The 343,942-nt window shown below is 70.3% G+C and carries 317 protein-coding genes, 7 tRNA genes, 24 pseudogenes and 3 riboswitches (1 of these 351 running past the window's edge); of the genes and pseudogenes, 193 read left to right on the top strand and 155 right to left on the bottom strand.

The annotated features are described in order from the left end of the window. Positions 1 to 1,092: the 5' portion of an ABC transporter substrate-binding protein gene (locus tag SALPAC6_RS0119260; protein WP_026189853.1), read on the bottom strand. Its footprint begins 108 nt before the window's first position; only the first 1,092 of its 1,200 coding nucleotides appear in the window; the start codon lies at positions 1,090 to 1,092; the stop codon falls past the left edge of the window. 84 nt (positions 1,093 to 1,176) lie between these two features. After that, the gene (locus SALPAC6_RS0119265; RefSeq protein ID WP_018254985.1) at positions 1,177 to 1,971 is read right to left on the bottom strand and encodes an alpha/beta hydrolase family protein; all 795 of its coding nucleotides are present in this window, start codon (positions 1,969 to 1,971) and stop codon (positions 1,177 to 1,179) included. A 79-nt stretch (positions 1,972 to 2,050) separates the two neighbouring features. Here SALPAC6_RS0119265 and SALPAC6_RS0119270 point away from each other — a divergent pair, with 79 nt between their 5' ends. Next, positions 2,051 to 2,668: a bacterial proteasome activator family protein gene (locus SALPAC6_RS0119270; protein WP_033666459.1), complete on the top strand. Its 618-nt coding sequence runs from the start codon at positions 2,051 to 2,053 to the stop codon at positions 2,666 to 2,668. 21 nt (positions 2,669 to 2,689) lie between these two features. Here the strand turns inward: SALPAC6_RS0119270 and SALPAC6_RS0119275 are convergent, their stop codons facing one another. Together SALPAC6_RS0119275 and SALPAC6_RS0119280 are read right to left on the bottom strand one after the other, a co-directional pair. Continuing rightward, entirely contained in the window at positions 2,690 to 3,511 is an 822-nt protein-coding gene (locus SALPAC6_RS0119275; RefSeq protein WP_018254987.1) for an HAD family hydrolase, read from the bottom strand. 204 nt (positions 3,512 to 3,715) lie between these two features. After that, a complete protein-coding gene (locus tag SALPAC6_RS0119280; protein ID WP_018254988.1) occupies positions 3,716 to 4,420 on the bottom strand; it encodes a hypothetical protein in 705 nt (234 codons plus the stop codon). Positions 4,421 to 4,614: 194 nt separating this feature from the next. On the opposite strand from SALPAC6_RS0119280, the gene SALPAC6_RS0119285 reads away from it, so the two are divergent. Beyond that, a complete protein-coding gene (locus tag SALPAC6_RS0119285; protein WP_018254989.1) occupies positions 4,615 to 4,959 on the top strand; it encodes a metallopeptidase family protein in 345 nt (114 codons plus the stop codon). 27 nt (positions 4,960 to 4,986) lie between these two features. Here SALPAC6_RS0119285 and pheA read toward each other — a convergent pair whose 3' ends face one another. From pheA to SALPAC6_RS0119310, 5 genes are all read right to left on the bottom strand, one after another. Beyond that, positions 4,987 to 5,943: a prephenate dehydratase gene (gene pheA / locus SALPAC6_RS0119290; RefSeq protein WP_018254990.1), complete on the bottom strand. Its 957-nt coding sequence runs from the start codon at positions 5,941 to 5,943 to the stop codon at positions 4,987 to 4,989. A gap of 9 nt (positions 5,944 to 5,952) precedes the next feature. Continuing rightward, positions 5,953 to 6,429, bottom strand: coding sequence for a hypothetical protein (locus tag SALPAC6_RS26300; RefSeq protein ID WP_018254991.1), 477 nt, complete (start codon positions 6,427 to 6,429; stop codon positions 5,953 to 5,955). 244 nt (positions 6,430 to 6,673) lie between these two features. Further along, positions 6,674 to 7,057, bottom strand: a complete 384-nt coding sequence (locus SALPAC6_RS0119300) for an ACT domain-containing protein (protein ID WP_018254992.1) — start codon at positions 7,055 to 7,057, stop codon at positions 6,674 to 6,676. Positions 7,058 to 7,133: 76 nt separating this feature from the next. After that, positions 7,134 to 7,592, bottom strand: a complete 459-nt coding sequence (locus SALPAC6_RS0119305; protein ID WP_018254993.1) for a hypothetical protein — start codon at positions 7,590 to 7,592, stop codon at positions 7,134 to 7,136. A 197-nt stretch (positions 7,593 to 7,789) separates the two neighbouring features. Next, positions 7,790 to 8,500, bottom strand: coding sequence for a hypothetical protein (locus SALPAC6_RS0119310; RefSeq protein WP_026189854.1), 711 nt, complete (start codon positions 8,498 to 8,500; stop codon positions 7,790 to 7,792). A 208-nt stretch (positions 8,501 to 8,708) separates the two neighbouring features. Between SALPAC6_RS0119310 and SALPAC6_RS0119315 the strand changes: the two genes are divergently transcribed. Further along, the gene (locus SALPAC6_RS0119315; RefSeq protein ID WP_050563508.1) at positions 8,709 to 9,917 is read left to right on the top strand and encodes an arginine deiminase; all 1,209 of its coding nucleotides are present in this window, start codon (positions 8,709 to 8,711) and stop codon (positions 9,915 to 9,917) included. A gap of 1 nt (position 9,918) precedes the next feature. On the opposite strand, the gene SALPAC6_RS0119320 is transcribed toward SALPAC6_RS0119315, so the two are convergent. The 11 genes from SALPAC6_RS0119320 to SALPAC6_RS0119375 all read right to left on the bottom strand — a co-directional run bounded on the left by SALPAC6_RS0119320 (position 9,919) and on the right by SALPAC6_RS0119375 (position 20,446). Then, positions 9,919 to 10,851 carry a DUF5926 family protein gene (locus tag SALPAC6_RS0119320; RefSeq protein ID WP_050563460.1) on the bottom strand — a complete coding sequence of 311 codons (933 nt, stop codon included), beginning with the start codon at positions 10,849 to 10,851 and terminating at the stop codon, positions 9,919 to 9,921. Between the two features lie 13 nt (positions 10,852 to 10,864). Continuing rightward, positions 10,865 to 11,308 carry an ATP-binding protein gene (locus SALPAC6_RS0119325; protein WP_018254997.1) on the bottom strand — a complete coding sequence of 148 codons (444 nt, stop codon included), beginning with the start codon at positions 11,306 to 11,308 and terminating at the stop codon, positions 10,865 to 10,867. 63 nt (positions 11,309 to 11,371) lie between these two features. After that, positions 11,372 to 12,829, bottom strand: coding sequence for a sensor histidine kinase (locus SALPAC6_RS0119330; protein WP_018254998.1), 1,458 nt, complete (start codon positions 12,827 to 12,829; stop codon positions 11,372 to 11,374). Positions 12,830 to 12,882: 53 nt separating this feature from the next. Beyond that, positions 12,883 to 13,674, bottom strand: a complete 792-nt coding sequence (locus SALPAC6_RS0119335; protein WP_018254999.1) for a glycerophosphodiester phosphodiesterase — start codon at positions 13,672 to 13,674, stop codon at positions 12,883 to 12,885. Positions 13,675 to 13,683: 9 nt separating this feature from the next. Beyond that, positions 13,684 to 14,019 (bottom strand): rhodanese-like domain-containing protein, encoded by a 336-nt coding sequence (locus tag SALPAC6_RS0119340; protein WP_018255000.1) that lies wholly within the window; start codon positions 14,017 to 14,019, stop codon positions 13,684 to 13,686. A gap of 48 nt (positions 14,020 to 14,067) precedes the next feature. Next, positions 14,068 to 15,144, bottom strand: coding sequence for an LCP family protein (locus SALPAC6_RS0119345; RefSeq protein ID WP_450097615.1), 1,077 nt, complete (start codon positions 15,142 to 15,144; stop codon positions 14,068 to 14,070). 67 nt (positions 15,145 to 15,211) lie between these two features. Beyond that, positions 15,212 to 16,456 carry an LCP family protein gene (locus SALPAC6_RS0119350; protein ID WP_080636089.1) on the bottom strand — a complete coding sequence of 415 codons (1,245 nt, stop codon included), beginning with the start codon at positions 16,454 to 16,456 and terminating at the stop codon, positions 15,212 to 15,214. Positions 16,457 to 16,526: 70 nt separating this feature from the next. Continuing rightward, positions 16,527 to 17,504, bottom strand: coding sequence for an NAD-dependent epimerase/dehydratase family protein (locus SALPAC6_RS0119360; RefSeq protein WP_018255004.1), 978 nt, complete (start codon positions 17,502 to 17,504; stop codon positions 16,527 to 16,529). Between the two features lie 79 nt (positions 17,505 to 17,583). Further along, positions 17,584 to 19,257 (bottom strand): solute symporter family protein, encoded by a 1,674-nt coding sequence (locus SALPAC6_RS0119365; RefSeq protein WP_018255005.1) that lies wholly within the window; start codon positions 19,255 to 19,257, stop codon positions 17,584 to 17,586. Continuing rightward, positions 19,235 to 19,603, bottom strand: coding sequence for a DUF485 domain-containing protein (locus SALPAC6_RS0119370; RefSeq protein WP_018255006.1), 369 nt, complete (start codon positions 19,601 to 19,603; stop codon positions 19,235 to 19,237). The genes SALPAC6_RS0119365 and SALPAC6_RS0119370 overlap by 23 nt, the downstream gene beginning before the upstream one ends. Before the next feature lie 135 nt (positions 19,604 to 19,738). Beyond that, on the bottom strand, positions 19,739 to 20,446 hold the full coding sequence (locus tag SALPAC6_RS0119375; protein WP_026189857.1) for a flavin reductase family protein: 708 nt from the start codon (positions 20,444 to 20,446) through the stop codon (positions 19,739 to 19,741). A 548-nt stretch (positions 20,447 to 20,994) separates the two neighbouring features. Between SALPAC6_RS0119375 and SALPAC6_RS0119380 the strand changes: the two genes are divergently transcribed. Both SALPAC6_RS0119380 and SALPAC6_RS0119385 read left to right on the top strand, forming a co-directional pair. Beyond that, positions 20,995 to 21,783, top strand: a complete 789-nt coding sequence (locus SALPAC6_RS0119380) for a helix-turn-helix domain-containing protein (RefSeq protein WP_018255008.1) — start codon at positions 20,995 to 20,997, stop codon at positions 21,781 to 21,783. After that, positions 21,780 to 21,968: a DUF397 domain-containing protein gene (locus SALPAC6_RS0119385; RefSeq protein WP_026189858.1), complete on the top strand. Its 189-nt coding sequence runs from the start codon at positions 21,780 to 21,782 to the stop codon at positions 21,966 to 21,968. The genes SALPAC6_RS0119380 and SALPAC6_RS0119385 overlap by 4 nt, the downstream gene beginning before the upstream one ends. Before the next feature lie 104 nt (positions 21,969 to 22,072). On the opposite strand, the gene SALPAC6_RS0119390 is transcribed toward SALPAC6_RS0119385, so the two are convergent. The 4 genes from SALPAC6_RS0119390 to SALPAC6_RS0119405 form a co-directional block, all read right to left on the bottom strand. Then, on the bottom strand, positions 22,073 to 23,329 hold the full coding sequence (locus SALPAC6_RS0119390; RefSeq protein ID WP_018255010.1) for a hypothetical protein: 1,257 nt from the start codon (positions 23,327 to 23,329) through the stop codon (positions 22,073 to 22,075). Next, positions 23,322 to 23,894 (bottom strand): sigma-70 family RNA polymerase sigma factor, encoded by a 573-nt coding sequence (locus tag SALPAC6_RS0119395; protein WP_026189859.1) that lies wholly within the window; start codon positions 23,892 to 23,894, stop codon positions 23,322 to 23,324. The genes SALPAC6_RS0119390 and SALPAC6_RS0119395 overlap by 8 nt, the downstream gene beginning before the upstream one ends. Before the next feature lie 96 nt (positions 23,895 to 23,990). Then, on the bottom strand, positions 23,991 to 25,676 hold the full coding sequence (locus tag SALPAC6_RS0119400) for a hypothetical protein (RefSeq protein WP_018255012.1): 1,686 nt from the start codon (positions 25,674 to 25,676) through the stop codon (positions 23,991 to 23,993). Then, a complete protein-coding gene (locus SALPAC6_RS0119405) occupies positions 25,661 to 26,425 on the bottom strand; it encodes an ABC transporter ATP-binding protein (RefSeq protein WP_018255013.1) in 765 nt (254 codons plus the stop codon). The genes SALPAC6_RS0119400 and SALPAC6_RS0119405 overlap by 16 nt, the downstream gene beginning before the upstream one ends. 124 nt (positions 26,426 to 26,549) lie before the next feature. On the opposite strand from SALPAC6_RS0119405, the gene SALPAC6_RS28125 reads away from it, so the two are divergent. Together SALPAC6_RS28125 and SALPAC6_RS0119415 are read left to right on the top strand one after the other, a co-directional pair. Then, positions 26,550 to 27,050, top strand: coding sequence for a SigE family RNA polymerase sigma factor (locus SALPAC6_RS28125; protein ID WP_080636091.1), 501 nt, complete (start codon positions 26,550 to 26,552; stop codon positions 27,048 to 27,050). Continuing rightward, a complete protein-coding gene (locus tag SALPAC6_RS0119415) occupies positions 27,043 to 27,894 on the top strand; it encodes a hypothetical protein (RefSeq protein WP_026189860.1) in 852 nt (283 codons plus the stop codon). The genes SALPAC6_RS28125 and SALPAC6_RS0119415 overlap by 8 nt, the downstream gene beginning before the upstream one ends. Before the next feature lie 116 nt (positions 27,895 to 28,010). Here the strand turns inward: SALPAC6_RS0119415 and SALPAC6_RS0119420 are convergent, their stop codons facing one another. Both SALPAC6_RS0119420 and SALPAC6_RS0119425 read right to left on the bottom strand, forming a co-directional pair. Next, positions 28,011 to 29,645, bottom strand: a complete 1,635-nt coding sequence (locus tag SALPAC6_RS0119420; protein WP_018255016.1) for a sodium/solute symporter — start codon at positions 29,643 to 29,645, stop codon at positions 28,011 to 28,013. 2 nt (positions 29,646 to 29,647) lie between these two features. Then, a complete protein-coding gene (locus SALPAC6_RS0119425) occupies positions 29,648 to 30,052 on the bottom strand; it encodes a DUF485 domain-containing protein (RefSeq protein ID WP_018255017.1) in 405 nt (134 codons plus the stop codon). A gap of 205 nt (positions 30,053 to 30,257) precedes the next feature. On the opposite strand from SALPAC6_RS0119425, the gene SALPAC6_RS0119430 reads away from it, so the two are divergent. Beyond that, positions 30,258 to 30,980, top strand: a complete 723-nt coding sequence (locus tag SALPAC6_RS0119430; RefSeq protein WP_018255018.1) for a prepilin peptidase — start codon at positions 30,258 to 30,260, stop codon at positions 30,978 to 30,980. 5 nt (positions 30,981 to 30,985) lie between these two features. Here the strand turns inward: SALPAC6_RS0119430 and SALPAC6_RS0119435 are convergent, their stop codons facing one another. From SALPAC6_RS0119435 to SALPAC6_RS0119450, 4 genes are all read right to left on the bottom strand, one after another. Further along, the gene (locus SALPAC6_RS0119435) at positions 30,986 to 31,738 is read right to left on the bottom strand and encodes a LytR/AlgR family response regulator transcription factor (protein WP_018255019.1); all 753 of its coding nucleotides are present in this window, start codon (positions 31,736 to 31,738) and stop codon (positions 30,986 to 30,988) included. Next, positions 31,735 to 32,961 (bottom strand): sensor histidine kinase, encoded by a 1,227-nt coding sequence (locus tag SALPAC6_RS0119440; RefSeq protein ID WP_018255020.1) that lies wholly within the window; start codon positions 32,959 to 32,961, stop codon positions 31,735 to 31,737. The genes SALPAC6_RS0119435 and SALPAC6_RS0119440 overlap by 4 nt, the downstream gene beginning before the upstream one ends. A gap of 52 nt (positions 32,962 to 33,013) precedes the next feature. Next, positions 33,014 to 34,576: a sugar transferase gene (locus SALPAC6_RS0119445; RefSeq protein WP_026189861.1), complete on the bottom strand. Its 1,563-nt coding sequence runs from the start codon at positions 34,574 to 34,576 to the stop codon at positions 33,014 to 33,016. 267 nt (positions 34,577 to 34,843) lie between these two features. Then, the gene (locus SALPAC6_RS0119450; RefSeq protein WP_033666458.1) at positions 34,844 to 35,704 is read right to left on the bottom strand and encodes an Fpg/Nei family DNA glycosylase; all 861 of its coding nucleotides are present in this window, start codon (positions 35,702 to 35,704) and stop codon (positions 34,844 to 34,846) included. 24 nt (positions 35,705 to 35,728) lie between these two features. Here SALPAC6_RS0119450 and SALPAC6_RS0119455 point away from each other — a divergent pair, with 24 nt between their 5' ends. After that, positions 35,729 to 36,922, top strand: a complete 1,194-nt coding sequence (locus SALPAC6_RS0119455; protein WP_018255023.1) for a glycosyltransferase family 4 protein — start codon at positions 35,729 to 35,731, stop codon at positions 36,920 to 36,922. On the opposite strand, the gene SALPAC6_RS0119460 is transcribed toward SALPAC6_RS0119455, so the two are convergent. From SALPAC6_RS0119460 to SALPAC6_RS0119470, 3 genes are read right to left on the bottom strand one after another with little or no spacing between them, the layout of a single operon-like run. Next, complete coding sequence (locus SALPAC6_RS0119460; protein ID WP_018255024.1) at positions 36,914 to 37,630, bottom strand: CDP-alcohol phosphatidyltransferase family protein; 717 nt, start codon at positions 37,628 to 37,630, stop codon at positions 36,914 to 36,916. The two genes, SALPAC6_RS0119455 and SALPAC6_RS0119460, sit on opposite strands and share 9 nt — an antisense overlap. Then, on the bottom strand, positions 37,614 to 38,681 hold the full coding sequence (locus SALPAC6_RS0119465) for an iron-containing alcohol dehydrogenase family protein (RefSeq protein ID WP_018255025.1): 1,068 nt from the start codon (positions 38,679 to 38,681) through the stop codon (positions 37,614 to 37,616). Before SALPAC6_RS0119465 ends, SALPAC6_RS0119460 begins: the two co-directional genes overlap by 17 nt. Further along, positions 38,669 to 39,400, bottom strand: coding sequence for a phosphocholine cytidylyltransferase family protein (locus SALPAC6_RS0119470; RefSeq protein WP_018255026.1), 732 nt, complete (start codon positions 39,398 to 39,400; stop codon positions 38,669 to 38,671). The genes SALPAC6_RS0119465 and SALPAC6_RS0119470 overlap by 13 nt, the downstream gene beginning before the upstream one ends. A 224-nt stretch (positions 39,401 to 39,624) precedes the next feature. Between SALPAC6_RS0119470 and SALPAC6_RS0119475 the strand changes: the two genes are divergently transcribed. The 3 genes from SALPAC6_RS0119475 to SALPAC6_RS0119485 all read left to right on the top strand — a co-directional run bounded on the left by SALPAC6_RS0119475 (position 39,625) and on the right by SALPAC6_RS0119485 (position 42,465). After that, complete coding sequence (locus tag SALPAC6_RS0119475; RefSeq protein WP_018255027.1) at positions 39,625 to 40,014, top strand: CBS domain-containing protein; 390 nt, start codon at positions 39,625 to 39,627, stop codon at positions 40,012 to 40,014. 85 nt (positions 40,015 to 40,099) lie between these two features. Next, positions 40,100 to 41,194, top strand: a complete 1,095-nt coding sequence (locus SALPAC6_RS0119480; protein WP_018255028.1) for an aminotransferase-like domain-containing protein — start codon at positions 40,100 to 40,102, stop codon at positions 41,192 to 41,194. A 122-nt stretch (positions 41,195 to 41,316) separates the two neighbouring features. Beyond that, on the top strand, positions 41,317 to 42,465 hold the full coding sequence (locus SALPAC6_RS0119485; protein ID WP_018255029.1) for a magnesium and cobalt transport protein CorA: 1,149 nt from the start codon (positions 41,317 to 41,319) through the stop codon (positions 42,463 to 42,465). Between the two features lie 7 nt (positions 42,466 to 42,472). Here the strand turns inward: SALPAC6_RS0119485 and SALPAC6_RS0119490 are convergent, their stop codons facing one another. Then, positions 42,473 to 43,333 (bottom strand): hypothetical protein, encoded by an 861-nt coding sequence (locus tag SALPAC6_RS0119490; protein ID WP_018255030.1) that lies wholly within the window; start codon positions 43,331 to 43,333, stop codon positions 42,473 to 42,475. A gap of 117 nt (positions 43,334 to 43,450) precedes the next feature. On the opposite strand from SALPAC6_RS0119490, the gene SALPAC6_RS0119495 reads away from it, so the two are divergent. Next, positions 43,451 to 43,981, top strand: a complete 531-nt coding sequence (locus SALPAC6_RS0119495; protein ID WP_018255031.1) for a peptidylprolyl isomerase — start codon at positions 43,451 to 43,453, stop codon at positions 43,979 to 43,981. 59 nt (positions 43,982 to 44,040) lie between these two features. Further along, positions 44,041 to 44,952, top strand: a complete 912-nt coding sequence (locus tag SALPAC6_RS0119500; RefSeq protein WP_018255032.1) for a rhomboid family intramembrane serine protease — start codon at positions 44,041 to 44,043, stop codon at positions 44,950 to 44,952. Positions 44,953 to 45,030: 78 nt separating this feature from the next. On the opposite strand, the gene SALPAC6_RS0119505 is transcribed toward SALPAC6_RS0119500, so the two are convergent. After that, on the bottom strand, positions 45,031 to 45,474 hold the full coding sequence (locus tag SALPAC6_RS0119505) for a PH domain-containing protein (protein ID WP_018255033.1): 444 nt from the start codon (positions 45,472 to 45,474) through the stop codon (positions 45,031 to 45,033). A 60-nt stretch (positions 45,475 to 45,534) separates the two neighbouring features. Between SALPAC6_RS0119505 and SALPAC6_RS0119510 the strand changes: the two genes are divergently transcribed. The 3 genes from SALPAC6_RS0119510 (at position 45,535) to SALPAC6_RS0119520 (ending at position 48,360) form a co-directional block, all read left to right on the top strand. Then, complete coding sequence (locus tag SALPAC6_RS0119510; RefSeq protein ID WP_018255034.1) at positions 45,535 to 46,707, top strand: thiolase family protein; 1,173 nt, start codon at positions 45,535 to 45,537, stop codon at positions 46,705 to 46,707. 124 nt (positions 46,708 to 46,831) lie between these two features. Beyond that, a complete protein-coding gene (locus SALPAC6_RS0119515) occupies positions 46,832 to 47,341 on the top strand; it encodes a hypothetical protein (RefSeq protein ID WP_026189862.1) in 510 nt (169 codons plus the stop codon). 311 nt (positions 47,342 to 47,652) lie between these two features. Further along, a complete protein-coding gene (locus SALPAC6_RS0119520; protein WP_018255036.1) occupies positions 47,653 to 48,360 on the top strand; it encodes a glycosyltransferase family 2 protein in 708 nt (235 codons plus the stop codon). A gap of 99 nt (positions 48,361 to 48,459) precedes the next feature. Here SALPAC6_RS0119520 and SALPAC6_RS0119525 read toward each other — a convergent pair whose 3' ends face one another. Together SALPAC6_RS0119525 and SALPAC6_RS0119530 are read right to left on the bottom strand one after the other, a co-directional pair. Next, positions 48,460 to 49,350 carry a transketolase family protein gene (locus SALPAC6_RS0119525; RefSeq protein ID WP_018255037.1) on the bottom strand — a complete coding sequence of 297 codons (891 nt, stop codon included), beginning with the start codon at positions 49,348 to 49,350 and terminating at the stop codon, positions 48,460 to 48,462. Continuing rightward, complete coding sequence (locus SALPAC6_RS0119530) at positions 49,350 to 50,078, bottom strand: hypothetical protein (protein ID WP_026189863.1); 729 nt, start codon at positions 50,076 to 50,078, stop codon at positions 49,350 to 49,352. Before SALPAC6_RS0119530 ends, SALPAC6_RS0119525 begins: the two co-directional genes overlap by 1 nt. 46 nt (positions 50,079 to 50,124) lie before the next feature. Between SALPAC6_RS0119530 and soxR the strand changes: the two genes are divergently transcribed. Then, positions 50,125 to 50,562 (top strand): redox-sensitive transcriptional activator SoxR, encoded by a 438-nt coding sequence (gene soxR, locus SALPAC6_RS0119535; protein WP_018255039.1) that lies wholly within the window; start codon positions 50,125 to 50,127, stop codon positions 50,560 to 50,562. Here soxR and SALPAC6_RS0119540 read toward each other — a convergent pair. Next, a complete protein-coding gene (locus tag SALPAC6_RS0119540; protein ID WP_018255040.1) occupies positions 50,559 to 51,536 on the bottom strand; it encodes an NAD(P)H-quinone oxidoreductase in 978 nt (325 codons plus the stop codon). The two genes, soxR and SALPAC6_RS0119540, sit on opposite strands and share 4 nt — an antisense overlap. Positions 51,537 to 51,683: 147 nt before the next feature. Here SALPAC6_RS0119540 and SALPAC6_RS0119545 point away from each other — a divergent pair. Together SALPAC6_RS0119545 and SALPAC6_RS0119550 are read left to right on the top strand one after the other, a co-directional pair. Beyond that, positions 51,684 to 51,770, top strand: a tRNA-Ser gene (locus tag SALPAC6_RS0119545). Between the two features lie 558 nt (positions 51,771 to 52,328). After that, complete coding sequence (locus SALPAC6_RS0119550) at positions 52,329 to 53,669, top strand: glutamate decarboxylase (RefSeq protein ID WP_018255041.1); 1,341 nt, start codon at positions 52,329 to 52,331, stop codon at positions 53,667 to 53,669. A 103-nt stretch (positions 53,670 to 53,772) separates the two neighbouring features. Here the strand turns inward: SALPAC6_RS0119550 and SALPAC6_RS26310 are convergent, their stop codons facing one another. Both SALPAC6_RS26310 and SALPAC6_RS0119560 read right to left on the bottom strand, forming a co-directional pair. Then, on the bottom strand, positions 53,773 to 54,420 hold the full coding sequence (locus SALPAC6_RS26310) for a transposase (protein ID WP_263404762.1): 648 nt from the start codon (positions 54,418 to 54,420) through the stop codon (positions 53,773 to 53,775). A gap of 368 nt (positions 54,421 to 54,788) precedes the next feature. Next, positions 54,789 to 55,538: a dienelactone hydrolase family protein gene (locus tag SALPAC6_RS0119560; RefSeq protein ID WP_018255042.1), complete on the bottom strand. Its 750-nt coding sequence runs from the start codon at positions 55,536 to 55,538 to the stop codon at positions 54,789 to 54,791. Positions 55,539 to 55,963: 425 nt separating this feature from the next. Here SALPAC6_RS0119560 and SALPAC6_RS28130 point away from each other — a divergent pair. Further along, positions 55,964 to 56,255 (top strand): annotated as a pseudogene (locus tag SALPAC6_RS28130) (amidase family protein); the annotation flags it as partial. A gap of 23 nt (positions 56,256 to 56,278) precedes the next feature. Here SALPAC6_RS28130 and SALPAC6_RS0119570 read toward each other — a convergent pair. Then, positions 56,279 to 56,596: a hypothetical protein gene (locus SALPAC6_RS0119570; protein WP_018255043.1), complete on the bottom strand. Its 318-nt coding sequence runs from the start codon at positions 56,594 to 56,596 to the stop codon at positions 56,279 to 56,281. Between the two features lie 292 nt (positions 56,597 to 56,888). Between SALPAC6_RS0119570 and SALPAC6_RS28135 the strand changes: the two are divergent. After that, positions 56,889 to 57,317: pseudogene (locus SALPAC6_RS28135) on the top strand (NUDIX domain-containing protein); the annotation flags it as partial. Positions 57,318 to 57,455: 138 nt separating this feature from the next. On the opposite strand, the gene SALPAC6_RS0119580 reads toward SALPAC6_RS28135, so the two are convergent. Beyond that, positions 57,456 to 58,217: a prepilin peptidase gene (locus tag SALPAC6_RS0119580; RefSeq protein ID WP_018255044.1), complete on the bottom strand. Its 762-nt coding sequence runs from the start codon at positions 58,215 to 58,217 to the stop codon at positions 57,456 to 57,458. Between the two features lie 369 nt (positions 58,218 to 58,586). Between SALPAC6_RS0119580 and SALPAC6_RS0119585 the strand changes: the two genes are divergently transcribed. From SALPAC6_RS0119585 to SALPAC6_RS0119640, 12 genes are read left to right on the top strand one after another with little or no spacing between them, the layout of a single operon-like run. After that, positions 58,587 to 59,129, top strand: coding sequence for a hypothetical protein (locus SALPAC6_RS0119585; protein ID WP_018255045.1), 543 nt, complete (start codon positions 58,587 to 58,589; stop codon positions 59,127 to 59,129). Continuing rightward, complete coding sequence (locus SALPAC6_RS0119590; protein WP_018255046.1) at positions 59,123 to 60,148, top strand: hypothetical protein; 1,026 nt, start codon at positions 59,123 to 59,125, stop codon at positions 60,146 to 60,148. Before SALPAC6_RS0119585 ends, SALPAC6_RS0119590 begins: the two co-directional genes overlap by 7 nt. Further along, positions 60,145 to 60,804, top strand: coding sequence for an SAF domain-containing protein (locus SALPAC6_RS0119595; protein WP_018255047.1), 660 nt, complete (start codon positions 60,145 to 60,147; stop codon positions 60,802 to 60,804). The genes SALPAC6_RS0119590 and SALPAC6_RS0119595 overlap by 4 nt, the downstream gene beginning before the upstream one ends. 2 nt (positions 60,805 to 60,806) lie before the next feature. Next, positions 60,807 to 61,634: a P-loop NTPase family protein gene (locus SALPAC6_RS0119600; protein WP_018255048.1), complete on the top strand. Its 828-nt coding sequence runs from the start codon at positions 60,807 to 60,809 to the stop codon at positions 61,632 to 61,634. Beyond that, positions 61,624 to 63,138, top strand: coding sequence for a CpaF family protein (locus SALPAC6_RS0119605; protein WP_018255049.1), 1,515 nt, complete (start codon positions 61,624 to 61,626; stop codon positions 63,136 to 63,138). Before SALPAC6_RS0119600 ends, SALPAC6_RS0119605 begins: the two co-directional genes overlap by 11 nt. Then, a complete protein-coding gene (locus SALPAC6_RS0119610; RefSeq protein WP_050563510.1) occupies positions 63,135 to 64,037 on the top strand; it encodes a type II secretion system F family protein in 903 nt (300 codons plus the stop codon). The genes SALPAC6_RS0119605 and SALPAC6_RS0119610 overlap by 4 nt, the downstream gene beginning before the upstream one ends. Further along, positions 64,034 to 64,903 (top strand): type II secretion system F family protein, encoded by an 870-nt coding sequence (locus SALPAC6_RS0119615; RefSeq protein ID WP_018255051.1) that lies wholly within the window; start codon positions 64,034 to 64,036, stop codon positions 64,901 to 64,903. The genes SALPAC6_RS0119610 and SALPAC6_RS0119615 overlap by 4 nt, the downstream gene beginning before the upstream one ends. Positions 64,904 to 64,930: 27 nt before the next feature. After that, entirely contained in the window at positions 64,931 to 65,125 is a 195-nt protein-coding gene (locus SALPAC6_RS0119620) for a hypothetical protein (RefSeq protein WP_018255052.1), read from the top strand. Positions 65,126 to 65,129: 4 nt separating this feature from the next. Beyond that, positions 65,130 to 65,549 (top strand): TadE family protein, encoded by a 420-nt coding sequence (locus SALPAC6_RS0119625; RefSeq protein ID WP_018255053.1) that lies wholly within the window; start codon positions 65,130 to 65,132, stop codon positions 65,547 to 65,549. Then, on the top strand, positions 65,534 to 66,031 hold the full coding sequence (locus tag SALPAC6_RS0119630; RefSeq protein ID WP_018255054.1) for a TadE/TadG family type IV pilus assembly protein: 498 nt from the start codon (positions 65,534 to 65,536) through the stop codon (positions 66,029 to 66,031). Before SALPAC6_RS0119625 ends, SALPAC6_RS0119630 begins: the two co-directional genes overlap by 16 nt. Continuing rightward, positions 66,028 to 66,477, top strand: coding sequence for a pilus assembly protein TadG-related protein (locus tag SALPAC6_RS0119635; protein ID WP_018255055.1), 450 nt, complete (start codon positions 66,028 to 66,030; stop codon positions 66,475 to 66,477). The genes SALPAC6_RS0119630 and SALPAC6_RS0119635 overlap by 4 nt, the downstream gene beginning before the upstream one ends. Before the next feature lie 14 nt (positions 66,478 to 66,491). Beyond that, on the top strand, positions 66,492 to 67,688 hold the full coding sequence (locus tag SALPAC6_RS0119640; protein ID WP_018255056.1) for a LysM peptidoglycan-binding domain-containing protein: 1,197 nt from the start codon (positions 66,492 to 66,494) through the stop codon (positions 67,686 to 67,688). Between the two features lie 62 nt (positions 67,689 to 67,750). On the opposite strand, the gene bluB is transcribed toward SALPAC6_RS0119640, so the two are convergent. Next, on the bottom strand, positions 67,751 to 68,380 hold the full coding sequence (gene bluB / locus SALPAC6_RS0119645) for a 5,6-dimethylbenzimidazole synthase (protein WP_018255057.1): 630 nt from the start codon (positions 68,378 to 68,380) through the stop codon (positions 67,751 to 67,753). Between the two features lie 125 nt (positions 68,381 to 68,505). On the opposite strand from bluB, the gene SALPAC6_RS0119650 reads away from it, so the two are divergent. After that, the gene (locus tag SALPAC6_RS0119650; protein ID WP_018255058.1) at positions 68,506 to 69,267 is read left to right on the top strand and encodes a crotonase/enoyl-CoA hydratase family protein; all 762 of its coding nucleotides are present in this window, start codon (positions 68,506 to 68,508) and stop codon (positions 69,265 to 69,267) included. Positions 69,268 to 69,272: 5 nt separating this feature from the next. Here SALPAC6_RS0119650 and SALPAC6_RS0119655 read toward each other — a convergent pair whose 3' ends face one another. Next, positions 69,273 to 70,691, bottom strand: coding sequence for an MmgE/PrpD family protein (locus SALPAC6_RS0119655; RefSeq protein WP_018255059.1), 1,419 nt, complete (start codon positions 70,689 to 70,691; stop codon positions 69,273 to 69,275). 162 nt (positions 70,692 to 70,853) lie between these two features. Next, a complete protein-coding gene (locus SALPAC6_RS0119660; protein ID WP_018255060.1) occupies positions 70,854 to 71,795 on the bottom strand; it encodes a phytoene/squalene synthase family protein in 942 nt (313 codons plus the stop codon). A gap of 64 nt (positions 71,796 to 71,859) precedes the next feature. Between SALPAC6_RS0119660 and SALPAC6_RS0119665 the strand changes: the two genes are divergently transcribed. The 7 genes from SALPAC6_RS0119665 to SALPAC6_RS0119695 all read left to right on the top strand — a co-directional run bounded on the left by SALPAC6_RS0119665 (position 71,860) and on the right by SALPAC6_RS0119695 (position 76,563). Further along, positions 71,860 to 73,014, top strand: a complete 1,155-nt coding sequence (locus tag SALPAC6_RS0119665) for a polyprenyl synthetase family protein (protein WP_026189866.1) — start codon at positions 71,860 to 71,862, stop codon at positions 73,012 to 73,014. Between the two features lie 29 nt (positions 73,015 to 73,043). Then, on the top strand, positions 73,044 to 74,522 hold the full coding sequence (gene crtI / locus SALPAC6_RS0119670) for a phytoene desaturase family protein (RefSeq protein WP_018255062.1): 1,479 nt from the start codon (positions 73,044 to 73,046) through the stop codon (positions 74,520 to 74,522). Beyond that, entirely contained in the window at positions 74,519 to 75,118 is a 600-nt protein-coding gene (gene idi / locus SALPAC6_RS0119675) for an isopentenyl-diphosphate Delta-isomerase (RefSeq protein WP_018255063.1), read from the top strand. The genes crtI and idi overlap by 4 nt, the downstream gene beginning before the upstream one ends. After that, a complete protein-coding gene (locus SALPAC6_RS0119680; protein ID WP_018255064.1) occupies positions 75,108 to 76,052 on the top strand; it encodes a MerR family transcriptional regulator in 945 nt (314 codons plus the stop codon). The genes idi and SALPAC6_RS0119680 overlap by 11 nt, the downstream gene beginning before the upstream one ends. A 162-nt stretch (positions 76,053 to 76,214) precedes the next feature. Continuing rightward, positions 76,215 to 76,287, top strand: a tRNA-Glu gene (locus SALPAC6_RS0119685). 26 nt (positions 76,288 to 76,313) lie between these two features. Further along, positions 76,314 to 76,387 (top strand) — tRNA-Asp (locus tag SALPAC6_RS0119690). A 102-nt stretch (positions 76,388 to 76,489) separates the two neighbouring features. Next, positions 76,490 to 76,563, top strand: a tRNA-Phe gene (locus tag SALPAC6_RS0119695). 398 nt (positions 76,564 to 76,961) lie between these two features. Here the strand turns inward: SALPAC6_RS0119695 and SALPAC6_RS0119700 are convergent. From SALPAC6_RS0119700 to SALPAC6_RS0119730, 7 genes are all read right to left on the bottom strand, one after another. After that, the gene (locus tag SALPAC6_RS0119700) at positions 76,962 to 77,588 is read right to left on the bottom strand and encodes a maleylpyruvate isomerase N-terminal domain-containing protein (RefSeq protein WP_026189867.1); all 627 of its coding nucleotides are present in this window, start codon (positions 77,586 to 77,588) and stop codon (positions 76,962 to 76,964) included. Between the two features lie 49 nt (positions 77,589 to 77,637). Beyond that, positions 77,638 to 80,082 carry a hypothetical protein gene (locus SALPAC6_RS0119705; protein WP_018255066.1) on the bottom strand — a complete coding sequence of 815 codons (2,445 nt, stop codon included), beginning with the start codon at positions 80,080 to 80,082 and terminating at the stop codon, positions 77,638 to 77,640. Between the two features lie 5 nt (positions 80,083 to 80,087). Further along, complete coding sequence (locus tag SALPAC6_RS0119710; RefSeq protein WP_018255067.1) at positions 80,088 to 80,420, bottom strand: helix-turn-helix domain-containing protein; 333 nt, start codon at positions 80,418 to 80,420, stop codon at positions 80,088 to 80,090. After that, a complete protein-coding gene (locus SALPAC6_RS0119715) occupies positions 80,421 to 81,572 on the bottom strand; it encodes a tyrosine-type recombinase/integrase (RefSeq protein WP_027661640.1) in 1,152 nt (383 codons plus the stop codon). 101 nt (positions 81,573 to 81,673) lie between these two features. Then, positions 81,674 to 81,919, bottom strand: a complete 246-nt coding sequence (locus SALPAC6_RS26315) for a tyrosine-type recombinase/integrase (RefSeq protein WP_018255069.1) — start codon at positions 81,917 to 81,919, stop codon at positions 81,674 to 81,676. Positions 81,920 to 81,944: 25 nt separating this feature from the next. After that, positions 81,945 to 82,172 (bottom strand): hypothetical protein, encoded by a 228-nt coding sequence (locus SALPAC6_RS0119725; RefSeq protein ID WP_018255070.1) that lies wholly within the window; start codon positions 82,170 to 82,172, stop codon positions 81,945 to 81,947. After that, the gene (locus tag SALPAC6_RS0119730; RefSeq protein ID WP_026189868.1) at positions 82,172 to 82,372 is read right to left on the bottom strand and encodes a hypothetical protein; all 201 of its coding nucleotides are present in this window, start codon (positions 82,370 to 82,372) and stop codon (positions 82,172 to 82,174) included. The genes SALPAC6_RS0119725 and SALPAC6_RS0119730 overlap by 1 nt, the downstream gene beginning before the upstream one ends. Before the next feature lie 159 nt (positions 82,373 to 82,531). Between SALPAC6_RS0119730 and cutA the strand changes: the two genes are divergently transcribed. After that, entirely contained in the window at positions 82,532 to 82,864 is a 333-nt protein-coding gene (gene cutA, locus SALPAC6_RS28145; protein ID WP_026189869.1) for a divalent-cation tolerance protein CutA, read from the top strand. Here the strand turns inward: cutA and SALPAC6_RS0119740 are convergent. Then, positions 82,818 to 84,041 carry a helix-turn-helix domain-containing protein gene (locus tag SALPAC6_RS0119740; protein WP_018255072.1) on the bottom strand — a complete coding sequence of 408 codons (1,224 nt, stop codon included), beginning with the start codon at positions 84,039 to 84,041 and terminating at the stop codon, positions 82,818 to 82,820. The genes cutA and SALPAC6_RS0119740 overlap by 47 nt on opposite strands. 367 nt (positions 84,042 to 84,408) lie before the next feature. Between SALPAC6_RS0119740 and SALPAC6_RS28150 the strand changes: the two are divergent. The 8 genes and pseudogenes from SALPAC6_RS28150 (at position 84,409) to SALPAC6_RS0119775 (ending at position 87,839) form a co-directional block, all read left to right on the top strand. Next, positions 84,409 to 84,593, top strand: a pseudogene (locus SALPAC6_RS28150) (hypothetical protein). Between the two features lie 388 nt (positions 84,594 to 84,981). Continuing rightward, complete coding sequence (locus SALPAC6_RS0119745) at positions 84,982 to 85,209, top strand: site-specific integrase (protein WP_018255073.1); 228 nt, start codon at positions 84,982 to 84,984, stop codon at positions 85,207 to 85,209. A 34-nt stretch (positions 85,210 to 85,243) separates the two neighbouring features. After that, entirely contained in the window at positions 85,244 to 85,420 is a 177-nt protein-coding gene (locus tag SALPAC6_RS0119750; protein WP_223874245.1) for a type II toxin-antitoxin system HicA family toxin, read from the top strand. Beyond that, positions 85,417 to 85,632: a type II toxin-antitoxin system HicB family antitoxin gene (locus SALPAC6_RS0119755; RefSeq protein ID WP_018255075.1), complete on the top strand. Its 216-nt coding sequence runs from the start codon at positions 85,417 to 85,419 to the stop codon at positions 85,630 to 85,632. The genes SALPAC6_RS0119750 and SALPAC6_RS0119755 overlap by 4 nt, the downstream gene beginning before the upstream one ends. A gap of 51 nt (positions 85,633 to 85,683) precedes the next feature. Beyond that, positions 85,684 to 85,754, top strand: a tRNA-Ile gene (locus SALPAC6_RS29475). Positions 85,755 to 86,007: 253 nt separating this feature from the next. After that, complete coding sequence (locus SALPAC6_RS29480) at positions 86,008 to 86,163, top strand: hypothetical protein (protein ID WP_162561484.1); 156 nt, start codon at positions 86,008 to 86,010, stop codon at positions 86,161 to 86,163. Between the two features lie 13 nt (positions 86,164 to 86,176). Further along, a pseudogene (locus tag SALPAC6_RS26320) lies at positions 86,177 to 86,652 on the top strand (hypothetical protein). A gap of 614 nt (positions 86,653 to 87,266) precedes the next feature. Beyond that, on the top strand, positions 87,267 to 87,839 hold the full coding sequence (locus tag SALPAC6_RS0119775; RefSeq protein ID WP_018255077.1) for a GNAT family N-acetyltransferase: 573 nt from the start codon (positions 87,267 to 87,269) through the stop codon (positions 87,837 to 87,839). 88 nt (positions 87,840 to 87,927) lie between these two features. Here SALPAC6_RS0119775 and SALPAC6_RS0119780 read toward each other — a convergent pair whose 3' ends face one another. Beyond that, entirely contained in the window at positions 87,928 to 88,425 is a 498-nt protein-coding gene (locus SALPAC6_RS0119780) for an ArsI/CadI family heavy metal resistance metalloenzyme (RefSeq protein ID WP_018255078.1), read from the bottom strand. 142 nt (positions 88,426 to 88,567) lie between these two features. Further along, entirely contained in the window at positions 88,568 to 89,818 is a 1,251-nt protein-coding gene (locus SALPAC6_RS0119785) for an MFS transporter (RefSeq protein WP_026189872.1), read from the bottom strand. A gap of 60 nt (positions 89,819 to 89,878) precedes the next feature. Between SALPAC6_RS0119785 and SALPAC6_RS0119790 the strand changes: the two genes are divergently transcribed. After that, entirely contained in the window at positions 89,879 to 90,637 is a 759-nt protein-coding gene (locus SALPAC6_RS0119790) for a DeoR/GlpR family DNA-binding transcription regulator (RefSeq protein ID WP_018255080.1), read from the top strand. A gap of 127 nt (positions 90,638 to 90,764) precedes the next feature. Here SALPAC6_RS0119790 and SALPAC6_RS0119795 read toward each other — a convergent pair whose 3' ends face one another. Further along, on the bottom strand, positions 90,765 to 92,192 hold the full coding sequence (locus tag SALPAC6_RS0119795; RefSeq protein ID WP_018255081.1) for a hypothetical protein: 1,428 nt from the start codon (positions 92,190 to 92,192) through the stop codon (positions 90,765 to 90,767). A gap of 249 nt (positions 92,193 to 92,441) precedes the next feature. Next, positions 92,442 to 93,830 (bottom strand): right-handed parallel beta-helix repeat-containing protein, encoded by a 1,389-nt coding sequence (locus tag SALPAC6_RS0119800; RefSeq protein ID WP_026189873.1) that lies wholly within the window; start codon positions 93,828 to 93,830, stop codon positions 92,442 to 92,444. Positions 93,831 to 94,431: 601 nt separating this feature from the next. On the opposite strand from SALPAC6_RS0119800, the gene SALPAC6_RS0119805 reads away from it, so the two are divergent. The 3 genes from SALPAC6_RS0119805 to SALPAC6_RS0119815 all read left to right on the top strand — a co-directional run bounded on the left by SALPAC6_RS0119805 (position 94,432) and on the right by SALPAC6_RS0119815 (position 96,575). After that, positions 94,432 to 94,815, top strand: coding sequence for an RNHCP domain-containing protein (locus SALPAC6_RS0119805; protein ID WP_018255083.1), 384 nt, complete (start codon positions 94,432 to 94,434; stop codon positions 94,813 to 94,815). A 20-nt stretch (positions 94,816 to 94,835) separates the two neighbouring features. After that, a complete protein-coding gene (locus SALPAC6_RS0119810) occupies positions 94,836 to 95,267 on the top strand; it encodes an RNHCP domain-containing protein (RefSeq protein ID WP_026189874.1) in 432 nt (143 codons plus the stop codon). Between the two features lie 159 nt (positions 95,268 to 95,426). Beyond that, entirely contained in the window at positions 95,427 to 96,575 is a 1,149-nt protein-coding gene (locus SALPAC6_RS0119815) for a cytochrome P450 family protein (protein ID WP_033666665.1), read from the top strand. A 171-nt stretch (positions 96,576 to 96,746) separates the two neighbouring features. Here the strand turns inward: SALPAC6_RS0119815 and SALPAC6_RS31425 are convergent, their stop codons facing one another. After that, positions 96,747 to 98,873 carry a cellulase family glycosylhydrolase gene (locus SALPAC6_RS31425; RefSeq protein ID WP_026189876.1) on the bottom strand — a complete coding sequence of 709 codons (2,127 nt, stop codon included), beginning with the start codon at positions 98,871 to 98,873 and terminating at the stop codon, positions 96,747 to 96,749. Positions 98,874 to 99,434: 561 nt separating this feature from the next. Between SALPAC6_RS31425 and SALPAC6_RS0119825 the strand changes: the two genes are divergently transcribed. From SALPAC6_RS0119825 to SALPAC6_RS0119860, 8 genes are all read left to right on the top strand, one after another. Then, positions 99,435 to 99,644, top strand: a complete 210-nt coding sequence (locus tag SALPAC6_RS0119825; RefSeq protein WP_026189877.1) for an MbtH family protein — start codon at positions 99,435 to 99,437, stop codon at positions 99,642 to 99,644. 363 nt (positions 99,645 to 100,007) lie between these two features. Beyond that, a complete protein-coding gene (locus SALPAC6_RS0119830) occupies positions 100,008 to 105,182 on the top strand; it encodes a non-ribosomal peptide synthetase (protein ID WP_018255087.1) in 5,175 nt (1,724 codons plus the stop codon). Beyond that, positions 105,179 to 106,543 carry an FAD-dependent oxidoreductase gene (locus SALPAC6_RS0119835; RefSeq protein WP_026189878.1) on the top strand — a complete coding sequence of 455 codons (1,365 nt, stop codon included), beginning with the start codon at positions 105,179 to 105,181 and terminating at the stop codon, positions 106,541 to 106,543. Before SALPAC6_RS0119830 ends, SALPAC6_RS0119835 begins: the two co-directional genes overlap by 4 nt. A gap of 4 nt (positions 106,544 to 106,547) precedes the next feature. Then, positions 106,548 to 107,282: a DUF6875 domain-containing protein gene (locus tag SALPAC6_RS0119840; protein ID WP_026189879.1), complete on the top strand. Its 735-nt coding sequence runs from the start codon at positions 106,548 to 106,550 to the stop codon at positions 107,280 to 107,282. Then, a complete protein-coding gene (locus SALPAC6_RS0119845) occupies positions 107,279 to 110,593 on the top strand; it encodes a non-ribosomal peptide synthetase (RefSeq protein WP_026189880.1) in 3,315 nt (1,104 codons plus the stop codon). Before SALPAC6_RS0119840 ends, SALPAC6_RS0119845 begins: the two co-directional genes overlap by 4 nt. Further along, a complete protein-coding gene (locus SALPAC6_RS0119850; RefSeq protein ID WP_018255091.1) occupies positions 110,590 to 115,092 on the top strand; it encodes a non-ribosomal peptide synthetase in 4,503 nt (1,500 codons plus the stop codon). Before SALPAC6_RS0119845 ends, SALPAC6_RS0119850 begins: the two co-directional genes overlap by 4 nt. Next, positions 115,085 to 116,464 (top strand): MFS transporter, encoded by a 1,380-nt coding sequence (locus SALPAC6_RS0119855; RefSeq protein WP_018255092.1) that lies wholly within the window; start codon positions 115,085 to 115,087, stop codon positions 116,462 to 116,464. Before SALPAC6_RS0119850 ends, SALPAC6_RS0119855 begins: the two co-directional genes overlap by 8 nt. A gap of 12 nt (positions 116,465 to 116,476) precedes the next feature. After that, positions 116,477 to 117,541 carry a methyltransferase gene (locus SALPAC6_RS0119860; RefSeq protein ID WP_018255093.1) on the top strand — a complete coding sequence of 355 codons (1,065 nt, stop codon included), beginning with the start codon at positions 116,477 to 116,479 and terminating at the stop codon, positions 117,539 to 117,541. Between the two features lie 124 nt (positions 117,542 to 117,665). Here the strand turns inward: SALPAC6_RS0119860 and SALPAC6_RS0119865 are convergent, their stop codons facing one another. Then, on the bottom strand, positions 117,666 to 118,169 hold the full coding sequence (locus tag SALPAC6_RS0119865; protein WP_026189881.1) for a helix-turn-helix domain-containing protein: 504 nt from the start codon (positions 118,167 to 118,169) through the stop codon (positions 117,666 to 117,668). Between the two features lie 206 nt (positions 118,170 to 118,375). Here SALPAC6_RS0119865 and SALPAC6_RS0119870 point away from each other — a divergent pair, with 206 nt between their 5' ends. Beyond that, a complete protein-coding gene (locus SALPAC6_RS0119870; RefSeq protein WP_018255094.1) occupies positions 118,376 to 120,385 on the top strand; it encodes an ABC transporter ATP-binding protein in 2,010 nt (669 codons plus the stop codon). 146 nt (positions 120,386 to 120,531) lie between these two features. Further along, on the top strand, positions 120,532 to 123,225 hold the full coding sequence (locus tag SALPAC6_RS0119875) for a penicillin acylase family protein (RefSeq protein WP_026189883.1): 2,694 nt from the start codon (positions 120,532 to 120,534) through the stop codon (positions 123,223 to 123,225). A gap of 81 nt (positions 123,226 to 123,306) precedes the next feature. Here the strand turns inward: SALPAC6_RS0119875 and SALPAC6_RS0119880 are convergent, their stop codons facing one another. Beyond that, a complete protein-coding gene (locus SALPAC6_RS0119880; RefSeq protein ID WP_018255096.1) occupies positions 123,307 to 124,524 on the bottom strand; it encodes a cytochrome P450 in 1,218 nt (405 codons plus the stop codon). Positions 124,525 to 124,612: 88 nt separating this feature from the next. Continuing rightward, complete coding sequence (locus tag SALPAC6_RS0119885) at positions 124,613 to 125,371, bottom strand: SAM-dependent methyltransferase (RefSeq protein WP_018255097.1); 759 nt, start codon at positions 125,369 to 125,371, stop codon at positions 124,613 to 124,615. Between the two features lie 253 nt (positions 125,372 to 125,624). Here SALPAC6_RS0119885 and SALPAC6_RS26325 point away from each other — a divergent pair. The 5 genes and pseudogenes from SALPAC6_RS26325 to SALPAC6_RS30410 form a co-directional block, all read left to right on the top strand. After that, a pseudogene (locus SALPAC6_RS26325) lies at positions 125,625 to 126,167 on the top strand (alpha/beta hydrolase); the annotation flags it as partial. 211 nt (positions 126,168 to 126,378) lie between these two features. Further along, positions 126,379 to 126,605 (top strand): annotated as a pseudogene (locus SALPAC6_RS28165) (RNA polymerase subunit sigma-24); the annotation flags it as partial. Positions 126,606 to 126,635: 30 nt separating this feature from the next. Beyond that, a complete protein-coding gene (locus tag SALPAC6_RS0119900) occupies positions 126,636 to 127,256 on the top strand; it encodes a PadR family transcriptional regulator (RefSeq protein WP_018255099.1) in 621 nt (206 codons plus the stop codon). Further along, a complete protein-coding gene (locus SALPAC6_RS0119905) occupies positions 127,253 to 127,975 on the top strand; it encodes an ABC transporter ATP-binding protein (RefSeq protein WP_018255100.1) in 723 nt (240 codons plus the stop codon). Before SALPAC6_RS0119900 ends, SALPAC6_RS0119905 begins: the two co-directional genes overlap by 4 nt. Next, positions 127,972 to 130,404 (top strand): FtsX-like permease family protein, encoded by a 2,433-nt coding sequence (locus tag SALPAC6_RS30410; RefSeq protein ID WP_018255101.1) that lies wholly within the window; start codon positions 127,972 to 127,974, stop codon positions 130,402 to 130,404. Before SALPAC6_RS0119905 ends, SALPAC6_RS30410 begins: the two co-directional genes overlap by 4 nt. On the opposite strand, the pseudogene SALPAC6_RS31050 reads toward SALPAC6_RS30410, so the two are convergent. The 6 genes and pseudogenes from SALPAC6_RS31050 to SALPAC6_RS0119945 form a co-directional block, all read right to left on the bottom strand. Beyond that, positions 130,336 to 131,220, bottom strand: a pseudogene (locus SALPAC6_RS31050) (ECF transporter S component); the annotation flags it as partial. The gene SALPAC6_RS30410 and the pseudogene SALPAC6_RS31050 overlap by 69 nt on opposite strands. Next, positions 131,217 to 132,848: an ABC transporter ATP-binding protein gene (locus SALPAC6_RS0119925; protein ID WP_018255104.1), complete on the bottom strand. Its 1,632-nt coding sequence runs from the start codon at positions 132,846 to 132,848 to the stop codon at positions 131,217 to 131,219. The pseudogene SALPAC6_RS31050 and the gene SALPAC6_RS0119925, both read right to left, overlap by 4 nt. Then, positions 132,845 to 133,993, bottom strand: a complete 1,149-nt coding sequence (locus SALPAC6_RS0119930) for a CbiQ family ECF transporter T component (RefSeq protein ID WP_018255105.1) — start codon at positions 133,991 to 133,993, stop codon at positions 132,845 to 132,847. Before SALPAC6_RS0119930 ends, SALPAC6_RS0119925 begins: the two co-directional genes overlap by 4 nt. After that, positions 133,986 to 134,912 carry a RodZ family helix-turn-helix domain-containing protein gene (locus tag SALPAC6_RS0119935; RefSeq protein ID WP_018255106.1) on the bottom strand — a complete coding sequence of 309 codons (927 nt, stop codon included), beginning with the start codon at positions 134,910 to 134,912 and terminating at the stop codon, positions 133,986 to 133,988. Before SALPAC6_RS0119935 ends, SALPAC6_RS0119930 begins: the two co-directional genes overlap by 8 nt. Then, on the bottom strand, positions 134,909 to 136,330 hold the full coding sequence (locus tag SALPAC6_RS0119940) for a prenyltransferase/squalene oxidase repeat-containing protein (RefSeq protein WP_018255107.1): 1,422 nt from the start codon (positions 136,328 to 136,330) through the stop codon (positions 134,909 to 134,911). Before SALPAC6_RS0119940 ends, SALPAC6_RS0119935 begins: the two co-directional genes overlap by 4 nt. A 135-nt stretch (positions 136,331 to 136,465) precedes the next feature. After that, positions 136,466 to 136,615: riboswitch (cobalamin riboswitch) on the bottom strand. An 83-nt stretch (positions 136,616 to 136,698) separates the two neighbouring features. Further along, positions 136,699 to 137,190, bottom strand: coding sequence for a hypothetical protein (locus tag SALPAC6_RS0119945; RefSeq protein WP_018255108.1), 492 nt, complete (start codon positions 137,188 to 137,190; stop codon positions 136,699 to 136,701). Between the two features lie 99 nt (positions 137,191 to 137,289). Further along, a riboswitch (cobalamin riboswitch) is annotated at positions 137,290 to 137,452 on the bottom strand. A 149-nt stretch (positions 137,453 to 137,601) separates the two neighbouring features. On the opposite strand from SALPAC6_RS0119945, the gene SALPAC6_RS0119950 reads away from it, so the two are divergent. Then, a complete protein-coding gene (locus SALPAC6_RS0119950) occupies positions 137,602 to 137,994 on the top strand; it encodes an SCO5389 family protein (RefSeq protein WP_018255109.1) in 393 nt (130 codons plus the stop codon). Positions 137,995 to 138,122: 128 nt separating this feature from the next. Here SALPAC6_RS0119950 and SALPAC6_RS0119955 read toward each other — a convergent pair whose 3' ends face one another. Then, positions 138,123 to 138,599, bottom strand: coding sequence for a hypothetical protein (locus tag SALPAC6_RS0119955; protein ID WP_018255110.1), 477 nt, complete (start codon positions 138,597 to 138,599; stop codon positions 138,123 to 138,125). Positions 138,600 to 138,706: 107 nt separating this feature from the next. Between SALPAC6_RS0119955 and SALPAC6_RS0119960 the strand changes: the two genes are divergently transcribed. The 8 genes and pseudogenes from SALPAC6_RS0119960 (at position 138,707) to SALPAC6_RS0119995 (ending at position 147,051) form a co-directional block, all read left to right on the top strand. Continuing rightward, the gene (locus SALPAC6_RS0119960; protein WP_018255111.1) at positions 138,707 to 139,882 is read left to right on the top strand and encodes a serine hydrolase domain-containing protein; all 1,176 of its coding nucleotides are present in this window, start codon (positions 138,707 to 138,709) and stop codon (positions 139,880 to 139,882) included. After that, positions 139,855 to 140,523 (top strand): annotated as a pseudogene (locus SALPAC6_RS26335) (glycosyltransferase); the annotation flags it as partial. The gene SALPAC6_RS0119960 and the pseudogene SALPAC6_RS26335, both read left to right, overlap by 28 nt. Before the next feature lie 28 nt (positions 140,524 to 140,551). Then, positions 140,552 to 141,352: an inositol monophosphatase family protein gene (locus SALPAC6_RS0119970; RefSeq protein WP_018255113.1), complete on the top strand. Its 801-nt coding sequence runs from the start codon at positions 140,552 to 140,554 to the stop codon at positions 141,350 to 141,352. Positions 141,353 to 141,399: 47 nt separating this feature from the next. Then, positions 141,400 to 142,197 carry an alpha/beta fold hydrolase gene (locus SALPAC6_RS0119975; RefSeq protein WP_026189884.1) on the top strand — a complete coding sequence of 266 codons (798 nt, stop codon included), beginning with the start codon at positions 141,400 to 141,402 and terminating at the stop codon, positions 142,195 to 142,197. A gap of 48 nt (positions 142,198 to 142,245) precedes the next feature. After that, positions 142,246 to 142,464: riboswitch (cobalamin riboswitch) on the top strand. A gap of 132 nt (positions 142,465 to 142,596) precedes the next feature. After that, positions 142,597 to 145,032: a ribonucleoside-diphosphate reductase subunit alpha gene (locus SALPAC6_RS0119980; protein ID WP_018255115.1), complete on the top strand. Its 2,436-nt coding sequence runs from the start codon at positions 142,597 to 142,599 to the stop codon at positions 145,030 to 145,032. After that, a complete protein-coding gene (locus tag SALPAC6_RS0119985) occupies positions 145,029 to 146,102 on the top strand; it encodes a ribonucleotide-diphosphate reductase subunit beta (RefSeq protein WP_018255116.1) in 1,074 nt (357 codons plus the stop codon). The genes SALPAC6_RS0119980 and SALPAC6_RS0119985 overlap by 4 nt, the downstream gene beginning before the upstream one ends. Before the next feature lie 108 nt (positions 146,103 to 146,210). After that, positions 146,211 to 146,612 (top strand): annotated as a pseudogene (locus SALPAC6_RS28175) (ATP-binding cassette domain-containing protein); the annotation flags it as partial. Between the two features lie 184 nt (positions 146,613 to 146,796). After that, positions 146,797 to 147,051 (top strand): MerR family transcriptional regulator, encoded by a 255-nt coding sequence (locus tag SALPAC6_RS0119995; RefSeq protein WP_018255118.1) that lies wholly within the window; start codon positions 146,797 to 146,799, stop codon positions 147,049 to 147,051. A gap of 49 nt (positions 147,052 to 147,100) precedes the next feature. Here the strand turns inward: SALPAC6_RS0119995 and SALPAC6_RS0120000 are convergent, their stop codons facing one another. Continuing rightward, the gene (locus tag SALPAC6_RS0120000; RefSeq protein WP_018255119.1) at positions 147,101 to 147,283 is read right to left on the bottom strand and encodes a DUF397 domain-containing protein; all 183 of its coding nucleotides are present in this window, start codon (positions 147,281 to 147,283) and stop codon (positions 147,101 to 147,103) included. After that, positions 147,280 to 148,089 (bottom strand): helix-turn-helix domain-containing protein, encoded by an 810-nt coding sequence (locus SALPAC6_RS0120005; protein WP_026189885.1) that lies wholly within the window; start codon positions 148,087 to 148,089, stop codon positions 147,280 to 147,282. The genes SALPAC6_RS0120000 and SALPAC6_RS0120005 overlap by 4 nt, the downstream gene beginning before the upstream one ends. A 402-nt stretch (positions 148,090 to 148,491) precedes the next feature. Here SALPAC6_RS0120005 and SALPAC6_RS30840 point away from each other — a divergent pair. Continuing rightward, positions 148,492 to 148,818: pseudogene (locus tag SALPAC6_RS30840) on the top strand (hypothetical protein); the annotation flags it as partial. Positions 148,819 to 148,865: 47 nt separating this feature from the next. On the opposite strand, the gene SALPAC6_RS0120015 reads toward SALPAC6_RS30840, so the two are convergent. Next, positions 148,866 to 149,063 carry a hypothetical protein gene (locus SALPAC6_RS0120015; protein WP_018255121.1) on the bottom strand — a complete coding sequence of 66 codons (198 nt, stop codon included), beginning with the start codon at positions 149,061 to 149,063 and terminating at the stop codon, positions 148,866 to 148,868. A 102-nt stretch (positions 149,064 to 149,165) separates the two neighbouring features. Between SALPAC6_RS0120015 and SALPAC6_RS0120020 the strand changes: the two genes are divergently transcribed. After that, complete coding sequence (locus SALPAC6_RS0120020) at positions 149,166 to 149,861, top strand: pentapeptide repeat-containing protein (RefSeq protein WP_018255122.1); 696 nt, start codon at positions 149,166 to 149,168, stop codon at positions 149,859 to 149,861. A 77-nt stretch (positions 149,862 to 149,938) separates the two neighbouring features. On the opposite strand, the gene SALPAC6_RS31320 is transcribed toward SALPAC6_RS0120020, so the two are convergent. The 4 genes and pseudogenes from SALPAC6_RS31320 to SALPAC6_RS26345 all read right to left on the bottom strand — a co-directional run. After that, a complete protein-coding gene (locus SALPAC6_RS31320; RefSeq protein WP_397539583.1) occupies positions 149,939 to 150,271 on the bottom strand; it encodes a hypothetical protein in 333 nt (110 codons plus the stop codon). A gap of 77 nt (positions 150,272 to 150,348) precedes the next feature. Next, positions 150,349 to 151,232: pseudogene (locus SALPAC6_RS31325) on the bottom strand (amino acid permease); the annotation flags it as partial. Continuing rightward, positions 151,132 to 151,377 (bottom strand): hypothetical protein, encoded by a 246-nt coding sequence (locus SALPAC6_RS0120030; protein WP_026189886.1) that lies wholly within the window; start codon positions 151,375 to 151,377, stop codon positions 151,132 to 151,134. The pseudogene SALPAC6_RS31325 and the gene SALPAC6_RS0120030, both read right to left, overlap by 101 nt. Positions 151,378 to 151,494: 117 nt before the next feature. Further along, a pseudogene (locus SALPAC6_RS26345) lies at positions 151,495 to 151,967 on the bottom strand (GyrI-like domain-containing protein); the annotation flags it as partial. Between SALPAC6_RS26345 and SALPAC6_RS28715 the strand changes: the two are divergent. From SALPAC6_RS28715 to SALPAC6_RS30425, 3 genes are all read left to right on the top strand, one after another. Then, the gene (locus tag SALPAC6_RS28715; protein ID WP_018255125.1) at positions 151,941 to 152,141 is read left to right on the top strand and encodes a hypothetical protein; all 201 of its coding nucleotides are present in this window, start codon (positions 151,941 to 151,943) and stop codon (positions 152,139 to 152,141) included. The pseudogene SALPAC6_RS26345 and the gene SALPAC6_RS28715 sit on opposite strands and share 27 nt — an antisense overlap. Before the next feature lie 117 nt (positions 152,142 to 152,258). Then, positions 152,259 to 152,840, top strand: coding sequence for a hypothetical protein (locus SALPAC6_RS30420; RefSeq protein WP_018255126.1), 582 nt, complete (start codon positions 152,259 to 152,261; stop codon positions 152,838 to 152,840). Positions 152,841 to 153,031: 191 nt separating this feature from the next. After that, positions 153,032 to 153,223 carry a hypothetical protein gene (locus SALPAC6_RS30425; protein WP_223874389.1) on the top strand — a complete coding sequence of 64 codons (192 nt, stop codon included), beginning with the start codon at positions 153,032 to 153,034 and terminating at the stop codon, positions 153,221 to 153,223. A gap of 213 nt (positions 153,224 to 153,436) precedes the next feature. Here SALPAC6_RS30425 and SALPAC6_RS30430 read toward each other — a convergent pair whose 3' ends face one another. Continuing rightward, positions 153,437 to 153,613 carry a hypothetical protein gene (locus SALPAC6_RS30430; RefSeq protein WP_018255127.1) on the bottom strand — a complete coding sequence of 59 codons (177 nt, stop codon included), beginning with the start codon at positions 153,611 to 153,613 and terminating at the stop codon, positions 153,437 to 153,439. 250 nt (positions 153,614 to 153,863) lie between these two features. Then, positions 153,864 to 154,691: pseudogene (locus SALPAC6_RS26355) on the bottom strand (IS5 family transposase); the annotation flags it as partial. A 358-nt stretch (positions 154,692 to 155,049) separates the two neighbouring features. On the opposite strand from SALPAC6_RS26355, the gene SALPAC6_RS0120060 reads away from it, so the two are divergent. The 4 genes and pseudogenes from SALPAC6_RS0120060 to SALPAC6_RS26365 all read left to right on the top strand — a co-directional run bounded on the left by SALPAC6_RS0120060 (position 155,050) and on the right by SALPAC6_RS26365 (position 158,681). Then, complete coding sequence (locus tag SALPAC6_RS0120060; RefSeq protein WP_018255129.1) at positions 155,050 to 155,781, top strand: DUF7873 family protein; 732 nt, start codon at positions 155,050 to 155,052, stop codon at positions 155,779 to 155,781. Positions 155,782 to 156,271: 490 nt separating this feature from the next. Further along, positions 156,272 to 157,113, top strand: a pseudogene (locus SALPAC6_RS26360) (IS5 family transposase). Beyond that, on the top strand, positions 157,110 to 157,523 hold the full coding sequence (locus SALPAC6_RS0120070) for a hypothetical protein (protein WP_012184776.1): 414 nt from the start codon (positions 157,110 to 157,112) through the stop codon (positions 157,521 to 157,523). Before SALPAC6_RS26360 ends, SALPAC6_RS0120070 begins: the two are co-directional and overlap by 4 nt. A gap of 291 nt (positions 157,524 to 157,814) precedes the next feature. Then, on the top strand, positions 157,815 to 158,681 hold the full coding sequence (locus SALPAC6_RS26365) for an IS5 family transposase (RefSeq protein WP_223874446.1): 867 nt from the start codon (positions 157,815 to 157,817) through the stop codon (positions 158,679 to 158,681). A 401-nt stretch (positions 158,682 to 159,082) separates the two neighbouring features. Here SALPAC6_RS26365 and SALPAC6_RS0120085 read toward each other — a convergent pair whose 3' ends face one another. Continuing rightward, positions 159,083 to 160,159: a serine hydrolase domain-containing protein gene (locus tag SALPAC6_RS0120085; protein ID WP_018253894.1), complete on the bottom strand. Its 1,077-nt coding sequence runs from the start codon at positions 160,157 to 160,159 to the stop codon at positions 159,083 to 159,085. Positions 160,160 to 160,240: 81 nt separating this feature from the next. Further along, positions 160,241 to 160,372, bottom strand: a complete 132-nt coding sequence (locus tag SALPAC6_RS30845) for a hypothetical protein (RefSeq protein ID WP_018255131.1) — start codon at positions 160,370 to 160,372, stop codon at positions 160,241 to 160,243. A 113-nt stretch (positions 160,373 to 160,485) separates the two neighbouring features. Between SALPAC6_RS30845 and SALPAC6_RS31430 the strand changes: the two are divergent. After that, a pseudogene (locus SALPAC6_RS31430) lies at positions 160,486 to 160,614 on the top strand (IS630 family transposase); the annotation flags it as partial. Positions 160,615 to 160,687: 73 nt separating this feature from the next. Next, a complete protein-coding gene (locus SALPAC6_RS0120095) occupies positions 160,688 to 160,939 on the top strand; it encodes a hypothetical protein (RefSeq protein ID WP_018255132.1) in 252 nt (83 codons plus the stop codon). A gap of 129 nt (positions 160,940 to 161,068) precedes the next feature. On the opposite strand, the pseudogene SALPAC6_RS29135 reads toward SALPAC6_RS0120095, so the two are convergent. Next, positions 161,069 to 161,215, bottom strand: a pseudogene (locus tag SALPAC6_RS29135) (DUF2975 domain-containing protein); the annotation flags it as partial. Between the two features lie 154 nt (positions 161,216 to 161,369). Continuing rightward, positions 161,370 to 161,978 carry a 30S ribosomal protein S4 gene (gene rpsD, locus SALPAC6_RS0120100; RefSeq protein ID WP_018255133.1) on the bottom strand — a complete coding sequence of 203 codons (609 nt, stop codon included), beginning with the start codon at positions 161,976 to 161,978 and terminating at the stop codon, positions 161,370 to 161,372. 48 nt (positions 161,979 to 162,026) lie between these two features. Between rpsD and SALPAC6_RS0120105 the strand changes: the two genes are divergently transcribed. Then, the gene (locus SALPAC6_RS0120105; RefSeq protein WP_018255134.1) at positions 162,027 to 162,776 is read left to right on the top strand and encodes a DUF2470 domain-containing protein; all 750 of its coding nucleotides are present in this window, start codon (positions 162,027 to 162,029) and stop codon (positions 162,774 to 162,776) included. A 30-nt stretch (positions 162,777 to 162,806) separates the two neighbouring features. On the opposite strand, the gene SALPAC6_RS0120110 is transcribed toward SALPAC6_RS0120105, so the two are convergent. Further along, on the bottom strand, positions 162,807 to 163,712 hold the full coding sequence (locus SALPAC6_RS0120110) for a DUF2470 domain-containing protein (protein WP_026189888.1): 906 nt from the start codon (positions 163,710 to 163,712) through the stop codon (positions 162,807 to 162,809). 221 nt (positions 163,713 to 163,933) lie between these two features. Continuing rightward, on the bottom strand, positions 163,934 to 164,230 hold the full coding sequence (locus tag SALPAC6_RS0120115) for a DUF1540 domain-containing protein (protein WP_018255136.1): 297 nt from the start codon (positions 164,228 to 164,230) through the stop codon (positions 163,934 to 163,936). A 699-nt stretch (positions 164,231 to 164,929) separates the two neighbouring features. Here SALPAC6_RS0120115 and SALPAC6_RS26370 point away from each other — a divergent pair. Next, positions 164,930 to 165,348: pseudogene (locus tag SALPAC6_RS26370) on the top strand (TetR/AcrR family transcriptional regulator); the annotation flags it as partial. Between the two features lie 25 nt (positions 165,349 to 165,373). Here the strand turns inward: SALPAC6_RS26370 and SALPAC6_RS0120125 are convergent. Genes SALPAC6_RS0120125 through SALPAC6_RS0120135 form a run of 3 tightly spaced genes read right to left on the bottom strand, consistent with a single transcriptional unit; the run spans position 165,374 to position 168,071 of the window. Continuing rightward, positions 165,374 to 166,843, bottom strand: coding sequence for an FtsX-like permease family protein (locus SALPAC6_RS0120125; protein ID WP_018255137.1), 1,470 nt, complete (start codon positions 166,841 to 166,843; stop codon positions 165,374 to 165,376). A gap of 5 nt (positions 166,844 to 166,848) precedes the next feature. Continuing rightward, complete coding sequence (locus SALPAC6_RS0120130; protein ID WP_018255138.1) at positions 166,849 to 167,538, bottom strand: ABC transporter ATP-binding protein; 690 nt, start codon at positions 167,536 to 167,538, stop codon at positions 166,849 to 166,851. Then, positions 167,535 to 168,071 (bottom strand): PadR family transcriptional regulator, encoded by a 537-nt coding sequence (locus SALPAC6_RS0120135; RefSeq protein ID WP_026189889.1) that lies wholly within the window; start codon positions 168,069 to 168,071, stop codon positions 167,535 to 167,537. The genes SALPAC6_RS0120130 and SALPAC6_RS0120135 overlap by 4 nt, the downstream gene beginning before the upstream one ends. A 300-nt stretch (positions 168,072 to 168,371) precedes the next feature. On the opposite strand from SALPAC6_RS0120135, the gene SALPAC6_RS0120140 reads away from it, so the two are divergent. After that, the gene (locus tag SALPAC6_RS0120140) at positions 168,372 to 169,394 is read left to right on the top strand and encodes a phosphatidylinositol-specific phospholipase C domain-containing protein (RefSeq protein WP_188115256.1); all 1,023 of its coding nucleotides are present in this window, start codon (positions 168,372 to 168,374) and stop codon (positions 169,392 to 169,394) included. Positions 169,395 to 169,474: 80 nt separating this feature from the next. Here the strand turns inward: SALPAC6_RS0120140 and SALPAC6_RS0120145 are convergent, their stop codons facing one another. After that, on the bottom strand, positions 169,475 to 169,681 hold the full coding sequence (locus SALPAC6_RS0120145) for a hypothetical protein (protein WP_018255141.1): 207 nt from the start codon (positions 169,679 to 169,681) through the stop codon (positions 169,475 to 169,477). Between the two features lie 138 nt (positions 169,682 to 169,819). Further along, positions 169,820 to 170,443 carry a TetR/AcrR family transcriptional regulator gene (locus SALPAC6_RS0120150; protein ID WP_018255142.1) on the bottom strand — a complete coding sequence of 208 codons (624 nt, stop codon included), beginning with the start codon at positions 170,441 to 170,443 and terminating at the stop codon, positions 169,820 to 169,822. A gap of 114 nt (positions 170,444 to 170,557) precedes the next feature. On the opposite strand from SALPAC6_RS0120150, the gene SALPAC6_RS0120155 reads away from it, so the two are divergent. From SALPAC6_RS0120155 to SALPAC6_RS0120175, 6 genes are all read left to right on the top strand, one after another. Further along, positions 170,558 to 171,034: a peroxiredoxin family protein gene (locus SALPAC6_RS0120155; RefSeq protein ID WP_018255143.1), complete on the top strand. Its 477-nt coding sequence runs from the start codon at positions 170,558 to 170,560 to the stop codon at positions 171,032 to 171,034. A 317-nt stretch (positions 171,035 to 171,351) separates the two neighbouring features. After that, positions 171,352 to 171,960: a hypothetical protein gene (locus SALPAC6_RS30440; protein WP_223874294.1), complete on the top strand. Its 609-nt coding sequence runs from the start codon at positions 171,352 to 171,354 to the stop codon at positions 171,958 to 171,960. 224 nt (positions 171,961 to 172,184) lie between these two features. Beyond that, complete coding sequence (locus SALPAC6_RS0120165; RefSeq protein ID WP_026189891.1) at positions 172,185 to 172,715, top strand: PadR family transcriptional regulator; 531 nt, start codon at positions 172,185 to 172,187, stop codon at positions 172,713 to 172,715. Positions 172,716 to 172,768: 53 nt separating this feature from the next. Beyond that, entirely contained in the window at positions 172,769 to 172,921 is a 153-nt protein-coding gene (locus SALPAC6_RS29755) for a hypothetical protein (RefSeq protein WP_018255146.1), read from the top strand. Then, positions 172,918 to 173,643, top strand: a complete 726-nt coding sequence (locus SALPAC6_RS0120170; RefSeq protein WP_026189892.1) for an ABC transporter ATP-binding protein — start codon at positions 172,918 to 172,920, stop codon at positions 173,641 to 173,643. Before SALPAC6_RS29755 ends, SALPAC6_RS0120170 begins: the two co-directional genes overlap by 4 nt. Beyond that, the gene (locus tag SALPAC6_RS0120175; RefSeq protein WP_018255148.1) at positions 173,640 to 175,946 is read left to right on the top strand and encodes an FtsX-like permease family protein; all 2,307 of its coding nucleotides are present in this window, start codon (positions 173,640 to 173,642) and stop codon (positions 175,944 to 175,946) included. The genes SALPAC6_RS0120170 and SALPAC6_RS0120175 overlap by 4 nt, the downstream gene beginning before the upstream one ends. A 628-nt stretch (positions 175,947 to 176,574) precedes the next feature. Here SALPAC6_RS0120175 and SALPAC6_RS0120180 read toward each other — a convergent pair. Continuing rightward, positions 176,575 to 176,847: a hypothetical protein gene (locus SALPAC6_RS0120180; RefSeq protein ID WP_018255149.1), complete on the bottom strand. Its 273-nt coding sequence runs from the start codon at positions 176,845 to 176,847 to the stop codon at positions 176,575 to 176,577. A 3-nt stretch (positions 176,848 to 176,850) separates the two neighbouring features. After that, entirely contained in the window at positions 176,851 to 177,183 is a 333-nt protein-coding gene (locus tag SALPAC6_RS0120185; RefSeq protein WP_018255150.1) for a hypothetical protein, read from the bottom strand. A 147-nt stretch (positions 177,184 to 177,330) separates the two neighbouring features. Here SALPAC6_RS0120185 and SALPAC6_RS0120190 point away from each other — a divergent pair, with 147 nt between their 5' ends. Then, positions 177,331 to 178,767 carry a helix-turn-helix domain-containing protein gene (locus SALPAC6_RS0120190; RefSeq protein WP_026189893.1) on the top strand — a complete coding sequence of 479 codons (1,437 nt, stop codon included), beginning with the start codon at positions 177,331 to 177,333 and terminating at the stop codon, positions 178,765 to 178,767. 3 nt (positions 178,768 to 178,770) lie between these two features. On the opposite strand, the gene SALPAC6_RS0120195 is transcribed toward SALPAC6_RS0120190, so the two are convergent. After that, complete coding sequence (locus tag SALPAC6_RS0120195) at positions 178,771 to 179,337, bottom strand: NUDIX hydrolase (protein WP_018255152.1); 567 nt, start codon at positions 179,335 to 179,337, stop codon at positions 178,771 to 178,773. 260 nt (positions 179,338 to 179,597) lie between these two features. Here SALPAC6_RS0120195 and SALPAC6_RS31055 point away from each other — a divergent pair. The 3 pseudogenes from SALPAC6_RS31055 to SALPAC6_RS30445 all read left to right on the top strand — a co-directional run. Then, positions 179,598 to 179,744, top strand: a pseudogene (locus SALPAC6_RS31055) (SMI1/KNR4 family protein); the annotation flags it as partial. 1,315 nt (positions 179,745 to 181,059) lie between these two features. After that, a pseudogene (locus SALPAC6_RS26375) lies at positions 181,060 to 181,575 on the top strand (replication initiator); the annotation flags it as partial. A 78-nt stretch (positions 181,576 to 181,653) separates the two neighbouring features. Further along, positions 181,654 to 182,162, top strand: a pseudogene (locus SALPAC6_RS30445) (tyrosine-type recombinase/integrase); the annotation flags it as partial. A 524-nt stretch (positions 182,163 to 182,686) separates the two neighbouring features. Here SALPAC6_RS30445 and SALPAC6_RS28225 read toward each other — a convergent pair. Continuing rightward, positions 182,687 to 183,931, bottom strand: a complete 1,245-nt coding sequence (locus SALPAC6_RS28225) for an XRE family transcriptional regulator (RefSeq protein ID WP_223874295.1) — start codon at positions 183,929 to 183,931, stop codon at positions 182,687 to 182,689. 282 nt (positions 183,932 to 184,213) lie between these two features. On the opposite strand from SALPAC6_RS28225, the gene SALPAC6_RS0120215 reads away from it, so the two are divergent. The 4 genes from SALPAC6_RS0120215 to SALPAC6_RS26395 all read left to right on the top strand — a co-directional run bounded on the left by SALPAC6_RS0120215 (position 184,214) and on the right by SALPAC6_RS26395 (position 190,131). Further along, on the top strand, positions 184,214 to 185,341 hold the full coding sequence (locus tag SALPAC6_RS0120215) for a sigma-70 family RNA polymerase sigma factor (protein WP_018255156.1): 1,128 nt from the start codon (positions 184,214 to 184,216) through the stop codon (positions 185,339 to 185,341). A 682-nt stretch (positions 185,342 to 186,023) separates the two neighbouring features. Then, a complete protein-coding gene (locus SALPAC6_RS0120220) occupies positions 186,024 to 187,031 on the top strand; it encodes an AAA family ATPase (protein ID WP_223874447.1) in 1,008 nt (335 codons plus the stop codon). Between the two features lie 906 nt (positions 187,032 to 187,937). Then, entirely contained in the window at positions 187,938 to 188,267 is a 330-nt protein-coding gene (locus tag SALPAC6_RS0120225; RefSeq protein WP_018255158.1) for a helix-turn-helix domain-containing protein, read from the top strand. 631 nt (positions 188,268 to 188,898) lie between these two features. After that, a complete protein-coding gene (locus tag SALPAC6_RS26395) occupies positions 188,899 to 190,131 on the top strand; it encodes a tyrosine-type recombinase/integrase (RefSeq protein WP_018255159.1) in 1,233 nt (410 codons plus the stop codon). Positions 190,132 to 190,219: 88 nt separating this feature from the next. Here the strand turns inward: SALPAC6_RS26395 and SALPAC6_RS0120235 are convergent. Both SALPAC6_RS0120235 and SALPAC6_RS0120240 read right to left on the bottom strand, forming a co-directional pair. Next, positions 190,220 to 190,293 (bottom strand) — tRNA-Pro (locus tag SALPAC6_RS0120235). Positions 190,294 to 190,362: 69 nt separating this feature from the next. After that, positions 190,363 to 191,256, bottom strand: coding sequence for a metallophosphoesterase (locus SALPAC6_RS0120240; RefSeq protein ID WP_018255160.1), 894 nt, complete (start codon positions 191,254 to 191,256; stop codon positions 190,363 to 190,365). A 25-nt stretch (positions 191,257 to 191,281) separates the two neighbouring features. Between SALPAC6_RS0120240 and SALPAC6_RS0120245 the strand changes: the two genes are divergently transcribed. After that, positions 191,282 to 191,737, top strand: a complete 456-nt coding sequence (locus SALPAC6_RS0120245) for a GatB/YqeY domain-containing protein (RefSeq protein ID WP_018255161.1) — start codon at positions 191,282 to 191,284, stop codon at positions 191,735 to 191,737. Positions 191,738 to 191,809: 72 nt separating this feature from the next. Here the strand turns inward: SALPAC6_RS0120245 and SALPAC6_RS0120250 are convergent, their stop codons facing one another. Next, positions 191,810 to 194,218: a transglycosylase domain-containing protein gene (locus SALPAC6_RS0120250; protein ID WP_026189895.1), complete on the bottom strand. Its 2,409-nt coding sequence runs from the start codon at positions 194,216 to 194,218 to the stop codon at positions 191,810 to 191,812. A gap of 402 nt (positions 194,219 to 194,620) precedes the next feature. Between SALPAC6_RS0120250 and SALPAC6_RS0120255 the strand changes: the two genes are divergently transcribed. Beyond that, the gene (locus SALPAC6_RS0120255; protein ID WP_018255163.1) at positions 194,621 to 194,941 is read left to right on the top strand and encodes a WhiB family transcriptional regulator; all 321 of its coding nucleotides are present in this window, start codon (positions 194,621 to 194,623) and stop codon (positions 194,939 to 194,941) included. A gap of 66 nt (positions 194,942 to 195,007) precedes the next feature. Here the strand turns inward: SALPAC6_RS0120255 and SALPAC6_RS0120260 are convergent, their stop codons facing one another. From SALPAC6_RS0120260 to SALPAC6_RS0120270, 3 genes are read right to left on the bottom strand one after another with little or no spacing between them, the layout of a single operon-like run. Further along, complete coding sequence (locus tag SALPAC6_RS0120260; protein WP_026189896.1) at positions 195,008 to 196,159, bottom strand: ArsA family ATPase; 1,152 nt, start codon at positions 196,157 to 196,159, stop codon at positions 195,008 to 195,010. A 53-nt stretch (positions 196,160 to 196,212) separates the two neighbouring features. Next, positions 196,213 to 197,190: an ArsA-related P-loop ATPase gene (locus SALPAC6_RS0120265; RefSeq protein ID WP_018255165.1), complete on the bottom strand. Its 978-nt coding sequence runs from the start codon at positions 197,188 to 197,190 to the stop codon at positions 196,213 to 196,215. A gap of 20 nt (positions 197,191 to 197,210) precedes the next feature. Continuing rightward, positions 197,211 to 197,849 (bottom strand): Rv0361 family membrane protein, encoded by a 639-nt coding sequence (locus SALPAC6_RS0120270; RefSeq protein ID WP_026189897.1) that lies wholly within the window; start codon positions 197,847 to 197,849, stop codon positions 197,211 to 197,213. A 311-nt stretch (positions 197,850 to 198,160) separates the two neighbouring features. Between SALPAC6_RS0120270 and SALPAC6_RS0120275 the strand changes: the two genes are divergently transcribed. From SALPAC6_RS0120275 to SALPAC6_RS0120310, 8 genes are all read left to right on the top strand, one after another. Then, positions 198,161 to 198,550 (top strand): hypothetical protein, encoded by a 390-nt coding sequence (locus SALPAC6_RS0120275; RefSeq protein WP_018255167.1) that lies wholly within the window; start codon positions 198,161 to 198,163, stop codon positions 198,548 to 198,550. 48 nt (positions 198,551 to 198,598) lie between these two features. Next, complete coding sequence (locus SALPAC6_RS28725; RefSeq protein WP_012184767.1) at positions 198,599 to 198,754, top strand: DUF4177 domain-containing protein; 156 nt, start codon at positions 198,599 to 198,601, stop codon at positions 198,752 to 198,754. Beyond that, the gene (locus SALPAC6_RS0120285) at positions 198,751 to 199,212 is read left to right on the top strand and encodes a RidA family protein (RefSeq protein WP_018255168.1); all 462 of its coding nucleotides are present in this window, start codon (positions 198,751 to 198,753) and stop codon (positions 199,210 to 199,212) included. Before SALPAC6_RS28725 ends, SALPAC6_RS0120285 begins: the two co-directional genes overlap by 4 nt. A gap of 113 nt (positions 199,213 to 199,325) precedes the next feature. Beyond that, entirely contained in the window at positions 199,326 to 200,153 is an 828-nt protein-coding gene (locus SALPAC6_RS0120290) for an MBL fold metallo-hydrolase (RefSeq protein WP_018255169.1), read from the top strand. Further along, a complete protein-coding gene (locus SALPAC6_RS0120295; protein WP_018255170.1) occupies positions 200,150 to 203,722 on the top strand; it encodes an adenylate/guanylate cyclase domain-containing protein in 3,573 nt (1,190 codons plus the stop codon). The genes SALPAC6_RS0120290 and SALPAC6_RS0120295 overlap by 4 nt, the downstream gene beginning before the upstream one ends. A gap of 127 nt (positions 203,723 to 203,849) precedes the next feature. Beyond that, positions 203,850 to 204,329, top strand: a complete 480-nt coding sequence (locus SALPAC6_RS0120300; protein WP_018255171.1) for a hypothetical protein — start codon at positions 203,850 to 203,852, stop codon at positions 204,327 to 204,329. Positions 204,330 to 204,398: 69 nt separating this feature from the next. Further along, positions 204,399 to 205,880 (top strand): serine/threonine-protein kinase, encoded by a 1,482-nt coding sequence (locus SALPAC6_RS0120305; protein ID WP_018255172.1) that lies wholly within the window; start codon positions 204,399 to 204,401, stop codon positions 205,878 to 205,880. A 64-nt stretch (positions 205,881 to 205,944) separates the two neighbouring features. Beyond that, positions 205,945 to 206,565, top strand: a complete 621-nt coding sequence (locus SALPAC6_RS0120310; RefSeq protein WP_018255173.1) for an HAD-IA family hydrolase — start codon at positions 205,945 to 205,947, stop codon at positions 206,563 to 206,565. A gap of 15 nt (positions 206,566 to 206,580) precedes the next feature. Here SALPAC6_RS0120310 and SALPAC6_RS0120315 read toward each other — a convergent pair whose 3' ends face one another. Beyond that, positions 206,581 to 206,964, bottom strand: coding sequence for a nucleotide pyrophosphohydrolase (locus SALPAC6_RS0120315; protein ID WP_018255174.1), 384 nt, complete (start codon positions 206,962 to 206,964; stop codon positions 206,581 to 206,583). Positions 206,965 to 207,193: 229 nt separating this feature from the next. Between SALPAC6_RS0120315 and SALPAC6_RS30850 the strand changes: the two genes are divergently transcribed. Then, positions 207,194 to 208,609 carry a DNA/RNA helicase domain-containing protein gene (locus tag SALPAC6_RS30850; RefSeq protein WP_018255175.1) on the top strand — a complete coding sequence of 472 codons (1,416 nt, stop codon included), beginning with the start codon at positions 207,194 to 207,196 and terminating at the stop codon, positions 208,607 to 208,609. An 80-nt stretch (positions 208,610 to 208,689) separates the two neighbouring features. Beyond that, on the top strand, positions 208,690 to 209,115 hold the full coding sequence (locus SALPAC6_RS30855; protein ID WP_018255176.1) for a DNA/RNA helicase domain-containing protein: 426 nt from the start codon (positions 208,690 to 208,692) through the stop codon (positions 209,113 to 209,115). A 43-nt stretch (positions 209,116 to 209,158) separates the two neighbouring features. Here the strand turns inward: SALPAC6_RS30855 and SALPAC6_RS0120325 are convergent, their stop codons facing one another. The 5 genes from SALPAC6_RS0120325 to SALPAC6_RS0120345 all read right to left on the bottom strand — a co-directional run bounded on the left by SALPAC6_RS0120325 (position 209,159) and on the right by SALPAC6_RS0120345 (position 215,728). Next, positions 209,159 to 209,857 carry a copper homeostasis protein CutC gene (locus SALPAC6_RS0120325; RefSeq protein WP_018255177.1) on the bottom strand — a complete coding sequence of 233 codons (699 nt, stop codon included), beginning with the start codon at positions 209,855 to 209,857 and terminating at the stop codon, positions 209,159 to 209,161. Next, a complete protein-coding gene (locus SALPAC6_RS0120330) occupies positions 209,854 to 211,980 on the bottom strand; it encodes an ABC transporter ATP-binding protein (protein WP_018255178.1) in 2,127 nt (708 codons plus the stop codon). The genes SALPAC6_RS0120325 and SALPAC6_RS0120330 overlap by 4 nt, the downstream gene beginning before the upstream one ends. Before the next feature lie 12 nt (positions 211,981 to 211,992). After that, positions 211,993 to 212,895 carry an ABC transporter permease gene (locus SALPAC6_RS0120335; protein WP_012015530.1) on the bottom strand — a complete coding sequence of 301 codons (903 nt, stop codon included), beginning with the start codon at positions 212,893 to 212,895 and terminating at the stop codon, positions 211,993 to 211,995. Next, positions 212,892 to 213,851: an ABC transporter permease gene (locus tag SALPAC6_RS0120340; protein ID WP_018255179.1), complete on the bottom strand. Its 960-nt coding sequence runs from the start codon at positions 213,849 to 213,851 to the stop codon at positions 212,892 to 212,894. The genes SALPAC6_RS0120335 and SALPAC6_RS0120340 overlap by 4 nt, the downstream gene beginning before the upstream one ends. A 74-nt stretch (positions 213,852 to 213,925) precedes the next feature. Next, complete coding sequence (locus tag SALPAC6_RS0120345) at positions 213,926 to 215,728, bottom strand: peptide ABC transporter substrate-binding protein (protein ID WP_018255180.1); 1,803 nt, start codon at positions 215,726 to 215,728, stop codon at positions 213,926 to 213,928. A gap of 290 nt (positions 215,729 to 216,018) precedes the next feature. Between SALPAC6_RS0120345 and SALPAC6_RS0120350 the strand changes: the two genes are divergently transcribed. The 5 genes and pseudogenes from SALPAC6_RS0120350 (at position 216,019) to SALPAC6_RS26405 (ending at position 222,066) form a co-directional block, all read left to right on the top strand. Continuing rightward, positions 216,019 to 217,164: an ROK family transcriptional regulator gene (locus tag SALPAC6_RS0120350; RefSeq protein ID WP_018255181.1), complete on the top strand. Its 1,146-nt coding sequence runs from the start codon at positions 216,019 to 216,021 to the stop codon at positions 217,162 to 217,164. 13 nt (positions 217,165 to 217,177) lie between these two features. After that, the gene (locus tag SALPAC6_RS0120355; RefSeq protein ID WP_018255182.1) at positions 217,178 to 218,647 is read left to right on the top strand and encodes a M81 family metallopeptidase; all 1,470 of its coding nucleotides are present in this window, start codon (positions 217,178 to 217,180) and stop codon (positions 218,645 to 218,647) included. Beyond that, positions 218,644 to 219,633, top strand: a complete 990-nt coding sequence (locus tag SALPAC6_RS0120360; RefSeq protein ID WP_018255183.1) for an ROK family protein — start codon at positions 218,644 to 218,646, stop codon at positions 219,631 to 219,633. The genes SALPAC6_RS0120355 and SALPAC6_RS0120360 overlap by 4 nt, the downstream gene beginning before the upstream one ends. A gap of 313 nt (positions 219,634 to 219,946) precedes the next feature. After that, positions 219,947 to 221,047, top strand: a complete 1,101-nt coding sequence (locus SALPAC6_RS0120365; RefSeq protein ID WP_033666659.1) for an IS630 family transposase — start codon at positions 219,947 to 219,949, stop codon at positions 221,045 to 221,047. 103 nt (positions 221,048 to 221,150) lie between these two features. Continuing rightward, a pseudogene (locus SALPAC6_RS26405) lies at positions 221,151 to 222,066 on the top strand (IS982 family transposase). 18 nt (positions 222,067 to 222,084) lie between these two features. On the opposite strand, the gene SALPAC6_RS0120375 reads toward SALPAC6_RS26405, so the two are convergent. Both SALPAC6_RS0120375 and SALPAC6_RS0120380 read right to left on the bottom strand, forming a co-directional pair. Then, positions 222,085 to 222,336 carry a winged helix-turn-helix domain-containing protein gene (locus SALPAC6_RS0120375; protein WP_026189899.1) on the bottom strand — a complete coding sequence of 84 codons (252 nt, stop codon included), beginning with the start codon at positions 222,334 to 222,336 and terminating at the stop codon, positions 222,085 to 222,087. 67 nt (positions 222,337 to 222,403) lie between these two features. Continuing rightward, positions 222,404 to 222,628 carry a winged helix-turn-helix domain-containing protein gene (locus SALPAC6_RS0120380; RefSeq protein ID WP_018255187.1) on the bottom strand — a complete coding sequence of 75 codons (225 nt, stop codon included), beginning with the start codon at positions 222,626 to 222,628 and terminating at the stop codon, positions 222,404 to 222,406. Positions 222,629 to 222,841: 213 nt separating this feature from the next. Between SALPAC6_RS0120380 and SALPAC6_RS31060 the strand changes: the two are divergent. Together SALPAC6_RS31060 and SALPAC6_RS0120395 are read left to right on the top strand one after the other, a co-directional pair. Beyond that, positions 222,842 to 223,235: pseudogene (locus tag SALPAC6_RS31060) on the top strand (hypothetical protein). Positions 223,236 to 223,457: 222 nt separating this feature from the next. Continuing rightward, positions 223,458 to 223,880: a nucleotidyltransferase domain-containing protein gene (locus SALPAC6_RS0120395; protein ID WP_018255188.1), complete on the top strand. Its 423-nt coding sequence runs from the start codon at positions 223,458 to 223,460 to the stop codon at positions 223,878 to 223,880. Between the two features lie 163 nt (positions 223,881 to 224,043). On the opposite strand, the gene SALPAC6_RS0120400 is transcribed toward SALPAC6_RS0120395, so the two are convergent. The 8 genes from SALPAC6_RS0120400 to SALPAC6_RS0120435 all read right to left on the bottom strand — a co-directional run bounded on the left by SALPAC6_RS0120400 (position 224,044) and on the right by SALPAC6_RS0120435 (position 234,034). After that, complete coding sequence (locus tag SALPAC6_RS0120400) at positions 224,044 to 225,207, bottom strand: acyl-CoA dehydrogenase family protein (protein ID WP_018255189.1); 1,164 nt, start codon at positions 225,205 to 225,207, stop codon at positions 224,044 to 224,046. Then, positions 225,204 to 227,240: an ATP-binding protein gene (locus SALPAC6_RS0120405; RefSeq protein ID WP_018255190.1), complete on the bottom strand. Its 2,037-nt coding sequence runs from the start codon at positions 227,238 to 227,240 to the stop codon at positions 225,204 to 225,206. Before SALPAC6_RS0120405 ends, SALPAC6_RS0120400 begins: the two co-directional genes overlap by 4 nt. Positions 227,241 to 227,299: 59 nt before the next feature. Continuing rightward, the gene (locus SALPAC6_RS0120410) at positions 227,300 to 228,901 is read right to left on the bottom strand and encodes an acyl-CoA carboxylase subunit beta (RefSeq protein WP_018255191.1); all 1,602 of its coding nucleotides are present in this window, start codon (positions 228,899 to 228,901) and stop codon (positions 227,300 to 227,302) included. Continuing rightward, positions 228,898 to 230,064, bottom strand: coding sequence for an acyl-CoA dehydrogenase family protein (locus tag SALPAC6_RS0120415; protein WP_018255192.1), 1,167 nt, complete (start codon positions 230,062 to 230,064; stop codon positions 228,898 to 228,900). The genes SALPAC6_RS0120410 and SALPAC6_RS0120415 overlap by 4 nt, the downstream gene beginning before the upstream one ends. Further along, the gene (locus tag SALPAC6_RS0120420) at positions 230,061 to 231,767 is read right to left on the bottom strand and encodes an acyclic terpene utilization AtuA family protein (protein WP_018255193.1); all 1,707 of its coding nucleotides are present in this window, start codon (positions 231,765 to 231,767) and stop codon (positions 230,061 to 230,063) included. The genes SALPAC6_RS0120415 and SALPAC6_RS0120420 overlap by 4 nt, the downstream gene beginning before the upstream one ends. Beyond that, positions 231,764 to 232,573, bottom strand: a complete 810-nt coding sequence (locus SALPAC6_RS0120425) for a TIGR03084 family metal-binding protein (RefSeq protein WP_018255194.1) — start codon at positions 232,571 to 232,573, stop codon at positions 231,764 to 231,766. Before SALPAC6_RS0120425 ends, SALPAC6_RS0120420 begins: the two co-directional genes overlap by 4 nt. A 37-nt stretch (positions 232,574 to 232,610) precedes the next feature. Continuing rightward, positions 232,611 to 233,216 (bottom strand): TetR/AcrR family transcriptional regulator, encoded by a 606-nt coding sequence (locus SALPAC6_RS0120430; protein WP_018255195.1) that lies wholly within the window; start codon positions 233,214 to 233,216, stop codon positions 232,611 to 232,613. Positions 233,217 to 233,356: 140 nt separating this feature from the next. After that, on the bottom strand, positions 233,357 to 234,034 hold the full coding sequence (locus SALPAC6_RS0120435; RefSeq protein WP_018222205.1) for a Crp/Fnr family transcriptional regulator: 678 nt from the start codon (positions 234,032 to 234,034) through the stop codon (positions 233,357 to 233,359). 216 nt (positions 234,035 to 234,250) lie between these two features. On the opposite strand from SALPAC6_RS0120435, the gene SALPAC6_RS0120440 reads away from it, so the two are divergent. The 6 genes from SALPAC6_RS0120440 to SALPAC6_RS0120465 all read left to right on the top strand — a co-directional run bounded on the left by SALPAC6_RS0120440 (position 234,251) and on the right by SALPAC6_RS0120465 (position 239,566). After that, positions 234,251 to 234,940 carry an adenosylcobinamide amidohydrolase gene (locus SALPAC6_RS0120440; protein WP_018255196.1) on the top strand — a complete coding sequence of 230 codons (690 nt, stop codon included), beginning with the start codon at positions 234,251 to 234,253 and terminating at the stop codon, positions 234,938 to 234,940. A gap of 56 nt (positions 234,941 to 234,996) precedes the next feature. Beyond that, positions 234,997 to 236,136: a CapA family protein gene (locus SALPAC6_RS0120445; RefSeq protein ID WP_018255197.1), complete on the top strand. Its 1,140-nt coding sequence runs from the start codon at positions 234,997 to 234,999 to the stop codon at positions 236,134 to 236,136. 61 nt (positions 236,137 to 236,197) lie between these two features. Beyond that, positions 236,198 to 236,977, top strand: a complete 780-nt coding sequence (gene nth, locus SALPAC6_RS0120450; RefSeq protein ID WP_018255198.1) for an endonuclease III — start codon at positions 236,198 to 236,200, stop codon at positions 236,975 to 236,977. Then, positions 236,974 to 237,588 carry a TlpA family protein disulfide reductase gene (locus SALPAC6_RS0120455; RefSeq protein WP_026189901.1) on the top strand — a complete coding sequence of 205 codons (615 nt, stop codon included), beginning with the start codon at positions 236,974 to 236,976 and terminating at the stop codon, positions 237,586 to 237,588. Before nth ends, SALPAC6_RS0120455 begins: the two co-directional genes overlap by 4 nt. Positions 237,589 to 237,631: 43 nt before the next feature. Continuing rightward, positions 237,632 to 238,324 (top strand): NUDIX hydrolase, encoded by a 693-nt coding sequence (locus tag SALPAC6_RS0120460; RefSeq protein ID WP_018255200.1) that lies wholly within the window; start codon positions 237,632 to 237,634, stop codon positions 238,322 to 238,324. A gap of 63 nt (positions 238,325 to 238,387) precedes the next feature. Then, positions 238,388 to 239,566 carry a MarP family serine protease gene (locus tag SALPAC6_RS0120465; RefSeq protein WP_018255201.1) on the top strand — a complete coding sequence of 393 codons (1,179 nt, stop codon included), beginning with the start codon at positions 238,388 to 238,390 and terminating at the stop codon, positions 239,564 to 239,566. A gap of 5 nt (positions 239,567 to 239,571) precedes the next feature. Here the strand turns inward: SALPAC6_RS0120465 and SALPAC6_RS0120470 are convergent, their stop codons facing one another. The 3 genes from SALPAC6_RS0120470 to SALPAC6_RS0120480 all read right to left on the bottom strand — a co-directional run bounded on the left by SALPAC6_RS0120470 (position 239,572) and on the right by SALPAC6_RS0120480 (position 242,380). Beyond that, on the bottom strand, positions 239,572 to 240,294 hold the full coding sequence (locus SALPAC6_RS0120470) for a phosphatase PAP2 family protein (protein ID WP_018255202.1): 723 nt from the start codon (positions 240,292 to 240,294) through the stop codon (positions 239,572 to 239,574). A gap of 84 nt (positions 240,295 to 240,378) precedes the next feature. After that, positions 240,379 to 241,695 carry a type VII secretion-associated serine protease mycosin gene (gene mycP / locus SALPAC6_RS26410; RefSeq protein WP_033666530.1) on the bottom strand — a complete coding sequence of 439 codons (1,317 nt, stop codon included), beginning with the start codon at positions 241,693 to 241,695 and terminating at the stop codon, positions 240,379 to 240,381. A 178-nt stretch (positions 241,696 to 241,873) separates the two neighbouring features. After that, the gene (locus SALPAC6_RS0120480; RefSeq protein ID WP_018222215.1) at positions 241,874 to 242,380 is read right to left on the bottom strand and encodes an inorganic diphosphatase; all 507 of its coding nucleotides are present in this window, start codon (positions 242,378 to 242,380) and stop codon (positions 241,874 to 241,876) included. Positions 242,381 to 242,799: 419 nt separating this feature from the next. Between SALPAC6_RS0120480 and dacB the strand changes: the two genes are divergently transcribed. The 6 genes from dacB (at position 242,800) to folE (ending at position 250,157) form a co-directional block, all read left to right on the top strand. Then, positions 242,800 to 244,200: a D-alanyl-D-alanine carboxypeptidase/D-alanyl-D-alanine endopeptidase gene (gene dacB / locus SALPAC6_RS0120485; RefSeq protein WP_026189902.1), complete on the top strand. Its 1,401-nt coding sequence runs from the start codon at positions 242,800 to 242,802 to the stop codon at positions 244,198 to 244,200. A gap of 94 nt (positions 244,201 to 244,294) precedes the next feature. Next, positions 244,295 to 245,365: a zinc-dependent metalloprotease gene (locus SALPAC6_RS0120490; protein WP_018255205.1), complete on the top strand. Its 1,071-nt coding sequence runs from the start codon at positions 244,295 to 244,297 to the stop codon at positions 245,363 to 245,365. A gap of 10 nt (positions 245,366 to 245,375) precedes the next feature. Continuing rightward, positions 245,376 to 246,377, top strand: a complete 1,002-nt coding sequence (tilS, locus tag SALPAC6_RS0120495; protein WP_026189903.1) for a tRNA lysidine(34) synthetase TilS — start codon at positions 245,376 to 245,378, stop codon at positions 246,375 to 246,377. A 134-nt stretch (positions 246,378 to 246,511) separates the two neighbouring features. After that, complete coding sequence (gene hpt / locus SALPAC6_RS0120500; RefSeq protein ID WP_018255207.1) at positions 246,512 to 247,084, top strand: hypoxanthine phosphoribosyltransferase; 573 nt, start codon at positions 246,512 to 246,514, stop codon at positions 247,082 to 247,084. Positions 247,085 to 247,446: 362 nt separating this feature from the next. Beyond that, the gene (gene ftsH, locus SALPAC6_RS0120505) at positions 247,447 to 249,462 is read left to right on the top strand and encodes an ATP-dependent zinc metalloprotease FtsH (protein ID WP_018255208.1); all 2,016 of its coding nucleotides are present in this window, start codon (positions 247,447 to 247,449) and stop codon (positions 249,460 to 249,462) included. 35 nt (positions 249,463 to 249,497) lie between these two features. Continuing rightward, a complete protein-coding gene (gene folE, locus SALPAC6_RS0120510; protein ID WP_018255209.1) occupies positions 249,498 to 250,157 on the top strand; it encodes a GTP cyclohydrolase I FolE in 660 nt (219 codons plus the stop codon). 56 nt (positions 250,158 to 250,213) lie between these two features. On the opposite strand, the gene SALPAC6_RS0120515 is transcribed toward folE, so the two are convergent. Beyond that, positions 250,214 to 251,050 (bottom strand): hypothetical protein, encoded by an 837-nt coding sequence (locus SALPAC6_RS0120515; RefSeq protein WP_018255210.1) that lies wholly within the window; start codon positions 251,048 to 251,050, stop codon positions 250,214 to 250,216. Further along, complete coding sequence (locus tag SALPAC6_RS0120520) at positions 251,047 to 253,587, bottom strand: FtsK/SpoIIIE domain-containing protein (protein WP_018255211.1); 2,541 nt, start codon at positions 253,585 to 253,587, stop codon at positions 251,047 to 251,049. Before SALPAC6_RS0120520 ends, SALPAC6_RS0120515 begins: the two co-directional genes overlap by 4 nt. A 193-nt stretch (positions 253,588 to 253,780) precedes the next feature. On the opposite strand from SALPAC6_RS0120520, the gene SALPAC6_RS26415 reads away from it, so the two are divergent. Continuing rightward, a complete protein-coding gene (locus tag SALPAC6_RS26415; protein WP_033666531.1) occupies positions 253,781 to 254,356 on the top strand; it encodes a hypothetical protein in 576 nt (191 codons plus the stop codon). Position 254,357: 1 nt separating this feature from the next. Here SALPAC6_RS26415 and SALPAC6_RS0120530 read toward each other — a convergent pair whose 3' ends face one another. From SALPAC6_RS0120530 to SALPAC6_RS0120560, 7 genes are read right to left on the bottom strand one after another with little or no spacing between them, the layout of a single operon-like run. Further along, positions 254,358 to 254,951, bottom strand: coding sequence for a hypothetical protein (locus tag SALPAC6_RS0120530; protein WP_018255213.1), 594 nt, complete (start codon positions 254,949 to 254,951; stop codon positions 254,358 to 254,360). Between the two features lie 13 nt (positions 254,952 to 254,964). Beyond that, complete coding sequence (locus SALPAC6_RS0120535) at positions 254,965 to 256,128, bottom strand: M23 family metallopeptidase (RefSeq protein ID WP_018255214.1); 1,164 nt, start codon at positions 256,126 to 256,128, stop codon at positions 254,965 to 254,967. Continuing rightward, positions 256,125 to 256,679, bottom strand: coding sequence for a hypothetical protein (locus SALPAC6_RS0120540; RefSeq protein ID WP_018255215.1), 555 nt, complete (start codon positions 256,677 to 256,679; stop codon positions 256,125 to 256,127). The genes SALPAC6_RS0120535 and SALPAC6_RS0120540 overlap by 4 nt, the downstream gene beginning before the upstream one ends. After that, a complete protein-coding gene (locus SALPAC6_RS0120545; protein ID WP_018255216.1) occupies positions 256,676 to 258,595 on the bottom strand; it encodes a hypothetical protein in 1,920 nt (639 codons plus the stop codon). The genes SALPAC6_RS0120540 and SALPAC6_RS0120545 overlap by 4 nt, the downstream gene beginning before the upstream one ends. A 1-nt stretch (position 258,596) precedes the next feature. Further along, positions 258,597 to 261,782, bottom strand: coding sequence for an ATP-binding protein (locus SALPAC6_RS0120550; protein WP_026189904.1), 3,186 nt, complete (start codon positions 261,780 to 261,782; stop codon positions 258,597 to 258,599). A gap of 34 nt (positions 261,783 to 261,816) precedes the next feature. After that, entirely contained in the window at positions 261,817 to 262,179 is a 363-nt protein-coding gene (locus tag SALPAC6_RS0120555; protein ID WP_012015490.1) for a hypothetical protein, read from the bottom strand. A gap of 14 nt (positions 262,180 to 262,193) precedes the next feature. After that, positions 262,194 to 262,505: a hypothetical protein gene (locus SALPAC6_RS0120560; protein WP_018255218.1), complete on the bottom strand. Its 312-nt coding sequence runs from the start codon at positions 262,503 to 262,505 to the stop codon at positions 262,194 to 262,196. A 339-nt stretch (positions 262,506 to 262,844) separates the two neighbouring features. Here SALPAC6_RS0120560 and folP point away from each other — a divergent pair, with 339 nt between their 5' ends. From folP to SALPAC6_RS0120590, 6 genes are all read left to right on the top strand, one after another. Next, positions 262,845 to 263,741, top strand: a complete 897-nt coding sequence (gene folP, locus SALPAC6_RS0120565) for a dihydropteroate synthase (protein WP_018255219.1) — start codon at positions 262,845 to 262,847, stop codon at positions 263,739 to 263,741. Continuing rightward, positions 263,738 to 264,100, top strand: a complete 363-nt coding sequence (gene folB, locus SALPAC6_RS0120570; RefSeq protein WP_018255220.1) for a dihydroneopterin aldolase — start codon at positions 263,738 to 263,740, stop codon at positions 264,098 to 264,100. The genes folP and folB overlap by 4 nt, the downstream gene beginning before the upstream one ends. Then, a complete protein-coding gene (gene folK / locus SALPAC6_RS0120575; RefSeq protein ID WP_018255221.1) occupies positions 264,097 to 264,624 on the top strand; it encodes a 2-amino-4-hydroxy-6-hydroxymethyldihydropteridine diphosphokinase in 528 nt (175 codons plus the stop codon). The genes folB and folK overlap by 4 nt, the downstream gene beginning before the upstream one ends. Before the next feature lie 67 nt (positions 264,625 to 264,691). Next, the gene (locus SALPAC6_RS0120580) at positions 264,692 to 265,183 is read left to right on the top strand and encodes a DUF3180 domain-containing protein (protein ID WP_018255222.1); all 492 of its coding nucleotides are present in this window, start codon (positions 264,692 to 264,694) and stop codon (positions 265,181 to 265,183) included. Positions 265,184 to 265,302: 119 nt separating this feature from the next. Then, positions 265,303 to 266,505, top strand: a complete 1,203-nt coding sequence (locus SALPAC6_RS0120585; protein ID WP_018255223.1) for an ABC transporter permease — start codon at positions 265,303 to 265,305, stop codon at positions 266,503 to 266,505. A 73-nt stretch (positions 266,506 to 266,578) separates the two neighbouring features. Beyond that, positions 266,579 to 266,884, top strand: a complete 306-nt coding sequence (locus tag SALPAC6_RS0120590) for a hypothetical protein (protein WP_018255224.1) — start codon at positions 266,579 to 266,581, stop codon at positions 266,882 to 266,884. Here the strand turns inward: SALPAC6_RS0120590 and SALPAC6_RS0120595 are convergent. Beyond that, the gene (locus tag SALPAC6_RS0120595; protein ID WP_018255225.1) at positions 266,862 to 267,914 is read right to left on the bottom strand and encodes an ABC transporter ATP-binding protein; all 1,053 of its coding nucleotides are present in this window, start codon (positions 267,912 to 267,914) and stop codon (positions 266,862 to 266,864) included. The two genes, SALPAC6_RS0120590 and SALPAC6_RS0120595, sit on opposite strands and share 23 nt — an antisense overlap. Before the next feature lie 2 nt (positions 267,915 to 267,916). Between SALPAC6_RS0120595 and SALPAC6_RS0120600 the strand changes: the two genes are divergently transcribed. From SALPAC6_RS0120600 to SALPAC6_RS0120615, 4 genes are all read left to right on the top strand, one after another. Then, positions 267,917 to 268,606: an ABC transporter permease gene (locus SALPAC6_RS0120600; protein WP_018255226.1), complete on the top strand. Its 690-nt coding sequence runs from the start codon at positions 267,917 to 267,919 to the stop codon at positions 268,604 to 268,606. Then, positions 268,603 to 269,337: an ABC transporter permease gene (locus SALPAC6_RS0120605; RefSeq protein ID WP_018255227.1), complete on the top strand. Its 735-nt coding sequence runs from the start codon at positions 268,603 to 268,605 to the stop codon at positions 269,335 to 269,337. Before SALPAC6_RS0120600 ends, SALPAC6_RS0120605 begins: the two co-directional genes overlap by 4 nt. 195 nt (positions 269,338 to 269,532) lie before the next feature. Beyond that, a complete protein-coding gene (locus SALPAC6_RS0120610) occupies positions 269,533 to 270,537 on the top strand; it encodes a glycine betaine ABC transporter substrate-binding protein (RefSeq protein WP_018255228.1) in 1,005 nt (334 codons plus the stop codon). Between the two features lie 69 nt (positions 270,538 to 270,606). Then, the gene (locus SALPAC6_RS0120615) at positions 270,607 to 272,100 is read left to right on the top strand and encodes a hypothetical protein (protein ID WP_026189907.1); all 1,494 of its coding nucleotides are present in this window, start codon (positions 270,607 to 270,609) and stop codon (positions 272,098 to 272,100) included. A 37-nt stretch (positions 272,101 to 272,137) separates the two neighbouring features. Here SALPAC6_RS0120615 and SALPAC6_RS0120620 read toward each other — a convergent pair whose 3' ends face one another. Both SALPAC6_RS0120620 and SALPAC6_RS0120625 read right to left on the bottom strand, forming a co-directional pair. Then, positions 272,138 to 273,304, bottom strand: coding sequence for an NADH-quinone oxidoreductase subunit D (locus SALPAC6_RS0120620; RefSeq protein ID WP_188115248.1), 1,167 nt, complete (start codon positions 273,302 to 273,304; stop codon positions 272,138 to 272,140). Then, positions 273,301 to 274,317 (bottom strand): SAM-dependent methyltransferase, encoded by a 1,017-nt coding sequence (locus SALPAC6_RS0120625; protein ID WP_018255230.1) that lies wholly within the window; start codon positions 274,315 to 274,317, stop codon positions 273,301 to 273,303. The genes SALPAC6_RS0120620 and SALPAC6_RS0120625 overlap by 4 nt, the downstream gene beginning before the upstream one ends. Positions 274,318 to 274,494: 177 nt before the next feature. Here SALPAC6_RS0120625 and SALPAC6_RS0120630 point away from each other — a divergent pair, with 177 nt between their 5' ends. From SALPAC6_RS0120630 to SALPAC6_RS0120680, 10 genes are all read left to right on the top strand, one after another. Next, positions 274,495 to 275,436, top strand: a complete 942-nt coding sequence (locus tag SALPAC6_RS0120630; protein ID WP_018255231.1) for a Rossmann-like and DUF2520 domain-containing protein — start codon at positions 274,495 to 274,497, stop codon at positions 275,434 to 275,436. Continuing rightward, the gene (gene panC / locus SALPAC6_RS0120635; protein ID WP_018255232.1) at positions 275,433 to 276,281 is read left to right on the top strand and encodes a pantoate--beta-alanine ligase; all 849 of its coding nucleotides are present in this window, start codon (positions 275,433 to 275,435) and stop codon (positions 276,279 to 276,281) included. Before SALPAC6_RS0120630 ends, panC begins: the two co-directional genes overlap by 4 nt. Before the next feature lie 23 nt (positions 276,282 to 276,304). Then, positions 276,305 to 276,733 carry an aspartate 1-decarboxylase gene (gene panD, locus SALPAC6_RS0120640; protein WP_018255233.1) on the top strand — a complete coding sequence of 143 codons (429 nt, stop codon included), beginning with the start codon at positions 276,305 to 276,307 and terminating at the stop codon, positions 276,731 to 276,733. 174 nt (positions 276,734 to 276,907) lie between these two features. Further along, on the top strand, positions 276,908 to 277,798 hold the full coding sequence (locus SALPAC6_RS0120645) for a septum formation family protein (RefSeq protein WP_018255234.1): 891 nt from the start codon (positions 276,908 to 276,910) through the stop codon (positions 277,796 to 277,798). A 129-nt stretch (positions 277,799 to 277,927) separates the two neighbouring features. After that, the gene (locus SALPAC6_RS0120650; protein WP_018255235.1) at positions 277,928 to 279,646 is read left to right on the top strand and encodes an L-aspartate oxidase; all 1,719 of its coding nucleotides are present in this window, start codon (positions 277,928 to 277,930) and stop codon (positions 279,644 to 279,646) included. Next, complete coding sequence (gene nadC, locus SALPAC6_RS0120655) at positions 279,643 to 280,539, top strand: carboxylating nicotinate-nucleotide diphosphorylase (RefSeq protein WP_018255236.1); 897 nt, start codon at positions 279,643 to 279,645, stop codon at positions 280,537 to 280,539. Before SALPAC6_RS0120650 ends, nadC begins: the two co-directional genes overlap by 4 nt. 123 nt (positions 280,540 to 280,662) lie before the next feature. Next, positions 280,663 to 281,421 carry a type III pantothenate kinase gene (locus tag SALPAC6_RS0120660; protein WP_018255237.1) on the top strand — a complete coding sequence of 253 codons (759 nt, stop codon included), beginning with the start codon at positions 280,663 to 280,665 and terminating at the stop codon, positions 281,419 to 281,421. A gap of 208 nt (positions 281,422 to 281,629) precedes the next feature. Beyond that, positions 281,630 to 283,138 carry a lysine--tRNA ligase gene (gene lysS, locus SALPAC6_RS0120670; protein ID WP_018255238.1) on the top strand — a complete coding sequence of 503 codons (1,509 nt, stop codon included), beginning with the start codon at positions 281,630 to 281,632 and terminating at the stop codon, positions 283,136 to 283,138. A gap of 117 nt (positions 283,139 to 283,255) precedes the next feature. Beyond that, positions 283,256 to 283,606 carry a histone-like nucleoid-structuring protein Lsr2 gene (locus SALPAC6_RS0120675; RefSeq protein WP_033661535.1) on the top strand — a complete coding sequence of 117 codons (351 nt, stop codon included), beginning with the start codon at positions 283,256 to 283,258 and terminating at the stop codon, positions 283,604 to 283,606. Positions 283,607 to 284,027: 421 nt separating this feature from the next. Beyond that, positions 284,028 to 286,562: an ATP-dependent Clp protease ATP-binding subunit gene (locus tag SALPAC6_RS0120680; RefSeq protein ID WP_018255240.1), complete on the top strand. Its 2,535-nt coding sequence runs from the start codon at positions 284,028 to 284,030 to the stop codon at positions 286,560 to 286,562. Positions 286,563 to 286,626: 64 nt separating this feature from the next. Here SALPAC6_RS0120680 and SALPAC6_RS0120685 read toward each other — a convergent pair whose 3' ends face one another. After that, positions 286,627 to 287,526, bottom strand: a complete 900-nt coding sequence (locus SALPAC6_RS0120685; protein WP_018255241.1) for an HhH-GPD family protein — start codon at positions 287,524 to 287,526, stop codon at positions 286,627 to 286,629. Between the two features lie 129 nt (positions 287,527 to 287,655). Between SALPAC6_RS0120685 and SALPAC6_RS0120690 the strand changes: the two genes are divergently transcribed. The 3 genes from SALPAC6_RS0120690 (at position 287,656) to SALPAC6_RS0120700 (ending at position 289,637) form a co-directional block, all read left to right on the top strand. Further along, complete coding sequence (locus SALPAC6_RS0120690) at positions 287,656 to 288,168, top strand: glycine cleavage system protein R (protein ID WP_018255242.1); 513 nt, start codon at positions 287,656 to 287,658, stop codon at positions 288,166 to 288,168. Next, positions 288,165 to 288,728 (top strand): peptide deformylase, encoded by a 564-nt coding sequence (locus SALPAC6_RS0120695; RefSeq protein ID WP_018255243.1) that lies wholly within the window; start codon positions 288,165 to 288,167, stop codon positions 288,726 to 288,728. Before SALPAC6_RS0120690 ends, SALPAC6_RS0120695 begins: the two co-directional genes overlap by 4 nt. A 192-nt stretch (positions 288,729 to 288,920) precedes the next feature. Beyond that, on the top strand, positions 288,921 to 289,637 hold the full coding sequence (locus tag SALPAC6_RS0120700) for a hypothetical protein (protein ID WP_026189909.1): 717 nt from the start codon (positions 288,921 to 288,923) through the stop codon (positions 289,635 to 289,637). 109 nt (positions 289,638 to 289,746) lie between these two features. Here the strand turns inward: SALPAC6_RS0120700 and disA are convergent, their stop codons facing one another. From disA to SALPAC6_RS0120720, 4 genes are all read right to left on the bottom strand, one after another. Continuing rightward, complete coding sequence (gene disA / locus SALPAC6_RS0120705) at positions 289,747 to 290,922, bottom strand: DNA integrity scanning diadenylate cyclase DisA (protein ID WP_018255245.1); 1,176 nt, start codon at positions 290,920 to 290,922, stop codon at positions 289,747 to 289,749. A 133-nt stretch (positions 290,923 to 291,055) separates the two neighbouring features. Further along, positions 291,056 to 292,501 carry a DNA repair protein RadA gene (gene radA, locus SALPAC6_RS0120710; protein WP_018255246.1) on the bottom strand — a complete coding sequence of 482 codons (1,446 nt, stop codon included), beginning with the start codon at positions 292,499 to 292,501 and terminating at the stop codon, positions 291,056 to 291,058. A 28-nt stretch (positions 292,502 to 292,529) separates the two neighbouring features. Continuing rightward, positions 292,530 to 293,183 carry a hypothetical protein gene (locus SALPAC6_RS0120715; protein ID WP_018255247.1) on the bottom strand — a complete coding sequence of 218 codons (654 nt, stop codon included), beginning with the start codon at positions 293,181 to 293,183 and terminating at the stop codon, positions 292,530 to 292,532. A gap of 137 nt (positions 293,184 to 293,320) precedes the next feature. Then, positions 293,321 to 294,253 carry a UbiA family prenyltransferase gene (locus SALPAC6_RS0120720; RefSeq protein WP_018255248.1) on the bottom strand — a complete coding sequence of 311 codons (933 nt, stop codon included), beginning with the start codon at positions 294,251 to 294,253 and terminating at the stop codon, positions 293,321 to 293,323. 45 nt (positions 294,254 to 294,298) lie between these two features. On the opposite strand from SALPAC6_RS0120720, the gene SALPAC6_RS0120725 reads away from it, so the two are divergent. The 7 genes from SALPAC6_RS0120725 to SALPAC6_RS0120760 all read left to right on the top strand — a co-directional run bounded on the left by SALPAC6_RS0120725 (position 294,299) and on the right by SALPAC6_RS0120760 (position 301,053). Continuing rightward, positions 294,299 to 295,069, top strand: coding sequence for a methyltransferase domain-containing protein (locus tag SALPAC6_RS0120725; RefSeq protein WP_018255249.1), 771 nt, complete (start codon positions 294,299 to 294,301; stop codon positions 295,067 to 295,069). Then, a complete protein-coding gene (locus tag SALPAC6_RS0120730; RefSeq protein ID WP_018255250.1) occupies positions 295,066 to 296,229 on the top strand; it encodes an acyl-CoA dehydrogenase family protein in 1,164 nt (387 codons plus the stop codon). The genes SALPAC6_RS0120725 and SALPAC6_RS0120730 overlap by 4 nt, the downstream gene beginning before the upstream one ends. 34 nt (positions 296,230 to 296,263) lie before the next feature. Next, positions 296,264 to 297,448 carry a type III polyketide synthase gene (locus tag SALPAC6_RS0120735; RefSeq protein WP_223874267.1) on the top strand — a complete coding sequence of 395 codons (1,185 nt, stop codon included), beginning with the start codon at positions 296,264 to 296,266 and terminating at the stop codon, positions 297,446 to 297,448. Between the two features lie 832 nt (positions 297,449 to 298,280). Continuing rightward, positions 298,281 to 298,766, top strand: coding sequence for a CarD family transcriptional regulator (locus SALPAC6_RS0120745; RefSeq protein ID WP_012015454.1), 486 nt, complete (start codon positions 298,281 to 298,283; stop codon positions 298,764 to 298,766). Between the two features lie 56 nt (positions 298,767 to 298,822). Next, entirely contained in the window at positions 298,823 to 299,518 is a 696-nt protein-coding gene (gene ispD, locus SALPAC6_RS0120750) for a 2-C-methyl-D-erythritol 4-phosphate cytidylyltransferase (RefSeq protein WP_018255253.1), read from the top strand. Between the two features lie 13 nt (positions 299,519 to 299,531). Next, on the top strand, positions 299,532 to 300,017 hold the full coding sequence (ispF, locus tag SALPAC6_RS0120755) for a 2-C-methyl-D-erythritol 2,4-cyclodiphosphate synthase (RefSeq protein ID WP_018255254.1): 486 nt from the start codon (positions 299,532 to 299,534) through the stop codon (positions 300,015 to 300,017). Between the two features lie 10 nt (positions 300,018 to 300,027). Beyond that, the gene (locus SALPAC6_RS0120760; RefSeq protein ID WP_018255255.1) at positions 300,028 to 301,053 is read left to right on the top strand and encodes a tetratricopeptide repeat protein; all 1,026 of its coding nucleotides are present in this window, start codon (positions 300,028 to 300,030) and stop codon (positions 301,051 to 301,053) included. Between the two features lie 5 nt (positions 301,054 to 301,058). Here SALPAC6_RS0120760 and SALPAC6_RS0120765 read toward each other — a convergent pair whose 3' ends face one another. Continuing rightward, positions 301,059 to 302,225 carry a homogentisate 1,2-dioxygenase gene (locus SALPAC6_RS0120765; protein WP_026189911.1) on the bottom strand — a complete coding sequence of 389 codons (1,167 nt, stop codon included), beginning with the start codon at positions 302,223 to 302,225 and terminating at the stop codon, positions 301,059 to 301,061. A gap of 86 nt (positions 302,226 to 302,311) precedes the next feature. Here SALPAC6_RS0120765 and SALPAC6_RS0120770 point away from each other — a divergent pair, with 86 nt between their 5' ends. The 4 genes from SALPAC6_RS0120770 (at position 302,312) to SALPAC6_RS0120785 (ending at position 306,212) form a co-directional block, all read left to right on the top strand. Next, the gene (locus tag SALPAC6_RS0120770; protein ID WP_018255257.1) at positions 302,312 to 303,175 is read left to right on the top strand and encodes a hypothetical protein; all 864 of its coding nucleotides are present in this window, start codon (positions 302,312 to 302,314) and stop codon (positions 303,173 to 303,175) included. Then, a complete protein-coding gene (gene fahA / locus SALPAC6_RS0120775) occupies positions 303,172 to 304,368 on the top strand; it encodes a fumarylacetoacetase (protein WP_018255258.1) in 1,197 nt (398 codons plus the stop codon). Before SALPAC6_RS0120770 ends, fahA begins: the two co-directional genes overlap by 4 nt. Positions 304,369 to 304,658: 290 nt before the next feature. Then, positions 304,659 to 304,868 carry a DUF397 domain-containing protein gene (locus tag SALPAC6_RS0120780; RefSeq protein WP_018255259.1) on the top strand — a complete coding sequence of 70 codons (210 nt, stop codon included), beginning with the start codon at positions 304,659 to 304,661 and terminating at the stop codon, positions 304,866 to 304,868. Positions 304,869 to 304,961: 93 nt separating this feature from the next. Then, the gene (locus SALPAC6_RS0120785) at positions 304,962 to 306,212 is read left to right on the top strand and encodes an outer membrane protein assembly factor BamB family protein (protein ID WP_018255260.1); all 1,251 of its coding nucleotides are present in this window, start codon (positions 304,962 to 304,964) and stop codon (positions 306,210 to 306,212) included. Between the two features lie 117 nt (positions 306,213 to 306,329). Here the strand turns inward: SALPAC6_RS0120785 and hisC are convergent, their stop codons facing one another. The 3 genes from hisC to hppD all read right to left on the bottom strand — a co-directional run bounded on the left by hisC (position 306,330) and on the right by hppD (position 309,700). Next, the gene (gene hisC, locus SALPAC6_RS0120790; protein ID WP_018255261.1) at positions 306,330 to 307,433 is read right to left on the bottom strand and encodes a histidinol-phosphate transaminase; all 1,104 of its coding nucleotides are present in this window, start codon (positions 307,431 to 307,433) and stop codon (positions 306,330 to 306,332) included. Next, complete coding sequence (locus tag SALPAC6_RS0120795; RefSeq protein WP_026189912.1) at positions 307,430 to 308,395, bottom strand: RDD family protein; 966 nt, start codon at positions 308,393 to 308,395, stop codon at positions 307,430 to 307,432. The genes hisC and SALPAC6_RS0120795 overlap by 4 nt, the downstream gene beginning before the upstream one ends. Positions 308,396 to 308,494: 99 nt before the next feature. Beyond that, entirely contained in the window at positions 308,495 to 309,700 is a 1,206-nt protein-coding gene (gene hppD, locus SALPAC6_RS0120800) for a 4-hydroxyphenylpyruvate dioxygenase (RefSeq protein WP_018255263.1), read from the bottom strand. A 154-nt stretch (positions 309,701 to 309,854) separates the two neighbouring features. Here hppD and SALPAC6_RS0120805 point away from each other — a divergent pair, with 154 nt between their 5' ends. Continuing rightward, complete coding sequence (locus SALPAC6_RS0120805) at positions 309,855 to 310,421, top strand: Lrp/AsnC family transcriptional regulator (RefSeq protein ID WP_018255264.1); 567 nt, start codon at positions 309,855 to 309,857, stop codon at positions 310,419 to 310,421. Here the strand turns inward: SALPAC6_RS0120805 and SALPAC6_RS0120810 are convergent. Further along, a complete protein-coding gene (locus SALPAC6_RS0120810; RefSeq protein ID WP_018255265.1) occupies positions 310,376 to 311,365 on the bottom strand; it encodes an ArsR/SmtB family transcription factor in 990 nt (329 codons plus the stop codon). The two genes, SALPAC6_RS0120805 and SALPAC6_RS0120810, sit on opposite strands and share 46 nt — an antisense overlap. Before the next feature lie 65 nt (positions 311,366 to 311,430). Between SALPAC6_RS0120810 and SALPAC6_RS0120815 the strand changes: the two genes are divergently transcribed. The 4 genes from SALPAC6_RS0120815 (at position 311,431) to SALPAC6_RS0120830 (ending at position 317,291) form a co-directional block, all read left to right on the top strand. Next, complete coding sequence (locus tag SALPAC6_RS0120815; protein ID WP_018255266.1) at positions 311,431 to 312,663, top strand: MFS transporter; 1,233 nt, start codon at positions 311,431 to 311,433, stop codon at positions 312,661 to 312,663. Positions 312,664 to 312,720: 57 nt separating this feature from the next. Continuing rightward, complete coding sequence (locus SALPAC6_RS0120820) at positions 312,721 to 314,094, top strand: outer membrane protein assembly factor BamB family protein (RefSeq protein WP_018255267.1); 1,374 nt, start codon at positions 312,721 to 312,723, stop codon at positions 314,092 to 314,094. Positions 314,095 to 314,161: 67 nt separating this feature from the next. Beyond that, on the top strand, positions 314,162 to 315,829 hold the full coding sequence (locus tag SALPAC6_RS0120825) for a fumarate hydratase (protein WP_018255268.1): 1,668 nt from the start codon (positions 314,162 to 314,164) through the stop codon (positions 315,827 to 315,829). A 61-nt stretch (positions 315,830 to 315,890) separates the two neighbouring features. Further along, on the top strand, positions 315,891 to 317,291 hold the full coding sequence (locus SALPAC6_RS0120830; protein ID WP_018255269.1) for a class II fumarate hydratase: 1,401 nt from the start codon (positions 315,891 to 315,893) through the stop codon (positions 317,289 to 317,291). 13 nt (positions 317,292 to 317,304) lie between these two features. On the opposite strand, the gene SALPAC6_RS0120835 is transcribed toward SALPAC6_RS0120830, so the two are convergent. Then, a complete protein-coding gene (locus SALPAC6_RS0120835) occupies positions 317,305 to 317,925 on the bottom strand; it encodes a TetR/AcrR family transcriptional regulator (protein WP_188115249.1) in 621 nt (206 codons plus the stop codon). An 84-nt stretch (positions 317,926 to 318,009) separates the two neighbouring features. Here SALPAC6_RS0120835 and SALPAC6_RS0120840 point away from each other — a divergent pair, with 84 nt between their 5' ends. Continuing rightward, positions 318,010 to 318,429: a RidA family protein gene (locus SALPAC6_RS0120840; RefSeq protein ID WP_018255271.1), complete on the top strand. Its 420-nt coding sequence runs from the start codon at positions 318,010 to 318,012 to the stop codon at positions 318,427 to 318,429. Between the two features lie 73 nt (positions 318,430 to 318,502). Here SALPAC6_RS0120840 and SALPAC6_RS0120845 read toward each other — a convergent pair whose 3' ends face one another. Beyond that, positions 318,503 to 319,045 carry a dihydrofolate reductase family protein gene (locus tag SALPAC6_RS0120845; protein WP_263404720.1) on the bottom strand — a complete coding sequence of 181 codons (543 nt, stop codon included), beginning with the start codon at positions 319,043 to 319,045 and terminating at the stop codon, positions 318,503 to 318,505. A gap of 178 nt (positions 319,046 to 319,223) precedes the next feature. Further along, positions 319,224 to 319,526, bottom strand: a complete 303-nt coding sequence (locus tag SALPAC6_RS28245; protein ID WP_080636100.1) for a hypothetical protein — start codon at positions 319,524 to 319,526, stop codon at positions 319,224 to 319,226. Positions 319,527 to 320,076: 550 nt separating this feature from the next. Here SALPAC6_RS28245 and SALPAC6_RS0120850 point away from each other — a divergent pair. From SALPAC6_RS0120850 to SALPAC6_RS0120865, 4 genes are all read left to right on the top strand, one after another. Then, a complete protein-coding gene (locus tag SALPAC6_RS0120850; protein WP_026189916.1) occupies positions 320,077 to 320,889 on the top strand; it encodes a helix-turn-helix domain-containing protein in 813 nt (270 codons plus the stop codon). Then, entirely contained in the window at positions 320,880 to 321,062 is a 183-nt protein-coding gene (locus SALPAC6_RS0120855; RefSeq protein WP_018255274.1) for a DUF397 domain-containing protein, read from the top strand. Before SALPAC6_RS0120850 ends, SALPAC6_RS0120855 begins: the two co-directional genes overlap by 10 nt. Positions 321,063 to 321,320: 258 nt before the next feature. After that, complete coding sequence (locus SALPAC6_RS0120860) at positions 321,321 to 322,133, top strand: helix-turn-helix domain-containing protein (protein ID WP_026189917.1); 813 nt, start codon at positions 321,321 to 321,323, stop codon at positions 322,131 to 322,133. Beyond that, entirely contained in the window at positions 322,124 to 322,306 is a 183-nt protein-coding gene (locus tag SALPAC6_RS0120865) for a DUF397 domain-containing protein (protein ID WP_026189918.1), read from the top strand. The genes SALPAC6_RS0120860 and SALPAC6_RS0120865 overlap by 10 nt, the downstream gene beginning before the upstream one ends. A 47-nt stretch (positions 322,307 to 322,353) precedes the next feature. Here the strand turns inward: SALPAC6_RS0120865 and SALPAC6_RS30860 are convergent, their stop codons facing one another. After that, a complete protein-coding gene (locus SALPAC6_RS30860; protein WP_018255277.1) occupies positions 322,354 to 322,482 on the bottom strand; it encodes a hypothetical protein in 129 nt (42 codons plus the stop codon). Between the two features lie 224 nt (positions 322,483 to 322,706). Here SALPAC6_RS30860 and istA point away from each other — a divergent pair, with 224 nt between their 5' ends. Together istA and istB are read left to right on the top strand one after the other, a co-directional pair. Further along, complete coding sequence (gene istA, locus SALPAC6_RS0120875) at positions 322,707 to 323,987, top strand: IS21 family transposase (RefSeq protein WP_018252762.1); 1,281 nt, start codon at positions 322,707 to 322,709, stop codon at positions 323,985 to 323,987. Beyond that, positions 323,988 to 324,782: an IS21-like element helper ATPase IstB gene (gene istB, locus SALPAC6_RS0120880; protein WP_018252763.1), complete on the top strand. Its 795-nt coding sequence runs from the start codon at positions 323,988 to 323,990 to the stop codon at positions 324,780 to 324,782. Positions 324,783 to 325,038: 256 nt separating this feature from the next. On the opposite strand, the gene SALPAC6_RS0120885 is transcribed toward istB, so the two are convergent. From SALPAC6_RS0120885 to SALPAC6_RS0120935, 10 genes are all read right to left on the bottom strand, one after another. After that, complete coding sequence (locus SALPAC6_RS0120885) at positions 325,039 to 325,758, bottom strand: hypothetical protein (RefSeq protein ID WP_223874325.1); 720 nt, start codon at positions 325,756 to 325,758, stop codon at positions 325,039 to 325,041. 400 nt (positions 325,759 to 326,158) lie between these two features. After that, positions 326,159 to 326,845: a hypothetical protein gene (locus tag SALPAC6_RS30455; RefSeq protein ID WP_018255279.1), complete on the bottom strand. Its 687-nt coding sequence runs from the start codon at positions 326,843 to 326,845 to the stop codon at positions 326,159 to 326,161. Positions 326,846 to 327,520: 675 nt separating this feature from the next. Further along, positions 327,521 to 328,558 carry an ABC transporter ATP-binding protein gene (locus SALPAC6_RS0120900; protein ID WP_018255281.1) on the bottom strand — a complete coding sequence of 346 codons (1,038 nt, stop codon included), beginning with the start codon at positions 328,556 to 328,558 and terminating at the stop codon, positions 327,521 to 327,523. Then, positions 328,555 to 329,391 carry an ABC transporter permease gene (locus tag SALPAC6_RS0120905; RefSeq protein ID WP_026189920.1) on the bottom strand — a complete coding sequence of 279 codons (837 nt, stop codon included), beginning with the start codon at positions 329,389 to 329,391 and terminating at the stop codon, positions 328,555 to 328,557. The genes SALPAC6_RS0120900 and SALPAC6_RS0120905 overlap by 4 nt, the downstream gene beginning before the upstream one ends. Positions 329,392 to 329,441: 50 nt before the next feature. Then, positions 329,442 to 330,299: an ABC transporter permease gene (locus SALPAC6_RS0120910; RefSeq protein WP_018255283.1), complete on the bottom strand. Its 858-nt coding sequence runs from the start codon at positions 330,297 to 330,299 to the stop codon at positions 329,442 to 329,444. Continuing rightward, a complete protein-coding gene (locus SALPAC6_RS0120915) occupies positions 330,296 to 331,507 on the bottom strand; it encodes an ABC transporter substrate-binding protein (RefSeq protein WP_026189921.1) in 1,212 nt (403 codons plus the stop codon). Before SALPAC6_RS0120915 ends, SALPAC6_RS0120910 begins: the two co-directional genes overlap by 4 nt. 17 nt (positions 331,508 to 331,524) lie before the next feature. After that, on the bottom strand, positions 331,525 to 332,148 hold the full coding sequence (locus tag SALPAC6_RS0120920) for a CDP-alcohol phosphatidyltransferase family protein (RefSeq protein WP_018255285.1): 624 nt from the start codon (positions 332,146 to 332,148) through the stop codon (positions 331,525 to 331,527). Continuing rightward, positions 332,148 to 332,867 carry a TVP38/TMEM64 family protein gene (locus tag SALPAC6_RS0120925; RefSeq protein WP_018255286.1) on the bottom strand — a complete coding sequence of 240 codons (720 nt, stop codon included), beginning with the start codon at positions 332,865 to 332,867 and terminating at the stop codon, positions 332,148 to 332,150. The genes SALPAC6_RS0120920 and SALPAC6_RS0120925 overlap by 1 nt, the downstream gene beginning before the upstream one ends. Further along, positions 332,864 to 334,312 (bottom strand): dihydrolipoyl dehydrogenase family protein, encoded by a 1,449-nt coding sequence (locus tag SALPAC6_RS0120930; RefSeq protein ID WP_018255287.1) that lies wholly within the window; start codon positions 334,310 to 334,312, stop codon positions 332,864 to 332,866. The genes SALPAC6_RS0120925 and SALPAC6_RS0120930 overlap by 4 nt, the downstream gene beginning before the upstream one ends. A gap of 132 nt (positions 334,313 to 334,444) precedes the next feature. Next, positions 334,445 to 334,990 (bottom strand): CGNR zinc finger domain-containing protein, encoded by a 546-nt coding sequence (locus tag SALPAC6_RS0120935; protein ID WP_018255288.1) that lies wholly within the window; start codon positions 334,988 to 334,990, stop codon positions 334,445 to 334,447. 86 nt (positions 334,991 to 335,076) lie between these two features. On the opposite strand from SALPAC6_RS0120935, the gene SALPAC6_RS0120940 reads away from it, so the two are divergent. The 3 genes and pseudogenes from SALPAC6_RS0120940 to SALPAC6_RS0120945 all read left to right on the top strand — a co-directional run bounded on the left by SALPAC6_RS0120940 (position 335,077) and on the right by SALPAC6_RS0120945 (position 338,070). Then, a complete protein-coding gene (locus SALPAC6_RS0120940; RefSeq protein ID WP_018255289.1) occupies positions 335,077 to 336,039 on the top strand; it encodes an EamA family transporter in 963 nt (320 codons plus the stop codon). 11 nt (positions 336,040 to 336,050) lie between these two features. Then, positions 336,051 to 336,295 (top strand): annotated as a pseudogene (locus SALPAC6_RS28260) (HAD family hydrolase); the annotation flags it as partial. 53 nt (positions 336,296 to 336,348) lie between these two features. Beyond that, positions 336,349 to 338,070: a S8 family serine peptidase gene (locus tag SALPAC6_RS0120945; protein WP_018255290.1), complete on the top strand. Its 1,722-nt coding sequence runs from the start codon at positions 336,349 to 336,351 to the stop codon at positions 338,068 to 338,070. A 99-nt stretch (positions 338,071 to 338,169) separates the two neighbouring features. Here the strand turns inward: SALPAC6_RS0120945 and SALPAC6_RS0120950 are convergent, their stop codons facing one another. Beyond that, positions 338,170 to 338,841: an IclR family transcriptional regulator gene (locus SALPAC6_RS0120950; RefSeq protein ID WP_018255291.1), complete on the bottom strand. Its 672-nt coding sequence runs from the start codon at positions 338,839 to 338,841 to the stop codon at positions 338,170 to 338,172. A 62-nt stretch (positions 338,842 to 338,903) separates the two neighbouring features. Here SALPAC6_RS0120950 and cysS point away from each other — a divergent pair, with 62 nt between their 5' ends. Both cysS and rlmB read left to right on the top strand, forming a co-directional pair. Next, positions 338,904 to 340,319, top strand: a complete 1,416-nt coding sequence (gene cysS / locus SALPAC6_RS0120955) for a cysteine--tRNA ligase (RefSeq protein ID WP_018255292.1) — start codon at positions 338,904 to 338,906, stop codon at positions 340,317 to 340,319. Then, positions 340,319 to 341,464 carry a 23S rRNA (guanosine(2251)-2'-O)-methyltransferase RlmB gene (gene rlmB, locus SALPAC6_RS0120960; protein ID WP_018255293.1) on the top strand — a complete coding sequence of 382 codons (1,146 nt, stop codon included), beginning with the start codon at positions 340,319 to 340,321 and terminating at the stop codon, positions 341,462 to 341,464. The genes cysS and rlmB overlap by 1 nt, the downstream gene beginning before the upstream one ends. Positions 341,465 to 341,575: 111 nt before the next feature. Here rlmB and SALPAC6_RS0120965 read toward each other — a convergent pair whose 3' ends face one another. After that, positions 341,576 to 342,673 carry an ABC transporter ATP-binding protein gene (locus SALPAC6_RS0120965; protein ID WP_018255294.1) on the bottom strand — a complete coding sequence of 366 codons (1,098 nt, stop codon included), beginning with the start codon at positions 342,671 to 342,673 and terminating at the stop codon, positions 341,576 to 341,578. Positions 342,674 to 342,980: 307 nt separating this feature from the next. Here SALPAC6_RS0120965 and SALPAC6_RS0120970 point away from each other — a divergent pair. From SALPAC6_RS0120970 to SALPAC6_RS31330, 3 genes and pseudogenes are all read left to right on the top strand, one after another. Further along, a tRNA-Thr gene (locus SALPAC6_RS0120970) sits at positions 342,981 to 343,057 on the top strand. Between the two features lie 129 nt (positions 343,058 to 343,186). Then, positions 343,187 to 343,750: a hypothetical protein gene (locus tag SALPAC6_RS26420; protein WP_223874448.1), complete on the top strand. Its 564-nt coding sequence runs from the start codon at positions 343,187 to 343,189 to the stop codon at positions 343,748 to 343,750. Positions 343,751 to 343,820: 70 nt separating this feature from the next. After that, positions 343,821 to 343,942, top strand: a pseudogene (locus SALPAC6_RS31330) (IS701 family transposase); the annotation flags it as partial.

The following is a 343,942-nucleotide window of genomic DNA, read 5'->3' on the forward strand; positions in this document are numbered from 1 at the left end:
CTGCCACACGCCGCGGGGGCTGTCCACCCGGCCGATCTTGCCGAGCGCGAGGTTCACCTCCGACGGGGTGGGTGACTCGCCAGCACGCCGGATCGCCTGGTTGAGGACGTGCGCCGCGTCGTAGGACGCCGTCGCGTACGCGGTCGGCGAGGTGCCGTGCTTCTTGCGGTACGCCGAGGCGAAGAGGCGGTTGGCCGCGTTGTTGAGGTCGGGCGAGTAGTTCAGGGCGGTCAGGATGCCGAGAACATCGGTCTTGTCCTTGAAGCTCGCCAGGACGTTGCCCTCGGTCAGGAAGCCCGGGGCGTAGACAGGGCCGGTGTACCCCTCCGCACGGAGCTGTTTGAGGAACTCCACGGCGGCGGTGCCGGCGAAGAAGCAGAAGATGCCGTCCGGGTCACGCTCGAGCGCGGTGGCGATATCGCGCCGGTAGGCGTTCTTGCCCGGGGCGCCGGAGATCTCTTCCGTCCAGGTGACCGGATCTTCGATCCGGGGGTCGGACTTACCAAACTCCTGCTGGAAGCCCCGGAGTACGTCCTTGCTGGCCGGAGAGTCCGGCATGATGATCGCCAGTCGCTCCGATGGATCGAGCGCCTTCCTCAGGTGGCGGCCGAGGGCCCGACCGGCCTCGTCCAGCACGTACGACGTGCGCCAGATGTAAACGACGCTCTGCAGGCTGCTGGGGGAGGCGTTGGAACCGACCAGCGGCACCTGGGCCTGCTCCACCGTGTCCCGGATGCCGAGCATGACGGCCGAGCCGACCACGCCGGTGAGGGCCAGCACCCCCTGCTTGAGCAGCTCCTCCACCGCGGCCTGGCCAGACTTCGCGTCGTTGCCCTCATCGGCGGTGACCAGCTCGGTCGGGTGCCCGCCGAGCTGCCCCTCGTTGAGATCCAGGAAGAGTTGGAAGCCGTTGGCCACCTCGATCCCGACCTCGGTGAGATTGCCGGTCTCCGGTATCAGCATGCCGATCTTGATCGGGCTCAGCGGAGCCGTGGCGTCGGATTCACTGCTGTCGTTACATGCCGTCACGAGTCCGGCTGTGCCCAGCGCCGCCAACAGCTGTAGGGCACGCCTGCGGTTCACCTGTGTCACCGGGTCCCTCTCCAGAATCTTGGCCGGGCGCATCCTGCCCATCCGGCGTTCTACCCCGTTCGGCAACGCTGCGTCAATCAACTCCTAGGTTTTGGTGAGGGAACGTAACGCGAGGACGACCTCCGGCCAGGCCGTCGAATGTGGGTCGATGAGGCCAAAATGTTCGCAATGGGGCAGCTCAAGCAGGTGGATGTCGCCGTCGGCGGCATGCCCGGCCGCGACGAACTCTCGGCTCATCGATACCGGCACCTGCTGGTCGAGGGCACCGTGCATAACTACTGTCCGTGACTTTGGTAGCGGCAACGAACGCGGATCACAGGCCGCGTAGCGGTCCGGCACCTCGGTCGGGCCGCCGCCGAGGAGTGCGGCCACCGCGCCCGTGTCCAGGTCCAGTCGGTAGGCCTCGGCGAGGTTCGCCACCGGGGCCAGGGCGAGGACCCCGCCGACCACGGCGGGCAGGGTGGCGGCGGCGTAGAGCGCCAGCTGCCCACCGGCGGAGTGGCCAATGAGGAGCGGCGGGCCGGCCGCCACCGCGCCGGGGAACGCCTCGGCCGTCAGCCGGGGCAGCTCGGACACCCCGGTCAGCACGTCGGTCATGGTTCCCGGCCAACCACCGCCGGGCTGCCCGGTCCGGCGGTACTCGACCTGCGCCACCGGGTAGCCGAGCCCGGCCAGCGCGGTCGCCAGCGGCGCGGTGTGCCGGCGGTCGTACTCCGCCCGCCAGAAGCCGCCGTGCACGACGATCACCAGCCGCTGGACCGGCCCGGCACCGGTAGGCCGGCGGAGATCCGCGACCTGGTCCGGATGGGAGCCGTAGGCGATGGTGACGTCCGGGTCCGGAGCGGGACGGGTGAGTACGGCACGCGGGTTGCTGGACATGCCGGTGACGGTAGCGGGTTGCCCCGATCGGCGCTGATCGTTGCTCCCGGGGGGCATCGCCGTCGGCGGCTGGGGAAAGATGGGTGCCATGACCGAAGCGCAGTCCGCAGGACAGAACGACGTGCAGGACCAGGCTGACGAGCAGGGCCAGGACGATACTGCTCGGACCGGCACCGTGGTGGTGGTGGGGCCGGACGGCCGTCCAGTCGGCACGGTGCAGACCGACGAGAGTCAGGAGGACCCGGCCCGACTGGTGGAGCAGCCGGCCAAGGTGATGCGGATCGGCAGCATGATCAAGCAGTTGCTGGAGGAGGTCAAGGCGGCCCCGCTCGACGACGCCAGCCGGCACCGGATGCGGGAGATCCACGAGCGGTCCATCGTAGAGCTCAAGGAGGGGCTCGCTCCCGAGTTGCGGGAGGAACTGGAGCGCCTCGCCCTGCCCTTCACCGAGGAGAAGGCACCCAGCGAGAGCGAGTTGCGGATCGCCCACGCGCAGCTCGTCGGCTGGCTGGAAGGGCTCTTCCACGGTATCCAGGCGGCTTTGGTCGCCCAGCAGATGGCCGCCCGGGTGCAGCTTGAGCAGATGCGCTCCGGTCGGCAGGCCCTCCCCAGTGGGCCGGGTGGAATCGCGCCCGGCATGCCCGGGATGGGGCAGCCGGCGGGCGGCGAGGGGCACAGCACCGGTCAGTACCTCTGATCGGTGCCGCCCGGGCCGCCGTCAGCGGGTCAGCAGCCGGTCAAGGTAGACGGCGACCCCGTCGTCGTCGTTACGGAGGGTGGCTTCGTCGGCGGCAGCGTGCACCTCCGGGTGCGCGTTCGCAACCGCCACCCGGGCCCACCCCGCCCAGGAGAACATCGGCAGGTCGTTCGGCTGGTCGCCGAAGACCAGAACCTCCGCCGGGTCCACGCCGAGCCGCTCGGCGACCACCCGAAGCCCGGTCGCCTTGTCCACGCCGGGCGGGCAGATCTCGATGAAGCCCAGGCCCGCCTGGGTGAGCGAGGCGGCGTGCGGTGGGAGGACTCGCCGGGCCATCGCCAGGAGCTCATCAGTGTGGTGGTCAGCGGTCCGGGCGAAAGCCTTGATCACGTTGCCGGCGAGGCACTCGGCGCGGCTGCGCGCCTCGAACAGGTCCGGGTACGGCCAACTCGCGTGGTAGTCCCCCCAGAGGGGTGCGTTGGACTCGTCGGACGACTCCACCATGACGGTCAGCGGGCCGACCGCTGCCTCCAGCTCGGTCAGCAGCTCCGCCAGCACCGCACCGGAGAACCACTCGTCGCGGAGCACCGACGGCCCGTCCGGGTCGCTCTGGTCTACCACCCAGCCGCCGTTGGCCATGACCAGGAAGTCGGCGGCGCGGATGTCGTTACGGGTCAGCTCGGTCAGCCGCGGTCCGCGACCGGTCGCGCCGACCATCGGAATGCCGGCGGCGCGCATCCGGTCGAGCACCTCGTGCGTGTATGCGGAGACGGTGTTGTCGCTGCGGACGAGCGTCCCATCCAGATCGGTGGCGATCAACTTTGGTAATCCCGGGCGGACCATGGCTCCTCCTTCGCCCGCCGCCGTCGCGGCCAGTCGTCACAGTTGTGTGACCCGGCGTTACGGCGGGCAGCAACCGTACCTCGCGGAGGCGGTCGTCACCATGGCCAACCGGTGAATCTGGTGCCAACGGGTGGCATGGCGGCAGCGCCGGGACCGGTGGTCGGGCAAGCCGGAGGGGGAGCCCGGCGGCCGGGCTCAGCTCGATCAGTCCGGGCGAACGAACGGGGCCGTCGGGCCGACGGTGAGGTCGGCGGGGGGCGGCAGATCGTCCACTGCGGTGCTGCGGCGAGAACGCAGTCGCCGGGCCGGCGTTGCCGCACCGGCCTCCGGCACCGGATCGGTCCTGCCGGTAGCCGAGGCGAGCAGCAAGGCAGCCCCGAGTAGTGCGCAGGCCAGGAAGGCGGTGACCATCCCCCGCCCGTATTCGATGTCGAAACCGTCCTGGCCGCGGTAGTAGATGGCACGTACGTCCGTGTCGCCGATCGTGGTGGCCCCGGCGACCAGTACCGCGAGCAGAGTAGCCGCCAGGGCGAGGCCGGCGATGCGGGCGTTTGACCGGGTGGCGCCGGTGCCGTGCAGGGCGAGGGCGACCGCTACGGCCAGACCGAGGAGGCCGACCAGGTAGGCGCTACCGAAACTGCCCACCTCGTCAACCGTTTCTGGTATTTCGATCGGACCGCCGGCTGGACCGCCGGTTGGCAGGTGCAGCACCACCCACTCACCCACCAGCGAGGCCAGCCCGGCGGCGGCCCCGAGCCCGGCGAGAGCGAGTGGCGGGCGTCGGTCGCGGAGGATCCGGGTGAGGCCGCGCCGTCGGCCCGACGATCGAGAGTCAGCCTCACCCCACTGCCCACCGGCGATGCTGTCGGACCGGTCTTCCTGTCGGGGGATGGGCTGCTCCGGATCCATCGGAAACCTCTCGGATCGACGAGTCTGATCCGCATCATGGCACAACCAGCCAGGGGTGGGCGGGACCGAATCGCACTCGCGGCTGCCCGCCTCCTCGTCGTTGCCCCGGGCTGTCCGCCGCCCCGGCTGGCTGGGCGGGGAGGGGCGGGGCTCCCCGGAAGAACCTCGGGTACCGGCAGAATGGGGCAGTGGGCATGGAGATGAACCGGGAGCGGTTCGAGGAGTTGGTCGGGGACGCGCTCGACGAGGTGCCCGAGGAGTTGCTTCGCCTGATGAGCAACGTGGTCATCCTGGTCGAGGACGTTCCACCCCCCGGCGAGGAGCTACTCGGCCTGTACGAGGGGCACGCCCTGACCGACCGCGGCTGGGACTACTCGGGCGTGCTGCCCGACCGCATCCTGATCTACCGCAACCCGATCCTGCGTATCTGCGACACCGAGGAGGAGGTGGTGGAGGAGGTGGCGATCACGGTCGTGCACGAGATCGCCCACCACTTCGGTATCGACGACGAGCGCCTGCACGAGTTGGGCTGGGGCTGAACCCGTCGGGTCGCCCGGCGGCCGGTTTTAGCTGAGATTCCCGCTACGCAGCCGGGCCAGCCAGGCGGCGGCGTCAACATAGTCCGCGTCACGGGTCCCCGATGGGGCTGGGGCCGGCCGTTCACCCTCGCCACCGGCCCAGCGATGCCGGGGGTACGACCCGAGGAAGCTCACCTGGGCGCAGACCCGACGTAGTCCCTGTAGTGCCTCACCGAGCCGGGTATCGGCCAGGTGACCGGTGCAGTCCAGGAAGAACACGTACCGGCCGAGTGCCTCGCCGGTTGGTCGGGACTCGATCCGGGTCAGGTTGACTCCGCGCACGGCCAGCTCCATCAGCACGGAGAGCAACGCCCCCACCCGGTCGTGGGCGATGTAGACCGCCAGCGACGTCACGTCGTCCCCGGTGGGTGGCGGGGGTGGCCCCGGCCGGGAGAAGAGCGCGAATCGGGTCACCGCGTCTGGATGATCGGCGATCTTGTCAGCCAGTACCGCGAGCCGGTGTCGGGCCGCGCCGATCGGAGCGCAGATCGCCGCGTCGAAATCGCCAGCCGCGGCCCCGACCGCCGCCGCGCCGTTGGAGAGCACGTCAACCACCGTCGCGTCGGGCAGGTGAGCGTGCAGCCATGCCCGGCACTGAGTCGACGCCTGGGGATGGGCGGCCACACTACGCACCGCACCGAGGTGTCTGCCGGTCCGGGCGGCGAGCACGAACTCCACCGGCAGGATCACCTCTCGCGTGATCACCAGTGGCTCGCCCTCGGCCAGCTCGTCCAGCGTCACCCCGACCGCGCCACCGATGGAGTTCTCCAGCGGCACCAGCGCCGCGTCCGCGGCACCGGCGCGTACGCTCTCCAGCGCCTCACCGATGCTGCGGGCGGGCGTCCGGTTGGCCCGTTCGGCCGCGGGGATGGTCCGCAGCGCCTGCTCGGCGAAGGTGCCCTCGGGCCCGAGGTAGACAAAGCGGGTCGGTGGTGTTCCCGGCATGGCGACAGCCTACGTACTGGAGCCGGCTCCGCAGGCCAGGGTCCGGATGCCGGTTGGGGAGGTGACGCGTACCTCCGCTGTGCAGACATCCGTGCCGGCGGTGACCAGGCGTGGTGCGGTGCCAGAACCACGGCTTACGACCTGGAGTGGTTCGTAGCCGGTGACGGCGAGGAGGGTGTAGTGCCAGTCGTCGGCGCAGAGCGGCCCGGTCACCACCCGTACCTGGGCGTCGGCGGGGAGCAGGTCCTGGCCGCGTACCAGGGCGGTCACCTGCTGGCTGGACGGGCCGGCGGGGCATCGGACGGCGACCGGCGTGCTGCTGGCCGTCGGGGTCGGTGCCCCGGTTGGCGGCGCCGCGGCGGTGGTGGTGGGCGCGGTGTCGGTCGGGGTGGGCGATGCGGATCGGGCTGACCGGCTCGGCTGGGCGTCTCGTAGCTCGGGCGGGGTGCCGCAGCCTGACGTGAGCAGCGCCGCCAGGAGCGCCACGAGCCCGACCGCGGTCGTGGCCGGGGTCTTCGCCCGGCCACGTCCGGCCGGCGATCCAGTCCGGGACCGGTGGGTGGGCGGAGCGGGAGTAGCGGGGTGGGATGGGCCGGACGACACGGACGATCCTCACATCGACGTGAATGAGCGCAGGCGGATGGGAGGCCCATCGTAGGAGGGTCCGCTGGTCTCGTGAAGCCTCGGCGGTGTCTTGTCTCGACCGGGGCCACCGCGACACCGGCGCTGGTCAGGTACGGACCCGGTGCCCAGCGTGGTCGAGCGCCGTGACGGCCTGATCGAGGCGGACCGCCGGGACCAGCAGGTAGTCGGTGTCGTGGGTGGAGAAGGCCACCACGGAGACGCGGGCCTCGGCCAGCGGGTCGATGAGAGCGGCCAGGCCGGTGGAGAGCGCGAGGTCAGAGGGGCCCACCATGCGTAGGCAACGCCAGACGGTCTCGGTCTGTGCCGGTGCGCGTGCCGCGGGACAGATCACGGAGACACCGTCGGTGGTCCAGCTCACCGTGACCACGTCACCGTCGCTCAGCCCGCCCGACAGGCCGGGCGGCAGGGCAGAGCCGGCTGCCAGGCGGCAGACAGCGTAATCACCCGGCAGCAGAGCGATATCCAGCATGAGGGGCACCTTACGGCCTCGGACGGTTCCTACCCAGCACACGGCGTGCGGCGCGCGCCACATGCCGTGTGCGGGGTCAGACCTCGGAGAAGAATGTGAGTGAGCCGACGACCGCACCGGCGCGGTGAACCGGGGTGGAGATGGCGTCAACGGTGGCGTCCGGTGCGCGCGCCGACACCCCTTTGATCCGGAGCAGCCCGCGGGCCAGGCGACCGGAGGTGATGGCGAGGAGCGGCGGGATCTTGTCGAGCTCCGGCTCGGTCAGCTCGCCCCGGTTGGCGGTGAAGTCGAGTAGCCGCAGGCTCCCGTCGAGTAGGGGTTGCCCGATCATGTCCCGGCAGCCGCCGAGAAAGAGTAGCTGGGAACCGGCGGCGGAGACGGCGACCACGCGAGTGTCGGCAGCGATGAGCACACAGGGCTCGGCTGCCCGGGAGACGGCTACTGACCAGGAGGTAAGGTTGTCGTACTCCTGCTCTGCCGGTGTCCCTACCGCCGGCACGCGGACTTCTGAGAGCGAGAGCTCGACGTGGGCCACCGCACCTCCTCTGTGAACCTGGACGGTCTGTCCACGCTAGCGTGACCCAACGCATCTCCGCTGACCGTGGCGATCTGGGCCGTACCTACCTGGTGGGAAGGCGGCGGAGGTCAGGCCGGCGGCGGCACGGCTGACGAGCGTCGATCGCATCCGGGCCGCGCTACGCCCCCCGACGGTACCGCCGGCGCACCGGCTTGTCAGCTTCCGTCGCCATGCCACCGGTAGTCGGCCGCCGGGCGATAGCCGCCGTTGCGCCAGGTGCCAGGGTGCTGCGCGACCCGGGACAGCTTGGCCGCGGTTTCCGGGCTGATTCGGTTTCCGGCAGCGACGAGGAGCCGGTCCAGTTCCCGATGAGTGGCCATCAGACAGTCCTTCGGAAGGCCGTACACACTGATGACGCCGGAGCCGACGAAGGTCAGCACCGGCGTCACCGGGATTGGTAGCCCGACCGCACCGCTGAGGGCCTTGCTCGCCCGCTTGGCGTCCTTACGCGCCTCCGCCACGTAGGCCGGACGCTTGCCGTTGATCTGCACGACCTCACCGGCCACCAGTACCCGGGCCCGGCCGTGGTCAACGATGGTGACGGCATAGAGCCCGCTCGGGCCGATCGCGAGGAAGCCGGCGCGTTCGCTGTCGGCGTCGTCACGGAGGAGGTTGATCGAGTCGGTGCGCGGCCATTCGATCACGTGCCAGGCCGGACCGAGTTGGTCGAGGCGGCCCAGGGCCCGTGCTCCGGCTGCTTCCAGCCGCCGTGCTCCTCGCTCGGCCCGTCGGCGACGGGCCCATTCGAGGGGGGAGGAGCGGGGTGGGGCGAGAGCGCCCGGGTTGTCCACCCGGGGATGCGGTACCGCCATGGGCGGCATCGCCTGGGCGGAGGGTGCGGCTCGGCGAGCAGGGTAGACAGTCATCGCGACCTCCGGCAAAAGGTCCCTCGAAGTTATGTCCCCGCTACCCTACGTCGCTACTCCCCCGAGTGGGCAAGTTGGAGCGCCGGAGTGAGTACGGATGAATGCCGCTTTCATCCATCGCTGTTTTGGCGGATATCGAGAACTCAGGCTCTAGGCTGCGAAGGTGAGCCACTACGTGGACAGTGAGGTTGGTCGCCTCAGTACGGTCATGCTGCACCGCCCCGGGCCCGAGCTGGCCCGGCTCACCCCCCGGAACAGTGGCTCGCTGCTCTTCGACGCCATCCCCTGGGTCAGCCGCGCGCAGGAGGAGCACGACGCGTTCGCCGCCGCGTTGCGCGAGCGTGGGGTGGAGGTGCTCCACCTGGCAGAGCTGCTCACCGAGACCCTCGCCGGCGACGAGGCTCGGGCCGAGCTGACCGAGCAGGTGCTGCGCTCGCCGCGGCTCGGCGACCAGCTACGCGCCCGGGTCGCCGACCACCTCGCCTACCTCGACCCGGCCACGTTGGCCGGTGTCCTGATCGCCGGCCTGGCCCACGAGGAACTGCGGATCAGCCGGGAGCGCCCCGGCGGCCTGGTCTACCGGCTGATGGATCGGCACGACTTCGTCATCGACCCGCTGCCAAACCTGCTCTTCACCCGCGACTCCTCGGTCTGGATCGGTGGTCGGGTCGCCGTCACCAGCCTGGCCATGCGTGCCCGCCGGCGGGAGAGCACGCTGACCGACGCCATCTACCGCCACCATCCACGTTTCGCCGGCACCGACTTCGTGTACCACCCGGGGATGGAGCATCTGGAGGGCGGGGACGTGCTGCTGCTCGCCCCCGGCGTGCTGGCGGTCGGAGTCGGCGAGCGGACCACGCCGGCGGGTGCCGAGCGTCTCGCCCGCCAGGTCTTCGCCGCGGACCTGGCCCACACCATCCTGGTCGTGCCGATCGCCCAGGAACGGGCCACCATGCATCTCGACACCGTCTGCACGATGGTGGACGTTGACGCGGTGTTGATGTACCCGAATCTGGCCAGCACGCTCGTCGCGTACACGGTGACCGCTGGGACGGACGGCGATGATCCGAGGGTGGAAGGGCCGGCGCCGTTCCTGCGGGCCGCCGCGGACGCGATGAACCTGGACCGGCTGCGGGTGATCGACACCGGCCTGGACCCGGTGACCGCTGAGCGGGAACAGTGGGACGACGGCAACAACACCCTAGCCCTGGCACCCCGCCTCTGCGTCGGCTACGAGCGGAACACGGAGACCAACGCGCAGCTCGAGCGAGCCGGCATCGAGGTCGTCCCGATCGCCGGCTCAGAGCTGGGCTCCGGGCGGGGAGGCCCCCGGTGCATGTCCTGCCCGCTGCTCCGCGCCCCCCTCGGCCGGGAGACTGATCCGGTCGAGGCGGGCGCGCCCGGGCCACCGCACTGACTCAGCGGAGGGCGAGCTGGCGGCCGAGGAGCCCGTTCCGCGCGCGCCGGGTCGCCGCGTCCAGGGGGGCGGCGGCCGCCAAAGCCGCGGCGTAGCGTTCGGCGAACTCCGCCACCGGTTGCTCCCAGTGGCCAGCCGGAGTCTCCTCAGGCAGATCCCAGACCGGCACGAGGCGACCGTGCACGCGGAACATCCCGGCGAACTTCGTCTCCTCGCCCAGGGTCAACGTGCCGGCCACGCTGAGCCGGGCCAGCGCGTCCAGCGCGGCGTCCTCGTCGTCGGGGAGCACCCACCGGACGTGTGCCTTCTCCGGGACCTGGCACCAGTAGGCGGCACGGGCCGCGGTGAGTCGCACGGTCGGGTAGATCGCGGCGTTGGCCCGCTCCAGCGACGCCTGCACGGTCGGATTGTCGGCCGAGTCCGGGGCGAGCCAGAACTGGAAGCTCTCGTGCAGGGTGATCTCCAGTGGAGCATCAACCAGCACGTCCGGCAGTCGGGGCCCCGGGCCGGGCAGCGGCGGCACCCTGACCTGACGGCCGGGCTCGGTACGCAGCGCGCAGAGCAACGCCTCGGCCAGGTCCCGGGAGACGTCGCCGGACTGCTGATGCCGCTGGAGGCCGAGCAGGACCCGGCCGGTTGGCTGCACCATCGCCGGCGCCGCCACCGGCAGGACGCTGGCCAGCAGGACCTCCCGCTCGCCGAACTCGGTCACCAGGTCGGGGGCGAGGCGCAGTGGTGCGGTGGCGGCCGGCACGAGCTCGCGTAGGGCGATCCACTCCGGCTCGTCGGTCAGGCCCTCGAAGGGGCGGGGCACGAAGACATCCCGCACCTTCTCCCGTTTCCCGGTGGTGTCCCCGGCCCGTTGGCTCTTTCGACGCTTGCTCACGGTCGGACAGCCTAGAGGGCCGTGTGGGCCGGTGGGGGTCGGGCCCATCCGGCCCCGCCGGTCAGGCGATCACCAGATCCGGTTCGTCGAAAGCGTCGGTGCCGACCGGATCGGCCTGCCGGCCGGCCGGCTCGAACTCAGCCCAGACGCTCTGCCCGAGGCCATCCCGGTCAACGCCCCAGCGGCTGGACAACGCGGCGACGATGTGCAGGCCACGGCCATCCGGTGCGTCGGGCTCGACTGGCCGGACCCGTGGTCCGACGGGGGCTCCACCGTCCGTCACCTGCAACCGGATCCGGGGGCCGGCCGGGGTGGGGCGCAACCGCCAACCCACCTGGATCACCCCGCCGGGCAGTGGGTCGGCGTGTCGTACGGCGTTGCCCACCAGCTCCGCGAGGACCGCCACGAGATCCGCGAGCAGCGCTGGGGGCACGGCCGTCACCAGCTCGTCGGCGAGCCAGTGCCGCGCCTGCCTGGCTCCCGCCCCGTCGTGGGGGACCACCACGCACCACGTCCGTTCGGGACTCTCCGTCAACACCGTCGCCCCTTCACCCCCGCCACCCCTTGATCACCCGTGGGGCAGCCGTACCTCTGCGACCGTACCGCCACCGGCCTTCGGCCGGAGGGAAACCTGTCCATTTTGTTGTTCCACGATTCGGCGGACGAGGAAGAGGCCGAGCCCGGCTCCGGGAGAGCGACGGCGGTCGCCGGAATCGCCCTGCCAGTACTGGTCGAATGCACGCTCCACGTGCTCTGGCCGGATGCCGCTGCCCTGGTCGGTGACGCGGATGGAGACGGTCTGTCCGTCGGTACCGGCGGTGACCGTGATCGGGCTGGCGGGGGGCGAGTACTTGCCGGCGTTCGTGCACAGTTCGGTGAGGACCGTCGCCAGGCTGGCCCGGTGACCGAGTGCCCAGGGCAGGCCGACCGGCGCGGTGAGGGTGATTCGGCGCCGCAGCTCGGCGGGGAGTTCGGTCACCGCCGCCCGCAGGGCGTCGCCCAGGTCGTACGGAACGGGCGGCGTTCCACCGGAGCCTGCCTCGGCGGTGGAGGAGAGGAGCCGGTCCACGAGGCGGGCCAGATCGTTGGCGCGCTGCCCGATCTTCTGGGCGGCCAGCTGCCGGTCGGCGTCGCTCAGCGCCTCCCAGTGATCGGTGAGAGTGTCCGCGTACCCCTTGATGACGGTCACCGGTGTGCGCAGCTCGTGGCTGGTCACCGCGACGAAGAGGTCGTGGTCGGTGTGGCTCTGCTGCTGGTCGGTGATGTCGTGGAAGGTGACCACGCGGAGCGTTCCCGGCCCCGGCAGCTCTCCCGAGGTGACTCGCAGCCAGCGACCGTCCGGCAACCGGTGGTCGAGCGCCTGCCCCGGTGGGGGGAGGGGGAACGGCATGGGCCGGCTGAGTACGTCGGTGACCGCGTGGCCGGTGAGCTGGGCGGCGGCGGGATTCCAGAGTCGGACGCGGGCCTCGCGGTCCACCACGGCCAGGCCGTCGGCGAGTGCCGCCACGATCGGCCCGTCACCGTGCACCGGCAGGCCGCGCAGGTCGCCGTAGAGGTGGGCGATGCAGGAGGCGACGTAGGCGATGACGCACTGGTGGTCCGGGGACGGCTGGTCCTCGGTGGCGGGGTAGAGGACGTGCAGGCTGCCCACGGTGTGCCCGCCGATCTCGGCGCGGGACATCAGCATCTGGGACCGCGCCGGGCCGGTGAGTTTCGTCCCGAGCCGGCCGGTGAGGTGGTCGGTGTCGAGCTGGCGGAGCCGGGGTCCGGAGAGCAGACAGATGGCGTCCGGATCGTCTGCCGGCAGGGGATGGTCGAGGGCCCACTCGACGGTGCCGGTGGCGGCGATCACCTGCCCGCCGGTGGGGGCGAACTCGATGAAGGCCATCCCGGTGGCCCCCAGCGCCTGCTGGACCACCCGGAGGAGCTGGTTGAGTGCCGGCACGCCGGCCTCACCAGAGTTGATCATTTCGATCACCGCGGTGTGGCCGTAGATCAGAGCAGAGAAGTCCGTGCGTCTCGGCATGCTCCGAGTGTGCCCGCCGACCGGATCGGGGGACAGCCCCGTTGGTTCCACGCTCAGCCGTGGAGCCGGGTGAGCGTGGGGGTCGGCCGATCGGTGATGATGCCGTCCACCCCGGTGGCCAGCACGAGCTCCAGATCACTGGGGTCGTTGACGGTCCAGACGTACACCCGGTTGCCGGCTGCCCGCAGCGCGGGGACCAGGGTGGGGCGGGAGCGCACCAGCGCAAGGCCGGGCCCGGCGATCTGGATGCCGAACGGCAACCGGTTCAGCCGAAACCCGCGCGGCAACTTATCCAACAGCAGCACGGTGGGCAGCGCGGGGGCCAGCGCACGGAGCCGCCGTACCGCCAGCAGCGAGAACGACATGACGGTGACCTGGAGTGGGTGGTCGGGCCTCGGCACGGTCAGCCCGTGCCGGTCGAGCAGCGTGACCAGCCGGTGCTCGACGTGTCGCCCGTACCGGGACGGGTGTTTGGTCTCGATCAGCAGCCGGACCGGTCGGCCGGCGGCACGGACCGCTTCCAGGAGCCGGTCCAGGGTGAGTAGCCGCAGGTACGACTCGTCCAGTCCGTCGTCGCCGTCGGCCAGTGCGGGCCCTGGATGCCAGGACCCGAAGTCGAGCCGTTCCAATTCGGCGAGCGTCCGAGTGCTGACCGGGCCGTGCCCGTTGCTGGTCCGGTCCAGGCGACGGTCGTGCACGCAGACGAGGTGCCCGTCGCGGGTCAACCGAACATCGCACTCCACCCCGTCGGCGCCCTCGTCGAGGGCGCGCAGGTACGCGGCCAGCGTGTGTTCCGGTAGGTCGTACGACGAGCCGCGGTGGGCGAAGATCAGAGGGCGGCCCATGGTGTGCGGCTACAGGACCCGGCCTGGCTGTCCGTCGCCGCCGACCACCGGCCTTCCGGTGGCGGCCCATTCGCCCATCCCGCCTTCGACGTTGCGTACCTGCTCCCAGCCGTTGCGTAGGAGATAGGTGACGACCTGTGCGGAGCGCCCGCCCGATCGGCAGATGACGGCCACCTTCCGGTTGTCGGGCACTTCGGCCAGCCGGGTGGGTAGTTGGGTCATCGGCAGGTGGTGGGCACCGGGTGCGTGACCGGCGAGCCACTCGTCGTCCTCCCGGACATCGAGCAGGTACGAGTCATCGTTGATCTCGGCTACGGTCACGGTGGGTACGCGGGGTCCGAACACGGCTTCCAGCTTAGGGGCCGCGCGCTTCGGGTGGGTGTTGCCGGTCGGTCAGAGCTGGGTGACCCATCGCGGGTTGGCCTGGGCCCACTGCGGCACCCGCTGGTTCTGGACGGCGGTGAAGAGCCCGCCGCCGCCTTCTTGGAGGATGACGTAGGAGATCTGGTCGATGGTCTGCGGGTAGGACGGCAGCCGGATCCCGCGAAGGGCGTCCGCCGGTAGGTTCCGCAGCGCGAGAACCAGGTCCGCCAGGGGTACGCCGTTGGTGTCCACGGTCAGCGAGTTGCCGACCGCTCGGAGCGCCTGGTCCAGGCGGATCGGGTTGTTTCGGATCGAGGTCTCGGAGGCGCGTTGCAGTATCGCCCGGAGTAGCTGTTGCTGGTGGGTCTGCCGGTCGTAGTCGCCGTTGGGCAGGTCGTAACGCTGGCGGACGAAGTCCAGCGCGGTGCCGCCGTCCATCTCCTGGCAGCCGGGGGTGAAGACCCGGTCGGTGTGGATCGAGCGGAACTCGCTGTCGACGCACATGCGTACGCCGCCCAGGTGGTCGATGACATCGCGGAAGCCGGAGAAGTCGACTTGGGCGGCGCCGTCGAAGCGGATGCCGGTGAGCTGAGTCAGAGTGGCGGAGAGTAGTTGGGTGCCGGACTTTCCGCCACCACCGTGTTGGTACGCGGCGTTAATCTTGTCTTCGCCGCCACTGAAGCCGGGGGCGGCGGGGATGGTGACCCGCAGGTCCCGGGGGATGGACATCAGGAACGCCTCACGCCCGCCGGCCGGCACGTGCACGATGAGGATGGTGTCCGATCTTCGGTCGGCGGTGGTGCTGCTGCTGCGCCAACGGTCGGTGCCGATGAGCAGGTAGTTCAGTGGACCGTCCAGGTCAGTCTGGCCTTGCCGGGCACCCGGGTCGAGCAGTTCTTCCCGGGTCACTGTCTGCTCGTACCGCTGGCCGAGCCGGTAGAGGCCGACTGCGGCGAGGCCGGTCAGGATCACCAGCGTGAGGCCGACGCCGAGTAGGAGACGGGCCCAACGTGGCCGTCCGCGCCGGACGCCCGCGTCGGCCCGCTCCCGTCCGCCCTTCGACCTGGACGTGGTTCCTCCCCGCCACCGTCTGTGAGTGATCCTCACGTCAGGCTACGGTCCGTCGTGCCGCCGGCGGGTCCGTTCGCCGGATCCCGACCTGGTCGGCGTGGGATCAGCCGCCGGCGTCGCTCTCGTTCGCCGCGACCCAGTCGGCCATGTTGTCCGCGGCGATGGCCTGGTACATCGCGAGCGCCTGCTCCCGGTCGGAGACCACGACCGATTCGCCGTTGATGGTCTGACTGCCGTTGTGCGGGCTGGTCACGAAGATCAGGTTCTCCCCACGCAGGTCGCGGAACTGCAAGGCCATGTCGATGAGGGAGAAGCCCTCGTCGACGGTGACCGCGGCGGTCACGGCCTTGAGGAAGTCGTTCATCTTGATCGGGTTGGTGAGCGTTCCGGTGCTGGCCGCCTTGTTCATCAGCGCGCGGAGGAACTCCTGCTGGTGCCGCATCCGGTCGAAGTCACCCCGGGGGAACTGCTTGCGCTGCCGAATCCAGTCCAGCGCCTCGGCGCCGTCCATGTGGTTGACGCCCTCGGTGAAGGTCCGGTAGGGCTTGTGGATCGAGGTGATCGTCTTCTCCACCGTGAGATCAACACCGCCGAGCGCGTCCGTGACCTCTTCGAACCCGCCGAAGTCGATCGCCATGACATGGTCGAGGCGGACATCGGTGAAACACTCCACGGTGCGGACCGCCAAGGGGAGGCCGCCGAAGGCGAAAGCAGCGTTGATCTTCCTGCGCTGCCCCGAGCCGCAGTCGGCGCTCGCGCTCTCCGGGATCGGCACGTACAGGTCACGGGGGATCGACACCAGGTATGCCTCCTGGTGGTTGCTGGGAATGTGCATCACGATGATCGTGTCGGCGCGCCACTCGCCGCGCTGGTCCATCGGCGCGTCCGGATCCCGGGAGTCCGTGCCGACGAGGAGGATGTTCAGCGCGCCATCAACCGTCTTGACCGGTCGGTCCTGGGCTTCCCCCGGCGGGAACGGATTGGTCCGGGCGAGGTCATTGTCGAGACCACGGGCGTAGACCCAGGCTCCGGTGGCGGCGAGCAGCGCGAACACCAGTACGGCTACTCCGGCCACCAGCGCGATCCGGCCCCAACGAGGGCGTGGGCCACGCCGCTCCGGTCGGCCGGGATCGGGACGACCACCCGGCCCGCCCGGACCGCCGGGCCCGCCCGGACCACCCGGACCACCGGGGCCGAGGGGCCCGCCGCCGGTCGGACCGATCGGCGCGGGGTTCCAGCCTGTCGGCGCTGGTCGAGCACGTCCGGCGGTGGGGCCGGCCACCCGCGCCCGCCCGGAGCTGCGGCTCAGGTGCGGGAGCGAGTACGCGGCGGTGGTGGTCGCTGACATGCGAGTCAGGGTACGTCGGGAAGCTGTCAGCCGGTGGCACCCCGATTCGGCGACGAGTCGAGGTGGGCGGCTACCCGAGCCGGTCGCGGAAGTACGCGATCGTGCGGCGCAGGCCCTCCTCGGGCGTAACTTCGGGCTTGAAGTCGAGGAGTTCCCGGGCGCGGGTGAGATCCGGTCGACGCATTTTCGGATCATCCGCGGCGCGGGTGACATAGGTCACCTCGGAGCTGCTTCCACAGAGCGACACGATCGACTCTGCCAGTCGACGCATACTCATCTCGTGCTCGGTCCCGCAGTTGACCGGCCCGGTCTCGGTCGAATCCAGCAGCAACAGGATGCCCCGCACCAGATCATCGACGTAGCAGATGGAGCGCGTCTGATCCCCGGTGCCGTGGACGGTGATCGGCTCACCGCGTAGGGACTGGGCGATGAACGTCGGGATCGCCCGGCCGTCGTCTGGCCGCATCCGTGGGCCGTAGGTGTTAAAGATTCGGACAATGGCGACATCCGCCCCCCGGCTCCGGTGGTACGCCATCGTCGCCGCCTCGGCGAACCGCTTCGACTCGTCGTAGACGCTCCGGATGCCGATCGGGTTGACGTTGCCCCAGTACGTCTCCCGCTGGGGGTGCTCCAACGGATCCCCGTACGCCTCGGAGGTAGAGGCCAGCAGGAACCGGGCACCGTCGGCGACCGCCCGGTCCAGCAGGTGCAGGGTGGCGACCGAGCCGACCCGGAGGATCTCCACCGGCAGCTTCTCGAAGTCGGTGGGGCTGGCCGGCGACGCCATGTGCAGGATCGCGTCGAACCGTTCGGCGAGGGCGGGGTGGTGCTCGGGAAGCCCATCGGAGATATCCGCCTCGACGAGCGTGAAGGTTGACGTCTCCGCCAGGTGGGCGACGTTCTCCTTGGAGCCGGTTACGAAGTTGTCCACCGCCACGACCGTGCAGCCACGGGCGAGGAGGGCGTCAACCAGGTGGGAGGGGACGAAACCTGCCCCACCGGTGACGAGGATGCGGTGACCGGGGCCGAAGCGTTGCACAACCTTCATGGCGGCCACCCTACCGAGCGGTCGGCACGGGCCCGGCGCGGAAGGGCGGGGCGTCGTCGCCCCGCCCCGCCCGCGACGGTCAGTGCGCGCCGGCGCCGGTGAGGGAGCGAACCTCCAACTCGGCGTAGCGCTGATCGTCGCGCTCCTTGGAGATCACCGTCCCGAACCAGCCGCAGAGGAAGCCGAACGGGATGGAGAGCAGGCCCGGGTTGGACAGGGGGAACCACTGCCAGTCGTGGCCGGGGAACATCGCGGTCGGCGAACCGGAGACGACCGGGGAGAAGAAGACCAGGAAGACCGCGGCGAAGAGGCCGCCGTAGATGGCCCAGACCGCACCGTTGGTGTTGAATCGCCGCCAGAAGAGGCTGTAGAGGAGCGCCGGCAGGTTACCCGACGCGGCCACCGCGAAGGCGAGGGCGACCAGGAAGGCGACGTTCAGGTTCTGCGCGAAGATGGAGAGGACGATCGAGATCGCGCCGATCACCAGGGCGGAGATCCGCGCCACGGCCACCTCCTGCCGCTCGGAAGCGGTGCCGTTCTTGACCACGTTGGCGTAGAAGTCGTGCGCCAGGCTGGACGAGGAGGCCAGGGTCAGGCCGGCGACGACCGCCAGGATCGTCGCGAAGGCGACCGCCGCGATGACCGCCAGCAGGGTCGCCCCGCCCAGTTCTCCACCGAGGAAGTCCACCCCCAACGCCTCGGCTAGCTGCGGCGCGGCGGTGTTCCCGGCCCGGTCCTGCGCGGTGATCGCCTCGCTTCCCACCAGCGCCGCCGCCCCGAATCCGAGGGCGAGCGTGAGCAGGTAGAAGGTGCCGATGATGCCGATCGCCCAGAGGACGCTCTTCCGGGCGGCCTTCGCCGTCGGCACGGTGTAGAAGCGGATGAGGATGTGTGGCAGACCGGCCGTGCCGAGCACCAGCGCGACGCCGAGGGAGAACAGATCCAGCTTGCTGTAGAAGGTTTGCAGGGCGTCGCCGGGGGTCTCGACGCCGTACCGCAGCCCCGGCTTGAGGAGTGCGGCGCCCTTGCCGGAGGCGTCCGCCGCGTCACCGAGCAGGCCGGAGAGGTTGAACTTGTACTTCGCCAACACCAGCAGGGTCATCACGACGGCGCCGCCCATCAGCAGGAACGCCTTGACGATCTGCACATAGGTGGTGCCCTTCATGCCACCCACCGTCACGTAGGTGACCATCAGCGCACCGACCATGATGATCGTGGCGATCTTGGCGGCGTCCGCGTCCAGGCCGAGGAAGGTCGTACCCGGCTTGATGCCGAGCAGCAGCGCGACCAGCGCCCCCGCGCCGACCATCTGGGCGAGCAGATAGAAGATCGAGACCGTGATGGTGGAGGCCGCGGCGGCCGTCCGCACCGGACGCTGCCGCATCCGGAAGGCGAGCACGTCGGCCATCGTGTAGCGGCCGGAGTTGCGCAGCAGCTCGGCGACGAGCAGCAGCGCCACCAGCCAGGCGACCAGGAACCCGATCGAGTAGAGGAAGCCGTCGTAGCCGTAGAGGGCGATCAGGCCGGCGATGCCGAGGAACGACGCCGCCGACATGTAGTCGCCGCCGATCGCCAGGCCGTTCTGGAAGCCGGAGAAGGAGCGACCACCCGCGTAGAAGTCGGTGGCGGTCTTGGTCTGCCGGCTGGCCCACACCGTGATCGCCAGCGTCACCGCCACGAAGAGGAGAAAGAGCGTGAGGGTCAGGTTCCGGGCGGTGCTGTCACCCGCCTCAACCGCGAGGACCGTGGTCATGGGTCACCTCCCCCATCTCCGCGCGGATCCGGTCCGCCACCGGGTCGATCCGGCGGGCGGCGTACCGGGAGTAGAGCCAGGCGATCAGGAAGGTGGAGGCGAACTGGAGTAGACCGAAGACCAACGCCACGTTGATGTTGCCGACGATCGTCGTGCCCATGAGGTCCCGCGCGTACGCGGACAGGATCACGTAGAGCGCGTACCAGAGGAAGAACGCGACGGTCATCGGGAAGACGAAGCCGCGCAACGCGCGCCGCAACCCCGCGAACTCGGCCGACCGTTGCACGGCCAGATAGCGCTCCGCCGCCGACTCGGCCGGGGCGGACGCGGGTGTGTCCGTGGACATCCGTGGCTCACCACCTTCACAGGTATCCGGGGGTTTCGCGCACGATAGGGAATTCGCTACCGACCCGGAAGGCGGCGATCGTCGCCGGCCGTCGGCTGCGCCGAGCGGCACCGTGGCTGCGCCGAGTGACCTGGCTCACTCCGGTGACCGGCGAACACCTCCGGTGATCTCGCGGTATCGGCCCCGGTAGTGCAGCAGCGGCTCCGACTCCTCGACCAGCTCGACGGCGACGATCGTGGCCTCCACCAGCAGCGCCCAGCCGTACTCCCGAGCGGTGTCGAGGCGACACCCGGTCCAGCCGCCCGCGTCCGACGGCACCGGGCCGTACTCGGTGTCGGTCCAGTCGCCGGTGGCGAAGAGGCCGCCGGGCGACGGGAAGAGCCCGGCGAACCGGTCGGCGAGCCGCCGGTGTGCCGGGCCCAGTGGCGCCACCGCGAAGCGACCAGCCGCCTCGGCCGCCGCCCACAGCTCCGACTCCGGGTCGATCAACCCGAGCAGCCGGTCCGGCTCACCCTCCGCCACCAGCGTCGACGACACCGTCAGCCCGGCCGGTCCGGGCGCCGTCCAGAGCGTTACCGGCGTCGCCAGCCGACCGCGCAGCCGGCGTACGGGGGACCGCTGGCCGGTGGGAACGGCGAACGGGTCGGTGTGGTGGATGTCAGCGCCCGGCTCATGATTCACGTGGAACATTCTGCCGTCCCCGGCCCGCGTCCAGCCGATGAAGCGTTCCCGCAGCCCACCCGACAGCTCATTCCGGTGGAGCGGCGCGAGCTGCGCCGCCGCCTCCGTCAGCAACGTTCCCAGGTAGATGAGGAGCGCCGGCCGATCGTGTCGGTACTCCACCAACAACGCGAGCCGCGCCGGTTGACACGGCCAGGGGGCGCCACACGCCCGGCATCGCCAGAGTGGGCGCATCGGCACGTGCGGCACCAGTCGGCTCGCTGCTGGGCGGCCCGCTGGTGGTCGCGCTTTGCTCACCAGCGGCCACCGTTGGCCCGCCAGGTCTGCGCCGGGGTCAGCCAGCCAGCTCGGCCCGGTCGGGGTGACGCCACCGTCGGCGCGCTGGCCCAGGCTGGTGGCTGTTGCGGCGGGGCCGGCGCCCGCCCCACCGCCGTCGTGCCCCGCGTGCGGGATGCCGCCGGCCGGCTCTTGCGCCGGTACCACCGCAAGGCGCTATTTCGTCGGAACAGTCTGAGCATTGCTGCCTCCTCCAGCTAGCGGGCCGCCCCGACCGGGAGTGGCCGGGACGACCCGACACAGGACCGACCACCGGGTCATCGCCTCCACCAGCCGGACCGCGCAGCTTCCACCCTGGACTCGGTGGCCGGGGCAGGGGAGGATGCCAGTGCTTACTACAGAACGCGGTCACGTACTTACCTGGTAGGTGAGCGATGAAGTTCGAGATGTGGATCCGGGCGCTGAAGGCTGCCCGCGCCGCTGCCAACGTTTCTCAAGAGGGGCTGGCGGCAATGATCAAGTGGAGCCCGTCCCTGATTGCCGCCATCGAGACTGGCCGACGTCGTCCGACCATGGAGTTGGCCGTCGCCGCAGATGACGTCCTGGACACGGGTGGTCTCCTCGCCGAGCTACTCAAGGAGGCCGACCAGGAGCGAGGCCCCTCCTGGTTCGTGGCGTGGCGGGGCTACGAGCAGCAGTCGACCCGGTTGCGCGCCTTTGAACCGTGTCTGGTGCCGGGCTTGCTCCAGACCGAGGAGTACGCCCGCGCGGTAATCTCGGCTGGCGGGCTACAGCAAGCTACCGCGGTTGACGAGCTGGTCGCTATCCGGATGGAGCGCCAGCGACTGCTGTACCGGGATCCCCCGTTGGCGCAGGTGGTCTTCCTGATGGACGAGATGGCAATTCGTCGACCGGTCGGTGGTCAGGCTGTGCTTGATGTGCAGCTTGACCGGCTGCTGGAGGTGGCCGAGCTGCCACAACTCCGGCTGCATGTGGTGCCACTCAGCATCGGCGAACACGTCGGCCTATCCGGGGGCTTCGTGTTGGTCGAGCTGACCGACGGCGAACAAGCGATCTATCTGGAAAATGCTGCCCGGGGGCACGTGGTCAACGACCCTGAGACGGTCCGTTTCATCAACCGCAAGTGGGATAGCGTGCTGGGCGAGGCGTTGTCCACAAGCACTTCGCTAGACATGATTCGAAAGCTGAAGGTGACGTCATGACTACTCTTCAACCGCACTGGCGCACATCGACCCACTCGGGGGATACCGGGGGCAACTGTGTCGAGGTGGCGGACAACCTGGCCGGGGTGGTGTTGGTGCGGGACAGCAAGGACCAGCTCGGCCCCGCGCTGACGTTCGGTCCCGAGTCGTGGCGTACGTTCATCGCCGCTACTCGCCGGCACTGACCGGCGGCGCGCCCAGGCGACTGCCTTCGGTATGGCGACGGCCGGAGAACGGCGAAGCCGCCCAGTGACCGACGCGCCGATCACTGGGCGGCTTCGTGTGCTGGTCAGGGGGCCAGCAGGAGGTTCCCGTTCGCTGAGTTGTCGTCCTCGGCGCCGTCGGGCTCAGGGTAGGGCCAGCCTTCGCCGTCTCCGGTCTCTGTTCCGGTGAAACCCCAGACGATTTTGGCCGTCCACTGCCCGGGCTGTGCGCCATCGAATATCGACTGCGGCGCGGACAGCGAAAAGTCGACAACGGAGTCGGCGCCCGCCGCCAGTGCCGGCAGCCAGCATCGATAGCGCGTACCGTAGGAAGATTTCGAAGTCTCGCACTTCGTGGGTAGCGAGGTGACGGTGACCTCTGTCGGCAGAACCACCGTCAGATAGGGGTCGGTGGCCCGCTGCGGACCCTGGTTGCTGACGGTCAGACTCAGCGTGCCGGACGCCGTGTCCGCCCCATCTGGTACGAGCTGAACGTCATCCCCGCTGATGGAGAGGTCGGTGACTCGCGGGTTCGGCGGGAAGGCGCTCGGCCCGCCCGACTGGACGAAGCCCTTGCCCGACCAGGAGTAGGTCCGCCACTGCGACTGCGCGAACCCATCCACAACTCCTTCGCCGGCCGCGTCCATGACCTGCACCTCGACGGCGGTGCCCGTCGCGCGGATCCCCCTGATCCAGGCGATGTCGCCGGTATGCCCGGTCACCAGACCGATCGTCTCGATGCTGTCGGAGGTGTCCCGGTCAAAGGCGAGGACCCGCGATTCGCCCATCTCAATTCCACTGCAGTTGATCAGCGCGACGGTCTCCTTCGCTCCGTCCCGATCGAGGTCAGTGTGGACGACATCGGAGATGGTGATCCGGAGTTCCGAGCTGGGCGCGAGTTGGGCGGTGCCGTCGGAGAACGTCACCCGTCCTGCTGGGCAGTGTTCCTTCAGGTACTCGGGCCAGGCGGGGAGCTCCAGCGTGGCGTTGCCGAGCTCCGCTTTTCCGATCAGGCCGTCCGGTGGCGGCGTGCTGGGGGTGGCCGACGGGGTTGGGGAGGTGGACGGGGTGGGGGAGTTGGATGGCGCCGGAGTTGTCAGGGTCGGCGTTGGCGTGTTCGCCGGTAGTGCGGGTGGGTTTTGGTCGGTCCAGGTTGATGCGATTGCTGGGGTCGCGGCGAGTACTGCCACGGCAAGGACACCGGCGGCGACCAGCCGGGTGGTACGGCGGCGGCGGGCGACGTGTTGTGCGGCGGCGGCACCGACTGGGGCCGCCAGTGGTCCGCCGGAGGTGTATGCGGTGAAAAGTTCGTCGAAGTTTGGGGTGTTGTCGTTCTCAGGCATTGGTTTCCTCCGTCCCCGAGTCGGAGAGTGCGGTGGCTAGTGCGGCGCGGCCTCGGTGTAGCCAGGACTTGACGGTGCCGGTAGCGGCTCCTTCCTGGTCAGCGATCTCGGTGATGCTGAGGTCGGCCACGTGGAAGAGGACGATCGCCCGTCGCTGCTTTTCGGGCAGCGTGGCGAGTGCACGGGCCAGCGCTACCCGGTCTGGGCTCGGTCCTTCGGTGACGTCGTCACGGCGGAACCGGGCATGGGCACGGGCGGCGCGGAGCCGACGCCAGCGGCTGCGGGCGACATTCATGGCGACGGTGCGGATCCAGGCTGCCGGTCGGTCGTAGTGGACCAACTTGTTCCAGCGGGGCCAGGCCCGGCTGAATGCCTCCTGGACCGCGTCGCGGGCCTGGTCGATGTCGGCTGTGTAGGCGTAGAGCTGGAGCATCAACGGTTGGAAAGCGGCGGCGTAGAATTCCTCGAAGCTGTCACCCACGTTGTCCACGCCACCCACGCCCTCCGCGACCGTGGGTGGCGGTTCCTCCCGGGTATCCCCCGGGCCGTGCGTTCTTACCATCACGTTGGTGCCTCCCCTGCTGGCTGACCGCTGATCGCGCGGCTCTACTCAGCAGACTCCATGCCCCTGTAGATGGTTGCGGTAAAACGGGCCGACTTTTCACCGGCGGGGGGTGATGGTCGCCAGCAGTTCGGGCTGACGGCGGTCCAGCACATCGCCGGCCAGGTAGGCGCCGAGCAGCGCCGCCCCCAGCCCGTACGCCGCGCCGACCGGCAGGGCCAGCCAGAGCCAGACGTCGCCGAGCAGCGCGGCGGCCACCACCATCGGGATCACCACGACCGCCGAGGCGAGCATGGACAGAATGGCCAGAAAGCTGCGGGCCACCCCGGCGCCGCTGTTCAGCGCGAACGGGTTGCTCGTCTCCGGTAGGGAGTACGCCCCGAGCACCGACAGCAGTGTGTTGACCGCGAGCCCGGCGCCGAAGGTGGCGAGCAGGCTCCCCGCCGTCAGGCCGATCCACCCCGGCTGCCCCAGCACCAGGAGGGCGAGCACCCCGGAGATGACCAGAACCAGCGGCAGCAGGTAGAGCGAGAACGCCGCCATGCGTGCCCGCAGCTCCACCGCGCCCGGCACCCCCACAACCACGTGCGCCGAGTACGCGCTGCCGTCGAAGCCGAACTGGTTGGCCAGGGTTGTGGCGGCGAGCACCCCGACGAAGACCATGGAGAGAGTGACCAGAACCGGGGACGAGGTATCACCGCCGCCGGCGGTGAGGCCGGTGCTGCCGAGGTTGAGCATGACCGGGACGAAGAGGCCGATCACGGCCAGCGTGATCAAGTTTGCCCGTCGGCGGGCATCCCGCCACCAGTAGCGTGCCTCCCGCGCCACCAACGCGCCGAAGCTGCCCCGGGGGAGCCAGCCCAGCAGCCGGGGGAAGAGCTGCGTGACAGCGGTGCCGGTCGCCGTGGACCGGGTTGACCCCCGGCCGCTGCTCGCGGTGCCGACCATCGCCGACTCCAACGAGCGAGACCACCAGGCCAGCAGCGCCACCACGGTCACTGCCGTGATCAGCAGCTTCACCGGTGCGGCCCAGACCCGCCCCTGCGCGACCTCGATGCCGATCGTCCACGGCGCGCCGAACGGTGTCCAGCCGACCACGGCCGCCACCGTGGCGAGCCGGTCCCAGTCCGCGTCCTGTAGCGCGGCAGTGGCGGCGAGCTGCACCGGCGCGATCAGGGCGGCAGCCCCGGCCAGCAGGACCGCGGCTAGGTCGCGGACCCGACGAGAACGCAGCATCGTGGCGAAGGCGCTGGTGACAGCGCGGGCCGCGGCGACGCAGAGCAGCAGGCCAGCCAGCACTCCGACCGCCTGCGTGAGGGCGGCCGACCATCCGCCGAAGACGCCCGCGGTAAAGATCAGACCGGTGGAGGCCAGCAGCACGGCGACCGCCGGAACGCTGACCAGCGCCGCCGCGAAGAGACCGGTGACCAGGGTTCGACGGGGCAGCGGAAGCAGCGCGAAGCGGGCCGGGTCCAGCGTCTCGTCAACCCCGAAGAAGATCAGCGGCAGCAGGAGCCACCCCAGCACCACCAGCCCACCACCGAAGGCCGCCAGCAGCGTCGCGTACCGGTTGTTGTCGGCGAGGCCCGGGGCAGCGAAGAGGAAGAAGCCGAAGGCAGCGCACCAGAGCCCAACGAACGCACCGAGCGCGAAGAGGCCGACCCGCCAGCCCTGGCCCCGGAAGTTGTTGCCCATCACCCGCAGCTTGAGCCGGACGAAGTGCCGGGCCGAGACCCGCCGACCCGCCCCCACGTCGGCTACCGCGTCGGTCACTGCGACAGCCACGCCAGCTCCTCACCGGTCGCGGTGCGCCCGCCGACGACCGTCACGAAGACCTGCTCCAGCGTCTGCTCTCCGCGGACCTTGTCCAAGGTGCCGACCCGCTTGATGGTGCCGTCGGCGAGGATTGCCACATGGGAGCAGAGCCGCTCCACGACCTCCATCACATGACTGGAGAAGACGACCGTGCCGCCGCCGGTGACGTATCGCCCGAGGATGTCTCGGATCAGCGCCGCCGACACCGGGTCGACCGCTTCGAAGGGCTCGTCCAGCACGAGCAGCCGGGGCCCGTGTAGCAGCGCGCAGGCCAGGCCGATTTTCTTCTTCATCCCGGCCGAGTAGTCCACCACCAGGGTCCGCCCGGCGTCGGCGAGCGCGAGCACGTCCAGCAACTCCGCCGCGCGCTGGTTGACCACCGCCGGGTCCATGCCCCGCAGCAGGCCGTGGTACGCGAGCAGCTCGGCGCCACTGAGCCGGTCAAAGAGGCGTACGCCGTCGGGCATGACGCCGAGGAGTTGCTTCGCCTGTACCGGGTCGGCCCAGACGTTGTGGCCGAGCACCCAGGCGTCGCCGGCATCTGGCCGGAGCAGCCCGACGGCCATCGACAGCGTGGTCGTCTTGCCGGCCCCGTTGGGTCCGAGGAGCCCGTAGAACGAGCCGGCCGGCACGGTCAGGTCAACACCGGCCACAGCCGTCTTCGCGTCGAAGCGCTTCACCAGACCGCGCAGCGCAAGGGCGGGGTGCTCTGCTGTCATGCGTAAACCGTAGTCGGCCAGGACCAGCCGGTCTTATTCACTGTGATGGCGGTCGCAGATTTCTTTGGCAACCGTCGTGGTTCTTGGCGGGTGATAGTGGCGAAGTCGAGAGGGGCGGAACGCAGTGGATGCGGAAGATGGTTTCGCGGAGTTCTACCGCAGTACGCGACATCGGGTTGTCACGGTGCTTTATGCGCTGGGCGGTGATCTGGGTGAGGCGCAGGATGCTGCGCAGGAGGCGTATGTGCGGGCTTGGCAGCGTTGGTCGAAGATCAGCACGTACGACGATCCGGAGGCGTGGGTGCGGACTGTTGGGCACCGGCGGTTGGTGAATCGTTGGCGCAAGATTCGTAATGGTATTTCGGCGTATCGCCGGCATGGTGTCGGTGTGGCCACTGGGCCTCCGTCGGAGAACACCGTGGCGCTGGTCGCAGCGTTGCGGCAGTTGCCAAGTGAGCAGCGGGAGGCGGTTGTCTTACACCATCTGGTAGATCTGTCTGTTGCTGAGATTGCTGATCAGACGGGTGCGCCGACGGGCACTGTCAAGGCTCGTCTTGCCCGTGGGCGCAAAGCCCTTGCTGTTCTTCTTGACACCTCGTTTCCGGAGGAGGTCAATCATGCCTGAGTCGTTTTTTGCCGAGTTGTATCACGATACTGAAGCTCTGAACTGGGTTCCGGTTGACCAGGTGCGTGCGCGTGCCCGGCGGCGGACCCGGCAGACCCGTCTTGTCGCTGGTGTGGCGAGCGTGGTCGCTGTCGCCGTGGTTGCTACCGGTGCGGTGGCCCTGGCTGAGGGCCGGGAGCCCACACCGCCGGCACCACCCGCAACGAACAGCCCCTCACCCAGCCTTTCGCCCAGCCCCAGCAGTAGCCCGACGTCCTCCCCTTCGCCCTCGCCGAGCACGGTCCCGCCGAGCGAATCGCCGAAGACCACCGATCAACCGACCCTCGACCCGCCGTCACCGGATGTTCCGGCCACGGCCATGCTTCGTACCGAAGATCTCCCGACCGGCTTCCGGGCAGCGGGCGACGATCTGGACGGCGACTGGTCTTTTCATGCAGGGACCAGCTACACCTGCGAGGAAGACGGACAGAGCTGGCCAGGGGAGAAGGCGTTCCGGGGAGCTGTCTTCTACAAGGGGACCGAGAGCACGGTGATCGAGCGCGTGGAGCGGCATTCGGAAGAAGGCGCGAAGACCACGATGGGAAACGTTCGGCGGGAGGTGGCCAACTGTAAGCCCCTGAACCCGGACAGCAGCAAGGGGATGGAGGTCTTCGCCTCCGGCCTTGCGGGTGACGAGTCGTTGCTGGTTGGTCGGATCGGCGAGAAGGCGACGTCCCGTTGGCTCTTCGTGCGACAGGGCGAACTGGTGGCCCAGGTGTGGCTCAAGGGCGTTGATCCGGTCGAGGATCAGCGTATCGCGGAGCGCACAGCCGCACGGCTCTGCGCCGGTACCGGCGCCTGTTGAAATGATGCTTCCGGCTCGGGGCCTCTCCATAGCGGAGGGGCCCCGAGCCGGACGGCTCCGATCCCGGCTGAGATCAGGTGTGGTGGCGAACCCTTGCGGATGCGGTTTACGGCGCTCTACCGCAGGGCTTCGGGGGCGTGCAGGCGGAGCATCGTGGTGCCGACATCAGTCGGGACGCGGCGGCGGGTGGCCGTCGACACCGCCACCATGACGGTGAAGGCGAGCGGGACCGTCCAGGCGGCCGGTTGCGCGAGGAGTGCGGCCGGCCACCCGGTCAGCGGGGGTCCGAGCACGGTCACCAGTACCGCCCCGGCCGCGGCGCCCCCACCGACGAGCACCCCGACGGCGGCGCCCCGGGCGGTCAGCCCCCGCCACCAGATGCCCAGCACCAATAGCGGGCAGAAGCTCGACGCGGCCACCGCGAACGCCAGCCCCACCACCTGTGACACCTCCAGCCCGGAGACGTTGAGCGCGAACACCGTGGGCACGCTGCCGGCGAGCACGGTGGCGAGGCGGAACCCGCGTACCGAGCCACGGCCCAGCACATCCGTGGAGATCACTCCGGCGACGCTGGTGAGCAGGCCGGAGGAGGTGGAGAGGAACGCCGCGAACGCGCCGGCGGCGACCAGCGCGGCGAGAAGCCGACCGGTGGTCCCCGCACCCAGGGCCGCACCGGGCAGGAGCAGCACCACCGCGTCGGTCTCCCCAGTGAGCAGCAGGTGTGGGGTGTAGATCCGGCCGAGTGCCCCGTAGACGGTCGGCAGCAGGTAGAAGGCGCCGACCAGGGCCAGTACCACCAGGGTGCTGCGGCGGGCGGCGGCGCCGTCCGGGTTGGTGTAGAAGCGCGCCAGCACGTGCGGTAGGCCCATGGTGCCGAGGAAGGTGGCGATGATCAGCGAGTAGGTGGTGAACAGGCCCTGCTCGTCGGCTCCGGTGCTGGGCAGCAACCAGTCGGCCGGGTCGGTGGCGGCTCCGGCCACGTCGGGCACCGGTTGCCCGGCGGCGAAGGTCAGCTCGTCACCGGGGCGTACCTGCCGGAGCTGGCCGTCGGGGAGGGTGAGGGTGGCGGGATGGTCGACCACGACAGTGGTCGCGGTGCGGAAGGTCGGACCCTCCGGTGGGGTCACCGCCGGGCGGGCGTCGGCCTGCCACTGCAACACCAGGAAGATCGCCGGTACGGCGAGAGCGGTCAGCTTGAGCCAGTACTGGAACGCCTGGACGAAGGTGATCGCGCGCATGCCGCCGAGCGCCACGTTCGCGGTGACCACCGCCGCGACCAGGAGGGCTCCCAGCGGATAGGGCGAGCCGGTCAAGGTGGCCATGGTCAGCCCGGCACCTTGCAACTGGGGGACGAGGTAGAGCCAACCAATGAAGATCACGAAGGCGGTGGCGAGGGTGCGCAGCCGCCGGGAGCCCAGCCGGAGCTCACAGAAGTCGGGCAGGGTGAACGCCCCGGAGCGGCGCAGCGGTGCGGCGACGAAGAGCAGCAGCGCCAGGTAGCCGGCGGCGAAGCCGACCGGGTACCAGAGCACGTCCACGCCGTGCTTGAGGATCAGACCGGCGACGCCGAGGAAGCTCGCCGCTGACAGGTACTCCCCGCCGATTGCGGCGGCGTTCCAGGTCGGGCTGACCGCCCGGGACGCCACCAGGAAGTCCGAGGTGGTGCGGGCGAGGCGCAGGCCGTAGAAGCCGATGCCGATGGTGATCAGGGTGACCGCGACGATCGCCGGAGCGACGTAGCCGTTGCCCACACTCAGCGCTCCGGCCGCTGGATCAGGTCGGTGAAGTCCTGCTCGTTGCGTTCGGCCAGGCGCACGTACGCCCAGCCGACCAGGACCAGGAACGGGAAGGAGAGCACCCCGAGCAGCACCCACGGCAGGTGTACCCCGAGCACGGTGATCCGGCTGACCGACGGCGCGATGGCGAACAGCCACGGCAGGCCGCCGAGCCCGACGGCCACCACCAGCCAGAGCCGCAACGCCAGGGAGAGTTGTGCCCGGACCAGGCCGCGGACCAGCGCCTCGCCGACCCGGGTCTGCTCGGCGAGCTCGGTGCGGGGGTGCTCGGTGCGGGGGTGCTCGCTATCGGACTCGCGCCGGACCACCTCGGCCAGCACGATGCGGGTCCGCGCGGAAACGCGGTCATCGGCGGCGATCACTCCGGCAGTCTCGCTCGATTCCGGGGAAAGTCAAGCGGTGCCCTGCTGGCCGACGGAGCGTCGCACTGCCCTGTGGATAACTTGTGGACAAGTGGTACTTGCTGTGGATAACTGCGACCCATGACCGCTCTGACCTGCGGCGGGAGCTGTGGACCGGCGCGGGCGAAGACGCCGGGATGAGGCGGGCGGGCGCTACGCTCCCGCCGTGCTGCTCCCCCTCGTTGCCGCCGTCGCCGGTGCCGGCTGGGGGCTGTTGCTGCCCGGGCTGATTGACCGATACGCGGTCGACTGGCCGACCGGTGGGCCCCGGCCGGCCTGGCGGAGCGCCTGCCCGGACTGCGCCGGCGCGCGGCCACCCTGGTGGCGGGCACCCCGGCGGTGCCCGGACTGTCGTCGCCCACTGACCCCGGGATGGGCGGTCACCGTGCCCCTCACCGCCGCCGTCACCGGCATCATGGGGGCCGGCGTCGGAGCCACCTGGGCGCTGCCGGCGTTTCTGCTGCTCGCTGCCCTCGGGGTGCCACTGGCCATGGTCGACCTGCGGGTGCTGCGGCTGCCCGACCCGTTGGTGGGGGTCGCCGCCGGTGGTGGGCTGGCGTTACTGCTGCTCGCCGCGGTGGCCGACCCGGCGTTCCCGGCGATGGGCCGGGCCCTGCTCGCCGCCGCGTTCTGCGGGGTCGGCTACCTGACGCTCACGCTGCTGCCCCGGTCCCCACTCGGTTTCGGCGACGTGAAGCTCGGTGCGGCGCTCGGGCTCTACCTCGGCTGGCTCGGGTGGCCGACCGTGGTCACCGGGGTTCTGCTCGCTCCGCTGGTCAACCTTCCGCTGGTCGGCGTCCTGCTGATGACCGGTCGTGCCGGCCGGCGAACCCCCATCCCGTACGGGCCGGCGATGCTCAGCGCGGCGATCACCGCCATAATGCGCTAGCCGGGTCAGCGGGCCCAGTCCTGCTTGGCCGCCCGGATCAGCTTCTCCTTCAGCTCGCGGGTGTGCCGCCGACTGACCGGCAGCTCGGTCGAGTCGACCACCACCACGTAGCCGGAGTTCACCAGCCGCAGCTCGGCGATGAGCCGCAACTGGACCAGGTAGGAGCGGTGGATTCGGACGAAGCCGGCGTCAGCCCACCGCTCGGCGAGGGTCGCCAAGGAGACCCGGACCAGGTGGGAACCGTCGGTGGTGTGCAGTCGCACGTAGTCACCCTGCGCCTCCACCCAGCGCACCGCCGACCGGGGCAGCATCCGGGTCGTCCCGGCCAGCTCGACCGGGATCGTCGGGTCCTCTTCCCGCGCCGGCGCCGCCGGTTGCGGGGGCATCCGCCGTGATCCGACCACCCGGCGCAGCGACTCGGCCAACCGTTGCGCCCGGACCGGTTTGCGGACGTAGTCCGTCGCACCCAGGTCGAACGCGTCCACCGCGCCGTCGTCGTAGGCGGTGACGAAGACGATAGCCGGCGGCCGGGCGAAGCGGCGGAGCACCCGGGCCAGCTCCACACCATCCAGCCCCGGCATCCGGATGTCCAGGAAGACCACGTCCACGTCGTCGTCGCGGAGCACCCGCAACGCCTCGGTGGCGTCACCGGCGGTGTGTAGCCGGGCGACCCGTGGATCGACCCGCAGGTGGTAGGCCAGCTCGTCGAGGGCCGGTGGCTCGTCGTCAACCGCCAGGACCCGGAGGAACCCGGTCACGAGCCGGCCCGTACGCCGGGATGGAACTTCGGCACCCGCATGCTCACCCGCGTGCCCAAGCCGAGGCCGGTCTCCACCACCAGGCCGAACTCGTCCCCGAAAACCGCGCGAAGTCGTTCATCAACGTTGGACAGGCCCACCTGCCCGCCCGGCGCACCCACCGGGGCGCTTCCGGTGGCGGCCAGGTCGGCGATGCCGGCGGTCAGCGTGGCCGGATCCATCCCCACCCCGTCGTCCTCCACCGTGATGTGGCACTCGGTGCCCGCGTCCCGGGCCTCGATGCTCACCATGCCCGTGCCGGGCTTGCCGGACAACCCGTGTCGGACCGCGTTCTCGACCAGTGGTTGCAGGCAGAGGAAGGGCAGGGTCACCGGCAGTACTTCGGGGGCGACCTGGAGCCGCACCTGGAGCCGGTCGCCGAACCGGGCCCGTTCGATGGTCAGGTAGTGATCGATCGACCGGAGCTCCTCGGCGAGGGTGGTGAAATCGCCGTGCGCCCGAAACGAGTAGCGGGTGAACTCGGCGAATTCGAGGATCAACTCCCGGGCCCGGTCCGGGTCGGTGCGGACGAAGGATCCGATCGCCGTCAGCGCGTTGTAGATGAAGTGTGGGCTGATCTGTGCCCGCAGCGCGCGGACCTCGGCGCGGGCCAGCCGCTCTCGGGAGGAGTCCAGCTCGGCGAGGGCGAGTTGGCTACCGGCCCAGTGCGCGGTCTCCAGCGTCGCCTGAACCAGGCCGGGCGCGGGTGCCCCGTCCGCGATGGCCAGCAGTGCGCCGACAACCCGACGGTCCGCGCCGGTCAACGGTGCGACGACGGCACCCCGGACCGGGCAGTCCACCCGGTCACAGGGCAGCTCCGCCTCCCCCAGCACGGTTGACCGGCCGGCTGCGGCGACCCGGCGGGCCGCCGCGACGAGCTGGGCCTGGTGGTGTGCGCCGCGTCCGTCGAGGGCGAGTAGCGCCGCGGTGTCGGTCAGCGCCAGCCCGACCGCCCCGACCAGGGCCCGCAGGTGGCGTACGGCCTTGGCGGCGTTCGCGGCGGTCAGCCCGGCGCGGAGCGGCTCGGCGGCGAGTCCGGCGGTGTGCAGCACCTCGTAGGTGGCCCGCTGGGTGGCGGTGGCGATGGTGCGGTGGCCGCGCGGGCGCAGCACGGCGACGAGGGTCGCCGCCAGCGCGGTCGCCAGTGTGACGACACCGACGACGGCGGAGAGGCTGCCACTCACGGAGTGCATCCTGGTCGCTGCCGGCCGTCGCTGCCAAGGGGCGGTGTTGGGGCTAGTACGCACCCTTGCGGGCGAGCACCACTCCGACCGTGCGCCACAGGATGCTCAGGTCGTACGCCAGCGACCAGTTGTCGACGTAGTAGAGGTCGAGGCGGACCGCCTCGTCCCAGGAGAGGTCGGAGCGGCCGGAGACCTGCCAGAGGCCGGTTATGCCGGGCTTGACCAGCAGCCGGCGGCGTACGTCGCCGAGGAAGTCACCGTCGTCGGCGGGCAGCGGGCGGGGCCCGACCAACGACATCTCCCCCTTCAACACGTTGATTAGCTGGGGCAGCTCGTCCAGGGACGAGGCGCGCAGGAAGCGGCCCACCGGGAAGACCCTCGGGTCCCGTTTCATCTTGAACAGCATGCCGTCGGTCTCGTTCTGGTCAACCAGGCTGGCCAGCCGCTCCTCGGCATCCACGTACATGGTGCGGAACTTCCAGACCCGGAAGGTCCGCCCCTCGTGGCCCACCCGGGGCTGCCGGAAGAAGACCGGACCCGGGTCGGAGATCCGGATCGAGATCGCGATCGCGAGAAAGACCGGTAGCAGGATCAGCAGGCCGAGGCCGGCGGCCACCCGGTCGAGCAGGTTCTTCGCCAGCAGCGCCGGACCGGAGAGCGTCGGCTCCTCCACGTGCAGCAGCGGCAGGCCCTCGATCGGCCGGATGTGCACCCGGGGCCCGGCGATGTCGGTCAACTGCGGGACCACCGCCAGGTCGACCCCAGAGCCTTCGAGCTGCCAGGCCATGCGGCGCAGCTCGCCGGGCTCGGCGCTGGCCGACCCGCAGACCGCGATCGTGTCGCCGCCGACCTCGCGAACCAGGGTGAGGAGGTCCCGCCCCGCGTAGACCGGGACCGGGGTTTCCACCCCCCGGGCGGCCGCGTAGCCGTCGGTGAGGTGGATGGCGACCGGTACCAGGCCGGCAGCGGGACTGCGGGTGACCTGGCGGTGGACCTCCAGGCACTCGGGCAGGGTGCCCACCAGGACCATCCGGTGGGCGGCCCGGCCGGCGTTGCGCCGGATCACGTGTAGCACGAATCGGACCAGGATCCGGACCAGCAGGATCAGCAGCAGGGCGAGGAGTAGCGCGGTGCCGACCGAATATCGGGACAGGTCGGTCTTGGTGGCGAACGCCAGGAAGGAGACCGTCGCGCAGACCGCCACGCCGGCGCGGAGCACCCGCTTGAATTCGTCCGGGCCGAGGCCCAGGTAGCGCCGGTCGTAGGAGCCGTTGAACCAGAGGATCGCCACCCAGCCGAGCGGCAGCAGCAGGCACGCCACGGTGTAGAACCAGTTCGGGTCGTCGTAGAACCCGGACCGCGACTGGTCGAAGGCGCGGATGGCGGTGAAGCTCGCGAAGGCGGCGGCGGCGAAGTCCAGCAGCACCAGGACCGCGGTGTAGGGGCGGTGCCAACGGGACACCCGACGGTGGCTACGGGCCCAGGCCGACCGAGGCACGCCGTTGTGCGACGGCGGTGTCGGCGGCTGGATCTCGAAGCTGTCGACGTGCCGCACGGTTCTGCTCCGGCCTCCGTTGGTTACCGGGCGCTGGAGGCTTGTCGTCACCTCATCCATGTCCTCCCGCAGGACGCGGACTGCTCACTCGGAGTGAGGGCCCGTGTCGCCCACCGCTTCAGTCTCCCATGCGTCACCCGGGCCCGAGCGTGGACCGGTAGGACCTCGCTTCAGGGGCTGTGCCGGTTGGCAGCTGGCCGGCTCCGGACCTTTACAGAAGCCGGGACCGGGCCACTATACCGATGGATGGCCGTTCGAGTGGAACCCCAATCCCGACGTTCGTCGCGCACGGGCGGATTATTCACGGTCGGCAGTGAGCACCCTCACTCACCGTACAATTCGCGATAGCCGTCGGTCCGCGAGCGGCTTCCCGCCGGTCTGGCAACCGGGGCAGTACTGAAGGCTGGAGTCAGCGAACGAGACCTCCCGTACGGCGTCGCCGCAGACCGGGCAGGGCAACCCGGTACGGGCATGTACCCGCAGGCCAGAGCGTTTCTCGCTTTTGAGCTCGGCGGCCCGTTGCCCCACTGACCGGGACACCGCGTCGCCGAGTACGTCCCGGGTCGCCGCGTGTAGGGTGGTGAGCTGTTCGTCGGTCAGCCGGGTGGTCAGCGCGAACGGTGACAGCCGCGCCGTGTGCAGGATCTCATCGGAGTACGCGTTACCCACCCCGGCGAGCACCGTCTGGTCGGTGAGTACCCCCTTGACCTGGCCCTTTCGGCTACGGAGCCGCTCGGCGAAGGTGGCCGGGTCCACGGCGAGCGCGTCTGGACCAAGCCGGGCCACGCCGGGCACCGCCGTCGGATCGGTCACCAGATAGACGGCGAGACTCTTCTGGGTGCCGGCCTCGGTCAGATCGAACCCGGAGCCGTCGTCGAGACGGGCCCGCAGCGCCACCGGGCCCTTCCCGGGGCGCAGCGGGGCGCGGGACGAGAACTCCTCCCGGAAGTGCAGCCATCCGGCGCGGGACAGGTGAACGAGCAGGTGCAGGTCAGCGCCGAGTACCAGGTCGAGGAACTTGCCGTGGCGCTGGGCGTCGGTGACCGGCTGGCCAGCCGCGGCCGTGATCGTCGGGTCGTACGTCTTCAGGGCGTTGATCGCCGAGATCTCCAGCCGGTCAACCTGGCGGCCGACGGCGCGTTGGCGCAGGTAGTCGGCGAGCGCCTCCACCTCTGGTAGTTCGGGCACCCACCAACGGTAGCCTCCCATTCCATGAAAATCGTGGTGGCGCACAACCGGTACCGGGAGGGTCAGCCGTCCGGCGAGAACACCATTGTCGACGCGGAGATCGCCCAGTTAACCGCGGCCGGGGTCGAGGTGCTGCCGTTCCTGCGTAGCTCCGACGAGATCGCGTCGATGTCCCGGTCCGCGAAGGCGCTGCTGCCGATCTCCCCGATCTACGCCCCGCGAGCTCAGCGGGAGCTGGGTCGCCTGCTTGCCGAGCATCGGCCGGACGTGCTGCACCTGCACAACCCGTATCCCCTGCTCTCGCCCTGGGTGGTGCGGACCGCGCACCGGTACGGCGTGCCGGTGGTGCAGACCGTGCACAACTACCGGCAGGTCTGCTCGTCCGGGCTGTACTTCCGGGACGGCGCGATCTGCCAGGACTGCCGGGGGCGGGTGTTGGGCGTACCGGCGATCGTGCACCGCTGCTACCGGGGATCGCGGGCGCAGAGTGCGCTGATGGCGACGACGCTCGCGGCGCACCGGGGCACCTGGCGCTCGGTGGACCGGTTCATCGCGCTTACCACCTCGATCGCGGAGCACCTCCGGGACTACGGCATCCCGGAGCAACGGATCGTGGTGAAGCCGAACGCGATCCCCGACCCCGGTGCCCCGGCTCCGCTGGGCGCCGGCTTCCTCTTCCTCGGCCGGCTCAGCCCGGAGAAGGGGCTGGACCTGCTGCTGGAGGGCTGGCGTCGGCACCCGGACGGTGCGCTCGGCCCGCTCCGCGTCGCCGGTGACGGTGAGCTGCGGCCCCTGGTGGAGGAGGCGGCGGCCCAGCGGGCGGATGTGACCTTCCTCGGTCCGCTGGACCGGGACGGGGTGCACGCCGCCCTGGTGGCGAGCGCGGTGGTGCTGGCCACCTCCACCTGGCACGACGTGCTACCGACCGTGATCATCGAGGCGCTGGCCGCCGGTCGGCCGGTGCTCGGCACCGCCCTCGGCGGTATCCCGTTCCTGGTCGGTGCCGACACCCCGGAACCCGCCGGCTGGGTGGTGCCGCCGGACCCGACCACACTGGCCGCCGCGCTGCCAGCGGCAGCCGCCGACGCCGCCAGCCGGGCACCGGCCGCCCGGGCCCGCTACGAGCGCACCTTCCACCCGGACGTGGTCACCCGGCGGCTGCTCGACATCTACGCCGACACCGCCCGTACGGCCGGGTCGGGCCACCGGTCAGCGTAGTGCGGACCGGGCGGCGAAGGCGATGCTGGCGAGTAGGAAACCGCCGTTGATCGCGGTGAAGGCGACGATCACCCAACCGGTCAGGCCGGGCGCGAAGAGCAGTACCAGCGCGGCAACGAAGATCACCGCGCCGTAGTCGCGGATCAGCTTCACCAGCCGCACCAGCAGCGAGGTCGAGGTGACCATGCTGGTCGCGTTCGGCCCAACCTGCATCACCGAGGTGACCAGGTTGACCATCCAGGAACCGGCGAAGGCCGCGATCAGCCAGGCGGGGATCGACGGTGACTGCGCGACCGCGGTCACACTGAGTGCGGCGACCAGGGCGATCTGGGCCGCCACGTCGCACAGCACGTCCACCCGCGCCCCGGCCGCGCTGCCCTGACCGGTGACCCGGGCGAGCTGCCCGTCCGCGCAGTCCAGCGCGTACGCCACCTGCCAGCCGACCAACGCCACCAGCCCGACCAGCCAGGCCGGTACCCGGCCCGCGGCGACCGGCTCAGCCAGCGTCGCTACGGCCACCGAGGTGATCAGGCCGAGAACCAGGTTGGTGATGCTCAGGGTGGTGGGCCGCAGCCCGAACCGGTGTGCGCCGCTGGCGAAGGCGGCCCCGATCCACTGGCTGACCGCCTCGCTGAACAGCCCGCCGCCCCGGTTGGTCCGGTAGAAGTCGGCCCTGGTCAGCCGGGACGGTTCAGCCAAGGTGCTCACCGAGGGCGTTGAGACAGTCTCCCAATCGAGCCCGGAGCTCGTCGGTGGACAGGGCGAGGTGTTCGAGGATCGTGTAGCGGTCCGGCCGGGTCCGGGGCGCGAAGTGCACCGCCTCGACGAACTGCTCGTCGGTGAGGCCCAGGTCGGCCGGGCGGGTGGCCAGTCCGTGCCGGTGCAGGCAGCGGGCGAGTTGGCCGAACCGGTCCCGGTCGCCGTGCAGCCACGTGCAGAAGAGGGCCCCGAGCCCGACCTGCTCGCCGTGGGCGCTGGTGCCGGGCCAGAGGTGGTCGATAGCGTGTGAGATCTCGTGGTCGCCGCCGCTGGCCGGCCGGCTTGAACCGGAGATCGACATGGCGATGCCGCCGAGGATCAACGCCTCCGCCAGCGTGGTGAGAAAGGCGTCGTCGGTGATTTTGCCGGGGTGGTTCAGCAGCGCCTCGGCGCCGGTCCGGGCCAGCGTCACGGCGAGTCCGTCGATCGGCTCGCCGCGCAGCTCGTGGGCGAGCTCCCAGTCGGCGCAGGCGTTGAGGTTGCTCACCGCGTCACCGATCCCGGCCTGGGTCTGCCGGTCCGGGCCGTGCTCGACGAAGTCCAGGTCGACCAAGACGGCGATCGGGATGTGCACCCCGTACGAGCCTTTGCCGCCGTCGTGGGTCAGCGATGCCACGGGGGAGGCGATGCCGTCGTTGGCGAGGCTGGTGGCGACCGTGACCATCGGGATGCCGTAGCGGGCAGCGGCGTACTTTGCGGTGTCGATCGTCCTGCCACCGCCGATCCCGACCACCGCGTCGTAGTGCCGGCCGCGGAGCCGGTCGCCCAACTCGTTGGCGGCATCAACACTGCCCCCGGCCACCGTGAAGACATCGGCTGAGCCCAGCGTCGGCCGGCACAGCTCGGCGATCTTCTCTCCCTGTCCTGGGCCCACCACCACGGCCACGTCGCCGCCGGCGGAGATCCGCCGGTCGGCGAGGAGCTCACCGAGGTTGGCGACCGCGCCCCGGCGGACCTCGATGGCGAGCGGCGTGGCGACGGTACGGGCTAGTAACGGCACGCGATCTCCCGAGCCCGTGCAAGGTCGTCGTGGTTGTCGACCTCGACCCAGGCGACATCCCCGATCGGCGCCCCACGTACCTCGCCACCTCGGTTGGCGAACTCCTGGTAGCCGTCCTCGTAGTAGCGGTTCGGGTCGTGGCGCCAGGTTGCCTCCAGCGCGTCGGCGAGCGCCTCGGCGACGTGCGGTTCGATCAGCGTCGCCCCGATGTACTCCCCGCGGGCCTCGTGCGGGTCCATCAGCTTGGTGATCCGGGTGAGCTGGCCGTCGGCGTCGAAGGTGGTCTTCATCTCCTCCTCGGCCAGCGGCTTGATCGTGTCGATCGCCAGCAGGATCCCCGGCCCGCGCTCGGCGAGCAGGGTCTTCTCCACGCTCACCGGGTGGACGGTGTCCCCGTTGACCAGCAGGACCCCGCGGGCGAACCAGCTACGGGCCAGCCAGAGCGAGTACGCGTTGTTCCACTCCTCGGCCCGGTCGTTGGATACCAGGGTGAGCGTGACGCCGTACTTCTGTTCCAGGTCCGCCTTGCGTTCCCGAACCGCGTCGGCGGCGTAGCCGACCACGACGACGATCTCGGTGAGTCCGACCTCAGCCAGGTTGCGGAGCGCAATGTCGAGGATGGTGGTCGCGCCATCAACCGGTACCAGCGCCTTCGGCAGGGTGTCGGTGTGTGGGCGCAGGCGGCGTCCGGCGCCGGCTGCCAGCACCATTCCGACCATTCCAGCATCATTGTGTGTTCGTTCGGCTGTCACCGGAGGAGGATAGCGCCGTCGATTGGCGCTCCTGTGGGCAACCGGACCGCTAGTGGGTAGGTAGCGCCGGGCTACCGGCGTCGCTCGACCAGAGCGGCTGTTCGGATCGCATGCGGCAGGCTTGTCCTGCAAACACACTGGGTGCACCATGTTCTTACCGAGTGCCACCATTTCGCAGGGGTTGATGTGTGATGCAGGTTCGGGAAGTGATGTCCAGCCAGGTTTTGGTGGTCGGCCCGGAGCACACGCTCCGGCAGGCGGCGCACATGATGTCGGAGCGGGGCATCGGGTCGGCGGTCGTGATCGATCCGGAGTCCGAAGGCATCGGGATCATGACCGAGCGGGACCTGCTCAACGCGATCGGGCGCGGGCTGGACTGTGACACCGAGCGGACCGGAGCGCACCTGACCTGGGATGTGGTGTACGCGGGGCCGGAGTGGACGGTCGAGGAAGCGGCGACCGCGATGGCCCGGGGCGGGTTTCGGCACCTGGTGGTGCTCGACGGGCGCGAGGTGGCCGGGGTGATCTCGCTCCGTGACGTCGTCCGGGTCTGGGCGACCGAACGGGTCGTCCCCGGGTGAGGTCGGTCACCCTTCCGGTGGCACCGCAGTGGCACTCGTCGTGCCGTCGGCGGATCCGCTGCCGTCTTCCGTAGGCTGAACAGCCATGACCGCCCAGCAGTTGATCTCCTTCGCCCGTGGCGCTCCCTCGTTGGACATCGTCGATGTCGAGGGGCTGAAGGCCGCCGCCGTCCGTGCGTTCGACGCCGACCCCGCCGGTGTGACGGCGTACGGTCCCTCCGCCGGTTACCTTCCGTTGCGCGAGTGGATCGCGCAGAAGCACGGCGTCGGGGTGGACCAGGTCCTGGTGACCAACGGCTCGTTGCAGGCCGACGCGTTCCTCTTCGACCACCTGATCCGACCCGGTGACGCGGTGGTGGTGGAGCGCCCGACCTACGACCGGACCCTGCTGAACCTGCGGCGGATGGGCAGTGAGCTGCACGGGATCACCATCCAGCCGGACGGTCTGGACACCTCCGAGCTGCGTAAGCTGCTGGAGTCCGGGGTGCGTCCACGGCTGGCGCACATCATCCCGAACTACCAGAACCCGGCCGGGGTGACGCTGAGTCTCGACAAGCGGCGGGAGCTCCTCGACCTCGCCGTCGAGTTCGAATTCACGATTTTTGAGGATGACCCGTACGCCGACGTCCGGTTCCGTGGTGAGGCACTGCCCTCGATGCTGTCGTTGGACACCCACAACCGGGTGGTCCACGCCTCCAGCTTCACCAAGACGGTCTGCCCGGGCGTGCGGGTCGGCTACCTGGTCGGGCCGGCAGACCTGATCGCCGACATCGCGAGGAAGGCGACCAACCTCTACATCTCGCCGGGCATGGTCTCCGAGGCGACCGTGCACCAGTTCTGCGTCTCCGGGGACATCGATCGCTCGATCGCCACGGTGCGTCGGGCCCTCGGCGAGCGGGCCCAGGCGCTGGCCGAGGCGTTGCGGCGGCACCTCCCGGAGTCCCAGTTCGTCGAGCCGGACGGCGGCTACTTCCTATGGGTGGAGTTGCCGGAGGACGTCGAGGTGGACCGGCTGGCTCCGGCTGCGGCGGAGCGCGGGGTAGCCGTCGTGAAGGGCAGTGACTTCGTGCTCGATGGTGGGCAGCACGCGCTGCGGCTGGCGTACTCGGCGGTGACCGTGGACCAGTTCGACGAGGGCGCGCGCCGACTCGCGGCGGCGATGGCGGCCGTACGCGGCTGACCTCCCACCCACGCCGGGCTGGCTCGAGGTGGCCGGCCCGGCGCTCGCCCCGGCCCTGCGGCATCGGCGTTGACCCGGTCGACGGCGTACGCTGCAACGCGTCGTCGAGCGGGGAGGGTGCGATGGCGGACCGGCCGCGGCGCGGGCCCAGGGTCACCCGGTCGAGTGGTCGGGTGATCCGACCGCGGGACTGGGCAGCCCCGATGCGGGCGATGACCCGCCGGCTCAGCTCCGACAGCGCCGCCGGGCCGCCGGTGCCGGCCGTGCCCCACGATGCGGTCGTTGACTGCGCGCTCTACCTGGACGGGGAGCGGCAACCCGGCCACTGGCACCACGCCGAGGCGCTGGCGGCGGCTCGCCGGGCGGGCAACGGCTTCGTCTGGCTCGGCCTGCACGAGCCCCGCCTGGCCCAGATGACCGAGATCGCGGCCACCTACGGCCTGCACGAACTGGCCGTCGAGGATGCGGTCAAAGCCCAGCAGCGGCCCAAGCTGGAGCAGTTCGGTGCGGTGAGCTTCCTGGTGCTACGCACCGCCCACTACCGCGACCGGGCCGAGTTGACCGAGCACTCCGAGGTCGTCGAGACCGGCCAGGTACTGCTCTTCATCGGCCCGAATTTCCTGGTCAGTGTCCGGCACGGGGACGCCTGCCGGTTGGCGCCGGTACGGGCCGACCTGGAGGCGAGGGGGGAACTGCTGCCGCACGGCCCGTGGGCGGTGGCGTACGCGGTGACCGACCGGGTGGTTGACCACTACCTGGAGGTCGCCGACCGGCTGGAGGACGACCTGGACACGCTCGAGGACGACGTCTTCGACCGCCGGCAGGGCGACGATCGGATCCAGCGGATCTACCAGGTGAAGCGGGAACTGGTCGAGTTCAAGCGGGCGGTGATGCCGCTTCAGCGTCCGCTCCTGCGGATCACCGCCGAGCACAACCGTGAGGTGCCGGAGGAGATCCGTCGGTACTTCGGCGATGTGCAGGACCACCTCAGCCGTACCGTTGAGCAGGTCAACTCCTACGATGACCTGCTCAACTCAATCCTCCAGACGCGGCTGGCCCAGGTCACCGTTGACCAGAACAACGACATGCGCAAGATCGCGGCCTGGGCGGCCATCGCAGCGGTCTGGACCGCCATCGCCGGCATCTACGGGATGAACTTCGAGTTCATGCCGGAGCTGGGGTGGATCTACGGCTACCCCACGGTGCTGGCCCTGATGCTCGGGGTCAGCTTGGCGCTGTACCGCTGGTTCCGCCGGCACGGCTGGCTCTGACCCTGGGTCAGCGGCGACCGTTCTTCATGGCCTTGGAGAGGTCGTTGGTGGGTCGGCCAGTGGAGCTCTTGCCCTCGGTCGTCGCGGGAACCTTGCCCTCGGTCGTCGCGGGGACCTTGTCGGCCGGCGTCGCGGGGATCTTCTCGGTCGGCGTCGCGGCGGACCGCCGGCCGGAGTTGGCCTTGGCGGTGCTGCCGGCTGCTCCACCGCTGGTGCCGCCCGCCGCCGTGCCACCGCCCTCTGCGCCACCGGTCGCCGGGCCCGCCGGTGTGGCGGCATCCCCGGTCGTGGTCGGTGCCGGGGCGGCCTGCTCGGCCGGGGTTCGGGTGGTGACCTCGATCATGTCCATCTCGGCCTGCATCGGCTCCAGGCTGGGGACCGGGTCGTACTCGACCCACTCTCGCCGTTCGTAGCGGCGTCGCAACGCCATCGCGCCGACCAGCCCCACCACGGCGCTGGCCGCCAGCAGGCCGGCCGTCCTGCCCCGACCGGACCGCTTCTTCGCGCGGGTCGCCCGCACCTTCTTCGCCTTCTTCGCCTGCACCTGCTTACTGGCGGCGGTTGACCTGCCAGCGCCGGCCCTCCGTCCGGCGGCGGCCCGGCCGGCCGCCTCCGCCTGGGCCTCGCGGACGGCGATGGCCAGTGGTGCCAGCGCCGCCACGGTCGACACGTAGCCACTCGCCGCCCGGTCTCGCATGACCAGCGCGGTCGGCGTAACAGCGCTGCGGGCCGCCCGCACCCGTGGGCCGACCGTGGCGCCGGCGCCGTTCGTGGCGTGCCCCGCCGCCCGCTTCAGGTGACCGTAGCTTCGACCAAGCTCGATCTTGGCAAGTTGGCTCTGGGTCTTGCGCCGCCCGTTTCCAAACACGGTCCCACCTCCTCGGAGTTGTCCCTTCGTCATCCTCCACCTTTGGATGCCTCCGCATGGCCAGATCGGGCACATGGGAGGATCCGCATGGAACTGAACAACGAGTGAGGAGTACCCGTGGCCGAGGATCTCTACGCCACCCTGCACACCAACGCCGGCCCGATTCGGCTGCAGCTCTTTTCGAATCACGCGCCGAAGACCGTTCGCAACTTCGTGGAGTTGGCCGACGGCAACCGGCAGTACACCGACCCGCGGACCGGCCAGCCGGGCAGCGGCCCGTACTTCGACGGCACCATCTCACACCGCGTGATCAGCGGTTTCATGATCCAGATGGGTGACCCGACCGGCACCGGCCGGGGCGGCCCGGGTTACACGTTCGCCGACGAGTTCCACCCCGAGCTGCGGTTCGACCGGCCGTACCTGCTGGCGATGGCGAACGCCGGGCCGGGCACCAACGGTTCGCAGTTCTTCATCACGGTGGCGCCGACGCCGCACCTGAACAACCGGCACACCATCTTCGGGCAGGTCGCCGACGAGGAGTCGGTGAAGGTGGTTGACGCGATCGCCAACACCCCGACGAACCCCGCCGATCGCCCGCTGCGCGATGTCGTTATCGAGCGGGTCGAGATCGAGCGCACCGGCTCCTGAAGGCACGGACGAGGTACCTTTGCTCGCATGACTGAGCGCTCGGGCACCTGGGCTGTCCGGTGAGCGAATCACCACCGACCACCCCGGTCTGCTACCGCCACCCCGGCCGGGAGGCCTACATCCGGTGCAACCGCTGCGAGCGGGTCATCTGCCCGGACTGCATGCGCGAGGCCTCGGTGGGCTTCCAGTGCCCGGAGTGCGTCAACGAAGGGCGCCGTAGCGTGCGGCCGGCGCGTACCGCCTTCGGTGGTGGTCTCGCCGGCCAACACGGCTATGTCACCAAGGCGTTGATCGCGTTCAACGCCTTGGTGATGCTGCTCTCGATCAGCACCGACCGGGGTGGCGACGCGGTGGTGGGGGGCTCCGGCTTCGGCGGCCTGCTCGGCGGCAGCACCCCGTTGACCGAGTGGGGAGCCGTGCTCGGGCTCGCGGTCTTTCCCAACGGCACCGTGGGTGGCGTCGCCGATGGCGAGTGGTACCGGCTGGTCACCGCGATGTTCCTGCACTACGGCGTGATCCACCTGCTGCTGAACATGTACGCGTTGTGGATCCTTGGCCGAACCCTGGAGGCGAGTCTCGGCCCGGCCCGGTTCCTGGCCCTCTATCTGATCGCCGGCCTCGGCGGGAACGTCGCGGCGTACCTGTTCAGCGCACCGAACGCGGCCACCGCGGGCGCGTCAACGGCCATCTTCGGGCTCTTCGCGGCACTGTTCATCGTCGGCCGACGATTGGGGCGGGACGTCTCCCAGGTGCTCCCGATCCTGGTGATCAACCTGGTCTTCACGCTGACCGTGCCGGGGATTTCGATCCCTGGTCACCTGGGCGGTCTCGTGGTCGGCGGCCTGATGGCCTTCGTCCTCGCCCACGCCCCGCGGTCGCGGCGCACGATGGTGCAGGTGGGCGGTGGGGCGGTGCTCGTGGTGGCACTGCTCGGCCTGGCCCTGATTCGGACCGCGACCCTGCTCGCCTGACGATCACCGCCGGTCCGATCACTGCGGTTTTCGTACGCGATCTGGCCGGGGATCAGCGGGTCGGGTCGGGGGCCGGGGCTACCGGGTCGGGCGGGCCGCCCGTAGCTGCGTCGCGACCTCAGTCGGGTCGGCGTCCAGGTCGAACCGGCCGAACAGGTGCAGCGTCTCGCCGGTATCCACCTCCAGGGCCGCGTGTGACCGGCCGAGGCGGGCCCGCTGGTCTACCCGGATCTCCGCCACCTGCGACCACGGCAGCCGCCGACGGCCAGCAAAGCCGCTGACCACCGTCAGCCCCTCCGGATCGACCGCGAGGCGGACCGGTGCCAGCAGGTCCCGCGCGGCCCAGACCAGGAGCGCGGCGGCGGCCAACACGGTCAGCGTGAGTCGGACCGGGTCACCGTCGGTGAGCAGGAGACCGAGCGCGACCAGCGCCCCAGCCCCGCCGATTTTGATCGCCGGCAGGGCAGCCGGGACCCGCCACTGCCGGGTCTCGGGCGATGTCGTATCCATATCGACCAGCATGCCAGTGCGGCGGGCGGGCGGCGTACCATCGACGCCAAGCCAAATTACCGGGGAGTAGTTATGAGTGACGCAGTAATCGTCGGCGCCGTACGCACCCCCGTCGGGCGGCGCAAGGGGAGCCTCGCCGACGTACACCCGGTCGATTTGTCGGCGCACGTGCTGGGCACCCTCACCGAACGGACCGGCATCGATCCGGGCCAGGTGGATGATGTGTACTGGGGCTGCGTCTCGCAGGTCGGCGAGCAGTCGTGGAACGTGGCCCGCAACGCCGTCCTCGCGGCCGGCTGGCCCGAGACGGTTCCCGGCACCACCCTTGACCGGCAGTGCGGATCCAGCCAGCAGGCGCTGCACTTCGCCGCCGCGACCGTGCTCTCCGGGCAGGCCGACCTGGTGGTGGCGGGCGGGGTCGAGTCGATGACCCGGGTGCCGATGGGTTCCAGCGTGGCTGGGGGCATGCCGTTCAGCACGGCGATCCTGGACCGCTATCGGGGGGTGGAGGGGGTGGCGGAGGACAACCCGCTCCCGTTCAACCAGGGCGTCGGCGCGGAGCTGATTGCCCGTCGGTGGCGACTGACCCGTACCCAGCTCGACGAGTTCGCCCTCGCCAGCCATGAGAAGGCGGGCGCGGCGCAGGATGCCGGCGCATTCGACGCCGAGCTGGCGCCGGTCCCCCTCGCCGACGGGAGCACGGTCTCCGCCGACGAGGGCATCCGTCGGGACACGTCCCTGGCGAAGCTGGCCGAGCTCGCGACCCCGTTTCGGGCCGACGGCGTGGTGACCGCCGGGTCCGCATCCCAGATCTCCGACGGCGCGGCGGCGCTCGCCGTCACCACCGCCGAGTGGGCCGGCCGGCACGGCCTGCGCCCGCTCGCCCGCATCCACACCGCGGTGGTCTGCGGCGACGACCCGGTCGCCATGTTGACTGCGCCCATTCCGGCCACCGCCAAGGCGCTGCGCCGGGCGGGGCTGGGCATCGAGGAGATCGGGGTGTACGAGGTCAACGAGGCGTTCGCCTCGGTGCCGCTGGCGTGGCTCGCGGAGACCGAGGCCGATTCGCAACGGCTGAACCCACGTGGCGGCGCCATCGCCCTCGGGCATCCGCTCGGCGGATCCGGTGCCCGGATCATGACCACCATGTTGGCGCACATGCGAGACGAGAACATCCGGTACGGCCTGCAAACCATGTGCGAGGGCGGCGGCATGGCCAACGCGACCATCGTCGAACTGCTCTGAACCACCCCCGCTCGGATGGGCATGCCTGGTCCAGTGGGCATGACCCGCCCGGCGGGGCGTGGAAGATGCAAGGTTCGGCCGTCCCGCCCATATCACCCCGCGGCGGGGCGTCGTTGGGCAGGGCATGGACGTCTTCTCCCGAACGTTCCTTCCCGCTGCGGCCGAGGCTGGTATAGCGACTCAGACCGCCAGCCGACACATGCCCGTCTTCCGGCGTTGCGTCGGTTCGGGTGACGCCCCCATCCTGGTCACCCGGTGCAGCCGCCCGAACGCCGCTGGTGAGTACCTCCTGCTGCTGACCCACCGACGCCTGGTCATCACCCGGCAGACCCGGGTGCTGCACCGGCTCCGCCTGCACCTCAACACCGAGCTGCGCGAGCTGAGCAACGTCACCTGGGGGCCGGACCCACGGCTGCACTGCCTGGAGCTGGCCGCTACCGCCATCGACGGCGTCCGGGAGCGGTTCGTCATCCGGACTCGGCACCCGAAGCAGGTGTGGCAGCTCGACGAGCTGCTCAACCACGCTTTCCGCACCCGCGTACGGATCGCGCGCGAGCGGCTCGTCGCCACCATCGGCGATCCCGGCCCGGCCCCGGTCCGGCCGGTCGCCTTCCGTCCCGCCACCGCCCGCTGACCGCTTCCTTAGCCGAACCCGAGCACGCCCCGAGCAGTGCCGCGCCGTCCCGATCGGCCATCATGAGCCGGTGACCGTTGACGTCCAGCCCGCGTGACCGGGTGCTCGGCGTTGCCGGCGCGCAGGACGGCGAGAACGGCGAGGCCCGATTGATCGTGCCGCCCAGGAGCGAGTAGTTCGCTCGCAGCGGCAGCCGGCGGCCGGCGGCCATCGTGGTCGAACCGCCGCCGGGCCGCCGCTACTACGTCAAGATCGCGGCCCAACGCGGTACGCTATGGCGTCCAATGGTGCGCCCACCGGGGGAAACGTCCGTGAAGCTCTCGATCCTCATGCCGGTCTACAACGAGGAAGAACGCATCGCGGACGCCCTGAAGCAGGCGCTCGCGGTGGACTATCCGTGCGAGATCGAGCTCGTTGTGGTGGACGACGGGAGTCGGGACGGCACCGGCGAGATCCTGGACCGGGCCGATGATGCCCGGGTCCGCGTGATCACCCATCCGCGTAACTCCGGTAAGGGCGCGGCCATCCGGACGGCGGTCGACAACGCCGAGGGTGAGTACATGGTGATCCTCGACGCCGACCTGGAGTACGACCCGCAGGACATCGCCAAGCTGCTCGCGCCGGTCCTCGACGGGCGGGCCACGGTCGTCTACGGTAATCGCACCTTCGGCAGTCACAGCGCCTACAGCTTCTGGTACGTGATGGGCAACAAGGGCGTCACGATGGTGGCCAACGTGCTCTTCAACTCCTACATCGGCGACCTGGAGACCTGCTTCAAGCTGATGCCGATCGAGTTGTACCGCTCCCTGAATATTCACTCTCGCGGTTTCGGCATGGAGGCGGAGGTGACCGGCAAGCTGCTGCGCCGTCGGATCCGCCCGTACGAGGTGCCGATCAGCTACCGGGCCCGTGGTCGCGAGGAGGGCAAGAAGATCACCTGGAAGGACGGGGTCGAGGCGGTCTGGATTCTCAGCCGGGAGCGGGCCCGGCGGCGTCCTTCGGACACCGCCCCCCGCTGATCCTCCGGCGACCTGCCCCCCGCTGCCTCGCTGAGTCCGCTGCCCTGCCGAGCGCCCCCGTTGACCGCCGCGCCGAAAGGCCAGTCCGGCGCCGGAAGGTCAGCGCAGCGCCGGTGAGACGAAGTCCAGCACCGATCGCCGCAGCCCCGACGCGTCCAGGCCGTGCCAGTGGGTGTGGTCGTCGGCCGAGCCGTACCGCCGGAGCTCCTCGCGCCCGACGCCGATCGCCAGTAGCCGGTGTGGGCGGTCCGCCAGCGCCGCCGAGACCACCCGGCTGGAAGTCCCGGCGAGGTAGGGCTCGACCAGGATCACGTCAGTGCCGGCCCGATCGCGGAGCCCGGCGGTGTCGAATGGCCGCGGCCGGTTGGTGTACGCCACCGTGACGGGCAGGTCGGCCAGTGCTGCGGTGGCCGCGTCCAGGGTCGGCCCGACGGCCACCACCAGGGGTGCTCCCGGTCCGGCGTCCCGCACCACCTGCAACGCTCCCTCGCCGCCCAACGGCCGCTCGTTGCTGAGCACCGAGAGCCGCAGGTACGCCGAGGTATCTGCGGCTACCGCCGTCCGCAGCAGCGGCGCCACCTCGCCGGGGTGGCCGGGCACGTGCACCGTCCAGCCGTGCAGCGTGTCGATCAGCGAGACATCCGCCGGCGACAGGTGGGTCCGGCCCGCCGCCGCCCGGTCGTACGAGGCGCCCACGCTGACCAGCACCGCGCGCGCATCCTGGTGGTCCAGGTCGAGCTTGAGCTGCTCGTACGCCCGCTCGACCAGGAACGGCGCATAGGTGTGCACGATCGGCCGCAGGCCGGTCAACGCCAGCCCGCCGGCCACCCCGACCATCAGTTGTTCCCGGATCCCGACGTTCAGGACCCGGTCCGGGTGCCGGGCCGCCGCCGGGGCGAAGAGGGCGGCGGAGATGTCGGCCAGCACCAGCGCGGTACGCGGGTCGTCGGCGAGCAGCGCGGTGGTGGTGTCGACGAAGGTGTCGCGCATTAGTCCTCCTTGGGGTCGACGACCGCCACGACGACGTGGGGCCGGTTGCCGTCATGCCCGGTCAGGGCGGTGTGCAGGGCGTCGTGGTCGGTTCCGTCAACCGTCGTCGCGGTCCAGCCGTCCACGGTGAACCGGGCTGCCGGTCCGCCCGGCCAGCCGTGGGTGGCGGAGGCGTTGTCGATCACGATCGCGGTGAGGTTGGCCAGGCCGGTTGTCCCGGCGTAGGTGATCGCCTCGTGGTTGGAACCCTCGTCCAGTTCGGCATCGCCGAGCAGCACGTACACCCGGGGTTCGAGCCGGCCCTGGGCCCGTAGCCCGAGCGCGGTTCCGACGCCGAGGCCGAGGCCGTGGCCGAGCGATCCGGAGCCGATCTCCACTCCGGGCACGAGCATCCGGTCGGGGTGGTCGCCGAGCCGGCTCGCCGGCCCACCCTGGTCGTCGAGCCAGTCGGCGGGGAAGAACTCCGCGGCGGCGAGCACCGCGTAGTACCCGGCGACCGCGTGCCCCTTGGAGAGCAGGAACCGGTCCCGGTCCGGGTCGTCAACGGCCGTCGGGTCAACCCGCAGGACGCGGTGGTAGAGCACCTGGAGCACGTTGATGGTGGAGTAGACGTTCGTGCCGAACTCCCGGCCGGCCCGGATCCGCTCCAGCAGCGGGGCGACCGGCTGTCGGCCGTCGATCGGCGCGGCGGCCGCGGCGATCGTGGCGGTGGTCGTGGTGGCTGTCATGCGGCTAGCCTGCAACTTGAAGCCCACTTCAGCTCAAGGTGACGTGATGCAGGAGTCATTGACCATCGGCCAGCTCTCCGCGCGCAGCGGGGTGGCGTCGTCCGCGCTGCGCTACTACGAGCGGATGGGGCTGCTCCGAGCAGACCGTACCGGTGGCAACCAGCGCCGGTACGCGCGCAGTGAACTACGCCGGGTGGCGTTCATCCGGATCTCCCAACAGGTCGGCATCTCGCTGGACGAGATCCGCGAGGCACTCGAATCCCTGCCGGCCGCCCGGACCCCGACCCCGGAGGACTGGACCCAGCTCTCCAAGCTGTGGCGCGACCGGCTGGACGAGAAGATCACGCTCCTCACCCGGCTCCGGGACGACCTCGAGGGGTGCATCGGCTGCGGATGCCTGTCGTTGCGCCGCTGCACCCTCAGCAACCCGGGCGACCAGGTGGCCGACGAGGGCCCCGGGGCACGCCTGGCGGTGCCGCGCTAGCCGACGGTCAGCAGCACCTTGCCGACGTGCTCGTTCGACTCGACGAGACGGTGGGCCTCGGCCGCGTCGGTGATCGGCAGTCGGCGGTCCACGACCGGGCGGACCTTGCCGGCCGCGACCAGTGGCCACACCTGCTCGCGTACGCCCTCGACGATCTCCGCCTTCTGGCCCAGCGGGAGGGAACGCAGGGTGGTCGCGGCCACCGTCGCCCGCTTCGCCAGCAGCGCACCGAGGTCCAGCTCCCCCTTCCGGCCGCCCAACAGGCCGATCAGCATCAGCCGGCCGTCGGTGGCGAGCGCGGAGACGTTTCGCCCCAGGTAGGCCGCGCCCATGATGTCGAGGATCACGTCCGCGCCCCGGCCACCGGTGAACCGCCGAACTTCCGCGGCGAAGTCCTGCTCCCGATAGTCGATCAGGTGGGCGGCGCCGAGGGCCCGCAGCCGGTCGTGCTTGGCCAACCGCGCGGTCACCAGCACCGTCGCCCCGAGGGCTGAGCCGAGCTGGATCGCGAAGGTGCCGATCCCACTGCCGCCGCCGTGCACCAGCAGCGTCTCCCCGGCGGCCAGCTTTGCCCGCTGCACCACGTTCGACCAGACCGTGCAGGCCACCTCCGGCAGCGCCGCCGCCTCCACCAGGTCCACGCCGTCGGGCAGCGGCAGCAGCTGGCCGGCCGGCACCGCCACCCGCTCCGCGTACCCGCCGCCGGCCAACAGCGCACAGACCGGCTGACCCACCGCCCAACCGGACACGTCATCGGCGACCGCGCTGATCACCCCGGAGCACTCCAGACCGGGGTACGGGGGCGCACCCGGGGGCGGCGGATAGTGGCCCTTCCGTTGCAGCACGTCGGCCCGGTTGACCGCGCTGGCCCGTATGTCAACGATCACCTCGCCGGGGCCGGGCACCGGATCGGGCACCTCGGTCCAGACCAACGCCTCTGGCCCGCCGAACTCCTGGATCGTGATCGCGTGCATGCTTCCTGTCTACCCGAAGCCGGTCCGTGCCCGGGAGCCCGTACTGCTAACACGCACTGTGGACGGCATGTGGGTGGGCGTGCTTGCCCATCGGCGGGGCCGGCGTGGCAGACTGGGCACGGTCGTCGCCCGTGGGGTGGCGCGCCGGGAGGGTTCGCCTAGTGGCCGATGGCGCTGGTCTTGAAAACCGGTAAGGCAGTGATGTCTTCGTGGGTTCGAATCCCACACCCTCCGCCCCTCGGGCGGCAAGCGCCGCACTCGATCAATGCTTGTCGGTCGATTGGGCCACCCTCATCGATCGGGCCCACTGTGCGACACGCCCGACCAAACCTGATCCCAAACGCGCTCTCACACAAGCCCGACGACTCGAGCTGACTGGCGCCGTACCCCGTTATGCCCGTGTTGGCCCGGCGAGCGGGACCGGCCGTGAAGACACGCGGGCCCCTCGCTGTGCCGCCACGGTGTCGACAACCGATCCGGAGCGGCGGCCGTGGTCAATCGCCACTGGGGCTGCGCCGGTGCCGTGGTGTTGTTGGGCCGGACGCCGACGCTGCCGGCAGGGTGCTTGTTGACCAGGACGATGCCGACGCTCCGGCTCCTCGGGTGAAGCTGATGCTATTGCCGGTGCGGGGACGCGATGCGGGCGTAGGGTGTTCCCGACGAGCCTTTGCCGCCGGGAACGCTGTCTGGCAATTCGTAGCCCCTGGTCGCTGGCAAGCCCTAGGAGTGTAAATGCCAGACATGCACCAAGATTTCAACGTATTTGGTTCGGAATCACTTCTGCTGAATCCGATGTTCGCCCGTCCAGGCGAGTCGACGGAGCTTACCCGGTTCTCGATTCCGGACGCCGCCACTTTGCCCGAGACCGCATACCAGATCGTGCACGACGAAGTGGCCATCGACGGAAATGCTCGACTTAATTTGGCGACATTTGTGGGCACGTGGATGGACGATCATGCCGAAAAACTGTTCGGGGAAACCTTCGACAGGAATCTGATCGACAAGGACGAGTATCAGGCAACCAGTGCCATAGAAAGGCGATGTTTGGTCATGCTGGCAGATCTCTGGCATGCGCGGGACCCGCGAAGCACTATCGGTGCGTCCACGACCGGTTCCTCGGAAGCGTGCATGCTGGGGGGGTTAGCGCTCAAACGTCGTTGGCAGCATGCGCGTCGCCGTGCCGGCAAGCCGACCAGTCACCCCAACCTGGTGATGTCGAGCGCGGTGCAGGTGTGTTGGAAAAAGTTTTGCAACTACTGGGATGTGGAGCCCCGAATCGTTCCAATCTGTGAAGAGCATAAGTCTTTGGACGGTCATGACCTTGCATCCTACGTGGACGAGAACACGATCGGGGTCGTCGCGATTCTTGGCGTGACGTATACCGGAATCTATGAGCCGGTCGAACACATTGCGGCCGCGCTGGACGAAATTGAGGACTCGACCGGACTTGATGTACAAATTCACGTGGACGGAGCTACCGGTGCGTTCGTGGCGCCCTTTGTTCAGCCAGACATGGTCTGGGACTTCAGGCTCCGGAGAGTAGCGTCAATCAATGTCTCCGGACACAAATATGGGCTGGTGTACCCCGGGCTGGGATGGGTGGTCTGGCGAGACAAGGCGGCGCTGCCCGAGGACCTAGTTTTCTGGGTGAACTACCTTGGTGGCGAAACGCCGACGCTTGGTCTGAATTTCACCAGACCAGGAGCCCAGGTGCTATTACAGTACTATCTCTTCCTGCGCCTAGGGCGAGACGGCTTTCGGCGGGTGCAGGTCGCCATGCATGACGTCGCGCGGTATTTGTCTCAGGAGGTCGAAAAAATGCCGCACCTCGCGCTGTGGAGTGATGGTAGCGATATTCCAGTGCTGACCTGGTGCTTGCGGAGTGGGTACACCAAGAATTGGAACCTGTACCACCTATCTGACCGCATGCGTATGAAAGGATGGCAGATCCCCACTTACGCAATGCCTGAAAATCTCACGGACCTTACGGTGCAGCGAATCGTGATTCGCAACGGGCTCAGCCGTGACCTCGCTGAGGTGTTTATTGCTGATCTTCGTGGCGAAATAGCATACCTTGACTCCCTCGGCTCCCCCATACCCGCGGTCGGTCAGCGGCCTGGTTTCCATCATTGATACTTTGCGAGAGCGCCATGGCTCCCTCAGATAGCCCGGCGGGAAGAAAGCTCGGCGAAGATCAGTTTCCTTGGGCTGGCGATGCTCAATATCGTCGCGGTGGTCAGCCTAAGTGGTCTACCTGTGGAGGCCGAGTACGGGTTGAGTTGAGCATTTTACTATGTCTTCGCTGCCATTTCTTCCTCGTGCCAGTCTCGACCGTCCGGCCTCGCTTCGCGTTCTGGACGTGTAGCCAGTCGAGCACGTCGTGGGTGGCGCCGGCCGAATCGGCCCGCACCAGCAGATTCCGCCGGTACTTGGCCGGGACCTGCGCGGACGCCTCGGTCAATACGTGCAGGTGATCGGCGGTGGTGTTCGCTCCGGCGTTGTCCGGCCGGAGCTGGATGGCCAGAATCTCCCGGTGTTGTCGCAGGTGACGAGGAGAGGATGGAACCCCGAAGGTGCGTTTGTAGGTCTTGTCCGCGCCTTCCTTCTCATTGTGCGCCGCCAGCAGGGTCGCGTCGACGTCCAGGACCACCACACCGGCCCCGACGTCCCGACCCGCGGCACGAGCGGCCGGTAGCCGGTCGAACAACGACCACACCCGCGTCCGGACCTTCGCCCGCGCCCGGGCGATCCGCCGCACCCGCATCGGGTCGACCTCGTCGAGAGCTCGCCAGCACGTCGCCGGCGAGGCTACCCGGCCGAACACGTCCGCCTGATGCCGGACCACGTCGATGTCGGCGATCGCCTCACCACCGTCAGCGATCATCACCGCGAGATCGGCCAGGACACGGCCCCGGTACCTGCCCGGCGTGAAACCCCGACGCGCCACCGCCTGCGCCAACGCCCCGGTCAGGCAGTCCTGTCAGCGAGAGCCCGCAGCAACACCGTCCCGGCGTGCGACACCACACCACGGCCACCGACCTCGACGGACAATCCTCTGGACCAATCGGTACTCTGCACCTACGAGGTGCCTTCCGCGCGTGGACTCTGAACGACTCGACACCGGTCAGTTTCCCTTACGCGGCAAGGCACTTCGCCGTCTCTGCAGACCCTTCCCAACCCTCAAGATCACAACAGTCGTGAAAGACCGAGGCTAAGGCACCACCGCCGACTTCGACAGAGGCCTTGGTAGCGCTAGTGACGCAGGCCAACGTCCTCCGGTGCTTGCAGGCACTCCGCCAGCAGGGCCACGATGTCGAGCCAGGCCCGCTGCGCGTGCCGCTGGTGGTAGCCGACGCCGGGGAGCAGAGTCTGGTCGGCCCCCAGCGGTGGGTGGTGGAAGGCGTGCAGGGCGCCGCCGTAGACAACGAGGCGCCAATCGATCTCCGCGGCCTGCATCTCGGCGGTGAACGCGTCCCGTTGGGCCGGCGATACGATCGGGTCTTCCGACCCGACCCCGGCCCACACCGGGCAGCGAATGTGCGCCGCCTCGCCCGGCCGGCCTGTGGTCATTGCGTTAATCGTTCCGATTCCGCGCAGATTGGCGGCGTCGCGGCCGAGTTCCAGCACGATGGCTCCCCCGATGCCGTAGCCGATGGCGGCGATCCGGTCCGGGTCGGTCCGTGGTTCGGCGCGCAGCACGTCAAGCGCCGCGTGGCCGATGCCCCGCATCCGGTCGGGGTCAGCGAGCAGCGGAGTCAGGCGCGCCAGCATCTCCTGGGGGTCGGTGAACCAACGTCCGCCATGAATGTCGAAGGCCAGCGCCACGTACCCCAACTCCGCGAGGGCGTCGGCCCGGCGGCGCTGAAAGTCGTTGAGCCCCGGCCCCTCAGGTCCCATCAGGACCGCTGGTCGGCGGTCGACGCCGACGGGCAGAGCGAGGTGCCCGATCATCGTCAGGCCGTCGGCAGGGTACTCGACCGTTCTCGTCGTGATGGACGTCATGAAGCCGGACTATAGCGATCGTCGATCCCGGCCAGGCAGATGTTTCGCCGTTGGCAGATCAGCCGACGGCGTAGGCTGTCGTGGTTCATGTCAGCACTTCCAGTCAGGGCTACCCCGACCGACCTACTCGACGGCCTGGGACTGCCCCGGGTTTGGTTGACTCGTGGGTTTGCGTGGTTCAGGCCGTGTGCGGGCTGTTGTGATCAAGAATCGGCCGAACAACTGCGTCAACGTTCCCGGCTGCACCGGGTAGCGACCCGTGCTACTCGGATTCACGAGGGGCCCCGTTCCACCGCTCGCCGGTAAGGACGGGTCCACTGGGCGACCTCCGCACACCTACCGCCCCGCAGCCCATTCACGCCGAATCCCTGGTTGACCTGGAACGCGGTGAGAAGCTCCCGAACTCCGGCCCGGACAGGCCGTCGATGGCCGGACCCTGCCCAGGCGCCGACGTGGTGCGGCAGATCAGAACGGGCCAGGCTTCCAGCCGCGAGGTGGTGCAGGCACATCTGCGACGGGATTGACGAGATCAATCCCGTCGTGAACGCCCTCACCGCCGTACTCGACGAGCAGGCACTGGCCGCTGCGGACGCGGCCGACCAGGCGTTGCGGTGCGGCGAAGAGCCCGGGCCACTGTGCGGCACACCCATGACGGTAAAAGAGAACATCGACGTCGCCGGCTCCGCAACGACACAGGGTATCGCCGGAACCATTGACGTCTGCGATGAGAGCGGTGGAGTTCAGACGAGGCCCCCGGTGAGGAAATGAAGGGCGAGCCAGCTCACGAACGCCAGTAGCGCGAACCGCCGCAGCCACACCCAACCCGTGACCTTCCGGGCCGGCTCGCCGGGCTTGCGGCGCTGCGTACCGAACCACAACCAGACGTGCTCGGACAGGGTGTCACCGTCGCGACTGTTCAGCACCGCCGTCACCTCGACCACCCCGAAGTACAGGAGCCAGACGATCCATGCGGCCGTGTAGTTTCCCAGGCCGAAGGAGAGCCCGGCGACGGCACCGAGGAGAGCGCCGCCCGCGATGAACGGGAGGACGCGGCTCACCTCATCACCGCGCAGGTAGACCTCCGCATGTGCGCTGCCTCCCAACCGGTCATGGGAGACGGCGGCGGCCTTGCCGCGTGGGGCGCATTCGAGGCAGCCACCGTCATGGTCGGCGTGGGTGTTAATATAGGCGGTTCTTCGTATTTTCTCAAGCCTTGTGTCGTGTTCGGACACCAGTTTTGGCGTCAACCATGGTCGCCGATGTTGGAATGTACGAAAACGCTATCGGCGTTGTCGCCCTGGTAGCCCGCTAACGGGAGAAACTGATCCTCAGTTGAAATAGGCTGCGCACATGGCGGTGCGAGTGGACGTACGAATCGCAGGTGTGATCTTGGTCGATCCTCAGGGTCGGTTGTTGTTGCAGCTTCGGGACGGCAACACCCGGGTGGATCCGCACCGATGGTCCCTACCTGGTGGTCACCTGGATCCGGGCGAGGATCCACTGGCAGCGGCCCATCGGGAGCTCTACGAGGAGACCGGTCTCAAAGTCGATGAGCTGCGCCTGTTCTGGCGGGGCCTGGCTCCGGCGGGGCGACTCCCCGGCACGGTCGGCGAGTTTTCAATCTTTTACGCGCCGACCAACGCCAGCGATGCGGATGTGGTGTGTGGGGAGGGGGCGGCGATGCGATTCGTTGACCGGGTTGACGTGCTTACCCTGGAGTTCGGGCGGGCTTACGCGGAGATCGTGCCGCGCTTCCTGGGCTCCGCGGAGTACCAGCAGTTCAGAGGACGGGAGCTTCGTCGTCCTGGTAGCGCCCTGACCGCGTTGTCGAACCTGGCCCCGGGCCCATACCGGGGGCCCAGTGGGGCGGCCCCGAGCCCAGACCGGGGGTCAGTGGTGCGGCCCGGCACTCTCCCGTTACCCGGTGAGCAGCAGCGTGGCCGGGGTGGCGAGCAGGAGGAACGGGCCGAAGGGCAGGTGGCTGGACCAGCGGGCCCGCCCGGTGGCGAGCAGCGCCAGGGCGGTCACGGCGGCGAGGGTGAAGGCGAGCAGCAGCCCGAGCACCAGAAACGGCCAGCCGTGCCAGCCCAGGAGCAGACCCACCCCCACCGCGAGCTTCGCGTCGCCGAGCCCGAAGCCCCGCCGGCCGAGCAGGAGGGTGCTGGTGGCGAAGAGCAGGCCCAGGCCGAGCCCGGCGGCGGTGGCGCGCAGCCAGGGGGCGTACCCGGTGTCGAGGGTCGCGGCCAGTCCGAGCAGTAGCCAGGTGCCGAGCGTGGCGGGGCCGGTGAGGCGGTCCGGCAGCCGGTGCACCGCGGCGTCAACGAAGGCGAGCGGCACCGCCCAGCCGAGCCACCAGGCCGCCGCGGCCAGCTCGAGGACGGGCCCCCCGGCCAACAGCAGCGTCAGGCCGGCGGCGAGCGCGGCGACCTCCACCGTGCCGGGTGGGGGGCCGATCCGCGCGCCGCACCCGCTGCACCGGGCGCGCGGCCCGATCGCCGGCCCCGGCTGGGTCAGGCTGATCGGGGCGCCACAGGCGTCGCAGCCGAGCCGGGCCGTGACCCCCACCGGTACGGAGTGCCGTACGGCGGCGAGCCGGAGCACCGGGGTGACCGCGAGCGCGGCCAGCAGTGAGCGGGGTGAGGCACGGCGGGAACCCGTCACCGTCATGTCGAACTCCATCGACTGAACACGGAAAGTAGTTGTTGGGCGGCTCTTCGGTCTCGACTGACCTGACCCGAGGGCTCCACGCCCCACCACCTCCCATTACTTAGCGTGTTCACCTGAATTGCCCCTGTTGCATCGGCTGTCGTCAGCCTATGCTCGCCCATTGAGTGCAATGCAACCCTGCAACCATTCGATCAAGAAACTGCGGGCGGGGTGGGAGTCATCTTTCTTACAAGTCGGTAACGGTAAATGCGGATGCCTTGTCTGGGGCCCGGATGGCAGCATCTGGCCGCGCTTCCGCATGTCCGGATTCACCGGGGAGTGACCGCCCGGTGGAGGTCGACGAGGAGGGTCGGGACAGTGCGAGGAAGGATGCTCAGGGGCGTGTCGGCGTACCTGATGGTGGGCGCGCTGTGGGGTGCCGTGGCCGGCTGCGGTACCGGCCGGGAAGCGCCGGTCGAGGCGGTGGGCGTAATTGATCAACCTGCCCCGACATCGGGGGGAGTAGCCGAGCGAAATGCTCGGAAAGCCGCGCTCGCCGCCTATTCCGGATATCTCGCTGTGACGCAGGAAGCGAGTGGCGACAGCGACCCACACCACCCGGAACTCACCACCTACCTGGCCGACCCGTTGTTGACGCGGGTTCGGTTCACCATCCGCACCGCCAAAGAGCACGGCGCCATCCGCATCGGCACCCTCCGTTCGGACCCCGTCGTGACCGCCGTGGACCTCGCGGGTGTCCCGGCCACCGTCGAGATCCAGGACTGCCTGGACGCGACTGACTGGCGGCTGGTCTACGCGGAAGACGAGCGGGTCGTGCCCGGTAGCGAGAGCACCCGGCATCTGGCCACCGTGACCGCAGCCCGATACCCGGACGGCCGCTGGCTGATCAACACCGGCGCCTCCCATGAGGACCAGCCATGCTGACCCGGGCCGCCCGATCTCGGCGCACCCCGCTGCCGGCGCTGATCTCCACCGGGCTGGCAGCGCTGATCATCACCAGCCTGGCCGCCGCCGCGGCACCGGCCGCCGCTGCGCTGCCCGTTGTCGCTGTTCCAGCCACCGCCGCACCGGCCGTTGTCGCCGTGCCGCCCGTTGCCGCCGCGTCGGCCGCCGATCCGCCGGATGTGATCTGCCCACCCTCGCAGACCACCTGCGAGGTCTGGGACGACGAGCCCGGTGACGGCGGTGGCCCGGGAGATGGTGGCCCCGGTGACGGCGGTGGCGGTGGCGGCGCGACGTGCCGGTGGGACGGCGAGGTCATCCCCTGCTACGACGAGGTGCTCGGCTGGTTCCACAACGGCGACGGCTGCTACTACAAGCTGATCGAGCCCCGGCCCGAGGGTACCCCGGACGGCTTCGACTGGTATGTGCTGACCTGCAACGGGGGCGACCTCGGTTCGCAGCGGACGGAGCTGCTCGACGCCCCGCCGCCCGGCTTCGGCACCCCGCCCGACCCGGCGGAACTGGCCCGGGCGGCGCTCGCCTCGATCGACCTGCTCCCGCCGCGGGTGGCCGTCGCCCCCCGCCGGCACATCGGCTCCGGGCTGGTCGGCCTGCCGGTGTGGATGTGGGCCAGCACGGCCGGATCCGGCCAGCCCCGCCACTATTTCGGCCCGCAGCAGGCCTCCGCCAGCGACCGGGGGTTGACCGTTCAGATCGCGGCGGAAGTCACCCGGGTGAGCTGGGACATGGGCAACGGCACCACGGTGACCTGCTCCGGGGCCGGAACGGCGTACGAGTCGGATAGCCCACTGGCCGGAAAGCGCTCCCCGGACTGCGGCTACCACAGTGGCTACCCGGAGGCCGGCACGTACCAGATCCAGGCGACCACGCACTGGACGGTGAGCTGGAGCGGCGGCGGCGAGAGCGACAGCTTCGAGGTCACCCGGACCAGCGGCACCGTGACGATCGAGATCGATGAGCTTCAGGTGGTAACCCAGTGAGCCTCGCGACCAGCAACGCGGCGGCGACAGCCGACGCCCCGATCACCCCGCCCAAGGTGCTCCGGCAGCGCCGGATGCGCCCCGGCCTGCTCGGCCTCGCGGTCCTCCTGATCGCCCTCGGCGGCCTCGGTTCGGCCTTCGCCGTCAACGCGGTCCGCGCCACCGGCAGCTACCTGGCGGTGGCCCGACCGGTCGAGGTCGGCCGCGTGGTCAGCGCCGACGACCTGGTGACCGTGCAGGTCGCCGGTGGGGCGGGGCTCTCCCCGGTGCCGGCCGGGCAGCAGGGCGATGTTCTCGGGAAGCGGGCGAAGGTGTCGCTCGTCCCCGGAACGCTGCTCACCATGGAACAGCTCACCGACAAACCGCTGCTCGCCGCCGGCCAGCAGCAGCTCTCGGTGGGCCTGGACCTGGCCCAGGCACCGGCCCGCCGACTGCACCCCGGGGACAAGGTGTCGCTGGTCAGCACCCCGGCCGGCAACGACGACCGGTCGGTCACCACGGCGACCCGGTTCGAGGCCACCGTGATCGACGCCAGCATCGTCGGAAACGACGACGAGATGGTGGTCTACCTGGCGCTCGCCGTACGGGACGTGCCGGCGGTGGCGGCGCTGGTGGCCCAGGACCGGATCGCCGTCGTGCTCACCGAGGCGGCCTGAGCATGGCGATCATCGCGCTGGTCGCCGCGAAGGGCTCGCCGGGGGTCACCACCTCGGCGCTGGCCTGTGCCCTGACCTGGCACCGGCGGCTGGTACTCGCCGAGTGCGACCCGGCGGGCGGATCCCTGCTCGCCGGCTACCTCGGTGGCACGCTCGACGGTCCCCGGGGCATCGGCGAGCTGGCCGTCGGGGAGCTGCGGGACGGCAACCTGGAGGCGGCGTTCTGGTCGCAGCTGGTCGATCTGGACGCGCCGAAACGGGAGCGGCTGCTGCTGCCCGGCGTGGTCGACCCCGCCCAGGCCGGTAGCGTCACCCCGCTCTGGCAGCGGTTCGCCGACTTCTTCACCGAACTCGACCGTGGCGACCCGCCGTACGACGTCCTCGTCGACTGTGGCCGCCTGCACGTACCCGGCCCGCCCTGGCCGCTCCTGCGCGCCGCCTCGGTGGTGCTGGTGGTCACCCGGGCGCGGCTGCCCGAGGTCTCGGCCACCCGCGCGCTGGTCCGGGCGATCCAGCGGGACTTCACCGAGCACCGGGTCGCCCCGGGCACGCTGCGGCTGCTGCTGGTCGGCGACGGGCACGGGCGCGGCGAGATCAGCAAGGCGTTGCAGGTGCCGGTCGTCGCGCGGCTACCGCACGACCCGCGTACCGCCGAGGTGTTGACCCTCGGTGGGACCGTGCGGGTCGGCCGGCCGCTGCTGCGTGCCGCCAGCGAGTTGGAGGTGCCGATCGGGACGCTGCTGGACCGGCGGCGGGCCCGCCTGGCCTGGCCGGTGGCGGGCCACGAGGGCGCCGGCGCTGTGACGCAGGAGGCGTCGAATGCGATTTGAACCCGTCTCCGCCGACCCCCGGCGGCACCCCCCGACCGCCACCTCGACCGCGCCCCCGCTGGCCCCGCCGAACGGCCGGCAGCCGGGGCCCGCCGCTGCCCGGCCGGAGCCACCGCCCCGCCCCCGGGTCGACTTCCAGGTCGTCCGGGAGCTGCGCCGGGAGCTCAGCGAACGGCTCACCCACTGGCAGCGCGGCCGGGAGTTCGACCCCGACGCCGAAGACACCGAGCGCGCCCGGCTGGCGGTCGCGGTCGTCTCCGCCTACGCCGACGCGGTCCGTCGGGCCGGCACCCCGCTCACCGCCGACGAGGAACGGCTCCTGCTCGACCAGGTGACCGCCGAGTTGGCCGGGCTCGGCCGGCTCCAGACCCTGCTGGTGGACGAGAGCATCGAAGAGGTGCACATCCTCGGCTGCGACCAGGTGCGCGTCACCCGGCGCGGCGGCGGGGTCGACTGGATCGATCCGATCGCCGACAGCGACGAGGAGTTGGTGGAGATCCTGCAGGCGGCGGCCCGGCGGGCGGGCGCCACCGAACGCTCGCTCTCCACCTCCAAGCCCACCCTCGACCTGCAGTTGCCCGACGGCAGCCGGCTCGCCGCGGTGTTCCTGGTCAGCCACCGCCCCTACGCGGTGATCCGCAAACACCACACGCTCGATGTGGGGCTGGACGACCTCGCCGGCGGCCGGAACGACCTGGACGAGATGCTCGACCCGCTGCTGCGCGACTTCCTCCGCGCCGCCCTGCGCGCCGGCCTGAACATCATGGTCGCCGGCCTGGCCGGGGCGGGTAAGACGACCGTCATCCGGGCCCTGATGAACGAGATCCCGACCGATGAGCCGTACGTGCTGCTGGAGGAGAGCCGGGAGCTGCTACCGGCCCGCCGCGGCGACCGACACCGGGCGGTGATGAGCTTCGAAGCCCGCGAGGGGCATGGCGAACGCGGGCCGGACGGCCGCCCGGCCGGTGAGGTCAGCATCGCCGATCTCATCCCGGTGTCGCTGCGGATGGGCGTCCTGCGGATCATCGTCGGCGAGGTCCGCTCCCGGGAGATCGTGCCGATGCTCCAGGCGATGACCACCAGCCGCGGCTCGATGTGCACGATCCACGCCCGCACCCCGGCTGGCGTCGGCGACCGGATCATCGAGCTGGCCCTGGCGCACGGTCGGGAGATGACCGTGGAGCAGGCCCGCCGGATGGCCGGCAACGCCCTCGACCTGATCGTCTACGTCACCATCGAGGACGAGACCGCGATCGGCGGTCGCAAGCACCGATTCGTCTCCCACATCGAGGAGGTGATCGGTGTCGGCGACAGTGACCGGATCACCACCACCACGGTCTTCGGGCCCGGCCCGGACGGGCGGGCGGTGCCCCGGCACCTACCGGAGCGGATCCGCGCGCAGCTCCTGCGGGTCGGCTACGACACCCGACTGCTGAGCCGGTGGATCGAGGCGGGCAGCGGCGCGTGGCGACGCCCTCGGCAGACACGGCTGGCCCCACGATGAACGCGGCGGTTGACATCGAACTCATCGCGGTGCTCTCCGGCGCCGCCTGTGTGGCCGGGCTGCTGCTGGCCGTCGTCGCGATCGTCGGCACCCGCCGTCCACCCGGTCCGGGCCCCGGAGCCCGGCGCGGGATCAACCGGCTTGGCTTCGGCACCACGGCGCGGGAGCGCCGCTTCCACCAGCTGCTCCTGGTCGGCGCGGTGTTCGCGGGCGCGCTGGGCTTCCTGCTGACCGGGCTCCCGGTGGTCGGCCTGCTGGTCGCCGTCGCGGTTCCCGGCACACCCTGGCTCTTCTCGGTGGGCCGGGCCGAGCAACGGGCCATCGCCCGGATCGAGGCGGTCGGTGAGTGGACCCGACGACTCAAGGACATCTCGGCCACCGGGCAGGGTCTGCAGGCCGCGATCACCGGCACCGTCGCCACCGCGCCGGAGGAGATCCAGGAGGAGGTACGGCTGCTCGCCGCCCGCCTCCAGGCCGGCTGGCTGGCCCGGCCCGCCCTGCTGGCCTTCGCCGACGAGATCGCCGACCCGGTCTGCGACCAGGTGGTGGCGGCGTTGATTCTGCACCTGACCGATCGGGGGGAGCGCCTCGGCGACGTACTCGGCTCGATCGCCGCAGCCGCCAGCGCCGAGGTCGCCACCCGGCGGGAGATCGAGGCCAAACGTACCCAGCCTCGGTTCGCGGTCCGCTTCCTCACCGGCATGACCCTGGCGGTGCTCGCGTACGGGCTGCTGAACACCAACTACATCCGCCCGTACGGCACCCCGACCGGGCAGCTCGTGATGGCGGTGCTCGGGGTGTCCTTCATCGTTCTGCTGGCCTGGGTCCGGGCGATGAGTCAGCCGCAGCGGCCGGCCCGCTTCCTGCCGGCGCCCGAGCCGCAGGAGGTGCTGACGTGACGGACTGGCTGTTGACCATCGCGGTGACCGCCGGGGCGCTGGTCGGGCTCGGGGTGTTCCTGGTGGTCCAGGAACTCCTTCCGGCGACCCCGGCGCTCGGTCCCGCGCTGCGGCGGCTGCACCAGCCGCCGGGAGCGGCGCACCCGGCCGGGCCCGCCGGCCAGCGGCTGGAGTGGCTGACCGGGTTCACCCGGTGGCTGCGTCCCCCGCACCAACAGCTCGCCCTGCTCGGCCGCACCCCCGAGCAGTACGCCCTGTCGTTGCTGCTCTCCGCGTTGATCGGACTCGCCTCGCCGACCCTGCTCAGCGTCACCTTCGCCGCCACGGGCGTCGGGCTGCCGGTGGCCGTACCGGTGCTGGGCAGCCTCGGCCTGGCGCTGATCTGCGCGTGGCTCGCGCACCGCGCGGTGCTGACCAAGGCGGAGGCGGCCCGCGGCGAGTTCCGCGCCGCCGTCTGCACGTACCTGGATCTGGTGGCGTTGCAGCTCTCCGCCGCGCACGGGCCGGTGCAGTCGCTGGAGCGGGCGGCGGAGGTCTGCGACGGCTGGGTCTTCGACCGGATCCGGGAGTCGCTGCGCCTGGCCCAGCTCCAGATGCACTCGCCCTGGGACGAGCTGCGGGACCTCGCCGACCGGATCGGCATTCCCGAGCTCGGCGACGTCGGCGCGATCATGCGCTCCTCGGGCAGCGAGGGCGCGCAGGTGCACGAGACACTGCGCAGCCGGGCCGACTCGCTGCGCGACCAGATCCGCACCGACAACCTGGCGCGAGCAGAGGGGGTTACCGGCCGACTGGACATCCCGGGTGCCCTGCTCGTCTTCGTCCTGCTTGGTTTTGCCACCTACCCGTTTTTCGCCCGTCTCTGACGAGACCGTCCGTCAAAGGAGCCCGCCATGCCCCTGTTCACCTACCTACAGGTCGCGCTGGCCGTGCGCCTGGCCGAGCTGCGCTCCGACCGCGAGCGGGGGGACAGCCCCGTCCCCACCGCCGTGATCATCTTTGGTTTGGTGGCCGCCGCGATCACTGTCACGGCGCTCGTCGCCGCCCGGGCGGAGGACTGGATGAACGCCATCCCAACCGCGCCCTGATCCGATGCGTGTGCGACGGGCCTACCTCGCCCTGCGCCGACGGCTCGGCGGTACGGACCGGGGCGCCAACCCGGTGGAGCTGGCGGTGGTGATGCCGGTGATCTTCGTGCTGCTCTTCGGGGCGATCCAGGTGGCCGCTGTCTTCATCGCCCGATCCACGGCGTTGCACGCCGCGCAGAGCGGGGTCAACGCGCAGCGGGTGCTCAACGCCCCGCCGGACGCGGGCGCGGACCGGGCGCGACGCTTTCTCACCGCGGCCGGCGGCTGGCTGGTCGACTGGGACTCCCCGGGGCCGGGCTGCCAGACCGACGCGGCCGACGTGACCTGCACCGTCCAGGGCCGTTCGCTCTCCGTCGTACCCGGCGTCGACTTCCCGATCCGCGAGAGCGCACACGGGACGGTGGAACGGTGGACGGAGCCGTGATCCGTGACCGACGCGGCGACCCGCAACGCGACCGCGGGTCGGTCTCCGTCGAGGCGGCGATCCTCGCGCCGGCCTTCATCGGGCTGATGGTGCTCGCCGGTGTCGCCGGGCGTACCGCGGTCGCGGCCGAGGCCGTCGAGGCGGCGGCGCACGACGCCGCCCGCGCCGCCTCCATCTCCCGCGACGCGGACACCGCCGGTGAGCGGGCCCGGGAGGCGGCCGTCCGGCAGCTCGACTGGCGCGGTCTGAACTGCACGAGTACGCCGACGGTCGACCTCAGCGGCACCGTCAACGGTCAGGCGGCCAGCTTCGCCGCCGCGTTCCGGAGCCCGATCGGCCAGCAGGCCTCGGTGACCGTTCGCCTCTCCTGCACCGTTGACCTGTCCGACCTGCGGCTGGACACCATTCCGGGAGTGCCGAACAGTCGTCGGGTGTCGGCCAGCTTCACCTCGCCGCTGGACCGTTACCGGAGCAGAGGGTGACCGCCGTGCCGACGTGCCGTACCGCCTCGGACCGGGACGATTCGGGCCGGGTCAGTGTCTTCCTGGCCATCGCCGCCCTGGGCATTCTCACCGTGGTGGCGCTCGCCTTCGACGGGGCTGGGCAGCTTCGCGCGCTGCAACGAGCCGACAACCTCGCCAGCGAAGCCGCCCGCGCCGGGGGGCAGTCGATCGACCTGGCCACCGCGATCGAGGGAGGGCCGAAGCGGATCGACGAGCCGCAGGCGCGACGGGCGGTAGCCGAGTACCTGGCCGCCGCCGGTGCCAGCGCACACACCGTCAGCTTTCCGGTGGTTGACGGGGAGACCGTGGTTCGGGTGCAGGTCACCGTCACCTACGAGAGGTCGCTGCTCGGCCTCGCCGGCTTCGACGACACCGTCAACGTCACCGGGGAGGCGACCGCTCGGGCGCTGACCGGCGGACCGTAGGAAGGAAGGCTGCCATGTCCACATCGGCTCGTCTCCTTGGCCGGGTGCTCACCGGGATCGGTGCGCTCGCCCTGCTCGGTGTGCTGCTGGTCGGCGCCCCGGTGGCGCTGTTCGCGTTCGCCGGTAACCCCCTGCCGGCGCAGGTGCCGACACTTGGTGAGATCGGCACTGTGTTGACCAGCCGCGACGACGGCCAGCTCTTCATCCGGGCGCTGGCGGTGGTCGGCTGGGCGGGCTGGGCCACGTTCGCCCTCTCGGTGCTGGTCGAGTTGGGCGCCCTCGCCGTCCGTCGCCCCGCCCCCCGGTTGCCGGGGATGGGCCGGCAGCAGCGGGCCGCCGCCGCGCTGGTCGGTTCCGTCGCATTGATCTTGGCGGCGAGTCCCGTGGCGGCCAGCGCAGCAGCGGTGGCGGCCCCGACAGCACCCACGGCGGTGGCGGCGGTGGGCCCGACAGCACCCACGGCGACGGTGGCCGGCCCAGCCGCATCCACGGCGGCGGCGGGCTCAGCAACACCCACGGCAGCCGCCGCGTCACCTTCCTCGGCCGCGCCTACCGCCGCGCCGACTGACGAGCCGGAGCGGGCACCGGTCTATCGGGTGGCCCAGGGCGACTACCTCGGATCGATCGCCGCGCGGTACCTGGACGGATTCGCGGACTACCAGAGCCTGGCCATGCTGAACCGGCTGGCCGACCCGGACCGCATCCACCCGGGTCAGCTGCTGCGGCTGCCCGCCGAGGCCCACGACCGCGGCCCCGGCCCCCACGCCACCGGACGGCTGGTCGCCCGGCCGACCCCACCCCGGCCACCCGCGCCGGCTGAGCAGTCAACGCCGTCGTCGTCTGGGGAGCCGGCTGTTTCAGATGCTGCTGTTTCGGGATCGGCGGTCTCGGAGGCGTCCCCGGCGGACACGGCAGCCTCGGGCCAGGCCGCTTCGGGCCAGGCCGCTGCCGACCAGACCGCTGCGGACCCAGCGGCAGAGGTGCCGATCGTGGCCGTGGGTGCGGCCGGTCCCGGCGGTCCGAACCGGGTGAATCGGCCGCTCGCCGTCTCGGCGGTCCTCGCCGTGTCGAGTATCGTCGGCGCGCAGATCGGCGCGGTGCTCGGCCTGCGCCGACGCCCGGCGACCGCGCGCACCGGGACCGACCGGCCGGCGCTGCCGAGCAGTCAACGGCAGTGGGAACTGCCGGCTGGCCGACACCGACGGGACTGACTCCGGCCTACGGCTGGCCCCGCCCCCACGGCTGTCCCCGCCTCTACGACCGTCCCCGGCCCCTACGCCGGCACGTCGCCCCAGCCGTCGGTGTGCACGGCCTCGGCCAGCGGGCGCTTGCTCCGCCAGCCGTGCCGGGCCAGGTCGGGTACCGCCTCGAAGTGGGTGACCGGGCCGAGGCAGAGCCAGGCCACCGGACGGATCCCGGCCGGGATCCGGAGCAGCTCGGCGAGCCACTGCTCCCGGTAGAACGACACCCAGCCGACGCCGAGCTCCTCGGCGGTCGCGGCGAGCCAGAGGTTCTGGATGGCCAGGCAGGCCGAGTAGAGCCCGGTGTCGGCGATGGCGTGCCGGCCGAGTACCGCCGGGCCACCTCGGGCCGGGTCATAGGTCACCACGATCGACAGGCTGGACTCCAGCACCCCGTCGATCTTGATGCGGGCGAACCTCTCGGCCGCCTCCCCGGTCAGCGTCGCGGCGAAGACCTCTCGCTCGGCGCTGACGTGCTCGTGAAAGGCGCGGCGTAGCTTCGGGTCGCGGACCAGGACGAAGTCCCATGGTTGCGAGTATCCGACGCTCGGTGCCGCGTGGGCGGCGGCGAGCACCCGGTCCAGGGTCTCGGCGGGCACCGGCGCCCCGGTGAACTGAGCCCGCACGTCCCGGCGGCGGTGGATGACGTCGTACAGGTCCATCGGGCACCTCGCATGATCACGTCGTCGAGTAATCTAATCCGATATCCAGGGACGATGCCAACCTGCACGCCAAGGTCGGGTTTCGACACTGGCGTGCCGGACACCGCCGGGGCCATGCTGTCCCGATGGGCGTACGCGTCGAACGGTCCGCGATGGTGACCACAGTGATCCTGGATCGGCCGCAGGCGCGGAACGCCGTGGACGGTCCGACTGCGCGGGCGCTGGCCGACGCGTTCCGCGCCTTCGAGGCCGACCCGGACGCGGCGGTGGCGGTGCTCTGCGGTGCGGGCGACACGTTCTGCTCCGGTGCAGACCTGAAGGCGATCGGCACCCCCAACGGCAACCGGGTCGCACCGGATGGGGACGGCCCGATGGGCCCGACCCGGATGACGCTGTCCAAGCCGGTGGTCGCGGCGATCTCCGGGTACGCGGTGGCGGGCGGGCTGGAGCTGGCGCTCTGGTGTGACCTGCGGGTTGCCGAGGACGACGCGGTGCTCGGCGTCTTCTGCCGGCGCTGGGGCGTACCGCTGATCGACGGTGGGACGTTCCGGCTGCCCCGACTGATCGGCGAGAGCCGGGCGATGGACCTGATCCTCACCGGCCGTCCGGTGTCGGCACCCGAGGCGTACGCGATGGGTCTGGTGAACCGGCTGGTCGCCCCCGGTACGGCTCGGGCCGCAGCCGAGCAGCTGGCCGCCGAGCTCGCCGGGCACCCGCAGACCTGTCTGCGCAACGATCGGGCCGCGGTGCTGGCCACGGCGGCGCTGCCGGAGCCGGCGGCGCTGGCGACCGAGCTGACGTACGGGATGGAGTCGCTGGCCGCCGATGCGGCGTCCGGGGCGGCCCGGTTCGCCGCGGGTGCCGGCCGGCACGGTGCCGGGGCCTGAACGGGTCAGTCCAGCGCGCCGCGGACTGTCGGGGCGAGCAGCGCGAGTAGCGCCGCCGGGGCGTCCCGGCGCTCGTCCAGGTGCAGCACCAGGTCCTCGATAGCCTGCTGTCGTTGTCGGTCCAGGATCGGCCCGGTCAGGTCCCGATACTTGTCCACGACGGCGCCGTTGCTGAGTGGACGCTCCACCGAGCCGAGCGGCGTTTCGGTGCGCTGCTCGTGGGTCTGACCATCATCGGTGGTCAGGCGCACCCGCCCCGCGGACGCCGGTCCGGACACGCGGTTCACGGTCATCCGGTCGATCAACCGCCACACGTCGTCCTGGTCCAGCCGCTCCCGTCGGAACTGCTCCACCGAGACCGCCCCGTCCAGGAGCGCCGCCGCCGTCGTGTAGCAGACGGACATCTGCGCGGCGACGCTTTCGATCGGCCGGTCAAGCGGGAAGACCGCATGGTCGAAGACGGACTCGGCGACCTCGACCTCGATCCGTTCGATCGCACCGGGATCGAAGCCCTCCGTCGCCCGCAGCGCCAGCGCGGCGTCGATCGACGGGTGGGTGAACACCATCGCCGCGTACGGCTTGATCGTCTGTTCCAGCAGATACCAGCGTTCGCCGAGCGCGTCGCCGATCGCCGACGGATCGGAGTCGTGCTGCGCGGTGAAGGCCGCGAGATACCCGCCGTAGCCGCGTTCGAAGACCCGCTTGATCCCGACGTAGTCGCCGGCCGCCAGGGTCGCCGCGACCAGGCCGTTGCGGGCGCCAAAGCCGTGTTGCATGCGCTTGACCATCGACCCGTACTGCGCGGCCATCAACCCGCCCGACTGGGTCGCGGCGATGCCCAGCGTGTCCTCGAACCGGGCGGGGGTCAGGTCGTACAGCACCCCGCCGGCGGCTGCCGCTCCCAGCCCGCCGAAGACTGCGCCGGAGTGCCAGCCCTGGGTCAGTAGCTGTGATCCGCCCAGCGCCCGGCCGACCCGGGCCCCGGTCTCGAAACCCAACACCTGGGCCCGGAGGAGGTCCGCCCCGGTGACCGTTCCACGGCGGCCGGCCACGGCCAGCAGCACCGGCAGCAACACCGCGTTGGCATGCCAGGGAATCCGGTACGACACGTCGTCGAGCTCGAAGCCCTGGATGAAGCTGCTGTTCAGCAGCGCCGCCGTGGACGCGTCGGTGGTGCGGTCCCACCCGGCGACCAGGCTGGAGCCGGGCTCGACGGTCAGGCTCCGCACGGCGATCCGGGACCAGGGCAGTCGGGCACCGACCAGGAGGCAACCGATGCCGTCCAGAATCAGGTGCCGGGCCCGGGCGGCGACGTCGACTGGGATGGCGTCGATCGAGGTCTTCGCCAGCCAGGTGACGAGCCGACCGGTCGGCCCGTCCGGGTTGGTCGACTCGTCCGGGTTGGTGGGTGATGTACCGGTCACGCCCGCCCCTCCGTCTCTTCCGACGTTGTGGGAGGCGATTGCCTCCAGCCGGGGCTTCCCACCGCCAGAGGCGGCGAAACTTTCAAAAACGGCAAACCGCTCCAACAACGGCAAAACCCGCTGGGGCAACGGCAAGCCCCGCCCTCTGCGGTCCTGGGGAGGTCAGCGCGGCAGGTTCGCGGAAGACGTGGGCTCCCGCAGTGGGGGGCCGGGCACCCGGACGGGGGTGCCGGTTCGGGTGAGCAGGGCACGGGCGGTCTCCGCCAGCCGGTGGTGCTGCGGCACCCGGGCCCGTCGGGCGAAGACATCGAAGTCCTGCTCCGCGACCTCGTCGAGGATGCCCCCGTAGAGGGTGTACGCGGTGCGGATGCAGGCCTGCGAGGCGGGGTCGAGCAGGGTGACCCCGGGTGCGGCGGCAGCGTAGTGCGCCTGGGCCCGGGCCACCTCGTACCGGATCAGCTCCCGAATCGGTGCGCTGGTCCGGCCGGCGGCGCGGGCAGCCAGGAGGTCATCGCGGGTGACACCGAAGCGGGCCAGGTCCTCGTCCGGCAGGTAGGTCCGGCCACGGTCGAGGTCCTCGGCGACGTCTCGGATGAAGTTCGTCAGTTGGAAGGCGAAGCCGAGCTGGCGGGCGGGCTCGCGGGCCGCGGCCCGGTCGGCGCTGCCGAGGATCGGCAGCATCATCGTGCCGATGACGGCGGCGGAGCCCTCCATGTAGTGGAGCAGGTCGTCGTAGGTGGGGTAGGAGCTGACGGTCAGGTCCATCGCCATGCTCCTGAGAAACGACGCGAAGTCGTCTCGGTTCAGGTTGAAGACGGCGATGGTGTGCAGCACGGCGGGGAGCAGCGGGTCGTCGACCGACTCACCGTGCAGGCCGGCGAGGAACCGCGCGGACCAGTCGTCCAGCTGGGCGGCCCGATGCGCCGCGGGCAACTCCTCGGTTCGGTCAACAATCTCGTCCGCATAGCGGGTGAAACCGTATAAAGCATGTACATGTCGCCGTTTCCACGCGGGAAGCAGCCGGGTGGCGAGATAGTAGGTGCGGCCGTGGTGACGGTGTAACTCACGGCATCGGTCGTAGGCGGCGGTGAGATCCGTGTCCACCGACCCTCCCTCAATTCGACGCATGAATCGACGCAACTCGTAACCCTAGGGTATGCTCGCCCGCATGGCCAACGACGCAGTTGTGGGTAAAGCCCCCCGGGTCATCCCGGCCCGCCGCGGTGGCGAAACCGACCCAGTTCGCGCCCGCTTGGCCGCTTACACCGAGGAGGTCGTCGCTGCGGTCGACGACACGCTCGTCGACTTCCTTGACACCGAGATCGACGCACTGGCCGCGATCGACCCAAGCGCCGGCGAGTTCGCCACCATGGCCCGCGACAGCGTGTTGGCCGGCGGGAAGCGGCTCCGCCCGACCTTCGCCTACTGGGGATGGCGGGGCGTGGTCGGTGGCGTCGAGCCGCTGCCCCCCGTGCTGCCGGCGCTCGCCGCGCTGGAGCTGGTGCACGCCTTCGCGCTCACCCACGACGACGTGATGGACTCCTCCGCCACCCGACGCGGCCGGCCCACCGCACACGTCGCGGTCGCCGCCCAGCACGCCGCGGCCGGGCGTCACGGCGACCCCGGCAAGTTCGGCGAGAACGTCGCCATCCTCGTCGGCGACCTCTGTCTGGTCTGGGCCGACCGGCTCCTCGCGCAGGCCGTTCTGCCGCCGGCCCGGTTGCTGGAGGTCCGGCGCTGCTACGACCAGATGCGGCTGGAGACCGTCGCCGGACAATACCTTGACATTCTCGGCGAGAGTGACCCGACGAACTGGTCGGTGGAGCGGGCCCTGCAGGTCGCCCGTTACAAGACCGCCAGCTACACGGTGCAGTGGCCCCTACTCTTCGGCGCCCGCCTGGCCGGCGTCGGCGCCGACTCCTCGCTGATCGCGGCATACACCCGCTACGGCCAGGCCGTCGGCGAGGCGTTCCAACTCTGCGACGACCTGCTCGGCGTCTACGGCGACCCGGCGACCACCGGTAAACCCGCCGGCGATGATCTGCGTACCGGCAAGCCAACCGTGCTGTTCATGCTGGCCCGCGGCCGGGCCGATCCCGCGCAGCGCCGGGCCCTTGACCAGGTCGGCGTGGGTGCGGACGACCGGGAGGTCACGCGGCTGGCGGAGGTGGTCGCGGAGACCGGTGCCGTCACCCAGGTCGAGCAGATGATCTCCGATCGGGTCGCCGAGGCGATCGACGCCCTCGAGACTCCGTCGATCGATGACACCGCGCGGACCGCGCTCGCCGGTCTCGCCGCCGTCGCCACCCACCGGCGAGCATGATGGGTGCATTTTCTCAAGGAGGTGGCCAGGTGCGCACTGTGCGCGGGCGTACGGACCGGATCGTGATCGTCGGTGCCGGGCTCGGCGGGCTGGCCTGCGCGCTGCACCTGGCGGGCAGCGGTCGCCAGGTGACAGTGCTGGAACGCGAGCCGGTGCCGGGTGGCCGGGCCGGCCGACTCAGCGTTGACGGGTACGAGTTCGACACCGGTCCCACGGTGCTGACCATGCCGGATCTGATCGCCGAGGCGCTGCACGCAGTCGGCGAGGAGCTCGACGACTGGCTTGAACTGAGCCCCCTCGATCCCGCCTACCGGGCGTATTATCCGGACGGCTCCACGCTGGACGTCATCACCGACACGACCCGGATGGCCGCCGAGATCGCGAAGGTCTGCGGTCCGCGGGAGGCCGACGGCTACCTCCGTTTCGTCGACTACGCCCGGGAGTTGTGGCGCCTCGAGCGGGCCGACTTCATCGAACGCAACCTGGACGCGCCCACCGATCTGCTCACCGGGAACCTGCTGAAGCTACTCGCCGGCGGTGCCTTCCGGCGGCTCCAAACGAAGATCAACCAGTTCTTCCGAGACCCGCGTACCCAACGTGTCTTCTCCTTCCAGGCGATGTATGCCGGGCTCGCGCCGCACGACGCGCTGGCCATCTACGCGGTTATCGCGTACCTCGACTCCGTCGCCGGCGTGCACTTTCCGCGCGGCGGCATCCACGCCGTCTCGCGGGCCATGGCCGGTGCCGCCGAGAAACACGGGGTGCAGCTCCGGTACGACACCACCGTGACCCAGGTGGAGACCGCCGCCGACCGGGCGACCGGCGTCCGGACCGCCAGCGGGGAGTTCGTCCCCGCCGACGTGGTGGTGCTCAACCCGGACCTGCCGGTGGCACACCGGGAACTGCTCCGGGCCCGGCACCGCCGGTTGACCTACTCCCCCTCCTGCGTGGTCCTGCACGTCGGGTCAACGCAGGGCTATGCGAAGATCGCTCATCACAACATCCACTTCGGGCGGGCGTGGCGAGGCACCTTCGACGAGGTCATCCGCCGGGGCGAGCTGATGAGCGACCCGTCGCTGCTGGTCACCAACCCGAGCCGGACCGACCCGTCGGTAGCCCCCGCCGACCGGCACGCCTACTACGTGCTGGCGCCGGTGCCGAACCTGGACCGGGCCCCGCTCGACTGGCGGGGTGGCTTGGCCGCCCGCTACGCCGACCGGCTGGTGCGAACACTGGAGGAGCGCGGCTACGTGGGCTTCGGAGACGGCATCGAGGTGCTGCGGACGGTCACCCCCGCCGAGTGGGCGGAGCAGGGCATGGCCGCCGGTACACCGTTCGCCTCCGCGCACAACCTCTTCCAGACCGGGCCGTTCCGCCCGCCCACCCTGCACCGCGGATTCGACAACGTGGTCTTCGTCGGCTCGGGCACCCAGCCCGGAGTCGGAGTGCCGATGGTGCTGATCTCCGGCAAGCTCGCCGCCGCGCGGGTGACGGGAGCCCCTTCATGACCGCCCGGGAAGCCCACCTGGTCGAGCTGGTGGACGAGGCCGGCGTGGTGACCGGGCAGACCACGGTGCTCGCCGCGCACCAGCCGCCGGGGCGGCTGCACCGCGCCTTCTCGGTGCTGCTCGTCGACCCCGACGGCCGGGTCCTGCTCCAGCGCCGGGCCGCGGTGAAGACCCGCTTTCCGCTGCGCTGGGCCAACGCCTGCTGCGGCCACCCGTTGCCCGGGGAGCCGCTGACGACCGCCGCCAACCGTCGGCTCGGCGAGGAGTTGGGTGCCGCGCCGGTCGAGCTGACCGAGGTCGGCGTCCACGTCTACCGGGCCGAGGACCCGGCCACCGGCAGGGTCGAGTTCGAGTACGACCACGTCCTCCGGGGCGACCTGCCGGACCGCGCCCCGCTGCGCCCGGATCCGGAGGAGGTCGCCGAGCTGCGCTGGGTGTCCCCGGCCGAGTTGGCAGCGGAGCTCGAGGCCGACCCGCACGTGTACGCCCCGTGGTTGGGTGGGGTGCTTGACCGGCTCCTACGCCCGGGCGAGCCCACCCTGCGCCAGCCCACGCTGGCGGCCGAGGACGCCCCGGAGCGGCCAGGTGGCGGATGAGGCACTGAGCGCGGGTGCCGTCGCCCGTCGGCTGGGGATCGCGGTGACGACCCTGCGTACCTGGCATCAGCGCTACGGGCTGGGGCCCAGCGAGCATGTCCCCGGGCGCCACCGTCGCTACACCCCGGCCGACCTGATCCGCCTGGAGACCATGCGGCGGCTCACCGCCAACGGGGTCGCCCCGGCCGAAGCTGCCCGCTGGGCCGTGCAGGCTCCCGACGCCGCGCTTCCCGGGCCCGGGCCCCGGACCGGGAAACGGGGGGCGCGCGGCGGCGGCGGCGCGACAATCCCGGTGGGCCGGTCCGGCCCGGCCGCTCGGGGGCTGGCCCGGGCCGCGATGCGGCTTGACTCGAACGCCATCAACGAGGTGATCGACCGCGCCATCCGCACCGACGGCGTGGTCACCACCTGGGACACGCTGCTGCGACCAGTGCTCGCCGGGATCGGTGAACGGCACGTCGCCACCGCGGCGCTGATCGAGGTCGAGCACCTGGTGTCCCGCTGCGTGTCGGAGGCGTTCGCCGCGGTGGTCCGTGCTCACGCGCCCGGTGGGCCACCCCGCATCCTGCTCTCCTGCGCCGACGAGGAGCAGCACAGTCTGGCGCTGGAGGCGCTTGGCGCGGCGCTGGCCGAAGCCGGGATCGCCCACCGGCTGCTCGGTGCCCGAGTGCCGGTGCGGGCGCTGCTGGAGGCGGTCGACCGTACCGGGCCGGCTGCGGTCGTGCTGTGGTCGCAGACTCGGAGCACCGCCGATCCCGCACAGCTCACCGCCCTGCTCGCGGGCCCGCATCGGCCGCTGCTGGTGTTCGCGGCCGGGCCGGGCTGGCGGGCTGACAGGCTCCCCGCCGGGGTGGTGCGCCCGGTTGACCTCGCCGAGGCGCTCTCGCTCGCCGCAGCCGTACGCGACTCGCTGGATCAGTCCGCCGCGGGGTAGTGCTGCCCGCGAGGGCTTCACCTGCGGCTTCGGGTCCCGCGGGGAACACCCGGGGTCGGTTTGGCTGAGCGACGCGCCATCACGTATGCTTTCCAAGCCTCCGGCGGGGCCGGATGGGAGCAAGACCGTCAGAACTTGTGAGTGTGCAATGATGGCGGGGCCGCCCTCATCGTCTAGCGGCCCAGGACGCCGCCCTTTCAAGGCGGTAGCACGGGTTCGAATCCCGTTGGGGGCACGGTCCGACCTCGGTCGGATGAGCAAGGTCCTGTGGAGCAGTTGGAGTGCTCGCCGCCCTGTCAAGGCGGAGGTCGCGGGTTCAAGTCCCGTCAGGACCGCAAATGTCGAAGGCCGCGCCAGCACGCGCGGCCTTCGACATATCGGGCAGATGACCCAGCGCGTCGGCGACCCCGGCGGGCGGGTATCATGGCCCGAAGCACGGCCAGGTAGCTCAGTTGGTACGAGCGTCCGACTGAAAATCGGAAGGTCGGCGGTTCGACCCCGCCCCTGGCCACATAGCCTTTCGCCGGGCTATACGGTCCCCACCAGCGGAAACGTAGGTGGGGATCTTTTGTCTTCCTTGATCATCGATCATCCCGCACCGGAGTGGCCGCACCAGATGGCCGCAGTAGCGACAGCTCCACCTGGCCCGACGCCAGCATCTCCCCCAACCTCGTGACGGCCTGCCGCTTCATCTCCTCGGACGGGTCCTCTGGCGACGTCGGATATTGAAAGTGTCTGAATACCTGCCCGCCGGTTCGAGTCGCAGGTTGAACGACCTTGTTGGGGTGATTGCGCCACCCGCTGACTGTGCCCTCCTGCCACCGTCCGTCGAGGGCTGCCGAATCGTGGCGCATCACGGCATGCGTCGTGCAACTTCGGCGGGCCCTCGGCGGACTGGTGCGAGGGTCGTCAGAGAGCAGCGATTGACGCGGGTGCTCGTTCTTGCCGCGCGAGTGCCCGGACCACGTTCAGCGGCCCGTGGCGCCATGCTGCGATGCGGCTGAGCAGTTGGATCGTCGCGTCTGTCGCGTGGTCAGGCATCGGCGGCGTGGGTGTGCCCAGGCTGACCGCCAGGTCGTCGGCATGCACGACCAGTTCCATTACGCGTGTCAGCAAGAAGTCGTTCACCGTCAGGCCGCAGTCGCCGAGGTCGATGATGCGCTCTGCAGATTGTCCTGGGAGTACCGTTCGCAGCTCGCGGAGCGCTGCGTCAACATCGTCGGCGAGTTCTTCGGGAGTCGTCGCTGCGGCAGCCTGCTCACTGCGCTGTCGGATGCCGACGTTGTCAGCGCTGTCGACACCCGAGGTCACCCATGTGTTACCGGTGAAGTGGTCGAGGACCGAGATCGCGGAATCGCCTGGCGCGGCGGCGAGATAGGTCACGGTGTGGGTGATCTGGTTTGCCAGGTGACGGGCGAGGCCACCGGTGGAGAAGTCGGGCAGCGCGCTCGGCTTGGACCATCGTTCGGCTAACACCGGCTCGCGTAGTAGGCCCATCGCGGCCTCAGAGGAGCCCAGGAATGCATCTCGGATCATCTATGCAGGCTAGGCCGATCGGTGCCGTCGCGGCGTTACCCCATGCTGTTCACGGCTTGCGTGCCGCATCGAGAGGTTGTCGTCGGCTGACCACCGCGGCGTAGGTGGTCCAGTCTCCTGCCGAGGCGCGTTGCCAGGCGGCGGCGACGCTGATGTGGATGCCGAGCATGCGGGCGAGGATCGCGGCGGGAAGTTCGGTGGCGAGTTCGAACAGCGCGGTGGAACGGGACTGTGCGGGGTTGAGGCCGAGGTCGCGTAGGCGTTTGGTGAGTTGGAAGGGGCTGATGGGGCGGCCGGGCTGGCCGCCGGGGAACAGCCATGGACTGGTGCCTGGGGCGCCGATGACGGCATGTCCGCGGCGGGTGCTGGCCAAGTCGCGGACGAGGCCGGCGAGCGGTTCGGGCAGGACGATCGGTTCACGGCCCAGGCGCAGGCGGATCGTGTCCGAGGTGATCTGGAGATAGTCGAGGGTGAGCCGGCTGATGCTGGCGGGTTGCTGGGCGTAGAGCAGGACGAGTAGGCCGGCGACGCGTAGTTCGGTGTCGATGGTGTCGTCGTGTAGCAGCAGGCGGGCGCGTTCCCAGCGGGCTTCGGTGTCGATCGGCGTGGCGGGTCCGGCCCAGCGGGTGGCGGGGAGCTCGAGCGTGGTGAGTTTGTTGCGGCGGGCCCAGCGGATGAAGTTGCCGGCCTCCCGGCGGGCGTTGTCGTCGGCGAGCCACTGGTCGAGGTCGGCCTGCCGGGCGGTGGCGAGGGCGCGGCCGTGGACGGCGAGCCGGTCGAGCAGGGCGACAGCGGCGTTGATGTTGCGTTTGGCCGCGAGGAACTGGTGATGGGTGGTGTCGGCGCCGTTGAGCCGGCCGCGGAGGCGGCGCAGCACGTGCCAGATCGCGTAGCGGCGCAGCAGATGCTGCTCGTCCGGGTTGGCCCGTGCGGCGATGGTGTCGGTGATCCAGCGGTGCAGCCGGGTCAGTTGTTCGTCGCGGGCGGGCAGGGTGCCGATCGCGACCAGCACGCTGCGCAGGTGCTCGACGGGCTTGCCCGGCGGCAGAGCATCGAGCGTGTCGTGGGTCAGCGGCTGACCTGCGAGGGCCTGCAGGATGGCGGGGGCGCCGCTGCGGTTGAGCCAGCCTTCGACGGTGGCCGTCCGGTTCGTCGTCGCGAGCGCGTCGTGCAGGGCTTGCAGATCGGGCCGGATGGTGTCGCTGTCGTCGCCGAGGACCTGACGTAGCCGTCGGTGGATGGTGCAACGGGCGCATCGGGCGTTGCCGCCGACGTGGATCCGGCCGGGTTCGCCGCAGCCGGGGCAGGCCTGCCAGAAGCCGGGGTCGGGCCGGGTGCAGGTCGCGCAGAGCGGTGCCGCAATGGTGCCGCCCCGGATGGGTCGGTCCTGTCCGCAGCCGGTGCAGCGGGCCCACCGTTGTTTGCAGGCGCGGCACCACGGCTGCCCGGTGGTCTTGGAGATCAGACACGGGCCGGTCTGGCCGCAGATCGCGCAGGTCCCGGTCGGCCACGGACGGCAGCTCTGGCAGAGCGGTCCGTCCGGCGTGCGGACGCTGACCGGGCGACGCCGCCGGCAGGTCGTGCAGGTTTCCTGGTTCGCGGGTTGCCGCAGCAGACAGGTGGGACACAACGGCCGGCCGTGTTCGTCGCGGCTGCCGGGCTCGCGGACCGCGCCGCACTCGGCGCAGGGCCGGGCGCGGGTCTTGGCCACGCAGTTACGGCAGAGCCATCGCCCGTCGATCCGCCGATGCAGGTGAATGTGGCGCTGGCAGTGTGGGCAGGCGGGTGCGGTGATCGTCTGGGCGCCCGCGGTGACGAGCAGGTCGATCAGCCGTAACAGGCACGGGGCGGTCGCTTTGGCGCCGGCCCCGGTGAGCAGTTCGGGCCGGTCCTGTAACTCCCAGGCCAGTTGGTGGCGCTGACCGCGTCGGGTTGCCGCCGCGTGCACCACGTCGGCCACCGATTCCGCGGTCAGGCCCGGCTCGAGACCGGTCACGATGGTGATGATGGTGTCGACCGGATCGCGTTCGTCGACCGGGCACTGAACACACTGCGGGCGGCCGCGCCGGTCGCGGAAGGCCACCGGCCTGGACTGGCCACACACGCAGCACGGTTCGGGGCGGCGGTCGCAGGGCGCGCAGTACCAGTCCTGGCCGCGGCGTTGCAGGCTGCGCAGCGGCTTGCCGCAGCCGGCGCAGACCGGAGCCGAGATCACGGCCGCACCGGCGCGGCGCAGCGCGATCAGCAGGTCCGCCACGACCCGCGGTGCGGGCGAGCGGCCATCGCGCAGCATGTCCGGCCGGTCGGTCAGGGCCTGGGCGAGGCGGCGTTGCTTGACCCGGCCACCGGCGACGCCGGCCACGATGCCCGCGATCATCGCCGGGGCTAGGTTCGGCTCGATCGCGGCGACCAGGGCCACGGTGACGCCGACCGGATCGGCCAGGACCAGCGGTATGGCGGGCGCGTCTTCCGCCGTCGGCGTCGTGACGGGCACTGCGGTTACCGGTCGGCGCCGGTGATGCGGGCTCGTTTCGGACGCAGCTCGCCGACTCCGCCGTCGCTGCCGCCGGCCACCTTGCGCCGCCGGGCGGACTGGGCCGCGGCGACAGGCTCGATCAGGTCCTCCATCGAGCAGTCGAGGATGTCCAACAGTGCCATGAGGATCCTCAGGCTCAGCCGTTCCGGCCGATCGACCACCAGCCGGTAGACCTGGCTGGACGACAGCCGAATTTCGCGTTGGGCCAGCGGTTCGAGCAGATCGGTCGTCTGGAACATCTCCCGACTGGCCATCACCTGCCGCAGATTCCATCGATAGTCGAGCTTGGCCGCCATCTACCGCCCCTTCTCTTGTTCTTGCCCGCCCGGCGTGTCGAACGCCGGCGTGAGGGCCTTGCGCAAGGCCGTGTTCATGAAGTCTCCGGACACGTGTGTGTAGATCGCGGTCGAGGTGTCGCAGCGGTGCCCGACCGCCTCCTGGATGAACCGGCGGTCCACCCCGTCTTCGGTCAGATGGGTCACCCACGAGTGCCGCAGGCTGTGCGGGCTGAGGATCTTCGGCAGGCCGAGCGCGTCGCGGTAGGCGACGAACCTCGCGTTAATCTCGGCCGGGTTCACGCGGCCACCGCGTTCGGTCACCCACAACGCCGGATGATCCGCGCAGCCAAATCTCGGCCGGATGTTGTCCACGTAGTCGGCGACCGCCTCCACCGCCCAGCCCATCACCGACGGCACGTTGCGCCGCCGCGGCGGCTGCCCACGCACCGCTTTGCCGTACCGAACATGCAGCATCCCGTACCGGCCGAACTCCGGCGCCGCCGGATTACGTCCCCAGTCGGCCACATCCAGCTTCGAGGTCTCTGTGCGGCGCAGGCCCCACGCGTAGACGACCTTGAACAACGTCGCGTCCCGGTAAGCGGCCAGCGCACCCTTGCGTTTCGCTCGGACCGCCCGGTCGACCTGCTCGTCGGCGTAGTCCAGGAACCGCTGCAACTCCTGCCGCGTGAACGGGCGCGCCTCCGGGCGACCTTCGTAGTCGTTGAGGTGCGCGATCGTGTTCCACTCATGGCAGATCGGCACCGGGAACGTGCCGAACGCCTTCTCGCACTCCACCGCCCAGCCGTACCGGCCATCAGTCAGATACTCACTGAACAGCCGCAGGTCAGTCTGATAGCCGCGAATCGTCGACGGCGCCAACTGCCGCTCGCTGGTCAGCGACTGGGTCCACTCGTCCACATCACCCGGTCCCCAGTTCCACGGGTACTCGTTGGTGAACTCCAGGAACCGGCGTACCAGCCGCTCCCGCGGCGCGATCGTGTCCTCCAGCAGACCACGAGCGGCCTGCTGGGCCCGCCAGCCCTTGAACATCGCCTCGACCATCGCGTCCTCGGGACGCAACTGCACCACCCCGGAGACGAGCTGCAGGCGCGCCGCACCCGCCAAATCACCCCGCCCCAACCGTCCTCCAAGCCCACAAACGGCGACCATTCGACGGCAGGATCATGCATCAAACGGGATCATCACGCAAACAGCGCAGCCCACAGGCGGTACCGCAACGCCGCCCCGGACCCATTGCCGGGCAGCGCTGATCAGGCGACCTGCGAAAACTCGCCCGCCTGATGCAATTCCCGAGAGTTCACATACTGCTGCGTGGTGGTGATCCGCGCGTGTCCCAGCAACTCCTGCACCACCCGAATATCCGTGCCGGTGCCCACCAGCAGCGTTCCGGCCGTATGACGGGCGGCGTGGAGGCGAGCGTCAGGAACCTCTGCCCGCACGAGCATCTCCTCCCATAGGGCATGATCCTGCCGAGCGTCGTACGGACGCGCCACCACCGGTGGACGGTCACGTCGGCCGGTGTCAACGCCTACTCCCGGCGCGCTGCGGGGGTGCCCAGTTGCCCTGCCCGACCGTGGCCAGGTAGCCGTATGCGGTCTCGGTGGGCGGGCACGGCCACCCGGACCCGCAGGTCGGGCACCGGTCCACGCGCGGCCAGTGCTCGGTGATGATCCGCCGGGCGGACAGGATCATCCGGTTGCGTAGCTGGACCGTCGACAAGCCGGGGCTGGGCCGGGCGTGGGTGGCCATCACCGGCGGTCCGCCCGCTGCCGGGCAAGCGGGGTCAACAACGGCCGGCTATCGAAGATGACCGTCGGCTGGTTGTGCAGCGAGGAGTAGGCACCGGCCCGCGCGGCGTACCGGGTAGCGGGACCGGTCACGTCCAGCCGTGCGGGCCGGCGGGAACGCCCTGGGACCGCGAAACGTAACTTGGACAACCACCTGCGCATGCGCTGCCTCTCAAAGGGATGTCACGGCGACGCACTGACCCCACGCTGTTGCCCGGTTACGTTGCCGCCGTTCCCACCTTTTCCGTACTGCGCAGTCGCAGTCGAGGGAAGAGTTGTCCGCTGCTTGTCCGTGCTGTCCGCGGACACCTTGCGGTTAGGGTGTGCCAGGTGAGCGACTACGTGCAGGTATCGACGGCCGCGCCGTCCCGAGATGTCGCGGTGGAACTCGCCCAACAGGCCGTAAGTCGACGCCTCGCGGCTGGTGCCCAGATTGTCGGGCCGGTGACATCGGTGTTCTGGCACCTTGGGGAGCAAGGTGTGGGTGAGGAGTGGCAGGTGCTGCTGTATACCACTCTGGCCCGCTATTCCGATTTGGAGGCGTGTCTCCATCAGGCGCACCCGTGGACAAACCCGCAGGTGACAGCGGTGCCAGTGGTGGCGGGGGCTACCGGCTACCTGAATTGGGTGTCGAGGACAGTCGATGATGCGTAGGCATCTCGGAAGCCAGCGAGCGCAACTCGGCGACGCAGGGCAGCGCGGCGTGTGGCTCTAGGCGGCCGAGGATCTCATGTAGTCGTTGTCCTGGGCGGATTGAGCCCACGCCAGCGGCGAGCCGGGCCACGACTGAGGCCGTTGCGCACGCTTGCTCGACCTCGTTGGCGTCGAGGTAGGCGTCGGCCAGCCACGACAGATACAGAGACTTGTCGCGGGCCTGCGTGTCGTCAAACCCCGCCAAGGCTCGTTCGAGCACGGGGATAGCCCGCAGAGGCCGGTTCAACACTGTCCAGCATCGTCCGGCCATGATGTCGCCCTCGACCCGGTCGACCCACCACACCCAGTCGGGTTCTGGCCGGTCGTCATGTTCCGCGAGATAGGCGGTGCCCTGGTCCAGATGCTGCTGAGTTTGGGCCGCATCACCAGTAACGGCATATGCCCATCCGGCGCGCAGGTTCAGTAGTGCCCGCACTCCGGGCGTTGCCGTGTTTGCCTCGGCGCAACTGGCGGCAGCCGTCGCGGCGGCGGCAGGTTTGCCGAGGTCCAGTTCCTGATATGCCAGGAACGCCAGTGCGTTGCCGGTGAGCGGCGGGTTATCTGCGTCTCGGGCGGCAGCGAGGCTGGTGCGATACAGCCCGTCGGCATCGGAGTGCCGACCGGCGTCGAACGCCGCCCACCCGGCAAGTTGGGCTTGTTCCGCGAGAACCGCTAGGAGTTGCTGGCCCGTGGCCTCGCTGTAGGAGCCGTCTTTGATGAGTTGGGTCGTGGAATGGACTTCGGCGGCGTACAGGTCGTGGGTGTCGGCACCACCGAGGTAGCTATCCAGCCGTCGGAGCCGAGCGGTCCGTTCGGCGATCTGCCCGGGCGTGGCGGCACCAACTCGCCGGCCGTGTACAAGCAGGGTATGGGGAAGGGCAGCAGCAAGGCCGGCCGCGATTACAAACCCGCGACGTCCGATAGAAGGCCCAGCGGAGGTAAGGGCCACAAGTTCCCCTTCCGCGCCGAGCGCGTCATCGACACGTTGGGCGACGGCTTGGGTAGGTGACTTCACGCCGGTTTCCAGCTCGTGCAGGTACGTCTTTCCGTAGAAGGTGCGTCTGGCCAGGCCGCGTAAGGAGATCCCCCGAGCCTGGCGCAACTGGCGCATCCGTTCGGAAAACGACAGGTCACTCATGACGACTCCCAGGTAGAGGACTGGGTGACGGGCCGCCGGCCTCTACCCCGGCGGGCCGCCGCCATCGACGGTACTCCCTGCCTGCACGTCACGCCGTCACCTGTCCGTATGGATGTTCCGGCGCGTCGCGGCGTACGCCCTACCACGGAATTGTGGTTCCGGACAGGTTCGAGCTGTCCGCTAAGAAGTAGCGGACATTCAAACGTCACCGGGATAGCCGAAACTATTCGTCGATATGACTTGTCGACTGTGGATATGCTATTTAACTCGTTCCGGCTGATCAGCGATCACGAGCAGGTGGGGATCTTTTGTCTCCGGCGTTGCTGGTAGCCCTGAGGATGACCGTGGTTGACCCCGTGGTGCCACGATTGGCCGTGCCCTATCGCATGTAGATCGCACGCTCAGCGCGTCTCCCTGCCCACAGCCCATCTACCCTGGCTGGCTGGCTACCAGCTCGATGGCCAGGGCCAGGCTGTCGCCCGGCGGGAGATCTACGTCCGGCTCGCCGGCCTACGCCGTGTTCCTTGCTCTGACGCGTGGCCGAGGTCGTAGTTGGCCGCGTGTCATGAGCCCCGGCACCCGGCGGCCGACGCCACAGCGGCCGCTGTTGACTTAAACCGCGTCCAACGGCGGGCTCGGCCCTTGGAGAGTTTACCCGGTCCACGACAGCCACCCCTCGGACGTTGATCTGGCCGAGCGCACAATCACCGTTCGGAAGAACCGGATCGAGCCGCTACACGCGCCTTCCTCGGCACACGACGGCGATCCGAAGGCGGAAGCGGGTAAGCGGACGGTCAGCATCTCACCGCATGTCATACCGGTGATCAAGCTGCATCTCGATACGTACGCCGGGCGGGAACGGCTGTTCATCAGCCGAGACGGGTCGCCGCTGCGAGGTCACACCCGATCAGGCATTCGTGCGGGCTCGTAAACGGTCGGAATGGACAATCTGACGTTTCGCGACCTCCGCCACACCGGGCAGACCCTGGCCACACAGACCGACGCCACGCTGGCGGACCTCATGAAACGTCTCGGGCGCTCGTCCATGGCGGCGGCTCGCCGGTATCTTCACGCGGTCGACGCCTGCGACCAGGAGATCGCCAAGGCGCTGTCGGAGCTGGCGGCGCATGGAGACATGGCACGTCTTTCTAAAACGATCACAATGTGACGAAGGGTGTGATATTCCGTTAAAAGTGCGGGACGTGATCAAGATTATCGAGGCTGACGGGTGGATGCTGGTCGCCACTCGCGGCAGTCAGTACAAACATCACAGCAAGCCGGGCCGGGTAACCATTCCCGGGAAACCGAGTCGCGACTTGCCGCCCGGGTTGGAGTCCAGCATCCTGAAGCAAGCGGGCTTGATGGGAGGCAACAAGTGAGCGCATACGTCGTGATCACCGAGCGCGCCGAGGATGGTGGCTATGGTGCTTGGTCACCCGACCTTCCTGGCTGTGTAGCGCTCGGGGAGACCCGTAGGGAGGCTCTGGCCGAGATGCGTGAGGCCATCGCTTTTCACCTGGAAGGCCTGCGAGAGGCGGGCGAGCCGGTTCCGGCACCGAAAGCGGTCGGCGTTGATCTGATCGCCGCGTGATGCACGCCGAGTGGTTGTAGTCGCACGTTGATCGCACGCGGCTTGCGCTCAAGCCCACTGAGCTGGGCATTTGTCTACGACTGATGATCGGAGGGTCGGCGGTTCGACCCCGCCCCTGGCCACATAGCCCTTCGCCGGGCTATACGGTCCCCACCAGCGGAAACGTAGGTGGGGATCTTTGTTCTCACCGTCAGTTAGGTCACCGTCCAACCCCCGAGGTTGCTCACGGATTGCTCCCGCGTTTGCGGTGGTGCCCACCTGCCCTGCCCCACCGAGCCTGCGGCATACCGGGTCGCGGGCCCGGTCGCGTCCACGCGCGTGGGCTGACGGCCGAGTCGGTGCTTGGCGCCAGAACGTACGGGTATGGACTGCCCGATGAGTCGCCGCCAGGCGTTCCGGATGTTTCGCATGAGGCTCGCCCTCTCTCGGGTGCTGCTTCAGCGGTTGGCTCTCACCATGATGTCGCTGCTGTGTCTCCTGGCGCAGCGGCACAGCACACGGCAAGCCACCCACATTCGCGACGACATTTAGACGACAGATAGCCATGGTGATGGTCATGACTACCCCCAACACCGCGCTTCGAGCTGTCCGTGCCGGGATGCGGATGAGTCAGGACGACTTCGCCTGTGCGCTGCAGGCCGTCGGTCACCGGGCCGGAGAACCGAACGACGCCAACAAGCGGCTGGTACAGCGGTGGGAGTCTGGCGTGATCGCTGCTCCCAGGCCCGTCTACATCCGCGCGCTGGAGGTCGCTACCGGCCTCCCCATCGAGCTGCTGGGCTTCGCCACCCTGCCGGGCGCTCAGGTCAGGGCCGATCGCAAGGGGGGGGCCACGACCTGACCTCGTCCATGTCGGATCTGGCTACCCCAGAACCTGTGGCGCGCCCGGTCGCCTCGCGGGGCAGCACTAAGGATACGGACATCAACACCGGCCCGTGGGAGCTGGTGTTCCAGGACAGCTCGACCAGCAAGGCCACCCTGGACCGGTACAACACCCTGCCCCAGGACCTTTCCGGATAGCGCGTTGTCGACCGCTCCCGTAGGCGGCCGTTGCCTCGGCCGTCGCGGCCGCCCGCTACCTCGGCCGCGACGGTCACCGACACGTTGGCCCGCATGCACCGCCGGTCATGCCGGCGGTGCGCGCGGCGCGGCTGACCTTCCGCACTGGTATCGGCGGCTACCCGGCGCACCCCGGTACGTCGCCAGCGCAGCTATTTGGCCGGATTTGGATCACGACGTTGTGAAGAGGGTGAGCGCGCCGGCGTTGCCATTGAAGATGCCGTCACCTTCCGTCTGGTTACCAATGACCCTGGTGTCTCAGAGCACCGACTAGCACGACGGCCCACCACCGTGGCCTCGGCTGACCTCGGCCGAACCGGCTGAGTGCGTAGGTGCGGTGCGGATGGTTCATGCAGTCTCGGTGTCCTTCCCCGTTACGGACGAGGCGCCACCCAGGGCGCTGTGGGTAGCCCCGCTGCTGCCCGGCGGCCAACCTGCATTCAGCCTGATATGTGATTTGTATCGCGATTTGTGAGAGTAAAGTCCCCCAAACGGGATGGCATCGGCCCCGGCGGCGCATCCCCGGCCCGGTAGAACGGCTGGCGTCACGACGGGCTGCGGTAGCTTTGCATCCCGTGACAGCACCTGAGATCACCGTTGCCGTGCCGGGAGACCGTGAGCGCATCGTCGGCTCACTGGTTGCCGCATTCGAGAAGGACCCCCTTCTGCGATGCTACTTTCCCGACGAGGCGACCTACCCTGAGTACGCCACCGTCTTCTTCGGGTACCTTTTCGACAAGCAGGTGCATCAGCAAACGATCTGGACAGTCGAGCGCGGAGCGTCGGTCGCGATCTGGCAGGCGCCCGGGGTGGGGGACGAGGAGCGGGACGACGTTCTCGCCACCCATCTCCCCGCCGACGTGCTGAGCCGCTTCGATGCCTTTCACCGGGCGATGGACGCGGCACTGCCGGCAGAACCCTTCTGGTACCTCAGTGTCCTTGGCACCCATCCCGAGAGTACGGGTCGCCGATGGGGCCACGCGGTCATGGCGATGGGGCTGCGACACGCCGCCGCAGCAGGTCTTCCGGCGATCCTGGAAACCAGCAACCCCGACAATGTCGAGGTGTACCGGCGTGCCGGCTGGGAGGTGGCGAGCACCTTCGAGGAGCCCCTGCCCACCTGGATCATGCGGCAGTCGGCGCACTGAGTTTCCGGCCCCACCTCATCCCGGCAGGACCGCCGGCGCGGCCATTGAACGAGGCGCCGGCGGTCCCTGCCTCGATGTGCACTGACAGTCAGCAGCAACTCGCCTGGCTGCCACTGCTCGCCGTTTCCTTCGCCGCGGTCGGCGTGCAGCACGCGTTTTCGGTGGCCTTCGCCGCGGTCGGCGTGCAGCACTCGGTCTCGGTCGCCTTCTGGAGTTGGTCGGAGTCGGCCTTGACGGTGTAGACCTCCCACGGCTCCTTGCCGGGGCCGTGTACCCAGACCTTGTCCTGGAGCGCGTAGCAGCACTCGGTGTTCTTCTCCTCGGAAGTGGCAAGGCCAGACTCGGCGAGGCGCGTGGTCGCGTCGTTCACCTCGTCGGTGTTGGGCACCTCGACGCCCAGGTGGTCCAGCGCGGTGGGCTGGTCCGGCTCGCCTTCGAGGAGTACGAGCTTCAGCGGCGGGTTCGTCACGGCGAAGTTGGCGTACCCGGGGCGGCGCTTGGCCGGCTCGGTGTCGAACAGCTTCGAGTAGAAGGCGATCGAGCCTTCGAGGTCGGGGACGCGGAGCGCGAGCTGTACCCGGGACATGGCTTTCCTCCTGGTGGATCCGTCACCTGGCTGTCGGCGTGGTGGTGTGACGCCGGCTTCGTTGTCTAGATGTTTTTCGAAGCAAGCCCCAGTCTGCCCTCTAATTTGATGACTGTCAACCTAGAGGCCTATCGAAACAGACTCAGTTCTGTTCCGCGCCACGCCCGATCGCTGATGATCGCGCGGCGACTGGCTGCGCAACCTCGACCTCGAGCCGCGGCTCTCCCTTTCGAGGGTCAAGGATGTGGGCGGTGAAGGCGGCGATCAGGCAGAGGAGCGCGGGCAGGAGGAACGTGTGGTGTAGGGGAACGAGCTGGGTGAGGGGACCGATGATGGCCGGCCCGCTGAGCATGCCGAGGTAGCCGAGGCCCGCGACCCGGGAGACGTTGGTGCCGGCGGCGTCCGGGTCGGTGTGGCCGGCCGCGCTGAAGAGCTGCGGTACGGCGCCGGACAGGCCGATTCCGAGCAATGTCCACCCGACGAGAGCGAGTGGGATCGAGGGTGCGAGCGCGATGGTGGTGAGGGCGAGCGCGGCCAGCGCGCAGCCGTAGCGGACGATGGCCACCGGGCCGAAGCGTGCGGCGACGCGGTCGGTGAGGAATCGCCCAATCGTCATCGCGGTGGCGAAGGCGCCGTAGGCGAGCGCGGCGGTGGCGGCAGGCGCGTCGAGCGCGTCGCGCAGGGCCAGCGCGCTCCAGTCGTTGGCGACGCCCTCGGTGAGCATCAGGATCAGCGCGAGTCCGGCGAGTGCCCAGATCCGCAGGGGGGTACGGGCTCGGCGGTTTCTGGTGGTGCTGGCGGAGATTGACCCGCCGGTGGTAGCCGGGCGCGACAGCAGCGCGGGTGCGGCGATTGCGGTGCCCGCCAGGGCGAGGAGGCTGACCGTGGTCAGCGTGGTTGTCGGACTCCAGCCCCAGCTGAGGGTTCGGGCGCCGACCAGTGCGGCCAGGACGCCGCCGACGGAGAACATGGCATGGAACGCGGACATGATCGGGCGCTTGTATCCGGCTTCGACCTGAACCGCGTGGGTGTTCATGCTGACGTCCAGGCCGCCGTTGCCGATCCCCAGGACCAGTAGGGTCAGGCCCAGCGTCCCGGCGTTCCCGGCGAAAGCTGGTGGGACGAGGGCCGCGCTGCACAGCGCTGCGGTCAGCGGGACGACCCGACGAGCGCCGAAGCGGTCGGTGAGGGGCCCCGCGACGTGCATCCCGGCGAAGGCGCCGGCGCCGAGGAGTAGCAGGAGCCAGCCGAGCGTGGCGTGGCTGATGCCGGCTCGGTGCTCGATGACAGGGATATGGACGATCCAGGCTCCCAGGAGGAAGCCGTTGAGGGCGAAGTAGGTGAAGGTGGCCAGCCGCGCCGCCCGTAGTGATCCAAACATGCAAGCGAACATAACAAACAGTTTTTGTGTTCGAACCTCGAAATTTGAACGCATCTAGGGTTCAATAGCGGGGTGGCGAGCGTGGACCGACACCGACAGATCATCGATGCCGTACGCCGGGCCGGTCAGCTCAGCGTCGCGGAGCTGGCAGAACGAACCGGCACGTCGGAGATGACCGTCCGCCGAGACCTGGAGCTCTTGGCCGAGCAGGGCCTCCTTGAGCGCTACCGGGGTGGCGCCAGAAGCGTGCTGCTGCGCGGCGAGGAACCCCCGTTCGCGCTTCGGGAAACCGACGGCGTGGAGGTCAAAGAGCGAATCGCCGTGGCGGTCGCCGAGATGATCGCGGACGGCGAGGCGGTCGTCATCGACGCCGGCACCACCTGCCTTGCGGTGGCCCGCGCACTGGCCCGGCGCCGCCTGACCGTCATGCCGCTGTCCCTGCACGCGACCAACGCCCTCATCGGCGCACCCCAACTGAGGCTGCTCATGCCCGGTGGAGAGCCCCGCCCCGGCGAGTTGGCGCTCACCGGACCCCTGACGGAGGCATCACTCGCCGCGCTGCGTTTCGACACCGCGATCATCGGCTGCTGCGGACTGACCGCCGCGAACGGGCTGACCGCGTACGACCTGGCTGACGCCGCGATCAAACGCGCCGCGATAGCTTCGGCCCACCGTGTCATCGCGGTAACCGAGGCGGCCAAGTTCTCCCGTACCGCCCTCGCCCTGGTCGCTCCCGCCTCCGCGCTGCACGCCGTCGTGACCACGGACGACGCCCCCGACGCGGAGGTGGATGCGCTGAAAGCCCTCGGCGTCGCCGTACGGCGGGTATGAGCGGGTGGCAGGAGTCGGCCGCGCTGCTGCGGTGCTGGGGGAATGACCTGAACGCGGTCCCGCCTCTCGCCGCTGGGCGAGAGGCGGGACCGCGTTCCCCGGGATCAGGTTGACCGGGTGCCGGGGGTCAGCCCGCGCAGCCGGGGACGTTGACGCAGTTGTTGGGCCGGTTCTCGGTTACGACGGTGCCGGTGGCGGTCTCCAGGTTCACCGTGCCGCCCGCTTCGTTGAAGATGCCGCCGCCGTCAACCGCAGCGGTGTTCTGGACAATTTTGCTGTCGACGACGGTGAGAATGCCGGTGTCCTCGTTGTAGATGCCGGCACCCTCGTTGCCGGCCTGGTTGCCAATGACCTTCGTACGGCGTAGCACCATCTCGACGAGGTTGTAGAGGCCACCGCCGTCGGTGACGGCTGTGTTGTTCTTGACCAGGCTGTCCTCAATGACGATGGCGGCGCCCGGGTTCATTGCCAGGCCGCCCGCCCGGGCTGTTCTGGCGGCGTTGCCGACGAGGGCGACAGACCTGAGCGTGACCTGCGTGTTGAAGTTCGCGAGGATGCCGCCCACCTCAACGCCGCTGTTGTGGGAGACCTCGGTGTCCGTGACGGTGGCGATTCCGTCTTCGACGAGAAGGCCGCCGGCCGTGTCCTCAGCGTGATTGGCGGTGACTGCGCTGCGTTCGATCCGCACCGTGCCCTCGCTGTTGATTCCGGCTCCATTGAGTGCGGTGTTGGCATACACCCGGGTCTTCTTGACGTCGAGGGCCCCCACGCTGGTGATACCGCCGCCGACCCCGGCAGCGGTGTTCCGCTCAACAGTGGAGTGCCGGAAGTCGGCTGTGCCGTTGTTGGCGATGCCGCCGCCGTCGCTGTCGGTGATGTTGCGGGTGATGGTGCTGTGGTTGGTGGTGAGGGCGCCGCCGGAATTGACGAGGATCCCCCCACCGTCGTCGAACATTCCGGTCTGGCCGCCGGTGATGGTGAGTTTGTTGAGGGTGAGGTCGCCGCCGGTGTTGACGGTGAGGATGCGGAACTCGTCGGCGGCGGCGGCGCGTTCGATGGTGGTGTGTGTGTGGCCGTTGAGGGTGATCGGGGTGGTGATGGCGGGGAGGCCGGCGCCGTCGATGTCGGCGGTGAGGAGGTAGGTGCACTTGCTGGCGAGGTCGAGGGTGGCGCCGCCGCGGGCGTTGGCGAGGGTGATGGCGGCGATGAGTGCGTCGGTGTCGCAGGGCACGGGGGTGCCCTTCGGGGTCTTCTCCTCCTTGTCTTTGCTGTCCTTCCCCTTGCTGTCCTTGCTGTTGCCCCGGTGGTTGTTGGTGGGGGATTGGTCGGCCTTTTCGAGGCGGTTGCCGGTGGTGGTGTGGGGTCGTTCGACGGCGTTGGCGTCAACGTTGGCGTTTGCGGGGGCGGGAGTGAGGCCGGCGGTGGTGAGGGCGAGCCCGGTCATGCCGGCCAGCCCGACGGCCCAGCGCCGCCGTCGTCGCGCCGCTGCCTGGCTTACGCCAGGAGATCTGGTGTGGTGGTGGTACGTCATCGCGGTGTCGATCTCCTTCCCCATGCGCGGCGAGGAGCTGCCAGCCTCGGGGTGGACCGGGCATGGCGCTTCTCGGCTACCAGGTCGGTGGTAGCGCCCCCCATACATTAATCCGACATATTCAGTCATTAGACATGAAAGTGAGGAAACTACCCGAAATGCGGCGCTGATCGATTACTGCTTCGTCGCGCGGAGCCCCAAGATTGGGACGTAGCAGGGGCTCGCCCCCGGCTGGCCGGAGGGTGAGCCCCTGCTCGTGTTGAGGCGACGGCGTTAGCCCGCGCAGCCGGGAACGTTGACGCAGTTGTCTGGCCGGTTGTTGATCACGACGGTGCCAGTGGCGGTGTTCAGGTTTACCGTGCCGCCATCGTTGAAGATCCCCCCACCATCGATGAGAGCGACGTTATTAGTGATCTTCGTGCTGTAGAGGGCGGCGGTGCCAAGCGCGGTGTTGTCGATGCCGCCGCCCTGTTCGGCCTGGTTGCCGCTGATCTCCGTCCGCCGTACCACCAGGTTGCCGGCGTTGTAGATGCCGCCGCCGTCCTTGGCAGCGGTGTTCCCGGTGATAATGCTGTCCTCCACGACGGCCGGCGTGGAGGACTCGACGGCGAGGCCGCCGACGCGGCTGAGTGTCGCCGAGTTCTGGGCCAGCACGACGGAACGCAGGGTGAGCTGTCCGCCGAGGACCCGGATGCCACCGTTTTGCTCGGCGACGTTGTGCGTGACGTGGGTGTCGACGACCGTACCGCTGGTGTTCGTCAAGGCCAGGCCACCGCCGGACCCGGCTTCGTTGGCGCTGATGGTGCTGTCTTCGATCTGTACGGTGCCGGCGCTGCTGGCGACACCACCGCCCGCAACGGCGTTGTTGCTGCGGATGTGTGACGTGTCGATGGTGAGCAGGCCGGAGTTGAAGATCCCGCCACCGTCGGAGCCAGTGGCAGTGTTCTGGCTGATGGTGGAGTCTTTGATTCGGGTGGTGCCGTTGTTGGCGATGCCGCCGCCGTCGCCGTCGGCGATGTTGCGGGTGATGGTGCTGTGGTTGGTGGTGAGGGCGCCGCCGGGGTTGACGAGGATTGCGCCGCCGTCGCCGGTGGTCTGGCCGCCGGTGAGTCTCAGTTTGTTGAGGGTGAGGTCGCCGCCGACGTTGACGGTGAGGATGCGGAACTCGTCGGCGGCGGCGGCGCGTTCGATGGTGGTGTGTGTGTGGCCGTTGAGGGTGATCGGGGTGGTGATGGCGGGCAGGCCGGCGCCGTCGATGTCGGCGGTGAGGAGGTAGGTGCACTTGCTGGCGAGGTTGAGGGTGGCGCCGCCGTGGGCGTTGGCCAGGGTGATCGCGGCGATCAGCGCATCGGCGTCACACGGGACCGGTGTGCCCGGGGGCTCCTTCCCCCGCTTTCCCTTCTTTCCCTGGTTCTTGTAGTCGCGCTTGCCCTGGTCGCCTTCTTTGCCCCGGTCGTCGCGGGAGGGCTGGTGGGCTTTCTCCGCACGGTCGTCGGGGGGGAGAACGTCAACGGCCGGGGTGGCGGCGACGCCGATGGCGGTGAGGGTCAGGCCGGCTACACCGACCAGTCCGATGGTCCACCACCGTCGCCGGGACCAGGCTCGGTATCGGTCAGGGCGGTGGTCTGGTTCAGGTTCGTGGATGTGGTCCTGCTGGTTCATCGCGGTGTCGGTGTCCTTCTCCGTGAGCGGTGAGGAGGCGCCAACCGGGGGGCAAGTCGGGCGGTACTCCTCGGCTACCGGGCCGGCGGTAGCAACCACTCCGCACGGTAAACCGACAGAAGCCCATGTTTTGGGGCAAATACGAAAAAGGTGCCCTTATCGGGCATGCGGTGGTGTTCGATCCTGGTCACCCCCTGCCCGCGGTGCTGCACCCGCAGTGGCAGCCATCTCCCCGAGCGTGGCAGCGGGCGCAGCGGCAGGTCTTCGCTGGTCACAGGGGGAGATGGACGTTCGATAATTCGGGTGACAGCGGTGGTGCGGCCGCCTAGCCTGACGGAAGTTCCGTCACCCCTGCTCTGGGCCGTCGCCCTAGAAGAGAGAGATTTTTATGTTCCAGCCCGCGCCGAGCGCGCCTCGCTGCACCGTCTAGTCGTCCGTTTCCTGATGCCGCTCCTCCCGAGCGGTACGTGACCGGACGCTATCTTCCGGTGCCCGACTCAGCCACCCACGCCCGTCCCGTGTATGCCACGACGGGTGGGGGCGAGGCTTGCTCGGCCTGCTCTTGCTGTCATTACCGACATCTCAGCAAGGAGCACCCCGGGTGTCCAACACCAAGAAGACTCTCTCGCGTACGTCGCAGAACATCCTGAAGATCGGTACGTTCTCCTGCATTCGGTGCGGCCTCACCGTGTCCGCCGCCGCCGGGGACGGCGTCCGGCGCAATCACTGCCCGTCCTGTCTGCACTCCCAACACGTTCACGACCATGTCGAGGGTGGCGCAGGTGATTGTCAGGGCCGGATGTCGCCGATCGCCATCGCCGTGCTCCGCACGGGCGACTGGATGGTCATCCACCGCTGCGTACGCTGCGATGAGCTGACCTCCAACCCCATCTGCGCCGACGACAACCAGCTCATCTTGATGCGTATTGCCGTGCGCCCGCTGGCGCAGCCCCCGTTTCCGCTCGAAACCTTCGGCGACCTCTGAATTGACTGGAGGTATCGACGATGCCAAGGCGTAGCAGAAGCCCGCACGAGCGGGAGCGAGCCAACCGGCGGCCACAGCGGCACAAGGATGTTCTTCACCGGCAGGGTGGGCATCGGGCGCACGACTTTCGGTGCGTGGGCTGCCGGCTGGACGTGTCGTCAGAGGCGCCCGGCACCACGCACCGCAATCACTGCCCGAACTGCCTGGCCAGTCTGCACGTGGACCGGCGAATCCCCGGCGACCGAGCCGCGAACTGCCGGGGCCGGATGGAAGCGTTGAGCATGTCGGTGCGGCCTGACGGTGAATGGATGATCATTCACCAGTGCCTCTCCTGTGGTGAGCTCAGCGCCAACCGGATCGCCGGTGACGACAACGCACTGATCCTCGTACGGTTGGCGGTCAAGCCGTTGCGGGATCCCGGCATCGCCCGGCGCATGTTTCTCGTACCGTGATCGGCCGATCGTTATCTGACCGTTGAGGTCGGTCGGCACAGTGGGCTCGGCGAGCTGAACCTGACGGTTCGGCTCGCCGAGCGGCCCACCACCAGGCCGACGCGCCGTCCGGTCTTTCGCCACTTCGGACTGTCGGCGGATCGCCGCTACTCTGGCCTGATGTCTCAAGAGCAGCCGATGAGGGCGGAGCTGGCCCCGATTCCCCGTTCCGGCGTGCGACTCGGGCAGGAGTACGACGAGTTTCGCAAAACCGGAGACGTGCATCAGGTACTGCTGCCGGACTCCTCCCTGGCCTGGCTGGTCACCGACCCGGAACTGGTCTCCCGGGCGCTGGCTGACCCCCGCCTGGCCCTCAACCGAAGGCACAGCCGGGGCGGCTGGTCCGGTTTCGCGCTGCCGCCAGCCCTCGATGCGAACCTGCTCAACCTGGACGCACCCGACCACACCCGGCTGCGCCGCCTGGTCGGCCCGGCGTTCAGCCCGCAGCGGGTCGCCGCGCTACGTCCCCGGATCCGGCGAACCGCTGAGCATCTCCTGGACGCCCTGGTCACCGCGGGCGGCCCCGTTGACCTGGTTACCGGCTACTGCACCCCGCTGTCCGTCCAGGTCATCGCCGACCTGATGGGCGTACCGGAAGGTGGTCGCACAGATCTGCGTACCTGGACCGACACGATGCTCACCAGCTACCCGCCGGACCGAGCCGCCATCCGGCGGACGGTTGTCGAACTGCACGGCTACGTCGTCAACCTGATCGCCGCGAAGCAGCAGCAACCCGGCGACGACCTGCTGAGTGCCCTGGTCACCATCGAGCAGGACGGGGACCGGCTCACCCGGGACGAGCTCACCTCACTGGCCTTCCTGATCCTGTTCGCCGGGTACGAGAACACCGCCAACCTGATCGCCTCGACCGTGCTGCGCCTACTCGACCGCGGTGGAATCCGCGAGGCGCGAATTCTCGAGGCGATTGAGGAGACGCTGCGCCTCGAACCTCCTGCACCCGTGGCCGTTCGTCGCTTCCCCACCGAGGAGATGGCCATCGGCGGCGCCACGATCCCGGCCGGCGACACCGTGCTGCTCAGCATCGCCGCCGCCACCCGGGGGGTGGACGGTAGCGCCACGCGGCTGGCCTTCGGCAACGGCCCCCACTTCTGCCTCGGTGCGGCCCTGGCCCGCGTCGAGGCCGAGGAGGCGCTGACCGTGCTGGGTCGGCGACTGCCCGGCCTGGCGCTCGCCGTACCCGTGGCGCAGGTCCGCTGGCGCCCGACCTTCCGCACGCACGGCCCCGCAGAACTCCTGGTCACCTGGTGACGCGCGGGGGTTGACCTGGTGGTGTCAGCCACCGGCGGCCAGCAGGAGTATGGCGCTACCTCGCAGGTAGTGGAGAGCGAGAAGTCGGCCGGCGGTGGCCGTGGCCAGCGGCGGGTGAGGCTGGGAAAGCCTCCCGCCGCCGGCCACGAGCCAACCGGAGTCAGGCCGAGGTCAGCTCGTCGGGAAGTTGTCGGGGGTACTGATCCGGCTGCGGAGGAGATTGCCGGAGGCGGTGAGGTTCGATGTCCCGGAGAAGTGGCCGCTGTTGCAGGTTCCGGGCTGGAACGCCCCGCTGCCCTCGTTGGCGTCGGAGTAGGTCCAGTTCGCGTAGCCGATCTTCAGCTGGTCGAGCAGGTTGATCCAGGCGTTGGTGCTGCCCACGTCAACCCCACCATCGCCGGTGTGGTCGACGGTGCCGAACTCCGTGACGAACAGAGGGAGTGTCGCCGCGGCACGCTGCACCTCGGCACGGTAGAAGTCCTTGTGGGACGCGGCGTAGAAGTGGAACGCGTACATGATGTTGCTGGCGTTGACCGGATTGTTGATGACCTCGTCGGCGTTGGATCCCTCGGAGACGCCGAGCGAGGACCAACCGCGGGTGCCAACGATGATCACGGCGTCCGGATCGTTGGCCCGGATCACCGGGATGACCTGCTCGGCGTAGCTCTTGATGGTGCCCCAGCCGACCCCGTTGGGCTCGTTGGCGATCTCGTAGATGACGTTCTTCTTGTTGGCGTTGCGAGAAGCGACGGAGGCGAAGAAGGTCTTCGCCCGATCGAGGTTGTACATCGGGTCGCCCGGCGTCAGCGTGTGGAAGTCGATCATCGCGTAGAGACCGCGCTCCTCGGCCTCGTCCACGAGCTCGTTGACCCGGTTGGTGAACCACGGCGGGTTGGTCTCGTAGCCCCCCTCCTGCACGTACATGGCGATCCGGAACAGGTCAGCCCGCCACTCGTCGGCCAGCACGTTGAGCGAGGCCTCGTTGTAGCAGTTGTTGAACCACTGCAGGCCGTGGGTGCTCATGCCGCGTAGCTGGATCGGCTGGTTGTACTGGTTGCACAGGTTCACCCCACAGACGTACAGCTGGCCGTTGATCGCCAACGGGGTCTGGTCGTCGCCTGGGGGCGAGGGTGTGCCGCCGCCGACCGTCCAGACCTGATTGGGCTGGGTGCCGCCACCGCCGAAGCAGTCCCAGATCTGGAGCCGGGTGCCGTTGCCAATGCCCTGCTCCACCGCGTCAAGGCACTTGCCCGACTGCGGGTTGGTGATGGTGCCATCGCCGTTGACCTGCCAGTTCTGGGCTCCGGTGCCGTTGCAGGTGTAGAGCTGCACCCGGGCGCCGTTGGCGGTGGACCCGCCGGAGACGTCGAGGCACTTGCCGGTCTGTGGGTTGACGAAGGTGTTACCGGTGCGGCTCCAGAGCTGGTTCCAGTGTGCGGTGCAGTCCCAGAGCTGGATCGGGGTGCCGTCGGCGGTGCCGAGGTCCAGGATGTCCAGGCATCGTCCGCTGTCCTGGCCGACGATCGTGCCGCCGTCACCCGGCTGGGGGCTTGTTCCGGTGTTCACGTCGGCGGAGAAGTTGTTGACAGCCAGCCCGACGCCGCCGTTCCACGGTTCGAAGCCCGCCTGCAGGCTGGTCAGGTACCAGTCGTTGGTGACCTGGGTCCGCGCGACGACGTCGTCGATGAAGTCCTTGACGTTGAACGACCAGCTGTTGATGGTTGCCGGTGCGAGGTAGGAGACGACGTCGTTACCACCGTTGTTCCCCTGCCAGACCTCCCAGTTACGACCCCCCACCGAGGTGTTGCCGACCGGACCGCCGATCGGCTGGATCGAGCCCTGTCGGTGGAACCAGATCATGATCTCCATCTGGCTCACCCCGTCGGTCTTCGGTGTCGGGTCCATCCAGATGTCGTACGTGGCGTTGTAGGTGCCGCCCGCATACCCGTAACTGATCGCGGACGGGACGCTGCTGACCTGGCTGAGCTGCGCCGGCAGGTTGGTCCCGGGTGAGCAGTTCTGGTAGTGGCAGCCGAGCACCACCGACGGGTAGGAGAGCGGGGGCCCGGAGGTGGAGGTGGAACCCTGCTGCGAGGTGATCTGGAAGCCACTGTTGGTGGTGTCGATGCACTGCTCGGCGGCGCTGCCCCAGCGGTTGTTCTGGACGATGTACTTGTCCTGGATGGTGGTGGTGCCATATTGCTCGCAGATCGTCGCGGCTTGTGCCGGCGCTGCGGCGACCAGCGCGGCGGTGGCAGCGACCGCGAGTACGGTCAGCGCCTGGAACAGGCGTCTCATGCTCTACCTCCTTGTCTCGGGTGTCCTTGGGAGCGCTCCAATCAACGACACATAGTGATGTAACCATGTTGCTTCGGAATCGAGAAGAGCTGATGAAAACTTGTTCAGGCGAGTGTCGTGCGGGGCAGACCGCGCCGGTTCGCGCTGACGGTCGCTGCGGCTCTCCGCCAGGTCGGAGTCGGCGAGGGGCAGGGTCACCTTGTCCGCCGAAACCGGCGCGGGGGTGGCGGTGAGCCCCAGCAGGGCCGCTCCAAGTAGGGCTGTGGCCACAGTGGCCGCACCGCAGCGTGGGTGCTTAAAGGTGTTTCTATCGGGTCGTTGTGATACCACACAGTTGGCCTGACAATTAGCTATCAACTGCTATATTGCTCGAAATACCTGAAGTGGGTGTATGGCCACTTTTTTGAGTCTGCCGCTTCACCGATGGTGTTCACACTCTCGGTCTGATTTCCGCGGGCGATCGGATGATCGAACAGGCGACGATCGGTCAACCCGGGCCGACCGAATAGGGCGGTATAGTTTCCGGCTAACTTGTGGCAGTACTCCCCATGGAGAGTGTCGATGGAAAAATCCGAGGATCCGCGCCCTTATCACGTGGTAATGAACGACGAAGAGCAGTACTCGATCTGGCCAGACGGGTCGGAGCTTCCGGCCGGATGGCGCACGGTGGGCTTCAGCGGCGATCGCGCCAGCTGCCTCGCGCACATCGACGAGGTCTGGACCGACCTGCGCCCGCGGGGGCTGCGGGAGTGGCTACAGACACAGGGCTGACCCGCGCGCACCCTGCTACCGCCGCGGGCGTGCCGGGCAACCGGGGCGCCCGCGGTTATTTCTTCGATACCGGTCACTTTCTTCGGCCGGGTCATTTCTTCGTGGGCGGCTACTCCCGTGTGGCGTGGGGCCGGGAGATGGTTCGCATTGTCCCGAAAATAACCGGATCGCCCAGCGGCTGTCGGCTGGCCGTTAAGCGGCTCAGGTCAGGCTTGTCGGTTGGTTGACAGGTCTTGAATAGTACTCGTAGTTTCTTTCCATCTCCGGCCATGAGTTCCGCTCGACACGGGCCGGCGGAATTGTCATCCTCCGTTCCGCTGTTCTGTAGCTGTCTTTCGGTGTTGCGACGCGAAGGAGTGCATAGTGTGGGCAGGGCCCATCGGCACCGCTAACGACCTGGACCCGACACTCACCACCGCAGTCGCCAGCACCGTACCGGACCTCGTGGCCGCCGTGGCGCGTCGGCAGCCGGACGCGGTCGCGGTGGCCGGTGCTGACGGCGAAACGCTCACCTACCGTGAGTTGACTGAGCGGGCCGATAGCCTGGCCCACCGGCTCGTCGCCGGGGGAATCCGCCCGGATGAACCGGTGGCGGTGGCCCTTCCCCGCTCGGTGGAACTCGTCGTCACCCTGCTCGCCGTACTCAAGGCCGGTGGTGCGTATCTGCCTCTTGACCCAGCCGACCCACCAGCGCGGATCCGGCAGTTGCTCGCCATCGCCGGGGACCCGCCGGTGCTGGCCAACGGCGAGCTGCCCGGCGCCAGGCGGCTGTTCCGTCTGGACCAGCCCGGCCCCACCGCGTCAACCGGTCCCACCGCGTCAATCGGCGTCACGCCGCGGCGACTTCACCCCGCTGGCCTCGCCTACATCAACTTCACCTCCGGCTCCACCGGCACGCCGAAGGGGGTCGCCGTTGCCCACTCCGCCGTGGTCCGCCTGGTCCACCAGCCTGGCTACCTGCGCCTGGGGCCCACCGAGACGGTCCTTCAACTCGCTCCGGTCGCCTTCGACGCGGCGACCCTGGAGATCTGGGGTGCGCTTTCCAACGGGGCCCGGCTGGTGCTGGCCCCACCCGGTGCGCTGGAACTCACCGAGCTGGCCCGGCTGCTTCGCCGGGAACGGATCTCAGTCCTCTGGCTGACCGCCGGGCTCTTCCACCAACTGGTGGAGTTCGACCCGGACTGCCTCGCCGGGGTCGGGCAGCTCCTCGCGGGCGGGGACGTGCTCGCCCCGGAGGCGGTCCGTCGGGCACTGCGAGTGCGGGACGGGGCCGTTCTGATCAATGGGTACGGGCCAACCGAGAACACCACCTTCACCTGCGTGCACCCGATGACCGACCCGGAGGCGGTGCCGGACCCGGTGCCGATCGGCCGGGCGGTGCCCGGGAGCACCGTGTACGTTCTCGATCCGGCGGGGCGGCAAGTGCCGGTCGGGGTTCCCGGAGAGCTGTACACCGGCGGTACCGGGGTCGCCCGGGGATACCTCGGTCGCCCCGGGGCCACGGCGGCGGCATTCCTTCCCGATCCGTTCGACCCCCGCCCGGGGTCCCGGATGTACCGCACCGGGGACCGGGTCCGCTGGCGGCCGGACGGCACCCTCGACTTTCTTGGCCGCATCGACGAACAGGTGAAGATCCGCGGGTTCCGGGTCGAGCCGGGCGAGGTCGCGGCGGCGCTGCGGGCGCACCCCGCCGTCGGGGACGCCGCTGTCCTGGTTGACGGGGAGGGGGAACGGCGCCGGTTGCTGGCGTACCTGACGCCCCGTCCCGGCACGTCAGCCCCGACCTCCCAGGAGCTGGCCGAGTACGCGGCCGACCGGCTGCCGGCCCACCTCCGACCGGGGGGATACCTGGTCCTTCCCGCACTGCCCCTGACCCGCAACGGCAAGATCGACCGGCGGGCGCTGCCCCGGCCGGAGCCGCCCGCGGCTCGGCTCGGCACCGAAGTGACTGATCCGGTTCAGGTACGCCTGGCGGCCCTCTGGGCCGATCTCCTCGGTAGCAGCCCCTCCGCCCCAGACGATGACTTCTTCGCGCTCGGCGGAAACTCCCTGCTCGCCACCCGGCTGACCTTCGTCGTCGCCGACCGGTTCGGGGTGGACCTGCCCGTACGTCTCGTCTACGAACACCCCACCCTCGCCCGGCTGGCCGGCATCCTCGGCGAGCGTGCCGGGGCGCAGCCGGCCAACGCCGGGGTCCGCCGACTGCCGGATGGTCCGACGCCAACGCGGTCCGGCGCGGGTACGAGCACCGCGACCCACCTCCTGCCGGCCTCGCTCGGCCAGCGCCGGTTGTGGATGCTCGACCAGCTGACGCCGGGAGCGGCGACCTACCACATCGCCTGGGCGGTCGAGCTGACCGGCCCGCTCGATGTGGCCGCGTTGGAGTCGACGTTGAGCTGGCTGGTCAACCGGCACGAAACCCTCCGGACTCACTTCACCTCAGTCGACGGAGAGCCGGCCCAGCTGGTCGGGCCCGCCGCACCGGTCCGGCTGTCGGTCGTGGACGCCGAATCCGACGATGCCGGGCGGGAGCTGGTGAACGCGGCTGCCCGGGCACCCTTCGACCTGGCAACCGGCCCGTTGGCCCGGTTCGGACTCGTCCGACGCAGCCGCGAGAAGCACGTACTCACCATCGTGGTGCACCACGGTCTCGCCGACGGGTGGTCGTTCGACATCCTCTTCCGCGAGCTGGCTGCCGGGTACGCGGCGGCGGTCGCCGGTACCCCGCCGGACCTGCCTGCACCGCAGGTGCGGTACGCGGACTTCGCGGCCTGGCAGCGGGAGCAGGCCGACCGCGGTGCCTTCGCGGCCGACATCGACTTCTGGCACGCGGAGTTGGCAGGCGCCCCGACCCTGCTCGACCTTCCCGCCGACCGGAGCACCGCGCCGGTCCGGTCAACAACGCCGGCATCACCAGCCGCATCGCCCGATCCGGGTGAGCAGTCCGACGCCGGCGGCGAGGTGGTCTTCGACATCCCCGACGAGTTGACCGCCCGGCTGCGGGCGAGCCGGGACGGCACCCTGTTCACCCGGCTCCTGGCCGGCTTCCAGACCCTTCTGCATCGGCTCACCGGCGCCGACGACCTGCTGGTGGCGGTCCCGGTCGCCGGGCGCACCCGGCCGGAGACCCGGAATGTGGTGGGCTTCTTCGCCAACACCCTCGCCCTGCGGGCCCGCTTCACCGACCGGTCCGACTTCACCGATCTCCTCGCCCAGGCCCGCGCCTCGAGCATCGCCGCGCAGACGCGGCAGGACGTGCCCTTCGATCGGATCGTGGACCGACTCGCCCCGACCCGCAGCCTCGCCCACAGCCCGCTGGTGCAGGTGATGTTCGCCCTCGACGAGCCACCGCCGGAAGCCACGGCGGCGGGGCTGCGAATCGCCCCCCAGCTCTGGGAGAACGGCACGGTCAAGTTCGACCTCACCCTCACCGTGGAGGACCGTCCCGAAGGGCTGCGTGGTCGCCTCACCTACCGCACCGATCGCTACGAGGCGAACCGGATCCGCCGCATCGCGCAGCGGTATCTCACCCTGCTCGCCGCCGCTCTCGACCGGCCCGGCACCCCCGTCCGCGAGCTACCCCTGCTCGACCCGGCCGAACGGGCGCAGCTCCTGCGGGAGGGCAACGACACCGAACTGCCCCTGCCCGACGTGGCCAGCGTCGGTGAACTACTCGACCGGTTCGCACCGACCGACCCGGGCGCGGTCGCGGTAACCGGCCCGGATGGCGTGCTGCGCCACCGGGACCTCGCCACTCGCGTCAACCGCCTCGCCCATCTGCTTCGCGCACACGGCGTCGGACCAGACGTCCCGGTCGGGCTCTGCCTTGGCCGGCACACCGACCTGGTGGCCGCGCTCCTCGCCGTCTGGCGGGCCGGCGGTGGCTACCTGCCGCTCGACCCGGCATTGCCCGTCGGTCGGCTGGCCACCATGCTGGCCGACGCGGCTCCGCCGGTGCTGCTCACCGATCCCGCCGGGATGCCCCTGATCAGCGATGCCATCGCCGCTGCCGGCACCACCCCGGTGGTGCTCCGGGTTGATCAGCTCGACCCGGACCTGCCGACCGACCCGCCACCAGTCGTCGGCCACCCGGACGGCCTCGCCTACCTGCTCTACACCTCCGGCTCCACGGGCGCGCCCAAGGGCGTCGTGGTCACGCACCGTTCGGTGATCAACCACCTGGTCGGCTGTCACCGCCTGTTCGGGCTCACCGCCGACGACCGAGTCGCGGCAATCACCACCCCGGCCTTCGACATCTCCCTGGTGGAGCTGGTGCTGCCGCTCTTGGCCGGGGCGCGGGTCGAGATCCTCGATGCGGCGACCGCTCAGGACGCCACCCTGTTACGGACGGCCTGCGGGCAGCGAGGTGTCACCGTCCTCCAGGCCACCCCAGCGACCTGGCGGATGCTGGTCACCGCAGCCGGCGTACCCGCCGGGGTGCGGCTGCGGATCAGCGGTGGCGAGGCGCTGGCCCGCGACTTGGCCGACGCGTTGCGCGCCGACGGCGCCCGGGTCATCAACGGGTACGGACCGTCGGAGACCACCGTCTACTCCTCGGCCGGGTTGGTGGGGGAAGCCGGCCCGGTCGACCTGGGGAGTCCCCTCGCCAACACCCGGATCCAGCTGCTTGACCCCGCCGGTCAGCCCGTCCCGGACGGTGTGGTCGGTGAGATCCACATTGGCGGCACCGGAGTGGCACGCGGTTACCACGGTGACCCGGGTCGTACCGCGGCCCGGTTTCGCCCCGACCCGTTCAGCCCGAGCCCCGGCGGGCGGCTCTACGCCACCGGCGACCTGGCCCGTCGGCTCCCGAACGGGCGTCTCGCCTACCACGGCCGCGCCGACCAGCAGGTCAAGGTGCGGGGATTCCGGATCGAACTCGGCGAGATCGAGTCAGCGCTGCGCGACCAGCCCGGCATCCGGGACGCCGTGGTGACCACCTGGGGCGTCGACGACGACGTCCGGCTGGCCGCGTACGCGGTCACCGAGCCCGCCGCCGTTGACCCGGCCGCGGTCTGGCCAGCGATCCGAGCCGGTCTGGCCCGGCGGCTGCCAGCGCACATGGTGCCGGCCACGCTGGTCCCGCTCGACACGCTGCCCCGCACCGCGAGCGGCAAACTGGACCGGCGGGCGCTGCCCGAGCCGACCTGGCGGGAGACTACCGGTAGCGGCCCGACCGCCCCCCGTACCCCAGCCGAAGTGCAGCTCACCACGCTCTGGCAGGACGTGCTCGGCCGCACCGAGGTCGGCGTGCACGACAACTTCTTCGCCCTGGGCGGGCACTCCCTCACCGCGACCCGGCTGATCGCCCGCATCCGCACCAGCTTCGGCGTCGAGCTGGCGCTGCGGAGCCTATTCGCCGCGCCCACCGTCGCCGAGCTCGCGGTCCAGCTCGCCGCCGCGGGCTCCCCCGGCGAGTCGCACCGGATCGGTCCTGCCGACACCAGCCCACAACACCTACTCGCCTCGCTCGACGATCTCTCCGACCGCGAGGTTGACGAGCTTCTGGAAAGTCTGATCGCCGAGGAGGGCATATGAACAGGCGCAGAGAACGTGTGGTCGTCGTCGGGGCCGGCCTGGCCGGTTCACTCGTCGCGCTGTACCTCGCCCGGCAGGGCCACGAGGTGGACGTCTTCGAGCGACGCCCGGACCCCCGTTCCGCGCTGGCCCGCCCGGAGGGCCGGTCGATCAACCTGGGGCTCTCCGCCCGGGGCATGCGGGCGCTGGACGGGGTCGGGCTCCTCGCCGACGTGCTCAAGCACAGCGTGCCGATGCGCGAACGGGTGGTGCACTCGCCGGAGGGCGGGGTGCGCGTCCAGCCGTACGGGGTGCGCGAGCACGAGATCCTCCACTCGGTACTCCGGGAGGAGCTGATTTCGCTGGTGGTGACCGCCGCCGAAGCCGAACCGGAGGTGCGGTTCCACTTCGATCACCTCCTGACCAGCCTGGATCGGGAGACCGGCGTCGTGCAGGTCGCGTCCACCGCCGGCGGTGAGCCGAGAACAGTCACCGCGGACCTGATCGTCGGTGCCGACGGGGCATTCTCCACGGTCCGGCAGGAGCTGCAGCACGGGCTGCGTGCCAACCATGCCCAGGAGTTCCTGCCCTGGGGATACAAGGAGCTGACCATCCCGGTCGGTGTCGACGGTCAGCCCCGGGTCCGACTGGAGGCGCTGCACGTCTGGCCCGGTCACGAGGCGATGATGGTCGCTCACCCCAACCGGGACGCCTCGCTGACCTGCACGCTCTTCATGGCGTACGAGGGCCCGGTGAGTTTCGCCGCCCTCGACACCCCAACGGCGGTACGGGACTTCTTCCGCCAGCGCTTTCCGGACGCGGAGGAGCTGATGCCCGACCTGGTCCGGGAGATCACCGAGAACCCGGTCGGGCACCTGGTCACCGTCCGGACCGCCCCCTGGCGGTACGCGGACCGGGTGGTGCTGATCGGTGATGCCGCACATGCTGTCTACCCGTTCTACGGCCAGGGCATGAACTCGGCTTTCGAGGACTGCATGGTGCTCGACGAGTGTCTCACCGCCCACCCCGACCGGGCCACCGCGCTGGCCGCCTACGAGGCGGCGCGGAAGCCGCACACCGATGTGCTCGCGGACCTGTCCACCACCAACTTCGAGGATCTGCGAGATCGGGTGCACCGGTTCGGCTACAGCGCCTCCGCTGCCGCCGACCGACTGCTCGCCCGGTTGTTACCGCAACGCTGGGTGCCGCTGTACGCGATGGTCGCGCACACCACCATCCCGTACGCCGACGCGCTGGCCCGCGCCAACCGTCAGGACCGTATCCTGCGCCGGGCCGGTGCCGGGCTCGCCCTGGCCACCGGTCTTGCCGCCACCGCCGCTGCCCGACGCATCGGCCGTCGTCGCCGCGCGACCCGGCGGTGAGGGCGTGTTGACGCATCCGATGAACCCCGAACAGCTCCTGCTCACCGAGTCCGACCTGGCTGCCGATCCGCTGCACCCACTGTTGGTCGGGGCGGTTGACCAGGTGCGGGCCGTGGTCGCCTGGGCCCGGGAGTACCTCTGTGCACCCCATCCGGAGCTGGGCCGCAAGGGCCCGGTCTGTCCGTACGCCCAGGGCTCCCTGGACCGGGGCATCTTCTACCTGGCCGTGCATCGTGGGGAGACCGTCAACGAGGCCGAGCTGGACGAGGTGCTCGCGGTCTACCGGGACTGGTTCCATGAGTTGGACCCGCTCACCGGGCCGTCCGCCCAGTTCAAGACGATCTTGCTGACGCTCCCGGACCTGCCCGGCGACGTTGCCCGGCAGGTCGTGGATCGGACCCAGCTACGGCTCAAACCGAAATACACCGAACAGGGGTTGATGCTCGGCGAGTTCCACGACGGCCCGCCGGCCAAGGGTGGCCTGTGGAACACGGATTTCCGGCCGCTGCGCAGCCCTGTTCCGATGCTGGTGGTCCGGTACATGGTCGCCAGTGATCTGCCGTTCCTCGCCGACGACCCGGTGACCTTCGCCAGCTACCTGCGGTACTTCGGGCGCGGCGGCCCGGCGTCGCTGCGTGGGCAGGTGCAGGCGGCCGCCCAACGGCACGGCCTGCCACTGCCCGAACCCAGCACCGACGTCGGCATCCGGCACCAGAACACGAACCAGGGGGTTCGATGATGACCGCCGACTCCACCGCGTCCGGCAGCGGCGGCAAGCGCGCCCTGCTGGCCCGCCTGCTCGCCGAACGGGCCCAGGCGCCCCGCAGCTACCCGGTCTCCTTCGGCCAACAGCGGCTGTGGTTCCTGGACCGTTTCACCGGGGGCATCCCGGTCTACAACATCCCGGTCGCCTTCCAGGTGCACGGGCCACTGGACGTCGCGGCGCTGCGTACCGCACTGACCACGCTCGTCAACCGGCATCCGGCGCTGCGCACCACGTTCAGTGAGTCCGGCGGCGAACCAGTGCAGGTGGTGCGACCGATCGGCGAGGTGGACCTCACCGAGACAGACCTGACCGGGCTGCCGGCGGAGCAGGCTGAGGTCGAGGCCACCACGCGCGTTCGAGCGCACTCCGGGCAACCCTTCGACCTCGCCGCAGGTCCGCTGCTGCGGGTGCTGGTGATCCGGACCGCTCCGGACCGGCACCACGTGGCGTTCTGCGTGCACCACATCGTCTTCGATGCCTGGTCGATCGGGGTGCTCTTCCAGGAGTTGGAGACCGCGTACGCGGCGGTGCTGGCGGGGGCCCCGGTTGAGCTGCCCGACCTGCCCACCCAGTACGCCGACTTCACCGTCTGGCAGCGGGAGCGGCTCGCCGGTGACGCGCTGCGCCGACAGCTCGACCACTGGGTCGCGCACCTGCGTGGGGCGCCGGCCCTGCTCAGCCTCCCCACCGACCGGCCCCGCCCGGCCAGTCGCTCGTATCGGGGTGCCTGCCACTACGTCACCGTCCCGGCGGCGGCCGTGCGACGGGTCGAGGAGTTCAACCAGGGCGCCGGGGTCACCATGTTCATGACCCTGCTCGCCGTGTTCCAGGCGGTGTTGTCCCGACACAGTGGGCAGGACGACATCGTGATCGGCGCCCCGGTCGCCGGTCGGGAGCATCCCGACCTGGAGCGGCTGGTCGGCTTCTTCGTCAACACGCTTGCCCTGCGGGTGTCGTCCGCTGGCTCCCCGTCACTACGGCAACTCGTCGACCGGGTACGGGAGGTCACCCTCGTTGGTCTCGGCAACGCCCAGGTGCCGTTCGAGAAGGTGGTTGAGGAGCTACAGCCGGAACGCAGCCTGGCCCACGCGCCGATCTTTCAGGCCCAACTGATCCTGCAGAACGCGCCGCAGAACGCCTTTCAGCTCGCCGGCTGCACGACCACCTCCCTGCCGGTCGACAGCGGCACCGCCAAGTTCGACCTCACCCTCGCCGGCGAGCTGACCGCCGAGGGCGCCCTGCGGTTGGCCTTCGAGTACGACACCGAACTGTTCGATGTCGGTACGGTCGACCGGCTGGCCCGGCACCTGTGCACCCTGCTGGACGCGGCGGTCGCCGAGCCGGATCGTCCCCTGACGCGGATTCCGCTGCTCAACGGAGTGGAGCGGTGGCGTGCCGTGGTCGAGTGGAACCAGACCGACCGGGGCACATTACCGGTTAACACCCTCCTGGACCTGCTCCCCACCGAACCCGCCGAGTCCGGCGCTCCACCTGCGGTCACCGGTCCCGACGGCTATGTGGACCGGGCCGGGCTGCACCGGCGGGCCGGACAGATCGCCCGGCGACTGCTCGCCGCCGGCGTCGCCCCGGACACCCCGGTCGGCATCTGCCTGGATCGCGGGCTCGACCTGGTCGCCGCGGTGCTCGGCGTGTGGCGGGCCGGGGCCGGCTACCTGCCGCTCGACCCCACCCTGCCCCCGGAACGGCTGCGCCACCTGCTCGCCGACTCCGGCACCCGGGTCGTGCTGACTCACCAGGCGGTCGTCGCGCGGCTCGGCCCGGTGCTGGCGGGCTCGGTGACGGTGCTGCTCGACGACGCCACCGATGCCCCCGGACCCGCCGAGCCGCTGCCGGCGGTCCCGGTGCATCCGGATTCACTGGCATACCTGATCTACACCTCGGGTTCGACCGGTCGACCGAAAGGGGTGGCGGTCCCGCACCGCAGCGTGACCAACCTCGTTGCCTCCTTCCACGACGACCTGGACCTGACGCCCGAGGATCGTTTCGCCGCGGTCACCACCCTGTCCTTCGACATCTCGGTGCTGGAACTGCTGGTGCCGCTGCTGCTGGACGTCCCGCTGCTGGTCGTGGGCGCCGACGAGGTCGGCGACGGGCCGGCCCTGCGCCGGCGGCTCACCGAAGCGGGGATCACCGCCATGCAGGCGACCCCGGCGACCTGGCGACTGCTGCTGGCCTCCGGCGGGGTGCCGCCGACGCTGCGGCTGCGCCTCTGCGGCGGTGAGGCCCTGTCCCGGGACCTCGCCGATGCCCTGCAGGCCGACGGCGGGACCCTGTGGAACTGCTATGGGCCCACCGAAACCACCGTGTGGTCCGCAGCGGCCCCCGTGGCGCCGACCCCGACCCCGGTGGACCTCGGCGCGCCGATCGCCAATACCCGGATCTACCTGCTCGACGAGGCGTACCAGCCGGTGCCGGTGGGCGTGGTGGGAGAAATTCACATCGGCGGGTCCGGCGTGGTGCGCGGATATCACGGCCGACCCGGCCTGACCGCCGATCGGTTCGTGCCCGACCCGTTCGCCGACCACCCCGGTGCCCGGCTCTACGCCACCGGTGACCTGGCCCGGCAGCGCGCCGACGGCCGGTTGGAGTTCCTTGGCCGCACCGACCATCAGGTCAAGGTGCGCGGGTTCCGGATCGAGTTGGGTGAGATCGAGGCCCTGCTCCGGGGCCACGATCTGGTCGCGGACGCGGTGGTCGGCACCTGGGCCGGCGGGGACGGGGACACCCGCCTGGTGGCGTACGCCGTGCCGGCGTACGGCGTCGACCCGGACTCCCTCGGCGCCCAGGTCCGGTCCGACCTGGGCGGCCGGCTGCCGGAGTACATGCTTCCCGCGGCCCTGGTGCCGATGACCGCCCTGCCGCTCAACGACAACGGCAAGGTCGACCGGAACGCCCTGCCCGTGCCCACCTGGACCGACCCGCGGGTGGAGCGGGTCGCCCCCCGTGACCCCCTCGAGCAGTTACTCGCCGGGATCTGGGAGGAGGTACTGCATGTCGAGCGGATCGGTGTGCACGACGACTTCTTCCGCCTCGGCGGGCATTCCCTCCTCGGCGCGCAGGCGTTGAGTCGGATCGGCACCGCGCTGGATACGGAGGTGCCGATCCGGATCCTCTTCGAGGCACCGACGATCGACGCGATGGCCCGCGCGCTGCGCTCCACCGAGGAGGTAGCGGGCCAGACCGATGCCGTCGCCGCCCTTCGGGTGGAGGTGGCCGACCTCTCCGACGAGGAGCTACGGGGCCTGCTGGGCGGCCCGGAATGAACGCCTCCGGGCCCGACCGCGAAGAGCTGATCCGGGCATTGATGGCCCGCCGGGGGCTGACCCGCCGGGCGCAGCCGGCCGGGATTGCCCCTCGGGACCCGGGTGCCCGGGTGCCGCTCTCCCCGATGCAGGAGGGCATGTGGTTCCTCGACCAACTCCAGCCCGGAACCGCGGCATACGTGCTCAGCCAGGCAGTGCGGGTCACCGGCCGGTTGGACCCCGTGGCGCTGCAATCCGCGCTCGACGAGGTCGTCGCGGCGCACGACGCCCTCCGGACCACGTTCGTGCAGCGGGACGGGGAGGTGGAGCAGGTCATCCTGCCCGCCACCGACCCGGCAGCCCGGTGTCAGCTCGTCGTGGAGGAGCTGACCACGGTGCCGCCCGCCGCCCGCGAGGCCGCCGCGACCGCCATCGCCAGCCGGGAGAGCGAAACGCCGTTCGACCTGGGCCGGGCGCCTCTGCTGCGGGTCCGGTTGGGGCGGCTGGACCGGGACGAGCACCTGTTGGTGGTCGCCCTGCACCACATCATCGCCGACGAGCGGTCCCTCGACATTGTGCTCACCGGGCTTCTCGACGGCCACCACCGTCGGCTCACCGGGGCGGTCGCCTCGACCGCTCCGCCGACCACGCACTTCCCCGACCACGTGCTCTGGCAGCGGGAGTGGTTGGCCAGCGCCGCCGCCGACCGGGCACGGGAGTTCTGGACTGACCGGCTGGCGGGCTGCTCCGGCGTGCTCGACCTGCCGACCGACCGGCCGCGACCCGCCGCCCAGACCTTCGCCGGCAGTACCCACGGCTTCGCCTTTTCCGACGACCTGATCGCGGCGCTGGACGGCATGGCGCAGCGGACCGGCTGCACCCGCTTCATGGTTCTGCTCGCCGGTCTCCAGGTGCTGCTGGCCCGCCTCGCGGGCACCGACGACGTCTGCGTCGGGGCTCCGGTGACGCTGCGCGCCAACCCTGAGCAACAGCAGCTGGTCGGCCTGTTCGTCAACAGCCTGCCGCTGCGCACTGATCTGTCCGGGGACCCGACGCTGGCCGAGGCGCTGGCCCGAGTCCGGCGTACCTGTGTGGATTCGATGGCGCACGCCGAGTTGCCCTTCGAGCGGATCGTCGAGACCGTGCGGCTGCCCCGCGACCCGAGCCGCAACCCACTCTTCCAGGTGATGCTGGTCCTGAACCAGGCCAGTGCCAGCGACCGTCGGGCGGGTCTGGCCGTCCGCCCGGTGCCGGTGCTGCGGCAGACCGCCCGGTTGGATCTCACCGTGGCGGTGTACGAGTCCCCGGCCGGCCTCGACGCCCTGGTCGACTACAACACCGACCTCTTCGACCAGGTGACCATCGACCGGTTCGTCGACCGGTTCCGGTCCGTGCTCTGGGCGTTGGCCACCCGGCCGCAACTGCCGCTCTCCGCGCTGGAGCTGGTTGGCCCCGCTGAGCGACGCGACCTGGCCTCCTGGAACCACACCGACCGGGCGTACCCGGGTGGGTTGGGGCTGCACGAGCTGGTCAGCGCACGGGCGGCGGCCGACCCGGACGCACCCGCCCTGCTGGACATCAGCCCCGGCGAGCCCGACCGGCCGGCCCTGACCTACGGCCGGCTGGACGCCGACGCCGACCGGCTCGCCGCGCACCTGCGCCGCTGTGGGGTCCGTCCGGACCAGCCGGTGGGGCTCGCGCTGGCCGCCGGCCGTGCCGCCGTCACCGGCATCCTGGCGATCCTCAAGGCCGGCGCCGGCTATCTTCCGGTGGACCCCAGCCACCCCCCGGCCCGGCTGCGTGCCCTGCTCACCGCCGCCGGCGCCGCGGTCTGCCTGGCCGACGCCGAGCTCGCCGCCACCCTGGCCGCCGGGCCGGAGACGCTCGACGACGACCCGCCGTACGTCGGTACCGTGCTCCCTGTTGGTCCGGATGGCCAACCGGTCAACGTCGGCCCGACCGGGGAGCCGCCAGCTTCCGCTCCCCGACCGGTCCACCCGGACCAGCTCGCCTACGTCATCCACACCTCCGGCTCCACCGGCACGCCGAAGGGGGTGATGGTCAGCCACCGCACCGCCGTCAACCTGGCCCTGGCCTTCGTTGACCTGCACCGCATCGGTCCTGGTGACCGGCTGCTCATGCTGCCCCCGCTGAGCTTCGACGCCGCCGTCGGTGACCTCTTCCCGGCCCTGGTCAGCGGGGCCATGATCGTGGTGCACCGGGAGCCGGCCGCGATCACCGGAGCCGGCCTGGTCGAGCTGTGCCGGGCGCACGGCCTCACCCTGGTGGACACCGCCGCGCCGCTCTGGGCCCGCTGGGTCACCGATCTCGCCGCGCGGCCCGGTGCGCTCGACGTCGGCCCGTTGCGCGCCATGATGGTCGGTGGGGAACCCGTGGACCTGGCGACGGTGCGCCGCTGGGCGGGACTCACCGCCGGGCGGGTCACGCTGCACAACCACTACGGCCCGACCGAGGCGACCGTCTGCGCCACCACCTACGCCACCGTGGACGGCGTCGAACTACCCGGCCTGACCCGGTTGCCGATCGGCCGCCCGGTGCCCAACGTTCAGGTGCACGTCCTCGATCCCGACCTGCGGCCGGTGCCGATCGGCCTCGCCGGGGAGGTCTGGATCGGCGGCACGGCCCCCGCCCGCGGATACCTCGACAATCCCGGCGAAACTGCGGATCGCTTCGTCCCAAACCCGTACGGCCCGGCCGGGTCGCGGCTCTACCGCACCGGCGACCTCGCCCGGCACCGTGCCGACGGCAGCCTCGAATTTCTCGGCCGGACCGACCAGCAGGTCAAGATCCGGGGCCATCGGATTGAGCTCGGCGAGGTCGAGGCGGCCTGCGCCGCCCTGCCCGGGGTGCGCCGGACCGCCGTGGTCGTCGACCACGCCCCGGCCGGCCCCCGGCTCGTCGCCTACCTGGTCGCCGACGACACGACCCCGGTTGGCCCCCAGGCGCGGATCGCGCTGCGCCGCCGGCTGCCGGAGTACCTCGTCCCCACCGCCTTCATCCGGGTGCCCGACCTGCCCACCAACCGGCACGGCAAGCTCGACCTGGCCGCCCTGCCCCGGGCGGAGGAGATCGACCAGGCGGTGCACGAGCCCCCGACCACCCCGACCGAGAAGACGCTCGCCAGCATCTGGGCCGAGCTACTCGACGCCGGTCCGGTGGGCCGGCAGGACAACTTCTTCGACCTCGGCGGACACTCCCTGCTCGCGGCGAGTCTGGCGACCCGGATCCGGGCCGCGCTCGGGGTGGACCTGCCACTGCGGGCGCTCTTCGCCACCGCCGACCTCGCCGGCCTCGCCGCCGTTCTCGACGGAGTCGAACCCGCCCGGGACGGCGACGTCGACCTGCTCCGCACCGAGGCCCGACTCCCCGCCGACCTGGCCGTACCCTCCGGGGTGTCGGCTGCGCCGGCACGTGCGGTGCTCTGCACCGGGGCGACCGGATTCCTCGGCGCGTACCTGCTCGCCGACTGGCTCGCCCACAGCTCCGCCACCGTGCACTGTCTGGTCCGGGCGGACACCCCGACCGCCGCGCTCGACCGGGTCCGCGGCAACCTACGCCGGTACGGCCTCTGGCGGCCGGAGTACGCCGCCCGTCTGATCGGCGTCCCCGGCGACCTCGGTGCGCCCCGACTCGGCCTGAGCGGCGCGGACTTCGCCGAGCTGGGTGAGGGGCTGGACGCGATCGTGCACAACGGCGGGGTGGTCAACTTCGTCGCGCCGTACTCGACGCTGCGTCCGGCAAACGTCGGCGGCACGGTGGAGGTGCTCCGGCTGGCCAGCACCGGCCGCCCGAGCGCGGTCCACTTCGTCTCCACCCTCGGGGTCTTCGTCACCCCGTCGCACCGCGGCACCCTCGTGCGTGAGGGCGACGTCCCGGCCGACGGCGACGGGTTCCCCGACGGCTACAACGCCAGCAAGTGGGTGGCCGACGCGTTGGTCCGGGCCGCCCGGGAGCGGGGGCTGCCGGTCAGCGTGCACCGGCCGGCCCGGATCACCGGGGACGCCGGCAGCGGCCTCGGCAACACCGACGACTACTTCAGCCGGCTGCTGAAGACCTGCGTGCAGCTCGGCGCCGTACCGGAGATCGACGACCCCGCCGACCTCGCGCCGGTCAACTACGTGGGGGCCGGCATCGGGCACCTGACCCGGGCGGGCACGACGACGGACCACCACTACTACAACAACCAGACCATGTCGTATGCCGCCCTGGCCGCCGCGCTGGCCAGCTTCGGCTACCCGGTGACCTCGGTGCCGTACCCGCGTTGGCGGGCGGCGCTGCTGGACCGGCCGGACGCCGCGCTGGCCCGGCTCGCCCCGCTCTTCGAGGTGGACACCCCGGTTCGGACGCAGCCGGACTTCGACTGCACCGGCACCGAGACGACGCTCGCGGCGGCCGGGATCACCTGTCCACCGGCCGACGAGCGGCTGCTGCACACCTACCTGTCGGCGTTCGTGGCCGCCGGCTTCCTCGCCCCACCGCCCGGGAGGGCCCATGGTTGAGCGCACGGTGCCCACTGCCCGGTGGGCCGCGATCTGGCTCGGCCAGCTCGTCTCCCTGATCGGGTCGAGCCTCACCGCGTTCGTCCTCGGGGTCTGGGTCTATCAGCGCACCGGTTCGGTCACCCAGTTCTCGCTGATCTTTCTTGCCGCCACCCTGCCGGCGGTACTGTTCGCGCCGTTCGCCGGGGCGCTGGCCGACCGGCGGGACCGCCGCGGCTTGATGCTGGTCGCCGACACCGTGGCTGCCGCCGGTACGGCGGCGCTCGCCGCGCTGGTCGTCGCCGACGCCCTCCAGGTCTGGCACATCTACCTGGGGACCGCGGTGAGTGCCACCGCGTCCACCGTCCATCAGGTCGCCTACCAGGCGATGACCCCGGCGCTGGTCGGCAGGCGACAGCTGGGCCGGGTCAACGGACTGATGCAGGTCTCCCGGGCGGTACAGATCGCCGCGCCGCTGATCGCCGGGGTGCTCGTGGTGACCGTCGGGATCGGCGGGGTGATGGCGATCGACCTGGGTACGTTCGTGGTCGCGGCCTCGACCCTGCTGCTGGTCCGGCTACCCGCCGAGGTGACCCGTCCGGCCGGGTCCGGCCCCGCCGAGGCGGTACTGCGGGGAGCCGCCGCCGGCTGGCGGTATCTGCGGCAACGGCCGAGCCTGCTTGCGCTCATGGTGGTCTTCGGCGCCTTCAATTTTCTCTTCGGCATCGCCGGGGTCCTGGTGCAGCCACTGATCCTCTCGTTCGCCACGGCGGACACCCTCGGCCTGCTGATGTCGGCGGGGGGTGCCGGTCTCTTCGCCGGCAGCCTGGTGATGGGGGTGTGGGGCGGACCGACCCGCCGGGTCACCGCTGTCTGCGGGGGACTCGCGCTCGGGGGAGTGGCGCTCGCACTGCACGCGGCGGCCCCGTCCGCCTGGTTGATCGGGGTGGTGGCCCCGCTCTTCCTCTTCACCCTGCCGATCGTGAACAGCTCCACCATGACCCTGATCCAGACCAAGACCGAGCCCTCCGTGCTGGGCCGGGTGCTCGCCACCGCCCGAGTGATCGGTGACGCCAGTGTGCCGCTGGCGTACGTGCTGGCCGGGCCGATCGCCGATCGCCTCTTCGAGCCGCTGCTGCGCCCGGAGGGGGCGCTCGCCGATTCGGTCGGCCGGGTGATCGGCACCGGGGAGGGCCGCGGTATCGCACTGCTCTTCGCGGTCACCGGGGTGGCGATGGTGCTCCTCGCCGTGCTCGCCTGGACCCGACCGGTGCTGCGCGCCGCCGACGATCTCCCCGACGCGCTCCCCGACGACACTCCCGGCCCCGAGACCGTCTCCGCCGACACTCCGGGTCCCGAGACCGTCTCCACCGACCGCCGACCCACCACCTGAAGGAGCCCTGCCATGCCGGTGCCGTTGAGCCCGGAGGAGGCGCAGCAGTTCCACGCCTCCGACGCCGCCCCCGCCGCGTTCCTCGACCTGCTCGACGCGGTCTCCTTCCGTAGTGCCGGTGCCGCGCTTCGGCTGGGAGTCTTCGAGGAACTGGCCGACGGACCGCTCCCGGTCGAGCGGCTCGCCGTCCGTACCGGCACCGATCCGCTCGGTCTGCGGATCCTGCTCGACGCGTTGACCAGCTTCGGCTACCTGATCCACGCCGACGGTCGGTACGCCAACAGTGCCAACACGACCCGCTGGCTCCTGCGGGCGGTCCCGGACAGCTTCGCGCCGGTGCTCGCCTTCTGGTCGGCGCTGCTCACCGGTTGGTGGCACGACCTGGAGTCGTCGATATGCTCCGGCACTCCGACCGGTGACTTCTACGCCTGGCTGGAGCAGCGACCGGAGGTTTTGGCGGACTTTCAGACCATGCTGCGTCGACTCGCCGACGGGCTCAGCGCGGAGATCGTCGAACTGCTGCCGATGCCGGCCGACGCGCGCAGTCTGCTCGATGTCGGTGGCGGGCATGCGAGCTATCCGGTGGCCTTCCTCACCGCACACCCGCAACTGCGGGCCACCGTGGTGGATCTCGCTGGTGCGCTGACCCAGGGGGCCGAGACCGTCGCCGCCGCCGGCCTGACCGACCGGTGCACGCTACGTGCGGGTGACCTCTTCGAGGCCGACCTTGGTACCGGTCACGACCTGGCGTTGCTCTTCAATGTCGTGCACGGCTACCAGGCGGCCGAGACGCTGACCCTGCTGCGTCGGGTCGCCGCCGCGTTGCGCCCCGGTGGCCGGGTGGCCCTGCTCGAACCGCTCGCCACGGCACCGGAGCAGCCGACGGCCGGTCTGGGCGCGGCGTTCGTCCGGATGTTCAGCCTGAACCTCTTTCACACCCAGGGAGGCCGGGCCTACGGCCACGACGAACTAGCCGGGCTGCTGCGCGAGGCTGGTTTCAGCGACGTACGGCAGCAGGTGCTCACTGGTTCGGAGACGGACCAGCTGGTGACCGCGCAGCTCAGGCCGCGTGACTAATTCGAAGCTGCCGATGAGGCTGAGGGTGCTCGCTCACCTCACCGCCGACAGCCCGGCCGGACCGTGGATATCCCGCTACGCCACCACGACCGGCACCGGTGGTGTGCAGATCCTACGGCTTGCCCTACGACGATGTCGCGGACCAGTCCTCGTTCATCTCCGCCGGCGACCCGGAGCGGTTGCTCGTCGCGGTGGGGTGGTGGCCGAGCCAGGTCAGCGCGACGATCGCGCGGTCCACATCGTGGCGCAGGAGACAGAGCCGGTGCACCAGAGTGGCCGGTGAGCAGCCTTCGGTGTCGTGCACGGCCTCCCACCACGTGGCTGGGGGGCCGCTGGGCGGTCCGGCACCGCCACCACGCGACCCGACGGTGCGGTGGCGGTGCTCCCGGTTCGTGATGCGGTCGTATTCGGCGGTGAGTACCCCACCGGTGCGCAGCGCCTCGTCGCAGCGGGCCCAGAAGGGCCGTTCCGGGTGCTGGCGACCGGTCTCGGTGTTCGCCACGGAGCTGCGTCCGTACTGGACGAGCCGAGCGAGACCGTGCTGGGTCTGCCCGGCGGCCCGGCGCAGCTCGGCGAGGCGACGGCCGAGGGCGCGACGGGCGGACCTGGTGTCGTCGGTGTCGCGCATCGCTGCCACCCCCGGGTCGCGGTCACGATGAGCGAACACCGTAGCTGTCGGTGGTGACACTTCCGCCCGGTGTCACCGACGCGTTCGGGTGATGTCGGCTTCGGTGTCGCCGCTACCGACATTGTCGGAATCGGTGTCGCGGCTGCCGACATTGTCGGCGCGCGGTGCTGCGGGCGTGTCCCCCCGGCCAGTCCTACGTTTCCCGCATGCCGACAACCAGCCTGCCCGACCGCCCGTCCGATCAGCCCACGCCGACCCAGCGAGACACGGCCCTACCGGAGTTGCGCCAGATGTGGTGGGAGACCGGGGTGCGAGCGCGGGCGCAGGCCGGTCTCTTCGCGGTCTTCTCCGAGCTGCCCCGACTGGTGGGCGCGGCGCTGGCCGTCAGCTGGCGGGCCGACCGGCTCCGCACCTCGATCGTGGCGGCCACCACGATAGGCGCCGGAGTGCTGGCCGCCGTCGGGCTACTCGCCGCGCAGCGGGTCCTGGTGGAGTTGTTCGCCGGAGGTCCGACCGCCGACAAGGTGCTCGCCGCGCTGCCCGCCCTGGTCGCCCTCGCGGCGGTGACCGCGTTGCGCGCCGGCATGGCCGCCGCGATGGGGTACGCCCAGAACGGTCTGAGCCCGAAGGTCGACCGGGAGGTGGAACGGGGCCTGTTCGAGGTGACCACGGCCGTACGGCTGGAGGCGTTCGACGCGGACGCCTTCGCCGACGACATGGAGCGGGCCTCCCGGGGCGCGGACTCCACCACCGGCCTGGTGCAGGCGTCGGTGAACCTGCTCGCCGGCCTCACCGGCGTGCTCGCCGTCGCGGTCGCCGTCGTCGTGATCCACCCGCTGCTGCTGGTGGCCCTGCTGGTGGCCACGGTGCCGAACGGCTGGGCGTCGCTGCGCGCCGGGCACCTTCGCTATCAGACGTACGCGGCGGGGTCGGTGCGGCGGCGTCGGTTGTGGCTACTGCACCGGTTGATGGCCGAACGCGACTCCGCCCCCGAGCTGCGCAGCTACGGGCTGCGGTCCTTCCTGCTCGACCAGTACGACCGGGTGATGGGGGTCGAGACCGGGATCCAGCTCGCCCTGGCCCGTCGGGTCACCACGACCACCACCGTCGGCGCGATGATCGGTGGGATCGCCACCGCCGTGGTCTACGTGCTGCTCGGGGTCCTGTTGGTCGAGGGGCACATTCCCCTCGCCGCCGCGGCCACCGGCGTCATCGCCGTGCAGTCCGCACAGCGATCCCTGGCGGTGGTCACCTTCCAGATGGACCGCGCCTACACCGAGGGCCAGCACTTCCGCGACTACACCGGTTTCATGACCCGCGCCGCCGACTACCTGCCCGAGCCGCGTACCGGTGCCACCGACCTCCTCCCCGAGCCGTGTACCGGCGACGCCGACCGCCCGGTGCCGCAGCGGTTGCGCGCGGTCGAGGTGGACGCGGTCAGCCTGCGCTACGCCGACCGGGACGCCGCCGCCGTTGACCAGGTCAGCCTGAGTATCTCGGCGGGGCAGACGGTGGCGTTCGTGGGGGAGAACGGCTCCGGCAAGTCCACCCTCGCCACGATGATCGCCACCCTGCGGACGCCCACCGACGGGAGCATCCGCTACAACGGTCGGCCCACCGACGACTGGGACACCGACGCGTTACGGGCCCGGATCGCGGTGGTGACGCAGGAATACCACAAGTGGCCGTTCACCGCCGCCACGAACATCGCCATCGGCGACCTCACCACCACCCCGCACTCCGATCGCATCGAGGCCGCCGCCGGCCGCGCCGTCGCCCACAACATGATCAAGGAGCTGCCGCACGGCTACGAGACCCTGCTCGACCGGACCTTCGCCGGCGGTCAGGACCTCTCCGGTGGGCAGTGGCAACGCATCACGGCCGCCCGGGGCTTCCTGCGCGACGCCGACTTGCTCATCATGGACGAGCCCTCCTCGGCGCTCGACCCGCGGGCGGAGGACGCCCTGTTCCAGGCGATCCGCGACCGGCAGGGCCACGGGATCACCATCCTCATCACCCACCGGCTGGCCAACGTCCGCCACGCGGATCGCATCTACGTCCTGCACCACGGCCGGCTCGTCGAAGCCGGCACCCACGATGACCTGCTCGCCGCCGGCGGTCGGTACGCCGAGTTGTTCACCCTCCAGGCCGCCGGCTACGACACTCCCGTGCCCCTACCCCGCCAGACCGCTGCCGCCGCCAGGAGCGCGCCGTGACACGGTCGGTGAGATCGTGATTCGGGGCGGCAGATCGGTGTCGGCGCTGATCAGAGCAGCCGGGCGAGCGCGGCGGCGACCCCGCCCGGCGCGTCACCCGAAGTTCAAGATCATCGAATGGTCCACTAAACCTTTAGGATTTCGGTGTGAATCCCGCACGTATTCTTTCGCCCCGGATACGTAAGATCGCGCTCTGGACCGTGGCGGTCCTCACCACACTGGCCCTCGTACTCACCCTCGCCGCCGTGTGGACGGTACGGCGAGCGTTCCCGCAGCACGACGGCGCGCTTCGGCTGCCCGGGCTCATCGCGCCGGTCACCGTGCACCGCGACGATCACGGCATCCCGCAGGTGTACGCGGAGACCGCCGAGGATCTGTTTCGTGCCCAGGGCTACCTTCACGCGCAGGATCGGTTCTGGGAGATGGACTTCCGCCGCCATCTCACCGCGGGTCGGCTCGCCGAACTCTTCGGCGACAGCCAGGTGGAGACCGACATCTACCTGCGGACGATGGGGTGGCGTCGGGTCGCCGAGCAGGAGTGGGGCCTCCTCGGGGCGGATACCAAGCGATACCTGCAGGTGTACGCCGACGGGGTGAACGCCTGGCTCGACGAGAACGACGGGGGTCGGGCGAGTCTGGAGTACGCCGTACTCGGCCTACAGAACTCGGGCTATGCGATCGAGGCGTGGCACCCGGTGGACAGCCTCGCCTGGCTGAAGGCGATGGCGTGGGACCTACGCGGCAACATGGGAGACGAGATCGCCCGGGCGGCACTCCTCGCCGAGGGCCTGACCCGCCAGCGGGTCGAGGAGTTGTATCCGGCGTACCCCTTCGATCGGCATGCACCGATCGTCGTTGACGGAAACGTCGTGGCTGGTGCCTTCGATCAGTTAGCCAGCCCGGCCTCCATGGACCCGGCTGACAATCCGGCCTCCCCGGACCCGGTTGACAGCCCGGATCCCGCCGGGACCGGGACCGCCGGAGCGGGTGGGGGCAGGGAGATGGTTGCCGCGCTGGCCGGCGGGCTCTCCCGGCTGCCGACGATGGTGGGCACCGGTCGGGGCATCGGCTCCAACTCGTGGGTTATCGCCGGCGACCTGACCGACACCGGGAAGCCGATTCTCGCCAACGACCCGCACCTCGGTCCCAGCATGCCCGGTATCTGGTACCAGAACGGCCTGCACTGCGCGTGCGACATCAACGTCTCCGGCTTCAGCTTCTCCGGCACGCCGGGCGTGGTCATCGGGCACAACGCCCACATCGCGTGGGGCTTCACCAACCTGAACCCCGACGTCACCGATCTCTATCTGGAGCGGGTGGACGGCGACCGGGTGCAGGTCGACGGAGAGTGGCAGCCGCTGGAGACCCGTTCCGAGACCGTCAAGGTCGCCGGCGGTGAGGATGTGTCCATCACCGTACGGGCCTCCGGGCACGGACCCCTGCTCTCCGACGCGTCGGCCGAACTGCGCGAGATCGGCCTTAACCCGCCGGTCGACCCGGCGGGCTCGCCGGCATCGGTCGTCGCCACCCCGGAGCTGCGCCCCGACGAGTCGGCGAACACCGACGACGAGCAGCACGGCGGCTACGCCATCGCGCTGAGCTGGACCGCACTCGCGCCGGGCCGGACCGCCGACGCCATCTTCGCGCTGAACACCGCGACGAACTGGACCGACTTCCGCGCCGCGGCGGCACTGTTCGAGGTGCCCGCGCAGAACCTCGTCTACGCCGACACCGACGGCAACATCGGCTACCAGGCGCCCGGCCGGATCCCGGTGCGGGGCAAGGGGGACGGGCGGTGGATGGCGCCCGGCTGGGACTCGGCGTACGACTGGCAGGGCTTCATTCCCTTCGCGGAGTTGCCGAGCGTCGTCAACCCACCCGCCGGCTACCTGGTCACCGCCAACCAGGCCGTCATCGGCCCCTCATACCCGAAGCTGCTCACCAACGACTGGGACTACGGGTACCGCAGCCAGCGCATCTATGAGCTGATCACCTCGGCCCGGGATGCCGGAGAGATCACCGTCGCGGACGTGCAGTCCATGCAGTTCGACAACCGCAACGGCTTCGCGCCGACGCTGGTCCCGGCGGTCGAGGCGGCTGTTGCCGCCGATGCCTCGGGCCTGGTCCGGTCCGCCACCGAACTGTGGACGGGGTGGGACTACCAACAGCCGGCTGAGGGGGAGCCGGGCAGCGAGGACGGGCGCCGCTCCGCCGCGGCGGCGTACTACAACGCCGTCTGGCGCCACCTGCTCCTGGCCACCTTCGACGAACTGCCCGCGGACCACCGGCTCGACGGCAACGACCAGTCGTACGAGGTGGTGCGGGGTCTGCTCAGCCAGCCCGATTCGCCGTGGTGGGACCGGCCGGAGACCGAGGTGGTCGAGGGCCGCGACGACCTGCTGCGCGCGGCGGCCGAAGCGGCGGCGAACGAGCTCTCCCGAAACCAGGGCGACCAGCCGGCCGACTGGCGCTGGGGCCGGATGCACACGTTGACCGTGCGGAACCAGTCCTTCGGCACCTCGGGTGCGGGGATCATCGAGTGGCTCTTCAACACGGACCCGGTCAGCGTCTCCGGCGGCGGCGCGATCGTCAACGCCACCGCCTGGGACGCTGCCACCGGGTACGAGGTCAAGGCCGTTCCGTCGATGCGGATGATCGTTGACCTGGCGGACCTGGACGCCTCCCGGTGGATCCAGCTCACCGGCAATTCCGGGCATGCCTTCCACCGCAACTACGACGACCAGCTGGAGTTGTGGCGTACCGGGGAGACCCTGCCGATGCGTTGGGAGCGAGCCACGATTGAGGCCGAGGCGGCGCGGACGCTAACCCTGGAGCCGTAACGGCCTGGGGGCCGGGAGGCCGGGGCCGATCGCGGAGGGTCGGCCGCGGCGGCCTCGGCCTCGAAGGTGAACCCGGAGCGCTCAGGCCAGTAGTACGGGTAGGACGCTCATGCGCCGGATCATCCATTCCGACTCCCACTGGGGGGCCGTGTCGGCGCTCAGCCGGGCCTGCGGAAACCGTCGCAGGAAGCCGCGTAGCGCGATCTTTGTCTGCACCCGGGCCAGCGGGGCGCCGATGCAGTAGTGCGCGCCGCGCCCGAAGGAGAGGTGCCCCCGCCCTCGTCGTCGCGCGTCGAAGCTGTCGGCATCCTCGTCCGGGTCCAGGTTCGCCGCCGCGAGGCTGATCTGTACGGGAGCGCCCTTGGGGATCAGGTAGCCGCCAAGGTCGAGGTCCGCAAGGGCGAAGCGCCAGGTGGTGTGGGGTACCGGTGGTTGCACGCGCAGGGTTTCCTCGATCCACGCCGCGATAGCCTCGTCGGTGTGTGGCCGCTCCCGCGCGGGTCGTCGCAGGGCCTCGTACAGTGCGGCGGAGATCAGGCTCCCGGTCGTCTCGTAGCCGTTGATGATCAGCGAGAGGGTCCAGACGATGGCCTCACCCTCGGTGACTGTGGCATCCGGCCCGTCGGAGGAGGCCAGCAGTCCGGTGATCACTCCTTCGCGCAGCCCGGCCGGGTTGCGTACCCACTCCTGAACTGCCTCGAACAGCTCCCCGACGGCCTGCTGGCGCAGCGCGTAGTCGGCTGAGTAGAGCATGACCTCGGTGATGTCGTGCAGCCGCCGCTCCGCCCCCGGGGGCAGGCCGAGCATCTCGGAGGTGAACGCCAACGGGATCTTGTGCGTGTAGTCCGTGATCAGGTCTACCTGGGCGCCGGCGGTGGAGTCGAGGTTGTCGAGGAATCCGTCCACCAGGGCGGCGACCCGCTCGCTCCATCGCTCGGCGTTGCGTGGGCTCAGCACCGGAGCGTGGATCCGTCGGATCCGCGCGTGGTGCTCACCGTCGCTCATGACCATCATGCGGGCGTACTCCGGGGGCGGTATCGCCGTCACCATCTGGCCCGGCTGGCGCATCCAGTCGGGGGCAAGGGTGACGTCCTTCCCCAGCTTGGGGTGCGTGAGAGCCTGCTTCACCAACTCGCGGTCGCACACGACCCAGGCATGCTGGTCGAGGTAGGGGATCCGCACGACCGGCGCCACCCGGGCGGCGGCGAGGAGTTCCGGCAGACAGTCGGTCGGCCGCAGCTCAATCGGCATGGTCACTTCGGGAGCTTCGGCCAGGTTGGTATGTGCGGTGTTCTGCATCGCGCGGCACCTCCAGGGGATGCTCGGATTCAGCTCCAGAGGATGGTGCCGACGCGCCCGGAGGGCACGAGATTTCGGAGTCACTGCCTCACGGTTTGTGGGCCACGCAGCCGTACATGAACACCTTGTCTGGCTGCGGTCCCGGATTGCGCCAGGTGTCAACTGGTCCGACTCCGTCTGCGGTCACCTGCCAGCGCCCAAGCAACGGATAGATCTGGTGTGGGCCGCGTAGTTGTAGGGGCTTGTCGGCCTGGTCAAGAATTCTCTCCTTGATGACCGGAAAGGTGGCCAGAGCCTCGCCGTCGAAATCCACCGCCAGGAAGCTGCCCCGAGATGCCCAGTCGAAGATGTCGGAAAGTGTCTTGTGGGCGGCATCATCGTCGAGCGACACGGTTATCCCAGTCATCACTATGCCGATAGGTGCGGTGGGGTCGAGGACCCGTTCGATCGTACCCTGATCGAGGGTGGCAAGATCTGTCGCATCGCAGTAGGCGTATTCCGCTCCCGGTGTGGTGGCGAGAATCTCACTGCCTAAAGCGATGTTGACCGCATCGATATCGGTGTAGAGAACGCGGGCCTCAGGAAGGATCTCATGCACGTTGCCCTGTGTCGGAATGCCGGCACCGAGTAGCAGGAACTGGTTGACTCCCTGCTCCGCGATAGCCCGGACGGCGCGTCCGACGAATTCCTGCAACGTTTGGTAGACCTGGGGAAACCCCGGGTACAGAGCGCAGAATGCCTTGGCCGCTTCCGCGTCCGCCGGAAGATAGTGTGCTCCGCCGCGCCAGTGATCGATGATGCGTCCAGTGTTTGGGACCTGCGCGTGTTGCACCATGGCATCTGTCATGACGAACTTCCTGTTTATGGCAAAGCCAGTCCAGTCAACCGGCTCGAGCTGGTTGGGTAGGAGGATATTTGATGTATCCGCCATCCACAAGTGACTGTGCGTGACATTTTCCGTGGGCTTTGTCGCTATCGGGTTTCCGACGTTCGCCGACTGAAATCCGGGTTTAGCCCGGGTATTCACCCGATGCTTCGGAGTTGGGTGCGGGCGGAGGCTGGGCGGAGGTTCAACCGTCTGGAGGATTCATGCCCGTGCGCACGCTCGGGACGTGCGGGCGGTCTGGGCCGTGGCGCTCAAGCTGCTTGCCGATCCGCGCTGGCCGGACCTGGCTGCCGACGTGCGCGACATGGAGGCCGGAACCCCGCCTCCCGAGGTGAAGCTTCCACTCTCCGTCGCCGCCTTCTGCGCGGACTGGCCCGCCCCGGTCCGCGATTACACCGAGTACGCCGGCCTGGTCCGGGAGGCCACGGCTGCCGGGCCGGATATCCGGTACGGCAGCGGGCTGCTGGCGGTGCAGACCTGCCTCGGCTGGCCGTCGCCGGTCCGGAACCCTCCGCACGTACCGCAGGTGCGGACCCGTACTCCGTTGTTGTTGCTCAACGCCCTGCACGACCCCCGTACCGGCTACAACTGGGCCACCACCATCGCCCGGCAGCTTGGCCGGCACGGCCGCCTGGTGACGTACGAGGGCTGGGGCCACGGCACCTACCAGCGCACTGACTGCACGAAGGCCGTGGTGGACCGCTACCTCGTCGATCTGACGCTGCCCGCCCCCGGAGCGCGGTGCCCGGCGGCTTGAACCCTCCATCGGCTGGTCGGCAAGTCGCTGTCGCTCCCGTGCGGCAGACAACTCGATCGATCAGTTCGCAGTAGGGTCCGCGCGGGGGGCGTGGAGTCTGCACGTCCCCCGCGCGGAGTTACCGCTGGAGATGTCGCCGTGTCAGGAGAAGCTGATGGCCCCAGCGGATCAGCCGGGCTAAGCGGACGGTCTCGGGTATCCGCCTCAACCAGACAGCCCGGTGGCCCGGCTCAATCGGGCGGTCGCTCTCGGGGAGGCCGGCGGCCCGAGGGCTGGCCTGGCCGCTCTGGCGGGCTTGACCCCGCCCTGCCCGGGTACACCGCCGTCGCGGCGTACCTGTACGAGCGGGCGGGTGAACCGGTAGCCACGGAGTTGAGCAGCCGTCTGTTGATGGCCGGTCGTCCTCGCCGGCCAGCACGTCACAGTAGAGCTTACTAAGCAAGTAGTTATCTGGTAAGTTTCGATGCCATGCAGCGAAACGCGGTGCGGTGGGGGCTGCTGGCCCTCTTCGTGGACGGTCCGAAATATGGGTATCAGCTCCGAACGGAGCTGGACACGCGTACCGGTGGTAGCTGGGCGGTGAACGTCGGTCAGATCTACACCACCCTGGACCGCCTGGTCCGGGACGGCTTTGTCGCCACCGCGGGCGCGGACGCCCAGGGGCGAGAGCTGTACGCGCTCACCGAGCCGGGGCGGGCGGCTCTGGCGGGCTGGTACCTCACCCCGGTCACCGAGACGGAGCGCCCCCGCAACGAGTTGGCGATCAAGTTGGCGATGGCCGCGCAGGATCCGAGCGTCGACATCACGATCGTGGTGCAGCAGCAGCGCACCGAGTCGATGCGGCAGCTCCGGGACTACACCGACCTGCGCCGACAGGCCAACGAGGACGTTGACCTCACCTGGTCGCTGTTTCTCGACCACTTGATCTTCGCCCTGGAGGGCGAGCTCCGATGGCTGGATCATGTGGAGGCGACGGTGCTGCGGCGGCGGCACACCCGGCCCGCGTCCACAGCCGCCTCCGCGCCCGCGCCCGCCCCGATCCCGGCCGAGGCTGCCGAGACCGCTGAGTCGGGGCAGACCCGGCGGTGAGCAGCGTGGTGTTGCGATTGTCCGAGGTGGAACGGGTCTATCGGGCCGGCGAAATCCCGGTGTGGGCGTTGGCCGGGGTCAGCCTGACCGTTCGGGCCGGTGAACTGGTCGCGGTGATGGGGCCGTCCGGTTCGGGGAAATCCACCCTGCTCTCGATCGCCGGTGGTCTGGAGGTGCCCACCTCCGGGTCGGTGGAGGTGGAGGGGTTCGGGCTCGGCGGCCTCGACTCGACGGCGGTGGCCCACCTGCGCCGGGACCGGATCGGCTACGTGTTCCAGGACTTCAACCTGGTGACCGACCTGACCGCGGCGGAGAACGTCGCCCTGCCGCTGGAGCTCGGCGGCAGCAGCACGCGGGCGGCGCGCGCGGCGGCTGTCACCGCACTGGACGAAGTGGGCCTACCCGAGGTTGCCGACCGGTTTCCCGACCAGCTCTCCGGTGGGCAGCAGCAGCGGGTGGCGATCGCCCGCGCCCTGGTCGGCGAGCGCCGGTTGGTGCTGGCGGACGAGCCGACCGGTGCCCTCGACTCGCAGACCAGCCTCGCGGTGTTGCAGGTCCTGCGGGCGCGGATCGATGCCGGAGCGGCCGGTGTGCTGGTCACGCACGAGGCGCGATACGCCGGCTGGGCGGACCGCACGGTCTTTCTCCGAGACGGGCGACTGGTGGACGCCACCCCGGCGCGCGACGATGCCCGGCGGCTGCTGGCGGAGTCGTCGTGAGCACCGCCGGCCGGTTCGGTTCGTGGCGGGTCGCGCTGCGCATCACCCGTCGCTCCGCGCTGCGCCATCGGGCCCGCAGCGCGCTGATCCTGCTGATGCTCTTCGTCCCCGCGTACGCCGGCACTGTCCTGCTGGCGAGTTGGAGCAACCTCAGCGGCACCTCGGCGCAGAACGCCACCTTCACGATGGGCCAGGCCGATCTGATCGTTGACTCCGACAGCTCGACCGTGGCCACCCTGCCGTCGGGCAGCCGCACCCTTGGGTTGACACAGGCCCGCACGGTGGTCCGCGGCCCGGACGACCTGCGCGTGTCGAACTACGAGGCGACCGACCCGGAGCACCCGCTGAACCAGGGCCGATATGTGCTCCGGTCCGGGCGGGTGCCCGACGGGCCGGCCGAGGTGGCGGTGACCCGGGCGATGGCCGACGAGCTGGGGCTGGAGTTGGGCAGCCGGCTGACCGCCGGGATGCCGCAGCGGGAGCTCACCGTGGTGGGGCTGATTGACTGGAGCCGGTCGCTGCGCGCCGCCGGGCTGCTCGTGCCATACGATGCCCCGCTCTCCGCAGCGGGCGGCAAGCTGATGGTGCAACTGCCGCCGGGCAGCGGGTGGTCGCCGCCGGAGCCCAGCTCGTATAGGGAACGGAGTGCCCCCAGCGCCGCGGACCGCCGGATCGAGGCGGCGGCGACGGTGCTCGTGGTCAGCTTCGCCGGCACCCAGGTCGTGCTTCTGGTCGGCGCGGCATTCACCGTCGGCGCCGCTCGGCAACGTCGGGAGTTGGCGTTGGTGGCCGCCGCCGGTGCCACCGCTGCGCAGGTCCGTAAGGTGGTCGTCGCCGGTGGGATGCTGCTCGGTGCCATCTCCGCGACCGCCGGGGTGCTCCTGGGGTTGGTGACCTTCGCCCTGGCCGGCCCGCTCATCGAACGCATCGCCGACCACCCGTTGAGTGATGTGTCGATCCCCGGTGGGCAGGTGACGGGGGCCGCCGTGGTCACCCTGCTCCTGGCGGTCCTGGCGGCGGTGCTACCGGCGCGCGCCCTCCGGGGGCGGCCCCTGCGCGGTGCCCTGGGCGGCCAGCGGGACCAGTCCCGGCTGGACCAGGTCGCGCTGGTGGTCGGCGTGGGGCTGATCGTTGTCGCCACGGGCGCGTTGCTGGTCGCCGGCAACCCGGAGGGTCAACCGGCGGTGCTCGCCGCCGGCGGCGTCGCCCTGCTGCTCGGCGTCGTCATGTGCACGCCCGCGCTGGTGCGGGCGAGCGTGCCCCTGGCTCGGGTGCTGCCCATGCCGGCCCGGTTGGCGCTGCGCCACGCCGTACGGCATCGGCTCCGCACCGCCGCGGCGATGGCCGCGGTGCTGGCCGCCGTCGCCGGCAGCGTCGCGCTGGCGCTGGCCGGCGGGGCCCGTGCTGTCGCCACCCCCACCCAGGTGGAGGCGCGGCCCGGCCAGGTCCTGGTGCCAGCGGACCTCGCCGACCTGCTGGGGCCAGCCGGGTTGACGCGGCTGGCCGCGCCCCTGCCGGCGCGCGCCGTCGTGCCACTGCGGACAGTCGTCAACTTCCATCCCACCGTGTTTCGGGACCTGTCCGACAGCACTACCGATCCCACCGTCTTACGCGCCCACGAGCAGCGCGACATCGCCGTCGGCGGGGCGGAGGTCGTGCGGCTGGTGACCGGCCGGGCCGCCACGACCGCGGAAGTGGCGGCCCTGGATCAGGGCGACGCGGTGGTCTTCAACGACGCCCTGGCTGAGAGCGGTCACGTCACCCTGCTGTCCGGCGGGCCGGAACCCAGCTCGGCGGTGCCAACCTCGCTGCCGGCCGTCGTGGCCGCCCAGCGGGAGTACTTCGCCAAGCTGCCCGGCATGGTGGTCTCACCCGGGACCGCGCAGCGTCTCGGGCTGGCCACCCAGCCCCGGCAGGTGGTCATCGACCCGAGCCGCGCACCCAACGCCGCCGAGCTGGACCGGGCGAACACGGTGCTGCTGCAGGCGCAGCTCGCCGCCGGCAAGTCACGCTCGCCGGCAACCGTCACGGCCATCGAGCCAGACCGGGACACCGGGGACAGCACCGCCATGTTCTACCTGCTGGCCGGGGTGAGCGTCCTGGTCACCCTGGTCGCCAGCACCGTGGCGGTCGGCCTGGCGGCAGCCGAACTACGCCCCGACCTAGCCACCATGGCGGCGGTCGGTGCCACCGGTCGCACCCGACGGCACATCGCCGCGGCCCAGGCCGGGTTCATCGTCGGCGCTGGAACCCTGCTCGGCCTGATCTCCGGCAGCGGGCCGGCGGCGGCCTACGTCGGCTTCCACGTCGAGCTGCGCTGGCACGTACCGTGGCCCACCCTGCTGGCGGTCGTGTTGGTCCCACCCGTGCTGGCGATCGTCGCGGCCCGCGGGCTTCCCCGCCTGCGCGGGCAGGAGCGAAGTCGGTAGCGACGCCGGCAGTCCCGGCTCGGGCCCAGTGAAGGTCACCGGCGCACCGAAGGCGGCCCTGCGGGCGGCGCGGCGCAGCGCGGCGAGCACCGCCGGGCCGGCGAGGGCGATCATCACGGCGGTGGTGATCGCCCGTCCGGTGTCCCAGCCGAAGGTGGAGGTCACCGCGGTGAAGATGACGAAGCGGTGCAGGTTCTCCAGGACCGGCGCGCCGGCCACGTAGGAGAGTTGGGTCTCCGCGCCGGCGCTGAACGGCCAGAACCAGAGGTTCATCAGCAGCCCGTAGCCGTAGGCGGCGAGCGCGCCGTACCCGGCCAGCAGAGCGACCTCGGCGCGACCGCGGGGCCGGCGGGGAAGCAGGCCGGCGCCGAGACCCACCCAGGAGGCGGCGAGCATCTGGAACGGCAGCCAGGGGCCGACCCCGGCGGTGAGCAACGCGGAGGCGAACAGCGAGGTGGAGCCGAGCAGGAAGCCGAACCCCGGTCCGAACACCCGGCCGGCGAGGACGAGCAGGAAGAACACCGTCTCGATCCCGGCGGTACCGGCACCGAGCGGGCGCAGCGCGGCGTTGACCGCGGCGAGCACCCCGAGCATCGCCAGGGCCTTGCTGTCGATCCCACCGGAGGTGAGTTCCGCCAGCACCAGCGCCACCAACACCGGCAACATGACGACGAAGACCAGCGGCGCCTCCCCGGCGCGGGCGGTGCTCTCCGGCTGCACCGGGACGAAGAGCGGCCAGGTGAAGGTGGCCAGCGCGGCCACCGACGCGAGCACCAGCACCACGGCGGTACGCGGAGCGACCCGCAGGACACTCACGCCGGCTCCCGCTCCGCCACCAGCGCGGCGGCGACCTGATCCACCGTCAGCCACGCTGCCGGGGCGAGGACCTTGGCGACCTGCGGGGCGAAGGCGGGCGAGGCGAGCATGACCTCCGCGGTGCTGCCGTCAGCCACGATCTCACCGTCGGCCATCACGATCACCCGGTCGGCCAGCGCCGCGACCAGCTCCACATCGTGCGTCGCCACCACCACGCCGCGCCCGGCGGCGGCCAGCCCCCGCACCAGCGAGACGAACTGCCGCTTGGCGAGGTAGTCCAGGCCACGGGTCGGCTCGTCCAGCAGCACCACCGGTGGCGCGGCGGTGAGCTGCACCGCGAGCGCGAGCCCCAGCCGCTGCCCCTCGGAGAGGTCCCGCGGGTGCCGGTCACCGGGCAGGCCGGGGGTGAGCTGGTCCAGCAGGGCGCGGCAGGTGCCGGCCGCCGCCTCGGTCTCCTGGTCGGCCTGGTGGCACTCGCCGTCAACCGTCTCCAGGTAGAGCAGGTCGCCCGGGGTCTGCGGAACCAGCCCGACCTGCCGGCGGGCCTGGTGCGCCGGCAGGTTCTTGGGGTCGACGGCCCCCGCCGCGCCGGTCACGGTCACCGCGCCGCCCTGCCGGGGGCCGCTGCCCTGCACGGCCCAGAGCAGGCTGGACTTTCCGGAGCCGTTGCGGCCCATCAAGGCGACGACCTGGCCAACCTGGAGGTCGAGGTCAACGCCGGCCACGGCGACGGTGCCCGGATACCGTACGACGATCTTCCGCGCGCTCAGCGCCGTCGTCGGCTCCGGGGCGGGAGCCGGCGCGGGGGGCGTCCCCTCGCCGAGCCGCCCACGCAGCTCGGCGGCGCGGCGGCGGGCGTCGCGAACCGACAGCGGCAGCGGGTCCCAGCCGGCCAGCCGGCCCAGCTCGACCAGGGGTGGGGCCAGCTCCACGCCGGCCAGTACCGCCGCCGGTGGCCCGTTGACCACGCGCCCGTCGCCGGGCAGGTAGAGCAGGCGGTCGGCGTACTGCATGACCCGTTCGAGCCGGTGCTCGGCCAGCACCACGGTGACGCCGAGATCATGGACCAGCCGGGTGACCGCGGCGAGGACGTCCTCGGCGGCCGTGGGGTCCAGCGCGGAGGTGGGCTCGTCGAGCACCAGAACCCGGGGGTGGCTGGTGAGGACAGCGCCGATGGCGACCCGTTGCTGTTGCCCGCCGGAGAGGGTCCGGAGTGGCCGATCGCGCAGCTCGGCGATGCCGAGCAGGTCCAGCGTCTCCTCCACCCGCTTGCGCATCACCGTTGGCGGCAGGGAGAGCTGCTCCATGCCGTACGCGAGCTCCTCCTCGACGGTGTCGGTGACGAACCCGGAGAGTGGGTCCTGGCCGACCACGCCGACGACGTCGGCGAGGTCGCGGGGCGGGTGCCGGCAGGTGTCCCGGCCGTCCACGATGACCGAGCCGTGCAGGGTGCCGCCGGTGAAGTGCGGCACCAGCCCGTTGATCGCCCGCAGCAGGGTCGACTTGCCGGCCCCGGTGCGCCCGGCGACCAGGCACAGCTCGCCCTCCTCGACGGTCAGCGTCACGTCGCGTAGCGGCGGCGGCCCGTCCTCGGTGTAGCGGACGGTTACCCGGTCAAATGTGATCATGTGTGATCTCTCGGGACAGGTGTCGGCGGCGGGGCGAGCCAGGCCGGGACGGCCGCGACGGCGACGGCGAGCAGCAGCAGTGGGGTCAGCTCGGGCCAGGTGAGCGGGCTGACCGGCGGGTAGAGCAGCTCCGGGTCGACCGTGCCGGCCAGCACCATGAGGCAGGCCGCGGCGATCCCGCACCCGGCGACGAGCAGCTCGGCCAGCCGCCAGCGGTCCGGCCGGTAGCGGCTGCGGTGGACCCGGCGGCCGGCCAGCAGCATGCCACCCACGGCGGCGGCCAGCCCGGCGAGGAGCAGCGGCAGCCCCAGATAGCCAGGCCCGGCGGTGTCGAGCAGCCCGTAGGTGCCGGCGCAGACGCCGAGCAGGCCGCCGAGGACCAGAGCGCCGGTGACCGCCCGCTGCCGGGCGGGAACCGCCGCGGTCCGGCCGTAGCCGCGCGAGTCCATCGCCGCGGCGAGCGCCAGCGACCGGTCCAACGCGTCGGCCAACACCGGAAGCGCGACTCCCCGAAACGCCCGCATCCCCCGCCCGGACGCACCCCGCAGCCGGCGGGCCCGCCGGACCCGCAGCACACTCTCCACCAGCTGCGGGGCGACCGACAGTGCGACCACCACCGCCGTGCCCACCGCATACAACGCTCCCGGTACGGCCTTGAGCAGCCGCTTCGGGTTCGCCAGGGCGTTCGCCGCGCCCAGGCAGATCAGCATCGTCGCCAACCGGAGCCCGTCGTAGAACCCACCGAGGACCTGCTCGGCGGCGACCGGCCCGAGCAGGCGGATACCCGCTGCCCAGTCCGGCAGCGGGACCTCCGGCAACCGGACCAGCACGTGCTCGCCCTGACCACCACCGAAGACGATCCGGAACACCACCCGCATCGCGACGATCACCACGCCGAGCCAGACGTACATGCGGAACGCCAGCGCCCAGGGGGCGTGCCCGCGTCGCGCTATGACCACCAGCGCGGCGACCGCGACCAGCAGGGTGAGCCCCAGCGGGTTGGTGGTGTGGCTGGCCGCGGTGGCCAGCCCGAGCGCCCAGAGCCACCAGGCACCCGGGTGCAGCCCACGGGGCAGTCGCCAGGCGGACCAACGGGCCGACCATCGGTCGGCGGTCGCGGCGCTGTCCACCGCGGCGTCAGTCATCTGGGTCGGCCGCCCGGCGTCTCCGGGCGGCGACCAGGCCCCCGGCGATGAGTGCGGCCAGCAGCAGCACCCCGGCCAGCGTGCCCAGCGGCACGCCCCCCTCCTCGCGGGAGGCGACGGCGTCGGTCAGCACGGGCTCGTCGGCGGAGCCCGGCTGCGCTGAGGTGGTGGCGGTCGCTGGGGACGGGAGGCCCACCGCGCTGGCCGACGGCGTGGTGGTGGCCGAAGTCGACGGGCCAACGGTCTGGGTCGGCCCGCTGGCGGCACCGGGTTGGCCACCGTCCGCCGCGCCGGGTTGGCCAGGGTCGGCGGCGCCGGGTTGATCGTCGTCGGCGGGTGGCGGTGCGGCATCCCCGCCCGCTGGTGGCGGTGCCACCGGTACGTCGTTCGAGGGCGGCGCCGGCGCCGGCGCAGGCGGTGGTGCGGGGCGGCTCGGGGCGGCCCCCGGGCGGGGCGCGTCGTTGGGGTCGCGGTTGAGGGAGAACGACCAGCCCTCGAAGCTGCCCGCCGGGGGCGTACGGTTCAGCACCCCCTTGTCGCTGTACGTCCAGCGGCCACCGTTCGGGGCGTGCCAGTACGACCAGTAGGCGCTGGCCGGCGACGTGTCGACGCACTTCTCCGCGTCGGCCGACGGCTTGCCCGCGATCCGGCAGATGAATCCCTCGCCCCAGCGCAGCGTGCCGGTGATCTGGAACCCGGCGCTCTTCAGCGCCGCCAGCCCGGTGGCCTGGCTGCCGGGAGCGCAGCGGACCACGGTCCCGCCGCCGAGCTCGTTGAAGTCGACCACGACGGTGACGCCGGAGGCGTCCGGGCAGTAGCCGGGGAGCCCGGCGGCCACCGCCGGACTCCCCGGCCCGATCACCGAGCCGGCGGCGACCAGGGCGACGGCCGCCGCGCCGCGGAGTGTCCTGCGGCTCAATTCGCCCGCCGACGGCCGAGGATGAGCAGCCCCACGCCGCCGCCGAGCAGCAGCACCGCGAGCAGCACGTAGCTGGTGATCGCCGCACCGGTGGTGGCCAGCCCACCCAGGCTGGAGGTGGTCGGCGTCGGCGTCACCGGAGCGCTGCTGGTCGGCGGCGCGGAGGGCGTCTCCGACGGGACGGTCCCGGTGGCGCTCGGCGTCGGGCTGGTGGTGCCGGTCGGTGTCGGCGATCCGGTGGCGGTGGGCGAGGCGGTGCCGGTCGGGGTGGGCTGCCCCGTCGGCGGCGGGTCGAGGCCGATCCGACCCAGCGGCACCTGGGCAAGCCCGAGCAGCGCCTGGGCGGTGGCCCGACGCCACTGGTCCCGGTGGTTGCCGGCGATCCCCTCCTTGACGGCGGCGGCGAGCCCGTCGGCCTTGTATGCGATGGCACCCGCCTCCGCGGCAGCCGCACCGCCGTTCGCCGCGGTCAGCTGGAGCGCGGCCAGCGCCACCGCCGCCTCGGTGGCCTCGGGGTCGCGGCCGGCGGCGGCGAGGGCCTGCCCGGCCAGGCCGGTGCTGTTGGAGTTCTTCCCGGTGGTCGGCCCGGAGCCGCCGAACGACCCGTCGGCGTACTGCTGGGACACCAGCCATTCCGCGCCCGCGTCGGCCGCGTCGGCGGCGCCGGCGGCACCGTTCTCGGCGGCGCTCAGCAGCGCCTGCACGGCCATCGCGGTCGAGTCGACATCAAGGGTGGCGTTGGGTTGGTCGTCGCAGGACGGCGAGGGCCCATCGGTGGAGTCCGGGTAGAGGCGGAAGCCACCCGCGGCGCACTGCTGCCGGATGAGGAAGTCCACCACGTCCTGCGGGACGCCGCCGCTGCGGGCCAGGCCCAGCACGGCGAAGGACTGGTCGAAGGTGTTGCTGGGGTCCGGGCCGGTCTTCGGGGTGGTACGGCTGGTGATCCGTCCCCGCTGGTGGTCGATGTCCGCTCCGGCGATCAGCGACAGGGTCTCGGCGCGCAGGTCGTAGCCGCCGAAGTCGGTGGGGTCGGCGCTGGCCGCGGAGGCGGCGTAGAGCAACTTCGCGGTCGCCCCACCGTCGGTGACGCCCTCGAAGCCCCAGTGGTCGTAGCTGTTGTAGGCGCGCACGTTCGCCGCGACCTGGGCGGTCGCCGCCTGCCGGGTTGACGGGTCGACCCCGGTGGCGGAGAGCGCGAGGAGGCCGTCGATGGTCAGCCCCCAGTCCTTCGGTTTGCCTGGGCCAGGCAGGACGCCGTCGGTGAACTCGTCGGCCAGCCAGGACGCGGCCTCGCGCGCCGCCGCGGCGTGGTCCGGGTCGGGGGCCGCCACCACGGTCAGTGGGGCAGCGGCCACCACGGCGAGGGTGGTTGCCGCTGCCGCGCCGAGACCGGTGGCGAGGCGCCGGGTCAGAGCCATGAGGGGTGCCTTTCGTAGCGCAGTCGGTGAGCTCCGGCAAGCACCCCGGGGTACGAAAACCCCGCTCCGCGTGCTGTGTGAGCGGGGGTGGACGGACCTCGGCGGACCGGACTTCACCCTGTGAACCTCGACAGTGGAAGTCGTTCGTCCCGGGCGGGGCATTCCGGCTCGCGAAAGGGTTCTCTCGCTCACGGCTGCGGGTCAGCGCCGGCATCGCACCGGCTTCCCCCCACACGGGACCTATGCAGTTGTGACCCGGCGTGCACCCGGGGTGACCGTCACCGTACCGCCAGGGCGCGCGACGACGCCAGAACGGAGAGGCCACCCCGGGGTGTGCACTATTGGCTACGCCGCCGGCGCGAGGTGGCTCAGGGGGCGGGGATGCTCGGCGGCTCGCCGGCGCCGTAGGACCAACCCTCGACGCTGCCCGGGGCCGGGTCGTAGTTGAGCACGCCCTTGTCGCTGTACTCCCAGCTACCGCCGCTGGATGCGTGCCAGTACGACCAGTACCCGGTGGCCTGCGGGGTGTCGATGCAGGGTTCGACATCCGGGGTGGGTAGGCCGCCGAGACGGCAGACGAAGGCCAGCCCCCAGCGGAGGGTGCCCTCGACGGCGAAGCCGGCGTCCTGGATGGCAGCCAGCCCGGTGGCCGGGTCGCCCGGGGCGCAGGCAACCTCGACGTCGCCACCGAGCGCGGTGAAGTCGACCACCACGGTGACGCCCGAGGTGCCGTCACAGGCGTCGGCGTGTGCGGCCTGGGGGGCGGGCTCGACCGCGGTCAGGGCGATCCCGGCGACGGCGGCGGCCAACAGGCCGGCGACGCGGGTGCGGATGGTGGTTCGGGGGTGGGACACGACCATCAGGAGTGCCTTTCCGCCCTGCGGTCGTCAGAACCCGGGCCGATCGCTGTTGGTCAGCGTCGGGTCGGGGCCTCCGACCCGTGGGCCACGACGGGTGGGTGGGAATGCGCGAGTGTGGCGGGTATTCGGGCTTGCCGTCGGGGTGCACCTCGACGGCCTACCGTTGCGGGCCAGCGCCGGATTTTGACCGGACTTCCCCCGCGCGCACGCGTTGGTTCAGTTGTCGCGACAGTCTGAGCCGGCGCGACCAGCGCTGTCAACCGGCCATGCTGCGGGCGCGCGTCGGGCAGCGCGCCTGCCGATTCTGACCGAGCCACACCATGTGGCGTCGTTGACGCGACGGACGACGAGTGGTGTGCTCAGAACGCAACGGTAATGAAAACCGAGATCATTATCAGTCTGAGGAGGATCATGTCTCTCACCGTGCCACCGGACCTGTTACGGTCCGCCGAGTCAGGCCCTGTTGACGACGACGCCTTCGTCTCCTGCGTCCGCGACTCACTGCCGTACGCCTGGCAGACCGTCAGCCGGGTGGCGGCGGAGCTGGCGTCCTCCGACGCCGAGTTCGCCGACAACGTCGTCCCGCCGTCGACCGAGGAGGAGCGGGGTCAGCTCCTACGCGCGCTGGCCAGCGATGCCATCCGGTCCAGCCTCGAGCGTCACTTCGGCGTCAAGCTGGCCTTCCAGAACTGTCACCGGGTCGCGGCGTTCCGGCACTCCGCAGTGGACTCGGAAACCCACCGCCGCTTCATCTCCGTCCGCGGCCAGCTACTCAACCAGTCTCCCGAACTGCGCAACTGCTGATCCGGCTACCACCCGGCGGGTCGGCTGAGTGATCCACCTCCTCCGGCCCGCCGGGTAACCCCAATCAACCGCCGCCACGCTCCTGCGACATGACCTCAGGACCACGTCGGTAGTTACCGAGATGTCGGCTAGCTGGGGGGCTTCGGCGGGGCGATATTGCGGAACCGCTCGTGCGCGGACTGGCGGCTGATGCCGAGCGCGTTGCCGATCTCGGCCCAGGAGAGTCCGGTCGCCCGCGCCTGGGTCACGGCCTGTTCGATGAGGGGACGTTGCCAGCGCTCCACCTGGGCGAGGATGCCGAGCGCCTGTAGCGGCCAGGTGGTGGTCAGTTCGGCGACGCCGTCCCGCAGCGTGTCGGAGCGGTTGAGCAGCCAGCCGGGCGGAGTGGCGGCTAGGAGCGGCCGGATGTGCCCGCCCCACTCGGAGGTGGCCATCCAGTGCCCCTCGTCAACGGCCGGGTAGTCCCGGCTGCCGACCCAGCCGCAGCTACATCCGGCCCGATAGCCGACGGCGTCGGCCGGCGCTGCCGCGCCCGTCTTCAGCGTTCCGTCCCGCAGCCGGAATCCGACGAGCTCAGCATGCCCCGGAACCATCTCCTCCGTCATCCAGTCAGCATAGGCTAGTCAGGATTGCCTGACATCGCCAGTAAGGCTATCTTGACGACGTTGCTTCGGGTGGTCGGCACCCGGAGCCGGCACTCCGGAGGGAATCCATGCCCGTGGCACATGGCACCGTCGCGCCGGGATACGAGCCGGTTCGAGCGGCATTCCAGGCGAACGTCGAAGCAGGCTCCGAGATCGGCGCCGCCGTCAGCGTCTACCGGCACGGCCGGGAGGTAGTCCGACTCTGGGGCGGCGTCGCTGATCCCGCCACCGACCGCCCATGGCGGGAGGACACCCTCCAGCTGGTCTACTCGGCCACCAAGAGCGCACCCGCTGCCTGCGCGCACCTGCTGGCCCAGCGCGGGCAGCTCGACCTGGCCGCCCCCGTGGCCGCGTACTGGCCGGAGTTCGCGGCGGCCGGCAAGGGCGGCATCCCGGTCCGCTGGCTCCTGTCCCACCAGGCAGGGCTGCCGGTGCTCGACCGCCCGGTCCCGCTGACGACCGCGCTCACCGGGGAGCCGGTCGTCGCCGCGCTGGCCGCCCAGGCACCTGCCTGGCCGCCGGGCACGGCGCACGGCTACCACGCGCTCACCTACGGCTGGCTGGTCGGCGAGGTGGTACACCGCGTCTCCGGCCGCAGCCTCGGCACCTACTTCGCCGACGAGATCGCCACCCCGCTCGGCCTGGACTTCTGGATCGGCCTGCCGGCCGCCGAGGCGCACCGGGTCGCCCGGATCACCGAGCAGCCGGTCGCCCCGCCCGCCTCGCCCAAGGCGATGCCGGCGGGGCTACGGGAGACGCGGGCCGCGTCTACCGGCCGCACCTCGCTGGCCGTCCGGTCGATAATGGTGACCGACCCGCCGCTCGACCTCACCGACCCACGTGCCTGGGCGGCGGAGATCCCCGCGGTGAACGGTATCTGCACCGCCTCGTCCCTGGCCCGCTTCTACGCGGGCCTGATCGGTGAGGTTGACGGCGTCCGGATCCTCGACCCGGCCACGCTCGCCGCCGCCACCCGGGAACAGGCCAACGGCGTTGACCAGGTGCTGCGGGTGCCGACCCGGCCGGCGCTCGGCTTCGGCCTGCCCCTGCCGGAGCAGCCCTGGTGGTCACCGACCGCCTTCGGCTTCCCCGGGCACGGCGGCTCACTCGGTTACGCCGACCCGGCCAGCGGGATCGCCTTCGGATACGTGACGAACGGGCTGCGGGTCTCCATGGCCCCGGACCCCAGGACGACGGGCCTGATCAGGGCCCTCCAGTCGGTGCTCTCCCATCAGCCGGCCTGAACCGCGCGCGGTTTCCCCGTTCCCCGGCGGGGAATCCCCGTCCGGGTACGGCCGTGGCGCGTGCGGCCGGCAGGTTCCGGCTCCTCACCGTCGGCCGTCTCGTGCCACGGAAGGGTTTCGAGACCGTCATCCGGGCGATGGCGCTGCTGTCCGACGCGGAATGCGTCGTGGTCGGTGGCCCGCCGGGCGTGCTGGAGGCTGATCCGTCGGCCCGGCGGCTGTGGGCGCTGGCGGAGGAGTGCGGCGTCGCCGATCGGGTCAAGTTGGTCGGCGCGGTGCCGCGGGAGGCGATGGGCGATTGGTACCGCTCGGCGGACGTGCTGGTCGCGGCCCCCTGGTACGAGCCATTCGGGCTTACCCTGCTGGAAGGAATGGCCTGCGGTCTGCCCGTCGTCGGCACCGCGGTCGGGGGCCTGCGGGACACCGTGGTGGACGGGGTGACCGGTGACCTCGTGCCAGCCCGGAACCCACGGGCGTTGAGCACCGCGCTCCGGCGGCTACTCGACGACGAACCCCGTCGGTCCGCGTACGCCAGCGTGGGCCGCGAGCGGGCGCAGACGTACTCCTGGTCGGCCACCGCGGCGCGGTTGGCGGCGCTGTACGGCGAGGCCGTGGCGGTGCGGCGGTCGGCGCTGGGATGATCGCGGTATCCGATCTAGAGTGTCAGGTATGTCGATCACGGATCAGGCGTTGGCGATCGAGGCGGCGGAGGCGGGAGCGACGGTCGTTCGCTCCCACTACGGGTCGGCGCTGACCCGGTTCTCGAAGGGCGGGGACGACTTCGCCACCACAGCGGACCTCGCGGCAGAGAAGGCGATTCTGGACACCCTGCGCGCGGCGCGTCCGGGTGATGTCCTGGTGGGGGAGGAGAGCGGGCGCACCGGCACCGGCGACAGCGGGCGGATCTGGCTGGTCGACCCCTTGTGCGGGACCTTGAACTTCGCCGCGCGGACCATGCTGGTCTCGGTCAACGTGGCGCTGCGGAGCGGGACGCAGCCCACCGTCGCCGCCGCCGCGGACCCGTTCAGTGACGAGGTGTTCTGGACTGACGGCACCGCCGCCTACGTCCGTCAGGGAGGTGTGGACGAGCGGCTCGTCCCATCAGCCGACTCGAAGCTGGTGGACCTCAACCTCGACCCGCCGTTTCCGAACGAGAGCGAGTTCCACGTCGCGCGGATGTTTGCCGAGAAGAGCTTCGTCGGGCGGTTCCACCCGCGCGTGGTCTCCAGCACCCTGGCCGTGACCTGGGTCGCCGCCGGCCGTCGCGCCGGCTTCGTCACCGACGGACACCAGCTCGGCGACAGCGTGCACTTCGCGGCGGGAATCGCCCTCTGTGAGGCGGCGGGTTGCGTGGTCTCCGGAATTGACGGACAGCCGCCGCACTCCGGGCTGGGTGGTCTTGTTGTGGCTGCCGACGAGCAGACGCACCGCGCCCTGTTGGCATCCATTGAGAACCAAAAGCCGGCCTGAATAGGGTGACGGCGGTTTCGGGCCGCCAGGGTGAGGGAGTTCGTACGGTGCGGCGGGTGACAGTCCGTCGGGACGGGGTGGTGCTGTCCTGCCTTGTGGACGGCTCCGGCGACGATGTGGTCGTGCTGCTGCACGGGCTGGCCGGCAGCGCTGCGGAGTTGGTGCCAACGGCGGAGGCGCTGCTACCGGAGCACCGTGTGATCGTGGTGGATCAGCGCGGGCACGGCCACTCGACCCGACGGCCGCAGGACCTCTCCCGCCGGGCGTACGTCGAGGACGTGGTTGCTGTCGTCACTGAGGTCGCCGGCGGTGCATCGGTGACGGTCGTTGGCCAGTCGATGGGCGGGCACACCGCGTTGCTCTTCGCCGCCGAGTATCCCGAGCTGGTGCGTCGGCTGGTGCTGCTGGAGGGCGGTGTCGGGGGCCGCGAGGATCGGGGGGACTACCCGGCCGAGCTGGGTGCCTTCTTCGCCTCGTGGCCGGTGCCGTTCGCCGATGTCCGCCAGGCCGCCGAGTTTCTGGGCGACACCCCGGTGGCCCAGGCCTGGCTGCGGGACCTGGACCGGTGCCCGGACGGGCTCTGGCCGCGATTCGAGCCGGCGGTGATGCGGGACGCCATCGCGGCCGTCGCCGACCGGGCCTGCTGGGCCGAGTGGCAGCAGGTGCAGGCACCCACCCTGCTGGTGTGTGGCGAGCACGGGATCATCCCCGCCGCCGAGGTGCGGCGAATGGTGTCCCTGCGTCCGGACGTCGAGCAGGTCGTCGTTGCTGGTGCCGGGCACGACGTCCACCTGGAAGACCGGGACACCTGGGTGCGCGCCCTGCGGCAGTTTATCAGCCGCTGACACATCGACACGACATCTGGTGTTGCATGCCGGGCGGGGGCGGCATATATGGTGTCTCCCGTAGCTGGTTCGGCGCTCCCACCGGGGAGTGGTCGAGGCAAGAGGGAACCCGGTGGAAGTCCGGGACTGCCCCGCAGCGGTGAGTGGGAACGACCGCCGTCATCACGCACTGGGCTGATCGAAGCCTGGGAAGCGACGGCCAGTAGGCGACCGGGTCCCCCGGGCGTGCCCGCGAGTCCGAAGACCTGCCAGCGCGCCGCACGCGTCGCGTGCGGCGGTCGGCGGCCGCGCGGGACGGCCGACGCCCGCAGCCGCCCGGTGTGGTTACCCCACCGGGCGGATGATCGTGGCGTCCCCCTGCGCGTTCGTCGACCTCGTCGGCAGGCGGAGGAGGGGGAGATGACAACGACGCGGGAACGCGCCACGAACGGGTCGGCCGGGGAGACGACGGCGACGCGGAAGGGTGCCACGAACGGGTCGGCCGGTGCGGAGCAGCAGCAGCAGCGGCGGCAGGTGATGGAGGTCCGCAAGCGCAACGGCGACAGCGAGCCGGTGGATGTCAACAAGATCGTCCGCGCGGTGGAGCGGTGGGTCGCGGACCTGAACGAGGTGGACCCGCTGCGGGTGGCGACCAAGACGATCAGCGGCCTGTACGACGGGGCGACAACGGCCGAGTTGGACCGGCTGTCGATCCAGACGGCGGCGGAGCTGATCGGCGAGGAGCCGCAGTATTCGAAGCTGGCGGCGCGACTGCTGGCCGCGTACGTGGACAAGGAGGTCCGGGGGCAGCAGGTCGCGAGCTTCAGCCAGTCCATCCGGTACGCCCATGGCCTCGGGTTGATCAGCGACGACACCGCCGCCTTCGTGTCCCGCAACGCCCGCAAGCTGGACGACGCGGTGGACCCCGCCGGCGACCTGCGGTTCGAGTACTTCGGGCTGCGTACCGTCGCGGACCGCTACCTGCTGCGGCACCCGCAGTCGCGGCTGGTGGTGGAGTCCCCGCAGTACTGGCTGTTGCGGGTGGCCTGCGGACTGTCGGGAACCCCGGCCGAGGCGATCGGGTTCTACCGGCTGATGTCGTCGCTGGCGTACCTGCCCAGCTCGCCGACGCTGTTCAACTCCGGCACCCGACACACCCAGATGTCGTCGTGCTTCCTGGTCGACTCGCCCCGCGACGAGCTGGACTCCATCTACCAGCGGTACCACCAGGTCGCGAAGCTGTCGAAGTTCTCCGGCGGCATCGGCATCGCCTGGTCGCGGGTACGCGGCCGGGGCGCGCTGATCCGGGGAACGAACGGCCGGTCAAACGGCATCGTGCCGTTCCTGAAGACCCTCGACGCCGGCGTCGCCGCGGTCAACCAGGGCGGCCGGCGTAAGGGCGCGGCCTGCGTCTACCTGGAGCCCTGGCACCCGGACATCGAGGAGTTCCTGGAGCTGCGGGACAACACCGGCGAGGACGCCCGGCGGACGCACAACCTGAACCTGGCCAACTGGCTCCCGGACGAGTTCATGCGCCGGGTCGAGGCGGACGGCGACTGGTCGCTGATCGACCCGTCCGACGCACCGGAGCTGCCCGACCTGTACGGCGCGGAGTTCGACGCCGCCTACCGGGTCGCGGAGAAGCAGGCGGTCCGTACGGTCAAGGCCCAGGACCTGTACGGGCGGATGATGCGCACCCTGGCGCAGACCGGCAACGGGTGGATGACCTTCAAGGACCGCTCGAACGCGCTGTCCAACCAGACCGGGGAGCCCGGCAACACGATCCACCTGTCGAACCTCTGCACCGAGATCCTTGAGGTCAACAACGACGCCGAGACCGCGGTGTGCAACCTGGGCTCGGTCAACCTGGGTGCCCACGTCAGCACCGACGGGGTGGACTGGGCGAAGCTGCGGGAGACCGTCCGCACCGCGATGGTCTTCCTCGACCGCGTGATCGACATCAACTACTACCCGGCCGAGCAGGCGGCGGCCTCCAACCCGCGTTGGCGGCCGGTCGGGCTCGGGCTGATGGGCCTGCAGGACGCCCTCTTCACGCTGCGGCTGCCGTTCGACTCGGCCGAGGCGCGGGAGCTGTCCACCCGGGTGCAGGAGGAGATCTTCCTGACCGCGGTGGAGACCTCCGCCGGGCTCGCCGAGCGGTTCGGCCCGCACCCCGCGTACGCCGAGACCCGCGCGGCCCGGGGCGACCTGCACCCGGAGCTGTGGGGTGCCGAGCCGACGCAGCCGAAGCGGTGGGCCGAGCTGAAGGCGCGGGTCGCGGAGCACGGTCTGCGGAACTCGTTGCTGGTGGCGATCGCCCCGACCGCGACGATCGCCTCGATCGCCGGCTGCTACGAGTGCATCGAGCCGCAGGTGTCCAACCTGTTCAAGCGCGAAACCATGTCCGGCGAGTTCCTCCAGGTCAACACCTATCTGGTTGGTGAGCTGAAGGCGCGCGGGTTGTGGACGGCCCCGATCCGGGACGAGATCAAGCGGGCGGAGGGGTCGGTGCAGGGCATCGCCGAGCTCCCCGCCGAGGTGCGGACGCTGTTCCGTACGGCGTGGGAGCTTCCGCAGCGGGCGCTGATCGACCTGGCCGCGGCCCGTGCCCCGTACATCGACCAGTCCCAGTCGCTGAACCTGTTCCTGGCCGCGCCGACGATCGGCAAGCTCTCCTCGATGTACCTGTACGCCTGGAAGTCCGGGCTGAAGACCACCTACTACCTGCGGTCCCGTCCCGCGACGCGGATCCAGCAGGCCACCGTCGCCGTCACCCCGTCGAGTGTCACCGGGGTCGACGCCGAGGCGCTGGCCTGCTCCCTGGAAAACCCCGAAAGCTGTGAGGCATGCCAATGACCACCGATGCCGAGACCCGTACCGCGACCGCCGAGACCCGTACCGCGACCGTCGCGACCGTTGGCGAGCGGCACCTGCTGCTCGACCCCGGTATGGACCTGACCCTGCGCCCGATGCGGTACCCGCACTTCTTCGACCGGTTCAAGGAGGCGATCAAGAACACCTGGACGGTCGAGGAGGTGGACCTGCACTCCGACCTCGCCGACCTGGCGAAGCTCTCCCCGGCCGAGCGGCACCTGGTGTCCCGGCTGGTCGCGTTCTTCGCCACCGGCGACACGATCGTCGCCAACAACCTGGTGCTCAACCTCTACCAGCACGTCAACTCCCCGGAGGGCCGGCTCTACCTGTCCCGGCAGCTCTTCGAGGAGGCGGTGCACGTCCAGTTCTACCTGAACCTGCTGGACACCTACGTGCCGGAGGAGAAGGAGCGGTTCGCGGCGTTCGCGGCGGTCGAGAACATCCCCTCGATCGCCCGCAAGGCGGAGTTCTGCTTCCGGTGGATCGACTCGATCTTCGAGCTGCGGGAGCTGCGGACCCGGGCGGACCGCCGGGCGTTTCTGCTCAATCTGATCTGCTTCGCCGCCTGCATCGAGGGCCTGTTCTTCTACGGCGCCTTCGCCTACGTCTACTTCCTCCGCTCCCGGGGCCTGCTCAACGGCCTCGCATCCGGCACCAACTGGGTGTTCCGTGACGAGTCCATGCACATGGCCTTCGCCTTCGACGTGGTGGAGACCGCCCGCGCTGAGGAGCCGGACCTCTTCGACGCCGACCTGGAGCAGCAGGTCAGGGAGATGATGGCGGAGGCGGTCGACTGCGAGGTCCAGTTCGCCGAGGACTTGCTCGAGCAGGGGGTGTCCGGGCTCTCCCTGACCGACATGCGGGAATATCTCCAACATGTCGCGGACCGGCGGCTGGTCACGCTGGGGATCGCCCCGATGTACGGCAGCCAGAACCCGTTCGCCTTCATGGAGCTGCAGGACGTGCAGGAGTTGTCGAACTTCTTCGAGCGGCGGGTGTCGGCGTACCAGATGGGCGTCAGCGGGAGCGTTACCTTCGACGACGACTTCTGATCCGACACTGGGCGCGGGTGTGAGCGCTGGGGAGGGCGGCCGCGGCCTGGTCCCGTTCTGCGGTTCGGGCTTGACCTTGACGCAGCGTCAACCTTGCACGCTGGGGCCATGTCGATAGATCTCCAGCGGGCACCGGGGCAGGTCCGGGAGCCGGCGATCCAGGTACGCGGGCTGCACAAGTCCTTCCAGGAGCTGCAGGTGCTACGCGGCGTCGACTTCGAGGTCGCGCCGGGCAGCGTCTTCGCTCTGCTCGGCTCCAACGGGGCGGGCAAGACCACGGTGGTACGCATCCTCTCCACGCTGCTCCGCCCGGATGCGGGAACGGTCGCCGTGAACGGCTTCGACGGTGCCGCGCAGGCGGCGGAGGTGCGTGCGTCGATCAGCCTGACCGGGCAGTTCGCCGCGGTCGACGAGGTCCTCAGCGGGCGGGAGAATCTGGTGCTGGTCGCCCGGTTGCGGCGGCAATGGGAGCCGGGTCGGGTCGCGGATGACCTGCTGGCCCGCTTCGCCGAGAACCAGCCGGCAATCTCCATCGTCGATGCGGTCCGCGGTCTGTTGGAGCAGCAGCAGGCCGGTGCTGACAGGGGATCGCCCTCACCTGGTGCGTCGGCCTGCTCGCCGTCGCGTACGGCGTCGCGATGGCCGTCTACCATCGCAAGGTCAGGTGACGTTGGGTCCCGGCGTGGAGGTAGCCATGCTGACGATCGGGCGGCTGGCCTCCTATGCCGGGGTTTCTATCCGTGCGGTGCGGCACTACCACCAGATCGGGCTCCTGCCGGAGCCGGAACGCGACGCCTCCGGCTACCGGAGCTACGACGCCGCCGCGGTGCTGCGCCTGATCCGGATCCGGACCCTCGCCGAGGCTGGGGTCCCGCTGGCCCGGGTCCGGGAGCTACTCGGCGAACGTGGCTGGACCGGCTGGACCCGGGTGGCGAAGCGTAGGCCCTGAGCGCGAAAGGCCCGGCCTCCGCGGGGAGCCGGGCCTTCCTTCGTGCTGGTCAGTGTCGCTTGGCGAAGTTGACGAAGGTCCGCCACACCGCCGGGTTGAACTGGAGGGTGCCGCCGTCCCGGTCCTTGGTGTCGCGCACGAGCACGACGCCGGGCAGGTTGTCGGCCACCTCGACGCACGACCCGCCGTTGGTGCCGGACCGCGTTGATTTGTGCCACCGGGCACCAGTCATGTCCATGTCTGCGCCGCCTTTTTGATCAGGTCGAGGGACTGCCTGCGGGGGAGGGTCACACTCCGGACCGCCTCCCACGTGCGCTGGAGGGTAGCAAGGTCATCGGCTCCGTCCACCACCTGCGCGCGCACCTGGTGGTCCAGGTGGGTCACCATCGAGCCGTCGCCGAGAGTGGCCAGGATGAAGCCGCCCTGCAAGCCAGGGTAGATCCCGGCATCCTTGGGCACCACGAGGATCTGCACGTGCGGCAGCTCCCCCATCTTCACCAGGTGAGCGACCTGCTCGGCCATCACGCCGGGCTGGCCGACCACCGGCCGGCGGAGCACCATCACGTCGATGACCGCCACCAGTGGTGCAGCGGAGTCGCGAGTGAGGATGGCCTGCCGTGCGAGCCGGGATTGGACGCGTTGTTCAACATCAACAGGTTGGAGGATGTCCGTGGTGAACATGGCGCGCGCATACGCCTCGGTCTGAAGCAGTCCGGGTACGAAAGCCGGCTCGTACCAGCGGAGTAGTGTCGCCTCCTGCTCGCACTCGATCCACTCGCGCAACCAGTCCGGGTCGGCCTTGGCGAGTTCTCGGAGCATTCGGCCGACTCGGCCGTCCTGGCCCTCCCGGAACGTGGGGTCGTGGGCCCGGTCGACCGCGACCGCGTAGTCCGGCGTGAGTGGACGCCCACCGGTCTCGACGGCACTCACGTGCGACGCCGAGTAGCCGATGCTGCGCCCGAAGTCCTCCTGGCTGAGGCCGAGGGTTTGCCGTAGTAAGCGAAGCTCCATCAGCACGTAGTCCATGACACTGCCCACCGCTGCCCAATCAGGCCCAAGATCTGCTCGATCAGCGTGAGCAGGTATCGAAACCAGGCGGTCCTATCGAGACTGTCACTCATGCGGACCTGTTCTTCGCCGAGCGTAGCGGGGATGGGTTCTGCCCAGGGCCCCGCCCGCATTCGGCAGGAGCGGGTGGGGCCCTGTCCAAGGACACAAGGAGGTAGTTGTGAAGATCCGTTGGTTCAGCCGGCACCGAAGGAACAAGCCGCCTATTGGGGCACACCGATCGAACGCCTCGTACCGCCCCGCGGCACCATCACCAAATCGGCCAGCGAACCTGCCGGCGTGGATGACCCAGCCCACCATCGCCGACCCCCGACCCGGACGCGCCGGCTGGCTCACCCCCGCCCAACAATGGCGAGCCAACGGAGGCCGCTGGTGAACCCCCACCACCTACCCCAACCACGACTCGGCCCCCACCCCGAACACCCCCACCACCGAGCCGGAAACCAACCACCCCACACACCACTACGACCCATCTGGACCTGCCGCGCCTGCGGCCACCCCTGGCCCTGCGCCGAAGCCCGCCTCCTCCTCAAAGCCCAATACGACACCCGACAATCAAGCCTGTCGATCTACCTCGCCGGGCTCTGCTACGAAGCCATGCACGACCTCTACCACCTCAACCCCCACGGCGGACCAAGCCCCCGCGAGCTGTTCGACCGGTTCGTCGCCTGGGGGCCGTTCCGGCGGCCGGCCGGAACGGCCCCGGGTGAGGCTCGCGGTGCCAGACCGCGAGCCCCGATCGTCGGTCAGCCGAGCACGACCTCATGCCGGTACGCCCGCACCCGGGCGCCGTCGACGAGAACAACCTCCACTCGACTCCCATCGTCGGCTCGCCGCTGCACAGCGTGGATTGGCTTACCGGCATGCTCGGCGATCCGGTCCTGGTCGGCGCGATCGGGCCGGAAGACCCAGTTCAGGTTTACGGGATTGTTCGACACCTGCACCCCCGGGTTGGCACGTTTGTTCGATCGCCGAGTTTAGTCGCGTCGGTGCCCGGCACCGGCGCGCGACACGGCGGCCATACGGTCACAGCCAGGTCCTAGGGTGTGGGTGTGTCTGCCCGATCATCTGCGCTGCGGCGTGCCACCGGCTCACGTAAGCAGCGAGAACCCCGTAACCCGGTCCCGCCGGCCGAGGTCAGCCTCTGCGAGGCGGCGGCGCTGGAGCCGGAGTCGACGCTGGAACGTCAGGCGCTCTACCGGGTGCGGCTGGCCGGTCAGGACGCCTCCACGGTGACCTTCCGGCAGTGCCGGTTCCGTGGGGCAGACCTCTCCGAGTGCCGGCTGGATCAGGTGGTGTTGACCGACTGCCTGGTGACGGATTCAAGCTGGGCCAATCTGCGCGCCGACGGCGGAGAGCTGGCCCGGGTGCGGCTGGAGCAGTGCAGGATGACGGGCGTGACATGGGCGGACGGCGTACTGCGGGATGTCGCCCTGGTGGGGTGTCGCGGGGACCTGTCGGCGTGGCGGATGACGACCTTCGACGCGGTGAGGTTCGAGGACTGCAACCTGCAGGGCGCCGACTTCACCAACGCGGACCTGCGGGGTGCGACTTTTCGGAGCTGTGACCTGACCGGGGCGGTGTTCCATCACGCGTCGATGGAGGGCACCCGGTTTCGTGGCTGCACCCTGGCCGGTGTCGGCGACTTCTCGAGCTGGCGTGGCGCTGTGGTGGACCACGAGGATCTGATCAGCCTTTCGTACAGCCTCGCTCAGGCGGCCGGCATCCGCGTTGAGGGCTGACAGCGGGCCGCCGGCAGTGCGGTCCCGATGACGACTGTACTGCTGAGGGTCTCCGTACTCGTTGTCGGTCCTCATGCTCACTCGTCGGCGGGATCGGCTTCCGTGTCAGCTTCGGCTTCGGCGCGTCGGTGCCTCGGCGTAGGGGTGTCGCCGGAGCGGCCGCCCCGGGCCTCGGCGGCGAACAGTGCGACCTCGCTGCCCGGGTCACGCCAGTGTGGCTCTCGACGCGCGTACAACAGAAGTGGAGCTGTGATGATCAGGGCAGTCAGCCCGACGAGGAGGCCGAGGTAGAGGGCAGGGCTGCCGATGCCGATCTGGCTTGGCGGCACGAGGCTGGAGGCGAGGGCAAGTGCCGAGGCGACGAAGCCGGCTCCGCCGATGATCCACATGCCGGCGAGTCCGCCCGGCACTCGGTATGGCCGTGGCCGGTCGGTTGGCGGTAGCGGAGATGGATCGCCGAGGCAAACATGATCAGGTAGACGACCAGATAGAGGAGCCCGGCGAGCTGGCTGAGGATCTGGAAGGCCGCCTCCACCGACGGCATGAAGACGAACACCACCGCCACGGCGCTGACCGCGAACGCCTGAACCAGCATGATTCGGATGGGCATCCCGTTTTGTTGGCGGCCTGGTAGAAGGGAGGAAGGTAGCCTGCTTTCGCCACCGCGTGCAGGGCGGTGGATGGGCCGGCCACACAGGTGACGATGCCGGCCAGGACGCCGATCGCGAGTGCGCATGTCAAAATCGGTGTCGCCCAGGACAGGCCAAACCAATCGAACACGTCGATAAATGTGATGAGTGGGGACTGGGTGCTGCCAGTCTCGTTTCTTGGTACGACGAAGGCGATCGTGAGTGTTCCCAGGATGAGAATGGCTGCTGTTCCCAGTGCCGCGATCAGTATCGCCAGCGGGTAACCCCGATCCGGGTTTTTGATGTCTTGTACGTGGACCGCGTTCATTTCCATGCCCGAGTAGAAGTGAAAAATGCTCGCGGCGAGTGCCAGATTGCTGAGGTTGCTCAGGTCGGGAATCGCGTCATCCCAGTCCAGTCGGACCTGTGGCGTGCCACCGGAGATCAGGTAGGCGAAGCCGATGGTGATGAGGGCGGCAGCAGGGATGATCGTTCCGACAATTCCACCCCACTTCGCGATACGGGTGAAGGCGGCTACCCCACGGGCGGCGATGGCGGTCGCGAGCCAGTAGACCGCAAGCACGGAGCCAGCGCAGCCACATAGGCTGGGGATTCCCGAAGCTACGCGCCTCCGTCCGCCGTCAGCAGCTGCTGTCGCTGTCTCCGCCGGAGGAACCTGCACCGCTGTCCCCGCCGGAGAGCCATCCGCCCCCACTCGAACCGCTGTCGCAGGAGGCACCATCGTCGCCGCCTGCCGTGGCGTCGGGTGCCGACGACGCGTACGCCGACGAGCCGCGCCGACCCGTCGGCGTACGCCGACGCCCGAGGAACCAGAAGGTGAGGACGACCGCGCCCGCGGCGGCGAACAGCCCGAAGAGAATCTCCATGTCGACGACGGTACGGAAGTCGATCAACCCTCTTGGGCGATGCCGGATGCGGTATCGGTCAATGTGTGGGCGGCGCGGCGGTAGTCACGCAGGATCCTGAAGCGCCGCGGGCGGCGATCAGCGCGGCGTCTTGTCGATGGGGAACTGTACTTCGGTGAGCAGCTCAGCGGGACTGACCGTTTGAGGGTCGTTGAGGTAGATTTCGCGCGGTGGGCCCGCCAGACGCACATCCTCCTGCTCGATCCAGCCGGTGACGACGTGGTAGGCGGGGCTGATCTCCTGGTACGGCCCGCGGTGGACGGTGGTGGCGACCGGACCGCCGGGGAGCTCGCGGTAGCGGACCGGGTCGCCGGGTAGGACGGTGCCGGCCGGGACCGGGATGCAGATCTCGATGTCGCCGTTGGTCTGTTCGTCGATGACGTCGTGGTAGATGACGAACGGCTTCCCGTTGGACTCGGCGCCGGCGTTGCCGATGGCGTCGACGACCGTGCCGAAGCCGCGGCCCATGTCGGAACACCGAGCAGTGGTAGCGGCCCGCATCCAACGGCGACTGTGACTACTGGATGTACGACCGCATCGAGGGGCATCACGTCGATGGTGGCCTTGCCGCCCGAGCGGGTGACAGCGGCGGCCCTGTGTTCACCCTGGACGGCTCTGGTGTGCGGGTCAAGGGCATCACGGTAGCCGGCATTGGAAGCACATTCCTCTTCCAGGACTGGGCAGATGTGTTCCAGGTCTTCGGCGTCTACCCCCGCACAGGCTGAGCCGGGGCGGTAACCAGGCGGTGGGTCGCGTGCTTGACGCGGCCCACCCCACCGAATCGCCGGAGTACAGGGGCAACGCGGCGTATCGTGCCGCTCAAGGGCAAAGGAGACATGCCGATGACGACCCAACAGTCGCAGGGTCCCATGCCCGGCGACGCGCGTCGGCACGTGGGCGGTCTTCTTCTGGCTGCTGCGGTGGCCGTCGGTCTCGGGGTGACCATCGGTGTGGTCACGGGCGACCCTGGGCCTGAGCTGGGCCCGGTGCAGGCCGCATCCGTGGCGAACACCGATGCGGGGCCGGTCCGCTGTCCCGAGCAGTGGCACGAGCAGCCACCGCCAGCCACCCCGTTCGCGGCGGAAGTCATGGTCCCTACCGGGGCGACCGAGGTGCTGATGTGCAGCTACCCCACACGTGGGCCAGAACCATGGAGTCTCGGCAGCACCAGGCGCAACACCAGCGACGTCACCGAACTGACCGACTACGTCAACGGGCTGGCGATCTCATCCGAAGACGACGACGCCTGCCTGATGCACATCCCGCCTCTGCGGCGCAGCGTCGTGTTCGGCTACCCCGGACAGCGTGCGGTGACAATCCATCTGGGCTGCCCCTGCTGGCAACGCGCCGGCGGCACGTCCCGCTACGGTGGCGACCAGCGGAAGGTCCTCGCGTACTGGGGCCTGAGCCGGAACCAGCACTGAACGCTCCTGACACGCTCGACTAACAGCGGCCCGGCCGTGACGGTGGCTGGGTAGTCGAGGTCGGCTGTTCTTCGCCTACGTCAGCAAGCACTACCGTAGCGGCCCCGCGCCGGGGCGTCTGTGCGAGACTTCGCCCCGGCCGGGCCGTACAGCCCGGAGGCAGCGACTCTGGAGAAAGTGGGGGCATCAGCGTGAGCACTGGCCCAGTCGACGTGAAGGCACACCTCACCGGCGCTGATCACGTGGTCGACGCGTTGCCGTGGCGCGTTGGCCACACGGAGACCCAAGCCAAACGGGCCCGGAGACGAGCCTCCGCGCTCGCCCACCAGATCGCCGCGCTACTGGCCAACGGTGGAGCCCGGACGAGGTACGCGACGTCTTAGCATCCGCCGACGGTATCGCTAACGCCCCGTACGCTGCCGCGCAGGAGCGACTGTGGAGGGCAGCGCTCAAGCGCGCCAAGAGCGCCCGGTGCACGCCCGCTTAGGGCGAGCCGTCGTTGCTGAAATCAGGAGCTGCTCTCCACTGAGAGGGTGGTTCGGGAGTGTATGTCCGGACTGGGTTTGACCGCTCGTTAGGGGCCTTGGTGGTCGGGGTTACGTCGACGGTGGGGTCAGGGTGAACAGTCCGGCCTCGGGTTCGGTGAGGATCTGGCGGGTGACGAGGCGTTTGAGCTTGGCGCGGAGGTTCTCGGTGTCCTTCGCGGTGGTGCCGGTGCCCAGGGCCTGGCAGATGTCCTTGGCGCGCATCGGTGTGGTGGCGGTGTGGAACACGGTGAGGATCTGTTGGTAGGCGGGGCTGGCGATGGTCGGGTCAGCGGGTGGTGCCGCGTCGAGTGGGTCGCCGAGGCTCAGGAGCGTTTTGCGGGTGATGGCGAGTTCGGTGACTTCGGTCTCCGGCCGTGGTGAGCTGTTCGTTGAGGGTGGCGATTGGGCGCGGAGCCGTTCGACGGTGAGGCCGGCGGGCGGTTTCGCGTTCGGTGAGCAGGGTCAGTAGCGACGGCGGGGTCACCGCTGCTGGCTCTGTGTCGCGCCAGGACGTGGTGGCGGTGCCGGTGAGCCGGCGGATGAGGTTCGCTGTGGAGGCCCACCAGGTGCGGGACACCGGCGGGGCGGGTGTCCTCTCGTACTCGCGGACCAGGCGGCGGTGCAGCATCAGGGTGCCGTGGGTCTGCTCCACCACCCACCGGCGTTTCACCGGCACGAACCCGGCCGTCGTGTCGGACCGAAGGACCTGCTCGACGTCGATATTTCGGATGGCGCCGTGGATCTGCACGTCGTCTTTGAACCCGGCATCGACCCACGCCTTGGTAACCGTCGGGGTGTGCGCTACCACGTTGTCCAGCAGTTTCACACCGATCGTGTTGTCGGTGACCGACGCGGCGGTGACCACCACCGCGATGATCAACCCGAGGGCGTCGACCGCGAGGCCTCGCTTGCGCCCCGGGACCTTCTTCGCCGCGTCCTTGCCGGTCGTGGCGGCCGGGACGTGGTTGGCCGCCCGGATCGACTGGGTGTCCAGCGCCACCGCGGTCGGATCCTCCCGGCGGCCGGCCCGCTCCCGCGCCTGACAGCGCAGCAGATCGTGGATCACCTGGTCGGTGCCATCATCACGCCACAGGGCGAAGTAGTAGTAGGTGGCCGACTTCGGCGGCAGGTCGTGTGGCAGGTAAGCCCACTGACACCCGGTCCGGTTCTGGTAGAAGATCGCGTTCACGATCTCCCGCAACTCGTAGCGGCCCTGATGCCCCGACACCGACGGATGCCGGTCCTTCCACGCCTGCAGAAACGGCCCGACCACCGCCCACTGATCATCGGTCAGGTCACTCGGATACGCCGCACGTCCATTCATGATCAGCCCAACGCGGCCGGGCCTCCCCGGTTACGACTACGGCTCACATTCACATGCCAACCCAAACCCACAAGGGACGAAAGCTACCGAACCACCCTCTGAGCCCCTCACACCCCGTGGCCCTGTCTTCCGACTGCGGTAACGACAATCCGCCGAGGACACGCGGCGACACCGCCCGAATCGCGGCATGTGTGTTCACACGAGGTGTACGGCTGATCAGCACCTTTTACTTCGCGTTGCCGTTTCGGCACCCGGTTGACGTAACAGCTTTGCTGGCGAGATTCGGACCCGGAGCGAAATCGCTCGGCTCTCGCGGGCGGTGAGGTGCTATCGTACCGCTTGCGTGAGAGGAGAGATCGTGCCGAGGCTCAACCAAATCATCGCGGTGGAAAAGGGCATCAAAAGCAAGTCGTTCGCGGACTTGACTGAGGCGCACCACGCCGTGCAGAAGACCACTCCACTGGCAGGTATCTCACGTACCTATCAGCCAAAAGACGAGGAAGGCGAGCAACTGCCGGCCGAGTCGACGCGGGTGCAGATCAAGGCTGAGGACATCCTGCGGCAGGTCTCGACAACGCTCACTCGCCTTTTTGATGTGACGGCCACCAAAGACTGGACCAACTGTGTGGCGTGCGCCGACATCGTGGTCGACGGTCAGACTGTCGCCAGTGATGTGCCGGTCACATACCTGCTGTTTCTTGAAAAGCAGCTCGTCGACTTGCACACCTTCGTCAAGAAGCTGCCGGTTCTTGATGCCGCCGAGTCGTGGGTCCGTGACGAGTCAACCGACAGTTGGCGGACCGAGTCGGTGCGCACCATTCGGACCAAGAAGGTCCCACGCAACCACGTGAAGGCCGAGGCCACGGACAAGCACCCGGCCCAGGTTGAGGTCTACTACGAGGATGTGGCCGTCGGGTACTGGACGACGGTGAAGTTCTCCGGAGCGCTGCCGGCCAAGCGGGTCAACGAGATCCTCGACCGCGTCGTGAGGCTGCAGACCGCGGTCAAGTTCGCGCGGGAGGAGGCCAACAACGCGGAGGCCGTTGATCGGCGGATAGGCGCGACGGTTTTCGGCTACCTGTTCGGGTAGCCGTCCTAGGTTCCCTGTGGGAGCGCAGGGGTGCGCCGAAGGGCGCAAAAGCTGAAGCTCAAGCTGACGAACGTGGTCCAGTGCAGGTTCGATCCCTGCCCCCGGTACTTCTCGGGCCGGGGTAGCCCAATCGGTAGAGGCAGCCATGGTCAATCTCAGATTACCGCTCCAACTTCAGTATTCGCCATCGAACACCAGGTCGAATGGATGTGGACACTGATCGTCGGATGCTGGTTCAAGTCCAGCTCGCCGCTCCAACATGCGGCGATAGTTTAACGGTAAAACCCGACGTTGTAACGAATGATCCACACCCTTAAACGTGCTGGTGTGCGCAAGTCGGTGGCAACCCGAGGCCCGGGGATTGGACATATCCCCGGGCCTCACTATGTCAGAGGGTGGTTCGGTAGCTTTCGTCCCTTGTGGGTTTGGGTTGGCATGTGAATGTGAGCCGTAGTCGTAACCGGGGAGGCCCGGCCGCGTTGGGCTGATCATGAATGGACGTGCGGCGTATCCGAGTGACCTGACCGATGATCAGTGGGCGGTGGTCGGGCCGTTTCTGCAGGCGTGGAAGGACCGGCATCCGTCGGTGTCGGGGCATCAGGGCCGCTACGAGTTGCGGGAGATCGTGAACGCGATCTTCTACCAGAACCGGACCGGGTGTCAGTGGGCGTACCTGCCACACGACCTGCCGCCGAAGTCGGCCACCTACTACTACTTCGCCCTGTGGCGTGATGATGGCACCGACCAGGTGATCCACGATCTGCTGCGCTGTCAGGCGCGGGAGCGGGCCGGCCGCCGGGAGGATCCGACCGCGGTGGCGCTGGACACCCAGTCGATCCGGGCGGCCAACCACGTCCCGGCCGCCACGACCGGCAAGGACGCGGCGAAGAAGGTCCCGGGGCGCAAGCGAGGCCTCGCGGTCGACGCCCTCGGGTTGATCATCGCGGTGGTGGTCACCGCCGCGTCGGTCACCGACAACACGATCGGTGTGAAACTGCTGGACAACGTGGTAGCGCACACCCCGACGGTTACCAAGGCGTGGGTCGATGCCGGGTTCAAGACGACGTGCAGATCCACGGCGCCATCCGAAATATCGACGTCGAGCAGGTCCTTCGGTCCGACACGACGGCCGGGTTCGTGCCGGTGAAACGCCGGTGGGTGGTGGAGCAGACCCACGGCACCCTGATGCTGCACCGCCGCCTGGTCCGCGAGTACGAGAGCCGACCCGCCTCCGCGGTGTCCCGCACCTGGTGGGCCTCCACAGCGAACCTCATCCGCCGGCTCACCGGCACCGCCACCACGTCTTGGCGCGACACAGGCCAGCAGCGGTGACCCCGCCGTCGCTACTGACCCTGCTCACCGAACGCGAAACCGCCGCCGGCCTCACCGTCGAACGGCTCCGCGCCCAAATCGCCACCCTCAACGAACAGCTCACCACGGCCGAGACCGAAGTCGCCGAACTCGCCATCACCCGCAAAACGCTCCTGAGCCTCGGCGACCCACTCGACGCGGCACCACCCGCTGACCCGACCATCGCCAGCCCCGCCTACCAACAGATCCTCACCGTGTTCCACACCGCCACCACACCGATGCGCGCCAAGGACATCTGCCAGGCCCTGGGCACCGGCACCACCGCGAAGGACACCGAGAACCTCCGCGCCAAGCTCAAACGCCTCGTCACCCGCCAGATCCTCACCGAACCCGAGGCCGGACTGTTCACCCTGACCCCACCGTCGACGTAACCCCGACCACCAAGGCCCCTAACGAGCGGTCAAACCCAGTCCGGACATACACTCCCGAACCACCCTCTCACTGGACGTTTGCTTCATCTTCGGGCCGGTAATGGCCGATTCGCGCCTCGACCTCGGTAGCGCGAGATGCCCGACCCGACCTAGAAAGAAAACATATCGGTGGACATAGGCCTACCCGGTTTCAGCGGATATCGCCCCGGGATCGTGTCTGGTTCACTTTCATCCCGCACCGACGGACATGACGTCCGCCAGGTCGAGGCCCCGACACCGTACGCCTGCTTCATGACCGAACGGCGCCCCTACCCGTCCGACCTGTCCGACGCCCGCTGGGCCCTCATCGCCCCCCGCCTAACCGCCTGGCGGCAAGCCCGCACCGACGCCGGCGTCAGCGGACGTACCCCCACCCACGACCTGCGCGACATCTTCAACGCCATCCTCTACATCAACCGCACCGGCATCGCCTGGCGCTACCTACCCCCACGACTTCCCGCCATACCGCACCGTCTACGGCTACTTCGCCGCCTGGAGCAAAGAAGGCATCTTCACCGAACTCAACTACCAGCTCACCGGCCTCGTCCGCGACCACCACGGCCGCACCATCACACCAACAGCCTCCATCATGGACAGCCAGAGCGTGAAGACCTCCACCAACGTCCCACTATCCACACACAGGGCCCAGACGCCGGAAAGAAAATCGTCGGCCGCAAACGCGGCATCATCACCGACACCCTCGGCCTCCTCCTCGCCGTCACCGTCACCGCCGCAAGCGCCAGCGACAACACCATCGGCATCAACCTGCTCAACCAGGCCACCACCACCCACCCCACCCTCACCAAAACCTGGGTCGACGCCGGCTTCACAAACCGCGTCGTCGAACACGGCGCCGCCCTCGGCGTCGACGTCGAGACCGTCACCAAAAACCCCCAAGCCAAAGGCTTCAGCGTGGTCAAACGGCGATGGGTCGTCGAACGCACCATCGGCTGGCTCATGCACCACCGCCGACTCGTCCGCGACTACGAAGCACGACCCGACAACTCCGCCAGCATGATCACCCTCGCCATGATCGACAACCTCGCCAAACGCCTCACCGCCGAAACCACCCCAACCTGGCGAGAACCACTACAACCACAACACACACAAAATACGTGAATCAGACGTCCTCTCAGGCGTAAACACACCACCACGATGAACGTTCGAGTAATGACCAAAGCCGATTCATCTGCGTAAACACGGGCGGAGTCGAGGGACTCGGACCCCTGACGACCCCACACTGTCAAGTGGAAGGCGTTCGAGGGTTCGATCCGCGCCGGACAGCGCTTCTGAGCGTCTACCCGGGGTCAGCCGTTTTGGCTGCCCCGGGCCTCTGCCCGGTCGAGGCCGCCGGCATCCCGCCCGAGGCGCTGCGTCGCGCGATCGCCCACGCCACCCAGGCCGGCCGCGCCGCCTGAACGGACCCGCGCTTGGGTGGCTGTCCCGTAACCGCAGATACGTGATCTTGGAATGGTTTTGTTGGGCGCTTGGATAATTGGCGTTGCCACCGGCCGAGGTAGTTACGGCAGGAGCAGGTCGTGGATGTTCCAGGCGAGCTTCCCGGCGGACCAGGAGGTGTTCGCGCAGATGGCGACGTCGATGTTGAGGCTCGGGTAGTGGTAGAGGCGGGTGCTGACGCCGTCTTCCTCGCCGGTGTGGCCCCACCGGATGACGGTGCCGTCGTCGTCGAGGATCGACATGACGCCGTAGCCGTAGCGCCAGAGGTAGCCGCGGACCTTCTCCTCGCGCTCGGCGACTCGGGGGGCGAGCATCTCGGCCACGGCCTGATCCGGTAGCAGGGCGCCGGCGCGCAGGGCCTGGGTGAAGGCGATCAGGTCGGCGGCGGTGGCGGTGGCGCCGCCGTCGGCGGCCGGCTCTGGGGTGGTGGCGTAGATGTTGCGGGTCCAGCCGGTGATCGCGCCGGTGCCGTCGTGGGCGGGGATATAGCCGTCGGCGACCCGCGGCGCGTCGGCTTCCAGAGGCAGGAAGTCGGTGTCGGTCATGGCGGCGGGGCCGAAGACGTGCTTGCGCAGGTGCTCGGCGAACGGCGCCATGGTGAGCTGCTCGATGAGCATGCCGAGCAGGATGTAGCTGGCGCCGTTGTACTCGTGCCGCTCACCTGGAGGGAAGCGGGCCGGTTTGTCGGCGAACAGCGGCAGGTAGTCGGCGTTACGACGCAGCAGATACACCGGGTGCGTGCGGAGCAGTTCGGCCCAGGTGGCCTCCCAGTCGCCGGTCTCGTCGAACCAGTCGGCGATACCTCCGGTCATGGTCAACAGCTGCCGCACTGTCACCTGCGCCGAGATCGTGGTGTCGGCCAGGTCGAGCAGCTCGACGATGGGTGCGTCGAGGTCGAGCAGGCCCCGCTCGACGAGTTGCAGGACCCCGACCGCGGTGAACATCTTCGACACCGACGCCACCCGGAAACGGGTATCGAGGGTGTGGGGCACCTGCCAGGCCCGCTGCGCCAACCCGGTCACGCAGGCGTGCAGGGTGTCCTCGCCGCGGCGGATCAGGACCACGCCGGAGAAGCCGTCCGTCTCGGCGGCGCGTGCGACAGCGGCCGGAATGTCGGCCAGTACGGAACTTTCGGGCATCGTGGCTTCTCCTGGGGTCGCGAGGTCGGGCGGGAGTACCCGGCGGGATCGTAACGACTGATCATTGTCGCGACCACCGATTTAGGACGTGCACATCGCGACCAGCAGCATGCCCAGGAGCACCAGAGTGCCCTCGGTGGCCACCTCCAGTACCGGGCCGAACCACGACGGTGCGCTCGCCGTTGCCCCGATGACCGCTCGGTACCCGGACACCGAAACTCCGTCGGTAACCTGCACCGCCCTGGACTGGCCCAACCCGCCCGGAGAAAGCCAGGCGACCGTTGCCGCGACCGCTGTCAAGACGCCGACCGCCGCCAACGTCCGGGCTCTTCAGGCGGCTGCATGCCTACCTGCGCTGGCACAACGCCAACGCCCGCCACCCCGACGTCCTGGCCGCCCAATGCCGCGAACGCGCCTTCACCCGCAGCGAACGACAACGACGATGGGGTCAGCCAGCTAGGAGCCTTGTGGGCGAGGACCGCCGCCAATGCGCGACCGGCGTACTATCGCTGTTCCGGGAGGTAGGGCATGCGTGGCTGGATGGATGGGGTCGTCACCCTTCTGGGCGTGCTCTCCGCCTTTCTCGCCAGCATCGCCGCGGTCAGTGGTCTGATCGTTCTCCTCGGTGAAGTTGTCGATGAACCTCATTCGGTGGGTCGGCTCGGGTCTGGCTGGTTCCTGCTCGCCGCGGGTGGGCTGTTTCTCTGCTCATTCGTGCTGCGCACGTGGTACCGGGCGCGGTCCGGTGACCCGCTCGACGCCGGGCGTGACCGTTTTTGAGCACTGAAAGGTTCACCGTACTCACACCCACCCGCTCCGAGAGCTCGACCAAGGTCATGCCACGAGCGAGCAGCAACTCGTCCAGGCGGACAGCGATCCGGTGGCCCGGCTCGTTCGAGGGGTGCGCCGTCACACCAGGCCGTCAACATCGGCTCGCAGCCGCACGCCGTGTCGGAACACCTCGGCAAACAACAGAACGACGGTGCCTACTGCCAGGGGTGTGAAGGAGAACGAGAAGACGACATCCAGGACTCCGGCGGCGGATGAACGGGCGACTCATCTGTCCTTCATGTCGCCCAATGTTTGGTCCACCAAGGACGCATAACGATGAACGATATGGCGGGGGCCCACCACCACAGCTCACCCCGGGCGGGTGACCCGCCGTCGTCGCGCCGCCCGGACGGTGATCCGCCGTCGCCGTGCCGGCCCCTCAGCGTGAGTAGTACTCGACGACGAGTTGCTCCTGGCAGATGACCGGCACCTCGGACCGCAGCGGTAGCCGGAGCAGTCGTACGGTCAGGTTGGCGAGGTCGGCCGACAGGTAGGGCGCGGACTTCTCCGTAGCGTGTGCTCCTGCCGCCGCGACGACGAAGGGCGCCTTGGTGCGGCTGCGGGCTGCGACCGCAATGACGTCACCCGGGCGTACCCGGGCCGATGGGCGGTCGACCCGGCGTCCGTTCACCGTGATGTGTCGGTGGGTGACCGTCTGTCGGGCCTGATAGATCGTCCGCGCCAGCCCAGAACGCAGCACCAGTGCGTCCAACCTGGTCTCCAGGTCGATGATGAGGGCCTCGCCGGTCTTGCTCTCCAGCCGGGCGGCCCGGGTGAACGCCTGCCGAAGTTGCCCTTCGTTGACGTGGTACTGCGCCTTCAGCCGCTGCTTCTCCAGGAGCCGGATCTTGTAGTCGCTGGTGCTCTTGCGGGATCGACCGTGCTGACCGGGTGGGAAGGGGCGGCGTTCGAAGTGGCGCACGCACTTCGGGGTCAGGGGGATGCCGAGGGCGCGGGAGCGCTTGACCTTGGGGCGGGACTGGTTCATTCTACACCTCTCTAGTAAGGTAAGCCTAACCTAATAGGAGGTGGCAGGTTGAGCAACACCTACCCCGAGGCTTCCGCGCAGCGGCTGCGGACGATCGTCGCCGCGGCCACCTCGCTGGAGCTGCGGACACCCGGGCACCGAGCCGACCTGATCAACCGGCACACGCTCGATCCGAGTGGCCGGATCCGGATGGATCTCCCGATAAACAGCCGGCTAGCCACCGACATCACCCGTCAACGCGAGGTCGCGGCGGTCGTTGAGATCACCGATGTGGCGCCGACGCCGGTCCGGGAGCGTGTCCGCGGCCGTGCCACGCTCAGTGGTTGGCTCACCCCGATCGCCCCCGGCGACAGCGAGGACCTCACCCCGGTCGCCCCCGCCGACGCCGGCGACAACGAGGACCTGATCGTCGGGTTTGACCTCGCCGCCGTCGAGCTCACCGTCGACGGGGTCACCACGACGGTGGATCCGGATGACTTCGCCACCGCCGAGCCGGACCCGCTCGCCGCCGAGGAGGCGGAACTTCTCTGCCACCTCGACCGCCACCATCCGCGTACGGTCGAATCGCTCTGCCGTCTGGTCGCACCACGGCACCGGTACGGCGTACGGCGGGTCGTCCCGATTCGCCTGGACCGGCACGGACTGGTGCTTCGGCTGGAGCGGGTGGGCGGCCACCGCGACGTCCGGCTTGGGTTCACCCCGGCGTTGCGTCACCCGGACGAGCTCCGTGAACGCATGTCCGCGCTGGTTGAGCGGGGTGCCGCCTGCGGCCGGCGCTCCCGGACCTGGCTCGGTTGACGATCAGCCCGGTACGGGCTGAGTCGACGATCAGACTGAGGGAATCCCGCACTCCGCCGCTGGCAGCTCGCAGGCGGCTGCCGGAGTGGCGGCCGTGCCGTGGGGCGAGCCGCTGGACCGGTGCGGTGTGGCCTTGGCCAGCAAGCCCCGCAACCCCGCAGTGAGGTCGGCGCTGGAGGTGACCCGGCGGGCGAAGGGCAGCCGGACATCGAGGTGTCCGTCTGGTGCCTCGGCGCGCAGCACGACGCCGTCGGCGTCGACCGCAACCGGTACGACACGCGTCGCCTTTGCCGTCAATTCCGGGTTGACCAGGGTCGTGAGCTGGTCCACCGCGTCCCGGTGGTGCCGGATCAGATGCTGAAGATGGGCGGCTTCGACCGCGGCGAGCGGATCCGGGCAGGTCGCGCGGTAGGTGCTGGTGCCCACCAGGGCTTCGTCGTCGCCGCCGGTGACCGCGACCTCGACCGGTTCGATCGTCCAGAGGGCGACGGGGGGCAGGTCGAGCAGGGACATCACCGTGTCGGCGTCGCAGGACTCCAGGCTCGCCGGGTCGAATCGGTGCGCGGTGCCCGTTACCCGCACTCTGGCCCGCACCCGGGAGCGGACGGCGACCGGGACGAGCTGCGTTACGTCGAGCTGCACCTCGCCGGGTCGCCCGCGGGCGGCCACCAGTAGTCCGCCGGTCGGGCTCATCGCGTCGACCGCCAGGATCACCGTGCCGTCGGGCAGCACGGCGTGTGACTGGATCAGATCAACGGCGGTGTCGCCGAGACGCAGCCGCAGGGACGTGGCGGTGGAGAGTGCGGAGCGCGAGATCACCGCGTGGTGGTCGGTCGGCAGGATGCGGGTGCCCACGAGTGCTGTTTCCGACATCGCCCCACGGGCGAGCGCTGAACTGGTCAGACTCGCTGGCCAGTCGCCTGGATGGAACGCCATGTAGTCCCCTCGGCCATGGAAGTGAAGTGAACTCGGCCTCGGGACCCGACTCTAATAGGTAAGGCTAACCTTGCCAAGCACGATACTCGAATGCCGATGTCGCAGGTGAGGCAGTTCACCGCGGCTGGTGGGGGTCGGGCGACCACCGCGGGCTGGCTGAGTACACACCAAAGCCCCCGGCTGCTCAGCCGAGGGCTTTGGGTGGACCGGTGTGCCGGCTGTCAGGCGGGCCGGAAGGTGAGGCAGTCGCTCGCAGTGGCGCCGGGGCCGACGGTGATGGACTCGGCGGTGCAGGCGAGGTTGGTGTTGAAGGTGCACTCGGAGCGGGCGCAGGCACCCACCGCGCCGGTCACCTCGGCGATCCCGCCGGAGACGGCGGACTCCACGAACGTCGCGCAGGACGCGGCGTCACCCGCCGAGGCCACGGTGATCGCGGGAGCGTGGCAGCCCCCGTCGTTGAAGCTGCACGCCGTGGCGGCGCATTCACGTACCGGGGGTGACTGCAGCAGAGTCTTCATTGATGCCTCCAAGGCCGTGCGGGCCGGCAGGCCGGAACGAGCCAGCGCGGCGTAACAAGGTGTCAGTCAGTATTGCCGCAGCGGCGAGACGCAAACGTTGAGCCGATGAAGTCTGCGGGTTTTTCCGACAGGAAACACTGTAGCAGTAAACCTCGCCCAGTAAGGAGTAATCATGTTTCGTTTTTGGCCATGCTTGAGCGAGGTAAGTAAGCCTTACCTAGGTTAGGTAAGTCTAGCTTTGCCTGCCTGCTAAACCTAGTTGAAGCACTAGTTCCGGCGTTTTACTTCGGCGATTCTAGGCAGGATGTCAGCCAAACTCCGACCCGTTTGAGTGATGGTCACCCGTTGGCGGGCGAAGGGTGGCCGGGCGGGTTTCGGCCCTCAGGCGTACCGGCGGTGGTGGAGCCGAGTGGCCACCGGAGCCGCCACGCCGAGGATCATGCCGAGTCCGCTGGCACCTTCCGCCGACGTGGCGACCAGCGAGATCGCTGCGCGGAAGACGCGCAGCGACGACGTGACCGATGATGAGGTCCCGACCCTGAATCGCGTATTCGTGCTCCACTGCTCTCCTTCCGCTGCTGTCCTGTGGCGGCGGCGCCGGCACCGTCAAAAGGGTCAGGGGCGGCTCCGCTGGCCGAAATGTATATGGCATATACGGATAGCTATACGCTATACGCGGCTAGCGTGAGGTGTCAGCGGATGCTGCGGGCCCAGGTCAGCCAACCGATAGGCCCCCACCAACTGGCCTGGTTCGAGGCGCTGCTGGCCGTCATCAAAGACATCGGCCTGACGTACGAGGAGATGGTGTCGCTCGCCCTCTTTCTCACCGGCGCCACCCGGGGCCTGGCCCGGATCTCCACCGACCTCGCCCGGGCTGCCGGCGAGGATGACCTGATCCCCTTCGGGGAGGCGCTGGCCGCGGTGGCCCGCCCGGACCGCTTCCCCACCTCAGCGCCCTGCGCTCTGCCGGCGCCTTCGACATCCCGGCGGGCGCCTTCGACATTCCGGCTGGGGCCGCCGGCGGGGCCACCAGCACCGATCCCAACCTGAAGTTCGGCCTGCGACAGCTGATCGAGGGCATCAAGGCCCACGTCGCCGCCCGCGCGGAAAGGGGCTAGCCGTTGCTCGCCGCCCTCGGTGCACTCAGACGCGCAGCTCCTCCAGCGCGGTGCTGGCCCGCAGGAAGAGTAGGCCGACGCCGACGGCCGCCAGCAGCGCCGCGAGGCCGCCGACGCCGAACAGGGCCAAATCGACCAGGGGGAACGGCACATTCCGGACGATCCGCGGTTGCTCGCAGTCACCCGCCGGGCAGACGCTGAAGTCGTAAGCGGTCACTGCTGTGCCGAAGAGGCCGTACGCCAACCCGGTGCCCACCGCGAGCGCGAGTAGCACGCCCAGCGCCGCTGGCGCCATCGACTGCCAGAGCACGGCTCGGGCCAGGGTGCCGCGCCCGACGCCGGTGGCCACCAGCGCCGCGTACGCCCGTCGGCGTGACACGACCGCCTCGGTGAGGGCCACGACCAGGCCGCCGGTGGCGATCAGCAGCCCGACCATGATCGCCAGGTTGACCAGGTCGAGCGACTGGAAGTAGAAGCTGTGGTCCGAAGGAAAGTAGTCAACGCCCTGCGCCGCCGCGTAACGCCGGCTCACCTCGTTCCCCAGCGCGAAGTCGGCGGCGAATGACGCGCGGATGACCGCCGCGCCGCCGGCCAGCACGAGGCAACCCAGCAGCGCGGCCAGGGTCCGGCTGCCGTTCCACGGGTCGGCCATCAGCCGCCGGGCGGCTATCAGCGCGGCGGGTCGGCGGGCGAAGCGGTGCAGCAGCCGCCCGACGCGGTACGAAATCCAGCCGGTGCCCAGCACCGTCCCGGCCGTCGCGGCAAGCAGCGCGAACAGAACCAGCAGCAGGAACGCCTCACTCGGCAGGGAACCGAACCCCCGCTGTAGCGGGACGATGAGTGCGGTGGTGCCGAGCCCAACTATGATGAGAGCGCCGGGCCACGGCTTCGGCCGCTTGGTCCGTACCCGTCGCACCACACCCAGCGGCGTCACCACGACCCGCCGCAGCATGACGGCGGCGACCAGCGCGGAGAGTAGCGGGATGCCGACGCAGACCGCGGCGAGCGCCCACCACGGTGGCAGCACATCCGTGGGTAGCGGCAGTCGGCCGTCGGCCCCCGGCCGGTGCAGCAACTCCCGGCCGCCGAGATAGATGCCGAGGCCAGCCAGCGTACCCAGCAAACTCGCCACGCCGGTCTCGGTCGCCGCGATGGCCACCGTCTGGCCCGGTGTCGCGCCGGCGAGCCGGATCGACGACAGCCGACGGTCCCGAGCCGGGGCGCCGAGCCGCGCGCACTGGCCGGCCAGCGCCAGCACCGGCACGGTCAGCAGGACCAGCGCGAAGACCACCCCGGGCCGCAGGCCCGCCTCGGCCAGCAGCGCGTTGCGGTACTGCGGGGACACGTTGTTGCCGCCGTCCGCGACCGTAGGGATCGCGGCCACGGTCAGTGCGGCCAGGATCCCCAGGGTGGCCAGGCCGGCGGAGAGGCCGGTCAGTAGCACCCGCGCCGCGTCGGTGCGGGTGCCGGCGAGCGCCAGCCGCAGCAGCGTCATCGGTCTCATCGGATCGCTGCCTCGACGCCGAAACCGCTCGGGTCCACCTGGCCGTCGCGGAGCGCGATCTCCCGGTCGGCGTACCCGGCGACCCGCGCGTCGTGGGTGGCCAACAGCACGGTGGTGCCCTGCTGGCGGGCAACCCGTACCAGGTGGCTGAGCACCTGCTCGCCGGTGAGCGAGTCCAGCGCGCCGGTCGGCTCATCGCAGAACAGCACCCGCGGCTCGGTAACCAGCGCCCGGGCCAACGCGCAGCGCTGCTGCTGGCCCCCGGACATCTCCCCCGGACGCTGGTCGGCCAGGTCCGCCACACCCAGCCGGTCCAGCCACGACAGTGCCGCGGTCCGCGCCGCTCGCCGCCCCGTGCCGGCGAGTAGCAGCGGAAGCGCCACGTTCTCCGCGGCGGTCAGCTCCGAAACGAGCTGCCCGAACTGGAAGAGCACCCCGAACTCGGTACGCCGCAGCCGTGACCGCCCGCCCTCGGACAAGGTGTCGATGCGATGGTCGCGATAGATCACCTCGCCGGCGTCCGGCCGCAGGATGCCGGCCAGGCAGTGCAGCAGCGTCGACTTGCCGCAGCCGGATGGCCCGGTCACGGCGACGATCTCGCCCTCCGCGATGGCCAGGGTCACGCCGCGCAGGGCTGGCGTGTGCCCGAACGCGCGGACCACACCGCGCGCGTGCAGGATACTCATCGAGCTATCTCCTTGTGCAGGTCAGCGACGCGAGCCAGGGTGGTCTGGAGCCACCGCAGGTCCGCGTCGAGGTGGGCGATGCCGTAGTCGGCCGCGATCACGTCGCTGAGCGTGGCGTCCGGATCGGTCTTCAGCGCGGTGAGCTCCCGTAGCCGGGTCGTGTGCGCCGCTCGCTGCGCGACCAGATATCCGCGGGCCTGGCTGATGTCCGTGACCAGGAGGGCCACCACCACCTTCGCGAGCAGCACGCTGGTCAGGTGGGGCAGTGGGGGCTCGACTGTCGCGAGCCACGTGGTGAGCGCCGCGTGGCCGGTGTCGGTCAGCGTGTACGAGGTGCGCTCCGGTCCGGCGTCTTGGTCCTGACCCGCTGGAGTCACCAGGCCGTCTCGGGCCAGCCGGCCGAGGGTCGCGTAGACCTGGCCGAAGGCCAGCGGCTTCGCCCTGGGTAGTCGGGCGTCGTGTGCGCGCTTCAGGTCGTACCCGTGCTTGGGCCCGCCAGCGAGCAACCCCATCAACACGTATGGCGTGGACATGGCCGCTACTATTCGCTGAGCGAATAGCTGATGTCAAGCGTCGGCGCGCACTGCCCTACTTCGAATGGGTGACCCTCGACTGCGCCCACAGGTGAAGCCCGACTCGACCGCGTCCCGGTGCCTGGCCGGAATCCGGCCGACTACATCGGACCTTGTCGCGCTCTCGGTGCTCGACCAGATGGCACTTGGGTCAAACCTGCCATTAAACCCAAGTTCATCTATCTACTGCTAGCCTCGGCTGACCCTGAACATCGAGGAGGATGAGTGTTAGTACGTCGCGCGTCCGCCGTCGCCGCCATCATGATCGCAAGCCTGGCGGTGCCGGTCCAGCAAGCCGTGGCCGCTCCGGCCAACGACATGCCCTTCGCGTCCGCGACCACTGTCGGACTCCACAACACCTACGAACGGGGGGCCTTCGACTACCTGGCTGAGGCGCTGGACACCGGCACCAGCCTGATCGAGATCGACATCTGGCCGAACGTCTTCACCGGGAAGTGGAAGGTCAGCCACGACGAGCCACTGAGCAACAACAACAACTGCACCACCGGGTCAACCCTCGCCGACCTCTACACCGGTAGCCGGAACAAGCACTTCGGCGACTGTCTGCACAACATCCGGGTCTGGCTCGAGGCCCACCCCGACAGCGGCCCACTCATGATCAAGGTGGAACCGAAGCTGGGCCTCGCCACCGCCTTTGGCATGGGCGTCGATCAGGTCGACAACCTGGTCCGGAGCCGTCTCGGTGATCGTGTCTTCCGGCCGGCGGACCTGCTGGCCAAGCCCGGCGGGGGTTGGTACGACTCCCTCGACGACGCGGCCCAGGCGGGGAACTGGCCCACCCGGGAAGAGCTCGCCGGACGCGTGCTCCTCCACGTCGTACCCGGCACCGTGGAGAACCGCAACCCGTTCGACTGGGCGCCCACCAATGAGCAGTACGCGGAGCATCTCCGTGATCTCGCGGCATCAGGAGAGATCGAGGACGCACAGATCTTTCCCACCGCCAAGGGGACTGCCGGCGACGACCCGCGGGATCAGTACGACGCCAACATCCGCCCCTGGTTCGTCGTCTTCGACAGCGGGGCCTCCGGCTGGCTCAACCGGGACACCACCTGGTTCGCGGCGAACAACTATCTCCTCGTGATGACCAGCGCGCACGCGGTGGCGCCCGCGATCAGCAGCACCAACCCCACCGAAGCGGAGGCGCGGGAGCGACTGCTGCTCCTGGCCGGCGCCAACGCCAGCGTCATCACCAGTGACTGGACCCAGCTGCCACAGATCCAGTCGATGGTTGTTCCGCGCGGGGAGCAGGACGAGACTGTGTAGCAGCCCTCGCTTGTTCGTTGTGGTCGGCGGCGTGCCGGCGACGGGGTGTTGTCACCGGCGCGTCGCGGACCCGAGGGGAGCTACTGTTCGTCGGGAGCCTGGTAGCGGTAGGTGTTGGGGTTGACTGCTGCTGGTTTGGGGTCTTCCTGCCAGGCTCCCTCGCCGGGGCGGGCGATTAGAGAATCGAGGAGTTCCTCCCGGTTCATGTCGACCGCGCCCTCGATGCCGCCGCGTACGGCCATTTGTCGCAGTTCCTCCGTGTCCAGCTCCAGTATCGGACGCGCCATGGTCGTCTCCCTCGACGTCGGCTGGTGACTGCCTTACCCGGTGCGCCCTAGCTTTGAACGAGGCGTGCCATGGTTAGTCGCTTCCGGGCGCCTACGCCTTCGCCGTCGTGATTTCGGAGCGGTCATCGCCACCAGGGCTTACCGGACGGTGGCGAAGCTGGCCACGTGATCGATCGCCATGTCCAGCGCTCGGGCGAGTGGGCGGCTGGACCGGTAGGTCTTGCTCAACAGCAGCCCGCCCTGCAGGGCGGCCATGATGGCTTCGGCCAGTGCTTCCGGATCGGCATCCGGCCTCAGCTGTCCCTGGTCGCGCATCGCGGTCAGTCCCATGAGCAGCGGGGATGCCCACGCGGTGAAGCACTTCTGTAGCACGTCCCGAGTCTGTGGATCGCCGTCGGCGAGTTCGCTGGCCAGAGATCCGAGCGGACAGCCACCCACATTCTGGGCCTCGTCGCGCGCCGCGACGAACTTGTCGCGCCAGCGGCGCAGGCCGGCCAACGAGTCCAGCTGGTCCAACTCGGGGCGCTGTGTCGCCATGATTCGGTCGGTCTGCTGCCATGCGGCCGCTCGGAGTAGATCTTCCTTGTTCGTGAAGTAGTGGTACAGCTGCGACTTGCTGGTCCTGCTCGCCGCCATCACCTCGTCGAGGCTCGTGCCCGCCGCCCCGTGTTTGCGCACGAGGTCGGCGGTGGCCGTCACGATGCGGGTCCTGGTCGCCGCTCCCCGGGCGGTCAGTTTGGAGGTGTGCTGCGCGGTCGTCATAGCAACGAGCCTAGCAAGAAACCGGACTTGCTGGTCCAGTTTCTGTCAACCTAGTCTGGACTAGTCAGTCCAGCTTGCGGCGCTTGGGAGCGCCGGCGTGACAAGGAGAACGACGTGGCTCGGCTCAGCAATGGACAGCGCTTTCCGCACCTTCAGGTCCCCGCGGTCGGTGGTGGCGCGCTCAACCTGCCCGACGACCTCGCCGGCCAGTTCGGTGTTGTGTTGATCTACCGTGGATCATGGTGTCCGTACTGCAACGCACAGCTCGCCGCGTTCCAGCGGGCCAGCGACACCCTCGCCGCACTCGGCGTACGGGTCGTTGCGCTCTCCTCTGACGACGAGGAAGCCTCTCGCCAGCTCGTGGCGAATCGTCGGCTCGGCTTCCCCGTCGGGCACAGTGCCGACATCGCCGCGGTGGCCGAGGCGACGGGTGCCTACGTCAATGACGAACCGCACCACCTGCAGTCGACCGGGTTCGTCCTCGCGCCCGACGGCACCGTGCTGACGGCCGTCTACTCGAGCGGAGCGATTGGTAGCCTGGCCCCCAACGATGTCGCCGGCCTGGTCCGCTACATCCGCGAACGCAGCTGACCGAGGGGATTCACTGTTCGTCGGGAGCCTGGTAGCGGTAGGCGTTGGGGTTCACCCCGCTGGGTTGAAGTCTTCCTGCCAGGCTCTCTCGCCGGGGCGGGCGATCAGGGAACCGGGGGTTCCTCCCGCTGCCCTACCCGGTTTATCCAGTTTAGATCTGGTTCGTCGCGGTTGATTTCGTGGCCCGCACCGGCACCTTGAGGCGTAGTGCTGGTCAGCGGCTGAGGACGCGATGGAAGATTACGGTTTCGAGGCTAGCTGAAGTGGATGCCAGCAGCCGGCTGTAGGGTTCGATCGGGTGTGTGATAGTTACGCCCATGATTTCGGCCGTAATTCGAAGGGGTGCCGCGGCGCTACTGGTCCTGGCGCTTTCCGCGTGCGTGGAGGCCCCGCCGCTGGCGCGGGATGCCGTGTCGACGGCGCCGGTCACTCCGAGTGCCAACTATCGTCTGCTGGACGACATTTGTGATCGGCTGGACCACAGTTGGTTGGTCCAACTCACCGGAGTGTCTCCGCAATTCAAGTATTTCGAGCCACTGCCCAGCAATGTGGAGGACCGCGAATGTCATGTTAGTGCGACGGCGCGGGACGAGCAGACGGTGGTCAGGGTCGAGGTCAGTACGATTCTGAAGCGTTCGGAGCCGGCGGAGCCGGAGCCTTCGGAGTCGGGGTGGCAGGAATTCTCGAAGTTGGCTGAACCGCTGGAGGGCGTGGGGGCGAAGGCTTGGTTCATGTTTGACCGGCCGGACCTGCGGCCTGGGCAGGCGATGTTTCGTCGAGACCTGGTTTTTGTGCTGGATGGGCCAACCTCCGTGAGGGTTGCGATTATGGTCGGCGACTCACCATTGCCCGACGAATCGGAGATCAAGGCCACTCTGACCGCTTACGTGAAGCGGATCTTGGATCTGATGATGGGCGGCGAGTAACGGGCATCGCATCGACAGGCACCACACCGTGCACCATCGGTGCGCCGTCGGTGCGTCGACCGGCGCGGGCGCGCGTGGAGCTCGGCGTTGCTGTGCGGCACCAGCATCAGGTCACTGCTCGGCACCAGCGCCAGCGCCGTCGCCAGCTTCAGGTCGTCGCTCGGTGTCAGCTGGTCAGCTCGGTGCGGTTGCCAACACTAGCCACTCAGTGGATACTGCTCCACGTGCCTGTGCCAGAAACCCTGCTTGCGCTGATGGAACCGCGTCCCCTGCACGGCTATGAGCTGCGGAGACAGTACGACGCCGTGCTTGGGCTCCGACGGCCGTTGCGCTCTGGTCAGATCTACAGCACCCTCCAACGACTGCGGCGCGACGGCCTGGTCGATGTGGTGGGGGTCGAGCGAGCCGGCGGCCCGGAGCGGACATCTTTCGAGGTGACCCCGGCGGGTGCGGCCGGGTTGGAGCGCTGGTTCTTTCAACCAGAGGGAATCCAGCCGTATCTCCAGCCGGACCTGTACGCCAAAGTGTTGCTCGCCGTGCTGACCCAACGAGACGCCACTCGGGTGCTTGATGTGCAGCGGGCGGCGCACCGTGCGCTTATGCGGGACATGACGAAGATCAAGTCCTCCCCCGACTCTCGCGACATTGACGTGATCGCCGCTGACTTGGCGATTCTGCACCTCGATGCCGACCTTCGTTGGATTGATTCGACCGAGCGGCGACTGGCCAAGATTCGACAGGATCTCATCGGGTGAATCGCTGACGGAGGCTGTCGCGTCCGGGTCCGGGTTCAACCTGAAGGAGCAGTATGTCTACCTACAAACCCAAGCACGCCCTCGTTGATGAGGATGGTCTGCGGGAGGTGAAGACTGTCGCCACCGGGCCGGAAACGCACTCGGCCGAGGGGCAGCGTGAGCTGAAGGCCAGTGACTCGCAGAAAGATTCGGTCGCCCCGAGATGAACCAGGTAATGGAGTTCTCGTCGGCACCGGACCAGTCTGGTCCACCCTTCCTGCAGGCGCGCGGGCTGCGAGTCAGCTACGGGCTGACCCGCGCTTTGGACGGTGTCGAGGTGACCATCGTGCGTGGTGACAGTATCGCGATTATTGGTTCGAGTGGCTCCGGCAAGTCGACGCTTCTGCATTGCCTGTCGGGGCTGGTAACTCCGGACGAGGGGCAGGTGTGCCTCAACGGGCGGGACCTGCGCACGCTGCCCGACGGTGAGCGCAGTGCGCTGCGCCGTCAACGGTTCGGTTTCGTCTTCCAGTTCGGGCACCTGGTGCCGGAGCTGACCGCCTTGGAAAATGTGTCGCTGAACCTGCGCCTCAACGGCACCGGCCGGAAGCCGGCCAAGGAAACCGCGCGGCGGTGGTTGCAGGACCTCGACGTCGTGGACCTGGCCGGGCGCCGGCCCGGTGAGATGTCCGGCGGCCAGCAGCAGCGGGTGGCGGTGGCCAGAGCCCTGGCCACCGACCCAGATGTCATCTTCGCCGACGAACCCACGGGAGCGCTCGACAGCGCCAACGGGGAACTGGTGATGGAGCTGTTGACCCGGCAGGTGCGAGACCGCCACTGCGCCCTCGTGCTGGTAACCCACGACGACAAGATCGCCGCGTACGCGGAACGTGAGTTGGTGCTGCGGGACGGCCGGATGGCCTCCCCGGCGACGGGGGTGCCGCGTTGAACCTGGCCCGAGTCGTCGGACTCGCCGGGCAACTGGCGCTCGGTAGCCCGCGATCGCGATTGCGATTCATCTTCACGGCTGCCGGCATGGCGGTGGCCGCGTTGTTCTTGCTCGCCGGCGCGGCGGTGTTGCCACTGAGCGAGGCTCAGCGGGACCGCGCGGCGGACCGATCCTCCACCCTGGAGAAGGGCGAGCACCGGTCGGCGGGCACGCTGCTGACTCGTGGGTGGAGCGATGTCTACCTGGATCAGCCGCTACTGGTGGAAGAGGTGGCCGCGATCCGGTCGGATGCGCCGCCACCACCGGGGCTGGAACGCCTGCCGGGTCCGGGTGAGATCGTCGTCTCCCCGGAGGTGGAGGCCGCGCTGCGGACGGACGTGACGCTGCGCGAGCGATACCCGCAATCGATAATCGGCACTGTCGGGGATGCCGGCCTGACCGGGCCGCGCGAGTGGGTCCTGTGGATGGGCGCGGATCCCGCGGCTTTTCCCACTGACTACGTCCCGTCCTCCGGTTGGGGTGCCAAGCCCAAGGATGTTCCTCCCCTTCCGGGCGGGCTGCGTCTGGCGGTGCCGGTTGGCCTCGCGGCCCTGCTGCTTCCACTACTCGCATTGGTCGTCAACGCGGTCCGCTGGGGTTCACAAGAACGAAATCGCCGGCTCGCCGCACTTCGGCTAACCGGGATGTCGGCCGCGCAGGTGCGGATCCTCACCGCGGCCGAGGTCGGGCTGGCGTCGGCCGTGGGCGCGGTGGGAGGCGGCCTCAGCTTCGTGGTGCTCACCGCCGTACTGGCGCGTTGGTTGCCGGGCGGGGGTGCGTTCTTCCTCGACGCCCTGCCGCCGGCCCCGTCGGCCGTGGCGATCATTGTCGGGCTGCCGGTGTTCGCCACGTTGACGGCCGTGGGCGCGCTTCGACGCATGATCATTAATCCGCTGGGTGTCGTTCGACGTTCTGCGGTAACCCGACCGGGGCGGTGGCGGCTGCTGCCGCTGGTCGCCGGTCTGGCACTGGTCGGCTGGCTGCTCATGACCAGCCTGTCCCAGGCCGACGCCGCTGTGCCGTTTTTCCTGGCCGGGGTGCTGATCATGGTCGGCCTACTGGTGGGCGCACCAGTGCTCTGCCTTGGCGTCGCCAAGCTCCTGCTGCGGATGGACCGCCATCCGACCGTGCTCCTTGCGGCCCGGCGCGCCCAGGCATCGGCGGGCTCCGCCGCCCGGGTGGTGGGCGTCGTCACGCTCCTGGTGTTCGCCGCCGGCTGGTTCCTCGCCGTGCTGCCGCTGGCCGACGCGTCCAACGCTTCGTCACTGGCTCGGCTGGAGCAGAGCCTCAAGCCGCAAACGATGATCGCGAACGTCGAGCGGGCGCCGGAGCCAGGCGAACTGGATCTGCCCGGGGTCACCGGTGTGGCACTGCTGGTCCAGCTGGAACTGGGTGTCCAGGGTGCGGCAAGTGGAGGCCTGCACGCGACCGCCGGTGACTGCGCCGCCCTGTCGACCGTGCTACGCGCGCCACTGCCCAAGTGCGACCCGGAGGTCACCTACCTCACGGGTGTGGGTGAGCAGAGTCGCCTGGCTGATGGGAGGCCGCTGGCGGCAATCCGAGTCGACTCCGAGAGCGCCGACGGCCTCAACTACGTCGAACTCGGCCCGGTCCGGTACGGCCCGGCCTTCGAGCGTGTCCCGGAAGGACTGGAGGAGCTAGGTAGTCTCGGTCTGGGGATCGTGCCGATGTCCGGCGTGCCGGCGGAGGCGCTCCACGCCGGCCTAACACCCCAGCTCCTGGTGACCGTGTCCAGCAGCGACCCCGGCACCGTCGAACGAGTGCGTACGGCCATCCAGGGCCTTCAGGAGGGGGGCCGTCGGGAGGTCCGCGACGTGGCGGCGATGATCCAGGAACACCAGTCGGTGAGTGCGATGTATCAGCGGGTTACCTGGGCCGGGCTCGTGCTGGCCTTCATCGTCTCCACGCTCTCCCTCGCGGTGGCTCTGCTCGATCGACTCCTCGAAGAGCGCCGCGCGGTCGCCGCGCTGCGCGCGCAGGGAGTCACCGTACGCACGCTGCGAATGGTGCTAATGGGGCAAACGGCGGCGAACCTACTGCCCGGTGCACTGCTCGGCCTAGCCTGCACAGTCCCGGTAGCGGAGGTGTTCTTCGCCATCACGGACCACCCCGAGCTGACGATTCCCTGGGCGCAGCTGGCGGCGACCGCGGCTGGCTGCGGGGTGGCCGCGCTCGCCGCCGCGGCGCTGATGCTGCCCGCGCTCAGGGAGGCGATCGATCCCCGGCTACTGGCCGCCGACTAAACCCGGGCGAGGTGCATGGTCGCCAGCTATCGCACGGGCCGCCGCTGGCGGGTTGGAGTTGGAAGGTGGTCCTTGGCCTAACCCAGACGCTAACGTACCGTATGCCGGTAATTGATCTAGATGCACCACCGCGCAGCTCGCCGCCGCTGCGACGCCCGCACCCTCGGCTTTTCATTGCCGTCGGCGTGATGCTTGCCCTTGGCGTTCTCACCGGTGAGCCTGCGGATCGACCCTTGCAGGTTGATATGTCTCCGGTTTGTGAGCCTCCTGCGGTTGACGCAGACAACACGGTGGCTCCAACGAGGGTCGAATACACCATCGATCCTCAGACCGGCCGCATCCTTTCGGGGCGGTGCGACACCTCCGAGCTTGCTCGTTGACCCGGAGCCGCCCTGCGCACAGTCGGCGCTCCCACTCTCCGTGCCAGCCGCCGGGCGGTTGCGTGGCAAGAGTCGGAGCGCCGGCGCAGCGCCGGATGCCGCGACGTGGTCACTCAGTTGGTCAAACACCACATACAGCAGGGGGCACATCCATCGACTGGATGTGCCCCCTGACTCGGTCGGGGTGGCCGGATTCGAACCGACGACCTCTTCGTCCCGAACTCTCGGCGGGCCGGCTTGGACGGGTGTCATCCGAGGTCGTCTGGCCTGTTGGGGCTGCTTTGGGTCGGTCTCGGTGGGTTGGGTTGCTGTACTTCGCTGCTGTACTGCTCGTCAATGAGGAACTGCCCGAAGTGGGCGCGCATGCGTAGCCAGTGCTGGCGGTCGTCGCAGGGGTGGAGTCGGCCGCAGCGGCACAGGCTCAGACCCAATTCGGAGTGCTTGATCAGCAGGATATCCGCATAGGCCACCTGCGCCTTGGCGTACTCTCGAAAGGCCGTCGAGGTGTAGATGATTCCCATCGGTCACCGCCCCGCACTGCGACGGTGGCGCCAGAGGAGTTCGGCGACGGCGTCCACGGGGTCGATGTCCCCGGCCGTCAGTCGCTGGCGGGTGACGGCGATCCAGGGCGGCGAGGCGGGGGTTGTTTCGCCGCAGGCGGTTCGCATCCCCTCTTGGGCGAGTTGGGCCAGCCGGCAGGGATGGCGGTGGTTCTCATGCCAGCAGCCGGCGACCACGCAGAAGCCGGCGCTGTCTGGCCGGTGGGCCTCCCAGAGGGCACGAGCCAGTCGCCACAGTAGGCGGCGCCGGCACTCTGTGGGCGGCTCGATGGGCGGATTTTCGACATCGAAGAACATGCGCCGACCATCCCGCCCTGCGACGGACCGCCCCATGGCCAGCGGTCATGTCACGGTGACATGGGACGGCTCGACCAGCGTGAATGGTCGCCCTAGGCTGTCGGCCGGAACACCTTGAGTAGTCGGAACGCGATGCTGGGAGCTGCCGTGCTGCTCGATCCACTACGAATACCGGAGGATGCGTGGTCGCACGGCGAGGTGCTGGCCGCCTTGGCCGCCCGCGACATCGGCGCGCTGTTCCGTCTGATCGCCAGCCTCACCGGGGCGAGTCAGAGCCAGATCGGGGCCGCCGTCGGGCTGGAACAGGGCTACGTCAGCCGGATCATGGCCGGCCGCAAGGTCACCTCGATCGACGTCCTGGAGCGGATCGCCGACGGCTGCCGGATGCCCAACCGGGCGCGAGTAACGATGGGCCTGGCGCCCCGACAGGCCACATCTCCGGCCACCCCCGGCCGGCTCACCCGCGGTGGGCTCACTCCCGGTCGGCTCGGCGAGCCGCCGGCCAACCGGACCTGGCAAGACGACGTGCGCAGTGCCGCAGAGCTTTGGCGAGGTGACGTGAACCGTCGAGACGTACTCCGGCAGGTGGCCTTCCACTCCGCCGGCTACACCCTGCCGGCACTGCGCTGGTTCACCGCCCCCGACCCGGCTCCGGTCACCCAGCCCGGCCGCAACGCGGTCGGTCAACCGGAGATCGACACCATCCGCGCCATGACCGCGACCTACCGCCAGTTGGACAACCAGTACGGCGGCGGGCACGCCCGTGACACTGTCGCCCGCTACCTCCACCAGGAGGTGACCCCGCTGCTCACCGACGGTCGCTTCGACCACCCCACTGGCCAACGGCTACTCAGCGCCGCCGCCGAACTGGCCCAACTCGCCGGCTGGCAGGCGTACGACACCGCCCAACACGGCATCGCCCAGCGGTACCTCACCCTCGCCCTGGACTTCGCCCACGCCGCCGCAGACGACGGCCTCGGCGCGGAGATCCTCGCCGCGATGAGCCACCAGGCCACCTACCTCGGTCACACCACCGCCGGCCTCGACCTCGCCCGCGCCGCGGGCCAGACCGCCCACCGCGCCGGACTTCCCGTCCTGACCGCCGAAGCCCACGTCATGCAAGCCCACGCCCTGGCCAAAGCCAACGACGAACGAGCCTGCGCCACCGCCCTGCATAACGCAGAACAAGCCCTCGACCGAGCCGACCGCAGCGCCGACCCGCAATGGCTCAGCTACTTCGACGAGGCATACCTGTCCGCCAAGTTCGGCCACTGCTTCCACGCCCTCGGCCGCAACACCCACGCCGAACGCTTCGCCGCCCGATCCCTACGCATGAACGATCACTTCGTACGCGGCAAAGCCTTCAACCTCGCCCTACTCGCCAACATCCACGCCCACCAGGGGCAACCCGAACGGGCCTGCGCCATTGGCGCGCAAGCCCTGACCCTGACCACCCAACTTCGCTCCGCCAGAGCCGTCCGCTATCTCCGCGACCTGCAAACCCAACTCGCCCCGCACCGGCGACTACCCGCCGTCCGGCACTTCACCGGTCGCATCAACGCCACCCTCGGCCCGCGACGCTGACCATCACAGTTCCCCCCGGGCCTTACGCGCGGCCAGCTCCAGCACCGCGACCACCGTGCCGGCACCGACGATCTCACCCCGGGACACCAGCTCGTACGCCTCGTCGAGCGGAATCCACGCGACCTGCTCCGCCTCATTCACGTCCACCGGCGCGCCGATGTACTCGGCCCGCTGGGCCAGGAACAGCAGGTTCTCGGCGTCGGCGGTCCCGACCCAGGGTTGGAAGGACAACAACGGCTCGACCGCCCGGGGGCGCCAGCCGGTCTCCTCCTCGACCTCCCGCACCGCACACTGCGCCGGGTGCTCGTCGTCGTCAACATAGCCGCCGGGCAACTCCCACACCCACCGGTCGAACACGAACCGGTGCCGCCGCATCAACAACAGGCGCTCCCGATCATCGAGCACGGCGACCATGGCCGACCGGGGAGCCCGGATCACGTACTGCTCGAACCGAACACCATCCGGCAACTCCACCTCGGCAATACTCAACCGCGCCCGCCGGGTGTCATCCACCACCCGCTCACCGTGGACCGTCCACCGAGTCAACTCCGCCGCCTGCTTCTCCACCACCCCGCCAGTATCCGCGCCGAACCCCACACCCTGCACGACAGGCGGCACCTACTGGCCGCACCATCCCGGTTCTGCCAAGCCGCCCGACCCCTCGCTTGTAAGTCCTGGGCACTCCGTCCATGCGCGTCCGCGCACGTCTCTGACGTCGGGTACTGATCCACCACTTTCCGTCCTTGGCCCTCCCCGCCTGGCCCTGTTGCTGTCGACAGCAGCAGGGCTACCGGCGCTCCTGGACCTGACGCCAACCGACTACCGTCGACCTGTCCCTTGGCTACCGCTCGCCTGGTGAACCCGCCGTCGTACACGTCGACCAAGAGTGGAACTACCAGATCATGGTCCTCGCCCCCGACTTCAAGACCTTCGTGACGGGCCTGGTCGACGAATCCGAGTACGACCTCGACGACTGATCTCCAGTCCGCGACGGAACAGCGAGTCGGTCAGACGTTGAAGCGGAGCTAAGAGCCACTGTCCCGCTGCTGGCGGCGACACCGTCCGACACCTGGTCACTCGACCTCTCGGGCTGTCATGGTTGTTCGCTGTTTGACGACCTTTCACGGTGTCTTGTGCCCCCTGTGTGCCCCGGGCCCCCTGTCGGTGTGTCTGTAGTTGACCCCTGTTGACCAACCGGACGGGCACGCGGCGGGGCACCGACCTCCGGGTCTGTGAGCATACGGTCACCGGTCGATGCGCAGCTTGGGAAGACACCGAGCTGCGGTGCGAGTCACCACCGTCATGGTCTCCCGTGGATGCACCGTCACCCTGGCGAGCGTTAGGCGTTGATCGCCATCTAGCATCACCTCGTGGTTCCGACTAGCACGAACTCAGCTGGCGGGCTACCGCCTCGGCGCCTCCCGCTGGAAGTCAACATCGCAATCGCATTGTTGATTCTTCAGGCGTCGTTGCTAATATTCGCGGCGATTTCCGCCGCATACCATCAAGGGGAGATCGATGCTGCTGTAAACGATGCAGCGGCTCGTTCCAGCACCCCGATAGACAGCGGTTCGATCGCACTCAAGGCGTCCTACTTCCATTTCCAGGCTCAGCTTACCCTGTGGTATGCACTCTTCTTCGCGCCCGCATTGGTTGGCGTCGCGTTGTGGGTCAGGACGGGTCAACAGAGTGCGCGAGTAGCCACCCTCGCGACGAGCCTGCTTAGCGTGCTTTGCTGTTGTGGGGCCGGGGGATGGTTATGGCTATCTGACGAACCAACAGGGATTGATGAAGCATTGCCGGACGCATTCGGTCGAATAACTCCAGTATGGGTTGAACTGGGTCAACTCGGGCTCGCAGCGTCCTTTGTGCCCGCATTTATCACAGCCGTACTGATTTATAGTGCGCGTACCGTTGCCCGGGCCGCGCCAGAATCGGACCAGTGACCTCTTCGGCGTCAAGGAATAATCATCCGTCGATGAGCTGGGCGAGCAGCGGAATCTACTTGCGCGAACGGTCCATCGGCGTCCACAAACGTCCGGCGTCGCTCGCCCCCGGCCGTGACTCAGTTAGTCACCCAACTTGTCTGACGGCGACCCCAAGCTCGACAAGTAGTTCTGTGGTCGTGATCACTTGTACCTCACGGGCGGTGAGCCGCCGCGCGGACCCGGCGTGCCCTGCCCTGCGCCGCGTCGCTCCGGCGCGGCGCGGCCGGCTGCGGGCGACGAACCCCACCACTTCCCCACCCGGCCCGTTGCGGGCCGCCTTGATAGATGTACAGAAAGTCCTCCCACCCGAGCTGGCAGCCATGCTGCCGTAGCCTTCCGGGGCCCGGACACCGTCGACGCCTACGCCGACCCGGAAGGCGACCACCTCGCCCGGCTCGTCGGCGCCTGCTGGCGACTCGGCCGCCCCACCCGGCACCACGTCACCCGGACAGCCAGGAAGACAGAAGGCCGTCAAGGCGACCTTGACCCCACACTGAACGAGTACGCCGGGCTGCGCCGCTGGGCGCACATGCTCGGCTACGGCGGCCACTTCCTCACCAAGGCCCGCCGCTACTCGGTCACCTTCGGCCTGCTCCGCGACATCCGCGTCGCCTACCGCCGCACCGAGCACACCGACACCGCCGGCAGCGACGACACCGCCGGTACGGTCACCGTCGGCACGCTGGCCTTCGTCGGCTCCGGCTGGCTCACCGACGGCGACGCCCTGCTCCCCAGCACTGCTGCCGCCCAACGCCGGGAACGCCAACGTCTCGGCCGCGAGGAACTCGCCCACGAGGCGTGGTCGGGGGTGGCGGCATGACCCGACACCTCACCCCACGGTGGTACTCCCCGGTTGAGGTCGCCGTCCTGATGCCCGCCCGCACCCGCGCCAACGGCGAAGGGTGAGGTGCTCGGCCTCACCGGGGACACCGTGGACCTGGCGGCGGGGGAGTTGTGGATCGGCTGGCAGTTGCAGCGGGTCGGCGGCCAACTGCTGCACCGGGAGACCAAGACGCAGACCTCGGACGCCACGCTCCCGCTGCCGGACATCTGCGCGGCGGCACTCGACCTCCGCCAGCAGGCGAGGCAGGCAGACCGCGACCAGGCGGGCATCGCCTGGCAGGGCTCGCCGCTGCTGTTCACCACCCGCTACGGGACCCCCATCGAGCCGCGCAACTTCAACCGTTCCTGGGACGCCCGCTGCGCCCGCGCCGGGTCCGGAGGATCACCGTGCATGACGCCCGGCGTACCTGCGCGACCCTGCTCGTCGACCTGGACGTGCACCCGCGCGTCATCATGCAGGTGCTCCGGCACGCGGAGGTGTCGGTGACGATGGAGATCTATTCGCAGGCGTCGTCGGACGCCACCCCAGACGCGCTCAAGCGCCTGGGCGAGAGCCTGCGCTGACTGCTGCTGTACTCCACTGCTGTACAGACGTACTAGGGGGCACATCCATCGATTGGATGTGCCCCCTGACTCGGTCGGGGTGGCCGGATTCGAACCGACGACCTCTTCGTCCCGAACGGCCGTGGGTGCCGTCAACCGCCGTCAAGCGTTGCCATCCGTTGCGTCGCAGTGCAGCGCGCTTGCATGTCTGCTGTCGCCGGTTGCCATCCTCTGCGGTCTGGTTTGCTGACAACCTGCTGACTGCCGCCGACGCTGCATGCGGTTCGAACGACCCGGACGGCACAATGGCGGGGTGACGACGACGCCAGACCCGCAAGCCGAGTGGTGGACAACCTCGGACGTGGCTGCCTACATCGGTGTCCGGGTCGCCACGGTGGCGACGTACCGAAAGCGGGATCAGATGCCCGCCCCCGACATGACGGTTGGACGTACGCACATGTGGCGACCAAAGCGAATCATCGAATGGCACGCAGGTAGGCCCCGTCCTGGCGTCGGAGGTCGCTTCGGTATCAGGGAGTAGAAAGTCAAAGCGTAAGCCCCTGTAGCTCTTCCAGGAATCCTGCTGCTTGTGGTTCTGAGGGGTATTTCTCGGTAAGAATGTTGCGAAGCTCGCCTGATACCATGAGTAGCGAGGGAAGCGATTTTCGCTCGCCGGATATTGCACTTCGTCCGAGCGCTACCGCTTGTTCAACATCTCCCTCGCGAGCCGATACTACGCCGAGAGTTATTTTTGCTTCCGCGATTCGCATGGGCTTTCGAGGTGTTCCGTCTAGGTCGGTCGAGGACCGTATCACCTCTGCGGCATAGACACGTGCCCGATCATTGTCGCCGAACAGTCGATAGCAGTCCATTGCGTAGAAGTCGAACTTCGAAGGATCAACCACAAAATGGTGATCGAGATCTTCTGGATAGGGAAGAGTCTCCAAGACTTCCCGGCCCTGGTCTAGAGACTTCTCCATCTCGCGTCGATCCCCGATGCGTGCCCATGCCTTGGCCTTCTGAGCTGCGAGCTGGGCGGTAACGCTCCTCCGGCCAGCAACGAACTCGCCTGCGTTCGCTGCCGCGATCACGCCACGGTAGTCGCCCTGGGTAATGGCGAACCAAGCGGCCATTTCGTGCGCCCAGCCCATCACATCGGCGTCGCCGGCTTCCTCGCCTAGGGAGAGTGCGGCACGTCGCGTGGATCTCGCTTTGTGGCGTTGACCCATATCGTATTCTACGCATCCGATCAAGAGGGAAACTGTTCCCGCTAGCGAGAGAACCTCCTGATGCTGTAGCAGCGTTAGGCGACGGTCCAGTAGGCTGCAAATCCGCCGCAGCCAAGCGTGACCTTCAATAGCAAGCTGTTGAGGGTCCATGTAGGGGTATTCGGAACAGAGGCGGTCGGCGGTAATCCGCAGTGCCTCTAAGGTCGCGGGGGACACATCAGATGTGCGTAGGCGTGAAACTAGCTCTAGCGTGTCCATCCCGGTGCCGCTGAGTAGCTCGATATCTCCACTCCGGTTCCCGGGGCGAGGAAAGAATGCGGCGCTGACGGTTCCGAACGCCTTCGCGATGAGCGGCTTGTAGAAGTCGTCAGGCTCAGCCTCGCCGCCCTCCCATCGCTTCCAATTTCGAAGCAGGCTAGAAGTGGAGGGGGTGCTCTTGTCGGCATGGCCTTCCAGCGCCCGAACTGCGTCCGTCTGGGACCACCCTCGTGCCTGCCGCTCCGCCCGCATCCGTCGTGCCCAGACGGGCCTGTCGTCGCCCTGCGTGCCCTCGATCCCCATGTGTCCAGTATCCCGGCACTCGTGTGGTGACGGGAGGGGACAACGGCCTGTCCCCATCGATGACACTCGCAGCCTGCCCTGCCTTCGGCCACTGTGGATGTCGGGAGTCGAAGTCGGAGCGGCTTCCCGGCGGTGGTTGACGAAGTGCTAGCTGAGCTAGTACTTTCCGGCTGAGGGTGATTGCTAGCTGAGTTAGTACTCACCTTCGAAAGTTGGCCTCAGCGGGCTGGCACCCGCTGAGGCCGGTACATCAACCGCTCTCCCCTGGTGAAGGAGTAGAAGATGCAGGTCAAGCGTAGCTCGATGCTGCCCGGAAACGGTCGTTCGCTGTCCGAGCTGTCGGAGATGTCGACGGTTGAGCTGGTGAAGCTGGCGCAGTCGGGTGAGCGGGAGGCGTTAGATCCGCTGTTCCGGCGGTATTCGGCGGAGATCCTGCGGTTCGCGGTGCGGCGGCTGGACGGCAATCGGGTGTTGGCCGAGGACGTTGCGGCGGAGACGTGGGCAACGGCGGTGGCGCAGATCGACCGGTTCCGGCTGACCGACGACTGTGATGAGCGGTCGTTTGTGCGTTGGCTGTACGGGATCACGCGGCATTCCAGCAGGCGGAAGCTGGCGTACGTGTGGCGGGAGTTGCCGAGTGAGGACGCCGGGACGTGGGCCGATGACGCGCCGCTGTTGAGCAGCATGGCCGAGACGGCGCAGGGTGTGAGCGCGCAGCGTCAGCAGATGCTCGCGGTACTGGTCGAGGTGCTGGACGCGCTGCCGGCCCGCCAGGGCGAGGTGGCCCGGCTGCGGCTGGACGGCCTTACCGGTGAGGAGATCGCGGACCGGCTCGGGTTGAGCGTGGAGCAGGTCAACAGGGCGTGGGTGAACGCCTTCGACAGTCTGCGGCGGCGCGTGGCACCGGAGCAGCCCGAGGCGGGCACCCGGTCGGGGGTGTGTCGGCCGACGGTGCGTCCGTCGAAGCGGCTGAGCCTGCCGGCGCGCTTTGACCGGGCGGCGTTTCGGGCCGCTGCGGATTCCCTGCCGGCCGGCGCCCGCCGGGTGGCGCAGTTGAAGTTGGAGCGCTGGACGAACGAGGCCATCGCCGAGGTGATGGGCTGCCCGGTCAACACGGTCAAGTCGCACTGGCACCGGGCGTGCCTGGCCTTCGCTGAGCACGGGCTGATGGCCAAGGCGGCTTCCGTGCCCGCCACCGACGCGACGGGCGAGCCGGCCCCGGCAAGCCTGGATGCCGCCGTGGAGTCGCTACCCCCGGCGGCGCGGCGCATCGTGCAGCTTCGCCTGGCCGGCATGTCCCACAAGGCCATCGCCGAGGCGGTGGGCCGCACGACCAGCACGGTCGGCACGACCTGGCACCGCGCCCGGCACATGCTCGCCGGCCAGGGCCACACCCTCGCCGTCGCCTGATCCCTCGCTGTTCCTGGTGCCGGCAGCGGGCCGGTACGGCCAGGTCGCCTGGCTACTCGTTGTTTGACATCTCCATGGGGCCGCGCCTCCCCCCGGCGAAAAAGGCGGCACCGCCAGCCCCGTTCTGCCGTCGTCCGGACGGCATCAACCGGGGAAAACAGCCCTTCCGGGCGGGCCGCGCGGACGGTCTTCCGGACGGCGACCGGCACCTTCCGAACGACTTCTGGTGATCGTCCCGGCATCCGCGCTACCCCGGGCTCGGGCGTCAGCGTGGCGTCGCGAACCCGGGGGTGGACCGACCCGAACCCACCCTTGACCTGGACACGAAACGGAGCCACCTGTGAGTAGCACGACCGACAGAATGGACCGGCTGACGCCGGACTCACCACCACCACCACAACCACCACCACAGACCCACCGGCCCGGATCTTCGTACCCGGGTCTACGACCACCACAACCTGCTGAACCATCATCAGCCGGGGTGGCGCACGGACCTGACCACACGCAGCAGTGGTTCAGCAGATCTGACCCAGAGATGCCCCCCGCCCCAGCGCCCGTGACCGGCCCCGTTCCAGGCCACTGGCCAGACGGTGAACCGGTCCACACTCCCGACCCCGCAAGCCCCACCGATCCCGCCGGGTCCGGCCGGCAGATCCTGCTGACCCCCGCCTCCCAAATCCGCATGCGGCCGGTGTCATGGACGTGGACCGACCGCATCCCCTCCGGCGCGCTGACCGTGATCCCCGGCCGCGAGGGAATCGGCAAGTCGTTGACCCTGGCGTGGCTAACCGCGCAGATCACCCAAGGTGTGCTGCCGGGACGACACCACGGCAACCCCCGACCGGTCATCTACGCCGCCACCGAGGATTCCTGGGCGCACACCATCGGCCCCCGCCTTCACGCCGCCGGAGCCGACCTGGACCTGGTGTACCGGGTCGACGTGCAACACGACGGCGGCATCGACGCCCTAACCCTGCCCCGAGACTGCACCGCCCTCGGCCACGAGATCCGCCGCCTCGGCGTGGCCCTACTCGCCGCCGACCCGCTGCTGTCACTGATCCATTCCGGGATCGACACCCACCGAGACCGTGACCTACGCACCGCCCTGGAGCCCCTAGTGACGATGGCCGACCGCACCGGATGCGCCGTCGTCGGCCTGGCCCACTTCAACAAGTCCGCCAACCCCGACGCCCTCAACCTAATCACCGGCTCCCGAGCGTTCTCCGCCGTCGCCCGCGCGGTCATCGCGATCGCCCGCGACGACGACGCCGACGACGGCTCGTGCGTCATGTCCCAAGCCAAGAACAACCTCGGCCGACTCGACCTGCCCTCCCTGCGCTACACCGTCGAATCCGTCGAGATCCCCACCGACGAAGGCCCCGCCCACGTCGGGAAACTCACCATCACCGGCCAGTCCGACCGATCCGTGGCCGACATCCTCGGCGAGGCCGGCGGCGGGGGTGATCGGGAAGACCGCACCGAACGCGCCGAGTGCGCCGACTGGCTCACCGCCTACCTCACCAGCCAAGGAGGCGAAGCCGCCCGCGAAGACGTGCTCAAAGCCGCCCGCGCCGCCGGTTTCGCCGAAGCCACCCTCAAACGAGCCCGCACCCGAGCCAAAGTCACCACCAGCCGCGCCGGGTTCCCCGCCACCTCACTCTGGCGCCTCGACCTCCACCACGCACCGTAACCAGTCGGGACAGTCAGCTCACAGTCGGCTCAGTTAGCTCAGCTTCCGAGAGGTGAGCCAACTGAGCCAACTGGAGCCAACTGGCACCCCAACCACCCAATCCGTTACCCACCGTCACCCCGAAGACTGCGGCCAGGTGTCAACGCTGTCAACGCCTGTCAACGGGCAGCGCTGACAGCACAACACCCACCCCGACCAGCACAAACACCACGATCACGAGGAAGTGTCAACGTGTCAACGCCACCACCACCCACCCCCCAGCGCGTCGGACCACACAAGGTGTGAGGCCTCTACACGCCACCCCTCACGCAGCCCTCACACCTGTAGAGGCCTCACGCCTCTGTAGTACCCACTGACCTGCCCGTGAGGGCGTGAGGCCTCTACACCAACAGGGGGGGTTCAGCCCTCAAATGCAGCCTCACCCCACCCCTCACCTCTGCCCTCACGGCCTCTACACGCCCTCACACCGGCCGCACCCCGACAACCACGGTTGTCACCCAGGCCGGCAGCTCCACGCGATGCGTTACGGCCAGGGCGCATCCGCCACCCCGCCGCCAGGTCGCGGCCCCTCCGCAACCAGTCGCGTCGGCGCGACCCGCACCGCAACCGGCCTAGCCAGCACCAACACCCCCCGGTCGCGGGTCGCGGCCACCGCCACTTCACCCACCAAACCAGCCCAACAAGCGAATGCAGCCGACACAGCTGCGCGACCGCAACCCACCACCCAGGGCCAACCCCGCCGGCACCAGGTCCCCGGTGTCCCCCCTGTCCCCGGTGTCCCCCAACCCAACCTGAGCAGCGAAAACGAGGGGGACACCGGGGGACGTGACCCACAGATGCCCCGAAGACCCGCCCCACAGCCGTTTACCGACCCCTTGCAACCAGCTATCCCTGGAGGACACCACCGTGAGCACCATCATCCCCTTTCCACCCCGACCGAACCCGACCACCACCACCGGAGCGGGGGGCACCTCCACCGGCCAGCCGGCCCCCGTCGTCAGCGCCGTCTACACCGTCGCCGAAACCGCCGAGATCCTGCGGCTCTCCCCCGGCTCCACCTACACCCTCCTGCGCTCCGGCGAGATCCCCGCCAAGAAAGTCGGCGGCAAGTGGCTCATCCCCAAGGGCCGGCTCCACCAGTGGCTTGAAGGTCTACCCGAAGCCACCACCGACGACGTAGCCACCGAACTCGACCGCATCGACCGCGTCGAGCAACGCCGCCGCCCTGGCGCATAGCCCACCCGCCAGAACTGCCACAACCGCCACAACCCCCACCCCGTCAAAGGTTCTGGCGGTTCTGGCGGTTCTGGCACGCGCCCCCGGACCCCGACACCACCAGGCCAACCGACCACGACACGTAACCGCCGACGTGCCGCTAGGCCTAGCACCTCACCCCGCTAGGCCTAGCGGCACCGCTAGCAGCAAATCCCCAACCCCACCAGCGACCTAGCGGCTAGCGGCCCACCCGCCGCACGGACCGAAACCCGCTGAAACACCGCTACCAGCGTGTTCCAGCAGCCGCTAGGCCACGCCACCACCCACCCCACACCAACCACACTCCGTAACCCAATCCAGCCCCACCCAAGACCGGACACCCCTCCCACAAACCCACGTGGGACTCCCACACCAACCCCTCCCACAACCGTGGGACCTCCCACACCCTGTGCCACCCCCCAAAACACCCCCTGACCTGCCCGTGTCACCCGTGTCACTCCCACAACCACAAGGGGGGTACCAGCCCGAAAACCGGCCCCACACCCCCCTGCCTCCCACACCTGACACGCCTCCCACACCGACACCACCACACCACCGACCACCAACCCCGCCACAACAACACACCGTTACCAAGACAAGGAGATCCACGACCGTGGGATTCGTCATTCGAACCGACGCCGGCACGTACCGCGCCAACTGGCGCGACGCAATCGGCCGTCAGAAGGCCAAGACCTTTCCGACCAAGCGCCAGGCGAGGGACTTCCTCGCGGAGACGGAGGCGGCGCTCAGCCGAGGAACCTACGTCGACCCGCATGCCGGTCGCGTGCTCTTCGAGGTGTACGCGGCTAAGTGGGCCGCTGGCCGCAACGACGAGGTGGTAACCATCGCGCGGGACGCCTCGGTCATGCGGCACCGGGTACTGCCACGTTGGGGCGCGGTCCCGGTGGGCCGGATCAACCACTCCGACGTTCAACAGTGGGCGACTGAGCTGGGGCAGCGTCTGGCCCCGGCAACCGTCCGGGAGTGCTGCCGTCTGCTGCGCGCCGTGTTGGCGCTGGCCGTCCGGGATCGGATCATCGCCGAGAACCCGGCCGATGGCGTGCGCCTACCCAAGCGCCGCCGTACCGACGCCGATGAGCAGGTCATCACCCGGAAGGCGTTCGCGGCTCTGCTACCGGAGATTCCGGAGCGCTACCGGGCGTTGGTGGCGCTGGCGGGCGGGACGGGGCTGCGGTGGGGTGAGTGCGTGGGCTTGACGTGGGACGCGATCGACCTGAACAGGGCCACGGTGAAGGTCAGTCGCGTCGGTGTTGAGGTGGCCGGCACGGTGACCTTTAAGCCTTACCCGAAGTCGCGTGCTGGCCGCCGCACGGTGCCGCTGCCGCCGTTCGCGGTGCGGGAGCTGCGGCGCCACCGCGAGACTGTGCAGCCGGGCGCGGCCGGCGAGGTCTTTACCAACGAGGCGGGTGGCTCGATGCGCCGTACGGTCTTCCGGGCGTGGATCTGGCGACCGGCGCTGGTGCGTGCCGGGTTGCTCGGCCAGGTGACCCAGGTCGGTTCTCGCTCCTGGCGGGCGATGTGGCGGGACCGCGACGGCAACGAGGTCAGCGAGGAACTCCCGAACCGCCGGGTGGCCCGCGCCCGCGTGTCTCGCATGGCGCAGGGCGGGTTGCGCTTCCACGACCTGCGGCACTCCTACGCGACCTGGCTAGTCACGGATGGCGTGCCGCTCAACGACGTCGCCCGCGTGATGGGGCACGAGCAGATCTCGACCACGCTGGACCGCTACACGCACGCGTTCGAGGCCGGGGCGGACCGCGTGCGGGAGTCGTTTGCTGACTTTCCGCTGACTTCGGACGAGAACGACCACCAGGAGGGCGGATAGGTAGTGGCTTAGTTCGATGAACTAGATCGCGGTGGAAGCGGCAAAAGGCCAGGTGAGATAGCTCCTCACCTGGCCTTGCCTGTTCCTGTCGGGGTGGCCGGATTCGAACCGACGACCTCTTCGTCCCGAACGAAGCGCGCTACCAAGCTGCGCCACACCCCGAGGCGTGCCGACAAATACTAGCCCACCCGATCCGCGGGTCAAATTCGGTATCCCCGTGGCGTTGTCGGCTCAGCGGGGGATCAGGGTCAGGATGCTCGCCTCGGGCGGGCAGGCGAAGCGGACCGGTGCGGTCGGATGGGTGCCGAGGCCGGCCGAGACGTGCAGCCAGGCGTCCGAGCCGGGCCAGCGGTGCAGACCCTTGGCCATCGAGCGGTGCAGCCCACAGTTCGTCACCAGGGCTCCGATCCCCGGTACGCAGACCTGACCGCCATGGGTGTGTCCGGCGAGTAGCAGGCTGAACCCGTCCGCGGCCATCTGGTCCAGCACAGCGGGCTCCGGGGAGTGGCTGAGGCCGATCGAGAGGTCGGCCGAGGGCGAGACCGGGCCGGCGACGGACGGATAGTCGTCCTGCTCGATGTGCGGGTCGTCCACCCCGACCAGCTCCACCAGCCGCCCGCCGGCCTTGAGCGTGGTACGGGCGTTGCTCAGGTCGGCCCAGCCGGCACCGGTGAAGATGTCCCGCAGTTCGTCGTAGGGCAGGGTCACGCCCTCGGTGTATTCGCGGTCGGGCAGGAGGTAGGTGAACGGGTTCTTCCAGACCGGCCCGGTGTAGTCGTTGGAGCCGAAGACGAAGGCACCCGGGTGGTCGAGGAGCGGCTGTAGCGCGCACAGGACCCCGGGGACCGCGTCGGGGTTGGCCATGTTGTCGCCGGTCACCAGGACCAGGTCCGGGTCCAGCCCGGCCAGCGACGCCACCCATTCCTGCTTGCGTCGCTGGTTGGGCATCATGTGCAGGTCGGACAGGTGCAGGATGCGCAGCGGCTCCGCGCCGGCCGGCAACACCGGCACCTCGTACCGCCGCAGGGTGAACATGTTGCGCTCGATCAACGATGCGTACGCCAGGGTGGCCGCACCCACGACGGCGGTTCCGGCGGCGAAGCGGAATAGTGTGCGCTTTCCCATGCCTGACAGAGTAGTTTGACCGTCCATGGGCACATTGAAGGACCGCTTGTCCACGGACCTGCGGGCCGCGTTGAAGGCGCGTGACGAGATGACCACCTCCACGCTTCGGATGGCGCTGGCAGCCGTCGGCGCGGCCGAGGTCGCCGGTCAGGCCAAGCGTGAGCTCGGTGATGACGAGGTGCTCGCGCTTCTGGCCAAGGAGGCGAAGAAGCGCCGGGAGGCGGCCGCCGCCTTCGCCGAGGCCGGCCGTGACGAGCGGGCCGCAAAGGAGACCGCCGAGGGCGTGGTGCTGGAGCGATACCTGCCGAGTCAACTCTCCGATGATGAACTGGCCGAGGCGGTCACGACAGCGCTGACCACGGGTGGTTTCACCGGCATGGGGCAGCTGGGCCCGGCGATGAAGGCCGCCCAGGCCGCGGTGGCCGGCCGGGCCGCCGGGGGGCGGGTCGCGGCCGAGGTACGCCGACAGCTCGCCGGCTGACCTGGCTCCGCGTACGCGAAGGGGCGGTCACCCCGATCGGGGTGACCGCCCCTTCGACGTCTCAGCGAGCCGCTAGTCGGCGGGGCGTTCCGTAGGTTGGCCGTCGGTCGGCGCGGGCTGCGCGGTCGGCTTGGACGGCGGGCCGGAGCTGACCTTGATGGAGACGACGCTGCCCTTGGCGGTACGGCCGGTGGGGCTGGTCCCAGCAGCGGTGCCGGCCGGGCAGTTCGACTCGACCCGGTTCGGCGAGACGAACACCGCGAATCCGGCGTCGGTGATGCGGGACTTCGCCTTCTCCACGCTGACGCACTTGACGGTCGGGATCGTCCGCTGGTCTCCGTAGCGGAGCTTCTTCTCCGGCGGGGTGAAGTCGAGCCGGGGCTTACCCTTCATCGCGTCGCGCAGCGTCTCGTACACCGGCGGGTTGATGCCCCTGGGATCTTCGTGAGGCATCCGCTGGGTGGTCTGCGGCCAGTCCGGGTCGGCCATGATGCCGGCGACCGAGTACTGCTTGGTCATCGCGACCAGGGAGGCGGTCTTGTCCTCGTCGGTGGTGCCGGACTTGCCGGCGACCGGGGCGTCAACGGTGCTCCGCACGTTGCGGGCGGTCGCGCCGGCGCACTTCGTCGTGGACGAGCGGTCCCCGACCGGGCAGCGGGCGGCGTCAACGGCCGCGCGGGCCACCTCGGTGCTGATCCGCTGTTCGCAGCGGGGGTCGGCGAGGTCGAGCTTGTTGCCGGCCGGGTCGCGGATCTCCTGCACCGGGGTCGGCTCGCAGTACAGCCCGTCGGCGCCGAGGGTGGCGTACGCGTTGGCCAGCTCCAGCGGCGTGGTCTGGGAGACGCCGAGGGTGAAGGCACCCCACTGGTGGGCGCCCTTCTCCTGATCGAGGTCCTCCTGGGTGCGGAAGGTGATGCCGAGCTTCTTGGCGGCCTCGACCACCTTCTCCGCCCCCACCTGCTGCTGGAGGGGGACGAAGTAGGTGTTCACCGATCTTCCGAACGCGCTCCACATGTTGTGCACGCCGGCCATGCTGGGGCTTGCGTTTCGGGGGCAGTAGAAGTGGCCGTCGCAGGCGACGGGGCCCTTGTCGATGATGTATTCGGACCGGAACCGTTGCTCGGCGTTGATGGTGTGGCTGAGCGGGATGCCCTTCTCCAGCGCGGCCACCATGGTGAACATCTTGAAGGTCGAGCCGGCCTGGTAGCCGGTGATGCCGTCACCGCCGGTGAGGAGCGGGTTGACGGTGTTCGGATAGTTGCCGAGTGCCCCGGTTCTGCGCTTTTCCGGGTTGCTGTGGGGCTTGTTCTCCGGGTTGTCCGGATCGTCGAGCTGGTAGTTGCGGTTGGTGGAGAGGGCGCGGACCCGGCCGGTGCCGGGCTCGACCACGGCGAGCATCCGCGCGGCCTTACTGGTGGCGGGAAGGTTCTTCCGTACCGCCTTGTCGGCGGCCTTCTGGACCTTGGGGTCCATTGTGGTGATGATTTCGAAGCCGCCGCTCTTGAGGCGCCGCTCCCGGTCGTACGAGGTGGAGCCGAACGCCTCCTGCTCCATCCACCAGCGGTAGAAGTAGTCGCAGAAGAATCCCCACTCCTGCGTGTTGGTGTCGACGCAGCCGTTCGGCGCCCGCTTGCCGACGATCTTCGGCTTGCTGGCCTTGGCCTTCTCGGCTTCCTTCTCGGTGATGGCGTTGATCCGCACCATGTGGTCGAGGATGTAGTCGCGCCGGGCCATCGCGCTCGGGTAGCCGCTGGTGGTGGTCGGGTCCAACGTGCTGGGGGCTTTGACGAGGCCGGCGAGGAGCGCCGCCTCGGCGATGGTGAGTTCGCTAGGGGGCTTGGCGAAGTAGACCTGACTTGCGGCGTAGATGCCGTATGCGCCGTTGCCGAAGGCGGCGATGTTGAGATAGCGCAGCAGGATCTCGTCCTTGGTGAACTGCTTCTCGACCTGCAGGGCGAGGTTCATCTCGCGGATTTTGCGGGCGCTGGTGTCCTCGGTGGCCGCCACCACGTCGGCCGGGTGCGTCGCCGAGTAGGCGATGGCGAGTCGGACGTACTGCATGGTCAGCGTGGAGGCGCCCTGCTGGTGGGAGCCTTCCTGACTGTTGTTGACGAAGGCTCGGACGACGCCGTTGAGGTCGACGCCGTTGTGCTCGTAGAAGTCGTGGTCCTCGGCGGCGAGGATCGCCTGCTGCATCGCCGGCGCGATGTCGTCAATCTTGGTGATGTCGCGGCGGTTCTCGTCGTACATGGTGGCCAGCGGTGTCTTGCCGTCGGCAGCGAGTAGGCGGCTCATCTGGGGCCCGGCAGCGTCTACGAACAGATCGGGGAGGGCGTCGAAGGTCTCGGCGCCGGCCTTCGCGGCCAATCCGGACAGCGCCACCGCGGGGAAGGCCGCCGCGGCGACCACCACTCCGGCGAGTAAGCCACAGACGAGTAGCGATGCGGCGTTGGTCAGCACATTATGATCACGTTTCCGCATCCAGGTCACCTCGACAGGGTAGCGAACCGGCGACGGGCGGCGCGGGGCGGCTTTTCCCCATTTCCTGCGCACGCCGTCCTCGTTGTGCTAAACGCACGACCCCTGGTAGGCGGTTGCGGACCAAGCGTCGCGAGTCTCCTCTTGGTGTGGGATGGGCGTCCAGCGTTTTCGTGGACCTCGGTGGGGTATGCGGGCGGCAGCAGGCCCGGTAAGCCGGGAGTGTCCGGAATAATGGATTTTGCCGACAACGTTGCGTAATCAGGCAGCTACAGAGCATGATGGGAGCGGCGACAGCGCCACAGGTCGTCCGTGCCGCCTTGGGGGAGGTCGGCGGGGCGATCGGGGGAACAGCCGGCTGGTCCGCGATGGGGTCGGTAGTACTGCAAGGGGGGACGTGTACAGATGGGCATGATCACTGACTGGCCGTCGCTGGCGGCATGTCAGAACGGGGACCCGGACGCGTTGTTCGTACAGGGCGCCGAACAGAACGTGGCGAAGCGGATCTGCCGAAGCTGCCCAGTCCGGTACGAGTGCCTGGCCGACGCGCTGGACAACCGGATCGAGTTCGGCGTGTGGGGCGGCATGACCGAACGTGAGCGACGGGCGCTGCTGCGTCGCCACCCGCAGGTCGCCAGCTGGCGCAAGATGTTCGAGGCCGCGATGCAGAAGAACGCCAAGGAGAAGGCCGACCGGGACAAGGTCCTTGCCGCCGCGGCCGGCTGACGGTCACTCCGGCCCGCCGCGCCGGCCACGGACAGACACTCCGGCCCGCGGCGGGCCGGCTACGAATTACCCCTGGCCGGCCAGCGAACCGATCGTCCGTAGCCCGTCGATGTCGTGGACGTCGGCGGGCTGCGCGGCTACCGAGGCCACCGGCACGGTCGGAAACGCCGCGGTGAACCGGGCCGCCACCCGCTGTTCGCGTACCGCCTGGTGGGCCAGCGCGGCATGGGCCCGGAGCACGTCCACAGTGCTGTCGTGGCCACCCAGCTCGGCCAGCCGGTCGGCGGCGGCCACGCTCTCGTTGGGGTCGAGCTCCGGCACCGCCGGGCGGTGCACCCGGTTGAGCACCAGCCCGGCGAGCGGCATCCGGTCGGCCCGCAGTCGGCTTGCGAAGTACGCGGCCTCCCGGACCGCGTCCGGCTCCGGCGCGGCGACCAGGAGGAACGCCGTCTCGCGCGCTTGCAGGATGCGGTAGGTCTGTTCCGCTCGTTGGCGGAAACCGCCGAACATCGAGTCGAGGGCGGCGACGAAGCCGGACAGATCACTCAACAACTGGGCGCCCAGTACTTTCTGGACAACCTTCGAGAACATGCCGAACCCAGCGGTGACGAAGCTGAACATGCTCCGCCCGCCCGAGCGGGCCGGGGCAAGCAGCAGCCGCAGCATCCGGCCGTCCAGGAAACGGGCGAGGCGGGCCGGTGCGTCGAGGAAGTCCAGCGCCGAGCGGGAGGGCGGAGTGTCCACCACGATCAGGTCCCACTCGCCCCGGGCGTGCAGCTGCCCGAGCTTCTCCATCGCCATGTACTCCTGGGTGCCGGCGAAGGTGGAGCTCATAGCCGCATAGAACGGATTCGCGAAGATCTCCGCGGCCCTCGCCGGGTCGGTGTGCTGGAGCACCACGTCGTCGAAGGTGCGCTTCATGTCGAGCATCATGGCGTGCAGCTCACCGCCGCTGGCCTCGACATCGATCCCCTTGACCTGGCGCGGAGTGTTGTCCAGCTCGGTCAGCCCCAGCGACTGGGCCAACCGGTGCGCCGGGTCGATGGTGAGCACCACCGTGCGGCGGCCGTGCTCCTCCGCGGCCCGCAGCGCGAGCGCGGCGGCGGTGGTCGTCTTGCCCACCCCACCCGCCCCGCAGCAGACCACGATCCGTACGCCGGGATCGGCGAGGATCCGGTCAACGTCCAGCGGCGGCGCCACGTTGTCGGAAGGCACCAATCGAGCGTATCGGGCCCGCTTCAACAACGTTGAAGAGCGACGGGAGGAGCGCGTCAAGCCGCTCGGACGAGCGCCGCGGCCAGTCGATCCAGACCCGCCCGGTCCACCCCGTCGGGCAGCAGCGGCAGCTCGACCAGCGGCAGGCCCAACTCGGCCAGGTCGGTCCGGAGCGAATCCTCCAGGTCGCGGCGGACCGACTGGTCGCGCGCCTCGGTCGCCAAGCCGGAGACGGTCGCATCGTCGGCGGGCAGTCCGGCGGCGAGCAGCCCGGCGGTGAGCTCCGCGGCGGTGATCGCGGAGCTGACCGGTGCCGGCGGTCGGGTGGCGTTGACGATGATCCGTCCGACCGGGAAGCCGAGCGAGGTGAAGTCCGCGATGGCGTCCGCGGTCTCCTGGACCGGCATCTCCTCGAGCAGCGTCACCACGTGCACGGCGGTCATTGGGGAGCGCAGCAGCGCGGCGACCCCCTCGCTCTGGGTTTTGATCGGCCCCATCCGGGCCAACCGGGCGGTCTCGGCGGTGACGTTGAGGAACCGCGCGATCCGCCCGGTCGGTGGGGCGTCCAGCACCACAGCGTCGTACACCCGTCGCTGGCCCAGCGTGCGGGTGGTGGCCTCCTTCACCTTGCCGGTCAGCAGCACGTCGCGCAGCCCCGGGGCGATGGTGGTGGCGAAGTCGATGGCGCCCAGCTTGCGCAGGGCCCGCCCGGCGCCGCCGAGTTTGTAGAACATGTCCAGGTACTCGAGCAGGGCCTCCTCCGCGTCCACGGGGAGGGCCCGCACCTCGCCGCCGTCCGGGGCGTCGGTCAGGTGCCGTTCGGCGTAGGGGAGCGGGTCGGTGCCGAAGAGCTGGGCGATGCCCTGCCGTCCCTCGACCTCGACCAGCAGGGTGCGCCGGCCCCCGGCGGCGAGGGCGAGGGCGAGGGCGGCGGCGATGCTGGTTTTGCCGGTGCCGCCCTTGCCGGTCACCACGTGCAGGCGGGCCGGCCACTCGGTGCCGGCCGGCTCGGCTGGTCGCTGTGCTGCTCCCACCCGTCGAGCCTAACCAGGCGTCACCCTCCAGCGACCTCGCAGACCCGCCAACCCGTCGTCTTGATCACGGTGAGGCGCAGGGGCAGGTCGGCGACCCTCTCGTCGGCAGTGGTCATGGTGACGGTGGTGGTGACGATGGCCCGGTCCTCGGTCTCGTCGTCAACCTTCAGGGGGCTCCACCGGAAGTGCGGCCTCTTGTAGTCGGCCGCGTACTTCTCCACCTCGGCGACCTTCGCGGAGATCTTGTCCTGGTCCTGGGCGGCCGAGCAGACCAGGCTCGACGCCTGGGCCGCGTCCCGCTCCTGGTAGACGGCGGTGAGGAACTCCTCCACGGCGGCCCGGGGCTCCGTGGTGCCCACGCCGTCCTCCACCGCGCGCACCGCCAGGAAGGCGGCGACCCCGCCGCCGAGGCAGAGCACCAGGGTCACCGCAAGGGCGATCGACGCGATCAGCAATCCGTGTCGGCGGCGGGGCGCCGGCGGCTGCTGGTTCGGGGGCTGGGGGATGCCCGCCGTGGGGGGTGCCGATGGGTCCGGTGGTGGTGCGGAGGGGATGCCCGCCGTGGGGGCTGCCGATGGGGCCGGTGGTGCGGAGGGGATGCCCGCCGCGGTCGGGTCGTCGGGCTGACTGGTCGGATCACCGCTGGCTGACTGGGACATCGCTCCCCCGGGGGTGGGACTGCGTCGGCTCGGCGAGGCGACGGGTGGCGGTAGACCGCCGTTTACGACCGGAAGGGTAGCGGTTGGCCAGGCCGTTGACATGACACCGGTTCTGTCCGGAACCCGTCGGCTCCCGGACGTTGTCCGCAGTCCGTCGGAGCAGGTGTCGCATATGTGACTTGACAGCCGGAATGCCGCGCGTCCTGTTGGCGGCCATCGACCAGCAGCCTACGTTCCGATGGTGCCGGGATCGGGCCGTGGCCGGGCCGAGCGGCGTGGGCACGATCAGGTACAACCGCCGGAGGCAGGGCATGCACGACGTGGAGAACACCCGCCGGACCCAACTCCCGGCCGTGATCCGGCTGCCCGCCCCCGGCGGTGTACCGGACCAGCCGGGCCTGCCGCCCCGGGACGAGGAGGAGCCGGGCTACGTGGTGCATCTTCCGGTCCGGGTCGCGGACCACGCCGCCGCCGTCGCGCTGGCGGGCACGATCGCCACCTCGTTGAGCTTCCTCGGTGCGGTGGACGCCGGCGAGACGACCGTCTCCACGGCGGACGACCAGAACAACCGGCACCGGGTCTTCTGTGACCTGCCCCTGCTGGACCGGTCCCGCTGTCCACGGCCCTATGACCACGCTGGCCCGTGCGGGGAGGTGGTGGCCGAGCAACGTCCCGCGCCCCAGCCCGCCGTCGGACCGTAGGCTGTGCCCTGGAAAGAACCGCACTCCAGGAAAGAGAGCCTTCCAGCGATGCAGAAGTGGGAGTACGCCACGGTCCCGCTGCTGGTCCATGCGACCAAGCAGATCCTCGACAACTGGGGCGAGGACGGCTGGGAACTGGTGTCCGTGGTTCCCGGGCCAAACCCGGAGCAGCTCGTCGCCTACCTGAAGCGGGCCAAGGCATGACCGGGCCGCACGCGAAACTCGTCGAGTTGGGGTACGAGCTGCCCGAGGTGGTGCCCCCGGTCGCCAGCTACCTGCCGGCGGTGCAGTCCGGGCAGCACGTTTACGTCTCCGGCCAGTTACCGATGGCCGAGGGCAAACTGCTCGCCACCGGCAAGGTCGGCGCTGACGTCTCCGCCGACCAGGCCAAGGAGCTGGCCCAGCGGTGCGCGCTGAACGCGCTCGCGGCGATCAACTCGTTGGTCGGGCTGGAGCAGATCGTCAGGATCGTCAAGGTGACCGGCTTCGTGGCGAGCGCCCCGGGCTTCACCGGCCAGCCCGGCGTCATCAACGGCGCCTCCGACTTCTTCGGCACTGTCTTCGGCGAGGCCGGTCGGCACGCGAGGAGCGCGGTCGGGGTGGCGGAGCTCCCCCTGGACGCGCCCGTCGAGGTGGAGGTCATCGTCGAAGTCGCGGCCTAGTCCCTGCCGCGATCTTGCACTTCCTGCCGGTCAAAGCCCCTGAACGGGTACGAAGCGGAGGTTGGCGGTGCAAGATCGCGGAGGCCGTTGCCGGTGGTCGTACGATCGCAGCCATGAGCGGGCACTTCACGGCGCCGGCGACAGCTCTCGCGGGCGCGCTGCCGGGGTGGGTCACGCTGCTGCGGGCCCCGAATCCCGGGCCGATGACGTTGACTGGAACCAATACCTGGGTGCTCCGCGCCGCCCCCGGTGAACCCGCGGTGGTGATCGATCCAGGGCCGGCCGACGAGACACACCTGGCCGCGATCGCCGCCCAGGGGCCGATTGGGCGGGTGTTGATCACCCACGGGCACCCCGACCACACCGAAGGCTCGGCGCGCCTGCACGACCTGCTCGGCGGGGCGCCCGTACGCGCCGTGGACCCGGCACACACCATCGGCGGTACGCCGTTGACCGGGGCCACCGGTGACCTCGGTGGTGACCCGCTGGAGATCCGCCTGCTGGCCACCCCCGGGCACACCGCCGACTCGGTCTGCTTCCTCGCGACGCACGGCGACGAGCGGGTGGTCTTCACCGGTGACACCATCCTCGGCCAGGGCACCGCCGTGGTCGCCCACCCGGACGGGCACCTCGGGGACTACCTGGGCAGTCTGGAGCTGCTCTCGACGTACGCCGGAGTCCCGGCCCTGCCCGGTCACGGCTCGGCGTTGGCGGACTGCGGCGCCGCGGCGGAGTTCTACCTGGCCCACCGGCAAGCCCGACTCGACCAGGTCCGGGCCGCGCTCGACGCCGGTGCCCGCACCGCCGCCGAGGTCGTGGCGGTCGTCTACGCCGACGTCGACCGGTCACTGTGGTGGGCCGCCCAATGGTCGGTCCAGGCGCAGTTGGCATACCTGGGCCGGGAATCCGGCGCCACCGATGCGGGGTTGGAGCAGAAGTGACCTGCCCGGTGTGTGGAACCGTCGCGGTACCCGGTGCCCGGTTCTGCCACAACTGCGGTGCCGCGCTGCCGGCTGCGGCGACGCTCCCCGCCACCGAACGCCGGGTGGTCACCGTGCTCTTCGGCGACCTCTCCGACTTCACCTCCTGGTCGGAGGATCTCGACCCGGAGCGGGTCGGTGCCGTCACCGACCGGGTGCTCGCGGCGCTGGCCGGCGCGGTCAAGACCTTCGGCGGGCACGTCGACAAGCTGACCGGGGACGGCATCATGGCGGTCTTCGGTGCGCCGGTGGCGCACGAGGACGACGCCGAGCGGGCCGTTCGGGCGGCGCTGTCGATGCAGCGGGCGGTGCGCCGGGTCCTCGACGACGAACGTGGTGGCGGCGCGCCATTGGGCCTGCGGGTCGGGCTCAACACGGGGGGCGTGATCGCCGGGATCCAGGCGGCCCTCGAATACACGGTTATCGGAGACACGGTCAACACCGCCGCCCGGCTCGCCGACGCGGCGGCGGTCGGCGCGGTCTACGCCGGGGAACGGACCGCCGCCGCCACCCGGCACATCGCCTCCTGGCGGGCGTTACGCCCGCTGCGGCTGAAGGGCAAGCGGGAACCGGTCACGGCGTACGAGCTGCTTGGCCTGCTGGACGCCGCCGGCACCCGGTCCGGGCTCGGGGACGAGGCGCCCTTCGTCGGCCGGGAGACCGAGATCGGGCGGGTGGCGGGCCGGCTCGCCGAGGTGGTTGACCGCAGTGAGCCCCGGGTACTGCTGATGACCGCCGAGGCAGGCATCGGCAAGTCCCGCTTCGCCGCCGAGGTGGAGCGTCTCGCCGCCGGCTACGACGTTGGTGCCGGTCGGTTCGCGGCGTACACCGGTGCGCGGGTGCTCTCCGTGCGCTGCGTCGCGTTCGGTGAACGGCGCCGGCTCGCTCCCCTGGCGGACCTGGTCCGCGCCGCGGTCGGCCTGCCCACCGACTCGGCCACCGCGCTCACCCGACCAGCGGTCGAGGAGCGACTGCGCCGACTCGGCCAGCGCCTCGGCCGTGCCGGTGGCGACCCCACCCCGGTCGGCGCCGAACAGCTGCTGGCCCTGCTCGGCTACGCGGAGCTGCCCAGCGGCCCCACCGACCAGGGCGAGTGGCGCTCGGCGAGTCAGTCCGTCGACGGCGACGCGGTGCCGAATGCCGTCGCCGACCTGCTCAGCGCTCTCGCCGCGGAGGCGCCGCTGGTGGTCGTGGTGGACGATCTGCACGACGCGACCACCGAGAGCATCCATGCGCTCGGCGAGACCCTGTCCCGGCTCGTCGGCCCGGTGCTGGTGTTGCTGCTGGGCCGGCCGGAGCTGGTCCGCACGGCGGGTGCCCTGACCCGGGTGGCCGACGCTGAGGTTCATGCGCTGCCGCCGCTGCGCGGTGCGGATGCCGCGCGGCTGCTCACCGGCTATCTCAGTGGCGGCCGGTTGCCGCAGGTTGACGCCGATCGCCTGCTCGCCACCGCGCAGGGTAACCCGTTCTACCTGGCTGAGCTGGTCACCCTGTTGATGGAGCGGGGCGCGCTGACCGCCGGTGCCGACGAGGCCTGGCAGCTCGCGCCGGGCTCGCTCGGCAGCCAACTCCTCTCCCGTGACCTCGCGGCTGTGCTCGCCGCGCGGATTGACGCGTTGCCGCCGGATGCCCGTTCGGTGCTGCGGGACGCGGCGGTCGTCGGGGACACCGTACCGGCGGGGGCGCTGGAGGCGCTGCGAGAGCAGCGGAGCGGTCAGGACGGCCGACCGGCGGCGGTTGCCGCCGTGGATCTGGAACGTGCGGTCGAGGAGTTGCTGCAACGCCGGATGCTGCATCGCGCGCGGTCCGGCCACACGTTCGCCACCCCGCTGATGCGGGAGGCGGCCTACGCCGGGGTCAGTAAGGCCGAACTGGCCGAACGGCATGCGGCGCTCGCCCGCTGGGCGGCGGTCGACCCGCCGACTGGTACCCCCGCCTCCGGTGGGTTCACCGAGGCCGCCCGGGACGACTTCGTGGCCGGGCATGTGGAGCGGGCGACCGCGCTCGCCGACGCGGTGGGGCTGCGGCCGGACGCACCGGCGCGGGCCGTGGTCCCGGTCGGGGTCGCCGCGTTGGGCCACGCCGCCCGCCGATCGATGTACGTCGGGGAGCCGCTGCTGGCGGTGGAGTACGCCGAGCGCGCCAGCGAGCTGGCTTCCGACGGGGTCCCGCCGGCCGACCGGGTGGTGCACGCACAGGCGCTGCTCCAGATCGGCAAGGCGGCCGACGCCCTCGCGAACGCGGAGAAGATCGCCGCTAACGCCGGGGACGAGGCGGCCACCCGGGCCAGTGCGCTGCTCCTGGCTGGGCAGGCGCACCAGACGATGGGCGACCCGGACCGGGCGGCGAGCTCCTGGGAGGAGGCGTTGCAGGTCGCCTCGGCCCACGAGTTGCCGACGCTGCGTGCGGCGGCGATGCGGCTGCTCGGGATGGCCGACTTCGTCGCCGGCCGGCTGGGGCAGGCGAGCAGCCGGCTCGCCGCGTCGTACCAGACCAGTCTCGCGGTGCAGGACCGCCGCGGGCAGGCGTGGTCGTTGCAGAACCTGGCCTGGGTCACCACCACCCGGGGCGACTTCGCGGGTACCGACGCGGTGCTCGGTCGAGCCGCGCGGTTGTTCGCCGAGCTGAAGGATCCGTACGGGCGGGCCTGGCTGCGGGGCACCACCGCCTTCGCCCGGTTGCTCGCCGGCCGGCTGCACGAGGCTGGCCGCCTCGCCGGGGCGTTTCTGCCGTTCGGCGAGCGGGTCGGCGAGCAGTGGGCGGTCGGCACCCTGCGGGCGGTGGAGGCGTACGCCACCGCCGAGCTGGGTGATCTGGCCGAGGCCGACCGGGCGGCCCGGCGGGCGTACCGGGACTTCGACGCCGCCTCCGACGAGTGGGGGCGGGGCTTCGCGCTGGTGGTGCGCGGGGTTATCGCGCGTGGCCTGGGCGAGCCGGAGCACGCCGCGGACCTGCTCACCGACGCGATGGGGTACGCCCGCCGTACCTCGCATCCGCTGCTGACCGGCATGGCTGGCACGCTGCGGGGGTTCGTGGCGTTGGACTCGGGCGACTACGACCGGGCCGAGCGGGAGGCGCAGGCGGTGCTGACCGCCGTCGAGCCGTACAACCCGTGGGCACCGGCGCAGGTGGCGCCGCGGGTGCTGCTGGCCACCGCCCGGCTGGCGGCCGGTGATCCCGCCGCCGCGGTCGGCCTGCTCGCCCCGGTGGCGACCGCCGCGCAGACCACTCCGGCGTTGCTCTTCTCCCGTCGCCTGACGCTGGCCCGGTACGCCTCCGCCCTGCTCGCCCACGGGCAGGCCGAGCAGGCGCTGGACTGGGCGCAGCGGGCCCGTACCGTCCCGGCGGAGGACGTGCGTAGCCAGGTGACCGCCGCCGCCGTGTTGGCAAAGGCGTTCGCCGCTACCGGCGAGTTGGCGGCGGCCCGGGCCAGCGCCCAGGAGGCGGTGCGCCTGGCGTACGCGACCGAGCAGCGGAGCGAGCGGCGGGACGCGGACGACCTCCTCGGCCGGTTGACGGCGGCCGACTGATCCGGCCGTCGGCGTCGCCGGTGGCAGATTTTGGCAATTCCGGTGATGCGGGACAGGGCGGGTGCTCGATAGCGTGGGGGCCGCGCACGATCCGGGATGTGGGACGTGCCGGACGGGAAGGGGTCTGATGAAGCTGCCGCGTTCCGCTGCCGGTTGGACAGTCGCGGTCTTTGGGCTGCTCGCCCTGCTTTTGGGCGCAATCGGGTTGATCTGGCCGGAGGCGCTGCTGCGGCTGCTCGACTTCGAGGTGCTGGAGTCCCGGGCGTCGGGTGACTACACCGCTACCTTTCTGACGGCGTCCTCGATGGCCTCGTTCAACATGGGGGTCTACTACCTGCTCGCCGCGGCGACCGAGTGGCGGGCCTTCTACCGGTTCACGGTCGGTTTTCGACTCCTCACGTTCACCGTGTTCAGCATTCTGGTGCTGGTAGACGCCGCTCCGGGCCTGTTCTTCGGGGTGGCTGCCTGGGAGGCGCTGGGCGCGTTGGCGACTGCCGCGGGTCTGTGGTGGGATCACCGCGGCTCAGGTGCTGCGGCACCGGGCGATGTCGTCTCGCCGTCGGCCGCCCCGGTTGATCCGGCGTCCATCGTTGACGCGGTTCGCTGAACAGCCCGCCTGATTCGGTATTTTTAAGCCGTGACCGAGACCTCGCCTGGCGCGCTACCAACACCCCTTGTGCCCGGGCTGACCGATCTGCGGGTTTTTGCCCGGGGTGGTTACGCGACGATCTACAAAGCCACCCAGATCTCGGTGGGGCGCGAGGTGGCGGTCAAGGTAGAGAACCGCACTCTGGACAGTGAGCGGGATCAGGCCCGGTTCCTCCGGGAAGCACGGGCGGCCGGTCGGATGTCGTCGCACCCGCACGTGGTTGACCTCTTCGACGTCGGGGTCACCGTGGACCAGCACCCATATCTGATCATGGAGCTCTGTGACGGGTCGTTCGCCGAACGAATGCGTACCTCGCCGCTCGGCCCCGTGGAGGCCCGTGACCTCGGAGTCAAGATCGCTGACGCGATCGTCCACTCCCACGCGGCCGGGGTGCTGCACCGGGACATCAAGCCGGCCAACATCCTCCACTCCCACTTCAACCCGGCGGTGCTGGCCGACTTCGGGCTGGCCGTCGTCGCCGAGCTGCGCGACGCCACAGTCGCCCTGGAGGTGCTCACCCCGGCCTACGCGCCGCCGGAGATGTTCAACCACAGCCCACCATCACCGGCCGTGGATGTCTATGCCCTCTGCGCCACCCTCTACGCGGTGATGCACGGTCGGCCGCCGCGTTGGCGCTCCGAGCGTAACCCCAGCCTGGTTACGGTGCTGGAGATGTTCCAGCAGCCGGTACCCGGCCTGCCCGGGGTGCCGGAGGAACTGGTCGACATCCTTCGGGCTGGCATGTCGAACGACCCGGCGGCGCGACCGTCCGCCACCGAGCTACGGGACCTGCTGGCCGCGCTGCCGGTTGGCGGGACCGCCGCCAGCGCCCCGGCCGAACCGGCCGCCGGTGGGCACCCCGGGACGGCCCCGAGCGGGCGTTCCGGAGTGGCCTCGGGCGGCCGGTCGACTCCCCCGGCGCCCCGCGTGCCGGGCGAGGACGCGCAACCGGCTCTTCCTTCCGCGGCCCGGCGTCGGCGGCCCTGGTTTCTGGGCGGCGCGGGAGTGGCCGCCCTCCTCGTGGCCGGGGTCGGGCTGGTCGGCTTTGGGGTGGATCCGGTTGGGCTGGATGACAGCCTGGGCGCGTTGTCACCGACATCGAGCGTGGGCCGGCCTGCCGAGCCCGCCCTCCGGCCCGCCTGCGCCCAGGCCGCGGAGCTTCCCTCCGGGGCCCGGTGCGGAGCTGAGCTGGAGTGTTTCGGTCCGATCTGGGGCAGCGGGTCGCGGACCCCCGCGATAAAGGTGCCCTGCGCGGGTGAGCACACCTGGGAGAGCTACGCCGAGGGCGAGCTATCCGACGCGGCACCCGGGGTCGGCTACGTCGACATCAGCGTCAACCCGGTGGTGCGCCGGGTGTGCAACGAGACCACCTTCAAGCTCGCCGCCGGCCTCATCCACATCGAGGGGTGGAAGCTGGATGTGCTGCCCCCTGGGGAGGCGGAGCGGACATACCGGTGTGTGGCCGGGCGCGGGCTGGACGCGCTCGCCACCCCTACCCTCGTGCGCTGAGCACCGCCCTGCGGCCGTGGCCGCGGGAACTGCCAAGTTGCGAAACGTGAAGGCCAGGTGAATCATGGATCGGTCGATCCTCTTCGACATCGACGGCACCCTCGTGGATTCGACCGAGGCGGTTACCACCAGCTGGCGTACGATCGCCGCTCGTTACGGCGTCGATGCGGACGCCATCCTGCGGGTCTGCCACGGCCGGCGCGATGAGGATGTGGTGCCGGAGTTCTTTCCGCCCGGGGTTGTCGTGTCGGTACTGCGGGAGATGGCCGACCTCCAGCTCTCGTACGCCGATTTGGTACGCCCGATCCCCGGCTCCACCGCCGCGCTGACCACGATCCCCGATGACAGGTGGGCCGTCGTCACGTCCGGGTCCCGCCCGCTGATGACCGCCCGGATGCGCGGTGCGGGTCTGCGAACTCCACCGATCTTCGTGGCGGCGGAGGATGTCCGCCACGGCAAGCCCGACCCCGAGGGGTATCTGCTGGCCGCCCGGCAACTCGGTGTTGCCGCCGCGTCCTGCGTTGTCGTGGAGGATGCCCCCGCCGGAGTCGCCGCCGGCAAGGCGGCCGGGGCTGTGGTCGTGGCGCTCACCACCACCCACGCCCCGGCGGAACTGGCCCATGCCGATGCCATCATCGACGACCTGCGTGAGCTGGACCGGATGATCACATCTTTGCCGGCCTGAGGCCGGCCCGGGACCTCAGGCGCCTTGCGCTGTGTTCGCCCCCGGCGGGTCATACGTGTGGTACTTGTCGCTCCGGCCGCGTGCTTGATCAGCAGGGTAGCGAAGGGCGTTGAGCTCGATCTTCGTTCGCAGAGCTGCGGCGAGGTCGACCTGGAGCACATCCGTCAGTCGGAGTAGGTAGGCGAATACGTCGGCCAGTTCGTGCCGTACCGCCTCGGCCTGGACCGGGTCAGCCATGACGGCGGCGGACTGTTCCGGGGAGAGCCACTGGAAGATCTCGAGTAGTTCCCCAATCTCGCCGGCCAGCGCCATGGACAGGTTCTTTGGATCGTGAAACTGCTCCCAGTCGCGTTCCTGGGCGAAGTGCCGCAGCTGTTCTTGCAACTCCTGCAGAGTCATCTGCCATGAGTACCACGTCAACCGGTGCGGGCTCCAACCCTGATCCGCCCGGGCTGGTGCAGGCCACCCGACTGGCACGACCCGCGAGGAGGGTCGCTTGTCGGCCCTTCTGGGGAGTGGGATACTCGCCCACCAACAGGTATGTGTATCGATCATTGGTTCCCGGCTGCGCCGGTCAGCGGCACCTGGTCGCGTCGGGATGCCTGCCGTCGTGGGGAGCGTAGTCAGAATGGCGGCCAAGGGTTCGTCGACACCGCTGGAGGCGTACTGGCCTGCGGCGGAGTTGGTGCGGGACATGGACCGGTCGGTCCGAAAGATCGAAGAGTGCTACCGGGCGGCGCATCGCAGGGGAAGGGGGCCCTCGCAGAGCGAGGTCGAGTCGTGGCGGGAGAGCCTCTACGAAGTGGCGGCCTCGCTGGTTGACCTCGGCTTGGGGCAGGTCTGGATGTTCGTGGAGTACCGGGTGGGTGACATGGCTCCCATCGATGTGGTGCTCGCCGGAACGCATCCGTCCGGTGGCTTGAGCTACGCCGTGATCGAGCTGAAGCAGTGGAGCGCTATCGAGCGGCCCAACGCCCCGGATCCCGAGTGCCCGTCATGTGGACCCGGCGGAGTCGATCGGTACTGCAGACGTTGCACCCTCAGGCGGGTCTATGCGCCCTTTTACGGCAAGCACAAGGCGCACCCGGCTGTCCAGGTGCGGAAGAACCTCCGCACACTTCAGCGATACCACAGCATGTTCGACGATCGGTATGTCAACCTCGTCGGCGCGGCCTATCTACACAACCTCAAGGATCCGGACTCCCAATGGATCAGTCAGGTCGCGCCGTGTCCCGACATCAAGACCTTCACGGCTCGGCAGCCCTCCGACCTGCGGAGCTTTCTGCGGATGAACTTCAGCGCGGTGTCGGGGGAGAAGTCGGCCCAGGCGCTACTCGAACGTCGCCGCTCACACTCTTTGCTCACCGACGAAGTCGGAGCCATCGTCAACGGGCACACCCGGTTCAGCCTGGTGGAAAACCAGCTGCGCGCCGTGACGGACGTGATGGACGCGCTCCGGACACGTGCTTCGTTCGGCGCGAAGAAGGTGTTCGTCGTGCATGGCCGGGCCGGCACCGGTAAGTCACTCGTCGCGCTCACCCTCCTGGGTGACGCCCATGGAGATGACTATGCGGCACGGTACGTGTCAGGCGGGGTCGCCTCACGGGAGACTTTCAAACGTGCGGCCAGAGGCGTGCGGGGCACCTTCGCCACCTTGAACAGCATCGCCGACGGGGTGCGGGCCGATGAGCTGGACCTGATCCTGTGCGACGAGGCGCACCGGCTCACCGAGCGGCCGATGGCGGGTTCCTTCGTGATGCGCCCGGGTGAATCCACCGTTTCGGTGATCGTCACCCGAGCGAAGGTGCCGGTCTTCTTTGTCGACGGAGATCAGCGGCTCTTCGGGGAGGAGGTCTGGACCCCGGAGGCGCTGGTCAAGGAGATTCAGCACCTCGGCGCGGAAGTCGTGCCGATCAGTTTGGACCGCCCGCTGCGCGCTGTCGGAAGCGCGACGTACGACACCTGGTCCCAGCGGTTGCTGTCGGATAACCCGGTGCGGTGGAACCCCGATGTCGACGACGATCCAGAGCCTTTCGAGCTCTAACGTGCCGACACCGCCGCAGCCATGGAAGAGTTCCTACAGAACAAGATCGCCTAGGCCTCAGCGCTCGGATGTGTGCCGGGATGTGCTGGGAGTGGACTGATGACTCCGGGACCGTTCCGGATGTCACACCAGAGGAGGGCTGGGCGCGTCCGTGGAACGCCGGTGACAACCACAGGACACCAGGCGTACCAAAACGGCGGTTCTGGGCCACCGAACCAGGCGGGTTCGGCCAGATCGGTTGTGTGCACACCGTGCAGGGGCTGGAATACGACTGGGGCGGGGTGATTTTCGGCCCCGACCTGACCTGGAGTGGCAGCCGGTGGCTGTTGCACCGGAAGCACGTGCGCAGCAAGGCCAACCGGATCCAGGACGATGCGGAACTCCTACGGGCGGTCCGAAACGCCTATGGTGTCCTCCTGACGCGTTCCATCCGTGGGACCGTGCTCTACTCGGTTGACCCGGCGACTCGGCAGCTCTTCGCTGACCTGGGAATTCCGAAGATCTGATCTTCGGGTCGGTACCCCACGCGGCTGCCGGACCGGCGGCCGCTCACCGTGGACGCACGGCGGTGACGAGGCGGCTTACCTCATCGCCGTCGGTCGCCTCGCGCCCGTCGCGCCGGACGGGTGCGCGTAGGTGGACCTCCCGCGCCCCGGTCTCGGCGAGCACCTGCCGGACGTTGTGCGAGCGGATACCGCCGGCGGCGATCACCCGAAGCCGATCGCCGGCCCGCTGCCGCAGCGCGGTGATCCGGGCGGCACCGGTCAGCGCGGTGGCCGCCGCACCCGAGGTGAGCACGGCGTCCGCCCCGAGGTCGATGACCTCGTCGATCGCTGCGAGCTGGTCGTCGACCTCGTCGAAGGCCTTGTGGACGGTTACCGGCAACGGCCCCGCCGCCTCGATCACGTCCCGCAGCACGGCCAGGTCGAGGTTGTTGTCGGGGGTGAGCGCGCCGACCACCACCCCGACCGTGAGGCCGTTCGGGTTGGGCAGTTCGCGAATGGCCGCGATGTCGGCGACCATGACCTGCTGTTCGATCTCGCTCACCCGGAAGTCACCGCCCCGGGGTCTGATCATGACGCGTAAGTCGGCCGCACGCAGCGTACGCAGGGCGACCTCAACCGTCCCCAGGCTCGGGGTGGTGCCGCCCTGGCCGAGGTCGGCGCAGAGCTCCAGCCGGTCGGCCCCGGCCGCCTCGGCCACCAGTGCGGTCGGCACATCACTGACGCAGATCTCTACCGTGGTCATCCGAAGGCCTGGACCGGTGTGGGCGTGCTGGTCGGCTCCGGGCGTAGTGGCAGGTGGCAGGCCACCTGGTGCAGGCCGCCGACCAGCGGGGGCTCCGTCGTGCAGATGTCCGCCGCGTGGGGGCAGCGCGTACGGAACCGGCACCCGGTGGGTGGGTCGAGGGCGCTGGGAAGCTCACCCCGGATGGTCGTGCCGTCGCGAGTGGCCGCCCGGTCCGGCGTGATGGACGGGACGGCGTCGACAAGTGCCTGCGTGTACGGATGCCGGGCAGCCCGCACCACGTCCCGGGCGGGCCCGATCTCGACGAGCTTGCCGAGGTACATCACACCGATCCGGTCTGCCATGTAGTCGACAACGGACAGATCATGGCTGATGAAGATATACGCCAGACCGAGTTCGCGTTGCAGGTCCCGCATCAGGTTGAGGACCTGCGCCTGGATCGACACGTCCAGCGCGCTCACCGGCTCGTCGCCGACGATCAGCCGGGGGCGCAACGCCAGCGACCGGGCCAACCCGATCCGCTGTAGCTGACCGCCGGAGAACTCGTGGGGGTAGCGTTCCAGCGCCCGCCGGGGCAACCCCACCTGGTCGAGGAGAGTGGTGATCCGTGCCTGCCGTGCCGCACTGTCGCCCACCTTCTGGATCTCGAGCGGTTCGGCGAGGATGGCGTCAACGCGCATCCGGGGGTTCATCGCGGCGTAGCTGTCCTGGAACATGAGTTGGACCTGCCGGTGCATCCGGCGTCGTTCCCGGCCGGTGAGGTCGGTGAGATCCGTACCGTCCAACACGATCTGTCCGGCGGAGGCTTGTTCCAGGCCGACGGAGAGCCGTCCCACGGTGGACTTGCCGCAGCCGGACTCACCGACGAGCCCGAAGGTCTCCCCGGGCCTGACCTCGAAGGAGACGTCGGCCACCGCGCTGACCTGCCCGGCTGTCCGGCGCAGTAGCCCACGGCCGTGCACCGGGTAGTTCTTGACCAGGTTCCGCACCGACAGGACAGGACGCTCCGCGCGTTCGGGCGGCGCTGCGGTGACCGACTCCGCCGCCGGTTCGACCTGCGCCGGGACCGGCCCGCTGACCGCCACGGTGGGCGTGGGTACCGGGTGTAGACACGCATGCTGATGCGCGCCCGGGACCAGGGATGGGTCGGTGGTCCGGCACTCGTCGCTGACATACGAACACCGCGGCGCGAACCGGCATCCGGTTAGGGGACCGGACAGGTCCGGTGGCAGTCCCGGGATGCTGATCAGCCGGTCGTGTCCGCCGCTCTCCCGGATGGCCGACTCGGGTAGCGCCCGCATCAGGGCCTCGGTGTAGCGGTGTCGGGGTGCGTGGAAGAGCTGCTCGGTGGCAGCGGTCTCCACGACCCGTCCGGCGTACATGACGGCTACCCGGTCCGCCCGACCGGCGATCACCCCGAGGTCGTGGGTGACCAGGATGACGGCCATCCCGAACTCTTCCCGAAGGTCGTCGATGAGTTCGAGGATCTGCCGCTGGGTGGTGACGTCGAGTGCGGTGGTCGGTTCGTCGGCGATGAGCAGGCTCGGTGAGCAGACCAGGGCCATGGCGATGGCGACCCGTTGCCGCATACCGCCGGACAGCTCATGCGGATAGTTGTCGACGATCCGTTCCGGGCGCGGCATCCCGACCCGGCGCAGTGTCTCGATGGCCCGGTCCCGGGCCTCCGCCCTGCCGACCCGCTTGTGTACGCGCAGCGGTTCGGCCACCTGCGCACCGATACGTATGGTGGGGTTGAGCGAGGTGAGGGGGTCCTGGAAGACCATGCCCATCCGGACACCTCGGATCCGGCGCACCTCGTCGGGTGGCAACGATCGCAGATCCCGTCCCTCGAACAGAATCTGCCCACCGGTGACGCGACCGCCGGGCGGAAGTAGTCCCATGATCGACAGTGCGGTCATCGTCTTGCCGCTGCCGGACTCGCCCACGACGCCGAGGGTCTGGCCGGGCGCGACCTCAAGACTGACGCCGTCGAGGGCGTGTACCGTGCCACGGCGCAGCGCGATGTCGGTGTCGAGGTCACGTAGTTCCAGCAGGGGCCGGCCGGCTGCCGCGTTCACAGCCGGCGTGGAGTGCCGGGCGGTTGGACCGATCGATTCGCTCATTCTCTGCTCCTGCTAGCGTCGCCGGAGGCGAACCTCGAAGGCGTCCCTGAGTCCGTCACCGATGAAGTTGAAGGCGAGGACGATGAGGATGATGGCGATCCCGGGCGGGTACAACAGCCACCAGTGGCCGCTGTAGGTATCCGCGAGACCATCGGAGAGCATGCCACCCCAGTTCGCGGCCGGTGGGGGGATGCCGAGGCCGAGGAAGGACAGGTAGGCGACGTAGAGGATGGCGTCGGCGACCTGGAAGGTGGCGTTGACGATGACCGTGCCGATGGCGTTGGGGATGATGTGTCGGCGGACCGCACGGCCGCCCGTGCCGCCCATCCCACGCATCGCCTGGACGTACTCACGTGAGCGCAGCGTCAGTGCCTCGCCCCGCACGAGTCGGGCCGGGCCCAGCCAGGCGAAGGCACCGATGATGAGGATGAGCATCGGCGCGCTCGGCGTGACGATGGCGGCGAGCAGCATGAACAGGAACAACGAGGGGATCGACATCATCGCGTCGACAACGCGCATCACCGCGGCGTCCACCCAGCCGCCGAAGAAGCCGGCGATGGCACCCAGCAGCGTGCCAACGATGGTGGCGAGGACCCCGGCGGCCAGTCCGACGATGATGGAGGTCTGGCCGCCGAGCATCAGCCGCCCCAACTGGTCGTAGCCGACCCCGTCGGTGCCGAGCGGATGCCCCTGTTCTCCCGGGGCCAGGTGCACGGCGGTGAGGTCCGTGTGCACCTGGTCGGTGTGGTAGACCAGCGGCCCGAGGAAGCACACCCCGGCCAGCAGGACGAACAGGCCCAGTCCCACCAGGGCAAGCCGGTTCTCGCAGAAGACGGTCAGCCCCTGCCGCCACAGGCCACGCGGTGGCGCGTCGTTCGGCTCGGCCGGGCCGACCGCTTCGGATAGCGTGCTCATGTGGCGCTCCCACGGAGTCGGACCCGGGGGTCAACGGCGGCGTACAGCAGGTCGGCGATCAGCGCGCCGACGACTGTGGCGATCGAGATGATGACGGTGACCCCGAGCAGGATCGGGAAGTCGCGCTTGAGCGCCGCCTGCCAGAACAACTGGCCCATTCCGGGGAAGTTGAACAGCGACTCGACGACCAGCGCCCCGCTGAACAGCGCGGGCAGGTACATCCCGAGCAGCGTGATGACCGGGAACAGCCCGTTGCGCAGGGTGTGCCGTAGCACGACCCGCCGCTCGGAGAGCCCCTTGCTGCGGGCGGTGCGCACGTAGTTCTCGTTCAGGTTGTCGATCATCGATGACCGTACGTACCGCGCGTAGACCGCGATGGTGACGATAGCGAGGGTGGCCGTGGGTAGGACCAGCCCGGCCGGATCGGCGAGCACCTCGGCCACCGTGAATCCCTGTGGCGCCTCCGGGGGCAGGATCGGCCAGACCTGTGAGAAGACGATGATCATCATGAGGCCCAGAAAGAAGATGGGCGTGGCGTACGCCAGCAGCGACAGCGCGGTGATGGCGTAGTCGGGCCAGCGGTTGCGGCGTACTGCCTGGAGCACGCCGAGCGGGATCGCCAGCACGACGGCGAGCAGGGTCGACAGCAGCGACAGCACCATCGTCTTGGGCAGCCGCTGTTCGATCGCCTCGACGACAGACTGGTTGAGCTGGTAGGAGTAGCCGAGATCGCCCTGTAGCAGGCGCTGCACGTACATGCCGTACTGCTGGATCAACGGCCGGTCGTAGCCCATCTCGTGGTTGAACGCCGCCAGCTGCTCCAGCGTTGCCTCCTTGCCGAGGGTGGCTCGCGCGGCGCCGCCGGGCAGCAGGTGCAAGATGAGGAACGCGATCACCGTGACGAGCACGACGACGATGAGAGCCTGTCCCAGGCGTGTGATGAGGTACCGGGCCACCTGTGCGGCTTCCTCTCCCCGGTCGGGGCCCCGGCGACGCATGGTGCGTCGCCGGGGCCAGGACGATCAGCGGGCTATTTCCAGGACCAGTCCTGGAAGTACATGAGGTTCATCGGGTCCTGCGGCTCGACGCCCTGCAGGCCGGAGCGGTACGCCGAGACCTGGTACACCGGATTCGGCATCCAGAGCACGGGCAGGTCCTTGGCCAGGAAGTCGTTGTACGCCGTGAGTGCGCTCTCATCGCCGGCGAACTGGGTGGCCTCGATGAGCTTGTCCGCCTCAGGATTGCTGTAGCTGCCCAGGTTCACCGGGGCGTCGGTGGCGAAGAGCCGCTCGCCGCTGGCGAAGGCCGGGTAGTACCAGCTGCCCTGCGAGCCGAAGAAGGACATGTCCCACGAGCAGCTCGCCTCGGTTGGCTCACAGGTCGGCGTGACCGCGACCGAGTCGGGCACCTCCTTGATCGTCAGCTGGATACCGAGCTTGGCCATCTGTGACTTGATCTCGGCGAACATCTTGGTCGTGGCGGCGAACCCGGTCTGGCTGGTCACCGTGAATTCGAGCGGTGTGCCGGCGGTGATTCCTTCGCCACACTGGTTCGGGCCGGTGCCCGGCGACTGGCAGGTGGTCTGCCCGTCCGGGGTCACCTTCCAACCGTGGCTCTCCAGCAGTTCCTTGGACTTCGCCGGATCGAAGGAGTACGCGCACCCGGCGGCGTCGGTGTTGGTGCCGGGCTTGGCCGGTACCGGACCGCAGGTCGGCGCGGCGGTGTCCGACCAGATGACCTTGCTGATCGTCGGCTGGTCGATGAGCATTTGCAGCGACTGCCGGAGGTAGGGCTGCTTGAACAGAACGCCGGACTTCGGGTTGTTGTAGTTCAGCTGGAGGTAGGTGATCGACCAGCCGTACCACGGAGAGATCGTGTATCCCTTGGACTCGAGGTAGCTCTTCTGGGACATGTTGGCCGCCGGCACGTACCCGTAGTCGATGTCGCCGGCGCGGAGCACGTTGAACTCGGCGTCATCGCTGGTGAACGGTCGCAACACGACCTTGGACAGCTTCGGCTTGTCCGTACCGGAGTAGTTCGGCTCGGCGGCGAGGGTGACCTCGCCGTTGGGCACGTACTTCTCCAGCTTCCACGCGCCGCTGGTGACCTGCCACAACTCGTTGGAGTCGTACGTCTTCGGGTCCTTCGAGGCGGCGATGAGGAAGTCGAAGACCTTCTTGGAGCCCTCCGGGGTGCTGGCGAGGTCGCTCACGTCGGCGGTCGCGGAGTCCTTGTCCCAGGCGTGCTGGGGCAGGGGCGTGATGCGGTTGAGCTGGTTGTCGACGAACCACGCGGTGTTGTAGACCTCCGTGGTGGTGATCGAGAAGGTCTTCTCATCCTTGATCGACCACTCGTCGACATTGTCGGGGAAGCCGCCGGCCCGGTAGGACGCCCACTTGTCCTTGTTCGCCGTGACCAGGTCGTACCAGAACTGGATGTCCCTGGTGGTGATGGGCGTGCCATCGGACCAGGAGTTGTCCTTCAACGTGATCGTCAGCGTTCGGCCGTCGTCGCTCACCTGCGGTGGCTCGGCCATCGAGCGTTCCGGGTCGATGTTGTACTGCGCCGTGCCGTCCAGCCGGTACTGATAGAGGGAGCGGTAGAGCGCCTGGCCGAAGATGGCGTTCTCCCCCTGGGTGAAGCCTGGTGCCGAGATCGGCAGGATCCAGTTGGGGGTACGGAAGGCGACTGTCACGGTGTCCTTGCCCTGACTACCGCCGTCCTTGGACGATCCGCTGTTGTCACCGCAGCCGACCAGACCCGCCCCGAGGGCGATCGTGGCGGCTGCCGCTACCGCGCCACGCAGGGCGCGGCCGGGAAATCTGCTCGTCATGAGTCTCCTCGTGTGATGTGCACGTGCCCTACGTCACCAGGTGCCGGCGGCTTGCCGGGCGCCTCCGCCGGGCGCTGCCTCGGCGATCAACGCGAAGAATGTACCCAGGCAGAAGTGGTACGTCAACGAAAATTACCCACTTCATTCACTAAGTTTGGCCGGGGTACGATCAAAGTCGCCCGAAGGATCGACCGTTACTCCTCGCGTGGGCGGCCGGAGTCCACATCCGACTCTGAGCTGCGACACACTGGGGCGGCGCCGGAGAACCACCCGACCAAGGGAGAGGCAACTTGGAGCCACCGATCTCCGCCACGCTGCGCGACCAGACCCTCGACCTGCTCTCCAGAGGCGCGGCCATGTCCCGCGCCGACCTCGTCGAGGCCTTGCAGGTCGCCCCGTCAACCGTCACCGCCATGGTGCGTCGGCTATTAGAGGAGGGCGTCCTCGCTGAGGAGGGCATGGGCCGCTCCACCGGTGGGCGACCACCCCGGATCCTGCGCCTGCGGGAGACCAAGGGAGTCCTCGCCGTCGCGGAGCTCGGCGGCAGGCACGCCAGGGTGGGGTTGTGCACGCCCGGCGGCGGACTGCGCACCACCGAGGAGGTGGCGATCGACATCGCCGCCGGGCCCGAGGAGGTCTTCGCCGTCGTCGGAGCCACCTTCACGCGGCTCCTGGCAGCGACCACACCAGGTCAGGTGCTGCTCGGGGTCGGCGTCGCCCTCCCGGGCCCGGTGGGGTTCCCGGGAGGGCGGTTGGTTGGCCCGGCCCGGATGCCTGGTTGGAGCGGCGTCGACGCCGGCGCCCACCTCACCGACCACTTGCAGGTGCCGGTGATCGTCGAGAACGACGCCAAGGCGGCGGCGATGGGTGAGTACGTCACCCGGCGTCAGGAAGTCGGCGACATGATCTACGTCAAGGCAGGCACCGGCATCGGTGCCTGCCTGGTCAGCGGCGGACAGATCCACCGTGGCGGGCGCGGACTCAGCGGCGACGTCACCCACGTACGGGTAGCCGACAGCGGCGAGCGGCACTGCTCCTGCGGCAGCCAGGGCTGCCTCGAGACCGTCGCCAGCGGTGCCGCCCTGGCCCGCCAGCTGGCGGAGCAAGGTTCCTCGGCGGCCACCATCCGGGAGATCATCACGGCGGCCGGCGACGCCGACCCGACCGTGGTGACCATGGTGCGCCACGCCGGTGGACTGTTGGGCGTGGCGCTCTCCGGTCTGGTCAACTTCCTCAACCCCGACGCCGTCGTCATCGGCGGTGCGCTGTCCAGCCTCGACGTCTACGTGGCTGCGACCCGCAGCATGCTCTACGAACGCTGCCTACCGTCCATGACCCAGTCCCTGACCATCGAAGCCAGCGACGCGGGCTCAGACGCGGCCCTCATCGGCCTCGGGCACCTGCTGCGCACGACAGTCGACGTACGACCCACCTGAGGAGCCAATCACCGTGCCTCGCCCCCTCCGCGTCGCCATCGGCGGCATTCACATCGAATCCAGCACATTCTCCCCCCACCTGAGCACCGCCGACGACTTCGAGGTCACCCGGGAGGAGGCATTGCTGTCGCGATACGGCTGGCTCTCGCCCACCCAGCCGTGGGCCGCCGACGTCGAGTGGATACCACTCGTGCACGCCCGGGCCCTGCCCGGCGGTGCCGTGGACGCCGCGACGTACGAGCAGTGGGCCACGGAGATCATGGAGAAGCTCGCCGCAGCCGGTCCCCTGGACGGGATGCTGCTGGACATTCACGGTGCGATGAGCGTCGTCGGCCGGTCCGACGCGGAGGGCGACCTGGTCACCGCCATCCGATCGGTGATCGGGCCGGAGCCGTACATCTCGGCGGCGATGGATCTGCACGGCAATGTCTCGTCGGTTCTCTTCGATGCCTGTGACCTACTCACCTGCTACCGCACCGCCCCGCACGTCGACGTGTGGGAAACCCGGGAGCGTGCCGCGCGTAACCTCATCGAGGCGCTACGCCGCGAGCGGCGTCCGCACAAGGCGCTGGTCCACGTACCGATCCTGCTACCCGGCGAGATGACCAGCACCCGCGATGAACCCGCACGGGGACTCTACGCGCGGATCCCCGAGATCGAGGCCCGCGAGGGCGTGATCGACGCGGCGATCTGGGTCGGGTTCGCCTGGGCCGACCAGTCACGCTGCCAGGGCGCGGTCGTCGTCACCGGCACCGACGCCACCGTCGCCGCCGAGGCGGCCCGCGAGCTGGGCGGGCACTTCTGGGCGGCCCGCGACGAGTTCACCTTCGTCGCTCCCACCGGCGCGATGGACGAGTGCCTCGACACCGCCCTGGCCGCCGTCGCCGATCGGGCGAAGCGGCCGTTCTTCATCAGCGACTCCGGTGACAACCCGGGTGCTGGCGGCGCCGACGACGTCACCTTCGCCCTCGCCCGGATGCTGGCCCGCCCCGAGATCCGCGACGGCTCGCGGCGGGCCGTGTTCGCCTCGCTGGTCGACCCGCAGGCGGTGGCGGAGGTCGCCGACCAACCGGTCGGCTCTCCGGTCCGGGTAGCAGTCGGCGGGCGGATCGACTCCCGGCCCCCGGGCCCGGTGGAACTCGACGGGATCCTGGAGGCGGTCGCCGACGACCCCGACGGCGGGCGCTGCGTCAGCGTACGAGTCGGTGGGCTCAGCGTCTTCGTCACGTCCCGCCGGATGCAGTACCGGCTACTGGACTCGTACGCCCGGCTGGGGGTCCGGGTCAATGAGGTGGACCTTGTCGTGGTGAAGATCGGATATCTCGAGCCGGAACTGTTCTCCGCCGCCGGAGACTGGCTGCTCGCCCTGACACCAGGCGGCGTTGACCAGGACCTTGCGCGGCTGCCGTACCAGAATGTGGAGCGGCCCATGTTTCCCCTGGACCGTGGCTTCGGCGCGGACCTCACCGTGGTGCGCGGGTGAGCGGCGTGACGCAGCCCGAAGACCACTGCGTCCTCGCCGTCGATGTCGGCGGGACGACCATCAAGGCGGCCGTGGTCGGTGAGGGCGGTTGCTTCCTGAGCTCACTGACCGTGCCGTCGCAGGCGGACGACGATCCCGTCATGGCGATCCGGTCCCTGTGCCGCCAACTGCGCGAGCACGCGCTCTCCCTCGGCAGCACACCCGTCGCGATCGGCGTGGTGACGCCTGGCCTCGTGGACGAGCGGGACGGGGTGGTGCGGTACGCCGCCAACCTCCGCCTCCGTGACGTGCCACTGCGCGCCCTCATCAGCGGCGACCTCGGACTGCCCGTGGCGATCGGGCACGACGCCCGGGCAGCCGGCGTCGCGGAGGCCACGGCGGGCGCGGCCGTCGGGTTGGACAACTTCCTGCTGCTGCCCCTGGGCACCGGCATCGCCGCGGCGGTGGTGGTGGATGGCGTCCCGCTGGCCGGCGCGACCCGTGCGGCCGGCGAGGTTGGCCACATGCCGGTCTACCCGGGTGGGGAGCCGTGCAGTTGCGGGCAGCGGGGATGCCTGGAGGTCTACGCCTCGGCCGGTGGGATGGCCCGCCGCTATGCCCGGCGCGTCGGCGGGTCGGCGTGGGACAGCCACGCCATCGCGGACGCGGTGGCCACCGATCCGGACGCCCGTGCTGTCTGGAGCGACGCCACCCAGGCGTTGGGAACCGCCCTGGCCACCCTCACCCTGGCCCTCGACCCGGCCCGCGTCGTGTTGGGAGGTGGACTCGCCGAGGCGGGCGAGCTCTTTCTCGACCCGGTGCGCGAGGCCCTGCGCGGCGCCCTTGCCTGGCGAACCCCGCCCCCCGTGCTGCGCTCCGCCTTCGGCGCCCAGGCGGCGCAGGTCGGCGCCGCCATCATGGCGCGGCGGAAGGCCGGGCTGTCCGTTCCCGACGGCTGGGGCGCACCCGATCTCGTACCGTCTGCCGCGGGGGAACCGCTTCACTAGCCGGTCGTGGTGTGCCCTCCGGATATCCGGTCGCCTGACGGGTTGGTGGCGCGGAGCCGTTGGTAGCTATTGACGCTGATCGAGGCTCAATTGATCTGCCTGACGGCTTCGCGCCGCCCACGTCAGTAGGGGCTGGTGGTGGCCGAACTCGTGCTGGTCGGTTCGGCTTCCGGCGTTCCCGCCGAGGACGTGGCGGAGGCTGCTGCGGCCCTGGCCGTGGTGACCCCGGAAGACTCGCCCGAAATCGCGGATCCGTACCACCCGAGCTGCGTCCTAGTGTTCTGTCTCGTAAATAGTTGGCCATTTTGGTATGATGTTACGCGTGAATCGTGCTGCCGCGCCGTTGGTGCTGGAACCTGGCCAGCGTGAACTGTTGGAGTCGTTGGCGAGGTCGCGGACCGCGCAGCATCGTCTGGTGCAGCGGGCGCGTGTGTTGCTGTACGCCGCGGAGGGTATGTCCAATTCGGACAATGCGGCGTTGGTCGGGGTGTCCCGGATGACGGTGCGGGCGTGGCGGTCGGAGTTCGCCGAGCGTGGGCTCGCCGATCTGGGCAAGGTGGCTGCGGGCCGGGGCCGTAAGGCGTCGATTCCGCAGGCCACGATCGATAAGATTGTGGAGTTGACGCTGCATGCCAGGCCGGAGGGGGCGACGCACTGGTCGTGCCGGTCGATGGCAGCGAAGGTCGGTGTGAGCGCGGCGACGGTGCAGCGGGTCTGGGACGCTCGTGGACTCAAGCCGCACCTGGTGGAGACGTTCAAGCTGTCGAACGACAAACGGTTCGAGGAGAAGCTCGTCGATGTTGTCGGGTTGTACCTGAACCCACCGGACAAGGCTGTTGTGTTGTGCATGGATGAGAAGTCCCAGATCCAGGCCCTGGACCGCACGCAGCCGAGCCTGCCACTCAAGCCCGGGCGGGCCGGCACGATGACCCACGACTACAAGCGGCATGGCACCACGACCCTGTTCGCCGCGTTGGACGTGCTGACGGGCAAGGTGATCGGCAAGTGCTTCGCCCGGCACCGCCACGACGAGTTCCTGCGCTTCCTGCGCACCATCGACACGTCGGTGCCCCGCAAGCTGCAGATCCACATGATCGTCGACAACTACGGCACCCACACCCACCCCAACGTCAAGACGTGGCTGGCCAAGCACCCCCGCTTCCACCTGCACTTCACCCCGACCAGCTCGTCCTGGCTCAACCTGGTCGAGCGCTGGTTCGCCGACCTGACCGACAAGATGATCCGCCGAGGCGTCTTCCACAGCGTCCCCGACCTCGTCAAGGCGATCGAGGAGTACCTGCGCGTACACAACGACGACCCGAAACCGTTCGTCTGGACCGCCACCGCCGAATCGATCCTGACCAAGGTCCGACGTGGACGAGTCGCCCTCCAGCAAGCGGCTAGCCAAAACTGAGACGAAACACTAGACGATCTATTCCAAGGGGTACGGGGACAGCGAAGAGAGGCGAGGGCGTCCATGATCGACGTTGCTGAGCAACGATGACCATGGAGGCCACGTGCACGTCGATCGGGACACCCTCGCCACCGCACTGTACGTGAAGATCGACGACGTGTTGAAGTCGTCGCCCCAGCTCACCCGCTGGCGACCCGCAATCGGGATCGCCCCGAAGGTCACCGACGCCGAACTGATCACCCTGTCGGTGTTGCAAGCCCTGCTCGGCTACCACAAGGAAGCCCGCTGGATCCGTCACGCCCGCATGAACCTGACCCACCTGTTCCCCTACATCCCGAAACAGCCCGGGTACAACAAGCGGCTGCGGACACTCGGCACGCAGATCACCCACCTGATCCGGGTTCTGGCCCTGGACACCGACCTGTGGCAGCACCCGGTGCGCATCGCCGACTCCACCCCGGTGGAGTGCGGACGCTCCCGCGAGACCGTCAAACGCTCTGATCTGGCCGGGGTGGGCCACCTACGGCTACTGCGCCTCGCACTCACGTCGCTTCTGGGGCCTGCGTCTGCACCTGGTCACCACCGTGCACGGACTGCCCGTGGCATTCGCCCTGGCCACCGCCAAGACCGACGAACGCGAAGCACTCATGGACCTGTTCGACCTGGACACCGGCCTGTTGACCCATCCCGACGGGCTGACCCTGGTCGTGGACAAGGGCTACCGCGACGCTGCCACCGAACGACAGCTGACCGAACGCGGCGTCACCATGATCCGCCCCGCCTACCGCACCGAGAAGCCACGCCCCGGACGGCCCCTGCTGCGCGCTGTGCGGCAGAACATCGAGTCCGTCAACCAGACCCTCAAAGGTCAACTCGACCTCGAAAGACACGGCGGCCGTACCGCCACCGGCGTACTCGTACGCGTCGCACAACGCATCCTCGCGATGACCGCCGCGATCTGGCACAACTGGACCACCGGCCAACCCGTCATGCGCTCCCTCATCGCGTACGACCACTGATCCCTCGGAATAGATCGTCTAGTCAGCGACAAATACGCCTACGCCGGGCAGTGTCTCGGTCTTCCCCTTGATCCGTAGTACCTGCATGGCGCGGTCTATCACTGGCTCGGTGACCCCGTAACGCTCGATCAGCTCTCGCCGGCTGGGGAGCTTGGAGCCGGGCGGAAACTCGCCGGACTCGATGCGTTCGGTGAGGTCGTCAGCGATCTGCTCGTAGCGATAACGCGGTGGCACGGTGTTCCCCCTCAATTGGCAAGACGAGTAGGCCATCTACACCCCGATCAGGACCGTTGCCCGGTGCCGGGCTCGATGCGGTTGCCTAGATCCGTGCCTGGGGCTACCGGGGGAGTGGGTTCGCCACGTATACGCCCTTGCCCTGCCGGCCGTCGATCAACCCTTCTGCCTTGAGGAGGAGCATGGTGGCGCGGATGACGGTGTTGCTGACCTCGTAGTGCTCGCAGAGGGCGGCGAAGGAGGGCAGCTTGTCGCCCGGCTTCAACTGGCCGGAACTGATCTGCTCCCGGATATCCCCGGCGACCTTCAGGTATGCGGCTTCAGACATCGGTGGTGCTCCCAGCTTGGCGGCTGGTGCAAGCAGATCACACCGCAGCCTCAACCTACAACGCTATGTGTCGCTGGTTATTGACCCTGCGCACATTGCGTTCTAAGTTGCTTGTGGGGCTACCGAGCTTGGCGGCCGGCTGTCCCGCCGTGGGCGCTCCGTCCCGGGCAGGTGGTCGGGTGCCCACGGCTTCGTCAGGCGTCGGCAGGAGGCATAGGTGACCGACGATCGTGGAGGCGGTGGCCACCAACAGCGAATTTCCTACGACGAGTACGTCCTGGGTCGCGCTGACCCTTGCGCGTCGGCATCGGCCGGTCTGGTGTTGGGACCGCTGGCGGCGGGTCTGCCGGTGCGGCGGAGAACTCCCGTGCCGTGCCCATCACCGGATTCCGATCAATCGCGGCCACTGGCCAGTGGAGGGGGAGTAGTGAGCGACGGGCCGGAGCGGACGATTCTCACGGCGCACCTCCGGGGGCGCGACGGCATGTGTGTCGGCTGTCGGGCGTGGTGGTCGCGGTCGGTGCCGTACCCGTGTTGGCAGGTGGAGTGGGCGACCCGTCGGCAGGCGCGGGTGAGCGTTGCCCGGTTCCTGGGCGGTGCGCGATGACCACCCACGGGCCTGGTGCCGCCGATCTGGAACTGCGGCGGCTGTGGTCTGCCGTGGCCTTGCCCCACCCGCGAGCGGGAGCTACGGGCGGAGTACGCGACCGCGCCGGCGGACCGAGAGTGACCGCCACCGCCGCCCAGCGGTGGCTCCATGTTTTGATAGCGCCTCAGCTACCGCAAACGTTGGGTCGCCCGAGGCGGTTGGGGTGTCAGACTCCATCCCGTGGTGACTCCGGCGCGCTCTCGGGAGGTTCGTTCGGTTCTCGACGTGGTCGTTCGGTGGGCGGCTGAGCGTGAGAACGTACGTGGGGTGGTGGTGGTTGGCTCGTGGGCGCGCGGGACCGCGCGGATGGACTCTGATGTGGACATTGTGGTCCTGACGGACCAGGTCCGCTATTCCGTGGCCGGAGTGTGGACCGGTCTGCTCGGCGGCGAGGTGCTCCGAATATCCGAGTGGGGCCCGCTCCGGGAGGTCCGCCTGCGACGTCCGTCGGGGTTGGTGGTGGAGATCGGTGTCGCTCCGGTGGTCTGGGCAGACACCGACCCGGTCGATGCGGGTACCCGCCAGGTCGTCGGCGACGGACACCGCATTGTGCACGATCCGGTCGGTGTGTTGGCCCGGCTGTCGGTCGCGTCCAGGAGCTGAGCGGCGGCAACGACGCGCCGGACCCGCTGCCGACTGCTCGTCCGGGTGTAGGGGCAGGTCGACCACTATCAGGCGAGCGTGGGCCGCCAGGACACCTGGCGGCCCGCTCCCCCTCTCGCCTACGGTCGCAGGATGGACCTGGTCACCGCAGAGCGGCCGGAGGTCAGTACGACTTCTCCTGGCCGAGGACGTGCTGGGCCACGAAGTTCAGGATCATCTCCCGGCTGACCGGGGCGATCCGTCCGGCCCGGGAAGCCCCGAGCAGCGTCGCCACCCCGTACTCGGTGGTCATGCCGGCCCCGCCGTGGGCCTGGATCGCCGTGTCCACGGCCAGCGCCGCCGCGTCCCCCGAGGCGTACTTGGCCATGTTGCCGGCGACCCCCGCCTCCAGGTCCCGCCCGGCGTCGTAGAGCACCGCCGCCTTCTGGACCATCAACCGGGCCAACTCCACCTGCACCGCCGCGTGCGCCAGGGGATGTGACACCCCCTGGTGGGAGCCGATCGACCGCCCACCCCACACCTTCCGGGTCGCCGCGTACTCTGAGGCGCGTTCGAGCGCGTACCGGCCGGAACCGATGCTCATCGCGCCGATCGTGATCCGCTCCGGGTTCAGCCCGGAGAAGAGCGCCGGCAGCCCGGCGTCCAGCGACTCGCCGACCAACGCGTCCGCCGGCAGCCGTACCTCGTCCAGGTAGAGCAGGAACTGGTTCTCCGGGGAGAGGATCTCCATGTCCAGCTTGGACCAGGTCAGCCCGGCCGCATCGGTCGGCACGACGAAGAGCGCCGGCTTGAGTTTGCCCGTCGTGGCGTCCTCGGTCCGCGCCACCACCAGCACGTGCCCCGCCTGGTCAACGCCGGAGATGTAGCACTTGCGCCCGGAGACCACCCAGTCGTCGCCGTCGCGGCGGGCCACCGTGCCGAGCCGATGGAAGTTCGAGCCGGCCTCCGGTTCGGTGATCGCGAAGGCGATCCGCTGCGAACCGTCGGCGATGCCGGGCAGGTAGCGCTTGCGCTGCTCCTCGGTGCCGTGTCGGTTGATCACCGTCGCGACGATCGCGGGGGAGACCACCAGCAGCAGCAGCGGGCAGCCGGCCGCGGCCAACTCCTCGCAGACGATGGCGAGCTCGGTGATGCCGCCACCCCCGCCGCCGTACTCGGTCGGGATGTTCACGCCGAGGTAGCCGAGCCCGCCGGCCTCGTTCCACAGCTCGGTGGTGTGCTCGCCGGCCTTGGCCTTCTCCACGAAATACCGGTGGCCGTACTGCTTGCCCAGCGCCCGTACGGCGTCGCGGAGCTGCTCCTGCTCGGGGGTGGGGTCGAAGTTCATGGTTGTGCCTCCTCGTCGGGGTTGACCACGGCCAGCACCGCGCCGGTCTCGACCTGGCCGCCGGTGGGCACCGGCAGCTCGGCGACGACGCCGTCGGTGGGGGCGAGCACCGGGTGCTCCAGCTTCATCGCTTCCAGGGTGAGTAGCAGGTCACCGGCGGCGACCCGTTGCCCGAGCTCGACCTGCACCCGGGCCACCGTGCCGGGCAGCGGCGCGAGCAGTGACCCGGCCGCCAGCTCCGCGCCGGGCAGCGGGAAGCGGGGCAGCTCGGCCAGGCCCACCGCGCCGTCCGGGCCGTCCACGAAGACCTCCGCGCCCACCCGGTGTACGCGGTGGCTCCGGCGTACCCCGGCGACCTCCAGCACCACCCGGTCCGGGTACGCCTCGACCAGGGTGACGGTCGGCGACGCGTCCGGCGTGGCCGGTGATGCGTCTGGGCCGGCCGGGGAGGCGACAGCAGCGGCGCCGCCTTCCACCGACCACTCGACGAGCGCGCCCCGGCGGTCCAGGCGGTAGCGCACCTCGATCTCGTCACCGTCCGGGCTGGCGTAGCGGGTGACCTGCGTGAAGGCGGGTACGTTGCGCCAGCCTGAGGGGAGCCCGGCCAGCACCGGCGCGGCGGCCCGCCGGTCGGCGGCCGAGGCGAGCGCCGCCGCCAACGCGACCACGGGCAGCTCCCCGGCGGAAACCAGCGGGGCGAACACCTCGGGGTGCCGGTCCAGGAAGCCGGTGTCGAGGTCAACGGCGGCGAACTCCGGGCTGCGCAGGACGCGGACCAGCAGATCCCGGTTGGTGGCGACACCGTGCAGTTCCGCCCGAGCCAGCGCGCCGGCCAGTGCGCGGGCCGCCTCGCCCCGGGTGGGCGCCCAGGCGATCACCTTCGCGAGCATCGAGTCGTAGTGGACGCCGACCACCGAGCCATCCGTCACGCCGGAGTCCAGGCGCAGGCCGGGCCCGGTCAGTGGCCCGAACTCGGCCGCCACCCCGGGGACCGCGAACCGGTGCAGGGTGCCCGTCGCCGGCCGGTACCCCTGGGCGGGGTCCTCAGCGCAGAGGCGTACCTCGATCGCGTGTCCGGTGGCCGGTGGGGTCGCCCCGATCGGCAGCGGGTTGCCCTCGGCGACGAGCAGTTGCAGGCGAACCAGGTCCAGGCCGGTGGTCAGCTCGGTCACCGGATGCTCCACCTGCAGACGGGTGTTCATCTCCAGGAAGAAGATCTCCCCGTCCGGGGCGAGCAGGAACTCGACCGTGCCCGCGCCGACGTAGTCGACCGCCCGGCCGGCGGCCACCGCCGCCTCGTGGAGCCGCTGGCGCACCGCGGGCGCGAGCACGCCCGGTGCCTCCTCGACGATCTTCTGATGGCGGCGCTGGATCGAGCAGTCCCGCGCCCCCAGGGACAGCACCGCCCCGAACTGGTCGCCCAGGATCTGCACCTCGACATGGCGACCACGTTCGACGTACCGCTCGATGAAGACGGTGCCGTCGCCGAATGCGGAGGCCGCCTCGCGGCGGGCACTGGCGACGGCGTCGGCGAGACCGTCGGCGGCGCGGACCACCCGCATGCCCCGCCCACCACCGCCGGCGGCGGCCTTCACCAGCACCGGGAAGCCGCTGACCTGATCGGCGTCGGTCCAGCTCGGCAGCATGGGGACGCCGGCCTCGGCGAGCAGCGTCTTCGCCGCCAGCTTGTCCCCCATCGCGGCGATGGCCTTGGCCGGTGGCCCGACCCAGACCAGCCCGGCGTCGGTGACCGCCGTGGCGAACTCGGCGTTCTCGGCGAGGAAGCCGTAGCCCGGGTGGACGGCGTCCGCGCCGGCGCGCCGGGCCGCGGCCAGGACGAGGTCGATCCGCAGGTACGTCTCGGCGGGTGTGTTCCCGGGCAGCCGGACGGCGTGGTCGGCCTCGGCGACGAAGGGCGCGTCAGTGTCCGCGTCGGAGTGCACTGCGACCGTCTCGATTCCGAGCGCCCGGCAGGTGGTGAAGATCCGGCGGGCGATCTCGCCCCGGTTGGCGACCAGAAGTCTGCTGATCATCCGCGCTGAGTCTCCTTCGTTCGCGACTACGGACCCGGCCTGACTGTGCGGTTCGCGCCTCACATCCGGAAGACGCCGAAGCCTTCGGCGCCCCGAACCGGCCCGGTGTGGATCGCCGACAGGCAGAGCCCGAGGACGGTCCCGGTGTCCCGGGGGTCGATGACCCCGTCGTCGTAGAGCCGGCCGGAGAGGAAGAGCGCCCCGGACTGGGACTCGATCTGCTGCTCGACCATCGTCCGCATGGCGGCGTCGGACTCCTCGTCGTACTCCCGACCCTTCGCGGCGGCGGCCTGCCGGGCCACGATGGAGAGCACCCCGGCGAGCTGGGTCGGGCCCATCACCGCCGACTTCGCGTTCGGCCAGGTGAAGAGGAACCTCGGCTCGTACGCCCGGCCGCACATGCCGTAGTTGCCGGCGCCGTAGGAGGCACCGAGGTTCACGGTCAGGTGCGGCACCGTCGAGTTCGACACCGCGTTGATCATGAGCGCGCCGTGTTTGATGATGCCGCGCTGCTCGTACTCGGTGCCGACCATGTAGCCGGTGGTGTTCTGGAGGAAGATCAGCGGGGTGTTGGCGGCGTTGGCGAGCTGGATGAACTGGGCCGCCTTCTGCGCCTCCGCGTTGAACAGCACCCCCCGGGCGTTGGCGAGCACCCCGACCGGATAGCCGTGCAGCTCGCCCCAGCCGGTGACCAGCGCGGTGCCGTAGGCCGGCTTGAACTCGTCGAACTCGCTGCCGTCCAGCACCCGGGCGATGATCTCGCGTGGGTCGAACGGCACCTTCAGGTCGGCGCTGGCGATGCCGAGCAGTTCCTCCGGGTCGTACCGGGGTGGACGAGGGTCGGTGGTCCGCGGCGGCGGTCCCGCCTTGCGCCAGTTGAGCCGACGTACGCACTGGCGGGCCAGCCGGATGCCGTCCCGCTCGTCCTCGGCCAGGTAGTCGGCCAGACCGGAGGTCGTGGCGTGCATGGCCGCGCCGCCCAGCGACTCGTCGTCGGCGTCCTCACCGGTGGCCATCTTCACCAGCGGCGGCCCGGCCAGGTAGACCTGCGACCGGTCCCGAATCATGATCACATGATCGGACATTCCTGGTATGTACGCGCCGCCGGCCGTGGCGTTACCGAAGACCACGCTGACCGTGGGGATGCGCTCCGCCGAGAGCCGGGTCAGGTCGCGGAAGACCCGTCCGCCCGGGATGAAGATCTCCGCCTGGGTGGGGAGGTCCGCCCCGGCCGACTCGACCAGGTTGATCATCGGTAGCCGGTTGGCCAGGGCGATCTCCCCGGCCCGCCGGGTCTTCGCCAGCGACCACGGGTTCACCGCGCCGCCGCGTACCGTCGGATCGCTGGCAATAATCATGCATTCGACGCCCTCGACCGGGCCGATGCCGGTGACCACGCTGGCACCGACCGGGAAGTCCGTCCCGTACGCGGCGACCGGAGACAGCTCCAGGAACGGGGCGTCCGGGTCGAGCAGCAGCTCGACGCGCTCCCGGGCGAGGAGCTTGCCGCGCTTGCGCTGCCGGGCGCGGGACTTCTCGCCGCCACCATCGCGGGCCTGGTCCAGCGCGGAGTCCAGTTCGCCCAGCCGGGCCAGTAGGGCCTCCCGGTTCTCCCGGAAGGCCGGTGCGGCCGGGTCGAGCACGCTGTCGAGTGTGGTCACAACCCCATGCCCTTCGCGATGATCTCGTTCATGATCTCGGTGGTGCCGCCGCCGATGCCGAGGATGCGCTGGTCGCGGTAGTGCCGCTCCACCTCGGCGTCGCGCAGGTAGCCGAAGCCGCCGTGGAGCTGCAACGCCGCGTCAACCACCTCGGCGCAGGCGGCGACCGCGGTGTTCTTGGCCATCGCGACCTCGGTCATCTCCGCCTCCCCGGCGGTGACCCGGGTCGCCACGTCGAGCACGTGGGAGCGGGCCGCCTCGGCGCGGGTGTGTAGCTCGGCGAGGCGGTGTCGGACAAGCTGCCGGCTGGCCAGCGGGCGGCCGAAGGTCTCCCGGTCCCGGCACCAGCCCAGTGCCAGCTCCACGCAGCGCTGCGCCGTCGCGTACGCCTGGGTGGCGAGGGAGATCCGCTCGGCGGCGAAGTTCTGCATGACGGAGAGGAAGCCGGTGTTCTCCGCGCCGACCCGGTTCGCCACCGGCACCCGAACATCGGCGAAGGAGAGCTCGGCGGTGTCCGAGCAGTGCCAGCCCAGCTTCTCCATCCGTCGGCCGACGGTGAAGCCCGGCATGCCCTTCTCGATCACCAGCAGGGAGATGCCCTCCGGGCCTGGCGCGCCGGTACGCACGGCGGTGGTCACGAAGTCGGCCCGGTGCCCGCTGGTGATGTACGCCTTGGCCCCGTTCACCAGGTAGTGGTCGCCGTCGCGGTGGGCGGTGGTGCGCAGCCCGGCCACGTCCGAGCCGCCCCCCGGCTCGGTGACCGCCAGCGCGCCGATCATCGTCCCGGCGAGGGTCGGTCGGACGAAACGCTCGACCAGGTCGCTGCCGGCGGCCGACTCAGTTTCCGTGCCGGCGCTGGCGGCCACCAGGTGCGGCAGGGCGATCCCGTGCGTGAAGAGCGCCGCCACCAGCCCGGAGGAGCCACCAGACCGGATGATCTCCTCGGTGACGACGACCGAGTCCAGCAGGTCGCCGCCGCTGCCGCCGACCTCCTCGGGGAAGCCGATGCCGAGCAGGCCGACCCTCGCGGCCGTGGTGTGCAGCTCCCGGGGGACCTCGCCGGCCCGCTCCCAGTCGTCGAGGTGCGGCAGCACCTCTTTACTCATGAACGTTCTGGTCAGCTCGCGGAGCTGTCGACGTTCCGGGGTGTTGACGGTGGTCATGCTGCCGCCTCCGGGATCAACTCGGCCGGAACCTCCACCACGCGGGAGCGGAGCAGCTCCCCCAGCGCCTTCGCCTGCGGGTCGAAGCGGGTCGTGGCCGCCACTCCCGGCCCGAGCAGCCCCCGGATCATGAAGTTGACGGCTCGCAGGTTCGGCAGCTCGTACCGTTCGACGGTCAGCGGGGCGGTCTCCGGCAGCAGCTCGGCGAGGCGCGCCACGGTCAGCCAGCCCCGCAGCCACTCCCAGCTCGCGTCGGTGCGGGCCCAGACCCCCAGGTTGGCGTCGCCTCCCTTGTCCCCCGACCGCGCTCCGACCAGCTCCCCGAGGGGCCGGCGTCGGGTCGGGTACGCCGTGCGGCCCGCACTGGGCGCCGGTGCCTCGGTCAGGGGCGGGACCGGCTGCATCCGCGGCGGCGGGGCGATTGGTACGCGGGTGCCGTCGGGCAGGACAGCCACGTGCTCGACGGCGTCCTGCGCGACCTGGTCAGTGGTGAAGACCCCGTACGGCGTCGCGTCGCCGGGGGGCGTGGTCAGCGTGCACCCCGGGTACGAGGCCAGCGCCAGCTCCACCGCCGCGGCGGAGAAGGCCCGCCCGGCCCGGTTTTTGTCCCCGTCGCGCAGGTGGACGTGGAGCAGGGCGCTCGCCGGCTCGGTCTCCGATGCGTCGGAGTGGTCGGTGCGGGCGAGGACGAACTCCAGCCCCTCCTTGCCGACCGTCTCCTCCAGCTGCCCGCGGACCAGGGCGGCCTTCGCCGGGATGTCCAGCCCGCAGAGCACGAAGGTCATCGAGTTGCGGAAGCCGCCGAGGTTGTTGACGCCGACCTTGAGTGTCTCCGGTGGGGGTGCTCCTCGGACCCCGGACACCCGGACCCGGTCCGGCCCGTCCGGGGCGAGGCGTACCGAGTCCAGTTGGGTGACCACATCCGGCCCGAGGTAGGCCGGCGGGCCCACCTCGTACAGAAGTTGGGCGGTGACCGTCTCGACGGTGACCGCGCCCCCGGTGCCCGGGTGCTTCGTGAGCACCGACGAGCCGTCGGCGTGCAGCTCGGCGAGGGGGAAGCCGGGCCGGTGCCCGCCGTCCGGCAGCTCGGTGAAGAAGCTGAAGTTGCCCCCGGTCACCTGCGCGCCGCATTCGAGCAGGTGCCCGGCGACGGTCGCACCGGCGAGGGCGTCCAGGTCGTCGCGGTCCCAGCCGAATCGGGCGATCGCCGGCCCCACCACCAGGGAGGCGTCGGTGACCCGCCCGGTGACCACCACGTCGGCGCCGGCGTCGAGTACGGCGGCGATTCCGAACGCCCCGAGGTACGCGTTCGCGGTCAGCGCGTCCGGCCGGGGAAGGGAGTCGCCCTCGACGTACCCGACCCTGAGGTCGAGCCCGAGCCGTTCGGCGAGGGCGCGGAGGGCGGTGGCCAGCCCCGCGGGGTTCAGCCCGCCGGCGTTGGTGACGATCCGGACACCGCGTTCCTGTGCGGTGCCGAGGGTCCCTTCGAGTTGGCGCAGGAACGTGCGTGCGTAGCCGAGGTCGGGGTCGCGCATCCGGTCCCGGCCCAGGATGAGCAGGGTCAGTTCGGCGAGGTAGTCCCCGGTGAGCACGTCCAGGTCGCCACCGTCGAGCATCTCCTGCCAGGCGGAGAAGCGGTCGCCGTAGAACCCGGAGGCGTTGCCGACCCGCAGGCGGGAGTCCGTGCCGTTGCCGGCGCTCACGCCGTCGCCTGCGCTTGTGGCGCCCGGCCGGCGCCGGGCGGACCGGCGAAGGCCTGGGCCACCTCCAGCCAGGCCTCGGCAACCGGCCCGGTCGCGGTGAGGGCGAGATCGGCGCGGTGCCGGCGCTGGGTCACCAGCAGGCAGAAGTCCAGCGCCGGCCCGGTGACCCGGTCAGCGGCATCCGCGGGACCGTAGGCCCAGGTCGCGCCGGCGGTGTCGGCGCTGGTTGGTGGTCCGGTCAGTTCGAGTCGGACCGGTGCGGTCGGCAACGGGCGACCGTGCGCGGCGAAGGAGTGTGGCAGCGTCCGGAAGCCGAGGTGCGCGATGTGCCGCAGCCGTGCCGTGGCCGGCCGGGTGACCCCGAGTGCGTCGGCCACGTCCGCGCCGTGTGCCCAGGTTTCCATGATCCGCGCGGTAGCCATCGACGCGGGGGACATCCTGGTGCCGAACCAGGGGAGCTTCTCGCCGGTCGGAGTGGCCGCGAGGGCGGCGGCGAGTGCCGCCCGGCCGGAGCGCCAGCGGGGCAGCAGCTCGGCCGGTGCGGCGAGGAACTCCTCCGCGCCCGCGTCCACCAGCCGGGCCGGGTCGGCTGCGGTGGTGACGGAGGCGTAGAAGGCGTCGGCGTCCGTCGCGGCGAGCTGCGCGGCGTGATCCGTCCAGGCCAGGTGCGCGATCTGGTGGCCGATCGTCCAGCCGGGTGCGGGCGTGGCGTGGGCCCACTCAGCGGTCGACAGCGGTGCCACGAGAGCGTCCAGTTCGGCTGACTCGGCGGCGAGATCGGTCAGCAGGTCCGTTAGATTGACCATGGTGCCTCCGGGGGGAGTCGGCGGGGTGCGGGACGGGTCAGGGGGCGAGGAACTCGGTGAGTTGGCGCTTCCAGGCGGTGAGCAGCGCGGTGCGCCGGGCGGAGTCGTCGTTGAGCAGGTTTGCCACGCCGAGGCCGCGGAGCAGGTCGAGGGTGGCCTGCACCGCCTCCCGCACGCCGGGTCGGCGCTCGTCAACCTCGAGCAGGGCGACGGTCAGCCGGTGCATCTCCCGACCGAGCCGGGCCTCCAGCGGCACCAGCGCCATCCGTAGTTCGCGGTCGGTGCGGGCGGCGACCCACAGCTCCAGGGCGGCGATGAAGAGCGGTCCGGTGAAGGCCGCGGCGAGCAGGTCAACCACCCGGTCCAACCGCTGCGGGCCGGCGGGCAGGGTCTTCGCCTCGACGCGCAGCTCCTCCCCACGCCGCTCGGCGAGGTGCGCGACCGCGGCGGTGACCAGGGCTGCCTTGGTGGGGTAGTGGTGTAGCTGGGCGCCCCGGGACACCCCGGCCCGGGTCGCTACGACGGTCGTCGTGGTGCCCGACCAGCCATGCTCGACCAGGCACGCCACGGTGGCCTCGAGCAGTCGGGCCTGGGTGGCGCGACTGCGTTCCTGTTGTGGGACGCGGGTCGATGTGCCGGACACGGCCTCAGCGTGCCGTCCCCAAAACAAACAGTCAAGCCTGACTTTTTCTGGGCAAGAAAAACGGCGGCCGGCGAACCGGCCGCCGTTGCGGCGGTTGCACCCTCCCCCGTGGACTCAGGATCGACGGATGGGCGGGGCGGTCAGACGCGGGCGCGGCGCGCCAGGCGCTCCGGGTCGAGGATGATGATGCTCTTTCCGTCCAGGCGCAGCCAGCCCCGCGAGGCGAAGTCGGCGAGGGCCTTGTTGACCGTCTCCCGGGAAGCGCCGACAAGCTGGGCGATCTCCTCCTGGGTCAGGTCATGGGTTACCCGCAGCACCCCGCCGTCCCGGGTGCCGAAGCGCCCCGCCAGCTGGAGCAGGTTCTTCGCGACCCGACCGGGCACGTCAGTGAAGATCAGGTCGGCCAGCGAGTCGTTGGTCCGGCGCAGCCGGCGGGCGAGTACCCGCAGCAACTGCTCTGCGATCTCCGGCCGGTTGTTCAGCCAGGGGCGCAGCGCCTGCTTACGGAGCCGCACCAGGCGGGTGTCGGTCACCGCCGTGGCCGTCGCCGTCCGGGGCCCCGGGTCAAAGAGCGACAGCTCGCCGACCATGTCCGACGGGCCCATGACCGCGATCAGGTTCTGTCGCCCGTCGGCCGCCCGGCGGCCGACCTTGATTTTGCCGGAGAGGAGGATGTACAGGCTGTCACCGGGCTCGCCCTCGTTGAAGACGACGTCGCCCTTGCGGACCTCGATCGTCTCCATCTCCTTGGCCAACGCCTCGGCAGCCTCCGGGTCGACCCCCTGGAAGATCCCACTCCGGGCCAGTACCTCGTCCATCGCGCACCTCCGCCTGCGCGTGCCGTCCGTCGGCGGGTCCGCCGTCCGCTTCTCCCTCGCGCTCGGTCAGTCTAGGCGCACGTGCGCAGATATTCCGAGGTGCACCCCGGGAAACGTGATCGTTGGGCGTAACCTGCCGGCCGTCGTCAACGTTATGATACCGCGCCGCACCAGGTGAGATGTGCCGGCCGCAGGAACGGGCCGTAGGGTCGCCCCGTGCTGAACGAACCTTCACTGTGTACCCGTCGCGAGGACGGGCGGGACCTCCCGGTGCTGGTCTGGCGAGCCGAGCGGCCGTTACTCAGCGCGAGTTCAGCGGCGCTCGGCGGCGGGCTGGGCGTCCGGAGTTGGGTGATCAACGCGACCGTCCCGATGTCGTACGACCGGGACGATCCCGTCGAGCACCTGGCCGAACTGGCCGCGGGGTGCGGACTCGACGGCTCGGGAGTGGGGCTGCTGACCGGGGTGGACGTCGCGAAGGTGGTGGCCCGAACCGACACCGGAGTACGGGTCTGGGCGACCGTCGGACTCGGCGTTCCGATCTGGGCCGCCGCTCCCCCCGAGCCCGCCCCGGTCGTCGCGGCCGTGCCCGGTGCGGGCCGTCATCCGGTCGGCACTGTCAACACCGTGGTGTACGTGCCGGCCCGGCTCGGTCCCGCCGCCCTGATCAACGCCGTGGCGACCGCCACCGAGGCGAAGGCCCAGGCCATCGCCGAGCTGGGAATGCCCGGCACCGGCACCCCAACCGACGCGGTCACCGTCTGCTGCCCGACCGAGGGGCCCGAGGCGCCGTACGGTGGCCCCCGCTCCACCTGGGGCGCACCGCTGGCCCGGGCGGTGCACCGTGCGGTCCTGGCCGGTGGTGCCCGCCCGGTACCGCCGGGGTCGCAGCGGTCGGGTGGCTGAGCGACCCACCCACTGCTCCTCGTCTGCGACAGTGCGGGCCCGGTAGGGTCGCGGCGATGCGTGCCCATCCCAATACCTTCACGTTCGCTGGCCACGTGCGTCGGCTCCTGTCGGCCGGCGCGCTGCTCGCCGTGCTGGCCGTTGCCGGTTGCGGTGCGGCCGGTTCCGGCGGGGCCTGGCAGCCCGGTGTCAGCAGTAGCGCCCCCACCCCCTCTCCCACCGAGGCGGCGGCGGTCTCCCTCACCGCCACCGGCGACATCATCCTGGGCAACGCCCCGAACCGGCTGCCCCCCGGGGGCGGCGAGGGCTTCTTCGACGAGGTGCGCCCGGAGCTCGCCGCCGACCTGGCGATGGGCAACCTGGAGGAGCCGCTCACCGTCGATACGGGGACCGGCAAGTGCGGCGAGGGCTCCACCAACTGCTACCAGTTCCGGGCCCCGCCGGAGTACGCGGCGCACCTGCGCGACGGTGGGTTTGACCTGCTCAACCTGGCCAACAATCACGGGAACGACTTCGGCGCGAAGGGCCTCCAGAACACGCGGCAGGCGCTTGAACAGTACGAACTGGCGCACACCGGAGCGCCGGACCAGATCACCGTCGTTGACGTACGCGGTGTCCGGGTGGCGGTGGCGGGCTTCTCGTCGTACGCGTGGTCGAACCCGCTGACCGACATCCCGGCGGCGAAACAGGTCGTCACCAGGGCCGCTGAGATGGCGGATCTGGTGGTGGTTCAGGTGCACATGGGCGCGGAAGGGGCCGACAAGACCCAGGTCAAACCGGGCACCGAGCTGTACCTGGGGGAGAACCGGGGCGATCCGGTCCGGTTCGCCAAGGCCATGATCGATGCAGGCGCGGATCTGATCGTCGGGCACGGCCCGCACGTCCTGCGTGGCATGGAGTTCTACCAGGGCCGGCTGATCGCCTACAGCCTGGGTAACTTCGCTGGCGGCGGGAACACGCTCAGCCGCAGCGGCCGGCTCGGCTGGGGCGGTGTGCTCAAGGTGTCGCTACAGCCCGACGGCACCTGGGACGGTGGGTCGTTCGCCTCGACGCACCTGAACGGGTCGGGTCTGCCGGCGATGGATCCGGACGACCGGGGGCTGGGGCTGGTGCGCGAGCTCAGTGCTGCCGACTTCCCGGAGACCGGTGCGATCTTCGACGACCTGGGCCAGATCAGCCAGCCGCAGCCGAGCTGACGGTCGGCCCCGTCGCGGGCACGAAACGGGGACCGGCGGCCGGCGACGTAGGCTGGCCGGCGTGACCATCAACCTCAGGGAGACCGACCTCGGTCGGACGCGCCGCGCCCGACGGATCGGGCGGGTGCTGGCCGACACCCACCCGGACGCGCACTGCGAACTCGACCACTCCAACCCGTTGGAGCTGGCCGTCGCGACGATCCTCTCCGCCCAGTGCACGGACAAGCGGGTCAACGAGGTCACCCCGAAGTTGTTCGCCCGCTACCCGCAGGCGGCCGACTACGCCGGCGCGGACCGGGCCGAGCTGGAGGAGCTGATCCGGTCCACCGGCTTCTACCGCAACAAGGCGGACTCCCTGATCCGGCTGGGCCAGGGGCTGGTAGAACGACACGACGGCCAGGTGCCCGGCAAGCTGACCGACCTGGTGTCCCTGCCTGGAATCGGCCGCAAGACGGCGAACGTCATCCTCGGCAACGCGTTTGACGTGCCGGGAATCACCGTCGACACGCACTTCAACCGGCTCGTACGACGGTGGGGGCTGACCACCGAGACCGACCCGGTCAAGATCGAGCACGCGATCGGGGCGCTCTACCCGAAGCGCGACTGGACGATGCTGTCGCACCGGATCATCTTCCACGGGCGCCGGGTCTGCGCGGCCCGAAAGCCGGCGTGCGGCGCCTGCACCCTGACGAAGCTCTGCCCGTCCTACGGGACCGGGCCGACCGATCCGGTGGTGGCCGCGCGGCTGCTCAAGGGTCCCCGGGCCCGGGAGCTCGCGGTGGCCGCCGGCGTTGATCCGGAGCTGGTGCCGGCCCAGGACGGGGCGGTGGAGGCACCGTGAGGAGGCGGCTCGTCGCCCTACTCGTCCCAGCGTTGCTGGCGGTGGCCGGTTGCACCGACGCCGGGCCGGAGAGGGCCCCCACCACCCGGGATGAGGCGGCGCGGAGCCGGCCCTCCCCGTTCGCGGACTGCTCCAGCCTGACCACCGACCGGCCCAGCACCCCACGCGCCACCCCGGCCCCCGGCGGCACGCCCCTGCCGGAGTTGACGCTGACCTGCTTCACCGGTGGCGCCCCGGTCGATCTGCACCAGATCCGGGGCCCCGCTGTGATCAACCTTTGGGCCTCGTGGTGTGCCCCCTGCCGGGCCGAGCTGCCCGCGTTCCAGCGGCTCAGCGAGCGGGCCGAGGGGCAGCTGACGGTCGTCGGGGTGAACATGCGGGACACCCGCAGCGGCGCCCAGTCGATCGGCGAGGACTTCGGGGTGCGTTTCCCCAGCCTGATCGACCAGGGTGAGGCGCTGCAACGCGCGTTGGGACGCAAGGCCATTCCGATGACCGTCCTGGTCGACGCGAACAGCCAGATCCAGCACGTCGATGTCTCCGGGGCGCTCGACGACGCCCGCCTCGCCGAGCTGGTCCGGGTGCACCTGGGCGTGGCGGTGCCGGAGTGAGCGGCCCACGCCTTGCTCGCCGCCGAGATGCGGCGGTGGGCTGGTGAGTCGGCAGCCGCCGTCCTGGTTTGACTCGTTGCTGACCCGGTTGGGCAGTGCCCGGACGGAGGATTTCACCCGGCTGGCCACCCCGGAGAGCGGTGGGCGGGAGAGCGCCGTGCTGGTGCTGCTCGGTGAGGCCCCCGGTGCCGGCCCGGACGTGCTGATCCTCCAGCGAGCCGCCACCCTGCGCAATCACGCGGGGCAGCCGGCCTTTCCCGGTGGTGCCGCCGACCCGGAGGACGCGGACGCCTCCGCGACGGCGCTCCGTGAGGCGAACGAGGAGGTCGACCTCGATCCGAGAACCGTCACGGTCCTCGCCGAACTGCCCAAGCTGTGGATTCCGGTCAGTGACTTCGTGGTGACCCCGGTGCTCGGCTGGTGGCATGCCCCCCACCCGGTGCACCCCCGGGAGCCGGCCGAGGTGGCGCACGTGGCCCGGATGCCGATCGCCGAACTGGTTGACCCGGAGAATCGGCTGCGAGTACGCCACCCGAGTGGCTGGATCGGCCCGGCCTTCTCCGCCCGCGGCATGCTGGTGTGGGGATTCACCGCGGGGGTGCTCTCCGCATTGCTGGACATGGGGGGCTGGGCCCGCCCGTGGCGCCCGGACCGGGTGCTGGACCTTCCGCCGGTGGGTGCCAACCCGGCGCCCTCGGCCGGGACCGATGCGGCAGACGAGAGCGCTCCGCGCTGACTCCAGTGACCTTGCGTAGCGGCAGCAGCCGTCCCGTGCGCCCGGGCCCCGTAGGCTGGACACGTGTCCGCCGTGGATCTCGTACTGCTCATGCTCATGCTCGTGTTCGCGATCAGCGGATACCGCCAGGGTTTCGTCACCGGCGTGTTGTCGTTCTCCGGGTTCTTCCTCGGAGCGCTGGCCGGTCTGCAACTCGGCCCCCGGCTCGCACAGCAGTTCCTGGACAACGGCACCCGGGTGTTGGTCTCACTGGTGGCGATCTTCGGGCTGGCGGTGGTGGGGCAGGCGCTCGCCGGCTGGCTCGGTACGCGCCTGCGACGCACGATCAGCAGTGATGTCGGGCGGCAGGCGGACGACATCGGCGGTGCCTTCGTCTCGCTCTTCGCCGTGCTCCTGGTCGCCTGGCTGGTCGCGGTCCCGCTGGGTTCGTCATCGTTGCCCTGGCTGGCCTCCGCGGTTCGCAACAGCGCGCTGCTCACCGTGGTGGACCGGGTCCTGCCCGACCAGGCGCAGGAGCTCTCCACCGCGCTGCGGGAGACCGTCGACACCAACGGCTTCCCGGACGTCTTCGGTGACCTGGCGCCCACCCGCGCCCGGCAGGTCGCCCCGCCCGACCCCGCCCTCATCGGGTCACAGGTGGTGGCCAACAGCAAAAGCTCCGTGGTCAAGGTGCTCGGCTCCGCCCCGAGCTGCTCCCGCCGCCTGGAGGGCTCCGGCTTCGTCTACGCCGACGACCGAGTGATGACCAACGCGCACGTGGTGGCCGGCACCCGCTCCACTGTCGTCGAGCTCAACGGCGAACGGTACGACGCTCAGGTGGTGGTGTACGACCCGGACCGGGACCTGGCAGTCCTGCACGTCCCGGGTCTGCCCGGCCCGTCGATGCGCTTCGCCGCCGGCAACGAGGGCAGCGGCGCGGACGCGATCGTGCTCGGCTTCCCGCTCGACGGCCCGTACAACGCGCAGTCGGCCCGGGTCCGGGAGGTTGACGAGATCACCGGCCCGGACATCTACTCCAGCGGGACCGTGACCCGGGAGGTCTACACCATCCGGGCCCTGGTGCAGAGCGGAAACTCCGGCGGCCCGTTGGTCTCGACGAATGGCCTGGTGCTCGGGGTGATCTTCGCGGCGGCGGCCGACGACCCGAACACCGGCTTCGCGGTGACCGCGGCCGAGGCCCGCTCCGTCGCCCTGGCCGGAGCCGAACGCGTGCGCGGCGTCAGCACCGGCGAGTGCACCTGAGCTGCTCAACGACGGCGCGGTGGGGTGGCCCGCCAGACCGTGAACACCGCGGCGGTCGCGGCCACCACGGCGGTACCCAGCAACCACCCGGCAACCACGTCGCTGCTCCAGTGCACGCCCAACGCCACCCGGCTGAATCCGGTCACCACAGCGAGGAGGAACGCGGCGGCCCAGACCGCGTACCGCTTGGCGGAACGGCGCGGCCGGGGCCGGAAGACCACCAGCAGCACGCCGGCGGCGAGCGCCGCGTTCAGCGCGTGCCCGGACGGAAACGCGAGCCCGACCGCCTGGGCCAGGGGCTTCGGGAACTCCGGCCGGGGGCGCCCGACGAGCACCTTGAGTAGCGGGCCCAGCAGCCCGCCGACAGTCATGGTGACGGCGACCCAGAGCGCCAGCTGCCGAGCCCGGCACCGGGCCAGCCAGCCCACCACCACCAGCGCGCCCAACCGCAGCGGCATCGGCCCGAAGACCTCGGTCCACACGTGCAGTGCCTCGGCCCACCCCGGATGCCGCAGGCCGTAGCCGACGAGCGCCTCGGTGACCGCCCGGTCCAGCCGCCGCAGCGGCGCCCAGGACGCCAGTACCAGCAGCGCGAGCAGGAACGGCACCAACACCAGGAGCGCGGAGCAAACGGCGAGGGTCAGCCGCAACCCCAGCCCGTCGTCGGGGTGCAGGCGGCGATGGCGCCACGGCGGCCGGGTGGCGGTACCGAGGCCGGGCGCGCACATGACCTCCGCCTACCCGGATCGGCACCGGGCATTCCGGTGCGTGGACCGGCCCGGACGCGGCTCGCGCGATGCTGCCGTGCACCGCTACGGGGAGCCGCCCCCAGCTCCAGCCGACCACAGCTCCCACGGGGCAGCCGGGGCAGCCGGGGCAGCGGGGACAGCGGGGACAGCGGGGACAGCGGGGGCAGCCGGGAGGAACTCGAGCCCTCCCGGGTCGGTATCCGCGCTGGCCGCACTCGGTGCCGGACCGAAGCCGACCACCCCCGGCGAGGACTGGTCGTCCAGCGGGTTGAGCCCGACCGGCTCCACCTCACCAGTCAGCGCCGCGACCGGGTCGACCACCCCGTACCCGAAGCTGTCGTCCCGGCCGGTGGGGCCGATGTCCCGAGCGGTGCGCAGCATTCGATTGATCACATCGCCGGCGGGCATCTCCGGGTACCGGGCGCGAATCAACGCGGCGGTGGCCGAGACCAGTGGCGTGCCGAAGCTGGTGCCCTGAACCCGCCAGTACCCGTCCGGCGGCCGCGCGCCGACCAGACCGGCCGCGGGCGCGGTGAGCACCGTCTCCCGGCCGGTGATCGCACCGGGCCAGAGCTTCTCACTCTCCCGGTCCAGCCCGGAGACCGCGACCACCCCCGGCTCCCGGGCCGGGTACCAGACCGTGCTGGAGCTCGAGTCGGTCTCGTTGCCGGTGCAGGCGACGACCACCACGTCCCGGACGAACGCGTAGTCCAGCGCAGCGGCCAGCGCCGGGCTGGCGCTGTTGCCGCCGAGCGACAGGTTGATCACCCGGGCACCGTTGTCAACGGCCCACCGTACGCCGTTCGCCACGACCAACGCGTCGTCGTAACGGTTCTCCGCGTCCAGGACCCGTACCGGCAGGATCCGGGCGTCGGGGGCGAGGCCCACCACCCCACGGCTGTCGTCGTGGCGGCCCGCGATCAACCCGGCCACGGCCGTACCGTGACCCACCGGATCCGGGTCGGCGGTGCTCGACGACTCGACCAGGTCAAGACCGGGTAGCACCCGCCCAGCCAGGTCCGGATGGCTGGCATCCACACCGGAGTCGATGACCGCCACCACCACCCCGGCCCCGGTCGAGGTGCGCCATGCCGTGCGGGCGCGCAACATGTCCAGCTGCCACTGATCGTCGCGAACCTGGTCGGGGGAGCGCTCGATCTGCTCCGCCAGGGCCCGGCCAGCCGAGTGGCCGGGGCCGCCGGCGGTGATCTGCCCAATGTGGCTGGGGAGGCCGGTGCTGACCTGCCCGGCGTGCGGGAGGGTGGCGACCGGCACGGCGACGGCGACGGCGACCGACGTCAGCGAGAGCCACCTTCGCCCGACCCTCCGGCGGGCGGCGGATCTGCTATCACGCCGTGCCCCGGTCACGTCCCTGACCATTCGCGTTCGACCAACCTAGCCATAACGTCCGGAGGCTACCGGTTCCCGTGGCCCTACAGGTAGGTTCCGGCAACATCGGCCACGACGGCGGCTGGCGCTCCCGGTTGTCGGTCGACCGAGACGAACGGGCCCCCGGGGCTGCTCGGTTGAGCGCCCCCGGGCCCGCCGGTGCGTGGGGTCAGTGCGCGGAGTCGCCGTGCTCCGCGGCCTCCCGGCCGCGCCGGATCGACGCGACGATCTCCTCCTCCGCCTCCTGCCGGCCCACCCAGGTGGCGCCCTCGACGGACTTGCCGGGCTCCAGGTCCTTGTACACCTCGAAGAAGTGCTGGATCTCCAGGCGGTCGAACTCGCCGAGGTGGTGGATGTCGCGGAGGTGCTCCTGACGCGGGTCCTCGTACGGGACGCAGAGGACCTTGTCGTCGCCACCCTTCTCATCGGTCATCCGGAACATGCCGATGGTGCGGCACCGGATCAGGCAGCCCGGAAAGGTCGGCTCCGGGACCAGCACCAGGGCGTCCAGCGGGTCGCCGTCCTCGCCCAGGGTGCCCTCGATGAAGCCGTAGTCGGCTGGGTACTGAGTGGAGGTGAAGAGGGTGCGGTCCAGCCGGATCCGACCGGTCACGTGGTCAACCTCGTACTTGTTGCGGTGACCCTTCGGGATCTCAACCGTGACGTCGAAATCCATCTGCACGCTCCTCGTCTGCCCACGCTGGCATTGACCGGCGGCGTCCGTCGCCGGACAGGTGGAAACCCCGCCCGCCGGTCCGGTGGCCGCTTAGTCTTCGGACCGAAGTAGTGTCACCCAAGCAGGTTCCGCGGGGCGAGGAGGGGGCCGTGGGGAGGGAAGATTCACACTACCGTCCGGAGCAGACTACTGGACGGGAGACCGATAGATCTGTTCGCGGTAGCGCGGTGGGGCGGGTGCCGGTGCCCGAGGCGCAGCCCGAAGACCGCCCCGTCAGGCCGGAACCGGGAGCGTCGCCCGGCCCGCCCAGCAGGGCTGAGTCGGCGTTGTCGGCGGAGGCCGCCGACAACGGCAGCCGCACCCCCGCACCGTCCGGCCCGGCCTCGCCCGGTCGGCGTCGACGCTGGTTGCTGCCGGCCGTGCTGGCCTCGGTGGTGCTCCTCGCGCTGGCCGCGGTCGGGGTCGCTGTGGTGTGGCCGGGACCGGCGGCCGAGTGGCGTGCCGGCAACGCCGAAGGGCAGCCCGCCGCCCAGCCGCCGCCGGCGGTGCTGGCCGCGGCCGACCGGAACGCGCCCGAACCCGCCGCCGCCGGAGTGCGCGCCGTGCTCGACCCGCTGGTCGGCTCCGCCGCGTTGGGCGACCGGGTCAACGTCTCGGTCACTGATGTCGCGACCGGGGCGACCCTGTATGACCAGGGCGCTGGTGACGGCACCGTACCCGCCTCCGTGACCAAGCTGGTCACCGCCGCGACCGTGCTCGCCGCGCACGGCCCGGGACACCGGATCCCCACCCGGGCTGTCGCCGGGGCGGCCCCCGGCGAGGTCGTGCTCATCGGTGGGGGTGACCCGACGCTCGCCGTGGACGGCGACGGCTTCTACCCGGGCGCGGCGCGCCTTGATGAGCTGGCCGCGCAGGTGACGACCGCGCTCGGCGGCGAGGACCCGACGCGGGTCGTGGTCGACTCGTCGCTGTACTCCGGGCCGGTGCACGCGCCCGGCTGGGACGACGACGATCCCACGGATGGGTACGCCTCGGCGATTACCGCGCTGATGACCGACGGCGCCCGCGGTGACCTGGAGCAGGCGAAGCGGAACCACGACAACGGCGTACACCGTGCCGAACGGGTGGCGGAGCCGGACCTGCACGCCGGTGTGGCGTTCGCCCGGTTGCTGGGCGTACCGGCGGACGCGGTCGAGCGGGGTCCGGCGCCCGAGGCCGGAGCGGACGCGACGGCGGGTGCGCCGGGTAGCGAGCTCGGCGTGGTCCAGTCACTGCCGATGGTGCGACTGGTCGACATCATGATCGCCGACAGTGACAACGTGGTGGCCGAGGCCCTGGCCCGGCAGGTGGCCCTGGCTCGCGGGCAGCCGGCGTCATTCTCCGGTGCGGCAGAGTCGATGGCGGCGGTCGTGGAGGAGCTGGGGCTGCCGGTTGACGCGCTCACGCTCACCGACGGCAGCGGCCTGTCCCCCGCCAACCGGATCAGCCCGGCGCTGATCACCGACCTGATCCGGCTCGCCGCCGACGGCAGCCGCCCGGAGCTGGCGACGCTCTTCGGCGGCCTGCCGGTCGCCGCCTGGTCGGGCACGCTCGTCAACCGCTACACCGATGTCGCGGCGCAGGCCGGCGCCGGAATGGTCCGCGCCAAGACCGGCACGCTGACCGGAGTGCACGCGATCGCCGGGCTGGTGACCACCGCCGACGGGCGCCTGCTCACCTTCGCGGTGCTCACCGACCGGGCACCCGGCAACGGGGTGGAGGCGCCCCGGCTGGAGCTGGACCGGATCGCCGCGGCCCTCGCCGCCTGCGGCTGCCGCTGACCTCGGCTCGGTAGGCTCCGGTACGGAGGGGAGGGACCGGTCGCGACCGTCGTGGCCCCGGGTCGGCGGGCGACCGCACGGGTACGGTGGGCCCATGGCGCAGTTCGTGGACTGGGATCTGGCCGCGGCGACCGCGGGGACGCTCGGCAAGACGGGCCCGCGCGTCTCCTACGTCGAGGCCACGGAGGTCGTCGGCGACCTGCGACGGCTGACCGACGAGGCGGCCGAGCACGTCGGCGACTTCACCGGGCTCCGATCGCAGGTGTCGCACCCGCCGGTGCAGGTGGTGGACCGTCGAGACTGGGCGGCGACCAACATCGCCGGTCTGCGCGAGGTCATCGGTCCCCTGATCGGTCGTCTCGCGGGAGACAAGCAACCTGGTGTGTTGACCGAGGCGATCGGTTCGCGGATCACCGGCGTGCAGGCCGGCACGGTGTTGGCGTACCTCTCCGGCCGGGTCCTCGGCCAGTATGAGGTCTTCTCCGGCGAACCGGGCCAGCTACTGCTGATCGCGCCGAACATCGTCGAGGCGGAGCGGAAGCTGGCGGCCGACCCCCGTGACTTTCGGCTCTGGGTCTGTCTGCACGAGGTCACCCACCGCACCCAGTTCACCGCGGTGCCGTGGCTGCGGGCCTACTTTCTCGGTGAGGTGCAGGCGTTCGTTGACGCCGCCAGCACCGGTGCCGACCCGCTGGTCGAGCGGCTGCGGCGCGGTGTCGCCGTCCTCGCCGACGCGGTGCGGGAGCCGGCCGGTCGCAGCAGCGTCCTGGACATCGTGCAAACCCCCGCCCAGAGGGCGGTGCTGGACCGGCTCACCGCGCTGATGACGGTGCTCGAGGGGCACGCCGAGTTCGTGATGGATGGCGTGGGACCGCAGGTGATCCCGAGCGTGGAGCGGATCCGGGCGTCGTTCAACCGCCGCCGGGAGTCGGGCAACCCGGTGGAGAAGGCGCTCCGTCGGCTGCTCGGGGTGGAGGTCAAGCTGCGTCAGTACGCCGAGGGGCGGAGGTTCGTCCACGGTGTCGTCGAGCGGGTCGGCATGGCGGGCTTCAACCGGGTCTTCGCCTCACCGCTGACCCTGCCCCGCCTCGCCGAGCTCAGTGACCCGGACGCCTGGGTGGCCCGGGTGCACGGGCCGGCCGGCCCGCTTCCGGCCGGCGACTGACCGACCACCCGTGGCCGCACTCGCCCCACCGGTCGCCGCGATCCGCCGCGCGATCCGGCATGCGCTGATCGAGCTGCCCCGTCCGGGGCCGGTACTGGTGGCCTGCTCCGGGGGAGCCGACTCGCTCGCACTCGCCGCCGCGACCGCTTTCGTGGCGCCCAGACTCGGGCGGTCCGCCGGTCTGGTCACCGTTGACCACGGCTTGCAGGAGGGTTCCGCGCAGCGGGCGGCGGCGGTGGCCGACTGGGCCCGGGCGGCCGGCCTCGCCCCGGTCGAGGTGATCCGGGTGGACGTGTCTGGGCGGCCCGGCGGTCCGGAGGCCGCCGCCCGGGCGGCCCGCTACCAGGCGTTGACCGAGGTGGCCGGCGGGCTCGGGGCGGCGGCGCTACTCACCGGACACACCCGGGACGATCAGGCGGAGACGGTGCTGCTGGCCTTGGCGCGCGGCGCCGGCCCGCGCGGCCTGTCCGGGATGCCGCCGCGGCGGCGGCTCGGTACGGCGCTGCTGCTGCGCCCGCTGCTGGAGGTGGGGCGGGAGCAGACCCGGGCGGCCTGTACGGCGCTGGGGCTCGACCCCTGGGAGGATCCGCACAACGCCGACCCGGCGTACGCCCGCGCTCGGGTCCGGGCCGAGGTGCTGCCGGTGCTGGTGCGGGCACTCGGGCCGGCCGTGCTGGACAACCTGGCCCGTACCGCCCGGCTGGTCGCCGTTGACACCGCTGCGCTGGACGAGCAGGCCAGCGCCGCGCTGGACGGGGTGCGGCACCCCGACGGCGGGCTCTGCGTGGGCGGGCTCGCCGCGCTGGCGCCGGCGGTCCGGGGACGGGTGTTGCACGCCTGGGCCCGAGAGCTGGGGGCTCGCCCCGCCGCTCTGTCGCACCGGCACGTGGGCGCCTTGGAGGCCCTGGTCAGCGGCTGGCGTGGGCAGGGGGCGGCGCACCTGCCGGGCGGGCTACGGGTGTTCCGCCGGGCGGGTCGGCTCGCCGCCGTCGACTCGGACGCGGAGGTCTGACCAGAGGTGTTCGCCCTGTTCAGCAGGGTGTGGTCGGTCCCGTTTGCCGGTCTTTGCGGAGAAACCCGGTCTGGGCCGATAAAAGGAGCGGCCCCGCCGACGGAGACCATCGTGCGTACGGCAGGCTAGGAGTCATGGCTGACGGCTCCTGGTACGACGCCGATATCGACCACGTGATCATTTCGGAGGCGCAGATCCGCGAGAAGACGGCGGAGTTGGCCAAGCAGATATCGGCGGACTACGCCGACGTCGAGGACGGGCTGCTGCTCGTCTGCGTCCTCAAGGGCGCGGTGATGTTCATGGCCGACTTCGCCCGGGCGCTCGGCCGGCAGGGCCCCCCGGCCGAGCTGGAGTTCATGGCGATCTCCTCGTACGGGCAGGGCACCACCTCCTCCGGGGTGGTGCGGATCCTCAAGGACCTGGACCGGGACATCGCCGGCCGGCACGTGGTCGTGGTGGAGGACATCGTCGACTCCGGGCTGACCCTCTCCTGGCTCCTGCGCTATCTGGAGTCCCGCTCGGCGGCGAGCGTCGAGGTGGTCGCGCTGTTCCGCAAGCCGGAGGCGGTGAAGGTGCCGGTCGCGGTCAAGTACGTCGGATTCGACATTCCGACCGAGTTCGTCGTCGGCTACGGGCTCGACTTCGGCGAGCGCTACCGGGAGTTGCCCTTCGTCGGCGTACTCCGACCCGAGGTCTACGCCCGGTAGGAGCGCCCGCTCCGACGTTCAGCGGACTCTCAGCCGCACGGACTACGGTTGAGGCCGGGTGGCGGCGTGGAGGCAACTTCCCGCCCGACCTCCGCAACCGCGGGACCGGGCGGTTGCGGGGCGGGTGCGGAGCTCCCGCCCCGCCGGCGGGAACCCCGGTTCGCCCTACGCGTAAGTGCTGGGGCTGGCATGCTCGCATCCGGCACGAACGGTGTACCGTCGAGTGACCGTGGCGCGATGTGGTGCCCCGGGGGGTCAGATCGACCCGCACGGCGGCCCAGCCGCCGCGCTGGCGGCGACACCATGTAGACGGTCCGGACGTCGATCAGGAGGATGCGAGCGTCTCGGCGCTCGACAACAGTATGGAACGTACGCGTTTCTTCCGCCGACCGGTGGTCTGGATCATCCTGGTCATCCTCGGCGCCATTTTGCTCGGTCAGCTGTTCACCGGGGGCCCCGACTATCACCGGGTGGAAACCTCCGTCGCGCTGGACCAGCTCGACAAGGGTGGCATTGAGAAGGTCGTCTACGCCGACAAGGAGCAGACCCTCCGGCTCGACCTGGCCGAGCCGGCCGAATTCGGGGACGACAACACGTCCACCAAACTGATCGAGGCGCAGTTCCCGTACGAGTGGGGCGCCGAGGTCTGGAACCAGGTCCGCGATGCCGAGGCGAACAACCGCATCACCGGCACGGCCGACACGGAGGTCTCGTCCGACAGCATCTGGATGACCCTGCTGATCAGCCTGCTCCCCATCCTGCTGCTGGTGGCGCTGCTGCTGTTCTTCATGTCGCAGATGCAGGGCGGCGGCTCCCGGGTGCTCAACTTCGGCAAGTCCAAGGCCAAGATGATCACCAAGGACACGCCGAAGACGACCTTTGCCGACGTGGCGGGCTCCGAGGAGGCCGTCGAGGAGCTGCACGAGATCAAGGATTTCCTGCAGAACCCGGCGAAGTACCAGGCGCTCGGCGCCAAGATCCCGAAGGGCGTGCTGCTCTTCGGCCCGCCCGGCACCGGTAAGACCCTGCTCGCCCGCGCGGTCGCCGGGGAGGCCGGGGTGCCCTTCTACTCCATCTCCGGCTCGGACTTCGTCGAGATGTTCGTCGGTGTCGGCGCCAGCCGGGTCCGGGACCTCTTCGAGCAGGCCAAGACGAACGCGCCGGCGATCGTCTTCGTGGACGAGATCGACGCGGTCGGTCGTCACCGGGGTGCCGGCATGGGCGGCGGTCACGACGAGCGGGAGCAGACCCTCAACCAGCTCCTCGTCGAGATGGACGGCTTCGACACCAAGGGCGGCGTCATCCTGATCGCCGCCACCAACCGGCCGGACATCCTCGACCCGGCGCTGCTGCGACCGGGCCGCTTCGACCGGCAGATCCCGGTGGACGCGCCGGACATGGAGGGCCGCAAGGCGATCCTGCGGGTGCACGCCAAGGGCAAGCCGTTCACCCCCGACGTCGATCTCGATGCGGTGGCGCGGCGTACCCCCGGCTTCAGCGGCGCCGACCTGGCCAACGTGATCAACGAGGCCGCGCTGCTCACCGCCCGGCGGGACAAGCGGGCGATCACCGACGATTCCCTGGAAGAGTCGATCGACCGGGTGATCGCCGGCCCCCAGCGCCGTACCCGGGTGATGAGTGACAACGAAAAGAAGATCACGGCGTACCACGAGGGTGGGCACGCGCTGGTCGCCTGGGCGCTGCCGCACGCCGCGCCGGTGCACAAGGTCACCATCCTGTCCCGGGGGCGGTCCCTGGGGCACACCCTGGTCCTGCCGACCGAGGACAAGTACACCCAGACCCGGGCCGAGATGGTCGACACGCTGGCCTACGCGCTGGGTGGCCGGGCCGCCGAGGAGTTGGTGTTCCACGAGCCGACCACCGGCGCCGGCAACGACATCGAGAAGGCCACCCAGCTCGCCCGCGCGATGATCACCCAGTACGGGATGAGTTCCAAGCTCGGCGCGCTCAAGTACGGCAGCAGCGGTGACGAGCCGTTCCTCGGCCGCAACATGGGCAACGAGCGGGGTTACTCCGACGCCGTGGCCGCCGAGATCGATGCCGAGATGCGAGCCCTGATCGAGCTGGCGCACGACGAGGCCTGGGAGATCCTGGTCGAGTACCGCGATGTGCTGGACAACATCGTGCTCGAGCTGATGGAGAAGGAGACTCTCTCCACGGCCGACATGGCCCGCATCTGCGACCGGGTGGCGAAGCGCCCGCCGATGGCTCCGTACAACGGGTTCGGCAAGCGTCAGCCCTCCACCGAGCCGCCGGTCCGCACGCCCGCCGAGGACGAGGCACTCAAGGCGCAGGGCACGGCCGACACCGCGTCCATCAGCGGTGCCGCCGCGAACAACTCGGACGGCTCGCACTGAACAGCGACGACGAGGCGGCCAACCGCCCGCAGGGGTTGGCCGCCTCCGCCACCGAGACCGACGGCGACCTGGACCACGTCGCGGCTCGGCTGGTCAGCGGCCGGCTCGCCGGCGGTCCGGTCGGGGAGAGCGTTGACCTGGTCCGGTTGGAGAAGGCGGTCCGCGAGATCCTGATCGCGGTCGGCGAGGACCCGGACCGCGACGGGCTCCAGCAGACCCCGGCCCGGGTCGCGCGGGCCTACGCGGAGTTGTTCGCCGGGCTCCGGGTCGACCCGGCGCAGGTGCTCAGCACCACCTTCGAGGCCAGCCACGACGAGCTGGTGCTGGTCCGTGACATCGACGTGATGAGCCTCTGCGAGCACCACCTGCTGCCGTTTCGGGGCAGTGCCCACATCGGGTACATTCCCGGCGCGGACGGCCGGATCACCGGTCTGTCCAAGCTGGCCCGACTGGTAGAGGTCTTCGCACGTCGTCCCCAGGTGCAGGAGCGGCTCACCGTGCAGGTCGCCGACCTGCTGATGGCGCAGCTCCGGCCGCGCGGCGTGATCGTCGTCCTGGAGTGCGAGCACATGTGCATGGCGATGCGCGGCATCCAGAAGTCGGGGGCCTGCACGATCACCTCCGCCGTACGCGGCAGCCTGCAGGAGGACGCGAGGACCCGCGCCGAGGCGATGGCGCTGATCAACTCGCGCTGATCCGCCCGCCCGGCGGGTCACCTCCACCCTCGGACGCCGCTACGCCTCCGCCATGCTCAACCCAGCAGGGCGAGCAGGAGCACCGTACTGGTCACAATGGCGGGGAACAGGCAGACCAACACCCCGAGCCGGGGAGTGCGGTCCGGCTGCTCGCCCGCCTCCGGCCCGGCGAGGCGCCCCACCCACCACCAGCCCGCTGCGAACGCCGCCGCCGGCGTCGCCAGCCCGACGACCAGCGCGACGGCGCTCACCGTGCTGGGGCCGGTGGCAGCGAGCAGGATCAGCTGGACCAGCGGCATCAGCAGGGCCAGCGGGGCGTAGCAGCGCAGGTTACGGGCGATGACGGGCCAGCCGGCCAGGTTGACCAGCCCGCGGGCGGTCAGCGCGGCGTCCGCCGACTCCACCCGGCCGGCAGCTCCCCGCAGCGCGGCCAGCACCGTCGCAGGGCCACTCGCCATCGACCGACTCGCGGCCGAGTGTTCCGGTGGCGTCGGCGTCAGCGAGATCGGCGGTACGCCGCACTCGCGCAGCCGCGCCTCCTGCCCGGCCAGCTGGGCCCGGACCGTCGCCAGCTCCTCCCGGGCGGCCGCGACCGCGCGGGCCTGCTCGCCCGCGGCGGTGGCCGCACTTCGGCGCACCTCGTCGAGCTGCCGGGTCGCCGCGAGGTATTCGGCCCACGCCACCTCGACCGCCTCGTGGGCCGCCTCCTCGTGGGCTGTCGCCTCCTCGTGGATCGGCTCTGCCTCGTGGGCTGCCTCCGGCTCGTGGGGCGGCTCCGGCTGGTGGGCCGCCCCCAGCGGAGGGACCGGCTGCGGTACGTGGATCGGAAGCAACGGGGCAGCCGGGGGTTGCTGCCGATCCGGGCCCCGATCCTGGATGGGTATCCGGCTCACGTCAGGACCGGCTTCGTGGCGAATGGAACCAGGACGACGCCCTGCTCGCTGTGGCCGTCCCAGAGCAGCGCCCGGTCTGGTCGAGGACGCCACTCCACCGGGCGGCCGAAGAGCGCCCCGAGCTGGGCCCCCGGCACGTTCACGACGGCGACCGTGGCGAGCTTGGTCAACTCGTCTCCTGGTTCGAGTAGGGACGCGAAAGCGGGTACGGTGCCCCACCGGCCGAGTAGGTGACGACCGGCCGGCGGCCCCTCCCGGAGCAGGGTGGTGAGCCGGTCCGGCGGAACCTGTCCCGAACCCGGCCCGTCCAGGTCGAAGACGACCAGGTAGGCCGGCTCGGTCGAGTCGAGGGCGGCCGGCAGGTCAGCCTGATCCACCACCTCGACCGAGTGCTGGGTGGCCAACTCGGCGGCGAGTGCCGCGGCGAGTGGTGCCGCTTCGTCCGCGGAAGGCACCACCACGAACCGGGCGGAACCTGGCTGGTGGTGGGCGGCGAGGCTGCGGGCCGCGGTGACCAGGAGGCCAGCCGCCGCCACACTGGCACCGAGCACCGCCAGATTGCGCCCCGGGGCGGCGTCGAGCGACACCGCCACCGTTGACCGGGTCACATCCACCGCCCGGCCCAGCAGCGCCACCGGCCCGGTTGCCCCACCGGCCACCGCCGCTCGGTACCGGGGGTCGTTGCGCAGCTGCGGCTGGGCATAGCCGGCGAAGACCACTGGTGGGGCGCTCCGCTCCGGGCGGGCCTCCCAGAGCCGGTGCCGCAGGCCCGCCATCACCTCGTAGTGATCCAGTGGGTCGGGGAAGCGGATCACCCGCTCGTGTCCCCGGATGGCGCCACGCGGCCCCCCGAGGCCACCCGCGGTGTTGACCACCGCACTCCCCACCGCCAGGCCCGCCGCCGAGTCGTTGGTCGAGGCCAACACCGCGCCCCCACCGGGAAGCGCCACCCGCACCGGGAACTGCCCGAGCAGCGGATCCCGGTCACTGCGCGCCCGAAGGCCCAGGTCCCCCTCCCCGGCCAGGAGCAGATGCACACCGTACGACCGGCCGGTGCGCGCCACGGCCTCGAGCAGGGCCCGAGCCTCGGTGGCGATCCGGTCCCGGCCGGTGAGTAGTCGCGGTAGGCTGTCCACCACGGCGACGATCCGCGGTAGCTCCCGGTGCTGCCGCAGCTCCTGGTACCGCTGCCCGCCGGCGCGGGCACCGGCCTCCTCGCGGCGGCGGACCTCGGTGGCCAGGAGGTCGAACAGATCCAGCACGTACTCCCGGTCGGCGGTGATGGCGGCGGCCCGGACCTGCGGAATCCAGGAGCGGTCGCGTTCGGTCTGGAGGAACTCCGCAAAGGACTCCCCGGTGCCGAGATCGGCCAGGTAGAGGACGAGCTCCTCAGGACCGTAGCGGGCGGTCAGGCTGAGCAGGGCGGTGGCGAGGAACGTCGATCGGCTGGTGCCGGCGCGGCCACTCACCAACCAGTGTGGCGTCAGCTCGGAGAAACTCAGGGAGACCGGCCGCCCCCCGGCGTCCCCCACCGTCGTCGCCATCCCGGCACGGGAACTCGTCGTCCACACCGGCTCGCTCGGCTCCGGAAGCAGCTCGGCCAGTCCCAGCCGCGAGCCCTCCGCCACCTGCTCGGTGAGGCGACGGCAGATCTCGTTGACGAGGTCTGCCGGGGGATCCGGCTCGAGGAAGACCGGTGAGTTCAATCCGCCCGGAGGGTCTGCTTCCGGCGCCCCGAAGACGGTGCCGGGAGGGCCGGTGAGCAGCGCGTACGCACTGCGGATCGTCAGCGAGGCGGCGCGTGGCAGCGGAGCGCGGCCGACTGGCCACCCCGCCACCAGCAGGTGCAGGCCACTCGCGCTGCCCTGCTCGGCGAGCGCCTCCAGGCGGGTCAGGTCGGTGTGGCCGGTGGACTCGGGCAGCGCGGCGACGACCAGGAGCAGGATTCGGTCGTGCCGGCGTCGGCCGTCTCCGGCCGGGGCCACCCACCGCTCCGCCTCCGCCAGCACCGCCCGCAGGCCGGCGACGTCCGTAACCGGAGGCGGCAGGAGGCCGGCGTCGGCGAGCGCCGCGAACGGGGTCAGCGCGGTACCCGTACCGTCCACCGCGCGGACCAGCAGCGCCCCGGCCGGCGTGGCCGCCAGCAGTCGGACCAGGACGGCCCGGACCAGGCCCGCCACCCGCGGATCCCCGGTGTCGGCGTCGACCGTCAGGTTCCCGGTGCCGATCAGCGGGACCAGCGCGGGGAAGCGCGCCTCGTCCAGCGGGGCAGCGGTACCGACCCGGACGAAGCGCGGCGGCCCCTCCCCTGCGGGGGTCTCCGCCGGCACGGTCTCCAGCGCGGCTCCCGCCCAGCCGGGGGCGAGTTGACCGGCGGCGCTTCGCAGCCGGTCGGCGAGCTCATACTGGCGGGCGTGGTCGGCGGGAGCGGGGCGGATGTCGTCGAGGACATCGGCGGCGGCGAGCGCGACGGCGGCAGCCTGCCGGTGCAGGGCGGCGGCCCGGTTCGCCCGCCTCCTCGGACCCACCGCGTCCACCCCCTTTTCGCGAGGTCGGCGACCCACCCCGCGCGAAGACCGTAGCGCAGGACGACCTGGTTCCGGCGGAGGCGCCGCGGTGCCGCGTCAGTGTTGTAGCCGATGTCACCGGCGGGGAGGAGGCCGTCACGATCCGCCTAATCTGGGCATTGGGTCAGCGGCCGGCAGCCGTTAGCCTCAGGGGGTGGAATCAGTGCAGCCCCCCGCCGGTTCCCAGGTGTCCCGCCTACCGGCGCAGCGGCCTCCCTCGGAGCAGCTGGCGGCCCCACCCTCGGCGCCCGCGCCAGGCGCGGGCGCGCCGGTCCCGCCGCGTCGGCAACGACTGCGCACTGTCCTCACCGTGACCGTCGCCGTGCTGACGGCGCTCGTGCTGGGCGGGATCGTCGGTGGCTACGTCCTCTACGACCGGGCCACCACCCCCGACCGCAGCGCACCCGACGTGGTCGTGAGTAGCTATCTCGCCGCGTTTTTTGTAGACAGGAATGACACGCTCGCCGACCTGTTCCTCTGCGCCGAGGGGGCGTCCGTCGCCGAGCTGGGGGCGTTGCGGGAGGACCTGGTCGCGCGGGAGGCGCGGTTCGCGGTGCCCATCTCCGTCAGCTGGGGGAGCCTCGCGGTTCAACGGGACGGAGACGAGGCGGTCGTCGAGCTGGAACTGGTGATCTCCGCCTACGTTGACGGTGGCAACTACAGCGAACGGCAGCCGTGGCGCTTCACCACCATGCTGGGCGAGGACTGGCGGGTCTGTTCCGGCGCACGGGTTGACTGACCTATTCGATCCAGAGCAGGTGGACGGGGACCTCGAGCGTGGTCGGGGTCTGCCCGCGCCAGGCCCACCGATACCACTCGACCTCGGGGGTGACCCGGACACAGATGTCCCCCTCGGCGCTCGAGTAGGTCTCGGTCACCGCGCGTAGGTCCCGGTGTTCGACCGCGCCCTCCACGTGCACGACCCGCCGGCCGGCGACGGCGTCGGCCTCGAAGACCGGCGTCGGCGCCCGATGCGTGGGCGCGTCCAGGGAGACCAGCCGATCGGCCTCCGCGGGCGGTGCCTCCGGCCGTAGTCCGACCGTCTCCACCCAGACCCGGTCGACCGGGACGAGAGGGGCGAAGACCTCGACCTGATCGGCCTCGGCGCGGTACCACTCGTGCTCGGCGATGACCGGCACGTAGGTGCGGCTGCCCTGCACCACGCGGTCGTCCGCGCGGAGGTCACCGCGCCAGCCCAGCCCGGGTTGGCCGACCCGCACCCGGCGCCCGCGCAGCTCGACCCGGCCAGAGGCGGGCAGCACCGCGATCGGCCGGGGCGGCAGCGGCGCCCAGTCCGGCTGGTCCAGGAACGGGTCCGGGAGGGGGTCTGTCATCGCCGTCGGTGCCTCATTCCACGCTCCGCAGCGGCGCGCCCTGCTCCCGCATGAAGCGCACCGGGTCGATCGCGCCGTGGCGGCTCCGGTCGCCGTCGACGTGCACCTCGAAGTGCAGGTGCGGGCCGGAGGAGTTGCCGCTGCTGCCGATCACCCCGATCTCCTCCCCGGCGCGCACAGTCTGACCCGCGCTGACCGTGGGCCTCTCCGCCAGGTGGCAGTAGCGGGTGATGATCTTTCCGGGGTGGGCGATGTCGACGAACCAGCCGCAGCCACCCTTGCCCGGCCAGCCGTCCACGTCGCAGGTCAGCTCCCCGGATCGGTCCGGGTCGCAGCGGGAGACCAGGACCCGCCCGCTGGCGGCGGCGCGGATCGGGGTGCCCTTAACCGCGGCGATATCCACCCCCTGGTGCGCCGGTCGCTCCTGGGTGCGGAAGCCGGAGCCGACGTCACCGGGGATCGGGGCGGTCCAACCAGAGGCGGCGATCCGGCCGTCCTCCGCGGCGTCGCAGGCGTGCCCGCCGGCGACCGGCACGGTCCGGGCCGCGCCGCCGGCCAGCGAGTTGACGATCGTCGACGCCAGCGCCTCATGCTTCGCGTAGGCGTCCGGGAAGGCGCTGATCTGCACGGCCTGCGCGGCCCGGGTCAGCGGCAGCCGCTGCCAACCAGGGACCTCCACCAGCTTCTCGTAGAATTTGCGGGCCGCGTACTCCGGCGTCATCCGTTCCTGGACCGAGCCCCAGCCCGCCCGCTGCTGGAACAGACCCACCGAGTCGTGGTCCGAGCCGACGCCCTCGTTGGGGAGCTGATCCGACCCAGGGACCGTGGGGTTGGCGAGATTGCGCAGCCGGGACTCCTGCATCGCGGTCGCCACGGCGATCACCCATCCGCGGGGCGGCACCTGCAGCTCCTGCCCGACCGTGATGATCCGGGCGGCGTTGCGAAGCTGGAGCTCACCGTACTGCGACATCTGCGGCATTGCCCCGGTGACCTCGACCTGGAAGTCGTCGGTGCACTCCTGGTTGGTGAGCCGGAGCTCGTCGTCGCCGCCGAGTTCGGTGAGGAAGAAGGCGCCCGCGCCGCCAGCGCAGCAGAGCAGGGTCAGCGTCGCGGTGAGCGCGACGGCCAACACGCCGACGCGCAGGCGACGGTGCTTCGGCTTCGCTGCTCTGCTCATTTCTGCTCCCAGTCCACCGCGTCCACCCGCCACCGGCCGTCCGGCGCCACCAGCTCCAGCCGGAGCTGGCCGGTGTCGAAGGGCACCCGCGCCTCGACGACCATCTCTGACCGGGCCCTGACCGTCACGGCGCCCGCCACCTCGCCCGTCGGGACCTCAACCGGGTCCACCTCGGCGAGCTGCTCGGCCAACGTCGGGGTGGCCAGGGGGCGCAGCCCGGCGTGCCAGGCCTCGGCGGTCATCCCCGGCTGCCCGCGCCAGGCGGTGACGAACTCGTCGGCGACCTGCTCCGGCGGCGCCGCCCCGGGCCGGGTCACCGGCGTGGGGGAGCGCGTGTCGATCAGCCCGTCGTCGCCGACCGTCGGGTGCACCGTGCTGATCGGCTGCTCCGGGCGGTTACTGAGGCCGCTCCCCGGCTCCCCCGCCCCGACGACCAGCCGGGTGGTGCCGATGATGCCGACCACCACCACGGCGAGCGCCAGCGCGACCCCCACCCGGGACCGGAGCACCCGGGTGAGGAGCTGCTCGATTGCCCGCCGCACCGCGATCACCGGGCCTCGGAGCGGATCCGGGGGGCGCCCCGTTCCGGCGCGGGCTTCGTCGCGCCGGGTCGGTAGAGGACGAAGGAGGGGCTCTCCTGCGGGCCCTCCGGCTCGGTCCAGCTCGCCGGCGCCCGCCGCTGCCGCGGTGCGGGAGTGGTGCGGTCCGGGGAGCTGCGCTCCCCGGACGCCGGCGCCCCGTCCGGCTCCGGCCGGGCCCCACCCGCGGTCGCCGGCACCGGCTCCTCGTGCCGGGCCTCCGGCCGCAGCCGGCTCTGCTCCGCCACCACCGCCCCGCGGCGACCCGAGCTCGGCTCGCCGGCGCCGCGGGGCTCCGCGTCGAGGCGGGACGCCGCGCGCATGTCCCGGAAGAACCGGCGGTGCCAGGAGCTGTCCGAGCCGCCCGCCGCACTGCCGCCCTTGCCGCCGAGCTGGGTGACCCGCCGGTAGGGGCGCAGCAGCAGCCAGCCGACCACGCCGCAGAGCCAGACCAGCACCACCTGGAGCCAGCCGGGCAGGGTCGGGGTGCTCATGATGAGGTCCACGGCGAAGAGGTAGATCGCGGCGCCGGTGCCGAAGATGGCGATGTTGAAGACCGCCGCGACCACCGCGTTACCCAGCCGGCGCAGCCCGGCGCTCGCCGGGCGGAGCAGGCCGATGGTGCCGAGGATCGGCGCGGCGATCACCGCCCAGCGGAAGAGCAGGAAGCCCAACAGCACCAGCACCGACGCGGTGAGATCGAACATCGCGAAGAGCAGCGCGGCGAGCACCGCGATGAAGCCGGCGCCGACCCGGTCCATGTCCCGGAGCCCCTGGAGATACTCGTACGCCTCCGGATCCTCCTGCTTGATCTGCTGCGCGACCCGCGCCCACTGCTGTTGCTTCAGCTTGACCGTCAGCTCCCGCGTCGCTGGGTTCGACCGGAGCCTCTCCACCTCCTCCCAGGAGAAGGACTTCGCGTCGTAGAGCGCCGGCCCGTACTTCTTCGCGGTCTCGCTGTCGGCCGAGCCCAGCACCCCGCGCAGCCAGTTGCGGTAGAGCATCGTCTCGGTCGCCGTGTCGCTCGCCCGCACCGCAGGTGGCCGGTTGTCGGCACAGGCCGCCGGATTCGGGACCGGGCACTGGTCCGGCGGGACATCCTGGGTCCTCGGTCCGACCGCGTCGTGGACCACCCCCAGCGTGGTGACCAGGGTGCCGTCGGCGACGTTGGCGGACTTCACCGGCCAGGCGGCCAGCGCGGTCACCGCCACCATCACGAGCAGGGCCCAGCCCGCGGTCGTCAGGGCGTTGCTCATCTCCGACTGGCGGGAACGCCAGAGCAGATAGAGCCCGACCACGCAGAGGGTGACGATCCCGAAGACGCTGAAGACCTTCTGGTAGACCGCCGTGGTCGCCTGCTCCACAAGTGGATCGGCCCAGCCCCACATCGACCGCGGATCCCAGGCCCGCTCCCGCAGCGCGTTCGAGGCGCCGACGATCGCGGTGGCGATCATGAATTCGCCGTTGGCGACCGTGTTGGTGAACTTGTAGTCCGGGTGCAGCACCGCAGTGGCGCAGCCGGTGTCGATGTCGTAGGTGGTGTAGCTGTATCCCGCGTAGCCGTAGTCGCTGTAGTACCCCTTGCGGCCGTCTTGCTTCGCCGAGTCCGGGCGGGCCGCGAACCAGCCGGCGAGGCCGGAGTCCGGGGCCGTCGGCGTCGGGGCGTTGCGGCAGGTGACGTCGTCCTCGGCGACCTCCGCGAGCCGGGACACACAGGCGCGGAAGTCGGCCTGCCACTCCTCGGTGAGGCAGGGGCCGGCTGGGGCTGGTGCGGTCGGCTCCGGGGCCGGTGCCGCTGCCGCGCCGACCCCCGGCCAGCTGACCGTGGCCCCGGCGAGGACGCCGAGAGCCAGTAGGAGCGCCACCGTCCGAGCCCGGGCCCCGGCCATCTCACGCCTCCAGATCCGCTACGACGGGTAGCACTCCAGCCGCGGCCGCGATCGCCGCCGGTGTGGTGTCGAGGTGGTCGAGCAGCCCATCGACGTACGAGACGTCCACTCGGACCTTCTGCACCCGCCCGTCAACGTCGCGCATGACGAACTCGCGGTAGCCGAGGCGGGCGGCCGACGTGCTGTCGGCGGCGGAGAGGGAGGCGAGGGTGGCCTCGTATCCGTCGTTGACCGGGACCCGCAGCAGGCGCAGCGCCTCGGAGGCGATCTCCTCGTCCTCGGCGATCCGCCCGACGAAGACCGTGGAGACCAGGTTCTGCACATCAAGGCCGAGGATGTCCTTCGGGTTCTGCGAGGCGACCAGCGCGGCCAGGTTCCACTTGCGGGAGTCCCGGGCCAGCCGGACCAGGAACGACCGCCCCGAACGCCAACCCTCCATGAAGTGCGCCTCATCCAGCCCGACCAGCTTGCGCGACGACATCGAGCCGCCGTAGCAGCGGCGGACGGCGAGCCGGTGCGCGGTGTGCAGCATGGGCAGGGCGAGCGCCTCCTCCGCCGACCAGTACTCTCGCTCGATCTTGAGGTCGGGGAGGCGGAGGCCGGCCATCGTGATCACGGTGAGGGTGGCGTCCGGCCCGAGCAGCCCCTCCGGGGGGCGACCGAAGAAGAGCATGGCCAGCGGCATCTCGGCGGTGTCCAGCAGGAGGTTGGCCAGCTCCCGGCCGGCGTCGTCGTCGAGCCTGCCCAGGGTGGCGACCACATCGTCCAGAGTGGCCGTCTCCTCCGCCGGCACCTGGCGTACGGCGTGCCGGAAGAGCGTGGCGGTGGAGGCCTCCCGCGCGACCTGTGGCGGCACCAGCATCATGCAGATGTCCTGGACCAGCATCCGGCGCTCGGCCCGGGCGTTGGAGACCGCGATCTCGAATTCCCGCTCGCCCGCGTCACCGGTGCTGAACTCACTGCGCAGCGGCGTGGGGATCAGCGAGTACGGGGCGAGGGTGCCGGGCTCGGAGCCGGTCAGGTTCAGCACCCGCGCGTACGGGGCCAGCTCCGGCATGGCGCAGAGCCGGGCGAGCGGGCCGGAGGGGTCGAGCAGCGTTACCTGCACGCCGCGGCGGGCGGCGAGGTAGCCGAGAGCGCCGAGCAGGGTGGACTTGCCGCCGCCGGGCTCGGCCACGAAGACCCCGAGACCCGAGCGTTCCCGGACCTCCATCGGGAAGTGCAGGTCGAGGAAGACCGGCCGGCGGCAGGTCCCGGCGGTACGCCCGATCAGGTCGCCCCGGCGGTCCCCGACGGTCGAGGCGGCCTGCGGGAGCGCGGCGGCGAAGAGGTTGACCGGCATCCGGCGGACGTAGCCGGTGTTGGCGATCGGCTCGCCCGGGATAAACTCGCGGGCCAGCCAGTCCTGGTTCTTGGGGTGCTGGAGCGAGACCCGTAGCTCGCGGGAGTAGAGCTGGATCAGTCGCCGGGCGTGTTCCAGGCACTCCTCTCGGGTCCGCCCGCCGACGGCGAGTCGGTGCCAGCCGTGCGCCCGGGCGGATTCGACCGGTAGCCCGGTGGTCATCTCGTCGCCGATGACCAGGGCCCGCTCCGCGAGGCGCTCCAGCTCGGGCGGGGCGTCGATGCCGTGCTCGGCGTAGTCGAGCTGCTGGGAGCGGATCATCCGCAGCCGGTGCTCCAGATTACGGAAGGAGTCGCCGGAGCCGAGAATGTCGACCCGGCTGGACAGCTCCATCGGCCAGGGCAGCCGCTCATGGAAGTGCAGCCAGGGCTCGTGTCGTTCGGGGATCTCCAGCGGCTCCATCCGGCCGACGGCGAGGACGGCGACGTGCCCCTCCTCCCCGGTCATCCGGTTGACCAGCTTGACCGTGGACCCGTACGGGGTGCGGTAGCGCTCCACCTGTTCGGTCAGGGCGAGCAGGTCGCCGCGTTCCCAGTGCCCGTCGGTGACCGGGGAGAGCCGCCCGGGTGGGGCCATGCAGAGCGCCACCGAGCGGTAGAGGAGCCACTCCAGCTCCCGTGTGGTGACCCGGCGTCCGCGCATACCGAAGGCGCCCAGCACCTCGTCGAACTGCTCGACGGTGCGGCCGAGCTTGCGTCGTTCGCCCTCGGCGACGCCGCGACCGAAGCTGCGTCGTACCCGCTCCACCAGCGAGTCGCCCAACGAGCGCCGGGCGAAGGTCACCCCCAGGTACGTCTGTCCCTCGGCGTGGTTGACCGAGAGCAGGTGCCGTTGCGCGGCGACCAGATGATCTGCCCAGCTCGGTGTCCCCGGGACGTCGGGGAGCGGTGCCCGGGTGTGGGTGTCGATGGTGCGGGCCCACTCGTCGGCGGGGAAGGGGCGGGTGGTGCGCCGCAGGTGCAGCCGGAATCCGGCCAGCCCGGCGTACTGCTCGGAGATCGCCGCGAGCAGCGCCTCCCGCTCGGCGTCGGGGCGGAAGGCCCAGCGCACCTCGGGTAGCCAGTACCAGGCGGTGACCGTGTTGGGGGTGAAGGTCAGGTGGCCGGCGATCTCGGTGATGGCCAGCTCCACCGACGGGTCCCGGTCCCTGAATTTGATCTTCGGTGGCCGGACTCGTGTCGGTGTGGCGGTGCGGTCGCGACGGCTGGTGGAGCGCCGATCGGACGGGGGCGTGTCTTGGGTGTCCGGCGCCGACCGCTCGCCGGGGTGCCGCGGCGCGGCGTCGGCTGGCTGCGGGGCCGCCGCCCCGGTATCTGCCCGGGCGAGCCGCTCGCCGGCCTGGTGCGGTACCCGGGTGGAGCGCCGGGCCGGCACGGCGGGCGACCGTTCCACCTCGGTCGGTGCGGCGGGCGCGGTCGGTGCGGCGGGCGGATCCCCGGCGACGAGTGGATCCCCGGCGACGAGCTGCTGGGGGATGGTCGGCTGCTGCTCGCGCGTCGCTGCCCGGCCGGGCAGGGTCCGGGTGGGGCGGGTCGCGCCGAACAGGTCGAGGAAGGGGGAGTCGATGTCGGTGCCGGCGGTCGGCGTCGGCTCCGTGGGCGTCCGCTGCTGCAGTGGGCGGGGTGCCTGGAAGACGCCGACCCCGCCGTGGCCCGGGGAGGTGGCCCGGGCCGGGTCGTGGTGGGCCTCCTCGAGCTCCATGGCGTAGCCAACAGGCTGCGCTGCGTCACCGCGGGCCGTGGCCGGCTGCCCGGCCGGGGGTCCCGGCGCGTAGTGGGAACTCATGCGACCGCCTCACCCGCGTCGTTGCACTGCCCGGTCATGCCAGTTCCTCTCGGATCCTGATCCGGCTGCCAACCAGGCGGGGGTCGCGTTGCTCGGCGGCCGGCTCCCGGGTGCGTCGCCAGTCGGTCAGCGCGGTGTGGATCACCATGCGCGCGGGCCGGTCCGGGTCGACGTACCGGAAGACGAACGAGGTGGTCACGATCGCGAGGGCGATCTCCCACGCCGGGAAGAGTTCGACCTGCAGCGTGAACAACCAGTGGATGAACATGTAGAGGGGAACGAGCAGGATGAAGAGCCCATACTGGGCGTACGGGAGGTGGACCGGGAGGGTGTAGCCGGGTGGCCCGAGGTAGACCAGGCGGGCCCGGTAGATGTCGTCGTCGGTGCGCAGCCGCATGCTCGTGCCCGCGCCTATTCGAAGATCAGGTCGATCAGGTAGTCACCGACGAAGAAGAGGGTGGCGGCCCCGGCGATGAAGGCCAGGCCGACGATCGCGATGGCCGAGCTCGTCAGCACCTTGGAGATCTCACCCCGGCTCGCCCGTCCGATGAAGATGACGCCCAGCACGGCCAGCAGGATCGGGGCAATCTTGCTGGCGAAGAAGGCGACGATGTTTTCGGTGTCGATGCCGGTGGGCGCGGGCTCGGCGAGCGGTGTCGCGCTCAGGGCGGTGAGAGCGTGGGCGGCGGACGATGCCGCCTCCGTCAGCTCGATGGCGATCACTGGAAACCTCCCCATTTCGCGGCCGGCGGCGCCGCGGCGGTGCAGTAGGCATGCCTGGCGGGAACGGTGCTCACGTTGCGGCTAGGCTGCCGCGGTCGTCACCCACCACGAGACGGTGGGTCTTGGGCGGATCTTCCCGCTTCGGCCCTCCCTCCAGGCTTCGCCATCTCGATGCTCGGCAATTCCCAAAGCGTACGGCCACCCACTGTCTGCGACAAGCCGCGAAGAATGACCCCGATCCGACTCTGTCGTCCGCCTCCACACCTGCGCCGACGCGCATGTCAGCGCCCCCGGGCCGGGTGGCGCGGGAGCGCCAACGAGGACCGGTACGGTCTCCTTGTGACCGATCTGGTGCAGGCCGCGTCCCCAGTGGTGATGGGCATCCTGAACGTCACGCCGGACTCCTTCTCCGACGGCGGACGCTACGCCGATCTCGATGCCGCCATCGCACACGGCGTGCGGCTGCACGGCGACGGTGCCCACCTGGTGGACGTGGGTGGCGAGTCCACCCGACCGGGGGCGGACCGGGTGGACGCCGACACCGAGGCGGCCCGGGTGCGGCCGGTGATCCGCGAACTGGCCGCCGCCGGCGTACCGGTCAGCATCGACACCACCCGGGCGCGGGTGGCCGAGCTGGCGCTCGCCGCCGGGGCGCAGGTGGTCAACGATGTCTCCGGTGGGCTCGCCGACCCGGACATGGCCCGGGTGGTCCGGGACGCCGGCTGCCCCTGGGTGCTCATGCACTGGCGCGGGCACTCCCGCGAGATGGGGGAGCTGGCCCGCTACGGCGACGTCGTCGCCGACGTCAAGGCCGAGCTGGCGCAGCGGGTCGAGGCGGCCCTCGCCGCCGGGGTGGCGGCCGACCGCATCGTCATCGATCCGGGGCTCGGCTTCGCGAAGACCGCCGCCCACAACTGGAAGCTGAGCGCCCGGCTGCCGGAGCTGCTGGCGCTCGGCTACCCGCTGCTCTTCGCCGCCAGCCGCAAGTCCCACCTGGGCGCGCTGCTCGCCGTTGACGGCACACCACGGCCGACCGAGGGCCGGGAGGTTGCCACCGTCGCCACCAGCGTGCTCGCGGTCGCGGCCGGCGCCTGGGGAGTACGGGTGCACGACGTCCGGGCCACCGCGGACGCGCTGGCCGTCTGGCGGGCCACCGGATCGCCCCGGCTGGCCGCCACCGGATCATCCGGGCCAGCCGCCACCGGCGGCGCCCGGGGCAGGAGAGAGCAGTCATGACCGACCGGATCGAGCTGACCGGCCTGCGGGCGCACGGCCGGCACGGGGTGTACGACTTCGAGCGGGCGCATGGGCAGGACTTCGTCGTGGACGCGCTGCTGGAGCTGGACCTCGCCCCGGCCGCCCGTTCGGATGAGGTGACCGACACCGTCCACTACGGCGAGTTGGCCGAGCGGCTGGTGGCGGTGGTGACCGGGGAGCCGGTCAACCTGATCGAGACCCTCGCCGACCGGCTCCTCACGGTCTGTCTGGCCGACGCCCGGGTCCGTAGCGCCACGGTGACGGTGCACAAGCCGCAGGCCCCGATCTCGGATAGCTTCACCGACGTGGCCGTCACCATGACCAGGTCCGCCTCGTGACCCGCGCCCTGCTCTCGCTCGGCAGTAACCTCGGCGGTCGGGCCGACCACCTGCAGTCGGCGGTCACCGTGCTGGGTGAGTCCGTGCTCCTGGTCTCCGGCGTCTACGAGACTCCGCCCTGGGGCGACCGGGACCAGCCCGCGTACCTGAACGCCGCGGTGCTGGCCGAAGATCCCGAAGCGGCGCCGGAGGACTGGCTGGTGCGGGCCCAGGCCGCCGAGCGCGCGGCCGGCCGGGAGCGCGACCCGGCCCGGCACTTCGGGCCCCGCACCCTCGACGTCGACATCATCGTGGTCTGGACCCAGGACGGCGCGCCAGTGCTCCGGGACGATCCCGAGCTGACGCTGCCGCACCCCCGCGCCCACCTGCGCGCCTTCGTCCTGCGGCCCTGGCTCGATCTGCAACCGTACGGGCGGCTGCCGGGCCACGGCTGGGTAACCGACCTGCTGAACTCGGAGCCGGTCGGTGCGGACGCGTTGGAGCTGCGTCCCTGCCCCGAAGTGAGGTTAGAGTCAACGGCATGAGGCAGCGGAGCCGGCGGGCATGACGCAGGCTAAGTCATCACCCCCGGACGGCGCGGGCCCCGGCCGGATGGGCCCCACCCGGGCCTCCACCCTGGTGGTCGCCGGTCTCGCCGCCGCCGGGGTGGCGTGGCTGCTGATCAGCTTTTTCTACTACGACTACCTCCCCGGCGACCTGCCCTGGCTGCCGGTGGTCACCCTGGCCGGGCTCGCCGTGCTGGAGGCGTACGCCGCGGTGAACACCCGGGCCCGGATCGCGCGCCGGCCGGGGAGGGAGCCGGTGAACCCGCTCTTGGTTGCCCGCTTCGTGGTGCTGGCCAAGGCGTCCGCGCTGGGGGGCGCGATCTTCGCCGGCTTCTACGGGGGCCTGACCGGGTGGCTGTTCTTGGAGCCCACCCAGGTCGCGGCGAGCGACCGGAACGTGGCGGGGAGCAGTCTGCTCGCCGCCCTGGCGCTGGTGGCCGCCGCGCTCTGGTTGGAGCGCTCCTGCAGGGTTCCCGAGCAGGAGGATGACGAGGACCGCGAGCCCGGCGACCGGGAAGGCCGCCCCGGCCAGCGCTGAGCACGGGCTTCCGCCGCGCTTCCCGCGCGGGTACGGTGCCTGCCACCGGAGAGTGACGGCTGCCCGGACCGCTCCGCACGTCGGGAAGCGGGACGGACGGCCAGGTGGAGGGCGGCTGCATGGGGTACGACGAATCGGAGCGAGGCAATCCGGAGCCCTCCCCCGGTGCCCACACCGTCGTCCCCGCCCCGGATCCGGCTCAGGACGAGTCCGGTGGGGGCCGGCTCGGCGTGCACGTCGTCTGGGAGCTCCTGCTCCTGGTGGTCGCGGTCGGTGTCGCCTACCTACTCTGGCGGGAAAGCCCGGACACGCTGCGGGGCGACGGCCTGCGGTCGCTGCTCGTTGACGGGGCGGTCCTCGGGTTGCTGGCCCTCGCCGCCGGGCTGAGCCTGCGTACCGCGGCGGCGAATCTGGCGATCGGGCCGGCGGCCGTAGCGGCGGCACTGCACATGGCGGAGCAGGGGGACCAGGGCGCGGTGGCCGCCCTCGGCCCGGCGATCGCCGCCGGGGTGTTCGGCGGGCTGCTCCTGGCGTTCGTGGTGACGGTGCTGCACGTCCCCGCCTGGGCGGCCAGCCTCGCCGCCGGCGCGGCGCTGGTCGCGTACATCGAGCGGCGCAGTGACCCGGTTCTGCCGCAGGGTAGTTACGACCCGACGAGCGACGCGCTCTATCTGTTCGCCGGGTTCGCAGCGCTCGCCGTGCTCGGCGGGCTCTTCGGCGCGTTACGGCCGATCCGTCGGCTGGTCGGCCGGTTCCGGCCGACGGTCGACCCGGCTCGCCGGCAGGGGGTGCTGGCCCCGGTGGTGGCGGGCGGGGCGCTGGTCACCTCCAGCGTCTTGGCCGTGCTGGCCGGCTCCCTACTGGGGACTCCCGCCGCCGGGCCGGTCGCTGTCGGGTCGGGGCTGGACTGGACCGTCCTGGCGGTGGGAACGGCGCTGCTCGCCGGCACCAGTGCCTTCGGCCGCCGGGGTGGCGTCCTCGGTACCCTGCTGGCTGTCTCGTTGGTCACGCTCGTCCTCGCGGACCTGCGGGCGAGCGGCCTCTCGGCGAGTCGTTGGGCGGTCGGGGCGGTGGTGCTCGGGGTGGGGCTGGTGGTCACCCGGCTGGTCGAGGCGTATGGGGGGTCGCGGGACGATCGGGAGGCGGTCGCCGACAGCCCCGATGTCGACGAGCCGCTGCCCGCCGATTGGGACGTGCGACGGCCCGAGCCGCTCACGGACTGGGCCGCGACCCTGCCGCCCCAGCCGGCCGAGAGCCCAACAGACCAGTGGGAGCTCCCGGACTGGGGGACCGGACGGCACTGGGACCCCAGCCGCCGCTGACCCCCGCCCAGCAGGTTGGCGCGGACCCGCGTCCAGCAGGTCGGCGGGGAGCCCGACGGTTAGGCTCGGCCGCATGACCGACACACCTTCGACCTTCCCCGCCGGCCGGTCGTTCGAGGAGTTGGACGCTCTCTCCACCGAGGAGCTGCGCAAGCAGGCGTTCGCGGTGGCGCGGGAGCGCCGTGACGTGCGGTTCTTCTGGTCGGTTCTGCGGCACCTGCCGAACGCCGACGAGGCCGCCGCCCTGGATGGCGCGCCGAACTCGGTCGGGCCGACCATTGACGAGGCGGCGGCGCTGTGGCGGGAGCTGACCGGCCACGGCTACGAGGAGTCGGCTCCGCTGCTGCGGGCGGCCTTCATCGACTACCTGCGGGGGTGACTGCCCCGTTGGGAGCGGGCGGCCGGCTCTCGTCGGGGTGGCCCAGGTCGAGCAGGCGGGATCGGGTGAGGACGCCCACGGGCTGCTCCTGGTCGGTCACCACCACCCGGTCCGCCGTGGAGGTCAACAGGACCCCCAGCGCGTCGTACGCGGACGCCCCGAGCGGCACCGTGGGGAGTTCGGCGGAGATCGGGGGGGCGGAGACCGGCTCGACCGTCTCCCGGGTGACCGGGGTGACGGCCAGGCGTCGGATGCCCCGGTCGGCACCGACGAATTCCCGGACGAACGGGGTGGCCGGCGCGCCAAGTACGGCGGCCGGGGTGTCGAACTGCTCCAGGCGGCCGCCCTCGGAGAGCACCGCGATCCGGTCGCCCAGTCGAACCGCCTCGTCGAGGTCGTGCGTCACCAGCACGATGGTCTTGCGGACCTCGGCCTGCAACCGCAGGAACTCCTCCTGGAGCCGGGTCCGGGCGATCGGGTCGACCGCGGAGAAGGGCTCGTCCATCAGCAGGACCACCGGGTCCGCGGCGAGCGCCCGGGCCACCCCCACCCGCTGCCGCTGACCGCCGGAGAGTTCGTGCGGGTAGCGGGCGCCGAACAGGGCCGGGTCCAGACCGACCAGCTCCAACAGCTCCGTGACTCGCTGCCGGCGGCGGTCCCGGTGCCAGCCGAGTAGCTGCGGCACGGTGGCGACGTTCGCGCTGATGGTCTGGTGCGGGAAGAGGCCGACGTTCTGGATCACGTAGCCGATGCGGCGGCGCAGCCGTACCGGGTCAACCCGCGTGACGTCTGCCCCGTCGAGCAGGATCCGGCCGCTGGTCGGCTCGATGAGGCGGTTCACCATCCGCAGCACGGTCGACTTACCGCACCCGGAGGGGCCGATCAGCACCACCAGCTCGCCGGCGGCGACCTCCAGGGTCAGTTCGTGGACCGCCTCGGTGCCGTCCGGGTAGCGCTTGCCGATCTGGTCGAGGGAGATCGAGGCCGCACGCGCCTCGTCGGCGGCGGATCCCCGCGGGGTAACGTCCACACATGTCCTTCCGCTTGGGCTACCGGGCCGACCCGGGCAACCCGTGGTTTTCCTGGCAGTACGTGCGGGACAACTCTGACACGATCCTCGCCGCGCTGCGCGAGCACACCTCGCTTACCGTGCGGGCGGTGCTGATCGCGGTGCTGATCGCGGTGCCGCTGGCCGTGGCCGCGTACTGGTTTCGCGCTCTGGCCGGGCCCATCCTGGCCGTCACCGGCGTGCTCTACACCATCCCGTCGCTGGCGTTGTTCGCCTTCCTCGCGCCGTACCTGGGGATCGGGGTGGTGACCGTGCTCACCGTGGTGGTGCTCTACGCGCTGCTGGTGATTGTCCGCAACGCGCTCGCCGGGCTCACCCAGGTGCCGCCCGAGGTGCGGGAGGCGGCGGAGGGCATGGGGTACGGCCGCTGGGGGCGGTTGTTCCGGATCGAACTGCCGCTGGCCCTACCGGGCATCCTCACCGGGCTGCGCCTGGCGACGGTCTCGACGGTGGCGCTGGTCACGGTGGGGGTGGTCGTGGGGCAGGGTGGGCTCGGTCAGTTGATCTTTGCCGGCTTCCAGAACAACTTCTACAAGGCGCAGATCATGACCGGTACGCTGCTCTGCGTCCTGCTCGCCCTGGTGTTCGACCTCGCCCTGGCCGGTGCCGGGCGGCTGCTCACCCCGTGGCTGCGTCGGCGGAGCGCGGCATGACCGCGGCGGCGGGGCCGATCGAGGCGGCGGTGGTCTGGCTCAACGATCCGCTGAACTGGACAAATCCGGGCGGCGTTCTGGACCGGACCGGCGAACATCTCGCCATCTCCGCGGCGGCGGTGCTGCTGGGCTGCCTGATCGCGTGGCCGATCGGGCTCTGGCTCGGGCACACCGGGCGCGGCGGCGGGCTGGTCGTGCTGGTGGCCAACCTGACGCTGGCCGTGCCGACGCTGGCTCTGCTCACCATCCTGCCGTTGACCTTCCTGGGTTTTGGTCGGCCCCCGGTGGTGGTGGCGCTGGCGGTTTTCGCGATCCCACCGTTGCTGGCCAACGCGTACACCGGGGTGCGTGCGGTGGATCCGGAGGCCCGGGACGCGGCCCGGGGGATGGGCTTCTCCGGCTGGCAGCTGCTGCGCCGGGTCGAGCTGCCACTCGCCGTGCCGTACCTGGCGGCGGGGTTTCGCACCGCGGCGGTGCAGGTTGTGGCGACCGCCGCGCTGGCATCCTTCGTCAACGGGGGTGGCCTGGGGCAGATCATCCGGGCCGGGTTCGGCCTGGACATCGCCGCCGGCGGCGGGCAGATCCTCGCCGGTGGGCTGCTGGTGGCGGGGCTCGCCCTGCTGGTGGAGCTGGTGTTGGCGTTGGTGGAGCGGCTGGTCACCCCGCGACCGCTACGCAACCGCGGGCGGCGGGCGGGGCGTCGTGCGGCCGACGCGGTCAGCGGCGCCTGAACGGGCTCGCGGGGCGCGTTCGGCTGGCCCGGGCAGTCGCGTCGACGCGCCGGGGTGACGATCCGGTGACGAAGTCCGACCGGAGTTTGTCGTACCCGGCGGGAGGATGTTGGGTGGGAGCGCGGGCGGCACCGATCGCCCGTCGGACACGCGGCCGGCGCAGGAGCCGTGCCGGGACACGGAAGGCGGGCAGACATGCACGCACGCACACGTTTGGCAATCGGCGCGGTCGGCGCCCTGACCGCGGCCGGGTTCTTGACCGGCTGCGGCGAGGCCGGTTCGTCGGGCACGGATGCGCCCGAGACGGCGGCGGCGGGGGAGGGCTGTGCCCCGGTGGCCGGTGACGAGCTGGTCGTGCTGACCGACGACAAGTCGCTGCAGAACAGCGACAACATCATTCCCGTGGTCAACGCCGATGCCGCGGCCCCGCCGCTCCTCGCCGCCCTGGATCAGGTCTCCGCCGCGCTGGACACGCCGAAGTTGATCCAGCTCAACAAGGCCGTGAACGAGGACCGCAAGACGCCCGCGGTCGCGGCGGCGGAGTTCGCCACCGCCCACGACCTCACCGCCGGCATCGCGAAGGGGCCCGGCGGCGCGATCAAGGTCGGGGCCGCCAACTTCAGCGAGAGCGAGACCCTCGCCGAGCTGTACAAGATCGTGCTGGTCGCCGCCGGCTACCAGGTCGAGGTGCAGCAAATCGGCAGCCGTGAACTCTACGAGCCCGCCCTGGAGAAGGGCGAGATCCAGGTCTTCCCCGAGTACGCGGCCACCCTGGCCGAGTTCCTCAACACCAAGGCGAACGGTGAGGGCGCCGAGCCGGTCTCCTCGCCGAACCTGGACGAGACGGTCGCCGCGCTGAAGGCGCTCGGCGCGGAGGCCAACCTGGCCCTCGGGGCGCCGGCCGCCGCCCAGACCCAGAACGCCTTCGCCGTCACGCGTGCCTTCGCCGACGAGCACGGCGTGCGGACTCTCACCGAGCTGGCCGAGAGGTGCTCTGGCCAGGAGACCGTCCTGGCTGGTCCGCCGGAGTGCCCGCAGCGGCCGAAGTGCCAGGTCGGGCTGGTCGAGGTCTATGACTTCCGGGCTGGCTCGTTCAGCTCGCTCGACGCCGGCGGACCGCAGACGAAGAACGCGCTGCGGACCGGCGAGGTCAGCGTGGGTCTGGTGTTCTCCTCCGACGGAGCCCTCACCGCCGGCTGAGCCTCGCGGTGGCAGGGCGAGCTGTGCTGGCGTTCCCACGCGGCGCAACTCTCGGTAGGCTGCACAGCCATGCCCCCGGTCGTGACCGATGACACGCGTAGCCCTCGGTTACCCACGGCACTGTTCCGGGTCGGCGTGGCGTGCGCTCCGGTGGCGGCGCTGGTCTTGCTCATCGCCGACAGCAACGGGCTGTTACGGGTCGCCGCCGTACTGGCGATCCTGGCGGTCGCGCTGATCGGCCTGTCGATCGCGCTGCGCCCCGACGGCGGCGCCCAGGTCGGGGAGCTGCGGGGCGAGATCGAACGGCTTCGCCATGAGCTGCACGGCGAGATCGTGGCCGCGGCCCAGCGGGGCAATCAGGCGCTCGACCAGACGCAGCGCACCCAGGAGGCGGTTGTTGCGCTCGGCCGACGCCTCGAGGCCGGTGTCGCCGCACCGGCCGAGACCGGAGGTGCGCAGCGGGCGCGGGTCCCGGTGGACGTGCCGGCCGGTCGGGCGACCGTTCCGGATGCCGATCACCGGGGTGACCTGGAGAGCGACCGGAGCCGCGTGGGTGACCCCCCGCCCCGGGCGCACTCCCCGGGCGACCCCTCCGCCGCCGGGACGGCCGGGGCAGCCGGGGCGTACGCCGCGTTCCGCCCGTCGGCCGGAGCGGATGGGGCCGGCGACCGCTTCGTCGGTCAGCCCGGCACCGAGCGGGGCGCCGGCACCTACGGCGGCACTGACGGTGATGCCTGGTCGCCGGAGCCGGACGGCCGGCACGCCGCCCCCCTGCGCGGCGTGGTGCGGCATACCGAGACGGTGCACGCCACCCGGCACACCGCGGTCGATGGCGGCCGGAGTCACTCCGGGGCCCCTGTTGGCGACCACGACCGACGGTGGCCGTCCGGCCCGGACGCACCCTCGTGGGCCGAGGACGGGGAGCGCACCTCCTGGCCCGGGCCCGAGGCTCGGGAGCGCCGTTCCTGGCGGGGTGCCGCCGACTCCGTTGACCGGTCGTGGTCGGACCGGGGCGGGCGGGCGCGCGACGATCATGGGTTGGGTGAGCCACCGGAGGTCGCCCAGGCCGGAGCGCAGTGGGATGGCCAGGGCTGGGCCAACCAGCCTGACGGCCGGGGCGGTGAGTGGCCTGACCACGGCGGCGTCAACCAGCATGGTGGGGAGCCTGCGGCGGCCGGCGATCCGGAGGGCGAGTACTGGTCCCAGCTGCGGGCCGGAATCCACCGGGCCGCCGTCCGCGAGGACGAGCGGGGGCACGAACTGCGGCTGGGTGAGCAGCGGGCCCAGGCGCGCACGGATCGGGGCGGTGCCGAATACCGGGTGGACCAGCGGTGGGCTGCGGTCCGTCGGGACGAGCCCGGACGCGACCGCGCCGACGCTGGCGGGGGCGGGTGGTCTGAACCGGCGGAACGATCCGCGCTGCCCCCGGCGTCCGCCGAGTGGGGGCCATCTCGGCAACGGCAGCCCGAGGCCCGGTGGCAGCCGGAGCCCCACTGGCAGTCCGAGCCTGAGCGTCAGCCGGAGCCGGGCCGGTACGGGCGCGGGGACAGTCGGTGGCGTTGACGGCTGCGGCAACGCCGAACGGGCGCAGCCGGCCCGCTCACTTGTCGATGTCGCCTACCACGAAGAACATCGAGCCGAGGATGGCGACCAGGTCCGGCACCAGGCAACCGGGCAGGAGGGTGGCCAGCGCCTGCACGTTGGCGTACGACGCGGTGCGAAGCTTGAGCCGCCACGGCGTCTTCTCACCCCGGGACACCAGGTAGTACCCGTTGATGCCGAGCGGGTTCTCGGTCCAGGCGTAGGTGTGCCCCTCGGGCGCCTTGAGCACCTTCGGTAGCCGAGTGTTGATCGGGCCGGTGAGCCGGTCCACCCGGTCCAGGCACTGCTCGGCGAGGTCGAGCGAGACGTACACCTGGTCGAGCAGCACCTCGAAGCGGGAGTGGCAGTCACCGGCGGTGCGGGTCACCACCGGCACGTCGAGCTGGTCGTACGCCAGGTACGGCTCGTCCCGGCGTAGGTCGAGGTCGAGGCCGGAGGCACGGGCGACCGGTCCGGAGGCGCCGAACGCGGCGGCCTGGGCCGCCGAGAGCACCCCCACGCCGACGGTGCGGGCCAGGAAGATCTCGTTGCGCCGGATCAGGCTGTCCAGGTCGGGCAGGCTCCGCCGGACCTCACCGATCGCCGCCCGGGCCCGTCCGGTCCAGCCGGCCGGCACCTCCTCCTTGAGCCCACCAACCCGGTTGAACATGTAGTGGATCCGCCCGCCGGAGACCTCCTCGAGCACCGCCTGGAGCGTCTCCCGTTCCCGAAAGGCGTAGAACATCGGGGTGATCGCCCCAATCTCCAGCGGGTACGAGCCGAGGAACATGAGGTGGTTGAGGACCCGGTTCAGCTCGGCGAGCGCCATCCGGAGCCAGGTGGCCCGCTCCGGAACCTCCATCCCCAGCAACCGCTCCACGGCGAGCACCACGCCGAGTTCGTTGGCGAACGCCGAGAGCCAGTCGTGCCGGTTCGCCAGCACGATGATCTGCCGGTAGTCGCGGACCTCGAACAGCTTCTCCGCACCCCGGTGCATGTAGCCGACGATCGGCTCGGCGCTGACCACCCGTTCGCCGTCGAGTACCAGCCGCAGCCGGAGTACGCCGTGCGTCGAGGGGTGCTGCGGACCGATGTTGAGCACCATGTCCGTGCCGAGTTGTTCTCCACCGGCGCCGGTGCCGACGGTCAGTTCGCGGAGATCGGCGTCCGTGGTCATGCCTGTCATGGTGCCACGAGTGGGTCGAGGGTGACGCCGGCCGGCTGGAGGAGCCACCAGTGCCCGCCGAGACCCGCCGGGTCGATCAGCTCGGCCACCGCGGATGCCGCGGCGAGGGCCCGGAGGTATCCCGCGGGGTCGGTGCTGGCTCGCTCCAGCGGTGGGCGGCAGCCGTCGGCGCCGAGCGCCCGCAGCGCCATCCGCTGCGACACCAGGGTGTACGGGGCCTGCGCGACCTGTGCACCGGCGGCGGCGACCGAGTCCACGGCGAGGTGCGCGGTGACATCGCACGATCCGTCGGGTACCGGTGGGACCTGCCGTCCGTGTCGGTAGCCGGTCAGCGTGCCATCGGCCGGTCGGGTTTGCCGGAGGTGCCCGTAGTCCACGGTGATCGCCAGCCCCCGGTCGAGTCGCCCGAGGGCATCCCCCCAGGCCTCGTCGCGGGTCCGGCCGATCTCGGCGCGGGTGCCCGGGGCGCCGTCGGCCGGCGACGACCACCAACGGGTCAACCAGTCGGCGTCCTCCGGGCTGACCGGGCTGCCGACCGTCTCCGTGCCCGTGGCGGGGTCCACCAGCAGGTACTGCCAGCCCGCCGGGGTGGCCACGGCCAGGTCCAGCGGGACGTTGTCGAGCCACTCTGTGGCCAGGAGGAGGCCGGTGACGCCCGGGGGGATCTCGTGCGTCCAGGTGATCTCCGCGGGCAGGTCCGCGGGGCGCGGCGCGCGTTCGACGGCGGTGAGGCGTAGCCGCTGCGCGAGCGACGTGTCGGTGGCCCCGGCGATGCTGGCGTGCAGGGTGCGGAGGAGCTCGCCTCGCCCTGCCCCAACATCGACAACTGTGAGTGGGGATGGGTGGCCCAGGGCGGCGTCAACGGTGGCGATCAGCCGGTGCAGGGCCGCCGCGAACGCCGGTGAGGCGTGCACGCTGGTACGGAAGTGGTCGGCCGGTCCGGCGCCGGAGACGAAGAAGCCGTCCGGCCCGTACAGCGCCTGTTCCATCGCGTCCCGCCAGCGGATCGACATCAGCTCCTCCTTCGGTGGGCCGCCCGGTCGCACAGCGGCCCCGCTCGTCGCCTTCGGTGGCGAACGGGTGTTCCCCGACCCCGGTGGTGAACGTTTTCACACCTCCCTGTCCCGGTTCCGGCGCCGCGGCGCATACTTGCCAACGACCGGTACCCCTCCGAGGACTGGATCATCGTTATGAGCGCTTCGCTGTCTCCGCGTCCCGCTGATCAGTCGGTTGACGCTCCCACCTCCCGTTCCCTGACCGTCGGCGTGGTCGGCGTTGGTCGGGTCGGTGCCGTCCTGGCCGCCGCTCTCGCCGCCGCCGGGCACCGGGTCGTCGCCGCGGCCGGGGGCTCTTCCGCCTCGCAGGCCCGGATGGCATTGCTCCTGACCGACGTGCCGCGGCGGCCGGCCACCTCGGTAGCCCGCGCGGCCACGGACCTCCTCCTGGTGGCGGTGCCGGATGACGCACTCGCGGGGGTCGTCGCCGGCCTCGCCGAAGCCGGGGCACTGCGTCCGGGGCAGGTGGTCGCGCACACCTCCGGCGCGCACGGCCTGGCGGTACTGGCGCCGGTCGTCGGGGCCGGTGCCACCCCGCTGGCCCTGCACCCCGCGATGACCTTCACCGGTACGCCAGACGATCTCACCCGGCTGCCCGGCATCTCGTACGGGTTGACCGCCCCGACGCAGCTGCGCCCGTTCGCCACCCGGCTCGTCGCCGACCTCGACGGCGTACCGGAGTGGGTCGCCGAGGCGGACCGACCGCTCTACCACGCAGCCCTCGTACACGGTGCAAACCACCTGGTCACGCTCGTCAACGAGGCAGCCGACCGGCTGCGGGACGCCGGGGTGACCCAGCCGGGGCGGGTGCTCGCTCCGCTGCTGCGGGCCGCCTTGGACAACGCGTTGCGGCTCGGGGACGATGCGCTGACCGGACCGATTGCCCGCGGTGACGCCGGCACGGTCGAACGGCACCTGGCCCAGCTCGGAGCGACCGCCCCGGAATCGGTCGGCCCCTACCTGGCGTTGGCCCGACGGACGGTGGATCGAGTGATCGCGGCCGGCCGGCTGCGGCCCACGGATGCGCAGCCGCTGCTGGGCGTGTTGCGGGAGCGGGATTGGGAGGTGGCTACGTGACCGAGCTGGTGCACACCCGTGCTGACCTCGCGGCGGCGCGGGGTGGGTTGACCGGCACCGTGGGCGTCGTGATGACCATGGGCGCGCTGCACTCCGGGCATGAGACCCTGCTGCGGGCGGCCCGGGAACAGGCGGACAACGTCGTGGTCACGATCTTCGTGAACCCGCTCCAGTTCGGGCCGGACGAGGACTTCGACCGCTACCCGCGCACCCTCGACGAGGACCTGGAGATCTGCCGTCGGGCTGGCGCGGCGGTGGTCTTCGCGCCAGCGGTGCCGGAGCTGTACCCGCAGGGCCAGCCCCGGGTCTGGGTCAACCCGGGCCAACTCGGCGAGGAGTTGGAGGGGCAGAGTCGCCCGGGTTTCTTCCACGGGGTGCTGACCGTGGTGCTGAAGCTGCTCCAGCTCACCCGACCGGACCAGGCATTCTTCGGCGAGAAGGACTACCAACAGCTGACCCTGGTCCGCCGGATGGTGCGCGACCTGGAGGTGCCGGTAGAGATCGTCGGCGTGCCGACGGTCCGGGAGCCGGACGGGCTGGCCCTGTCCAGCCGGAACCGCTACCTGTCGCCCGACGGGCGGGCGGCTGCGCTGAGCCTGCCCGAGGCGTTGCAGGCGGGGGCAGCCGCCGCCGCCGGGGGCGCGGACGCGGGTGGGGTGCTGGCCGCCGCGCACGCTGCTTTCGACTCCGGCTCGCCCAGCGTCGAACTGGATTACCTTGTGCTCACCGATCCGGAGCTGGAGCCGGGGCCAGTCACCGGCCCGGCGCGGCTGCTTGCCGCCGCCTGGGTCGGCCCCACCCGTCTGATCGACAACGTGTCGGTCCAGCTCGCCCCGCGGTTCTGACCCACCCTGACGAAAGGCGCCCGATGCTGCGCACCATGCTCAAGTCGAAGATTCACCGGGCCACGGTCACCCAGGCCGACCTGCACTACGTTGGCTCGGTCACGGTGGACCAGGACCTGCTGGACGCCGCCGACCTGCTCCCGGGCGAGCAGGTGGCGATCGTGGACATCACCAACGGCGCCCGGTTGGAGACCTATGTGATCCCGGGGCAGCGAGGCAGCGGCGTGATCGGCATCAATGGCGCCGCCGCCCACCTGGTCCACCCGGGTGATCTGGTCATCCTGATCGCCTATGGACAGCTGGAGGACGCGCAGGCGCGTACCTACCAGCCGCGGATCGTGCACGTCGATTCGGGCAACCGGATTGTTGACCTGACCGCGGACGCGGCCACGGCGGCGCCCGGGACCGCGGGGGCGCCGGTCCCCAACCCGTTGGCGGACTCGCTGGCCTGACCAGGCCGCGCCCCCGCATGTCTCCGCTGGTGGGCGGGTGCGGCACCGGCCTCGTGCCCAGCCGCACTCTGCCCGCCCTCCAGAGCCACGCCACGAGGCTCTGTTACTGGCCGGGCATGTTGGCTACCCTGGGTGGACTCGTCGGCAGGCGGGGCGTCGACTCTGGGAGGCGACGTGGGGCATCGGGTTGGGAAGGGCGCGAGCGCGGTCGCTGTGGTGGCGCTGCTGGTTGGTTGCGCCGGGCCGACCGACGGTGACCTGACCGACGACTGGGGGGCGCTGCCCGCCGCCTCTCCGTTCACCCCCGAGGCGGGGGTCTGCCAGGTGGCCGACGCCACCGCCCAGGCGACCCTGGCGGCGTACCAGCCGGTGGAGTGCACGGTGCCGCACCGGGTCGAGACCGTGCATGTGGGCACCTTCTCGACGGGGCAGTCGGGCTCACCGGCCGCCGACTCGGCCGACCTGCGGGGCGCGTTTGCCGACTGTGATGTTCGCAGCAGCACGTACGTGGGGGCCGACTGGCGGGCCGGGCGGCTGCGGCTCTGGTTGGCGGTCCCGTCCCCTTCGGGCTGGGCCGCTGGTTCCCGTTGGTACCGCTGTGACCTCACCGAGGTGACCACCGCTGAGGCGGGCGCCGAGGTGGTCCTCCGCACCGGTAGTCTGCGCGGCGCGCTCGCCGACGGGTCACCGTTGCGGCTCGGATGCCAGCAGAGTGGCCCGGATCGGGGCGGTGGGGTGGATACCCTGCGCCCCGTGGACTGCCGCAGCCGGCACGACGCGGAGTTCGTCGGGGTGTGGCGGGCACCGGACCGCCCGTACCCCACCGTGGACGCGGACTGGGCGCCGCTCTACGCCGGTTGCCGCAGCGAGATCGCGCGCTTCGCGGAGGTGCCCGACGACCCGACGCTTCGGCTGCGTGTCGATGTGGTGGTCCGTCCACCCAGCGCCGGCCGGTGGGGGGTCGGCGATCGGGGGGTCCGCTGCTACCTGTGGCTCAGCGACCGCCAGGTGACCGGTTCGCTCCAGGGCGCCGGTCCGGCCCGGTTGCCGGTCCGGAACCGGTAGTGAGGAGTTCGCGGCGCTCTCCTTCGGCTTCGTCGGAGTGCGGATCCGCCTGCCTGGGTACGGCGTTGCCCAAACCACTCGTCTCGCCCCCGCCGCCTGCCACGTGCGTTGTTCGGGTTGACTGTGGGGATGGACCTACCGACCGGTGACTGGCCGGCTCTGCCCCGTCTACTGGCGGCGCCCGCGCCCGGGTGGGTGGAGACGACTGACGTGATCGTCGTCGGATCCGGTGTCGCCGGGCTGACCGCCGCGCTCCACCTTCGGGAGGCGGGCCTGCACGTCACGGTGGTCTCCAAGGTCGACATCGAGGAGGGCTCGACGCGCTGGGCGCAGGGCGGCATCGCCGCGGTGCTCGATCCGCACGACACCCCCGCGGCCCACGCCTCGGACACCGAGATCGCCGGGGTTGGCCTCAGCGATCCGGCGGCGGTCCGGGTCCTCGTCGAGGAGGGGCCCACCCGGCTGCGGGAGTTGATGCGGATCGGCGCGGAGTTCGACCGCAACCCGGATGGCTCGCTCATGCTCACCCGGGAGGGCGGGCACCGAGCGGACCGGATCGTGCACGCCGGTGGTGACGCCACCGGTGCGGAGGTGCAGCGGGCACTACATGCCGCCGTTCGCCGGGACCCGTGGATCCGGCTCGTCGAGCACGCCCTGGTGCTGGACCTGCTCCGGGCTCCCGGTGACGGTCCGGACGGGCTCGGCCCCGCCTGTGGGGTGACCCTGCACGTGCTCGGTGAGGGCAGCGAGGACGGTGTCGGGGCGATCCTGGGGCGCGCGGTGGTGCTCGCGACCGGGGGGATGGGGCAGGTCTTCGGGGCCACGACCAATCCCGCGGTCTCCACCGGCGACGGCGTGGCCCTCGCGCTGCGGGCCGGTGCCGCCGTCACCGATGTGGAGTTCGTCCAGTTTCATCCGACCGCGCTGATCGTCCCCCCGTCCGCCCAGGCGGACGGGGCCCGGCACGCCCAGCAACCGCTGGTCTCCGAGGCGCTGCGGGGCGAGGGCGCCCAGCTGGTGGACTCCGACGGCAAGCGGTTCATGGTCGGGCAGCACGAGCTGGCGGAGCTGGCCCCCCGGGACGTGGTCGCGAAGGGCATCCACCGGGTGTTGTTGGCCACCGGCGCGGACCATGTCTTTCTCGACGCCCAGCACCTCGGCGGTGCGTTCCTTGCCCGCCGTTTCCCCACCATTGTGGCGTCCTGCCTGGCCATCGGCGTGGATCCGGCGACCGACCTGATTCCGGTGGCCCCGGCGGCGCACTACGCCTCCGGCGGCGTCCGTACCGATCTACACGGCCGTACCTCCATCCCCGGCCTGTACGCCTGCGGTGAGGTCGCCTGCACCGGTGTGCACGGCGCGAACCGGCTGGCCAGCAACTCGTTGCTGGAGGGGCTGGTCTTCTCTCGCCGGATCGCGGTCGATCTGGCGACCGGTCTGCCGGAGCAGTTACGCCCGGCGTCGACCGGTGCCTGGGTGGGGGGTGCGGGTCGGGTGCTTCCCGTCGCCGGGGTTCCCGCACTGCAACGGGCGATGACGCGGGGCGCGGGCGTGCTCCGGTCGGCGGCGTCCCTGGCCGACACGGCGGCTGCCCTGGCCGCGCTCGGCGGTGCCGAGGGAGTTCCCCGTACCGCGGACTGGGAGGCGACGAATCTGCTGACGGTGGCGACAGTGCTGGTGGCCGCCGCCGCCGCGCGGCAGGAGACCCGGGGTTGCCACTGGCGGGAGGACTTTCCGATGACCGACGAGCGGTGGCGTGGCCATCTGGTCGGCACCATTGATCCACAGGGCCGGCTGCGGCGAAGGTGGCAGGGGTTCGGGGTTACTGAGCGTGGGGAGAGAACGTGACTGGAGAGACCGAGGGCTTGTTGCGGGCGGCGGGGCTGGACCCGGAGCGCGTACGACGGGTGGTTATCGACGCGTTCACGGAGGACCTGGGGCCGGAGTCCCTCGACGTGACCAGTGCCGCCACGGTCCCGGACAGCCAGGTCGACACGGCGGACGTGGTCGCGCGCGCCCACGGGGTGGTCGCCGGGTTGCCGGTGGCCGCAGCGGTCTTCGAGCTGGTGGGCGAGGTGACCGGAGCTGGCCGTACGCTGGCGGTGTCGCTCGTCGCCCACGACGGGCAGCGGGTGGCCCGCGGCGACGTGCTGGCCACGGTGACCGGCCCGACCCGGCTGCTGCTCACCGCCGAGCGCACCGCGCTGAACCTGCTTTCCCGAATGTCTGGTGTCGCCACCCACACCCGGGCCTGGGCCGACGCGTTGGCCGGCACGAAGGCGATGGTGCTGGACACCCGGAAGACCACTCCGGGCCTGCGGGCGCTGGAGAAGTACGCGGTCCGCGCCGGAGGTGGCACCAACAAGCGGATGGGCCTGTACGACGGGGCCATGGTCAAGGACAACCACAAGCTGGCGGCCGGTGGGGTGGCCGCGGCGTTCCGGCGGGTCCGGGCGGCGTTCCCGGAGGTGAGCGTGCAGGTGGAGGTGGACACCCTCGCCGAGGCGGTGGAGGCGGTGGAGGCGGGTGCCGACTTCCTGCTGGTCGACAACATGGGGGTGGAGTTGCTGCGCGAGGTGGTGCGCGCGGTCGGGGACCGGGCCGAGCTGGAGGCGACCGGGGGGCTGACGCTGGCCGTGGCGGCTGAGGTGGCGGCTACCGGGGTGGACTTCCTGTCGGTTGGCGCACTCACCCACTCGTCGTCGATTGTGGATATCGCGCTGGACCTGCGGACGGAGTGAGGGAGCCGGCCGCCGGTCGGTCCGGTGGCCTTCGGGGTGTTACTGACGATCGCGTGGTGGGTGGGGCGGGCCCTGCCGCGGCGCGGCGTCCGGCCCGCGCTGACTGTTGTCTAGGCTGTCGGTGTGCTGCTCTGCATCGATATCGGAAACACCAACACCGTGCTGGCGACCTTCGATGGCGACAAACTGGTGCACTCGTGGCGGATCAACACCGATCCCCGGTCGACCGCGGACGAGTTGGGGCTGATGTTCCGGGGCCTGCTCTCCGGTGCCGATGTGGAGATCAGCGGAGTGGCTGCCTGCTCGACGGTGCCCGCCGCGCTCCGGTCGGTGCGCACGATGCTGGACCGCTACTACGCCCACGTGCCGCACATGATCGTCGAGCCCGGCGTGCGGACCGGGGTGCAGCTCGCCATCGACAATCCCAAGGAGGTTGGCGCCGACCGGGTGGTCAACACGCTCGCGACGTACAACCTCTACGGCGGTCCGTCGATCGTCGTCGACTTCGGCACCACCACCAACTTCGACGTGATCAGTGGGCGGGGCGAGTTCCTCGGCGGGGCGTTCGCCCCCGGCATCGAGATTTCCTTCGATGCGCTCGCGGCCCGCGCCGCCCAGCTCCGTAAGGTCGAGGCCGCCCGGCCGCGTTCGGTGATCGGTAAGAACACGGTCGAGTGTCTGCAGGCCGGCCTCTACTTCGGGTTCGCCGGGCAGGTGGATCGGATCGTCGAGCGGATGGTGGAGGAGTTGGGTGCGGTCAAGGCCGTGATCGCCACCGGGGGGCTGGCCCCGTTGGTGATGAAGGAGTGCCGGACGATCACCCATCATGAGCCGATGATCACCCTGATCGGGCTCCGGATGGTCTACGACCGTAACGTGTGAGGGCCGGACCTCCCGAGTGCGGTATGGCCGGTAGTCAGCGCTGCGTGACTCCGGCTACTGCGGTCGATTTCGGTCGTCTTCGCCCCCCTGACGATGCTGTCGGCGTGGGTTCGGTCATGGCGGCCGGCTATCCGATGTCCCTCGCGAGAGCCCTTGAGTACGCTCGGGGGCTGACCCCGCCCGAATTCTCTGCCTGAGGAAGCGCGCCGTGATCGAGCAGAACGCCGTACCAGTTGACCCCGCCGACGACCTTCCGGAGCAGATGAAGGTCCGCCGGGAGAAGCGGGACCGGATGCTCGCTGAGGGGATCGAACCGTATCCGCTGGGTTATCCGCGGACCAGCACGCTCGCCGAGATCCGCCAGGGCTACGCCGACCTGCCCACCGACACGGCCACTGGTGACCAGGTGTCGGTCACCGGCCGGGTGATCTTTGTGCGGAACACCGGCAAGCTCTGCTTCGCCACGCTTCGGGACGGCGACGGGACCGAGCTGCAGGCGATGCTCTCCCTGGACCGGGTCGGGGCGCAGCGGCTCGAGGACTGGAAGCGGCTGGTGGACCTCGGTGACCTCGTCGGGGTGACCGGTGAGGTGATCACCAGCCGGCGTGGTGAGTTGTCGGTGCTGGCGCAGGGGTGGGCCGTCACCGCGAAGGCCCTTCGCCCGCTGCCGGTGGCGCACAAGCCGCTCAGTGAGGAGGCCCGGGTCCGGCAGCGCTACCTCGACCTCATCGTTCGTCCGCAGGCCCGGCAGATGGTGCGTACCCGGGCGGCCGCGGTCCGTAGCCTGCGGGAGTCCCTGCACGAGCGGGGCTTTCTGGAGGTGGAGACCCCGATGCTCCAGCTGCTGCACGGCGGTGCGGCCGCCCGTCCATTCGTAACCCACAGCAATGCGCTCAGCACTGATCTATATCTGCGAATCGCTCCGGAACTGTTTCTCAAGCGCGCGCTTGTTGGTGGCGTAGATCACGTCTTCGAGATCAACCGTAACTTCCGCAATGAGGGCGTTGACTCGTCGCACTCGCCGGAGTTCGCGATGCTCGAGGCTTACCAGGCATATGGCGACTACGACACGATCGGTGAGTTGACCCGTCATCTCATCCAGCGGGCGGCGCTCGCGGTTGGCGGCTCGACGGTGGTGACCCACGCGGACGGTCGTGAGTTCGACCTCGGCGGTGAGTGGCGTTCGGTGACGCTGTTCGGATCTCTTTCCGAGGCGCTCGGAGAGGAGGTCACGGTACGCACGGAGCGGGCCCGTCTGGTCGAGTACGCGGACAAGGTGGACGTGGCGGTCGACCCAAAGTGGGGTCCGGGCAAGCTGGCCGAGGAACTGTTCGAGGAGTTGGTTGTTCCGGGTCTGCTGGCGCCCACCTTCGTGCGGGACTATCCCGAGGAGACCAGCCCGTTGGTCCGGGCGCACCGCACTGAGCCGGGCCTGACCGAAAAGTGGGACCTCTACGTGCTCGGCTTCGAACTGGGCACGGGCTACTCCGAGTTGGTGGATCCGGTGGTTCAGCGGGAGCGTCTGGTGGCCCAGGCGCGGCTCGCGGCGCGGGGTGACGACGAGGCGATGCAGCTCGACGAGGACTTTCTCCGGGCCCTGGAGTACGGAATGCCACCGTCTGGTGGTATGGGAATGGGAATCGACCGGCTCCTCATGGCGCTGACCGGCCTGGGAATTCGGGAAACCATCCTCTTCCCGCTGGTCCGACCGGAGTGACGGTCGGGTCACCCGACTCGTAACCGGATCCTATTGACGCGCGGAGCATCATCCGGGTTATTGTGCTCTTGCGGGATTCGCAGAACCGCTGCACCCTGCTGGAAAGGAATGTGGGACGTGGCCAAGCAGATCATTCATAAGCTGGTCGATGACCTGGATGGCGGGGACGCTGACGAGACCGTCAAGTTCGCCCTCGACGGCGTTCAGTACGAGATCGACCTGTCGAGCGTCAACGCCGAGAAATTGCGGGAGGTATTCGCCGCGTACGTCGCCAACGGCACGAAGGTGGGCCGGGGTGGCGTGGTCGTGGGTGGCCGGGCCGCCCGGGGCCGGGGCGGTGCCACCGCCGATCGTGAGCAGAACAAGGCGATCCGGGCCTGGGCCAAGAAGGCCGGCAAGGATATTTCCGACCGGGGTCGCATCCCGCAGGAGATCGTGGACGAGTACCACGCTCGCGCCGGCCACTGACCGGTGTCTGGCGCAACGCCGGCCCGGAGCGCAGACTCCGAGCCGGCGTTGCTGTGTCTGGGCCCGGCGGCGGCCGGGGTGGGGTGGTGCTACCGCCGGTGGGGCCTGTGGTCTCGCCGTGGCCGGGAGCGGGATGGGGCTGATTCTGGGTCGGTGGGTGTTTTCCAGGTGCTGTGGGGTCGATCCGACGGTGGTCGAATTTCGCTCTGCGCGTAGTAGCGCTGCTACCGGAACACCTGTTGAGCGCGGACGGTTGGGCAAAACAGCGGATATCCGGCACCACCGGGGGAGACAGGACCCCAGCGGAGTCGGCCCGCGGCGATAGAGTTAAGAGGCACGGCCGCCCATCCCGGGCGTTCACGCAGCGGCCCCGCCACGATTTAGATCATCGAGGCGCACGGTATGTGAGGAGCACGAGGGCATGTTCGAGCGGTTCACCGACCGAGCGCGTCGGGTTGTCGTCCTGGCCCAGGAAGAGGCCCGGATGCTCAACCACAATTACATTGGTACTGAGCACATTCTGCTGGGCCTGATCCACGAGGGTGAGGGCGTGGCCGCCAAGGCGCTGGAGAGTCTGGGGATCTCTCTGGAGGGCGTGCGTCAGCAGGTTGAGGAGATCATCGGGCAGGGCCAGCAGGCGCCGAGTGGTCATATTCCGTTTACCCCGCGGGCCAAGAAGGTGCTGGAGCTCTCGCTGCGGGAAGCGTTGCAGCTCGGGCACAACTACATCGGCACCGAGCACATTCTGCTGGGCCTGATCCGTGAGGGTGAGGGCGTGGCGGCTCAGGTGCTGGTGAAGCTGGGGGCGGACCTGAATCGCGTCCGTCAGCAGGTGATCCAGCTGTTGTCGGGTTATCAGGGCAAGGAGCCGGCGGCAGCGGGGACGGCACCGGGTGAGGCCGCTCCCTCGACGAGCTTGGTGTTGGACCAGTTCGGTCGCAATCTGACCCAGGCGGCCCGTGAGGGCAAGCTTGATCCGGTTATCGGTCGGGAAAAAGAGATCGAGCGGGTCATGCAGGTGCTGTCCCGGCGGACGAAGAACAATCCGGTGCTGATCGGTGAGCCGGGTGTCGGTAAGACCGCCGTGGTGGAGGGCCTGTCGCAGCGGATCGTCAAGGGCGAGGTGCCCGAGACGCTGAAGGACAAGCAGCTGTACACCCTTGACCTGGGTGCCTTGGTGGCGGGTTCACGGTATCGGGGTGACTTCGAGGAGCGGTTGAAGAAGGTCCTCAAGGAGATCCGTACCCGTGGTGACATCATCCTGTTCATTGACGAGATTCACACGCTGGTGGGTGCGGGTGCCGCCGAGGGCGCGATCGATGCGGCGAGCATTCTGAAGCCGATGCTGGCGCGCGGTGAGTTGCAGACCATTGGCGCGACAACGTTGGATGAGTACCGCAAGCACCTGGAGAAGGACGCCGCGTTGGAGCGCCGGTTCCAGCCCATCCAGGTGGGTGAGCCGTCGTTGCCGCACACCATCGAGATCCTGAAGGGCCTGCGGGACCGCTACGAGGCGCACCACCGAGTGTCGATCACGGATGCGGCCCTGGTGGCGGCGGCGACCCTGGCCGACCGGTACATCTCGGACCGGTTCCTGCCGGACAAGGCGATCGATCTGATTGATGAGGCGGGCGCGCGGATGCGGATCCGGCGGATGACCGCGCCGCCAGACCTGCGGGACTTCGATGAGCGGATCGCGCAGGTGCGTCGGGACAAGGAGTCCGCGATCGACGCGCAGGACTTCGAACGGGCCGCGCAGCTCCGCGACACCGAGAAGCAGCTACTGGGCCAGAAGGCGCAGCGGGAGAAGGAGTGGAAGGCCGGCGACCTGGATGTCGTCACCGAGGTTGACGACGAGCAGATCGCCGAGGTGCTCGGTAACTGGACGGGTATCCCGGTCTACAAGCTGACCGAGGAGGAGACCTCCCGGCTGCTACGGATGGAAGATGAGCTGCACAAGCGGGTCATCGGCCAGGAGGACGCGGTCAAGGCGGTGTCGAAGGCGATCCGCCGCACCCGGGCCGGTCTGAAGGACCCGAAGCGGCCGTCTGGGTCGTTCATCTTCGCCGGCCCCTCCGGGGTCGGTAAGACCGAGTTGTCGAAGGCCCTCGCGGAGTTCCTCTTCGGCAGCGAGGACGCGTTGATCCAGCTGGACATGTCCGAGTTCCACGACCGGTACACGGTGTCCCGGCTCGTCGGTGCGCCTCCCGGCTACGTCGGCTACGACGAGGGCGGGCAGCTGACCGAGAAGGTCCGTCGGCGGCCGTTCAGCGTGGTCCTCTTCGACGAGATCGAGAAGGCCCACCCGGATGTGTTCAACACGCTGCTGCAGATCCTCGAGGACGGGCGGCTCACCGACGGTCAGGGCCGGATCGTGGACTTCAAGAACACGGTCATCATCCTGACGACCAACCTCGGTACCCGTGATGTCGCCAAGGCGGTCTCGCTGGGCTTCCAGGCCTCTGATGACTCCGACTCGAACTACGACCGGATGAAGCAGAAGGTCAACGACGAGCTCAAGCAGCACTTCCGGCCGGAGTTCCTCAACCGGATCGACGACACCATCGTCTTCCACCAGCTACGCCACCGGGAGATCCTCTCGATCGTCGACATCATGATCGGCCGGATCGAGACCCAGTTGCGCAACAAGGACATGGGGCTGGAGCTCACCGACAACGCCAAGAAGTACCTCGCGACGAAGGGCTTCGACCCCGTTCTCGGTGCCCGGCCGCTACGCCGCACGATCCAGCGCGACATCGAGGACAATCTCTCCGAGCGGATCCTGTTCAACGAGCTCAACCCCGGCCAGATCGTCATCGTCGACTGCGACGGTGATCCGGCCGATATCGACTCCGCCACCCTCACCTTCCGCGGCACCGACAAGCCGGCCGACCTGCCGGACGCGGTCCCCGCCGACCTCGGCGGTGCCGCCACGGGGGCGGACGACACGGCGTAGGCCGGTAGGTCCCACCGAACGAGCAACGGCCCGATGGCGATCGCCGTCGGGCCGTTGCTCGTGCTCAGTGGACGGGGACCGGCGGTCCGTCCCCGGCCAGCCGGAAGCACGCCTCGTTGACCTGCTCCACGAGGCCGTCGTTGACCAGGCTGGCCAATGCCCGAAAGCGCTGTGCTTCATCGGCCCACACCTGGTCCAGGCGTTGCCGTGGTACCGGGGCGGTCGCCTCCCGGAGCACACCGAGCAGCAGCCCACGGACCTGACGGTCGGTGCCCGCGTACCGTTGCGGACGTCGGGTGGGACCGGTCGGCGCCGGCTCCCCGGAGGCCCGCCAGGCGCAGATCGAGGCGACCGGGCAACTCCCGCAACGCGGCGACCGGGCCGTGCAGACCACCGCCCCCAGCTCCATGAAGGCGGCACTGGCCAGCGCGGCGGCGGCCGGTTCCGCCGGCAGTAGCTCCTCGGCAGCGACCAGGTCGGCCGGCCGGGTGGCGGGGCCGGCGTCCGGTTCACCCGCGACTGCCCGACAGATCACCCGCCGTACGTTGGTGTCCACGACGGGGTGCCGTTGCCCGTACGCGAACGCGGCCACGGCCCGCGCCGTGTACGTGCCGACTCCCGGCAGGGCCAGCAGCTGCTCCAGCCGGTTCGGCACCTGCCCGTCGTGCCGCTCCACGATCGCCACCGCGGCCTCACGCAGTCGGACCGCCCGCCGTGGGTAGCCGAGCCGCCCCCACATCCGGATCGCCTCTGCGGGCGGCTCCGCCGCCAGGTCGGCCGGGGCGGGCCAGCGGGCCATCCAGTCCGTCCAGGCGGGCAGCACTCGGGCAACCGGGGTCTGCTGGAGCATCACCTCACTGACGAGGATGGCCCAGGCGCCTACCTCGGGGCGCCGCCACGGCAGGTCCCGGGCATGCTGTACGTACCACCCGCTGACCCGGGTGGTGAAGGTCGGTTCAGTCATCGTCGGTCGATCATGTCACGCCCCGGGACGCGCGCTCTTACGGCGGCCAGCCCCGCTGACCAGTCCCGACAAGTGGTCAACGGGCAGTACTGAGGTGGCGTTCTGGGCCTGGTCGGGGAGAATCCGGGGATGAGTGAGCTCGCCATAACCGTCATCGGCCGGGATCGGCCCGGCATCGTGGCCGATGTCGCCGAGGTGCTCGCCCGCCTCGGTGCGAACCTTACCGACAGCACCATGACCCGGCTCCGGGGGCATTTCGCGATGACGCTGATCTGCGTGGGCCCGGCCGAGGCTGAGGCCGAGGCTGCGCTGGCGCCGCTCGCCGCCGACGGTCAGCTATTGGCGACGGTACGGGTGGTGGTGCCGGACGCGGAGCAGACGTCGAACGGCGTGCCGTACGTGCTGGCAGTGCATGGTGCTGACCGGATGGGCATCGTCGCCGCCATGACCCGGGTGCTCGCGGAGGCGGGCGGCAACGTCACGGATCTGAGTACCCGACTCGCCGGCGCGCTCTACGTCGTCCTTGCTGAGGTCGAGCTGCCGCCGGGCGTGGCCGAGCAGGTGACGGGCCGGTTGGCGGCAACCGCCGCCGAACTCGGGGTGGAGGTAACCCTCCGACCGGCAGACCCGGACCTGTTGTGAACCGCGAGGAGGGTACCGGCCTCGGCGACTGGACCCTGGACGTGCTGGGCCCCCCGGGTCAGGTGCGACCGGTGGTGTCCGCCCCGGCCGCGGTGCTCAGCCGGGCCGGCGGCGAGGTGGATCCGACAGCGGAGCAGACGGTACGCCTCGCCGCCGATCTGGTCGCCACGATGCGCGTCGCTCCGGGCTGCGTCGGTCTGGCCGCCCCACAGATCGGGGTAGGCGCACGGGTCTTCGCGGTGGATGTCACCGGCCATCCGAAGGCCCGCATCGGGCACGGCGCGTTTGTGCTGTGCAACGCGGTCGTGGTGGAGGCCAGTCGATGGAAGGCTGGACGGGAGGGGTGCATGTCCGTGGCGGATCTGACCGGTGATGTCAAACGCGCCGGCCACCTGGTGGTCGAGGGGGCCCTGCCCGGGACCGGAGCGACCGTTCGGTTGGTCACCGACGCGTTCGAGGCGCGGGCCCTGCAACACGAGATCGACCACTGTGCGGGTCTGCTGTTCCTGGACCGGGTTGCCGGTGCCCACGCCGTGTATCAGCGCAAGGTGTACCTCTGATCACCTGACCCGGCTCCGGCCACCGGTCTCGGAGAAGGTGACCGGACCACACCGGTGCAGGTCACCTTCCGTTTTGCTGCCTGCACCTTCGGCTACCTGAGTCGTCGTAAGTGGAGAAAGCTTCTGTTGGCTCGGATTGGCTCGGCGCGTCGCTGTCGGTTGCCGCACGTGACGCCGCTACGGTAGGACATCATGCGTCTGACGGTCGGCCCCTTGCCCCCCGCCGTTTACTGGCGGCGTCGCGCCGTTGTGCTCGGAGCGGTGTTTCTTTTTCTGGTTGTGGTTTTCTACTCCTCGTGGAGTAGCTCGGAGGAGCCCGCCAACAAGAATGCCAGCGGGCAGGAGCAGTCCTCCGGTGGCTCCGCAGCCGACTCCGAAACCCCGATGGGCACCGAGCAGCCGGACCCCCCGGGTGACTCGGGCGACGCCGGCGGGGCGGAGCCGCCCAACTCCGAGCCGTCCGAGGCGGCGGAGGTGGATGACCCGCCGCTGGCGCCCCCGGTCTCCGACGACGGCACCTGTGCCGATGACGAGATCAGCGTGACCGCTGTCGCCCAGCCGGTGTCGGTGGGCCAGGGCGGTGCCGTCGATCTGCAATTGAAGATTAAGAATACCTCGGGCCGGACCTGTAGCCGGGATGTCGGCGCGGATCTACAGGAGCTGTTCCTCAAGGCTGGGGCGGCGAAGATCTGGTCTTCCGACAGCTGTGGCACCGGCGAGGGCTCGGACGTTCAGTCGTTCACGCCGAACTCTGAGCGCTCCTATCGGGTCACCTGGAACGGCAACGACGACACCCGCTGCCAAGGTGGGGTCGCCATCGGCCCCGAAGCGCCGCCCGGCACCTATCTGGTGGTCGCCCGGGTCGGCACGAAGCACAGCGAGCCCGTGGAGCTCACGGTCACCGGCTGACGGACACCGGGCGACCGTGTCGCGGCTCGGTGGACCGGCGGGCCGTATCGCCGGCCCAGCCGACAGCCGACCGCGCGTCGGCTCATCGTCGAGCCCGTGCCACTGCCGGTCAGACGTAGCGTTCCAGGATCGATGCCTCGGCGAGCCGGGAAAGTCCCTCTCGGACGCCTCTGGCCCGGGCATCTCCGACGCCCTCAACGGCCTGCAGGTCCTCCACGGTCGCGCCGAGCAGCCGCTGAAGGCTACCGAAGTGCCCTACCAGGCGGTCAACGATCGCCACCGGCAGCCGCGGGACCTTGGCCAGGAGCCGGAACCCGCGGGGGCTGAGCGCGGCGTCGAGTGCGTCGGTCGCGGCCGGGTAGCCGATCGCTCTGCTGACCGCGACCAGGTCGATCAGTTCGGTTGCGGTTAGCAGGTCAAGCTCGACCAGGGCCTCGTCGAGGGTGCGTGACTTGCGGCCGGTGGGCAGGTAGTCCCGGATGACCAGGGTGCGGTCGGCGTCCACACCGGCCATCAGCTCGTCGAGTTGCAGCGCGAGGAGCCGACCGTCGGTGCCCAGCTCCACCACGTATCCTGCGATCTCGTCGGCGATCCGTCGGACCATCTCGAGCCGCTGGACGACGGCGACCGCGTCCCGCACGGTGACCAGGTCCTCTATCTCCAGCGCGGAGAGGGTGCCGGAGACCTCGTCCAGGCGTAGCTTGTAACGCTCGAGCGTGGCGAGTGCCTGGTTGGCCCGGGAGAGGATGGCGGCCGAATCGTCCAGCACGTGCCGCTGACCGTTGACGTAGAGGCTGATGATCCGCATGGACTGGCTCACCGAGATCACCGGGTAGCCGGTCTGACGGGCAACCCGCTCGGCGGTGCGGTGCCGGGTGCCGGATTCCTCCGTGGGGATCGCGGGATCGGGCATCAGGTGCACCGCCGCCCGGACGATCCGGCTACCGTCGCTGGAGAGCACCACGGCGCCATCCATTTTGCACAGCTCGCGGACACGGGTGGCGGAGAACTCCACGTCAAGCGGGAAGCCGCCGGTGCAGAGGCTCTCGACGACCTTGTCGTAGCCCAGGACGATCAGAGCGCCGGTGCGTCCGCGGAGGATCCGTTCCAGTCCGTCGCGTAGGGCGGTGCCAGGTGCCATCAGAGCCAGGTTGGCGCGCAGCGGGTCACTGGCCGCGCCGCCGGTCACGTGCACGCTGATCGAACGGGCGGGCGAACCCACGGCACCGGTGCGGGCGTACGGTGTCGCGCCGGCAGGCTTGGTGGTGTCGCGGTCGGTCGGCACGGGGACAGTCTACGGACTACTCTGCGGTGGGTGCTGCCGCGGTTACTGTGATGTGTCGTCCTGCCTGGAATGACCTATTCAACCGTCTTGTAGCTATTTATACGTATAGTTTCCGTATTGATGGAGTTGAAGGTTACTCCGCAGATGCCCGTGCGACGGCCTGGAGCGCGGCTCGGACATCGCTGACTTCGATCACCCGTAGCTGGTCGGCGCGGACGCCGGTGCTCTCGGGGCCGCAGCCCGGTGGCACGAGTGCGAGCCGGAAGCCGAGCCGGGTTGCCTCGGCCAACCGGCGCGGCACCGCCCCCACCCGCCGTACCTCACCGGTGAGTCCGACCTCTCCGATCGCCACCAGGTGCGGGGTGATCGCGAGGTTGAGCCCGCCGGAGGCGACCGCCAGGGCGACCGCCAGGTCGGCGGCGGGCTCGACGACCCGGATGCCGCCAACAGTGGCCGCGAAGACCTCCCGATCGTGCAGGGTCAGCCGCTCGGTACGCCGTTGGAGCACCGCCAGGACCATCGCGAGTCGGGCTGAGTCGAGCCCGGAGACCGTCCGTCGGGGCGATCCGGCCACCGTCGCTCCGATCAGCGCCTGCACCTCGGTGACCAGAGCACGCCGCCCCTCCATCGCCACCGTGACGCAGGTGCCGGGAACTGGCTCCGAGTAGCGGGTGAGAAAGAGCCCGGACGGGTCGGCAAGGCTGCTGATGCCGCCCTCGTGCATCTCGAAGCAGCCGACCTCGTCGGCCGCACCGAACCGGTTCTTCACCCCCCGCACCAGGCGCAGGGACGAGTGCTTGTCCCCTTCGAAGTGCAGCACCACGTCAACGAGGTGTTCCAGCACCCGTGGGCCGGCCACCTGACCGTCCTTGGTGACGTGTCCCACCAGCAGGGTCGCGATGCCCCGCTCCTTGGCGACCGCCACCAGGGCCGCGGTGACCGCGCGGACCTGGGTCACTCCACCGGGCACTCCTTCGGTGCCGGTGGTCGAGATCGTCTGCACCGAGTCCAGCACCAACAGCCCGGGCTTGACCGCGTCCAGGTGCCCGAGCACCGCGGCGAGGTCGCTCTCGGTCGCCAGATAGAGCTGCTCGTGCAGGGTGCCCATCCGTTCGGCGCGCAACCGGACCTGGCTGACCGACTCCTCGCCACTGACCACGAGCGATGGGTTGGCGCCGCCGGCGGCCCACTGTTGCGCCACGTCGAGGAGCAGGGTCGACTTGCCGACCCCCGGCTCGCCGGCGAGCAACACCACCGCGCCCGGAACCAGGCCGCCGCCGAGCACCCGGTCGAGCTCACTGACGCCGGTCGGGCGGGCGCGCGCGGGCGCGGCGCTGATGGTGGCGATCGGCCGCGCGGGCTCGGCCGGCAGTCGGGAACTGACCACCCGGCCGGAGACGGTCGGGCCGGTCAGCGTGCACTCGACGACCGATCCCCACTCGCCGCACTCCGGGCAGCGACCGACCCACTTCGGTGGCTGGTGGCCGCAGGCGTCGCACTCGTAGGCGGGGCGGGGCTCGCGGGCAGCACGGGTGCGGCCGCCGGTCGCGCCGGCGCGGGAGGATCGGGAGGTGGTCACCCCAGGACGTTAACCGTCGCGTCGACGATCAGTGCCCGGCACCACCCGCACCGCCGTGCCCGTCCTCCAGCTCCTCGAAGCCGGTGTGGCGCTCGATGATCGGCTCCGGGGGAGCGGCCGGGCTGAGCGGCACGGAGACCGGGGCCGCTGCCCGGATCGTGGTGCCACCGAAGTCGAAGGTGACGAAGACGGCCTCACCGACACGCAGCGGGCTGTTCAGGCCGATCAGCCGCAGCACCGTTGATGCCTCCGAGTTGAGCTGCACGTAGCTCAGCGGTGGCACCGTGATCTGGGTCGGCGCGCTGGCGGGGGGCTCGGTCTCGGTGCGCGCCGTGGACGAGCCCTCCCCGAGCGGAGCGTGGGGGTCGCTCAGGACGATGTCCCGGGCGTCCTCGGCGGTGACGGTCACCGTGACCGGATCCGGCGAGTCGTTGTAGAGGACCACGTCCAGGTTCGCGTCGTCGCCGGCCTGGTAACCGTCCACCCCCGGGTAGGCGATCAGCAGGCTACGAACGGCGAAATCGCCATTCTCACTCGCGACGTTGACGCCCTGAACCGACGGTACGGTTCCGGCGGTCTCGGCGACCTGGCCGGCGCTGCATCCGGAGAGCAGTAGCCCGCTCGTTGCCAACCCGGCCAGTAGCAGGGCCGACCGGCGGGAACCCCTGATCGAGCGCGTCACGTCGGTCCTCCTCGTCATGATCGGGCCCGGTCGTGCGCCGGACACGGCGGCCATGCCCGTGCAGACCGCGCTCCAGGGTAGTGGGGACTGATCCAGTTCCGCACGCCGACCCGGGGATGGCACCGCTGTGGGGGCGTTCAGATCAACGGTTCGCTGGTCACGAGGAGGATTACATCGATGATTGCGATTATCAAGACCGCTCGGAAGGCGGTCACCGACCGGGTCTTGGCGCGTTTGGTGACGCGCTCGCCGCACCAGAGTAGCGGTGGTATCAGGACGGCGGCGGTCACCGTGGCCAGCCCAACCGGCGACGGTGGTCCGGGCGGCCCGAGGACCAGGGTGGCGGTCGCGGCGAGAAGGAGCCCGATGGCGGCGGTCCGGCTGCCGCCCGCGCCGAGCCGGTGGGGCAGCCCGCGGACCCCGGTGCGAGCGTCGTCGTCGAGGTCGGGCAGCACGTTCGCGAAGTGCGCGCCCGCGCCGAGCAGGGCCGCTGCGGTGACCAGCCAGACCGGCGGGGTTCCCGTGCCGGGCAGAGCCAGCACGACGAACGCCGGCACCGACCCGAAGGAGACCGCGTAGGGCAGGACCGACAGCGGTGAGGACTTCAGCGGCCAGTTGTAGAGCAGCGCGGAGATCAGCCCCGCCGTGGCCACGGCCGCGGCGGCCCGGTTCGTCGTCAGCGCGAGCACCGGGGTGGCGAGCGTGGCCGCGGCAGCGGCCAGAGCGGTCGTGCGACGGCTGACCAGGCCGGCGGCGACCGGCTTGTCGGGCCGCCCGACCACGGTGTCCCGCTTCGCGTCGAGCGCGTCGTTGGTCCAACCGACAGCGAGTTGGCTGGCGGCCACGGTGAGCACCACGGCGACCACTCCGGCCGGCGGGGCCCCGACGCCCCAGGCGAGCAGGCCGGCCACGGCGGTGACCGCGGCGGCTGGCTCGGGATGACTCGCCCGGAGCAGGGCCACCACCGGCCGGGCGCGGGTCGCTCTCGAGCCGGCACCGCCGGTTGCGAGTCCGGCTCGGTCCGGCCGAACCAGCACCCGCGCGACACGCCGTAGCACTGAGGAGGTCATGAGGGAAGTCTGGTCGTTACCGGGCAGTCGTGCCACGCTCGATCCATGCCAGACGCGGGTCGCACCCTGCCGCGCAATGATCCGCGCCAGTACGACGACCTGGCCGGAGAGTGGTGGCGTCCGGATGGCGCGTTCGCCATGTTGCACTGGCTGGCCGAGTCCCGGGCGGCGTTGGTGCCGGCGGCGTCGCGTCCCGCCGCCCTCCTGGTCGACCTCGGCTGCGGTGCCGGGCTACTCGCCCCGCACGTCGCCGGCAAGGGCTATCGACATGTTGGGGTCGACCTCACCGCTTCGGCGCTGCGCCAGGCTGCCGAGCACGGTGTGACGGTGGTCAACGCCGACGCGACCGCCGTACCGCTAGCCTCCGGCTGCGCCGACGTGGTGGCCGCGGGCGAGCTGTTGGAGCATGTTCCCGACTGGCGAACGGTGGTGGCCGAGGCCTGCCGTCTACTCCGCCCAGGAGGGTTGCTCGTCCTCGACACGCTCAATGACACCGCACTGAGCCGCCTGCTCGCCGTCCACATCGGCGAACGGCTGCCCACGGTCCCGCGGGGGATCCACGACCCACGGTTGTTCGTGGATGCTCGCGCGCTGGCCGCCGAATGTGCCCGGTACGGGGTTCACCTGCGGCTGCGCGGGATTCGACCGCAGCTTGCCCGGGTGCTCGGCTGGCTTGCCCGGCGGGCAGGGGGCGCGGGCGGGGTGCCCCCACGCATCGTGCCGACCTGGTCAACGGCGGTGCTCTACCAGGGCTGGGGTCGGCGTGAGGGCGATCAGCCGCGGACGGATGTATCTGAGGAGGGAACGGTCGCATGACGCAGGCTGTGCAGGTGGCCCGCCGGTTGGCGCCGCGATTCGCCGCTCGGGCGGCCGACCACGACCGGGACGGCACCTTCCCGGTCGACGACTTCCGAGATCTTCGGGAGGCGGGTCTGTTCGGCCTGATGGTGCCGCGGGAGCTTGGCGGCCTGGGCGCCACCTTCGGGGAGTACGCGGCAGTCGCGACCGAGCTGGCCCGGGGAAACGGCGCGACCGCGCTGGTGTTCAACATGCACGCCTCGGTCACCGGCGCGCTGGGCTCGGTGACCGAGGAACTGGCCGAGACGCTCGGCCTGCCGGATGAGGCGTTGGCGGCGCGGGACCGACTGCTGCGGGCGGCGGCGGAGGGCTCCTGGTACGCGGTGGCGATGAGCGAACGCGGGGCGGGGGCCCGGCTCTCGCGGCTCAGCACGGTGTACGAGCCGGTCGCCGGCGGCTGGCGGATCAAGGGGAGCAAGACCTTCTGCTCCGGTGCCGGTCACGCCGACGGATATCTGGTGGCCGCCCGTAGCGCGGCTGATCCCTCGGTGGTCTCCCAGTTTCTCGTGCCGGCGGGGGAAGGGCTGGCCGTGGAGGAGACCTGGGACTCGCTGGGCATGCGGTCCACCTCCTCGCACGACCTGCACCTGGAGGTGACAGCGCCGGCAGACCGGCTGCTCGGCGGGGTCGAGGGGCTGGCTCTGGTCGTCGCGCAGCTGATGCCGCACTGGCTGGTGGCGAGTTACGCCGCGGTCTACGTCGGGGTCGCGCGGGCCGCGATCGAAGCCGCGGCCGAGCACCTGAACGCCCGTGACCTCGGCGGTCTGCCGGCGGTCCGGGCCCGGCTCGGTCGTGCCGACGCAGCGGTGGCCGCGGCGGACCTGGTGGTGGCGGAGGCGGCCCGGCGGGTGGATGAGAAGCCGGGTGACGCCGAGACGAACCGCTGGGTCTGGCGGGCGAAGTTGCTGGCGGGCACCACCGCGGCCGACGTGGCGGCCTCGGTGCTGGAGGCGGCCGGTACCGCGGCCACTCGGCGGGGGCATCCGCTGGAGCGGCTCTACCGGGATGCGCGTTGCGGTTCGCTGCACCCCGCCACCTCCGACGTCTGCGCGGACTGGCTCGGCATCGCCGTGCTCGGTGGCGACCCGGACCGCGACGGGGTGGCCCCTCGTTGGTGAACGTGCTGGGAGATCAGAACGAAGGGTGGGCATCATGGCCGTGCCGGTGATCGCGGGGATCGGTACGGCGCATCCGCCGTCGGCCGACCAGGGTGAGCTGTGGGAGGGATTCTTCGCGCGGCACTTCTCCGGAACCACCCGGGCCCTGGCCCAACGGATCTTTGCCAACTCGGGAGTGAATCGCCGGCAGGCCGCGGTCAACCCGGTGCTGGAGGATGTCTCCGACTGGTCAACCGAGCGGCGGATGCGGCGCTATCAGGTGGAGGCGCTGCCGCTGGGCAAGGAGGCGGTGGGGCGGGCGCTCACCGCCGCCGGTCTGGCCGCCGGTGACATCGGGCTCTTCGTGGTCTGTTCCTGCACCGGCTACGCGACCCCGGGGCTGGACATTCTTCTCGCCCGGGATCTCGGCATGGCACCGGGCACGCAGCGGGTCTTCGTCGGTCACATGGGCTGCTATGCCGCGTTGCCGGGACTGGGCGTGGCGAGCGACTTCGTGACCGCCCGGGGTCGACCCGCCCTGCTGCTCTGCGCCGAGCTGACCAGCCTGCACATTCAGCCCTCCACCGCCCGGGTGGACACCCAGCAGATCGTCTCGCACGCGCTCTTCTCCGACGCTGCGGTGGCCGCCGTGGTCGTGCCCGGTGGCGCCGGATACGCGATACGTGAGGTCGCCTCGGTGACCGACACCTCCACCGCCGATCACATGACCTGGGATGTCACCGATGTCGGGTTCCGGATGGGGCTGTCGCCGAAGGTGCCGCAGGTGCTCTCCACGCAGGTGCGGGCGTTGGTGGACGGCCTGCTCGCCCGATCCGGCACGCGCCGGTCGGAGGTGGACGGCTGGGCGGTACACCCCGGCGGTCCCCGCATTCTCAACGTGGTGGAGCGGGAACTCGCCCTGCCCCCGGCCGCCCTGGCGGCGTCCCGGGAGACGCTGGCCGAGCACGGCAACTGTTCGTCGCCGACGGTGCTGTTGGTGCTGGACCGACTGCACCGGGCGGTCGCGCCGGCGGGACGGGTGGTGATGTTGGCCTTCGGCCCGGGCCTGACCCTGTATGCGGGCCTCCTCGAACGGTCAGCTGGCGAGGCGGGCCAGCTCGGGTGCGAAGTCGGCGGTGGAGCGGAGTTCGGGGAGCACCTTCCGCACCGTGCCGGAGCGGTCCACGAGCAGCGCGCTGACCACGTCGGCCCGGGGCGGCAGGCGGAGGAAGGCGCGTAACCCGTCGGCCGGGTCGTCGAGCGCACGAAGGGCGGGGGGCGACTCCCGTACGGCGGGGTCGGGGTTGATGGTGATCACGGTGACTCCGGGCGGCGCGACGGCGACCGTGTTGGCCACCTCGGCCGGGCAGGCGCACGCGTCGGTGAGGAGGATCACGGCGGGCAGCAGACCCCGCAGCGGCACCGGCTTACCGTTGCCCACCAGGTCGAACGCGGGCATGGTCCGCCCGATCAGGTCGGCTGGTGGCGCGGAGGTGGCGGGGTGTGACGGGGTGGGGGCCGACTGGGCCCAGATGGTGGTGCTCAGCCCGGCCAGTACGGCGACCATGGCCACCAGGAGCGCCAGCAGCGCCGGCACGAACGAACCGGACGGGGTCGGCCGGTGCAGTTCCCGGCGGACCTGTGCGGCCTCGGCCGAGAGCTCGGCGGCATTATCCGGTACGACCATCCGGCCCCATTCGGGCGGTAGGTCCGGTAGGTCGGAGTCGTCGTCTTCGGCGGACCTGCCCATCGAACCCCCTGGATTCATGGCGAGCCTGCGGCGGGCTCTCGTTCAGCCTGCCGCACCGGGCCCGCTCCCACCAGGCATGGGCGAGTGCCCGCGGTGCGGGCTACCATGAGTCGAGCGCATCGCCTTGGATCCCGGGTTCCGTTACTCAGCCGTAACAGCATATTGCCGTTACGGAGCGTGTTCATTGTTTCGGTCTGGCTGTCTGTCAAGCTGAAGAAATCCCTCTCACAGGGCCTCTGAGCTGCGCCAACGGTCAGGGCAGCGGTGAGACACCGGTGTCTGAGCGTGTTACCCTAGACACAGCGAAAGGGGTTTCGAACCTATGGTTTTCAGTGTCGGCGAGACCGTTGTTTACCCCCACCACGGGGCCGCACTCATCGAGGCAATCGAGACTCGGGTCATCAAGGGCGAGGAGAAGCAGTACCTCGTTCTCAGGGTCGCGCAGGGTGACCTCACGGTCCGGGTTCCTGCGGAGAATGCCGAGATCGTGGGTGTGCGCGAGGTGGTCGGCGAAGAGGGCCTCGGCAAGGTCTTTGACGTTCTCCGGGCTCCGCACACCGAGGAGCCGACCAACTGGTCACGGCGTTACAAGGCGAATCTTGAGAAGCTGGCCTCCGGTAATCCGCTGAAGGTGGCCGAGGTCGTCCGCGACCTGTGGCGTCGGGAGCGGGAGCGGGGGCTCTCCGCAGGCGAGAAGCGCATGCTCGCCAAGGCCCGTGACATTCTCGTCGGTGAGGTCGCACTAGCCGAGAAGAGCACCAAGGACGAGGCGGAGACGTTGCTCGACAAGGTGCTGACCGAAGCCTGATCCGCACCTGATCGTCGTACCCGATCTGCCATGAGGAAATCACCGAGGACCGCGACGTGACCGCGCAGCTTGATCCGCGCGGTGACGTCGCGGTCCTCGTGCCTGCGGCCGGTGCCGGCGTTCGGCTGGGCCCCGGCCGGCCGAAGGCCCTTCGGCTGCTGGGCGGGGAGCCGCTACTGGTACACGCGGTCCGACGGCTCGCCGCCGCCGCGTCGGTGCACACGGTGGTGGTGGCCGCCCCGGCAGCGGATCTTGTCGCTGTCCGCGAACTGCTGGCCCCGGTGGCACCGGTCATCGTGGTGCCGGGCGGCGCGCAACGGCAGGCCTCGGTCGCCGCGGCGCTCGCCGCGGTCCCCGCCGGCCCGGAGATCGTGCTGGTGCACGATGCGGCCCGAGCACTCACCCCGCCCGAGTTGGTCGAGTCGGTCGCCGCAGCGGTCCGCTCCGGTCACGACGCGGTGATTCCGGTGCTGCCGGTGGTCGACACCATCAAGGAGGTCGGTGTCGGCGAACGTGTCCTCGGCACGGTCGATCGCTCCGCCCTGCGGGCGGTGCAGACGCCGCAGGGGTTCCGGCGGGCGGTGCTGATCACCGCGCACGCCGCCGCTGGCGACCCGCTCACCGACGATGCCGGCCTGGTCGAGAAGCTCGGTGTGCCGGTGGTCTGCGTACCCGGCTCCGAATATGCCCTGAAGGTCACCCGTCCGTTCGACCTGGCGCTGGCCGAGCACCTGCTGGCGGTCGGCTGCTGACGCGTACCCTCGGATGGTGATCGTTCCGCGGGTCGCCATCGGCGTTGACATGCATGCTTTCGAGTCCGGTCGGCCATGTTGGGTCGCCGGTCTGCACTGGCCCGGGCAGGACGGCCTGGCCGGGCATTCGGATGCGGATGTCGCCGCGCACGCCGCGTGCAACGCGTTGCTCTCCGCCGCCGACCTCGGCGATCTCGGCGCCAACTTCGGGGTGGGGCAGCCGGAGTGGTCCGGCGCCTCCGGGGTGGCCCTGCTCGGCGAGAGCGCCCGCCGGGTGCGGGCGGCCGGCTACACGATCGGCAACGTGTCGGTGCAGGTCATCGGGAACCGCCCCAAGATCGGGCCGCGTCGGGCCGAGGCGCAGCAGGTGCTCTCGGCGGCGGTGGGCGCCCCGGTGAGTGTCTCCGCCGCCACGACCGACGGGCTCGGCTTCCCCGGCCGGGACGAGGGCCTGACCGGCATCGCGGTGGCCTTGGTGTACGAGGCCCCGGCCGCCTAGGCTCGCAGCGATGTCCAGCGAACCCACCTCTGATCGCTCCGCTGCCGACGGGTACCTGCAGCGAGCCAAGCTCCTCGCCGAGCTCGGCCGCTACGACGAGGCCATCACCGAGTTGGGGTTCGCCCTTGCCCTTGATCCCGCCCATGCGGCGGTGTCGACCGAGCTCTCCCGGCTGCATCTCGCGGCGGGTCGGCCCGCCGACGCGCTCACCGCCGCCGACGGCGCGTTGGCGGTCGCGGCGGACTCGGTCCCCGCGCTGGTCGCGCGGGGGATGGCCCTGGCCGACCTGGCCGAGCACGGGGAGGCGGCCCGGACCGCGGACCGGATTCTCGCGCTGGGGCCGATGGACGCGTACGCCCAGCGCAGCGGCGCGGCGATCCTGGCCGGTTCGCGTAATGGTCAGCCCGCGCTGAACGCGGCGTGGCGGGGGGTGGAGCTGGCCCCGCAGGAGCCGGCGGGGCATCTGGTGCTCGGGTTGGTCGCGGCCAACCTACAGCTGTATGACCTGGCCGAGCGGGCGTACACCGAAGCGCTGCGGCTCGACCCGCAGCTCGCCGAGGCCCGGCACGACATCGGGGTGCTGCGGCTGGAGCAGCGCCGGTGGAGCGAGGCGCTGGAGCACCTCGCCGAGGCGGCGGCGATCAGCCCTGGCCGGATCAATTCGGTGCGGACGATCTCGGCCGGCCTTCGTCAGCTCGTCGTGTTTGGTGCCGGTTGGTCCATGGTCGCCGCGGTGGTGATCGCCTGCTTCGCGGTGGGCAGCCCGGGGCTGTCCCGGGCCGTCGCGGCGGCGGCCGCCCTCGGGGGTGCGCTGATGGTGTGGCGGTACGCAACGAAGCTGCCCGGCGTGGCCCGCACGATCCTGCCGGAGCTGCTGCGCTCCGACCGGCCCCTGGCGCTGGCCGGGTACGCGACTGCTGCGGCCCCGGTGCTGCTACTGCTCTACACCCTCGTCGGCACGGTGTGGCCGCTGGTCCTGGCGATCGCGGTGGCGGCCTTCGCCGTTGTTACCGCGCTCGCCCGCTCGGTGCGCTGAGTCGGTTACCCGCGCCGCGCCCAGGTCCAGGCGTAGGCGTCGTCTTCGCAGGCCGCGGCGGCGTCGCAGAGCTCCAGCGGGCGGAACGTGTCGACCATGACGGCGAGCTCGTCGAAGTAGTCAACGCCGATCGACCGTTCGGCGGCGCCGGGCTGTGGCCCGTGGGTGAAGCCCGATGGGTGTAGTGAGATCGACCCCTGGCCGATGCCGGAGCCGCGCCGCGCCTCGTAGTTGCCCCCGGTGTAGAAGAGCACCTCGTCGGAGTCGACATTGTGGTGGTTGTACGGCACCGGGATCGCGTCGGGGTGGTAGTCCACCTTGCGGGGGACGAACGAGCAGATCACGAAGTTCGGGCCCTGGAACGTCTGGTGCACCGGTGGGGGCTGGTGGACCCGGCCGGTGATCGGCTCGAAGTCGTGGATGGAGAACGCCCACGGGTAGAGGTGCCCGTCCCAGCCGACCACGTCGAACGGGTGATTGGCGTAGACGTGCCGGGTCCAGCCGCGTCGGTGCCGGACCAGGACCTCGACGTCCTCGCCGTCAACGAGCAGTGGTGTGTCCGGTCCGCGGACGTCCCGCTCGCAGTACGGCGAGTGTTCCAGGAACTGGCCGCGCACCGACAGGTAGCGCTTGGGTGGGCCGATGTGGCCGGCCGCCTCGACCGCCAGCAGCCGGACGGGCTCGGTGCCGGTGGGAACGAGCCGGTGGATGGTCGAGGTCGGAATGATCACGTAGTCGCCGGCGACGGCGTCGAGGGGGCCGAAGGGGGACTCGACCCGGAGGGTGCCGGACTCGACGTAGAGGCAGTGGTCGCCGGTGGCGTCACGGAACAGGGGGGAGGGCTGGTCGGCCAGTACGTACGCGATCCGAACGTCGTCGTTGCCGAGCAGGTGGCGCCGGCCGAGCACCGGGTCGGCGCCGGCCCCGTCGAGTTGGTGGGTGCGCAGGTGGCGGGGCTTGAGTGGGAGGTTCGGCGTGCAGGTGACCGCCGGTGGGGTGAACTCCTCGGCGGCCACGATCGCGGTCGGTGCGTGCCGGTGGTAGAGCAGTGAGGAGTCGTCGGAGAAGCCTTCCTGGCCCACCAACTCCTCGGCGTAGAGGCGGCCGTCGGGCTGACGGAACTGGGTGTGGCGCTTGCGCGGCACCTCGCCGACGCGGCGGTAGAACGGCATCTCGCCCTCCCCGAGCAGATCATCCAGGGTGTCCGACAATCGGACGCTATTGTCCGCTCCTTTAGCGTCCCGTAGATTGTTGTCTCGTGTCAACGAAGCTGCCCCGACTCCTCGCCGGCCTCGTCGACGACGCCGCCGTCTTCCCGCCCGGCAACGCGTCGCTGCCCGACGCCGTTGCGGCGCACCGGCAGCACCGGTCGTCCTGGTACGCCGACCTCGTCGGCCCGCTCCTGGTCCCCGCCTCCACAGTGCTCAATCGGGAGCTGAATGCCCTGGTCGATCCGGCCGAGGAGCTCGTGGTCGGGCTGATCGGAGACACCGGGCCAGACGGCCTCCCGGCCGCCCTCGCCGCAGTGCCCCCCGGCGTCACGATCCAGCAGGTCGAGGTCGCCGTCGCCGCCCGCGGTGCGGATCCGCAGCCGGGCCTGGCCACGCTCCTCCCGTTGGCGGAGCGCCTCGCCGGTCGCACCGTCTACGCCGAGATTCCGCTGACCTTCGGCTTGACGGAGGCGCTGGACCGGCTCGTCGAGGCCCGCGCCGCCGGGCTGTCGGTGGCCGCGAAGTTCCGGACCGGCGGGCTCGCCGCCGAACTCTTCCCCACACCCGCCGAGCTGGCTACGGTGATCCACGGGTGTCAGCAGCGGGGGTTGCCGTTCAAGCTGACCGCCGGGCTGCACCACGCGGTGCGACATCTGGACCGGGAGACCGGCTTCACCCACCACGGCTTCGCGAATGTGCTCGCCGCCGCGCTTGTCGCGGCCGGGGGCGCCGAGGTGGAACGGGTCACCGAACTGCTCACCGCCACCGACCCGTGGCCGTTGCTCGCGTCGATCGAGCAGCGGCTGGAGACGGCGCGCCCGCTCTGGGTCGGCTACGGCTCGTGCAGCATCCTGGAACCACTGACCGATCTGATCCAGCTGGGGCTGGTGAACGGGGGTACTGACGCATGACCTGGGTGACCGGCCTGGAGGGCTCGCCGTACGGGCTGCACAACCTGCCGTACGGGGTGTTCCGCACCGCCGACCGCGAGCCGCGGGTGGGCGTACGCGTCGGCACCCAGGTGCTGGACCTCGGCGGTGCCGAGCAGGCCGGCCTGGTGCTGGCCGCCGGTACGCTGAGCCGTCCGCGGCTGAACGACTTCATGGCGCTCGGGCGTCCGCAGTGGACGGCGGTGCGGCAGCGGATTGTCGAGCTGCTCACCGACAGCGCCCATCGGGCGGCGGTCGAGCCGCTGCTTGTGTCACTGTCGACCGTGGAGCTGCTGCTCCCCTTTGACGTGGCGGACTACGTCGACTTTTACTCCTCCGAGCAGCACGCCAGCAACGTCGGTCAGATTTTCCGGCCGGGCCAGCCGCCGCTGCTGCCCAACTGGAAGCACCTGCCGATCGGCTACCACGGCCGGGCCGGCACCGTCGTGGTCTCCGGCACCCCGATCGTTCGGCCGTGCGGCCAGCGGGCTACCCCGCAGGGTCCGGTCACCGGCCCCTCGGTTCGCCTCGACATCGAGGCGGAGGTCGGCTTTGTGGTGGGTGTGCCCAGTCCGCTGGGCAGCCGCGTCCCGGTCGGTGACTTCGCCGACCACGTTTTCGGCGTGGTGCTGGTCAACGACTGGTCCGCCCGGGACATTCAGGCCTGGGAGTATCAGCCCCTCGGACCGTTCCTCGGTAAGTCCTTCGCCACCTCGATCGCGGCGTGGGTGACGCCGCTGGAGGCGCTCGGTGCGGCGTTCGTGTCGGCACCGGAGCAGGATCCACCGGTCGCTGACTACCTGCGCGACGAGCCCCACCTCGGGCTCGATCTGCGCCTGTCGGTGGAGTGGAACGGCGAGCGGGTGAGCGAGCCGCCGTTCGCCACCATGTACTGGACCCCCGCGCAGCAGCTGGCCCATCTGACCGTCAACGGAGCCGCGCTGCGCACCGGCGACCTCTACGCCTCCGGCACCGTCTCCGGTGCCGAGCGCGGTCAGGTCGGTTCGTTCCTCGAGCTGACCTGGGGTGGGGCGGAGCCGGTGCGGGTCGGTGGCAGCGAACGTACTTTCCTGGCCGACGGCGACACCATCACCATCACCGGCACCGCGCCCGGCCCGGACGGCACGACCGTTGGTCTCGGCGAGGTCACCGGCACCATCGTCGCCCCCCGCTGACCAGCAAAGCCCCCTTCCGCTCCCGCCCGCGTCCCCCTCTCCGCCCGCGCCACCCGTCCCCGCCCCGCATCACCCCTCCCCGGCCGCCGGGCCGGTGCGATGCCACCGGTGCGGCCACGTCCGCCCGTACCGAGCCAGAAGACTCCGTCGGTACGGGCGGATCGCACAGGTCGTCCGATCGGGTCGCCTTCCTGTCGCGTTGATCTGTCGGACCGTCGCCACGCGGTACGGGCCCTGCTCCCCGGGCCGGCGCAGCGGCCGGTGGCGGCACGGCGACAGGAGGGTGAAGGATGAACGATTTCCCAGGTGCGGTGTGGCGATCCAGCAGCCGCTCCAATGACCAGGGGCTCTGTGTGGAGGTGGCCGACAACCTGGTGCAGGCGCTCGGCGTGGTGGCCGTACGTGACTCGAAGGACAGATCCGGACCGGCGCTCGCGGTGGGTGGTCCGGGATGGTCGAGGTTCATCCGGGCGGTCCGGGCCGGAGAGCTCGGTAGCTGAGCGGCGCGGGGGGCGGTGCCGGGTGCTGCCGGTCTGGCAACCACGCCGCAGCCGGGCGCCGTGCGCTGGGTAGGGTTCCGGGCGGAGGTGCGCATGGTTTTCCCGACGGGCCGCCGGCTGCTCGTGGTGGTGGCGGCGGTCGTGGTGGTGCTGGTGGCGGCGGCGGCCACGGTTTTCCGGGTGCTCGCCCCAGCCGAGGTCAGCACCCCGGCGGCCGGCGCATACCCCACCGCGACGACGCCGGCCCCCGGCCTCGTCGCGCGGCTGCCGGTGGCGCCGCTGGTGGTGGATGGCCGCATCCGGGTGTACGCGGCCGAGCGCCAGGTCTACGCCGACGAGCCGGTCGAGTTCACGCATCGCAGTACCCCGTACTGGTCGTACCGCCGCTGGCCCGCGCAGCTGGCCGGCGTGGTGGCGAGTGGCCACACCGTGCTGACCCGCTGGTCGGACGGCCAGGTGGTGGCGCTGGACGGGCGTACCGGCCAGATTGCCTGGCGGGCGGAGGGACCGGTGCCGGAGGATGACGCGGCGGCCCGGCGAACCGGCGCGGAAGCCGTGTGGAACCCGGAAGGGCTCTTCGTCGCTTCGGCGGCCGACACCTCGGTGGTGCTCTCGGTCGGCCGGGATGCGATGGCCGGCTGGAATCTGGCCGACGGACAGCGACTCTGGCAGAACGACACCCGGCCCGGGTGCCAGCAGGCGGTCGGCACCACCACGGCGGGCAGTCTGGTGAGCGTCGACTCCTGCGGGTCCGTGGCGACCGTCGACTTCCGGGACGCGGCCACCGGTGCCGTTACTCGGTGGAGCCCGCCCGGTGGCGGGGAGACGCTGGCCGTCACCCCGCTCGGCTGCCGCTCGGGCCGATCCGACTGCGCCGGCCTCCGGACGGCCGTCGGCCCGGGTGACGACGCGGCTCGGGGGTGGCTGTTCGGCGCTGGAGAGCCGGTGGCGGCACCGGTGCTGGACGCGCCCGACACCCGGCTCGCCGGTGACGTCGCCGTGGGCGTACGGGACGGCGCCCTGGTCGCCCGCGAGGCGCGGACCGGGACTGAGCAGTGGCGGCACGAGGATGTGGGTGGGGCTCGGGTGCTCGCGGTGGAGCCGGACCGAGTACATCTGGTCACTGAAGGCAATAACCTGATCACGTACGATTCGGTCAGTGGGGATCAGCGATCCCGGTTCACGCTTCTTCTTGGCACCGACAGCACATCGTGGGCCCCGGGCTCGGTGTACGCGGTCGGTGGCTACCTGGCGGTGGAGTGCCTTCGCCTCCCGGTCGACTCGGCGGCGGACGACCAGCGCTACTTCCTCACCTCGCGACCGGTCCTGCTCGCCGCGACCTGACTGCTCCGCCCGGACGGCCCGCCCACCAACCTGACCGGCGCGCTGTCACCCTGACGGTGGGGCCAGAGTGACAGCGGGCCGTCGTGGGCGACCGGGGGCCGCCTGGTGGAGGGTGCGTCAGCCGAGCGCGGCCTCCGCCGCGGCGAGGAAGGCGTCGTTCTCGGCCGGGGTGCCGATGGTGACCCGGACTCCGTCGCCGGGGAAGGGGCGCACGATCACGCCCCGCGACTCGCAGGCCCGGCCGAACTCCACCGCCTGGTCACCCAGGGGCAGCCAGACGAAGTTGGCCTGGCTGGTCGGCACGTCCGGGACCAGCTTGCGTACCGCCTCGGTGACCCGGCCCCGCTCGGCCACGACCAGGTCGCAGCGCCGCCGTACCTCGTCGGCCTGGGCGAGGGCCGCCAGTGCGCCGGCCTGGGCGGCCACGCTGGCGGAGAAGGGCGTGACCACCTTTCGAATGGCCGCGGCCACCTCCGGCTGGGCGACCAGGAAGCCGATCCGGAGCCCGGCCAGGCCCCAGGCCTTCGACAGGGTCCGCAGCACCGCCACGTTTGGTCGGTCCAGATAGCTCAGGCCGTCCGGCACCTCCGGGTCGGTGACGAACTCCCGGTAGGCCTCGTCGATGACCACCAGCACGTCGTCCGGGACCTGGTGGAGGAAGCGCTCCAGCTCGGCTCGGCGTACCGCGGTGCCGGTGGGGTTGTTCGGGTTGCACACCAGGACCATTCGGGTGCGGTCCGTCATCGCGGCCGCCATCGCGGTCAGGTCGTGCCCGTGCCCGGCGTCGTTGCTGACCCGTATGCTGGTCGCCCCGTTGGTCGCCGCGATGATCGGGTACGCCTCGAACGAGCGCCAGGAGTAGAGCAACTCGTCACCAGGCATGCAGGTGGCCCGGACCAGGTGATCGGCGAGCGCCACCGACCCACAGCCGGTGGCGATCCGCTCGGCGTCCACCCCGTACTTCTCGGCGAGGGCCGTGCGCAGCGCCACCACGCCCATGTCCGGGTACCGGTGGGCGCCGGTGGCGGCCTCGGTGACCGCCGCCACCACGCCGGGCAGCGGTCCGTACGGCACCTCGTTGCTGGCCAGTTTGATCGCCTCGGGCAGGCCCAGTTCGCGGGCCAGGTCAGCCGGATTGCGCCCCGGCACGTAGCTGGGCAGTACGTCCAGATCGGCGCGGGTGAGCCGGGGTGCCGGCCGGCGTCGTCCGGTATCGGTCATGGGGTGTCTCCCGGGGGTGCGGGGCGGTCGTTCGGGACGGGGGTGCGGGGTAGTTGAACCACCACGGTCTGCGCCCGCTTGTCGTGCAGGGCCTGCCGGAGCGGACGGTCGAACAGCGGTGAGAGCGAGTCGATGAGCTGTAGCAGGAAGCCGACGCAGCAGAACCAGAGCAGGGTGGGCAGACCGAGCGTGTTCCAGCGGCGCAGCGCCCGCCCGAAGCCCAGCGGGGCGACGGCGTTCACCGGTAGCACCTGGAGGCCCATCACCCGCTTGCCGAAGGTCTGTCCGCGGCTGGCCATCGACGGTACCTCGTAGGCCATCCAGAGCGCCGTGGCGATCAACAGAATCGCTATCTGGAGGCCGCCGGCCTGGTCCCCCGCCGCCGGTAGTGGCTCGGTGGTGGTGTCCTGGTCAACGATCCGGCGCCAAAGCTCGGCGATGGGCGGCGACATCTGCTGGATGTACTGCCACACGAACCAGAAGTTCACCACGACGTTCAGCACGAGGACGACGGCGATGTCGATGAGGCGGGCTGCCAGTCGGGCCCCCAACCCGGCCAGCGGCAGCCCGTGCGGACGAGGCTCGGGCTGATGGCCGGGCCAGGTCGGGTACGGCGCACCCGGTGGCGGCCCACCGGCTGGCCCGGGGTGCGGCGCACCCGGTGGTGGACCACCTGCTATGCCTGGGTGTGGGCTGCCCGGTGACGGCCCGTACCTCGGCGGCGGGGTACCGGCCCCGGACGGGGCATGCTGTCCCGCCCCGGCGCCCGGCCGGCCGGCAGAGGGGCCGGGCTCGTCGGGACGGGCAGCCGGCTCCGGCTCTGGCTCCGGTTCCGGCTCGGGCGGGCCCTCCGGGGGTGTGGCCTCGGCCGGGATGGGCGCGCCGAGCCAACCCTCGCCGTCCCAGTACCGCCGGGTGTCCGGGTCGGCGGGGTCCAGATACCAGCCAGGTGCGACGCTCACCGCGCCACCTCGTTCTGCTCGCTCACCCGGACACCTTAACGACGGTGGTTGACGTCCAGCCGTGGCGGCCACCGGGGCGGGCCGCCAACCACCCGGCCGTCACAGGTTGCCGCGCTTCTCCTGCTCCCGCTCGATGGCCTCGAAGAGCGCCTTGAAGTTGCCCTTGCCGAAGCCGAGCGAGCCGTGTCGCTCGATCAGCTCGAAGAAGACGGTCGGGCGGTCCTGCACCGGATTGGTGAAGATTTGGAGCAGGTAGCCGTCCTCGTCCCGGTCGACCAGGATCCGGCGGGCCTTCAGCTCCTCGATCGGCACCCGGACCTCGCCGATCCGGGCCCGCAGCTCCGGGTCGTCGTAGTACGAGTCGGGGGTCTCCAGGAAGTCCACTCCCGCCGCGCGCATCGCGTCAACGCTGGCCAGGATGTCGTTGGTGGCCACCGCGATGTGCTGGGCCCCGGGGCCCTGGTAGAAGTCCAGGTACTCGTCGATCTGCGACCTCTTCCGGGCGACCGCCGGCTCGTTGAGCGGGAACTTCACCTTCCGGGTGCCGTTGGCGACCACCTTGCTCATCAGCGCCGAGTAGTCGGTGGCGATGTCGTCGCCGATGAACTCCGCCATGTTGGTGAAGCCCATCACCCGCTGGTAGAACTCGACCCACTCGTCCATGCGGCCCAGCTCGACGTTACCGACGACGTGGTCGATCGCCTGGAAGAAGCGCTTCGGCTGGACGCCGGCGTCGATCATCGGCTGGCGGTCAACGATCGGTCGGCGGGCGACGTAGCCGGGCAGGAACGGACCATGGTAGCGGGAGCGGTCCAGCAGGGTGTGGCGGGTGTCGCCGTACGTGGCGATGGCGGCGAGCCGGACCGTGCCGTGTTCGTCGCTGACCTCGTACGGCTCAGCGAGGCTGGTCGCGCCCTGGGCGACGGCGTGCGCGTACGCCGCGTCAACGTCGGGGACCTCCAGCGCGATGTCGCAGACCCCGTCGCTGTGCCGGGCGACCTGCTCGGCGCCGGGCGCGTCCGGGCGGACCGCGCCGGTGAGGACGAACCGCGCCGAACCGCTGGTCAGCACGTACTGGGCGTGGTCCCGGTAGCCCTGCTCCGGCCCTCGGTAGGCCACGCAGGTCATGCCGAACGCGGTGGAGTAGTAGTGCGCGGCCTGTTTGGCGTTGCCGACCAGGAAATGCACGTGGTCGAGGCCCTTGACCGGGAACGGGTCGCGGCTGATGTCGTGGTCAACGGCACCGACCAGCAGGTCGGAGTCAACCTCGTCGTTCGACTGGGGTCGGTCGATCGCCTGGGTCATGGTGGCCCTCCCTCGCGTACCGGCCGGCCTGGTGGGCCGCAGCCGTGTTCCGTTAGTGCCGTGTTCTTCCCGTGAATATCGCTGTGTTCCCAGTCACTGGGCAACTGTTGTTGATCAGGCTGGTCAGGTTGCGCACGCAGTAGAGTCTTTACCTATGAGCACTGGTCATTCTGTCCAGCTAGACAGCCTCGATGTTGGCCTGATCGAGCTCTTCGCCGAGGAGCCGCGGATCGGAGTGCTGGAGTGCTCCCGTCGCCTCGGGGTGGCTCGGGGCACCGTGCAGGCGCGGCTGGACAAGCTGATCGACCGAGGGGTGATCGACGGGTTCGGCCCCGCGGTGTCCCCGGCCGCCGTCGGGTTCGGGGTGACCAGCTTCGTCACTCTGGAGATCAGCCAACGACACGGGCGCGATCCGGTCGTCGCCCACCTGGCGGCGATCCCGGAGGTGCTCGAAGCGCACACCATCACCGGCTCCGGTGACCTGCTCTGCCGAATCGTGGCCCGTTCCAACGCCGACCTGCAACGGGTGATCGACCAGATCGTGTCGCACGAGAGCATCCGCCGCACCTCGACGATCATCGCCCTGGCCGAGCAGATCCCGCACCGGGTTCTGCCCCTGCTCCGCTCCGCGCTGCGGGGAACGTCACCGACGGCGGCGAAGGGAGCCGGGTCCACTCAGCCGTTCTCGGCGAGCGCGTCCCCCAGCGAGGTGCGGCGGTAGCGGACCGTCCGGCCGGCGCGGGCGCGGGTCACCAGCCCGGCCTCGCGTAGCACCGCCAGATGGTCGCCGACGCCGCCCAAACTCAGACCGAGTTGGGCGACGAGCTGACTGGTCGTCGCGGGGGCCGCCAGGGCGCGCAGCACCCCAGCGCGGCCCCGACCGACCAGCCGGTCCAGCGCGTCCACCGGCCGGGCCGGGTCTGGGGGCCCGAGTAGTTCGGCGACCCCGGCGGCCCGGTAGACGATCGCGTACGGCCCGGGCTGTTCGACATAGCACATCAGGGCGCCGAAGACGGTGGGGACGAAGAGCATTCCGCGCCCGGTCAGCGAGTACGTCCGCGGGTCCCGGTCGGCGATGTCGAGGAAGCCGACGGCCGGGCCGGGGACCCAGCGCAGCCGCGGGTCCAGGTCCGCGACCGCCGCACCCCAGCCGTACGCGAGCAGCCGTCCGGCCCGGTGCAGCAGGTCCCGCTCCAGGACGGCCCGCAGCCGCGGCCACTCCGGTTCGACCAGGGTCGCCCAGGCCGCTTCGATCCCGTCGGCGAGCCGTTCCACCACCTCCGGCGACTCGTAGATACGACGGGCGCTCGCCGGTGGGGTGCGGTGGCCGGCGAGGTTGCGGGCCAACTCGGCGCGGGCCCGCGCCAGCGGAGTAGCCCGGACCAGGGCGAGCTCGTCGGCGAACTCCCGCGCCGTGCCGTCCGGTGGCGGTTGGATGAAGTCCGCGTTGTACCCGCCCCGGCGCTGCAACGCCAACAGCGCGTCGATCGCCGGCACGCCTCGCCGTAGCCGCTCGAACGCGGGGCGGGCCCGGGCCGCCCACGGGGTCAGCCCGGTGACCGCGTTCTGCCCGGCACAGAGCCGCAGCGCCGACATCGCCTCCCCGAGCGGCGAGATGGCGTAGCGGCTCACCGCCACGTCCGCCGAGGTCACCTCGATCCGCATGCCGCTCCTTTCGCTGGTGAACGAAAGGATAGGTCGCCGCCGGGTCGCTCCCCAGACTTGCTCGAATGATCGTCACCGACTCCCGTCCCGTCACCTTCCGGGATGTCTTCGCCGTCGCCGAGTTCCGGGTGCTCCTCGGCGGCTACAGCGTTTTCGTGATCGGCGAGACGGTGAAGATGCTCGCCCTGTCCGTGCTGATCTACCAGCGGACCGGCTCCGGGCTGCTCGCCGCGTTGGCGTACGTGACCGGGTTCCTGCCACACGCGGTGGGCGGGGCGTTCCTGCTCGCCCTCGCCGACCGGTGGCCGCCACGGCGGCTCATCGTCGGCTACGACCTCTTCCGGCTCGCCATGGTCGTGGTGCTCGCGCTCGGGGTGCTCTCCCCGCCGGCCATGCTCGGCCTGGTCGCGGTCGTCGGCCTCCTCGCCCCGGTCAGCAGCGCCGCCCGCAGCGCGCTGCTGCCGGAGATACTGCGCGGCGACGCGTACGTGCTGGGGCGTTCGGTGCTCACCGTGGCGGCCGGGGGCACCCAGGTGGCCGGGTTCGCCCTCGGTGGCCTGCTGCTCGGGCTGGTCGGCCCGTACGGGGCGCTCTGGCTCACGGCGGCCACCTGCCTCCTCGCCGCCCTGCTGGCCCGGGTCGGGCTGACGGCGCGGGCGCCCCGGGTGGGAAGGACGGCCGGAAACGCCGTCGGGGAGACCTGGCGGGTCAACCGCATGCTCCTCGCCGACCGGCGGATTCGCGGCCTGCTCCTGGCACAGTGGATTCCCGGCTCGCTGTTGGTCGGTGCCGAGGGCGTGATCGTGCCGTACGCGGCCGAGCTCGACCCGGAGGCCAGCGCCGGCCTGTTGCTGATGGCCGCCGCCTTCGGGATGCTCCTCGGTGACCTGCTGGTCGGACGGTGTGTCGGGCCCGCTCGCCGGGAGGCGTTGACTCCGTGGCTGGCGCTGCTGCTCGGCGTGCCGATGCTCGCCTTCCTGGCGCAGCCGGGGCAGTGGCCGGCGGCGGTGTTGCTCACGGTCGCGACCGCAGGTTTCGCCTACCAGCTCGGGCTGGCCCGGCGGTTTCTCGACGCGGTGCCGGAAGCCCGCCGGGGGCAGGCGTTCGGGCTGCTGGGCACCGGCCTGATGGCGGTGCAGGGATTGGCCGCCGCGGCTGGCGGGGCGTTGAGTGAGGTGGTCGCCCCCGGCACCGTGATGGCGCTGGCCGGGGTGGCGTCGCTCGCCGCGACGGTGACGCTCTGGCGGATGCTGGCCCCGCCGCCCGTACCGGCCGGTGGTGGTGGTGCTCTGCGGTAACCCGCGCAGCGCGCCCGGGCGTGCCGGACGGGCACAGAGCGCGTCCGGGCGTGTCGGGTGCGGGCGCGGCGGGGTGCGGAGGGCGGAGCGGACGGCTACCGTGTCCCGGTGGTGAAGGGGCGCGGCCTTGGTAGACCGGGTTGGTTGCTGCTCGGGCTCGTGACGGTGGTCGTGCTCTCGGTGAGCGGTGTCTGGAACCCGTTCCCCGGCGTGTGGGACTGGGTGAACCGCAGCGCCCCGATCGGCGGGCCGGGCGTGGTCTGGCAGCAACGCGTCGGTGGTACCCCGCGCAGCGTCACCATCGCCGGGGAGACCGTCGTGGTCGAGCAGCGCACCCGGGTGGAGGCGGTACGGCTCGCTGACGGCACCCCGCTCTGGAAGCGCAAGGCCGACTGGTCGGCGGTTGCCGGCGCGGGGCAGGACGCCGTCGTCGTGGTGGGCAAGTTGCTCGCCCGGGGCTATGAGGTGCTCGACCCCGTCACCGGTGCCACCCGGCGGCGGGACAGTGCGGCGGTCGCGGTCTGGACCTGGCGGAACCTGCTGCTCGACGCCCGCTGCCCGGCCCCCACCGACTGCACGTTGCACGCCTGGGATCCGCGTGGGGACACCCCGCTGTGGACGGCCTACCTGCCGGGTGTCCGAAGTGGCCTGCTCGGCGACAACCCGGGGCTGCTCGACACCCGCCGGATCGAAGCCGTCCGGATTCACAACGAGATCTCCAGCCCGGAGCCGGCGCCCGGTCTGCTCGGGTTTCCGGTCGACGGGCGCGTGCACGTGCTGGACACCGCAACCGGACGGGTGCTCGTCGACATCGAGCCTGGCCGGGACGAGTGGTTGTCGGTGGTCGGCGGTCGGATGCTGCGGCTGACCGCCACCTCCGAGGAGGGGAACTGCCGCTACGCCGTCTCGGGATGGGACCCGTTGTCCGGGCGGGAAATCTGGCAGCGGGCGGGCGTCAACTTCGGCACCGCCGACGCCATCGGGTGTGCCCAGCGCCGGGACCCGCTGGGTGCCCGTAGCGTGCTGATCGGGATGTCGCCGGACGGCAAGCAGGCGGTCCTCGACGCCTACGATGGCCGGCTGCTGCTGGTCACCGACCCGGGCACGAAGATCGTCGCGGTGGACGATCGGTACGCCCTGGTCCGCGCGGCCGACGAGCGCTCGGTCTCCGCCCGCGAACTGGGCGGTGGCGAAACCCGGTGGACTCGCCCCGCCGAGGAGGAGCCGCGGGCGGCGCTCACTCCGTCCGCGGCGGTCTTCGCCGAACAGGATCCGTCCCGGCTCGTCGCGCTCGATCCGCGTACCGGCGCCGAGCTGGCGAACCTCCGTACGGCGGCGAACGCGCTCGCGGTCGGTGCGAACGGCATGGTCATCGGTGAGGGCCGGCAGATCGGATACGTCTCCTTCCAGTCAACCGACCCGGCGGGGTGAGAGCGCTGTCCCAGGACCTACCCGGCGGGTGGGACCGGACGGCTCTTCTGCCCTAGGCTTTCCGCCTATGAGCAGTGCCGCCTCCTTCTCGTACGCACCCCTGCTGCCGACCGGTTCGGACCAGACGGAGTACCGCCTGATCACCGACGAGGGCGTTGATGTCGTCAATGGCCCCGGTGGTCGCCGGTTCCTGACTGTGGAGCCGGCCGCGCTCACCGCGCTGACCGCCGAGGCGATGCATGACATCGCGCACTTTCTGCGCCCCGCGCACCTGGCGCAGCTCCGGTCGATCATCGACGACCCGGCGGCCTCGCCGAACGACCGTTTCGTCGCACTGGACCTGCTCCGCAACGCCAACATCGCCGCCGGTGGGGTGCTTCCGATGTGCCAGGACACCGGTACGGCGATCGTGCTGGGCAAGCGGGGCCGGCACGTGCTCACCGACGGGGCGGACGCCGAGTCGATCTCCCGGGGGGTCTGGCAGGCATACACTCGGCTGAACCTGCGCTACTCGCAGCTCGCCCCACTGACCATGTGGGAGGAGCGCAACACCGGCAGCAACCTGCCGGCGCAGGTGGAGCTCTACGCCGAGGACCCGGACGGACAGCCGGACGCGTACAAGTTCCTCTTCATGGCCAAGGGCGGCGGCTCGGCCAACAAGTCGTACCTGTACCAGGAGACCAAGGCGCTGTTGAATCCGACTCGGATGATGCAGTTCCTGGAGGAGAAGCTGCGGTTGATCGGCACGGCGGCCTGCCCCCCGTACCATCTCGCCGTCGTCATCGGTGGTACCAGCGCCGAGTACGCGCTGAAGACCGCCAAGCTGGCCTCCGCGAAGTACCTCGACGGGCTGCCGACCGTGGGTTCGATGACCGCGCACGGCTTCCGTGACCTGGAGCTGGAGGCCGAGGTGCTGGAGCTGACCCGGGGCTTCGGCATCGGCGCGCAGTTCGGTGGCCGGTACTTCTGCCACGATGTGCGGGTGGTCCGGCTGCCCCGGCACGGCGCGTCGTGCCCGGTGGCGATCGCCGTGTCCTGCTCGGCGGACCGGCAGGCGGTCGCGAAGATCACTCCGTCGGGGGTGTGGCTGGAGCGGCTGGAGACGGACCCGGCCCGCTACCTGCCCGACGTGACGGAGTCCCAGCTGGAGTCGTCGGAGGTGGTCCGGGTCGACCTCAACCGGCCGATGGCCGAGATCCGCGCCGAGTTGGGCAAGTACCCGGTCAAGACGCGGCTGTCGCTGAGCGGTCCGCTGGTCGTCGCCCGGGACATCGCCCACGCCAAGATCGCCGAGCGGCTGGACGCCGGCGAGCCGATGCCGGCGTACCTGCGGGACCACGCGGTCTACTATGCCGGCCCGGCGAAGACCCCCGAGGGCTACGCCTCCGGCTCGTTCGGTCCGACCACGGCGGGCCGGATGGACGCGTACGTGGAGAAGTTCCAGGCCGCCGGCGGCTCGATGGTGATGCTGGCCAAGGGGAACCGTTCCACCCAGGTCACCCGCTCCTGCCAGGAGCACGGCGGCTTCTATCTCGGCTCGATCGGAGGCCCGGCGGCCCGGCTCGCCCAGGACTGCATCAAGCACGTCGAGGTGCTCGAGTATGCCGAGCTCGGGATGGAGGCGGTCTGGCGGATCGAGGTGGAGGACTTCCCGGCCTTCATCGTGGTCGACGACAAGGGCAACGACTTCTTCGCCGAGGTGACCAAGCCGGTCCTCACCGTCGGTCGCCGCTGAGCCCCCGGGTCGGACTCGGCGAAAAACCGCACGCCGTCGCCGGGCGCGGCAGGATGGTGGGGTGACGAATCCTGAGGCGACGGGCTACCGGATCGAACGCGACTCGATGGGCGAGGTGGAGGTGCCGGCCGAGGCGCTGTGGCGGGCGCAGACCCAGCGCGCGGTGCAGAACTTCCCGATCTCGGGGCGGGGGATGGAGCCGGCCCAGATCCGGGCGCTGGCCCAGATCAAGGGTGCCGCGGCCGAGGTCAACGGTGAGCTGGGGGTGCTCGACGGCAAGGTGGCCGTCGCGATCGCCGCCGCCGCGGCGCACGTGGCCGACGGTGGGTACGACGACCAGTTCCCCGTTGATGTCTTCCAGACCGGCTCCGGCACGTCGTCGAACATGAACGCCAACGAGGTGATCGCCACCCTGGCCAGTCGGAAGCTCGGCGCCGACGTGCACCCGAACGACGACGTGAACGCGTCCCAGTCGAGCAATGACGTCTTTCCGTCCTCGATCCACCTGGCCGCCACCGAGTTCGTGACCCGGGACCTGCTGCCCTCCCTGGCACACCTGGCGGAGATGTTGGAGAGCAAGGCCGCCGAGTTCGAGACGGTGGTCAAGGCGGGGCGTACCCACCTGATGGACGCCACGCCGGTCACCCTCGGCCAGGAGTTCGGCGGGTACGCCGCGCAGGTCCGCTACGGCATCGAGCGGCTGGAGTCGGCCCTGCCCCGCCTGGCCGAGCTGCCGTTGGGCGGCACCGCCGTCGGCACCGGCATCAACACCCCGCTGGGCTTCGCGGCGCGGGTGGTCGAGCGGCTGCGCGACTCGACGGGGCTGCCGTTGCGCGAGGCGCGAAACCACTTCGAGGCGCAGGGCGCACGGGACGCGCTGGTCGAGACCTCCGGGCAGCTACGGACGATCGCGGTGGGTCTCCACAAGATGGCCAACGACATCCGCTGGATGGGCTCCGGCCCCCGCGCCGGCCTGCGGGAGCTGCGCATCCCCGATCTCCAGCCCGGTTCGTCGATCATGCCCGGCAAGGTCAACCCGGTGGTCTGCGAGGCGGTGCGCCAGGTCTGTGCGCAGGTGATCGGCAACGACGCGACGGTCGCCTTCGCCGGCTCCCAGGGCGACTTCGAGTTGAACGTCATGCTCCCGGTCATGGCCCGCAATCTGCTGGAGTCGATCAAACTTCTGGCCGCGTCGGGGCGACTGCTGGCGGACCGGTGCGTGGTCGGCCTGGTCGCGGACATCGAGGTCTGTTTGGCGTACGCGGAGGGCTCGCCGTCCATCGTCACCCCGCTCAACCGCTATCTCGGGTACGACGAGGCCGCTGCGATCGCGAAGGAGGCCCTCGCGAAGCAGGTTTCGATCCGGGAGGTGGTGGTCTCCCGGGGGCACCTGGATTCCGGCAAGCTCACCGGGGAGCAGCTTGACGAGGCGCTTGACCTGCTCCGGATGACACACCCCTGATGGGTCGTGCCTGTTAGTCGTCGGCCAGGCCCGGCTGCCAGCCCTGCTCCACTGACTGTCGGCATCGGTCGGGGTCGTCTCCGGTGGCGGTGAAGAGCGCGGTCAGCAGGAGGGGGCAGTGGGCGAGGGTCGGCCGGGGCAGGGGGCCGGTGGCGACCAGGGAGACCAGGCCGTGGGCGACGGCCCAGCTCTGGGTGGCCAGTTCGAGCGGGTTGGTGTCGGCGCGGTAGCGTCCGGCTCGCCGGCCTCGTTCGGCGGCCTGGACCAGGTATTCCAGGGTGTCGTCCGCCGCCTGGGCGTCTTCCAGGTCGAAATTTGCGTCGAACATGACCCGGTACAGGTCGGGGTGGTCCAGGGCGTTGCCCAGGTAGGCGGTGACCAGGGCGGTCAGGTCCCGGACCGGGTCCGCCGAGGGTGTGATCTGGGCGAGGCGGGTGCCCAGGCGGGTGAAGCCCTCCTGCCGGAGCGCCTTCCACATGCCGTCCATCCCGCCGAAGTAGGTGTAGACGGCCATGGTCGACACGCTCGTGCCGGCCACCAGCGAGCGGAGGGTGATGGGCTCGCGGGTGCGGAGCATGTGCGCGGCCCGCTCGATGAGCTGGGTGCGGACCGCTGGGTCTCTCCTCCTGGCCACAACCCCAGGATACATAGCATAGCTGTGCTATGTTTTGGTGGTCCTACCGACAAGCTCCACGAAAGAACTCATTAGGGAGTCAGCATGACCATCACCCTGGTTAACCCCGAAGGGTTGCCGAAGGTCGACCTCTACTCGCAGGTGGCCGTCGCCACCGGGTCACGGCTGGTCTTCCTCGCCGGCCAGGTCGCCGTTGACGCCGACGGGAACACGGTTGGCGTCGGCGACCTCGCCGCCCAGGTCGAGCAGTGCTACCTCAACGTCGCCACCGCCCTGGCCGAGGTCGGCGGCTCCGTCGATGACGTGGCGAAGTTGACCGTGTACGTCGTCGACTGGACGCCCGACAAGATGGCGCTCCTGGGGGAGGGGATCGCGCGGGCGGCGGCGAGGTTGGGCGTCACCCTGGCCGCCCCGTTGACGGGCCTGGGCATCAGCGCGCTCGCCGGCCCCGACCTGCTGGTCGAGGTCGAGGCCACGGCGGTCCTCGACGCACTGTCACATTGAGTTGGCCAAGGTGGGCGTGGCGCAGGTCGATGTCCCCTGGGCGCGGCCCTGGCCCGCCCAGGGGACATCACAGTCAGCGCAGGACCCGAAACCGCAGGTGGGTCGCCTGGGGCGTATCGATCACACCGATGTTCTCCAGCCGTAGGGCGGTAGCGTCGAACAGTGTGATCCCGCCGTCGATCACCAGGGGCCGTACCGCCAGCCGGATCTCGTCGACGAGCCCCGCGGCCAGGCACTGCTGGGCGAGCTGGGCACCGCCGCCGATGATGACCTCGCGCTCCCCCGCGGCGACCTGGGCGCGGCGTACCGCCTCGGCCACGTCCGGGATGAAGTGGAAGACGGTGTCCCCTTTGGCCACCTGCTCCGGCGTGCTGTGCGAGACGACGAAGTGCTCGACCGGGAATGGGTTGTCCACGAACCCGTCCTGGCTGGCACCCTGGTCGTAGGTGCGTCGCCCCATGACCATCGCGCCCATGCTGCGCTGCAGCTCCTCGACGATCGCCTGGCTCTCCGGCGAGGGGGCGAAATACCAGTCATGCAGCCCTTCGGGCTCGCCGTCCGGCCCGGCAATGCAGCCATTTACCGACATCGTCATATCCAACGCTACTTTTCCCATGAAGCCTCCACCGGTCGCTGGCATCCTGTTTCGCGAGCTGGGGATAGCGCTCCTGTCCACCTCTCCGGCTGCCGAGGTGCGATGACCGCAAGCGGCTCGCCTCCGCCGATGGCATCATCACGCACCGACATTCCGGTGCCCCGTCGACTCACCGGAGTGCCCCAACCAGATGGCGGTGCTAACCAACCCCGTCGTCCTGATCTGAATTCATCGCTGGCGGGCTGGCCCGGGGTGTCCAGGCGAGGAAGCGGTCGAAGAGGGCTCTCGGGTTTGGGTTGTCGTGTGGGTGGAGTGTGTGTAGGTCGGCTGCGGCGTCGTGGAGTTGGGCGCAGAGGTAGATCCGGAGTGCGACGAGGTCGTTGGCGTATTCATGGCGCAGGGTGAGTCGGGCAGTGGCGCAGGGCCAGGGTGCGGCGCAGGTGCGGCAGATCCAGAGTGGGCGTAATGGGAGGTGTGGTCGGCTGGTGGGAGGGGTCACCATGTGCCGCCGTTGGCGCGCCAGGTTTGGGCGGGGGTGAGCCAGCCGACGCGGCCTACCTGGGGATTGGCGACGGTGGGGGCGTTCCACGCGGGGCGGTGCGGTGGGGGCGTGGCGGTGGTTGGTTCGGTTGGCACGGTGGTGTGGCGGTCCGGGCAGGCCCGCCAGCGTAGGCCGCAGGAGCAGCCGGGGCGGGGGCCGCGCCAGACCCGGCGGTGTCGGGGTGCGAGCGGTATGGGGCGTTGGTTGTGGGGCCACCGGAACGCACGGGGGAACCACTTTCGGATGGATCGAGACATGACGCTGCCCTTTCTCTCGAATCGACTGTTTGTGTCACGGCCCCGGCGGTGGGTCGTCCGGCCGGGGGAGCGGGCGATTCCACCGCGACGCCGCGTTCGGGAATGGAGGCGGGCGTCGTGCTTCACAGTGTGCTGAGGGCGCGGCTACGGTCGGAAGGGTTTGGCCGTGCTGTGCGAGAGCCTTTGGGTGAGGCCGGGGTTGCTGGTGGCGTGGTATTGGAGTCGATCAACCGGTTCGTGGAGGGCGGTTGGAGATGGCGACTGGAGAGATGACCGCTGCGGCGTTCTTGGTGGCGGAGTTACGGCGGGCGCGGATTCGGCGGGGTTGGAGTCAGGAGGAGTTGGCCAGGGCCATCAACTACTCGCCGTCGATGGTCAGTGTGGTGGAGTTGGGGCAGGCGCCGCCGACCAGTAAGTATCTCGAGCAGTTCGACAAGGTTCTCGACACCGGCGGCCTCTTCACCCGCATGCTGACGAACCTGGTCAGCCTGGATCGTGCCCAACCCTGGCTACGTGGCGGTGGCGAGATTGTTTCGCAGGCGCGGGTGCTGCGGTGGTACGAACCGCTCTACGTTCCCGGCCTGCTCCAGACCGAGGCGTACGCGCGTGCCGTCTTCGAGGCGGGCGGCCTGCTTGAGGCAGCGGAGGTGGAGGCTCGGCTCAACGAGCGGTTGGAAGGCCAGCGCATCCTCTATGACGAGGAGCAGCCGCGTTTGGTGGCGGTGGTAGACGAGGCCGCTCTGCGTCGCCAGGTCGGGACCCGTAAGACCATGTATGACCAGACTGCTCACCTTGCCCGGGTGGCGACCGAGCATCCCCGTGTTCGGCTGCACGTCGTGCCGCTATCGGGGCAGGAGTATCCGGGGATGGGCGGGCCGTTCATTCTCGCGACCCTCCGTGAGGAGACGGAGTTGGCGTTCCTGGCAACCCAAGTGGGTGGGCAGGAAGTCGATCAACCGTCGGATCTCGGGCGGCTGCAACGGGTCTGGGAAGCTAGCCTTGGCGAGGCATTGCCTCCACAGAAGTCGGTCGAACTGGTGAGGAAAGTGACGGAGTCATGGACGTGACAGGTGCTACCTGGCGGAAGAGCAGTCGCAGTGCTCAGACCAACGACTGTGTCGAAGTGGCAACGAACCTGCCCGATGTGGTGGGCGTGCGGGACAGTAAGGATCCGGCGGGTCCGGCGCTGGCGGTTGGCCCGGGTTCCTGGCGGTCCTTCCTGGCCTCGCTGCAACGCTAATGCCCCTCGTCCAGGACCTGCTGCCGACCAGCGCCGAACGGATTCAACTTTTTGACGCCGCCCCTCTTTCATGAATCGACTGTGCCACCGCGACGCCGCGTTCGGGATCGGGGTGGGCGTCGTGCTTCACAGTGTGCTGAGGGCGCGGCTACGGTCGGAAGGGTTTGGCCGTGCTGTGCGAGAGCCTTTGGGTGAGGCCGGGGTTGCTGGTGGCGTGGTATTGGAGTCGATCAACCGGTTCGTGGAGGGCGGTTGGAGATGGCGACTGGAGAGATGACCGCTGCGGCGTTCTTGGTGGCGGAGTTACGGCGGGCGCGGATTCGGCGGGGTTGGAGTCAGGAGGAGTTGGCCAGGGCCATCAACTACTCGCCGTCGATGGTCAGTGTGGTGGAGTTGGGGCAGGCGCCGCCGACCAGTAAGTATCTCGAGCAGTTCGACAAGGTTCTCGACACCGGCGGTCTCTACACCCGCATGCTGACCGACTTGGTCGTCCTCGATAAGAACCAGGCGTGGTCCCGTGGTTGGCGCAGAATCCAGGCGGAGTCGTGGGCCCTACGCTGGTTCGATCCACTGCACGTTCCAGGGTTGTTGCAGACCGAGGCATATGCGCGGGCGGTCTTCGAGTCGGATCCGCTACTTGAGCCAGAGGAGGTGGAGCGCCGGCTTGCCGAACGACTGGACGGTCAGGCAGTTCTCTATGCCGAGCGTCCGTCCCGGCTCGTGGGAGTGATGGACGAGGCGGTGTTGCAGCGGAGGGTAGGTGGTCGAAAGGTCATGGGCGACCAGTTGTCACACCTCGCCCGCTTAGCCGTCGAGCACCCACACGTCCGAGTCCAAGTCGTGCCCTGTTCTGCGGATGAGTATCCAGGCCTCAACGGCCCGTTCATTCTTGCCAGCATGGCTGGTGGAGGCGAACTCGCGTTCCTCGGTGGCCAGATCGGCGGTCAGGAGTTCGACCGGCCGGCTGATCTCATGCGCTTGCAGCGGACCTGGGAAGCTACTCTCGCCGTGGCCCTGCCCCCGCAGGAGTCCATCGAGCGGATCAAGGAACTGGTGGAGTCATGGAAATGACCGGTGCGCGGTGGCGTAAGAGCAGTCGCAGTGGTTCCAACGACCAGTGTGTTGAGGTGGCGACGAACCTGCCGGGTGTGGTGGGGGTGCGGGACAGTAAGGATCCGATGGGTCCGGCGCTCTCCATTGACCCGGGCTCCTGGCGGTCCTTCACCGCCGCGCTACGCCGTTAGGGCGAGCGCCCCGGCCTGGTTGCCAGGCCGGGGCGCCCCACGACTACCTAACGCAGTCGACCGCGGGCGCCGCCGTTGTCCTGGTCGGCGACGAACGCGGTGAGCCAGGCCAGCGGCAACCGTAACGAACTGATCCACCGGCTGCTGGCCGGACGATGCGAGCTCTGCGAGTCCACGGACAGGTTGGAAGTCCATCACCTGCGGAAACTCGCCGGCATCAACGTCGCGATCGCCCCAACAAACCCGTATGGGTGCACCTCATGGCCAAAAGGTGCCGCAAGGACCCTCGTGACCTGCCGAAACCGCCACGAGGACATCCACGCCGGTCGGACATGTCGACGACGCGCTGAGACTGACCCTCTAGCGGCGGATTGGGACTGACCCCTCCGAGGCTGGAGGGGTGATCGCATTGGAAGACTGGGCTGAGGTCCGTCGGTTGCATCGGGCTGAGGGTGTTCCGATCAAGGAGATTGCGCGTCGGTTGGGTTTGGCGCGTAACACGGTCCGTTCGGCGCTTCGGGCCGAGGCGCCGCCGTCGCGTGAGCGCGGCCCTCGCGGTTCGTGTGTGGATGGGGTCGAGCCGCAGGTCCGGGCGTTGCTCGCGGAGTTCCCGCGGATGCCGGCGACGGTGATCGCTGAGCGGATCGGGTGGACGAAGTCGCTGACGATCCTCAAGGACCGGGTTCGGGAGCTGCGTCCGTTGTTCGTTCCGCCGGACCCGACCGACCGAGTGGAGTACGACCCGGGTGAGGTCGCCCAGTGTGATCTGTGGTTCCCACCTCAGCCGATCCCGGTTGGTGGCGGGGCTGAGCGGATCCTGCCGGTGCTCGCGATGACCTGCGGGTACTCGCGGGTCACGGACGCGGTCATGATTCCCAGTCGCAAGGCCGGAGACATCCTGGCGGGGATGTGGGAGATCGTGGCCGGGTGGGGTGCCTGTCCACGGACCTTGGTCTGGGATCGGGAGGCCGCGATCGGTGGCACCGGGAAGCTCACGACGGAGGCGGCGGCGTTCGCCGGGACGATCGGGGTGCGTATTCGCCTGGCCCCGCCCAGGGATCCGGAGTTCAAGGGGTTGGTCGAGCGGCGCAACGGGTTCTTCGAGACCTCGTTCCTGCCTGGGCGTGTGTTCACCTCGCCGTTCGACTTCAACGTCCAGATCAGCGACTGGCTCGTGCAACGCGCGAACACGCGCGTCCTGCGCGCGATCGGCTTGACGACGCCCACGGCTAGGTGGGCGGCGGACCGGGCCGCGATGGTGGCTCTGCCGCCGGTGGCGCCGGCGATCGGGCTCACGCATCGGGTGCGGCTGGGGCGGGACTACTACGTGCGTATCGACGGCAACGACTACTCCGTGGACCCTCGGTGCATCGGCAGGTTCATCGACGTGCTCGCCACCCCCGCCCGGATGGTCGCCTCGTGCGCCGGGCAGGTCGTGGCTGATCACGACCGTGACTGGGGCCATGCCCGCACGATCACCGATCCCGAACATCAGGCCACCGCCCGGCTGCTGCGCCAGGACTTGGCTGCCCGCCGGCGGCAGGCCTCGACTCGTTCGCACGCTGATGGACACGTCGTGGCGATCCGTGCCCTGCCGGACTACGACGCCCTGTTCGGCGTGGACTTCGACCCCCGCCCCGACGTCGAGGCGGTCCAGAAAAGCGCAGCTGAGGGGAAGTAGATGACCACGATAACGAAGACCAGACCGGCGCCGGACGGGCTGGGATCCAAGCTCGCCTACCTCACCAGAGTCCTCAAGACGCCCACGATCGGGCGGACCTGGGAGACCTTGGCCGACCAGGCCAGACAGGCGAACTGGTCGCACGAGGAGTACCTCGCCGCCGTGTTGGAACGGCAAGTCGCCGACCGCGAGTCCGCCGGCACGACGATGCGGATCCGCACCGCGCACTTCCCGGCGATCAAGACCCTGGAAGACTTCAACCTCGACCACCTGCCGAGCCTCCGCAAGGACGTGCTCGCGCACCTGGCCACGGCGACGTTCATCCCGAAGGCGGAGAACGTGATCCTGCTCGGCCCGCCCGGCCTGGGCAAGACCCACCTGGCCATCGGGCTCGGGATCAAGGCCACCCAGTCCGGCTACTCGGTCCTGTTCGACACCGCGACGAACTGGATCGACCGCCTCGCCCGCGCCCACCACCGCGGCGCCCTGGAAGCCGAGCTGAAGAAGATCCGCCGCTACAAGCTCATCATCGTCGACGAAGTCGGCTACATCCCCTTCGACACCGACGCAGCGAACCTGTTCTTCCAACTCGTCGCATCTCGCTACGAGGCCGGCTCCATCCTCGTCACCTCGAACCTGCCGTTCGGGCGGTGGGGCGAGGTCTTCGGCGACGAAGTCGTCGCCGCCGCGATGATCGACCGCCTCGTGCACCACGCCGAGGTCCTCACCCTCGCAGGCGAGTCCTACCGCACCAGAGCCCGCCGAGAACTCCTCGCGAAGGACCGCAACAAGTAGCACGAAACGACCTCCGGGGGGTCAATCCCAAAACGTCGATAGGGGGTCAGTTCCAATCCGCCGTTGACAGGACACGCACATCCACCCGGAACTGACCACTGGAGAACCGCGTCCACCACGTCTGGGAGATCACGTTCCGTTGAAGACCTGCACCAGGCCCGCGCCCGCCCGGGACCCGCCTTCCTGGCCACCTGCGCAACACCTCGATCGGCTACCGCCGTGACCAGCGCCGTTCCGAACGCAATGGCCCTGCCCACTACCGGCCGCGACGGTTGAATTCCTTAGCCTTGGCGCGGCGAGCTGAGTCGAAGGCGTTGACCGTTCCCGCGCCTTCGCCGCCAGGACCGTTTTGCCAGCTGAGGACCCTACGGACGGCGGCTTCGACTGCCCGATGCCCGGGCGGGTGTGCAACCTCGAAGTGTGATTCCTTAGGTCGGTCGAAGTCACCGCCCCATGAGACAGCGCCTTCGAGTTCGGCGAGGATGTCTCGCACCACAACGAGTTCGGTGGGATACAGGCCACCCCTGACGCCGACCGGATAGGCCCGCGGACGGATGGCGATGGCAGATCCTGACAGGTAGTTGGACTCGTAGGGCTCGGAGAGGATGAGGCTTTCGAGGTGTCCCTGGATTTCGCCGTTGCGCAACTGGTCGATCTCGTAGTTGAAGCGGCGGGCTACATGTGTCAGCAAGACTGCTGCGGCACCGTCAGCCAGTTTCACCCGTTGGCCGCTACCCTCGACCGAATGCCAACCGGTCTGCTTCAGCACTGGCCAGCCATTGAGTGACGTGGAGTCACGCCAGGTGGGCACGCGGCCGCCGACGGACGGTGCCGCTTGTGCTGTTCCGCTTGCATGGACCACAACGGCAACAGCTGCGCCAGTGATCGCCGCCGTCCGAAGCAATCCGCGGCGCGACAACCTGACATCCTTCACAAGGCTCACCCTTTCTTTCGTTGCGTCCGTCTCTTTTGGCATGCCAACGACGCTACGGCGCCGGTCAGACTGACTATGGCAAGCAGCGACAGCACCACCACGGCGGGGTTCACCCAACTGGCAACCATGTCGTAGTCTGCGTTGCAATTCCTACTAAGCGGAAACAATCTGTAGTAGTCGTCTCGATGTGCATCATGGTATGCATCGTCGTATGATTGGTGATGAAAGTAACAACTTTTTTCAATGTTGAGCCCGCCCGACATTGCTCCCCATAACCACACCGAAACCAGCAGGAACAAGGATGCCCAGGCGGCGTGGCCGAACCAACCAGGCCGGCGCCAGGTACCCGCGCGAAGGCCGCGCACCATGCGCCACACGCTCCACCCTGGGATGGCCAGCCATGGTATGAAAGGGAGAAAAGCAGCGACTCTTTCGAGGTTCCTCAACGTGGTGCTGACCCCCCTGCCGACTGACGCAGATAGTCGTCGTGGTTGGCCTTGAGACTGGCCGCACTGCGGCTTTCCGATCCCATACGAGCGAGGATCGCATCGACGAACCCCTGCTCGAAATCGCTCAGCTTGTCATATCCGCCGGGCAGGTTCTGCAGGGCTGTCGGGAGCATGGCACCCTTAAAGGCGATGAGCTGCTTACGGGCGAGGCCAAGCGTGGCGTCACTTCCAGTTAGTACAGAGTGAGCGGCGAGTTTGCAGTTCTCGGCGGTGCCCCATCGCTGCTGGAAGAGGTCGTTGAAACGGCGGAGCCCACCTCCGCCATCGTAGCAGTGCGTGATCGCTTCAACAATGGTCTGGCCGGAGCGCACCCGTTGGGCGATCATGTAGCCGTCGGCGTCCTCTAGGAGATCGCTGAAGCCGAAGCTGGACGTTACTCCGGGCTTGGCTAGCTTCGCCTCACAGAAGGCCCTCCCAGAGGCGTACTGCTCTTCGGAGTTGCGCCAGTCTGTGTAGAAGGTCATCAGGTCACCCGCCCAGCCCGCCACGTCCCCTCCGTTGGCCGACTTCAGGTTGGGGTCCTGAGGTTTGATCAGGTGACCGTTGGCGGTAGCCATAAGATGTTCGGCGCCGATATCGTAACCCGTGAAAGGGTCCTGGAAGGTCTTCATGATCGTCATGCCGCGGTCGTTTAGCGTACTCGACGAAGCCCTTATCGTAGGCGCCGATGAGGATCAGCCTTCGAGGCAGATGCTCGAGGAGTTCATGGGTGGCGCCGGCTCCTCGAGGGCGTGAAGCGCGGAGAACTCCATGATCACCGGCATGATCTCACCCCCTCTACCCGCTTCTAAACCTGTATCCGTGGACGAGAGCGGTCTACCGTGGCTGAAACGGCGCTGAAATATGGTGAGATTGCCCTCGGGGCGAGGAGTGTCGGGTTTGACTAGAACTCGAACCACGTCAGCTCGGAAGGGCACTCTCGGCGCAAGAATCTCGTATGTGGCGGTCGGATGGCGCGGTGTTCGACGAGGACAATGTCGTGTCCACGCGGGGCTGGTACCGCTGCTGGAACTGGCCGAACAGGCTGGGCCGTCGCGACTGCTCGACGAGCACGTCCGGTTCGTCGATGAGCGGGTCAAGTCCAGGGCGGCGAACTCGACCCTGAAGCTGACCTCGATCATCGGCGGGATGCCGCCGGGGCAGACAGTACCGATGCGCCAGCGGCGCCACCCTCCGCACCCACCTGATCAACGTGCCCGCCCGGTTGGCTCGACCTCAACACCGACCCGTCCTGCACCTGCCCACGCACTGTCCCCGCGCCGACGCCTGGTCCACCCCCCGGTCCCCTCCTTTGGCTACGGGGTGACCACGCTGAGGTGGGCCGGGGGCAGCCAGAGAGGGGTGTCGTCGCCGGGGCGCAGCGGTGTTGCCGGCCCGGTGGTGAGATGCAGGGTGACTCCCGCGCTGGTGGCCTGGATGTCGAGATGGGTGCCCCGGTCGGTGACGGCGGTGATGGTCGCCGGCACCACGTTGTCGCCCTGACGGTCGCCGACCACGATGGCCGCTGGGCGGATGAGGAGCAGGCCCGCTCCTCGGTGGTCGGTGTCGAGGCGGAGGCGGCCGAGGGGGCAGTCGAAGTGGCCGGCGGAAGCGGTGCCGGGGATGGCGTTGCCGGCGCCGCCCAGAAATCGGGCGACAGCCAGGGTCGCGGGCCGGCGAAACAGGTCGGCGGGCGGGGCGTGCTGGGCGACCCGGCCGTCGAGGAGCACGGTGACCGTGTCGGCCACGTCGGTGGCCTCGTCGCGGTCGTGGGTGACGAACAGGGTGGTGCTGCCCTCCCGCCGGTGCAGCTCGGTGAGGAGCGCCCGCATCTCGCCGCGTAGCTGCGGGTCGAGGGCGCTGAACGGCTCGTCGAGCAGCAGGACCCCCGGGCGGGCGGCCAGGGCTCGGGCGAGGGCGACGCGTTGCTGCTGGCCGCCGGAGAGTTCGCCGCTGCGCCGCTCGCCGTAGCCCGGTAGTGAGACGGCGTCGAGCAGCTCGGCGACCCGCCGCCGGATGGCAGCGCGGTCGGTGCCGCGCATGCGCAGGCCGAAGGCGATGTTCTCGGCCACGGTGAGGTGTGGGAAGAGCAGCGGGCGTTGGAAGACGACGCCGAGGTCGCGCCGGTGCGGGGGCTGGCGCAGGACACTGCGGCCGGCGAGCCGGACGTCGCCGCCGGTGGGGGTGCTCAGCCCGGCGACGATCGACAGGAGGGTGGACTTGCCGCTGCCGGAGGGCCCGAGGACGGCGGTACGGGTGCCCACCGGCACCTCCAGGCTGACCCCGCGCAGCGTCGGCGTGGCCGCGCCCGGGTAGGTGTGGTCCAGGTCGGCGACGGTGATGTCGGTGGTCATCGGCCGACTCCGAGCAGGGCGGTGTCGCGGCCGGCGAGTTGCCGGGCGGCGAGGGCGGTCAGCAGCAGGGGCGGGGCGACGGCGACCAGCGCGATGGCGGCGGTGGCGGCCTGGTTGCCGCTGCCGGCGGCGGTGGCGAAGAGCAGCAGCGGCACCGTGGTGACGACGCCGCCACCGATGAGCAGGGTCAACAGATAGTCGCTCCAGGAGATGAGGAAGGCGAACATGGCGGCGACGACCAGGCCGCCGCGTAGCTGGGGGAGGCTGACCTCGCGGAACGCCCGCCACGTCCCGGCGCCGAGGGTGCGGGCCTGCCGCTCCAGGGCGGGGTCGACACCGGCCCACACCCCGGACATCAGCAGCGTGGCGTACGCGGTGGCGGCGGGTAGCTGGGCCAGGACCACACCGGTGAGCGAGTCGGCGAGCCCGGCGCGCAGGTAGACGATCTGCGCGCCCATGGCGACGGCGAACGGGGGCACCAGTACCGGGGCGAGCAGGACCAGCTCGATCAGCCGTCTTCCCGGCAGCCGGTGCCAGGCCAGCGCGCGCCCGGCGGCGGCCCCGAGGGCGGTGGCGAGGGCGGCGACGGCGGCGCCGATGCCGACGGAGGTGGTGACGGCCTCGGCGAGGCGGGACTGCGGGCCGAGGGCCTGCTCCCAGCCGGCCAGCGACCAGCGGGCCGGCCACAGGTCGGGGTAGAACCACTGGTCGGTGAAGGCCTGCACGGCCAGCGGCAGCAGCGGCCCCGCCACCCAGAGCCCGGTGAGGATCAGCACCGTGGGGCGCGCCAACCCCGCGCCGAGCGGCCGGCGGGGCCGCCCCGCTTCCTGCACCGGCGGCGCTTCCTGCACCGGCCGAGATTCCTTCGTCAGCCCCGCTTCCGTCATCGCCGGGCTCCCGTCACCCGGCCGACGGCCCGCCGGCTGGCCCCGGTGTACGCGAGCGCCGCCGCGACGGCGATGGCCGCGATCAGCAGGGCGATGGCGACGCCCTCGGCCCGGCCGGAGAGTTCGGCGGCGGTGAACCGCTGGTAGGCCAGGACCGGTAGCGGCTGCGGGTAGGCGCGGCCGAGCAGTGCGGGCACCTCGTACGCGCCGAGGGTGAAGGCGAAGATCAGCACCGACACGGCCAGAATCGACGGGGCGAGCAGGGGCAGGGTCACGTGCCGCAGCACCTGCCGGGGGCGGGCGCCGAGGGTGGCGGCGACCCGTTCGTGCTCGGCGACCGGCCCGCCGAGCGCGGCGAGGACGACGATCAGCACGAACGGCGCCTCCTTCCACACGTACTCGGCGATCACGGCGACCGCGTGCGGGTCGGCGACCAGGGCGGGCAGCGCGACGCCGACGGTACGGGCGGCGCGGGCCAGCAGGCCGGAGTCGGCCAGCAGCAGCCCGATCGCGACCGCGCCGATCAGGTGCGGCACCGGCAGCCCGAGCTGGGCCAGGAAGGTGGCCGTGCGCCGGCCCGCGGCGGTGCGGCGCAGGGCCAGGGCGGCGGCGACACCGATGGCGACGGCGAGCCCGGTGGCGACGGTGGAGATCCAGAGGCTCAGCAGCAGCCCGTCGGTGAACGCCGGACCGTCGGTCACCCGCTGGTAGGCGGCCAGGCCGACCGGCGTGTCGGTGAATCCGGCCAGGCCGAGGCTCTGCGCGAACCCGTAGCCGAGGCCGCCGCCGAAGAGCAGCACCACGGTGGCCAGCGCCGGCAGGATCAGCAGGAGACCGGTACGGCGGTGGTTCACTGGTGCAGTACCTCGCGCCGCCAGCCCTCCTCCAACGGAGGCAGCCACTCCGCCCGTAGCTCCGGTTGGCTGTTGCGCGACAGCTGGTCGTAGCTTGGCACCTGGGCCGAGGTGGGCAGGGCGGCGAAGCGGTCCCGCCACTCGACGTCGAGCTTGTCGAGGTCCACGGCCGGGTACTGGCCCCACCCGTCGGGGCGGGCCTTCTCGTACTGCAACTCGGGGGAGAGCATCAGGTCGGCCAGGGCGAGGGCGGCGGAGCGGTTGGCGGCGTTCGCGGGTACGGCGAGGTAGTTGGTGTTGCCGATGGTGCCCTCGCCCAGCAGCAGGGTACGGGTGGTGGCCGGGAACTGTCCCCGTTCGACCAGGCTGGTCACCTGCGCCGGCCCGTACGTCATGGTGAAGTCGACCTGCCCGTTGGCGTACAGGTCGTTGAGCTCCTTCTCGTTGGCCGGGTACGTCTCACCCGCGCGCCACAGGGCGGGCCGCAGCTCGCGCAGTGTCTGCCACAGTGGCGGGGTGAGCCGGTCGTAGGTGGCCTGGTCGAAGTCGTCCGGGATCTGGTCGACCCCGCCGGCCTGGTGGTAGAGGGCGTGCCGGACGAAGACCGAGCCGGTGAAGTCCGGCGGGGCGGGGTAGGTGAACCGGCCCGGGTGGGCGCGGATCCAGTCCAGCAGCCCGGCGACGCTGGTCGGCGGGTCGCTGACCCGCGCGGAGTCGTAGCTGAACGCGAACTGGGCGCGGCTCCACGGCACCTCGCACCCCTCGACCGGGGTGCCGAAGTCGTTGGCGACGGTCGGCTCGGACCAGTCGACGTAGCGCATGTTCGGCAACAGCTCGACCAGCCCGCACTGCCACAGCCCGGCCTGCTTGCCGGTGCGGAAGTTCTCCCCGTTGATCCACACCAGATCCACCGACCCGCCCGACCCGCGGCCGGCCTGCTTCTCGCCGAGGACCTTGTTGACCGCCAGGGCGGTGTCGGTGATCGGAACCCGGTTGATCCGGACGTCGAGCCGTTCGCGGGCGGCCGGGGCGACGACCTCGTCGACGTAGCGGTTGGCGCCGTCGTCGCCGCCGTACATGAAGAGGTTGACCGTCTGCCCGCGGGCCTCCCGCAGCACCTGGGCGAAGTCGCGGGGGGCGGGGTCGGCGTCGCCGGTGCCGGTGGTGCAGCCGGCAGCGAGCAGGCCGGCTGCGGTCAGCGTCGCCACCGCGCGCCATCGTCGGTTCATCGGGTGGGCCTCCCGGCGGGCTCGGACAGGGTACGGACAGCGTGCACGACGCGCTGCCCGGCGGTGATGGCCACCACGGCGGCCCATCCCCAGGCGAGCTCCCCGGCGAAGCCGGGCAGCAGGCAGAAGAGGGCGTGGACGGCGATGGTCTCGGCACCCTCGGCCAGTCCACCGAGGAAGTGCAGCGACCGTTCGTCACCGCGCTCCCGGCCCACCCGCTCGGCGATCGACGAGTACGCCAGCAGCGTCGCCCCGTTGACGTAGTAGGTCACCAGCAGGACCAGGAACGGGGTGGCGGGCCCGTCAACGCCGACGGCGACCCCGGCGACGAACGCCCCGTACACGGTGAAGTCCGCGACGATGTCGAGGAACCCACCCAACGGGGAGGCGGTGCCGCGGCGGCGGGCGAGCGGGCCGTCGAGGCCGTCGGCGAGCCGGGACACCAGCCACGCCACCAGCGCCGGCCACCACCAGCCGGCGGCTGCGGCGGCGCTGGCGGCCAGGCCCAGGGCCAGGCCGGCGGCGGTCAACCGGCCGGGCGTCACCCACGGCCGGTCCACGGCGGCGGCGAACCGGTCCAGGGTCTTGGCCAGGACCGGCCGCAGGCGTCCGTCGATCATCAGGTGGTGCCCTCGGCGGTCGAGACGGCGCGGGAGTCCCGGCGACGGACCCGGCGGGCCGCCGCCGCACCGGCCAGGGTCAGCGCGGCCAGACCGGCCACGGCGGCGAGGAACTGCGGCGAGGTGGGATCGGTCAGCGAGCCACCGACCGCGGTGTAGGCGACAATTCCCGGCGTCATGCCGATCGCCGAGCCGAGGGCGTAGTCGCGCAGCCGGACAGCGGTCACCCCGGAGCCGTAGTTGAGCAGCGCGAACGGGACCAGCGGCACGAGCCGCAGCCCGATCACCGCGATCAGCCCGCGCCGCGCCAGGAACTGGTCCAGGCGGTGCAGCCGGCCGCCGACGAGCCGCTCCACGGCCGGGCGGCCCAACAGCCGGCCGAGCAGGAACGACGCCACCGCCCCCAGGGTCGCCCCCACCAGCACCACCACTGATCCGCCGACCACTCCGAACAGCGCCCCGGCGGCGGCGGTGAGTAGCACCCCGGGGACCAGCAGCACGGTGCCCAGGGCGTACCCGGCGATGTACATCAGCGGTGCCCACGGCCCGGTGGCGGCGACGCGGTCCCGCAACGTCGCCACGTCCGGGGTGCCCTGGGTGGCCAGCAGGGTCGCCGCACCAGCCAGCAGGACCACCAGGAAGGTCAGCCTCGGCCACGGTGAGCCGACGATCCGGATGAGCCGTGACGCCGCCGCGGGCCGGGCTGATTCGCCGGTCATCGGTTCCCACCCCGGATCGGGTGCAGGGCGCGGCGCAGGGTGCGGAGCGCGGTCATCGCCCGGGCCGGCAGCGGCGCGGTCAGGTCGGCGCGGAGCTGGGCGAGACTGGCGTTCCACGGCCCGTCCGCGTACGTCGGGTAGGGGTGCACGGTGCTGGCCACGTCGCGTACCTTCGCGCCGCGCCGGATCGCGGCGGCGAGCTCGGCGATCGTCTCACCGGCCCGGGGTGAGACGACGGTGGCGCCGAGGAGCCGGCCGCCCGGCCCGCTCACCAGCTGGGTGAATCCGTCGGTACGACGGTCGGTGATCGCCCGGTCGACGTGGTCGTGGGAGAGCCGCTCCGCGCGTGCTCGGGTGCCGTGCCGCTGGCGAGCCTGGGCGAGGGTCGCCCCGACGCGCGCCACCTCCGGGTCGGTGAAGGTCACCCACGGTACGGCGGCGTAGTCGATGCGGCGGCGCAGCCCGAGCAGCGCGTTGGTGGCGGCGTATCCGCCCTGCACCCCGGCGACGTGGGTGAACGGGAGGGTGCCGGTGACGTCACCGGCGGCGAAGATCCGCCGGTTGCTGGTCCGCATCAGGTCGTCGATCACGACCTGCCCCCGCTCGGCGCAGTGCACTCCGGCGGCGGCCAGGCCCAGGTCGGTGCTGCGCGGTCGGCGTCCGGTGGCGACCAGGATCCGGTCGACCTCGACCGTTGCGCCGCCGCTGAGGTGGAGCGTGCCGCCGGCGGCGCGGTTGACGTCGGTCCCGGTCATCACGGTCACGCCCTCGGCGCGGAGCCGCTCGGCGATCAGCGCGCCGGCCTCCGGCTCCTCCTTGGTCAGCAGCCGGTCGGCCAGCTCGACGAGGGTGACCTCGACGCCGAGCCGGGCGAGTGCCTGGCCCAGCTCGCAGCCGATCGGGCCGCCGCCGAGGATCGCCAGCCGCCGGGGCAGCTCGGTGAGGTCCCAGAGCGTGTCGGTGGTCAGCGGGTCGGCCTCGGCCAGGCCGGGCACGGTGGGCAGGGCCGGCGCGGCACCGGTGGCGATCAGCGCCCAGCGGAACCGCGCCGGGCGGGTGCCCGCGTCGTCGGTGATCTGCAGTGTCCCCGGGCCGGTGAACTGCGCCCGGCCGGCCACCACCGTCGCCCCCGCCGCGCTGATCGTGGCGGGGGAGTCCACCGGCTCGATTCGGGTGATCGACGACCGTACGTGGGCGAGCACAGCGGCGTCGTCCACCTTCGGCGGGCCGGTCTGGACCCCGTACCGGTCGGCGGTGCGGACGGCGTGCGCGGCGTGCGCGGCGGCGATCAGCGACTTGCTGGGCACGCAGCCGGTCCAGAGGCAGTCACCCCCGGTGCGGGCGGCTTCGACCAGCAGCACCCGGGCACCGAACCGGCCGGCGGTCTTGGCTGCCACGAGCCCCGCGGTACCGCCGCCGAGGACCGCCAGATCCCACTCTTCCACCCCACCCAGCCTCCCTCGCGGTGCCGCCCGTGCGGCCGTGCCTGTCCAGGATGCCCGGTCGGGGCCCGGGCCGCCGACCCCTGTAATGCAACGGTCAGAACTGGTGGGTGGCGTACCGGCCCGGGGGCCGGCTCAGGAGCGGCTGGCGGTCTTGCGGGCGCGGTAGGCGGTGACGGCGGCCCGGTTGCCGCAGCCGGCGTCGCAGAAGCGGCGGGATCGGTTTCGCGACAGGTCGACCAGGACGTTGCCGCACTCGGGGTGGTCGCAGCTTCGTAGTCGGCCCAATTCGCCGCTGCGGACGAGATCGGCCATCGCCATGGCGGCCTCCACCGCCATCCGGGTCGCGAGCGGCGCGTCCCGGGGCACCGCGTGCAGGTGGTACGGCTCGTCGTCGTGCGTGATGAGCTGGGGTAGGGCGGCGTTCTCCCGGAGTAGTCCGTTGACGATGGACACGATCTCGTCGGTGTCGCTGTGCCAGATCCGACGCAGCCGGGGGCGCAGCTCGCGTACCGCCCGCAGCTCGCCGTCGGTGTGTTCGTGTCGTCCGCTGTATGCGTGCGCGACGAAGAAGGTGTTCAGCGCGGCCGTGTCGGGCAGGCCGTCGCCGGCTCTGCCGTCGGTGTTCACCAACGCTGCGGCGGCGATCAGTGCGCACTCCGTGTCATGGGCAAAGAGCAACTTGACTCCTGTCCTGGCGGCGACCTAGCGTCATCGGCGTTGTCTCATTTTGCCCATGACATGCTGTCGTCGCCAAGGAGGATCCGATGCGCCAATCCCCACGCGGCAGCGCCGGCCTCCTGCTGGCGGTGCTCTCGGCACTGACCTTCGCGACCTCCGGGACGTTCGCCCGCTCGTTGATCGGCGCCGGCTGGTCCGCCGAGGCGGCGGTGGTCGTCCGGGTCGGCCTCGCCGCCCTGGTCCTGACGGCGCCTGCGGTGCTGGCGCTGCGCGGTCGCTGGTCGCTGCTCCGGCGCAACGCCGCCTCGATCACCGCGTTCGGGCTGCTCGGCGTCGCCTTCACCCAGGTGTGCTTCTTCAACGCGGTGCGCTACCTGCCGGTCGGCGTCGCGCTGATGTTGGAGTACCTGGCCGTCGTGGTGGTGGTCGGCTGGATGTGGTTGGCCCACGGGCAACGACCCCGCCGGCTCACCGTCGCCGGGTCGATCGTCGCCCTGGCCGGGCTCGGCCTCGTGCTCGACCTCGCCGGGGCCGGGCGGCTCGACCCGGTGGGGGTGCTCTGGGGGCTCGGGGCGGCCGTCGGGCTGGCCGGCTACTTCGTGCTCGCCGGCCGGATGGACGCGCACCTCCCGTCGGTGGTGCTGGCCTCCGGTGGGATGGCGGTCGGCGCCGGTGTGCTGCTCCTGCTCGGGCTGGTCGGGGTGTTGCCGCTGCGGACGTACACCGGCCCGGTCGACTTCGCCGGGCAGCGCACCAGCTGGCTGGTGCCGGTGGCGGGACTGGTGCTGGTCGCGGCCGTGCTCGCGTACCTCGCCGGGGTCGCCTCGACCCGTCTCCTCGGTGCCCGGCTGGCCTCCTTCGTCGGGCTGACCGAGGTGATGTTCGCCGTGCTCATCGCCTGGCTGGTGCTGAATGAACTGCCCACAGTGATCCAGCTATCCGGCGGGGTTCTGATCGTCGCTGGGGTGGCCCTGGTCCGCCTCGACGAGCCACGAGAGACCCCGACGGTGGCGCAGGGCCAGAAACCGGCACTCGCCACCCACGGTTGACCCCTGGCAAGCTCGACGCACACCTGGACGACCTGCCGGCTCACTACTTCGTCCGGCGGTTCGCGCTGACCCTTCCCTTCCCGGATGTGCTGCCGGCGCCCGCAGCCCTGACGGAGACGTGGGCGATGGGCGAAGCTGCCCGCCGGGGGCGCGGCCAGACGCGGAGCTGTCCACTTTGACGGATCTTCCTGCCATCTTGGCCGCTCTTGTGGACGAAGAAGATCTTCGGGCGCAATCGGAACAGCCCCTGGTGTAAACGTCGATGGTGCTGTTCGATGACTGCCACGTCCCGCAACGAGAGGATCCGATGTGAGTAGACGCTTCACCGCTGGCGCCGTCGCCACCGTGACGGGCCTGGCGTTGACGGTCACGGGGCTCAGCGTCCCCGCTGGCGCCGCACCGAGCAGCAGCGAGACCTTCACTGTGGTCGCCGAGGACGGCGTCAGCGCCGAGGCGGCCCTGGCGGAGATCCAGGCAGCCGGGGGCGCCGTCGTAACCCGGATCGACGATGTCGGCGTGTTCCAGGTGACCAGCGACCAGGTGGACTTCACCGACCGGATCGCCGAGGCCGACACCCTGATCGGTGCCGTCGAGCAGAAGGCCATCGGCCGTAAGCCCAAGCTGGACCCGGTCGAGCAGGAGGCGCTGCTGACCGCCATCAACGGCAAGGGCTCCGGCAAGGACAAGGGCTCCGGTTCCGGCAAGGGGTCCGACGGCAAGGGCAAGAAGATGGACCCGCTGGACGACAAGCTGTGGGGCCTGGACATGATCCGCGCCGACAAGGTCCGCAAGAAGGAGCCCGGCGACCGGCGCGTCACCGTCGGTGTGCTGGACACCGGCGTCGACGCCAGCCACCCCGACATCGCACCGAACTTCAACTGGGCGTTGTCCCGCAACTTCGCGCCGGACATGCCCGAGGTCGACGGTGAGTGCGAGGTGGCGAGCTGCCTCGACCCGGTCGGCACCGATGACGGCGGCCACGGTACCCACGTGGCAGGCACCATCGGCGCCGCCGCCAACGGCTTCGGCCTCTCCGGGGTCGCGCCGAACGTCTCGCTGGTGGAGCTGAAGGGCGGCCAGGACTCCGGTTACTTCTTCCTGGAGCCGGTGGTCCAGTCGTTGCTGCACGCGGGCCGGGCCGGCCTCGACGTGGTGAACATGTCCTTCTACGTCGACCCGTGGCTCTACAACTGCACCGCCAACCCGGCCGACTCGCCCGAACACCAGGCCGAGCAGCGGGCCATCATCAAGGCGATGAAGCGGGCGCTGACCTTCGCCCACGAACAGGGCGTCACCCTGGTCGGCTCCCTCGGCAACAACCACGAGGACCTGGGCGCCCCCCGGACCGACACGTCCAGTCCGGACTTCGGTGACACCCCGCCGTACCCGCGTGAGATCGACAACGACAGCTGCTGGGACCTGCCGGTCGAAGGGCCGCACGTGATCGGCGTCTCCGCCGTCGGTCCCTCGGGTAAGAAGGCCGCCTACTCCAACTACGGCACCGAGCAGATCGGCATCGCCGCGCCCGGCGGCTGGTTCCGCGACGGTTTCGGCACCGACACCTTCAGCACCTTCCCCAACCTTATCCTCTCCACCTACCCGGAGAAGGTGCTCAAGGAAGACGGACTGGTGGACGCGGACGGCAATATCGATCCGAGCGCCGAAGGGCTCGTCTTCAAGGAGTGCAAGAGCAACGGTGAGTGCGGCTACTACCGCTACCTCCAGGGCACCTCGATGGCGTCGCCGCACGCCTCGGGTGTGGCCGCGCTGATCGTCAGCAAGCACGGGAAGAAGCAGGGCCGCAACGGCTACGGTTTGGCCCCGGACCTGGTCGAGCAGCACCTCTACCGCACCGCCACCAAGAAGGAGTGCCCGAACCCGCGGCTGCAGCAGTACCGCGACGAGGGCCGCGACGAGACCTACGACGCGTACTGCGCCGGTGGACGCAACTTCAACGGCTTCTACGGGCACGGCGTCATCGACGCGTACACGGCGGTAACCACCCCGCTCAAGTCGCACGGCCGGCCGTAGGGCTGACCGAGCACCGGCCCGGCCGACCCGACAGGGTCGGCCGGGCCTTTCGGTTCAGCGCACCGCGTGGCCCCCAACTGCCAGCGCGGCACGTCGGCTTCAGCGCAGCGCGTCGGCGACAGTGCCGGCGGCCGTGCGGACCTGGCCGCCGATCGTCTCGATGTCCAGCGGCGTCAGGGAGACCACCCCGACGCTCGCCTCCAGACCCGGTACGCCCAGCACGGGCGCAGCCACCCCGTGCGCCCCGGACTGCAACTCCCCCGCCGTGTCCACCGGCTCGGCCACGCCGGCTCGGCCGGCGAGAATCGCCCGCCCCGCCGCCCCGCGCTCCAGTGGATGCCGCGCCCCGGTCCGGTACGCCACGTGCAGGGCGGTCCAACTCGGCTCGACCACCGCCAGCGCGACGCCCTCACCGCCCTCGACCACGGTCAGGTGCGCGGTCGCGCCGGTCTGCTCGGCGAGTTGGCGCAGCGCCGGCAGCGCCCCCTCGGCCAACAGCGGCTGGGCCCGCCGGGCCAGATTCAGCACCCCTACGCCGAGGCGGAGCCGGCCATCGGCGTCCCGGCGCAGCAGGCCATGCGCGCTCAGCGGCGCGACCAGCCGGTACACGGCGGCGCGCCCGATCCGTAGCTGGCCCGCCAGCTCGGTGACGGTCAACCCGCCGGGCGCGTCGGCGACCAGGTGCAGTAGGCGCAACCCCCGGTCCAGCGTCTGTGCGCTCTCGCCGCCCCGCGGGGTCGGCGGGTCGCTGCGTCGGGGGGTCGTGTCCACGCCAGCAGCGTACGACCCGGCTCCCGGCGGCCCGAGGAAGCGGGGACGGATACCCTTGTCCGGTGACCCTACGCCTGTATGACACCGCCACCCGTTCGGTGCGGGACCTCGTCCCGCGGGAAGCCGGCAAGGTGGGGATCTACCTGTGTGGTCTCACCCTTCAGGCGCCGCCGCACATCGGTCATCTTCGCTCCGGCGTCAACTATGACGTGCTCCGTCGATGGCTGCTGGCGCGCGGGCTCGAGGTCCGCTTCATTCGCAACCTCACCGATATCGACGACAAGATCCTGGTCAAGGCGGTGGAGCAGGACCGACCGTACTGGTCGATCGCCTACGCCAACGAGCTGAAGCTGACCGCCGCGTACCGGGCGTTGAACGTGCTCCCCCCGACCTACGAGCCGCGGGCCACCGGGCACGTCCCGGAGATGCTGCAGCTGATCGCGAAGCTGATCGACGCCGGCCACGCCTACCCGGCTTCCGACGGCTCCGGCGATGTGTACTTCGACGTGCGCTCCTGGCCCGCGTACGGGGCGCTGTCCAACCAGTCCCCGACCGACATGCAGCCGGCTGGCGACGCCCCCGAACGGTGCAAACGTGACCCGCGCGACTTCGCCCTCTGGAAGGGCGCCAAGCCCGGCGAGCCCGCCGACGCGTACTGGCCGTCGCCGTGGGGGCGGGGTCGGCCCGGCTGGCACATCGAGTGCTCGGCCATGTGCTGGCGCTATCTCGGCAGCGAGTTTGACATCCATGGCGGCGGGCTGGACCTGACCTTCCCGCACCACGAGAACGAACTCGCCCAGTCGCAGGCGGCCGGCCTCCCATTCGCCCGTTACTGGGTGCATCACGGCCTGCTCAACATCGGCGGCGCGAAGATGGGCAAGTCCTGCGGCAACTCACTTGACCTGACGTACGTGGACTCGCTCGGGGTGCGTCCGGTGGAGCTGCGCTACTACTACGCTGCCGCCCACTACCGGTCGATGATCGATTACTCGGAGGACGCGCTGCGGGAGGCGGCCGTCGCGTACCGGCGGATCGAGGGCTTCGTGCAGCGGTCCGCCGAGCGGGTCGGCGCCGGCCAACCCGCTGTGGTGCCCGCGGCGTTCGCCGCCGCCATGGACGACGACCTGAACACCTCAGCGGCGCTTGCCGTGCTGCACGAGACGGTTCGGGACGGCAACACCGCGCTGACCGGGGGCGACGATGTGACCGTCCGCACCACGCTCGGCCAGGTGCGGGCGATGCTGGATATCCTCGGGGTCGATCCACTCGACCCGGCGTGGAGTGCCGGCGGCGGCACGGACGATCTCTGCGCCGTGGTCGACTCGCTGGTGGAGCTGGCCCTGGAGCAGCGGGCGCAGGCGCGCAGCCGCAAGGACTGGTCCGCCGCCGACGCCATCCGTGACCAGCTCAAGCAGGCCGGCGTGGTGGTCGAGGACACCCCCCAGGGCCCCCGTTGGACTATTGGAGAGCAGGACTGATGGCCGGCAACTCGCAGCGCCGTAGCCGACGGCTGACATCGAAGGCGGGCGCCCCGAAGGGCTCCGGCGGCAAGGGGCGGGACGCCCTCGCCGGGCGGGGTCGTACCCTACCCGCCGACGAGCGGCCGTGGCACAAGGCGTACTCGGGCACCGAGAAGCTGCCCCAGCGCACCGCCTGGAAGCAGGAGAAGGAGCGTCGGAGCGCGGCCGAGGAGGGGCGAGCCCCGAAGATCGGTAAGCCCGGTACGAAGGACACCACCTGGGGCAAGGGCGGCGGCCGGGGTGTTCCCACCAACAAGAGCGACCGGGGCGTCCCCCACAAGAGCGGCCGGGGTCGGCCAGAGAGCCGCAGCGGTGGCCCGCGGGTCGCCCCCGGTCGTCGGACGAACCCGGCGAAGGACGCTCCCGAGCTGTTGGTCGGCCGCAACCCCGTGCTCGAGTCACTGCGCGCGAACGTGCCGGCCACCGCCCTCTACGTGGCGCATGGACTCCACACCGACGACCGGATCAGTGAGATCGTCCGGACCGCGGCGGACCGGGGCATCGCGATGCTGGAGGTCAGCCGCGCCGAGCTGGACCGGATGACCGGCGGCGTGTTGCACCAGGGCGTTGGCCTCCAGGTGCCGCCGTTCCGGTACGAGCCGTTCGAGGACCTGACGGCGGCGGCGCTGGAGCAGCCCGCCCCGCTGCTGGTGGCGCTGGACGGGGTCACCGACCCGCGGAACCTGGGTGCGGTGATCCGGTCGGCCGCCGCGTTCGGTGCGCAGGGGGTCTTCGTCCCCGAACGGCGGGCCGCCGGGATCACCGCGACCGCCTGGCGGACCAGCGCCGGTGCCGCCGCGCGGGTTCCGGTCGCCCAGGTCACCAACCTGACCCGGGCGCTGAAGGCGTGCAAGGACGCTGGCTTCGTTGTGGTCGGCCTGGACGCCGACGGAGAGACCGACCTGTACCACCTGGAAGCCGCCGTTGGCCCACTCGTGGTGGTGGTGGGATCCGAAGGGCGCGGCCTGTCCCGGCTGGTTGGCCAGACCTGTGACCTGACCGTCCAGATCCCGATGGTCTCCGACGTCGAGTCGCTGAATGCCAGCGTCGCGGCGGCCGTGACGTTGGCCGAGGTGGCTCGCCGCCGGGCCGCCGAAGCCTGAACTCCGCACACGAAAGGGGGCGGTCCGCATCAGCGGACCGCCCCCTTTTCGTGGATCAGGATTCGTGGATCAGGATTCGTGGATCAGGATTCGTGGATCAGGATTCGTGGATCAGGACGAGATCCGGAGGCCGGTCTTCACGTTGAAGATGTGGCTACGTCCGGGCTGCGGCCGGACGAACACGGTGCCGCCCATGTTCGGCATGGTGCGCCGGTCGGTGCGGACCACGAACCGCTCGTTGGTGCCCTCCAGCGCGGCGTGGCCGTAGATGTTCGCGTCCGACCCGAGGTCCTCGACCAGCTCAACGGTGACCGGCAGACCGCCCTCGGTCGGGCTGACCAGCTCGCAGTCCTCCGGGCGGAAGCCCACCACGACCTTGTCGCCGGCACCCTCGGCGCGGGCCGCCTCGACCTGCTCGCGGGTCAGCGGGATGTGCATATCGGCGAACTCGGCACCCTTGTCGGTCAGCGGCACGGTCTTGATGTTCATCGCCGGCGAGCCCATGAAGCCGGCGACGAAGACGTTGGCCGGGGTGTCGTAGAGCGACCGCGGCGTGTCGACCTGCTGGAGCTCACCGTCGAGCAGGACCGCCACCCGGTGCCCCATCGTCATCGCCTCGACCTGGTCGTGGGTGACGTAGACGGTGGTCACACCGAGCTTGGACTGCAGGGACGCGATCTGCGTACGGGTCTGCACCCGCAGCTTGGCGTCGAGGTTCGACAGGGGCTCGTCCATCAGGAAGACCTGCGGCTCGCGGACGATTGCCCGACCCATCGCCACCCGCTGGCGCTGGCCACCGGAGAGCGCCTTCGGCTTGCGGCCGAGGTACTCCTCCAGCTGGAGCAGCGTCGCCGCCTCCTTGACCCGCCGGTCGATCTCCGCCTTCGGGGTCTTGCGCAGCTTGAGGGCGAACGCCATGTTCTCGTACACCGACATGTGCGGGTAGAGGGCGTAGTTCTGGAAGACCATCGCGATGTCGCGGGCCTTCGGCGGCAGGTGGGTCACGTCCCGGTCGTCGATGGAGATCGAACCCTGGTCAACGTCCTCGAGGCCGGCGAGCATGCGCAGGCTGGTGGACTTACCGCAACCTGAGGGGCCGACCAGGACCAGGAACTCGCCGTCGCCGATCTCCAGGTCAAGCTGGTTGACGGCGGGCCGCTCGGTGCCCGGGTAGATCCGGGACGCCTTGGCGTAGGTAACCGTGGCCATGGGGGTGCTTCCTTTCACCGGCAGGAACGTGCCGGACGATCCGAGTGAAGGAGCGGACCGGCCCGCAGCTGCGACCCGGCCCACGGCCGACGGGCGTCGACCGCGTTCCTGAACGGTAGATCGGTTTCCTCCGCATGCCAAGAACGGGAGCAGCCGGTGGGACCGGCACCATACGCATAACGGTCAAGCGAGCAGTGCCGGACACGAAACGACAACGGTCGGGGCGTGCTGCCGACGATAGTCGTGCTGACCGGGCCTGCCGCGCGGGAAAACTGGATGTCAGTCGCTATGCTGGCGTCGGCAACACGCCCCTGTAGCTCAGCTGGACAGAGCACTCGCCTTGTAAGCGAGATGTCGCCGGTTCGATCCCGGCCGGGGGCTCCAACACGGCTCCACCTGCACAAACGTCGGTAAGCCTCCCGAGGAGGCGAACCGAACGATGCTTAGAAACCACTCGCTTAGCGACGTTGCGAGGATGCCGGGCTCCCAGCATCCCGGGGCATGGTGATCCGTATGCCTGCCCAGCATCCCAAGACACCTCGCCCTGATCCAGGCCACTATCGCGCTTGGCTCAACTCGTGGGCACTCGCCATGCGGTCCGACGGCCTCAGTAAGCGCACCGTCGACATGTACGTAGACGCTGCTGTGCTCTTCTCCGGGTGGCTACTCGCGACCCAGCCGAAGGTTCATGACTGGGAGCAGGTCGGCCGGGACCACGTTCGGGAGTTCTTCGCCTGGCTTCGCGCCGGGTCCGAGTCGGGTCATCCCTGTCCGCACCGTCTTCAGCCCGGCACCACGCCCGGCTGCAACGGCTATGGCAAGGGGTATGTCAACAACGTCGGCCGGTGCCTTCAGCAGTATTTTGCCTGGTACGCCAATGAGGAAGCCGGTCACCGTGGGCCGCTGACCGCCAATGGTATTTACCAGCTACTCACCCGGCGGGGTGAGCGACTCGGCATCCAGTTGTATCCACATCTAATACTCCAGCCGGGGTTGTTGACCTTGACTGAGCTGGGGTTTGATGCGATGCGGGAACGAGGGCAGCCACCGCCGATCATGGGTGGTTGTGTGGACTGACCATGATGCAGCGGTGGCTGCCGGATACAGGGTAGACGCCCAGCGGTGGCGGGTGTTGTTCGACGACTTGATGCTGACGGTCGGGCAGCGTTTCCGCAGGCCGGAGCCTCGCCGTCGGGTGCGTGACTTTGTCCGGGGCTTGCTGGCGCCGTTGCCGCGGAAGAGCTGCTGGACGATCGCGGAGCATGCCGG

The sequence above is a fragment of the Salinispora mooreana genome (assembly GCF_000379065.1).
Classification (GTDB): Bacteria; Actinomycetota; Actinomycetes; order Mycobacteriales; family Micromonosporaceae; genus Micromonospora; species Micromonospora mooreana.

Bases quoted from the DNA above. Each gene is read 5' to 3' on its own strand.
- SALPAC6_RS0119265 (WP_018254985.1), bottom strand. From the start codon at position 1,971: ATGTCCAGCAACCCGCGTGCCGTACTCACCCGTCCCGCTCCGGACCCG.
- SALPAC6_RS0119270 (WP_033666459.1), top strand. From the start codon at position 2,051: ATGGGTGCCATGACCGAAGCGCAGTCCGCAGGACAGAACGACGTGCAG.
- SALPAC6_RS0119275 (WP_018254987.1), bottom strand. From the start codon at position 3,511: ATGGTCCGCCCGGGATTACCAAAGTTGATCGCCACCGATCTGGATGGG.
- SALPAC6_RS0119280 (WP_018254988.1), bottom strand. From the start codon at position 4,420: ATGGATCCGGAGCAGCCCATCCCCCGACAGGAAGACCGGTCCGACAGC.
- SALPAC6_RS0119285 (WP_018254989.1), top strand. From the start codon at position 4,615: ATGGAGATGAACCGGGAGCGGTTCGAGGAGTTGGTCGGGGACGCGCTC.
- pheA (WP_018254990.1), bottom strand. From the start codon at position 5,943: ATGCCGGGAACACCACCGACCCGCTTTGTCTACCTCGGGCCCGAGGGC.
- SALPAC6_RS0119300 (WP_018254992.1), bottom strand. From the start codon at position 7,057: ATGCTGGATATCGCTCTGCTGCCGGGTGATTACGCTGTCTGCCGCCTG.
- SALPAC6_RS0119310 (WP_026189854.1), bottom strand. From the start codon at position 8,500: ATGACTGTCTACCCTGCTCGCCGAGCCGCACCCTCCGCCCAGGCGATG.
- SALPAC6_RS0119315 (WP_050563508.1), top strand. From the start codon at position 8,709: ATGCTGCACCGCCCCGGGCCCGAGCTGGCCCGGCTCACCCCCCGGAAC.
- SALPAC6_RS0119320 (WP_050563460.1), bottom strand. From the start codon at position 10,851: ATGGGCCCGACCCCCACCGGCCCACACGGCCCTCTAGGCTGTCCGACC.
- SALPAC6_RS0119330 (WP_018254998.1), bottom strand. From the start codon at position 12,829: ATGCCGAGACGCACGGACTTCTCTGCTCTGATCTACGGCCACACCGCG.
- SALPAC6_RS0119335 (WP_018254999.1), bottom strand. From the start codon at position 13,674: ATGGGCCGCCCTCTGATCTTCGCCCACCGCGGCTCGTCGTACGACCTA.
- SALPAC6_RS0119350 (WP_080636089.1), bottom strand. From the start codon at position 16,456: ATGTCAGCGACCACCACCGCCGCGTACTCGCTCCCGCACCTGAGCCGC.
- SALPAC6_RS0119360 (WP_018255004.1), bottom strand. From the start codon at position 17,504: ATGAAGGTTGTGCAACGCTTCGGCCCCGGTCACCGCATCCTCGTCACC.
- SALPAC6_RS0119365 (WP_018255005.1), bottom strand. From the start codon at position 19,257: ATGACCACGGTCCTCGCGGTTGAGGCGGGTGACAGCACCGCCCGGAAC.
- SALPAC6_RS0119370 (WP_018255006.1), bottom strand. From the start codon at position 19,603: ATGTCCACGGACACACCCGCGTCCGCCCCGGCCGAGTCGGCGGCGGAG.
- SALPAC6_RS0119380 (WP_018255008.1), top strand. From the start codon at position 20,995: ATGAAGTTCGAGATGTGGATCCGGGCGCTGAAGGCTGCCCGCGCCGCT.
- SALPAC6_RS0119385 (WP_026189858.1), top strand. From the start codon at position 21,780: ATGACTACTCTTCAACCGCACTGGCGCACATCGACCCACTCGGGGGAT.
- SALPAC6_RS0119390 (WP_018255010.1), bottom strand. From the start codon at position 23,329: ATGCCTGAGAACGACAACACCCCAAACTTCGACGAACTTTTCACCGCA.
- SALPAC6_RS0119405 (WP_018255013.1), bottom strand. From the start codon at position 26,425: ATGACAGCAGAGCACCCCGCCCTTGCGCTGCGCGGTCTGGTGAAGCGC.
- SALPAC6_RS0119415 (WP_026189860.1), top strand. From the start codon at position 27,043: ATGCCTGAGTCGTTTTTTGCCGAGTTGTATCACGATACTGAAGCTCTG.
- SALPAC6_RS0119445 (WP_026189861.1), bottom strand. From the start codon at position 34,576: ATGGATGAGGTGACGACAAGCCTCCAGCGCCCGGTAACCAACGGAGGC.
- SALPAC6_RS0119455 (WP_018255023.1), top strand. From the start codon at position 35,729: ATGAAAATCGTGGTGGCGCACAACCGGTACCGGGAGGGTCAGCCGTCC.
- SALPAC6_RS0119470 (WP_018255026.1), bottom strand. From the start codon at position 39,400: ATGGTCGGAATGGTGCTGGCAGCCGGCGCCGGACGCCGCCTGCGCCCA.
- SALPAC6_RS0119475 (WP_018255027.1), top strand. From the start codon at position 39,625: ATGCAGGTTCGGGAAGTGATGTCCAGCCAGGTTTTGGTGGTCGGCCCG.
- SALPAC6_RS0119480 (WP_018255028.1), top strand. From the start codon at position 40,100: ATGACCGCCCAGCAGTTGATCTCCTTCGCCCGTGGCGCTCCCTCGTTG.
- SALPAC6_RS0119485 (WP_018255029.1), top strand. From the start codon at position 41,317: ATGGCGGACCGGCCGCGGCGCGGGCCCAGGGTCACCCGGTCGAGTGGT.
- SALPAC6_RS0119505 (WP_018255033.1), bottom strand. From the start codon at position 45,474: ATGCTGGTCGATATGGATACGACATCGCCCGAGACCCGGCAGTGGCGG.
- SALPAC6_RS0119510 (WP_018255034.1), top strand. From the start codon at position 45,535: ATGAGTGACGCAGTAATCGTCGGCGCCGTACGCACCCCCGTCGGGCGG.
- SALPAC6_RS0119515 (WP_026189862.1), top strand. From the start codon at position 46,832: ATGGACGTCTTCTCCCGAACGTTCCTTCCCGCTGCGGCCGAGGCTGGT.
- SALPAC6_RS0119525 (WP_018255037.1), bottom strand. From the start codon at position 49,350: ATGCGCGACACCTTCGTCGACACCACCACCGCGCTGCTCGCCGACGAC.
- SALPAC6_RS0119530 (WP_026189863.1), bottom strand. From the start codon at position 50,078: ATGACAGCCACCACGACCACCGCCACGATCGCCGCGGCCGCCGCGCCG.
- soxR (WP_018255039.1), top strand. From the start codon at position 50,125: ATGCAGGAGTCATTGACCATCGGCCAGCTCTCCGCGCGCAGCGGGGTG.
- SALPAC6_RS0119540 (WP_018255040.1), bottom strand. From the start codon at position 51,536: ATGCACGCGATCACGATCCAGGAGTTCGGCGGGCCAGAGGCGTTGGTC.
- SALPAC6_RS0119550 (WP_018255041.1), top strand. From the start codon at position 52,329: ATGTTCGCCCGTCCAGGCGAGTCGACGGAGCTTACCCGGTTCTCGATT.
- SALPAC6_RS26310 (WP_263404762.1), bottom strand. From the start codon at position 54,420: ATGATCGCTGACGGTGGTGAGGCGATCGCCGACATCGACGTGGTCCGG.
- SALPAC6_RS0119560 (WP_018255042.1), bottom strand. From the start codon at position 55,538: ATGACGTCCATCACGACGAGAACGGTCGAGTACCCTGCCGACGGCCTG.
- SALPAC6_RS0119580 (WP_018255044.1), bottom strand. From the start codon at position 58,217: ATGGAGTTCGACATGACGGTGACGGGTTCCCGCCGTGCCTCACCCCGC.
- SALPAC6_RS0119590 (WP_018255046.1), top strand. From the start codon at position 59,123: ATGCTGACCCGGGCCGCCCGATCTCGGCGCACCCCGCTGCCGGCGCTG.
- SALPAC6_RS0119600 (WP_018255048.1), top strand. From the start codon at position 60,807: ATGGCGATCATCGCGCTGGTCGCCGCGAAGGGCTCGCCGGGGGTCACC.
- SALPAC6_RS0119605 (WP_018255049.1), top strand. From the start codon at position 61,624: ATGCGATTTGAACCCGTCTCCGCCGACCCCCGGCGGCACCCCCCGACC.
- SALPAC6_RS0119610 (WP_050563510.1), top strand. From the start codon at position 63,135: ATGAACGCGGCGGTTGACATCGAACTCATCGCGGTGCTCTCCGGCGCC.
- SALPAC6_RS0119620 (WP_018255052.1), top strand. From the start codon at position 64,931: ATGCCCCTGTTCACCTACCTACAGGTCGCGCTGGCCGTGCGCCTGGCC.
- SALPAC6_RS0119625 (WP_018255053.1), top strand. From the start codon at position 65,130: ATGCGTGTGCGACGGGCCTACCTCGCCCTGCGCCGACGGCTCGGCGGT.
- SALPAC6_RS0119640 (WP_018255056.1), top strand. From the start codon at position 66,492: ATGTCCACATCGGCTCGTCTCCTTGGCCGGGTGCTCACCGGGATCGGT.
- bluB (WP_018255057.1), bottom strand. From the start codon at position 68,380: ATGGACCTGTACGACGTCATCCACCGCCGCCGGGACGTGCGGGCTCAG.
- SALPAC6_RS0119650 (WP_018255058.1), top strand. From the start codon at position 68,506: ATGGGCGTACGCGTCGAACGGTCCGCGATGGTGACCACAGTGATCCTG.
- SALPAC6_RS0119665 (WP_026189866.1), top strand. From the start codon at position 71,860: ATGGCCAACGACGCAGTTGTGGGTAAAGCCCCCCGGGTCATCCCGGCC.
- idi (WP_018255063.1), top strand. From the start codon at position 74,519: ATGACCGCCCGGGAAGCCCACCTGGTCGAGCTGGTGGACGAGGCCGGC.
- SALPAC6_RS0119700 (WP_026189867.1), bottom strand. From the start codon at position 77,588: ATGATCCGAGATGCATTCCTGGGCTCCTCTGAGGCCGCGATGGGCCTA.
- SALPAC6_RS0119710 (WP_018255067.1), bottom strand. From the start codon at position 80,420: ATGGCGGCCAAGCTCGACTATCGATGGAATCTGCGGCAGGTGATGGCC.
- SALPAC6_RS0119715 (WP_027661640.1), bottom strand. From the start codon at position 81,572: ATGGTCGCCGTTTGTGGGCTTGGAGGACGGTTGGGGCGGGGTGATTTG.
- SALPAC6_RS0119725 (WP_018255070.1), bottom strand. From the start codon at position 82,172: ATGGCCACCCACGCCCGGCCCAGCCCCGGCTTGTCGACGGTCCAGCTA.
- SALPAC6_RS0119730 (WP_026189868.1), bottom strand. From the start codon at position 82,372: ATGCGCAGGTGGTTGTCCAAGTTACGTTTCGCGGTCCCAGGGCGTTCC.
- SALPAC6_RS0119740 (WP_018255072.1), bottom strand. From the start codon at position 84,041: ATGAGTGACCTGTCGTTTTCCGAACGGATGCGCCAGTTGCGCCAGGCT.
- SALPAC6_RS0119745 (WP_018255073.1), top strand. From the start codon at position 84,982: ATGGACAATCTGACGTTTCGCGACCTCCGCCACACCGGGCAGACCCTG.
- SALPAC6_RS29480 (WP_162561484.1), top strand. From the start codon at position 86,008: ATGAGTCGCCGCCAGGCGTTCCGGATGTTTCGCATGAGGCTCGCCCTC.
- SALPAC6_RS0119780 (WP_018255078.1), bottom strand. From the start codon at position 88,425: ATGTCCCGGGTACAGCTCGCGCTCCGCGTCCCCGACCTCGAAGGCTCG.
- SALPAC6_RS0119785 (WP_026189872.1), bottom strand. From the start codon at position 89,818: ATGTTCGCTTGCATGTTTGGATCACTACGGGCGGCGCGGCTGGCCACC.
- SALPAC6_RS0119795 (WP_018255081.1), bottom strand. From the start codon at position 92,192: ATGGGGAAGGAGATCGACACCGCGATGACGTACCACCACCACACCAGA.
- SALPAC6_RS0119800 (WP_026189873.1), bottom strand. From the start codon at position 93,830: ATGAACCAGCAGGACCACATCCACGAACCTGAACCAGACCACCGCCCT.
- SALPAC6_RS0119810 (WP_026189874.1), top strand. From the start codon at position 94,836: ATGCCAAGGCGTAGCAGAAGCCCGCACGAGCGGGAGCGAGCCAACCGG.
- SALPAC6_RS0119815 (WP_033666665.1), top strand. From the start codon at position 95,427: ATGTCTCAAGAGCAGCCGATGAGGGCGGAGCTGGCCCCGATTCCCCGT.
- SALPAC6_RS31425 (WP_026189876.1), bottom strand. From the start codon at position 98,873: ATGAGACGCCTGTTCCAGGCGCTGACCGTACTCGCGGTCGCTGCCACC.
- SALPAC6_RS0119825 (WP_026189877.1), top strand. From the start codon at position 99,435: ATGGAAAAATCCGAGGATCCGCGCCCTTATCACGTGGTAATGAACGAC.
- SALPAC6_RS0119835 (WP_026189878.1), top strand. From the start codon at position 105,179: ATGAACAGGCGCAGAGAACGTGTGGTCGTCGTCGGGGCCGGCCTGGCC.
- SALPAC6_RS0119845 (WP_026189880.1), top strand. From the start codon at position 107,279: ATGATGACCGCCGACTCCACCGCGTCCGGCAGCGGCGGCAAGCGCGCC.
- SALPAC6_RS0119850 (WP_018255091.1), top strand. From the start codon at position 110,590: ATGAACGCCTCCGGGCCCGACCGCGAAGAGCTGATCCGGGCATTGATG.
- SALPAC6_RS0119855 (WP_018255092.1), top strand. From the start codon at position 115,085: ATGGTTGAGCGCACGGTGCCCACTGCCCGGTGGGCCGCGATCTGGCTC.
- SALPAC6_RS0119860 (WP_018255093.1), top strand. From the start codon at position 116,477: ATGCCGGTGCCGTTGAGCCCGGAGGAGGCGCAGCAGTTCCACGCCTCC.
- SALPAC6_RS0119865 (WP_026189881.1), bottom strand. From the start codon at position 118,169: ATGCGCGACACCGACGACACCAGGTCCGCCCGTCGCGCCCTCGGCCGT.
- SALPAC6_RS0119870 (WP_018255094.1), top strand. From the start codon at position 118,376: ATGCCGACAACCAGCCTGCCCGACCGCCCGTCCGATCAGCCCACGCCG.
- SALPAC6_RS0119880 (WP_018255096.1), bottom strand. From the start codon at position 124,524: ATGCAGAACACCGCACATACCAACCTGGCCGAAGCTCCCGAAGTGACC.
- SALPAC6_RS0119885 (WP_018255097.1), bottom strand. From the start codon at position 125,371: ATGACAGATGCCATGGTGCAACACGCGCAGGTCCCAAACACTGGACGC.
- SALPAC6_RS0119900 (WP_018255099.1), top strand. From the start codon at position 126,636: ATGCAGCGAAACGCGGTGCGGTGGGGGCTGCTGGCCCTCTTCGTGGAC.
- SALPAC6_RS0119925 (WP_018255104.1), bottom strand. From the start codon at position 132,848: ATGATCACATTTGACCGGGTAACCGTCCGCTACACCGAGGACGGGCCG.
- SALPAC6_RS0119930 (WP_018255105.1), bottom strand. From the start codon at position 133,993: ATGACTGACGCCGCGGTGGACAGCGCCGCGACCGCCGACCGATGGTCG.
- SALPAC6_RS0119940 (WP_018255107.1), bottom strand. From the start codon at position 136,330: ATGGCTCTGACCCGGCGCCTCGCCACCGGTCTCGGCGCGGCAGCGGCA.
- SALPAC6_RS0119945 (WP_018255108.1), bottom strand. From the start codon at position 137,190: ATGGTCGTGTCCCACCCCCGAACCACCATCCGCACCCGCGTCGCCGGC.
- SALPAC6_RS0119950 (WP_018255109.1), top strand. From the start codon at position 137,602: ATGTCTCTCACCGTGCCACCGGACCTGTTACGGTCCGCCGAGTCAGGC.
- SALPAC6_RS0119955 (WP_018255110.1), bottom strand. From the start codon at position 138,599: ATGACGGAGGAGATGGTTCCGGGGCATGCTGAGCTCGTCGGATTCCGG.
- SALPAC6_RS0119960 (WP_018255111.1), top strand. From the start codon at position 138,707: ATGCCCGTGGCACATGGCACCGTCGCGCCGGGATACGAGCCGGTTCGA.
- SALPAC6_RS0119970 (WP_018255113.1), top strand. From the start codon at position 140,552: ATGTCGATCACGGATCAGGCGTTGGCGATCGAGGCGGCGGAGGCGGGA.
- SALPAC6_RS0119980 (WP_018255115.1), top strand. From the start codon at position 142,597: ATGACAACGACGCGGGAACGCGCCACGAACGGGTCGGCCGGGGAGACG.
- SALPAC6_RS0119985 (WP_018255116.1), top strand. From the start codon at position 145,029: ATGACCACCGATGCCGAGACCCGTACCGCGACCGCCGAGACCCGTACC.
- SALPAC6_RS0119995 (WP_018255118.1), top strand. From the start codon at position 146,797: ATGCTGACGATCGGGCGGCTGGCCTCCTATGCCGGGGTTTCTATCCGT.
- SALPAC6_RS0120000 (WP_018255119.1), bottom strand. From the start codon at position 147,283: ATGACTGGTGCCCGGTGGCACAAATCAACGCGGTCCGGCACCAACGGC.
- SALPAC6_RS0120030 (WP_026189886.1), bottom strand. From the start codon at position 151,377: ATGGAGATTCTCTTCGGGCTGTTCGCCGCCGCGGGCGCGGTCGTCCTC.
- SALPAC6_RS28715 (WP_018255125.1), top strand. From the start codon at position 151,941: ATGTACGACCGCATCGAGGGGCATCACGTCGATGGTGGCCTTGCCGCC.
- SALPAC6_RS30420 (WP_018255126.1), top strand. From the start codon at position 152,259: ATGACGACCCAACAGTCGCAGGGTCCCATGCCCGGCGACGCGCGTCGG.
- SALPAC6_RS26365 (WP_223874446.1), top strand. From the start codon at position 157,815: ATGACCGAACGGCGCCCCTACCCGTCCGACCTGTCCGACGCCCGCTGG.
- SALPAC6_RS0120085 (WP_018253894.1), bottom strand. From the start codon at position 160,159: ATGCCCGAAAGTTCCGTACTGGCCGACATTCCGGCCGCTGTCGCACGC.
- SALPAC6_RS0120095 (WP_018255132.1), top strand. From the start codon at position 160,688: ATGCGTGGCTGGATGGATGGGGTCGTCACCCTTCTGGGCGTGCTCTCC.
- rpsD (WP_018255133.1), bottom strand. From the start codon at position 161,978: ATGAACCAGTCCCGCCCCAAGGTCAAGCGCTCCCGCGCCCTCGGCATC.
- SALPAC6_RS0120110 (WP_026189888.1), bottom strand. From the start codon at position 163,712: ATGGCGTTCCATCCAGGCGACTGGCCAGCGAGTCTGACCAGTTCAGCG.
- SALPAC6_RS0120115 (WP_018255136.1), bottom strand. From the start codon at position 164,230: ATGAAGACTCTGCTGCAGTCACCCCCGGTACGTGAATGCGCCGCCACG.
- SALPAC6_RS0120125 (WP_018255137.1), bottom strand. From the start codon at position 166,843: ATGACGCTGCTGCGGCTGGCGCTCGCCGGCACCCGCACCGACGCGGCG.
- SALPAC6_RS0120130 (WP_018255138.1), bottom strand. From the start codon at position 167,538: ATGAGTATCCTGCACGCGCGCGGTGTGGTCCGCGCGTTCGGGCACACG.
- SALPAC6_RS0120135 (WP_026189889.1), bottom strand. From the start codon at position 168,071: ATGTCCACGCCATACGTGTTGATGGGGTTGCTCGCTGGCGGGCCCAAG.
- SALPAC6_RS0120140 (WP_188115256.1), top strand. From the start codon at position 168,372: ATGATCGCAAGCCTGGCGGTGCCGGTCCAGCAAGCCGTGGCCGCTCCG.
- SALPAC6_RS0120145 (WP_018255141.1), bottom strand. From the start codon at position 169,681: ATGGCGCGTCCGATACTGGAGCTGGACACGGAGGAACTGCGACAAATG.
- SALPAC6_RS0120150 (WP_018255142.1), bottom strand. From the start codon at position 170,443: ATGACGACCGCGCAGCACACCTCCAAACTGACCGCCCGGGGAGCGGCG.
- SALPAC6_RS30440 (WP_223874294.1), top strand. From the start codon at position 171,352: ATGATTTCGGCCGTAATTCGAAGGGGTGCCGCGGCGCTACTGGTCCTG.
- SALPAC6_RS29755 (WP_018255146.1), top strand. From the start codon at position 172,769: ATGTCTACCTACAAACCCAAGCACGCCCTCGTTGATGAGGATGGTCTG.
- SALPAC6_RS0120170 (WP_026189892.1), top strand. From the start codon at position 172,918: ATGAACCAGGTAATGGAGTTCTCGTCGGCACCGGACCAGTCTGGTCCA.
- SALPAC6_RS0120180 (WP_018255149.1), bottom strand. From the start codon at position 176,847: ATGGGAATCATCTACACCTCGACGGCCTTTCGAGAGTACGCCAAGGCG.
- SALPAC6_RS0120185 (WP_018255150.1), bottom strand. From the start codon at position 177,183: ATGTTCTTCGATGTCGAAAATCCGCCCATCGAGCCGCCCACAGAGTGC.
- SALPAC6_RS28225 (WP_223874295.1), bottom strand. From the start codon at position 183,931: ATGGGGATCGAGGGCACGCAGGGCGACGACAGGCCCGTCTGGGCACGA.
- SALPAC6_RS0120215 (WP_018255156.1), top strand. From the start codon at position 184,214: ATGCAGGTCAAGCGTAGCTCGATGCTGCCCGGAAACGGTCGTTCGCTG.
- SALPAC6_RS0120220 (WP_223874447.1), top strand. From the start codon at position 186,024: ATGCGGCCGGTGTCATGGACGTGGACCGACCGCATCCCCTCCGGCGCG.
- SALPAC6_RS0120240 (WP_018255160.1), bottom strand. From the start codon at position 191,256: ATGGGAAAGCGCACACTATTCCGCTTCGCCGCCGGAACCGCCGTCGTG.
- SALPAC6_RS0120245 (WP_018255161.1), top strand. From the start codon at position 191,282: ATGGGCACATTGAAGGACCGCTTGTCCACGGACCTGCGGGCCGCGTTG.
- SALPAC6_RS0120250 (WP_026189895.1), bottom strand. From the start codon at position 194,218: ATGCGGAAACGTGATCATAATGTGCTGACCAACGCCGCATCGCTACTC.
- SALPAC6_RS0120255 (WP_018255163.1), top strand. From the start codon at position 194,621: ATGGGCATGATCACTGACTGGCCGTCGCTGGCGGCATGTCAGAACGGG.
- SALPAC6_RS0120270 (WP_026189897.1), bottom strand. From the start codon at position 197,849: ATGTCCCAGTCAGCCAGCGGTGATCCGACCAGTCAGCCCGACGACCCG.
- SALPAC6_RS0120275 (WP_018255167.1), top strand. From the start codon at position 198,161: ATGCACGACGTGGAGAACACCCGCCGGACCCAACTCCCGGCCGTGATC.
- SALPAC6_RS28725 (WP_012184767.1), top strand. From the start codon at position 198,599: ATGCAGAAGTGGGAGTACGCCACGGTCCCGCTGCTGGTCCATGCGACC.
- SALPAC6_RS0120285 (WP_018255168.1), top strand. From the start codon at position 198,751: ATGACCGGGCCGCACGCGAAACTCGTCGAGTTGGGGTACGAGCTGCCC.
- SALPAC6_RS0120290 (WP_018255169.1), top strand. From the start codon at position 199,326: ATGAGCGGGCACTTCACGGCGCCGGCGACAGCTCTCGCGGGCGCGCTG.
- SALPAC6_RS0120300 (WP_018255171.1), top strand. From the start codon at position 203,850: ATGAAGCTGCCGCGTTCCGCTGCCGGTTGGACAGTCGCGGTCTTTGGG.
- SALPAC6_RS0120310 (WP_018255173.1), top strand. From the start codon at position 205,945: ATGGATCGGTCGATCCTCTTCGACATCGACGGCACCCTCGTGGATTCG.
- SALPAC6_RS0120315 (WP_018255174.1), bottom strand. From the start codon at position 206,964: ATGACTCTGCAGGAGTTGCAAGAACAGCTGCGGCACTTCGCCCAGGAA.
- SALPAC6_RS30850 (WP_018255175.1), top strand. From the start codon at position 207,194: ATGGCGGCCAAGGGTTCGTCGACACCGCTGGAGGCGTACTGGCCTGCG.
- SALPAC6_RS30855 (WP_018255176.1), top strand. From the start codon at position 208,690: ATGTGCTGGGAGTGGACTGATGACTCCGGGACCGTTCCGGATGTCACA.
- SALPAC6_RS0120325 (WP_018255177.1), bottom strand. From the start codon at position 209,857: ATGACCACGGTAGAGATCTGCGTCAGTGATGTGCCGACCGCACTGGTG.
- SALPAC6_RS0120330 (WP_018255178.1), bottom strand. From the start codon at position 211,980: ATGAGCGAATCGATCGGTCCAACCGCCCGGCACTCCACGCCGGCTGTG.
- SALPAC6_RS0120335 (WP_012015530.1), bottom strand. From the start codon at position 212,895: ATGAGCACGCTATCCGAAGCGGTCGGCCCGGCCGAGCCGAACGACGCG.
- SALPAC6_RS0120345 (WP_018255180.1), bottom strand. From the start codon at position 215,728: ATGACGAGCAGATTTCCCGGCCGCGCCCTGCGTGGCGCGGTAGCGGCA.
- SALPAC6_RS0120365 (WP_033666659.1), top strand. From the start codon at position 219,947: ATGTTACGCGTGAATCGTGCTGCCGCGCCGTTGGTGCTGGAACCTGGC.
- SALPAC6_RS0120375 (WP_026189899.1), bottom strand. From the start codon at position 222,336: ATGGCCTACTCGTCTTGCCAATTGAGGGGGAACACCGTGCCACCGCGT.
- SALPAC6_RS0120380 (WP_018255187.1), bottom strand. From the start codon at position 222,628: ATGTCTGAAGCCGCATACCTGAAGGTCGCCGGGGATATCCGGGAGCAG.
- SALPAC6_RS0120400 (WP_018255189.1), bottom strand. From the start codon at position 225,207: ATGAACTTCGACCCCACCCCCGAGCAGGAGCAGCTCCGCGACGCCGTA.
- SALPAC6_RS0120405 (WP_018255190.1), bottom strand. From the start codon at position 227,240: ATGATCAGCAGACTTCTGGTCGCCAACCGGGGCGAGATCGCCCGCCGG.
- SALPAC6_RS0120415 (WP_018255192.1), bottom strand. From the start codon at position 230,064: ATGACCACCGTCAACACCCCGGAACGTCGACAGCTCCGCGAGCTGACC.
- SALPAC6_RS0120425 (WP_018255194.1), bottom strand. From the start codon at position 232,573: ATGGTCAATCTAACGGACCTGCTGACCGATCTCGCCGCCGAGTCAGCC.
- SALPAC6_RS0120435 (WP_018222205.1), bottom strand. From the start codon at position 234,034: ATGGACGAGGTACTGGCCCGGAGTGGGATCTTCCAGGGGGTCGACCCG.
- SALPAC6_RS0120445 (WP_018255197.1), top strand. From the start codon at position 234,997: ATGCGTGCCCATCCCAATACCTTCACGTTCGCTGGCCACGTGCGTCGG.
- SALPAC6_RS0120470 (WP_018255202.1), bottom strand. From the start codon at position 240,294: ATGTGCGCGCCCGGCCTCGGTACCGCCACCCGGCCGCCGTGGCGCCAT.
- mycP (WP_033666530.1), bottom strand. From the start codon at position 241,695: ATGGTCAGGGACGTGACCGGGGCACGGCGTGATAGCAGATCCGCCGCC.
- SALPAC6_RS0120480 (WP_018222215.1), bottom strand. From the start codon at position 242,380: ATGGATTTCGACGTCACGGTTGAGATCCCGAAGGGTCACCGCAACAAG.
- SALPAC6_RS0120490 (WP_018255205.1), top strand. From the start codon at position 244,295: ATGGCGCAGTTCGTGGACTGGGATCTGGCCGCGGCGACCGCGGGGACG.
- hpt (WP_018255207.1), top strand. From the start codon at position 246,512: ATGGCTGACGGCTCCTGGTACGACGCCGATATCGACCACGTGATCATT.
- ftsH (WP_018255208.1), top strand. From the start codon at position 247,447: ATGGAACGTACGCGTTTCTTCCGCCGACCGGTGGTCTGGATCATCCTG.
- SALPAC6_RS0120530 (WP_018255213.1), bottom strand. From the start codon at position 254,951: ATGACAGACCCCCTCCCGGACCCGTTCCTGGACCAGCCGGACTGGGCG.
- SALPAC6_RS0120535 (WP_018255214.1), bottom strand. From the start codon at position 256,128: ATGAGCAGAGCAGCGAAGCCGAAGCACCGTCGCCTGCGCGTCGGCGTG.
- SALPAC6_RS0120545 (WP_018255216.1), bottom strand. From the start codon at position 258,595: ATGGCCGGGGCCCGGGCTCGGACGGTGGCGCTCCTACTGGCTCTCGGC.
- SALPAC6_RS0120550 (WP_026189904.1), bottom strand. From the start codon at position 261,782: ATGAGTTCCCACTACGCGCCGGGACCCCCGGCCGGGCAGCCGGCCACG.
- SALPAC6_RS0120555 (WP_012015490.1), bottom strand. From the start codon at position 262,179: ATGCGGCTGCGCACCGACGACGACATCTACCGGGCCCGCCTGGTCTAC.
- folB (WP_018255220.1), top strand. From the start codon at position 263,738: ATGACCGACCGGATCGAGCTGACCGGCCTGCGGGCGCACGGCCGGCAC.
- SALPAC6_RS0120580 (WP_018255222.1), top strand. From the start codon at position 264,692: ATGGGCCCCACCCGGGCCTCCACCCTGGTGGTCGCCGGTCTCGCCGCC.
- SALPAC6_RS0120585 (WP_018255223.1), top strand. From the start codon at position 265,303: ATGGGGTACGACGAATCGGAGCGAGGCAATCCGGAGCCCTCCCCCGGT.
- SALPAC6_RS0120590 (WP_018255224.1), top strand. From the start codon at position 266,579: ATGACCGACACACCTTCGACCTTCCCCGCCGGCCGGTCGTTCGAGGAG.
- SALPAC6_RS0120600 (WP_018255226.1), top strand. From the start codon at position 267,917: ATGTCCTTCCGCTTGGGCTACCGGGCCGACCCGGGCAACCCGTGGTTT.
- SALPAC6_RS0120605 (WP_018255227.1), top strand. From the start codon at position 268,603: ATGACCGCGGCGGCGGGGCCGATCGAGGCGGCGGTGGTCTGGCTCAAC.
- SALPAC6_RS0120610 (WP_018255228.1), top strand. From the start codon at position 269,533: ATGCACGCACGCACACGTTTGGCAATCGGCGCGGTCGGCGCCCTGACC.
- SALPAC6_RS0120615 (WP_026189907.1), top strand. From the start codon at position 270,607: ATGCCCCCGGTCGTGACCGATGACACGCGTAGCCCTCGGTTACCCACG.
- SALPAC6_RS0120620 (WP_188115248.1), bottom strand. From the start codon at position 273,304: ATGACAGGCATGACCACGGACGCCGATCTCCGCGAACTGACCGTCGGC.
- SALPAC6_RS0120625 (WP_018255230.1), bottom strand. From the start codon at position 274,317: ATGTCGATCCGCTGGCGGGACGCGATGGAACAGGCGCTGTACGGGCCG.
- SALPAC6_RS0120630 (WP_018255231.1), top strand. From the start codon at position 274,495: ATGAGCGCTTCGCTGTCTCCGCGTCCCGCTGATCAGTCGGTTGACGCT.
- panD (WP_018255233.1), top strand. From the start codon at position 276,305: ATGCTGCGCACCATGCTCAAGTCGAAGATTCACCGGGCCACGGTCACC.
- SALPAC6_RS0120650 (WP_018255235.1), top strand. From the start codon at position 277,928: ATGGACCTACCGACCGGTGACTGGCCGGCTCTGCCCCGTCTACTGGCG.
- SALPAC6_RS0120680 (WP_018255240.1), top strand. From the start codon at position 284,028: ATGTTCGAGCGGTTCACCGACCGAGCGCGTCGGGTTGTCGTCCTGGCC.
- SALPAC6_RS0120685 (WP_018255241.1), bottom strand. From the start codon at position 287,526: ATGACTGAACCGACCTTCACCACCCGGGTCAGCGGGTGGTACGTACAG.
- SALPAC6_RS0120690 (WP_018255242.1), top strand. From the start codon at position 287,656: ATGAGTGAGCTCGCCATAACCGTCATCGGCCGGGATCGGCCCGGCATC.
- SALPAC6_RS0120700 (WP_026189909.1), top strand. From the start codon at position 288,921: ATGCGTCTGACGGTCGGCCCCTTGCCCCCCGCCGTTTACTGGCGGCGT.
- SALPAC6_RS0120720 (WP_018255248.1), bottom strand. From the start codon at position 294,253: ATGACCTCCTCAGTGCTACGGCGTGTCGCGCGGGTGCTGGTTCGGCCG.
- SALPAC6_RS0120725 (WP_018255249.1), top strand. From the start codon at position 294,299: ATGCCAGACGCGGGTCGCACCCTGCCGCGCAATGATCCGCGCCAGTAC.
- SALPAC6_RS0120730 (WP_018255250.1), top strand. From the start codon at position 295,066: ATGACGCAGGCTGTGCAGGTGGCCCGCCGGTTGGCGCCGCGATTCGCC.
- SALPAC6_RS0120735 (WP_223874267.1), top strand. From the start codon at position 296,264: ATGGCCGTGCCGGTGATCGCGGGGATCGGTACGGCGCATCCGCCGTCG.
- SALPAC6_RS0120745 (WP_012015454.1), top strand. From the start codon at position 298,281: ATGGTTTTCAGTGTCGGCGAGACCGTTGTTTACCCCCACCACGGGGCC.
- ispF (WP_018255254.1), top strand. From the start codon at position 299,532: ATGGTGATCGTTCCGCGGGTCGCCATCGGCGTTGACATGCATGCTTTC.
- SALPAC6_RS0120760 (WP_018255255.1), top strand. From the start codon at position 300,028: ATGTCCAGCGAACCCACCTCTGATCGCTCCGCTGCCGACGGGTACCTG.
- SALPAC6_RS0120765 (WP_026189911.1), bottom strand. From the start codon at position 302,225: ATGCCGTTCTACCGCCGCGTCGGCGAGGTGCCGCGCAAGCGCCACACC.
- fahA (WP_018255258.1), top strand. From the start codon at position 303,172: ATGACCTGGGTGACCGGCCTGGAGGGCTCGCCGTACGGGCTGCACAAC.
- SALPAC6_RS0120780 (WP_018255259.1), top strand. From the start codon at position 304,659: ATGAACGATTTCCCAGGTGCGGTGTGGCGATCCAGCAGCCGCTCCAAT.
- SALPAC6_RS0120785 (WP_018255260.1), top strand. From the start codon at position 304,962: ATGGTTTTCCCGACGGGCCGCCGGCTGCTCGTGGTGGTGGCGGCGGTC.
- hisC (WP_018255261.1), bottom strand. From the start codon at position 307,433: ATGACCGATACCGGACGACGCCGGCCGGCACCCCGGCTCACCCGCGCC.
- hppD (WP_018255263.1), bottom strand. From the start codon at position 309,700: ATGACCCAGGCGATCGACCGACCCCAGTCGAACGACGAGGTTGACTCC.
- SALPAC6_RS0120805 (WP_018255264.1), top strand. From the start codon at position 309,855: ATGAGCACTGGTCATTCTGTCCAGCTAGACAGCCTCGATGTTGGCCTG.
- SALPAC6_RS0120810 (WP_018255265.1), bottom strand. From the start codon at position 311,365: ATGCGGATCGAGGTGACCTCGGCGGACGTGGCGGTGAGCCGCTACGCC.
- SALPAC6_RS0120815 (WP_018255266.1), top strand. From the start codon at position 311,431: ATGATCGTCACCGACTCCCGTCCCGTCACCTTCCGGGATGTCTTCGCC.
- SALPAC6_RS0120825 (WP_018255268.1), top strand. From the start codon at position 314,162: ATGAGCAGTGCCGCCTCCTTCTCGTACGCACCCCTGCTGCCGACCGGT.
- SALPAC6_RS0120840 (WP_018255271.1), top strand. From the start codon at position 318,010: ATGACCATCACCCTGGTTAACCCCGAAGGGTTGCCGAAGGTCGACCTC.
- SALPAC6_RS0120845 (WP_263404720.1), bottom strand. From the start codon at position 319,045: ATGGGAAAAGTAGCGTTGGATATGACGATGTCGGTAAATGGCTGCATT.
- SALPAC6_RS28245 (WP_080636100.1), bottom strand. From the start codon at position 319,526: ATGGTGACCCCTCCCACCAGCCGACCACACCTCCCATTACGCCCACTC.
- SALPAC6_RS0120850 (WP_026189916.1), top strand. From the start codon at position 320,077: ATGGCGACTGGAGAGATGACCGCTGCGGCGTTCTTGGTGGCGGAGTTA.
- SALPAC6_RS0120855 (WP_018255274.1), top strand. From the start codon at position 320,880: ATGGACGTGACAGGTGCTACCTGGCGGAAGAGCAGTCGCAGTGCTCAG.
- SALPAC6_RS0120860 (WP_026189917.1), top strand. From the start codon at position 321,321: ATGGCGACTGGAGAGATGACCGCTGCGGCGTTCTTGGTGGCGGAGTTA.
- SALPAC6_RS0120865 (WP_026189918.1), top strand. From the start codon at position 322,124: ATGGAAATGACCGGTGCGCGGTGGCGTAAGAGCAGTCGCAGTGGTTCC.
- istB (WP_018252763.1), top strand. From the start codon at position 323,988: ATGACCACGATAACGAAGACCAGACCGGCGCCGGACGGGCTGGGATCC.
- SALPAC6_RS0120885 (WP_223874325.1), bottom strand. From the start codon at position 325,758: ATGCCAAAAGAGACGGACGCAACGAAAGAAAGGGTGAGCCTTGTGAAG.
- SALPAC6_RS30455 (WP_018255279.1), bottom strand. From the start codon at position 326,845: ATGACGATCATGAAGACCTTCCAGGACCCTTTCACGGGTTACGATATC.
- SALPAC6_RS0120900 (WP_018255281.1), bottom strand. From the start codon at position 328,558: ATGACCACCGACATCACCGTCGCCGACCTGGACCACACCTACCCGGGC.
- SALPAC6_RS0120920 (WP_018255285.1), bottom strand. From the start codon at position 332,148: ATGATCGACGGACGCCTGCGGCCGGTCCTGGCCAAGACCCTGGACCGG.
- SALPAC6_RS0120925 (WP_018255286.1), bottom strand. From the start codon at position 332,867: ATGACCGGCGAATCAGCCCGGCCCGCGGCGGCGTCACGGCTCATCCGG.
- SALPAC6_RS0120940 (WP_018255289.1), top strand. From the start codon at position 335,077: ATGCGCCAATCCCCACGCGGCAGCGCCGGCCTCCTGCTGGCGGTGCTC.
- rlmB (WP_018255293.1), top strand. From the start codon at position 340,319: ATGGCCGGCAACTCGCAGCGCCGTAGCCGACGGCTGACATCGAAGGCG.
- SALPAC6_RS0120965 (WP_018255294.1), bottom strand. From the start codon at position 342,673: ATGGCCACGGTTACCTACGCCAAGGCGTCCCGGATCTACCCGGGCACC.
- SALPAC6_RS26420 (WP_223874448.1), top strand. From the start codon at position 343,187: ATGCCTGCCCAGCATCCCAAGACACCTCGCCCTGATCCAGGCCACTAT.